252 protein-coding genes, 1 tRNA gene and 6 pseudogenes are annotated in these 324149 nt (G+C 38.6%); 196 read left to right on the forward strand and 63 right to left on the reverse strand.

Going from position 1 to position 324149, the window contains the following annotated elements; all coding sequences use genetic code 11:
- The first annotated feature begins 54 nt into the window (after positions 1–54).
- The 8 genes and pseudogenes from SCALIN_RS23680 to SCALIN_RS00035 all read left to right on the forward strand — a co-directional run bounded on the left by SCALIN_RS23680 (position 55) and on the right by SCALIN_RS00035 (position 3285).
- Positions 55–342, forward strand: coding sequence for a group II intron maturase-specific domain-containing protein (locus SCALIN_RS23680; protein ID WP_096892215.1), 288 nt, complete (start codon positions 55–57; stop codon positions 340–342).
- A gap of 364 nt (positions 343–706) precedes the next feature.
- Complete coding sequence (locus tag SCALIN_RS00010) at positions 707–1180, forward strand: hypothetical protein (RefSeq protein WP_096892216.1); 474 nt, start codon at positions 707–709, stop codon at positions 1178–1180.
- A gap of 41 nt (positions 1181–1221) precedes the next feature.
- Complete coding sequence (locus tag SCALIN_RS21855; protein WP_162532076.1) at positions 1222–1395, forward strand: hypothetical protein; 174 nt, start codon at positions 1222–1224, stop codon at positions 1393–1395.
- 71 nt (positions 1396–1466) lie between these two features.
- On the forward strand, positions 1467–1667 hold the full coding sequence (locus SCALIN_RS00015; protein ID WP_203415288.1) for a helix-turn-helix domain-containing transcriptional regulator: 201 nt from the start codon (positions 1467–1469) through the stop codon (positions 1665–1667).
- A complete protein-coding gene (locus SCALIN_RS23685) occupies positions 1668–1775 on the forward strand; it encodes a helix-turn-helix domain-containing transcriptional regulator (RefSeq protein WP_420885406.1) in 108 nt (35 codons plus the stop codon).
- Positions 1776–2043: 268 nt separating this feature from the next.
- Entirely contained in the window at positions 2044–2280 is a 237-nt protein-coding gene (locus SCALIN_RS00020; RefSeq protein ID WP_096892217.1) for a hypothetical protein, read from the forward strand.
- A gap of 476 nt (positions 2281–2756) precedes the next feature.
- A pseudogene (locus SCALIN_RS23690) lies at positions 2757–2984 on the forward strand (tyrosine-type recombinase/integrase); the annotation flags it as partial.
- 225 nt (positions 2985–3209) lie between these two features.
- Positions 3210–3285: transfer RNA gene (locus SCALIN_RS00035), tRNA-Ala, on the forward strand.
- 25 nt (positions 3286–3310) lie between these two features.
- Here SCALIN_RS00035 and SCALIN_RS00040 read toward each other — a convergent pair.
- Genes SCALIN_RS00040 through SCALIN_RS00050 form a run of 3 tightly spaced genes read right to left on the reverse strand, consistent with a single transcriptional unit; the run spans position 3311 to position 5581 of the window.
- Complete coding sequence (locus SCALIN_RS00040) at positions 3311–4366, reverse strand: tyrosine-type recombinase/integrase (protein ID WP_096892220.1); 1056 nt, start codon at positions 4364–4366, stop codon at positions 3311–3313.
- A 53-nt stretch (positions 4367–4419) separates the two neighbouring features.
- Positions 4420–4686, reverse strand: coding sequence for a helix-turn-helix transcriptional regulator (locus SCALIN_RS00045; RefSeq protein WP_096892221.1), 267 nt, complete (start codon positions 4684–4686; stop codon positions 4420–4422).
- Between the two features lie 10 nt (positions 4687–4696).
- Complete coding sequence (locus tag SCALIN_RS00050) at positions 4697–5581, reverse strand: hypothetical protein (RefSeq protein ID WP_096892222.1); 885 nt, start codon at positions 5579–5581, stop codon at positions 4697–4699.
- A 770-nt stretch (positions 5582–6351) separates the two neighbouring features.
- On the opposite strand from SCALIN_RS00050, the gene SCALIN_RS21860 reads away from it, so the two are divergent.
- From SCALIN_RS21860 to SCALIN_RS00145, 18 genes are all read left to right on the forward strand, one after another.
- The gene (locus SCALIN_RS21860) at positions 6352–8757 is read left to right on the forward strand and encodes a heavy metal-binding domain-containing protein (RefSeq protein WP_162532077.1); all 2406 of its coding nucleotides are present in this window, start codon (positions 6352–6354) and stop codon (positions 8755–8757) included.
- Positions 8750–12706 carry an efflux RND transporter permease subunit gene (locus SCALIN_RS00060; protein WP_096892223.1) on the forward strand — a complete coding sequence of 1319 codons (3957 nt, stop codon included), beginning with the start codon at positions 8750–8752 and terminating at the stop codon, positions 12704–12706. The genes SCALIN_RS21860 and SCALIN_RS00060 overlap by 8 nt, the downstream gene beginning before the upstream one ends.
- A 193-nt stretch (positions 12707–12899) precedes the next feature.
- A complete protein-coding gene (locus tag SCALIN_RS00065; protein WP_096892224.1) occupies positions 12900–13982 on the forward strand; it encodes a two-component system sensor histidine kinase NtrB in 1083 nt (360 codons plus the stop codon).
- 49 nt (positions 13983–14031) lie between these two features.
- The gene (locus tag SCALIN_RS00070) at positions 14032–15387 is read left to right on the forward strand and encodes a sigma-54-dependent transcriptional regulator (protein WP_096892225.1); all 1356 of its coding nucleotides are present in this window, start codon (positions 14032–14034) and stop codon (positions 15385–15387) included.
- Between the two features lie 177 nt (positions 15388–15564).
- Positions 15565–16878, forward strand: coding sequence for a TolC family protein (locus tag SCALIN_RS00075; protein ID WP_096892226.1), 1314 nt, complete (start codon positions 15565–15567; stop codon positions 16876–16878).
- A gap of 528 nt (positions 16879–17406) precedes the next feature.
- A complete protein-coding gene (locus SCALIN_RS00080; protein ID WP_162532078.1) occupies positions 17407–17973 on the forward strand; it encodes an SAM-dependent methyltransferase in 567 nt (188 codons plus the stop codon).
- 181 nt (positions 17974–18154) lie between these two features.
- Complete coding sequence (locus SCALIN_RS00085) at positions 18155–19726, forward strand: HD domain-containing phosphohydrolase (RefSeq protein WP_096892228.1); 1572 nt, start codon at positions 18155–18157, stop codon at positions 19724–19726.
- Positions 19727–19853: 127 nt separating this feature from the next.
- Positions 19854–20540 carry a potassium channel family protein gene (locus SCALIN_RS00090; RefSeq protein WP_096892229.1) on the forward strand — a complete coding sequence of 229 codons (687 nt, stop codon included), beginning with the start codon at positions 19854–19856 and terminating at the stop codon, positions 20538–20540.
- Between the two features lie 116 nt (positions 20541–20656).
- Positions 20657–21142: a hypothetical protein gene (locus tag SCALIN_RS00095; protein WP_096892230.1), complete on the forward strand. Its 486-nt coding sequence runs from the start codon at positions 20657–20659 to the stop codon at positions 21140–21142.
- Positions 21143–21588: 446 nt separating this feature from the next.
- Positions 21589–21918: a heavy-metal-associated domain-containing protein gene (locus SCALIN_RS00100; protein WP_096892231.1), complete on the forward strand. Its 330-nt coding sequence runs from the start codon at positions 21589–21591 to the stop codon at positions 21916–21918.
- A 393-nt stretch (positions 21919–22311) separates the two neighbouring features.
- On the forward strand, positions 22312–22677 hold the full coding sequence (locus SCALIN_RS00105; RefSeq protein WP_133111545.1) for a hypothetical protein: 366 nt from the start codon (positions 22312–22314) through the stop codon (positions 22675–22677).
- 424 nt (positions 22678–23101) lie between these two features.
- Positions 23102–23491: a YHS domain-containing protein gene (locus SCALIN_RS00110; protein ID WP_096892233.1), complete on the forward strand. Its 390-nt coding sequence runs from the start codon at positions 23102–23104 to the stop codon at positions 23489–23491.
- 431 nt (positions 23492–23922) lie between these two features.
- Complete coding sequence (locus SCALIN_RS00115; protein WP_096892234.1) at positions 23923–24645, forward strand: class I SAM-dependent methyltransferase; 723 nt, start codon at positions 23923–23925, stop codon at positions 24643–24645.
- 316 nt (positions 24646–24961) lie between these two features.
- Positions 24962–25330: a response regulator gene (locus tag SCALIN_RS00120; RefSeq protein ID WP_096892235.1), complete on the forward strand. Its 369-nt coding sequence runs from the start codon at positions 24962–24964 to the stop codon at positions 25328–25330.
- Positions 25327–25671, forward strand: coding sequence for a YHS domain-containing protein (locus tag SCALIN_RS00125; RefSeq protein WP_096892236.1), 345 nt, complete (start codon positions 25327–25329; stop codon positions 25669–25671). Before SCALIN_RS00120 ends, SCALIN_RS00125 begins: the two co-directional genes overlap by 4 nt.
- Positions 25672–26724: 1053 nt before the next feature.
- The gene (locus tag SCALIN_RS00135) at positions 26725–27117 is read left to right on the forward strand and encodes a YHS domain-containing protein (RefSeq protein ID WP_096892238.1); all 393 of its coding nucleotides are present in this window, start codon (positions 26725–26727) and stop codon (positions 27115–27117) included.
- Positions 27118–27233: 116 nt separating this feature from the next.
- Positions 27234–27881 carry a class I SAM-dependent methyltransferase gene (locus SCALIN_RS00140; RefSeq protein ID WP_096892239.1) on the forward strand — a complete coding sequence of 216 codons (648 nt, stop codon included), beginning with the start codon at positions 27234–27236 and terminating at the stop codon, positions 27879–27881.
- Between the two features lie 28 nt (positions 27882–27909).
- Positions 27910–28293 carry a cation efflux transmembrane domain-containing protein gene (locus SCALIN_RS00145; protein ID WP_096892240.1) on the forward strand — a complete coding sequence of 128 codons (384 nt, stop codon included), beginning with the start codon at positions 27910–27912 and terminating at the stop codon, positions 28291–28293.
- Positions 28294–28333: 40 nt separating this feature from the next.
- On the opposite strand, the gene SCALIN_RS00150 is transcribed toward SCALIN_RS00145, so the two are convergent.
- The 11 genes from SCALIN_RS00150 to SCALIN_RS00190 form a co-directional block, all read right to left on the reverse strand.
- Entirely contained in the window at positions 28334–29242 is a 909-nt protein-coding gene (locus tag SCALIN_RS00150) for a zonular occludens toxin domain-containing protein (protein WP_096892241.1), read from the reverse strand.
- Between the two features lies 1 nt (position 29243).
- Positions 29244–30299, reverse strand: coding sequence for a type II secretion system protein GspD (locus SCALIN_RS00155; protein ID WP_096892242.1), 1056 nt, complete (start codon positions 30297–30299; stop codon positions 29244–29246).
- A complete protein-coding gene (locus SCALIN_RS00160) occupies positions 30281–30631 on the reverse strand; it encodes a hypothetical protein (protein WP_096892243.1) in 351 nt (116 codons plus the stop codon). Before SCALIN_RS00160 ends, SCALIN_RS00155 begins: the two co-directional genes overlap by 19 nt.
- A 203-nt stretch (positions 30632–30834) precedes the next feature.
- Entirely contained in the window at positions 30835–31170 is a 336-nt protein-coding gene (locus SCALIN_RS00165; RefSeq protein ID WP_096892244.1) for a hypothetical protein, read from the reverse strand.
- A gap of 23 nt (positions 31171–31193) precedes the next feature.
- A complete protein-coding gene (locus SCALIN_RS00170; RefSeq protein ID WP_096892245.1) occupies positions 31194–32381 on the reverse strand; it encodes a hypothetical protein in 1188 nt (395 codons plus the stop codon).
- Between the two features lie 198 nt (positions 32382–32579).
- Complete coding sequence (locus SCALIN_RS23270; protein WP_261340979.1) at positions 32580–32702, reverse strand: hypothetical protein; 123 nt, start codon at positions 32700–32702, stop codon at positions 32580–32582.
- Between the two features lie 29 nt (positions 32703–32731).
- Positions 32732–33037, reverse strand: a complete 306-nt coding sequence (locus tag SCALIN_RS00175) for a hypothetical protein (RefSeq protein WP_096892246.1) — start codon at positions 33035–33037, stop codon at positions 32732–32734.
- A 2-nt stretch (positions 33038–33039) separates the two neighbouring features.
- Positions 33040–33204 (reverse strand): hypothetical protein, encoded by a 165-nt coding sequence (locus SCALIN_RS21865; RefSeq protein WP_162532080.1) that lies wholly within the window; start codon positions 33202–33204, stop codon positions 33040–33042.
- Positions 33205–33316: 112 nt separating this feature from the next.
- Entirely contained in the window at positions 33317–33577 is a 261-nt protein-coding gene (locus SCALIN_RS00180) for a hypothetical protein (RefSeq protein ID WP_096892247.1), read from the reverse strand.
- Positions 33578–33614: 37 nt separating this feature from the next.
- Positions 33615–34637, reverse strand: a complete 1023-nt coding sequence (locus tag SCALIN_RS00185; RefSeq protein ID WP_133111547.1) for a protein rep — start codon at positions 34635–34637, stop codon at positions 33615–33617.
- Positions 34638–35468: 831 nt separating this feature from the next.
- Entirely contained in the window at positions 35469–35837 is a 369-nt protein-coding gene (locus SCALIN_RS00190; RefSeq protein ID WP_096892249.1) for a hypothetical protein, read from the reverse strand.
- A gap of 418 nt (positions 35838–36255) precedes the next feature.
- Between SCALIN_RS00190 and SCALIN_RS00195 the strand changes: the two genes are divergently transcribed.
- The 3 genes from SCALIN_RS00195 to SCALIN_RS00205 are packed head-to-tail and all read left to right on the forward strand — an operon-like array spanning position 36256 to position 38449.
- Positions 36256–37029, forward strand: coding sequence for a hypothetical protein (locus tag SCALIN_RS00195; RefSeq protein WP_096892250.1), 774 nt, complete (start codon positions 36256–36258; stop codon positions 37027–37029).
- Positions 37026–37631, forward strand: coding sequence for a hypothetical protein (locus SCALIN_RS00200; RefSeq protein ID WP_096892251.1), 606 nt, complete (start codon positions 37026–37028; stop codon positions 37629–37631). Before SCALIN_RS00195 ends, SCALIN_RS00200 begins: the two co-directional genes overlap by 4 nt.
- Positions 37628–38449 (forward strand): hypothetical protein, encoded by an 822-nt coding sequence (locus SCALIN_RS00205; RefSeq protein WP_096892252.1) that lies wholly within the window; start codon positions 37628–37630, stop codon positions 38447–38449. The genes SCALIN_RS00200 and SCALIN_RS00205 overlap by 4 nt, the downstream gene beginning before the upstream one ends.
- A gap of 473 nt (positions 38450–38922) precedes the next feature.
- Here the strand turns inward: SCALIN_RS00205 and SCALIN_RS00210 are convergent, their stop codons facing one another.
- From SCALIN_RS00210 to SCALIN_RS00220, 3 genes are all read right to left on the reverse strand, one after another.
- On the reverse strand, positions 38923–40665 hold the full coding sequence (locus SCALIN_RS00210) for a transposase (RefSeq protein WP_096892253.1): 1743 nt from the start codon (positions 40663–40665) through the stop codon (positions 38923–38925).
- A 292-nt stretch (positions 40666–40957) separates the two neighbouring features.
- Complete coding sequence (locus SCALIN_RS00215) at positions 40958–41794, reverse strand: IS66 family transposase (protein ID WP_162532081.1); 837 nt, start codon at positions 41792–41794, stop codon at positions 40958–40960.
- A gap of 124 nt (positions 41795–41918) precedes the next feature.
- Positions 41919–42590 (reverse strand): DNA adenine methylase, encoded by a 672-nt coding sequence (locus SCALIN_RS00220; protein ID WP_096892255.1) that lies wholly within the window; start codon positions 42588–42590, stop codon positions 41919–41921.
- Positions 42591–43179: 589 nt separating this feature from the next.
- Here SCALIN_RS00220 and SCALIN_RS00225 point away from each other — a divergent pair.
- The 3 genes and pseudogenes from SCALIN_RS00225 (at position 43180) to SCALIN_RS00235 (ending at position 45584) form a co-directional block, all read left to right on the forward strand.
- Positions 43180–43707 carry a hypothetical protein gene (locus SCALIN_RS00225; RefSeq protein WP_133111549.1) on the forward strand — a complete coding sequence of 176 codons (528 nt, stop codon included), beginning with the start codon at positions 43180–43182 and terminating at the stop codon, positions 43705–43707.
- A gap of 152 nt (positions 43708–43859) precedes the next feature.
- Positions 43860–44618: pseudogene (locus SCALIN_RS00230) on the forward strand (PDDEXK nuclease domain-containing protein); the annotation flags it as partial.
- A gap of 234 nt (positions 44619–44852) precedes the next feature.
- The gene (locus SCALIN_RS00235) at positions 44853–45584 is read left to right on the forward strand and encodes a phosphotransferase (RefSeq protein WP_096892257.1); all 732 of its coding nucleotides are present in this window, start codon (positions 44853–44855) and stop codon (positions 45582–45584) included.
- A gap of 45 nt (positions 45585–45629) precedes the next feature.
- On the opposite strand, the gene SCALIN_RS00240 is transcribed toward SCALIN_RS00235, so the two are convergent.
- Positions 45630–46349 carry an IS66 family transposase gene (locus tag SCALIN_RS00240; RefSeq protein WP_096892258.1) on the reverse strand — a complete coding sequence of 240 codons (720 nt, stop codon included), beginning with the start codon at positions 46347–46349 and terminating at the stop codon, positions 45630–45632.
- A gap of 241 nt (positions 46350–46590) precedes the next feature.
- Positions 46591–47262, reverse strand: coding sequence for a DNA adenine methylase (locus SCALIN_RS00250; RefSeq protein ID WP_096892255.1), 672 nt, complete (start codon positions 47260–47262; stop codon positions 46591–46593).
- A 589-nt stretch (positions 47263–47851) separates the two neighbouring features.
- Between SCALIN_RS00250 and SCALIN_RS00255 the strand changes: the two genes are divergently transcribed.
- The 5 genes and pseudogenes from SCALIN_RS00255 to SCALIN_RS00270 all read left to right on the forward strand — a co-directional run bounded on the left by SCALIN_RS00255 (position 47852) and on the right by SCALIN_RS00270 (position 52206).
- The gene (locus SCALIN_RS00255) at positions 47852–48379 is read left to right on the forward strand and encodes a hypothetical protein (RefSeq protein WP_133111549.1); all 528 of its coding nucleotides are present in this window, start codon (positions 47852–47854) and stop codon (positions 48377–48379) included.
- Positions 48380–48549: 170 nt separating this feature from the next.
- Positions 48550–49299, forward strand: a pseudogene (locus SCALIN_RS23695) (PDDEXK nuclease domain-containing protein); the annotation flags it as partial.
- Positions 49300–49329: 30 nt separating this feature from the next.
- A pseudogene (locus SCALIN_RS23700) lies at positions 49330–49725 on the forward strand (HI0074 family nucleotidyltransferase substrate-binding subunit); the annotation flags it as partial.
- The gene (locus SCALIN_RS00265; RefSeq protein WP_096892261.1) at positions 49719–50471 is read left to right on the forward strand and encodes a nucleotidyltransferase domain-containing protein; all 753 of its coding nucleotides are present in this window, start codon (positions 49719–49721) and stop codon (positions 50469–50471) included. The pseudogene SCALIN_RS23700 and the gene SCALIN_RS00265, both read left to right, overlap by 7 nt.
- 130 nt (positions 50472–50601) lie before the next feature.
- Positions 50602–52206, forward strand: a complete 1605-nt coding sequence (locus SCALIN_RS00270; protein WP_096892262.1) for a hypothetical protein — start codon at positions 50602–50604, stop codon at positions 52204–52206.
- Between the two features lie 181 nt (positions 52207–52387).
- Here the strand turns inward: SCALIN_RS00270 and SCALIN_RS22965 are convergent, their stop codons facing one another.
- Entirely contained in the window at positions 52388–52597 is a 210-nt protein-coding gene (locus tag SCALIN_RS22965; RefSeq protein ID WP_230406526.1) for a hypothetical protein, read from the reverse strand.
- On the opposite strand from SCALIN_RS22965, the gene SCALIN_RS22970 reads away from it, so the two are divergent.
- On the forward strand, positions 52524–52775 hold the full coding sequence (locus SCALIN_RS22970) for a hypothetical protein (RefSeq protein WP_420885407.1): 252 nt from the start codon (positions 52524–52526) through the stop codon (positions 52773–52775). The genes SCALIN_RS22965 and SCALIN_RS22970 overlap by 74 nt on opposite strands.
- Before the next feature lie 161 nt (positions 52776–52936).
- Here the strand turns inward: SCALIN_RS22970 and SCALIN_RS00280 are convergent, their stop codons facing one another.
- Positions 52937–53380, reverse strand: coding sequence for a hypothetical protein (locus tag SCALIN_RS00280; protein WP_096892263.1), 444 nt, complete (start codon positions 53378–53380; stop codon positions 52937–52939).
- 4 nt (positions 53381–53384) lie between these two features.
- Here SCALIN_RS00280 and SCALIN_RS00285 point away from each other — a divergent pair, with 4 nt between their 5' ends.
- From SCALIN_RS00285 to SCALIN_RS00300, 4 genes are all read left to right on the forward strand, one after another.
- The gene (locus SCALIN_RS00285) at positions 53385–53582 is read left to right on the forward strand and encodes a hypothetical protein (protein ID WP_096892264.1); all 198 of its coding nucleotides are present in this window, start codon (positions 53385–53387) and stop codon (positions 53580–53582) included.
- A gap of 351 nt (positions 53583–53933) precedes the next feature.
- On the forward strand, positions 53934–54725 hold the full coding sequence (locus tag SCALIN_RS00290; protein WP_096892265.1) for an NYN domain-containing protein: 792 nt from the start codon (positions 53934–53936) through the stop codon (positions 54723–54725).
- 52 nt (positions 54726–54777) lie between these two features.
- A complete protein-coding gene (locus SCALIN_RS00295) occupies positions 54778–54993 on the forward strand; it encodes a hypothetical protein (protein WP_133111552.1) in 216 nt (71 codons plus the stop codon).
- A 13-nt stretch (positions 54994–55006) separates the two neighbouring features.
- Positions 55007–56428, forward strand: coding sequence for a hypothetical protein (locus SCALIN_RS00300; RefSeq protein WP_133111553.1), 1422 nt, complete (start codon positions 55007–55009; stop codon positions 56426–56428).
- Between the two features lie 139 nt (positions 56429–56567).
- On the opposite strand, the gene SCALIN_RS00305 is transcribed toward SCALIN_RS00300, so the two are convergent.
- Together SCALIN_RS00305 and SCALIN_RS00310 are read right to left on the reverse strand one after the other, a co-directional pair.
- Complete coding sequence (locus SCALIN_RS00305) at positions 56568–57320, reverse strand: 4'-phosphopantetheinyl transferase family protein (RefSeq protein ID WP_096892268.1); 753 nt, start codon at positions 57318–57320, stop codon at positions 56568–56570.
- A 12-nt stretch (positions 57321–57332) separates the two neighbouring features.
- Complete coding sequence (locus SCALIN_RS00310) at positions 57333–60095, reverse strand: MMPL family transporter (RefSeq protein ID WP_096892269.1); 2763 nt, start codon at positions 60093–60095, stop codon at positions 57333–57335.
- Between the two features lie 1117 nt (positions 60096–61212).
- Between SCALIN_RS00310 and SCALIN_RS00315 the strand changes: the two genes are divergently transcribed.
- The 16 genes from SCALIN_RS00315 (at position 61213) to SCALIN_RS00395 (ending at position 118432) form a co-directional block, all read left to right on the forward strand.
- Entirely contained in the window at positions 61213–62445 is a 1233-nt protein-coding gene (locus SCALIN_RS00315; protein WP_096892270.1) for a hydroxymethylglutaryl-CoA synthase family protein, read from the forward strand.
- A gap of 248 nt (positions 62446–62693) precedes the next feature.
- Positions 62694–63470, forward strand: a complete 777-nt coding sequence (locus tag SCALIN_RS23275; RefSeq protein ID WP_096892272.1) for a beta-ketoacyl [acyl carrier protein] synthase domain-containing protein — start codon at positions 62694–62696, stop codon at positions 63468–63470.
- The gene (locus SCALIN_RS23280) at positions 63437–67054 is read left to right on the forward strand and encodes a type I polyketide synthase (protein ID WP_096892273.1); all 3618 of its coding nucleotides are present in this window, start codon (positions 63437–63439) and stop codon (positions 67052–67054) included. The genes SCALIN_RS23275 and SCALIN_RS23280 overlap by 34 nt, the downstream gene beginning before the upstream one ends.
- Before the next feature lie 56 nt (positions 67055–67110).
- Positions 67111–69543 (forward strand): beta-ketoacyl synthase N-terminal-like domain-containing protein, encoded by a 2433-nt coding sequence (locus SCALIN_RS00335; protein ID WP_096892274.1) that lies wholly within the window; start codon positions 67111–67113, stop codon positions 69541–69543.
- 46 nt (positions 69544–69589) lie between these two features.
- Positions 69590–69844, forward strand: a complete 255-nt coding sequence (locus SCALIN_RS00340; protein WP_096892275.1) for an acyl carrier protein — start codon at positions 69590–69592, stop codon at positions 69842–69844.
- Between the two features lie 19 nt (positions 69845–69863).
- Positions 69864–70757, forward strand: a complete 894-nt coding sequence (locus SCALIN_RS00345) for an acyl-CoA dehydratase activase (RefSeq protein WP_096892276.1) — start codon at positions 69864–69866, stop codon at positions 70755–70757.
- On the forward strand, positions 70754–71800 hold the full coding sequence (locus tag SCALIN_RS00350; protein WP_096892277.1) for a 2-hydroxyacyl-CoA dehydratase family protein: 1047 nt from the start codon (positions 70754–70756) through the stop codon (positions 71798–71800). Before SCALIN_RS00345 ends, SCALIN_RS00350 begins: the two co-directional genes overlap by 4 nt.
- Positions 71801–71820: 20 nt before the next feature.
- A complete protein-coding gene (locus SCALIN_RS00355) occupies positions 71821–73071 on the forward strand; it encodes a 2-hydroxyacyl-CoA dehydratase family protein (protein ID WP_096892278.1) in 1251 nt (416 codons plus the stop codon).
- Positions 73072–73207: 136 nt separating this feature from the next.
- A complete protein-coding gene (locus SCALIN_RS00360) occupies positions 73208–87220 on the forward strand; it encodes an SDR family NAD(P)-dependent oxidoreductase (protein ID WP_096892279.1) in 14013 nt (4670 codons plus the stop codon).
- Complete coding sequence (locus SCALIN_RS00365; protein WP_096892280.1) at positions 87213–98324, forward strand: SDR family NAD(P)-dependent oxidoreductase; 11112 nt, start codon at positions 87213–87215, stop codon at positions 98322–98324. The genes SCALIN_RS00360 and SCALIN_RS00365 overlap by 8 nt, the downstream gene beginning before the upstream one ends.
- A gap of 21 nt (positions 98325–98345) precedes the next feature.
- Positions 98346–106115: a type I polyketide synthase gene (locus SCALIN_RS00370; RefSeq protein ID WP_096892281.1), complete on the forward strand. Its 7770-nt coding sequence runs from the start codon at positions 98346–98348 to the stop codon at positions 106113–106115.
- Positions 106112–113029, forward strand: a complete 6918-nt coding sequence (locus tag SCALIN_RS00375; protein WP_096892282.1) for an SDR family NAD(P)-dependent oxidoreductase — start codon at positions 106112–106114, stop codon at positions 113027–113029. The genes SCALIN_RS00370 and SCALIN_RS00375 overlap by 4 nt, the downstream gene beginning before the upstream one ends.
- Positions 113030–113199: 170 nt before the next feature.
- The gene (locus SCALIN_RS00380) at positions 113200–114537 is read left to right on the forward strand and encodes a B12-binding domain-containing radical SAM protein (RefSeq protein ID WP_096892283.1); all 1338 of its coding nucleotides are present in this window, start codon (positions 113200–113202) and stop codon (positions 114535–114537) included.
- A gap of 186 nt (positions 114538–114723) precedes the next feature.
- Positions 114724–115443 carry a class I SAM-dependent methyltransferase gene (locus SCALIN_RS00385; RefSeq protein ID WP_133111555.1) on the forward strand — a complete coding sequence of 240 codons (720 nt, stop codon included), beginning with the start codon at positions 114724–114726 and terminating at the stop codon, positions 115441–115443.
- 22 nt (positions 115444–115465) lie between these two features.
- Complete coding sequence (locus SCALIN_RS00390) at positions 115466–116827, forward strand: B12-binding domain-containing radical SAM protein (protein ID WP_096892285.1); 1362 nt, start codon at positions 115466–115468, stop codon at positions 116825–116827.
- A 57-nt stretch (positions 116828–116884) separates the two neighbouring features.
- The gene (locus SCALIN_RS00395; protein ID WP_096892286.1) at positions 116885–118432 is read left to right on the forward strand and encodes a B12-binding domain-containing radical SAM protein; all 1548 of its coding nucleotides are present in this window, start codon (positions 116885–116887) and stop codon (positions 118430–118432) included.
- A 212-nt stretch (positions 118433–118644) separates the two neighbouring features.
- Here SCALIN_RS00395 and SCALIN_RS00400 read toward each other — a convergent pair whose 3' ends face one another.
- Positions 118645–118890 (reverse strand): phosphopantetheine-binding protein, encoded by a 246-nt coding sequence (locus tag SCALIN_RS00400; protein ID WP_096892287.1) that lies wholly within the window; start codon positions 118888–118890, stop codon positions 118645–118647.
- A 118-nt stretch (positions 118891–119008) separates the two neighbouring features.
- Between SCALIN_RS00400 and SCALIN_RS00405 the strand changes: the two genes are divergently transcribed.
- The 7 genes from SCALIN_RS00405 to SCALIN_RS00430 all read left to right on the forward strand — a co-directional run bounded on the left by SCALIN_RS00405 (position 119009) and on the right by SCALIN_RS00430 (position 126593).
- Entirely contained in the window at positions 119009–119911 is a 903-nt protein-coding gene (locus SCALIN_RS00405; RefSeq protein WP_096892288.1) for an alkaline phosphatase family protein, read from the forward strand.
- A complete protein-coding gene (locus tag SCALIN_RS23285; protein WP_261340980.1) occupies positions 119908–120039 on the forward strand; it encodes a hypothetical protein in 132 nt (43 codons plus the stop codon). Before SCALIN_RS00405 ends, SCALIN_RS23285 begins: the two co-directional genes overlap by 4 nt.
- A 139-nt stretch (positions 120040–120178) precedes the next feature.
- A complete protein-coding gene (locus SCALIN_RS00410; RefSeq protein ID WP_096892289.1) occupies positions 120179–120442 on the forward strand; it encodes a hypothetical protein in 264 nt (87 codons plus the stop codon).
- A 398-nt stretch (positions 120443–120840) separates the two neighbouring features.
- Positions 120841–121125, forward strand: a complete 285-nt coding sequence (locus SCALIN_RS00415) for a type II toxin-antitoxin system RelE/ParE family toxin (RefSeq protein WP_096892290.1) — start codon at positions 120841–120843, stop codon at positions 121123–121125.
- Positions 121125–121448: a helix-turn-helix domain-containing protein gene (locus tag SCALIN_RS00420; protein ID WP_096892291.1), complete on the forward strand. Its 324-nt coding sequence runs from the start codon at positions 121125–121127 to the stop codon at positions 121446–121448. Before SCALIN_RS00415 ends, SCALIN_RS00420 begins: the two co-directional genes overlap by 1 nt.
- A 330-nt stretch (positions 121449–121778) precedes the next feature.
- On the forward strand, positions 121779–123407 hold the full coding sequence (locus SCALIN_RS00425) for an ammonium transporter (RefSeq protein WP_096892292.1): 1629 nt from the start codon (positions 121779–121781) through the stop codon (positions 123405–123407).
- Between the two features lie 3 nt (positions 123408–123410).
- Positions 123411–126593 carry a PAS domain S-box protein gene (locus SCALIN_RS00430; protein ID WP_096892293.1) on the forward strand — a complete coding sequence of 1061 codons (3183 nt, stop codon included), beginning with the start codon at positions 123411–123413 and terminating at the stop codon, positions 126591–126593.
- A gap of 36 nt (positions 126594–126629) precedes the next feature.
- Here the strand turns inward: SCALIN_RS00430 and SCALIN_RS00435 are convergent, their stop codons facing one another.
- Positions 126630–127010 carry a hypothetical protein gene (locus tag SCALIN_RS00435; RefSeq protein WP_096892294.1) on the reverse strand — a complete coding sequence of 127 codons (381 nt, stop codon included), beginning with the start codon at positions 127008–127010 and terminating at the stop codon, positions 126630–126632.
- A 244-nt stretch (positions 127011–127254) separates the two neighbouring features.
- Here SCALIN_RS00435 and SCALIN_RS00440 point away from each other — a divergent pair, with 244 nt between their 5' ends.
- The 4 genes from SCALIN_RS00440 (at position 127255) to SCALIN_RS00455 (ending at position 131598) form a co-directional block, all read left to right on the forward strand.
- A complete protein-coding gene (locus tag SCALIN_RS00440) occupies positions 127255–128652 on the forward strand; it encodes a sigma-54-dependent transcriptional regulator (protein ID WP_230406528.1) in 1398 nt (465 codons plus the stop codon).
- A 515-nt stretch (positions 128653–129167) separates the two neighbouring features.
- The gene (locus SCALIN_RS00445) at positions 129168–129593 is read left to right on the forward strand and encodes a P-II family nitrogen regulator (protein WP_096892295.1); all 426 of its coding nucleotides are present in this window, start codon (positions 129168–129170) and stop codon (positions 129591–129593) included.
- Between the two features lie 44 nt (positions 129594–129637).
- Entirely contained in the window at positions 129638–130072 is a 435-nt protein-coding gene (locus tag SCALIN_RS00450) for a P-II family nitrogen regulator (RefSeq protein WP_096892296.1), read from the forward strand.
- Positions 130073–130146: 74 nt separating this feature from the next.
- Positions 130147–131598 carry an ammonium transporter gene (locus SCALIN_RS00455; RefSeq protein ID WP_096892297.1) on the forward strand — a complete coding sequence of 484 codons (1452 nt, stop codon included), beginning with the start codon at positions 130147–130149 and terminating at the stop codon, positions 131596–131598.
- A gap of 12 nt (positions 131599–131610) precedes the next feature.
- Here SCALIN_RS00455 and SCALIN_RS00460 read toward each other — a convergent pair whose 3' ends face one another.
- The 10 genes from SCALIN_RS00460 to SCALIN_RS00505 form a co-directional block, all read right to left on the reverse strand.
- Positions 131611–131886, reverse strand: a complete 276-nt coding sequence (locus tag SCALIN_RS00460; protein ID WP_096892298.1) for a type II toxin-antitoxin system RelE/ParE family toxin — start codon at positions 131884–131886, stop codon at positions 131611–131613.
- Positions 131876–132133, reverse strand: a complete 258-nt coding sequence (locus tag SCALIN_RS00465) for a type II toxin-antitoxin system Phd/YefM family antitoxin (protein WP_096892299.1) — start codon at positions 132131–132133, stop codon at positions 131876–131878. Before SCALIN_RS00465 ends, SCALIN_RS00460 begins: the two co-directional genes overlap by 11 nt.
- A 323-nt stretch (positions 132134–132456) precedes the next feature.
- Entirely contained in the window at positions 132457–136758 is a 4302-nt protein-coding gene (locus SCALIN_RS00470; protein ID WP_133111560.1) for an acyl-CoA dehydratase activase, read from the reverse strand.
- A gap of 8 nt (positions 136759–136766) precedes the next feature.
- Positions 136767–138437, reverse strand: coding sequence for an ABC1 kinase family protein (locus SCALIN_RS00475; protein WP_096892301.1), 1671 nt, complete (start codon positions 138435–138437; stop codon positions 136767–136769).
- Positions 138438–138478: 41 nt separating this feature from the next.
- Positions 138479–139087 (reverse strand): type II toxin-antitoxin system RatA family toxin, encoded by a 609-nt coding sequence (locus tag SCALIN_RS00480; protein ID WP_096892302.1) that lies wholly within the window; start codon positions 139085–139087, stop codon positions 138479–138481.
- The gene (locus SCALIN_RS00485) at positions 139088–139624 is read right to left on the reverse strand and encodes an SRPBCC family protein (protein ID WP_096892303.1); all 537 of its coding nucleotides are present in this window, start codon (positions 139622–139624) and stop codon (positions 139088–139090) included.
- A 108-nt stretch (positions 139625–139732) separates the two neighbouring features.
- The gene (locus tag SCALIN_RS00490) at positions 139733–140692 is read right to left on the reverse strand and encodes a Crp/Fnr family transcriptional regulator (RefSeq protein ID WP_096892304.1); all 960 of its coding nucleotides are present in this window, start codon (positions 140690–140692) and stop codon (positions 139733–139735) included.
- Between the two features lie 88 nt (positions 140693–140780).
- Positions 140781–141119 (reverse strand): hypothetical protein, encoded by a 339-nt coding sequence (locus tag SCALIN_RS00495; protein ID WP_096892305.1) that lies wholly within the window; start codon positions 141117–141119, stop codon positions 140781–140783.
- A 434-nt stretch (positions 141120–141553) separates the two neighbouring features.
- Positions 141554–142333, reverse strand: coding sequence for an enoyl-CoA hydratase/isomerase (locus tag SCALIN_RS00500; protein ID WP_096892306.1), 780 nt, complete (start codon positions 142331–142333; stop codon positions 141554–141556).
- 18 nt (positions 142334–142351) lie between these two features.
- Positions 142352–143635 carry a beta-ketoacyl synthase N-terminal-like domain-containing protein gene (locus SCALIN_RS00505; protein ID WP_096892307.1) on the reverse strand — a complete coding sequence of 428 codons (1284 nt, stop codon included), beginning with the start codon at positions 143633–143635 and terminating at the stop codon, positions 142352–142354.
- A gap of 894 nt (positions 143636–144529) precedes the next feature.
- On the opposite strand from SCALIN_RS00505, the gene SCALIN_RS23705 reads away from it, so the two are divergent.
- The gene (locus tag SCALIN_RS23705) at positions 144530–144856 is read left to right on the forward strand and encodes a pentapeptide repeat-containing protein (protein ID WP_420885408.1); all 327 of its coding nucleotides are present in this window, start codon (positions 144530–144532) and stop codon (positions 144854–144856) included.
- A gap of 409 nt (positions 144857–145265) precedes the next feature.
- Here the strand turns inward: SCALIN_RS23705 and SCALIN_RS00515 are convergent, their stop codons facing one another.
- On the reverse strand, positions 145266–145649 hold the full coding sequence (locus tag SCALIN_RS00515; RefSeq protein WP_096892309.1) for a hypothetical protein: 384 nt from the start codon (positions 145647–145649) through the stop codon (positions 145266–145268).
- A 272-nt stretch (positions 145650–145921) separates the two neighbouring features.
- On the opposite strand from SCALIN_RS00515, the gene SCALIN_RS00520 reads away from it, so the two are divergent.
- The 5 genes from SCALIN_RS00520 (at position 145922) to SCALIN_RS00540 (ending at position 149379) form a co-directional block, all read left to right on the forward strand.
- A complete protein-coding gene (locus SCALIN_RS00520) occupies positions 145922–146245 on the forward strand; it encodes a hypothetical protein (protein ID WP_096892310.1) in 324 nt (107 codons plus the stop codon).
- Positions 146246–146345: 100 nt separating this feature from the next.
- The gene (locus SCALIN_RS00525) at positions 146346–146798 is read left to right on the forward strand and encodes a ferritin-like domain-containing protein (RefSeq protein ID WP_096892311.1); all 453 of its coding nucleotides are present in this window, start codon (positions 146346–146348) and stop codon (positions 146796–146798) included.
- A 115-nt stretch (positions 146799–146913) separates the two neighbouring features.
- Positions 146914–148131, forward strand: a complete 1218-nt coding sequence (locus SCALIN_RS00530) for an FprA family A-type flavoprotein (RefSeq protein ID WP_096892312.1) — start codon at positions 146914–146916, stop codon at positions 148129–148131.
- Between the two features lie 10 nt (positions 148132–148141).
- A complete protein-coding gene (rd, locus tag SCALIN_RS00535; RefSeq protein ID WP_096892313.1) occupies positions 148142–148303 on the forward strand; it encodes a rubredoxin in 162 nt (53 codons plus the stop codon).
- A 389-nt stretch (positions 148304–148692) separates the two neighbouring features.
- Positions 148693–149379: a DVUA0089 family protein gene (locus SCALIN_RS00540; RefSeq protein ID WP_096892314.1), complete on the forward strand. Its 687-nt coding sequence runs from the start codon at positions 148693–148695 to the stop codon at positions 149377–149379.
- A gap of 455 nt (positions 149380–149834) precedes the next feature.
- On the opposite strand, the gene SCALIN_RS21870 is transcribed toward SCALIN_RS00540, so the two are convergent.
- Positions 149835–150005, reverse strand: coding sequence for a hypothetical protein (locus SCALIN_RS21870; protein ID WP_162532082.1), 171 nt, complete (start codon positions 150003–150005; stop codon positions 149835–149837).
- A 165-nt stretch (positions 150006–150170) separates the two neighbouring features.
- Entirely contained in the window at positions 150171–150719 is a 549-nt protein-coding gene (locus SCALIN_RS00545) for an REP-associated tyrosine transposase (RefSeq protein WP_096892315.1), read from the reverse strand.
- A gap of 1654 nt (positions 150720–152373) precedes the next feature.
- Here SCALIN_RS00545 and SCALIN_RS00555 point away from each other — a divergent pair.
- From SCALIN_RS00555 to SCALIN_RS00700, 30 genes are all read left to right on the forward strand, one after another.
- Complete coding sequence (locus SCALIN_RS00555) at positions 152374–153138, forward strand: polysaccharide biosynthesis/export family protein (RefSeq protein WP_096892317.1); 765 nt, start codon at positions 152374–152376, stop codon at positions 153136–153138.
- A gap of 345 nt (positions 153139–153483) precedes the next feature.
- Entirely contained in the window at positions 153484–154785 is a 1302-nt protein-coding gene (locus tag SCALIN_RS00560; RefSeq protein ID WP_162532083.1) for a GumC family protein, read from the forward strand.
- 265 nt (positions 154786–155050) lie between these two features.
- Positions 155051–155710 (forward strand): CpsD/CapB family tyrosine-protein kinase, encoded by a 660-nt coding sequence (locus SCALIN_RS00565; RefSeq protein ID WP_096892319.1) that lies wholly within the window; start codon positions 155051–155053, stop codon positions 155708–155710.
- A 15-nt stretch (positions 155711–155725) separates the two neighbouring features.
- Positions 155726–157156 (forward strand): sugar transferase, encoded by a 1431-nt coding sequence (locus SCALIN_RS00570; RefSeq protein WP_096892320.1) that lies wholly within the window; start codon positions 155726–155728, stop codon positions 157154–157156.
- 1 nt (position 157157) lies between these two features.
- Positions 157158–158669 carry an O-antigen ligase family protein gene (locus SCALIN_RS00575; RefSeq protein WP_096892321.1) on the forward strand — a complete coding sequence of 504 codons (1512 nt, stop codon included), beginning with the start codon at positions 157158–157160 and terminating at the stop codon, positions 158667–158669.
- A gap of 7 nt (positions 158670–158676) precedes the next feature.
- Positions 158677–159279 (forward strand): radical SAM protein, encoded by a 603-nt coding sequence (locus tag SCALIN_RS00580; RefSeq protein ID WP_096892322.1) that lies wholly within the window; start codon positions 158677–158679, stop codon positions 159277–159279.
- A 62-nt stretch (positions 159280–159341) separates the two neighbouring features.
- On the forward strand, positions 159342–159830 hold the full coding sequence (locus tag SCALIN_RS00585) for an SPASM domain-containing protein (protein WP_096892323.1): 489 nt from the start codon (positions 159342–159344) through the stop codon (positions 159828–159830).
- A gap of 17 nt (positions 159831–159847) precedes the next feature.
- Complete coding sequence (locus tag SCALIN_RS00590) at positions 159848–161308, forward strand: oligosaccharide flippase family protein (protein ID WP_096892324.1); 1461 nt, start codon at positions 159848–159850, stop codon at positions 161306–161308.
- A gap of 92 nt (positions 161309–161400) precedes the next feature.
- Positions 161401–162366, forward strand: a complete 966-nt coding sequence (locus tag SCALIN_RS00595; RefSeq protein ID WP_096892325.1) for a sulfotransferase family protein — start codon at positions 161401–161403, stop codon at positions 162364–162366.
- Positions 162367–162393: 27 nt separating this feature from the next.
- Positions 162394–163653 (forward strand): glycosyltransferase family 4 protein, encoded by a 1260-nt coding sequence (locus SCALIN_RS00600; RefSeq protein ID WP_096892326.1) that lies wholly within the window; start codon positions 162394–162396, stop codon positions 163651–163653.
- A complete protein-coding gene (locus SCALIN_RS00605) occupies positions 163610–164626 on the forward strand; it encodes a glycosyltransferase family 2 protein (RefSeq protein ID WP_096892327.1) in 1017 nt (338 codons plus the stop codon). Before SCALIN_RS00600 ends, SCALIN_RS00605 begins: the two co-directional genes overlap by 44 nt.
- A gap of 19 nt (positions 164627–164645) precedes the next feature.
- The gene (locus SCALIN_RS00610) at positions 164646–166145 is read left to right on the forward strand and encodes a B12-binding domain-containing radical SAM protein (RefSeq protein WP_096892328.1); all 1500 of its coding nucleotides are present in this window, start codon (positions 164646–164648) and stop codon (positions 166143–166145) included.
- Positions 166146–166147: 2 nt separating this feature from the next.
- Complete coding sequence (locus tag SCALIN_RS00615) at positions 166148–167299, forward strand: glycosyltransferase family 4 protein (RefSeq protein WP_096892329.1); 1152 nt, start codon at positions 166148–166150, stop codon at positions 167297–167299.
- A gap of 28 nt (positions 167300–167327) precedes the next feature.
- Positions 167328–168389 carry a radical SAM protein gene (locus SCALIN_RS00620; RefSeq protein ID WP_096892330.1) on the forward strand — a complete coding sequence of 354 codons (1062 nt, stop codon included), beginning with the start codon at positions 167328–167330 and terminating at the stop codon, positions 168387–168389.
- Positions 168376–170133: an ArnT family glycosyltransferase gene (locus tag SCALIN_RS00625; RefSeq protein ID WP_096892331.1), complete on the forward strand. Its 1758-nt coding sequence runs from the start codon at positions 168376–168378 to the stop codon at positions 170131–170133. The genes SCALIN_RS00620 and SCALIN_RS00625 overlap by 14 nt, the downstream gene beginning before the upstream one ends.
- Before the next feature lie 207 nt (positions 170134–170340).
- Positions 170341–171171: a glycosyltransferase family 2 protein gene (locus SCALIN_RS00630; protein ID WP_096892332.1), complete on the forward strand. Its 831-nt coding sequence runs from the start codon at positions 170341–170343 to the stop codon at positions 171169–171171.
- Between the two features lies 1 nt (position 171172).
- A complete protein-coding gene (locus SCALIN_RS00635; RefSeq protein ID WP_162532084.1) occupies positions 171173–173386 on the forward strand; it encodes a glycosyl hydrolase in 2214 nt (737 codons plus the stop codon).
- Positions 173387–173625: 239 nt separating this feature from the next.
- A complete protein-coding gene (locus SCALIN_RS00640) occupies positions 173626–174993 on the forward strand; it encodes a B12-binding domain-containing radical SAM protein (protein WP_096892334.1) in 1368 nt (455 codons plus the stop codon).
- Between the two features lie 11 nt (positions 174994–175004).
- The gene (locus tag SCALIN_RS00645; RefSeq protein WP_096892335.1) at positions 175005–175721 is read left to right on the forward strand and encodes a polyprenol monophosphomannose synthase; all 717 of its coding nucleotides are present in this window, start codon (positions 175005–175007) and stop codon (positions 175719–175721) included.
- Positions 175722–175770: 49 nt separating this feature from the next.
- Complete coding sequence (locus SCALIN_RS00650; RefSeq protein ID WP_096892336.1) at positions 175771–177264, forward strand: B12-binding domain-containing radical SAM protein; 1494 nt, start codon at positions 175771–175773, stop codon at positions 177262–177264.
- Positions 177265–177402: 138 nt separating this feature from the next.
- Entirely contained in the window at positions 177403–178887 is a 1485-nt protein-coding gene (locus SCALIN_RS00655) for a B12-binding domain-containing radical SAM protein (protein ID WP_096892337.1), read from the forward strand.
- 20 nt (positions 178888–178907) lie between these two features.
- A complete protein-coding gene (locus SCALIN_RS00660; RefSeq protein ID WP_096892338.1) occupies positions 178908–180110 on the forward strand; it encodes a radical SAM/SPASM domain-containing protein in 1203 nt (400 codons plus the stop codon).
- Between the two features lie 377 nt (positions 180111–180487).
- Complete coding sequence (locus SCALIN_RS00665) at positions 180488–182161, forward strand: hypothetical protein (RefSeq protein WP_133111562.1); 1674 nt, start codon at positions 180488–180490, stop codon at positions 182159–182161.
- A 41-nt stretch (positions 182162–182202) separates the two neighbouring features.
- Positions 182203–183843, forward strand: coding sequence for a hypothetical protein (locus SCALIN_RS00670; RefSeq protein ID WP_096892340.1), 1641 nt, complete (start codon positions 182203–182205; stop codon positions 183841–183843).
- A gap of 59 nt (positions 183844–183902) precedes the next feature.
- A complete protein-coding gene (locus tag SCALIN_RS00675) occupies positions 183903–185327 on the forward strand; it encodes a B12-binding domain-containing radical SAM protein (RefSeq protein ID WP_096892341.1) in 1425 nt (474 codons plus the stop codon).
- 82 nt (positions 185328–185409) lie between these two features.
- Positions 185410–186810, forward strand: coding sequence for an SGNH/GDSL hydrolase family protein (locus tag SCALIN_RS00680; protein WP_096892342.1), 1401 nt, complete (start codon positions 185410–185412; stop codon positions 186808–186810).
- 102 nt (positions 186811–186912) lie between these two features.
- Positions 186913–191667 (forward strand): integrin alpha, encoded by a 4755-nt coding sequence (locus SCALIN_RS00685; RefSeq protein ID WP_096892343.1) that lies wholly within the window; start codon positions 186913–186915, stop codon positions 191665–191667.
- Between the two features lie 103 nt (positions 191668–191770).
- The gene (locus SCALIN_RS00690) at positions 191771–193351 is read left to right on the forward strand and encodes an aryl-sulfate sulfotransferase (protein WP_096892344.1); all 1581 of its coding nucleotides are present in this window, start codon (positions 191771–191773) and stop codon (positions 193349–193351) included.
- 108 nt (positions 193352–193459) lie between these two features.
- A complete protein-coding gene (locus SCALIN_RS00695) occupies positions 193460–195121 on the forward strand; it encodes an aryl-sulfate sulfotransferase (RefSeq protein WP_096892345.1) in 1662 nt (553 codons plus the stop codon).
- Positions 195122–195357: 236 nt separating this feature from the next.
- A complete protein-coding gene (locus SCALIN_RS00700) occupies positions 195358–196401 on the forward strand; it encodes a radical SAM protein (RefSeq protein WP_261340982.1) in 1044 nt (347 codons plus the stop codon).
- A 174-nt stretch (positions 196402–196575) separates the two neighbouring features.
- Here SCALIN_RS00700 and SCALIN_RS23290 read toward each other — a convergent pair whose 3' ends face one another.
- A complete protein-coding gene (locus SCALIN_RS23290; RefSeq protein WP_261340981.1) occupies positions 196576–196707 on the reverse strand; it encodes a hypothetical protein in 132 nt (43 codons plus the stop codon).
- Positions 196708–197009: 302 nt separating this feature from the next.
- Positions 197010–198023: a GDP-mannose 4,6-dehydratase gene (gene gmd, locus SCALIN_RS00705; RefSeq protein ID WP_096892347.1), complete on the reverse strand. Its 1014-nt coding sequence runs from the start codon at positions 198021–198023 to the stop codon at positions 197010–197012.
- A gap of 992 nt (positions 198024–199015) precedes the next feature.
- Here gmd and SCALIN_RS00710 point away from each other — a divergent pair.
- From SCALIN_RS00710 to SCALIN_RS00760, 10 genes are all read left to right on the forward strand, one after another.
- Positions 199016–200323: a response regulator gene (locus SCALIN_RS00710; RefSeq protein ID WP_096892348.1), complete on the forward strand. Its 1308-nt coding sequence runs from the start codon at positions 199016–199018 to the stop codon at positions 200321–200323.
- A gap of 194 nt (positions 200324–200517) precedes the next feature.
- Complete coding sequence (locus tag SCALIN_RS00715) at positions 200518–202398, forward strand: sensor histidine kinase (RefSeq protein ID WP_162532085.1); 1881 nt, start codon at positions 200518–200520, stop codon at positions 202396–202398.
- Positions 202385–202765, forward strand: coding sequence for a response regulator (locus SCALIN_RS00720; protein WP_162532086.1), 381 nt, complete (start codon positions 202385–202387; stop codon positions 202763–202765). Before SCALIN_RS00715 ends, SCALIN_RS00720 begins: the two co-directional genes overlap by 14 nt.
- Positions 202762–204321, forward strand: a complete 1560-nt coding sequence (locus SCALIN_RS00725) for an HD-GYP domain-containing protein (RefSeq protein WP_096892351.1) — start codon at positions 202762–202764, stop codon at positions 204319–204321. The genes SCALIN_RS00720 and SCALIN_RS00725 overlap by 4 nt, the downstream gene beginning before the upstream one ends.
- Positions 204297–206339 (forward strand): ATPase, T2SS/T4P/T4SS family, encoded by a 2043-nt coding sequence (locus SCALIN_RS00730; protein ID WP_096892352.1) that lies wholly within the window; start codon positions 204297–204299, stop codon positions 206337–206339. Before SCALIN_RS00725 ends, SCALIN_RS00730 begins: the two co-directional genes overlap by 25 nt.
- 47 nt (positions 206340–206386) lie before the next feature.
- The gene (locus tag SCALIN_RS00735; RefSeq protein ID WP_096892353.1) at positions 206387–207532 is read left to right on the forward strand and encodes a type II secretion system F family protein; all 1146 of its coding nucleotides are present in this window, start codon (positions 206387–206389) and stop codon (positions 207530–207532) included.
- A gap of 409 nt (positions 207533–207941) precedes the next feature.
- Positions 207942–208472 carry a type IV pilin protein gene (locus tag SCALIN_RS00740; RefSeq protein ID WP_096892354.1) on the forward strand — a complete coding sequence of 177 codons (531 nt, stop codon included), beginning with the start codon at positions 207942–207944 and terminating at the stop codon, positions 208470–208472.
- A 688-nt stretch (positions 208473–209160) separates the two neighbouring features.
- Positions 209161–209733 carry a GspH/FimT family pseudopilin gene (locus SCALIN_RS00750; RefSeq protein ID WP_162532099.1) on the forward strand — a complete coding sequence of 191 codons (573 nt, stop codon included), beginning with the start codon at positions 209161–209163 and terminating at the stop codon, positions 209731–209733.
- A gap of 187 nt (positions 209734–209920) precedes the next feature.
- Positions 209921–210469 (forward strand): REP-associated tyrosine transposase, encoded by a 549-nt coding sequence (locus tag SCALIN_RS00755; protein ID WP_096892357.1) that lies wholly within the window; start codon positions 209921–209923, stop codon positions 210467–210469.
- A gap of 261 nt (positions 210470–210730) precedes the next feature.
- Positions 210731–211279: an REP-associated tyrosine transposase gene (locus SCALIN_RS00760; RefSeq protein ID WP_096892358.1), complete on the forward strand. Its 549-nt coding sequence runs from the start codon at positions 210731–210733 to the stop codon at positions 211277–211279.
- 94 nt (positions 211280–211373) lie between these two features.
- Here SCALIN_RS00760 and brnA read toward each other — a convergent pair whose 3' ends face one another.
- Complete coding sequence (gene brnA / locus SCALIN_RS00765; protein ID WP_203415289.1) at positions 211374–211622, reverse strand: type II toxin-antitoxin system BrnA family antitoxin; 249 nt, start codon at positions 211620–211622, stop codon at positions 211374–211376.
- Entirely contained in the window at positions 211603–211872 is a 270-nt protein-coding gene (locus SCALIN_RS00770) for a BrnT family toxin (protein ID WP_096892359.1), read from the reverse strand. Before SCALIN_RS00770 ends, brnA begins: the two co-directional genes overlap by 20 nt.
- Before the next feature lie 104 nt (positions 211873–211976).
- On the opposite strand from SCALIN_RS00770, the gene SCALIN_RS21530 reads away from it, so the two are divergent.
- The 19 genes and pseudogenes from SCALIN_RS21530 (at position 211977) to nhaA (ending at position 234182) form a co-directional block, all read left to right on the forward strand.
- A complete protein-coding gene (locus SCALIN_RS21530) occupies positions 211977–212171 on the forward strand; it encodes a hypothetical protein (protein ID WP_133111564.1) in 195 nt (64 codons plus the stop codon).
- Positions 212162–212590, forward strand: coding sequence for a type II secretion system protein (locus SCALIN_RS00775; protein ID WP_096892360.1), 429 nt, complete (start codon positions 212162–212164; stop codon positions 212588–212590). The genes SCALIN_RS21530 and SCALIN_RS00775 overlap by 10 nt, the downstream gene beginning before the upstream one ends.
- Positions 212587–213471 carry a PilW family protein gene (locus SCALIN_RS00780; RefSeq protein WP_096892361.1) on the forward strand — a complete coding sequence of 295 codons (885 nt, stop codon included), beginning with the start codon at positions 212587–212589 and terminating at the stop codon, positions 213469–213471. The genes SCALIN_RS00775 and SCALIN_RS00780 overlap by 4 nt, the downstream gene beginning before the upstream one ends.
- 240 nt (positions 213472–213711) lie before the next feature.
- On the forward strand, positions 213712–217857 hold the full coding sequence (locus SCALIN_RS00785; protein WP_096892362.1) for a LamG domain-containing protein: 4146 nt from the start codon (positions 213712–213714) through the stop codon (positions 217855–217857).
- Between the two features lie 335 nt (positions 217858–218192).
- Positions 218193–219974, forward strand: a pseudogene (locus tag SCALIN_RS00790) (IS1634 family transposase).
- A 347-nt stretch (positions 219975–220321) separates the two neighbouring features.
- Positions 220322–220486: a hypothetical protein gene (locus SCALIN_RS21875; RefSeq protein WP_162532087.1), complete on the forward strand. Its 165-nt coding sequence runs from the start codon at positions 220322–220324 to the stop codon at positions 220484–220486.
- A gap of 440 nt (positions 220487–220926) precedes the next feature.
- Positions 220927–222036 (forward strand): pilus assembly protein PilM, encoded by a 1110-nt coding sequence (gene pilM / locus SCALIN_RS00795; protein ID WP_096892363.1) that lies wholly within the window; start codon positions 220927–220929, stop codon positions 222034–222036.
- Complete coding sequence (locus SCALIN_RS00800) at positions 222027–222626, forward strand: PilN domain-containing protein (RefSeq protein ID WP_096892364.1); 600 nt, start codon at positions 222027–222029, stop codon at positions 222624–222626. The genes pilM and SCALIN_RS00800 overlap by 10 nt, the downstream gene beginning before the upstream one ends.
- Positions 222623–223153: a type 4a pilus biogenesis protein PilO gene (gene pilO, locus SCALIN_RS00805; RefSeq protein WP_096892365.1), complete on the forward strand. Its 531-nt coding sequence runs from the start codon at positions 222623–222625 to the stop codon at positions 223151–223153. The genes SCALIN_RS00800 and pilO overlap by 4 nt, the downstream gene beginning before the upstream one ends.
- 34 nt (positions 223154–223187) lie before the next feature.
- Positions 223188–223724, forward strand: a complete 537-nt coding sequence (locus tag SCALIN_RS00810; RefSeq protein ID WP_096892366.1) for a hypothetical protein — start codon at positions 223188–223190, stop codon at positions 223722–223724.
- Positions 223717–225315, forward strand: coding sequence for a type II secretion system protein GspD (locus SCALIN_RS00815; protein WP_096892367.1), 1599 nt, complete (start codon positions 223717–223719; stop codon positions 225313–225315). Before SCALIN_RS00810 ends, SCALIN_RS00815 begins: the two co-directional genes overlap by 8 nt.
- Before the next feature lie 42 nt (positions 225316–225357).
- Complete coding sequence (locus SCALIN_RS00820) at positions 225358–226302, forward strand: DUF948 domain-containing protein (RefSeq protein WP_096892368.1); 945 nt, start codon at positions 225358–225360, stop codon at positions 226300–226302.
- A 64-nt stretch (positions 226303–226366) separates the two neighbouring features.
- Complete coding sequence (locus tag SCALIN_RS00825; RefSeq protein ID WP_096892369.1) at positions 226367–227746, forward strand: tetratricopeptide repeat protein; 1380 nt, start codon at positions 226367–226369, stop codon at positions 227744–227746.
- A 400-nt stretch (positions 227747–228146) separates the two neighbouring features.
- Positions 228147–228338: a hypothetical protein gene (locus SCALIN_RS21535; RefSeq protein ID WP_133111566.1), complete on the forward strand. Its 192-nt coding sequence runs from the start codon at positions 228147–228149 to the stop codon at positions 228336–228338.
- 17 nt (positions 228339–228355) lie between these two features.
- Entirely contained in the window at positions 228356–228508 is a 153-nt protein-coding gene (locus SCALIN_RS21880) for a hypothetical protein (RefSeq protein WP_162532088.1), read from the forward strand.
- A gap of 125 nt (positions 228509–228633) precedes the next feature.
- Positions 228634–230544, forward strand: a complete 1911-nt coding sequence (locus SCALIN_RS00835) for a PAS domain S-box protein (RefSeq protein ID WP_096892371.1) — start codon at positions 228634–228636, stop codon at positions 230542–230544.
- 49 nt (positions 230545–230593) lie between these two features.
- Entirely contained in the window at positions 230594–231118 is a 525-nt protein-coding gene (locus tag SCALIN_RS00840; protein ID WP_096892372.1) for a hypothetical protein, read from the forward strand.
- Between the two features lie 73 nt (positions 231119–231191).
- Positions 231192–232058, forward strand: coding sequence for a carbonic anhydrase (locus tag SCALIN_RS00845; RefSeq protein WP_096892373.1), 867 nt, complete (start codon positions 231192–231194; stop codon positions 232056–232058).
- Positions 232059–232739: 681 nt separating this feature from the next.
- The gene (nhaA, locus tag SCALIN_RS00850) at positions 232740–234182 is read left to right on the forward strand and encodes a Na+/H+ antiporter NhaA (protein WP_096892374.1); all 1443 of its coding nucleotides are present in this window, start codon (positions 232740–232742) and stop codon (positions 234180–234182) included.
- 23 nt (positions 234183–234205) lie between these two features.
- Here nhaA and nhaD read toward each other — a convergent pair whose 3' ends face one another.
- From nhaD to SCALIN_RS00870, 4 genes are all read right to left on the reverse strand, one after another.
- Positions 234206–235699: a sodium:proton antiporter NhaD gene (gene nhaD, locus SCALIN_RS00855; protein WP_096892375.1), complete on the reverse strand. Its 1494-nt coding sequence runs from the start codon at positions 235697–235699 to the stop codon at positions 234206–234208.
- Between the two features lie 193 nt (positions 235700–235892).
- Positions 235893–237518, reverse strand: coding sequence for a SulP family inorganic anion transporter (locus tag SCALIN_RS00860; RefSeq protein ID WP_203415291.1), 1626 nt, complete (start codon positions 237516–237518; stop codon positions 235893–235895).
- Positions 237519–237696: 178 nt separating this feature from the next.
- Complete coding sequence (locus tag SCALIN_RS00865; protein WP_096892377.1) at positions 237697–238329, reverse strand: hypothetical protein; 633 nt, start codon at positions 238327–238329, stop codon at positions 237697–237699.
- Positions 238330–238592: 263 nt separating this feature from the next.
- Positions 238593–238976, reverse strand: a complete 384-nt coding sequence (locus SCALIN_RS00870) for a Na-translocating system protein MpsC family protein (protein ID WP_096892378.1) — start codon at positions 238974–238976, stop codon at positions 238593–238595.
- Positions 238977–239354: 378 nt separating this feature from the next.
- Between SCALIN_RS00870 and SCALIN_RS00875 the strand changes: the two genes are divergently transcribed.
- From SCALIN_RS00875 to SCALIN_RS21540, 5 genes are all read left to right on the forward strand, one after another.
- On the forward strand, positions 239355–240488 hold the full coding sequence (locus SCALIN_RS00875) for a formylglycine-generating enzyme family protein (protein ID WP_096892379.1): 1134 nt from the start codon (positions 239355–239357) through the stop codon (positions 240486–240488).
- A gap of 134 nt (positions 240489–240622) precedes the next feature.
- Positions 240623–241600: a ParB/RepB/Spo0J family partition protein gene (locus SCALIN_RS00880; protein WP_096892380.1), complete on the forward strand. Its 978-nt coding sequence runs from the start codon at positions 240623–240625 to the stop codon at positions 241598–241600.
- A gap of 6 nt (positions 241601–241606) precedes the next feature.
- Positions 241607–243466: a chloride channel protein gene (locus SCALIN_RS00885; RefSeq protein ID WP_096892381.1), complete on the forward strand. Its 1860-nt coding sequence runs from the start codon at positions 241607–241609 to the stop codon at positions 243464–243466.
- Between the two features lie 115 nt (positions 243467–243581).
- Positions 243582–245567, forward strand: coding sequence for a hydantoinase/oxoprolinase family protein (locus tag SCALIN_RS00890; protein ID WP_096892382.1), 1986 nt, complete (start codon positions 243582–243584; stop codon positions 245565–245567).
- A gap of 58 nt (positions 245568–245625) precedes the next feature.
- Positions 245626–245865: a hypothetical protein gene (locus SCALIN_RS21540; RefSeq protein ID WP_133111568.1), complete on the forward strand. Its 240-nt coding sequence runs from the start codon at positions 245626–245628 to the stop codon at positions 245863–245865.
- A 64-nt stretch (positions 245866–245929) separates the two neighbouring features.
- Here SCALIN_RS21540 and SCALIN_RS00895 read toward each other — a convergent pair whose 3' ends face one another.
- The gene (locus tag SCALIN_RS00895) at positions 245930–246277 is read right to left on the reverse strand and encodes a cupin domain-containing protein (RefSeq protein ID WP_096892383.1); all 348 of its coding nucleotides are present in this window, start codon (positions 246275–246277) and stop codon (positions 245930–245932) included.
- A 171-nt stretch (positions 246278–246448) separates the two neighbouring features.
- Here SCALIN_RS00895 and SCALIN_RS00900 point away from each other — a divergent pair, with 171 nt between their 5' ends.
- The 7 genes from SCALIN_RS00900 to SCALIN_RS00930 all read left to right on the forward strand — a co-directional run bounded on the left by SCALIN_RS00900 (position 246449) and on the right by SCALIN_RS00930 (position 251451).
- Positions 246449–247480, forward strand: a complete 1032-nt coding sequence (locus SCALIN_RS00900; RefSeq protein WP_096892384.1) for an ABC transporter ATP-binding protein — start codon at positions 246449–246451, stop codon at positions 247478–247480.
- Between the two features lie 4 nt (positions 247481–247484).
- Positions 247485–248285, forward strand: coding sequence for an ABC transporter permease (locus tag SCALIN_RS00905; protein ID WP_096892385.1), 801 nt, complete (start codon positions 247485–247487; stop codon positions 248283–248285).
- Between the two features lie 2 nt (positions 248286–248287).
- Positions 248288–249088 carry an ABC transporter permease gene (locus tag SCALIN_RS00910; RefSeq protein ID WP_096892386.1) on the forward strand — a complete coding sequence of 267 codons (801 nt, stop codon included), beginning with the start codon at positions 248288–248290 and terminating at the stop codon, positions 249086–249088.
- Positions 249089–249279: 191 nt separating this feature from the next.
- The gene (locus SCALIN_RS00915) at positions 249280–249561 is read left to right on the forward strand and encodes a peptidylprolyl isomerase (protein ID WP_096892456.1); all 282 of its coding nucleotides are present in this window, start codon (positions 249280–249282) and stop codon (positions 249559–249561) included.
- A gap of 153 nt (positions 249562–249714) precedes the next feature.
- Positions 249715–249987, forward strand: coding sequence for an RNA recognition motif domain-containing protein (locus SCALIN_RS00920; RefSeq protein WP_096892387.1), 273 nt, complete (start codon positions 249715–249717; stop codon positions 249985–249987).
- Positions 249988–250092: 105 nt separating this feature from the next.
- Entirely contained in the window at positions 250093–250539 is a 447-nt protein-coding gene (locus SCALIN_RS00925) for a hypothetical protein (RefSeq protein ID WP_096892388.1), read from the forward strand.
- Positions 250540–251451 (forward strand): Ppx/GppA phosphatase family protein, encoded by a 912-nt coding sequence (locus SCALIN_RS00930; protein ID WP_096892389.1) that lies wholly within the window; start codon positions 250540–250542, stop codon positions 251449–251451.
- A gap of 13 nt (positions 251452–251464) precedes the next feature.
- Here SCALIN_RS00930 and SCALIN_RS00935 read toward each other — a convergent pair whose 3' ends face one another.
- Entirely contained in the window at positions 251465–251887 is a 423-nt protein-coding gene (locus tag SCALIN_RS00935; RefSeq protein WP_133111572.1) for a hypothetical protein, read from the reverse strand.
- Between the two features lie 280 nt (positions 251888–252167).
- Here SCALIN_RS00935 and SCALIN_RS00940 point away from each other — a divergent pair, with 280 nt between their 5' ends.
- Positions 252168–253502: a nucleotide sugar dehydrogenase gene (locus tag SCALIN_RS00940; protein ID WP_096892391.1), complete on the forward strand. Its 1335-nt coding sequence runs from the start codon at positions 252168–252170 to the stop codon at positions 253500–253502.
- A 150-nt stretch (positions 253503–253652) separates the two neighbouring features.
- Entirely contained in the window at positions 253653–255218 is a 1566-nt protein-coding gene (locus SCALIN_RS00945) for a DUF2851 family protein (RefSeq protein ID WP_096892392.1), read from the forward strand.
- 22 nt (positions 255219–255240) lie between these two features.
- On the opposite strand, the gene rseP (SCALIN_RS00950) is transcribed toward SCALIN_RS00945, so the two are convergent.
- Genes rseP (SCALIN_RS00950) through ispG form a run of 4 tightly spaced genes read right to left on the reverse strand, consistent with a single transcriptional unit; the run spans position 255241 to position 259242 of the window.
- Positions 255241–255981, reverse strand: a complete 741-nt coding sequence (gene rseP, locus SCALIN_RS00950) for an RIP metalloprotease RseP (RefSeq protein ID WP_096892393.1) — start codon at positions 255979–255981, stop codon at positions 255241–255243.
- The gene (gene rseP / locus SCALIN_RS00955) at positions 255978–257054 is read right to left on the reverse strand and encodes an RIP metalloprotease RseP (protein WP_096892394.1); all 1077 of its coding nucleotides are present in this window, start codon (positions 257052–257054) and stop codon (positions 255978–255980) included. Before rseP (SCALIN_RS00955) ends, rseP (SCALIN_RS00950) begins: the two co-directional genes overlap by 4 nt.
- Positions 257042–258193, reverse strand: a complete 1152-nt coding sequence (locus tag SCALIN_RS00960) for a 1-deoxy-D-xylulose-5-phosphate reductoisomerase (RefSeq protein WP_096892395.1) — start codon at positions 258191–258193, stop codon at positions 257042–257044. Before SCALIN_RS00960 ends, rseP (SCALIN_RS00955) begins: the two co-directional genes overlap by 13 nt.
- Positions 258193–259242: a flavodoxin-dependent (E)-4-hydroxy-3-methylbut-2-enyl-diphosphate synthase gene (ispG, locus tag SCALIN_RS00965; RefSeq protein WP_096892396.1), complete on the reverse strand. Its 1050-nt coding sequence runs from the start codon at positions 259240–259242 to the stop codon at positions 258193–258195. Before ispG ends, SCALIN_RS00960 begins: the two co-directional genes overlap by 1 nt.
- Positions 259243–259613: 371 nt before the next feature.
- Between ispG and SCALIN_RS00970 the strand changes: the two genes are divergently transcribed.
- The 14 genes from SCALIN_RS00970 to SCALIN_RS01030 all read left to right on the forward strand — a co-directional run bounded on the left by SCALIN_RS00970 (position 259614) and on the right by SCALIN_RS01030 (position 274285).
- Complete coding sequence (locus SCALIN_RS00970; protein WP_162532090.1) at positions 259614–260906, forward strand: 4Fe-4S binding protein; 1293 nt, start codon at positions 259614–259616, stop codon at positions 260904–260906.
- Positions 260907–260915: 9 nt separating this feature from the next.
- The gene (locus tag SCALIN_RS00975) at positions 260916–261494 is read left to right on the forward strand and encodes a DICT sensory domain-containing protein (RefSeq protein ID WP_096892398.1); all 579 of its coding nucleotides are present in this window, start codon (positions 260916–260918) and stop codon (positions 261492–261494) included.
- Positions 261495–261585: 91 nt separating this feature from the next.
- On the forward strand, positions 261586–262284 hold the full coding sequence (bshB1, locus tag SCALIN_RS00980) for a bacillithiol biosynthesis deacetylase BshB1 (RefSeq protein ID WP_096892399.1): 699 nt from the start codon (positions 261586–261588) through the stop codon (positions 262282–262284).
- A 54-nt stretch (positions 262285–262338) separates the two neighbouring features.
- The gene (locus SCALIN_RS00985; protein ID WP_096892400.1) at positions 262339–263346 is read left to right on the forward strand and encodes an AIR synthase family protein; all 1008 of its coding nucleotides are present in this window, start codon (positions 262339–262341) and stop codon (positions 263344–263346) included.
- Positions 263347–263524: 178 nt separating this feature from the next.
- Complete coding sequence (gene hflK, locus SCALIN_RS00990; protein WP_096892401.1) at positions 263525–264520, forward strand: FtsH protease activity modulator HflK; 996 nt, start codon at positions 263525–263527, stop codon at positions 264518–264520.
- Positions 264517–265470, forward strand: coding sequence for a protease modulator HflC (gene hflC, locus SCALIN_RS00995; RefSeq protein ID WP_096892402.1), 954 nt, complete (start codon positions 264517–264519; stop codon positions 265468–265470). Before hflK ends, hflC begins: the two co-directional genes overlap by 4 nt.
- 258 nt (positions 265471–265728) lie before the next feature.
- On the forward strand, positions 265729–267090 hold the full coding sequence (locus SCALIN_RS01000; RefSeq protein WP_096892403.1) for a TonB C-terminal domain-containing protein: 1362 nt from the start codon (positions 265729–265731) through the stop codon (positions 267088–267090).
- 12 nt (positions 267091–267102) lie between these two features.
- On the forward strand, positions 267103–267738 hold the full coding sequence (locus tag SCALIN_RS01005) for a MotA/TolQ/ExbB proton channel family protein (protein ID WP_096892404.1): 636 nt from the start codon (positions 267103–267105) through the stop codon (positions 267736–267738).
- 2 nt (positions 267739–267740) lie between these two features.
- The gene (locus tag SCALIN_RS01010) at positions 267741–268142 is read left to right on the forward strand and encodes an ExbD/TolR family protein (protein ID WP_096892405.1); all 402 of its coding nucleotides are present in this window, start codon (positions 267741–267743) and stop codon (positions 268140–268142) included.
- Positions 268143–268230: 88 nt separating this feature from the next.
- Positions 268231–269019: a nucleoside triphosphate pyrophosphohydrolase gene (gene mazG, locus SCALIN_RS01015; protein WP_230406530.1), complete on the forward strand. Its 789-nt coding sequence runs from the start codon at positions 268231–268233 to the stop codon at positions 269017–269019.
- Between the two features lie 821 nt (positions 269020–269840).
- Positions 269841–271208 carry an ammonium transporter gene (locus tag SCALIN_RS01020; protein ID WP_230406531.1) on the forward strand — a complete coding sequence of 456 codons (1368 nt, stop codon included), beginning with the start codon at positions 269841–269843 and terminating at the stop codon, positions 271206–271208.
- Between the two features lie 675 nt (positions 271209–271883).
- The gene (locus SCALIN_RS21545; protein WP_133111574.1) at positions 271884–272249 is read left to right on the forward strand and encodes a hypothetical protein; all 366 of its coding nucleotides are present in this window, start codon (positions 271884–271886) and stop codon (positions 272247–272249) included.
- A gap of 268 nt (positions 272250–272517) precedes the next feature.
- Complete coding sequence (locus SCALIN_RS01025) at positions 272518–272856, forward strand: P-II family nitrogen regulator (protein WP_096892407.1); 339 nt, start codon at positions 272518–272520, stop codon at positions 272854–272856.
- 97 nt (positions 272857–272953) lie between these two features.
- Positions 272954–274285, forward strand: coding sequence for an ammonium transporter (locus tag SCALIN_RS01030; RefSeq protein ID WP_096892408.1), 1332 nt, complete (start codon positions 272954–272956; stop codon positions 274283–274285).
- Positions 274286–274885: 600 nt separating this feature from the next.
- Here the strand turns inward: SCALIN_RS01030 and SCALIN_RS01040 are convergent.
- From SCALIN_RS01040 to SCALIN_RS01065, 6 genes are all read right to left on the reverse strand, one after another.
- On the reverse strand, positions 274886–275701 hold the full coding sequence (locus SCALIN_RS01040) for a serine/threonine protein kinase (protein ID WP_096892410.1): 816 nt from the start codon (positions 275699–275701) through the stop codon (positions 274886–274888).
- Positions 275702–275724: 23 nt separating this feature from the next.
- Complete coding sequence (locus tag SCALIN_RS01045; protein WP_096892458.1) at positions 275725–277077, reverse strand: ammonium transporter; 1353 nt, start codon at positions 277075–277077, stop codon at positions 275725–275727.
- A gap of 219 nt (positions 277078–277296) precedes the next feature.
- Positions 277297–277635, reverse strand: coding sequence for a P-II family nitrogen regulator (locus SCALIN_RS01050; protein WP_096892411.1), 339 nt, complete (start codon positions 277633–277635; stop codon positions 277297–277299).
- A gap of 80 nt (positions 277636–277715) precedes the next feature.
- Positions 277716–279266 carry an ammonium transporter gene (locus tag SCALIN_RS01055; protein WP_096892412.1) on the reverse strand — a complete coding sequence of 517 codons (1551 nt, stop codon included), beginning with the start codon at positions 279264–279266 and terminating at the stop codon, positions 277716–277718.
- Between the two features lie 279 nt (positions 279267–279545).
- Entirely contained in the window at positions 279546–280466 is a 921-nt protein-coding gene (locus SCALIN_RS01060) for a metallophosphoesterase family protein (protein WP_096892413.1), read from the reverse strand.
- Positions 280467–280475: 9 nt separating this feature from the next.
- Positions 280476–281297: a serine/threonine protein kinase gene (locus tag SCALIN_RS01065; RefSeq protein ID WP_096892414.1), complete on the reverse strand. Its 822-nt coding sequence runs from the start codon at positions 281295–281297 to the stop codon at positions 280476–280478.
- A 363-nt stretch (positions 281298–281660) separates the two neighbouring features.
- Between SCALIN_RS01065 and SCALIN_RS01070 the strand changes: the two genes are divergently transcribed.
- Together SCALIN_RS01070 and SCALIN_RS01075 are read left to right on the forward strand one after the other, a co-directional pair.
- Positions 281661–282575, forward strand: a complete 915-nt coding sequence (locus SCALIN_RS01070) for a metallophosphoesterase family protein (RefSeq protein WP_096892415.1) — start codon at positions 281661–281663, stop codon at positions 282573–282575.
- Between the two features lie 360 nt (positions 282576–282935).
- A complete protein-coding gene (locus SCALIN_RS01075; protein WP_162532091.1) occupies positions 282936–284072 on the forward strand; it encodes a phospholipase D-like domain-containing protein in 1137 nt (378 codons plus the stop codon).
- 132 nt (positions 284073–284204) lie between these two features.
- On the opposite strand, the gene SCALIN_RS21885 is transcribed toward SCALIN_RS01075, so the two are convergent.
- A complete protein-coding gene (locus tag SCALIN_RS21885) occupies positions 284205–284351 on the reverse strand; it encodes a hypothetical protein (RefSeq protein ID WP_162532075.1) in 147 nt (48 codons plus the stop codon).
- Between SCALIN_RS21885 and SCALIN_RS01080 the strand changes: the two genes are divergently transcribed.
- From SCALIN_RS01080 to SCALIN_RS01205, 24 genes are all read left to right on the forward strand, one after another.
- Positions 284322–284870: an SLC13 family permease gene (locus tag SCALIN_RS01080; RefSeq protein WP_162532092.1), complete on the forward strand. Its 549-nt coding sequence runs from the start codon at positions 284322–284324 to the stop codon at positions 284868–284870. The two genes, SCALIN_RS21885 and SCALIN_RS01080, sit on opposite strands and share 30 nt — an antisense overlap.
- A 170-nt stretch (positions 284871–285040) precedes the next feature.
- Entirely contained in the window at positions 285041–285436 is a 396-nt protein-coding gene (locus SCALIN_RS01085; protein WP_162532093.1) for a translation initiation factor eIF-2B alpha/beta/delta subunit family protein, read from the forward strand.
- Positions 285437–285800: 364 nt separating this feature from the next.
- Complete coding sequence (locus SCALIN_RS01090; protein WP_133111576.1) at positions 285801–286190, forward strand: hypothetical protein; 390 nt, start codon at positions 285801–285803, stop codon at positions 286188–286190.
- Between the two features lie 49 nt (positions 286191–286239).
- Positions 286240–286614, forward strand: coding sequence for a response regulator (locus SCALIN_RS01095; RefSeq protein ID WP_096892420.1), 375 nt, complete (start codon positions 286240–286242; stop codon positions 286612–286614).
- Between the two features lie 39 nt (positions 286615–286653).
- On the forward strand, positions 286654–287892 hold the full coding sequence (locus tag SCALIN_RS01100) for an SDR family oxidoreductase (RefSeq protein WP_096892421.1): 1239 nt from the start codon (positions 286654–286656) through the stop codon (positions 287890–287892).
- A 5-nt stretch (positions 287893–287897) separates the two neighbouring features.
- Positions 287898–288317 carry an SCP2 sterol-binding domain-containing protein gene (locus SCALIN_RS01105; protein ID WP_096892422.1) on the forward strand — a complete coding sequence of 140 codons (420 nt, stop codon included), beginning with the start codon at positions 287898–287900 and terminating at the stop codon, positions 288315–288317.
- Between the two features lie 115 nt (positions 288318–288432).
- Positions 288433–290760: an efflux RND transporter permease subunit gene (locus tag SCALIN_RS01110; protein WP_096892423.1), complete on the forward strand. Its 2328-nt coding sequence runs from the start codon at positions 288433–288435 to the stop codon at positions 290758–290760.
- Between the two features lie 97 nt (positions 290761–290857).
- Complete coding sequence (locus tag SCALIN_RS01115) at positions 290858–292021, forward strand: acyl-CoA synthetase family protein (RefSeq protein WP_133111578.1); 1164 nt, start codon at positions 290858–290860, stop codon at positions 292019–292021.
- A gap of 83 nt (positions 292022–292104) precedes the next feature.
- The gene (locus SCALIN_RS01120) at positions 292105–294114 is read left to right on the forward strand and encodes a peptidase U32 family protein (protein WP_096892425.1); all 2010 of its coding nucleotides are present in this window, start codon (positions 292105–292107) and stop codon (positions 294112–294114) included.
- Between the two features lie 114 nt (positions 294115–294228).
- Positions 294229–295449 (forward strand): tetratricopeptide repeat protein, encoded by a 1221-nt coding sequence (locus SCALIN_RS01125; protein WP_096892426.1) that lies wholly within the window; start codon positions 294229–294231, stop codon positions 295447–295449.
- Between the two features lie 103 nt (positions 295450–295552).
- Entirely contained in the window at positions 295553–296854 is a 1302-nt protein-coding gene (locus SCALIN_RS01130; protein WP_096892427.1) for an aspartate aminotransferase family protein, read from the forward strand.
- A 101-nt stretch (positions 296855–296955) separates the two neighbouring features.
- On the forward strand, positions 296956–297603 hold the full coding sequence (locus SCALIN_RS01135) for a cytochrome b N-terminal domain-containing protein (protein WP_096892428.1): 648 nt from the start codon (positions 296956–296958) through the stop codon (positions 297601–297603).
- A 139-nt stretch (positions 297604–297742) separates the two neighbouring features.
- The gene (locus SCALIN_RS01140; RefSeq protein WP_096892429.1) at positions 297743–298153 is read left to right on the forward strand and encodes a cytochrome b family protein; all 411 of its coding nucleotides are present in this window, start codon (positions 297743–297745) and stop codon (positions 298151–298153) included.
- A 141-nt stretch (positions 298154–298294) separates the two neighbouring features.
- The gene (locus SCALIN_RS01145) at positions 298295–299230 is read left to right on the forward strand and encodes a multiheme c-type cytochrome (protein WP_162532094.1); all 936 of its coding nucleotides are present in this window, start codon (positions 298295–298297) and stop codon (positions 299228–299230) included.
- A 43-nt stretch (positions 299231–299273) separates the two neighbouring features.
- Entirely contained in the window at positions 299274–300620 is a 1347-nt protein-coding gene (locus SCALIN_RS01150; RefSeq protein WP_478210001.1) for a NapC/NirT family cytochrome c, read from the forward strand.
- A gap of 133 nt (positions 300621–300753) precedes the next feature.
- Positions 300754–301950 carry a cytochrome c3 family protein gene (locus SCALIN_RS01155; RefSeq protein ID WP_162532095.1) on the forward strand — a complete coding sequence of 399 codons (1197 nt, stop codon included), beginning with the start codon at positions 300754–300756 and terminating at the stop codon, positions 301948–301950.
- A 229-nt stretch (positions 301951–302179) separates the two neighbouring features.
- Positions 302180–302476: a hypothetical protein gene (locus SCALIN_RS01160; protein WP_096892433.1), complete on the forward strand. Its 297-nt coding sequence runs from the start codon at positions 302180–302182 to the stop codon at positions 302474–302476.
- A 106-nt stretch (positions 302477–302582) separates the two neighbouring features.
- Positions 302583–303272, forward strand: coding sequence for a hypothetical protein (locus SCALIN_RS01165; protein WP_096892434.1), 690 nt, complete (start codon positions 302583–302585; stop codon positions 303270–303272).
- Between the two features lie 651 nt (positions 303273–303923).
- Positions 303924–304361: a c-type heme family protein gene (locus SCALIN_RS23295; RefSeq protein WP_096892436.1), complete on the forward strand. Its 438-nt coding sequence runs from the start codon at positions 303924–303926 to the stop codon at positions 304359–304361.
- Between the two features lies 1 nt (position 304362).
- Complete coding sequence (locus tag SCALIN_RS23300) at positions 304363–304587, forward strand: Tll0287-like domain-containing protein (RefSeq protein WP_096892437.1); 225 nt, start codon at positions 304363–304365, stop codon at positions 304585–304587.
- Positions 304584–306566 carry a HAMP domain-containing sensor histidine kinase gene (locus SCALIN_RS01185; protein WP_096892438.1) on the forward strand — a complete coding sequence of 661 codons (1983 nt, stop codon included), beginning with the start codon at positions 304584–304586 and terminating at the stop codon, positions 306564–306566. Before SCALIN_RS23300 ends, SCALIN_RS01185 begins: the two co-directional genes overlap by 4 nt.
- Positions 306567–307370: 804 nt before the next feature.
- Positions 307371–308135: a PEP-CTERM sorting domain-containing protein gene (locus tag SCALIN_RS01195; protein WP_162532096.1), complete on the forward strand. Its 765-nt coding sequence runs from the start codon at positions 307371–307373 to the stop codon at positions 308133–308135.
- 396 nt (positions 308136–308531) lie between these two features.
- Complete coding sequence (locus tag SCALIN_RS01200) at positions 308532–309167, forward strand: Lcl C-terminal domain-containing protein (protein ID WP_096892441.1); 636 nt, start codon at positions 308532–308534, stop codon at positions 309165–309167.
- Positions 309168–309479: 312 nt separating this feature from the next.
- On the forward strand, positions 309480–310007 hold the full coding sequence (locus SCALIN_RS01205; protein WP_096892442.1) for a tyrosine-type recombinase/integrase: 528 nt from the start codon (positions 309480–309482) through the stop codon (positions 310005–310007).
- 88 nt (positions 310008–310095) lie between these two features.
- On the opposite strand, the gene SCALIN_RS01210 is transcribed toward SCALIN_RS01205, so the two are convergent.
- The 4 genes and pseudogenes from SCALIN_RS01210 to SCALIN_RS01225 all read right to left on the reverse strand — a co-directional run bounded on the left by SCALIN_RS01210 (position 310096) and on the right by SCALIN_RS01225 (position 315420).
- Positions 310096–311703: an autotransporter outer membrane beta-barrel domain-containing protein gene (locus tag SCALIN_RS01210; protein WP_096892443.1), complete on the reverse strand. Its 1608-nt coding sequence runs from the start codon at positions 311701–311703 to the stop codon at positions 310096–310098.
- Position 311704: 1 nt separating this feature from the next.
- Positions 311705–312901, reverse strand: a complete 1197-nt coding sequence (locus SCALIN_RS01215) for a hypothetical protein (RefSeq protein WP_096892444.1) — start codon at positions 312899–312901, stop codon at positions 311705–311707.
- Positions 312902–313297: 396 nt separating this feature from the next.
- Positions 313298–314992, reverse strand: a pseudogene (locus SCALIN_RS01220) (putative transposase); the annotation flags it as partial.
- 65 nt (positions 314993–315057) lie between these two features.
- Positions 315058–315420 (reverse strand): hypothetical protein, encoded by a 363-nt coding sequence (locus tag SCALIN_RS01225; protein ID WP_096892446.1) that lies wholly within the window; start codon positions 315418–315420, stop codon positions 315058–315060.
- A gap of 59 nt (positions 315421–315479) precedes the next feature.
- On the opposite strand from SCALIN_RS01225, the gene SCALIN_RS01230 reads away from it, so the two are divergent.
- The 8 genes from SCALIN_RS01230 to SCALIN_RS01265 all read left to right on the forward strand — a co-directional run bounded on the left by SCALIN_RS01230 (position 315480) and on the right by SCALIN_RS01265 (position 323908).
- Positions 315480–315842: a carbon storage regulator gene (locus SCALIN_RS01230; protein ID WP_096892447.1), complete on the forward strand. Its 363-nt coding sequence runs from the start codon at positions 315480–315482 to the stop codon at positions 315840–315842.
- A 905-nt stretch (positions 315843–316747) separates the two neighbouring features.
- Positions 316748–318502, forward strand: a complete 1755-nt coding sequence (locus SCALIN_RS01235) for a transposase (protein ID WP_162532097.1) — start codon at positions 316748–316750, stop codon at positions 318500–318502.
- A 59-nt stretch (positions 318503–318561) separates the two neighbouring features.
- Positions 318562–320592: a DUF7948 domain-containing protein gene (locus SCALIN_RS01240; RefSeq protein ID WP_096892449.1), complete on the forward strand. Its 2031-nt coding sequence runs from the start codon at positions 318562–318564 to the stop codon at positions 320590–320592.
- 317 nt (positions 320593–320909) lie between these two features.
- Complete coding sequence (locus tag SCALIN_RS01245; RefSeq protein WP_096892450.1) at positions 320910–321086, forward strand: carbon storage regulator; 177 nt, start codon at positions 320910–320912, stop codon at positions 321084–321086.
- Positions 321067–321573, forward strand: coding sequence for a site-specific integrase (locus SCALIN_RS01250; protein ID WP_162532098.1), 507 nt, complete (start codon positions 321067–321069; stop codon positions 321571–321573). The genes SCALIN_RS01245 and SCALIN_RS01250 overlap by 20 nt, the downstream gene beginning before the upstream one ends.
- A 60-nt stretch (positions 321574–321633) precedes the next feature.
- Positions 321634–322305, forward strand: coding sequence for an alpha/beta hydrolase (locus tag SCALIN_RS01255; RefSeq protein WP_096892452.1), 672 nt, complete (start codon positions 321634–321636; stop codon positions 322303–322305).
- Between the two features lie 343 nt (positions 322306–322648).
- Positions 322649–323029 (forward strand): hypothetical protein, encoded by a 381-nt coding sequence (locus tag SCALIN_RS01260; RefSeq protein ID WP_096892453.1) that lies wholly within the window; start codon positions 322649–322651, stop codon positions 323027–323029.
- A gap of 453 nt (positions 323030–323482) precedes the next feature.
- A complete protein-coding gene (locus SCALIN_RS01265; protein ID WP_203415293.1) occupies positions 323483–323908 on the forward strand; it encodes a 3D domain-containing protein in 426 nt (141 codons plus the stop codon).
- Positions 323909–324149: the final 241 nt, after the last annotated feature.

Consider the following 324149-nt stretch of genomic DNA (forward strand, 5'->3'; position numbering starts at 1 on the left):
TCGATGATGACAAGGTTATGAGGCTGCTGAAGCTCATATTGAAAGTTAACGGCAATAAAGGCGTTCCTCAAGGAGGTGTTTCGTCGTTTTAATTCACAGCCAGTAGATCGGATTATACAAATAATTAATCCTATGTTACGTGGATGGGTAAATTACTTTCGGATTGGAAATTCCAGCAGGTGCTTTGGTTATGTTAAAGACTGGGTGGAAAAGAAAATCCGTAGAAATCTTATGCGTGCTAGGAAACGAGGTGGCTTCGGCTGGAACAGGTGGAGTAGAAATTGGCTATATAATACTCTGAAGTTATTCAGTAACTATAGAATTGAACGATACCAAGTTTGAAAGTGCTGCCAGATCGATAGGTCTATAAGCCGTTAGAAGAAGTTAATAGGAAAGCGTAGTGCGGGAAAACCGCATGCTGCGTTTGACGTGGCGGGAATTGGAAGCGGGCATTGTACTTCGCCAGTTCTCGACCCTACTGAGGTGGCAGGGAATGGAGAAGTAGTATGGAGAACCTAAACGGGCACGATGCTGGAAACGGCGGAAACAGCCAAGGGGATACCTAAAACAACTCGCCATTCCTTGACCCTACAGAAATTGGGGGCACTTTTTGTAAGGATTTTTTTAAAAGGCGCCTCCTATGTTATAAAAGGATTCAATAACCTGTAAGTAGTTGAACCATATAATAATACCAAAGGAGGCTTGAATGGAATATAGCAAGGTTGTTAGTAGATTACGAGAGCAAATCGGGAAATTTTCGGGGGAACTTTCAAAAGGATTACACAAAGTAAGTAAGCGATTGGTATCTGAGCTTGTTTACGGCACACAAGCAAGTCAATCGGTCGTTTTGACAAAAGTAGCCAGGGTATTGGAGGAGAATATTTCGGTCAAGAAGACGCAGGAGCGGCTTTCACGTCAGTTAGGTCGTAAATCTCTTGGGTCTGCAGTGCAACATAATCTATTGAAGGAAGGATCTTCCCGTATACATAGGGATACGCTTTTGATATTTGATCCGAGTGATTTAAGGAAAAAGTATGCGAAGAAAATGGAGAATCTTTGTATGATTCGAGATGGAAGTGAGAAGGAATCTGGTACTGGTTATTGGTGGTGCCATCTAGTTGGGGGCAGAGTTACAAGGAGAGTCTGTAGTGCCTCTTTACGGTGGTCTTTACTCTACTGAGAGTTCTGACTTTATGAGTGAGAATAGAGGAGTGGCGATCGGTGATTAATTCGGTATCTGAGTCGGTATCGAAGCGAGGGATATGGATGATAGATCGAGGAGGAGACCGTAAGAAGGTTTTTGACCATCTTCTTGATAATGAGCTTCGGTTTTTGATTCGTGTAGTAGTTGCCAGCGTCATTTGGATGTGGGAGGTAAGGGAAAGACGCCCTTAGAGATTGCGCTTAGCTGTCGTTGTCCTTATTCTGAGACCACAGTCAAGGAAAAGGATGGAAAGGACAAAGCCATGACAAAAAAAGCAAGCAGATCGTTTGATAAAACGAGTAAGGAATTGCTGGAAAATCCTAAAGTCGCTGCTATGTACCTGGAAGAGATACTTGCAGATCGTGACATGGAACTATTTACGGCTGCTTTAAAAGATGTAGCTGAGGCGCGAGTCGGAAGCATGACATCTCTATCAAAGAAAACTCATCTGAATAGGGAATAGCTGTACAAAACCTTATCAAAAAAAGGTAATCCCAGGCTAGAAACCCTGGCAAAAGTTCTTCATGCAGTAGGGTTGCGTATTTCTGTGACGCCGGAAGTAACAATGTAAATTCCTCTTATTTGTAAAACAGATAGGGTAGAATCTTTATTAATTACAATTAAAGCTAACTCATTTTGACATTTTCCAAAAGTTTAATATAAGATACCAATTCTTACAAGACGTAAGCTTACAATGACCAGCCAATACGATCATAGCTGCTTTTAGATTCTCTACATATCCATGCCGTTGCGTGTGCTCTCCTTCTGGATAGTATCTCTCATATATTACCAACATTAAGGTAAAGTTTATAACACTACGTAAGCGTTATGCGAAGCTGGTGAAAGAGACAGAGGGACTGCCAGGGGCGGTTTGGAAAAAGATTTACGTGCCTATTCTAAACCGAAAACACAAAAGGGTATCCGTTTATGAAAATCAAGTCAGGTTAAAAGACGGTAAAAACGTCTTTCGACAACTAATAGTAAAAGATCATGGCCGTAGCAAACCTACTTTCATTTTGACAAATAATACAGAGTTGTCCATGCAAAGTATTTTAGAAGTGTATGCTAAGCGTTAGAGGAGAGAAAACAGACTCGCTGAGATGGTGGCATGTTTCAATCTTAATACCCTTTCCTCACCGCTTATGATTCGAATACATTTTGATATTTTATGGTCAATGATAGCAGATACTCTCTATAATCGGTTTGCACAAGGATTTGCGAAGGTTTGAAAACAGTCTTGCCCCTACGGTCTTTAGAAAATTTATTGATATACCAGGCAGGGTTGTATATGACGGAGAAAAGTGTACAATCAAAATAAGAAAAAGAGGGCATACCCCTGTACATCTTGGGGTGGAAAAATTACAATCCTCTTTTTGTGTACCATGGCTTGACAAAAAATCAATAGAAATTATTTGGACTGCATGATCAGGGGCTTATTATGATGATTTAAACACCTGTGAAAATCGGTGTTAAAGACAGGATGAATTGCTTTCTTTAGAGTGACATAGGGTAGATTTAATGAGGAAAACCATTTTATCCAAAAACAAAAAGTGGAAAGCCAAAAACCCTTCCATTGAATCAAACGGCATTAAGTATACTATTGCAAAAGTCTGAAGAAACAATAAGAAATGTTAAGGGGCTTGTATTTATTAGCAAAGCAGGTACAAAGCTTAACCCTTCTAATATCCGAAGGACTTTTGACAAGGCATTAGAAAACGCTAAAATTGAGGACTTTAAGTTCCATGATTTACGGCATACTTTTGCGACTCGCTTAGCTTAAATGGGTGTGGATATATTTAAGATATCAAAATTGCTGGGGCACGAAGACATACAGAATGACTCAGCGTTGCTCTCACCATTGTCCTGAAAGTTTAAGAGATGGAGTACAAATGCTAGAAACTGACTACAATTTGAATACATTTGCTTAATAAGCTTGACTTTGAAGTGCAATTTTGCTAAAAATAATCTCCATAAAGAACTAAGCAGTAAAAGCTTACATCAATGCGGGGGATTAGCTCAGTTGGGAGAGCGTTTGAATGGCATTCAAAAGGTCAGGGGTTCGACTCCCCTATCCTCCACCATATCACATAAGGACTTACAACAAAATCAGACGTTAATTAAAGACTCTTTTTTTGGCATTGTAGTAGGATTGTAGTAAGATTCTAAAATCTCTACTCCACTTCTTAGACTTTGCGGGCAATGGTGAGCATACCTCTGAGTCATTCTTATGTCCTCATGCCCGAGCAGTTTTGCTATCTTGTAAATATCAATTCCACTCTGCGCTAAGCGAGTTGCAAAAGTGTGCCGTAAATCATGAAATTTAAAATTCTCAATTTCAGCTTTTTCTAATACACCATAAAAAGCTCTTCTCAGGTTATCTGCATCAATCTTTGTACCTACACTACTGACAAAAACAAGCCCATTAATGCTTAGAACCTTTTTAGAATATTTCATGTTTAGCAATTCTAATCCAAATCTGTTCAGAGGTACAGTTCTAGGTCTGCCACTCTTGCTTTTCTGAATAAGAATCGTTTTACGGATTAGACTTACCCTTGACCATTCGAGCGAAAGCAACTCATCTTGCCTCAAGCCTGTATTAAGTGCAAAAATAATAATTTCACTTAGCCATTCAGGACTAAAACTAAGAATCCTGTTTTCCTCCTCTAGAGTCAGCCACCGGTCTCTTTTATTGTTCTCTTTTTCTTTAGGAACCTTTGAGACAGGATTTTCACTTAACCATTCCCACTCTCTGACAGCTAAATTAAAAGCTTTTGATAACATTGCCAATTCACGATTGATTGTTGCTGGTTTTGCTCCTGCTTCATTTCTTATAACCTTATACCGTGAAATCTTCTTTGTTGATATAGAAAGCAAGTTCGTTTCACCAAAAAATTTGATAAGGTGTTTTGAATATGAGCAGTAACCCCTTTGCGTACTGCTTGAGACCTTTGGAGCATGTTCCACCATAAACTTTGACATCAATTGCTTGAAAGTCTTTTTACTCCCGATAGGCTTTTCAAAATAACTTCCCTGAACAAGCTCTGTTTTAATTTTTTCCTCTATCGTTTTGGCAATCTTTTTGTTAGAGGTTTCAAGACTCTTCTGAATTTTCCTACCGTTACGAACAATACACATCCACCAGATACCGCTTCGTTTAAACATTAATATATCCTTTCCCGAAGCCTGATTGTATCTGTATGTCGCTATCGGCAGTATTATATACCATTACCATGAAGGTCTCCAATGATTTTATTAACAGTTTTTTCACACTGAAGATACGGTTGTTTCAAGTTAGCCATTGCCTTATCTACGTCTTGAATGTCAAATAAAATACGTCTCCCATATTTTATACAAGGGAATTTTCCCTGATTCGACCAATCGTATATAGTCTTTACTGGGAGAGAGGTATATTTAGATACTCTTTTGATATCCACATATCTTTCTCTGTTTACTACTGATTTATCATTTAATTCGTTTTTCATTATTTTTAAATTAAAGTATTACATCAACTTTGATTTCACAGTCTACAGAGTTAACAACAGAAGCTAAATCATGGGGAATTATATCATTGGATATTTCTGGACTAAACTCTGCTAGAATTATTCTTGGTTTTTTAGAAGAGATCATTTCCTTTATCAGGTCTGGATATTTAGTCAAAACCAAATATAACCAAATATGAGTCATTGAACCGTTGAGACCAAATACTGATAAAACACTTGGAGATCCAATCTCTTTGTAGTTATCATTAATAAGCTCAGGAATGTAAACAATATAACCAACTGTTTTATTGGCTTTGGAAACTTTATTCTTCTTACTTATTTTTTCCAGGCCGAGTTGATCATATACATTTGCTTTACATGCTATATAAGCATCAATTTTGAGATTAAATTTTATTGCCCTATAATGCCCATCGTACTTTATTTCTTTGGACAATATAATATTTTGCCTGTTACAATAAAGAAAGAATCTTTCCATGTTTTTTAATATTATTTTTTCTAATTCGGAACCGCTTTTAAATAACCATCTTTTGTCATTCTCTTTATCATCATTCATTGCCGGGCGGGTTGTATGTAGAATAAGATCATTATTTGATAGGTTAGGCAGAGACGAGAAAACAAGATTATTTTTTTGCGTTTCTGGGAAAAATACATCTGGAGGTATATTGTATAATACGCCACCAAAATCATATTTCGCTTTAATCAATTCAGATAAAAACAGGCATGCGGCACTATCTCTTAACATATGAAAGGCATCTTTGATTTGTGGTAGTTGATTACGGGTTTTTCGAGTTTTGCGAGTTAATATCTCAATTGGCGCTAAGTGTGCCCACCAATAGTATTTTCCTAATATGCTCTTATTAGTGCTTGCATTCTTCATAATCCCTCCAGTTATCGTTTGTATTAAATAACTCAGAACACATATTAACATTCTAAGATCGTCTGGATAATAAAAAAGTTTAAGTTTTTATGTATTGTTAACTACTTATTCCGCCGTAAATATTAATCACAAATTGAGTGATTGTGATATTAAGCATTCTATCTCATCAGAAATAATTCTAACAGACGGCACTTGCCCGACTACGTCTTTCAGGTGGGAAGGTGATAAGTGTCCCTTCGTAAGCAAAATACCCACACATTCCTTTTTCCATTGTAAATTATCTTATCATCACGACTCTTACTTTCAGATCATGGAACTCTAACTTGTCATGAAATAGCTTGATATGCTACTAGTTGCTGTGGCATATCAAGCAAAAATGTGTTGCACTAGCTTAACAAAACCTAAATTTAGAAATATTTGACAAAAATTTGAGTAGAATTTCTCAATCGAACCTTTTAAATACTTAACAAATAGAACAAAAACTGTAATTACAATAAGTTATTTGATGTCAGTAAGATACATTACATAAGTATCTAGAAATTTATTGAATTTGTGTTCAATAAATTTCCCTATATTTATAAATACAATTTTCTTATTGTCGATTAGTTGGCATATGAATTGTGTATACATACTTAACATTAGTATTTAAGAATTTCTTTCTAGTAACCTTTCGGTTTAATTTCAGTCTTATATCTTTTAGACACACTGATGAAAGAAATGATGATAATCTACAGAGTTAGCATCATACATTGGATTTTGGAGATCTTGACATGAATAATCAAACTAATTCTCAATGGGGAAAACAGTTTTATGTGAAATATCAGATGCAACTTGTCATCGGACTAATAGTACTGGCATTTTGTTTAGGAATATTCTTCCATTGGATTTTTTCAGACCCAGCAATAAGATTATCTACAAACGAAACAGGCATGTCAGTACGGCACGAAATAGAGAAACCGATGTTCTGGACATGTTCCATGCATCCAAATATTCAAAAACAGGGGCCTGGAAAATGTCCTATCTGCGGGATGGGCCTTATTCCTGTCAGCTCTGAAACGAAGGGAAAAAAGATGGGAGGTATGCGGCAGATCGTGATCAGTGATGACGCACGTGCATTGATGAATATACAGACTACACCTGTTGAACGGCGTTATGTAACTGCCGAGGTAAGGATGGTGGGTAAAGTTGATTATGATGAGACCAGACTGGGATACATTACTGCCTGGATATCTGGCCGTTTAGATGATCTCTACGTTGATTATACTGGGGTGGCAGTAAAGAAAGGTGACCATATGGTATACATATACAGCCCGGAGCTCTATTCAACGCAGGATGAGTTGATACAGGTTTTGAAACGCTCACGAGGACAAGCAGGGAATGATTCTGTTTTTCCGGATGTTGGTGATTTGCTTGAACCTGTTCGAGAGAGACTGAGATTGTGGGGAATGGCCAAGGAACAGATCCAGGAAATTGAGAAAAGTGAAAAACCATCCGACCATTTAACTATCTACTCTCCCATGAGTGGTATTGTGATCCAGAAGAACCGTCAGGAAGGAGATTACGTTAATGTAGGTGATCGTATTTACAAGATCGCTGATTTGAGTCAAGTATGGGTTATGTTAGATGCCTACGAGTCCGATCTCGTTTGGTTAAGATATGGACAGGAAATCAGTTTTACAACAGAGGCTTATCCAGGTGAAGGGTTTATTGGGAGAATTGCCTTTATCGAACCGGTTCTGAATGAAAAAACTCGTACAGTGAAGGTGCGGGTCAACGTGCCAAATATTTCAGGCAAACTTAAACCGGAAATGTTTGTGCATGGAGTTGTTCGAACACAGATTTCAACGGGCGGAAGAGTTGTAGATCCTCATTTAGTTGGAAAATGGATAAGTCCAATGCACCCGGAAATTATCAAAAGTAACCCCGGTGATTGTGATATTTGTGGTATGCCATTGGTTCGAGCAGAGTCACTTGGCTATGTTTCAGTAGATAGCAAAGAAGAGTCTAAACCACTTGTTATTCCGGTTTCTGCGGCTTTAGTAACCGGTACCAGAGCTATTGTCTATGTAGAACTCCCTGATACTGACCAGCCTACGTTCGAAGGTCGAGAGATAGTGCTTGGACCGCGGGCCGGCGATTACTACCTGGTGCGAAGCGGACTGAAGGAAGGTGAGATAGTAGTTACCAACGGAAACTTCAAGATTGACAGTGCTGTCCAGATCCAGGCTAAACCAAGTATGATGACACCTGAGGGTGGTGGAAGCGGTGGTCATCAACATGGCGAAGGAGGAAAACCTTCCAAAAGCGGGCAGGGAAAAACAAAGATCTCCAGTGGTGTTCCTGCTGAGTTTCAGAGTCTACTGCAAACACTTGAATCGGCTTATGAGGCTGTAGCAAAGGTAGTTGAATTGAAGGACATTGGCCTCTTTCACAACAAAATTCATATTTTTGGTGAAGCTCTTAGTAAAGTGGACGGAACTCTTTTGAGCGAACATCTTTTGATGATGTGGAAGGAGTTATCGATGTTGTTAAACAACGACGTCGTGGAAGGACGCGATGTAAAAAAGTTTACGGATGTTGATCGTGTGTTTAAAGTGTTGACAAATAATATGCGTCGCGTGCGTGATCAGTTTGGTATTTCACATGATGTTCAAATGTCTCATCCATCTCAGCATCAGGAAGTCCCTTCTGTCTTTAAGTCACAACTCGTCAAACTATGGGATGCATATCTATCACTTCAAAAGGCCCTTGCCGGCGACGATTTTTTACTCGCCCAACAAGCTATCACACTTTTTCAAACATCACTATCATCGGTAGATGCTAAACCTCTTGCCGAAGATGCTCATCAGGTGTGGAAGAAAGAATATTCCAATCTCGTTCAGATATTGCAAAGTATGAATCAGGCAGAGGGGCTGAAGCCGATGAGGGGACACTTTTCCTTACTTTCCGATGAACTTATGGTGTTGGTAAATACATTTGAACCAGAAGGATTCGGGACTGTTTACCAGCTGCATTGTCCAATGGTTTTTGGTGGCAAAGGAGCAATGTGGCTGCAAGATGATAAGCAGGTCATTAATCCTTATTTTGGCCAGGCCATGTTGAAGTGTGCTGATAAGGTAGAATTGATATTCAAAGGACAAACAGAGGAGCATAAGGAAAAACACCATCATGAGTAATACTGGCCATTTATCAGAACATCCTTCAGGAGATAAGATTTCGTTTCTTGATAAAATAACTCTATTCTGCCTTAAGAATAAGCTGGTGGTAGCATTGATGATGCTTGCAATAATAGGATGGGGCGTGGTGGTTGCTCCGTTTGATTGGAAGATTGGTTTTCTGCCACGAAATCCGGTTCCTGTCGATGCTATCCCAGACATTGGTGAAAATCAGCAGATTGTATTTACTGAATGGATGGGGCGTTCACCGCAAGACGTTGAGGACCAGATTACCTATCCATTGACTGTTTCTTTACTCGGTGTTCCTGGTGTTAAGACCATCCGCAGTTACTCTTTCTTCGGATTTTCCTCTATTTATATCATTTTCAATGAAGACATCGAATTCTACTGGTCAAGGACCAGGGTACTTGAAAAACTGAACAGCCTTGCCGCAGGAACCTTACCTGCAGAGGTCCAACCAACTCTTGGGCCTGATGCAACCTCATTAGGTCAGGTTTACTGGTATACACTCGAAGGACGAGATCCTGACGGAAATCCGATTGGCGGGTGGGACTTGAATGAGCTTCGCACCATACAGGACTGGTCTGTCAGGTACTTTCTGTTGGCGGCCCAGGGAATTAGTGAGGTGGCTTCTATCGGAGGCTATGTACAGGAGTATCAAATTGACGTTGACCCTGATGCTATGCGAGCTGCCCATGTAACCCTGGAAGATGTTTTTGTGGCGGTACGTATGTCCAATATTGATGTTGGCGCACGAACTATTGAAGTAAACAAGGTAGAATACATAATCCGAGGTCTGGGATTCATAGAAAAAGTTAAAGACATAGAAACGTCGGTAATTACTGTTAACGATAATGTGCCAATTTACATAAAGGATGTCGCGAAGGTTGCTTTGGGTCCTGCTTTGCGTCGGGGCGCCCTTGACAAAGGAGGGGCCGAGGCAACCGGAGGTAGTGTTGTTGTCAGATATGGCTTTAATCCGTTGGAAGCAATAAAGAATGTTAAGGAAAAGATTGATGGAATATCGCCTGGGCTTCCGACTAAGGCAGTTGTTGACTATAAAAAAACAACGCGTACAGAAGTTGAAGCTTTTGCTGATGACAATGGATTTAATGCCTACAATAACACGGAACTGAACCAGAAGGATTGGCTAAATTGGTTGCTTAAAAATTCACGCGAAGATTGGCCTTATTGGGTAAATACCAGCCACGTTACAATAGTGCCATTCTACGACCGTTCAGGACTTATCTATGAGACATTGGGTACATTAAATACAGCGCTCACTGAGGAAATCCTGGTTACGATCATAGTTGTGCTTGTATTGGTAATGCATCTTCGTAGTTCCATCTTAATCAGTGCGCTGCTTCCAATTGCTGTGCTTATGTGTTTCATTGCGATGAAAACCTTTGGTGTGGATGCTAATATTGTAGCCCTGTCCGGTATAGCTATAGCCATAGGAACAATGGTAGATATGGGAATCATCATGTGTGAGAATATACTTAAACACTTGGATGAAGCCCGTCCGGAGGAAAACAGTCTGGACGTAATCTTCCGTGCTACCAGAGAAGTTTCCGGTGCTATAACAACTGCCGTTTCAACTACAATAGTAAGCTTTTTACCAGTATTTACCATGATTGGCGCTGAAGGTAAATTATTTAAACCATTAGCGTTTACCAAAACCTTTGCTCTCTTCTCTTCGGTTATTGTTGCATTAACTATCATCCCCCCGGCAGCCCATATCCTGTTTACTGCGAAAATCAGGACCCGAAGAATTAAACAGTTTTTATTGTCAGGGCTAATTGCGACGGGTATTGTCATCAGCATTTGGCTTGCCTGGTGGGCAGGTATTATCATTGTCGCTCTAGGGGCTTATCATTTAGCAGAAGAGTACTTGCCGTCTCACATAAGAAGTTATGGGAAGTGGGTAATCATTATAGCCGCCGCCCTATTGGTTGGTATACTTCTGACTAATCACTGGCTCCCACTTGGTCAGGAAAAGGGTTTACTGCGTAATCTTGTATTTGTTGCGCTGCTAATTGGAGGTTTGTTAATATTTTTCCAGATCTTTCAACGGTTTTTGTATGCACCTATCCTCATGTGGTGCCTGGATCATAAGAAGTCATTCATGTTAGTGCCAATTTTTATTTTGCTACTTGGAGTATGTGCCTGGATGGGCGTTGATCGTGTCTTCGGTTTCGTTCCGAATGCAATTCGTAGTACAACATTATGGAAAGGAGTCTCTAATACATTTCCTGGATTTGGTAAGGAATTCATGCCCCCACTTGATGAAGGATCATACCTCTACATGCCAACAACGATGCCGCATGCTTCGATAGGTGAAGTCCTTGATGTGCTGCAGTTTCAGGATAAGCGATTATCTTCTATTCCGGAGGTAGACCTGGCAGTAGGCAAATTGGGCCGGGTTGAAAGTCCGTTGGATCCGGCCCCTCTTTCAATGATCGAAACAGTTATCAACTATAAACCGGAATACATTACCGACAAAGACGGCCACAGGATAAAGTTTCTCTATGATGGGAAAAAACAAGAATTTGTCCGTGATAATGATGGAAACCTGATTCCGGATCCATACGGAAAACCGTATAGACAATGGCGCGATCACATAAAGACACCGGATGACATTTGGAAAGAAATAGTAGATGCGGCACAGATTCCGGGAACCACTTCAGCGCCGAAGTTGCAACCTATTGCGGCACGAATTGTGATGCTTCAGAGTGGTATGCGAGCCCCAATGGGCGTCAAGGTCAAAGGCCCGGACCTGGAGACCATTGAGAAGGTCTCTTTGGTTATAGAAAGGTTGCTTAAGGAAGTACCAAGTGTTGAAGCGCCTGCGGTAATCGCAGATCGCATAGTTGGTAAGCCGTATATTGAGATTGATTTTAATCGGGAAGCAATTGCCCGTTACGGTCTGAAAATGCGTCAGGTCCAGGATGTGATTGAGATTGCCATTGGTGGACGTCGCGTAACAACAACTGTTGAAGGACGCGAGCGGTATCCGGTCAGGATCAGATATTTAAGAGAATTGCGAGATCAGATTGAAACGCTTGGCCGCATCCTTGTCGCGGCTCCGGATGGCACGCAGATACCTCTAGAGCAGGTGGCAGACATCAATTATGTGCGGGGACCTCAGGTAATTAAGAGTGAAGACACTTTTCTTGTAGGTTATGTCCTTTTCGATATGAAGGCAGGGCAGGCCGAAGTGGATGTCGTTGAAGAGTGTCAGCAATATTTACAAATGAAGATTGAAAGTGGAGAGTTTATACTACCACCCGGGATCAGTTACACGTTCGCGGGAAGTTACGAGAACCAGATACGCTCACAGAAAACATTATCTGTTGTCTTGCCGGTAGCCTTGTTCATTATTTTTATCATCCTCTACTTTCAGTTTAAATCAGCCATCACCTCCTTACTGGTTTTCAGTGGCATATTGGTCGCGTGGTCAGGTGGATTCCTGATGATTTGGTGTTATGGGGAACCGTGGTTCTTAAACTTTGACATCTTTGGGACTAACATGAGAGATCTGTTTCAGGTACATACTATAAACCTGAGCGTTGCCATCTGGGTGGGTTTTCTGGCATTGTTTGGAATTGCGTCAGATGACGGTGTAGTAATTTCAACGTACCTGGATCAAAACTTTTGGAAACAAAAAATTACATCATATAAAGATGCCCGGGAAGCCACAGTTGAGGCTGGTTTACGAAGAGTACGTCCTTGTCTGATGACGACTGCTACCACTATACTTGCGTTGATACCTATCCTGACCTCAACCGGCCGTGGTTCCGACATAATGGTGCCGATGGCAATACCAAGCTTTGGAGGTATGCTGATTGAGATTATGACTATGCTCATTGTCCCTGTGCTTTATTGCGCTGTTCAGGAGTGGAAGATCAAACATAATATTAAAGATGCTAAATTCATGGAACATGCATAGATAGAACAGAAAAAAACAGCTCTGGTAATTAACTAATATACTTTTAATAATAGCATACTATGTTATATAGTTAAATAAAAAGTGGAAGATGTGTCATGTGTATGAATGTATGATTCGCAGAGATTAACGTTTTGCAGTAAGTCCATGATTACAAACTGTACGATAATTACAATTAATTTAACGAGGATAAGATATGTTGACTTCAGCGAAACAGTATCACAAATATTATTGGAAGATTGCGATACTGGCACTGTTTATTATAGGAGTGAGCACTTTTCATTACCTTACGGGTACGACACATAAATACCACGGTCTCCATGAGATTTATAGAAGACTTTATTATGTTCCCATTATTCTCGCTGCCTTCTGGTTTGGTTTAAAGGGTGGCATATCCTGTGCGATAGTTGTAAGTTTTTTTTATCTGCCTCATGTTATTTATCAGTGGGGCGGTAGTTTTTTTACAAATGATCTTCCAAAGACACTTGAAATCGTTCTTTATCATATAATAGGTATAGTAACAGGATTCCTTTCACAGGAGCAAATGAATGCAACTGCTAAATTAAGGCATCAAGCCGGAGTGCTTGCTCAAGCGGAAGAACAACTAAGGCATGCAGATCGTCTGTCCGCGTTAGGCAAACTCTCCGCAGGAATCGCGCATGAGGTCAGGAACCCTCTTGCTTCGATTAAAGGAACTGCTGAGATTTTATCTGATAAATTTAAACCAGGAGATAAAGAATATGAGTTTGTAGAGATACTTATAAAAGAGGTTAATCGATTAGATACTGTAGTTGCGGATTTTCTCGACTTTGCTAAACCCAAACTACCAGAGTTGAAGTTGTCGGAAATTAACAACATTATCCTGTCAGTACTTAAATTAACCGAACACCAGATGGCAAAGGCCAGGATTAGCCTTAAGACGCATTTAGAAGATACTCTCCCAACTGTGTATGTTGACCCAGAGCAGATAAAGCAGGTTTTTCTGAACATTATTATTAACGCGGTTCAAGCCATGCCGGATGGTGGGACGCTTGAGGTAAAATCTCGCATGGATAGCTCTAAAATTTTGTGTGTCTTTTCCGATACTGGATTAGGAATCAGTAAGGATCAGCAGAAAAATCTGTTTACTCCATTCTGCACCAGTAAAAAGAAAGGTACAGGTTTGGGGCTTGCGATTGTACACAGGATTCTTGATGGTCACAAAGGTGAAATCAAATTTACATCTGAAGAGAACAAAGGAACATGTTTTACAATCAGTTTACCCGTTAGGGATGTATAAAAGTGTAAATTTATTTAACTTCAAAATAATTTGGAAGTAAGGACTGAAAGTGGTATTAACTAACAAAACAATACTAATAATAGACGATGATGAAAGTTTGAGAAGGGTTCTGGAATATAACCTTAGCAATAAAGGATATAGGTTGCTTCTTGCAAGTAATGGCGAAGAAGCACTGAATATTTTTAAGAGCGAAGATGTAGATGTCGTGGTTACTGATATAAAGATGGACAAGATGGATGGTTTAGAACTATTGGAAGAGGTAAAAAGACTTAATGCTAATGTTCTGGTAATCATGATGACTGCCCACGGAAGCATAGAAACAGCAGTGAATGCTATGAAATTGGGTGCTTACGACTATATCACAAAGCCTTTTGACAGAGATGAACTTCAGGTTATGGTTGAGAAAGCCCTGGATTTTCAAAACTTGATATCTGAAAATTTAAGGCTAAGACAGGAACTAACAGACCGTTTTAAGCTTGACAATATTATTGGTGCTAGTTCAAAGATGAAGAGTGTCTTCGATCTAATTGCACGAGTTTCAAAGAGTGATTCAACAGTTCTTATACAGGGAGAGAGCGGGACAGGCAAGGAGTTAGTTGCAAGAGCCATACACTTTAATAGTTCGAGGGCAAAGAAACCATTTATTACGGTAAATTGTTCAGCAATTCCTCAAAACCTCATGGAAAGTGAAATGTTTGGATATGTAAAAGGAGCTTTTACCGGTGCGATCAAGGACAAAACAGGAAAGTTTGAGGCTGCAGATGGAGGTACTATCTTTCTGGATGAGATTGGAGACATGGATAAAGATTTGCAAGTAAAATTACTCAGAGTACTGCAAGAAAAATCTATAGACAAGGTTGGTGCAGCACAAAATACAAATGTGGATATACGTGTTATTACGGCAACGAATATTCCATTGGAGATTGCTATTAAAGAGGGTAAATTTAGAGAGGATCTGTTTTATCGAGTTAGTGTAATTCCTATCTTGCTGCCTCCGTTAAGAGAAAGAAAAGATGATATACCTCTACTCGTCCAGCACTTTATGGATAAACACGGTAGTAAAGACTGCAAGTTACTGCCAGAGATTTTAGACATTCTTAATCGCTATGATTGGCCGGGGAATGTACGAGAACTTGAAAATATTATTGAAAGAGCAATTGTCTTACAGAAAAAAGACAATGTGATTGGGTCTGAGGATATACCTGAACACATCAAGACTAAGCAATTTTATAGTCCAATGTCACTGGAAATCCCTGATGAAGGTATCAAGCTTGAAGAGGTAGAAAAGGGGCTGATAATAAATGCCCTGAAAAAATCCGGGCAAAATCAGACAAAAGCAGCTGTGCTTTTGGGCATTACAAGAAATACGCTTATATATAGATTAGAGAAGTATAATATAAAGTAGTTTTATCCAATTTATACCTCACTTAGAATATTCATTCAGGTTTGCAGAATTCTAGTTGCAGGCTTAAAATCCTTAGGAAATCAATAACTTACAACTACTTACTTTATTGAGTAGTTGTTGGTATTTGAATCTATTGAATAATAACAAAAAATAATTGAAGAAATAAAGAGGTAAATAATGTATTTAAAAAAAAGAATCCTTTTCTTCTCTAAGTTGTTGTTGCCCGTATTATTGATTATTTTGATATTTACGGGAATTGCACTGTCAGAGGGAAAGAACAATATTTTAAGAATAAGAGAGGTTATAAATGAAGCATTACTGATGAATCCGGAACTTCAGTCTTCAAAACTGAGTTGGAACGCATCAACAGAGAAAATATTACAGGAAAAGTCCCTAAACGACCCGGTCTTGGGTTTTACTTATTATGGTGAACAGGTACAAACCCGTGTGGGAGAAAAACAGGCAGGGGTCATGGCATCACAGAAAATACCATTCTTTGGAAAGCTCAGATTAAAGGGTGAGGTTGCCAGGAACGAAGCAAAGGCATTTGGAGAAAGATATCGAACACTTGAAAGGCAGATTGTGGCAAAGGCGAAATCAGCTTTCTATGAATTATTCTGGGTGCATAATTCAATAAACATAAACGAGGAAAACAAGAACCTTTTACAAAGGTTTGTCAAAATTGCAGAGGTTAAATACGCCACGGCTAAAACAACACAACAGGATGTCTTAAAGGCGCAGGTAGAGCTTTCGAGGATAATGAATGAATTGATTACTCTGGATCAGCTTAAGGAAACTGCCAAAGCAAGGATAAATACTTTGTTAAACCGCCACCCGGACGCTCCACTTGGAGTTCCTGAGAAAGTTGATACTACAGAACTTACTGTTTCACTGAAAAATCTTTACGAGAAGGCAAAGGAAATCAATCCTGACCTCAGTGTCCTTAAACACATGATAGAAAGGGATAAGGCGGCTTATAAGCTTGCGAAGAAACAGTATTATCCGGACTTTACTTTTGGTCTTAACTATACGTTTATCAATGATATGCCATCAAGTGTGATGTCATCACCGGTTGATGAAAGCAGGGATTCCTATACGGGTACTTTGAGCATTAATGTTCCCATCTTCCAGAAGAAGAAATATGATGCAGGTGTAAGAGAGGCAAATGCCAGACTCAAATCCAGCAAAAAGGCATATAAGAATATGGAAAACATGATGCTTTTTGGAGTGAAGGATTTTCATTTCAAGGTACAGACAGCAGAGAGACTGGTTAAACTATACAGGGACAGTATTATTCCGCAGGCAGAACAGTCCCTTAAGGCAGCGGAGGTCGGCTACCAGTCAGGTCAGGTTGATTTTCTGAATCTCATTGACAGCCAGAGGGTTCTACTTGACTTTAATCTCGCATTTTATAGGGCAGTAGCTGACTTTGGCATAAACATAGCAGGATTAGAAAGGGTAGTTGGTTCAGAGCTGTCTAGAATTCCATAAAACCCCGAAAATGAAACTTTGTTAATTCTATCATTGCTTTATTTCACACACCTCATTGTCTGAAATCCAACTACAAATAATGTTCACATCCTTTACGTACTCTAAATATAAATTAATATCATACGTAAGCTGCATAAAAATTGAAAGTTAAGTATTTGTTTTACACCTTTAGTTTTTTTGCATCAAAGTTGTGACATGTAATACCTAAACAATTTGAGAAAAAATAATCATCACGTACACAAAATGTGCTACTTGATAAATGGGTGTAGTATGCGATTACATATACAAGATTGATATTTGTATATGTAATAATTATTTTCTATATCTAACTTTGAATTTTAATTTCTTGCTTCATTCTATGAGTTATAGTGACATCAGGCTTCTGATAATATGAAACAGTTCATAAGTTTATGTAAATTTTATATTAAGAAACAGTATAAGCGATCAAAAATCTTGCCTATCTTATACAATAGTTCTAAAAATATTATTAAAGAATCTATATATTCTTACAAAGGGCTTGTATTTGATATGGTGTGGAAAGTAGATACCACTAAAAAAATAGACAGAAGAGTATTAGATATTCCTGACAGGGAATTTACATGGTCTTATGAAGCTTGTGGTGTAAGACGTTTCCATAGAATTATGAAAAGAATCAACATAGATCATACAAAGTACAACTTTATCGATATCGGGTCCGGTAAAGGACGGGTTCTTCTTATGTCGATAAGATACAATTTCCGTAGAATTGTTGGGGTTGAGTTTTCAAAAAAATTACACGAGACTGCAAAACGTAATATTGAAAATTACAGCAAAAAACTCGGTAAAAAGGAGTGTATTGAACTTTTCAATTGCAATGCATTGGAATTTCATTTTCCTATAGAACCAAGTATTATATTTTTATTTAATCCTTTTAAAAGAGCAATAATGGAAAGATTTATTACAAATTTACAACAGTCATTAACTGTTTCTCCACGTAGTGTGCTAGTCGTATATGTTCATCCTACTGAAAAAGCTCTTTTAGAAAAGACCGTTTTATTGTCGAAAACATACGAAGATTGTGGACGTGATGACTTTGTAATATTTTCCAATAGATGAAATTCATAGCTTTTAACGGTACTTCACCTGAATAGATTATAAACGATTTCAGTAATCTACCTGACTAGGCCATGCATATTTATTGTGTTATGTAAAAAAATTAGTTAGAAGATTTCTTTACGCTTCTTTTATATCATACACTTGCCTGCGCCTTCTGGTGACATAGTTGAGAGGAATAAGTATGAACAGGAAGCTTATAAAACAAAACAAGGCATTCTTATCAATCATTACAATCCTTTTTATCTTTATTGGATCAGTTCTGTATTTTGGTGTAAACCAGATATATGAGCGAGAAGCAAAATGGAGACATGGTAATGCCGTTTCACAATTACTCTCTGCAAAGAAGAATATTAAAGTTTTGTTTGCTGACTTAGAGCATGATTTGCTCTTCCTGAGAAATATTTCAAGCACTAGAGAATATGTAAACAGTAATTATGAATCTATAGATTATAGAAGTGAAGTTGAAAAGCTACTTTACGAGTTCGCGAAAGTTTGTAAACATTATTATCAAATTAGTATTATAGATTCTTCAGGATCTGAAGTAATTGGAATTGATAATAAACAGGATGGTACCGCCGTGATTGTTTCTAAAACACAATTACAAAATAGGAAGAACAAAGACTATTTCCAGGAAGCCATAAAGCTGGATAACAATCAGATTTACGTATCACCAATACACTCAGGAATTCAGAAGGAAGAGATAGCGGTGCATAACTTTCCAATGATAGGGTTAGCTATACCTTTGTTTAACTCTAAAGGCGAAAAAAAAGGGATTCTTGCTCTGAATATGTATTTATCAAGGCTTCTTAAGATTTTACCTGAAAATATGTTTATTCAGACTGAGGATGGAAATTTAATCTCGTTAAGACAGGACGGATCTATTAGCTTTAATGGGTCTCAGTATGATTTTAGCGACAGCTCCGGTTGGATAGACATTTCAGATTATGAAACTATTCACTATTCTGATGTAGAGCTTCTTCCCGGCAAGGAATTAGTAGTGGCAATATTTCACAAGCACCCTATGTTGAAAGCAATTTTACAAAGATTGATATTAGTGTCTATAATACTTCTTGCCTTATTTCTATTTCTCATCTTGATTATTGGATATCTAAATCTCTTGAGATTCAGAGAACTAATGGGAGCGCAAAGGGCCATCATATTTTCTCTTGCTGAACTTGCCGAAAGGAGAGACCCTGAAACAGGGCAACATTTGGAAAGGACAAGAAAATACTCTGTGGTACTGGCGAAACAGTTACGCAATCATAAAAAATACCGAAGAATCATTACCAGTGAGTTTATCGAAGACCTTTACGATGCCGCTCCTCTGCATGATATTGGGAAAGTGGGGATACAAGATTCAATCCTGTTAAAAGAAGGAAAACTGACTGAGGAAGAGTTTGAAGAGATGAAAAGACACGTCCTTATAGGGAAGCAAGTGTTACAGGATGCTATAGACAAATTCAAACTCAGGCAATCATTTATTGTTATAGGTAGAAATATTTGTGCGTATCATCAAGAAAAATATAACGGTAAAGGGTATCCGGATGGCTTAAAGGGTGAGGAAATTCCTCTGGAGGCGAGAATTTTTACGCTGTGTGACGCTTATGATGCAATTAGATCAAAAAGGTCTTATAAGGGTAAACTGCCACATGGCGAGGCAGTCGGGAGAATTAAGTCTGATAAAGGCGAACACTTTGACCCGGATATTGTAGATGCTTTTTTGGAATGTGAGAAAGCGTTTGCTATAGAATAGTCTTGGCATATTAACTATAAATATTACTAAGTTAAAGTTATATGCTATTTTCTTTATCGTTTGAGAAGATTTTACTTTGAAATACTCAAACCTCGACTTCTAATACTCATTCTTCAGGAACAAATTTATGAAAAAAAAAGAGTTGGGCATAGCTTTGTTTAACAAATACACACATTTATTAATCTCTATTTTAGTTCTCTTTTTGTCTGGGCCGATTATTTCAAAACTAGATATACAGTATCAGTTATTGCCATGTTTCTTTATGGTAGTGATTATTCTTGCTTTACGGGCTATCTGTCTGAGTAGGTTAATATATTACACATGTGTCATTATTGTTCTATTGACATTTTTGATTCATAGTTTGACTGCCATTCAAGTCTTGCAATACCATAAACAGACAATCTTAATTCTTTTTAATTCTATACATGCGTTCATTTTCATTGTTTCGATCTATATCTTTATTTTACATATCTTTTCTGAGACAAAGGTGACTTTCGATACGATACAAGGAGGTATCTCAATTTATTTGTTGATAGGTATTTTTTGGACGTTTATTTACGGGATTGTCATAAATCTAAATAGCCAGGCATTCAACTTAATTATCAACGAAAATTCCATGAGATTTCTGTTCTATTTTAGTTTTACAACACTAACAACATTAGGATACGGTGACATTGTTCCAAAAAGTGAATGGGCTATGGTACTTTCAACATTAGAAGCATTAACAGGGCAAATCTTTTTAGTTGTTTTTATTTCACGACTAGTTGGTTTTCATATTGCTCAACATCTCAGAAAAACTACAGATTCTAAATAAACGGACAGAGGTATGAGATATGTCGCACTGTTAATTAGTTTCCTGGGGAGATTCCAAAACCTACATAAGTTTAAGTTGTTTTTTATTCATAAGTAATTATTAATGTTAGGTATGCCATGAAAAAAATATTAGTTAATATCATATTTGTGTTTGCCGTAGCAACAATTGTAGGATGTGTCTATGCCCCTCCAATGAAAGTAACAGTTTCCGATCTTGTTGATATGCCTTCCTTGTATAGAAACAAGAAGGTAGAGATATCAGGATATGTAGTCAGAAATGAGTATTCTGGTGACAGATTTGTAAACTGGCAATTGATTATCGAAGAAAACGGGAAGCGTATTTACTGCTATGAAAATGGTTATAATACAACCGTTATCGCTAAATGTGTGCATCTGGCAGAAGAGGCAAAGGTGAATAATGAAAAAATAATTGTCACCGGACAATTACGTGAAGGCGGATATCGTGATGTCACTAGTGATGATACTATCCTGGAACTAAAAACTTTTGAGTACAATGACCATAAAATAGACACGGACTACGAAAGAGATAAATGGTTGCACCCGGCTCACGATACTTATGACTTGCATAGTTATGGACATTAAGCAGCCATTTTGTAATTTTATCGTTTTAAGATTCTACACAAACAGTATTGAGTATCAAGAGTCCATTCAACATCTGAAGTACAACGACGCTACTTTGTCATAGTTTTATTTCCAACAATCCACTGCTTGAATTCCAACTATTAATTAAGTGAACATCTCTTTCACACCATCAATTAAATAAAAAATTAAACATAAACTCCATAGCAAAAATACGTTAAGGAGTATTTATAAAGATGAGCATCTTTTGGCATCAGGGTTGCGATTAGTATAGTTAGAACTTAAGAAAGAATACATGGAGTTAACGCTGTAGCCGCAGAAGTTTACTTCCTTGAAGGTTTATATAACAAGTCAATAAAGGAAGGAGAGACAATAATCGGAAAAAATAATTATTGTAAATAGTGTTTAGCTTTATTAATTAAAATTCTGTAAAAAAGAGGGGTAAGAAAATGCTTACTAACAAATATTTAAGTCTCGGATATGTTTCTATATTTGCCATAATCCTTGGACTGGCAATAAACACAACTTGTGTGAATACGGCACAAGCCACGGATCATAAAAAGATTGAATTCAAGGTAAAGGGGATGGGTTGTGAACATTGTGCTAAAGCAATAGAGACTATAGTCACACAGTGTTCGGGTGTTATGGGTTGTGCTGTAAGTTACAAAGATGGTAAGGCAACTGTAGAGATTGAAGCAGGCAAGCTTAAAGAAGTAATTGAAACGCTAGAACATGCAGGTTTTGAAATACCTCCGGGAGACATAGAGGAGATGTATTAACTTCAAACAAGGTGTTTAGAGAGTTCTGAAATAATTCCAGAATTAAACTTCCCATTATATGGGTGAGAGTGGCAAAAGCCATTCAGTAATATTTAAAGAAACAGTCTCCTTCTGTAAGCATGAGAATTATAGATATTTTTAATCACAATATACAGAAGGAGACTTATGTTATTGAATTGAGCACAAAGAAGTAAGGGTAGTTGGAGTAACGGTTGTCTAGCTCATATATATGTATTTACTTATTGCAAATCATCTAATCCAAAGTTTCTTTTCCTACTTCTCACTGCTCGAAATCCATGATATGAATTTTCTACAAATAAAGCCTGTTTTGTAATCAATATAGAATTTATTTTGGTTCTTTATATTTTTATTAAAGGGATGGAGTTGAAAAAAATGTTGAATAACAGATTTATAGGAATATTTGTTCTTACTGTCGCATTTGTCAGCTTAACGATGCTTGTGGGTAATTTTGCTTATGCTGGTGAAAAGCAGCCAGAGGGGACAGGACCTTCTGAAGCTTTGATTTTGCCCACATGTCCCACTTGTAAAAACGCATCTGCAGGTCATACGGAAGGAAAAGCGATAGCTGCATCGGTAATGGTTTGTCCGGAATGCAAAAAAGAGTTATCAGAGTTAAGAGTTTACCATTGTGATGAGTGCAAAAAAGAATTCCTGGCATGCCCGATGTGCCAGGGGACTTCAAAAGTAGTGACAAAGGCCCAGATTGTAAAAAGGTTCTTGCAACACAAATCAAGGTGAAATTATTAGTCTCTGTAAATTGGAAAATTGAGTACCCTGATTGCAGGAAAGAGTTTCACAAATAATTTCTTCAGGCAGGCGTAACCCTTCCGTTACGCTTTTGCATAATGAATTTTTATACCAAAACCTGATAAATGGTAAGCAAAAATATTAGTGGTACTGACTGCAATAGTATTTCCAATTGCTTGGATATTTATGAGGATACTTGTTCTTGTCGTTCACTGTGGGAAGAACCGCATTGTGAAAGGAGGAGCGTTATATAAATTTTTTGTGAATAAGTCGGTTTAGTGAATAGTATCAGCTTATATTGGTTTTTTGTGTTTATTGTTTATAAGGAAGCGGCGGTTTATATGCAATATATGTTGTAAGTGTGGCTTTTATTAGCAAATAGATTTTTATAAATTTTAATTTTGGAGGCAGATAAATGAGAAAAGCTTTATTCCTCGGACTTGTTTTTATCTTTTTACTTGGTTTATCAATTACTTATACAAAGCACCTGGCACACGCAGGAGAGGACGGGAAGGTGATAGACCGTGTATGCACCATGCAGATTGATAAGGATTCGGCAAAGACACTAAAGAGCGAAGGGTATACCTACTACTTTTGTTCTGACCATTGTAAAAGCACCTTTGCAAAGAACCCTGAGAAATACGCATGCATATGTCAACGACTTCATGAAGGATGTGACTGCGGTCACTGTGCAGGAAAGGGTGGACCATGTATGTGCGCTGAGGCCCATGCAGAATCCCATACAGGGGGACAAGGGCACGACCATGACCATGGCCATGAGGGGGGAGGACACGGCCATTCGTGAAATAATGAATACAATTCCTCTCAATCATTCTTTACAAGAAGGTGGTTGAGGGGTGGGGATATAAAAAACCATTTTTAAATATCAGTATGGAGAGTGTTGAGGGCACAAGCATAGATGTAAAGACCGAATATAATTCCCCATCCTCCACTTTAGTACAGAGAGGACTAGGGGGATTAATAAAGTGTTGGATGCATTGAGGAGATTATACTATAAAACTTGATCTTGAGGCAGGAAGGGAATACCAGTTTCGTTACCTTATTGATGAAGCAAGATGGGAAAACGAGTGGAATGCTGACAGATATGTAAGAAGCCATTATGGAGATAGTGATAACTCCGTTGTTGTTACTTATTAACGGATTTCAATTATTTAAACAGGTTTTACAAAAGATAAAGTACACGGTTAATTTTTTTGTGTAAAAAGGAAATAAGAAATGAATCAACCTCATGATAATTGGTCAAAATATTATGATTTTGTTTACCAAAATGCTCTTGGGGATTTCTATGACAATGTAACAAATGAAACATTAAATGTAATTAATGAGTTGTTACCTGAGGGAAAGGTTATTGATTATGGTGCAGGAACGGGAAGAATAACGATACCACTAAAAAAGCAAGGCTTTAAAGTAATAGCTGTTGAAAAAAGCTCGGGAATGGCAAGTGAAATAAAAAAGAAGTGCAAAGAATATTGCTTAGATATTCCTGTGCATAATTGCTCAATTAATGAATTTAATAATGAGGAAGTTGATTTGGCTTTAGCCTTATATGCAGTTCTTAATTATTCAATAAGTGAGGGTGAATTAAAACGTAACATTGTCGCTATGTATAATCAACTGAAACCCAATGGGTATTTGTTTTTTGACCTTCTTGGGTTGTGGTTCTTTAAGATTAAAGAAATCATAAACGTTAGTTTAGATGATTTTTCTCATCGTGAATGGCTGACACAACATGAAGAAAATATTTACACATATCATCTGGAAGGTTGTGGAGTATTGTATGGAAGCGAATTTCATTTTAGCGAAGAGTTTTTAATAAGATATTGGAATTTGAAAACGGTAAACAATATATTCATAGAAACAGGGTTTGAAGAAGTAAAAAAAATTTTTCCCCAATTATCTTCAGAAAGTTCAACTTATAAGCTTTACAAGAAACTATGAATATATTGAAGCAAAGGTGTTGTTTAAAAAATGGAGATTATACTATAAAGCTAGATCTTGAGAAAGGAAGGGAATATTAGTTTCATTACCTCATAGATGAAGCAAGATGAGAAAATAAGTGGAAAGCTGACAAATAGGTAAGAAACAGTTATGGAGATAGTGATAACTCAGTTGTGGTTACTTATTAATGGATTTCAATCATTTAAGCCGCTTGTGCAAAAAACAAAACGAGAGGTTTGATTTCTGTTTATCCATCTTTTCTTTTGGCAGGAAGCTGTTTTACTTGCCATTGAGTTAACAAAAAAGAGTTAGGAATATGACTACTATTCTTCTTGTTGAGAACAATAAGAATCAACGCTTGCTTTATGACCAGGAATTCAGGCATGAAGGTTATGAAGTCGAAATTGCAGATGATGGTAAAGAGGCTTTAGAAAAAGTTCTGAGACTTTCAATAGACATCATCATATTGGATATTAATTTATCAAAAATGTATGGTATTGAAACAATGGGCAGGATATTAAGTAGAAACAAAAATATCCCGATCATTATTAACACTGCCTATAGCAATTATAAGGATAATTTTATGTCATGGACTGCAGATGCTTATCTCGTCAAATCTTCAGATTTGTCTGAATTAAAAAATACAGTTATAGAACTACTTACAAAGAAAGGAGATTCGAAATGAATTGCATTACGCGTAAAATATTAATACTTACTTTTTTGGTTTGTTTAAGTAGTATTTATCTCAATAGTAATCTATGGGCAAGTGGATGCTGTGGAGGAGGGAATAGTGGCAAGAAATCAGGTATGCATTCAGATCAAAAAATGGCAGACGTGAAGAGTGAAAGAGCCGATGTTATAAAAGATCCTGTATGTGGTATGGAGGTCAACGGCTTAAAAAAATCACCCTCAGCAGTGCACAAAGGGAAGGATTACAACTTCTGTTCAGAATACTGTAAAAAGACCTTTAAAAATGATCCCGCTTCCTACACATCTGAAACAGAACATCAGTATAGCGATGGTTGAGGTGATATATCACTGTAGATACCTTTTAGCAGCAAGTGGATAATGTATGGATTAGTAAAGCAATAAATTTAAGGAGGTGATGTTTGTAGTTTAACATATTTTTAAAGGTTATTTTATTAACAAAATTTGAATTAACTATAAGGAGGGGTAAATGAAAATCAAATCGATTGTATCAACAGTGCTTATTGCTCTGTTCGTGGCTATGGTCGCTGTAGGATGTGCCGATACAGGTGGGGGAATGGGCGGGCAAAATCAGGACTCCCATTCCGGCCATTCCCACTAAGACTCTTTTGAGGAAAATCCGGTTAAGTGCGTTTGCACTCCTCCTTTCCCTTCATGGGATTGGAGGAGTATTACTAAAATCAGTAGGAAAAATAATGGTAATTTCAGAAAAAACGGAGCAGCTATTATAGATTTTGTTATGCATTTAATAAAATGATATTGAAAGCAAAATATATCTCCTGGGATGCGCTCCCCTGCCGGAATATAATTATTTAATGCAGAATTTTTCATCATAAGGAAGAAAATCTGCAATGCTAATACATTTTTCATTTTCAAATGAAAATCCAATTGGTCCACGTTTAATATCTCAAGGATATTTGCGAACTGTTAAAGGTTCTCGATACTGAAAAATGTACTTTTTCTGTTGAAAAGCTAAATCCGCTTTTCATTTATAAACAATGTGATGGAGAGGATTGTTATTTTACGGGAAAGTTAATATTAACGGATTCTGAATTTCTCTATCAAGGGTTCATTTCTGAGACTAAGGAAAGCTCTACAAAAAGATATTTTTTCATGCAATTCCGGTCTAGACTTTTTACAATTTACAATAGTTGCATATCGCGCATTTGCCTGTGTGAAATCCATCAATTAAGTAAGTGCCTCTCTGCTTCATTCTCGAAACAATAATGAATAATTCAATCTAGGTTCCTGCATTATCGTATGTTAAGTAATTATTTTGCAAATCGATCTCTTTTGGCATCTAAGTTGTTATTATTGTAATGTAAAATAGTATATTTATAATTTTATTAATTCTGCATTTGGAGATCAATAATGAGAAAAGCTTTAATCCTCGGACTTGTTTTTGCCTTTTTACTTGGTTTATCAGTTACTTATACAAACAACCTGGCGCTTGCAAGTTCCGTCAGAATGGTAACAGACCGTGTCTGTACTATGCAAATTGCTAAGGACAAGGCTAAAACATATAAGAAAGATGGCTATAAATATTACTTTTGCTCTAGAAAGTGTAAAAAGATCTTTAAGAAGAACTCGGAAAAATATGCATGTATATGTCCAAAAAAATCCGATGGGTGTGGCTGTTTTCACTGTAAAGGTACTGGCGAGTTATGTGATTGCTCAGAAATATCCGTTTATACGGAATCTCACTCTGGAGGACATGAACATGAGGAAGAGGCTGAGGATGAGAGCGGAGGACACAGCCATTGAATAAATATTGAATACAACCCCCAGCATCTATTACCTGTGTGGTTGTTATACATGTTTTTTAAAAGACGGTTACTCGTTAAATTAAAACACAATGTCAGACTTGAGGAGGTGGGAGTATGGCGATATCAAGAGAAGAAGTCCTAGCTCTGTATCAAGCAGGAGCGAAGTATTACGATTCAACTATAAATATGTTAAGCTTGGCTGGCTTGCGAATAAAAGCTTACCGCTCCCTTGCAATAGATAAATTGTCACTTCAACGTGGCAATTGTGTCATAGAGCTTGGCTGTGGAACAGGCTTGAACTTCCCTTTTCTTATGGATCAAATAGGGCAGGAAGGTCAACTGATAGGTGTTGATTTAACGCCTGAAATGCTTGACATTGCACGGAAGAGAGTTAAACGATCTGGCTGGAAAAACGTCGAATTGATACAGTCTGATATAGCCACCTATGATTTCCCAGAAAGGGCAAACGGTGTGCTTGCAGCAGGCCTCTTAGGCTACATACCCGAATATGACCGTATAATCAAAACGGTTTCCCAGTCCCTCTTACACGGTGGTCACATATCAATTCTTGACGGTAAACAACCAGAAGACTTATCGTCATGGTTGTCCGGCATCGTCCTTAAACTCGGAGATTCATATGGATATACGCCTGAGTATTTCAATGTTCGTCCTTGGAAATCCGTAGAACATTATTTTAAAGATACTAAATTTGAAACTAGGTATGGAGGAATGATTTATATTTCATCTGGGACTGTGCGTTAAAGATGGTCTAGCAATCTCATTAACTCAGATGGACAATTCCGCATCCAGCGTGTTATGCGGTTGTTTACAAATGACATTAGGTGTAGGTGTACTGCTGGATATTATTAGACGTACAATCTTGGAAAGCAAACCGGATTCGTCATTTATGATTTCTGTCAGTTTAGTTGCCCTAATTGCAAATGTAATATGTCTCGTGCTCTTAGCCAAACACAAGGATGGAGAAGTCCACATGCGGGCAACCTGGATCTTTACCAAAAATGATGTCATTGCAAATTTAAGCGTAATTACTGCGGGCATATTAGTCGCTTATTTTAGTTCTGCTATACCTGATTTAATTATTGGACTTATCATTTCTGCGATTGTTATTAGAGGCGGTGTTCAAATAATAAGTGAAGCTAAAGTGGCATACTAGAGTGAATAAATAACATAATGTCATAGCTCTTCTTTAAAAACTATAATTTTTCGATTTTAATTTCATCACGTACATTTTTTCTACTAGACTTATTGATCTTTACTTTTTGTAATCCTTTAGGGGTCTGAACAACATAATGACCATCAATAATACCAATGATTCTATACATGTGGTTATTGTCCGTCTCTAATTTTTTCTGTTCTAGTTGGGGTTTCTGAACATCATCAATAACAGACACAGGAGTCCGAATATTGTGCTTATTCATATTGTGAAAGATTTTCATAAAACCAAATCGAAAAATCAATCCGGCACATACAACCAAACCAACAAAGATTAGAATATGTTTAAAGGGAATACTTTTAATCTTTTCGCCTTCACCTATTATCATTGAACGGTACATTCCAAAGACCTTTTGATCTTGTTTTATTCTTTTTGTCTTAAAGCATTCATCACCAGAATAAAACTTATAGGTAAAACTCTTACCAATAGAATTAGAACGTCTTACTGCTTTTATTACGTACTCTGCAAGCTGTTGAAGCTCTCTTGCCAGACAACGGACGTCTTGAGTGATTAAATATATATCACAACCCAAATGACGATGCATCTGGAAGAAAAGAAACACATTTACATCATAATACTTACGATGAAAATAATTGCCACTCTGCGCTTCATCAATAATATAAATAACGTTAGAGTTCATGCAGAAAGTTTCTTGGTATTTATTGTCGAAAAAAGATGATAGTCCACCAGTATCAGTAATAAATTTGTCCAGGTCTTCACCAAGTTTCATATTCTTGATATTTGTATAGACTCTCACATCAACATTTTTTTCTTTAGGAACCCAAGAGTCTAATTCATCAGACCATGTGTAATAAGATTTTAAAACATGGTTGACCGCATAGTACGTTTTACCGGAACCTATTTTGCCTTGAATTAATCTTATAGCCATTTTATATTTTCCTCACAAATTTAAGCTTCTGGTCTTCAAAGTCCTTTTCATTAAAGAGAATTTCTACAGATAAGAGCAATATCAACTCTGTTTTAGTTTTATTGATATCCTCAGACCTGAATATTTTTCCAAGATAGGGGATATCACCAAGAAGCGGTATTTTTCTGACTTTCTTATTTATCGAGTTCTCCATTAAACCACCGACATAAATTTTCTGTCCGTCATTAATCAATGTAGTCATTTCAAGTGAGTTTTTAGTAAACGATGGTGAGTCAATCAAAGGATTTTGAACAGTTTGAATAATGTCACTGATTTCTTGATTTAGATATAATTTAACAACGTTGTTTTCTTCGACATCAACCTTGACGTTTAGTAAAACTCCAACATCACGATATTCAATATTTTCAGCTCGTAGACCATTAGCAGAGACAGAAGTCCCTTTTCTTATAGGTTCAGACCTGCCAATTTTAATTACTGAGCTTTGTCCGTCCTGGACTAATACATGAGGTTTAGAAAGTATCTCTACCTTGCTTTCAGAATTTAGAATGGTAATGAAAGAGTTTACATCTCTATGAAAAGTAAAAGCCTTGAGACCTTTACCGGCAAGACCAGATGTTAAAGACGTTATTCCCTCTGTTAATAATGACACTTGACCGCCTCTATTATTGTTCGTGTTAAAGAAGTACTCGACACCATATTGAAGAGCATCATTTAAGGTAACTTCCATAATAGTAAATTCGACCAGTACTTGCTTTGGACGTTTATCAAATGTTTTAATTACATCTTTAACTTTTTGATAATCTTCTATACTGGCCTTAATGATTAATACATTGATACTTCTGTTTTCAGTAATTGTAATTTCCGGGAAGACATCATTCAGTAAGGATTTAAGATTTTCAGAGCTTTCATATTGCAGGCGATAGAGATACACATTTTTTGAATCATCTGGCGAGATTTCTATATTAAGATCATTCAAGAATTCATTGTTATGAATCCCGTGTAATGCACCGTTTTTTATAAGTCGATAGTTTTTACTATTTAGAACAGTACGAACCATTTTGAGAATTTCACTCTTTTGAATTTTCCTTTAATTTCGATGTCTACAGAACCGATAAGCTCATCTACTATGATGTAATTCTCTTTGATAATACCCATCAAGAGGCGAACAACGTCTTTAAGTTCAACTTGGTCAAATTGCATATCAACATCAATTGCACCTTTTTCAAATTCCTTTGCCTTGCCCTCATTGACCTTCCATTGCCAGTTTTCGACATTTTTAGTTTTAGCCGTATTTGTAAAAAGTTTTTTTTCATGTGTCTTATCTAAAAGAGCGCATCCCGGAGTAAAAAAACATATTACAAATACTAAGACACAGATTTTTCTAAGCATTTATAGGACTTTCTTTTTAATATTGAAATTTCTGTAAGTAAAAAAAATCACGCCAAAGATAAGGCGTTTTTGTCATGCTTTTATATACTTCCAGAAACGTTTAGTTTAAAAGCATTGATAAAAAACGTAAATGAAAAGGGGGTTTGTGATTTCCTTTTCCGTTTTTTACTAAAAGATCAGGGTTGTACGATTTCAGTAGTTGTCTATAACCGAACAAATGGAATCATCCTGATTGCCATACGAAAGGCAACCGCAGACATGATTAACGAGAACCCTTCAACGATTTTCAGGTGTACCGCAAACCAAGCCGTAATGCCTGTAAAATTGATTAGATAGCTGTTGACTCCATAAGTACCGTCTATAGTGTTTAACGTGCTCATGACACCTTCAATCAACATATAGATAAGACGGCTAAAAAGAACAGGTAGAACCGTTATAACTATTGTCCAGATGAATAACTTCATAGCAGTAAACCGGACAACGCTATATCCTACCCAACTGCCAAAGGCCGATAGTAACCAACTCAATAATGCAGGCATTTGTTAAACTCCCTTGAATTAAATTATATTCCCATTGCTATAAAAACAGCCCTTATGGCCATTAATCCCAATACAAAGCTTCCAAACAGATCAACCATCCAATCAAGTGAACAGAAATCAATAGTCATGGATTTCCCAAACAGTGTCATGGGAAGTGAACACGTAGCACCAGTAACGTTGATCTGACTACCCGTGGCCAGAAGTACCAGAGGATTAGAGGCAAGATATCCGGTAATTAAGCCAGTCCAGTCCGTTTCTCCAACTTCTGAGACATCACCCGGAAGGCTTGCATCATAGGTAGAACTATCCGCAGTACCAATAGAACCAGAGACAGAACCAACAGGAATAGAGCCAGTATTATCAAGACCTGATATATCGTCTATACCGTCTTGATTAGCATCAGTAAAATTTCCCGGAGGTTGTGAAACCGGAGTTCCCGTACCACATACACCACCATAATCAATACCGGTTTCGTCCTGGTTCATTATCCCATCAAAGCAGGTTTCAGCAGGAGGGCACACAAGACCAAAGTTTAATTCACAAACTCCACCGCAATCAATACCGGTTTCATCCTGATTCTGTATACCATCAAAACAATCAGGCGCAGGAGGGACATCTTCAAGGAATTCGTAAAATTCAACCGGGAAATCATCTATTGTGCCCGAAAATGAATTACCCAAACCACCGGGAACAGGAACAGATTGAAACGTGCTTTGTTGGACACCATCAATAATAAGATCACCGCCAGTATATTTTGCAAAATGGTAAGCGGCGGTTGACGCATAATAACCAAATTCTACACCGGGTTGACTTAACTGTATGTCTGCCCACTCTTGGGTCATGCCAAATGTTTGACCATTCCAAGTCCATGCAGCATCTAACGCATTAAAAGTCGCAACATCAACAGGATATATTTTTTTCCCATTAACGGTACTTGTCCAAATCGGATAAACAAAAGAACCATTACCTTTAACATCAAAATCTACCTGACCCGTATTTGTATCAACAGCCGTTATGGTCTGCATTTGTCCATTACCCGCACTATCGAAATAATACATAACCGCGCCAACTGCCAAGCTGATGGCGGCATTAATGGCAACATAGGCAACCCATGGCGCAATTGCTTCTGCTTTTTTTTGATGATAATGTAAAGATGCAAAAGTCAAAGACAGTGTTAAACCGATAATTAATAGAATTTTTTTGATTTTCATTTTAAGAATATGTAATAGTGTGAATAACTTTTTTAACAACCCAGATAACCGCTAATAGTCCCACGATAGTGGAAGCAAATATAAAAATCTTTGTTGTGTCGATGCTGACTATTGAATAATCCATTTAAAACCTCATTTCATGTCAATAAAAATGCAGGCCAGCCTCTAGAAAGCCAACCTACATCCGGCAAGTAACCACTAAGAGCGGTTTGCCAGTTTGATAACCTTTTTTACTGCCCATATACCTGCAATAGCAGTTACAATTACACCTGCCAGAACAAGTACCTGAGTAGTATCAATGGCTAAAGTACTAAAATCCACGGTTATCACCTCCTTTCATGTTATAAAGGTTAAACTGCGTATTTAACACACACATAAGCCAGAAGAGAGCCACAGACCACACCAGCCAGGCCCATAAGAAAATTCTCTGACCACACACCCTGCAAGGATACGGAAGAGAGAAAAACATGTATTGAATTTAAAGGAGCACGAATTGACATCTGACCAGAACAGAGAAAATTAACTGGTTCCATTCCCGATGACATTCTTATTATTCCATTAATACCATTAGATGTAACTTCTATCAGGCCGTTATAGTTATTTGAACTGATAACCACATCAGCCATATCACCGCAATCGTAATTTGTAATAGCCAAGATCAACTCCTTGTCATTATGTTAAACAACCATCCAACCATCATGGACAAAACACCGAATGACAGTACCAAAGTAAAAAAATAATCAAACATCACATTTCCAGTTACATTAACCGGAAGAATGTCCCACACTCCACCCCAATCACCAAAAGCACCAATAAAAAACATTATTCCAACCTTTCCAATTCCAATTCCAATTTTAAGTTCAAGCTAAGTTTAAGAGGGAGGCTAGGGAAATCTCTCCATGTGCAGTAGAGCGTACCTCCCTCCTAAGAATGGACTACTTTTGTTTACCGCTGTTCAGCACGATATTTTGTGCATCCATACGTATTTCATTACCCGAAGGAAATAACTTGTTGTAATGAATATAGACGGAATCACAGATTTTCAAAAGCTGTTCACCTCTTACCCTGTCAGCAGGGATGTAAACCCGATACGTGTCTTGTAACTCCCTACACATAACCTTTAATCCAACTCCTTTTTCTCCTGCACTGACAGCACTTACAACCATTCCATTAAATATCGTTCCTGAAAATTCCATATACACCACCTTTCATAAAACTAAAAAAATAACCGGATCAGGTAGTTACCAAATCCACATTTAAAAAAGCCTCTTGAGACTTACGAATTACCATTTCATTAGATACTATTTCAATTAATCCAATCCTTACGGCTTCAAGAGCATACTTGACCAATTTGCTGTTAACACCAGACTTTTGAAAACTCAGATGAACGACTTCCTCTATAGTTCCTAACGTCTCGTACTGATCTTCCTCTTCAGGTGTAAGTTCTTCCATATCTTCGCTGCTCGTATCGTCCTCCTTCTTGCGTCCAAAACAGTTTCCAAACTTTGAAACCATTCTCTTTCCCTTCATATCAACAATAATCTCTTTAAGCCTGTCATCTTCAATATCAAGACCAAATTTCATAGAGTACTTTGATATCTCTTTTCCATACCCTTCAGTTACAGGTCTGATATCTGAAATTGTGCCAAGTCCAACTTTCATGAGAACATGCTCAAGGTCTTTTTTTAGTGGGTCTAGAAAATAACCATTGTCTGTAAGACACATATTTTCAACTTTACGATCTATAGCCAGATCAACGAGCATATGTGAATGAACATGCCAGCCAGTTCCCTCGTTGTACGTGACCTCTACGTGTTCAACTCCTCCCCGGATATACTTTTTCCACCATGTCTTTTCACGCTTTAGAAGTCTCATTGATGCCTTGTAACATTGGAAAGCCGTTTTCAAACTAAACCTATTCTGATCATTTGCAGTAACGGTTAAAAGATGAGGATTTACCATATCCTTACCCAGCTCTTCGACCTTGCGAGAAAGAATCGAAGCACGATATGCATTACACACAGGACAAACTCTGTCTTTACAACGCAATTGCGGTTCATACAAAATATTGGTTGGGTCTGTTTTCTTAACTTTCACGAAAATAGTATTTCCACATATACCCATCCTTTTAGCTCTGGAGTCCTGGTCAACTTCACGAATAAGCTTTTCAATGCGAAATAAAGCTCTTAACCTCCAGCTATTTTTAACGGTAACAAAGCTAGATTTCTTCTCATTCTTCACGGTACATTTACACATAATTTCACCTCCAAAAGGGTCATAAAAACGGCCAAAAATAGCCAAATTGTAAATTCTGTTATTTCAACGACTTAAAAAATCTGGTGCCAATTGCTTCTTAGTATCAAGTCATAGGGGTTCACCAATCTGAAACCAAAAAAAAACCAGTGTTTGCGTGCGCTTTGTGGGCGTACTCAACACTGGTTTTTTTAGTTGATATATTATTAATTTTAACTAAGCTATTGTTGTTATTCTTTTTCATTGGTGAATGGGAATAATGAACCGGAGGACATAAGTTGCCGCTTATGTCTTCCTTTTTTTTTGTAATAATAAAATTTAAAACAATTTAAAGTACGTTTAACAAAAACATTTGTTAAGTACTATAATCTCCTATTTCTCTTAACCTAAAAATCTTTACTGACTATATATTATTAAATTTTTACATATTTCCACTGTAGTAGGATTGTAGTAGAAATGTAGTAGAACAGGCCGTAATCAGCCGGACACTACAGGAAACACCAGAATAAAATTGAAATCATAAGCTATTGTGAGATAGTGTGATAGCGACATAAGATACACTAAATCAGGCAGTTATGAAATTTGTTAGAAATGTCCTTATTACGAATGGCATTCAAAAGGTCAGGGGTTCGAATCCCCTATCCTCCACCATATTTTCCTTTGTAAAAAAAGGACTTACGATTTTAAATACCCTAAAAACCACGGCACTGGGTGGGCACTAGAATGGTATTAGTATCCATATAGAATGTAAAGTCGTTTATTGGACGTGGTTAGAAACTGTTTGCTTAATGAGGCATAGACTGATTCCAATGGAATACAGTGTGGAAATGCATACTAAAGGGAGTGACCAGTATAGTCGGTGGGTGACGGAGTATTAATGACTTTGGTGTTGGCCTCAATGAGACGGACTTCTTCTTCCTCGAATACTAATTGTTCGATAAAGTCTTCGTGTAGTAGGTCGTCAGGAAATTCAGCCGTCTTTGGAAGCATCTTGGCAAAGAGCCTGTAAAACTCTGTCTGGTTCTGCCTTGCCCAAGCGAGAAAGGCTTCATCACCCGTCTCAATGAGCTTGCCGTTCTCGTCAAAGCCTCCCATGTTTGCGTAAGCCTTATGAAACGCTGCTCTCACATCATTTGTCAGCTTATTCCGTGAGCCTTTCTTCCGGCCTGTACTGAAAGTATTTCCGTGTACAAATCTTGCCATTTTTCGCTATTCTGCCGCTAGTTTATTGTTTTTCTGAAATACCGTAATGTATTCTCCATGTCATTTATCCGTCATTTTACTACATATAGCCCAAAATATCAATTTGTTCGTTGTATTGCCGATTTTGGACTTATGTGTTCATACTCTTTATTCGGTCTTCTACCATTGCGGCCTTTCGCTAAGTCTATTAAATTCAAGTATCTCATTGATATAACAGGGTTTAAATATTATTGAATACAATTGGTAATTGTTGAATAAATTGGTTATTTTTGACTATTATGGACACTTTTTGGACACCTGAAACAACTAAGTAAATTTTATGTTTTTTTCATATCAAAATATTTTGTTTTGATTATCAGTAATATATTGTATTATTCAAAACATAGTAGGCGGACAAAACAAATATTTGAGATATATTATGAAATTTACAGACTTAATATTACAAAAAATTGTATTTGAGGCAAGATATAAACAAGGCTATAGATTTCTAGACAGATGTGGCGAAACAATGATTGATGTAGAGAATAAGATTAAAGGATGGATTGCCGGTGAAGCTGTTCCGACGGGTGGATCAATGGTGAATGAATTAGAAAATATGTTTTTTAATTTCAATTCTTCAAAATTAGACTTATCTCAACATTATACTAACATAAGTAATTATAAGAATTTTATAGATTATTCGTATAAATTTTTTGATATTACAAAAAAGAATTTAGGTTTAAAAGAATATTCGAGATTTGGGTTAAGGTTTTGGTTCTTATATCCAGTAGATTCTATGGAAAAAGGGCGGAATATATTACATAAAAGCCATATCTTTCGTGAAAATAAAGAAGTTGAGAACATTTTTGGTAAAAAGGTTAAAGATAAGAGTGCTGTAATAGTTCTTGAGGAAGAAGAAAAGGGCATTAGGGTTTCCTTAGCATTAGCTTTAAAAAAAGGGATGGACATAAAAATAGAGCAAAGTGAACCCATGTCAACTCGGCCTCATGAACTTCCAAGAGGGCAAAAGGAGGCATTAATGAAGCAATTAAAGAAAATAAAGAAAAAAAAAGAAGACCCAGATATAGCAATTCTTTTGGATATAGATAATTACATAAATAACCCCCAAGCTGAATACCTGAATAATTTTATCAATGAGTCTATTGAAACTACTGAGACAAATGTAATAAAGGTATTGGAGGATAGAGTATGAGTAATAATCCAGAAATTGAATTACCTACTGGTTCCGATTATTTAGATAATTTTAAAGAAAATGACAATGGCTCAAATCCTTCTGACTTTATTGACGAGGAAATGATAAAATCAACTGAAAGTGAAGGAAAGATATCTGATTATGTTATTACAACTAAACTAGATGAATTATCAGAAACATTTTCTGGCGTCGAAACAAAAATAACAAAGGACAAGATAGATGAAATAATAGAGGACACTATGAACTTAGCCGATGAATTGTTAGAAGACAATAACAACGTTGTCGTTAGAGAAAATCTATTAGGTTCACTAAACTTGTTATTAAACGATTTATGGGAGATGCGAAGCATTAGAGAAAAAGGATTTGCAAAACTGTTAGTGCTAATACTTGCAGTCACAAAGGATAACAACATAGACACTTCTGATATTAAACAACTAGAGGCATTAGCGGAAGTCTTACGAACATTGAAAAGGCCAAATATTATAGACCTTGATATAAAAGATTGTACAAGAATAATGAATGAAGCGTGTTTAAATATATATCGATCTTTAATCAAAAGGCCAAATGTAAAGATAATAATTCAAGACGAGGAAGAAAAATGAGTGCTAAACCGTTGTTCTTGGATACATCAATACAAGTTTCTCGGAAGAGTTCTGACGAAAATGAGATAAATAAAATTAATGATATTTTAGATAAGTGTGACTTTATTTGCACATCATCTTTTGTGCAATTAGAATTTAAGCAATCATATATTCAAGATTTAGTTTACCTGCATAAAATTTTGGTTAATGAAAAGACCTTTTCAGGAGCTTTTTTAAGGACGAAAAAGTTAAATGCACATCCAGATCACCGTAGAAAAATTAGCAATTTATTAGATGCGATGGGTCAATTTTTTGCAAATACAAATTCGTTTTCCAGTGAAGATAATTTTGATAAAGAGATTGCAGAGCAAATGGTTATTTATTTAGAAATAATAATAGAAGATATCTGGGACTGGTTTGAAAGTGATGTAAAACACGTTAGTGAGGATACAGGCTGCGTTCGATCAAAAGTGCCTCCTAAGAAAAAGGGTAGATATTTTGATGCTAGAATACAAAAGTGTAAATCAGAAAAGATCCATTGTAAATTGAATAAATTCTTTGAAGAGAAGCAAGATGCTTTCAAGGCAATACTAGATTATATAAAGAGTTTAGATGATTCGGAGAAAAAGAAACCCGGCGAGTTAAATAAAATAGTATTAACGATAGAGGAAGGATTGAAAAATCCAGATAATATGTGTAATTCCGACCAATGTAAAAGGCTGGGAGATGCTCTAATAGCGGTAGAGGCTATACATTTTAAAGAATTATTTACAAAAGATGTTGACCAATCAAAAGTTATTTGTACACCAATTAATTTACAAACAAATTTGTTAAATTAAGTTTTTTTTAATTTCACCAATTGTTCGTATCCCAAACCTCACTTCACCTGTAATATCTTTATGTGTCCCGATGTTTAAGTTTCCTCTTGATTTAGATACATTCCTGAGTATTATAAACCTCAGAAATGATACAGTTTACAAGATTTCCTACCGTACATAATATGTACTTCATCAAATGATAAGTATGCTTTTCATAAATTAAGTTATTTTTACAGGGAGGTAAAATATATGAACTTTCTTGATTCACTAAAAGCTATATATCGGTCATACTGAATATCATCACAATAATTTTAACAAAATGATTAAAACAAAAACATTATTCATATTAGGCGCAGGTGCAAGTGCTCCTTTTGAATATCCTACAAGTTTTAAACTTCGAGAAGATATTTTAAGAGAGGGGCACGAACATGATGTTGTTAATGCTTTAAACACCGATTTTCACAGGCTCTAAAATAATCACAATATTCCCCTAATCAAGCAGTCCAAATAATTTCTATAGTTTTTCCATTAAGCCATGGCACGTGAAAAGGCGATTGTAATTTTTCTACCCCAAGCAGCACAGGAGTGTGACTTCTTTTTCTTATTTTGATCAAAAACTTATTGCCATCATAGACTACCCTGCCGGGCACATCAATAAATTTCTTAAAGATTGTAGGTGCAAGATTATTTTCAAATCTTCGTAAATCATTTGCTAACCTGTGATAGAATGTATCTGCTATCATTGACCATAAAATATCAAAATGTATCCGAATCATCAGTGGTGAAGAGAGGGCGTTAAGATTGAAAAACGCCACTAACTGTGCAAGCTTGTTTTCTATCCTCCAACGTTTCGCATACACCTCCAAAATACTTTGAAGGGGCAATTCCGTATTGTTTGTCAAAATAAAAGTAGGCTCGCTGCGGCCATGATCTTTTACTATTATTTGACGAAATGAGTTTTTGCAATCCTTTAACCTGAGCTGGCTCTCATAAACTGATACTCTTTTATATTTTCGCTTTGGAATAGGCACGTAAATCTTTTTCCAAACCCCTCTGGGCAACTCCCTGGTTTCTTTTATCAATCTGGCATAACGTTTCCGCAGAGTTACAAACTTCACCTTCCTCTGTGTCAGATCATCGAGTATCCTATATGTTGTAAATTTACAATCGAAAACCAGTGTTTCCGCAACATTCTCTTTTATGCTTTTCCAGTACTCTACAAATTTATTAATCTCATTGGCCTCTTCCCTGCGTAATACATCTGCCCTCGTATACACAATGGCATTGCTAATACCATCAGAAGCAAAAATTGTATTAGCCCCTTTCATCGTTTTGCCTTTCGCTCCGCACCAAACCTTTTCCATTTCTGATTCATCTCCATGATGTGGGATTGAGTGAAAATCCAGATTAATGAACCCGTTTCCATAAAATACAGGATACTTTTTATGAAAAAGCGATACGACTTTTTGTTGTAAGTCCATTAACTGTTGTTCAGAACAACGACAAGAGTATGTACACATATACGTAGGTTTCGGGAGGATGTTTAACCCGGCAAAAACCCCTAACCCCGGTTCTTTATCATAAGAGCCAATATGGCTGAGCCGTTTGCCGCCTATTAATTTGAGAAGTAACATTGATAAACAGGCTTGAGTTGCTCCAATATCGCTTGATTCGGGTAGTTTACACTCTTTTATTAAATCCAGTATGCCGGATTCTAAAATATAGGGGATAAAAAAGAATACCCCCACACTGGGACAGTCAACATGGAATTTCTCAAGCTCAGTAAAATTTAACTCTTGCGTGCGTTCCGCTATGATCTTTCCATCACGAGTCTTTCCGAGCTCCTTGTTCGTTCTACGCTTTAACTTGCCAAAGCCGGCTTGTTTTAAAATACGCTCTACTGTGCTTACTGACAAATCAATGCCATCTTGTGTTAAACGGAATTGAATATCAGGGGTTGAAAGCCTTTGTTTTCTATAGGCAATGATTTTTTTCTGCACGTCAGAGGGAGTTCGTTTGTGCTGTGGTCCTTTTTGCACAACAGGAAAAAGTTCTATTTTTCTCGCTTTTGCATCTCTTAGCAAAGCGTAGATCGTGCTGCGTTTGTAATGATATTTTTTTGCAACCATTTCAACTGATTGCTTTTCAAGGACAATAGCACGTATGGCATCGTACTGTTTCTGTCGTTGTGAAGGAGGGTTTTTAAAATATTCTACAAGGTCAAGGCATTCTTTCATTAGGGCCCAATTATGATTAATAAATACTGTAAATAATAGCAATAGACAACTGTCCGTACTGCTACAATAGCGTAAATACAGGCTATTTGGTGTATGCTATTGCCGAAAAGAATAAATTCTGGCATATTTATAATAATCAGTATATATATTTATTCATCAAATTACAACCCTAATTTTTACAAAATACGTCTGGTGGTCGGAGATAAAAAAAAAGAGGCGAAGGCCGAATAAAGATTTATTGCAATAGGGCGAAAGCCCTGTTTTACAAAGGCCACACAGTGTTACACTAAAATCAAGATGCAAAAAAATAAGCAAAGGGGTAGAAAATATACAGTGTTGGAAACAGAAAAATTTTGGGAATTATTATGATTATTTCAGAGACTGTGAAAATCGGTGTCCAACGGGTCTCATCGCAATGCCAATGGGTCTCTGTTTTGTTTTTATTAATAATTTCATCTTCAATGGGTTTTAGCAAACCGGAAATAAATTGAAACCCTCCGGTAATGGATCCCTGTGAGACAAATAATTGAAACTTCTCCAACTCCTCTCTCAATCTATTAGTTGGCGTCTGCCAACGATATTTATCTAAAAACACTTTTATCCAAAAAGATATTGCGTAGCCACCTCCCGATATAAGCTTATCCGGCCCTTTTGCTGTAATAATACCAGGGTTGCAGTTACAACTGCATGTAGGAGTGTATCTTCTTCTTTTATGTACTTTACGATAAATTAGAACTTCATATTCCACCTCTTCGGAATCTTCTGTACCGGGAAATTCATTGAAGGAAAGTCCGCATTTTTTACAATACTTTTCATCTTCAGCTAAATCATATTCTTTTTCTACAACCGGTAAGCCTTTGTGGCTTCGCCTGCCATGTCCTTTTGTTCCTTTCCTTTGCCCTCGCTTGCCTTTTTTATCGCCCTTCTCGGGACCGTTTTTATTTCCTTTTTCTCCCTTTCTGCCGAAAAGCTGTTTCTCTCTTAAAGCCAACTTGGCTTTAAGGATTTCATTTTCTTTGATTAATTCTGCATTTTTCTTTTTACTCCTTTCAAACTGGGCTTTCCAGTAAGATTTTTCATTTGAAAGGATATTGAATTCCCTTTGGGACTGACATACACGCCAAATCACAAACCCGCAGGGGGATGCGAGAAAGCGGATGAGATTCAGTATTTATTTCTAACATTGAATATTTGTTATTAAAAAAAGGCAGCACTTTAAGAAACGTTACATCACCTTAAAAGTAAAATAATAATTATTCGTTTTGTTCCCTGGTGGCATGTATGGCTGAGAGTAAAGCCTGACGTTCCAAAACAGGCATTGATTTAAGTTTGGCAACCCATCGGTTTGACTTCTTCTTTATTCGTTCACGTTCTCGAAAGCCGTTGCCCAAATGACGATAGTCGTGTAGTTCTACCGGTGGAGGATAGTTCATCCATACCCATTCAGTCGCTACCCCATGATGGCAACCTGCTTTATAAGAATGACTATGCCACCCCTTTAAAGACTCTGTATATAGTTTTGATTCGTAACCGGATATCATTACCATGCATGGCAGGGATTTTATCACTTCTAAAAGTTTGATGTGTTGTTCCAGAGTGTATTCATATTTGTATATCCGAGCATATTTCTTTCTTGTCTCTCGAAGATACGGAGGGTCGCAATATACCAATTCCTTACCTGTGAACTCATAGCTTCTTAGAAAATTAACTGCATCATCATGGATCAGTTCAAAATCTATTGCTTTCTTATCATTCCACATTTGTATTACTTCGGAGTCAATCTCTATGCCAATATTACGCTTTGCTGGATACTTATGACGCATTACTGCTCCACCACCTAAATGCGCTTCTATGTATATTTCATGGGGAGGCATTAGATTAATAAGCTTATGATATACTCCACCTTTTCCGCCTGGGTAGTTCATACATGCAGTATCACCGAAAAAGAGGTGAATGTCAAGATGATATTTTGCATATATAAAAAAAATTAATTAGATTGGGCTTACTTGAAGGGGGAGGGAAATATCTTATGAAGATAAAAATGATGGGCTTACCGAATATCTACAATGGCCAGATTGTAAATTCTGTTATTTCAACAACTTAAAAAACCGGGTGCCAATTACTTCTTAGTATCAAGTCATAAGGGTTCACCATTCTGAAACCAAAAAAAACCAGTGTTTGCGTGCGCTTTGTGGGCGTACTCAACACTGGTTTTTTTAGTTGATATATTATTAATTTTAACTAAGCTATTGTTGTTATTCTTTTTCATTGGTGAATGGGAATAATGAACCGGAGGACATAAGTTGCCGCTTATGTCTTCCTTTTTTTTGTAATAATAAAATTAAAACAACTTTGAAAAACTATTTATCTAACTTCAAATACAATAAACAAAAATATAAAAAAGTAAAACGGTGTTTTACCGTAACTAAAAATATTGATTTATAAGTTTCAGAACTGCTTTTCCACAAAGTAGTAATCTTGCCTTAAGATAATAATCTGGAATAAACTAAAAGTATGAAGACAGAATATATGAAGGATATTGTTCAAATTTTTGCACTGTTTTCAGCAGGTGGATTCTTTCTATACAAACTAGTTACAGGATATTTAATTACAAATCTCTCTATTTCATTGGAATGTTTTAGGAGTCCTGGAAAGCCAGACAGTGAAAAAGACACTTTGGTTACGATTGTCAAATTTAAAAAAGGTGACAGGGGTAGCTTAGAACTTCATGATGCCCAAGTGAAGTATGATATGGGTGAAGATACAATTGAAGTTCCTTTACTGGGGTTAGATAGACGCAGTTTCTTGTCTGAAACAATTTGCAAAAAAGATAGAAAATTAATAAACTGGGGTGCTAGAAGCAAATCATCACCTTTTATTCGGCTTAGCCCAGGAGAGGAAACAGAGTTTTCTTGTTCATGCCTAGTTCCTTCTGGACAATTGTGCCAAGTAGAAGTTGCCATCTTGGGAAAGAGAACTAATCACTCTAAGGTAGGCCAATGGAGAGCGAGTAAGGTCATTCCTGCAAATAACGAAATCTAACAAAACAATTCGACTTGGACATCGCAAAAGCTGCGCCGCCTGTTAATTCCGACGCTACTGTAATTCAAAAATATTGATTAAGTACTGTATTCTCCTTTTTCTCTTAATCTCAGAAATTTCCGTATTAACAACTTTACCATCATAAGGAAATAATTGCGAAACAACCTGTTTCGCAATTGGAAATTGAAAAAAGCCAACAACCTGTAAGCCATTTGACACAAATCCCGTGGGGACACAATATTGTCATCATATCAAAGTGTAAAGATCCTGATGAAGCTTTCTTCTATCTTCAAAAAACAATTCAGAACAACTGGTCAAGGTCTGTATTAACTCATCACATTGAAAGCAATCTCTTCAAACGGGGAGGCAAATCCATAACCAATTTTGAGGTAACGTTGCCGACGCCTCAGTCGGATTTAGCCAGGGAAACCCTGAATGATCCCTATAATTTTGACTTTCTCACATTAACAGAAAAACATAACGAAAAAGAGCTGGAGGACGCCCTCGTAAACCATGTTACCAGATTCTTACTGGAGCTGGGGGCCGGCTTTTCTTACATCGGTCAACAATACAAGCTGGAGGTCTCCGGTGATGAGTTTTTTATTGATCTGCTGTTTTATCATGTGAAGTTACATTGCTATGTGGTGGTGGAACAGAAGTCTGTTAAATTTAAACCGGAATTCGCCGGAAAGCTTAATTTTTATGTATCCGCTGTTGACGAAATCTTAAAGTCAGAACAGGATAACGCTACTATCGGTATCCTCATCTGCAAATCAAAAAATGATACGGTGGTTGAATATGCTCTGAAAGACGTCCATAAACCGATTGGAGTGAGTGAATACATAATCACAAAGAACCTGCCTGACGAATTCAAGTCTTCTCTGCCAAGTATTGAAGAAATCGAGGGCTGAATTGAGTGGCTTAGCCCGAGGCAACAACAACACCTCAAAAAGGGTGAACAAGACACCGCAGCGGAGACAGACAAACCGCGTCGCTGAGCTTCAACATCAGGACAAATCAGAAGTTTAGATTATGAGGGGAAAAATTTGGATCACTTGAAGGTTCACACACTTTATTCCCATCACTCTCACTACACGAATGGCCCAGGAAAGAAATAACTTGTTATTTTTTCCTGGGCCCTAAGCATGAACGAAAATTTTCAAGAGATTACTCGTAAAGCGGTTGGAACCGATATCTTCAAGATCGAAGATATTCAAACACTCTGGAGTGGTTACGGCAAGATCATGCGCTATGGCCTAAAGGAGGGTAAGAGAAACAGCGTTGTGATCAAATATGTCAAGCTGCCAGACCAAGGTATGCATCCCCGCGGTTGGAATACCGACCTTTCTCATCAGCGTAAGATCCGGTCCTACCAGGTTGAAACTACCTGGTACCGCGACTGGGCTAAGCTCTGTGATGACGGCTGCCCCGTCCCCCAGAGCCTCCTCCTTGAATCATCTCAAGATGAGTTTCTTATGGTACTTGAAGATCTGGATGCCAGCGGTTTTCCTGCTCGCAAAGATTCAGTCACCATGATCGAGATGCAGGTATGTCTTAAATGGCTGGCAAACTTTCATTCCATCTTTATGGGCAGAGAGCCCGCGGGGCTTTGGCCGATGGGTACCTATTGGCACCTGGATACTCGTCCCGATGAACTCGAAGTGCTGGAGGATCTTGATCTCAAACAGGCCTCCACTCTGATCGACCAGAAACTGCGTGCGAGTCCCTATCAAACCTTTGTCCATGGTGATGCCAAACTGGCTAACTTCTGTTTTTCATCAGATGGACAGGAGGTTGCAGCGGTAGATTTTCAATACGTCTGGTGGTCGGAGATAAAAAAAAAGAGGCGAAGGCCGAATAAAGATTTATTGCAATAGGGCGAAAGCCCTGTTTTACAAAGGCCACACAGTGTTACACTAAAATCAAGATGCAAAAAAATAAGCAAAGGGGTAGAAAATATACAGTGTTGGAAACAGAAAAATTTTGGGAATTATTATGATTATTTCAGAGACTGTGAAAATCGGTGTCCAACGGGTCTCATCGCAATGCCAATGGGTCTCTGTTTTGTTTTTATTAATAATTTCATCTTCAATGGGTTTTAGCAAACCGGAAATAAATTGAAACCCTCCGGTAATGGATCCCTGTGAGACAAATAATTGAAACTTCTCCAACTCCTCTCTCAATCTATTAGTTGGCGTCTGCCAACGATATTTATCTAAAAACACTTTTATCCAAAAAGATATTGCGTAGCCACCTCCCGATATAAGCTTATCCGGCCCTTTTGCTGTAATAATACCAGGGTTGCAGTTACAACTGCATGTAGGAGTGTATCTTCTTCTTTTATGTACTTTACGATAAATTAGAACTTCATATTCCACCTCTTCGGAATCTTCTGTACCGGGAAATTCATTGAAGGAAAGTCCGCATTTTTTACAATACTTTTCATCTTCAGCTAAATCATATTCTTTTTCTACAACCGGTAAGCCTTTGTGGCTTCGCCTGCCATGTCCTTTTGTTCCTTTCCTTTGCCCTCGCTTGCCTTTTTTATCGCCCTTCTCGGGACCGTTTTTATTTCCTTTTTCTCCCTTTCTGCCGAAAAGCTGTTTCTCTCTTAAAGCCAACTTGGCTTTAAAGGATTTCATTTTCTTTGATTAATTCTGCATTTTTCTTTTTACTCCTTTCAAACTGGGCTTTCCAGTAAGATTTTTCATTTGAAAGGATATTGAATTCCCTTTGGGACTGACATACACGCCAATCACAACCCGCAGGGGGATGCGAGAAAGCGGATTGAGATTCAGTATTTATTTCTAACATTGAATATTTGTTATTAAAAAAAGGCAGCACTTTAAGAAACGTTACATCACCTTAAAAGTAAAATAATAATTATTCGTTTTGTTCCCTGGTGGCATGTATGGCTGAGAGTAAAGCCTGACGTTCCAAAACAGGCATTGATTTAAGTTTGGCAACCCATCGGTTTGACTTCTTCTTTATTCGTTCACGTTCTCGAAAGCCGTTGCCCAAATGACGATAGTCGTGTAGTTCTACCGGTGGAGGATAGTTCATCCATACCCATTCAGTCGCTACCCCATGATGGCAACCTGCTTTATAAGAATGACTATGCCACCCCTTTAAAGACTCTGTATATAGTTTTGATTCGTAACCGGATATCATTACCATGCATGGCAGGGATTTTATCACTTCTAAAAGTTTGATGTGTTGTTCCAGAGTGTATTCATATTTGTATATCCGAGCATATTTCTTTCTTGTCTCTCGAAGATACGGAGGGTCGCAATATACCAATTCCTTACCTGTGAACTCATAGCTTCTTAGAAAATTAACTGCATCATCATGGATCAGTTCAAAATCTATTGCTTTCTTATCATTCCACATTTGTATTACTTCGGAGTCAATCTCTATGCCAATATTACGCTTTGCTGGATACTTATGACGCATTACTGCTCCACCACCTAAATGCGCTTCTATGTATATTTCATGGGGAGGCATTAGATTAATAAGCTTATGATATACTCCACCTTTTCCGCCTGGGTAGTTCATACATGCAGTATCACCGAAAAAGAGGTGAATGTCAAGATGATATTTTGCATATATAAAAAAAATTAATTAGATTGGGCTTACTTGAAGGGGGAGGGAAATATCTTATGAAGATAAAAATGATGGGCTTACCGAATATCTACAATGGCCAGATTGTAAATTCTGTTATTTCAACAACTTAAAAAACCGGGTGCCAATTACTTCTTAGTATCAAGTCATAAGGGTTCACCATTCTGAAACCAAAAAAAACCAGTGTTTGCGTGCGCTTTGTGGGCGTACTCAACACTGGTTTTTTTAGTTGATATATTATTAATTTTAACTAAGCTATTGTTGTTATTCTTTTTCATTGGTGAATGGGAATAATGAACCGGAGGACATAAGTTGCCGCTTATGTCTTCCTTTTTTTTGTAATAATAAAATTAAAACAACTTTGAAAAACTATTTATCTAACTTCAAATACAATAAACAAAAATATAAAAAAGTAAAACGGTGTTTTACCGTAACTAAAAATATTGATTTATAAGTTTCAGAACTGCTTTTCCACAAAGTAGTAATCTTGCCTTAAGATAATAATCTGGAATAAACTAAAAGTATGAAGACAGAATATATGAAGGATATTGTTCAAATTTTTGCACTGTTTTCAGCAGGTGGATTCTTTCTATACAAACTAGTTACAGGATATTTAATTACAAATCTCTCTATTTCATTGGAATGTTTTAGGAGTCCTGGAAAGCCAGACAGTGAAAAAGACACTTTGGTTACGATTGTCAAATTTAAAAAAGGTGACAGGGGTAGCTTAGAACTTCATGATGCCCAAGTGAAGTATGATATGGGTGAAGATACAATTGAAGTTCCTTTACTGGGGTTAGATAGACGCAGTTTCTTGTCTGAAACAATTTGCAAAAAAGATAGAAAATTAATAAACTGGGGTGCTAGAAGCAAATCATCACCTTTTATTCGGCTTAGCCCAGGAGAGGAAACAGAGTTTTCTTGTTCATGCCTAGTTCCTTCTGGACAATTGTGCCAAGTAGAAGTTGCCATCTTGGGAAAGAGAACTAATCACTCTAAGGTAGGCCAATGGAGAGCGAGTAAGGTCATTCCTGCAAATAACGAAATCTAACAAAACAATTCGACTTGGACATCGCAAAAGCTGCGCCGCCTGTTAATTCCGACGCTACTGTAATTCAAAAATATTGATTAAGTACTGTATTCTCCTTTTTCTCTTAATCTCAGAAATTTCCGTATTAACAACTTTACCATCATAAGGAAATAATTGCGAAACAACCTGTTTCGCAATTGGAAATTGAAAAAAGCCAACAACCTGTAAGCCATTTGACACAAATCCCGTGGGGACACAATATTGTCATCATATCAAAGTGTAAAGATCCTGATGAAGCTTTCTTCTATCTTCAAAAAACAATTCAGAACAACTGGTCAAGGTCTGTATTAACTCATCACATTGAAAGCAATCTCTTCAAACGGGGAGGCAAATCCATAACCAATTTTGAGGTAACGTTGCCGACGCCTCAGTCGGATTTAGCCAGGGAAACCCTGAATGATCCCTATAATTTTGACTTTCTCACATTAACAGAAAAACATAACGAAAAAGAGCTGGAGGACGCCCTCGTAAACCATGTTACCAGATTCTTACTGGAGCTGGGGGCCGGCTTTTCTTACATCGGTCAACAATACAAGCTGGAGGTCTCCGGTGATGAGTTTTTTATTGATCTGCTGTTTTATCATGTGAAGTTACATTGCTATGTGGTGGTGGAACAGAAGTCTGTTAAATTTAAACCGGAATTCGCCGGAAAGCTTAATTTTTATGTATCCGCTGTTGACGAAATCTTAAAGTCAGAACAGGATAACGCTACTATCGGTATCCTCATCTGCAAATCAAAAAATGATACGGTGGTTGAATATGCTCTGAAAGACGTCCATAAACCGATTGGAGTGAGTGAATACATAATCACAAAGAACCTGCCTGACGAATTCAAGTCTTCTCTGCCAAGTATTGAAGAAATCGAGGCTGAATTGAGTGGAGATAAAAAAACGATGACTGAATATGATAAACTAAAGAATTCATTACAACACCTTGAGCAGCAGTACGAGAACTATTTATCGATGAATGAGCGTGAATATCTCTCAGATCTGGATAAGGACGCAATAAGTGAATCGGTTGTGCAACGGTTTGAAACCTGTTATGACACCCTCTGGAAACACCTGAAAAAGTATCTGGAAGAAGAGGTAGGAGTAGTGACGCCTAATAGCCCTAAACCGATTTTCCGTTTAGCCTATGAAAACAATATTATTGAGGAAGTTGAAAACTGGTTTGAGTACACACAGGCGAGGATTGACACCGCTCACGACTATAGTGAAGAGAAGTTTATGGCTACCCTGGAAAAAACAGGAGATTTTATCAGTGATGCGATTGAACTGTATAAGTTGATGTCAAAGGAACCATGGTAAAAGAAAGCCTCATTGATGTTGAACCGGAACATCTGAAGCTCATTAAAAAAATTCTTAAACGGCATATCGTATATAAAACCGTGTGGGCTTATGGTTCACGGGTCAATTGGACAGCAAGCCAATTTTCTGATCTTAATTTAGTGGTTTTTGAGGTTAATACCGTGAAACTGGGAGAACTGAAGGAAGAGTTTGCCGAAAGTGATCTGCCTTTTTCCATTGATATTATGTCTTGGGAAAAGATACCTGAAAAATGTAAGAATAAAATCCGTGAAAAGTATGTGGTATTGCAGAATAAATCGGAATTGGAAGGTTGGAAGGAGTGTAGACTTGGGGCGGTAATTTTATCAAATGTCCAAAGTATAAATAAAGATTATCCCTATAACACTATTCAATATTTAGATACCGGGTCAATAACCTGCGGCAAGATTAATTCTTTCCAAGAGCTTTTATTGGAAGATGCGCCAGGTAGCGCAAAAAGACTCGTAAAGCATAATGACATTGTCTATTCAACAGTAAGGCAGATTCAAAGGCATTACGGCTTTATTACAAACCCACCTCCGAACGTTGTGGTTTCAACAGGGTTTTCCGTGATAGAAATCAAAACGAATTTAGCAGAATCATTATTTATATACTATTATCTAACTTCTACCGAAATTGTCGAAATATTAGATGCTATTGCGGATAGAGAGTTAGAGGCAATATTTTGTAAAAGGAGCGACAAGAATAATGTGCCAACGAGCCAGTAAGCCGTATTTTAAAGGGTTTTGTGAAATAATTTACAAAATCCAATAGTAGAATTACAAAATACGGTGCCCAACTTGTATAATAGAAGTCACACAATAACACAAACTACTATACAAGAAAGGACACGCTAGAATGCTACCAATATCACAAATTCAAATCAACCAAAAACCGCTACTAATTCACACTGTTCACGAAGATGACAAAGTACTGCTTAATACACCAGATGCGGAATGGTTTCGGGCTTTATATTATTTTCCCTGGGAGAAACACCGTAATTTCGGTGCTGAGTACTACGATGCACTTTATGAATTTAATAAACGAGAAGAGAGAAAGAGGCTGAAAAATCAACCCCAAAAGCAAGTAGTATTATCTCAGAGCAAAGAAGATGCAAGACAGGAGCTTTTGTTTAATAGAGCAACAATGCAAGTTGACAAGGAGAAGAGAGGTGATGTGCTTTATGAAGTAGCGGCTGAATCAAAGCAGCGGATGGTAAGTCCCCTGAGTATATCTCCCGGGGTAGTGCCATTTCGATTGGGAGGTAAGAGGCCAAAATGTTTTTTTGCGTTGTTAAAAAGTTTTTTGGGTACAGCTCTAATGGGATTTCCGTGCGAGCCGGAAAAAGTGTCCATGTTATTGAAGAGTAATCCGAGTTTTGTGCGAGTATGTGGATTTGCACCGAAGGGGGAAAGGGATGAGTATTGTAGCAGGCATATACCAAGTGAGCGTAAACTGCAGCAATTTGACCAGATCATGAGTGAGTGGGGGCTATGGGATAAGATGAAGATTGCGCTGGTAACTGAGAACATAGAGACAGGTGCGATTAAAATAGAAAAGGAAGTAGTAGGAGATACAACTCACTATTATGCATATTCAGGGTTTGAGACAGTAAAGTATAAGGACGAAGATGGTAAGGAGCAGAAGAAGTCGCAATCAAAGCTGACTAAGAGGTGTCGCTGTCAGGACAGAGACAAGTGTGAACATGACTGGGTATTGGCAGATGAAGGAGCGGGGACAATCGTGAAATCCATAACAAAGATGTATTGGGGGCACAAAGCAAGTATTGTAGGTTTTCCACGTCAAGGCGTGCCTCTGGATGCAAGAGCAGTGTTGGATGGACCGACACATGATGGAGAGACATATTTTCCACATGTAGAAAAGGTATTTGATACATATCCGGTGATTGAAGAATCGGTTAAAAGAGCGTTGTATGATAGCGCGTGTGATAGCAGAGATTTGAAAGATAAGTTTATGGACAAACTCGGCTTAGAATTAAAGGCATCTTTAAATCCAAGGCGCAAGAATGGAATAACAGATGGTTTGCCGCGTGGCATGGAGAAGATAACGCCGTATGGTGTGGTAATATGCAATGGTGGCCATGAGATGGATTACAAAGGAATGCGTTATGAAAAAGAAAAATTCATTTACCATGCGCCAACGGATACAGATGGTGAACCGGTGTGTTCAACATGCTTGCATCAGGTAGAGTGTTGTCCCAATTCGTTAACTGGCAGGATGATTAATATATCATTTGGGTTATTACCCCACATAGACACGGAAGATCCTCCAATGGCAAAGAGATTCAAGGCAATAATGACACGTCGTCCTTCAGTTGAGCGGATGATAAAGCGCTTGAAGTGTGATATTGGTGATGATCGTTTAAGCAAGAGAGGGAATCTTGCGTTTCAGGCATACCTGGACAAGACGATGATTGCTTTTCATCTGTTGTTACAGAATTAAATTGGTGATTTTTAAAGTAAAAAACAAAAAACCGTAGGAGAGGTGTTTTCAAATTTGCAAATTATCTCCATTGTTGGTGCTGTGCAGTTTTATACTGTCTTCTTTTAACGTAATTTTGAAGTACGATTGAAAAAAATTTTTGCATCAAGCGCTTTTCGTGCGAGTTTATGCGGAGGCTCTATTATCTAACTTCTACCGAAATTGTCGAAATATTAGATGCTATTGCGGATGGGTCCACCTCTGCATATCCTTCATAGAAGCCATCTGATATTGAGAATTTAGATATTCTTCTTCCTCCTCTCCCCGAACAAAAAGCCATCGCCTCTGTCCTTTCCAGTCTCGACGACAAAATAGACCTGCTCCACCGCCAGAACAAAACCCTCGAAGCCATGGCAGAAACGCTCTTCAGACAGTGGTTTGTGCCTGCCCGCCGTAGCAACGGCACAGGCGGGGAGGAAGCGCTGGAGGATTGGGAGGATGGACAATTAGGAGATGTGATACAGCTTGTTTACGGAAAAGGTCTTAAAGAAGAGATTAGAACAGGAAAGGGTTTTCCGGTAGTTGGCTAAAGCGGTGTAGTCGGATATCATTCAGATTTTTTAGTAGAAGGCCCTGGGATTGTAATTGGTAGAAAAGGTACTCTTGGAAAAGTTATTTATATATTCAAAAACTTTTTCCCGATGGATACTACATATTACATAAAATCCAAAGTAAATTCTGTTGGTTTATTCTATGAATACTTTTCATTAAAGTCTCTAAACATTGAAGATATGAATTCAGATTCAGCAGTTCCAGGACTTAATACTTCTCGCACGGAGACGCTTGAAAGAACAGGGTAAAACCAGAAACGAGAGTGTACCTTATCGTTTATACTAGATCCCTGTTTAACTCTTTCTAAATTAAAATCCCAGTATGTTTTCAGACCTGGAACATTGGCTGGTAGAAGTCCCATACCAACCGGTAAAACATTTCTACAGCTCTGATTTGGAAGTTTAGGTTGTTCAATTTTTACCACTGGTTCAGTACGTTCAATTTTGACAGCCGCATATGATGAGAGATGATTTGCGTCTAATTGCACGTTGTTTGTTTGTGGAACAACGTTTGCCCCGATGCCATGTAGGTTAAGTTCTGTTTGAAATTGGCTTGTTCTAAACGGATTCTGAGAGAAAACCATAACGGTGCTTGATTCACGCCTGATTGAAGTCTCTAAAGGGGATTTCTTAAGATTATTTGCTGAGGCCAGAGAGCTAAGATCAAATAATGGTCGATTAGTGGACGTTTTGTATGCGGAGTGTATAAAAGGAAGTAAATTACCGCCGGAAATTAATCATAAATTGTACTATTTTGATATTAAGCATACTATTGCATCAGGATAGTTTACATAAAGAATACACTTGAAACAATTCAGATATACTATTAAAATCACAACGATACAAAATATGGGGAAAACCCCGATCAATTAATTTTCGTAGAAACGAAGGAGCCAGCTTAAAACAATTACACATGAAATCTGTAAAAAAAAACAATTAACTAATTTCAAATACAATAAGCAAAAAAAAGTAAAACGGTGTTTTTCCGTAAGTTATAAATATTGATTGATAAGTCCCAGAACTGCTTTTCCACAAGTAATAATCTTGCCTTTCTGGACGTCAATGCAATAGAGTGGCGTTATACATAAAATAAATAAGAAGAATATGCACGAACAGGAAAAATCATAAAGGAATAAAATGGAAAAAAATTTAAAGTTAGCAGTGTTGATTGATGGTGACAATATACCGTCAGGACATGTAAAAGAAATGATGGAGGAAATAGCTAAGTATGGCAACCCGACAATAAAAAGAATCTACGGAGACTGGACAAAACCGCATTTAACAAGGTGGAAAAACCTACTACTTCAAAATGCAATAACGCCCGTCCAACAATACGGATACACCACTGGAAAAAATGCAACAGATTCAGCTATGATAATTGATGCAATGGATATTCTTTATTCAGAAAAAGTTAATGGATTTTGTCTGGTTTCAAGTGACAGTGATTTTACGAGATTAGCAACTCGATTAAGAGAAGCAGGAATGCAGGTAATAGGCATAGGGGCAAAAAAGACTCCTAATCCCTTTATAGTGGCATGTGATAAATTTATTTATATAGAAATAATTAGAAAACAATCTGAGAAGAAAGAAGATTCCATCGGAAAAGACAAAACCAAAGAAAGTATTGACAAAATTACTAGTAGAGAAATTAATTTAATATCCTCAACTATATCTGATCTTTCAGATGAAGACGGTTGGGCTTTCCTTGGGGATGTGGGCGGCTTATTGCTAAAAAAACAACCTAATTTCGATTCAAGAAATTACGGATTTGAAAAGTTAACACCATTAATTAAATCTATTGGTAATTATGAATTAGAACAACGAGAAAATCCTAAAAGCAGGAACAAACTTATATTCGTCAAGAATAAAGAAAAGCATATAAGAGTAACTGGTGTCAAACCTCGATCAGTTATTAAGAAAACTGTATAAGCTCTCTTTGCTACAATCTTTTTAAATAAAATCGATACTTATGACCAAACTTATGAGAAAAAGCATTTATAAACGGGCCTCTAAACTGCCTGAATCATCTCAGGATGCCATTGCTGCCATTGTTCTGGAAAAATTAAAAGATGAGAAGAGATGGGAAGTATCTTTTTCCAATTCTCAGGAATCTCTTTCTGAACTTGCACCAGGAGTTCGTAAAGAGATTGAAGAAGAAAAAACTCTCCCATTTGATCCTGCATCCAGAAATAAATGATATCCTGCTTATTATGAAAAATAAACCAATTGTCCTGGCTCTTTGTACTTTTTTAAGTTTATGGATGGTGGTAACTTATTTATATGCAGATGAGTCAATCGACACATTGGAGCATGCGTCTGACGTTTCTATCGGAAAAGATCTCAAAGAGTTTTTTACGAACATAAACGGTAAACTCAAATTAAATTTATTTGATCATTTTCATAATGGTGAACAGGAAGAGACAGGAGAACAGGATACGGATCGCTATCGATTTGAATTTGATCTTAATTTAGATATTACCGGTAGTATTGGCGACAGCATTACCTATTCTGTCATTCCACGATTTCGTTTTGATAATGTCAGCTGGGCAACGGGTGTAATTGATGAACCAAATGAAACAGATGTAGACAGATTTATGTTAAATGTTAATGAGGCTTTTCTGACATATAGTACCGACAGATTCGATATATCATTTGGTAAAATGATATATGAGTGGGGTACAGCGGATGGTTACAATCCCACGAATAATATAAATTCGTTTGATTTTACTGATATTCCGACTGCAGAAAAGATCGGATTACCATCCGTTTCTTTAAATTATTCACATGATTTGTTCAATGCTAATCTGGTTTTTGCGCCTCTGTTTTCTTCATCACGACTGCCGGATACTGATAATCGCTGGGTTGGCGATATAACTGATGCGTTAGAAAACAGTAGTGGCGCAACGGTAACAGTGATTCCCGGAAGTGAGAAATCCCCTGTGAATAATATTGATAATTCTCAATTTGCAATCAGGATAAGTACAAGCACGTTACTTGAAGGTTGGGATTTTTCGCTAAGTTATTATGATGGGATTCAACAGGTCGGTGTGCTCCGTAGTGACTTGGATTTATCAACTTTGTTATTAGGGTTGCCACCCAGACTCACGCTCTTCCGAGATTATCCGCACTGCCGTGAATACGGCTTTGATTTCTCTACCACATTTAATTCACTCGAAATTCATGGAGAGGTGGCAGGACATATGACGGATGGAGATAAGATGGACGATGATTACGTCGAGTATGTGGCCGGTATCAATTACACTTTTTATGATATACTATTCGGATTTCTTGAAGAAGCAATGGTTGTCCTGGAGTATGCCGGTGAGGCTATTTTTGACGAAAAAATATCAAATAATGAGTTTTCCGGATCCGGTGATTATTTCAGACCTTTTAAAAACTCGGTTTTAGCTAACATTAATTTCAAATTTTCTGAAAATACAAAGTTTAAGGTTTCCGGTGCAATAAATCTTGGTGATGATGACAGTTATATTCGCCCTTTATTCAGCCACAAATTATTTGAGAATACTAAATGTGAAGCGGGAGTTGACATCATTTCAGGGCATAAGGATACATTTTTTGGCAGATGGAGACAAAATGATCGGTTGTTCATTATGTTTACCCAGTACTTTTAACTGCATCTTATTATAATAATATCTATTTCCGTTTTAAGACATTTACTGCAATGAATAATCCTATTGTTTTCATGTTTTCCGGTCAGGGTTGCCAGTATTATCAGATGGGCGGGAACTTTATGACAACAGTTGTCTGGCGTTAGTAAACTAATTGATTAAAGTATGACAGCATACTGCTGGTAGTGGTATTGACCATCATCTTACATGGTAAAACTATTGATAAAATATAAGGGTAAAATATTACCGAAATGGATTTGTATTGTTTGAAATTCTTAAATTCAGATAAATAAGCGCTATCATTTACAGGAGTTATCTTTTTTAATTCTAAAATTTTAAAGGGGACCGTAAATCCGCATTTAATTGCTTTCGATAATGCCTCTTTAATCGTCCAGATACAGACAGCACCTGCGGCAACAGTATCAAATTCTTTACTGGTCATATGCTTTTCTGATTCAGTTAACTGGGTTTCAAACACTGACAGTTTTTCTTCCGCGATATACTCAATGTCCAGACCCATAATTTTACATGGACTAAAGGCTATTGCTACTGCTATGTCATCACAATGACTTATAGTTACATCCGGAGTATCAAAGGATAAGTGCCTCACAACAGGTTGATTAAAAAGTCCGGAAAATATCTCAATTTTCGTTAATTTTTTATCATTTAAATAATCTGAGGCTGCAACTTTTGCCGCATAACGGCCCAGTAAATAACTTAATTTCCGGCGCTCATATTTCAGACCTGAAAAGTAATCTAATTCTTCCGGGTGCAGTATATCTTTTACGTTCTTCAGGACGTTTGTATATTCTCGTGAATGGATTCCTGCCAGACAGGCAGTAACTTTTTCATTTTCGACGCACAGGCTTAATGTTGAAGGTTGCTTTGGTATCATGATTAAGGGATATTACTTTACTGCCCATTCCTTTGTTGTGTCTTTAAGCCGTTGACTTAAAATACGAGATATATTATAGAAAATCCTGGCAGCTATTTTTGGGTATCTTAATTTAACATTATTCAAGCTCTTGTCATTAATTTTAAGGACTTCAACAGGCCCTTTGGCAATTACATCGGCAGTTCTCGCCTCTCCTGTTGCATATGCCATTTCACCAAAGATATCTCCTCTCTGAAGGCTTTTTATTAATTTATCTTTGTCCCGGATAGTTACTTCAATATTTCCATCAAGGATCAAATACATCTCTTTACTGTGTTCTCCTTTCCTGATAATATATTCATTGTTTTTATATTCAGTTATTACACCAAGTAGCGCTACTTTTTTTATTTCAAATGGTTTCAGCCCCTGGAGTAAAGGGCTCACTCTCGTCAACTCCTCATTGATCTTGATTTTCAGTATATCCCAGGATGAAACAAGTTGAGTAGAGAGTAATAGAGCAGGAGTCACAAAAAGATCGCTTACAAGGGCTATCAACATCACTATTGCAGTTAATAAGCCAAAAAAGATTGAAGGAACAAAATTTGATGAAATCATAATACTGAATCCTAGAGCTAAAGCAATTGAGGTAGACATAACAGGAAGTATTTCGTTTCTGATTGTGTGCATCATCGCTTTTTTCTGGTCATTTGTACTCTTCAGATCTTTATGAAAACGAACCATCAGATGTATGGTGTCATCAATAGCAATACCAAGTGCTATCACGGCTATGATAGAAGTTGAAGGATTCAATGGAATACCAAACCAGCCCATGATGCCAAAGTTCAAAAGGATGGGAATCATATTTGGTATCAACGCCAGTAATCCTACTATCGGTGATAAAAAGACAAAAGAAATGATTATAAAAACAAAAACTACTGCCATCCCCAGGCTTATTGCCTGACCTTCAGACATGTAGTCTGCTGCTTTATTGTCAAGGATATTAGTTCCGGTCATTTTCACCTGAACGTATTTTGGGAAAAGTTTTCTGCTCATTTCCTCTATTGCGGTCAGATGTTTGTTCACTTCCCACGATCCCGTAACATTATGCCTGACAACGATACAGGCCTGTGAATACGTTGATTCGAGTACCCGTTCAAGATCATCACCTCCTATCATTAATAGATATTGAGAAATTAAATCTTTTGAATCAGGGATCTTGAAATACTCCTTGCTTCCTTCATTCATTTCGCGATGCATAATTTTGATATAATCAGCTACTGATATTGTCTTATCGAATCTCTGATTCAGGAAATCCTGGAGATTTGCAATAGCATTCATTATTTTCGGATTTTTAATTCCATCTTCCTGTCCGGTATCGATAACAATCAAGAAGCTTTTCCCTCCGGCAATCTGGGAATGCAGTTTGTCCAATCTCACTCGGATTTCTGATTCTTTTTTGAAGAAATTCACGTAATCAGCATCCGTTTTAACTTTCAACGTCCCGATAACAGCCAGTATCATTACTACGATAGTGCCTATTATCATGTAGATTCTCTTGCTGATTGCTACACGACATAAGGACCTTGCTAAGGGTTCCAACGAAAGAGATCGTCCTTTTCTCTGCTTTTCTATAAAACTTTTCGGAACCTTTGTCCACTGCAGAAAACTCGGTATAAACAGAATTGTTACCACGAAGTTACATGTTAATCCAACGGTTGTACAAATACCAAAATCTTTCAACATGGTGATTTTATTTATGGTTAATGCCGTGAAACCTAAAATAGTTGTTAAGGAAGTGAGAAATATAGCTAGACCGCATTTCATGGCCATGTTGATAATTGCTTTAGATTTTTCATTACCCGACTTCAATTGATAAGAATATTCTGAAAGCATATGAATATCTTCAGTACACCCGACAACGATAAGTAAGAGAGGAATAATATTAGATACCACATTGATTGGATATCCCATAAAAGCCATAAAACCAAGTGTCCATATTATGCTGATAATACCGGTAATTACAGGTACTATCACGGCGATTATCGAACGGAAGGAGAACCAGAAAATAATAAGAGAAACAAACAGGCAGATAGGGAGTAGCTTACTGATATCTCCTTTCAGAAATTTGGTAATATTGACTTTTATAAATGGGATACCAATCTGGAAAATTTCAGCATCAATACCAAGCTCTTGTAACCGTTCACTTTCAATGTCAATAATATCCTGAATTCTGGTTGTAATTTCGTGATTGTAAGTGATATATCCTTGAGGACCGGCTTGAATATAAGCATTAACTGCAGCCGTTTTACCATCTCTTGAAATAATATCATTCAGGAAGGTTTCATTTTGTAGCGCGTTTTTTTTAACTTCTTCTAATTCACTGAGTTCTGACGGTATATATTCAATCAGCTTGCTTGTATCTAAATAGCCATCTCTTTCAATAATATTTGTTACCGTGCTCAAGCTGATGACTCGCGTTACAACTTCAACGTTATTTTCATTTATATCCAGTGTTATATTGCTTATATTGTCTGAGATATTTTCGATACTCTGGAGGATTTGTTCCTGAAAGATATTGTCACTGGCTATGGAGACAGTAATGAGGATGTCATCACCAAATATTTCTTTTGTGTTTTCATAATACTCCTTGTCTGGATCTCCAGAAATCATCATGCCTTCACCAGAAGGATCTATGATAAGTCGGGGTATCGGTATGGAAGCCAGTGTTGTCATCGCAACCAGAATGGCTATACAGATAAATGGGTGTCTGATAATTGATGTCATTATTGCTTTCATGGTATTTGCTTTTTCAATGTCCTCCGGGTGGAGAAAATTTAATCAAAACCTTACTAAGTCTCGAATCTTCTATTAAGGTTCTGTTAGTTATTATCCAGTTTAATGTACGGCATTTTTTTGTTTGTGAGCAACATATCAGTGGTTGATTGTTCATAGTTCAACTCGTTCTGTTTTTTTCTTTTCCATAATCTCTTTGCCTGTCATTTCAGCATAGGCAGTATGCAGACAAATAGGCAATACCAGGATAAGGTACGAAAGCTTTTTCATTATTATTCTCCCTGCTGTTATAAAGGTATGTATAAATATTAAAAAAAACCGGATAAATAATTGTTCATTTTACCTGTACATATCAGAAAATGGCTCCATGTGGTTCTTCACCCAATTACACCCCAGTAATATATTCTCTTCAATAAGAAGGATTATATCAAAAATAATTTTTTAAATATTAAAGCGTTCTAACTATTTAGGGGGTTTATGCGTTAAGAGTTTTATACATTCATGAAAAGTACATTATTTTTTATTTGGTTGCGAATTTGCTGTATTGATAATTAAGATTTAATAGATTTAACTTGTAATTTTCATTTAAAATTTGATAATAATAAATTGGCGATGACCCCGTAAAATAACTCTAAACAGGGGTATATTGGCCACCTCTTATCCACCTGTCTTATTGATAATACTTAAACATAAAAGAAGTGAGCAATAACTTGTTCATTGAACACCTCTTTTGTGAAAACTGAAATAATATAAAAGTGATTTAATGGGTTTCAATAAGCTTTGCTTTGTACATGAAAAGTGTGAGTCTTATGTTCTGCCCATTAATAAGAATTCCCTAACAGACATTCTCTTATCATAAAGGAGCGTGAAGAAATACTAACCCTATTATCGTCAGAAATCCAATAAAATTAGATAAAAATTTATGATACAAAACCCAAAAACACCGATCTTATGATCTTCCAATAGCATTTGATTTTCGATTTGAGGAGATGTTAACAATAATGTGGGAGAGGTAAAGTTCAGACCAGGACCAGGGTAATAAATTTTAATAAATCTAACGTTTCGTATCAGGAATTCCTGTAAGGATATTTGAAATCTTGAAAACTATGAAAGGGAGAAGATGGAGGTAGGAATAGAAGCATTAAATGCTTATGGAGGACAGACGTACATCGACGTTAGAAAATTATTCGAGTTTCGGGGATTGGATCTGCAAAGATTTGATAATCTGATGATGAATAAGAAGTCAGTTGGTTTGCCGTGTGAAGATCCGGTGACAAATGGTGTGAATGCCGCAAAACCAATAATTGATAGTTTAAGCGAAGAAGAAAAGGGCCAGATCGAATTATTGATTACATCAACAGAGTCTGGTTTAGACTTTGGGAAGTCATTGAGTACCTATCTTCACGATCAGCTTGGTTTGGGAAGAAAATGCAGGTTGTTTGAAATTAAACAAGCCTGTTATGCTGGTACGGCAGCCTTGCAGATGGCTGCTAATTTTGTTTGTTCGAAAGCATCCAGAGGTGCAAAGGCAGTTGTTGTTTCTACTGATGTTGCAAGGGCAGCCGCAAAGAATACCTATGCGGAGCCATCTCAGGGAATGGTAGCTGTCGCTATGTTAGTGAGTGAAGAGCCGGTAATATTAGAACTGGATTTTGGAGCAAATGGGTATTATGGGTACGAAATAATGGATTCCTGCCGACCGGAACCAGACCTTGAAACAGGAGATTATGACTTATCGTTATTATCGTATCTGGATTGTTTAGAAGGGAGTTATAATGCTTATGCAGATAAAGTAGGTGGTGTCGATTTTCAATCGACTTTTAATTATCTGGCATTTCATACTCCATTTGTAGGTATGGTAAAAGGTGCTCACCGCAATATGATGAGAAAATTCAAAAGAGCGGATAGAGATGCAATAGATTCAGATTTCCAGGAACGTATGAAACCCTCCCTGGCTTATTGTTCAGAGGTAGGAAATGGATATTCCGCATCACTATTTCTGGCATTATGCGGCTTAATTGACTATGGAAGTTTTCACAACCCGAAACGAGTAGGACTTTTTTCCTATGGTTCAGGCTGCTGTTCTGAATTTTATAGCGGTGTCATAACAGAAAGATCTCAAGAGAAATTAAATGAAATGAAAATTACACAAGCCCTGGAAAATCGCTACGAGCTGGACATGGCACAATATGAAAAAATTCTGGATTTGAATATGGAGTGGATGTTTGGGGTTAAGGATAAGGTTGTAGATGTTTCTGAATTTTCTGATTTTTATGAAAGTCAGATTGAAGGAAAAGGCTTGCTTGTTTTGAAAAAGGTAAAGAACTATCATCGAGAATATTGTTTAAGTTAACGTTTAATGCAGCATGCCGTACAACTAAGTTATCCAGAAAAACATATTGCAGTTATAAAACTTTTAAAGAAAAAAATGTCTAAGAAATTTCGGCAGCAACTTTCTGGCGCTTTTGAAGAAGAGACCGCAATGCATAAGATAAGCTTTGCCAAGCCAGGTATACGAGAACGGATTGAGGAGCTGTTTGGCAAATAGGGTGGATTCAAATTCTTCATTATTAGATTATTATTTTAATTTAAAAAGAGAATATGCGGAATCACAAGAGATTTAAGCCCGAATATAATGACTCGGATATTGCTATTATAGGGATGGCTTGCAGATTTGCTGAATCTCAAACTCCAGATGAATTCTGGCAGAGTTTAACGACTGGGAAAGATTTAATTTGTGAAATACCACCAGACCGATGGGATTATCATTCCTGGTTTGACCCATCCCCACAAACCCCTGGAAAAACCTATTCTAAATGGGGAAGTTTTATAAAAGATATAGATAAATTCGACCCTTCATTTTTTAATATGTCACCTCTTGAAGCTGAATTGATGGACCCTCAACTGAGATTGCTCCTTTCAGTTTTATATGAAACAGTAGAAGATGCTGGTTATGCCCGGAATATCTGGGGTACTAAAACAGGCATGTTTGTGGGCGCCTGGACCCATGAATACCGAGATCAAATTATCAAGTCGATCAAGGGGAATAATTTATATAAAGAACTGGGGAACCACGCGTCAATGCTTGCTAACAGGCCATCTTATTTTTTTGATCTGAGAGGCCCCAGCCTCTCTGTTGATACCGCCTGTTCTTCATCACTGGTAGCATTGCACCTGGCTTGTAAATCATTACATCATGGCGAATGTGATATGGCTTTTGTGGGTAGTGCTAACCTGCTTCTGAGCCCCTTACATTACCTTTGGCTTTGTGAGTTGGGAGTACTTTCACCAACAGGCAGGTGTCATATCTGGCTTGTAAATCATTACATCATGGCGAATGTGATATGGCTTTTGTGGGTAGTGCTAACCTGCTTCTGAGCCCCTTACATTACCTTTGGCTTTGTGAGTTGGGAGTACTTTCACCAACAGGCAGGTGTCATACTCTGGGTGCAGATGCAGATGGTTATGTTCCTGGAGAAGGGGTGGCTTCTCTTCTGTTAAAACCCTTACAGAAAGCAATTCAAGATAATGATAATATCCATGCTGTTATTAAGGGGACGTCTGTAAATCATGGAGGTCGTGCAGGAAGCCCTACCGCTCCGCGTACGAAACAACAAACAGAAGTTTTTGTAAATGCCTGGAAAGCTGCAAATATTAACCCTGAAAATATCACATATTTAGAGGCCCATGGTACGGGAACAGAAGTTGGGGACCAGGTCGAGGTTAAGGCATTGAGAAATGCGTTTAAGCAATTTACGAAAAAAACGGGTTTTTGCTGTATTGGATCCGCAAAGGCACATATAGGGCATACGGAGGGAGCTGCTGGGATCACAGGTGTAATGAAGGCGATTCTTTCCTTGAAAAACAGAACTATTCCGGCTATGCCCAATTTTGAGAATCTTAATCCTTCAATTAAGTTAGATGATTCTCCTTTCTTTATTAACAGTAACAGGAAACCACAGAAATGGGAAGATGGGGATGGCAATCCACTTTTCGTCGGCATAAATTCATTTGGTGTGGGAGGCGCTTATGCCCACGTAGTGCTTGAAGAATTTAAAATGAATGGGGCAGAGATCACCTGTAATAACATTGATTCTGATAAAGATGAAATAATACTTTTTTCTGCAAAGACTGAGGAGCAGTTGAAGAATTCTGCAAAACGTTTCAAAAATTATATAGAGGAAACTATTCGTTCTGATAATACCAATTTGCGGGACATTGCATATACATTGCAGGTGGGAAGAGAATTTTTTCAGGAACGGCTGGCAGTTATTGTTAAATCCAAGGATGAACTGGTCCGGAAGTTAGGTGGTTTTTTAGATAACAAAGAAGGAGTTGTCGGCTTATTAAGAGGGAATAGTAGAAAGAATAAAGATCTGAATACACATTCTTCTGCTGAACAGGAAAGCTCTGTTATAACGTCAATGCAGACAGGACAATTAATTGAGGTTGCAAATTTATGGGTTAATGGATTGCGGATCAATTGGCAAGAGATATATAAAAATGATGTTGGTCAGCGTATTTCACTTCCGACTTATCCATTTGCAAAGGAACGATGCTGGGCTTCATCTTCGGAGGTTACGGGAGAGACGTCAGCGAGTGAAGGAATTGCCAGGCTGCATCCTTTAATTGATAGTAATGTGTCAACATTAGAGGAGCAGAAATTTAGAAAAACGTTACATGGTAATGAATTTTATCTTAAAGATCATATTGTGATGAATTACCGTGTTTTGCCGGGGATTGCTTATCTGGAGATGGTCAGGGCTGCGGGAAGAATTGCGAAGGGCATTCAGGTCAAATTGATCAGAAACATTATCTGGGCCAGTCCAATATCAGTGAAAGAGAAGAGGGAAGATGTTTATATAGGGTTGTATCCAAATAAAGATACTGTTGGATATGAAGTCAGTACTAATGGAGGAGGAGAAAAAGTAATACACTCACAGGGAGGTATTATTTATGAGACAGAGGATGACAGACAAACAAATTCTCAGGTTGGTAAATTAGAGTTTGATATTGATGAGATAAAGGCTAGATGCCCTGAAATAAAGAAAAAGGAAGAAATCTATGCATTGTTCAAGTCCAAGGGGATAAGGTATGGGCCAGGCTTTATATGCATAGAAGAGATACATGGTAATGGGAGGGAGGCTCTCTCCAGAATATGTCTGCCGGAGGAAGTTAGTGGGGGTTTTAAAGATTACGTACTACATCCCTCAGTTATGGATGGTGCATTTCAGACAGCAATAAGTATTGCTGAAGATGTGCAGACATTGCAAAAAGATTTATATCTACCGTTTGCCCTGGGTGAGTTAAACATTAAAAGATCATTAACTGAGAACTGTTATGCCTATGTTACTTCAGTAAAGGGGAATATTAGAGGCAACACCGGGATAAAGAAATTTAATATCAGCATTATAGATGAAGATGGTAATGTTTTGGTACAGATGAAGGATTTTTCGGTCAGGGCTTTAAGGCGCGGGGATGGGTATAGATCTGGTGAGAGAAGCAGTGCCTTTCGCGATAGTTTATATTTCCACCCTGCATGGGACATGGTTAACCTGGAAGGGACAACCGATAAGGATGGAACAGGGACAATTCTTATTTTTGATCAGGGTGAGGAGGTTTTTTATAAAAAGAAAGAAAAGAGTTGTGGGTTAGAAAATGCTGAAGAAGTAATCCATGTAATACCAGGGCTTGAGTATAGAGAACTTTCTAAAAACGTATATCAAATAAATCCTGAAGTACAGACAGATTACGAGCGCTTATTGGAAGACTTGAACCAGAAAAAACTACGACCGATTCATATTTTGCATGTATGGAATTATCTGCAGGAAATTAATGCACTGATACAGAGAGGAGATTTTGAGAAGTGCCTTAAAAGGGGTATATATTCAATTTTTTATCTTAGCAAGGCGATAATGAGGTTTCAGTCCAATGAAAAAATAAAACTGCTGTACCTATTCCATAATTCAAAAAAAGTAATTTCGCCTCAAGATGTTGCCGTAGCGGGGCTTGCCAGATCGATAAAATTAGAGAATCCTGTGTATGACTATAAAACTGTTGAATTAGATCGAGGTGAATTAGATGCCGGGGTTTTGCGCATAGCAATGAAGGAACTACTATCAACGAGTAATAAAGACCAGACGGAGATCAGGTATGAGGGGAATAGACGATTTGTCCGGAGGGTAGTTGCGCTGGATATTGGTAAGGGCAGGTCGTATAATGGAGAGATGCAGGTTTCATTAAAGCAGAATGGTGTATATTTAATAACCGGTGGAACTGGAGGCCTTGGCCTGATATTCGCCAGATATTTAAGCAGTAGATATAACGCCAGGCTGGTGTTAACGGGAAGAAGAGAACTGAGTGAAAGGCAGTGTAAAAGAATCAGGGAGGTAGAGGAGTCAGGAGGAGAAGTACTATATATACAAGCGGATGTATGTAAACTTAGTGATATGGAACGAGTGGTTACGAGGACGAAGGACAGATTTCAGAGGATAGATGGTGTAATTCATAGTGCTGGAGTAATAAAGGATAGTTTTATTCTGAAGAAAGACAGTCTTTCGTTTGAAGAGGTTCTTTCGCCTAAGGTTTATGGTTTGATAAATCTCGATTGGGTGACGAGGAATGAGAATTTGACCTTTTTTGTGATGTTTTCTTCAATTGTTTCGGTGATAGGTAATATTGGCCAGAGTGACTATGCGAGTGGGAATCGGTTTATGGATAGTTATGCCGGATTAAGAGAGGTATTGAGGGAGGCCGGGAAGAGAAACGGGATTAGCGTGTCGATAAATTGGCCGTTGTGGAAAGAGGGTGGAATGACACTCAATGAGGAGACAGAAAGGTCTTTACTGAATAAATCAGGGATGAGAGCTTTGAATACAGAGGAGGGGATAAAGGCTTTTGAGATGGCGTTGGTAACCGGTGAGCATCAATTTGTTGTTATAGATGGCGATAAAAAAAGGTAAATAGATTATTACACATTAACCAGAATCAGAGTGATTATGACCCGGGTTTCAGTATAATGAATGAAGGAACATCTGGTGAGTCGGGAGATGAAACCAGTTTAAACAATCTTGATGAAAAGAGTGATGATAGAAAATTTCAAAGTGAGCAATTAATTATAAAGGCTGAAAATTATTTAAAGAAGATTCTTGCGAGTGAGATAAAATTGCCTGAAAACAAAATTGATTCACATGAAGATTTTGAAAATTATGGAATTAATTCGACGATGGTGATGACGTTAAACAGTATTTTAGAGGGTGATTTTGGATTGTTATCAAAGACGTTATTTTTTGAGTATGGTACAATTCACGAATTGGCGAGTTACTTTGTTGCTAATCACTGTGAAAAGTTATGTAAAATTCTAACGATAAATGAGAGAGGATTAAAGACTGCGCTGAATGTTCCGCAAGATATTGATACTGGTATTGATTCATTAGAAAAAAATCGTTTCATACAAAAATATGTACCAGAATTGTCTTCAGACGTACGTCAGCCTTTTATATTCAAAGAAGATGATATTGCAATAATAGGAGTGAGCGGCAAATATCCAATGTCGAAAGATTTACATGAGTTTTGGGAAAATCTGGAATCGGGAAGGAATTGTATTACTGAGATACCGGAAGAACGATGGGATTATAATGCATATTTTGATTCTAAAAAGGGTAAGAAGGGAAAGAGTTATAATAAGTGGGGAGGCTTTATCCAGGACGTTGATAAATTTGATCCGCTGTTTTTTAGAATTACTCCTAGAGACGCTAAGCTCATGGACCCTCAACAGCGATTATTTCTTGAGGTGGTATGGTCAACAATTGAAGATGCCGGGTATGATAGTGATAGGATAAGCCATTCGATGGAGAATAGTGGGTTTGGAGACGTTGGGGTGTTTGTTGGTGTGATGTCTGCTGATTATCAACATTTTGGTATAGAAGAGAATTTAAAAGGCAATGCATTGGCAACAAATACTTCTTACTGGGATATCGCTAACAGGGTTTCTTATTTTTTCAATTTTCATGGCCCAAGTATTTCGATTGATACTGCCTGTTCTTCTTCACTTACGGCAATTCATATGGCATGTGAGAGCATAAAAAGGGGTGAATGCAGGGTCGCAGTAGCGGGAGGAGTGAATTTGTCAATTCATCCCCGTAAATATATCGGGTTGAGCCAATTCAGGTTTATGTCGAGTGATGGGAGATGCCGAAGCTTTGGTGAGGGAGGGGATGGGTATGTTCCCGGAGAAGGTGTGGGTGCAATAGTATTAAAACCCTTAAGTGATGCTATTGCAGACAGTGACAATATATATGCTGTTATTAAAGGAACATCAGTTAATCATGGCGGAAAGACGAATGGGTACACTGTCCCGAACCCTAATGCCCATTCAATGTTGATAAATAGAACGCTTGAGAAGGCGAATATTAATCCAGAAACATTGAGCTACGTTGAAGCACATGGTACAGGAACGTCTTTAGGTGATCCCATAGAGATTACCGGGTTAAGTAAGGCGTTTAGAAGATATACGCAAAATAAACAGTTTTGTCCTATAGGGTCGGTTAAATCAAATATTGGACATTTAGAGGCTGCTGCAGGTATTGCAGCACTCACAAAAGTGTTATTACAGATGAAGTATAAGAAGTTAGTTCCCTCGATACATTCGGAAATGTTAAATCCAAATATTCATTTTGATGATTCACCCTTTTTTGTCCAGAGAGAGCTCTGCGATTGGAATAAACCAGTGATTAATGAAAACGGGAAGATGAATGAATATCCGAGGAGGGCTGGAGTCAGTTCATTTGGGGCAGGTGGAGCAAATGCACATATGATAATCGAAGAATATGATGGGGGTTTTCTTCCGGGAAAAGTATCTTATTCCGATGATAAGTCATCGGAAATTATTATTCTTTCAGCTAAAGATGAGGAGAGATTAGAAGAATATGTTAAGGTGTTGAAGAATTATTTAATTAGGGTTTTCAAATTAAATGATGAAGGAGATGGACATGTACTTGCAGAAGAATATATACTTAAGAATATTGCTTACACACTTCAGATCGGGAGAAAGGCCTTTGAATATCGCCTGGCGATAATTGTAAAAACCAGAGAAGAGTTATTAATAAAATTAAATGAATTTCTTAACAAAAAGGCTGACATTAAAGATCTATTTACCGGAAGTGTTGAATCTGCTGAAAATAGCATGACAGCAAAAGTGCAAACTGCAGAAGAACAAGAATTAGTTAAATATTTATTTAATAATAAAAAGGCTTCCAGCATTGCTTCCTCCTGGGTAGGTGGATCTGAAATCAATTGGGAGGGATTGTATAAAGATCGTGATTGTAAACGGGTCTCTCTTCCTACGTATCCATTTGCCCGTGAGAGCTATTGGATGCATGCTGATTTTGCTGCAAATCCTTTAACATCATTATCAGGCAAAGATGAGGTGTCTTCAGTATTAAGAAGGTAGATCACAGGAAAATTTTTTAAGACTAATTGAGGGAAATGGAAAGTAAATGGTAAATGATGAGCAAATATCAAAAGAAATCAGGTCTATAATTTGTGAGATCACAGAATTACCTGACGAGAAGTTAAAAGGCCATCTTAAGTTTGTTGATGATCTGGGGATAGAATCTATAATGGCCGTCGAAATACTGGCCTCTTTAGAAAACAAATTCAATACACCAATCCCTGAGGAAAGACTCATGGAGATCGCAACTTTAGATCAAACAGTAATGTTGATTAAAGATTTATTAAGTAATCAGGAATAGAGATATAGGAAAGTAGTGTATGAATTATTATTTAGGAATTGATATAGGATCGGCTACGACGGATGTTGTTTTGGTGAATGAGGAAAAAACAATCGTTGATTTTGGTGTTATACGAACATCACCAATACATAAGGAGAATGCTACCAGGTTAACCGAGACAATATTAAAGAAAAACAGACTCAGTCTTAAAGATATCCGCTATTCTATAGCAACAGGCTATGGTAGATATAATGTTCCATTTGTCAGTGAAGCAGTTACAGAAATTACCTGTCATGCAAAAGGAATACTTTGCTTTTTTCCTAATGTCAGATCGATTATTGATATTGGAGGACAAGACAGCAAGGTAATTGTCTGTGATGAATCAGGAAACGTGAAAAATTTTGCGATGAATGATAAATGTGCGGCAGGTTCAGGAAGGTTCCTGGAAGTTTTAGCCGGTGTAATGAATATCCCTTTGTCAGAAATGGGTCAGTATTCACTCAAATCTGAAAAAGCCGTTGAAATAAACAGCACCTGCACTGTTTTTGCGGAATCAGAGGTTATTTCTAAACTTGCTATGGGAGTACTGCCGGAAGATATCTTGTCCGGTGTTTTTAATACATTAGCGAAGCGTGTTTACGCATTAGGTAAAAGATTTGCTTATCCTGGTGAGATTGCCTTTAGCGGTGGAGTCGCCAGGAATGTAGGAGTGGCAAAACAGTTTGAGTGTATATTGGAAACCAACCTGAATATAGCTGTCGATCCTGACATTACAGGCGCTCTGGGTGCAGGATTATACTCTATTGAAAAATATCAGAAAATTAATAATGGAGATAATGAAAAAGTGGGAATGGGTAATAGCGAAGAGTTAAGAAGGTTTTCTCATGAATTTAACTCAATTTTGGCCAGAAATCCTCTTGGAGCCAATGAGTGAGTGAGCAGAGGGTTTGTCTTTTTTGTGGAATATATCCTGTTGAATTATTTGAATGCTTTGATTTGTCCTGGGAGTATTGCAGTAATGTACATAGTACCGGTGTCTGGGAACAATATTCTATACCAACTATATGTGAATATTTTAAGAAGCAGGTTGACTTTACTAAAACTCCTGACTTCTCTGAATATCAGGCGTTTATTATGCAAACCCACTGTAACGCCATGGAAAGATTATATGATATTTATCATCTTGAATTCGGTCATAAAAAGATATATTTGTTTCAGAATCCCAGAGATAACAGTGAACTCGGTAAGGGGTTTTATAAAAAGCAACTTTTAAAACTTATTACATTTCTCGAAACTATCAGTGCAGACAGGTTTGAATCAAATAAGCTTAAAAATATCATAGCTAAATCAAAAAAGAGGAGGAGACTGTTTGAGTATATAAAAAAATGTATTTCATTGGGATTATTTGATTCCAGTATTTATGAGAATTATCTGGAGTTGACGAAAAGCGGCAGGTTGACTGACAAAAAGGAAGGAGAAATTGAGCGCTTTCTCGATGAGGTATCCTCAGTAATCAATAAATATGAATTCAAAGGTTGGAACAAGAAAACGTTATTATTCGTCGGATCCGTTATCCCCGGTTATGAGTATTTTTACGCATTAAAAGGTAAAGGGTATTCCGTCATACCGGTCTTTAATAACTTGACACCATATGATGGACAATATGCAACAGTAAAAGATTATGATGACCCTTTAGATGAATTGGTGGAATTTTACGTAGGCAACGTAAGAAATATAAGGCAGGGAGACAACGCAGAATATTATGAATATATAAAGACATGTCTTGAAAAATATAAGGTAAACGCTGTAGTTTTCTTCAATATTAAATTTTGTACACTGAACAGTTTTGATACCGACAACTTATTAGAGTTCCTTGAAGAAAGCAATATCCCGCATTTAGCGGTTGAAGATTCCTATGAACGTTACTTTAACGCAGGGGTTGCAAACCGTATTAACGCATTTCTGGAAACAATTTAATAGTCAATTAAGGTATTCAAATGATTGCAAAGATAAGTAAAAAAAGCATCCTTGATATACTATCAATGATGAACAAATATCCGGACGTATTTATTAAGGGAAATGCGATGAGGTATTTGTTTATAGAGTTTGAAAAGGAATTAATCAGAATAATACATGATAGAGAATCATATGTCCTGGTTAACGAAATGATTCCATCGCAAATAGTAAATGCATTTGATATCCCTCATATTGTAGATGAACAGTTTGTTGTTTTTAACAGTGCATTTGCTGATATCCAGAAATTCATAAATATTACAAGACAGTCATTCAGCTTTAAGGATAACTGTAGTTATTATAATGTGCTTACCGGTATGCTGCATTCAGGAGCAATACCATATCCCACCTATTCATTAACCGCTTCATTATTTTGTGACTGGTGTGCCAAAACAGTAGAATTACTTTCGCGCAGAAAGAGGATCAAACATTCCCTGGTAGATATACCCAGCGATAATGACAGTGAGTCACTCCAGTATACCGCTGAGCAACTGGAAAAAGCGACTATAGAAATGTGTGAAATATTTAACATCAGATATGATAAGAATATAGTTGAACAGGCATATTACCTTTCAAAACAGGCAAAAGAACTTGACAGGACACTTGATAATTTAATTAACTCTGCACCACCGGTTATCCGTGGAATTGAATTATATAACTTTAAAATGCTTTGTTATCATTTTCTGGGAACAGAAATAGCCGTTAAAGCAATGAAACTGTTTATAGAAGGCGTTCGTGATAAAATTAATAACGGTGATTTCCTGTACGGGGAAAAGCATTACATAGTGTCAGCATGGTTCCATATTCCACCATTGCATTCTAATAAACTATTAGTTCAGATTGAGAAAAAGCATCAATTGTACCTGAGATACTGTATGCTTGCTGATTGGGACTGGATTGCTCCGGAAGATGATTCAAATGTTTATATTTCTCTTGCAAAACAAATTTTCAAAAGTCCAAATCATGGCACCACAGCGGATATACTGGAGAAATTTGAAAAGAAGGTGAATCAATACAATATAAAAGCGATACTGAATTTTCAGCATAAAAATTGTATCCCTTTTGCCGGATACACAAAAATCCTTTCAAATTATTTTACCCGTAAAGGAATCCATGTATTGGAAATAAATGGTGACGCCGTTGATATCAAAGCGATGAATGAAGGACAGTTGTTGACTCGAATTGAGGCATTTGGTGAAAGCCTGGCTCTTGAGTATGAAGGAATAAATACATAATTGAGAAGATTTATACCCATTACTAAGTTTGTTTTAGGGATTTCAGGGCAGGAGTGTGCCTGAAATTCCGAATACCAAATCGTGATGGATATATAATTGTGCTTTTTATCAATCAACATCTTCAATAAATTGAAATATGTCTGTTAACCGAAAACGTAAAAAGAGAGAAGATATTGCCATAATAGGAATTGCCGGCCGATTTCCAGGCGCTGCATCGTTCGGGACATTATGGCAGAATATCAGGAGTGGTACCTGTTCTGTAAGCAGGATTCCTGCTGGTAGATGGAACATTAACAGTTACTTCAGCCGGGATAAGGAAGATCTATTTAAGTCATACTCAATACATGGTGGTTTTATTGAAGGCGTTGATCTTTTTGATGCAGAATATTTTGGAATTGGAGATGACAGGGCGAAATATTTAGACCCGCAACAGAGGCTGTTATTAGAAGTTGTTGCAGAGTCAATCAATCATGCAGGTTATAAGGCAGGAGAGCTCAGTAATAAAAATGTTGGTGTGTTTATCGGTGCGCATAAAGGAGATTATGAATTTGATGGTCTGTTTTCTCGTCTTCATGACGAAGAATCCAGTTCGTTTGGAAAATTAATTAACTCTAAAAATGGTTTTATCGGAAACATGCCAAATATGATTCCGGCGATGGTTTCTGATTTCTTCAATTTTACAGGAGCCTCACTGGCTATATCAACTGCATGTTCTTCTTCATTGGTATCAGTGCATATGGGGTGTAAGAGTATTATTAATGGTGAGTCTGACCTTGTTGTTGCCGGAGGAGTTGAATTAATTTTGTCTCCTAAACTTCATATAAGTTGTTCGAAGGCGGGCATGTTGTCAACAGATGGCAGGTGTAAAACCTTTTCAGAAAATGCTGATGGTTTTGTATTGGCTGAAGGAGTTGGGGCCGTTTTGTTGAAATCATTAAAAAAAGCGGAGCAGGATGGAGACAACGTGCATGCTGTTATCAAGTCATCAGCTGTGAATAATGACGGCAGAACCATGTCAGTCGTTATGCCAAATATGCTGGCACAGGAAAAAGTTATTGAAAAGGCACTGAGAATGGGTGATATAGATCCGTTAACCATAGGCTATCTGGAGGTAAACGGGTCAGGGACCCTTGTTGGTGATCCTATTGAAATCAGAGCGGCCAGCAGGGCATATGGGAAATACACGGATAAGAAATCGTTTTGTGCGGTTGGTTCTATCAAGACAAATATAGGACATGCCGGAACCGCTGCCGGTATCGCAAGTTTATTAAAAGTTATTTTATCTCTGGAAAACAAACAGATTCCACCCACTTTGCATTGTGACAAGATAAACCAGAACATTAAATTTCATGAGACTCCGTTTTATCCAAATACCAGGCTGAAGGAATGGAGATCTGATAACGGGACCAGGCGTGCGGGAGTCAGCAGCTTTGGGTTTGGTGGTACAAACTGTCACATGATTTTGGAAGAATTCGTTCTGCAGGAAGGCAGGTATTCTATTAATAGGCGTCCGTTACCACCTATTCAGTTTAACAGAAAAAGATATTGGATCGGAGAGAGGGCAGACCTAAATGATTCTCCTGTCAAAGCGAAGAAAGTTGATTACTCACTTAATAAGAATAGAGCGTCTATTCATACTCATAATATTAATCAAGGGCACAAATTCCTGCACAACGATACATTGCAGAGAAAGATAGAACAATACATTCAATTGAATATTGCAGGTAAACTATCACTATCTGTTTCCGACATTGATCTTCAAACGAGATTTTTGGAGATGGGAATTGATTCTACTGTTTTAATAGCGCTCGTTAATCAGTTTAAGACAGATCTGGATCTGGAAATAAGTCCTGCATTATTGTTTGAGTACCAGAATATTAAAGAGCTGGCACAATATTTTACTGTTTGTGGTAGTGAGAATCTCTCTGCCTTTTTTGGCGTTGATATCATACAGAAAGAGAATATATACTCAAATCAGCATAGTAACGTTGTTGAAGATCGTTCCTGTTTATCTTCTGTTAATGTTCAGAAGAACTTACCACAAAGGGATAGAGCTCATTCAGAGAAAAAGATGAAGTATGATGAGATAGCAATTATTGGAATTGAGGGACGATTTCCGGAATCCAGGGACACCTCTGAGTTCTGGAATAATCTACTGGAAGAAAAAAACTGTATTTCTCTGATTCCAAGAGATAGATGGGAATGGGAACACTATTTTGGGAATCCGCAGGATGAGATCAATAAGACAAACTCCAAATGGGGTGGGTTTATAGAAGATGTTGACAAGTTTGATGCATTATTTTTCAATATTTCTCCACGGGAAGCGGAACTTATCGATCCACAGCATCGTATATTTCTTGAGACAGTCTGGAAGGCCATAGAGAATTCCGGTTACAAGGTGTCTGATTTTTCGGGAACTAAGACAGGAGTATTTGTGGGTGTGTCCACTAATGATTACTGTGAATTGCAGGACAGGTGTAATCAGGATGTAAACACACATACCTCCACGGGAATGGTACATTCCATGTTGCCCAATCGTATATCTTACCTGTTAAATCTTCATGGTCCCAGTGAAGCGGTTGACACTGCATGTTCCAGTTCATTAGTAGCTGTTCATCGTGCAGTAAGTTCAATACTTACCGGGGAATGTGAAATAGCAATTGCCGGTGGGGTAAATATATTGCTGACTCCAAAATTATTTATCTCCTTCAGCAAGGCGGGTATACTCTCTCCTGAAGGCCGGTGCAAAACATTTGATAAAAGTGCGGATGGATATGTAAGAGGAGAAGGTGCCGGTGCGATATTGTTAAAGCCCTTGACGAGGGCAATAGAGGACAACGACTATATATATGGTGTTATAAAGGGAAGTGCTGTTAATCATGGGGGACATGCAAGTTCTTTAACCGCTCCGAATCCTGACATTCAGGCCGATCTTTTAGTAAATGCGTATGGAATCGCCGGTATTGATCCTGAAACCGTGAGCTATATTGAGACACACGGAACAGGTACGGTGTTGGGCGATCCTGTAGAGATTAATGGATTAAAGAAGGCTTTTAACGAACTCAATAAAAGATATAACAGGGGGAGCGGTAGTAAGAACTATTGCGGTTTAGGATCCGTGAAAACTAATATAGGTCATCTTGAGGCTGCCGCTGGTATAGCCGGCGTAATAAAAGTATTGCTTTCAATGAAGCACAGGAAGATACCGGCAACGATTAATTTTCAGGAACTGAATCCGTACATAGATATTTCTGGCAGCCCTTTTTATATAGTGAAAAATGTACGTGAATGGAAGCGCCTGAATGATGAAAAGGGAACTCCTGTGCCGAGACGGGCAGGAGTGAGTTCATTCGGGTTTGGTGGAGCAAACGCTCATATCGTACTTGAAGAGTTTGAAGATCGCAGAGAAGGAGTCTCCTCAGATCGAAAGCTGGATCCTGAAGAATCTTTCATAATTGTGCTGTCGGCAAAAAGTGAAGATCAGCTAAAGGAGTATACAAAACGTTTGAACAATTATCTCAAACCTGAGTGTGATAAGGTGGATAATTCGGTTGAAGCAGATGGCTCTCATTACATTGGTGAAATCGCCTACACACTTCAGACAGGTAGAGATGCCTTTAATGAGAGACTGGCATTGGTAGTTAATGACAGAAAGGATTTAGTACAGAAATTAGATGAATATCTGGATGGATTTGAGAGCATGGAAGGTTTGTATAGGGGGAGTATTAAGCCAGGTAAGAGAGGGGACGGAAGGATTGAGCGGTCAAAAGAGGAAAGGGAGTTTGTTTTACACCTTTTCCATACCAGGAAGTATTCAAAGATTGCCGCGTTCTGGGTAGACGGTTCTGATATTGATTGGGAAGGTATATACTCTCAAAAGGGATACAGGCGGATACCGCTTCCTACATATCCATTTGCTCGTGAAAGGTACTGGATAGAAAATGAAAGTATTATGCCTGTGTCAGAGAATAGTGCATTAGAAGATAATTTGATTCCCGTTGTTGATTCATCATTTCACGTACCTGGAGATGTAGTTGAATTCAGGAGACAATTACAAAAGAGTGAAGCTGCGATAAAAGATCATATAGTTGGAGGTCGTTGTATTCTACCAGGTGTGAGCTATCTGGAAATGGCGCATGTTGCGGGCAGCATTTCAAATGGAAACATGATACACAAGATGCGTAGGATCGTCTGGTCAGCCCCACTCATCGTTGATGATAATGGATCAGAAGTCAGCATAAAAATATATAAAAGTAATAACAATTTAGATTATGAAATAAGTAGTAGTTCTCGTAATAAACCGGTTATTCATTCCACGGGAAGGTTAGTATACGGTCAGGCAATGGCAAATAATCATAATCCGTATGTTGATATCGAAGCTGTTAAGCGGAGATGTACCGGAAAAATTAAGAAAGATGAAATTTATCGCTTTTTTAAAACAAATGGAATTGTCTACGGGAAATATTTTAAAGGATTAAGCGAGTTATATACAGGTAACATGGAGGCAATCGGCTGTGTTCAGATTCCTGAAGTGACACAGGATGAATTAAATAAGTACGCCCTGCATCCGGCTATACTTGATTCTGCATTTCAAAGTTTTGTAGGCACAATTCAGGATAGAGAAAGTAACAAGGCAGAAATTATTCTGCCATTTTCTGTTGAAGAAATAGAGGTATTTGGGAGTCTTAAAAATAATTGTTATTCTTATGTCAAAGTGATTGAAAATAATCCGGAAAAGGGGATAGGAAGGTATAATATAGAGATACTGGATGAAGAGGGAAATATATTAGTTGCAATAAGAAACTTTTGTGTAATCAGGCAGAAGAGTAGCATTGTGCGGAACGAACGGCTTTCTAAATATAATAAATCAGAAATAGATACTCAGGATAATGACAGAAACACCTCATCGGTATTAGTCAGGGAAGAGTTTCACAAAGGATCTGATGTATTTTACCTACCTGACTGGAGAGAAGAAGAGGTGAGCACTCTTAAGAATGTAATGGCGGTTGATAATAAAAAAAGAGGGACGAGGGGTGAAAGCGTACTGATTTTCAATTATGGTGAAGATTCTGGAATAGGTGACAGTATTGCCGGGGTACATCAAGAACAGGAGGTAATTAATATAAGACCAGGGAAGAAGTATGGTAAATCCAGTGAACATGTTTACGAAATAGACGTAAAGGAGCAGGCAGATTATGACCGATTATTTTCTGCGATTGGGTATATAGATACGATTTATTTCCTCGGAGGTTTATGCAGTGACGAAACGGAAATAACCAATGCAGAAAGATTAGATATCAGTCAGGAACGGGGAGTTCTGTCTTTATTCAGAATTGTTAAGGGTATTATTAACAACAATAAAGTGAATGAGATAAATCAATTAAAAGTAATTACTAATAATTTACAGCATGTAAACAGGTCTGACGCGAGTTTAATCCCTTATGCCGGGTCACTTGTTGGACTTGCAAGAGTAATTTCACGAGAACTCCCAACGCTGAGTATTTGTAGTGTAGATATAAATAAAGAAGAAGTGAACGTAGGTGGAAATGGGCCTAGAGACACAGATTGGGTAAAGAATATTTTCGAACAGATCAAAAAAGAGAATGGTTCAGTCCCTTTTCTGGAGATTGCCCTGAGACAGAACAGGCGTTATGTCAAAGGAATAAAAGCAATCAAACTGTTTTCGAAAGGAAGAAAGAGCTTACCGTTACGGATGAAAGGTGTTTACCTTATTATTGGAGGAGCAGGCGGAATAGGATTTGCAATTAGTAAATATCTTTCAACAGAAGTACAGGCCAGACTCATACTGGTAGGCCGTCGTGATCTGGGTCAAGTAGAGAATAGCAGGCTAAACGAAATTAAGGAAACCGGAGGAGAGGTATTATATTTAAAGGGTGATGTGACAAAAATTGAAGACATGCATCAGGTTATTAAGGAGGGAAAATCAAGGTTTGGAAAAATCAATGGAGTAATTCATTCTGCTATAGTTTTAAGAGATAATTTGCTTTCAAGACAGGATGAAGTGGCTTTCAGAGATGCGCTGGATCCAAAGGTTAAAGGGTGTTTTGTATTGAACGAAGTTACAAAGAATGAACCTATGGATTTCCTCGTATTCTTTTCATCACTGAACTCTATGTATGGTAATTCAGGTCAGGGCAGTTATGTAGCTGGTTGTGCTTTTGAAGATGCATTTGGGCTTTATTTAAAGACGGTAAAAGAGAGGCCGGTAAAAATAATTAACTGGGGATATTGGGGAGATGTTGGGATTGTTTCTAAAGATGGATATAGAAAAATTCTCGAAAAACAGGGTATCTACGCACTGAGTAAGAGTGACGGTATTGAAATGTTCAAAAAAGCGATGGCAAGCAGGAAATTACAGTTACTGGCAATCAAGGCAGACAATAACCTTTTAAAAGAACTGAAATTAAATACAGATAAGATTCTTTGTGAATATGAAGAAAGACAGCGTTCTAATGTAACAGAAATAATAGAACATGTGAACATGATCAGAACTGGAGATTCGCTAAATGTAAATGGCAGTTTAGATGATTGTGGCGGCTTGGAAGAAATCGAAGAATTTGGCAGGGTATTATTGCTAAAGGTCTTTCAGGAAATTGGCATACTTAAAAACAAAGACGAGCTATATGATCTGAATGAGTTGAGTAAGAGGCTTGGTATTGCCAATAAGTATACAGAATTATATGAGGCACTGCTGGGAATATTAGAAACTCATAAATATATAGAACGTAAAGGGCATGAGATACTGGTAACTGAAAAGGTAGAATCACGGGAAACAATCAAATATACAAGGCGTATCGAGAAAGTGAAGGAACGACTTATGAGTACTTATCCCGATATGCAGCCCCATGTCATTCTGATTGATAATTGTGTACGTAATTATCCTTCGATCCTGGCTGGCAGAATGGATCATATGGAGATAATGTTTCCAAATGGTTCCATGGAAATGGTGGAGGGTATTTATAAAGGAAACAGAGTTTCAGACTACTTCAATAATCTCCTGACGAAAACTGTTGAATCAATCATTAAACAGAAGTTGATGGAGAATGGATCTGAAGAAAAAGTAAAAATACTGGAGGTCGGGTCTGGAACAGGAGGCACAAGTGCCTGGGTTTTTGAAGGCGTAAGAGATTATGGTGACAATATCGAATATTGTTACACAGATATATCAGTTGGCTTTGTCAATTATGGTAAAACGAAATTTAGTGAAAAATATCCATTTGTAAGATTTAAGGAATTGAATATAGAAAAAAATATAGAGGCTCAGGGATTTGAGATTGATGAGTTTGATATTGTTCTTGCATCTAACGTATTTCACGCTACCCGGGATTTGAAAAATACACTGAACCAGGCCAAGAAATTGCTAACTACAAATGGTATTTTGCTTCTGAATGAAGTTACCAGGGTACAGGATTTTCTCACGATGACTTTTGGATTAACTGAAGGTTGGTGGCTGTTTGAGGATAAAGATGTAAGGATTGCCAATTCACCTCTATTGAGCCCTTCAAAATGGAGAGAGTTGTTAAGTGATATGGGCTTCAGAAAAATAGAAATAATTGATGAGGGCAACTATGATAACGGGAGAATTGCCTTTAATTTGATAATAGGAGAAAGCAACGGTCTGGCTGAATTTGATTCGGACCCAATAATTGACAGAAATGGTGTTGTTGAAATAGAAGAAGATGCCGCTTCAAATTATCATCCTGTCATGGATACCGTTATTCCTGATGATCAGTTAATCAGCAATACAACCGAATACCTGAAAGATATTTTTGTAGCAGTATTAAAGATAAGAAAAAGCCAGATAGAAACCAATGTAGATTTTGCAGCGTATGGACTTGACTCTCTGGTAACGCAGGAGGTTGTGAGTAAGCTGGAGAAAGTATTTGGGGATTTGCCTAAAACTCTTTTGTTCGAGCATATGAATTTAAAGAGCCTGGCAATGTACTTTATTAAAAACCATAGAAAATGTTTGAATACGTTCTTTGAAATGGATCCAACCGGTAATGAAAAAGATTTCAAAGAAGTGCAATGCAGTGAAGCACTTTATAAGCAGACATACGATGAAGATAAAGCTGACATATCAGGAGATGAATCAATCAAAATAAGAAATGATAATCGGGCTTCTGACGATGCAATTGCAATTGTCGGGTTGAGCGGCCGGTATCCTCTGGCGGATGATACAACTGAATATTGGGATAATTTAAAAAAAGGGAGAAACTGTATTACCGAAATACCTGGTGAGCGGTGGGACCATGAATGTCTATTCGATACCGACAGGAATAAGGAGAATAAAAGCTACAGTAAATGGGGAGGGTTTGTGAGTGATTATGATAAATTCGATCCTGTATTCTTCAACATATCTCCAAGAGAGGCGGCAACAATGGATCCGCATCAGCGTCTGTTTCTGGAGATAGCCTGGGCAGTCCTGGAAGATTCAGGCTATATTAGAGAAAAATTAAAAAGAGATATTGGCGTATTTGTAGGGGTGATGTCAGGAGAATATCAGCTATATGGAAGAGGAAGATCATTGAAGGGAGATGTACAATATCCTGATTCCGCTTATTGGTCTATAGCTAACAGGATTTCATACTTTTTGGATTTCTGTGGTCCAAGCCTGGCGATTGATACCGCATGTTCATCATCATTAACTGCAATACATATGGCATGTGAAAGCATCCGAAGGGGAGAATGCTGTGCGGCAATAGCCGGTGGGGTTAACTTGCTGGTCCATCCTGACAAATATATTCAATATAGCATGGCAAATGTCTTATCACATGATGAAAACTGCAAGTCTTTTGGAGAAGGGGCAGATGGTTTTGTTTGTGGAGAGGGTGTCGGTGCCTTGTTTTTAAAACCATTAAGTTACGCACTGACAGATAATGATCAGATATATGGTGTTATTAAAGGCTCGTTTATTAATGCCGGAGGTAAAACAAGTGGTTATACTGTACCGAATCCTAACGCACAGACTGATTTAATCAGTAAAGCCATTGAGAAAGCGGGTATTGATCCAAGAACAATAAGCTATGTAGAGGCCCATGGTACGGGGACATCTTTGGGAGACCCGATTGAGATAACGGGATTAAAAAACGCATTTAATAAATATACAGAAGACAGACAGTATTGTCCAATTGGATCAGTTAAATCAAATATTGGCCATTTAGAGGCTGCTGCAGGTATCGCAGGAGTGACTAAGGTTTTAATGCAGTTGAAATATCGGCAGTTGGTCCCTTCCATACATTCTGCAAGTCTCAACCCAAAAATTGATTTCAGTAATTCTCCATTTTTTGTCCAGCGTGAGTTAAGTGACTGGGAGAGACCTGTCGTAACTGAAGAAGAAGTGGCAAAAGAGTTTCCAAGAAGAGCAAGTATAAGCTCATTTGGTGCTGGTGGAGCAAACGCGCATATTATTATTGAAGAGTTTGTGAAGCCGGATCAAAGTCATGCATCTTGTGAAAGCGGCTCTGGAGATTCAGAGATTATTATTCTTTCAGCAAACAACAGTGACAGGCTCCTTGAATATGCAGGAAAATTGAAGCGCTATCTGGAACAAATAATTAAAGATACTACTACAGAACCAGATGTCGTAAAAATAAATGGTTCTCATCGCTCATGGATACCTTGTCTGAAGGATATCGCGTATACACTTCAGACAGGAAGAGAGGCTTTTGACGAAAGATTGGCTTTTGTTGTTACGACAAAAGAGGAACTGGTTCTGAAATTAAATGATTACATAAGCGGAAAGTGTGATGTTGATAATCTGTTTAAGGGAAATGTAAAAACATTCAGAGATAAAATAACGGTATTTGATAGTGCCGGAGAAGATAAGGCGTATGTCAGGATGATAATTGAAGGAGGTAAAATAAAAAAAATAGCTTCTCTGTGGATCGCAGGTGCTGACATTAATTGGGACTTGCTCCATGAAAACAAGGTTTGCAGACGTATTTCATTACCCACATATCCATTCGAAAGAAAGAGATATTGGATTAATCCAGACCAGCAAGAGAATGATAAAGATGCAGGCTGTGGAATACCTCTCAAAGAAAGAGAAATGAAGGGGCCTGATGATTCTGGAAATAGTAATGCCGGGATTTTTAACAACAAGATAATAAAGGAAGGTAGAGGATATATACGGGAGGAAAGTATTTGTGAGGCTGATGGTTCTTTGCTGATATTTATTCAAGATATAATAAAAAAGGGACTGTGTAAATTACTTTATTTGGATAGTGTGGAAATTGACACGGAAAGAAAATTTATAGATTTGGGGCTGGATTCAGTAGTCGCAGTGGGTTTAATTAAGTATGTGAATAAGGAACTGGGGTTAAACCTTAAAGCATCTATAATTTATGATTATCCCAGTATCAAAGAAATATCCGTGCACCTTGTAAAAGATTATGGAGAAGCCATAGGTCACAACCTTCAAAATGGGAAGAAAGAGTTATCAACATATTCAGAGAAAACCAAAGTAATGGAGTCTAATGCACATTCTCACTCTTCAAAGTATTCTCTTAAAAATATAGATTCAGGAGACCGTAATAAACCGGGAATGAGTGAATCAACACAGGAAAAGAAACCAAGTGTCTCTGATAGGGATGTCAGTATAGTAAATAAAAACAGGAAACAGAATACGAAAAAATATTTCCAAGGTGGTAAAAGTGGCCGGAATAATGATTCATTGAGAAGGTTTATTGAGGAAAAAATAAAGAAACATTTGTGTAATGCCTTGTATTTTAAGGAAGAAGAAATTGACATTGAAAGAAAATTTATAGATTTGGGACTGGATTCAGTAATTGCTGTTGAATTAATTAAAAAGGTAAATAATGAATTGGGCCTGAACCTTAAAGCTTCTGTTATTTATGATTATCCCAGTATCAGTGAAATATCCGGGTACCTTTTAGAAAGTTATCGAGACAAAATAAGTAACAAGCAGGAGTGCGGCGAAGAAAATGAAAAAAAAGACAAAGGAAAAAATATTTTAAAGAGGTTAGATATACATAATGCTCCTTCCCTGGAAACTATTAAAAGTCCTGAAATGACAGGATTGAAAAACATAAGTGGGCAATATCAGGGTTTATTAATTGAAGGTATTAATAGTATAGACAGCATTAAAATAAGCAGTCTCAAATTTGACGATCCGGAAGAAAATGAGGTACAGATTTCAGTAAGAGCATGTACGGTTGGCCTTGCAGATTTATTATGTGTTAAAGGTCTATATCCAACCATGCCGGAATACCCTTTTATTCCGGGTTTTGAAGTCTCAGGGATTGTTGTAAAGACCGGCAGTGCGGTAAAGAAGTTTAAATATGGTGATGAAGTAATTGCGGCAACAGGAAAATTTCTGGGTGGCCATGCTGAGGTTGTTAACACAAAGGAAGCCTTCACGGTAAGAAAACCTGAAAATACAAGTTTTGAGGAAGCTTGTTCATTGCCGGTCGCATTTATAACCGCTTACTGTTGTCTACATGAAGCAGGTAGATTACGGGAGGGAGAAAAGGTCCTTATACAGACTGCCGCAAGCGCTGTCGGGTTGATAGCTGTTCAATTGGCAAAGTTGCTGCAAGCTGAGATCTTTGGAACTGCAGGTTCACCGGAAAAATTGCAATACCTCAAAGAGATTGGAGTAACGCACGTTATAAATTATCGGGAAGAAGATTTTGCCGAAAGGATAATGCAGATTACCAACGGTTACGGGATTGACGTTGTACTGAATACACTTACTGGTGAATCAGCACAGAAAGGATTGGATATTTTAGCACCGGGAGGAAGATATATAGATATTGCAGTTGCGGGACTGAGAGCATCCAGGTCATTTGATCTATCAAATATGGTTAACAATCAAACTTTTTCAAGTATCGATTTAAGAAAGGGGAAGCTGGAGAAACCTGAGGATAAGCTCGAAATAATGTTGAGAATGCTTGATGATGGATTAATCAAACCTGTTGTTTCCAGGATATTGCCATTCAGTGAAATTAATAAGGCTTACAATGACATTGAAAAACGCAAGAATATTGGAAGAGTTGTTTTGTCCGTACCTGCCAGGGTGTTCCAGCCATCGGATGATCTGATATTTAAAAAAGGAACTGAAACCATTCCACAAAATAAGAAGGAAACTTATTCTGCTGGGAATAAAAACAGAAAAGAGATTGCTGTTATTGGTATATCAGGAAGGTTTGCAGGTTCTGATACTATTGATGAATATTGGGAAAACCTGCTAAATGGTTTAAGTTGTATTACAGAGGTTTCAGCTGCAAGATGGAATATAGATGAATTTTATGACACGGATCAGTCAAAACCGAATAAGAGTTACAGTAAATGGGCTGGTTGCGTAAGGGATATAGATAAATTTGAACCTTCTTTTTTTGAGATATCTCGAAAGGAGGCGGAGTTACTGGATCCGCAGCAGAGGATATTTTTAGAGGAGACATGGAATGCGTTAGAAGATGCCGCATATTCAGATAGTATGTTATCAAACAGAAAATGTGGGGTTTTTGTGGGTGTAGGAGGTAGTGAATACGAAAAAATGTTGAAACGGGAAGGGATGCAGCCTGATGCCTATACGCTTACCGGAAATACCTCTTCAATCCTGACTTCACGCATTGCGTATATACTTAATTTAAAAGGACCAAGCATTGCCATAGATACTGCCTGCTCATCGTCCCTGGTGGCTATTCATCTTGCGTGTGAGAGTATTATCAGAGGTGAATGCGATATGGCACTTGCAGGTGGCGTCTATGTTATGGTAATGCCGGATATGCACATTATGATGAGTAAAGCGGGAATGCTATCTCCTGATGGCAGGTGTAAAACCTTTGATAATTCTGCGGATGGATTTGTACCGGGGGAGGGTGTAGGTGTAGTTGTTCTCAAGTTACTTGAAAAAGCAAAAGCAGACGGAGATCATATTTATGGTGTAATAAAGGGCAGTGGTATAAATCAGGACGGTTCAACAAATGGAATTACAGCTCCGAATACACATTCTCAGACTGAGTTGGAATTAGAGATATACAGAAAATCAGGAATTAATCCTGAAACTATCGGGTATGTTGAAGCACATGGAACAGGGACAAAGCTTGGAGACCCAATTGAAATTGAAGCTCTGAAAAAGGCTTTCAGTGAATATACAGGGAAAAAACAATATTGTGGAATAGGATCGGTAAAGCCGAATATTGGGCACACGTTAACTGCGGCGGGAGTCGCGAGTGTCCTTAAGGTTCTTTTGTCTCTAAAGCACAAAAAACTACCTCCGACTATACATTTTAATGAAGAAAACGACCATATTGACTTTGCGGACAGCCCTTTTTATGTTAATGACAAAGTGCGGGAATGGAAAGCAATAGATGGTATACCCAGAAGGGCAGCAGTTAGTTCATTTGGTTATAGTGGTACAAACTGTCATATGGTTATTGAAGAATCACCTGTTGTTGAAAGCCATATAACGGAAAGCATGCCTTATTATTTGATAACTATTTCTGCCAGAACAGAAAATTCACTTAATAAAAAGTTAAAAGATTTAAAAGGATGGGTAAAAACTACAGGGAAAAATTGTGACTTACGTGATATCAGTTATACGCTGAATGCCGGAAGGAGTCACTTTAGTGAACGTACGGCTTTTGTCGTAAAAGATATAGGGGATATGGTCGGAAAGATAGAAGCGGTTATGGCAAATGGAAATTCCGAAGATTGCTATAAAGGATCTAAAAACGGAAAATCGGATTATATTGATTCTCGGAATCAGGAATCAACATACAGATTGATTGAAGAACTACAAGGTATTGAATCAAATAGTGATGCCTATAAAGAGAATCTATCAAAACTGGCAAATTTGTTTATACAGGGTCTAGATATAGACTGGTATGCATTCTATAGAGGTAGTAAATGTAATCGTATATCACTTCCAACCTATCCATTCATGCGGGAAAGGTTTTGGGCTGAGAATGTACATGATCCTGCTGAACAATTGACGAAAGACAGTGAGGTAGATGCAAAACAGTCAAGCAGCAGGCTTGAAAGTAACAGAGAAGATTTGATGGCTATATTGAAAAAACTGGAAGAAAAAAGCATTTCTGCTGATGATGCGGATAGATTAACGTTTGTAAGAGCACAGAAAGGAACGTCTCCGTATGCGTAGAGATGAGGATGGTAAAGAAATTAAGCTGACTGACAAGAAGCAGATATTTAAACTGGTTGAAGATCAGCAGATAAATGCTGATGACGCCATGGAGTTATTAGATAAGCTTCAGAATCATAATAAGGTTGTTATTTATACCAGTTCAATTACAGAAGGTCATAAGCTCAAATGTGGTAATTCCGGAAAAGTTAATAAGAATGAGGAAAAAACGGTCAGTAATGATGTTACTGTTAAAGAGAAAAATGATGTCAGCCGTGTACCATGTGCATCCAATATAAATCAGAACAGGCTAATGCAGGAGACTCTTAATTATTTGAAGAATCTGCTTTCAAGTGAATTACGACAGCCGAAAGCAGATCTTGATATTTTTGAAGATCTTGGAGGGTTTGGGCTGGATTCAATTGTAATCAGAAGAGTGAATATTGAGCTGGAAAATACATTCGGACCTTTGTCCAGTACCTTATTTTTTGAATATACCAATATAAACGATCTGGCAGATTATTTTATGGGAAATCACGGGGATAAATTAAATGAAATTTTCTGCATAAATGGAAATGAGACAATCTCTATTTCTGATTCAGAAAATGATATTAGTGGAAATATTGAGTCAAAAGCTGGTACCGGTTTTGTTGATGACGAAAAATACAAACCGGTTGCTGTAAAGTATGAAACTAAAAAGTACAGGAATGAGGATATAGCCATAATCGGTGTTTGCGGAAGGTACCCCGGGGCAGATAATCTTGATGAATTCTGGGAAAATCTGAAGAATGGTATAGATTGTATTACTGAGATTCCAGCTGAACGATGGGACTATAGCAGGTTTTATGATCCTGATAAGAAAAAGTCAGATAAGAGCTGTTGCAAATGGGGAGGGTTCATTACAGATGTAGATAAATTTGATCCTCTTTTCTTTAATATTTCACCCCGCGAAGCAGAATTGATGGACCCCCAGGAAAGACTGTTTCTGGAGACTGTATGGTCAACAATTGAAGATGCCGGTTATTCAAGTAAAAGTATAAAAGATTCAGGTGAAAGAGTTGGTGTATTTGCAGGAATTACGTGGGGCAGTTATCAGTTACTTGGAGCAGAAGAGTGGAATAAAGGGAATATGGTCATTCCAAAATCTCTCTATTGGTCACTGGCAAACAGGGTTTCCTATTTTTTTGATTTTCAGGGACCCAGCATGCCGGTTGATACAGCTTGTTCGTCATCGCTTACTGCCATACATATGGCCTGTGAAAGTATTAAAAGAGGTGAGTGTAAAGCAGCCATTGCAGGAGGTGTGAATTTATATCTTCACCCCTCAAAGTATATCAGTATGAGTCAGATGAAATTTGTTTCAAGTGACGGTAAATGTCGGAGCTTTGGTGAAGGTGGCGATGGATATGTTCCTGGAGAGGGAGTTGGAGCGATATTTTTAAAACCTCTTAAAGATGCTGTTGCGGATGGAGACCAGGTATATGCCATTATTAAGGGCACCTCAATTAATCACGGGGGAAAGACGAACAGCTATACGGTGCCTAATCCTAACGCACAGGCAGATCTTGTCTCAGATGCAATAGGAAAAGCTGATATTAATCCCAGAACAATCAGTTATATAGAAGCTCATGGTACCGGGACATCTTTAGGTGATCCAATTGAGATTACAGGTTTGAAGAAATCATTTACGAAGCATACGAACGATAAACAGTTTTGTGCTATTGGATCAGTAAAATCTAATATTGGACACCTGGAGTCAGCCGCTGGTATTGCGGCACTGACAAAAGTCTTATTGCAGATAAAACACGGACTGCTGGTACCTACATTACATTCAGATAAAATAAATCGTGATATAAATTTTGAGGATTCCCCATTTTACCTGCAACATACGTCAGGTATTTGGGAACGGCCAAATATAAAAGATAATATAAAAAATGAAATGAAAGAATATCCCAGAAGGGCTGGAATCAGCTCATTCGGGGCTGGGGGTGCTAACGCACACATAATAATTGAAGAGTTTAATGAAAATGATTATATTCCTGCCAAAGAGAACAGACGTATCAGTAAACCAGAAATAGTAATTCTTTCTGCCAGAAACACTGAATGTCTCAGTAAATATGCAGAAAGTTTAAGAGATTATGTCAAATCGGATATTGCTAAGGTAGATGGATCAGGAGTAGCAGGAAGTCCTCGGTATCTTGGAGACATTGCGTATACATTGCAGACGGGGCGAGATGCATTTGATGAGAGGCTTGCGGTAGTGGCAGAGAGTTGTGATGAGTTGGTGCGTAAGCTGGATGATTATTTGAATGGGGCAAAGGGTATAGAGGGCGTGTATAGAGGACGTGTAAAGTCGGGTGGAAGTCCTGAGGGCTGGCTGGGTGGTACGAAGGAGGAAAAGGATTTTGTTTTACAGCTTTTTAACGCCCGGAGATACTCTAAGATTGCTGCATTCTGGGTAGAGGGGGCTGAGATCGATTGGGAAGTATTCAACCGTAATAAGGGATTCAGGCGTATATCACTGCCCACGTATCCCTTTGCCCGTGAGAGGTATTGGATATCAACATCTGATGCCAGTGGCAAGATGGATACCGGCATAGTAAGGGGGCTTCATCCCCTGGTAGACGTGAACGAATCGACATTAGAGGAAGAGCGGTTCAGGAAGAGTTTTACGGGCAGTGAATTTTATCTAAAGGACCATGTAGTTGCGGGTAAGGAGACCTTGCCGGGAGTTGCGTATATTGAGATGGCGAGGGCTGCAGGAGAGATTGCTAAGGGATCTCCGGTAACGAGTATAAGAAACATAGTCTGGGCAAGTCCCATAACAATTGACTCAAAGAATAGAGAGGGACGGGAGGTAATCATCAGCATATACCCGGGTGACAGTACTATCGGTTTTGAGGTGAGCACGGAACAGGAAGGTGGCGGTAAGATAGTGCACACACAGGGAAAGATTGCTTATGGTCCGGGTGATAACAGGCAGGTGGATCTTCAGACAGGCGAGAAGGAATTTGCTATTGAGGTGATAAAGGGCAGATGTACGGCTATAAAGAAGCGGGAGGATATCTATAGGAGGTTCAAGGCAGCGGGCATCAGCTACGGTACGGGATTTCAATGTATAGAGGAGATACGTAGTAATGGTAGAGAAGCGCTTTCGAGGATAAAGATTCCGGAGGTTGTGAAAAGTGGTGTTGGTGACTACGTACTGCATCCTTCGCTCATGGATGGGGCGTTACAGTCAGTAATGGGATTGGCAGAGGATGACGAAGCGTTTCAGAGTGGATTCTATCTGCCTTTTGCCCTTGGCGGGGTTGAGATAATAAGGCCGTTGACGGAAAGCTGTTATGCTTACGTGACAATAGGAGATGGTGATAAGAAAGCAGGTTTCGGTGTAAAGAGATACGATATAAGTATACTGGATGAATCGGGCGAAGTGCTGGTACGGCTTAAGGGTTTTTCGGTAAGGGCCTTACGTGGCGGCGATCTGAACAAGAGAATCTCTGTGGAGGTAGTGGAGAGCAATGAACGATATTATCACCCTGTATGGGAAAGGGTTGAGCTGACAGGTACAGGAGAAAGCCGAGAGACCGGTACAATATTGCTGCTTGACCGTGGTGAAAAAGAAAAGGGTGGGCAGTGGTTAAATAGAGAGGAGATAGTCAAAGGTGGAAAAATAATCCATGTCATACCCGGTACTGCATATAAAAAGCTGGCAGCGAATAGATACGAAATAGATCCGGAGTCTTCAGAGGATTATGAGAAGTTGTTTAAAGAGCTGGGAGTAAGAGGGTTAATGCCTGCCTCTATTTTACATACATGGAATTATGTAAAGGAAGCTGGCGGTCTTCCGAATAGTAAAGAAGCGTTGGATAGCAGCCTGAAGATGGGGATATATGCAGTGTTTAACATAAGCAATGCAATGATGAAGTGTAAGATTAAGGAGAGAGTAAGGCTGTTATATCTATTCGATAGTACAAAGGGCGGGGTACAGCCTCAGGATGCTGCTTTAGGTGGTTTTGCAAAGACGATAAGACAGGAGAATCCGAAGTTTGACTACAGAACCATACAGATAGACTCTGCGGAAGCTGATTCTGTTGTATTGGATTGGGTAGTCAGGGAACTGCAAACTGAAGAAAACCAAGACCATGTTGAGGTTCTTTACCGGGATAACGAGAGATATGTGAGGAAGGTGGAAGAGTTCGTACCGGAAAAGATTGAAAAGAGAGAAAAGAGCGGTAAGGAGAGTACCATACCCGCAAGTGTTCCGTTAAAAGAAAACGGGGTGTACGTGATAACAGGTGGTGCCGGAGGGTTGGGGCTTATCTTTTCGAGGTATTTATCAGAGAAATACCGGGCAAAGCTGGTGTTAACGGGCAGGTCTGAGGTGGATGAAGAGATAGGGGAGAAACTGAAGGGTATAGAGGAGTTGGGTGGAGAAGTCGTCTATCTACAGGCGGATGTATGCAGTAATACAGATATGGAGAAAGTGGTAAGGGAGGCGAAACAGAGGTACGGGAGTGTAGACGGAGTGATCCATGGTGCGGGGGTGATAGAAGATGTCTTTGTCATGAAGAAGGATAAGGGGAGTTTTGAGAGGGTGCTTGGCCCCAAGGTGTATGGATTGTTGAATCTTGATCGGGTGACAGTGGAAGAGGAACTTGACTTTTTTGTGATGTTTTCATCACTTGCTTCTGTGATAGGCAATATTGGGCAGAGTGATTACGCGAGCGGCAACAGGTATATGGATAGTTACGCTGAGTTAAGGGAGCGATTGAGAGGGGAAGGTAAGAGAAGTGGAGTGAGCCTGTCGATTAACTGGCCGTTATGGAAGGATGGAGGGATGAGGCTCCATGAAGAATCTGAGCGGATGTTGTTCAAGATATCCGGGATGAAGCCGTTGGGGAGTGAAGCAGGTATCAGGGCCTTTGAGTGTGCGTTGGCCAGCGGTAAAAGTCAGTGTATTGTTATTGATGGAGAGAGAGAAAAGGTAAACAGGTTGCTGCAGATTTCTGAGAGTGCCGGTATAGCGGTGGAGGAAGCGACTGAAGATTCCGGAGCATTTTCTGAAACAGGGATAAAGGATGATGATCTGAAAGGTCGTGTACAGCAGGAGATGATTGGTCTGTTGTCAGAGCAGCTGAAGGTAGAGAAGTCGGAAATTGATATCGATGCAGATATAAGTGAATACGGAGTAGACTCCATAATGATCATGAATATGATGAATGAGATGGAGCAGAGGTATGGGAAGGTTGTGGAGGCGTCAGTGATCATGGAGCATCCGACGGTAAGCAGTATGTCTGATTATCTGATAGAAAAGAAGATTATCCCGCTGGAGAGGATTTTTGGTACTACGGAAGATACTAAGATCGAGGTTGTAGCAGAAGGAGATATTAACAGACTGAAAGAGGAAGCAGTTATCTTGCCGATAAAGAGGACTCAGAGGCCGAGGTTTGTGGATTCAAAGTCAGTGGGTGTTAAGGGTATTGCCAGGCCTGAAGGTGGTCCTGAGTCTGGAAAAATAGCGATAATCGGTATGTCGGGCTGTTTTCCCGGTTCAAAGGATTTAGAAAGATTCTGGGAGAATCTGAGGGATGGTAAAGATCTGATAATGGATGTGCCAGAGCAGAGGTGGAATATTGAGGAATATTTCAGTCTGGATAAGGCGGCTTTTAACAAGGCGTATTCGCGGTGGGGAGGGTTTATAGAAGATATAGAGATGTTTGATGCCGGGTTTTTCGGCATAAGTGAATCAGATGCAGCAGGGATTGATCCGCAGCACAGGATTCTGCTTGAGAGGACACAGGAGTTACTGGACAGATGCGGATACACGAAAGATGAGATGAGCAGGAGCAGGACGGGGGTGTATATTGGAGGTGGTAGCAGTAAATACAATTCGATGGGTGAGTTTTCAGGAGATCAGGCTGGTAATATAGTGGTAAACCTGATACAGAACATGATGGCAGCGAGGATATCAGATTTTTATGATTTGAGGGGGCCGTCGTTGACGATGGATACGGCGTGCTCATCGTCGCTGGTTGCAATACATAATGCGTGTCAGTGTCTCAGGGGCGGAGAGATAGAGATGGCGATAACGGGAGGAGTGGAACTGCTGTTAGATTCATCAGGACATGTAGCGTTCAGTCAGGCGAAGGTGTTATCAGATGATGGTGTGTCGCATGTGTTTGATAAGAAGGCGAACGGGTTTGTACTGGGAGAGGGGTCAGGGCTGGTGCTGTTAAAGAGGCTGGAGAATGCGATACGGGATGGAGATCAGATAGACGGTGTGATATTGGGGTCCGCGGTGAACAATGATGGACATACGATGGGGTTAACGACACCTAATCTTGAGGCACAGAGAGAGGTGATAGAGGAGGCGATCAGCAATAGTGGGGTGAGTCCGGATAGTATCAGTTATCTTGAGGCGCATGGTACGGGTACGTTGCTGGGAGATCCTATAGAGATCAAGGCGGCAACGCAGGTGTACAGGAAGTATACGCAGGGGAGACAGGTATGCGGGGTGGGTTCGGTAAAGTCAAATATAGGTCATTTGTTACGGGCTGCGGGGGTTGCGAGTTTTATAAAGGTGGTACTGGCGCTGAAGCACAGACAGATACCGCCGACGCTTCATTGTGAGGATCCGCATCCCAGGTTCAGGTTTGATGAGTCGCCATTTTATCCGGTAACAGAGTTAGAGGAGTGGAGGCAGAGGGAAGGAGTGAGGAGGTCTGGGATTTCGTCGTTTGGATTTGGTGGAACGAACTGTCACATGATAGTGGAGGAGTTTGATAATGAGAAGAGGGGTTATAAACCGGAAAGAAATCCACTGCCGCTTACTCAGTTCCATAAGAAAAGATACTGGATCGGTAATGAATATGACGATAGCAATACTATAGGTTTTGATGAACAAATGAATAGCCTCAACACAGTCTATACACAAGAATTTACCTATAATGAATTGTTATTGAAAGATCATACGGTATTTGATGAGCAGGTGCTTCTGGGTGTTACCCATTGCAGCATGGTAATAGATGCTGCACGTTTATACAGACCAGGTAAAGGATTAATACAGATAAAAAGACTATTGTTGTTAGACCCGGTTAAGGTTTTTCCTGGTGAGACAGTTACCGTTAATATTGATTTTAAAGAAGATGATGGCAGTATCCATTTTTACAGTAAATATTTTAAGGCCTCAGATAGTCGTCAGCATGAATCGGCAAACGGTGAATTAATTTACGATGCTGGTATTAAGGATGCTGAAAGTATAAATATCAGTGAAATTATGAAGAATGCAAAAAAGACTATTTCAGGCGCTGATGTATACAGGAGGCTTGCAAAAAACAATATTATTCATGGGCCTTCGTTACAGGTATTAAGTAAGGCATATTGCTTTGAAGACAAGGTGTTGGGGGAGCTTGTATTAAAAAACGATATATTAAATGATGGCAAGTCATATTATATCCATCCTGGTCTCCTTGATGGATCGGTAGTCAGCTCTTTATGTTCATTATCATTACAGGATAGTGACAATAATACATTTGTTCCATTATTTATAAAGCAGGTGGATGTTTACGGGGCATTACCGGACAGGTGTTACTGCTTATCAAATGTAAAAAAAACAAATTCAGAAATTCTGGTTATTGATGTTGGATTTTATAATGAGATTGGTGAGTTATTGCTTAAGTTTTACGATTTCTCCTGTAAGAGGGTGAATTCCAGAGAAATATTTGGAGCACAATCTGTCGATGATGCTGATTACAAGACAGCAAAGGAATTTGTTCATTCTGATAGTAATGGATATGTACAGCCAGGAAATGAAGATGTTTCTGATAATGCAGGAGGAATCAGGGAATTAATTGAAAAATTTATTGTAAAACAAATAAGGCAAATACTTAATGATTCAAATATGACAATTGAGTTAGATAAAAATTTTATGGATCTGGGTGTTAACTCCACAAGCTTGATTGAAACTACCCGTAAACTGGAGAAAGATTTGAGGATTGAGCTTTACCCGACTCTGTTTTTTGAATACCAGAATATTAAGGAGTTAACAGATTATTTTTATCAAGAGCATAAGGGAAAAATTTCTGAATATTTTAATCTTAAAAACACTCTATCCAATAGCAGTACTAGTGTACAGAGTGACTTAAAGCAGAATCAATTCACTGATAAAAAGAAACAGAAAAAAACAAGTATGAAGAGTATTCAGAAACAAAAAGAAGAAAGGATTGATATAGCAATTATCGGCATGTCCGGCAGATTTGCCAGTTCTGGAAATTTAGACGAACTCTGGCAGAATTTAAAGGAGGGAAGAGACTTAATAAAGGAAGTACCTGGGGACCACTGGGATTATAGGCCATGGTATGATCCTGACCCTGAAGCGGTTGATAAGACATATTGTAAATGGGGAAGCTTTATAGAAGACATAGATAAATTTGACCCTCTCTTTTTTAATATTTCTCCCAGAGAAGCAAAAACAATGGATCCGCAGTTAAGAATTTTAATGGAAGTTCTCTATGAAACCATAGAGGATGCCGGTTATTGTCAGAAAATTAAGGGATCAAGGACGGGGATGTATGTTGGTGTGTGTTTTCACGATTACGCCGAAGAAATGGCAAGGCAGAATAAACCTGTAGATCCATATGATGGGACTGGTACCGCCGCTACAATGCTTGCCAATCGTCCTTCATATTTTTTTGATCTTAAAGGGCCAAGCCTGTCTGTTGATACTGCCTGTTCCTCTTCACTCGTAGCATTGCATCTGGCCTGCAAGGCTATACAAAACGGTGAATGTGATATGGCGTTTACCGGTGGGACTAACTTGATATTGTCACCGAATCATTATGTATATTTCAGTTCTATAGGTGCATTATCACCAAGCGGTAGATCTCATACATTCGATAAAGCTGCCGATGGATATGTGCCCGGTGAAGGTGTGGCAGCTGTATTATTAAAGCCTTTACAAGACGCTGTTCGGGATGGGGATAATATACATGCAGTAATAAAAGGAACATCTATTAATCATGGAGGATATACAAATACCATAACGGCTCCAAGCCCAAAGCTGGAGGCAGAAGTAATTATTAATGCATGGAAAGATGCTGAGATTGATCCGGAAACAGTGAGTTATATCGAAGCCCATGGTACCGGTACAAAGCTGGGTGATCCAATAGAGATTACGGGACTCAGAAATGCTTTCAGTCAATTTACCAAAAGTAATGAGTTTTGTCATATAGGTTCAGTGAAAGCAAATATTGGTCACACTGAAGGTGCTGCAGGACTTGCGGGAGTGATAAAGGTTGTGCTATCTATGAAGAACAGACAGATACCGCCAATGCCTCAATTTAAAGAGCTAAACCCATATATAAGATTGAATAACACCCCTCTCCTTATAAATAATGAACTTATTAATTGGAAAACGGAAAACGGTAACCCAAGAAGGGCAGGCGTAAGTTCTTTTGGTTTCGGTGGTGCCTATGCCCATGCTGTTTTAGAGGAATTTACTGATGATAAAGACATAGGCTCTGCTACGTTATCAGGATACGACACTACGAGCATAATCGTTCTTTCAGCAAAAAGCAGAAAGCAGCTCGATACAAGTGCTGGTGAATTAAGGGATTTCCTGAATAAAGATGATGGTGATAGTGATCTGAGAGATGTCGATGGAAAGAAAGGTAAACAGAACAATGTTGAGAAAACCCCCACTCTTAGAGATATTGCGTATAGTTTACAAACCGGAAGAGAGGTTTTTGAGGAACGCCTTGCAGTAATTGTTAACACGAAAACAGAGTTGATAGAGAAGCTGGATGATTATGTTAAAGGAGAAAAACATATTGAGAATTTACTGACAGGAAGGCTGGAATTGAATAATAGTGCTATTTCCTTAATACAGGGAGAGGATGAAGTAAATACTCTTATTCATAAGCTGTTTAAGACAGGGGATTATCTGAAAATTGCATCTTTATGGGTAGCAGGATTGGAAATAAATTGGGAAGGATTATATGTCAATGGTACACAAACAAGGATCTCGCTTCCTACTTACCCCTTTATGCGAGAGAGGTATTGGATGGATACAACAAATACCTCTGGTGATGAAATAAAAACCAGATCTTCTCATCTTCATCCGTTAATAGATGTTAATGAATCTACCCTGGAGGAAGAGGCCTTCAGGAAAACTTTTCATGGAAATGAGTTCTACCTGCAGGACCATGTCGTTATGGGTCGGGAAGTACTTCCTGGTGTTGCATATCTCGAAATGGCAAGAGCAGCGGCGGATCTTGCGAGCAAACGGTTTCGAGTAAAAAAAATGAAAAATACAGTATGGATCAGACCAATATCAACTAATGGAAAACCGGCGAATATTTCAATAACCTTGAACCCGAAAAGTGAATTTGTCGATTATGAAGTATTCAGTGATGGTGATAATCAAAAATATGTTCATTGTCAAGGGCAGATTATATATGAACTAAAGGATAGTAATGACAGAGGTTTTATATCCGAAAAGAGTTTTGAGAAAGTGGAAAATATATCTAAGATTGAAATAGATTTAATAAGGAAAAAGTGCTCAGTAAGAAAAAACAGTTCAGAATTTTACCGGATACTTGAAAAACGTGGGCTTTCCATAGGACCAAGACTTCAATCTATTCAGGAACTCTATAGTAATGGTAGTGAAGTTCTTGCAAAATTAAAATTACCCGATGAGATTAAAGGTAATAGGGGGGAATACATACTACATCCAACATTAATGGATGGAGCTTTGCAGTCTATAGTTGGATTTGATGATACCCATAATAATAATTATAAAGGCCTCTATCTGCCATTTTTTCTCGGTGAAGTGGACATAATACGACCATTAATTGATAATTGCTATGTTTATGTAAGGGCTTCATCTATAAAAAACAGACTTGATAACGGTTCACGTGCATTTGATATTGATGTCATCGATGATGAAGGATATCCTGTCGTTAAAATTAAAAACATATCATTCAAGTCTTTTATACAAAAAAACCATAATAGTGATTTTGGTAATGATGATCTCAGAAAGGTATTAAGAGAATTGAAGACAGGAAATATTTCATTAGAAGAAGCAGATACAAAGATTAGCCAGGCAGGGGCGAATAAAGAGTAGTTTAATATTTGAGATAAGAATATGAAATATAATCAGAAAGAAATCCTGGAAATGTTCATGAATAATCAGCTGGATGAAGATAAAGCTGTGGAAATGATTGATCAAATGCAAAAAGAAGAGGACAATCATGATATGAACAACCAGCAGGAGGAAAGAGATACTGTAAATGTTAACCAACCATTACACAATAATATTTATTATCGTCCTGTATGGGAGAAAATTGAACTTATAGATAAGGGAGAAAACCGGGTGACCGGTACGATATTGCTATTTGACCGTGGTCAAGGAACAGCAGATGAGCTGTCGGCTATGCTGCAGGGAATGAGCGATAGTGGTGAAATAATACATGTTAGACCAGGTTCTGCTTATAAGAAGCTTGCAGAGGATATATACGAAATAAACTCTGAGTCAACTGAGGATTATGAGAGATTGATGGTTGATTTGAAAGAGCATGGACAGATACCGTCAGGGATTATACACACATGGAATTATGTACAGGAAGATAGAGATTTGCCGGTTAATAATGAGGAGTTGGAAGATAGCCTCAAAAGAGGGGTGTATTCAGTATTTAATATAAGCAGGGTGCTGATGAACCTGGAAATTAAGAAGAGCGTGAGGCTGTTATATCTCTTCCATGAAACAAAAGAGAAGGTGCAGCCTCAGGATGTTGCGGTAGGTGGTTTTGCACGGTCGATAAGGCTGGAGAACCCGAACTTTGACTATAAGACCATCCAGGTTAAGGCAGACAATGCTCATTCTGTGGCATTGTTTTGGGCTGTCAGGGAACTGCAATCTGACGAAAACAACGACCATGTGGAGATTCTTTACCGGGACAAGGAAAGATATGTCAGGAGGGTGACAGAGCCTGTACAGGAAAAGAGTGTAGATAAGGATAATGCTGCGCCGGACAGTGTTCCACTGAAAGAAAACGGAGTTTACCTCATAACAGGTGGAGCCGGAGGTTTGGGGCTTATATTTTCGCGGTATTTTTCGGAAAAATACAGGGCGAAGCTGGTGTTAGCGGGCAGGTCTGAGGTGGATGAAGAAATACGAGAGAAACTGAAGGGTATAGAGGCGTTTGGTGGTGAAGCCGTCTATCTACAGGCGGATGTATGCAGTTACGTGGATATGGAAAATGTGGTCAGAGAAGCGAGGAAGAGGTACGGGAGTATAAACGGGGTGATCCACGGTGCAGGAGTGATAGAAGATGCCTTTATAATGAAGAAGGATAAAGAGAGTTTTGAAAGGGTGCTCAATCCCAAGGTCTATGGGTTGCTGAATCTTGATCAGGTGACGGCGGAAGAGAAACTTGACTTTTTTGTCATGTTTTCATCTCTTACATCTGTGATTGGTAATATGGGTCAGAGTGATTATGCAAGCGGCAACAGGTATATGGATAGTTACGCTGAATTAAGGGAGCAATTGAGAGGGAGTGGTAAGAGGAGTGGAGTGAGTCTGTCGATCAACTGGCCGTTATGGAAGGATGGCGGTATGAGGCTTCATGAGGAATCAGAGCGGTTATTGTTCAAGATATCCGGGATGAAGCCATTGAGTAGTGAAACAGGTATCAGGGCATTTGAGAGCGGCATGAAATCTATATCTACAAATCCATCACAGAATCAATTGATTATTGCAGAGGGAGATAAAATCAAAGTTGATAAATTGCTCAATATCAACGTTTTCGATGACAGGAACAAGATAAATAGAAGGCAGAATAAAGTCGACAATACGAATTATGATGAGCTGTATAAGAGTCTTCAGCAGGATCTGATAACTATAGTAGCAGAACTTCTGATGATTGAGGCTGATGATCTTGATATAGAAGCAGATATGAGTAAATATGGGTTTGATTCTATTGTCCTTGTCGACTTGACGAATAAAATTAATAAAAAATATAATATAGGGCTGCTTCCTACACTTTTCTTTGAAGATAAATCCATGAAGGAATTCTGTGACTATCTTATAAAAGAATATGAAGATGCTTTGTGTAATTACTACAAAGATATAGTAAGAGATAAGAATATCACAACGCCAGGACCTCAAATTGAATCAACAATAAAACGGGACCAGGAATTCCTGGAATATAATCTTGATTTTAATAACAGGTTTAACGGTTTTCAAAGTGAAGAGATCCGTAATGATTTGATTGCCATAATAGGGATAAACGGGGTTTTCCCGGAATCGAAAAATCTTGAGACTTTCTGGAACAATCTGGAATCAGGGAAATCTCTTATTTCTGAAATACCTGAGCAGAGGTGGAAATGGCAGGAATTCTTTGGAGATCCTCACAAAGAGGTAAATAAAACAAACTCAAAATGGGGTGGTTTTATAGAAAATGTTGATAAGTTTAATGCAAGGTTTTTTAATATCTCTCCGAGAGAAGCTGAACTTATGGACCCTCAACAGAGGATATTTCTGGAGATTGTCTGGAAAACAATAGAAGATGCTGGATACAAGGTGTCTGCTTTCTCCGGAACAAATACGGGCTTGTTTGTTGGTGTTGCAAATTGTGATTATTTTGAAATACAGACAAGAAATCACCATGAGATCGAAGCTTATACTTCTACGGGCATAGCTCATTCAGTTTTAGCAAATCGTATTTCTTATCTGTTAAACCTTCATGGCCCCAGTGAGCCAGTTGATACCGCATGTTCCAGCTCACTGGTGGCGATACACCACGCGGTCAGGGCGATCCAGAACGGTGATTGTGAAATGGCTATAGCCGGAGGGGTGAATGTTATTTTGACACCTTCAGTATACATAACGTTCAGTAAGGCGGGGATGCTCGCTCCTGATGGCAGGTGTAAAACTTTTGATAAAAGTGCCAATGGATACGTCCGGGGAGAAGGTGCTGGAGCCGTGCTATTAAAACCCTTTAATAAGGCGGTAGAAGATGGTGACCACATATATGCAGTAATAAAGGGAAATGCTGTAAATCATGGGGGACACGTCAGTTCTTTAACTGTACCTAATCCTGATATTCAGGCGAATCTTTTAGTAAATGCCTATGGAAATGCCGGAATTGACCCCTCGACGGTGAGCTACATAGAAACACATGGAACTGGTACTTCACTGGGTGATCCGGTTGAGATTAATGGGCTGAAGAAAGCTTTTAAAGAACTCAACAAAAGACTCAACAGAGATACTGGTGGTAAGAACTATTGTGGGGTCGGGTCTGTGAAGACAAATATTGGTCATCTTGAAACTGCAGCAGGTATTGCAGGTGTTATAAAGGTGCTTCTTGCCATGAAGCACAGAAAAATCCCCGCAACGGTTAATTTCAAAGAACTGAATCCTTACATAGAGATTTCGGAAAGCCCTTTTTATATTGCAGCTGAAACACGTGAATGGAATTGCCTGAATGACGATAATGGAAATCCTGTGCCGAGACGCGCTGGAGTGAGTTCTTTCGGTTTTGGGGGAGCAAACGCTCACATTGTACTTGAAGAATATGTAGATAGTAGAGAATCAAACAGGAATATAAATTCAGACGAGCCTGCCATTATAGTACTCTCGGCAAAAAGAGATGAACAGTTAAGAGATTACGCAGAAAGTTTAAGAGATTATGTCAAATCAGATATTGCTAAGGTAGATGGATCAGGAGTAGCAGGAAGTCCTCGGTATCTTGGAGACATTGCGTATACATTGCAGACGGGGCGAGATGCATTTGATGAGAGGCTTGCGGTAGTGGCAGAGAGTTGTGATGAGTTGGTGCGTAAGCTGGATGATTATTTGAATGGGGCAAAGGGTATAGAGGGCGTGTATAGAGGACGTGTAAAGTCGGGTGGAAGTCGTGAGGGCAGGCTGGGTGGTACGAAGGAGGAAAAGGATTTTGTTTTACAGCTTTTTAACGCCCGGAGATACTCTAAGATTGCTGCATTCTGGGTAGAGGGGGCTGAGATAGACTGGGAAGTATTCAACCGTAATAAGGGATTCAGGCGTATATCACTGCCCACGTATCCCTTTGCCCGTGAGAGGTATTGGATATCAACATCTGATGCCAGTGGCAAGATGGATACCGGCATAGTAAGGGGGCTTCATCCCCTGGTAGACGTGAACGAATCGACATTAGAGGAAGAGCGGTTCAGGAAGAGTTTTACGGGCAGTGAATTTTATCTAAAGGACCATGTAGTTGCGGGTAAGGAGACCTTGCCGGGAGTTGCGTATATTGAGATGGCGAGGGCTGCAGGAGAGATTGCTAAGGGATCTCCGGTAACGAGTATAAGAAACATAGTCTGGGCAAGTCCCATAACAATTGACTCAAAGAATAGAGAGGGACGGGAGGTAATCATCAGCATATACCCGGGTGACAGTACTATCGGTTTTGAGGTGAGCACGGAACAGGAAGGTGGCGGTAAGATAGTGCACACACAGGGAAAGATTGCTTATGGTCCGGGTGATAACAGGCAGGTGGATCTTCAGACAGGCGAGAAGGAATTTGCTATTGAGGTGATAAAGGGCAGATGTACGGCTATAAAGAAGCGGGAGGATATCTATAGGAGGTTCAAGGCAGCGGGCATCAGCTACGGTACGGGATTTCAATGTATGGAGGAGATACGTAGTAACGGTAGAGAAGCGCTTTCGAGGATAAAGATTCCGGAGGTTGTGAAAAGTGGTGCTGGTGACTACGTACTGCATCCTTCGCTCATGGATGGGGCGTTACAGTCAGTAATGGGATTGGCAGAGGATGATGAAGCGTTTCAGAGTGGATTCTATCTGCCTTTTGCCCTTGGCGGGGTTGAGATAATAAGGCCGTTGACGGAAAGCTGTTATGCTTACGTGACAATAGGAGATGGTGATAAGAAAGCAGGTTCCGGTGTAAAGAGATACGATATAAGTATACTGGATGAATCGGGCGATGTGCTGGTACGGCTTAAGGGTTTTTCAGTAAGAGCCTTACGTGGCGGCGATCTGAACAAGAGAACATCTGTGGAGGTAGTGGAGAGGAATGAACGATATTATCACCCTGTATGGGAAAGGGTTGAGCTGACAGGTACAGGAGGGAGCCGAGAGACCGGTACGATATTGCTGCTTGACCGTGGTGAAAAAGAAAAGGGTGGGCAGTGGTTAAATAGAGAGGAGATAGTCAAAGGTGGAAAAATAATCCATGTCATACCCGGTACTGCATATAAAAAGCTGGCAGCGAATAGATACGAAATAGATCCGGAGTCTTCAGAGGATTATGAGAAGTTGTTTAAAGAGCTGGGAGTAAGAGGGTTAATGCCTGCCTCTATTTTACATACATGGAATTATGTGAAGGAAGCTGGCGGTCTTCCGAATAGTAAAGAAGCGTTGGATAGCAGCCTGAAGATGGGGATATATGCAGTGTTTAACATAAGCAATGCAATGATGAAGTGTAAGATTAAGGAGAGAGTAAGGCTGTTATATCTATTCGATAGTACAAAGGGCGGGGTACAGCCTCAGGATGCTGCTTTAGGTGGTTTTGCAAAGACGATAAGACAGGAGAATCCGAAGTTTGACTACAGAACCATACAGATAGACTCTGCGGAAGCTGATTCTGTTGTATTGGATTGGGTAGTCAGGGAACTGCAAACTGAAGAAAACCAAGACCATGTTGAGGTTCTTTACCGGGATAACGAGAGATATGTGAGGAAGGTGGAAGAGTTCGTACCGGAAAAGATTGAAAAGAGAGAAAAGAGCGGTAAGGAGAGTACCATACCCGCAAGTGTTCCGTTAAAAGAAAACGGGGTGTACGTGATAACAGGTGGTGCCGGAGGGTTGGGGCTTATCTTTTCGAGGTATTTATCAGAGAAATACCGGGCAAAGCTGGTGTTAACGGGCAGGTCTGAGGTGGATGAAGAGATAGGGGAGAAACTGAAGGGTATAGAGGAGTTGGGTGGAGAAGTCGTCTATCTACAGGCGGATGTATGCAGTAATACAGATATGGAGAAAGTGGTAAGGGAGGCGAAACAGAGGTACGGGAGTGTAGACGGAGTGATCCATGGTGCGGGGGTGATAGAAGATGTCTTTGTCATGAAGAAGGATAAGGGGAGTTTTGAGAGGGTGCTTGGCCCCAAGGTGTATGGATTGTTGAATCTTGATCGGGTGACAGTGGAAGAGGAACTTGACTTTTTTGTGATGTTTTCATCACTTGCTTCTGTGATAGGCAATATTGGGCAGAGTGATTACGCGAGCGGCAACAGGTATATGGATAGTTACGCTGAGTTAAGGGAGCGATTGAGAGGGGAAGGTAAGAGAAGTGGAGTGAGCCTGTCGATTAACTGGCCGTTATGGAAGGATGGAGGGATGAGGCTCCATGAAGAATCTGAGCGGATGTTGTTCAAGATATCCGGGATGAAGCCGTTGGGGAGTGAAGCAGGTATCAGGGCCTTTGAGTGTGCGTTGGCCAGCGGTAAAAGTCAGTGTATTGTTATTGATGGAGAGAGAGAAAAGGTAAACAGGTTGCTGCAGATTTCTGAGAGTGCCGGTATAGCGGTGGAGGAAGCGACTGAAGATTCCGGAGCATTTTCTGAAACAGGGATAAAGGATGATGATCTGAAAGGTCGTGTACAGCAGGAGATGATTGGTCTGTTGTCAGAGCAGCTGAAGGTAGAGAAGTCGGAAATTGATATCGATGCAGATATAAGTGAATACGGAGTAGACTCCATAATGATCATGAATATGATGAATGAGATGGAGCAGAGGTATGGGAAGGTTGTGGAGGCGTCAGTGATCATGGAGCATCCGACGGTAAGCAGTATGTCTGATTATCTGATAGAAAAGAAGATTATCCCGCTGGAGAGGATTTTTGGTACTACGGAAGATACTAAGATCGAGGTTGTAGCAGAAGGAGATATTAACAGACTGAAAGAGGAAGCAGTTATCTTGCCGATAAAGAGGACTCAGAGGCCGAGGTTTGTGGATTCAAAGTCAGTGGGTGTTAAGGGTATTGCCAGGCCTGAAGGTGGTCCTGAGTCTGGAAAAATAGCGATAATCGGTATGTCGGGCTGTTTTCCCGGTTCAAAGGATTTAGAAAGATTCTGGGAGAATCTGAGGGATGGTAAAGATCTGATAATGGATGTGCCAGAGCAGAGGTGGAATATTGAGGAATATTTCAGTCTGGATAAGGCGGCTTTTAACAAGGCGTATTCGCGGTGGGGAGGGTTTATAGAAGATATAGAGATGTTTGATGCCGGGTTTTTCGGCATAAGTGAATCAGATGCAGCAGGGATTGATCCGCAGCACAGGATTCTGCTTGAGAGGACACAGGAGTTACTGGACAGATGCGGATACACGAAAGATGAGATGAGCAGGAGCAGGACGGGGGTGTATATTGGAGGTGGTAGCAGTAAATACAATTCGATGGGTGAGTTTTCAGGAGATCAGGCTGGTAATATAGTGGTAAACCTGATACAGAACATGATGGCAGCGAGGATATCAGATTTTTATGATTTGAGGGGGCCGTCGTTGACGATGGATACGGCGTGCTCATCGTCGCTGGTTGCAATACATAATGCGTGTCAGTGTCTCAGGGGCGGAGAGATAGAGATGGCGATAACGGGAGGAGTGGAACTGCTGTTAGATTCATCAGGACATGTAGCGTTCAGTCAGGCGAAGGTGTTATCAGATGATGGTGTGTCGCATGTGTTTGATAAGAAGGCGAACGGGTTTGTACTGGGAGAGGGGTCAGGGCTGGTGCTGTTAAAGAGGCTGGAGAATGCGATACGGGATGGAGATCAGATAGACGGTGTGATATTGGGGTCCGCGGTGATCAATGACGGACATACGATGGGGTTAACGACACTTAATCTGAGGCACAGAGAGAGGTGATAGAGGAGGCGATCAGCAATAGTGGGGTGAGTCCGGATAGTATCAGTTATCTTGAGGCGCATGGTACGGGTACGTTGCTGGGAGATCCTATAGAGATCAAGGCGGCAACGCAGGTGTACAGGAAGTATACGCAGGGGAGACAGGTATGCGGGGTGGGTTCGGTAAAGTCAAATATAGGTCATTTGTTACGGGCTGCGGGGGTTGCGAGTTTTATAAAGGTGGTACTGGCGCTGAAGCACAGACAGATACCGCCGACGCTTCATTGTGAGGATCCGCATCCCAGGTTCAGGTTTGATGAGTCGCCATTTTATCCGGTAACAGAGTTAGAGGAGTGGAGGCAGAGGGAAGGAGTGAGGAGGTCTGGGATTTCGTCGTTTGGATTTGGTGGAACGAACTGTCACATGATAGTGGAGGAGTTTGATAATGAGAAGAGGGGTTATAAACCGGAAAGAAATCCACTGCCGCTTACTCAGTTCCATAAGAAAAGATACTGGATCGGTAATGAACAAATGGGACAGAGGAAAAATTCTGAGATATTAATGCTGGATGATTCTGCGAGTATGCGTGAATATATAAAGAACAAAGTAGCGCCGGAGAAGCGGACTAAAAATCTGGCAGATAAAATAGAATACTATATCGTTAAAACTCTGTCCGGCAAGCTCAATGTGTCTTTACAAGATGTTGATGTTGATGAAAATTATCTAGATATGGGACTGGATTCTACTAACTTGATTATTATGTCAAAAGAGATTGAAGATGAGTTGAATATTGAGTTATATCCTACCACTTTTTTTGAACATCCTAACATTAGTGAGTTATCTGTATATTTTGCGGAAGAATATAGAAGTGAATTTGAAGACTATCTTGGTATTGAAACAGAGGACTATGAAGTTGTTGAGGAGAAAATATATGATAAACAACGCGGTAAAGTCGAAGAATTGCTAACTGAAAAGAAGGTTGCCGGTGAAAAAATAGTCCGGCCTGATATTCATTTTAAGAATAGAGAATGTGATATTGCAGTTATTGGGATGTCTTGTGTTTTTCCCGGATCTTCAGATTGTGAGGAATATTGGAGAAACCTTGAATCAGGGAATGATTTAATAACTGAAGTACCTTATGAGAGGTGGGATTGGAAAGAGTTTTATGGAGATCCCCTGGAAGAGGCTAACAAGACTAACTCAAAATGGGGAGGATTTATAGAAGACATTGATAAATTTGATGCATCTTTCTTTAAGATATCTCCCAGAGAAGCTGAACTTATGGACCCACAACACCGCATATATCTTGAAATGGTATGGAGAGCAATAGAGGATGCCGGATACAGAGCGTCCGCATTAAGCGGAACAAAAACAGGAATATTTGCGGGAGTTTCCAGTTTTGATTATAGTGAGCTGTCAGGCAATGGTGGTGAGGAAATAGATGCTTATACTTCTACCGGGATTGTGCATTCTATGTTACCCAATCGAATATCATATCTTTTAAACATCCATGGGCCAAGTGAACCTGTAGATACCGCTTGTTCCAGCTCCCTTGTCGCAATCCATCGCGCGGTAAGATCCATTCAGAGCAGTGATTGTGATATGGCTATTGCAGGCGGGATTAATATAATACTATCACCCAAGGTGTATTTGTCGTTCAGCAAAGCCGGTATGCTCTCTCCTGAAGGCAAGTGCAAAACATTCGATAAAAGTGCCGATGGATATGTAAGGGGAGAAGGTGGTGGAGCCTTACTTTTAAAACCATTAAAAAGTGCAATAGATGACGGGGATCATATCTATGGAGTAATAAAAGGAAGTGCGGTTAATCACGGTGGGCATGCAAGTTCATTAACCGCTCCAAACCCTGACATTCAGGCGGCGCTTTTAGTAAATGCCTATGAGAACGCGGGTATTGACCCTGAAACAGTAAGTTACATAGAGACACACGGGACAGGCACACCTTTGGGAGATCCTTTAGAAATTAACGGGTTAAAGAAGGCATTTAAAGAAATCAATAAAAGACATAATAGGGATATGGGTAATAAGAACTATTGCGGCATTGGATCAGTTAAGACAAATATAGGCCATCTTGAAGCTGCTGCTGGAATAGCAGGCGTAATAAAAATATTGCTTGCAATGAAGCACAGGAAGATACCCGCAACCGTTAATTTCAAACAACTGAATCCGTACATAGATATCGCTGACAGCCCTTTCTATGTTGCAGGAAAGACACATGAATGGAAACGCCTGAGTAATGACAGTGTAAATCCTGTACCGAGACGGGCAGGAGTAAGTTCATTCGGGTTTGGTGGTTCAAATGCTCATATTGTACTTGAGGAATATGACGACAGGAGAGAACAGGTTTCCTTACGTAAAAATCAAAATTCAGACGAGTCAGTTATAATAGTATTGTCGGCAAAAAGAGAGAATCAATTAAGCGAGTATGTAAGAAGTTTGAGTAACTTTATCAAAGGTAATTATCAAAATGACATACAGAACCCCGGTGCGGATAGTAAGCATCCTCTGGTAGAAGGTGAAAATCAGTCTACTCTTGCTGATATCGCATACACGCTTCAGACAGGTAGGGATGCTTTTAATGAGAGACTGGCTATAGTGGTAAAAAACAATAAAGAGTTGGAAAAGAAGTTAGATGATTATTTGAATGGTGTTGAGCACATAGAAGATTTGTATAGGGGCAGTTTTAGACCCGGTAAGTCCAGGAAGGGGATATTGGAGGGATCAAAGGAAGAAAGGACATTTGTTTTACAGCTTTTCAATGCTCAGAGGTACTCTAAGATAGCAGAGTTCTGGGTTGAGGGATCCCAAATTGACTGGGAAGAATTATGCGGTAATAAGGGATACAGGCGAATGTCACTTCCTACTTATCCTTTTGCCCGTGAGAGGCACTGGATAACTTCAGCCAGGAATAGTAGTTTGACTTCAAAGGGCTGGGAGAAGCAAAAGGAATTATATTACCATCCTGTGTGGATAAATTCTGATTTGACGTATGCACGAAAAAAGGAAAACATAGGGAATGTTCTGGTTTTTGACTATGGTGAAAAGCTATTAACTGAGCTGGGTACAAAGATTGATGACTTGGGAAACGACAATGAATTGATACATGTGGCATCCGGTTCTGAATATAGAAAACTTTCAAAGCTATCATACGAGATTGATCCTGAGCTTCCCGGGGATTATGAGCGATTAATGGAGGATTTGGAAGTGCATGGGTTAATGCCATCCGGTATTATACATTTATGGAATTATGTGCGGGAAAATAAAGATCTGCTGATTAATAAAGAAAATTTGGATGATAGCCTGAAGAAGGGAGTATATTCTCTATTTCACATAAGTAAGGCACTGATCAAGCGTGACATCACGGACCAGGTCAGGCTATTATATATATTCCCTGGTTCACAGGAGAGAGTTGATCCGCAGGATGCTGCAATAGGAGGGTTTGCCAGATCACTCAGGCTGGAGAACCCGAAGTGTGATTACAAGACTATACAGATAGATCCTGCGGAAGTTGAAACCACGATTTTGGATATAGCAATTCGTGAATTACGGTCTTTAGAAAATAATGAGCAGGTTGATATCCTCTATAGAAATAATAATCGATATGTCAGGAGTATAGTAGCATTAGAACAAAAGGCAGGTGAAATGGCGTGTTTCAGTTCTGAATCGGATAGGTTGAAAAAAAATGGAATATATTTGATCACGGGTGGAGCCGGCGGTCTTGGATTGATATTCGCGAGGTATTTAGCAACCAGGTATATGGCGAGACTGGTTTTAACCGGAAGATCCGCGTTGAGTAAGGAAACTGAGCAGAAGATAAAAGAAATTGATGAATCAGGAGGAAAAATTGCTTATATACAAGCTGATGTCTGCAAACTTGAAGATATGGAGAATGTAGTAAGGGAGGCTAAGAAGAGGTATAAGAGAATAGATGGGGTAATCCATAGTGCAGGTATGTTAGAGAATGCTTTTATACAGAAGAAAGATAAAAGTTCTTTTGAGAAGGTAATCAGTCCAAAGATATATGGATTGATCAACGTTGATCGTGCTACAAAGGATGAGAGACTGGATTTCTTTGTGATGTTTTCATCGTTAACTTCGGTTACGGGTAATATCGGACAGTGTGATTATGCGACTGGAAACAGGTTTATGGACAGTTATGCGGATTTGAGGGATAAGTTAAGGAGTGATGGAAAGAGGAGTGGAATCAGTCTTTCTATCAACTGGCCTTTCTGGCAAGATGGTGGTATGAAGATGCATGAGGAGTATGTGCAGCAGTTGTTCAGGATATCGGGCTTGAAACCTTTGAGCAGGGAGTCTGGGATTAAGGCTTTTGAAGATGCATTGATCAGTGGCGAACGTCAATTTATGGTTATTAATGGCGAAAAAGATACTGTGAATACATTAATGCAGATTCCTGAAAGGGGAAGAGCTGCTGAAGACAAAAAACCTGAAGAATTTGATGGTGATTCCCAGACAGGTTTTTCGTCTTCCAAACTGGAAGACTGCTTTCAACAACAAATTATTAAGGTTTTTTCAGAACTGCTTAAGGTAGAGGAATCGAAAATTGATGTTGATACGGATATAAGTGAGTATGGTGTCGATTCAATAATGATTATGAAAGTTGTGAAAGAAATCGAGACGCGTTTCGGATTAAAGTTTTATCCAAACGAATTACAACAATATAATACCATTCACAAGATAACTGCCTATTTGGAACAGGAGTTAAAACAGGTATTACCTGAATCAACTAAATTATGGAATATAAATAAACCTGACACAGCAAAACCTCTTATCTTTGTATTGAGTACTCCAAGAGCAGGGTCTACGTTATTACGGGTAATGTTAATGGGACATACTGAACTTTTTGCTCCACCGGAATTAAATCTATTGCCTTTTGATACATTAAATGAACGCAATATTGTCCTGACAGAAAGAAACCAGAAGCATCTGAAAGAGGGATTGATCGTAGCTATTAAACAACTGCAGGGATTATCTACGGATGATGCTATAGAAAAAATGAAGGAGTTGGAGGGCGAAAATAAATCAATTCATGAAATCTATCAATATCTGAGAACTCTGGCAGGAGATCGTTTCTTTGTTGATAAATCACCTTTTTATGCAATGGATAAAAAAGTTTTAAATCGTTCATTGGAAATTTGTAAGAATTCTTTTTACATTTATCTGATACGACACCCTCTGTCGGTAATGGAATCATTTGTCCGAAATAGATTTAATAAATTATTAGGTGTCAAAGATGACCCCTGGTTATATTCAGAGAAATTATGGAGAGAGATGAATACAAATATCCGAACATTTTTGTCAAATGTTCCCAGGAGTCGGTGGATTGGAATTCATTTTGAAGATCTGGTCAGAAATCCTGAATATGTTATGAAGGCGGTATGTACGCTTTTGCATATAGATTATGAAGAGTCTATGATACTTCCTTATAGCGGCAACCGTGCTATAGAGGGTCTGCATGGTGACTCTCTACAGGTTGGAGATCCAAACTTTCTAAAACACGATAAGATAAAACCGGGATTAGCTGATGTTGGTAAAGGACTTCTTGAGATACCGGCCGGTCTGAGTGCACAAACAATAAAGGTAGCTCAGGAACTGGGCTATTCCATTGCCTCTTCACAGACCATTGGACTTTTACCGGCACAAAAAGCGTTTATGAACCGTTTCGGTACAGACCCGGTTTGTCATATAGTACAAATTGTCAGCATTCAGTTTAAAGAGGGCCTTGACAGAACGAGGTTGGAAATCAGTTTTCAGAAGGTAATTCAAAAACATGCGGTTTTAAGATATTCATTCTCTATAATTACTGGAGAATGGATCCAGAGTGAGACTGAAAATGATCATTTTACAATTTGCTATGATGATTTATCTGGTATGGACGAGAAAATGAAGCAATCCAGAATGCTGACGCTGGAAAGTGAATTAAACAGGAAGATAAATATCAATAGAGCGCCTCTGTTGACATGTGCGGTTGTTGATCTTGGCTCTTTTCAATATCAGATTATGTTGGTTATTCATCATTTAATCGCGGATGGTGAAACTCTGAAACTGATCTATAAAGAGTTATTAGGGTTTTATGAAAATCCTGAGAAAGGTGTTGAGGAAATAGATCAAAGATACAGAAATTATTATGGTGATTTATTGGAATTAGAAAAAAATATAGATAAAGATGTTGACTCTCATAAGAAATATTGGATGGAACAGATGCATAATCAGCAAGTGTCGTGTCCTCTGGATTTTAATAAAGGGCCGAATATTATTTCTTCCGAGAAAGAATTTACCTCTATGCATACGTTCAGGAAACTGGGTATCGACAAATTAAAACCGAAAAATATGTCTTTTTATTATTTATCTGTTGGGCTTTACTACTATATGGCAGATTGGATCGGCAAGAAAGAACCCGTGATAATACATCGACTCCATCGCCGAAATGTTAACTCGAAAACGATATATTATGATGTTGCCGGATGGTTTGCAGGGGACATACCGCTGTCTCTATCTGTTGAATCTGAATCATCTGTGCATGAAAACATTCAGAGATTTAGAAGAAAATTTCTGGAAATACCTATGGGAGGGGTAACATATGAGATTTTATCCAACCGGGGATTACTGCCCTACGCGTATAAAGTTGGATCTGTTCGTTTGAATTATCAACCTGAGTTTCATGATCCAAATATTGAAAAAATTGGTACCCATATTTATGAACCTCTGGAACATGAACGTCTTTATATGATAGATCTGATAGTAAGGACGGAGAAAGATCATTTTGTGGTGATTGTCAGATATTCCAGCAATTATCATAATCTTGCTACGATAAAACACCTTGTTCGCAACTGGATAAATATGACAAGGCACATAATATCAGAGAGTAGCAGCAGCATCATAAAAAAGGTGTCTTAAAGGATGTCGGCAATAATTATTTATATATAATATATTAAGAAGGTTTCTATCAATATTTTGCTATTCAAATGGATATTATTTGATAAGGGTAGTCGGTAAACGGGATATCAAACCAGACAACTTATCGAAGGAAGTTCATTGTACTATCGTAAATATGATTAAATAATAGTATGAAAAAAAATATAAAAAAACTACTATTGGTTGAACCATCATGGGAGCGCACAAAGCGTTACTGGAAGAAATCAAAATTATTTGGTGTAATTCAACCAATTCGTCTGGGATATATTGCAGCCCTCACACCGGGAGACTGGGAAGTAGAGGTTATTGATGAAAATGTAGAATCGTTTATCTATAAAGACGCGAGTCTTGTTGGCATTACCTCCTTTACCCATAACGCGCTGCGGGCTTATGAGATAGCGTCTGTCTATAGAAACAAAAATATTCAAGTGGTGATGGGTGGTGTACATGCCTCAATGATGCCGGAAGAAGCTTTGAATTATGTAGATAGTGTAGTTGTTGGAGAAGCCGAAACCGTATGGGGTAATCTGATAAAGGATTTTGAGAGTGGAAATCTCAAAAGAGAATACCTGGGGGGGTATCCGCCACTTGAGGGATTGATACAACCGAGAAGAGACATCTTCTCAGATGATTACTTTTTTGGAATAATACAAACATCACGTGGGTGTTCGGTGGGTTGTGAGTTTTGCTCTGTAACAGAATTGAATGGCAGAAAACATAGACAGAGACCAGTCAATGAAGTATTAGATGAATTAGAAACTATTCCGCAAAAGATTGTCTTCTTTATTGATGATAACATAATAGGATATGGAAGAAATTCTGAACAGAGAGCAATCCGTTTGTTTAAGGGATTGATAGAGAGAAAGCTTAACAAACGATGGTTTAGCCAGTCTACGGTAAATTTCGGGAATAATGAAGAAATATTATATTATGCCAGGAAGAGTGGGTGTGTGGGGATTTTTTTAGGGATTGAATCGGTAAGTAAAGATGTTCTTAAAGGGATGAGAAAGGGGGTGAACATTAATACTGATTACTATGAAACAATTAAAAGAATTCATAAATATGGAATTCTGGTATCAGGAAACATTATGATTGGAAATGATGAGGACACGGAAGAAACCTATAAGGCAAATGCAGAATTTGTTATTAAGGCCAATATAGATATACCCAGTCTGTCTAATGTTGTTCCACAGCCCGGAACACGACTGTTCAAAAGATTAATTGGCGAAGGCAGGCTCAAATACAGTAATTTTCCTGAGGACTGGAAATATTATGATTGGAACAGTATAACCATTAAACCTAGATATTTTACAGAAGAGTTTTTGATCAGATCAAATAAGCGAATCTATGGCAGAATATTTTCGATTCCAAGGATTGCAATCAGGTTTGTAAAAACACTGATTTATTGTAGAAGTTTTTTTCTGGCAGTTGTGGCATTGAGACTGAATATCGTTCTTCGCGGGTTTAATAAAAAAATAGGATTTTCCTGATGAAGATAACCGTTATTGTAAATTAAGGAGTAAGAGATTAAATTTGAATCTTTAGTATCAGTTTTTCTGGTAAGTTTAGGCTTTTTTATTTCATTTATTAAAAAAAAAGGCAGTTTCAATAATAAGAAGTTATGGACATATGTTTATCAGAGTTTTGCAGCGGTGAACCCTGATGGATTCAGTCTTATGAATTTAGGCTATGCCGCTTCATCAGATATTGATCTTGAAGATACTGAAAGTGATGAAAGATACAGCTTTCAGTTATATCACCATGTGGCAAGTCCGGCAGAATTTCATGATCATGAAGTACTTGAGGTAGGATGTGGTAGAGGAGGGGGAGCGTATTTCATAAAGAAATATTTGAACCCGAAAAGTATGGTTGGGCTGGACCTGGCAGGAAGAGCTGTAAAACTATGCAAAGAAAAATACGGGACAGATGGACTAGATTTTATCAATGGTGATGCGGAAGCGCTTCCTTTTTTAGATAACTCATTTGACATTGTGATAAATGTTGAGTCTGCATTCCATTACCCTTCACGTGATGATTTCTTTAGAGAAGTGAAGAGAGTGTTAAGGAAAGATGGATATTTTCTGTATGCGGATGTGGAGATCAGAAACGAAGTCGAATCTCTGGATAATAGTATTCTTGAGGCAGGATTTACGCTTCTTAAACGGGAAGTAATAAACGATAATGTTATTAAGGCATGTGATTTAGACAGTATACGTCGGAAACGAATTATTGATTCCTCATGTCATCCACTCTTTCGCTTTCTGGCCTATAATATCCCGGCAGTTCCGGATTCACGGGCTTATAATAAAATAAAATCAGGTGAGATACAATATCTGTGCTATGCTCTTAAAAAAAGTGAAAATGAATTATTGAAGAACAAAAATTTAATTTTATAACAGAAAATTTAGCTTTGATATTATGAAAAAATTACTACTGGTAAACCCTATTTCCGAAGAAGTAAATCGAAATATGCGTGGTTTTAATAAACTTATTTTTAATGCCCCCCTCGCTCTGGGCTATATTGCGGCACTCACACCATCACATTGGAAAATAGAAGTATTAGACGAACAGGAAATTAACTTTGAGAATTCCATTGATAGATTATCTGAATACAGTAATGTTGATCTGGTTGGCATTACTGCCCTGACTGTTACCGCACCCAGGGCTTATGAAATTGCTGCTTTTTTCAAGAAAAGAAAAATCCCGGTTGTCATGGGCGGAATCCATGTATCAATGATGCCTGATGAGGCGTTGAACTTTGCTGATTGCGTGGTGATTGGAGAACCGGATTCAATCTGGAATGACTTAATAAAGGATGCGGAAAATGGTAACCTCAAGAAAAAGTATACAGGTGAATACCTGCCGCTTGGAGGATTAGTTAAACCGAGAAGAGATATTTTCGGAGATTACAAGGCTGCTACAGTACAAACATCCAGAGGCTGTCCGATGAGCTGTGAATTCTGTTCTACAGTAGCATTTAATGGCAGGGTGTATAGGCAGAGACCGGTAAATGATATTCTGGATGAACTTGAATCAATTCCTCAGAAAATGACTTATTTTATTGATGATAACCTGATTGGTCATAACAAAAAAGATGAGGAAAGAATCATTTCCTTATGTAAAGGTATGATAGAGAGAAAGATAAACAAAATGTGGTGGTGCCAGGCCACAATGAGTTTTGGAAACAATGAGGAACTTTTATATTATGCCAGGAAAAGCGGTTGTGTCTGTGTTTTGTTAGGAATTGAGTCGATAAGTGAAAAAGTATTAAGAAGGATGAATAAGGAGCTTAATCTTAAACTGGATTATCGAGAGACGATTAACAGAATACATAAAAGTGGGATACTGGTATTAGGAAACATATTAGTTGGAAATGATGATGATACAAAAGAAGTAATAGAGGAAAATATACAATTTTTTAAAGAGGTGAACATTGACGCTCCGGGACACGTGTTTGTTACTCCACTTCCCGGAACAAAATTTTTTGAAAGGTTAGATGCTGAAAACAGGATTGTTAACAAAAATTTTCCTAAAGATTGGAAATATTATGATCTGCTTCATCTGGTAATAAAGCCAAATGCCTTATCTCAGAAAGAAATTATAGACCTGAAACTGCTTTTTTACAATAACCTTTTTTCCTATCGACAGATAATTATCAGAGCTTTCAAGTCCCTGATTTATTCAAAAAAATTGTACATAGGGATTGGGGCTCTGTTGATGAATCTGTGGTATCGTAAGTTTTTCCACCGTTATGATTCCCTTATAAAAGAGGATGAATAAGTTAACCCGGTTTATTCAATTTATTTTTTTCTGTCGATTTGAATAAGGAATTAAACATTGAAAATTGAATTAATATCTCCCAGTACAAAGTCAAGGATACTCGATTATGGCGGGAATCTCAGGGTTTTTGGAGATGATGTTTTTCTTATGTATGGTCTGGCTTTAACTACAATTGCCGCTTATACGCCTTCCGGGGTTGAAATTTCCATTACAGACGAAAACCTCAGCCCGATCGACTTTGAGAAGGAGGTTGATTTAGTTGGTTTAACCAGCCTCTCCTTTACCGCTAAACGGGCGTATGAAATAGCTGCAAAGTTCAGACAAAGGGGAGTCAAAGTAGTAATGGGCGGTGTTCATGCTACTATGCTGCCGGAAGAGGCCCTTGAACATGTCGATATTGTTGTTATTGGTGAAGCGGAAGACCTCTGGCCGCAACTTATAGATGACTTCAGGAATAACAGCCTGAAGAAAATTTATCGATATGATAATAAGCCGACAATTGATACTCAGCCTATACCAAGACATGATCTTCTGGAATTTGACAGGTACCTTATGTATCCTGTTAATACTACCCGGGGTTGTCCCTATAACTGCGAATTCTGCACGGTACACGCTTTTTTTGGAAAGGGTATGCGCCGAAGGCAAATTACAAGAGTTATAGAAGAGATAGCAAAACTTCGTAAGGGAATACGTTTTAAGGGCTATTTCTTTTCAAATATGAAAAAACCCATTGCATTTGTGGATGATAGCATCTGCGGTGATTTTAAATACGCGAAAGAGCTGTTCAGGTCCTTGATACCTCTGAAAACATTATGGTGGGGGCAGGCCTCATTGAATTTTGCCCGTGATGACGAGTTGCTTGATTTGATGAGCCGTAGTGGATGCATATCGACAACAATCGGGTTTGAATCAATAAAACCTGAGAACCTGGATCTCATGAACAAAAAAATCAACAGGGTAGAAGAGTACAAAAAATCAATTGATAAAATACATTCACAGGGAATTTATGTCTACGGTGCCTTTATAACGGGAAATGATGGAGACAGTATCGAGGATTTCAAGAAACTGGTAGACTTTATAAATGATAATAATATCACTGAAGTGCAGATTACTGTCTTAACTCCATGTCCCGGAACAAAGCTCAGCAAAGATCTGGACAAAGAAAGCAGAATTCTCCATAAAGATTGGAATAAATATGACGGGCAGACTGTTGTATTTAAACCTAAGAACATGACTCCCGACGAATTGCAGAATGGTTTATACTGGACACTCCAGCAGGTCTTTTCATACCAATCCATATATAAGAGATTAACTGCATTATGGAGTAAATCGCAATTTAAAAGTTTTACCGGTAATGTTCCCTTTTATCAAAAAGTACTGTTTTTCCTGTACTTTGCTTCTTATATTTTCAGTATGGACGCTTCAAGGGTAAAGTTTGTTTTAAAGATTATATTGTTTTCTTTCAGGAAGAAAATTGATTTGTTTTATACCCTGTTAGTCATAAACTCTCATGATTATGCATACTCATTTCCAAAAGGAATAGACCCTCAGGCATACAGGGAGAAAATAAAGAACGAAAAAGACAATCGTTCCAAAGGGAAATAATATGCCCTTTTTCAAAACAGGCTTTCAGAAAACCTGTTTGGCGGATGATAAAAGTGATGACACCCTCTCTTAGCAATCCGAACAGCGCCTCTGGCAAGCTGAAAAAGAGGATTTCTATGTTACTATGGAATAATCAGACATTCGCAGAAATTCAATGCCTCCTGCGTTAGCCTTTCCTTCTATTATTGAAACAATAATTTTGAATTATTTTATCAACTATTTATGTGTTTATAAAAAATGTTGACTAAATCATTAATATTTTGTGCTTGTCCTAAATCAACCCTGGGCAGTACCAGGTTAAGATCCTCCATACTATCTTGAGCAATTTCAACCCTGTCAATAGAATTTGCTCCCAGATCCTTCAGGCTTTGATCAATAGAAATAGAATCTGAATCAATATCTATTAATACTTTTATAATGTTTTCTTTAATAATGTTAAAGATATCTTCTCTGGTCATAATAAAACTCTCTCTTTATTCATAAAAAGTTATGGTAATATTAATGAATGACATAACGTAATGCAACATACAATATATTAACATAAGGAACAGCTTGAAAGGATGAAAAATTAAAAATATGTCTTCAAGAGTTATTTTTGTTTTCCTGGATGGTGTTGGATTAGGTCGAGCGAGTGATAATAATCCATTCACTATTGCACCAATGCCTAATCTATATAACATCATTCAAAAACCATTAGTCAATGGAAATTTTATTTTTAAAGAAAAACTGTTGCTGAAAGGAATAGACGCCTGTTTAGGAGTAGAAGGCCTGCCGCAAAGTGCTACAGGACAGACATCTCTTTTTACCGGTACAAATGCTGCAAAAGAGCTGGGATACCATCTCGTCGCTTACCCGAATAACACATTAATAAAAATTATTAATGAACACAATCTTCTTAAAAATGCGGTTGAACTAGGTTATAAAGCGACATTTGCAAATGCGTATCATCTGGAACGCTACAATCAGCTGATACAATCCGGACGCATTTCCCATGCGGTAACGACTCTTTGTGTCAAAAGTGCTCAATTGTCGTATAGAACACTTTCTGATTTACAGGAAGGTACGGCGGTATATTGGGATATAACCCATGAGGTTTTAAGAAAAGAAGTCTCTGCCATTTCTATAGTTCAGCCAGAGATCGCGGGAGAAAATCTCGTCCGATTATCCGGAAATTATGATCTTGTTCTTTATGAGTGTTTTATGACAGATATCTTAGGACACAGTGGTAAATTAGACGATATATTGTCTTTCCTTCAAGTCCTGGATCGTTTCTTTTCAGGAATCGTAAAAAATATGAATAACGATACTACCTTGATAATCACCAGTGATCATGGAAATATTGAAGATATATCTGTAGCGAGTCACACCTATAATCCAGTTCCTCTTTTAGTAATAGGTAAAGAAGCTGAAACATTTGAAAAAATAGAGTCTATTCTGGAAGTGACAGGTGCCATTCTCTCGGTTCTGTCCGGACAATGATTTTACCATCAGCAAATTCCTTCTTATTAATCTACTCTAACTCATTTGATGAAGTGTATGAAGAGACCAGGGAGTACTTCAGAAAAACAGGACCTGAAGAGATTGAAAAAGCGGAAGCAAATTCCTAAAAGTAAAAAAATAAGAGAATAAAAGGCTAATTCACTATTCAAGACGCGACACCAAGGTTCCGCGACACCAAGGTTCAGATTTTCGCGTTTGTGTCCAAGTATAAAAAGGGTGCAACAGTACCGACCGGTCAGACTGAGTTTGTCTTCAGTAAACTTGAACTTCCACAGTTCTCAGTACGATTGGCTGGTGGTAACGGGTAACGACACAGCCAGGTTCAAGTGTTCAGGTGCCATCAATGGTACAGACAATTACAAGTTCATGGTCTGGGAACAGGATGATAACCCTGATGACACCTTCCGAATCAAGATTTGGTGTGAAAATGGAGGTGGTGAAAACGTCCATTATGACAACGGATCTAACCAACCTATAGGAGGAGGTAGTATTAAAGTTCATAAGAATTAACTGTAATACTTTAATAATTTGTACTCTTAAAATAAAAGTGGCATTATTGTGCCATTAAGATGCAAGGATGCTCCTTTTTTTTACTTACAATTCTGGTATAACGATTTCTTGATGTAAGGCTTAACAAGAGACTGATAAGGGATATTTATTCCGTTCGTTTTTTTTCTTAATCTTATTTAAAATATACTCAGACAGCCCGGTCTAAATGGATTTTGTCGGCGCTACCCTATGACTAAACCTTAACATTTTATTCAGTTTTCCTTTTATGTGAGTTCTGTGTTTAGTAAGATTTGATGGAAGAAACTATACTCCAGTCTTTCATCTGAAATTCAGTATTCCCTATTTAATAGATTTACATGTTGACACAAATGATAATATAATTTATCATTTCGCCTATCATGAAAATGTTGTTCAAGCCGCCATTTAGAAAGTTTGTAAAAAAACAATCAAGGTCTTTTCAGCTTGCTATTGAAGATGAAGTGGAGAAAATCCTGAATAATACTGATATTGGAGAAACAAAGAAAGGTGATCTGTCAGAATTCAAAGTTCACAAATGTAACTTTAAAGGTCAGCAATTTCTGATTGCTTATCATCTGGAAAAACATTGCATTATTTTATATATGATAGGAAGTCATGAAAATTTTTATCTTAAGTTGAAAAGGCACTTGAAGGAGGCAGAGTAATGAAAACCGCACAAAAGGTATACAAAGAAATATTGGAAATGCCAATTAAGGAGAGGGAGAAGCTCTTTGCAGTTATTGCAAGACGTGGATTTGAGAAGGATTATTACAATCATGAAGAAGTGTTTGATGATATACGGCAATCTCCATTTACAATAAAGGAAGCCTCTGATTATCTTGAAGTGGCTGAGATAACCGTAAGAAGGTGGGTCAAATCGGGAAAAATAAAAGCGAGAAGAGTTGGTAAAAGCATAGTGTTTAACGCAGATGACCTTAAAAAATTAAAAAAAAGAGTAAATTTCAGGAACAATAGACTATTGGTGTAGATTACAAATCTGAAAATTATATAATATATTTTTTTTTGTTCTTAATGTTTAATCAAGACAATGTTGTTTTCTAATAATCAAAGACATTTTTATTTCAGGATGGCACGACACTGGAGCTTTTTTGCCATTTCTTTGATTTGTGTATATAATATTTTTCCCCGTGGCGTTTCAAAGGGTGGGGGTCAAGTCTCTTCTTGTCTGCAAGTAGTTCTTAAGGTTGCAAAGTAAAAAGATAAGAGAATAAAAGGCTTATTCACTATTCAAGACGTGACACCAAGATTCACCAAGATTTATGATTTCTCGCAACTATAATAAATAAAGGGACTAAAAATGAGCAACATAAAGAGCTGCAACAAGTATAAGGGACAAATTTTAATTATTTTTATAAGCATAATTGTGCTCACATTGGTTATCAATCCGTATTATTATCTTGTATATGCAGATTATGCGGAAACTTCTGCACAATTATTACAGAAAAAAATAGATTATATCTGGATTATTATTGCTGCCAGTATGGTTTTTTTTATGCAGGTAGGGTTTACTGCTTTTGAGGCAGGATCAGTACAGGCAAAAAACGCCATAAGCGTTTCCATAAAGAATATATTGAATTTCCTTGTAAGTTCTATTGCATTTTTTATCGTAGGTTTTGGGCTCATGTTCGGATTAAGCTATGAAGGTTATATAGGTATTAATAATTTTCTTTTGAACGGAATTGATGTCCATCCAAATACATTGGGGTATGCCTTTGTGTTTTTCCAACTGGTATTTGCTGGAACTGCGGCCACTATTATATCAGGAGCATTTGCAGAAAGAGCAAAGCTTTTGACCCACATATGTACAACTATTTTTGTAGTCTGCCTGATTTACCCGGTCTTTGGTCACTGGGCTTGGGGGCATTTATTTCATTTAAATCAATATGGGTGGCTTGGAAAACTGGGATTCATAGACTTTGCAGGTTCTACAGTTGTTCATTCCATTAGTGGCTGGGTTGCGTTATCTGGCGTGATTGTACTTGGCCCGAGAATAGGGAAGTTTAATCCTGATGGCACGGTAAACAGGATGCATGGACACAATCTGCCATTGGCGACATTAGGTACATTTTTTTTGTGGTTTGGGTGGTTTGGATTTAATGGAGGTTCTCTTTTACGAGCAGACACAAGTATTGGGTTGGTTATTATTAATACAACCCTTTCTGGTGCGGTTGCGGGTGTGGCTGTAGCAATTTTTGGGAAACTGAGGAATAAAGGACTGGATGCCGCTGAGATTCTTTTAGGAATCATGGGGGGCCTAGTTGCTATTGGCGCCGGTTGCAGTAGAGTAAGTTCCGTATATGCATGTATTGTTGGATTATGCGCGGGTATTATTGCAATGCTAGCTAAAGATTTTATTGAAAAGGTATTAAAAGTGGATGACCCTGTGGGGGCTATTCCCATCCACGGCTTTTGTGGGGCATGGGGCACATTAGCCGTTGGGCTGTTTACTCCTGTTTCCGAATTCTCATTGACAAATTCCAACCGTCTATTGCAAGTAGGAGTCCAATGCCTGGGAATTATCGGCGCATTCGCATGGGCTTTTTCTTTAGGCCTTTTGTTCTTTTGGTGCCTTAAGAAATTTGTAGGTATCAGGGTCAGCACAGAAGAAGAAACAAAGGGATTAAATATCAGCGAATATACTGATGTTACTTCCTGGCTTGATTTTGTTAAAATTACAAAAGTCCAGGATATGAATGTAGCGTTACAAGGTAAAATAAAAGAAAGAACAGAAGAACTGGAAAATATAAAGAGAAATCTCGAAGAAGATGTAAGGAAACGAACATCAGAATTAGAAGAGTCACGAGATGATTTTAAGCAAAAAGTAGAGCAATTGGAGAACTTTGAAAAAGTTGCTATCGGAAGAGAATTAAAGATGAAAAAAATGGAAGAAGAATTTGAAAACTTTAAAAAATCAAATGATAAATAATTTATGAAACTAGGCACAAAATGTATCATGTCAATCAGCCTTCTTGTAATATTGGTACTGGGTACCAGCTTTACATGGGTCATAAAAAAACGTAACTATCTATTAAAAGAAGGAATTATTAACCAAGCAGAAATTCTCGTTAAACAAATAGAAATCACCTACAATTATTTTTCAGAGCCTCAGGGTGATGTCAGTCCAGATAGTATGAAAGTTAAGGCTGATTTTAACCATTTGCACCATTCGGCAACTGGTATGGAATTTTATAATCGTATCAGTGAAAGCACACCTTATACTGTTAAACTTAAAACCCTGAAACACAACAACTCAGATAAAACTCTAGATGGTTTTGAAACGGCTGTCTTAAAAAAAATGCAAGATCAAAAATTACGAGGCGCATTTTATGATGAAACGTTGAGTTCAAGAGATGAGAAATTATTTCGTTATATCGCTCCACTATATGTAGAGGAAGCCTGCCTCAGTTGTCACGGAGAACCATCGGGTAGAGCATTCAGCACCGAACGTAGAATGGCAATATACAAGACAGGTGATTTGTGGGGGATAATAAGTGTTATGGCACCTTTAAAACCCATTCATGCAAGCCTGAAAGCAAACGCAATAATACTTATCTGTGTTGCATCAGTTTCAATAGTTGTAATTGTTTTCATTACTCACCTATTGATCAAAGCTTTGATTACAAAACCTATATCAAAGATGTCTCGTGTGATGGCTTCTATTGCTAATGGCGATCTTGACAAAAGGATAAGCATCTCTTCACGAGACGAAATAGGAATGTTAGTTACCTCAATAAATAAAATGACAGAAGATCTACAGAAGACTACCGTGTCTAAGGCCTATGTGGATGGCATTATTGAAAGTATGATAGATACGCTTGTAGTAATAGACCGAAATGGTAAAATAAAAACCGTAAATAAATCAACACTGGATCTCTTAGGTTATGAACAAACTGATTTAATTGGTAACGATATAAATATGATCCTGAATGATAAAGACAATCCCATTGCGAACCGGAGCTGGAGTGATATTTGGAAGGGAGATGTATTAAAGGATTCTGATATTAGCTATCGTACTCAGAAAAGCGAAGAGATACCTATGAACTTCTATGGGCGTATAATGCGTAATAGTGATGGGGAAGTGGCTAATATTGTTGGTGTCGCCAGAGACATGAGACAGACAAAAAAACTCATAAGTGAATTATCAGACTTTAAAGAGGCAACTTTGTACATGCTGGGTGATCTTGAAAAAGCTCGTATAGAGCTGGAAAAAGAAGAGAAAAAACTGGATATGATAGTAACCGGGGTTGGAGCTTACTTGTGCCTCATAGATAGAGAAATGAAGATAACGTGGGGTAACAAACCATTCGAGCTGCAGTTTGGAATAGTAAATGATTTACAAAAAGATGCCTGTAATAAAATTTTTGGGTGCGGTAATGTCCCTCCGGAGGACTGCACTACAAAACGTGTATTTAAAAGTGGTAAGATAGAAGAGACAAAAAGATTGGTAGTTGACCGAGATAATGAAAAGAAATATTATCATTTTCTCGGCTCACCGATTAAAGACGATCAAGGCAATATCACACATGTACTTGAGTTGGTTCAGGATATTACCAAAATGTGGCAGATGGAACATCAGAAGGAGATTATTTACAACATCAATAGAATTATTACTTCTGGTCTTATGTCAGATGTGTTTACGTCCATAAGTAATGAACTCAAACGCATTATTGAGTTTGATAGGATTAGTATCTCCCTTCTCGATGAAAAAACAGAAAAGTTTGAAGTTGTGGCAGTAGATAAATCGTATGACTCCACAGCAATAAATGAAGGTGATTGGTTTCCTAGGGAAGGGAGTTTATTAGATCAGGTAACTTTTACCGGAAGCCCGTTTATTGTGAAGGATACTTCAAGGAGTACTTTCTGGTCAGATCATTTGTTACTGAAAGAAGGGGTAAAATCCCGGCTTGGTTTTCCACTTGAATATAAAGGCGTCATTATCGGAACTATTAACCTTGCAAGCTTAAAAGAAAACAATTTCTCTGAAAATCATTTCACAATATTAGAGCAGATTGCCATGCAACTAGCTATTGCCATAGAAAATGCCAGATTATTCGCAAAAACAATAGAATCAGAAAAAAGATATAAAGATCTTTATGACAATGCTCCGGACATATATATAACAAACGACGAAAATGGAATTATTAACAATTGTAATAAAACAGGCGCAGAGATTCTAATGTACAATACAGACGAATTAATTGGAAGGCACATCTTCGAATTTCAAACGGAGAAAAACAGGAATGTAATGGAGAAATTGTTGCCCAAACGTTTAAACGGACAGCTCGTAAAAGGATTAGAACTGCAACTGGTAAAAAAGGATGGAAGCGTTATTGATGTCAGCTTGAACGATAATCATGTTTGTGACGATAGCGGTAAGATAATAGCTATCCAGTCAGCTTATCGGGATATAACCGCAAAAAAAAGTCTGGAATCACAACTTTTAGAAGCGGAAAAATTAGCATCGACAGGAAGAGTGGTTGCGAGTGTTGCGCACGAGATCAATAACCCACTGGAAGGTATCGTTAATTACCTGCAATTGCTCCTGGAAAGAATGGAGGATAAAGATGAGAAAAGGAGATATGTTCAGCTTGTCATGGATGGTATTTACAGGATAGCAGGCATTGTAAGGCGTCTATTAGACTCGAATCTGAATATTTTAGAAGAAGAAGGAGATCACAATATTAATATTAACATACAAAATGTCTTAACTTTATTACAAAGTAAGCTTTCTCAACATAAGATAACGGTAAAACAGTCTTTTGATAAAAAAGCACCCAATATGAGATGCCATCCAAACCGATTAGAACAGGTATTTACAAACCTTATACTCAATGCTGCTGATTCAATGCAAAATGGCGGGATTATCAATATAACAACTCAAGTTAATGATAATGAACTACTAATCGAATTTACTGATAATGGTTGTGGAATACCTGAAAAAGATTTAACAAATATCTTTGAGCCATTTTTTAGCACAAAAAAAGGGGTTGGTACCGGTCTGGGCTTATGGATATGCTACAATATTATAACTGAACATTCTGGGAGGATCAGCGTTAGAAGCAAACTTAATGTTAAGACAACTTTTCAGATTTCATTGCCTTACAAAAAATAGGCTGATTGCTTGTGCCATGAGTCAGAGTTCCCGTTATTATTTGTATTGTATATTAAATGATCTGTCATCACCATGTTGCAAGAAAGCAATTGCCTTTACGTCTTTATATTCACTGTCATCGGCAATATATTCAAGGTTTTGAGTAACCTGGGCAAGATCAACAATCGTATCAAAAAGCCATCTTTCGTATGGCAGAGATACAAGCGCTAACAGTTCAGAGGCGACAGTTTGTGATATTTCGCCGTCTCTCCAACGCCTGGCAATGACACTTATTTCCTTATAGAGATTCTCTTGAGCAGGAAACCTGCAATACTGATATCTCTTATTATCTATAATTTTGTCTATTGTAATATCAGGTTCGGAATAAACGGATTGTTCAAAATCTACAATTTTTATGTTTTCCTTTATATTTTCCATGACAAGCTCCTTTTTAAAATGTAATTAAAACGAATTCTAAAAGATAACTAAGTATATGTTAAGTAGCAATAAACATGCCAGTTGACAATTGCTCACACAACATATTTTCGTATATGATGTTATGGTTATTATATATTTTAAATAACTTTTTGATGATGGTTTAAATTTGACAATTTTGCGGGGAATTTCAAAGAAAATGGCAGAAATAAGCCTTTTTGTTAATTTTATGTGGGGTAACTAACCAATGATGAATAATATAAAGCAGATATTGGTAGTTGAGGATGATGAATATGTTCTTGGTAGTATTAAAAGTGTTCTGGATGGTGAAGGGTATAAGGTCAAAACGGCATCAAATGGTTTGGATGCGCTCAATCTCTATAGAAAAGCACCATATGCTTTGGTTGTTTCTGACCTTAAAATGCCACAAATGGATGGATTTGAATTATTAAAGCAACTAAAGAATGAGTACCCGGATGTATCTTTGATTATGATGACGGCATATGGCAGTGTTAGAACTGCCGTTGAAGCGATGAAGATAGGTGCATATGATTATCTCACTAAACCCGTTTCTGCTGAAGAGTTAAGGCTAGTTGTCAAACGTGTATTTGAAAAACAGAAATTAATTATAGAAAACAAGTTATTACGCAAGGAACTCGAAGAGAGGTTTGGTTTTGGCAATATAATTGGGAAGTCACACAGAATTCAGCAAGTTTATGATATAGTCACTCAGGTGGCAGATACAGATGCTACCGTCTTAATAACTGGAGAAACTGGTACAGGGAAAGAGCTTGTAGCACATGCAATTCATCAGAATAGTAACAGAAAGAACTCGCCTTTTGTTATTATGAATTGTAGCGCCTTACCAGAAACATTACTGGAGACTGAGCTCTTTGGACATGAAGAAGGGGCTTTTACAGGTGCGATAAAGCAAAGGACAGGTAAATTTGAACATGCTGATAAAGGGACTGTTTTTTTTGATGAAATGAGTAATCTGCCCCTTTCTATGCAAGCGAAACTTCTCAGGTTATTACAGGAGAAGTCGTTCGAAAGAATTGGTGGAAACCATACTATTAATGTTGATGTAAGGATCATTGCCGCTACAAATAAAGATCTAAAAAAATTATCAGAAGAAGGGAGTTTTAGAAATGATTTATATTACCGTTTAAATGTTGTTCCAATACAATTGCCTCCATTACGAGAGAGGAGAGAGGATATCCCTTTACTCGTATCACATTTTATCGAAAAATATAATAAATCATTTAAGAAAGATATTAAATCTATTTCACCGAATGCCCTTACTATTTTAATGTCTTACTACTGGCCAGGTAATGTCAGGGAACTTGAAAACCTGGTTGAGCGAGCGGTAATCATGATGAAAGGTGATATAATAAATGAGGTAGATCTATTAATTCCCACAAATAAGCAACAGGAAGAAGGATTAAAAGGACTTTATGATGGTAGAATCACAGATAGTAGTTTAGAAGAGTTCTTATCACATTGCGAGGAAACATATATAACCAAACTTTTAAAACGATATAAAGGACGTATCGACTCATCTGCGAAAATATCTGGTATCGACTCAAAAACCCTTTACCGCAAAATGAAGAAATACGATATTAACAAAGATAGCTTCAAAGATTAATTATTTTGCTGATTGATGAGAAGATTCAAAGCGAAGCTCCGCCCGCGCCCGTCCGCCTGCAAACATGTAATAGTCTGGTAGGTGGTCGTTCCTCCCTCAGAATGAGATACGGTATGAAGAACCTGATAAAATACTCTTTTAAGTAGCATCGAAACACCTTAACACAGCACATATTTATATTTCAAAAGAACAGAACTACAGCATTTAGTGCATAAATGCCTGAAACTGTCACTCTTGCCAGATTTCTTATAAGGCGTTATGCTTTGTATGCTTAGATTTTATTTACATTAAACCGTCTCCTCTTTAGGGCGTTATTACCCGAATTACACATTTTTGAATTTTGTTGGTAAGGCATTTTTTTATACAAATTAAGTCTAATGTTGAAGGCTACTTAGGAAGATCCTAAGCAGCCTTTTTTCTTTAATTTTGATAGTGGTACCTCTCTTGCTCTACTACAGCACATCAAAGAGCATAACATTTCTAATTCTAAATTTATTTCAGGAAGGGAGTAAACCGTGAAGAGAGTAACCGCATTTATAAAGCCAATGGCATTGGAAATTTTAGAAGACTATTTTGGGAAGATAGGTTATCCAGTATTAAAGATGTGCATAAATGATGACACTCAGGTTGCTAATAGGACTCTTTTTTGGCGTGACGAAGAGTACCTCGTTGATTTGATAAAAAATGTCAAGATAGAAGTTATTTTAGATGAAAATGTCGTAGAAGAAGCAGTGCAGAATATTAGTAAGCATTTATATAAAGAAGATTGTAATGATTGTCAATATGAATATGCGTTACGATTAAAATCAAGTATGGTAAGAGATAATATTATAACAAAAGATGGTAGATGGGTATCGTTGCCACAAAGACAGGAACAACTTATTCAGGAGCAGGGACCTGTCGCACAGCAACAAGAAGTTTTGGAAATTATGGATGTCTGAGTTTAATTTTTTTTAATAACAAATATTATTTGGGAGAGAAGAAAATGGAAAAAATAGAAGCTGTCATTCGCCCGCAACGATTTATGGCTGTCAGTTCCATGTTATATGAAATAGGAATAATTAGTATGAATATTAGTGAGATCAGAGGGCATGGAAATGAAATTGGTGCGCTACAGATGTGGAGAGGAAGAGAATATAAGGTTGATATGCATGAAAAGATAAAAATTGAGATTGTCGTCTCTGAAGTAGATGTTGAGTCAGTAGTGAACATAATTCTTAGAGAGGCAAAAACAGGAGCAACTGGGGATGGAAGAATATTTATAACACATATAGAGTCTGCTTATAGAATACGTTCAGGTGAGAAGTGGGAAGATGCCGCTAATGCTGCTACAAAAAAACGGGTTGTCAAAATGCCGCCAAAAAAACAAAAAGAAGTTTCAGCAATGGTTAAATATTCTGAGACAGAAGGTGTTTTTTGAAGCGTTACTTTCATCAAAGCTAATCAATAATTGTCAATCATTCAGCAAAATAAGAATTATAAAAGGAGGTTTTAATGCAAAAAATATTTAGAATAAGAACGGGATCTCTTGGTTTACTCATGTTATGCGTTACGTCAATGCTTTTTCTCTGGACAAGTTGCGCACTGGCTGGCGATCCCAATGGAGCGTTTACATTTACTAAAAGTCTGGAAGGGTTGACTACTTCAGGCAATTTTGTATGGATACTGATGGCGGCTTTTCTCATTCTTTTTATGCAGGCTGGATTTATGTTGCTGGGTGGTCTTGTTCGATCTAAGAACATGCTCAGCTATATGACCCATTGCTTCATGGCTACAACTGCAGGTGCCTTTATTTTCTGGCTCTTCGGTTTTGCACTTATGTTTGGAGGCTCTCATCTGGCACCTGGTCTTGTAAAAGGTAATTCCTTTATTGGTTACGGAGGTTTTCTACTTTTAGGTGAAACATATGACGTAAAAACAATTCTGCTCTTTATTTTCATGGCGGTTGTTGCAACTTTTATCGGTAGTATTATAGCTGGTGCTGTGGCAGAAAGGATTAAATTTTCTGCATTTTTAATTTCATGCTTTTTGGTATATGCGTTTGTTTATTCATTTTATGGCCACTGGATTTGGGGAGAAGGCTGGCTGGCAGAGTTGGAATTGGGAGTCGGAGTCAAGGACTTTGCAGGATCGGGAGTAGTTCACGCAATTGGGGGTATCTGTGCTTTTATGGGTGCATGGGCATTAGGCCCAAGAATCGGAAAATTTAATCCTGACGGTTCTTCCAATCACATACCAGGACATAACATCGCCTATGTGCTTATTGGCACGATTATTTTAGCTTTTGGATGGCTTGCTTATGACGCAGGCAGTACCCTTGCTATCTCAGAGTTAAGGTCGTCAATCATTGCAGCCAATACATTTCTCGCTGGTATTTCTGGAGCCATCATTGTCGTCTTGTATACATACATAAAAAATAAAAAAGCGGATATAGCAGAAGCCTGTAATGGCGCATTAGGAGGGTTTGTAGCTGTTTCTGCATCATGCGCGTACGTTGCACCATGGGCAGCCGTTATAATAGGACTGAGTGGTGGTCTATTAATGTGTGCTACTGTGTGGTTGGTTGAACAGAAATTTAAAGTGGATGATCCCCTTGGTGCAGTATCTGTTCATGGTGCTAATGGGTTATGGGGACTTCTTGCCGTAGGGATCTTTGCTGATGGTTCCTATGCAGGAGTAAGTGGTTTGATCACGGGTTCCGGTGGGCAATTTCTTGCTCAGCTGATTGCCTTTGGTACCGCAATTGTGTGGGCAGGTGTACTTGGTTTTGGCATTTTCTTTGGACTGAAACATACTATTGGTATCAGGGTGTCTAAAACAGAAGAACTTGATGGCCTGGATGTTGTTCTCCATGGTACTCAGTGTTATCCACCGGATGGCAAATATATTGAGGATATTGACACTGTAGTTCGTAAGCATATTCGGTTAGGCGAATTTGTTCAGTAACGAGAATAGTTATTAACTAATTGGTTGCTGGCTACAAACATTTACTAAAATAATATCTTTTTCATTGATATAAAATTCTAAAGTTATGCGGTAGGAAATATTTATTGAAACAGAATGTAGTTTCTTTAATTTTCCTTTTAATTGATGCAGTCTTAAGGAAGGATGTTCAGGATTAATTTCCAATATTTTTAGCGTTTTTTCGTATTGAGAAACGATATCTGGATGTTTCTTTAAATATTTTTTTGCTCTTTTTATATAACTATCTGTGTAAATGAGTTTATATTTCATTTGTTACTCGTTTTATGTGATTTTCAACCGTTTCAGTAACAAATTTACCTGCTTGATAATCAGCTTCTGTTTCATGCAAAGCAGCATCAAGTTCGCATTCACGAAGGTAGTTATAATGTTGCATATCCATAACTACAAATTTTTCTTTACCGCGAACAGTGATAACTAATTCATTGTCGCTATCAAGATTACTTTCAATTGCGGATATGCCTTTTGTTTTTAATTGATTCGCTGTTATAGTATTCATAATAACTCCTTAAAAAGTATATTTATTAGCACTTTATATAGTGCGATAATATTATTAATAGGTTCTATAATCAAGTAAATAATTTTACAAACACATTCAGATCGAATTCACTCGTTGCAAGCTCCTCCTGAATCGGCTGATGTCGGCGTAAGAGTTAAATATAATTGATACTCGATAATGAATTATTGGTTAACTACTCACTGGCCACCAAGAATTGGAGATGATCCATCAAGTATTGGGTTAGGAGTGTGGATATCCGAACGTTGTAAAGAAGTAGGAAAAGATTTTAATATTGGAGACCTGCATCATTTTGATCCAGACGGTTATGCATCAGACTTATTCCTCTTCGCCTGGATTGCTATTGTCTCTAGAAGCCTTCTTTGATTTGTTGATATCGTTGGTCCTTCAACATCAAGAGCGGCATAGGGGATATCGTTTTTGTTTGCTAATGGACGAACTATTGCATGAGCGTTCATGGCGGGTTGACAGTTAAAGCAGCCAAGGTTTATTAAAGCATCATATACTCCGGTTTTAATAGAGCAGATATATCTTCCTGTTGTAACCGGAGTTTCACTGAATGCGTTATAAGAAATATGTTTATTGCCCTCCTGTATAATATCAAGAAATGGTATATGCACATCAAACATGAGATTTGATGTTAACATTATTTTACGAAGCCGTTTCATTTCTTTTTCAATGAAAGCCATTGTTATTCTGTTTTGTAATGCATTAAAAGCGTTTTTTCTATTTCCGTTAAATAGTGAAGTCAGAGCTCCTTTCGCTATTGATGTAAAACTGAACTGCTCCTTTAGATCGCTTACACCTCTCTGTAAGCTGAAGTTAAGGACCGGTTTCGAGAAGAGCCAGAGAATTCCCTCTGTAAAATCAACAACTTTTGGTATGACTCCCTGTTCCAGAAAAAATTCACTTACCGGGTAGTGAACAAATAATAAGTTGAGCCCACCGATTATCAGTACTTTGGGCATTTCCTCCAACGAAATTTTACGCGGTATTTCAGCCATCTTTATTGCCCACTCTTTTAAGGCAGGGATAAAGTGCTTATTGCTTTTTATATATTCAACTAAACGATCTGTCTCTTTATCAAACACGCTTAGTGCTGACTCTTTATTTTGTGCGACACATATAAGTGCGTTCTTTGCTTCTTCAAGAAAATGTCCTAAAATAATTGCACGGATTATTTCTATTGAATGCATTCTCTTAAGACCAAGGTTCTTATTCTCGGGTAGCCATTGAGTAGAAAACATGAAGTTTTTCAGATTGAGCTTCTTGACAAAAACTTCGCCTATTGCAGGCCATGAACCGTACTGGCAGGGCCCCTCCATATTCAGATTGACACATAACGTTATTTCATCCTCACGCCTGTTTTCATATAAGTCTTTCAAGACGAAACCGGTGATCGCGATAAAGGGGAAGCATTCACGACCTGAACACATCTTTTTACCATACTGTATAATTTCAGCACTTGTTTTGTCATTGATTCTACAATTAACACCATACCTGTTAAAGATACCTTTCATCATAAGTTTTGAGTAATGGTTGAAATCGTAAGTAATAACATGTGTTATTCGAGGATCATTCAATTTAATCCGTTTATTATCACTATCAATAATGTGCTGATAATTCTCTGTAAAACGGGCCTGTTTAAATTCTAAATCATTAATTGTGTCTGTGTTCTGTTCTCTTGATTTCAATCTTCTTTTCTTACGTCGTTGAGCATTGATAATATCAAAAAAAGCGCTTAATCGAGTTTCAAAACCAGCATAAGCAGTGTGTGAATCTATCTCTAAATAACAGAAGGTATGTCCCTGAAGCTCATCTCGAAAATAATGATACATACATGCGTCCGGGCCACATGAAAAGCAGGAAATAAAACATAAGTAAAAATCAGCATTATTTTTAGCATAAGCTATTGCATTGTCAATCTGTCTTGTATGATGCCATACATCTCTTTCAGGATATTCACCATCAAATTGTGGGACCATATCGGCGGGTACAACATGATAACCCATGCTGGCAATTTTGCGTGGAAGGGCAAAGTTAACTTCAGAAGAGCAGGTGACATAAGGTCTTCCCGCGAGGATAATTGTAGGTTTGTTTTTCAACTTTTCAAACTCTGCCTTGCTTCGCTTTTGATACTGCTTCATGTACTCGTTATAGTGAGAAAGTGCTTTCTGCCCGGCGTCCTTTATAATATCTTTTTCCAAACCTAATAGAGGACTCAATTTTTCCAATTCAATAGATGTAATTCTGTTATAATCATTTGAAAACCAGATACTGGGGGATAAAACCTTGTCATCTAGATCCGGAAAGGCTTTGCGTATAATATCAGGAATTGCGGATGTAGATGGGCATGTATAGGAATAAGAATCCTTGCCCAGCTCAATCACTCGTGGCATAAGGATATAATCAACGTTGCGGTCAATAAGATCATAGACCGCTCCATGGTATATCTCGCATGGATAACAGATAGGTGATCTGGTTTTCTTTTTACCTTCCTTTGAAGGGTTTGATAAGATTATGTTATACCCCAGTTCATTGATCAGTTTTGTAAAATAAGGAAAGAGATTATAAGCAGTGAGTGCCATGGGAAGGCCGATTGTACCACGTGCATTTTTTATGGTGTGCGGGCCGAACTCCTTAAACATCATCTCATTCCAGACTGCAACCAGGTCACGACCTTCCTTAATTGTATTATCTTTATGACGCACTTTCTCGTATTTGGAACAGAGTCCCCCAAAGGGATATATTTTTCCACCGGTCTCTATTCTCTTGATTTCACAATTGTTTTCACAGGACTTGCATCGGAAAGATTCTTTTTCGTTGATCTTGTTTTTTATTATATCCTCAAGTTTATAATGTTCTTCTTTTGCATCTCCATCTCTTAATAGATCTCTTGCCATCAGGGCACTTCCAACACTTCCCATGAGTTCCGGATGAGGTGGTACGACCACCTTTTGCTGTACACGAGAGGCTATTGCCAATGCAACAGATCTGTTCAGGGCAACTCCTCCCATAAACATAAGGTTGTTTCCAATATGCCTGGGTCCGACAATTCGAGAGATATAATTGTCAGCTATTGAGTATACAAGGCCGGCAATAACATCTTCCTGGTCTGCTTCCTGCTGAAGAGCATTTCGTATATCAGTATTGATAAAAGCGGCACATCTTTCACCAAATGATATGGGTTGGGTACTCTTACGGGCAACGTTACTGATATTCTCCATCTCAATACCCATATCTATAGATGCTGATTCTTCAATAAAACTACCCGTACCGGCCGAACAGCCTTCGTTCATTGCATAATCAACCGGGTTTCCGTTTAAAAAGGAGATGAACTTCGAATCCTGTCCACCAATTTCAAATACGGTTTCTACATCAGGGAGCTCTTCGGATGCTGCTCTTGCATGGGCTAATATTTCGTTAAAACTGAAGCAATTGTCAAGATAAACAGATACGATTTCTCTTCCGGACCCTGTTACTGCTGTCTGAATAATTCTGATAGATTTATTACCGCGCTGTTTAATAAGTTCGAGAAGACAGTTTTTTGTCGCCTGAACGGGATTTCCAAGGGTCCTTAAATAGCAGCTTGCCGCGACAACACCATCGTCAATAGGTAACAATACTGCCTTCGTTGTTGTTGAGCCTGCATCTACTCCAAGGATGTACGATTCATTATCAATTATCGTTTGTTTATTACTTTCAGTCCGAACCCGGTAATCTAAAAATTGTTCTGCTTCACTAAGCGGTGTTATCTTTTCAAATTCAGTCATAGATTCTTTGAACCATTTTTCAAACGTCAGGCCGGTTGTATTTTCAGGAAGTTCTGACGCAAAAAGAGATGCTCCAAAAGCCTCTATATAGGGACTTTCCGGTAGTACAATTATATTTGAATTGACAAAAAGTCCGCGTAGTTTCTCAATAAATGGTTCATTCAATGCAACCTGTCCGCAAATTACGATCAAATCCGTAGACCACTGAGATAATTCTACCATTCGGTAAACTTTAGCGGCCAGATCGTGTATAAGGGTATGGGTTATATCTCCGACACTGCACTCTTTCTGATTCAGTTTATGCGTTACATCAGATTTACAATGAACAGAACATCGTGTTGCAATAGGTACACAATTACCTTTTTTACTCTCTTCAAGCCCCTCTGAAAGAGAGAGACCTATTCTTTTAAACTGCTGAACAATAAATTCACCGGTACCTGAAGCACATTTTGAACTTGAGAGTATGTCCTTTATTTTTCCATCCTTCATAGGATACGCATTAAACGTTTCCCCTCCAAGTGAAAGTACCATATCTGGATTGAGGTTATGAAACAACATGGATTTTTCAATACATTCTGTTTCTGAAAAATAGGGAAGGTTGGTAAGTGACCTGGATGCCTGTCCGGTTGCAGCTATTCTGGAATTATGTGAACATTTATGCCGATCCAGTATTCTTTGTATGGTTTCTCTGGGTTTTCCTTCATGTCTTTCTACGATAGAGATCGTTTTTCCATTATGAATTCTACGGACCCATTTTACTGATACAGTACCTATTTCCAGCCCTTCAAAATATGGTACTGATTCACCATTTCTCTTATCTTTTTTGTGGTACATAGACAGAATTATTTTTTTCGTAAATAGAAAAACATTAAAATAATGAGAAGAAAAATCCACCAGAGTTCTTTTCCGGACGTGATTATCTGTAATAAAAACTCGTTACCTTGTCCTCGTCCCAGGTAGAACAGACCAAAAATAATTGTAGAGACAAATATGGAGACGGCCAGCTTATTAAGTCCTTTTTGAATTCCGGTAAGCTGCTTGATTAAACTGGTCTCCTCTATTTCAACTTTAAGCTTTCCTTCTTTTATTTTGTCTACTATATCCTGAAAGTTTGCAGGATATTTCGAAATGAGCTGTTTATAGTCAAGTAATGACTTTTGCATATCCTGGACAACAGATTCAGATAAAAATTGAGATTGAATCAGCTTTTTCAGCTTAGGTCCCCAATCCTTCCTCCAGTCAAAATCCACACCTACATATCGAAAAGTTCCATCCCAGAAGCAGATCGTTCTAAAGAGCAGAACAAATGACGTGGGTAACGTTATCTTGTGTTGATATTGAATGTGATTAATAATTTCCAGCAGATTTCCTACTGATATGTCATTTGATGAAGGTTGATAGTGAATTTCATCAATAAAGTCAATGCAGTCATTGCGGAATTCGATTTCATCAATCGGGGCCAAAGGTGTTCCCATTTTCAAAAAAGTTTCAGCGAACATATCTATGTCACGATAGATTGCAGCATAGTACCATTTCAAGAGAGCATTAACTGTTACTTTGTCGAGGCTTTCTGTCATTCCAAAATCTACGATTGCAAACTCACTCTCTTCCATAATGAGTACATTGCCAGGGTGAGGATCAGACTGAAAAAAACCATACTCGAAAATTGACCTGAACACACAATCGTTCAGACGTTCTCCCAGCAGATTACGATCACCCTTGTAGTTTTGAATGTATTCTTTTTGTGTAAGCTTTACTCCCTCTATGTACTGCATGACAATAAGATGTTTTGTTGTATATTCCCAGTAGATTTTTGGAATGTGTACCCATGGCATTTTAGATAATACTCTTTCCATACGATCCTGACGTTTTGATTCGTGTATAAAATCGAGCTCCTCCATTAGTGTATTCTTGAATGACGACAGAAGCTCATCAAAACGATGCAGGGCAAGATGAGGTGTTTTGCGCACCGCCCATCTGGCCATGGTTTTTAAAATATCTATATCAACGGATATAAGCTTTTTAAGTTCAGGGCGCTGAACTTTGACGGCAACAATCTCTCCCGTTTTGAGTACGCCGCAGTGGACTTGAGCTATTGAAGCGGATGATATTGGCTGTTGACTGAATTGAGAAAAAATTTCATTAATCGATTTCCCCGTCTCCTGTTCAATCGTCTGTTTTATCGTTTTAAAAGGGACTTCGGGAAGTCTGTCCTGCAGTTTTTCCAGCTCTTTTAATATTTCAGGTGAGACAAAATCAGGTCTGACACTTAACCATTGCCCGAATTTAATAAAAGTTGTTCCTAACTCTTCAAAAATTCTGCGTATTAAAACGGCAAAATCTTCCTGTTTCGTTATTCTGTTTGAGGAATCGAGCAGTCTGGATACCAGCGTAACAGGGCTAATGACTGATATGCTTTTAGAGATTGATATAACCTGATATTTAACAAGAATAGTTGCTATTGTTCTAAGACGGTTGATTTTCCTGATCTGTCTGGGGATGTTGAGAATCATGAATGCTGGTAACTTTCTATTCTAATTTGGTCTAATTGGTATTATTTAACAGTGCTCATTAAATATCTTTTTCCTGAAAGCCATACTTCCAGACCCTTTTTCGTCTGAAAAATACATATCGACTTTTTTGCTCGTGTTCTGGTATCAATACCTTCGCTTCCAACAGTAGGATGCGGTATCTGATCAATTGGTTTTTGCTGTTCTAAGTCTCCAGTAACAGGACTTCTTTTGTAAGCTAATCTTTTATTCAGTGCTTCACCAAGTTGTGTAAGGTTATTCAGGAATTTAGAGTAGATTATACTTTTAGGAACAAACTTTCCTGTTTCCAGCATTACTGAAATCTTAAGGATTATTCCTGCTCCGTCAGTGGCTGGCATAAATGTCCAATTGCCTTCATAACGTTTAAACCAACCCTTAATCTGCCTGAATTTAATACTATTCTCAGTGGTTAAATCAAATTCAATCGTCGATTTTATCGTAATATGTGATTCTCTGGATACAACATCTAAAACACTTAGACTCCCCTCTTTTTTGACTACGTTAACGCTTTGTACCCCAGGCCACCATTGTGACCACTCTTCAAAAGTGAGTAATTCCTGGAGTGTATTTTCTTTTGATACATTGATTTTTATGTATTTGTGTATATTCACTTATTCGACTTTTTTGTATAAATATTTCGAACCAAGAAACCAGACAGCAAATCCTTCAGCTTGGAAAGCTTCTTTAATATCGGCGTCCAGACCTGATAGTGGTTGAAAATCCTGTGTAAAAGTAGAGGGTTGAGAAAACATCTGCGATAGCATATCCAGCCTGCGTTGAAAGATAAGGTTTGACATCTTTGTGTTAGGCTTATAATGCATTGCTCCTGATATTGTTGTTCCATTTCCTTCCGGTGAATCAATAATATTCCAACTACCATAAAGACCGTTAAAGTGTTTGCCCGTTTCTTCAAATATTCCAATCTGTTTAAATGTTATCGAAGTTGGTCTTGAACAAACAAATTCAAGTTGATACTTTTCCTCCATTAGCTCAGGAGAGCAAAAATCTGCAACGAAAATATCTCCTTCCTGAGCGATAACAGATGCATCTTGAATATCCGGCATCCACTCGACGTAACCATTGAAATCGTAAAGAACATTAAAAACCTGTTCCTTTGTTGTATTATTGATGTTTACACTTGATCTCATTTTGAGAAACTCACCTGTTTTTCGTGATAACCCGGGAACTTGCGGTGGTTAATTGAGTTGGTTGTAATATAAAAATGTTGTATTGAATAACGCGAACAGGACGTAGGCTTACAGTTTGAAAATAGAAGTCAAAGAATCCATAAAATCCCAAAATGAATCGAACAGTTTCTGATTTTTTCCGCTCATGTTTTCTTTTAAACTCGTAGTTGCCGAACTTACTATTTCCTCACTTTTACTGATCCTCTCTTTCATCGGGCCTTTCCCTATCGCCAGACGAAACATTTCCTGAACACCCAGTAAATGAATTGTTGAAAATGACATAAGGGATGCGGCAGATAATTGCATGATAGATGAAAACAGATCATCTTCTTTTTCGTCAGGAACGTCTTCTGTGACTGTCTCCTTTCCTTCTTTAAATGAATCCTCTGTTTTTTGTGTTAATTCATGAGGCTTATGATTTTCAACTTCAGGCTCATTATTATTTCCGGTGTTACCATATGATGTACTGTTAATGGTATAACTTTGATCTGAATTTGTGGTCTGTGATAAATCAACAACCATCCTGGAGGATTTTTGTAAGCGTTTTACAATAATAGGAACAATCCCCCATAGAATTTCCGGTTCACGTTTTACAAGGCCATTAAAACTGTCTCGTGTCAAAAGAAGATATTCGCAATCATCTAGAGCCTTGACATTTGCAGACCTGGGCTGTTCATCTACAAGAGACATTTCGCCGACACACTCATTTGCTTTTATAATAGCCAACCGCACATTTGCAGTATGTCGCTCTTCATAAACCTCCATCTGGCCGGAAGTAATTATAAACATTCCAAGACCGATACTCCCTTTTTTGATGATAATTTCACCTTTTGAGCAGGTGCGGCGAATAAGAAGGGACGATAACACCTTTATCTGTTTTTTATTCAGCCGTTGAAAGATGTCTAAACTCTTTACTACTATTTCAATAGCTTCTCCACTGCCACTGTCAGGTTCCGGTGAACTGAATTCCTCAGGAACATTCTGCTGAAGTTTGCCCCTTTTTTTTTTGAAATATTGTTTTAATTGCATTTGCTAAATGTGTTTACTGCAAATATCATGTCCTGGTAGAATCAGAACATGCATTCCGCCCAGACTAAAGAATTCTACGGTAAATGGGTTATGCCTCCTTATATTTTTCATTGAATTTATCAACAACCTTTTCTGTTTTATCAATAGACTTGTCTAACGTTTCAAAAAAGGCATCGACCATGTTCTTCGGTAAATCCTTCAGTCTGTCTTGCAGTTTATCTGACTTGCTTGAGTCGTCTTTTTTGGACATTTCGTCAACAAAGGTACGGGCCATGTCAGCAGTTACTGATAATGATTCAAGTCCTGCAAAAATAAATCCATGGGAAAGCTTTCTCGCTTCTTCAGGTATTTTCTCCAGTATGTCTTTCTTAGAATGTTCTTCTTCACATTTCTGACTTTTCTGTTTTGTATCTTTTTCATCAACCATGACTTTTCTCCTGAAAAAATTAAAATTATACTAGTGTTAAATTATCATTCCAGATGGAATGTATTTATTTGTTTAATGCTGTTTTCTGTCGGAGAATGATTTAGAACGGCCTTTATACTAAAACAATATAATGTTATTAATAAAATAGTAACACTTTATTACTCTAAGGTTAAATTGATTAAACTTTGTACCTGCTTTGCTTCGGTAAAGTAAATAGGCATAAATTGATACATAGGTGTATAGTACAAAAGAAGACGTTAAATGCAATCATATTTTGTGTTAATTTTCTATCATTTTATCTGATGATCTCCTTTATAACAGGTAATGATGGAGGCAATATTGAGGGTTTTAAGAAGTTGGTAGACTTTACTAATGAAAATAATATAGCCTTTTGGCTTTTATGGTCATGAAAGAAATAGTGTTATAATCTGTTCTTATTCCCATGGAAACTGACCTTTTTCAACAAAGGCTTTGATTTTCTCCATGTTATCATGCTTGCATAATAATTCTGTGATTTGATTGACCGCGTCCTTCTTCACCTGCTCATTTATTATCCACATCCTTTTGAAATATTCTTTCAGATCAACAACTGTTTCTGCCTTTATCCTGTTAACTCTCAGTAAAAACAATCGTACAGATTCATCAGGCGTATTGGTTAATTCATCGATTAAGCCTGATGAATAGGCCTTTTCCGCATTAATATTTTGTGTGGTTAATGTCATTAAATATGCCTTCTGGAAACCAGTTCGGCGGATGAGAAAAGGGATAACGCAGGCAGGCAAAAGTCCGAACAGGGTCTCTGATAAACTGAAAGAAGCTCTTTCGGTTGCAATGGCATAATCACTTGCTGCTACGAAACCAATGCCTCCTGCGGTAGCCTTTCCGTCTATTATTGAAACAATAATTTTACAAGTTCGGGTAAATCTCTCTAGAAGACTAAAATAAGAACTGGCATACTTTTCTACTTCATCTCTATTGTTGTGGTCTATCTTTACAACCTCATCAAAATCCATTCCCGTACAGAAAACCTGATTATTGCCCTTCAGGATAACCAGGCGAACATCGGGATTGAGTTCAACATTATCAAACAGTAAATTTATCTCATTCAGGAGCAGTATATTTATACTGTTATTATGTTCAGACCTGTCAATAGTAACGGTAACACATCCTGCAGTTTCTTCAATCCCTAAAGTTTTAAAATGATATCCACTCATGTTAACAATATGAAAATATTAGCGATTTAAACACTTTTGATTTTTTACCAATATGCTGCTATTAATACCACCAAATCCAAATGAATTTGAAAGTGCGTAATTAATCTTTACATCAGTCAGCACCTTTTTCCCCACAAAATTAACCTGGCGGTCAATAGGGTCGTCTAAATTTATATCAGGATGGTAAAATCCTTCCTTCATCTGTATAAGTGTGGCAATTAATTCAACAACACCTGCAGAATAGATACAATGCCCAATCAGGGATTTGGTAGAATTAATATGGATAGATTTCACACACTCCTTAAAAACATGCTTTATTGCATCCAATTCGGTTATGTCTCCTAATGGAGATGAAGTTCCATGGGTATTAATATAATCAATCTCTTTGGTTGTAATGCCTGTTTCCTGCAATACAGACTGCATAACTTTTATTTCTCCTTCTATACTTGGGTTTGTAAGATGATTACCGTCCAAACCGGAAGCAGCACTTACAATCTCTCCCCTTATTTGAACATCTCTACTCAAGGCACTTTCCATGGATTCTAAAACAACACACCCACTTCCCTGTCCAAATACAAAACCATCATGCTTCTTGTCAAATGGACGTGAGGCTTTTTCCGGTTGGTCGTTAAAAGTTTGACCGGTCATGGCTCCTAAAATAGAAAATGCCTTCAGCTCTAACTCTGAGAAATCAGCTAAAGCTCCTACACAGAGACATGCCTTTACCGTTCCTGCTTGGATTAGTTGATATGCATTGTATAAACCCAGATTACCACTTGCTGAAGCTCCTCCAACCGAATATCCTATGCCCTTAATATTCAGAATCTCACTGATAGCTCCAATTATATTTGTATCCAAGAAAGAGATGGCATATTTTGGATTTATATATTCAGGTTCTTTTAAGAATTTATCGTAGTTATCAATAATATACTTCTGTGATATATTATTGCCGGAGACAATGATGCCAATGGAACTACTATCTAATAGAGAATGGATTAATTCAGCATCTAAATAAGCTTGAATAGCTGCACAACTACTGATTTGAGTAGAAAGGTTAGAATTGTTACAGACTTTTCGCGATATAGTATATATGCTTTGCGAAATCTCTTCCAGGCTGTTCAAATAGTCAATATAAGAAAAATCTTTTATTTCTGCGCCTATCTTTACAGGACATGTATCGGTAGGAATAGTAAGCAGAGTACTGATACCGCTCTTGCCTGATCTTAAACTTTCAGTAAAATCTTCAACATTATGGCCAACACTATTTATTACGCCATAACCGGTTATAACAACCCTACCCATTTATTTAGCTATTAATGTGTTTATAAAAAATGTTGACTAAATTATTGATATTCTGTGCATGTCCTAAATCAACGCTGTGTAAATTTATGGTAATATTAACGAATGACTAAAATTAATTCAAATACAAAACATCAATACATGGCCGATCGCCTACCTTTTTTTAAAGGGAGAAGTGCATTGACATATTTTGAGTAAAATAGAACAATCAAGGTGCCTTTCTGATTTTGTTGCTGGACATAGTCTGGGTGAATATAACAGTAGAAGTATCAGGTAATTAGTTACAGTACTCTAACCAAAAACGTCACGAATTATTTCAACTGTAATTTTTGATCATCCTATCGCTATTGTTGTTGTTGACTCTTATTTTTCAGATGGTCTTTTATCTTTTCAATCTCTTTTAACGTTATCAACTTTCTGTGTTCCATGGTATCGTACATAGAGTCGGCTATCTCTGACCACTCTTCAGGGGTATAGTCGTAGTCGTCAGTGTCAGGTAGTGGATGGCAGGCAGTGCATATAAATCTGTAAAGGTAATGACCGAACAGGTACTCATCTTTATTTTTTAGCTCCTCTTTGGTTAATTCCTTTTTCAGATGGTCTTTTATCTTTTCAATCTCTTTTAACGTTATCAACTTTCTGTGTTCCATAGTATCATACATAGATTCGGCTATCTCTGACCACTCTTCAGGGGTATAGTCGTAGTCATCTGTGTCCGGCAGCGGGTGGCAGGTAGTACATATAAACCTGTAAAGGTACTGACCGAACAGGTCCTCTTCTTCCTTATATAACTCCTCTTTCACCAGCATCTCCTTTGCCAGTTTCTCCTTTGCCAGTTTCTCCTTTGCCAGCTTCTCTTTCGCCAGCTTCTCCTTCGCCAGCATCTCCTTTGCCAGCATCTCCTTTGCCAGTTTCTCCTTTGCCAGTTTCTCCTTTGCCAGTTTCTCTTTCGTCAGCTTCTCCTTTGCCAGTTTCTCCTTTGCCAGCTTCTCTTTCGCCAGCTTCTCTTTCGCCAGCTTCTCCTTCGCCAGTTTCTCTTTCGTCAGCTTCTCCTTCGCCAGTTTCTCTTTCGTCAGCTTCTCCTTCGCCAACTTCTCCTTCGCCAGTTTCTCCTTCGCTAACGTCTCTTTCTCCAACTCTTCTTTTGCTAACTTCTCATTCACCAACTCCTCCTTTTGGATATCCTTTGTTACCGTTGTTGTACAGCCTGAAATAATCTGCTGAGTAAGAAGCAAAAAAACTATCAAAATGGTATAAACATTAGAACTTTTTTTCATATTTGAATCTCCTTTTTATAATCAATAATAATACCTGTTTTGTATATAACAAAAGAAATGGGGGGAATGTATGCATTTAACATACTTAAGAAGGTAATGTAGTGTTCGCTTATAAGTATGTCTTCTCTATCAATGAAGTCAATACGTAGTCACTGTAACAATAATTGTCTGTAGGCCATGGTACTCCACCAAATCTATAACTTATGATATTTTTTGAGAGACAGATATTCTCATTTGCCAGTGGATAAATTTCATTGTTTAACAGTGTATGTCCTGACTCTTTTCCGTTACTATAAATTTATCTAATATGTCAGTAATCTTTTAACTCAGTTGTGGTCTGAAAAAGTTCTTGATATTTATTTTTCACTCAAAGTCTTAGTTATAATTTCCAAGGCTAACTTGGAATCAAAAACCAGACGACCCTCAAGAACTGGTTCCTCAGCTTTTCCATCAAGCGCGTTTTGCGCGCATAGTAGAGCCTCGTTTGACTGTTTTATGTTTTCCGAGCGTCGTATTAAGTGGTCGTATATCTTCCATCTGGACCATCGTCTTTCATCACAACTGGTGAACAAATTGTCAGCTACAAAATAGATAAGTTTACCTTCTCCTAAGAGCTCCTGCTTTCCTTGTTCAAATACATTCAGGGAGGCGGTGCTCAGGTCAATCAGCACAGCCACTTCTCCTCTCTGTACGAAATAATCACCCGTGGTAGTATCCCACAAGGTATTATTCGTAGTCATGGAATTGTCCTCGTTTTCGAATTGGGAGTTTATAAAATAAATAAGACAAGTCCATATTAATCCTCTACATCTAATCAATTATTTTTTTTACATAATTTAAGTTTACTCAGTTTTTATTTAATTAGTCAAGACATATAAATAAATAATTTGCATGTCTGGGTCAAGTTGGTTTTGCAAGTATAAATATTTATATATAAGCTCAAAAAATCCTGTATAATAAGCGTTAAGGCTTTACTGGAATAAAATTATAACCTTTTGTGTGAGGAGAAAAAATGGTATCTAAAATTGTTTTTAAACAGAATGATTTTCATGGTGATATTTCATCAAAGGAATTTACGGCAGATATACTAGTCGAAGGGATGCATATTAAAGGTGAACCTCTTGTAACACTTAATAATAATGACGGCTTACCAGGTGTAAAAGATATTTACGCTAGATGGGGAGAACCTGCTGGAAAAGATGAAAAAGCAGAGATAGTGTCACTGACTGTAAGATTTGATGATGAAATAGCGGAACAAGGAAAGCTCAAAGGTTCGCTTTCAGTTAATCTTTATGTAGAGGGTGCTACAAGTTACGTAATGAATTGGAAATCGTAAAACATTTATTTTGAATTGTATATTATTGCAGGCTGTCTGAGGAACAAGTATTCTCAGGCAGCCTTTCGAAAGACTGAGAAAATCTAAGAGGAGTGTATTAATGGATATATATAAATACGCAATGCAAATGGAGTTAGATGGTAAACATTTTTACCATGATTTGTCTAAGAAAACAAATAATACGGGTATTAAGAGTATACTGACTATGATGGCCGAATCTGAGGCCAAACACTATAATGTAATCTTGAGTATGCAAAAAAATGATAAAACACAATATTCGGCGGATACTGAAGTATTAACAAAGGTAAAAAATATTTTCATGACAATGAAAGAAGAAAAGAAAATTGATATTGATAATTCACAAGTAGAAATTTATAAAAAGGCTTTGGACGTTGAGATAAATAGCGAAAAATTTTATCAGGAAAGGGCAGACGCTGAGAAAGACACTTATAGAAAGGAACTATTTTTAACGTTAGCAAACGAAGAAAAAAATCATTGTGTTATACTGAAAAACTTAGTTAATCTTACGGAAGCACCGGATAATTTGTGGTAAATCGATAAAAAATATTACTTTGATTGCCAGATACAAAGTTATTAAATAGTGGTATCGATCCATTTGAAGAACCGAGGCAGATTATGATTATAAAAACTGAAAACAGGAATTTGAAATGTCAAAAAATCTGAATGCAATACAAATAGCAGATAAAGTATATTGGGTAGGCGCAATTGACTGGGGCGTTAGAAACATCCACGGCTACACTACTGACAGGGGAACAACATATAATGCATATCTGGTTATGGACGACAAGATAACTCTCTTTGACACAGTAAAGAAAGAGTTTGAGGATGAATTTCTATCAAGAATTGCATCAATAGTGAATCCGGAAAAAATAGACTATATCATATCTAATCACTCAGAACCTGATCACAGTGAAGTGCTTCCGGAGATCATAAAAGCGGTAAAACCGGAAAAGGTATTTGCATCAGTAATGGGCAAAAAGGCCTTAAACGCCATTTACCATGACCTCAACATGGAAATAACCGCAGTAAAGGATGGTGAAGAGTTGGGCCTTGGTAGCAAAACGGTGAAATTCATGGAAACAAGAATGCTCCACTGGCCAGACAGCATGTTCAGCTACCTTGTCGAAGACAAAGTATTACTTACACAAGATGCATTTGGAATGCACCTTGCCTCATCTGAAAGATTCGGGGAAGAGCTCCCGTGGGGAGTTCTGAAAACACATGTATCAGGATACTATGCAAATATTATCACGCCATATTCAAGTCATGTAGCAAAACTATTTGAAAAAATAGATACATCTGGACTAGAGGTAAGTATAGTCGCACCAGACCATGGGCCAGTCTGGAGAAATATGGACAATTTCAGAAAAGTACTCTCTCTCTACAAGAAGTGGTCTGCAAGGAAACTTGATGAGAAAATAGTAATCGTATACGATACTATGTGGGGAAGCACAGAGAAAATGGCAAACCATATTGAAGACGGGGCCAGGTCTTCAGATGTCTCTGTTGAAATGATGCCGCTTTACTCCTTTGAAAGGAGCATGATAGCATTGGAAATGCTTGATGCGTCTGCTGTTATTGTAGGAGCACCGACTTTGAACAACAACATCTTTCCATCGCTGGCAGATGTCCTGACATATATCAAGGGGCTTAAGTTTAAAACACCATACGGAGCAGTTTTTGGCTCTTATGGTTGGAGCGGTGAAGGGAACAATCTTCTCAGGGAGTATCTGGTCTCCATTGGCGTAGAAATAGTCGATGAGATAAAATCAAAATACGTTCCAGATGATAAAGTAAAAGAAGAATGCTTTTTACTTGGGCAGGCAGTCGCTAATAAAGTAAAAGAATTTATTAAAAACCAATAGGAGTAATTTCATGAATAAGTACGTATGTGATGTATGCGGATATGTATACGACCCGGAAATAGGAGATCCGGACAATGGTGTTAGTCCAGGAACCACTTTTGAAGATATTCCAGATGACTGGATATGCCCAACTTGTGCTGCTGGATCAGAAAGCTTTTCTCCTGCTTCTTGAAGTGTTTGAAATTTTGAATGATTACACAGGGTTTCAGGATAGTGAGTAGTACGTCCACAATTTTTACAGTAGAAATTAGAATCTTTCACCAATGTGGGTAGTAAATGGGGATAATGCAAAAAAATATTTTTATATAAGAAATTATAAACAGTGTAAGCTGCTTATTTATTGGTACTTATACAAAATAAAAAAACCAGGGAAAAGATGTGTGGTTTTTGTCTCTTGACAATAGAGAAATCTTAATGTTTAATTACGGTAATATTTTATTTAGTTTATGTGTGTCATAGCGATTCCTGGATTGTATAATTTCACTTGATTGAGATTAAAAGGGATTGAATATGGAAATAATTTTGGCTTAATTTATTGTTGGGGAAGGGAGGGTAATTAGGATGAAATTAAAAAACATTATGCTTTTCATGGGTATGTTGGCGCTGGTAGCAGTGACAAGTAAGCAGGTCAACGCTTCTGTAATCTTTGAGGTAGAGCCTAACGACACCTTGGCTGCAGCACAGAACATCGATCCACACTTCTCAATAGGGCCAAATCCCAATGTAATTTTTTCTGATGTTGTTCCATGGGTTAGTATCGTAGCACCAGCAAACAACGATACATTTGATTACTATAGTTTCTCCGTAAACAACGGAGGAGACGTTGGTATATTTGATGTAGACTTCGGAGTCGGAGGAGTAGGAAGTATCGACACTACGATAGCTTTATGGGACTCACTTGGTAACGTCCTGCCTTTTGGTTTCAATGACGATTCAAATGCAGCGTTAGGAGCAGCCGGTTCCGTTTCCGATTTAGATCCGTTTCTTCCCTATGTATTCCAAAACCCCGGCCTGTACATAGTCGGCGTAGCTGGGTCCCCGAGTACAGCAGTACAAGGTGGATGGGATCTGGCTGGAACAACACTTCCGAGCTTAAGTACATATGTAATTAGCGTATCCTTAGAGAATGGTAACCAGCAGGGTAGCCAGCAACCAATACCTGAACCGACAACTATAGCTTTACTAAGCATAGGCCTAATGGGACTTACAGTTGCAGGGGCAAGACGTAAATGGAGGAAAAACTGTTGAACAGTTAATAAAGGCAGGTAATTATTTGCTAAAGGTTGTTTTGCCTTCATCATCTGAAAAGGAATGTGCTTGAGATATAGACATTTCTTTTTGCTTCCATGTTTCTCATTTTGCTTGTTCACCATATATACATTGCCTGGCATATAAATAAAACCGTCATTCTCTTACTACTATAATGTTATCAGGTTTCTTAAGATATAAATTACCAATTAGTGGATAGAGGGAACATACGAAAGATATTTTTGACTTACCCAACAATGATCTGTAGTATTATATGAAGGTGCCGAAAATTTCCTGTTGGAATAAAGGACTTTCAGTACAGAGCAGTTAAATAAAAAACCTCCTGTATATTGCATGTTGGAATGTAAGAAGATTTGCGATATAAACCAGAAGGAGGAAAAATCGTAGGGTGCGTTTTACACACCAGAAACATGCCAGCATAATCAAGAATTTGTTTAATAGATAACACCATTGCCATATCCAACGTTGTTAGCGGTGCATGGAATGCACCCTACTTGTCTGCCCACCAGAAACATTCTGCATCCGGTAACAAAAATCGTAGGGTGCGTTTTACGCACCAGAAACATGCCAGCATAATCAAGTATTTGTTTAATAGATAACTCCATTACCATAACCAACGTTGTTAGCGGTGCATGGAATGCACCCTACTTGTCTGGAAAGATTAAAAGTCAGATAATACACCATAATTTAATTTTTCAAAGAACCACAATTACGTAGGGCAGGCATTGCCTGCCGTTATTTATACAAATCCAAAATGAATGGCAATCCACTCATTCACCATAACTCGCATCGTTTGTATCTGTTCCGTCTCCACCCCAATCCGGTGGATATAGTCCTTTCTTCACACACTTGTGAAACGTGGAATATGGCCAATCCTTAACACTGGTTACCAAACCATGCTTCACCGGGTTATAATGTATATAATTCATATGTCTATTATAATCATCTTCATCACGGATCATATGCTCCCAGAATCTCCTTTGCCAAATTGTGGATTCATTTCGTTTCCGTTTTGATGCATTCATCCAATCATCACGGCGTAAGTCCGGACCACATTGTTTTGTTATGAAACGTTTTATCATAGCCCAGCGAACACCAAAGTTTGAATCGTCCTCCGGCAGCGTCCATATACAATGAAGGTGATCCGGCAACAAAACCCAACCGTCAATGATCAGTGGATGTTTTGTTTGCACATCACGAATACCGTCACGCAACGCCGTTCGAACATTTTCATCGCATAAGAATTCTTGTCGCCGATACGTCACAACAGTAAAAAAATATGTGCCTCCTTTTGCATTAGCACGCCGGTAATTCGACATTAATCACATTCCACCGGAAACGAAAATTGTAGGGTGCGTTTTACGCACCAGAAACACGCCAGCGTAATCAAGTATTTGTTTAACAGATAACACCATTGCCGTATCCAACGTTGTTAGCGGTGCATGGAATGCACCCTACTTGTCTGAATATTTAAATGCAAAACAAATCAGAAATTCTAATTTTTTCAATACTCTCCAGAAATATTCTGCATCCGGAAACAAAAATCGTAGGGTGCGTTTTACGCACCAGAAACACTATTACAGATTATGGCTCATTATAAAACAATAGGGCCAGAAGTTGTGAAATTATGGGAAGTTTAAGCAAGCGCAAGAATTTCGTTATTAGTTTGGTGGTATTAAAGAAACAGGTTTAAATTTTCGTTTAATAGTTAGTTATTGTACATTATTTCTATGAATTGTACATTGATTCTCTGAGCTGAGGATTAAATTTATTTGTAATTGCCTGTCTGTTTACTTTGCTTAAAGAGATGATCTATAGAAAAGATTTTATGAAGAGTATAGATACCATAGTTTTTGTGACAACTGCATTTTGAATTGATAGAAGAAACAATTCGTTCTTAAGGTCTTTATAATTAATGTGTTATCACTGTTTTATTAAAAGTTGCAAAGATAAATTAGCACAAAAAATAAACTAACAAAATGGTTTTTTTCCCCAAAAACCAGGATTTAGGCATAATTATTATAATTACGTTATGTAAAGTTTTGTTAGAAAATTGTTCTTTTTATTTGTTGTTTTTTTGGTGCACTGTTTGCGGGTTTTGTAATAGAGGTGATTTAGCTTTTAATCTTGTTTATGAATCTCCAAGTTACGATTCAAAACTGCAAAAAAGCTGAAAATGTTAATAAAAGTCTTAAAGAAATTAACAAAATAAATGTTAACCGTATAAAAATCGTATAAAAGATTTTTAAGATACTTTTTTATAGTGACTTATAATTTTGATACATTTTTTTACATGTAACTGAGAGGGCATTGGTATGTACATTGGGTGATTTGTTTTCTGTTAATATAAGAGTTTTCAGGAAAAAACATCAGTAGTCAAACAACTTGCCTGCGAAAATAATAATATCTTGCCAAATACACCTGAGTGTAGAAAACGGTATAATTAATTAAGTGTTTTGTTGACTAACTCAATTTTAAAGTGTATAAACTGAATATTTATCATAGGGTTTAGGTTGGTACAGCTATATTTTTTACAAATTTTAACATTATAGCCTCTCTGATGATAAGAGGAAACTGTGCTCCCGTAAAGTGCCTTACCGTGTATAGTGGTCTTTATCATGGTTTTAGCGCAGTTTTGTACATTTTCTGTACACCATTTTCCATTGCGTTGGAGAATAATGAAAACAGGTGCTTTTTTCACGGGCGATACGTCCATGTTTTCATTTGAATTGTTTATCACCCAAGGGGGGGGGGTGGAGATTCATCTACTTTGATCTCTTCCTTGAAAGGAGAATATTGTTCGCATCATTCTGCGGTTCTTTTTAGCAGATGAGCAGAACAGATAAATATCTATCAAACAGTATTACGATTTAAATTTGTTAAAATTGCAATGTGTTTTTACATAACCTGATGATAAACCGATATAAATAATGGGAAGTAACCATATTGTTCCCAATTTTTTTAAATTGACAAATGATTAAACATATAATTCTTTTTTCATCATTAACTGTTTGTTTAAGCTTAATTAGTTGTGCATATATGAACTCTCCAACAGATTTAGAGGTATTAACGTTTGAAGCGGAAAATTCTTCTGCTAGTGAACCAATTGGTGATTATGTCCTGAAACAAGGAGATTCTCTTGACGTAAAATATTTTTACAATAGCGAACTTAATGTAAATGTTGTTATAAGATTGGACGGGAAAATATCTCTTCAATTGATTGGTGAATTGGTTGCTGCGGGACTGACACCCTCTGAACTTCAAGCAACAATTATTGAAAAATATAAGGGGATTTTGAGAAAACCAGAAGTTACCATATTCTTAAAAGAGTTTGAAGAGGAGAAGGTATATGTGGGAGGAGAGGTTGATAGACCGGGAGATTTCTCCATAAATATTGGAAATACTACTGTTCTCCAGTCTATTTTTAAGGCTGGGGGGTTTAAAGAAACATCAGATCCTGGTAGTGTGATCATTGTTAGAAGAGGACCAGAAAATATGCCAGTGACGAGAAAGGTAAATTTAAAAGAAGTTATTTCTGGAAAAGCACCTGAAAAGGATATTTATCTCCAGCCTTTCGATATTGTATTTGTACCTAAGACTTTTATTGCCAAAGCGAATAAAAGTGTCGAGCAATATATCAAAAACATGATCCCTGTTACACTATCTACAGGATTTTCTTATTTTCGGGGTAAAACGAGAACAAAAAACAGTGGAGGAGGCTCTTTTGTTGCGCCTTAGTAATAATAGAGAGATGAATTTTCAGTATTTATTTTAAAGCAATATTATTATCATCTATGTCTTATGTAATTTGGTTGCAGATGAGAAATAAAAGGAATTTTGAATTTGCCTAGTAATTAACTTATCAATATGCTAAAAAACGACAATAGAGTTACCTTAAGAGATTGTTTATATATATTCTTTAAATACAAAATTACCATAGTAGTATTTACATTATCAACACTCCTCATCGCTACTATCTATGTATATACTCATCATACACCATACCAGGCTTCCTCAAAAATCCTTATAAAAATTGGAAAGCAAAGTATTTCACGGGAGGCGGGATTCATCAGTTCACCAGGAATGATTACAACTACAACTACTTCTGATATTCTTAATTCAGAATTAGAGCTAATGAGGGGTAGATACGTTGCTGAAGAAATATTTAATGAGCTAGGTGATGAGATACTAAACCCACCAAAAGAAATACCTCAATCTTTTTGGAAAAAAATAAAAAACTACTTTAAAAAACAAATTTCAGATATTCTCGACTATTTAGATACATTAATTTGTAAATTAGGTCTTAAAAAGAAATTATCTCTTAAAGAAAAAGTCATATTAGGAATACAACATGGTTTGACCGCAGAATTAGTAAATAGTTCTAATACGGTAAAAGTAGGTTTCAATTATCCAGATCCTGTTATAGCTGCACGGATAGTTAATTCCGCTGTCTCTGTTTATATTAAACATCAAATGAATATTCACATGACAACAAATGCCTTAAATTTCTTTGTGAATCAGACTAACAAGTTTAAGAAAAATCTTGAAGTATCTGAAAAAAGCTTAAAAGAATTTCAGGAACATTGGAATATTTCATCCATAGAGGAACAAAAAAGTCATCTATTGCACTTAAATAGTGATCTACGGAGCGAGAAAGATAATACAGAAATTGAGCTTACGAGGCTTAATAGTAAGGTTGAAGGCATGAAAAACCTCTTGCATGAAAGATCATTAGGGTTTTCCACGTTTGATATCAGTAAGCCAGACCAGGTCGTTGATACCATCAAACTAAAGCTTATGGATTTAAAACTGAAGAAAATTGATATGTCTCTTAAGTATTTTGATGATAATTTGTATATAACGTCAATTGATGATAGTATTAAAGATCTTGAGAGAGAACTAAGAAAAGAGGAAGCGAGGTCTGCATATTTAATTGATATTGATTCGTTGAAAGCGAAAAAGGAAAAGATAAATAACATTTTAAGTCGATCAGATGAAGAGTTGAGAAAAATTAACCAGTTGGATTATGAATTACGAGTTTTAACGAGAAAAGTTAGTGAAAATGAAGATTTCTATAACACTTATTTAAAAAAAGCTGAGGATGCTCGTATTCTACTCGCTATGGATACTGCTAATATAACAGATGTCAAAATAATAGAACCTGCGTATCCTCCTATTTTGCCAAAAAGACTGATTTCTTTTATTCCTCAAAAGATTTTTATTTTAATAATGTCATTTTTTATCGGCATTCTACTTAGTGTTTCCATTATCTCACTTATGGAAGTATTTGATCAATCTTTTAAGTCTGTAGAAGATGTTGAAGAATATCTTAATTTGAAGGTTTTAGGGACAATTTCAGAAAATAAGCACCTCAATAAATTATGAATTTCATATAGGTAAATAATACAAATTACTCCCCATCATAATTTTTGTAACAATAGTCTGAATAAAATTCAGCGTCATCCGGTTAGGTTTTTGCGTATTGCAAATTAATGCTCCAAAACTGTCATTCCGGATGCTTTGAGCGGGAATCCAGATTGAAGAGTCACATAGATACCCGATAAAGGAATTCGGGTATGACAAAAGCGGTATACGCAAAAACCTAACCGGATGCTTCTAATTTAAAAAAACGATTTTACTCAAGTATTTTATGGAAAATAGTATTATTAAAATTGGCAAGTTACCTCAAGAAGTAACTATAGAATTCAGGAAGTTAAAAAATAATATTTTACAGTCATTAAACAATAAATCGTCTTGTAAATCTATTATGGTTGCCAGTTCAACACACGGAGAAGGGAATAGTATTACTACAATTTATCTTTCTCGTGTAATTGCTGAAGAATCCAATTCTAAAGTGCTGCTAATAGATCTGAATTTCCGATCAAAGTCAAGACACTATGGCAATAGCAAAACAAAAGGAGTGTCTGAATATTTGTTGGAAGGCGTTCCACTGGAAACAACAATCAGTCAAACTGAGGTTGAAAATCTTTTTGTACTGACGTCTGGTAACAAAAAATGTGATCTTGCCCAGATTATCAAATCAAAGGGGTTTTCAGATCTCATAGATGAGTTGAAGAATAAATATACATATATAATAATTGATTCTGCCCCACTTCAATATTATCCTGAATCAATAGTACTTGCTTCAAAAGTTGACGGTGTATTATTAGTCATCCAGGCAGAAGAGGTGAGAAAGCAAATTGTATTAGATACAAAAAAGAAACTTTCTGCTGTTAATGCAAATATACTGGGTATTGTTTTGAACAGAAAAAAACATTATATTCCCAAATCAATATATGCATATCTTTAAAACTCTTGTATAAACATGCTGCAAGTCCAGGCACAACACCTTTCTAAGATTTTCAAAGTATTTGATATAACTATCGTTATAACTGCATTTATTTTAAGTAAATGGCTTCATGATTTCTTAGAACATATACCCTTTACTCATACAACTGCGATTTTAAAATCAAATTTGTTAGAGTTGTTTATTTACATGGTCGTTTGGCTATACATTTCTTCAGAATGGAAGGTTTATTATTCAAAAAGAATTGCAAATATTTATGACGAATTTTTAATCATAATGAAGGCTTCTTTTATCTGTTTTGTATCGATACTTCTTAGCAGCCTGGTCCTGAAATCACAAAAAACTCAAATTGCCCATCTCGTATTATTCTTCGTAGTTAGTTCAATTTTTCTTATTTCCTTCAGGTTGTTTTTGCGGACCACATTACGATATGTCCGTTCAAAAGGCTATGATTTTAAAAATATGATAATTATTGGCAAGAATAGTCGCTCAGCACTACTTGTTAATAAGTTAAGAGAAGAGGAAGAATATGGGATAAAAACTATCGGTTATGTGGATGAACCGTATGAGTCTGGAGATAATATTAATTTTCCTTCATCAGTAAAATATCTTGGTAAATTAAGCAGCTTAAAGTCAATCTTAAATAATAACATAATTGACGAGGTGTTTATTGCGCTACCAGTAAAATCATTTTATGATAAAATCGAAGATATTATAGTGATCTGTTCTGAAAGAGGGATTGTTGTAAGGATAGTATCAGATGTGTTTCTTTTAAACCACACAAAAAACTCTATCGACCTGCTTGGCAATATTCCCTTGATTAATATCAGCTTAGGGCCGGAAGATACATTCAAATTATTCATAAAAAGATATATAGATATTTCATTATCATGTTTGTTGTTGATACTCATGTTACCAGTGTTCGTTGTTATTTTCATTCTGATTAAGATTGATTCAAAAGGCCCTGTGTTATTTATACAAGAAAGGATAAGTTGCAATAACAGACGATTTAAATTGCTGAAATTTAGAACAATGATATCTAACGCGGAAGATATTAAATCTGAACTGATCAAAATGAATGAAATGAGCGGTCCTGTTTTCAAGATAAAAAACGATCCCAGGATTACCAAAGTAGGAAAATTTTTAAGAAGATTCAGTTTAGATGAAACACCACAACTTTATAATGTTTTAAAGGGTGAAATGAGTCTGGTTGGTCCCCGTCCACCTTTACAAGATGAGGTAGAGAAATATTCATGGAAGCAGAGGAGAAGATTAAGTGTCAAACCTGGAATAACAGGATTATGGCAGGTAAGTGGCAGAAATACATTACCATTTGAAGAGTGGATAGAGCTCGATTTAGAATATATCGATAATTGGTCTCTTGGTATGGATTTAAAGATTATTCTACAAACTATTTATATTGTCTTGAGTCAAAAGGGAGCGATGTAGTTTGATACAATCACCTTACCAGAAAAATCTGAATTTAAAAAGAATAGGTGTTTATTATTTTTTAATTATTGCGGGGGGGTGTACAACCGGGCTGATAACCTGTTTAGTAACAGGGATGAATCTCAAGTGGTTTGTTGTTTATCTACTTGGTATTTTAATGTTACTGCTTTTTGCTTTGTATAGACAACAAAGGAGATTGGCACTTGGGTTATTTGTTTTTTTCATACCGTTCTTTGTGGGAAAACAGTTATTTTCCTCCGGATATCCACTGATTTCCGGTGGGCCATCGGCTATCGGAATATTCCTATACGATATACCACTTGTTTTCCTTATTTTATATTTATTTAAAGAGAGAGTTTTTCAAAGGGATACTTCGATATATTTACCGCCGGTTTTTTTACCGTTTGTTCTCTATATTATATGGTGTGGAATTTCAATGGTTAAATCTGCGGAGCCGGTATTAACAATTATTGAATTTGTGTGGTTTTGCAGGATGGCAGTAATCTTAATCGTTTTGGTAAACCTTGTTAAGGATAAAAGTGATTTAATCCTTGTGCTTTCTGTTCTTATCGCGGGTCTTTTCGTACAGGAGCTTGTTACATTTATTCAGGCGTATTTTAAAACCTGGTTCACATTTACAGGTAATGTAGAACATACTACACTACAATCTACAACAAAACCGGAAGTATTCCGTGCGGGTGGAACTATTGGTGTACACAATGTTCAGGCAGCATACTATGTCCTGTTGATTTCGCTGACTACCGGGATATATTTTATCACTCAAAACATAAAACTGAAATTAGTATTGTTTTTAGTTATATCAGGCGGCCTTTTATCAGTGTTATTGAGCTATTCAAGAAATGGATATTTGAGCCTTGTTTCTGCATTGACAATTGTTTTATTTTTTGGCTGGCGAAAAAAATATATTAATATTAAGCATCTTATCGCAGGTGCATGGCTGATACTTTTTTCAGCTTTTTTTGTATATTACATGTTTGGAGGAGAAAGTATTATTGAACGAATTAAATCAAAGGCGGCTATTGATCCTCGAATGGAAGGTATTTACATTTCGCTTAATATGATTCAGCAAAACCCTTTTGCCGGTGTAGGTTTGAACAATTATTCGATTGTAATGGGAGATAGAAATTATTCACCGGAAGGGATTTCCAATACACAGAAAGGGTATTTTGGAGGAGAATTTTTTGGGACAGTAGTACACAATAAATATTTACTTGTAGCATCAGAGACAGGAATAGTTGGTCTCATTTTTTTTATCTGGACCCATTTTATTATATTTCTATATGCCTTTAAATTGTTGAAGAGTAGAGATAAATTATACTGGGGGATAGGTGCTGGTATGATAGCCGCTTTGACTGGGGCGTCAATACAGATGCTATTCAGCATTTACAATGCTGATCTGCTCATTACCGTATACTGGGTCCTTGTGGGGTTAATCTTTGTTTCTTATAAAATATCCATTCAAGAAGAAAAGAATCTTTGTTTAGAAGCTTGATTGAGAAATGCTGAAATTAATTTCAAAAAATAACTTGAAGAAAATAATACGTAATCCTCGTAATGCCATTGCTAAAGGAAAGAGTAAGATTATTACCCAGGTTGCGGCATCGTATTTAAAGGGATACAGTCCGTTTCCTCAGAACCTGACTTTTTTTTTAACATATAGATGTAATTTGAGATGTAACGTATGTGGTCAGTGGGGTGACACTGGCTATGTCAAGGATTTCTCAGCTAGTCAGATGAAGGACGAAGTAGAGATAAGCACATTGAAAAGAGTGATTGCTGAAATATCCCCATACAAACCCAGGATAAATTTGTGTGGGGGAGAGGTTTTGCTGTACAAAGACTGGTTTAAGTTTCTCAGTTTTGTTAAATCAAAACATCTTGAGTGTTTTTTGACAACAAATGGTACTATGCTCGAAGAGAATGCGGAGAAGATAGTGGATTTATGTTTAGATAAAATAAGCCTTTCTCTTGACGGACCGGAAAAAATACATAATATTGCAAGGGGAGTCGGTGATAATGTCTTTAAAAAGGCTATACGTGGCATCGAATCAATTAACAGGTATAAAAATAAAAAAACAAAAAGAAGCCAGACATTGAAATAGGATGTACTATTTCCGAGCAGAACTATAAGTATCTTGATGATGTTATAGATATTGCAGAGTCTTTGAATGTCAATTGTCTTATTTTTCTTCATCTTATATTTGTAAAAGAAGATGAATTAAATAGACAGATCGCTGTTTTCCGCGAACTATTTCAGACAGAGTCAATTCATTGGGCAGGCTATAGATACAAACCTGACGGAATTGATGTCGAAATTCTGGTAAAAAAAATTGAGGAGATTAAATCCCGCAAATATAAAATGCCTATAGTTATTCATCCTGATTTTACCAGAGAAGAAATTATAAGATATTATCGTGAACCGGTTTTTTTATCAAAATCATATAGTAATACATGCATAGCGCCATGGACTTCTGTTTATGTTCTTCCAAATGGCGATATCAGCCCGTGTTCAAGTTTTGTAGCAGGAAATATAAAGAATGAAAGCTTTAAAAAAATATGGAATAATCAAAAATTCAGACACTTTCGAACCGAACTAAGAGAGAAAAAATATTTTCCGGTATGCCACAGGTGCTGTGAATTTTATAAGCATTAAGGACTGATTAATAATAAATGTCAAAATCTTACCTTGCAAAAGGAAGCTTTTTTTTATTTGCCGGAATGGTATTTAACATGGTTATTGGCTATGTAAATACTGTGTTGGTTCTGGGGTTTGTTGAAGTTTCTCTATACGGTACAATAATTTTTCTGATTACCATTATGGAGGTGATCGCGGCAATTTCCCGGCAGGGAATGCATGTGGCGGTAACTAAGTATATTTCAGAATATGTTGGAAAAGGGGATAAAGGTACTGCAAAAAAAATATTTAATGATTCTAAGTGGTTCGTTATCTTTGTCGCAATAGTACTAACTGTCGTTTCTCCATTTATTTATAAACTCTTATTACCTCATAAGATAATAAGTCACATAAGTTATCCATTATTTTTAATTTGTTTTATTCCATGTGTTTTTCTTAATCCGCTTCTGATTTTAAACCAGAATGGTTTTATGGGCTTAAGATTAAGCGCGTTAAGCTCAATTACGGGTTTCTTTCTTCAGCCAGTTTTTAGAATAATATGCATCTTATCAATATTGGCTATCTTGCCAACTATTACAGGGTTGATATATGTACAAATTGTTCCTCTGGTACTTGCTTATCTTATATCCGAGATACTAATTAATAACAAGGATTTTGGTTTCACGTTACCATCTTTTAAGCATACTAAATTGCTTTATAAATTTTCTGCTCCCTTGATAGGAACTGAGCTGTTAATGTTGTCAATTGATAAGATGGATAAGGTTTTTCTGGGTTATATGGCTACCACTGAATCTGTTGGAATATATAATGTAGCAAGCAAAATTGCTTTCATTGTGGTTATACCTTTTTGGGCAGGAGCACAGGTGTTGGCACCACTTTTTTCTGAATATTGGTCCAAAAACCAGATTAAACAACTTAATGAAATATACAAATATTCTTCCTATCTATTTTTATTTATAGCAGGTTCGGTTGTGATTTTTTTATGGATAAATATCAAATTAATATTAGGGGTTTTTGGTGAACAATTTGTTAATAATGAAGCGGTAGTAGTAACAACAATTTTAAGTTTAAGTCTTTTTTTAACAATTTTACCTGGCTGCTTTTCTCAGTTAATAAGAATGTCCGGGAAAACGTATCTTTCTACTATAAATACTTTTTTAATAGGTTCTTTAAATTTTGTATTAAATTATTTCTTGATTCCAGAATATGGAATGCTTGGGGCAGCCATTGCGACTGCAACTGCTGTTTTATGTGGTCACTTAAACGGATTCATTATTTTAAAATTTATTTATAAAGGTACCGTTTCTCCCTTCAGCTATAATTATTTTCTTGTATTAGCAACGATCTCAGGTGTAAGTATTTTAGTTTATTATTCACCGAATTTGATTTTGGATAATGTATTGGCCTTTTTCATAATGTCACTGATTGGATATGTGATGTTTAGAAGTGAATTAAGTAAGGTAATGGTGAAATTGAGGGCTCGTATCAATTTATAACAGAATTAATTTAGCTCGAACACAACTTTTCGGATTTTTTTAAAAATTAATTTGGATTCAAGACGTTTCAATAACATCTGGAATTATTTTATATGTTACCATTATATCTTTTAAGCATACCCCGCTCTGGTTCTACTCTTGCACAACGAATTCTTGCGTCACATAAGGATGTTGTTACCGTTGCTGAGCCGTGGTTATTGATTCCCTATCTTTATACATTGAAGAAAAAAGGTGTTTACGCGGAGTATAGCCATAAGATATTATCAGAAGCACTTGAAGACTTTTTCCACTATTTACCAAATGGCAAAGACGATTATTTACATAGCATAAGAGAGTTTACGCTCGGTCTTTACCGTAAGGCAGCAAAAATTGAGGTAAAGTATTTCTTAGATAAAAGTCCTCGTTACCATTTAGTTGTGGAGGATATCATTACTCTTTTTCCGGAAGGGAAATTTATATTTCTTTGGCGTAATCCTCTGGCGGTAGCCGCATCTGTCCTTAATTGGTCTGATGGAAAGTGGAATTTTCATTTTCAAATTGATCTTTTTAAGGGTCTGGCAAATTTGATTGCAGCTTATGATGCACATTCCAATTTAGCTATTAGTGTGCGTTATGAAGATCTGCTTATTAATCCACGGGATGAATGGGAGAGGATATTAAATTATTTAGACCTTCCATTTGATCCTGACTTATTGTCTAGATTCAGCGATGTTCAGCTTAGAGGAAGAATGGGTGATCCTCATGTTTCTCATGCAGTATACCAGGATGTTAGTACAGAGCCTTTGGATAAATGGAAGAATGTTCTGAGAAATCCCTTTCGAAAGGCCTGGTGCAGACGATATTTACGATGGATTGGTGCGGAACGGCTTAATGTGATGGGTTATAATTTAGACGAACTTTTAAACACGCTCAATTCCATACCTTCCAGTCCGCGATATCTTGTTTCGGATATAATGCATTTTGTGTTTGGGTTTATCTATTATAATTTGGATATAAGGATTGTAATACATAAGTTACGTGCTTTTTACACCTGGTTTCGTATGCACGGACATACTTAATAAATTTATCAATCAAGAAATAAATTCATGAATATCTTAATTGTTTCTCCATTTTTTCCTCTTCCCCTTTCATCGGGTGGACATACAAGATTATTTAATATCATCAAACACCTCTCGTATCGCCATGTTGTGGATTTAATTTCTCCTATCACAGAAAAGGAGAAGAATCATGTACAGGAGCTTTCCGGGTTTTGCAGAAATATAGTAACGATTAATATTGATAATCTCTATGTTAGAGAGAAAGGTTATTTTTTCAGGATTAATAACTACCTCCGATTATTTAACAGAATATATTGTTTCTTTAAAGGTGTTCCGATGGAAATATCAGGTTTTTATTATCTCGAAATGCAGAAAAAATTAATTAATCTTTTGAAAAATAACAACTATAATATTGTACAGGTTGAGTTGCCTAAAATGGCACAGAATTTTGATAAATCATTTTATAAAGAAAATCGTTCACTTAAGATTCTTGTTGATTACGACATTTCTTTCATCCCCTATTTAAGAAATTATCACTGTGAGAAGAAAAAGTTTTTGAAATTAAAAAAATATATTGATTACAGAATGCATAGATTTTTTGCCTTAAAAACCTGGAATCAGTTTGATAGACTTGTCGTCATGTCAGAGGTTGATAGAAGGAAAGTAAATGATATATTGCCGGAGCTCTCTGTACATGTGATACCGAACGGTGTGGATCTTGCCAGTTTCAGGCCTTTTCCAAAGGAAGAAGGAGATAACAGGTTATTGTTTTTGGGAGGTGCAGGACACTTTCCCAATGTTGATGCGCTTTTTTATTTTTTAAAGGAAATATTCCCAGAGATCAAGAAACGGATAAAAAAGTTCTCTGTGGTAGTTATTGGTGATTGTTGGAATAGATACTCTGATCAACTACCCCACGATGCATCAATAGAGTTTACTGGTTTTGTTAAAGATATACGGCAGTATATCAACGATTCAACTGTTTTAATAACACCAATACGAATTGGTGGCGGCACAAGGCTGAAAATTGTAGAGGCTATGGCGTTGAAGGTCCCTGTTGTCTCTACCTCTGTTGGATGCGAAGGCTTTTCAGTTGAGGATGGACAACATATCTTACTGGCTGATAAACCAGATGATTTTGCTATAAAGGTTCAGGAAGTTTTCTCAAATAAACAATTGTATAATACATTGACAGAGAATGCCTATAAATTGGTAAAGGAAAATTATGGTTGGGACAAATTGGTATTAAAGTTGGAAGACATTTATGAGTATACAACAGAAGAAAGAAAAATGCAGAAAGCCGGTTAATGAAGTCATTACGACAGAGAACACAATAATTTCCATAGTCATTGTCAATTATATGACAAAGGAGTTGTTAAGTGATTGTTTGAAGAGCATTTTCAGGGAGGATTATAAAAGAAATCAGATTATAGTCGTTGACAACAATTCAACTGATGGAAGTGCGGAAATGGTTGAAGAAGATTACCCAACAGTACATCTTATAAAAAATAAAGAAAATGTTGGTTTTGCTAAGGCAAATAATATAGCAATCAAGCATGCCATAGGGGAATATATATTACTTTTGAATCCGGACACGGAACTCACTGACTCGACTATCGAAAAACTTGTTGGATTTATGGAAAAAGATACCAGTGTAAGTGCATGTGGATGTATGGTCTTATATCCTGACGGCAGGATCCAGATTTCCTGTGGTTATTTTCCGTCATTTTCATCTGCTTGTCTGGGAGGTCAATCAATTAATATGCTGTACAGGAAAATTTTTCCCAATAGTAATTTTCTTGGTGCGTGTGGAATTACCCCTGAGGCCCTGAACTCTATTCAAGAAGTAGAGACTCTCCTTGGAGCATGTGTTATGATAAGGAGAGAGGTATTGGAACAGGTTGGGCTTTTTGACGAAAATATGTTTCTGTATTTTGAGGAGTGTGACCTTTTTTACAGGATAAGGAAGGCAGGGGGAAAAGTGATGTATACACCCGATACTAAAGTCATCCACCATGCGGGTGGGAGTAGTAATAAAAATATTTCCAAAGCGGTTATGTACTATCAAAATAGCCAGGAATATTATTTTATAAAAAACTATTCATTAAAAAATATAAAATTATTCAAGATGGCAATCATGATCAGCGCAATAATAAAAACCCCTTTCCTGTCTCTTATGTATGTATTCTGTAATAAGGATAGAAAGTTGGAACAGCGAAGAAAAATAGCCTGGCACTGGTACACGTTTCTCTATCAATTAAAAATGTTAATTTTACAGTAAAGTTTTTTTAAAAAATATTATGAAGCTTATTATCATATATCCTGACATATTAAAAGGCGCGAACTGGTCCGGTTACTATTACACGGGTGTTGGATACATTTCTGCTGCTGCGAAAAAAGCCGGTCATAATGTATCTTTAATGCATATTACCTGCACCCCGGACCAGCATGAATTCATGAATATGCTCAACAATATCATCTCCCCTGGCAATGAAGCTCTTATAGCATTTTCTGCTACAACAAACATGTTTGGCTTTGTAAAACTCTGGGCGTCATGGATAAAAAAAGAATATAAAAATATTATTATTGTTGGAGGCGTACATCCTACCCTAAACCAGGAAGAAACAATCAGTGTAGAAGCTATAGATGCCATATGTATAGGGGAGGGAGAGGCTCCTCTGGTTGAATTTATGGATGCATTAGAAAATGGGCGGGACATAACAGGCATACAGAATATATGGACCAAAGTCAATGGTAAGGTCTGTAAAAATCCTGGCAGGGAAAAAATAAAAGATCTCGATACTTTACCATTTCCTGATAGAGCGATCTTTGATTATAAGAATCTGGACCGTGAGAGAGAGGGAATTGGTGTCTTTATGGCATCGCGTGGGTGCCCATTTAACTGCTCTTACTGTTGCAACCACGCTATTATGAAAAGTATAGGCGCTTCGAAGGGATACCTGAGATTCAGGAGTGTTGATAATGTAATAAAAGAGATGAAGCAGGTAGTTCAAGATTATCCATTTATTAAATATATGCACTTCGATGATGATATCCTTCCGATGAACAAAGATTGGTTTAAAGAATTCTCAGATAAATATTCAAAAGAGATTTCGTTACCATTTGAATGTAACATACGTCCAAACCTCATAGATGAGAATACGATAAAACTTCTCAGCCATTCGGGATGCAGAACACTCAGGATAGGCCTTGAGAGTGGAAATTCTTTCATCAGAAACAAGATATTAAACCGACACCTTTCCGAAGATGAAATCGTCAGGGCCTCTATTATTTGTAAAGATGCGGGCATAAGGCTTTACACATTTAATATGGTGGGTATGCCATTTGAAGATATGCCAGCAAGGCTGGATACTATAAAACTAAACGCTAGAATTAATTCAGATGAAGAACAGGTTTCGATCTTTTACCCTTATGAGAAGACAAAGCTGTTTGATATCTGTATGGAGCAGGGTCTTATCAGAAAAAAAGAAGTGACTGACCCATTCAAAGACACATCGTTATCTTTCAATCGAATTCAAAGGAATCAGATTATCTTTACGGCGTATTACTTTAATTTATTGGTGAGAAATTATAAATTCTACTTTAAATTACCAGAAAGTTTATCAAAAATAATTATTAAAATATCTGATGGGCTGTTCTCTTCCCGCATTATCGCGCTGACTGTTTTTCCAACTATGAATTCCTTTGTGAGGTTCTTGTCAAAGAATAAAAGGCTTGAAGAATTTGCAAGAAAGGTGAAACACACCATTTTAAATAGTAGTACAGTCACAGAGGAATAAAAATGAAGCCATTAAGGATCGGCATCAACGCGTTATTTCGTGGTAAACCTACAGGTGCTGCAAACTACATCATTAACCTGGTTAAGTATTTAGCGAAAATTGACCGGTACAATGAATACTATATTTTTGTTACCGATTCAAATAGAGGTTATTTTGATCTATCGCAGCATAATCAGCATGAAATATTGTGCTCAGTTAAAGCTGAAAGGCCCATCCTCAGAAGGGCATGGGAACAGATAATATTTCCATTTATTGTCAGTGAGCAGAAGTTGGACATTCTACACTGCCCTGTAAACGTTGTGCCAATCTTTTCCAGATGCAGGAATGTTGTTACTTTTCTGGATTGTCAGTACTTTCATGAATCATCGACAAATACATTTTTAAGAAAACTTTTTCATAATCTTTTCATGCGCAAGACATTAAAAAAAGCTGATATCATCATGACGATATCAAACAGCATGAAAGAAGAAATTTTACATTATCTTGGTGACAACGATACTACTGTTTTTGTTACACACCTTGGGCAGGATTACAGCAGAACTAATGGCAGACATGTTGACCCGGAAAGAATTAAACGAGACCTGGGAATAACAAGAAAATATATCCTTTTTGTGGGTTTCCCACAGTACAGGAAGAACCTGACAGGATTACTGAAGGGATTTGCGAATGCCTGTAAAGAACTTCACGAACCTTATGATTTGATTATATGTGGTGATATTGAGACAAAAATAGAATCAGACTATCCTAACATTTTAAGGACAATCGATGAACTAAAGTTTAGAAAATATATAAAGTTTACCAACTATCTGGAAACTGATGATTTGCAGGACTTAATAACAGGAGCGGAGTTTTTTGCATTTCCCTCATTTTATGAAGGTTTTGGGCTTCCCGTCATAGAAGCAATGGCTTGCGGGACACCTGTTTTAGTGTCAGATATACCTGTAATGCGAGAAGTAGCCGGAGAAGCGGGAACGTATATTGATCCATATGATGTTGATGATATTTCAAGGGGTATATGTCAACTGCTTTTAGATAATGACCTCAGAGAGAAGTTGCGAATAAAGGGAAAACAAGTCGCATCTCAATTTACCTGGGAAAATACGGCAAGCAGGACCCTGAAGTGTTATCATCAAACGGTTAAAAAAGATACTTAGTGAGGAATATCCGGTTTAATAAATACTTATGAATAAAGTAATCAGGAATATACAACTTTTCAGACGACATATAAGGTCTTTTTATAGACATAACACACCTGTAAAATTTGCAAACCTCTGTTCTTTATATTTTCATAGATGGACAAACAGGTCTGTATTAAGTGCGTATCCAATTGAAATAATAATTGATCCTATAAATGTATGTGACTTGAAATGTCCCCTGTGTCCCACAGGCCAGAGGGTGAATACAAGACCATTGGGAAGTATGGCCTTTGAAAAGTATCAAAAAATAATTGACGAGCTTTCCAACTGGCTTTACAAGGTACGTTTTTATAGTTGGGGTGAGCCGCTCATGCATAAGGATATTTATAAGATGATAGCATACGCAACAGATAAGAATATAGGTACTGAAATCAGCACAAATTTGAATGTATTTAAAGAGTCGGATGCCAAATCACTAATCGAGTCCGGTCTGGAAGTATTAATAGTTTCTCTTGACGGAGCAGACGAAAAGGTTTATTCCCATTACAGGGTAGGAGGAGACTTTTCTCGTGTAATCAATAATATCAGAGCTATAGTAAAAGAGAAAAAAAAGACGGGGGTGAAAAACCCTTTTATTGAAATACAATTTCTTGTTATGAGACATAACGAATTGCAAATTCCGAATATGAAGTTGTTGGCAAAAGAGCTTGGGGTTGATAGATTGAGGTTTGGTCCAGTAACCGTTAATATGAGAAATGAAGAAGATTTGGATTGGCTTCCTGAAGATGAAAAACTAAGCCGTTATTCCTATAGTGAAAAGAAAGATCAAATATATTCTGTTAGAAAAAAATGTGAATGGCTGTGGCGGAGCACAGTAATCAATTGGGATGGTACTGTATCTCCATGCTGTGTCTATGAAGGAGATAAGAGTGTGTTCGGGTCTTTAGCGGACAGTAAATTTGAAAAGTTATGGAATAATGAAAGTTATCGACAATCAAGAAGCGTGTTCACAAAACATCAGAAAGGAAATAATGGATTGAAAACAATATGTTCGCACTGTAGAGGAATTCCCAGAGCGACAAAGGAGAAACAGCATGGACTATATTAAGGATAATTCATTTAAATATGGAACATTTCTCCTGGCAGGCATACTGTTGCTGGCATTTGTATTAAGGGTATGGGGTATATCATACGGTATGCCGTATCCATACAACCTGGATGAAAAGTTTTTAGTCAATCATTCGCTTGCTTTTGGAACAGGTGATCTGAACCCTCATGTTTTTGATTGGCCAGGAACTCTTCTTATGTATGTATTGTTTGTTATCTTTGTGTTTTATTTTTTAGCGGGATACTTTACAGGCAATTTTATTTCTACCGAAGATTTTGCAATTTCATTTATATCCGACCCTACAAATTTTTATCTTATATCACGCTGCTTTACCGTTCTAATCAGTACACTGACGGTGTATGTTACCTATTATATAGGTAAAAAAATCTATAATAGTAGGACTACAGGGCTGATCGCAGCACTTTTTCTTGCTGTTTCTCCTCTTGTAACCGGCATAGCCCATTTTACATTAACAGATACTCATCTTACATTAATACCAGTCCTCTCTTTTATATACATTTATCAAATTGTAAAGGCAGGTAAATCAAAGTATTATTTTTTTTCAGGTCTACTAATGGGTTTGGGTATGTCAATAAAATATAATGCTGCTGCCTTGATTGTACCAATACTTACCGCACATATATTAAATGTAATACATAACAATCCGGGATTTCTGAAGATTGTTTTTCACAAAGGTATCTTACTTCTATTTTTTTCAGTAGTTCAGGGATTTATAGTTGGTTGTCCTTTTTCTATCATTGATTATTCTGCATTCTATCATGACATACTTTTCGATATTTCTCGTGTGACTGAAATGGGTAACATCAATGCCGAATATACATCACCTTTTATGTTTTATATAAAAGTGGCATTGGCAAAGGGTATTGGAATTGCCATTACAGTAATATGTTTTATTGGGGTTGTTTATGCAATCTATCGCAGAAATTCAGCAAACATTTTATCACTCAGTTTTATAATATTTTATTTTGCGTACATCAGCAGTTGGAAAGTATCAATTGATAAATATTTATTGCCGATTATTCCTTTCATAATTATCAATGGGGCAATGTTCTTGACTTTCATATATAATAAGTACGCTTCTAACGTTAAATACGGCCGTATATTTTTTGTAATTGGAATTTTTATCATTATAGCTTACCCATTAAAACGCTCTATTATAATTGATATTGCTTTAACTAATAGTGACACAAGAAGCCTTGCGAAGGAATGGATTGAAAATAATATACCTGGAGGTACGAAGATTGCCATTGATTCAGGGAGAGTTGACATCGCAAAATTCAGCCCACCAATAAACGATACACCAGAAAATTATTATAATACATTTATTGTAAAGGCTAAGAGTGGAGACAACAAATATCTTAAATCTGGAGAGGAAATGTTTAACAAATATTTTCAGCTTTTGAATAAAATACCTGTTAAGATAAGTTATCCATTAACCAGGATTGTTCTTAGCTCTTATGGTGAAATTGATAAAAATATAAGCCTTCAGCGTTTCATGGATAACGGAGTCAGATATGTCGTGGTAAGTAGTTATGCCTATGAAGGTTATTTGTCTGATACTTACAAAAGTAATCATCCTGAGGCTGCTGAATATTATACTGAATTTTATCAGTCTATTAATGAAGAGTGTATCCTGATAAATGAGTTTCCATCAGAAGTTGGTAAAAGATTAGGTCCAACGATTAAGATTTATAAGATTCCCTATGAAGAATCAAAAAGGTGAGAAGAGAAACCAAATACCTGTTACATAAATATCGAGTCGCCAGTATGTAATGACGGTTATTTCAAAAAAACTTGCTTTGTATTATTTTGTATTAAGCAATAAATCACTTATGTGCAACAGGATAAAAGATCAAGGTCCTTTCGCTGATATATGAGCTGTATGTTTACACGGTTTATTCTGAAGATTTCTGTTTAAGATACTGGATTATTGGCAGGAAAAAAAATAGAGATAATGATGAAAGATTTAACAATTTCCATTGTAAATTATAATTCGAAGGAACATATTTTGAAATGTATAGAGTCAATATATGCTCATGGGGAAGGTATTGATATTGATGTTTATGTAGTTGATAATAATTCCACTGACGGCAGTGTTGATGATATAAAAAAGAATTATCCTGATGTTAAATTAATTATGAATAATGAAAACAGAGGATTTGGAGATGCTAATAACCAGGTACTTAAACGGTTTAATTCAAGATACTGTTTAATAACAAATCCTGATATAATTATTCTTTCTGGTACCCTTCAGGAGTTGGTGAAATTTATGGATGCGAATAAGGATGCCGGCGCGGTAGGATGTAAAGTTTTAAATCCAGATAGATCGTTACAGTATTCTTGTAGAAGGTATCCCTCTTTTATCATGTCAATTAGTAGAGGATTATTGATTGATTCAATTTTTCCAAATAATAAGATTATAAAAAAATACCTCATGATGGATTCGGAACATGATAAAGTCATGCCTGTTGAATGGCTTACAGGTTGTTGTTTAATGGTCAGACACGAAACAATAAAAGAGGTTGGTACATTTGATAAAAACTTTTTTATGTATTTTGAAGATGTCGATATTTGCCGCAGGATAAATAAAAATTGGAAGGTGTATTATCTACCGGACGTCCAGATGATACATGGGTATCAAAGCAATAGTAGAAGAATTGGAAATTTGAAGCATAAGTTAATTCATTTGAAAAGCGCAATTTACTTTTTTAAAAAACACGGATTATTTACCAATAATACAGATGTTTTACAGGAGAACTAATATGAAAAACTTAAAAAATATGTTGGTTTTTGTATTTTCTTTCATCGTAATATTTGCAGCAGTTGTTTCTTGTTCAACACATAAGGGGATTGGAAGCGATATTAGCAGCAATACAATAGTTGATAGTTTTGAGAATAAACTTAAAGGATGGAGTGTATTTAAACATCCAACGGTTAATATTAAATATACTCTTGATTCAAATAAGGTGAAGGACGGAAGAATGGCTATGAAGATAGATTATTCCTTCAAGAAGAAAAATCCCTTCATTGCTTTTCTTATTAAAGACCTTGGCACAACCCGGGATTGGTCAGAATATGATTCAATTGGATTATGGACTTTTATACCTGAGAAAGCTAAGGGCTTGAGCAATTTATCCATAATGGCATATGATGACGATGGGAACGCTTATATAGCACAGCATGTTAGAAATCTCAAGGAAGCTGGCTGGGAAAGATCAACAGTATCTTTTTCACAATTTGTTTACTCAAGCGGTCCATCCAGCGATAAGCCCTTAGACCTGGAACAGATAAGAAAGATAGCAGTCGGTATATATCAGCCATCCAGTTTCAAGGACAAAAAATTCTCCATTTATATTGATGATATACGACTTATCAGGAAAGGAGACGACCAGAAACAGGACCCCAGTGGTACTGAAATTACTAAAGAAACTCCTGTGCAGAGAGATGACGGGCAAGGCATTTCCACTGTCAGCAAGCTCCCCAAAGGAACTCCATTACAGGGAACTGATTTTTTAGTAGATAATTTTGATTCAGGCCTTTCTGGCTGGTCAACTAATCAGACGAAAACATTAAAACTTAATTATTCCATAGATGATTCTATAAGAAAAGAAGGGAACCCTTCTCTCAAATTACAATATAAATTTAAAAAGAAGAAACCCTTTCTGGGATTTGTTGAAAAAGATTTAGGCTCAACCAGAAATTGGAAAGGTTCAGATTCGATCACCTTCTGGTCCCATATTCCTCAAGGGGCAAAAGGCCTTATTGATTTATCTGTCATGTTATACGAAGAAGATGGAAGCGCGTATATAGCACAGCATGCCAGAGGGTTGAAAACGACTGGTTGGAAGGAAATAACCGTCCCATTTTCAAAATTCTTTTTATCCGGAGGTAAGAATAAAGATGAAAATGATAGATTAGATCTTGATCAGATTAGAAAAATCGGCATAGGGATTTATCAGCCAAAAAAATTTAAAGATAAAAAATTTATTATTTATGTAAATAATATACGCGCAGTACATACTGGTAGCCAGAGGACAGCAACGCAACTACCCGGCACGCGGATAACCAGGCCTGAAGAATTAGGAAAATTTGAGCCAGAGGATGGTAATGTCTATCATGGAGTGTGGTTTTTTCCAGGTTTGAAGAAGATTGTTGATAAAGGAGGTACCGTTCCATGGGAAAAGCAATTAGACGAAAATGAGATTTCAGAATACGAAAACCTTGCAGGAAGAACGTCAACAATTTTATCTTTTGGCTGGCCGTTCACTAAGGAATTTCCTATGCAAATGTGTAAAAAAATAGATCAGATGGGCAAGGTTCCTCACCTGGGTGCCATTGCCAGCAAAACAAAACCTTCAGAGGTAATTAAAGGGAATCTGGACAAAACAATTAAAAATTGGGCTAAAGGAGCGAAAGAATTTAGAAAGCCTATATTTTTCAGATTTTTCTCAGAAATGAATGGCAACTGGAATAATTTCAGTGCGGCATTAAACCCATCAGAGACTCCTCAGATGTTTATTCAAGCATGGCGGCATGTGGTTAATACATTCAGGAAGTATGGAGCGGACAACCTTATATTTGTCTGGGCCCCTTTAGGTGTAGATATAGGTAGTGTTCACTGGACAGAATACTATCCTGGTGATGAATATGTAGATTGGGTGGGAATCTCGGTGTACTCTTTTCTGGGCAACGGTGATCCGGAATCACAGATTATGGGTATATATAATGACTACGCACAACGCAAACCGATAATGATTGCTGAAAGTGCTGCCGGGGATGCAGATAATAATCCAAAAAAATATAATCCGGGGAACAGATATGCTGATAGTCCGGAAAAATGGATTAATAGATATTTTGATACGTTAGAAAAAAAAGCACCACGTGTTAAGGCTTTCATCTGGTTTAACATAGAGAAAGAAAGAGTATGGAGGATCCAGGAGTCACCGAAAAAATTAAAATCTATAAAAAACGTTTAAGTAACAAACGATATGGTGCAAAACCTGAATAAAATTTATTCAAAATACGCTTTTTTCTGTAGCAGGTAAATTTTTAATTCTGGTGATTAATGCAAATCATTAAAGGCAATAGTTTGATTAATTTTTTCTATAAAAAAATTAAGGTAAGCAGCTGAATGGTTGTTCGGTATATCATATAGTTAGTTTACATACGAATCTCATAATACCGGTAATAACGAATTAGTATAAAGGGAGTTAACATGAAAGTTGTTTTAATAAATCCACCAGTAGGTGCCGAAAGATACAAATCAAACCAGTCTTGTATACCCAGGGCAGGACTTGGATATCTGGCTTCTTATCTGGAGAAAAACAGCATACATTGTGATGTAATCGATGGAAAGTTTGAATGGTTATCTGTAGAAGATATCTGTAATAAAGTTTCTGCCACTAAACCTGAAATAGTTGGGTTTTCTGCGATGACACCTGATATTTTTGCTGCAAGTAATATTGCAAAAAGGATAAAAGAGGTTATGCCGGACATTTTTATCGTTTTAGGAGGGGCACATGCTATCGCTATGCCCCGGGAAAGTCTTAATGAATTTCCAGAAATTGATTTTGTCGTTACCGGTGAAGGAGAAGAGACACTTGTTGAACTGGTAAATTCGATTTCCGGCGCAAGGAATTATCGTGAAATATCAGGCCTGGGTTTCCGAAAAGGCAAAGAGATTGTAATAAATCCATCAAGAGGTTATATTCGTAATCCTGACTCGTTGCCATTTCCCGCATGGGACAAATTTAAAAATAACAGCAATACCTATTTTGTACTTTCATCAAGGGGATGTCCATACCAATGCTCTTTCTGTATGAGATCATCGGGTAATGTTGTCAGAGATCGTACGCCAGAGAATGTTGTTAAGGAAATTGAATGGCTGGTAGAGAAGTTTAATCCAAAAAAAATAATATTTATAGATGAAACATTTACTTTAAGAAAGGCAAAAGTGCTGGAACTAACGAGTCTTCTTTTGAAGAAAGGTTTAAATAAAAAAATAAAATGGGTTGCCCAGACACGAGTTGATAAAAGAGATCCTGAAGTATTTGCAAGGATGAAGGAAGCAGGCTGCGAACAGATAGAATTTGGGGTCGAAAGCGGAAATCAGCAAATACTAAATAATGTTGATAAAAGTATAACTTTGACACAAGTAGAAGAGACGGTAAAGCTTGCCAGGAAGACAGGGTTGTTTATCGCCTGTACTTTTATCATTGGTCATCCTTATGAGACCGAAGAAACAATAAAGGATACTATTAACTTTGCCGTAAAGTTAAAACCTGATTTTGTGTCATTTGGCATAATGTCGCCGTATCCGGGAACGAAGATATGGGACATGGCGAGAGTGGGAGAAGGCAATTACCGGTTGTTATCACATAACTGGGAAGAGTATACAAGGTTTGGAGGTGGTTGTCTGGAATTGACAAATCTTCCCAGAAAAAGACTGGAAGTGTTGCAGGTAAAGGCATACGTTTCCTTTTATCTAAGAACTTTCAAGATTATAAGGTTTATCCAATATAGTCTTCCAAGGTTAAAACAGTCAAAAGTGGTCTTAAAGAAGGCTTTTTTTGGTAAAGTATAAAACTAGGCTAAATGGAAACTGTTATTGTCATACCAACTTATAACGAGGAAGAAAATATAAAAAAATTACTTGCTGAAATATTTTCTTTAAACATGGATATTGATGTGGTAGTAGTTGATGACTCCTCACCTGATAAAACAGCTGATATTGTTGAACAGTTAAAAATGAGCAATCAGAGAATTCATCTAATTCGCAGGAACAGGCAGAAAAGCTTTGCAGCATCTTATCAAGATGGATTTGAATACGCACAAAGTATGAGGCCGAAATATATATTTCAGATGGATGCAGATCTTTCACACCCTTCAAAGTTTATCCCTGACTTTTTAAAAAATATTGCAGGAAATGATCTGATAATTGGTTCAAGGTATATAAAAGGAATTCGCGTTATCAACTGGTCAATAAAAAGACTTGCAATGAGTCTTTTCGCAAACAGGTATATTAAATATGTGCTTAGTCTCCCTTTCGAAGACTGTACCAGTGGGTTCAGATGCTGGGACGCACGGGCATTAAGCAATATATGCATGAACCATATGTCTTCAAACGGTTATGCTTTTCTCGTAGAAATGGTATATATCGCGCATAAAAATAAATACACTATAAAAGAGATACCTATCGTATTTGTCGAAAGAAATTTTGGTGTTTCCAAAATGTCGTTCAATTTGATTATTGAATCTACGCTGCTGCCATGGAAACTATTGTTAAAGAATATTATTAGAAGACAAAAATAGTAAAGCAAAAGAGTTTATAAAAATTGTATGTCAGGAAAGTGAGGCAAAAATGAGGGTACTGTTCTATTACAGAGGGATTGAAGCGCCCGGGGTTGAATATCTTATGTCGTACCTCAAGATGAAAGGTCATCAGGTAGGGCTGCTGTTTGACCCTGGCCTTGATGACAATCTCTTTCTAAAACTCAAATTTATGAAAAGGTTCAATCAGTATGAATACCTCCTCGAGAAGGCCAGGGACTTTAAACCTGATATCCTTGCTTTTTCTATTGTTACTAATATATATCCTTTTATTAATGCGATACTCCCCACATTAAAAAAAGAGTTATCTGTCCCGGTTATTGCTGGAGGTCCACATGTATCAGCTCTCCCTGAGTATGTGCTTCAGAATGAGCATATTGATATGGCTTGCATAGGAGAAGGGGAATTAGCTTTTGCGGAGTTACTGGATAAAATGGAGAGGGGCGTAGAAATATATGATACTAAAAATATATGGTTCAAAAAAGACGGCGAGATAATTAAAAATGATCTCAGGGGCCTGGTAGAGGATCTTGACCAATTGCCGTTCCCGGAGAAAGGTCCATTTTATGAATACGGATGTTTTCATGACAACCTGGAGGTAGTGACGGGGAGGGGGTGCCCCTACAATTGCACATTTTGTAATATCCATTTTCAGCGTAGTCAGACAAAAGGGAAAGGAAATTTTTTACGGCAAAGAAGCGGCGCCAACGTTATACAGGAAATAAAAAAGCATCTGGAACTATATGATGTAAAGTGCATAACATTCCATGATGACAACTTCACTTCGCATCCGCAGTGGATAGAGGAATTTACAGAACTTTATAGAAAAGAGGTGAACCTGCCTTTTTACTGTTTTGCCTATCCAACTTCGGTTAACAGGGAGATTATATCTCACCTGAAACGCGCAAACTGTATGCAGATTTTTATGGGACTAGAGTCTGGGGACCCGAATATTCGCAGGGATATTCTAAAGAGGCCCATGTCTAATGAGCGGATAATAAGTTCTGCAAATATCATAAAGGATTCCGGTATTAGGCTGCAAATTTCAGGTATATTCGGATTTCCTGAGGAAAAACCTGAGTCCATGTGGAAAACAGTTGAGCTGGCAGAAACCATAGCTCCAGACCTGATAACCGGCTATGTATTTTATCCTTTCCCGAAGACTGAATTATTTAATTACGCAGTCAAGAGCGGATATCTTGGTGAGGAGGAAGTTGAAATGGTAAAAAGAGGCGAAGGTGCAATCCATCATGAAAGTATCCTCAGGCATCCTGAGAAGAAATTGGCCTCTACGCTTGCCAGGCTCATCCCGATATACATTAAATCGCCATCTCTATTCAAGCCACTAATTAAGAAAATCATGGTCAGAAAGAAGGCCAGGCTGGCCCTTTTGATTTATTTAGTATCAATTCCTGTCGCCTTACCTTTTCTGGGTATAGAAGGGATAAAAGTAACTCTCAAGATGGCCTGGCGTGCATATCATTTGAGGCGCAAGCCGTTAGCTCAAGAGGATCAGGTGTTTTAAAACGACATCTTGTGGCATTTGAGGCGATTTTTCATTATGCAGAAAAGAAAATACGGGTAAAGGTGAAAGCTGGCTAGAGGGATCATCAGTTGCGTTTATATAGACAGTAAAAATATATGTTAGGAAATAAGGGGTAATATGAAGGTACTTTTTTACTACAGGGGAATTGAATCTATCGGAGTGGAATATCTTATGTCCTATCTGAAAATGAAGGGACATAATGTAGAACTGATTTTCGACCCCGGGTTGGATGATAACCATTTCCTGAAACTTAAGTTCATGAAAAAATTTAATCAGTATGAATCCCTCCTGGAAAAGGCTAAAAGTTTTGATCCAGACATTATCGCGGTTTCCATTCCGACTAATTTATATCCTTTTGTTAATAGAATAATACCTCTCTTGAAAAAGGAATTACCCGTCCCCATAATAGCGGGCGGTCCGCATGTATCAAGCCTTCCTGAATATGTTCTGGAGAACGAAAATATTGACATGATATGCATTGGAGAAGGGGAAGAGGCGTTTGCAGAGCTTTTGGACAAAATGGAGAAAAAATTAAACATCTATGATACAAAAAATATGTGGTTTAAAAAAGAGGGAAGAATTATCAAAAACGGTACCAGGAACTTGATTGCAGACTTGGACCAGTTGCCTTTTCCTGATAAAAGCCTGTTTTATGAATATGGATGTTTTTATGATAATCTCGAAATGGTAACCGGAAGAGGGTGCCCATTCAAATGCACATTTTGTAATATCCATTTCCAGCGCAGTTTGGCAAAGGACAAAGGTAGTTTTATACGCAGAAGAAGTATTCCAAATATCATACAGGAACTTAATGAACATTTGAATCGATATGATATAAAATATATATCATTCCACGACGACAATTTCACTACGAGTATCGATTGGATAGAGGAATTTGCAGAACTTTACAAGAAAGAGATTAATCTTCCTTTTTATTGTTTTGCGTATCCTACAACAGTTAATAAAGAAATAGTATCACAACTTAAGAACGCAAACTGTATGCAGATATTTATGGGTATGGATTCAGGCGATCCGGATATTAGAAAGAATCTTCTCAAAAGGCCTATGTCTGACGAGCGAATAGAGATGTCAGCTAAAATCATAAAAGATTCAGGTATAAAACTGCAATTGTCAACTATATTTGGATTTCCGGAAGAGACCCCGGAGTCAATGTGGAAAACCTTACACCTTGCGGAAAAGGTAAATCCTGATATCGCATCAGGCTATATATTCTATCCCTTTCCAAAAACAGAACTATATGAATACTCTATCAAAAAGGGGTATCTTGGTAATGAAGAAATCGAGAGGATCAAAAGGGGTGAAGGTGGTTATCATCATGGCAGTATTCTTAAACATCCTTACAAAAAATTAGCCGTGACACTATCTAAGCTTATACCTGTTTATAACAAAACTCCATCAATGTTCAGGCCTTTAATAAAATGGCTCATGGCCAGAGAATGTACAAAGCTGGCTCTTGTTATTTATATAATCTCTATTCCTATAGCTTTTCCATTTCTGGGTATTGACGGTATAAAAGTGACTCTTAGAATGGCCTGGAAAGCATATAGGATGAAGGTGAAGACAGCAAGGCGTGGGAATTAACAAGGGAATGTTTTCTATCAATGGATGTAAGAACTGATAATCAAGGGTTAAACGGTCAAGAGTTTAAAAAGCAGTCTATTGTTCTTGAGTCAAGACCAACTCGCGCGTGGATTTCATTTGCAGGTAAATGTAACCTTAAGTGTGCCCACTGTCCCCGAGCAAGCTATAATGAGTCGGATTTGAGTTCCAATGACATGTCACTGGAACTATTTGAAAAACTTAAAATCCTTTTTCCATTACTGGAAAAATGCAAGATTGGAGGCAATAACCTTGGCGAACAGCTTTTAGCTGAACATTGGGAACGTTTTTCAGATTGTATTGGTAAATATCCTTTTGAGCGTTATTTAGTAACAAATGGGTTACTTTTAGATTCTGAAAAGATTACTCAATTAGTAAGAAATGGCTGGAGTATCGATTTTTCTACTGAAGGTGCTACAAAAGAGACCTATCGAAGCATAAGAGGTGGTAATTTTGACAAATTTATTGCTGTTATTCAAGAATGTTGTAACCAGAAGAAATCTCATGGATCAACTAACGCTAAAGTAAGGATTGGTTTTACCGCTTTTTATGACAATATCAGCGAATTATTATTACTTATAAGAACTGGTGCTGACCTGGGAGTGGATGAAATTTTAGTATCACACCTTATACCTACAAAAGAATGTCAAAGAAATCAATCCCTCGTGTATCATAAAGGGTTGTCTAACTCTATTTTTAACGAAGCAAGGACCCTGGCTCAAGAATTGGGAATTTCACTTAAACTGCCTCCGCCATTTCCCATCAGGAAAATGAAGGGCGAGAATGGGTCTATGGAAGAGACAACCAGTCAATGGGCAAATAAATTGTGTCATCATCCATGGACATCTATCAGTGTAGATGAAAATGGTGTTGTTATGCCATGCTGTGTTTTTGATACACCGATGGGTAATCTGCAGGAAGAAGGTTTTGAAGAGATCTGGAATAACCGAAGGTATCAGAGACTGAGAAAGACCGTTAATTCAAACCCCACTGGTAAGTGCAGGAATTGCCCACTCAGGGGAAGAGAATATACAGGTATGAATTGCAACGATGATTTGGCGCTATTAAGCGTAATAGGCATAGCAGATCATATTGACACCGGCTACTTTCTCCGTTTGAAGGTAAGAGAAGTTTTTGGTCAAACAGGGTGGGGTAAAAAAATGCTGCATAAAATAAAGTCTATCAATAAAAGATTTACATTTTAGAATATTAATCGTGTTTAAAGAAATCAATTATTTTTGAAAATATGAGAAGTTATGTAAATAATGAATGTGTGTGCCAGTTCTTTTCTGGTTTCCAATGTTCTTTTAGATTGATGTTGGACATGTAACATCTGGAATGGTTTGTTATTGTTTTTATTGTTAAATAGTGTAAAATGGAATACGATTTTTATTGTTTGGTTAAATGTATAAAAAAATCAAAGACAAGGCGCTTCTGTCGTTCTTCTCTCAGAATAACACTTTGAAGTGTCAGTCTTGTTTTTTTAGTCAAGAATATAACTTGATAGATAATAGAGTTATCGAAAATCTTTAAACATAAAAAAATATTTTTTTAACATGTATGGCCGTATGGAGGTAACGTTATGAAGATTCGAAGTATGATATGTTACACGGTTTTGATATTTTTTTTCCTGCTGGTGTTTTCGAAGATATCATCAGCATGGTTCAGTGACCCTAAAATCAATACACCCATTCAACCTGTGACAGTCAGTCAGATAGATCATTCTGCTTTGTCTGATGGTACAGGTGGGGCTATAATAACCTGGGCAGAGAATGTAGGTGGTAACCCTCAAGAGTTTGATATTTACGCGCAAAAGATAGATTCTCAGGGAAATAGAGTATGGCCTTTCCCAATAGAAATATGCACTGCTCCGAGCTTTCAGGGAATACCAAAGATTACGCGTGATGGTGTAGGAGGTGCGATTATCGTCTGGCATGATACGAGAAGTGGATTTGGCCAGGGAGGGCAGGAAGGTGACGAATTTGATAATTTTGATATTTATGCACAACGAATAAACGGTGATGGACAGATACTGTGGGCAGAAAATGGTGTTCCCGTTTCTGAATCTGCCAAATGGCAGGTATATCCCGTTATTGACACGGACGGACTTGGCGGTGCAATTATTGCCTGGGATGACGGGCGGTCTTTTAATTCTCAGGTTTATGTTCAAAGAGTTGACCAGAATGGAAATATTCTCTGGGGACAGGACGGTTTACTGATTGCGGTGATACCTCCGGAAGATGGTCAGTCAGACCCCAGAATTGTTGCTGACGGATTTGGAGGTGCAATCGTTGCCTGGACTGACTTGCGATCAGGCATTAATACTGACGCCTACGGACAAAGGGTTGATGGAAATGGAAACAGGTTATGGGGGATAGGCGGCGTTCCGTTGGCTTCAGTTGTTGGAGACCAGCTCTTGGTTAGAGTAGCGAGTGATGGTGTTGGCGGGGGTATATTTTCATGGACAGACTCGCGTGATGGAAGTGAAGAGTTTGATATATATGCTCAGAGAGTAGATGCGGGAGGCACTATTGCCTGGTCTCCTGAAGGGATACCCGTCTGTAATATAACGGGAAGTCAGATAAAAAATGAGATAATCAGCGATGGTCTGGGAGGGGCGCTTGTTACATGGGAAGATGGAAGAAGAAGTGACTCGGTAAATAACATTACTCATACAGACTTATACGTTCAGAAGGTTAATTCTCAGGGACTTACTGTCTGGGACGCTGGAGGGGTTGTAGTAGCTGCTACCGATGAAGCTCAAATACGTCCCTCAATATTGTCAGATGGTTCAGGAGGAGCGTTTATATCATGGCAGGATTTTTTCAGGGGAGGTACCTGGTGGAACATATACGCTCAACATATTGACGAAAGCGGGCAGGCAAAGTGGAAAAATGATGGGATCCCTGTTTCCATTGCAGATGAAATACAAACCGATCCACTTATTATTTCAGATGGGACTGGGGGGGTAATTATTTTGTGGTATGACAACAGGGCTGGCACTTATTTTAATATATTTGCACAACAGGTAGATTCCCGTGGTCTGCTCGATGGCGGTAAATATAATTTTTTTACAGCTGATAAGGATGGTAACCCGAAAACCGCATTTGCGCCGGGTGAATTGATTCTGTTTAAATCTTCATGGACTGTACCGGCTCCATTAATATCAGGTACATATCTTGGTTTATCCGGAACAGTCATTAATTCAGGCGCTAAATTTCAGGGTGATACTACTACCTATGAGGTAAGTCCATAGTATCAATAAGATATTCTTAAAAAAATAAGGAGGTATATGTAATGAAACTCAATATATTCAATGTAATTATATTTCCATTTGTTGTAATGATGGTTTTTCCAGGGGTATCATTTTCGTGGTTCAATGATCCTCTTCTCAATACATCTGTAGCACCGAATACTAATATTCAGGTGGAACAAACCGCTATTGTTGATGGTAACGGGGGTACAATAATATCATGGTCTGAGCAAGCGGCTGGCGGTACCGGAGAGTTTGATATTTATGCGCAAAGGTTAGATTCCAAAGGAAAACCGTTATGGCCGTCACCGGTAGCAGTTTGTACAGCATCATTTGATCAAGGTTCTCCCGCGATGATCGGCGATGAATTTGGCGGCGCCATTATTATTTGGGGAGATAGAAGAGAAGTGGCAAATGGTTCTCCTGATGAGTTGGATATCTATGCTCAACGAATTAATGGTAATGGACAGGTTCAGTGGGCAACTGACGGTATTCCCGTATCTACAGCTTCCGGATGGCAGACTAACCAGGTTATTGCTCCAGATGGATTGGGTGGTGCATACATTGCATGGGACGATTATCGCGATGGCAATCATGTCTATGCTCAGAGGGTAGACCAGAATGGCCAGACTATCTGGCAGGAGAATGGGCTGATAATGCGTGATGTCCCGCCCTCTACATCTTTTCATCAGGTAAAACCGGATATTGTATCTGATGGCTTAGGAGGAGTTTTCATAGTCTGGACTGATTATCAACCAGTGAGCCTTACCAATATTTTTGCCCAGAAACTGGACCATGATGGGAATAAGCTATGGGGTATAGAAGGACTTGCCATCTGTACCGAACTCGAGGCACAGTTTGATGCATATGTCGCCAGTGATGGGTTTGGTGGTGCTATATTTACATGGACAGATGGCCGTCTTGGTAATAATGATCTTGATATTTATGCCCAGAGAGTAGACGTCGGCGGAAATTTACATTGGCAGGTCCAGGGGGTTCCCATAGTAACCATTCAAGAAAACCAGTTCGTAAACGCGATGGTAAGTGATGGTGGTGGTGGGGCGATTTTAGTCTGGTCAGATACCAGAAAACAAAACGGAGATACGGACATCTATGCGCAGAGAGTGTCTGCTCAAGGTGCGCTGATATGGGATATTGGAGGAATGCCTGTCGCAACTACTGATGATTTGCAGAGTAATCCTGTATTAATCTCTGATGGTTTAGGTGGAGCGTTTATAACCTGGCAGGATTTTTTCAGGGGAGGCACGATGTGGAATGTCTATTCTCAGCACGTAGATGGAAGCGGGCTGCCAATGTGGATAGTAGATGGGATCGCCGTTTCAATTGCTGATGAAACACAGAATAATCCCTTAATTATTCCAGATGGTTCAGGAGGATTCATAAATATATGGTCCGATGACAGATCAGGGACATACACTAATATCTTTGCGCAACAGGTAGACAACCGTGGACTTTTAGGTGGTGGCAAGTTCCTGTATTATACGGCAGATAAAGATCGTAATCCTAAGACTGTTTTTACCCAGGAAGAACTTATACGATTTACATCAAGCTGGACGGAAGCTGCCCCCTTAACCCCGGGCACATACCAGGCCGCATCAATAATGATTATAAATAATTTTACTGACTTCAGACATGAAACGGTAACATATGATGTAATTCCGTAACATACATTCATGATTTTAATAAAATAGTATGTTCAGGTACCATTCCCGACCCTTTAAATATGGACAAGAAAAAAATTAAAATACTTTTAATCAGCCCTTATCCTGATAGTGGACTGACAGATATGAAAGAGCCTCCTCATGGTCTGGCATATATTGCGTCTAATTTGAGGGATAATGGCTTTAAAGTAGAAGCTATAGATGCCAAACAACGTTTTATGAAAACTCATGTTGTGATAACCGAGGCGGTTAAAAGTAAGCCGGATCTTGTGGGTATTACAGCAATGACCCCTGATATAACCTGTGCAGCCATTATCGCCGGGGGTATTAAAGCCGCTTTGCCCCGAGTATTTACCGTAATAGGGGGGCCTCACGTAAATGCCTTACCTGAAGAAACACTTGAAGAATTTCCTTCTTTTGATCTGGCGGTAGAGGGAGAAGGGGAGTTTACCATGTTAGAACTCGCCAATAAACTTGAAAAAGGAAATTTGCCTTCTGCTCTCCCGGAAATTAAGGGTATAGCTTACCGTGATGTTGAAAAAATCATTCTGAACCCTCCTAGGGATTATATCCATGATCTTGATATACTTCCTCCTCCCGCATGGGACCTTTTCCCATTTTCTCATAATAAATCATATCCTGTATATGCAACTCGTGGCTGTCCTTTTGCTTGTAAATTCTGTCAGCGTGTGTTGGGCAATAAAGTAAGGAGGAGGAATATTGAAAAAATTGTGAGAGAAGTAACATGGGTCCTGGATACGTTTAAAACAAAAGGTTTTTGGTTTGCCGATGAGACATTCGGCGCGAATCGTAAATGGACACACCAACTCTTAGACCACATGATAGAAGCAGGCATACCTTCCAGGGCTACCTGGCATGCTCAGACAAGGGCGGACTTAATTACAGAGGATTTATTAACCAGGATGAAACAAGCCGGGTGCGATGGGTTGGCTTTTGGCGTTGAATCTGGAAACCAGGAAATACTGAAAAAAACTAACAAGAATATAAAGCTGGAAGACGCGGAAAGGGCAGTTTCCTTTGCAAAAAAAGTAGGGGTAAAGACTAGGTCATTCTTTATACTGGGACATCCTTACGAAACTATTGAAACGATAAAAGACACTATTAACTTTGCCGCAAAATTAAATACGGATTTTATATCATTTGCAGTTATGGTGCCTTATCCGGGTACTGAGGTCTGGAGGCTTGCCAGTATGAAAGAGGCAGGCTATAACTATGTATCTCGAAATTGGGATGATTATAGAAAACATCTTGCTGCACCACTGGGGTTTTCTTCAATTCCGGCTGAAACCCTGAGGAATTTAGACAGGAATGCGTATTTGATCTTTTACTGGCGTAATCGCAGATGGTTTGACTTATTTGACTTCCTCTGGGGACACAGATCTATGATTAAGGCGTACATTTTTAATAAGATAAAGGAAAAGCTATATAGATTCCTGAGCATATTCACCTCATGTCCGGTAAAATAATGGGCTGAGGAACATTGATAACCTCTCACTTGCTGAGGAAAAGAATAATACAACTTCATATTATAGAGAAAGGAGTCTTAAAATGAGAAAAAAATTCAATTTTTTAAGAACTTTGGTTATGAGAAGTATGATTGATATTACTATTCTTTCAACATCTATTTTTCTTCCTATGGTATGTTTTGCGCTGACTCCAAACCCGGTTATGACAGGGATGGGAGATAGTATCGGTGAAGGAGTTCAATCTGGTGATGCTAATTTTGCAACACAGCCCTCCAGTTATCTCAACTTACTGACCAGGCAGATTGGCTTTGAATTACATGTTCCACTGATTCAATCAAGTCCTACTGGAGTGGTTGGGGACACTTCAAACCGGTCTCGCCTTATGCCGTTCGATCAAGCTACAAATCTTTCTGTATCGGGTGCAGATGTAAATTCAATGATTAATGATAAGGCGGACGCGCTGAGTATCGGAGAAATCGATTCAGAAACCGATTTAGTCTTATTTCCCCAGTTAGGAAGTCAACTGGAAATTGCCGAGTCCCTTAACTCATTGCTTACCGTTTGTTGGATAGGTAATAACGATGCTCTTTCAGCAGCCACCTCTTTCGATCAGCTGGATGGGTCTCAATTAACCCCTGTTCCAGAGTTTCAATCCGACTTTCAAGAAATTGCTCAGAGATTAGTTACGCCAGGTAAAGCAGTTGTTTTTGCTAATATTCCTTATGTCTCAGATATTGCTTTTCTTATTGACCGTCAAGATCTGATTAAATTTCTTGGCTCAGATTTTGGCCTGCCAGAAGGAGATTTAACGAGTATCGTTGTTATGTTTCTTATAATGCTGGGGATAGATGACGGCAGTTTACTCAACAATCCGGATTATGTTCTCGATTCGGGAGAGATACAACTTATTGAACAAAGAACAGATGTATTTAACCAGATAATTCAAGAGACCGCTGCAGGGCTTGGCATGCCTGTTGTTAATATTAACGCTTTATTTAATCAGATTGCCGCGAATCCTCCTTCACCTTTCGGCCTCACCCTTACAACCCGTTTCCTTGGTGGTATTTTCAGCCTGGACGGTGTCCATCCATCAAATTTTGCGCATGCGGTTATAGCCAATGCTTTTATTCAGACAATCAACAGCAGTTTCAACGCGAACATACCTCTTATCAGTAATAATGACCTCCTGCAAATTCTTATTACTGACCCGTTTGTAGATAAAGACAATGACGGAAGAGTTACCGGCAGATTTGGTGCGGGACTTTTAGAAACTTTAGCGCCTTTTCTGGGAATATCCGGAGATCCTAATGATTTTGCACCAAATAATTTGCCGAGCAATAGTGACATAGTTACTGCAGACGCTTTCAAAAATGGTTTTCTCTCTTTAAAAGGAAAAAACCCTGAGCAGGCCACTGAATGGGATAAAGACGAATTTATTAAAATCTTTAAAGATATTTTCAGTCCTGAGATTATTTTAAAATAGTCTCATTCATGTATGTGTCTTCCAGGAGGGAATTCCATAGATCTGAATACATTTGGTCATTTATTTAGATATTATAAAAGAAAGTACTGGAGGTAAGAAAGAATGGATTTTCCCAGGATTAAAGGTTCATATACAAGTTTTTCCAAGTCTCGTTTCCGTACACTTGCGACAACCTCACTTCTCTTTATGCTTATCGGTGTAGCACCGGTCCTTAGTACATGCTTGATTTCAGTCTCCTCCATGGCTTCTGTGAAAAAAGATACAGCGGTCAAGCTGCCTGCTGAGGCTTCAGCAGGCTGGTGGTCTAAAGTGCAGAAACAAATCCGTCAGTCCGAGTATCATGTGGGCTGGCAGGACCACTCTTTTCTTCCGTATGTTAAATCAGCCTATCAGGCCCCCAACAGAGCACAAAACCTGCGCACCTATTTCATTCGTGATGGTATCCGGGTAATTCCACGATCTTCAAAAGGAGATGATTGGATCTGGGGTATGTCCATGAGTAGTTATGGTTTTAAAGGTGATATCAAGGCGGCTGGACAAGCAATACCCTCATATTCAGGAAATGGTATTTATTACCAGCGGGAAGGCTTGATCGAATGGTACATAAATGACGAACACGGTCTTGAACAGGGATTTACTCTCGATTCTCCTCCCCGATCAAATGAACCTGACCCGGGAACATGGATTATCATTGAAATGGATCTTTATGGTGACCTGAAAGCCAGCCTGAACAGTATGGCTGGTATCGTAGAATTTATAAATACAGATGGGGAAGTAGTGTTATTTTACCATAAACTCCATGCGTTTGATTCCTCCGGAAAGGAACTGCCATCCGAACTTGCCCTTTCTGATTCAGGAATTGAAATTCTCGTTGACACAGACCAGGCGTCTTACCCCGTCACTATTGATCCTCTCATTACGGCTCCCAAACCAAACTGGTCAGCCGAGGGCAACCAGGTCGATGCTGTTTTTGGCTGGTCAGTCTCGACGGCAGGCGATGTCAATGGCGACGGATATAGCGACGTCATAATAGGGGCAGAATTGTACGATAATGGTGAGACAAATGAGGGTAAGGCCTTTGTGTACCATGGCTCGTCCTTTGGTTTAAGTGCTACTGCGGACTGGACGGTAGAAGGAAATAAGGAAAATGCCTACTTTGGATTTTTGGTGTCTACAGCAGGCGATGTGAATGGTGATGGGTACGACGATGTTATCATTGGTGCACCTCTATACAGTAACGGTGAGCTTTATGAAGGGAGGGCCTTTGTGTACCATGGTTCCGCTCTGGGCCTGAGTGCCGCTGCGGACTGGATGGACGAGAGCAATAAGGTATTAGCTTTTTTTGGTGTGGGATTAGCCACTGCGGGTGATGTGAATGGCGACGGATTCAGCGACATCATCGTAGGAGCAGATAGTTACAACAATGGTGAATTTGAAGAAGGAATGGCTTTTCTGTACCACGGCTCATCATCAGGTCTTAGTACTACCGCTGACTGGACAGACGAGGGTGACCAGGTCAGTGCTTACTTTGGTTTTTCGGTCTCTACAGCAGGTGATGTCAATGGTGATGGGTACGACGATGTTATTATTGGAGCAAATGGTTATGACAATGGTGAGGTAAATGAGGGAAAGGCCTTTGTATACTACGGTTCATCATCAGGTATTAGCACGATAGCAGACTGGGAGGTTGAAAGCAATCAGGTCAATTCTGTTTATGGCTGGGCAGTATCCTCTGCAGGTGATGTCAATGGCGATGGATATAGCGACGTTATTGTCGGGGCGCCTTTCTACGACAATGGTGAAAAGAACGAGGGTATGGTCTTTATGTACCTGGGCTCATCTTCCGGCCTCAGTATCAATGCAGACTGGACTGCCGAAAGTGATCAGGAAGCTGCTTTGATGGGACGTCTGGTATCTACAGCCGGTGACGTGAACGGAGATGGATACAGCGACGTCATTGTCGGGGTTCATGAATATGACAATGGTGAGATTGATGAAGGGTTGGCCATCGTGTACCTGGGCTCATCTACAGGCCTTAGTATGACCGGGGACTGGTCAGCCGAGGGAAACCAGAACCGTGCTATTTTTGGCCGTTCAGTATCAACCGCAGGGGATGTAAATGGAGATGGATACAGCGACATCATTGTAAGCGCGCCTTTTTATGACAATGGTGAGAGTCAGGAGGGGAAAGTCTTTGTATACATGGGCTCACCTGCCGGGCTTGGGACAACTGCAGACTGGAAGGCTGAGGGTGGCCAGACATCTGCTTATTTTGGCATTTCCGCGACAACAGCAGGAGATGTGAATGGAGATGGATTTGGGGACGTTATAGTCGGGGCCTATGAATTCGATAGTGGTGAGGTTAATGAGGGTAAGGTTTTTATGTACCTGGGTTCTCTTCTTGGTCCGAGCACTACAGCAGACTGGGAGGCTGAAGGCGATCAGGCAAATGCCTCTTTCGGTGTATCCGTTTCCACGGCCGGGGATGTGAATGGGGATGGCTACAGCGATATAATAGTCGGAGCGAATAAATATGATAACGGCGAGACTGATGAGGGAAGGGTATTTGTGTATAATGGTTCATCATCGGGGCTGGGTGCTTCCGCGGTATGGACAGCCGAAGGTGATCAGGCATATGCTTCATTTGGTGTATCAGTATCTACCGCCGGAGATGTGAATGGTGATGGGTACAGTGATATCATTATAGGGTCATGCACATATGATAACGGTGAAATTGATGAGGGGAAGGCCTTTGTATACCACGGATCGGCATCAGGTCTTAGTATCACTACAGACTGGACGGCAGAGGGTAATCAGGGCAGCGCAAACTATGGCTGGTCAGTATCAACAGCCGGAGATGTGAATAACGATGGTTACAGTGAGGTAATTGTAGGGGCGCCGCTCTACGAGAACGGAGAGACAAATGAGGGAATGGCCTCTGTGTACAATGGATCTTCATCGGGCCTTAGTAGCGCGGCGGACTGGACAGCAGAAGGCAGTCAGGCTAATGCTTACTTTGGTATTTCAGTATCCGCGGCAGGTGATGTTAACGCTGATGGGTATGGTGATGTAATTGTAGGCGCGCCTCTTTATGGTAACGGTGAAAGCTATGAAGGGATGGCTTCTGTGTACCATGGCTCTTTTTCAGGGCTGAACACTCTTGCAGACTGGACAGTGGAGAGTGACCAGGCATTAGCCCTGTTTGGTATTTCGGTGTCCACAGCAGGAGATGTGAATGGTGATGGATATGATGATGTCATTGTCGGATCACGCTTTTATGATAATGGCGAGACAGATGAGGGTATGGCCGTTGTATACCTCGGTTCTTCCTGGGGTATTAGCCCTACTGCATTCTGGACAGCCGAGGGAAACCAGATCAGTGCGTACTTTGGCTGGTCAGTATCTACAGCGGGTGATGTGAATGGAGATGGCTACAGTGATGTTATTGTTGGGGCCCCGCTCTATAATAACGGAGAAGCTGATGAGGGAATGGCGTTTTTGTATCTTGGTTCATCCTCCGGTCTTAATACTACCAGTACCGGGGATTGGACAGGAGAGGGAAACCAGCACAGTGCGTACTTCGGCTGGTCAGTATCAACGGCCGGAGATGTAAATGGAGATGGCTACAGTGATATAATCATTGGAGCGTATGGGTATGATAGTGGTGAGGTTAATGAAGGAGCAGCTTTTGTGTACCACGGCTCTTCCTCTGGATTCGGAACGAACGCTGACTGGACAGCCGAAGGTAATCAGGGATCTGCCTCTTTTGGTATCTCTGTATCTACAGCAGGAGATGTGAATGGTGATGGGTATAGTGACGTGATTGTGGGTGCGAATGAATTTGACAATGGAAATGTTAATGAGGGCATGGCCAATGTGTACTATGGTTCTGCAATGGGCCTTAATGTGCCTCCGGACTGGACGGCCGAGGGGAACATGGACAATGCATATTTTGGCTGGTCAGTATCCAATGCCGGAGACGTGAATAATGATGGATACAGTGATGTGATCGTGGGGTCACCATTTTATACTAATGGTGAGGCCTCTGAGGGAATGGCATTTGTTTACCTTGGCTCTTCTGCAGGACTTAACACTACAGCGGACTGGACAGGCGAAGGAAATCAGGGAGGAGCTGTTTTTGGACGTTCAGTAGCCGCGGCCGGAGATATCAACGGAGATGGGTATGGTGATGTGGTTGTTGGTTCGCCGGGATATGACAATTACGTAAGTGGTAATAATAATGTTGGGAGAGCTTTTGTGTATCAAGGCTCATTATCTGGTCTCAGTGCCAGTGAGAACTGGATGACTGAGGGAACGCAGTTAAATGAATATTATGGCTGGGAAGTAGATACAGCAGGAGATGTGAATGGTGATGGATACGGTGATGTTATAGTAGGAGGTCCTGGACATGACAACGTTGTGACTGATGATGGAATGGCTTTTGTATATCATGGGTCACTGTCAGGGCTCAGCCTCACGTCAGACTGGAATGCCGATGGTGGTCAGACAGGTGCTTTCTTTGGTTATTCTGTGTCTACAGCAGGAGATGTCAATGGCGACGGGTATGGTGATGTCATTGTAGGATCTCCTCTTGCAGACAACGGTGTTATTTATGAGGGAATGGCCTTTGTCTATCACGGATCGTCATCTGGCCTTAATACAAACGCTGACTGGACAGCTAAATCCGGCATGAGTGCTTCTTACTTTGGTATTACCGTGTCGTCAGCAGGCGATGTAAATGGTGATACCTTCAGTGATATAATTATTGGTGCTTATAGATATAATAACGGAGAGGCTGAAGAGGGAATGGCCTTTGTTTATCAAGGCTCATTATCGGGTCTGCGTACTACTGAGTAATTGACAGGCTGAGACTATCTGACGAGCTTTCCTTTTGTAAGACAAGTCAGATGATCATCTCAATTCTCAAAATTTTATATACATTGAATCAGGAGGTAAAAAAATGAAAAGACTGTTAATTACACTTTTTTTATTTTCCCTGGTAACAGGGTTAAATAGCCTTATTACAAGAGGAAGTTCCGGAAGTGAATCATTTTGGTCCGGAGACGAAATCCCGGCAGTAACCGAATTACCTCCAAATAATGGTGAGATACCGTTGGCACAGTTATTACATAATTTTCTGGCAGGCCATGTGTCAACCGGATGGCCTGGATGGCTTACTGGACTCCAGAATACAATAGAAAATTTTAATAACAGAAACGGTGATGTGGGTGTGACGATCTATTTCCCTGAGGAGAGTTGGTCTGGCTATACGCTTTTGGGCGGAACTCGTTTTGGTCCTGAGGGGCCAATAAACAATTCTACCCTGATCGATATGCAGGGTAACGTTATAAAAGAATGGCCACTCATGGGGCGTCCAGCCAAATTACTTCCAGGTGGTCACGTTATGGGTGGTGTTATGAGTGCGGGGTCAGGGGGTCTGGATATGGCAGAACTGGTACAAATGGATTGGTGTGGTAATCAGATATGGTCGTGGACAGGTTCTGGGGGTGAAGGAGGGGCCAGATGGCATCATGATTATCAGAGAGAAGGAAACCCTGTAGGTTATTTTTCGCCTTATCAATTACCACTATTACAGGATGGAAAGACCCTGATCCTTTCCAATGATTTTCCTCCTTTAGAGGAAACATGTCCAGACCCGGTTAACAACAGGGACAATTGTATAAGTGAAATGCCTTTGTTAGATGACGTAGTCTATGAAGTAGACTGGGAGGGAAATATCCTCTGGGAATGGCACGCATATGAGCACTATGATCAAATGGGGTTTGATGAGACTGCTAAAGAAGCCATAAGGACAAATAAGGTTTTTACGCTTGAAGGGTCTCCGGAGACTGATTGGCAGCATGTTAACGCTGTGTCTTATCTTGGCATAAATGTCTGGTATTCTCTAATGGGCGATGAGCGCTTTCATCCGGACAATATTATCCTGGATGGCAGAAGTTCAAATATCACAGCCATTATAGCCAGACATGATCATCCCCAGGGAGACTGGCAATCTGGAGATATTGTCTGGAAAATAGGTCCTGATTTTTCACAGGGTAACGATGAACATAAACTGGGACAGATAATTGGACAGCATATGGCACACATGATCCCGATTAATCTACCCGGTGGGGGTAACATTCTGTTGTTTGACAATGGAGGAAATGCCGGGTTCGGGTCATTGATACCTGGGTTGCCACCACACTTTCCCAATAAATACAGGATCTACTCACGTGTTATAGAATTTAATCCCCTGTCACTTGAAATTGTGTGGGAGTACGAGCTTAAACAGCCATCCGAGGGTGAACGAAAGTTTTTCAGCCCATTTTTAAGCGGTGCCCAGAGACTTCCAAACACGAATACCTTGATTACGGAAGGAGTTACCGGACGTGTTTTCGAGATTACACAGGAAGGTAAAATAGTCTGGGAATATATCTGGCCACATGAGGCGCCGCCTGGCTTTCCATTTCCTGCTATAGTCTATCGTGCGTACCGAGTACCACCCTGGTGGCTACCCGAGAACCTCGATTGTCCGGAATAGTAAATGGTGTGAATGTCCGAGAGTTGGTATATATTTCATTGAATAATTGAAGGAACTTACAACTCAAATCTCAAAATCTTATATACATTGAATGAGGAGGTTAAGAAAATGAAAAGACTATTAATGATACTTTCTGTATTTTTTCTGGTCATGGGCTCGCATACCCTTGCTGCACGGGAAAGTTCTGGAAGCGAAATATTCTGGTGTGGTGATGACGACATTCCGATTGTGGCCGAATTACCTCCTGTCAATGGAGAGATACCGCTGGCACAGTTGTTACATGGCTTTCTGGCGGGAGATGTGCAAGCCGGCTGGCTGGGTGTGCTTTCTATACTCATGAATTCAATAAATAATTTTGATAATAGAAACGGTGATGAAGGGGTAACGATCTATAACCCTGAAATGAGTTGGTATGGCTATACATTACTGAGTGCGCCTCACATTACCCCTGAAGGAGAAAATCATTCTATCCTGATTGATATGCAGGGGAACATTATAAATGAATGGCCCCTCTATGGTTTTCCTGCTAAAATGCTTCCAAATGGTAATGTTATGGGTGGTATTAAAGGAGGTGATCCGGATAGTCAGGACCTGACAGAATTAGTGCAAATGGATTGGTGTGGTAATCAGGTATGGTCCTGGACAGGGTTTGGGGGAGAGGGAGGCGCCAGATGGCATCATGATTATCAGAGAGAGGGGAATCCTGTAGGTTATTTTTCGCCTTATCAATTACCATTACTACAGGACGGAAAGACCCTGATATTGGCTCACTATTTTCCAACCCTGGCAGAAACATGTCCAGATCCGATCAACGACCGGAATAATTGTATCAGTGAAATGGAGTTGCAGGATGATGTTATCTATGAAGTCGATTGGGAAGGTAATATAATCTGGCAATGGCATGCATATGAACACTATCACCAGATGGGATTTGATGAGTCAGCCAGAGAAGCTATAAGGACAATTCACGCGCCTACAGGTGGTTGTGATATAACAAAAACCGATTGGCAGCATACAAATGCCATATCTTACCTTGGTCCCAATATATGGTATTTGAAAATGGGAGATGAGCGTTTTCATCCGGACAATATCATCTGGGATGGTCGAAGTTCCAATATCACAGCCATTATTGCCAGGCATGATCATCCGCTGGGTGACTGGCAATCTGGCGATATTGTCTGGAAAATAGGGCCTGACTTTTCACCCGGTAAAGATGAACATAAACTGGGACAGATTATTGGACAGCATATGGCCCACATGATTCCGATTAATCTACCAGGTGGGGGCAATATCCTATTGTTTGACAATGGGGGATATGCGGGGTTCGGTTCCCTGTTACCAGGTTTGCCGCCACACTTCCCAAATAAATTGAGGGACTATTCTCGTGTTATCGAATTTGATCCCCGGACGTTTGAAATTGTATGGAAGTACGAAAACAAAAACCCGCTCGATGGTGAGCGTAAATTTTTCAGTTCCTTTATAAGCGGAGCTCAAAGGCTGCCAAACTCGAATACCCTGATTACAGAAGGTGTCAGGGGACGTGTTTTTGAGGTTACACCGCAAGGAGAAATAGTATGGGAATTCATCTCTCCATTTGGAGCAGTTCCTGTGGACGGGTGTACTAATGCCAATAGTCAGGCGCTTCTTCCTCTGGCTTCTCCGATTGAATCACAAGAACAAGGCTCTGCCAATACTGTCTACCCTGTCTACCGTGCATACAGGGTCCCACCCTGGTGGCTTCCTGAAAATCTGGATTGTACTGGTCAATAGTAATACCAGAACAGTCTCAATTCATGAATGAATAGTTTATGGAGGAAGATAAGGCGCTGCGTAAAATGTGCATATTACCTTTCACGTTGTGGGCCTCATCTCAGCTCTTGTACTTAATAAACATAACTATAGGGGCAATCGGAAACATACGTGGAAACTATTGTTTATGACTATTATAAAATTACGATTTATTTTCAAAAGGGAAAAACAGCAATATGCAATTTAGAGTTGGACATATGGAGATTACAAATATATGCAATTTCAAATGCACGTTCTGCGCTGACAGTCAAATGTCACGAAAAAGACGTATTATGAGTCCGGATTTGTTTTACAGAGTTATTGATGAAATAGCTTCAGAACAATTAGCAGAAGCCATTGCACTTCATGTATTTGGTGAACCGTTAATTCACAGGGATGTGTGTGAATTTATTAAATATGTGAAGAACAAAGGATTAAAGCTCAATATTACAACAAACGCTTCACTATTGGAGGATAAGCATATAGAGACGATTTGTTCATTCATGCAAAACGATGAAGACAGCGTACATATTAGCTTTAGGTCCACAAATGAGGCAGTATTCGGAATACACGGGTGTAATGATACTTTCGATAATTATTTACGTCGAATCCAGGATTTGATTAAAATGAAAATATCAACGGAATCACCGTTTCGATTAAGATTAGATGTTTTCTGGAAAACAATCTTCAATTATCCTGTACTCCTGCGTAATAGTAAACTGATGGAATATATACTGGACGCAAAGTCTTCACATAAACTGGTTAAATGGATACAGGATATTGTCAGTGAAAAACCATATTATGATAAGATTAATTACAGTATTTTTGGTAGTACACGGACCGTGAACTTTCATAATAATATTGTTCTCTGTTTTCAGCCTCTTACAGAGTCAATAGACAGCAGTTTTAATAACCGTATGAGAGCAAGCACAGGATATTGTGATATGAGATACTTTACTGTTTTTTGTGATGGAAAGGTAGGGCCATGTTGTAATAATTACGATGCGAGAATATCTTTTGGAAATGTTAATGACAGAAGTTTGAAAGAAATATTATTTGATCAAAAAACTCTTACCTTCAGAAAGAAAATGAGTTGCGGGAAATTACCTCATGAATTCTGTAAACTATGTCGTGGGCATACAAATATACTTGGGTTGACTACAAAACAGGTATTGAATTACATTAAAGTCAAGATTGATCCATATGGAAATAGAAAGTTCATTTTTAGAGAAGAACATAATAATTATGGTGATAAAAAATAAAAGATTGTCAATTTGCGCAAATATAGTGGTGGATAGCAGTAGGGTGGGCACTGTCCACCAGAAACATTCTCCATCCGGAAACAAAATTCGTAGGGTGCGTTTTACGCACCAGAAACACTCCAGCATAAACAAGTATTTGTTTAATAGATAACACCATTGCCATATCCAATGTTGTTAACGGTGCATGGAATGCACCCTACCGCCCACCAGAAACATTCTACGTCCGGTAACAAAAATCGTAGGGTGCGTTTTACGCACCAGAAACATCCCGGCATAATCAAGTATCTGTTTAATAGATAACACCATTGCCGTATCCAACGTTGTTAACGGTGCATGGACATGGTATAAATATGAAAGTTAAAACGTGTAATTTATGACGAATAAGAAAACGACTATAAGGAAGCCATGAAAGCAGGAGAAAAACAGAAAAGCAATAAGATGAAATTTGTATTTTAGCTAGAAGCATCCGGTCAGGTTTTTGCGTATACCGTTCTTGTCATACCCGCCCGCCTGGCTCAACCGTTCGCCAGCCCGACAATGTCATTCTGGCGAGGGCTGTTCTGGCGGGGACGGGTACCTATTCGGGCAGGAATTCCTTTATCGGGTATCTATGTGACTCGTTCTATATCAGATTCAACCATAATACGCACAAGCTCCTCCAGCTGTGTAGCAGCTTCCCATCCAAGATTTTCCTTCGCTTTTGAAGGATCTCCAATAAGGAGCTTAACTTCTGCGGGTCTGTAAAAATCTGGAGAAATTAACACAACTACCTCATTTGACTTCCTGTTAATCCCCCTGGTATCTACTCCTTCTCCTTCCCACACTATATTAATATCGGCAGCCATGAATGCAAGTTCGACAAACTCTCTTACCGTATGGGTTTTTCCCGTTGCGACAATATAGTCGTCCGGCTCTTCCTGTTGAAGCATCAGCCACATTGCCTCAACATATTCCCTCGCATAGCCCCAATCTCTCTTTGCGTCTAGATTACCCAGAACGATATTATCTAGTAAACCATGCTTTATCCTGGCCACTCCGTTAGTAATCTTGCGGGTAACAAATTCGATTCCTCTTAATGGGGATTCATGGTTGAATAATATTCCTGAGCAATTGAACAAGTCATATGATTCTCGATAATTTACCGTCATCCAATGCGCGAAAAGCTTTGCTACAGCGTAAGGACTTCTGGGATGAAATGGGGTATTTTCACTCTGAGGTATTTCCTGGACCTTGCCAAACATCTCTGATGTAGAAGCCTGATAGAATCTTGTTTCCGGGCTGAAGTGTTTTATAGCATCCAGAATACCTAAGACACCAATGGCGTCAACCTGTGAAGTTACTAATGGTTGATCAAAAGATACTTTTACAAAGCTCTGGGCGGCAAGATTGTAAACCTCATCCGGCTTTAGTTTCATAATAGTATCAGTTACATTTGTATTTTCAAGGAGATCCATGTAGACAATTTTAACCTTTTCATCAATTCCAAGTTCTTTCATCCTCCAATTTATCTGGTCGGTACTCCTTCTATCCGCACCATAAACATCGTATCCTTTTTCAAGTAAGAAACTGGCCAGGTATGCTCCGTCCTGGCCCCTTATTCCGGTAATTAGTGCTTTTTTCATTTAATTTTCCTTAGTGTTTTTGTATTAAATACCTTTTGTACAGGAATTGTTAAGCGTAATATCTGCAATAGCTTTTGATTTGGAGATAAGTAGTAAAACACGTTACAAAATGGGAATAAAGCGATATAACTCATTTCCAGGTGCTTATTATGAGCAATCCAGTGTAATGATGAAAAACCCGAGTAAGTTGGGACAATCAATTCGATATGGAATTTTATCAAAGCAATAGCAAAATGTCAAAGAAACTGTAGCAAATTTGTCAATCCAGAATACAAATGAATTGAATACGTCCCATAAGAAATGTCAATGAGATAGGCACTTATGAATATTTGTGAGGGACATTATTACTGGTTATAGGTGATGGTAACTGTTTAAACTACTCTTGTGTTTCTGATAGATTTATTTTTCGATAATTGCACCAGAAAACTGTGTAGAAAACAAGGGTAAAAGGGATTAATAGAAAGAAAATTACAATGAAGATTATAGCACGGTCGTTAATAGGCGCTTCAGCAAAAAAAAAGAGTGAGATCATGATATATAAACCAAATAACCACATTATTATTAACTGTCTTTTTGTTATTTTGTACACCTTAAAACCCTTATCTTTTAAACAGAAGGTTAACTATTCCCTGACCATGTCAGCTGGTTTATGTTCCACGCGGGATATAATCTCCCGATAAAAACAAGTCATAATTCAGGTTTTCAGCATGATGTTTAATATTTTATACATTATTGTGTGAAAATCAATACAAAAACTTATGAGATGCGTATATATTGCTAATTCAAACATGTATTTTTTAAACAAAAATTATTTAAAAATATAGCTACAGGATAATTTAAATATGACGATAATAACTGGAGACCTGTTTTAAATGAATCATTTCTTTATTATAAACACTGATAATGATATCTAACAGGTATTATATATTATAAAGAAGATACTGTTTTTGATAAAAAAAAAGTGAAATGGTCAATAAAAAAAGGATGGTGTTATGAGAAATATTATCTTTGTTGATAATGATTCTGTTGCAACCCGGAAACTAAAAAAACTGCTTGGCACAATGTGTCCTGAATGGGAGATAGAGGTTACCCGGAGTGGAAAAGAAGCCCTGGATTTAATGTCCAGGTCCCCATTTGATGTTATTGTTTCTGATCTGCGTATACAGGGAATGAACGGGATAGAACTATTTGAAACCGTTAGTGAAAGCTATCCGGAAACTGTTCGTATCATCCATTCAGAAGCTTCAGACTTAAGGTCAACCATGATTGTACACCAGTTTCTGAAGAAACCATGTTCCGCGGAAGCAATGAAGAACACTATTTTACGCACATATAAGCTTCAGGAATTGTTAAGAAAAAAAATATTAAGAAAAACTGTCGCAGGTATTAAAAATCTGCCCAGTCTTCCCCGCTTATATAATATGATTGTTGAAGAGATGCAGTCTCCGGATGTATCCCTTAAAAAGGTAGGTTATTTAATTTCACAGGACATCTCAATGTCAGCCAAAATATTACAACTGGTTAATTCCGCTTTTTTTGCTCTGCCACAAAAAATTACTGATCCTCAACAGGCATCAGTTTATATCGGCCTTGAAACGCTAAAATCACTCGTGCTCTCTATCCATGTGTTTTCTTCATTAACAAAAGACGCGGAATCGTATGGCTTCTTTCCTGTGAAAATGTGGAAACATAGTTTGAAGACTGGCAAGCTGGCCAGTGACATAGCGCGTTCAGAGAATGCCGATAGAGCAATAGTGGATGGGGCGATGATATCCGGGATGCTGCATGACATAGGAAAACTCATAATATTACTGGAAATGCCCAAAGAGTTCATTGACGTAATGAACCTTGTTGAAGCTACCGGCTGCTGTCCGACAGAGGCTGAGTATTCTATACTGGACACTTCTCATGCGGAATTGGGCGCCTATCTGTTAGGGCTATGGGGTCTTCCAGGTAATGTAATTGAATCAGTTGCTTTCCATCACAAACCTTCAGAATTGATAGAGCGTATGTTCAATACGCCGTCTGAAACCATAGGAGATGATTCGGAAATAACGAAATCGAAAGATGCTGATATAAAACTACAGGCAGAAGAGAAGCCAGCAACAGCGTTTACCGCGTTGACGGCTGTGCATATAGCGAATGCCTTGACGATGCAGGGAGATTGCTCTTCTGATACACCTTATTTCCCATACGTTGACATGTCATACTTAAAAAAACTTGGTCTGACAGACAGACTGCCTCAATGGGTAGAGCTTTATGAGCAGACAAAACAGGTATCCGAGATAAATATAGTTTAGCCAGGCTCGAATTGCGTTAATCATAAGCTATTTAAATACTTCAACCTATCCCTGTTTACATCAAAAAAACAACTAAAGCTTTCGCCAGATTCACCGACAATAATCTATAGAGTTATGAGTACAAGGATGACTGGAGTCGTGTATTCTCTCAAATAATGAAAAAGAATTTGAGTCCTTACTATTTGATTAATACTATGTTTAAGTTTAATAAAAAATTCATAGATCCTGAAAACAGTGACAGGCAAAATAAAATCCCACTGATCGCCATCAGCATTTTGATCGTTCTGATTATAGGGATTATAATTATTACAAAGTTCCAGTTAAAACAGGAAGAAAAGGAGAAACGGACAGGAGTGCTTAATAACAGCCTCCAACTGATAAATCTTATTTCAATGTACCCAATCAAAGATTTTGAAACTGACAAGCGGGATCTCTTCTTCAAAACACTCATAAACAATTCTTTAAATTCAGGTCTTTTATACTGCTACGCTCACGACCTTACAGGAAAGGTTATCGCTTCATTTACTATGAGTGATTCAGTAAAAGATTCACCTTGGGAGATCCAGAGGAGCTCACTATTTTCGATGTGGTTGACGAAACAGACCTTCAATGAGCCTGGTACAGGAAAAGCGATTTATGAGTATGCTAAACCTGTCTTTGAGAATAACCAGAAGACCGGGACGGTAAGGATAGGATTTCAAGTCCCTGAAATAGTGGTTTTCAAAGGAGAACGGTTAAGTCATTTGTCTATGATAGTTTTTCTTATACTCGCTACCATTATTCTTTTCTATTATGGTGTCCTCATCGTCATAAAACCTCTTCAAAAAATCATGAAAAACAGTAAAAAAATCATCCATTCGTCAGTACCGGAAAGCAATAACGGAGGACAAGGCACAAATATTGTAAATATCATTGGAGAGCTTAATAAATCATTTTCAAACATTCAAGACAGGATAACCAGGATCGAATCAGAAAACATTGAATTGAGCACAAAAATGGGGGCTATCTCTTTTGAGAAAGATCAAATTATTAATCTCCTGAATTCTTTGAGCTTCGGAATAATAACCACCGACCTGCATGACAATATTAACTATATAAATGATTATATAAGTAACCTGATAGGCAGGCAATTGAAAGACGTGCTTGATCAACCGTTTGATCAGATAATCGAGAATGATGATATTGCATTGAGCATTTTGCAATTTGAACAGATAGAAACTGCCGGAAATGGTAAGAATATTGAAACAACCTTCCCAAACTTTTCTCCCGGAGAAACTTTTGGAGTCTCCCTGTATAACCTTACTGATAAGTCAGGGGAGTCTATAGGCAAGATGATCCTGGTCAAAAATATCACTTTCCAGAAAATGGGAGAAAAAACCCAGCAGGAATTTATCTCACATGTATCACATGAACTTCTGACCCCTTTAACGACAATTAAATCATACAATGAGATGTTAATGGATGGTGAAATAGACAAGGAAGAGATGCAGAAAGAGTTCTACAACACCATAAGTGAGGAAACATCACGTTTAACCCGCCTTATTCAGAATCTTTTGAATATCTCAAGAATAGAAACAGGTGAATTAGTAATAAACAGAGATTTTGTCAGAACTGAATTACTTTTTGAAGATTGTGCTGCTGCCATTAATGCTTCCGCTCTTAATAAAAACATAAGCTTTCAAAAATTATTACCAGACACATTTCCATCACTGAACGGTGATAAAGAACTACTCAAGGTATCGATTAACAATATCTTGAATAACGCGGTAAAATATACTCCTGAAGGAGGCAGAATCTCATTTTCACTCTACGAGTACAACAACACTGTGACATTTGAGGTAATCAATACAGGTGGCGGCATTTCTAAAAATGATATACCCCGCATTTTTGATAAATCCTATCGTTCCGATGACAAACATGTTTCAGAGCAGTACGGGTCAGGGTTAGGTCTTGCAATAACATCTGAGATTATCAATCTCCATGGAGGAGAAGTTGAAGTACAAAGTGAGCCAGGAAAGGAAACCTGTTTTAAGATAAACATTCCGAAGGGAGAATATTACCTTGAAGATAAATAAAACCATTCTGGTCATTGATGATGACTCCCATATAAGGAGGGTTATTGAGCTTAAGTTGAGAAAGGCCGGATATGAGGTAATAATTGCCGAGAATGGAGAATCAGGGATTCAGATCTGTAATACCAGGTTGCCGGATGCTGTCATCACAGACGTTGTAATGCCAAAAATGGACGGTAAAGCAGTCCTTAGAAGAACTAAGGAATTAAAAAAGGAATATTCTTTCCTGACCATTATTATAAGCTGCTCGATAGGTTTTGAGGAGCATCACTGGATAAAAGATATACCCGACACTCATTTTATGGAAAAACCGTTTAGTCTTAATAAAGTATTGGATTGTGTTGATCAATACTTCGGAATTAAAAGATGATTATGCACATTGAATATTTTCAGGAACTATTCTGCGGCTTAACTCAAATCAGCCCGTTAAACTTTGAGGTCTGGAATGGTGACGGTCCGGTGTTCTCTTCAAGATTTGACGGCGCAGACACAACCATCAGCAGCCAGATAGAAGAGTTTTCTGATAGTGTCATGAGCCAGGGGGTATTCCGTCATACTTCTATGAACGGCTGGAAAGCGGTATTTGGTGTTCCCATTAGAAACAATGAGCAGACAGTCGGGTGTCTGCTTGCCTACAGCAAAAATTCAAATAAAAATCTCATACCTGATGAAAGTGCTTACGCGGAAATTCCTGATGTTAAAGGGGTCGAAATGTTTCTTACCCGCCTGGTATCATTTATAGAAGATAAATGGGAAGGTGAGCAGGAAAAAGAGAAGATTACTGAAGAACTTGGCCGGAGTTTCGAAGATCTATATCTCTATTCCCAGGTTGCAAACCAGATAAAAACGTTATTGTCCTCCAATCAAATGAACAACGATCTGGTTTTAGATACCATGAAAACAATGCGGGTAGACATCTCCTTCGTCAATTTATTTAACCATGAAGGAAGTAAAATAGCCTTTAATGAAGATAGTTTATACCTGCAATTTTCTGGCATTGCGGAAAAATTTGTAGGAAAGCTTATAAGAACTCTTACTGTTCAAGAGAAAGTAGAAAAGAGAACACATTTTACTATTCATGATTCCAGGACAGACAGTCAATTCAGCAAATTGTTTATTGCTCAATACCGTTTACTTGCAGTAAAGATCACACATGACAACAAATTTTACGGGTGGTTGGGACTGATTTCATTTAATCTTAAAGAATCTTTCAGAAGAAGCGAATTGAGGCTCTTGATTTCTATGGCTGAGCAGCTTGCCATGTTGATAACCAATACTGACCTGTACAAAGAATTAGAAGGATTTGTTATCAATTTGATTAAGTCAATGGTCTGTGCTATTGAAGCGAAAGATGTATATACCAGCGGCCACTCTGAACGAGTCAGTGAATTATGCTTGAATATGGCAGAATATATGGATCTGACAGAAGATGATAAAAAGAACCTGAAATGGGCCGCCATCCTGCATGATGTCGGGAAAATAGGTGTGCCTGAATCTATTCTGTGTAAAGAAGGGCCTCTGGAAGATGATGAGTATCGTAAAATTAAAGAACACCCAAAAAGAGGGTTTGAGATCCTTAAACATATTAAGCAACTGGTGCCTATAACCCCCAGTATTTTACATCATCATGAGCGCTATGATGGAAAGGGATATCCTGACGGGCTGAAAGGTGATGAAATCCCATTATATGCACGCATTATTGCTATTATTGACACATACGATGCTATAACTTCACGGCGGTCTTACCGGTCGGCAAAATCTTCGGAGGAAGCTATGTCAATTATTGAAAAGGTTGCCGGCACACAATTAGACCCGAATCTGGTTTTAATATTCAAAGAGGTATACAGGGACTCAATCGTTGTAAAAAAAGATGAGCAAATCTCTGGGAAGGAGAAAGCAAGATGGCAATGTCAGCAATTAACATAACTAAAATTGGTACAAATACCGTCCTGACTCCAAGAGCTTCATTATCGCATAAGAATTATGAGGATCTTGATACGCTATTCAAAGATTGTATCAGCCACCAGAAAACGCAGATTATTCTGGACTGCAAAGCGGTGTCATTCATCGACAGTGAAATACTTGGCCTTATGGTCAAGACGCATGAAGCGCTTTCAATGCAGGAGAGAATGTTGAAAATAATTAACCTGGTTGAGATATGCCGGGACATACTGACGATAACACGGCTCATAAAGATTTTTCACGTTTACAAAAACATCAATGACGCACTTAAAAACGTACCATTAAAAGATGATAATTTAATACCAAAAAGAAGAAAACTTGGCGAAATTATGGTCAACCAGGGGCGTATTACTCCTGATGAGCTAAACGTCTATCTCGCCACACAAAAGGAAACCTGCAAACCAATTGGAAAATTATTTATTGAAAATAATATCATTACGGAAGAAGAGATGATCCGTATTCTCGGAGAACAGCATGGGATCCCAAAAGTCTGGCTGAGGAAAGGGCTGGTAGACGGAAGGATTGTGAATGTTTTATCTAAGGAAAAGGCGCTGCGTTATAAAGTAATCCCCATTTTTAAGGTTAACAATATCCTGACACTTGCCACGTCAGATCCAAACGCTATCTTTGTGTTTGACGAAATAGCAAAAATTACTAACCTGGTAGTCCAGCCCGTTCTCTGCCGTACTGATGACATTCTTGATATTATCGAAGAATACTACAAAGAGGGGGGTCATACAGATGTCAATGATATCCACCTTGACGATAATCTTGAGCTTGTTGAAACTGCAACTGAAGAAGAGATAAATGAATTAGCACAAATGGCTGAAGATAGCCCGATAGTTAATCTGACCAACAAAATTCTTCTCAAGGCTATCAGAGATGGTGCGAGCGATATACATTTTGAGCCGCAGCGGAACAAATTCCGCATACTGGTCAGGATTGACGGAATATTGTATGACTTTATGTCCCCTAAAATAGAGATTCATCCGTCTCTTGTCTCAAGGTTAAAGATTATGGCAGGTCTTGATATCTCTGAAAGGCGCATGCCCCAAGACGGCCGTATCCAGGTACGGACAGATGGCAGGACCGTAGATCTCAGGTTTGGATCAATGCCGAGCATTCATGGCGAAAAAGTTGTTTTGAGGGTGCTGGATAAGAGTAATGCCATCCTTGACCTCAATAAGCTTGGGTTTAAAAATGTAATACTGGACCAGTTTAAATCGATCCTCAGAAAACCCCATGGGCTCATTCTGGTCTGCGGTCCTACCGGCAGTGGAAAGACAACCACCCTCTATTCCGCTATAACAATGCTCAACTGCATGGAAAAAAATGTTATAACCATTGAAGATCCGGTTGAATATCAGTTGGATGACATCAACCAGAACCAGATCAAGGATTCCATAGGTCTCAACTTTGCCAAGTTTCTGAAACATGCTCTCCGTCAGGACCCTGATATTATACTGGTGGGAGAAATCAGGGACCGTGAAACAGCTGAAATTGCGATCCAGGCTTCACTGACCGGCCATCTTGTTCTTTCGTCGCTTCATACGAACGACAGCCCCAGCGCCATTACCCGACTCCTGGAAATGGGAGTTGAACCATACCTCATCTCTTCCGCCCTGCTGGGTTGTCAGGCACAACGTCTCGTCCGGACAATCTGTCCGGACTGTAAGACAAGCTACTTCCCCTCAAAGGCAGAATTGCAGGAACTTGGATTTGACAATGATACAACAATCCGGTTGTACAAAGGCAAAGGGTGTTCTTCCTGTTATGACTCAGGTTTCAAAGGACGTTTCGGGCTCTATGAACTCCTGCCTTTAGACGAAGAGCTCCAATCGGTAATACTGGAAAATCCGAATGCAACCGCTATAAAAAAACATATTAGCGGAAATGGTCATCAGAGATTGAGAGAGCTTGGATATGAGAAGGTAATTGAGGGTTTAACCACCATAGAAGAGGTAAGGCGGATCGCGATTTGAGAAATAGAGCAAATAATCAGAATAATTTATTCGGATGGTAAAAGACTATGGCTTTATCGTTAAGTAACAATTATAAAGATAGCGCGTCAATACATCTTAAGAAAGAGTCTCGCGTTAAATCGATATCCCTGAACGATATTTTCAGCAGAATTGGCAAACCTGTCAAGTCAGCCGAACTTATGTTTTTCTGTTCGCATCTGTCCCTGATGTTTGAAATTAAAACTCCTTTGAACCAGGCGCTTAAAACGATAGAGAACCAGACTCAAAATGCGGCTTTTAAGAAAGTGATACAATCCATGACTAAAGATGTTGAGGAAGGGCGGCAGCTTTCTGACGCTATGAAACGACATCCACGGTTTTTCAATACAATGTTCACAAGCATGGTTAAAGCCGGAGAGAACGGCGGTTTTCTCCATGTTGTTCTGGAGAAAATCGTTGAAATGCAGGAAAAACGTCAACGGCTTATATCACAGATAAAGTCCGCGTTAACCTATCCCGCTTTCCTCTGTATTTTAGGTTTTCTCGCGATAATTTTTATCATGGTCAGCGTGTTGCCAAAGTTTACCGGATTATTTGAAGGAAAGGAGAGTGTCTTACCGTTCACGACTCTCTGTTTGATGAATGGAAGCTCTTTTTTGCGAAGCTATTGGTGGTTGTGTATTTTATCCTGCGGCGGCCTGCTGACAGGTATAAAAATCTTCAAAGACAGTAAGCATGGAAAGGCCCTTATCGAATGGTTTCTTGTAAGCGGCCCATTAGTATCCAATTTGTGTACAAAGATTTATACCAATGAACTGCTTCGAATACTGGGAAACTTGATAGAAAGCAAGGTCTCATTTATAGAAGCGCTTGAAGTGACACGCGGTACTATTCGAAACAGCTATTTCAGAGATTTTATCGATAAAACCATAAAACATATGGAGAATGGAGGAAAATTCTCAGATCAATTTGTACATTTTCCCTACATCATGGAGTCCGTTAAACAGATGGTGGTAACAGGAGAGGATACCGGCAACTTGTCGACAGCTATGCTGAGGTTGAACAAACACTACGATTTAGAAATTGAACAGGACCTTAAGAAGTTGACAGCCCTGATAGAACCGGCAGCACTGGTAGTAATGGGAGCGGTTATCGGAATTATCGTTTCTTCCATAATCCTTCCAATGTTTAAGCTGTCACAGGTAATAGGTTAGTGTCTGTGCAGAAACCAGAGAACATTGTATAAAAAATCAACAAAAAGCAGGTGGCACAATCAGGCGGTATGTTTTACATCGTCCATTCTTACCTATTATTATTGATAACTATAAAGTATTGAAATGTAAAGATATGTCAACACAATGGTTATACTCTGGTCCGTGATGTTATAAATATATGTAGAGCTTTGGCATTTCATTTGCTAGTTCTCTTCCAGATAATAAGCTGATTTCTAAAAACAATTTCGCATATTTTTTTTCTAATCTTTAGAAAAAAACTACCGATAAGTAAGTAAGAAGTGAATAAGATATTATTACCAGAACTGAGTAGATCCTGATTAAATAATGGGAAAATTGCCAGGTGATTTTGAGTAAAGACTTTTATTTTTTTTTATTAAGGAGGATAAATATGAAGAGGGGAGAATTAAGTAAAAAGAATGGTTTTACCCTGATAGAAATGCTTATTGTGGTAATAGTACTCGGTATATTATCAGCGATTATTATTCCACAGATTGCCGTTTCTACAGATGATGCCAAGCTTAACACGCTGGAGACCAATCTGACTGGATGTCGTAAGGCAATTGAGCTCTACTATTATGAGCATGGTTCCACCTATCCCGGAGACGCTGTACCTACAACGAAGCCGATAGATGTTACTGACACGACTGAAGCCTTTGTCGCTCAGCTTGTACGATATACGGATGCGGCTGGTAACATAGCAAATGCAAAAACTGCTGTGTATAAGTATGGACCATATATTAAGAATGGTAAATTGCCGACAAATCCATACAATGACAAATTTGATGTTGTTGTTGACAATACTGAAACTGACATTACGGTAAGAGACTCATCAGCGTCTGATAACGGCTGGCTGTTCTATTCGAAGACAGGTGTTTTTATTGCGGCTGACGGAACTGCCGGTATTCACGACAATCTGTAAAACCCATTTATCCTCCTGACAACATATGAAAGACGAACTCCTTGATAAGCATTAATTAATCGTCTGATAAGCCGTCAGCGTAAAGCTGGCGGCTTTAAATAGATTAGAATGAAGAGAATTCGATTATACCGGCAATGCCCACCCTACAACTACAAGCCTGAACCAGCATTAAATAGTTTTGCATTATTTGACTCTGGTTGTTTTTTTATTTTTTCTTTGCGTTCTGCCTGCCCGGCCAGCCATTCGCCCGCCCGGCAAGGCTGTTCTGGTGAGGACGGGGACGGCTCCGGCTCCTTGCCCGACGTCTTCTTTGGCGGGTGCGTGATAAATTATAATATGCCTGTTTGGAGAAACGGGTCCTACATATTTAATTAATGAGGAAAAAATTACCCCTTTGTTGAATAAATCACCATAACATTTCAAACCATACCATACCCATCAGACAAGAACCACGCAACATATCATATAACAAGGGTTTACGCTTCTTTGTGCAAAATACATTATTTGGTATAAATCTTGCAATTGTAATAAGTATAAGCAGGAATGTAGTTACATAGCGATAATAAACTCTCTCCCCCCCGGGGGAGAAGGCAGGGAGAGGAGGGGCAAGTCGAAGTGTTGTCGACATTCAAATGTACATTTAATTATTTTGTTCATAACACTAAAATAACAATCTATGAAACGATGGATGAAAAGACAATTTTGTGACATAACGGTAACTTCCAGGCGGTCTGCAGGTTTTACGCTTATTGAAATGTTGATTGTAGTGATGCTTATGGGGATCACAGCAGCGATCAGTCTTCCCGCGATACACTCAACACTTACAGAAAACCGGCTTAAAGGTGCTGCTTATGAAGTCGTCACCGCACTGGAATACGCGCAGCTGACCGCTATGTCCTCCGGCAGAGGAACACGAGTGGTTATCGTGGAAAATCAAGAGCGTATTGGAGTAAGGCAGTACACATCAAATGCCGACTTTTTTACTGGTGGTGACGAACTGGCTGAAAATGATGTGGAAAATGGGTCGTATGTATTAATGCCATACCCTACTAAAAAAGGAATAAATTACCCCATTCTGCTGACGGATGAAAATCGCTTTAGCGGCGTTGACATCACCGTATCAGACTTTAATGCAGGCAGTCAGGTAGACTTCAACGCACAGGGAGCACCGACGAAAGGAGGCTCTGTCACACTTGCTTTAGGAGGTGAACAGATAGTCGTAACCCTCGACGCACTGACCGGAAAGGTCACGGTGAATTAGTGTTTCTGGTGCGTAAAACGCACCCTGACGTTTAATCTTTCCAGACAAGTAGGGTGCATTCCATGCACCGTTAACAACCTAGGATACGGCAATATTGATATCTATGAAACAAATACTTGATTACGCTGGCATGTTTCTGGTGCGTACAACGCACCCTACGATTTTCGTTTCCGGTGGAATGTGATTAATGTCGAATTACCGGCGTGCTAATGCAAAAGGAGGCACATATTTTTTTACTGTTGTGACGTATCGGCGACAAGAATTCTTATGCGATGAAAATGTTCGAACGGCGTTGCGTGACGGTATTCGTGATGTGCAAACACAACATCCACTGATCATTGACGGTTGGGTTTTGTTGCCGGATCACCTTCATTGTATATGGACGCTGCCGGAGGACGATTCAAACTTTGGTGTTCGCTGGGCTATGATAAAACGTTTCATAACAAAACAATGTGGTCCGGACTTACGCCGTGATGATTGGATGAATGCATCAAAACGGAAACGAAATGAATCCACAATTTGGCAAAGGAGATTCTGGGAGCATATGATCCGTGATGAAGATGATTATAATAGACATATGAATTATATACATTATAACCCGGTGAAGCATGGTTTGGTATCAAGTGTTAATGATTGGCCATATTCCACGTTTCACAGGTGTGTGAAGAAAGGACTATATCCACCGGATTGGGGTGGAGACGGAACAGATACAAACGAAGCGAGTTATGGTGAATGAGTGGATTGCCATTCATTTTGGATTGGTATAAATAACGGCAGGCAATGCCTGCCCTACGTAATTGTGGTTCTTTGAAAAATTAAATTATGGTGTATTATCTGACGTTTAATCTTTCCAGGCAAGTAGGGTGCATTCCATGCACCGCTAACAACCTTTGATGCGGCAATAATGTTATCTATTAAACAAATACTTGATCACGCTGGCATGTTTCTGGTGCGTACAACGCACCCTACGATTTTTGTTTCCGGTGGCATGTGATTAATGTCGAATTACCGGCGTGCTAATGCAAAAGGAGGCACATATTTTTTTACTGTTGTGACGTATCGGCGACAAGAATTCTTATGCGATGAAAATGTTCGAACGGCGTTGCGTGACGGTATTCGTGATGTGCAAACAAAACATCCACTGATCATTGATGGTTGGGTTTTGTTGCCGGATCACCTTCATTGTATATGGACGCTGCCGGAGGACGATTCAAACTTTGGTGTTCGCTGGGCTATGATAAAACGTTTCATAACAAAACGATGTGGTCCGGACTTACGCCGTGATGATTGGATGAATGCATCAAAACGGAAACGAAATGAATCCACGATTTGGCAAAGGAGATTCTGGGAGCATATGATCCGTAATGAAGATGATTATAATAGACATATGAATTATATACATTATAACCCGGTGAAGCATGGTTTGGTAACAAGTGTTAAGGATTGGCCATATTCCACGTTTCACAGGTGTGTGAAGAAAGGACTATATCTACCGGATTGGGGTGGAGACGGAACAGATGCAAACGAAGCGAGTTATGGTGAATGAGTGGATTGCCATTCATTTTGGATTTGTATAAATAACGGCAGGCAATGCCTGCCCTACGTAATTGTGGTTCTTTGAAAAATTAAATTATGGTGTATTATCTGACGTTTAATCTTTCCAGGCGTTCCGCAAGCCACATTTTGATAAGGGCTGTTCTGGCAACGCCGATGTGCTGTGCTTCTTTGTCAATTTTATTTAAAAAAGATATGGGAAAATCAATATTAATCCTTTGGACCTTTTTGTTTACTTTTGCCCTTTTGCTATCGAGGAAATCTCCCATATCTTTACCGTTATCAAAATCTTTATCAAATTCTTTGGAGGTTATCTTACTCTTTGATTTTTTCATGATATATGTTCCTTTCTTTTGTCCTGCTTCTTCTACATGAGATTATCCTTATCTTTTTGTCTCTGGTTGTAAAGATGCAGGAGAATAGACGGGTTTTTATTTTACCGATAATCATGTATCTTTGTTCACCTTCGGTAATTGCAGGCAATTTTACGTGGGTATTTGACCAGATAGTTTTCGCTTCTTCAAAGTCTACCCCGTGTTTTTGTTTATTTATTACGGATTTATTTGAATCATATTCAAATTCCATATTAAAATTGTATCAAAATAATATATATATTCAATTATTTATATACAGGACAAGTAGACAAGTAGGGTGCATTCCATGCACCGTTAACAACATTGGATATGGCAATGGTGTTATCTATTAAACAAATACTTGATTACGCTGGCGTGTTTCTGGTGCGTAAAACGCACCCTACGAATATTGTTACCGGACGGAGAATGTTTCTGGTGGGCAGTGCCCACCCTACACCTACACCGACTGAATCTGCATTAAACCGGCTTTCCCAGGTTAGCAGCTTTACCGGAGATTCACTATGTCTTTGAAAAAACAATTTAATCAAATAGAAAAATTAAAAGCCTCTTTCGGCTTTACCCTGGTAGAAGTTATATTTTCCGTAGTCATTTTAGGGCTCATCTCCGCGGGGGTTGCCTACCCGTACATGATAGGTATGAAGTCCATCAACGCGAAGGAGGATCGTATGCTTCTCGACAGCGCGCTCCGCAGCCGGATGGAAATACTTATAAGTACCGACTTTGGCGCACTCAGCGATAGTTCTGAGGTAGTTAATATTAATGGACAGAATTATACTATTACCTGGACGGTGGTGAACATGGATATGGACGGGGACGCTGTACCGGAGACGAATGCAAAACTGGTTGTTGTATCGGTAACGGAAGTGCCCGGACGTTCTCTGACAACCATCATCGTAGATAATGAAGGCAGAATAGGTAAGATATCATGAGGGCCACTGACGAAAAAGGTTTTACGCTTATTGAATTGGTCCTGGCTATCACCATTATGGGAATCATTGCCGGGACAACAGTAACCCTCCTTTCCGCAAACCTCAAGGCACACAATATCGCTTCTGACAGGTCCGGCCTGCACCAGGAAGGCCTCCTGACCATGGAACGTATGACAAACGGACTCAGGAAAACAACGGTTGTCGCAGTCCCTAATGGTCACAGTTACACAAGAGACATCCTGGCCTTTTCCCGTCTGGTCAACAGCGACAATGACTTCTACTTCGGAGACCCACTATTTCCGCGTATTGATGAAGACCTCAGTGACGATTATTCATGGTGCGGAAACGGCATCTTGGGTGTTGATGAAGACGATGATGGTCAGATTGATGAAGGTGATTGGAGAGATGAGGATGAAGATGGTTTATATAATGAAGATCCACTTGATGGATTGGACAACGATGGAGACGGTTCTATCGATGAGGGGACGATGCCTGATAGTAATAATGACGGTAAGAACGGTATTATTATGATCGATGATGACGGTGATGGAACGGTAGACGAGCAACAGGGTGATAATGTAAATGATGATGATGAAGACGGAGCTACTAACGAGGAGGATATACTTTTCGTAGTGTACGTGTATAATTCTGCTACTAATACCCTGACTGAAATACATTCTGACCCTGATAGCGGCATAAACAGCCCTGCGCCTCAAATAGTCTTGTCGACACAGGTCACCAATTTCCAGGCCATATACAAATCACCGGGGTTAATTGAGATTATTCTCCAGCTCACCGGAGAAGATGGTAAGGTCATAGATTTTGATGAACATGTATATGTCAGAAACGTACTTCAGAAAAACGGTAAAAGGGTGAGATAACGGAACTAAATACGAAATCCGAAGCACGAAATGCGAAACAAATACGAATGAATAAAACCAAAAATACAAAACTTTAGATCGTTTAAAATTAAAATTCCTGATTTGTTTCGTATTTCGATATTCGATTTTCGGATTTATTTGTGCATTTAAATAAATGATTCATAAACAAAAAAAAACCATATCTCCATTCGAACAAATAAACCCTGGGACTACCGTAGTGAATCAGGAATAGGCTATGTCATGATCCTGCTTGTCCTGGTTTTAATGAGTTCCCTGAGCCTGGCCTTTCTCGCTAAGGTAGGTACAGAAACATCTGCCACGATGAAACGCGGTGATGGCATGCAGGCGTCTTATCTGGCAGAGACTGCAGCCAACCATGCCATGTGGCGACTGTTGCATGAAACTACTCTTCCGCCAGTTGATATCAGGATAACACAGATTAGCGATGACGCAGAGGAAGATTTTAGTGGAAATATGAGGACTGGGTCAGCCGCTAACACATTGAGCCTGGGTAGCGATAAATACGTCGGAGTACGTTTTCTCAATGTAAATATTCCTCCAGGTGCCATTATCTCCAATGCCTATGTAGAATTCAAGTCTAACGCATCTCCCTCAGAACCAGCAACGTATCTGTTAATTAGAGGAGAAGCCAGTGACGATGCCGCTACATTTACATCCAACTTTCAGGATATTACAAACAGAACCGAAACGTCTGCCTCAGTACCCTGGACCATTTCCCCACAGTGGACAAATAACAATCTCTACCAGTCACCTGATTTGAGCACTATCGTCCAGGAAATCGTTGCTCGTCCAGGCTGGTCAAGCGGAAACGCTATGGTCATTCAATTTGAATCAACCGATTCTGGTGGTAATTCTAAAGCCTGTGCTTCTGATAATTACCCAACTGCAGAAACAGCCTTGCTTCATGTAGAATACAGTGCTGGAAGCATTAACCCCAATACCTACTATATGCATTCTCTGGGAAGTGGACGTTACGGTTATAAAATCCGAAAAAATACTGACACCACCTTTGCCACCATTGCCACCGTGGGCGCCTTTGGAGATAATGTCGTTAATCAGAGCTATGTACTTTATGTGAAGCCGCAAATTGCGATGCCGGATCCTCTCTGTGCAGGCCTTATTGGCTATTGGGAACTTAATGAGATCGATGGTATCACTGCAGCGGATTTCAGTGGAAACGGTAATGATGGTACGCTGACGAACATGGACCAGTATACAGATTGGGTTGCCGGAAAAATTGCGGGTGCGCTCGACTTCGACGGTTCTAACGATTATATCAATGTGCCCCATAATGATAATCAATCTCTGACCGGGGGGATGACCTTTGCTGCCTGGGGCAACACGCTTAATACAAGTGGAGGCTACAAGGCCATCCTTGCCAAGGACATCCCCGGCAATGGTCTTTCCAACTACTGGTTCGGCATCGAGAATGATGAGCTGGTGTTTGGCTTCTTTGCCGCAGGAGCTTTTCAGGTAGTAAAATCAGCGAGTAGTAATCTTCAGACAGACACCTGGTACCATCTGGCCGCCAGCTTTGATAATGGGACTGATGTTGTACGATTGTATGTTGATGGTGCGGAGGTGCATGTGGGTGCAATTACCTACGAGCCGACAACAGAAACAGCTGATCTGTGGATTGGACACTCAGTGGATGGCGAGTACTGGTCAGGAATGCTGGATGAGGTGCGAATTTACGACCGCGTGCTGGACCCGACGGAAATCTCCCAACTCCACGCCATGACCGTGGGCGGATGCGGTACTCAGTCTATTATTTCTACCGATAGTGACGCGGGCCTGGGCGGGCTCAGCTTTACTGATATCGACCTCGTGAGGTATGACGAGGTGAACGACACGGCCAGTCTCTTTTTCAATGGCAGCTTGACAACCCTGATTGCAGATATCGATGCGGTACATGTGTTGGCGAACGGTCATATAGTGCTTTCGACTAATGGACCTGCAATCCTGGGCGGTCTGAGTTTCGACGACGGTGATTTGATTGACTATAACCCCGTAGCAGATACAGCCAGGCTGATCTTTGATGGTAGTATGCTGTTTGACGATCCGAGTGAGCAAATTAGCTCTGTCCATGTTCTGGATAACGAACACTTCGTCCTGTCTACAGTAAACAACGCGATTCTGGGAGGACTTAGTTTTGGAAAGGGAGACCTCGTAGAATATGACCCGTTGACCGACACGGCTAGTCTCTTTTTCGATGCCAGCTTGACGACCCTGACTGAAGTTATCGATGCGGTGCATGTGCTGGACAACGGTCATATAGTGCTCTCTACAAAAAACAGCGCGATCTTGGGTGGATTGAATTTCGACGATGGCGATTTGGTTGACTATGATCCTGGAGCGGATACAGCCACACTGATCTTCGATGGATCTGCACTGTTTAACTACCAGTGGGAAAAAATAATCTCGGTACATATTGGTGCCGGGAGTGGTAGTGTTGCTCCTGCAGGTAACCTGCTCTTTGTTGTGGCTGACGCTTTAAGTCTGAATCAGCAGGAAGTCGATAGAAAAACGTTGATAGAAAGCTGGGGTTATCAAATTTCACTCATTTCTGACGATGCTTTGCAGTCCGAGTTTGATACTGCAACAGCAACCGCTGATGTTGCGTACATTTCTCAAACAATCGACGAAACGATGCTTGGGACGAAGCTGCGCAATACGACGATCGGTGTTGTTGTTGAAAAAATGATGTCCGACTTTGGTATCGCTGGAGGCTGGCTAAGTAAGAGCCGGGATGAGATAGACATAATAGACAATACACACTATATTACCTCCCCGTTCAGTACGGGTCTGCTTACCACCACAACCAGCTTCCAGGCTCTCACCTTGAGAGACGGCAGTCCAGCTCCAGACGTTACTGTATTATCTAAAACTTTTAATGTTGGTTCCACATGGAAGCCTTCGTTGCAGGTAATTGAGACGGGAGGAGAACTTAATGGTGGAGACTTCGCCGCCGGCAGAAGGGTGCAGTTGCCCTGGGGAGGTGCGGGATTTGATATCAACGCACTCAACGCTGATGGTAAAACCATTATGCAGCGCGCAATCAAATGGGCCGTTAGAGAGTTAGAGTTACCCTTTCCGACTAACCTGCTCTTCGTCGTTGACAATTCACTCAGTCTGACGGGAAACGAATCAGCGCGAAAGACATTGATGGAGGGCTGGGGTGCAGTTGTTACGCCAATTTCTGACGATGCAGATACAGTTGATCTTACCGCTGGTATAGCGGTGAATGATGTGATGTATATTTCCCAGGAGATCACCTCTCTCGTAAATGGTCCCAGGTTCAGGGATGCGACTATCGGCATAGTCAACGAGGAATACCAGCTTAGTAACGATTTAGGGCTTACTTCTGGTGAGGGATCTGGGTTTTTCAGCAGTACGACCATCCAGGACAACACCCATTATATTACGTCGGGATTTAGTTCAGGTGCACTGGCCTTGTTTGATCCGGCGTACGACATCTATACTGGCGGGGGTATGACGTTAGCTCTCGATCTCCGCGTGCTGGGAGAATGCGGAACTATTAGTGCAGCGCTGGCAGCACTGGAAGCCGGAGACGACTTGTGGGATACAGGGACCGCAGCTGCCCGCCGTGTACAGGTACCCTGGGGTGACGACTTCTCCGCGCTCAATGCAGATGGTCAAACCATCATGAAGAGAGCTATCGAATGGGCTGCAGCTGGCAGTGGTAGTGGCGGAGGCGGAGGTGGAGGCGGTGGTGGCATCGTCTTCGAAGAGTTTACTGAAAAGAAACTCAGTACCGATGGGACCAGTATCATAATGGACAAACCGCCGGCAACTTCACAGAGTGATCTACTGATTGCCGCTGTCGCTACCTCTGGCAATAACGCCAGTTCACTCTCTGCACCGAGTGGCTGGACAACAATAAATATTGGCCAAACATCGAGCAAAGTCACCTTAGGCGTATGGTGGAAACAGGCAGGTGCATCAGAAAGCGGTACGTACACCTTCACCTGGTCAAACAACAAAAAGGCATACGGGTGGATTATGCGATTGACCGGGCACGACACGAACAACCCGGTTGATACGTTCAGTTCTCACGGAGGGGGTAGCAACTCACCAACCAGCCCTTCCGTAACAACGAGCTTTGACAATTCGATGATTCTTCGACTGGGAGGGTTTGAAAATAATAAGATCACGGTAGATGATCCTGGCCTGCCGGGCCACACCGCAATCACCATGGATGAGAGCGGAGGCGGATCACCCGTCTCTGGAGGTGCTGGATACATACTCCAGCCAACCTCCGGCAACAGCGGAACATCAAATTTCACACTTAATCAAATGAAAAAATACAGGACTGTTACGGTTGGAATAAGTCCGGCACCGTAGTTAACAACATTGGATATGGCAATGGTGTTATCTATGAAACAAATATTTGATTATGCTGGCGTGTTTCTGGTGCGTAAAACGCACCCTACGATTTTTGTTTCCGGACGTAGAATGTTTCTGGTGGGCGGTAGGGTGCATTCCATGCACCGTTAACAACTTTCGCTATTCGCGACTAAATTTAAGGAATTTTGGAAAATTTTTGAGTTTACCAAAACGTAAGTCCATGTAAATAAAGGATCCAGCTTTTCAAGAAGTCCCAAAATAGGCCAAAACCCGTTGTAGTGTAGACCTACCCCCTTTTTTTCTTAATTCCTTTCTGCAATAATACCCTCATCATGTTTCTAAGATGCAACGAACGATTTAAAAATGGTAAGAACCATAGGTACTGGAACATAGTCGAAAACAAGCGAACAAGCTCTGGTCGTATTGTCCAACGCCAAGTTCTCTACCTTGGCGAAATAAGTGATAACCAACAAGACACATGGCGTAAAGCAATAGAGGTATTTGAAGACGGGCAAGAACAACCCAGGCAAATGCATCTTTTCCCTCAAGACACACTCTCTCCTTCACACAACGAAACTCAGAATGCGATACATGTAAAATTAAATGAATTACAAATTAAAAACCCTCGTCAGTGGGGAGCGTGCTGGTTGTTTTGTGAGCTATGGGATCTCTTAAAACTAGATCAGTTCTGGTCAGGCAAACTATTACCTGGTAGAAAAGGAACACGCTGGCTAAATGTTTTTAAGACACTCACTGCCTATCGATTAATAGACCCCGGAAGTGAGTGGCGTTTACATAGATTGTGGTATGAACAAAGTGCCATGGCAGATCTATTAGGCGAAGACTATGGTTTAGTCCAAAAGGATAAATTGTATCGTTGTCTCGACAAACTCGTTGAGCATAAAGAAGATCTTTTCTCATTTCTCAGGCAGAGATGGCATAACATGTTCAATGCCAGGTTTGACATTTTACTTTATGATCTGACCAGTACATATTTTGAATGTGACCCACCTGGTGCAGGACTACGGAAGTTTGGATATAGTAGAGATAAGAGGTCAGACTGCGTACAGGTAGTGATAGCTCTTATTGTAACTCCAGAGGGCTTCCCTTTGGCGTATGAAGTGATGCCAGGCAATACGAAAGACTCCAACACGCTTGAAATGTTTTTGCAAAAGGTTGAAGGGCAATATGGGAAATCAAATCGTACGTGGTTGATGGATAGAGGGATTCCAACGGATGAAACAATAGAGAAGATGAAAGGTTCAGAGTATCCGATAAAATATCTCATAGGTACTCCCAAGGGTAGATTGACCAAGCTTGAAAAAAAGTTTTTAGACAAACCGTGGGAAGAAGTCCGAGACAAAGTAAAAGTAAAGTTACTCAAGGATGATGGAGATCTGTATGTATTGGTGGAGAGTGCAGACCGTGTAAACAAAGAGAGGGCTATGCGTAGACGTAGGCTAAGGAAACTATTGGAGAGGTTAAAGCAGTTGCAGGATCAGAGCAACAGCAGAGACAAATTGCTATTAAAGATAGGGGCGGCCAAGAAAGAAGCGGGACGAGCATACTCGTTGGTAAAGATCAATTTGCCTGATGCAAAGGAAGTAGTTAACAAAGAGACATTTACCTTCAGCTTGGACAAAGACAAGCTTCGCAAAGTGATGAGAAAGGAAGGAAAGTATTTGCTTTGATCTAATTTGACGGCTACAGATCCTGGGCTACTTTGGAAGCAGTATATGTTATTGGGAGAAGTAGAGCAGGCGTTTAAAGAGATGAAAGGTGACTTGTTAATACGTCCAATTCATCATCAGAAAGACACAAGAATAGAGGCACATATTTTTGTTGCGTTTCAGGCCTATTGTTTAAATGTTACGCTTAAGCAGAGGTTAAAGTGGTTAGCTCCAGGACTAACACCAAGGGCCGTAATAGAAAAGTTTAAGAAGATGCAAATGCTTGATGTACATTTTCCGACTACTGATGGAAAACAGCTCGTATTGACTCGATATACACAACCTGAAAAGGAACACAAAATGTTACTGAGTCAAATGAAATTTAATTTGCCCAAACAACCACCACCGAAAATTACATCTAATTTGGAGGCTATCGTGAAGTAGAGAGATTGCAATTTGTAGTGTAGACTTTTAGGGTGTTTTTGTTGATTTATAAGGACTTAGATCGTCAAAATACCTCGAATAGCGAAAGTCGGGTTAGGTGCGTAAAACGCACCCTACGATTTGTGTTTCCGGACGTAGAATGTTTCTGGTGGGCGGTAGGGTGCATTCCATGCACCGTTAACAACGTTGGATACGGCAATGGTGTGATATATGAAACAAATACTTGATTATGCTGGCGTGTTTTAGGTGCGTAAAACGCACCCTACGATTTTTGTTTCCGGACGTAGAATGTTTCTGGTGGGCGGTAGGGTGCATTCCATGCACCGTTAACCACATTGGATATGGCAATGGTGTTATCTGTTAAACAGGCACTTGATTATGCTGGCGTGTTTCTGGTGCGTAAAACGCACCCTACAAATTTCGTTTCCGGACGTAGGCCAGTAGGGTGCATTCCATGCACCGCTAACAACCTTGGATATGGAAATGGTGTGATATATGAAACAAATTCTTGATTACGCTGGCGTGTTTCTGGTGCGTAAAACGCACTCTACGAATTTCGTTTCCGAATGTAGAATATTTCTGGAGAGTATTGAAAATTAGAATTTCTGATTTGTTTTGCATTTAAATATTCAGCCAGAAGTTGACACCAGGACAGGATTGAAAAGTGTTTATTTATTAAACATCTTCATCTGTTTTTTCCGATAAAAACAGACAATATAACCCAACTATGAAATCACATCATAGTGATAAATATAATAATGACTGCTGCGTCCTGCTCATCATATTAATATATTGTATAACTTAACATACAGCTGATTAAAGACTTAATGAACTCAGACATCTAACGAATTAAATAATGTATTGTAAAATGGTCTGACCTTGCATGTTTTTAAATCACGGCATAAGTTTTGCGATTAAACTTGTCGTTAAATAATTATTTTCAGAAAAACTCATGTTTAATCTTAAACCAAATTACCCAATAGCCATTAATATCGGTGATCATAGTATATCTGCAATACAACTAAAAGAAACTGGGTATGGTTTGGGTGTAAGAGAGTGGTTTTACCAACTATTTGAAGATGATTTTGAGGATGTTCTGGATAATGGTGTACTGGTAAAGATCTTAAAAGATATGATCAAAAATAGAAAATTTGCTGGCAGAAGAGCTATTGTACTTGTCCCCACAAAAAATATCACAAGCTTTCCCATCCGGTTTAAAGTAGATGAAGAAGAAAGTATTGAATCGGCTATCGTACGCGAGTCAGTAGAGCGTGTTACCATTCCAATGAATGAAGCCGCTATAGATTATACTTCAGTTTGCAGGATAGGGAATGATGGTAGTGGAGACCGGTATAACGCGGCAGTGATTTCGGTGAAAAAGGAGCTGATAAAGCAATATATCATTATGCTCAAGCAGGCAGGTATTAACGTAGAGGTAATTGATTATGGCTTGTTATCTCTGGTCCGGCTACACCGGTATCTATACAATGCTATTAATGATTCTGTTATTTTATGCCACATCGGTTATAAAGAAAGCCTGCTTTCAATTATAGGTAATGACAGTATTTTAGCTCAGCGCAATATCATGTGGGGAATACAGCCCATTATTAAAAAACTGGAACAGAACCTTGGGCTTACAGAAGATAGCAAGGCCGCCAAAACGCTTCTCAGAAAATATGGGCTTATCTATGAAAATCGTCAAAACGACAAGAACACTGCAGATACTGCTTCGGATATAAAAATGGACAGTAGAATCCGTCCAACGTATCAGGTCATAGTTCCTTATATCAATAAGTTAATACATGAGTTTCAGAAAATGATCGCATTTTTCAGGTCTGAGGAGCATAATACCGCAATCAAAAACATATACATATACGGACAAGGGACCATAATTCACCATCTTGACCAATTCATTGAGAATAGCCTTAACATCAAGACAGAACTGATCAATCCGCTGAAAAAAATATCTTATAATGACCACAGTACCCTCGCAGAAGTGTTTGATGAGGTCCCATTAACCCTTGCGCTGGGCATGGGAATGAGGAAGGTGAAATGGCTTTAAGAGAGATTAATCTGATCCCCTCAGATATATTGTCTTCTCGATATCTGAGACGTCATCTTTTGTTCTGGGCAGTATTGCTTATAGCATTACTTTCACTGCCGGGTAGTTTCTATGCGTACCAGACGCAGTTTGTCTTGAATAAAGAGAGACCTATGAAAAACCTCGAAAATATTCACGCGCTGATCGGTACAAAAATTGATGATATTTACCGGATACAGGCAGAACTGGAAAGGTTGGATCAGCAACAGGGTGTGCTTAAAACCATAAAAAGGAATCTGCCCTATTCGAGCGTGCTTTATCAACTGTCAAATATCATGAATGAATATGCCTGGCTTACCAGTCTCACTATTGATAGTACCCCTGGCAAAGATAGAATTGATAACGATAAACTCGAGTTGACGGGGCTTGCTTTGTCCAATGATAAACTGGGCAATTTTTTAATCAGTCTTTCGAGTGATGATCTATTTAAAGATGTCGTATTGAAATACGCAAAAGAAATCAGAGGTAAACGGTATTACCAGGCCAGTAAGGTAGATAAGGGTTTAATCCAGTTTCAAATCACGTGCAGAATGTATGAGGATAATCAATGATAACGCTCAGGATGAGAAAACTTGATCGATTCTGTCTGCTCACGGTGGTCGTTGTTCTGGTAACATGCGGCTATCTGATTGTAAGTTACGTCAGCAAACAGAAAAGACAAATACAGCAGGAGACAGAACTGCTTTCAGAAAAATTGAAAAAATTAAATATAGCCGAGGTAAATCTGGAAAACCTCAATAAATTTTTAGATGATACTAAAAATGAGCTGAAAATCATAAATGATCAAATACCGGAAACTGCTAAGATTGGAATGTTTCTGACAGAAATTGATTCGTTAATGGAACAAAGAGAACAGTTATTGATAAATATAGAGCCTCTTCCTCCCATTATAGAGGATAACTATAAAAGAATTCCCATTCGAGTGGAATTCAAGGGTTCTTTTGAAAATACTTATAAAATCCTTCACGATCTTGAAACAATGAACCGTTTGCTGGTAATGGAAAGAATTAATATCTTCAAGTCCGACACCGATAAGCGATGTAAAGTTGATTTAACAACCAGTGTTTTTGAAATGTGATCGACTAAATGAGAAGCAAATATAAAACTACGCAATGTCTGATAAACAAAAAGAGAAAAATAAGATTTATATAGCTATAGGATTGGCCGTGATTATGGTGGTACTATGTTATTTTCGGCTGATACACAAAAAGGGTACGGGTACCACTGTTAAGAACAATATCCAGAATAATCTGACTGTCACAGAATTAGATGTCCCTGAAGTAAATACTGAAACGCTGAAAAAGATAAGCTGGCGTAAGAAGGACCAGGTCGGGCCGCTTCCTGAGCTTAAGAGAGATATTTTTGACAATACAAAATTTCTGAAAAAAGCTGAAAAAGAGCGTACAAAGAGCAGTCCGGAAAATGCCGAAATCGGCAATGCGACAATCAGCTCTCCAGAGATGGCTTCAGAATTGGAACTGAAGGGTACGGTTGTCGGCGGGAAGAATCCAATAGCAATCATAAATAATAAATTTGTAAGAGTGGGAGACCTGATAAATGACTATACATTAGTCAGGATAGGAAAAAAAGAAGTTATACTCGTCATGAATGACAGGACAGTGAAAGTTGAAATGTTAAGAAATGAATAAGAGAAAAATCAATAAGAAAAAAATAATAACCAGTGGCTATCTCATCATTTTACTGATGTTCATCCATCCATCCATTTCAGGGTCCCGGGAGAATATCAGTGGTTTTCGGCAAGGAACGGATAATATCCATCCGGGTAGTACGTTATCTGATAAAGAGCAAAACCTGATTCCTGCCCAATCGAAGGAGGATGACCTTATAACCGTCAATTTCATTGATACTGACATCCGTCAGGCGCTTTCAGCCATCTCCATGAAACAGGAGATCAATATTTCAACAGCGAAAGAAGTCAAAGGAAGAATATCTGTGCACCTTTATAAGGCAACGCTGAATGAAGCGCTGGACGCGATTACGAATGCCGGACGGTTCAGCTATCAGAAACGGGGAAATCTTTATTATATCTATAAGTCCGGAAATGCGATTGATCCATTTTCCAGTAATCTTGAAATGCGTATTTTTAAACTCAAATACGCTGAGACTAAATATATACAGCAGATACTGGATTCAATGTCCGGGATGCGAGCTGTCAAGATACATAAACCGTCAAAGACGGTTATCGTGGAGGATACAGAGGAAAATATAAATAAGATAGAAAGGTTAATCAATCAATGGGACGTTATGCCAAGACAGGTGGTGATTGAGGCAAAGATCCTGGAGATTACTCTGAATGATGATATGGCAATGGGTGTTAACTGGGAAAGGGTAACAGGTAACGCGCGTCTTTCTACAGGCGGGCTGAGCAGAGCAGTGCAGCCTGGTGAAGTTGGCGAAATGATTTCTCCGGTCCCTGGTGTTGGAGCAGGCTTTTTTGCCAACTTTATCACCGGTATCGGTAGAAATTTTGATATTTCAGCGGCTCTTGATGCCCTGCAGACAGAGACTAACGTAGACACTCTGTCCACTCCCAAGATTATCGCCATACACGGCAAACCCGCTAAAGTTCAGGTTGGTGGAGAGCAGGGGTATAGAGTAACCACTGTCAGTGATGGTATATCACAGGAGACTATCGAATTCATACAAACCGGCACTATTCTCGAAATAACCCCATACATTAATGATAACGGCAAGATATTGCTCAATGTAAAGCCTAGTATTCAGTCAGCGACTATTGAAGAGAATGGCGTTCCCATTGTTAATACTACAGAAGTTGCTACCTGGCTGATAGCTGATAACGGGGAGACCGTTTTTATTGGCGGGCTGATTCAGGATGAAAAGATCATGGAAAGCAGAAAGGTCCCGTTACTTGGTGATATTCCTCTTCTGGGCGGGCTGTTTTCAAGGCTCCTCCGTGACACAAGAAGAAGCGAACTTGTAGTTTTAATTACCCCTCGAATCATTGACGAAGACCAGGGAATCTGGACACAGGAAGCCATCGAAAAAACCATACAAATGGAACGGAACTTATATAAAGAGCCGTTGCCGGATTATAAACAGTTTTTTGATCTATTGTCCCCAAAATCCTATGATAAAGACAAAGACATTTTAAAAAGTGAGGCATACGAAGAAAATAAAAAAGTGGAACAATACTTACAGAAGGAGCCATTACCTGATTACAGACGGTTCTATGATCTGTTATCACCGGGCGATGTATGAAATTAATGATTATTTTCTTAATATCTGTTTTGTGAGAAAGTTATGAATTGGATAATGATCGCTGGCGTCGCATTTGTGTGCGGAGGAATGTTTCTGTTCTATTTTGGTCAGAAATTAAAGAGCAGGTTTGACAATAACAGACTGCGGAAGCGTGTAAACAAGATGACAGATGAGGTTGACCAACTGGTAAACAGTAATAACGAATTACATTCCAGGGTTGACCAATACAAGAAGGGCCTGTCAGAGAAAGAAAAAAATATCCATCAGCTTACAGATCAAATTGACAAACAGAATGTGGCTGTTGAAGAATACCGGAAATGCCTGGAAGAAAAAGACGAAACTGTTTATCAACTTACAGAACAGGCTGGCAGACAGAATACGGTCATTGAGGAATATCAGAAGCGCATATCAGAACAGGACGAAACAATCCACCGATTTACAGCACAGGTTGATAAACTAAACGCAGATGCTGAAGGTTACCGAAAGAGCCTGTCAGAGCAAGATAAAACAATTCACCAACTGACATCTCGGAATAGTAAACGGAAGATAGCTGCTGAGGAGTTCCAGGATGATCTTTCAGGGAAAGACAAAACCTTTCGCCTGCTTACGGAACAGCTTGACAATGTTAATATAGTTACTGAAGAGTATACGAGGAACATGCCGGAAAACGGAAATAACATTCACAGGTTTACTACCCGGATTAACAAACGGGAATTCGATGAAAAAGACAAGGATAATATCTCGAAGAGAAATAAAAACATCAAACAACGCAGGTCCTGGTTTAAAAAATTCAAGCGGTCAGCTTCAAAAACATCCTTTAAAACAGAGCGTGACACAAATGGTGTATCTGGATTGATAACGACAGTTCCCGGGGTGTTAAGAAGTACAACAGATGTTAAGGAAAAAACGCCGGGAGTTCAAAAGGCAAAACCGATTGTAGAAATAAAGAACTATTTCACAAAAGCCTTTACTGGCGGAAAATCTTAACCGGGAACATGAGATTTTCACTCTTTATTATCTTTACCATTATACTATATTTCTTGAGAAAATTATGAGCAGGATTGCGATATTAGGAGTTGCTCTCGTAACTGGCGGAGTATTTCTGTTCCATTTGGGGCAGGAAGTAAAGAACAGGTTATACAATAACCACCTGCACCAGAGCATAAACGAAAAGAGTCACGAAGTCGAAGAACTGACAAACAACAACAATAACGCGTTGAAATCGAGGGATGACAACTATCAGAAGGTGCTCTTAGAGAAAGAGGCCGCAATACAGCAGCTTACTGTAAGGGCTGATACGCAGAAAGCGGCTGCTGAAGAGTATCAGAAATATATTTCAGAGAAAGACAGCATAATCAACCAACTTACTGAACAGGTTGACAAACAGAAGTTGACAACTGAAGAGTACAGGAAAACTCTTACAGAGAAAGACGAAGCTTACCATAAGCTTACAGAACAACTTGAAAAGCTGAATGTAGTTACTGAAGTGTACCAGAAAAAGCTGTCGGAGAAAGAGGCGATCATCCATCAGTTGACAGCCAGGGTTGACAAACAGAAAGGCGCTGATATAGACAAAGAGGGCCTTTCAAAGAGGAACACAACCATTAATCAACATAAATCCTGGTTTGAAAAATTATTACACAAGTCAGAGCCCAGGCATGTTTCATCTTCAGAAAAAGAGAGCGGAAAACAGGATTTAAAAGAAACAGAGTATGATAAGGAAATTGCGCATGCCAGAAATCTATATAAAACGGGAAGGTATGATGATGCCTATAAAATCGCGGATAACCTCAGGCAAAAATTTCCTGAAAACGGACAGGCATATTTAGTACTTGGGACAATCGAGATTCACAGGGAGCACTGTGACAATGGTGAGCTTTTGTTAAATAAAGCCATTAAACTCGGACTGACTGACAGGGATAAAGCGTGGGCCTTTCATAATCTGGGAATAGCATCAGTTAGAAAAAAGAGTTATGAAAAAGCAGAGGAGTTTCTTGTAAATGCGATTGAGTTGGACAGTAATATGGAGAAAAGTAAGAAGGCCCTGTTATTTCTTCAGGGTTATTTGCAGAGGAAATCTTTGATTATAAAGGCAAGAAGTCTTTGTAAAATGGGAAAGTATGATGATGCCTACAGGATTGCTGATGACCTGAGGCAAAAGTATCCTGAAGACGGGTTGCCCTATTTCATTCTTGGAACGATTGAGATGCAAAATGAGCACTATGACAAGGGTGAAGACCTCTTAAATAAGGCAGTCAAAATGGACCAGTCAGACGAAGACAGGGCCTGGGCTTTTCATAGCCTTGGAATATCCTCTGCTCGAAAAAATAATATTGAAAAGGCAAGAGAATATCTGGTTAAAGCTGTGGAGTTGAATCCTGGTATGACGGAGAGCAGGAAAGCCCTGAAGTTACTTGATGATTTAGATTGAAAACATGAAAAGTTTATAATAAAAAAGTAAAATTTCTCAACTTACGGTTTATAAACTTTGTAAATAATATTCAGGATATACAGAATGAGTAATATCATAATTTGAATGTTAACACCATATTCTTCAACAACCCTCCTTGAGTAAATCCTTGTAGTTGTCTTAACAGATCATTGGTTTGCCAGGCTATGACAGGACGATTTGTGTGTTTTACTTGAATAGTAACGGCAGATAGCCTCCATGGTGAATATACAATTAATTTATATATACGATTCACCATGCAATATATCCGTCTTCACTCTCTTGATTTATTTGAAATATCGTGGTATATTTGTGAAAAGTTAATTTGTCCTGAGACAAGTAGGGTGCATTCCATGCACCGCTAACAGCATTGGATACGGCAATGGTGTTATATATTAAACAGACACTTGATTATGCTGGCGTGTTTCTGGTGCGTACAACGCACCCTACGAATTTCGTTCCCGGATGTAGAATGTTTCTGGTGGGCAGTGCCCACCCTACACGGGTGCCTATTCGGGCAGGCATGATTAAAACGGGAATCCAGACAAGTAGGGTGCATTCCATGCACCGCTAACAACATTGGATACGGCAATGGTGTTATATATTAAACAGACATTTGATTATGCTGGCGTGTTTCTGGTGCGTAAAACGCACCCTACGATTTTTGTTTCCGGATGTAGAATATTTCTGGTGGGCAGTGCCCACCCTACACGGGTACCTATTCGGGCAGGCGGGCGGGTATGACAAAAGCGGTATACGCAAAAACCTGACCGGATGACGTTGATTTGTTCTGAGAATATTGAAAGGTAATCGATTCTGGAGAATGGAAATGACTGTGATTACAATTTTCTTACATTACGGAGATAAAAATGTTTATTTCAATTCAAAATAGAATTATTTTTTTGTTAATTGTATTTACGTTGCTGCCATTTGTTATCTTAAAGATTATCGCTTTTCCTAAGGTGGAGAGGGATGTAGAGGAGTTGCAGATTCGCCATTTGAGTAGTGCCGGGCATAAGCAGGCAACGCTGGTATCTAACTGGATGCGTGAAAGAATGACGGATGTCCTGGTTATTGCGGATAACCCTTATATGATAAATAGCGTGCATCATACCTGGAAGGATGAAGAGTATGCGGAAACTCTCAGGTATTTAGAGCTGATTGTCGTTGAGTATGGTTACATGGGTGCTTTTGTCTGCGATGATAAAGGATTGGTCACAATAGCTACAATTAAAGAGAGTGTAGGGAGAGATTTATCAAATAAAGATTATTTCAAAAAAGCATTACGAGGGTATCCATTTGCATCGAGTATCATGCCGTCAGAAGTACCACTTGTAAATGAGTTTGACGAGAAAGAGATAGGAGTGCCAACAATGTTTGTTTCAACTCCTTTAAAGAATAAGGCGAATGATATCATCGGAGTTATTGTATTGAGGGTCCACGCGGGTACCTTGAGTAATATGATGAATAGCCTGAAGTTTGGGAAGACAGGAGAGTCTTACCTTGTAAATGAGGAAGGTTATATGATATCCGAGTCCAGATTTGCTGAACGTTTAAAAAAGAATGGATTGGTGAAGAAAAGATGCTCGCTGGAATTGAAAGTGACAGACCCGGCAACAGGCGAATTGACTTATGGGGCTGCGCAATGTGTTTCCGGAAAGAACGGTTTTAGTGGAAGCGGTTATTCAGACTATTCCGGCATAACGGTTTTGGGTGTATGGCATTGGCTGCCTGAATTCAAGTGGGGTGTCATTACGGAAATTGACATGGACGAAGGATATGGGCTTGCGCACAATCTCCATTTTATTGCTAATGCCATTCTCTTCGTTATTGCGTTTCCCGTTATTCTCGCTGCGTACCTTATGGGCCGGAAGTTGTCCAACCCTATTCTGCGCTTGCGAGCAGTTGCCGAGAAAATGGCATCCGGTGAGGACCTTTCTCAAAGGATAGAAGTTAAACAAAACGATGAGATTGGTGATTTGGCCAAAGCTTTCAATACGATGATCAGTTCACTGGATGCAAATAAGAGAGAACTCTCTGCCTCTGAGCAGCGATACAAACGAAGAATTCATTCGTTAATGGAAGGTATTTATGAGTGTGAACCTGGCGTTGACGGAGTTTTTACCTGGATTAATAAGGCCGGGGCTGAAATACTGGGATATAAATCACCGGAAGATGTACTTGGGACAAAAGTAGCAGATATATATATCGATCAGGAAGACCGCAAAAGACTCGTTGAAAGACTTGAGAAAGATGGAGTATGGATGGGCTTTGTTTCACATTGTAAAAAGAGGAGTGGTGAGCAGTTTTACATGGAACGTACTTCTAATATGGTAAGAGACGAGCATGGTAAACCTACTCTTATTTTTGGGGTTTTCAGGGATATTACGGAACGTAAGAAACTGGAAGATGAACTCCACGAGTCAGAGAAGCAACATAAAGCTCTGTTGAACTCGATAAGTGATGGAGTTTACCAATGTAAACCGGGTATAGATGGTGTGTATACTTACGTTAACCTGGCAGGGGCGGAAATACTTGGTTATAATTCTCCAACAGAGGTGATTGGTACTCGCGTAGTAGATATTTATGTAAATTCTCAAGACAGGTATGAATTAATCAAAACATTGGAAAAAGAGGGAGTGTGCAGGGATTATACAGCTTTTTGTAAAAAGAAAAACGGGGAACGTTTTATCTATGAGGTTAGTTGCAGTCTGGTACGTGATGAATCAGGAAAGCCTGTTATGATTGAGGGTATATTCAGAGACATGACAGACCAATAAGATTCCATGATTTTAAAGACTGAATACGATTGGACCAGGAGTATAAATTATGGAGAATAATCAATTCCGGTTATCTATAAATGCGAAGACCATCATTATAATACTGTTATTATTAAATGTTGGGTATGCGTATAAGAAGATAAAACAATATGATAACATAAAAGAGGTTGGTTACATCAGGGAGAGGACTGACCAGGAACAGATTCGAAAGCGAATCATGAAGTCTTTTGGCTCAGTGCAAGAGAGGGACCAGCTTGTTAATGATTTTGCAAAACTGAAAGAAGCGACAAAAAACCTGTCCGCAGCTCTTCAGGAAAAAAATGAAAAAATAAACAGGGTACATAAGGAACTGGAAGAAACAAAGTTAAAGTATAAAAAAGAGAGGGCTTATTTACATAAAAAGATACGTGGTATGGCAGACGGGTTCTCTAAGCGTAAGGACCGGTATGAACTGAGGAATAAGGCAAACAAAGAGCTCAAAGAGTCAACGTCAAAATTTAAAACGGAAAATGCCGGTTTGAATAAGAAGATACAGGATCTGGAAAATTTATTGCATAAACCTGATAATCAGTAGATGGTGTTTTATGAATACTCATGCTGTGTAATACCAGAGTTGTATAGAATGGTTAATGAGGAGAACATGAAAAATGGAACTTGGACATTTCTTTTATGATCTTTTAGTCCACAATGAAGGATTCGTAGAGAAGAGTGAAGATACGCAGTTTTCAGCTTATGAAGACCAGCAACATCCACCTATAACAATGCTCACTTGTGCTGATTCTCGTATACAGGGGAAGATTCTTGGGATGGACCTCATTAATAAGGTGTTTACGGTCCGTAACGCGGGAAATCAGGTTGCCAGGAACAAGGGTAGCCTTGCATATGCTTTAACGGCCCTTAATACTCCAATATTTTTTATACTTGGACACACAAATTGTGGGGCAGTAAATTTTGCAGCTGGTGCCAGTCTGGCAAATGTAAGAAAACTGGAAGAATCAAAAGATGACTCTTCAGTGGTGTCTGTCACAGGTGGGCAGAAAAAAGAGGGCGGAATTCAACTTACCTCTTCTAAAGGAGAGTCAAAGATTATCAGTAGTCTGAAAAAATCGGACTTTTCTGCAGCCAGTCGTGAGGTCCAGCGTGAAATGCTCCCTTTGACCATTCCGATTGAGAGAGGAATTGCTCATTTAGTGAAGATCGGTAACAAAAAAAAGGAACTTGCTTATCTTAGCCAGGTGAATGTTGATTATCAGGTAGAGAAAGCACTCGAATATTATGGTGACAGAGTAAAGGAGAATAAACTGGCAATTGTTGGTGGTATCTATGATTTTGTTGGTGCTTATTCTGATAAACGTGGAAGAGTTGTGGTCACCAATATAAATGGAATCTATGAGGAAAAGAAGCTTCAGGAAAGTGCCATGGCCTTTTGTGAGACCGATAACACTCTCGACAAATCCAGCGAATCATATAAGCTTTGTTGTAAATTAATTGAAGAGAAGGTGTCTCGCATTTAGTTCTTAGAGTTTCAAATAATCTAGAATCAATCAGCGTCATCCGGTCAGGTTTTTGCGTATTGCAAATTAATGCTCCAAAACTGTCATTCCCGCCCGCTTTAAGCGGGAATCCAGCGTGTTTCTGGTGCGTAAAACGCACCCTACGAATTTCGTTTCCGGACGTAGAATGTTTCTGGTGGGTGGTAGGGTGCATTCCATGCACCGCTAACAACGTTGGATACGGCAATGGTGTTATATATGAAACAAATTCTTGATTATGCTGGCGTGTTTCAGGTGCGTAAAACGCACCCTACAATTTTTGTTCCCGGACGTAGAATGTTTCTGGTGGGCAGTGCCCAACCTACGCGGGTACCTATTCGGGCAGGCATGCTTAAAGCAGGAATCCAGATTGAACGATTCACATAGATACCCGATAAAGGAATTCCTGCCCGAATAGGTACCCGTCCGAACGGTTGAGCCGGGCGGGTATGACAAAAGCCGTATACGTAAAAACCTGACCGGATGCGTCTGAGAATCAATAGAAATTATATTATTTTATGTTATAATGCAGATCTATGATTTATTCTAAACTCAGGCATTTTTAGTTAGTAATTAAAACTTTCCAGACTCGGCAAAACTCGTAGATGTTGCCAGAGAGCAAACAATTTTATTAGAAATTATTTATAAATAGAGCATGAATTTATGAAAGAACAAAACAAACCGATTGATGACTCCTGTCACGATGGGATTTTTTATGCCCCCTGGGAAAAAACATTTAATCGAATACTGACTCCTTTTGAGGAGTTTATACATCGTCAGGCTACTAGCGGCATATTGTTAATGATAATGGCTATGCTGGCTATGGTATTGGCAAACTCCGGTCTTGCCGAATTCTATCATCAGCTGATAGAGACGCATATTTCAATAGATGTTGGTTCCTGGGAGATGGAAAAAACAGTGCATCATTGGGTCAACGATGGTTTGATGACCCTCTTTTTCTTTGTGGTCGGTCTGGAGCTTAAACGCGAGGTTTTAGTTGGTGAACTTGCAGACGTGCGCAAAGCTACGCTTCCGATTGCGGCAGCGATTGGTGGTATGGCCGCACCAGCCCTGATTTACTACTTTATTAATCCGGAAGGGGTAGCTTCCGGCGGGTGGGGAATGCCGATGGCTACCGATATTGCTTTTGCGCTTGGCGCGTTGGCTCTGATCTCGCACCGTGTGCCTAAAGCACTGATTACTTTCCTGGTTGCCCTGGCTATTGTCGATGATTTAGGAGCAGTAACGGTGATTGCTATTTTCTATACAGAGAATATTTCATTAGACGCGCTGGCTTTTGCAGGGGGGCTGTTTGGCTTGCTTATAGTGTTTAATCGTGGTGGTATTCGAAGCTTTACTCCCTATTTCATTGTTTCAGTTTTGTTATGGTACATGCTTATGCAATCAGGAGTACATGCTACCTTAGCGGGGGTCCTGGCGGCTTTTTCTATCCCTGCGATACCTAAATACAATCCGATGGTTTTTAATGAGCGTGTTAAATATTTAATGAAGCGGTTTGAATCCAGTCATGAACACGATAAAAGCATCATGAATAATGCTGAATTACGTGCTATTGTATGTTCCCTGGAAAGTAGCGCGCAAAGCGTTCAAACCCTGTCACAGCGTCTGGAACATACATGGCATATGCCAGTCGCTTATATCATTATTCCCTTTTTTATATTAGCTAATGCCGGAACGCAGTTGGAGCTGTCCTCTTTAAGTGAAACGTTGGCCCATCCAGTGGCATTAGGAGTATCGTTGGGCCTTATCGTTGGAAAATTTGCTGGTATTACCGGTGTGAGCTGGCTGCTTTTAAGATTTGGATTTGCGCGCTTGCCCAGTGGTGTTCGTTTCACCCAAATTGCCGGGGTATCCTTGCTGGCTGGAATTGGATTTACGATGTCTATGTTCATCGCTGAACTTGCCTTTGAGCATCAGGAAAATCTATTACTTATCTCCAAAACTGGTCTTATGTTTGCTTCTCTCATTGCAGGTGTCGCGGGTTCTGTCTGGTTGTTTGTTGTAAGCAAACAAAATGAAGTCAGTGATGATTGTGGGGTGGAACATGCGGATACAACTAATTATCAGGTACAATCGTTTCTGTAAGCGTTTACAGGATTAAAGCTGATTTATAATGCGTTGAGAAGATAGTAGGTTCCTGCTCCAGCCAGGTAACCGGCCAGCGCCAGTAAGCTCATTTTACTCAAGTACCAGATGAAATCAATTTTGAGAATACCCATAACAGCGACGCCTGCAGCTGATCCAATTATCAGAACACTTCCCCCGGTTCCGGCACAATAGGCGAGGAGTTCCCAGAATGTTCCGTTCACGGCAAAATGGCCACCTGGCGCTATCTCGTACATGCCCATAGCCCCTGCCACAAGTGGTACATTATCTACAACAGCAGATAATAATCCTATTATCAAATTGATAGCATATATATTGCCTACATGATTATCAAGATAGGTAGCAACATATCCTAAGTGTCCGGCAGATTGTAACGAGGCAACTGCAATAAGGATACCAAGGAAGAACAAGATAGTCGTCGTATCTACTTTTCTGAGCACTCCAACTATCGTTCTTGTCGATTTTACTTCTTCGTTCTTGCTGTGATGCATCAACTCCGTAACTACCCAGAGTACACCCAGGCTGAAACTTATCCCTATAACCGGAGGAAGATGTGTTATAACTTTACATAAAGGTACAAAAAGCAATCCTCCAATACCAAGGAAGAAAACAACTTTCCGTTCAGTATCTGTAGTGGGATCAGAAAGTTGATGCTTCACCCGGGTATCTTCTGGTCTGACAACTTTACCTTTCATCTTAAAAGAGAGAATTCCTAATGGTACTACCATGCATACTAGGCTTGGGAGTATCAATGAAGTTATGATATTAAGAGAGGTGATATGTCCGTCAATCCATAACATAATGGTAGTAATATCACCAATAGGCGACCAGGCGCCTCCGGCATTAGCGGTAATAATTATAACACCCGCAAACATCCAGATATTCTTCTTCTTTTTCATAAACTTCTTCAGCAACGTTGTCATCACAATAGAGCTTGTCAGATTATCCAGCGCTGCCGAGAAAAAGAATGTAATTAAACCTACAATCCACATCAACTTCACCTTGCTGGTGGTTTTTATGAAATCTGTGATTATGCGAAAACCTTCATGCGCGTCAATCACCTCTACAATCGTCATTGCACATAACAGGAAAAAAAGGATTGCTGCTACTTCACTTAAAGTATGAGTAATCGAATGTTCAATATAGCCGTGTAATATCTCCGGTGTCTCTTCTGCAGGAAATTGGTGGATCGGAATATGTAGTCTTTTTCGTTTAATTATGTTCGGAGTAGAACCATAACGATCGTCTATGCTTCGATTAATAGTCTCGTGAGACAAATACTCCTTTAGCCAGGGTGGTGTCTGTTCTGATTGGGCAATAACATTAATTGACTCCTGACTATTGTAATGAAGTACAATATCGGGAGCAAACGAGTAAATTCCCCAGCACAAAGCACCGGTTATCAGCGCGGTTGCCGCCTTGTCAACTTTTATCGTATGTTCCAGCGCTATCGCCAGATAGCCTATAACAAAAACGGCAATCATTAAAAAAAACATGTTTATGTATGATATTGATAGCATCCTGTAAAAACAAGACAATATCAACTATCTTTCCCTTTTCCGGTTTAGAAGTTATCTATTGATTTGATGAAAATATATTTATCATGCCAGGAGGGATTAATCGAATGTAATTACGTTTATGATTTAATTTTTGCGTAATTAATTAATCGTTCTACACAAATAACCGATTTTAATCTGTTGACGGATTGCTTTGTACAGGCAAAGCATAGACCCATTTATCCAGTTTCTTAGAGTAAATCTCTTCTTTTGCAGAAGATCGGCCAAGAGGCTGGATCACTTTTACGTTTATATTTCTATCGTCTGCTGAAATAATAAAATCCCCGATTGCCTCCCTTACATCGTAATCAATGCTGGCACATTTACTCATATCAATAGTCAGGTAACTATCATTGGGGATTGCTGCCAACTCTTTTATGATCGCCCCTTTATTCAAAAAAGTAACATCTTCAGACAGGCTGATTTTTATTTGTTGTTTTCCGTCAGATGTCTGCTTGTGTAAAAAATGAGAATTCTTAAAGTTACGAATTAAGATAGTGGCAGAACCTACACAGCACCCTAAAGCAAGCCCTATCAATAGATCTTCAAAAACAATGCCCAGTATAGTGACAATAAACGGTACAAATTGCTCCCATCCCAGTCTGTATTGTTTTACAAAAAGAGCAGGTTTCGCTAATTTATATCCAACCATTAACAATATACACGCAAGAGCAGGTAAAGGTATGAGATTAAGAATGCCTGGAACAAAGGCAACGCAAATCAATAGAAAAAACCCGTGAAGAATAGCAGATATTTTTGATTCTGCACCAGCCTGTACATTTGCTGAACTTCTAACGATCACCTGAGTAATTGCCAACCCGCCAATCATCCCGGATACAATGTTTCCGGCGCCCTGGGCAAATAGCTCACGGTTGGTTGGTGTAACTCTCTTATGAGGATCCAGCTTGTCCGTAGCCTCTACACATAAAAGTGTCTCTAAGCTGGCTACGAGTGCTATCGTAACACCCAGGATATAAACTTCTTTATTACCTATCTGGCTGAAATCAGGAAAAGTAAATTGTCCAAAGAAAGAGGAGACACTGTTCGCAACCGGCACATGTACCAGGTACTCATGGCTTAAATGGTATTGGGAAAAAAAACTTTTTGTTAAAAGTTGAAAAATAATACCTGCAGCTACTACAACTATTGGTCCCTGTATTAACCTGAAAAATTTATGTTTCTTTGTCAGGTACAATTCCCATGATAATAGAATTGCCATTGAAATAATAGCAATTATTACTGCCCCGGCTGTTATATGTTCAAAATACTGCATCAGCGCTTTAAACGTATTGCCATCACTCATGCAGGCATGGTAATCAGGCCCTTTCCACTCTCCATCATATCCAAATGCAAAAGGTAACTGTTTAATGAAAATAATGATCCCAATACCCGCAAGCATTCCATTTATAGCCGATAATGGAAAATAATATCCTATAATTCCAGCTCTTAAAAAACCAAGGATTATTTGAATTATGCCGCCGATGACTACGGCCAGCAAAAAGGTTTCAAACGGTGTAGTAATTAATGCAGTCAGGATAATTACAGCAAGGCCCGCAGCAGGCCCGCTGACTCCATGAGCGGATTTACTTATCGCCCCGACAAGTATACCACCAACAATTCCTGCAATAAGACCGGAAAACAGCGGCGCTCCGCTTGCCAATGCTATTCCAAGACAAAGCGGTAAGGCAACAAAGAGCACAACGATACTTGATGGTATATCTCGATTTAACGTGGAAAAAATGGATTGTTTTTTCATCATAGTGTTTAACCGTAAGAAGTGTTCTTATAGAACATTCAATTAAATGTGAATCGTATCTGATAAAATAAAATATTCAAGTTTTTTTTATTATTATCTAACGGATTTCCTGTAACGAATTAAGTCAAAAAATTATTAATTGTTGATTTGTTTAGCTATGGGAAAATATTCATCAAAAAATTTAATGAAAGGGAAAATTAATAATTCGATCTGAAAAGAGGGTATTTAATGATGAAAAATAAATTTCTAAAATATCCTTGTTCTCTTTAATAGCATATGAAGCAATAAATCCTGCCCAGTATGACCCCAGGTTAATCTCTTGTTTTTCTTCACCAAGTAGATTGAGATCACAATTACTCAAGCTTATTTGGTCTATCTGTTTATGGTTCAGGCATGCCCTTCTTCCCAGAAATATATCGCCCTTTTCAAATAACTGCTGCCAGATAACTATATCTATTTTATGCCTGATTCTCTGGTTCTCTGATAGAATAATTAGATGAGGAATTGAGTCACTTATGATTTTTATGGGAATCTCATTCTTTGCTTCTATCAGTGTTGAATATGCCTGTATCAGCAAATCATTTCGAACTTCTTTAAAACTACCCCAGGACTGTTTAATAAAAAATTTATTTGGTTCGCTGGTTGCTAATGTTTTCAACCCGGATTGTAATAATACTCCTTCCTCGCTTATTGACTTTTTGGTCAGTGGTATTATTTCCAACATATCAGGAGGGATTAAATAAGCGGGATCTATCTGCTTCACCATATCTTTGTATATTTCAGTGATATAAGTTAATGGTTGTTTGTGTCTCATTGTTAAATTAACCGGTACCTGAGCATGTATACAAAAAAAGCCAGCATCATCTCTCAGGTCTCTCTTCGTTTAAGAAGATGATAGGAAATAATGTTGGCTTACTCAACAACAATTCTATTGAAAGGAATAGAATTCTTGTCTAGTCTTCCGATACTTTCGAGGAAGTATAGTTTAAAGAAACAAATAAATCAACTGTTTTTTTTGTCTGTTTTATCGCCTTCCGGGTTAATCTCTATTTAACTTTTCTATGATACCAAATACATTTACTTTATTGCCAGATATTTAAATCTTGACTCAAGGTTTTGGTCCAATATGAAAACAATTACCTTTTCTCCTGTCTTTGTACTGATGTCAGAGTGTAGACTTTTTGTTTTGCAGCCGGTAATGTCAGATACGATATTCTTTAATAGCATTTTTGCTCCTTCTAACAATTGCATACGCGTCCTTTTTATCAACTTGGCGCCTTCCTGGGTTTTAGTCAGTTGTACCTCTGCCGGTGTAAGGACTCCTTTGCAGCGTATCATTATTGCGTCCTTTATAATAAAGGTGTTTGCTTCTAATGGGCCTCTACCCATAAATTCTTTTTCAAACTTTATTATTGCTTCACTTATTTTTGCTTCCAGTTGTCCTTTAGTTGTTTTTTCCATAATCAGATTTTACATAAAAAAAGGATGGTTGTCTACTTGCTAAATAATTTCATAATCAACCTGTTCAATCATATCATAAAATGTTTGAGATCCAGGTTTTCTACTTTTTATAATAGTAAAGTCTACAATTAAAACGCATTAGCTTGACTCTTAATACTATTCCTATTTATTTGACAAATCAGCTGATAATAACTAATATTATCTCAATTCAAAAATTGTCAGAGTCACAAGACCTGGTAATAGTTGACCGTCATTTGTAATTATTAAAAATGTTTCAGTGTGTTTCTGTGTAATGTGTTAACAGTTTTTATTCTATATTCAAAGTATCAAAGATAGTTGAATAGATATTGAAAATACTTTAAAGAGGAGTTATGAGTAATGCAGACAATTCGAACCGGATATAACAGACAGATTTTCTTTTACTACTTATTAACACTGGTTATGATTGTACTCAATATTGGCATGACAGATGTGTTTGCGCAAGGTAATGAGTTGTCGTATGAAAAACAATTGGATTCATTGCTTAACACTGCAACTTCAGATCTGGATGCTGAAAGATGGGAAGATGCTGTACATAACTTAGAGAGAGCGAAGAAACTGGCGGTTAGTCTGCCAGGAGAATTTCATTATCTATTCGGGAAGGCACTTTTAAAAACGGGAAACTATGATTACTCGTTATCAAATTTAACCGATTACATCACATTAGAAGGCAGGGAAGGGAAATATTTTGAAGAAGCAATTAACCTGATCGTGGAAGCAAGGAACAAACAAGATGAAAAAAGACGTCCAACAGTAGAGCCACATCATCAGGTAACAAAAGCTGCTGAAGAGATCGAGGACGGTATGGTTTTTGTGAAAGGTGGGTGTTTTGAAATGGGAGATATCTTTAACACAGGGGGTAGTGATGAAAAACCGGTGCATACGGTATGCGTGAGTGGGTTTTATCTGGGGAGAACAGAAGTAACACAGAAACAGTGGGCATATGTAACAGGTAAGAATCCGTCGAAATTCCAATGTGAAGACTGCCCGGTAGAAAGAGTGAGCTGGGATGATATTCAGGAGTTTATAAAAAAACTGAATGAAAAAACCGGCATGAATTACCGCCTGCCAACAGAAGCGGAGTGGGAATATGCTGCAAGGAGTGGTGGATTGAAGCAGCAATGGGCTGGGACAAATAATGAAGGGGAAATTGGAGAATATGCCTGGTATGGATCTACTGCCGAGGGCCGTACACATAGTGTGGGGAGCAAGCAGCCTAATGGAATTGGCCTTTACGATATGATGGGAAATGTATGGGAGTGGTGTTCAGACTGGTATGACAAGAGATATTATGATGTCAGTCCCGCTAAAGATCCTCAGGGTCCTTCAGAAGGGCACGGCCGTGTTTTGCGGGGTGGTGGTTGGCGCAGCAAAGATAAGGGCTTGCGTACGACAGATCGTAATGATTTTATTCCCACCGAAAAAAAGTTCAGTGATATCGGTTTCCGTCTTGCCAGGTGCCTGCAATATTAGTTTATCCGGGAAATCTAATGTGCCGCTCTGACAATTTAGATATTAGTCATCTACGGGATTCTTCCAATAATACTCTTTCCAATTATTAGTTTAATAATAAGCTGAGGTTTCAATCAACTATTAGTAACAGAAGAATGGCTTACGTACAGGTTTTAATAAACGATATTGATTTATCTTCAGAAGGGCATGATAAATATGTCTTTAATTATAAGCAGGATTTTAATAACATAAAAAAATCGCTGAATAGAATTGGATTAATCAGTCCTGTTGTTTTGAAAAAGAATACTGATTATGATGTGACATATACTGTTGTGTGTGGGTTGCGGCGCGTCATGGCTTGCCGGGCCTTAGGGATGGAGAGTATAGAAGCAAAGATAATCGATGGTATAAATGAAGAAGAGGTTTTATTGCTGAGCCTTCACGATAATGTATACTCAAGGGGGTTCAATGAAATAGAGAAGGCAATTGTCTTAAAAAGGTTTCTGGCTATAGGGTATTCTAAAGATAGAGTGTTGGCTGAAATAGCCCCACTCCTTAAAATACCATCAAATAAGAATATAATGGACAAATACCTTTCCGTTTTACGGCTGGGGAGTTCAATGAAACAGTCTGTAGCAAGAGGTGAACTTGAACTGGAAAAAGCATTTCTTCTTGTTTTATTTGACACAGAAGAAAGAGAAATTATCTATAAATTCCTTTTTAGAGAATCAATCACTAACATAAATGAAGCAAAAGAGACAATAAAAAATCTATTCGATCTTAAGTTGATAAAACAGTTATCAATAGAAGAGTTGCTGTCTTTAGAGGAAATTAGTCTCATCATCGTGGATAGTAAACTTAATAAGAGACAAAAAGGGGAGAAGATATACAGATTAATAAAGTCTATGCGTTGTCCTACTATCAGTCTGAAAGAGGATGAGTTTGACAAATCATACAGGGCTATGAGGCTGGATAATGATGTTCGGATTAATCACTCCAGGTATTTTGAAGGAGATGGTATCAGGATAACGTTAAAGGCATCTAATGAAGAAAAGTTAGGGAATAATCTCAAGAAACTCCTTTCAAATATCAGGAATGGAATGTTTAAGAAAATCTTTTCTATTGTAGAATAACTTTCTATGGTTAAAGATAATAAAGTTGGATTAAAAATCATTGCGGCGGCCAGAAAATTAAAGATTTTCGACGATACATTTATACTCATGCTGGCGGCGCTGGTAGGGCTTGCAGGTGCGTATTTTGCAATTATATTTCGATATTTAATAGTTTACATGACGTCTTTAATTGGAATTCTGTGCGGATATATTTCCATTGGGATTAATTATGTAGCACTGTTTGTAGGTAAAATATCTTTCCTTGATATCAGCGGTGAAATTAATGAATTCAAAGGATTACAATTTGTTTACATATCAATAATACCTGTTGTTGGGCTTATTATCGTTGCTTTTATAACAAATATATTTGCAAAAGAGGCAAAAGGCCATGGGGTTCCGGAGGTTATGTCTGCTGTCGCCAGAAAAGGTGGCTTGATCAGGCCACGCATCGTTTTTATAAAGATGTTTGTGTCGGCAATATGCATAGGTTCCGGAGGGTCAGTTGGTAGAGAAGGGCCAATCGTACAAATTGGATCTGCCATAGGATCTTTTTTCGGACGTTTTTTCAAAATGCCCAGTTTTGCGGTAACCGTACTTGTCGGCTGCGGCGCGGCTGCAGGCATTTCAGCAACTTTCAATGCACCTATAGCCGGTACTTTATTTGCCTCTGAAGTCATCCTGAAAGATATCAGGATCAACAGCGTTACCCCCATACTTATATCTTCTTTAGTTGCTGATTCCATTTCAAGGGCTTATTACGGAAATATCCCCGCATTTATTGTTTCTCAATATGAACTGGCCAGTTATGGAGAGCTGAGCTTGTATTGCCTGCTTGGTGTGTTGGCCGGCCTGGTTGCGGTGCTTTTTATTAAGGTTCTTTATAAAACAGAAGATATTTTTGATGCAGTTAAGATCCACTGGTTACTAAAAGCCACTATAGGGGGATTGTTATTGGGGCTTGTAAGTATGTTCTGTCCTGAGATAAATGGAGTAGGGTATGGGGTTATAGAAAATGTACTGAATAATCCCGGCCAATTCAGTATTTTTATGTTGTCTCTTTTATGTATACTCAAAATAGTTATGACATCGGTTACGATTGGAGCTGGGGGTTCAGGTGGAGTATTCGCGCCTTCGTTGTTTATGGGTGCTGCTCTGGGTGGACTTTTTGGGGTTTGTGTTCAGGATGTTCCTTATTTTGCTATTGCTTCGCCAGGGGCATATGCGCTGGTGGGTATGTCTGCCGTTGTAGCAGGTACAACTCATGCGCCCATTCAGGCAATCCTTATTTTGGTAGAAATGACCGGTGATTATGAAATAATTCTGCCGATTATGGTAAGCTGTATAATCAGTCACATAGTTGCGAAGAAAATTGAAAGCGGCTCTATCTATACAATGAAGCTTATCAGAAGAGGGGAATCAATGGAAATGGGTAAAGATAAAGCAATCCTGAAACACTTGCGGGTAGCTGATGTTGTCGTTAGAAATTGTATAACTGTTGAGTCGCATACGCCTTTCGATAAGATTCTACAAAAATTGCGCTCATCTAATGCTGATGCATTTCCGGTATTGAATGAAAAGGAAGAGTATGTTGGAATGATAGATTTAAGACAGATTAGTAATATATTACATAGCGATACATTGCTTAGCGATGAAGCAAAGAAACATCTGCTTGCAAAAGATCTGGTATTAACCGATCAATATACACTCACACTCGACCAGGATTTACTTGAAGTGTACAATGAGATGTGTATGGAAGAACATGAATGTCTTCCAGTAGTTGACGAAGATGATGATAAGAAACTCATTGGGATAGTTACAAGGTTTCATGTGATGTACCGATACAATAAAGAAATGGTATTATCACAGGGAGACAGTGCTCAAAAATAACTATGGTGTTATTATGGCAGGCGTTTGATAGTACAGGGAAATAAGTATCTGCGAAAATCCCTGCCCGACCGGCTTTTTGGCGTGTGCGTCCCATTGTATTTAAGGAGAAGAGAGATTGGTTGTTTTAGGGGTTGATATTGGGGGTACATTTACAGATTTTGTGCTGTTTGATGGAAGAGAGCTCAAGGTCCATAAAGTTATCTCTACACCTGATACTCCGGCAGATGCAGTTTTTAATGGAATCAGATCACTTGAAATTAAACAGGAGCATGTGTCCATAGTCCATGGTTCTACTGTCGCCACAAATACGCTTCTTGAGAGAAAAGGCGCGAAGACCGCGTTAATTACTACAGATGGATATGAGGATGTACTAGAAATAGGCCGTCAGGCAAGAAGTTCGCTATATGATCTCTTTATTACCCGTGAATCAGCTCTGATACCTGAAGAGCTGAGGTGGGGTGTGCGGGAGAGGGTGTCCGCAACAGGTGAAGTGTTGTCTCGTGTCAGTAAGGGCGATCTGAAAAAAATATGTATTGCATTAAGAAAGAAAGGGATAGAGTCAGTTGCTGTATGCTTTCTTTTCTCTTATAAGGACCCGCTCAATGAAGGGATTGTGGCAAAGGAGTTGGAACAGTTGGGAGTTCATGTCTCTGTTTCCAGTAGAATTCTGCCTGAGTATAGAGAGTACGAGAGGACCAGTACTACGGTAGTGAATGCGTACGTATCTCCAGTTATGGCCAGATATTTGACTACGTTGGAAGAGGGCTTAGAGGCTGATAATATAAGAATTATGCAGTCAAACGGTGGTAGCATTTCTACTGGAGCTGCTAAGAAAATGGCCGTTAACTGTATTCTTTCAGGACCGGCAGGCGGTGTCGCGGGGGCATTCGGGATAGCAAAACTTGCAGGTATAAAAAACATTATATCTTTTGATATGGGCGGGACATCGACAGATGTTTCGCTGTGTAACGGTAATGTGAGGCTTACGACACAAACTCTTATTAATGAGTTGCCTGTAAAGATACCTGTTGTAGATATGGTTACAGTCGGGGCTGGTGGAGGGTCAATTGCATTTATTGACTACGGAGGGGCGCTCAGGGTAGGTCCGCAGAGCGCTGGCGCTCACCCTGGCCCGGTCTGCTATGGAAAGGGTAGAGATATAACAGTAACAGATGCTAATCTGTTTCTTGGAAGAATCAGCGCCGAATTCTTTCTTGGTGGAAGGATGAAACTTAAAACCGCTATGGTGTCAGGATTTATGAATACCCTTGCAAAGAAATTGGGGATGTCTTCAGTAAAGGCAGCGGAGGGTATAATAGAAGTGGCAAACGCTAATATGGTAAGGGCCATAAAGGTTATCTCCGTTGAGAAGGGGTTTGATGTAAGAGATTATACACTGGTCTCTTTTGGTGGCGCCGGAGGACTTCATGCGTGCGAGCTGGCTGAAAGCCTCTTAATTAAGAAGGTCCTTGTTCCTAAAAATGCGGGTGTCTTGTCAGCGCTGGGTATGACCATTGCCGATATTGTCAAAGATTATTCAAAAAGTGTACTTTTAAAGGTGAAAGAAAAAGATCACAGTAAGGTCCTGCGCTTGTTTAAACCATTAATATCGCAAGGTATGAAGGAGGTGCTTTACGAGGGTATCCTGAAAAACTGCATAAAAGTAGAAAATGCAGTAGATATGAGATATATAGGCCAGTCTCATGAACTTATGTTACCATTTGATAAGGACTATATTGATAGTTTTCACAAACTCCACAGGAAGAGATATGGTTATGCAAATACGGACTCTGGAATTGAAATTGTCAATATCAGAGTGAGAGTAACAGGAAAGACGAAGAAGCCCTCTCTTAGAAAAAAAGTGATGACTTCTTCAACAAAAGAGAAGATAGCTGCAAAAAACACAAAATGTTATTTCAGGGGAAAATGGTTGAAGGCTGATATTTACGACAGGAACAGGATACAGACACATACCGGAATTAAGGGGCCCGCGTTGATAGTCGAGGAGACCTCGACAACTTTTCTTCCACCCGGACATATTTGCAATATTGATAATTATGAAAACCTGATTATAGAGAAAAACCTGACCGGATGCTTCTAGCTAAAATACAGGGCAGTAGGGTGCATTCCATGCACCGCTAACAACGTTGGATACAGCAATGGCGTTATATATTAAAAAATACTTGATTATGCTGTCGTGTTTCTGGTGCGTACAACGCACCCTACGATATTTGTTTCCGGATGTAGAATGTTTTGGTGGGCAGTGGGGTGCATTCCATGCACCGCTAACAATGTTGGATATGGCAATGGTGTTACTGAAAAAGAATTGCGTAAATCCAACCGACCTCTCTTTCGAGAGGACTCCAGTTGTGGAATCCTCTCGAAAGAGAGGTCGGTAATAAGGGGAGCCGCATTTGAGAACCTCCCGCGTGTATTGCAATGAATGAGTTTTTTAAATTGACCCTATCTTTTTTTCATACCTGACGGCTGGTCAGTAACCTGTTGCGCAACGAGATTACCACTGCCGGAATCAATTAAGTCGTGCCATACATTAGCAGGTGCCAGAAAAGTTGATCCCTGTTTGACCTCTAAAGTTTCTTCACTGCCATCATCTAACTTAAACGTTCCGCTTCCTTCTATAACGGTAAAAATCTGGTCTCCCGTTGGATGCTTGTGATATCCCAGGGCCTGCCCCGCTTTAAAGTAATAAACGTCAAGAGATAACGAATCTGTTTTGATTATAGTTACTTTTGCTACCATGTCATCCTGGGTTTTTCTGTATGCTGAAATGTTACCGTTTAGAATTGTCATGTATAATCCCCCTTTTAAAGATGAGAAAGATAAAATCAGTAGCTGGTAGTAGAAATGTTAATGTACCACCTTTTGTTTAAATAGTCAATACTGGCAAAGTAATCATTTTTATAGTAAAATGCTTTACTTGACATTATTAAAGATTGAGATGTACTGGGATTAAGTGAAAGTATGAAGCAGAATAAAAATATAGCAATTAAAGTTAAAGATTTAAGGAAGGACTTTGATCTCAGTGAGTCCGGTAAAGGCTTTTCAGGAAAGTTGAAAGCCCTTTTTCACAGAAAACGAAAAACTGTTACAGCAGTAGATGGTATTGAATTTGAGATTGAACGTGGAGAATTTGTTGGCTATGTTGGAGAGAATGGTGCCGGTAAATCTACAACAATCAAGATGCTGACCGGTATACTTGTACCCACATCCGGAAGTGCTGAGGTAAATGGAATTATTCCTTACAAGGACAGAAAGAGGAATGCCGCGAAGATTGGTGTTGTTTTTGGTCAAAGAACACAACTTTGGTGGGACCTTCCGGTGCGTGAGTCCTTTGATTTGTTAAGAGTGATTTTTCGGGTTTCTCAATCAGACTTTAACGCACAAATAAAGAATCTGGATAAAGCGCTTGGCCTTAAACCCCTTATGGCAAAACCGGTCAGAAAACTGTCATTAGGGCAGAGGATGAGGTGCGATATAGCCGCCTCTCTGATCCATAACCCTCCAGTACTTTTTCTGGATGAACCCACAATTGGTCTGGATGTGCTGGCAAAGGAGTCGATAAGGAATTTTCTCGCGGAGATGAACAGGGACGAGGGAACTACCATTATTCTCACTACTCACGACATGAACGATATTGAGCAGCTTTGCAAAAGGCTCATTATTCTTGAACAAGGGAAGATAATGTATGACGGTGAGACTGAATTGTTGAAGCAGAAGTTTGTCCATGAAAAAGTGATAGAGGTTGAGTTTCATGATGATGGAAATGTTATACAGGGAATACCCGGGGTCAGTGTTATACGAGAAGAGGGATGTAAAAAATGGTTGACGTTTGATAACGACAACTTTGGAATAGGTGAGGTTATTGGTACAATTGCGTCTCGATATAAAATTAAGGACATATCCGTAAAAGAACCTTCTGTGGAAAGTATAATCAGGAATATTTATAATAATCGAGTCGATTTAGCCACTCCTTCAGAAGAACTGCTTACTTAATGAGATGAATCCAAAACTTTTCCTAAAATTTGTATCAGTATCGTTCCAGAAGCAGGTTACTTACAGGTTTGATTGCTTTGTTGGAATCGTTAATGGTTTTCTCTACGTCTTTATATTTACCTCTTTATGGAAAGCATTATATTCCCAGTTTGACACCACAGTACATAATGGATATACGTTGACTGCAATAGTATCTTACGCGGTACTGGTTATGGCTGTGAGAATATCCTTTACGATGGATGATTCTATCATTTACAGGAAGGTTATGGACGGTTCGATTGCAATGGAACTTGTAAGGCCGACATCTTTTTTCTTTATGAATCTTGCCGAGAATGTGGGGCATTCTCTTTTCCATATGATGGCAAGGACAGTCCCTATTGTCATAATCTCCATATTTCTTTTTGATATCTCTATTCCGTTTGAAGTTTCAAGGTTTCTGGTTTTTCTTGTATCATTCATTGCCGGGTATGTCCTGGTTTCCATGCTTAACTTTATTGCCGGATTACTCGCTTTCTGGTTTGTAGAAATTTTCCCATTCATGCTCTTCAAATATGCGTTGTTTACTTTCTTTGCCGGGGGAATAGTGCCATTAGACTTTTTTCCTGAATTTTTGGACCCATTGGTTAAGTTTCTTCCATTTCAATACATGCTTTATTTCCCGACTACTATTCTTCTTGGACGTGCTTCATTAGCGGAAGCCCATTCGATAATAATAGTTCAATTGATCTGGGTTGTAATAATGGGTAGCATTTGCACTCTTATGTGGAATGCCGGTAAGAAAAAATTGATAATTCAGGGAGGATAAGTGTGGAGTCAATAAAAATATATTTTTCACTGTTTGCGACATCCATAAAGGCGAGGATGGAATATAAGGCAAGCTTTCTCTTCTATATATTTGCCATACTATCTTTCTATGCAGGGCAATTTGGTTTACTGTTTATACTTTTGAACCGCTTTCATGAAATAAAGGGTTGGACTCTGGGTGAGATGATTTTCCTGTATTCACTTCACGCCTTTGCTTTTGGATTTACAAACCTGATATTTTCACAACTGGTAAATTTTGACAAAATGATTGTAGACGGTGAATTTGATAGAGTATTGGTAAGGCCTCTCAGTCCTTTAGGACAGGTGGTGTTTTCGAAATTCGAGGTATCGACAGCCGCACATCTTATTATCGGTTCCACTGCACTCTATTTTGGTTCACATGTTGCAGATCTGGAATGGACCGTTTATAAGGTCCTGATGTTTCCTGTGGTTGTACTTGGGGCGGTTATGATTGCCGGAGGCTTACGCCTGATGGTAACATCGGTTGCTTTCTGGACATTGAGAAACAGGACTCTTGTTCACACCGTTATTTTTTCAAGCAAGGAGTTTATTAATTATCCTGTAAGCATATACAATCTGGGAATGCAGTTTTTTTTGACATTTATATTTCCAATAGCGTTTATAAATTTTTATCCGGCACATTTCTTTTTAGACCGCTCAGGTACAGGCCTCCTTCATCCGGCTCTGGAAATGGGAACTCCAATAGCAGGCGCTGTAGTTATTACCGTTTCAATATTCTCATGGAAAGCAGGGGTAAATCATTACCAGAGTACTGGATCATGAGAATATTTCTTAAATATGAATCCAATTATCGGTATTATTCCGAGATTCTCATATTTCATAATAATGTTGATTTGTGTAGAGAGTGAAGGCCATTTATGTATGGAAATCAATTGACAAGAGGAATACATAGAGTAAAATTAATGGTTTTATAGTATATTGAAGATTTCGTGTTTGTAGAAAGGGGTTTAAAAATGGGTACAGCAAAAGCGCGCCATATCCTTGTGTCCAGTCAGGAAGAGTGCCAAAAGTTAAAAGAGCAGATCGAGGCTGGAGCAGACTTTGATGAGATAGCTAAGGAGCACTCACAATGCCCTTCTGGCCAGAGCGGAGGGGGTCTAGGTGAGTTTAGTCCCGGACAAATGGTTAAAGAATTTGACCAGGTAGTTTTTAACGATGAAGTTGGAAAAGTCCATGGTCCTGTTAAAACTGATTTTGGATATCATCTGATCGAGATTACAGATCGGATGGAATAAGTGTCTATAGCTTGTGGTTACAGGCATACGGTTTTACATTATTATTAAACACAAGAAAATAAGCCTTTGATCAGGCTGTTATCGCATAATATGTGTGTTGGTTATCCGGTAATGTATACTTTATCAATACACAATAGCTTAGCAGGAGCAGAGATGAATATATATGTTGGAAGCCTATCTTATGATACCACAGAGGAAGAAGTTCGGAATATTTTCGAGCCGTATGGGGAAATAGCAAGTATATCTATCATTACGGATAAATTTTCCGGTAAGTCAAAAGGCTTTGGTTTTGTAGAAATGCCTAAGCAGGAAGAGGCAGAAGAGGCTATAAAGTGCTTAAATGAAAGTGAAATGAAAGGTAGAAATATTAAAGTAAATGAGGCGCATCCCAGAGAAGAGCGTTCAAAACGCAGGGAAAGATATTGATTCGCTTTGTTGTTAACATGAAAAGAAGAAAGCAGTGGTCGTCAATCTGTGGCGTATCACTGCTTTCTTTATGAAGTTTGTTCTGCAGAAATTACTTGATCAACAATGACCGCGTCCATTCGTACCCTGAATATTTTAGCCGCCTTCGTCTGGTATGTTGGAGGCATAGTATTACTAATAAAGGGGACCACTATGCTGGTTGAGGCATATTTGCTGAAACCTGAGCAGAACTGGCCCTGGCTGGCTGTTACAGTAGGGCCTGTCATTGGCAGCATCAAGGGTAAGTTCATATTTCGTAAAAGTTGTCTCAAAAACCTTACGAGAATAAATACTCTTAACCAACCAAAAATCTGGCAATTTTTCAAACCCTGGTTCTTTGCTGTATTAGCCATAATGATAACGTTTGGCGCGACTATGGCGAGAATGGCACATACACAACATAACTATTACTTTTTAATAGCAGTTTCCATAGTGGATGTTGATATTGGCATTGCCCTTCTATGGAGTAGTCATATATTCTGGAAACAGAAGGCATTTTCAAAGAGATATTAAATGCTGAAAGCATCTATTGATTTAGGAACAAATACCTGCCTTATGCTTATTGCAGAGGTTGAGTCCGGAGCTGTAAATAAAGTCCTTGCTGATCATGCCAGAATTGTTCGCCTTGGAGAAGGGGTAGACAAAAAAGGATATCTTCAGTCGGATGCGATGGAAAGAACGTTAACGTGTATGGATGAATATAGAAAAATAGTTTCTGAAGTGGGGATATCTCCTATGGATGTGGTATGTGTCGCAACCAGTCAGGCAAGAGATGCTGAAAATGGAATGGGATTTTTTGCTGGAGTAGAGAAGGAGTACGGATTCAGGTTCCGGGTTATTTCGGGTCAAGATGAAGCTCGATTAAGTTTTATGGGTTCTCTGCTTCCGGGTATGGCACCATCTAGTCATGCAGTTGTAGATATAGGAGGTGGAAGTACAGAATTTGTAACAGCAAAGGAAGATCGAAGTGTAGACCTGGGGTCTGTGCGTTTTACGGAAAGATACCTGATCTCCGACCCGGTAATTGATGAAGAGTTTCGCGTCTGTCTTAGTGAAATAGATAATAAGCTTGAGGAACTTGTGGATTGGAGATGCTCTATTCCTGCAAACATACAAATGCTTGCAGTGGCTGGAACAGCTACAACGCTTGCATCCTGGCATTTGGGACTCAGAGTGTTTGATGCTGCTGAAGTTGAAAATGTCAAATTTACAAATCAAGACTTGCTTCGAATGGTCAATAACCTTAAGCGAATGACGGTAGCGGAGAGACGTGAACAAGCAGGCATCGAACCAAAACGAGCAGACGTCTTGCTTGCAGGGGCGATGATTATGTGGAGGACAATGGAGAAATTGGATTTTCAGACTTGCAGTGTAAGCTCAAGGGGTTTGAGATATGGGGTGTTAATGGGTAATAATTCAATATGAGAGAAACTCAAAGTTAAACATTCTTTAACTGTTTCAGCATTGGTGCGTAAAGCCATTCTACCCCGTTATTATCTGCCAGGTCCTTAATCATCGTATAGTATTTATTATAGATGTCTTGCGCCTTTTCTTTGTAATCAGGATTACAGAAAAATACCCGACAACCAAGCGTTCGGTGTTCTCTGATTGAGCATTGACTGTTTATGAGAAAGGGGCATATATTTTTGTCCGGATCAAAAGAGGGTACTTCCACATTTTTCCGAATATAGTCTGTTTCAATGGTTGATGCATATAATACGTGGTCAAACTCATCGAAACTGCAGCAGGTACCACATGCAACACAACCTGGGTCGATACTTGCAAGCTCCGCTTCGAGCTTTTTGTATATTTCATTAATATCAGAGTTGTTTTCAGGATGATGATCCAACATGGATCCCATTTTAGTATATATTGTTTTGAAAATACAGATATAAACTGAATCTAAACAGTAAATTTCCAATATCTGGTAAACTCTGTTGCTAATATAAATAAATTATACAGGATTAAATTTTTCTTGAAATCAATCTCTTTCAGTGGTAGCCTCTTGATTCATTTATGTATATATAACATGTATCAAGTAGAATTAAAGTGAATCTATTAAGTCTAAATGTTGGAGACTATGATAAAATTGCGGATGAATTAGAATTCTGGTTAAAAGACTAACAGGAAAATTGAAAAGAATGAAAAAAAATAATAATTCGATAAGGGAATGTTTGCTAAACAAGATAGAGAAAAGGGAGGCTGTAGTAGGGATCATTGGTCTGGGTTATGTGGGTTTGCCGCTGGCAATTCATTTTGGGCAACAGGGGTTCAAGGTAATTGGTTTTGATGTGGACGAACGTAAAATTGAGATGCTTTATCAAGGGCAGTCCTATATAAAGCACATAAAAATGGACCATATCAATGAGAAAATAAAGGAGGGTGAGCTTGAAGCGACAGTTGACTTCACGCGTCTTGGTGAAGCGGATTGCATGCTGATCTGCGTACCTACTCCACTTACTGATAAGATGGAGCCTGATCTGAGTTATGTTCTGGACACTACAAATTTTATTGCTGATAACCTCCGCGCGGGACAAATTGTTATTTTAGAAAGCACTACATATCCAGGGACTACGGAGGAAGCTCTTCTTCCAAGGTTGGAGACTGATGATATGAAGGCTGGGGAAGATTTCTTTCTTGCTTACTCTCCGGAAAGAGAAGACCCCGGTAACAAGAAATTTGATGCCGCCAATATTCCAAAGGTTGTCGGTGGGGTCACCTCTTCCTGCCTGGAGATTGCGTCAGCTCTCTATAATTGTATTACCCAGGTGGTGCCGGTATCATCGACTGGGGCTGCTGAGATGACAAAGATTCTGGAGAATACGTTCCGTTCTGTTAATATTGCTCTGGTAAATGAGTTGAAGGTGCTGGGGCATAAAATGGGTATTGATATTTTTGAAGTTATCAATGCTGCGGCAACAAAGCCGTTTGGTTATACGCCATTTTATCCCGGACCGGGACTTGGTGGGCATTGTATTCCAATTGATCCATTTTATCTCTCCTGGAAGGCCAGGGAATACGACTTTGTGACTCGTTTTATTCAACTGGCAGGTGAGATTAATGTGTCTATGCCATACTACGTAATAGACAGGACTATGGAGGCTTTAAATCAGCATGAGAAAAGTCTCAAAGGCAGTAAGGTATTGGTGCTCGGTGTTGCATACAAGAAGGATATTGATGATGAAAGAGAATCTCCCGGTTATACAATAATGAAGATGTTGTCAGAGAAAGGTGCTATTGTAAGCTATAATGATCCCTGGATTCCGGTGTTGAAACCGACCAGAAAATACAACTTCCAAAAAAAGTCCACCCCTCTCACTCCTGATGTATTGCGGGAAATGGATGCCGTAATTGTTGTTACCGATCACAGCGCTTATGACTATGCTGATATAGTTAAGCATTCAAATGTCATTGTAGATACTCGTAATGCAACCGATAAAATTGATGGGGCTGATGGAAAGGTGTTTTTTGCTTGAGAGTGCAACATTCATTTACCTTATAGACGCCTACATTCTCGATACACTGAAGAATGTAGGCGTTTTTTTTATGTATTGAAAAAATAAATACCTTTAGTTTTAACGTGAGTATGATCATTTAAAACAGTAACAAAATCAGGGAGGATTTTGATGATTGAGAATAAAGATTATTCTGATAGTTTTTGTGTGCCGCGTTATCGTGAGCTTGTCAGGCGATATTGCAGTGTTAAAGAGGTTGGAAGTCTTAAATATAGTGTAAAAGGAAAGAAGGTAAAGGAGCAGTTAGTTAACTGCATATGGTCTGAACAGCTTATAAAGAAGGATAATTTATTTACAACAGATGGATTGAGAGTAGAGATCATATCTTCCGGTATATGGAACCTGGAGGCGGGGCCGGATTTTAAGGATGCTGAAATACTTCTGGAAGGAAAGGGGACAGTTAAAGGTGATGTTGAGATTCACGTGTGTTCCGGTGATTGGGCACGTCATGGACATAGTCAACAGAAGGAGTATGATAATGTCTGCCTGCATGTCTTTATGTGGAATGACAGAAAGGAGGAGTATCTCTCAATAAACAATCGCCTGGTCCCTCAACTTGAGCTTTATGATTATCTGGAATACGAATTGGATAAGCTTGCTGATATGATAGATATCGAAGATTATCCACACACTGGCAGCGCCAATGCCGGTCCATGCCGGAAGAGATTGAATGCTATTCTTCACGGTGATAATTGGATTGGGCAATTTCTGGATTTTGCCGGTGATGAAAGGATATTAGCGAAGACGGACAGAATTGTAACACAGCAGAAGTCAAAGACGTATGAGCAGGTTTTGTATGAGGCGATAATGGAATCGCTTGGTTATAAGAATAATAAAGAGCAGTTTTTACGTTTAGCGGCTCTCGTTACAATCAATGAGATTAAGAGATTAATACCTTCTGACGTTTCAGTAGATGAAAAAAGCAGGAGAATACAGGCATTACTGCTTGGTGTTTCCGGACTATTGCCCAGTCAGAGATCAAAATATACAAGCGTTAAGGATGAGCATACTCTTGAATATATTACCGACATAGAACAGATATGGTCAAATATCAGAAATGATATCAATTGTGAAAAAATGGATGGGGAGTCATGGAAATTTAAGTATTCCAGGCCGGGCAACTATCCAACAAGAAGGATCGCAGCAATCAGCCGTCTTCTGGCAGAAAATTCTGAAACCGGGATTTTCAGAGTGATAGTGAACACTTTTGAGAAGGCGGACACAATCGGGAATGAAGTAGCTGGGATAAAAACAGTCATCAAAGACACTGAGTCTGTTTTTCTGGAATTATACGACGACCATTGGTCTTACTATTCTACGTTTGGAGGGATACGATTAAAAAAGAAGCAGAGGCTGGTCGGCAGAGAACGAGCTGCTGTAATATTCATAAATATAACTATTCCAGTACTGTTAGCATACGCAAGAAAAAAGAATGATTCTGCGTTAGAAGAGAAATTATTTAAAGCTTATAAACAACATGCGAAACTATCGCCAAATAATATTACAAAGTTTATGAATTATAGAATTCTTGGAAAAAATTATAAGGAAGTGAGCATCGTTAATTCCGCAAGACGTCAGCAGGGACTCCTGCAGATATTTAAAGACTTTTGCGAAAGTGACGACATTGCATGTGAAAGATGTGTGCTTATGCAATCAATTAATTCAATAATCTCCTGAGACTCCTGACTTTCTTAACCTCTTAAGAAAGATGCAGTAACCTCATTATGTCGTTCTTTGTCGCGTAAACCATTAACGATAGCACCAACCCCATACCAATGTAATTGGCAATTGCCATTGTTTTTTCACTGATTGGAGAGCCCTTAATCTTTTCTATGCCAAGGAACATGAGATGCCCTCCATCCAGAACAGGGACCGGCAATATATTTATTACTGCCAGATTAATGCTGATGATAGCCATGAAATACATTAGTTTGCCGATTCCGGACTTCGCGGATTCGTAGGAGGCTTGAGCTATCAGGACCGGGCCTCCCAGGGCCTTAGTTGATAATTTCTTTGAAACAAATCCCTGTATGGTCAGATATATTCTTTTAATATTTATAACCGTTTTATGCGTGCCTACTACACATGCTTTCGCAATGCCATATTTCCTGACAATCTTTTTTTCACTGAATTTAATTCCCAGCAGACCGTGAGCATTCTCTTTGTTCTTCTGGGGCTTGATTGTCTTTGTAATGGTTTCGTAGTTATGTGTCCACGCAATTTCAAACTCATTACCCTGACTGGCGGTAACAATAGCGAGAAGCTGACTCCACTCAGAAACATTCTCTCCGCTTATTGATGTAATGTTATCACCCGGTTTAATACCTGCTGTTGCTGCAGGGTAACCTTCAACGGTTGAGTCTACTGTCAATCCGTAGTGTGGAAAAATTCCTTCAGAAAACTCCTTAACTGTCTCTTCTCCCAGTTTCGATAATTTTATTTTTTTGTTCCATCATCTTTTTTTACCTCTAATGTGACAATGCCATCCGGTGACTCTTTTATTGTATTTATTAACCCTGAGAAGCCATGAACATCCTGTGAATTTACCTTAACGATCTCATCTCCCTTTTCCAGTCCGAGGGAGTGCGCAAAACTGCCTTTTTTTACGCCATCAAGCTTTGATGTGGCGCATGACAGACCAATCATCCAGCGAGTAACAATAGCCGGTGTTACCTTAATGTTAGTGTCCTGGCCTTTACGTAAGACAGTAAGATTAAGTTCTTTGCCAGGATTTGCATTGACTATTTCTCTGAAATCGTTTGCTGAGTTAATCTTCTTACCATTAACTTCTAATATTTTGTCATTAGCATGCAATTCTGATACTTGCGCAGGTGCATCCGCATTTTCTACAGTAAATATTTTGTTTACTTCCAATGTGCTTGCCGGCGCGATTCCAATGCGCTGCACGCCCACAGAAGCATCATACTTAGGCACTACATTGACATCGAATGTTTCATTGTCTCTTTCAATCTCCATGTTTATGCCTTCAGAAGAGCTGTTGAGTGCTACAGAAATGAAGATGTCCTCAAAGTCCGGGTCCTTAACGTTATCAATCCTGACGATTTTATCTCCAGAACGTATTCCCGCTTCCCAGGCGGCCCCTCCCGGTATAGTCTGTCCTATTTCTGCTGTTATGAAAGGGACGCCTATCCTGAAGGCAACAATAAAGACAAAAAATGCTAAAATTGTATTACAAGCGACACCGGCTACGAGTACCGCTGCACGCTGCCATGGTTTCTTAGACATGAACTCCCACTCTTCACCTGTGTTTGACTCCTCTCTCTGTTCCCCGGCAAGTTTTACATATCCTCCCAGTGGTATGAGTGAAACTCTGTAGTCAGTTTCACCATACTGTTTTCTGATGATTGCCGGGCCAAATCCAAGTGAAAAAGCATGTACTCTTACACCTATCTTCTTTGCTACTAAAAAATGACCGAGTTCATGGATAAATATAAGTAAACCTATTCCAATAATTACTAAAACTACATTAGATGATATTCCTATGAAAGGCATATTTTTGTCTCCTTACGCGCGTATTCATCCGCATCTATGATATCCTGTAAAGTAGGGTCTTTAATATAATTATGTTCTTTCATAACGTATTCCACTGCCCTCGTGATATCGGTAAATTTAATTTTATCTTCTAAAAAAGCCTGGACTGCTATTTCATTTGCCGCATTAAATGTAGCGCCCATAGTACCGCCTTTTTCAACTACTTCGTATCCTAATCTCAGTGCCGGGAATTTGTCCATATCAGGTTTATGGAAATTCAAAGTACCCAGCTTCGCGAGGTTAAAAGATTTGACATTGCCATTTACTCTGTCAGGGTATGTCAGCGCAAATTGTATAGGCACCTTCATGTCAGGTAATCCCATCTGGGCAATGACAGAGCCATCACAGAACTCAACAAGCGAATGGATTATTGACTCAGGGTGTATGACTACTTCAATTTGAGTGGCATCCAGATCAAAAAGCCATTTTGCTTCAATTACTTCAAGGGCTTTGTTCATCAGTGTTGCGGAGTCAATAGTTATTTTATTTCCCATGTTCCATGTCGGGTGGTTGAGCGCCTCCTCTTTTGTAACTTCCGATAGTTTCTCCTCAGGATGGTTGCGGAACGGGCCACCTGAGGCCGTAATTATTATCTTTTTAACTTCTTCACGGCGTCCGGCTCTTAATGCCTGAAGTACCGCACTGTGTTCGCTGTCAACAGGGATGATACTCACTCCATATTCTTCTGCCATTGGCATAATCAATCCACCTGCCATGACTAAAGCCTCTTTGTTGGCCAGGGCCAGGGTTTTTCTGTTTTTGACTACCTCAATAGCAGCGGGGAGTCCGGCCCCTCCCACTATAGCCGAAAGGACTATATCAACATTTTCTCCGGAAACCATCTCTCTTACGCTATTTTCACCTGTAAGTATTTGTACACCGTTACCACTCAGATTGTTTCTGAGCAGCTCAACACACCTTTCGTCCGCGAGAGATACGTTTTCCGGCTTAAACTCGTTAACCTGTTCTGATAGTAGTTTCCATTGTGAATTTGCAGACAATGCCACAACATTATATTTATGCTTCAGGTTTCTTATAACATCAAGTGCGCTTGTTCCAATAGAACCTGTTGAGCCAAGAATAACTACATTTTTCATAATTATATCGTTTTGATCTCTTCCAATAACGCGGAGACCATTTCGCCTTCCGGAACCTTTCTTATTTTTTCGCCTTTTTTAAATAAAAAGCCAACTCCTTTTCCACCGGCAATTCCTATGTCGGCTTCCATTGCTTCTCCGGGACCGTTAACAATGCATCCCATAACTGCAATCTGCACGGACTGTTTTTGCGCAGGGAGTCTTTTTTTCACTTCATTAACAATATTGAGAAGGTCTATTTCACAACGTCCGCAAGTCGGACACGATATTATTTCTGGATCCGTACTTTTTGACAGTCCAAGCGCTTCAAGGATCTTATATCCAGCTTGCACTTCCTGATGAGGAGGACCTGTGTAAGAGACCCTTAATGTATCTCCAATTCCTTCTGAAAGCAGACCGCCAATACCAATTGCAGATTTTATAACAGCGTCATCCGGTGCTCCTGCAGCGGTAATACCCAGATGTAAAGGATAGTCACACTGTTTTGCTATGGATCTATACGCGTCCATAGTTTTTTGGACATCAGATGCTTTAAGTGAGACTACAATATCTTTAAACCCCAACGATTCAAAATGTTCACAATACTTTAACGTTGTTTTAACCATTAACTCCACAAGGTCTTCATTGTGGCCATTATTGCTTCTGATAGAACCGGAATTGACTCCTATTCTTATTGGGATACCTTTGTCCTTTGCGAGACGTACAATCTCCTCAAGCTTTTCCCTGTTTTGCATATTGCCGGGGTTGATACGGATCTTGTCTACACCTTGTTTAATGGCTTCAATGGCGAGATTGTGTCCAAAATGAATATCAGCGACTAACGGTATGTTTATTCTCTTTTTGAGTTCGCCAAGACATCTGACTGTTTTTACATCAGGAACAGCGACTCGAATTATCCTGCATTTTAGTGTTTCCAACTCGTGGATCTGCTTTGCTGTTGTTTCGATGTCATCTGTATGGGTATTTGTCATTGATTGAATAGCAATTGGCGAATTTCCACCAATCTCTATAGATCCAACAGAGACAGTTCTAGTTTTACGTCTATTTGTCATATAAAAGCGGTCTATAATTAACTTTATCGATTTTAGTCAAATCCATTCTAACAGTTTTTTCTATAAACTCAAGTTATTATAATATTACACTCAACCAGGCCGGGCACTAATAGATTCGTGGTAGACCAGGTTGATTATTTTGTTTTGAAAAACTCTTTCGGTCTATTTGTCATAATGTTTCTTATTTTTTAATAGTATAAGCAGGTCTTAAACAAAATACTTGACACTTTTATATCACGGTTTATGATATATTTAACGCCTTAAACAGGCGGTTATTTTGAAGAAAACAGGAGGATTTTAGGGATTTTACCGTACGTATGCCTTGAATGTTTCAGGCGATTACGTACTTGCTACTGAAATGGGAGAGTATTTTGGCTGTAATAACAGAAGATTCGATACAGAAAACCGGTGAATCACCGGTATCAAAAAAAAAGAAATCATCATGGATCACGTCACTCAGGTTCAGATGGTTTTCACAAATTTCGTTTTTTATTTTGACAATTTACGTTGGATGGTCGTTTTATCTGTTTGTGCGATATTGCGAATCAGGCGGTGTTACTGCTTTTGTGGCAAGACCGCCAGGTGTAGAGGCGTTTTTGCCGATAGGCGCATTTATGGGTTTGAAGTATTTTCTGGGTACCGGGGCGGTAGACCCTTTGCATCCAGCTGGCTTTATAATATTTGCTTCTATTCTGGTAACATCGTTTCTTTTCCAAAGAGGTTTTTGCAGCTGGATATGTCCGGTTGGAACAATGTCTGAGTGGGCATGGAGATTTGGTGATTGGGTAAAGTCTAAATGCGGCAGGGGGGTCAGCTATTGGTTGGAAAAGTTTCCGGTTAAACTTACATGCGGCCTTAGCATGATAACTACACCGATTGTCGCCTTGATGCTTCTGAATATGATAACGTTTGCCTCATTTAAATCTCCGGGTATGAAGTTTATCTTTCCTTTAATGATTGCGGCTATTATCATACCCTTTGTCCTGCCCAGGAAAATCTGGCCAGTCCGTGTGGAAGATGCTATCGCGCGTGCCTGGAAGTATACCCTTTTGGCTTTTTTTACCGTAAACATAGTGATAAAGATGTCAGCAGCTCAGATTGGGATGATATTTGAGAAAGCCCCGTATATGAAAGTTGCAGATATTAAAATGATGCACTTTTTTCTTAATCTTTCCATGCTTGCGATAATTATATTGTCTGTGATTTTTGTTTTCTCCATCTTTAATAAGAATTACTGGTGCCGGTATTTTTGTCCGTATGGCGCATTGATAGGTGTCCTGGGATGGGCGAGTCCAACCAGAATAGTGAGAAACAAAAAAACGTGTGTTGACTGCAGTAAGTGTACGGTTGCTTGTCCTGTTCATATAGAAGTTGAGAAAAAGAACATTGTTTATGATGTAGAGTGTCTGGGATGCTATGATTGTGTTGATTCGTGTCCTGTAAGTGGAGCGCTTGATATGAAACTCCTGGGTTTTGGTAAAAAGATCCACTATGCTGTCTATGCCGGTCTCGTAGTTGGGCTATTTGTAGTTTTTATGAATACCGCACGATTTACCGGATACTGGCATAATAATGTGTCGGTACAGGAGTACACGGAATTGGTTCAGGACCTGGACAACCCCAGGTTTAAACATCAGCAAGGTAAATTTGAAATAGAAGAGTAGCTTTCATTTATGCTGGATAAAAATAATATTTTTCATGACCTTATAGTAGAGGTAAGAGCTTTAACGGTTTCTCACGATCCCACACCTCTTTTTGATGATCTGCAACTTGAATCTCTTGATGGTGAATGCCATTTTACGTCATCAAGAAGGACTTTGTTAATGATGAGCAGGGTTATTGAAGACACTTTGAAGTTGCATAAAAAGCGGTGTTTATTGTATTCCGGTTTTCAGGAATTAAGCAGGTTTAATGAGCACCGTGAAAGATATACTAAATTAGCGGCCTGTGCGGACCAGATATTCGTTGTAGGTGTCGCTGACGTACATGTTGCGGACATTGCGGAAAATGTGCATGTCAAGACAAAGAACGCGGATATAATTCGTAATAATTGGATTTCAATTATCACAAGTAAGACTATCAATATTTCGTTGATAGCGCAGGAACTGACTTCACAGAACCATCATGAAGGGTACATTGGCTTTTACACAAACAGTAAATCCCTTACCGAAAAGGCCGTTGATTTATTAATTAATAACAATGTACTGAGTGATGATCCTGTCCCTGGAAAGCAAACCAGTTTTAACATTTAGCTATCATTTTGTATAAGCATGAAAAGTCTCTCTTTCGAGAGGGTTCCAATCGCGTAGTCCTCTCGAAAGAGAGGTCTGCCTCAATATCATAATGTCAGATTCTAAAATAACCATTCTTGCCGTAAGTACTCACCCTGATGATGTGGAATCCGGTATGGGGGGCAGTATAATAAAATTCATGAAACTTGGACATGAGGTTCATATTGTAGATCTTACAAATGGAGAACCTACACCGCATGGTACTCCGGAAATAAGGCATGAAGAGTGTAAAAAGGCAACTGATATACTTGGCGTGTCTGGCAGGACAAATCTGGGCCTTACAAATCGTTATCTCTTTGATAATAAAGAATCAAGACATAGACTGGCTGAAGTTATTAGAAGAGTGAGGCCTCATATCATGTTTCTTCCCTGTTGGGAAGATGCCCATCCTGATCACATACAGGCAACACAGATAGGTGAGGCGGCAAGGTTCTATGCTAAACTTACAAAGACAGATTTAGCAGGTGAACCGTGGTATCCAGGTCGTATTCTATATTATTTGTGGTCTCACCAGAGAGTGCATCTCTCGCCGGCTTTAATTATTGATATCAGTGATGAGTTTGAAAGTAAAGTTGAGGCTGTAAAATCCTATAAGTCACAATATGCATATACTGAAGAAAGATGGCATGCGGTAAATGGAGCAATGCGTTCTTGTGGTCAGTACTTTGGATCATTAATCGGAACACAATACGGTGAGCCATTTGCAAGTCGTGAGAAATTAGGATTAAGAGATATAAGGGATTTAATATGAAGGAATTCAGGAACTCCCCAATTTCATAATTCTTGAATACCTTAATTAAAGACAATGAATACATTTCAAGTTGGCAAGTTAAATACCAAATTTCTGGATGAACTGATAGGCAGTATTGGGGAAAATGACCCAAGGGTTATTGTAGGACCGAAAGTCGGTGAAGATGCTGCCGTAATAGATTTTGGCGATAAATATCTTGTTTCAACAACCGATCCAATAACCTTTACATCCCATAAGATAGGGTGGTACATGGTTAATGTAAACGCAAATGATATCGCGACAATGGGAGGGGTTCCAAAGTGGCTACTTACGTCTATCTTTCTGCCGGAAAATAAAACGGACAGCGCATTAGTTAAGGAAATATTTTACGATATTGAAAAAGCTGCGGAAGAGCTGGGCATTGTTGTTTGTGGTGGACATACAGAAATAACTCAAGGTTTGGATCGTCCAATCGTTTCCGGGAATATGCTTGGCGAAGTAGATAAGGATAACTTAGTGACAAATTCTCGTGCCAGGGCAGGAGATCAGATTATATTGACCAAGGGTATTGCAATTGAAGGAATGGCACTCCTTGCGAGAGAAAGAGAAAAAGAGTTATCCGGGAAATTTGGCAATTTATTTGTCGAAAAGGTCGGTAACTTTTTGCTTGATCCGGGGATCAGCGTTGTCAAAGAAGCGCATATTGTTAATCAAGTGGCTGATATTCGCGCGATGCATGATCCAACGGAAGGTGGTCTGGCAGCCGGATTGAGAGAACTTGCAAGTGTTTCGAACACGGGTGTACTGGTGTATGAGGAGAAGATCCGGTATTTAGAGGAAACAAGGATATTGTGTTCTGAGTATAATCTTGATCCATTGGGTGTGATTGCCTCAGGTGCATTGTTAATAGTAGCAGGCCCTGATGATAAAGACGCGGTGATAAGCGAGCTTGTACAAAATGATATAGAGTGTTCTGTGATAGGTAAATTGACTGATAAGGAGTACGGGTTGAAAATAATAGTTGATGGAACTCCGAGAGAGTTGCCTTATTTTGAGGTGGATGAAATTACAAAGGTTATCTAGTTCTTCAAAGTTTCAAGCCTGGTTACCGCTATCCCGTATGGTTATTATTCGCTTGACACATAGAGGTGTTGTTTGTAGAATTGCCAAAATCGGTATATTGTGGTTATTTAGTTGTAGTATTGCATGCCTAACCAATTGTTAGCTTGATATTTAGGTGGTCTTGTATGAAAGATAAATTATGAATGGATACGGTGATCAACCCGAATTCAGGTTTGATAAAATACAATTTGATCCTTTTAAGAAGTATATAATTCCAATAGCCTTTGTTATAGGTATTATCATACTTGGGTATTCTTCAATATTTACGGTTAAGGCAAACCAGGAAGCGACAATATTGAGGTTTGGTAAGTATATGGAGACTGTTGGACCCGGATTGCATTTTAAACTGCCTTTTGGTGTTGACAGGGTATATGCAGGTGAAGTTAAGCGTATATATAATGAAGAATTTGGTTACAGGACTCTTCGTTCCGGCAGGGAGAGCATGATTGATTATAATTTCAGGGGTGCAAGTGAAGTTTCTCTTATGTTGACTGGAGATAGAAATTGTGCTGTGGTGCATTGGGTCGTAAGATATAAGATAAAAAATCTGAAAGATTTTCTTTTTAATGTTCGAAATGTAAAAAGTACTATCAGAGATGTTTCTGAAGCAGTCATGCGGAGAATCGTAGGTAACAGGTCTATTGATGAGGTGTTGACTATTGGAAGAAGGGGAATAGAGGGTGTTGCAGAGAAGGAAATAGAGTCATTTCTGGATAGTTACGGCTGTGGAATTGATATACAAGTTGTCAACCTGAAGGGTGTTAACCCGCCAGAGCAGGTTAAAGACGCATTTGACGCTGTTAATAAAGCGGTACAGTTGAGGGACCAGATTACAAACGAGGCCGAAGGTAAGAAGAACAAGGTAATACCGGCAGCAATGGGAAAGAAGGAACAGGCAATTAGAGAGGCTGAAGGGTATAAGATAAAGAGAATTAACGAGGCTACTGGAGATACTAAGGCGTTTCTTGCTGTCTGGAGAGAGTATGAGAAGGCAAAGGACGTAACAAGGAGGAGGCTTTACCTTGAAACCATGGAAAAGGCGATTCCGAAGTGTGATGAAGTGTATATAATCGATAAAGACCAGAAAGGGATTTTACCAATACTCAAACTGGGAGAGAGTAAGGTGTTGAAATGACGCAAAAATCACAGGCATTTATAACAATAGCTATAATTACGATAGTCGTTATTATTATCATAGTCAGTAGCTCTTTTTATGTAGTTGATATTAAATCACAATGCGTAATCACCCAATTTGGAAGGCCTGTTAAGGTTGTACAAAAACCGGGGTTAAATGTAAAAACACCTTTTATTCAAAAAGCGAAATTTTTTGAAAAGCGCATTATAGAGTGGGATGGAGAGCCCAGTGATATCCTGACAAGAGATAAGGAAAATATCGGTATTAATACCTGGGCCCGTTGGAGAATTGTTGACCCTTTAAAATTCTATACCTCATTAGGGACGGAAAGCAGGGGGCAGGGTGTGTTGGATGAAGTTATAGAATCATCCGTTAAAAATATTGTAAGCTCGTATCCGTTAAATGAGATTCTCAGGAACACGAATCGGAAACTCGAATATACAACAGTAGAGTTGGAAAAGGCAGAAATGGACAAAAAAGTCCGAGTTTCTCATGGAAGATCCAGTTTGGTCGGTGAAATAAATAAAATGGCAAATGAAGGGTTGCGTGAAAGATATGGTATGGAACTGGTTGATGTCAGGATAAAGCATGTTAATTATGTTCCGGCGGTTATTCCTAAAATATTTGACAGGATGCGTTCAGAAAGAATAAGGATTGCAAGTAAATATGAATCTGAAGGCAGGAGAGAAGAGGCTGAGATTTTGGGGTATATGAAAAAGGAGTTGGAGAAGATAGAATCTGAAGGTTATAAAATAGCGGTTGAGACAAGAGGTGAAGCTGATGCTGAGGCAATCAGAATATACGCGGACGCTTACAAAAAAGCCCCTGAATTTTATTCCTTTACAAAGACTCTCGAAACATATGAAAAGACAATTGACGAAAATACCCGTTTGTATTTGAGCACAGATAGTGAATATTATAAATATATTAATGATTTTATAGAAAAGTAGGGCACTTCTGTAGGATTGCTATCGGGCATTATGTGGGTGATTATATATCAGTTAATGAGCACTTCATGCTAGAGTAAAAAAGTATTGTTATAGATGCAGTTTGATTTAAAATTTGATATACACATGCCTGGTCGTATTTCACACTTACCACCATTATATTTAACCTGCTGCTGACTGATATTTTGTCTGCGAAGTCGCAAATATTACTTACCACCTCATTGATATAAACGTAAATTATCTTCCGTTAGATAAAAATTAATGCGTCTAAAACCTCATTTTGTTTATGAAAATAAAACTATTTTTGTTTATTTTCTAACGATATCAGGAATAATACACCTGATTCTCATCTTTTCAACTTCTAGTATAAGTCATTTACTGAGACCGGTTCTTGATATTAACGATTATGGAACGAAGGACAGTAACTATGTTGTAGAGATAGACCTTGGATCCGATGAACAGAAAGAAGAAAAAGAAGAGCCGGTAGAAGAAGAAGAAGAAGAGATGGTAGAATCCGATGTACGTGAAGAGAAGAGAGATCTCTTTGTTGATACATCTGGAGAAACCGTTGATGAAGAACCACGGGCTGAGACTAATAAAATAGGAGAAAAAGGGTCTGTCGCGAGAGACAATTATACAGACGAAAATGATATAAACGATAAACCACGACTAGAGAGTGAAACTGTTTTTCCTGGAGAAGTTCCTGATGAGTTTGCGGCAACAGCGCCTCAAGTCTCAGGTTTGCCGGTTAATGTTGGTCTTGCTGAGCCGGTTACGGACGCGAATGAAGAGATTGCTGAGAAACAGGTTGAAGATGAAACCGTAGCCAGCATGCCTGAAGTCGATCAGAGAGAAGATCAATCTGATACCGATGCAGTTGAGGGGAGGGATCAGGTAGAAGAAGTGTCTGTCGTCGAGGATGCAGAGGTTGTTGAGCATGAAGAGGTGAGCTCTCAACCTCTGAGTAGTCTAGATACAAAACCGGTAGAGAATATTGAAAAGGTATATTCTGACGTATTTGATTCTGACGTTGTTGTATTTGAACCGGAATCAATAAAAAGAGATGATACAGATGCTGATGTGGGAGATAAAGAGGTTGTTGATCCTGTTGAAGAATATACAAAAACAGCATCTATTCCAAAAACAGTTATGAAGGAGCTGGTTAGCGGTAAGACGGAGAGTGTCGCGAGTAAGCCGCGGAAGCAATCGAAACCTCCTGAACGCCAGATAGAAAATGTGCCGACGGGTGATGATGCTCCATTCTTTGAAGATAATATATCAAATGCGCCAATGACCGGAGCTCCTTCATTTAATGTAAAAAAACACGAATATGCTCAATATTACAAACATATAAAAGATAAAATAAGGTTGTACTGGTTATTGCAGTATGGTACAGATGCATCTATTAATCAGGTAACCAGCGGTTACAAACCTATAGTTGTTACTTTTAAGGTGCTTCCTTCCGGTAAAATAATGAATGTTGAAATTGTGGACTCTGCTGGCAACGAGCTATTAGCTTCTAAAATTAGAAAGTCAATTCAGAACACGGCTTTAAATACATTTCCGGATTATATTAACGAAAAGCAAATAGATGTTAAATTTAGTTACTTTTTTTTTGATTAGGGAGGCGATATATTGGAATGGTTAGCGGGTGGTGGCCCATTAATGATACCATTATTTATCTGTTCGATTGTGGCTCTTGCCGTTATCTTAGAGCGTATGGTCAGCCTTCGTAGAGGGCGTATTATGAGGCCGGAACTTATCGAAGTAATTAGCGCGATCAGGGGTCCGGAAGATATTCAGATAATTTATAACAGATGTAATGTAATAAAGGGGCCATTTTCAAATATAATTAAACGTGCAATTTCAAATACGCATCTGTCAAGGGAAGAGAAAGTACTGGATATTCAGGCAACCGGCAGGCAGGAAGCACGTTCCCTGGAGAGAATGTTAGTAGTATTGGAAATTATTACTGCAATTACACCGCTTCTCGGGTTGCTCGGCACTGTGCTTGGTATGAGTCAGGTGTTTGACGTGATCTCAGAAGTAGGGTTAGGGCAGACAAAGGCATTTTCCGGTGGTATAGCACAGGCATTAAGAACAACCATAATCGGGCTGGGAGTAGCGATTCCGTCTTTAATCGCATACAGCAGTTTTGACAGGAAAGTAGATAACCTGATACTGGAGATGGAAAAATACTCAATGTTGCTTTTGAATAAAATCTATTCTGTTGATAAAGAGGGAAAAGCTATTGGTCCCGGCGCTAAGTAACCATGCAATTTCGAATAAAACGATACATAAAACCGGTAATAAATATTGCTTCGTTAGTGGACGTGCTTTTTCTGCTTTTAATATTCTTTATGGTAACTTCTGCATTTGTGGAACAGCCGAATATTAAATTAGAGCTGCCTGCTACAAGGCATTCTGAGGTTAGTAAGATTGACAGGGCAGTGTTAACTATAACTCGTGATGGGCAACTGTTTTTACATGATAAACCAATTGATAAGAATAGCCTTGAAAAAGAACTAAGAAGAATGATTTTGGACACGGGAGATGAAGTGTTGGTTTTAAAAGCCGATAAAATGGTGCTTTACGGAGATGTCGTTGACATCATGGATAGCGCTAAGGGGGCAGGTTTTAAGAAAGTAGTTGCTCCAACGATCATGCAGGAATAAGATTATTGATACAGAGGATTCTAAATTTGGCAGTGGCCAGCATTTGGTTTTTACCTAAGGCGTAATTGCACAGGAAGGAGTATAGGGTTTGTTGGGTAGTAATTTTAAGGATTTAGTAGAATTAATGGAAACACTCAGGGGTAAAGACGGATGTCCCTGGGATCAGGAGCAGACGCATGAATCTTTGAAATCGTGTTTGATCGAAGAGGTTTATGAGATTGTTGATGCGGTAGACTCAAAAGATTCTGATCAATTAAAAGAAGAACTCGCGGATCTGTTTTTTTTAATAATCTTTTATTGTAAAATTGCAGATGACAGTAATAATTTTGATATCAATAATATGTTAGAAGCCTGTTTAGAGAAAATGACAAGAAGGCATCCTCATGTTTTTGGTGATAAGACGGCGAGAAATGCAAGTGAGGCATTGGGCCAATGGAATGAAATAAAGAAAAAAGAACGAGAGACAAAACAAAATGGTGGTAACGATAATAAATCAATAGTTGATAATGTGCCAAACCATATGCCCGCATTGCAAAAGGCACAGAAAATTCAAAAAAAAGTTGCGCGTGTAGGCTTCGATTGGGAAGTAATTGAGGACGTAATAGCAAAGGTCCATGAAGAGTTAGAGGAGGTCAAAGAAGCAATCAGTAGTGAGAAAAAAGAGTTGATTGCTGAAGAGATAGGTGATTTGTTGTTTGCGGTAGTAAATCTCTCGAGGTTTCTCAAATTAGATTCGGAAGATTTACTGCGAAAAAGTATATCTAAATTTACAGGCAGGTTTAAAAAAGTAGAAATGCGGGTTGCTGCTTTAGGAAAAAATATAGAAGAGTGTTCATTGAAAGAGTTGGATGCCATTTGGAATGAAATAAAGAGTTGATTTGTTCCAGGATTCTTAAGTGTGGGCTTGCGGCAATGGTTTCGAAACCACTGAATCAGATGATAGTGATTGTCATTGCTTTCTGATAAATTGAAACAGAGTCTGTCGATTTTATTCGCATAATTTTGTTGACTTTATAGGGGAAACTACAATATAATCCCCAAAAATACAGGTACTTACTAATTGTTTGACTGAATATGAAGTTACGCTGTGGTGGTCAATGATAGATGGTCATTTCATGGTGCAGCAAGTAATAATCCTGATGTGCTTTGAACGGCTTATTTCTTCCTGAGAGGCTGTTTTGTGCCAGCAATAAGTGAGTGTTTGCTATCATAATAAACACGATAGTTATTAAGTAAGGTATTGTATAAAATGGTGTTACAAGTGTTGTTTGTTCTGTCTTGAGTTTTGGTATATATGTTGCAATATATCACTAATTCGTTTCTTCATATAGTTTTATATTAGTAGTTTAGGGTTGTTAGATACTTTATTTCATACACGTTTGTAACCAGATATGCAAATTCTTAACCTAACTACATGCCAAGAGAAATATTCCTTCCACACAATGTTGTCATTAATTTTCGTTGTGCTGAAAAAAATATCTACTTTTAGTGAGCTTGGCAAATATTGTAACAGGGAAGGGCTTTAGCGTTTGTCACTGTTCGATGCCTCTCAGTGTGATGTTGTAACATGTCCAACTGGCAGGCTGTAGAAGGGTACCGATGAATCAGAATTGTTTGTCTTTTACTTTATTTATATCTAGCAAAAAGTAATGGGAAATAGAAAGGGGGAAAGTATATATGCGTTTTAAGCAGAAAAATGTGATTTGGTTTCTGTTAATTTTGGTTGCTGCTGTTTTCCTGATGTGTGGCGTTTCGAATGCTGCTGATCCAACAGGGGATAAAACTTTTGCATTGGACATCAGGGGCATAAGCATGTCCAATAACTTTACTTGGATTCTTATTTGTGGTTTTGTTATATGGTTTATGCAGGTAGGTTTTGTCTTGTTAGGGGGCTTATTGCCTGCCAAGAATGCGCTGAACTACATGACTCACTGTTTTATCGCCACTACTCTTGGTGTTATCATTTACTGGTTCGTTGGTTTTGGAATCATGTTTGGTGGGTTTGAGTTTCTGGGGCATCATGTGGGAAAAGGTAATCAGTTCATTGGCTTGAGTGGTTTTATGTTGTTAGGTGATGCATACGACGTTAGAGTGATTCTGCTGTTTATATTCCAGGCTGTTGTGGCAACATTTATAGGCAGTATAATTGCAGGTGCAGTTGCTGAAAGAATGAAGCTCTGTTCTTATATTCTTATGTTTTTCTTCGTATATATATTCATATATCCGGTATATGGACATTGGGTATGGGGAGAAGGTTGGTTGTGGGAACTGCCTTACGGTGCTGGTTTGAGAGACTTTGCTGGGTCTGGAGTAGTGCATGCAATTGGTGGAACAATCGGGTTTGTCGGCGCTGCATTTCTGGGGCCTAGAGCCGGCAGGTATAATGAGGATGGTTCATCAAATACAATACCAGGCCATAATGTCGGTTATATGATTGTTGGAACAATACTCCTTGCATTTGGTTGGCTGTTTTATGATGCGGGAAGTACGTTGGCTGCAGGTGATTTGAGAATGTCAGTTGTTGCTGCTAATACAGCTCTTTCCGGATCAATTGGTGCTGTTACCGTTCTTTTCCTCACTTATCTGTTATCAGGACATACTGATGTTGGTGAGGCGTGTAATGGTGCTTTGGCCGGGTTTGTTGCTATTTCTGCCGGATGTGCTTATGTTGCGCCTTGGGCCGCAGTTGTAATCGGATTTCTTGGGGCTGTGCTCTACTTGATTTCATTCTGGGTTATCGGAAATAAATTTAAGGTTGATGATCCGCTGGGCGCATGTTCTGTTCACGGTGCAAACGGTTTCTGGGGGTTGATTGCTCTGGGTATCTTTGCTGATGGTTCATATGGTGGAGTGTATGGGGTGATAACAGGACATTATGGGCAGTTAGTATCGCAGATCATTGGCGCAGCAGTTGCGTTTGCGTGGGCAGGTATAATGGCTTTCATATTGTTTAAATTGATCGGTGGTAAAAACAGCAAATCAAAGATGAGAGTGTCTGAAGAGGTTGAAAAAGATGGACTGGACATTCATATTCATGGTACGGCGTGTTACCCTGAACAGCAATAGGATGTTATAAGTACTTAAAAAAATAATAGCCACCTGCTACACAAGGCGGGTGGCTATTATTGTAGTTTCTGGTCAGCAGAAGTCGTGTTTTAATGATAATTAAGATGTGAATCACTTTCAGTTTGACCAATGGTTGCACTGTCTACTCTTTGCTTAATAAGATTTTTTTTTCGACATACATACCCACTTACATACCTTAGCGTTTTAGCCGTTTCATAATTATTGGTGTTGTGCTGCAGAAAAGAATACTGTTGCTTTTTTACATTAAATAATAATGCGGGAAACCGCATCGCTTCTTAATAGAATAATATTAATATATTGCATTTTTTTAACTATGACGTTAATTAATGTTGATATGGTAAATAATATTACTTTTGATTTAATTTTCACTGTCAGTTATAGGTGTAATTATCGCTTGAAATAAGGTGTGGCGGTTTTGCGAACGGCATATATAAGCCATAATTACAAGATGTTCATAACGGTGCATATGGAGCATTTATATTTGTAATGTATTGTTATGATGTGGCTTAGGGACTTTGTAGTTTGTGGTAATTATTGTTTGGTATATGTATTGCTATATGTTTTCTTAATAATTTCTAGTTGTTGATCAGATGTTTATCATACATTTTATTTTTAAATCTTTTTGTGTAAGTAACTAATAGAATTGCTTTCATTATGGAATCGTTATCTAACTCAAAATCATTGACAAAAATTAACTCTTCAGAAAGTAGTAATGATCTGTTGATAGCAGGTTACAATAGTTTGTTGCTGAGTGCTAATAACAGGGTAGAAAGGGATTTCTCTCTATTATTGATAATTTATGTCGACTATTTTTGTATTTCTGTATTACATTTTTTTCTAAAAGGCTTGCGGGGTTTTGGAAATAGCGACTTTAGTAAAAGGTCGAATGTTGTTTATATGCCAGTTGTTTTTTTTGTGGAGGATAAAGAATATATTTCCAGTCTGTCTTTCTTGAAGAAAGAGCAGTTAGGATTCAGTGGTTTATCAAGAAGCTCTTATCGTAAAACCGTGTTGCAATAGCTCTGCTGTGGTAACGCGGTTTTTTATTGTTTTTTTATAATGAGATCATGATGTATAGATTGTACTTGCTCTGAAAAAGTATAAATTTAATAATTTGAATGCCTGACAGCGTCTCAGACTCTAGACGTGTTATCTGGACTGGTTTATCGTATTGAGAGAAGAGGTGGGTCTTGTTTGTTGAAAGAAAGGGGGGAGCTTTAAATCGGTAGTTTGTTGTAATTAAAAATAAATATTTTATTATTTAGTGCTTTAATAGGAGGTAGCTGTAATGAAAAGAGTTGAAGCAATTATCAGGGATGAAAAATTAAGCGGTGCCAAGGAAGCATTAAAAGCCCTGGGTGTGGCTGGTATGACAGTTACGGAAGTAAAGGGACACGGTACTCAGAAAGGTGTTACTGAAGTGTATCGTGGCAGGCAGTATTCGGTAGATCTGCTGGCTAAAATTAAGATTGAAGCTGTTGTTGATGATAATGATGTAAAAAAGGTTACGGATGCTATTTGTGAAGTAGCAAGGACTGGTAGTATCGGAGACGGAAAAATATTTATTTCTAATATAGAAGACTGTATTCGAATAAGGACTGGTGAGTCGGGAGCAAAGGCAATTTAATAATTTTTATTTCACAAGTAATTTGCTGGTAATACGAATTATTTGTTAATGTAACTAATTAAACCAAAATATTTGATAGCAAAAGGAGGTTACGCGAATGAGAAAGTTTAGTTATATTTCTATTTTGATGATGGTCTTTATGGTGGTGGCATCCCAGACGGGATGGGCAGATGAAGCCACTCTTGATACAGGTGACAATGCCTGGATACTTACCTCTTCCGCCCTGGTGCTTCTTATGACACCTGGTCTGGCATTCTTTTATGGTGGAATGTGTTCCGTAAAAAATATCAATAATATGATCATGATGGTCTTTTTATGTATGGCCATAATCAGTGTTCAGTGGGTGTTCTGGGGATATACGCTCTCTTTTGGAACAGATCATGGAAGTTTTATCGGCGGCCTAGGAATGGCAGGTTTGCGTGGTATTACTCCGGATTCACTCTCCGGTACATTATCTGAATATACGTTTGTTGCGTTCCAGGCAACGTTTGCCATTATTACATTAGGTCTTATATTAGGCGCTGTTGAAGGGCGTATGAGATTTAGTGCATGCATGTTGTTTATCCCACTTTGGGCGACGGCCTGTTATGATCCGGTTTGCCACTGGGTTTGGGGTGGTGGTTGGTGTGGAAATATGGGAATACTTGATTTTGCCGGTGGTACAGTTGTTCATATAAATTCTGCTGCTGCAGCACTCGCACTATGTCTATTCCTTGGAAAACGTAAAAAATCAAACATAAGACCTCCCGCAAATGTTCCTATGATAGCGCTTGGCGCGGGACTTCTCTGGTTTGGTTGGTTTGGGTTTAATGCCGGTAGTGAGTTGGCTGCAGATGGCAGGGCGGCATTTGCCTGGGTTATTACTAATACTGCCGCTGCTACTGCCGCATTCACATGGATTGTATGCGAATGGATCCACCGCGGGAAACCAACACTACTTGGTATGGCATCCGGTGCAGTTGCGGGTCTGGTTTGTATAACTCCGGCAGCTGGGTTTGTCGGACCTCTCGGCGCAGTTCAGATGGGAATTATGGCTGGAGTAGGTTGCTATTTTGCTTGTGTGAAAATGAAAGCAGCTATCGGTTATGATGACGCATTAGACGTTGTTGGTGTGCACGGAGTCGGTGGAACTATAGGAGCATTCGCCACCGGGCTTTATTGTACAAAATTTGTTACAGGTCCTGATGGTGTTGACGGTTTGTTTATTGGCTGGAGTGCTGAAGGTTTCAACCAGTTAGGCTTACAGTGTGTAGGATTCCTGGCAACATGGGCCTACGCTTTTGCTGTTACTTGCATAATCTGCTTTATAGTTAAATATACAACAGGATTAAGGACAACTGAAGAAGCGGAGGATAAAGGCCTTGACCTGGCTCTTCATGCTGAAGCTGCTTACCACTTTGAAACGGAATCAACAGGTACATTGAAATAAGCAGGCCTTTGATTGAGTTGTTGTCAGTTATTAACCGTTGATATTTACCTGTGTAATTAAACTTGGTGGAATTGATGGGATTTAAAAGGCGCTGGCTTTTTTATATAGTCAGCGCCTTTTTTTATCAGAAAGAAATTTGAAGCCTCTCAGATTATAGTTACAGACAGGGCATTTCCTGATAAAGAGATACATAACAATTAGGAAAGTCGCCCACAACCCCGCAGTAAATAAAACAAGTATAATATCTGCAAAGTCCAGTTTATGAAGCCTCCTGGGTACTACAGTTTTTTCACAGTATGGACAGAATGTTTTTTCTGGGTTCCCTGTTGAGTATATTTTGCTCTTGTTTGATTCAGGAATGAATCTGCTGACGTTAAGATTGGTAAACTTAAGCGGCTTTAGTTTATTGCGTATTGAGACGTATTTTCCTGCTATAAAAAGCTCTATGCGAAATCCTCTTGGCTGTCTATATCTCAGAAGATTGTTTTCAAAAAAACATACGGGGTCTTTTGCAATTTTATTTAGGGTTTGTAATTTTGTGCCAATGTTGTTTATAAACATCTTAATATTCACAAACCTGTCAAGACGGAGGTAAATTCCTCATATACCAGATAACTCAGTTTTTAATTGCTCTACTGTTGCTATCCTGTTTGACGGATCTTCCTCCAGAAGCCCCAAAGTTATATCATTTAATTTTTGTGGAATAGCGTTATTAATTTCTATGGGAAGCTGGGTGGTTTGCGCTCTTACCTTCCCGGTTAACACTTCGAAAAGTATCAATCCCATAGTGTATAAATCAGTTTTGCCATCAATTTTTACCTCTTGCAGAACAGCTTTTTCACCCTTGTCATCGGTAACCTCTCTTAATAAGTCATTCATGCGTTTCTGTTCCGGTGATGCATATTCTACTGTCAATCCTTTAATGAGTTCACCTTCTTTTATTGAAAGTTCTAAGTCAATCAGGCCCACTACTCCAGTGGCTGAATTGAGGATCAGGTGGCCCGGTTTAATATCTGCATGGACATATCCTTTTGAATGGAGATATTGTAAAGGTTCGGCAGTGCTTACAAAATATTTGACTACATTTGCTATCTCGCTGGAATCAGGCACACCTTTATGTTTGTAATATTCTACTAGATCCTCACCTTCAAAATTTTGTAATACAATGTAATACTCTTTCAGGACGAGTTTGTCGTTTTCATACAATTCTCCTCTTCCTGTACCAGCCTCATATCGTTTCGGGACCTGCGGATGAGAAAAATTTTTCAATACATCATACTCGCGATCATAACTGTAAGTTGGTGAGTATTTCATTCCCCATTCACCGTTTCCCGGTTTAGTCAGTATTCCATAATTAGCCCTGTGACCGGGTCGGTATTTAAAATTTTCAAATTCATAATTTCCTATTTTATACATTTGAATCCTTTCGAATTACCTTATCAATTAAAGCCCGGATAGCATGGAATTCCGTGTTCATAAAGATCAATGCCGGTGTTCTCTTCACTTACCGGTACTCTTAGTCCGATTGTTTTCTTTATTATGTAGAACAGAATGAAGCCAAGTCCTAATGTCCATACCAAAAGGACAACACAACCAATAAACTGAGACAATAGTTGCCAGCCGGAACCCGTTATCAGTCCTTTAACGCCCAGATAAGAGCCATCAGCAAAAATACCGACAGAAAGTAACCCCCAAAGACCATTGGCCCCGTGTACGGAGATTGCTCCAACCGGATCGTCTATCCTGAGCTTATTCTCTACAAAGTGCAGACTTGCTTTTAAAATGAAGACAGCAATAATACCAATAACTACTGCAGCCCAATGTGAAACATATGCACCGGAGGCGGTTATAGCAACGCAACCAGCCAAAGTGCCATTACATGTCATTACTATGTCATATTTGCCGGTGTCATAATATGTGATGTACATAAGCGATACACCACCTGCACATGCAGCAAGAAATGTATTTGCCGCGATTATGGAAACCCTTAGATCGGTTGATCCTAAAGTGCTTCCCGCATTAAATCCGAACCATCCAAAAAGTAGAAACAGTGTGCCGAGGACAACGAAAGAAAGATTATGGCCATGAAACATGTTTGGTGTGCCATCAGGGTTGTACTTGCCAAATCTAGGGCCGACCATCCATGCTCCGACAAGAGCAATTAAGCCGCCTATTCCGTGGACTACGCCCGATCCCGCAAAATCCCTCAATCCGGAACCGAAAGGAAGATTAGCAAGCCAGCCTCCTCCCCAAACCCAGTGGCCATAAATAGGATATATTATTCCGGACAGTACAATACTGCATATAACATGTGCATTAAATTTGATTCGTTCAGCAACTGCACCTGCTACAATAGTGCAGGCTGCAGCAGAAAACATCATTTGAAATAACCATAACTGTGATGTTGAGAAATCAAATGAACCGAAAGAGAGAAAAAAACCGCTGAAGCCGACAAGCATATTACCTGCGTCAAGTCCCATGCCCAGGTGAGATCCTCCAAACATTAATGCAAAACCAAATGACCAGAAGATAATGCCGCCGACACAAAAATCCATAAAACTCATTGTCAGGTAATTCAATGTATTTTTCTTTTGAAGAAAACCTGCACCCAGAAAAGCAAAACCGGCCTGCATATTAAAGACAAGAAATCCGCACAACAATGTCCATGCAAGATCAATGGAAATCTTAACCCCGGTTATGTCTCTGACGTCTGAAGAATGTACTGAATAACTACTCGCAATATCAGAGGCTTCTGCTGAATGAAGTATGGTAAAAAACAGTAAGCTGCTCATAATAATAACAGGAGCCACAGTGTACCATCGTATTATTTGTCTTAATAATCTACATGTATTGTTTCTTTTAAACATTATATTCCATATTATATTTGAATCTAAAGGAGATCAGACCATCTCTAATCATTCTATTGCGTGAATAGAGTCAGCGCTGATCTCCTTAAATTCAGAGAACTGATTAACAATTAAACTCAGAAAATTACTTTGAGAATGGTTGTCTCAGATTGCAGTATCGCCCTGTTCACCAGTACGGATCCTGTACACATTAGAAATTTCAGAAACAAATATCTTTCCGTCTCCAATACTTCCGGTCTGTGATTCTTCAATAATGGTCTGAACCACTTGATCTACCGCATCATCTGAAACTACCAGCTCAATCTTTATCTTAGGCAGCAGGTCAACACGGTATCTCTTTCCTCTCCATACTTCACTGACACCTTTCTGGTTACCATGACCTTTCATTTCTGCAACAGACATTCCGCCATAACCCTTCTCTGTAAGAGCATCCTTGATGATGTCAAACTTTTCGGGACGGACTACCGCTTCTATCTTTTTCATAAAGTATACCTCCTTCAAACTAAAAATATTGCGTTGAAAAATTATTTAAAAAATAAAGTTTGATACAGCAGATATGTATCTTACTTTTTTGGTTTAGCATAGATCCATCTGCCAAGTTTATCAGAATAAATCTGTTCCCTGCTTGAATCTTTTGCCATTGATTCTTCCAGTATGGCCATGTCTCTGTGAACATTCTCCTCGATATCTACAGAGCCGAGTTGAGAAGTAAGTTCGTCTTGAGCAGGATAACATGGTGAGCCGTGTAGATGTATATCGACTCCTTCGAATTCAATAAGCTCAGACACACGCAGACCAAAGGTTAATTTTAGAACACCGAACAGAAGTGATCCACAGGCAAATGCCCATCCAATAGCAGCTGCAGCGCCAATAATCTGAGACTGGATCTGTCCACCTGAACCGGTGATTAAGCCACTCACACCTCCGTATGTACCGTCCGCGAAAATTCCAATTGCAAGCATGCCCCAGATACCGTTAGCGCCATGCACAGCAACTGCACCAAGAGGATCGTCAATCTTCAGCTTTGATTCAACAAATATTACCGTACCCCACATTATCGCTCCTGCCAGTATACCAATTGTCACGGCAGCCCAAGGTGGGACGTACGCGCAAGGTCCGGTTATTGCAACTAATCCGCCAAGTGCACCGTTACATACCATACCGAGGTCTATGAATCCAAATGCGATCCATGATACAAAAATTACCAGGGCGGCACCACCGGCAGCACCTAAGAATGTATTAGTCGCTACAACTGAAATTCTCAAGTCTGTTGCGCCAAGTGTACTTCCGGAATTAAAACCAAACCATCCAAATGCAAGAAGCAATGTACCGACAACTACCAGGGTAAGGTTATGACCTGGAATGGCATTGGCAGTTCCGTCAGGGTTAAATTTGTTTTTTCTAGGTCCAAGAAAGAACGCTCCAACCAGGGCAAGCATTCCACCCACAGTGTGCACTACTCCTGATCCCGCGAAATCTACACAGCCTGCGCCATACGGTAAGCTTGCGAGCCAGCCTCCGCCCCACATCCAGTGTCCATACACAGGATAGATTATGGCACATACAAAAACACTATAAACCACATAAGGCGCAAACTTCATACGTTCCGCAACAGCGCCAGCAATTATGGTAACCGCTTTAGTACAAAATACCATCTGGAATAGCCAGAGCATTACCGTTTGAACATCATAACTTCCACCGGCAAGGAAGAACCCACTCCACCCCATAAACCAGTTTCCTGATTCCAGTCCAGGGCCGGCCTGAGAGCCTCCAAACATAACAGCAAAGCCGCACATCCAGAAAAGCAACGCGCCAACAAAACCGTCTACGACACAGTGTCCCATATAGCCCAGCATATTTTTAGATTGCAGAAATCCACCGAGCAAAGCAAAACCCGCTTGCATCGAAAATACCAGGAATGCGGCGACAAGGGTCCATGTAAAATTAATAGAATATTTCAGGCCGTCAATACTATCGCTATAAGTGCTCTCACCACTCGGATCACCAGCAAATACTATTTTGGAACCAAAATATACCAGACATGATACGCTAACTAAAAAAAATACTAAGTTCAGCCATTTCCAACTGCCAGACTTCCTAAACAACAAGTTCATTTCCCCCTCCTTAATAAGGTAAAAAGTACACAAGTAATATAAGCGGCTAATCATCTGTAAAAGGCTGATTATACGCTAGATAAATACTTATGTTAATAAAAAAAATCACTACTTGAAATAATTTTTATTTATCAGTAAAGATTAAATTTCTTCACTGTTTATCAAGAAAATAATTCATCAAATCTTTCTTGATAGTGCGAAAATTGTTTACTCAGTATTGCAAATATATATCACTTTGATCTCCTTAAGAAAAAAATTCTTATAATAATTTACAAAAGTTCAAATCCCTTTTACTATTCGTTCTGCAAGGTCAAATGGAAGGGTTGCCTTAAGGACTTTCTTCTTTACAACCTCTGTATTATATGCTGCTTTTTTCAGAGAAGCTTGTTTTGCCATAGTATCGTAGATCATGTAAGATGCTTTTGGTGTACCGTCTCTTGGCTGTCCGACAGAACCTGGGTTAATATAGTAACGATGACCGGGTTTCAGTAAAACATCAAATGTTTCCAATCTCTCCATTGATTGTCTTTCAACCAGCATAAGCCTGTTGTCGAATTGATCTGTTGGGATAAAGACAGAAGCAGAAATATCTCTTTTTTGTTTAGTATATAAATATCCAGAAGGTTTGTGCGTATGGCCGGAAATTGTTATGCTTGAATGTAGTATGTCATAGTTCAAAGATGACGCATTCTTTACATACATATAACCTTGAGGGTATACCGGTGTACTGTGGACCAGTTCGATTCCGAATTTCCTTATTTTCTTTTTATACCATAAGGACTCAAGGAATCTGGCATTTGGTTTATGCAGGACCTTAGTTGTCCACTTTGCGGCGTTTCCTGCTGAAGCAGCCATTATGCTGCAGAGTGAAGGCTGGCCAATGACCTCTCTGTCATGATTGCCAGCTATTACATTAGCTTTTTTGCCCATCGAAAAAATATAATCGGTAATGTTTTTCTTTTCGGTATCATCAAGGTCTAATTCCTGTATGATCGTTTGAATCTCTTGTTTCAAAGCGGGTTTACCGTTCTTTAAAAACCTGATGATAGTACAACATTCATTGGGGCTTGGTCCATATCCGACAATATCACCAGGTATAAATATTCTATCTATCTTTTCGTTATTATTATAAAGATCAGAAAAGACTGAGGCCAGTGCTTCAAGGTTACTGTGTATATCTGATATGATTAAAAATTTCATTTTTCTGTATTATAGTAAAGATTCTAATGACTGTTTCAGCTGCATTGCCGTAGCCACTCTATTAGATGGATTTTCTTCCAATGTTGACATAATAATCTCTTCCAGTTTTGGAGGCATTGATTTATTAAATTCACTCGGGCGGATTTTCTTTTCGTGCCATTTTTGACCTGTCAATATTTCATAAAAAATTGAGCCCGTTGAATATATATCGGCCTTTCCGTCTATAGATAAAAAGAACGAAATTGCTTCCAGCGGTACATTTTCAGGTACTCCTCTAAGTTGTTCAACAAGGGTATGTTGCTCCGGAGAAGCATAATCCATACTAATCCCTTTTAAAACACCCGATTTTCTTATTGCAAGTTCGAAATCAATCAAATAAACTAAGCCTGTATCCGGTTCCAGTAGCAGGTGTCCGGGCTTTATATCGCAGTGTACAAACTCTTTTGAATGCAGATAATTTAACGGATTACAAACGCTTATGAAACATTTAATAACATCATCTACAGGAGGGAACCCCCCTGCTTTCATTTTATAATAATCGAGCAGATCAGTATTGCTTGTATGTTCGAGGACTATAAAGTGTTGTTTCAGCACAACTTTTTCGTCCTTATATAAAGTTTCCTGACCAAAATCATAAGCCTTGGGAATCTGTTTATGTTCTAATTGTTGCAAGACATAATACTCATCTTCAAAGCTCAGGTGGGGGCAATACTTGATACCCATGTTTTTAATATCTAAAGTATCATCTTCTTCTAATTTTGCATAATTTGACTTGTGCATATCTGCAACTGATTTGAATGAGTCAAATTTGTAGTCCTTTATAGTGTACATAATATTATAACTTGTTTCCGATTGATAATCGATTTAGTTAATACAATAATACGTAATAATCTGCAATTCATAAGAACTTTATTATTGACTGGATATCAAAGTGAAATGAGATCTGACTCTCAGCTATTTTCTTAACAATAATCGATTAATACCGTTGTGACAACATAAAAAATTATATAAAATCAATAGGTTGATGTTTTTTAACGTTTGCTATTACAATGTAGCAAGATGTATCGATATCACAGGTTAAGGTTTACCATTTACCTGGCGCGTTGTGCATATTATCCTGTTTTCATTTGTCGGATATCATACATTATCGAAGTAAAAAGACTAAATTGTTAACTCTATTTAAAAAGCAAGAATATGAGATTCCTTATTATATCAGATATCCACAGTAACCTGGAAGCACTGGCCGCTGTTTTTTCAGAACTTCACAATCAAAATGAACATATAGACCATGTTTTAACACTTGGTGACATTGTCGGCTACGGTGTAAACCCCAATGAATGTTGTACAATCATTAAATTTTTAAAGAGCGGAAAACCTGCTTTGAAAAAAGAAATAGAAAAAATAATTCAAAGTATTGACATAGCCGCTTCTGAAAAAGAGAATATAACTAAATATATTTTCTCTCTGGGCAAAAAAGCCACCGTTATTGCTGGTAACCACGATCAGCGGGTCATTGGTCTGCTAAATACGGTAATGGCTTCCTCAGCTGGTATATCAATAAATTGGACAAAAAAAATAATCCACGATGACAATATTCGTTTTCTTAAATCTCTATCACTCATAGAAAAGCTATCTAAATTCAAGATAGAGTTGGTCCACAGTACATCTAAATGTCCTCAAGATTATGTATATGTAATGAATTCGATCTTATTAAATTACAGTGTATTATATTCAAAAATAACATTTGCCGGACACACACATAAACCGGCAGCATATTTATACACTAAGCATAAAAGTGACGTACATGCTTCCGTGTTTATACCAGCAGACCAATTTGATAAAAAACTCATGCTGGCAGAACGAGGATCGGCAGATAGATTGGAAACATTCGATGTTTCCTTGAACCCCGGCCAGCGTTACTACATAAATCCAGGTTCCGTTGGTCAGCCACGAGACGGTTTTCCTATGGCTTCATACAAGATTTACGATACGGAAACAAAGAAAGTCTATATGGAAAAAGCAGAGTACGATATCGAAGGTGTCAGGAAAAAAATCCTTGATGCCGGACTCCCTTTCGATCTTGCTAACCGTATAGTGTCTGGAATTTGAAGTCATATTAAAACTTTGTTAAGTAGCAAAAAAAGTGCCAAGTGGCTAATTTAGTAGTGTGTAAACATTCAAAATAGATAATGATTTTTGTTTATGTTTTTTTAGGAGGTATTGCAAATAAGATATATGCATGTTTAAGATCTTTATATTAGAGTACTTGTAGCGCCAGCCGTGACATTTTCTTTGCTGAAATATTTTATGTATTTGATTTGATATATTATTTAATTTGTTTATTATTGAATTAATTATTGTCATAAGTTAAAAAATGCTGTCAGATTTCAGCCACAAATTACAAATTACTGGTTCCTGGATATGTTAGATAAAAGCCGTGTTATAGGGAAATTATTGAGAATATACTTTATGAATAGACAAGGATTTTTTAAAAAGGTTGATTTGATTATTGTTCTGTTGTTGTCATGCATAAGTGTTTTTACTGTGTTATTTGTTTCTAATTCAATTTATGCTGCGACTGAGGTGCTTTTCTCGCCGGGAGGGTCGATTAAAGACACAATAATAAAGAATATCAGTTTATCAAAAAACTCTATAGATGTTACGGCCTTTACGTTTACGGCAGGTGACATTGCGGAGGCGTTGTATCGGGCAAAAGAACGTGGAGTGAAGATCAGGGTGGTTATTGACCGGTCCCAAGAGGCAAAGTTCTATCCGGTGATAGAGTTTCTTAAGCAGGAACAATTTAATCTGCAATTTCTACAAGGTAATATCGGGGGCTCCATGAACAATGCATTTGCAATTTTTGATGATAAACTTCTTGTGACTGGCTCGTATACATGGACGGAATATTCTGAGAAATTCAACTATGAAAATGCGGTTTTTATTGATCAGCCCGATGTAGTAGGGAAATATAAAAAAGAGTTTGAGTCATTATATGATAAAAGTGTTGTGCAGGGAGCTGGCAGGTTTGAGGTGGTTGCTGCTGCTGCTGTATCAAATAAGATTAAGGATCCGGCAAAACATGGAAATGTGAGTAATAAGGGAGAAAATGTTGAAAACAGCACAACGTACAAAGATGATGTTGTCAAATTTGTTATAGGAAAAAATATTGAGCATTTAAATATCCCTGAAGATAAACATGAAAACAAAGTTGATAAACAGTTGCAAACTATTAAAGAACCATTAAAAAAGTTTGTTACTATCTCTTTCGATGAACTTGATGATAAATTAGGTAGTGGATGTACGCTCGAAAAATCTGAAAAGATTCGCCTCTGGAAAGATGAATTCGAAGGGAAATATATCAGATGGACAGGAAGAATCAGTTTTAGAGGATATGCTGTTTACGACTGGAATAAACTCGGCATAAGCCATAATAATGATAGTAACATAGATGTTAATCTCAGGTTTGATTATACGAAACAGAGAAAAGTAATGAAATTGAAAGTTGGTGATATCATAACTTATACTGGCAGATTGGTATCACTTAGTAGTGCATTCTCTTCCTATAGGGTTGAAGATGCGGATGTGCTACAAGTAATAAGATGATGACTGAATCATTCTCACCATGCCATTTCGTATAGCATGCTGTATGGAGAATAAAGTGACGCATCTGATTGTTCCAGCCCGTCGAAGGCAGCAATCTCTTTGAGTCTGGACATTAAAAAGAATAAAGGCGGATTAATTTACAGATTTTGCTTCTACCCTGCTTTTCCCACTCTCTTGTTCACATATCCCCGTTAAGCATAAAACGTTAAGATCGATAAGATATTTGTCTGCAAAAGCCTTGCCTGTCTCGTGATAGCCATTTGCCTGTTTATCACTCAAACCATAACCCGAATATCACCTGGTGTGGCGTCTGTTTTTGTAGCTATGCTACTTTTTGTAATATCAAAGGTTGATGTAGAGCAAATGCTTGAAGAGATCGAATGGGATACCCTGCTCTTTTTTTCAGGTCTCTTTGCTCTGGTTGGTGTGCTGGAAGAAAAGGGGGTGAGTGAATGGCTGGCTCATAATGTGTTTCTGCGGGCGGGTGATATTCCTTATTTTATTGTGTTAATGGTATTATGGGTGTCGGGTTTAACAGCCGGATTATTGAATAATATTCCTTTCACCATTGCCATGGTACCTATCGTGAAACTCATGCAGGAATCAAATCCAATTCCCAATAATATTCTCTGGTGGGCGTTGGTCCTTGGGACCTGTTTTGGAGGAAACCTGACAATACTTGGTGCTTCGGTTAATATCGTTACCGTAGGGATTGTAAAAAAATATAAGCATAATATCAGTTTTCTTGAATTTATGAGATCAGAAACCAGACTGTCAGGATCCTTAAAGAAAAAATAAAACTGTTTGAGTCAATGACGGAACAAGTCATCCTGGCTGGTCGGCAATACGTTCGGGATAATGACATTATTATTACCCATTCCGCTAGTACCGTTGTGAAACGCATTTTGATCGAAGCCAAAGAATAACTGAATCGTAAATTCTCAGTAATAATTCTCAAACAGGATTTTTTGAGGACAAAACAGATGATCAGCTGGCTGACGGAAGCAGGTATTGATCATACCATAGTGCCGGAATATTTCTTGAGTCTTCAACTTGAAAAAGCCACTAAAATGTTTATCGATGCAGTATCAGTTACTCATGACAAACAAGTGGTGGCTGTGGTGGGAACGGCAAATGTCGTCTCTTACTGCCATATTAACCATATACCGGTATACCTCTTTGTGAAGGCTCTACAACTTTCCCACCAACCCTTTACACGCCAGCATATCTATCTAAAAGTAGTAGATATGGTACAAGACAGTTGTGTTTATCCTCTAACCAAACACTCCCATGATCTGATAGACCTCAAACTTGTAGATAATTTAATTACTGAAAATGGTGAGGTAGGAATTGGAACCTTATAGAGCAAAGCCAATATGATTTTTGAATCTTCTATTGTGGCGCTTGAGGAAAGGAGGGGTTATTCCTTTTTGGTGTAACGTGTTGCTTCAAACAATAAGCATGTAAAATTTACATCTTAAACTATGTAAATTTTACATTATCCATTCCCATTAATGAGTATTCCATAATTCGTACCAAATATTAGTAGTTACTCTAAGTCCTTAATGAACAGATGCTTAAATGGGCCTGTTATATACAATCTTTTTCCGTTTTATATGCTTGGCATATCTCATGCTCTAGTTGTATACCACGTGAAAACCTGAAGTGTGTTGACAACGAATTCTGTTTTTCACTTCTTATGATAAAAAATTTTGAAAGGAAAGAGAGTTGGAGAAATTATTGATTTGTATCGCTATTATGATTTTATCTGCAGATCCGGTTTTCGCAGAGAGCGATCCTGGCAAGGTTAAAGACAATGTGGTTTCTGCTGAGAAGAACGAACAAAGAGAAGAAAGCGCTTTTTGCAATTTTAAGAATGGCATGAATAGTTGCCTGTTGAGTTTGGTGTATTCTACTATAAAGGTGAACATAGCGGTAATTGCCGGTGTCGTGGGAGGCGTGGCATATCCTTTAAGTTGCTTTAATAGTGGCGTATCAAAAAAAATATGGGATTCTTCAATGGGTGGCACATATCTCATCACTGAAGATATTCTTACGGGGAAAGAGAAGCCGGAGTTATTCTTTAAAAGAGAACGAGAGGAAGCTACTGGAAAATGATGTGTCTAATTAAAATTTTAAATGTTAATAATACTGCAAAATATACAAAATGCAAAAGGTTCTTATTTGTGATCCAGACAAGTTATTTAGATGGAATTTAAGATATGTGCTCGAATCAAAAGGCTTTGTTGTACAAGAAGCTTCCAGACCAGGTGAGGCAATAAAATATGTACTGAAAGAAGGATTTGCTGTTGTTGTCTTCAATCTGCAATCAGACGATTTAAACGGTGTGCAGATTTTCTCTGCTATAAAGGCGATTGATTATAAACTCCCGGTTATTATAGTTACAGACGGTGATGTGACATTATCTTCTGTCTCTTCTATAATTCATGAGTCATTTAGATTATTGCAAAAGCCGGTCGGCTATAATGAAATAGAAGAAGCTGTCCGTGATGCGATCCAGGTGAAAGTAAATAGTAAATGATATGTTTCAGTATGGGCAACGGGAAGGAATCAATTTAATATGGAGAAAAGAGAAAAAATAATTTTAGTAACAGGGTCAACTGGTTTTCTCGGTAGTGCTATTACGCAAAGACTTTTAGTTTCCGGTTGCAGGCTGAGATTGTTAATAAGAAAAAGAGATAACGATATTTCTCAAATCTCATTTGGTTGGGAAAGTTTGATTAAGGAGCGGATACTGGGAGATCAGTTTGACGATTACTCACAAGAACAATACAGAGTGGTTGGTGAACGATTCAATAATGATACATCACTTCAAGAATTGTTTTTTAGTAATGTAGAAATAATAGAGGGAGATATAACTTCCAGTAGTTTAGGATTAGAGAAACAAGAATACAGAAAGTTGTGTAATGAGGTAGAGGATGTCTTTCACTGTGCCGCAGTGACTCATTTCGAAATGCAGGGAGCTGATGAGCACATGGACGTTAATGTAAGAGGGACAGAAAACATGCTGCAGTTTGCTAATTCCGGTAAACAAAAGCGGTTTCATTATGTAAGTACCGCGTATGTGGCTGGCCAACAGAATTGCATCATTTACGAAAATGAGATGGTAAACGAGCCTCTATTTAATAATGAGTATGAAAGGAGTAAATTCGTTGCCGAGCGGCTTGTGATTGAGTATGCAAAAAGCAATGATATCCCATATACGATATACCGTCCGGGTATAATAGTAGGAGATTCTAAAACCGGGGCTACTTGTAGATTTGACAACCTATATCTTTTTGTGAAGGTGTTGTTCAATATAAAAAATTCTTTTATTAAGCGTAAAAGTGGAGATTTAAACAATATTACCATCAGGGTGCCTGGTGATCCTGATACCCTGATTAATCTTGTTCCTATCGATTATGTCGCTGATGCTATAGTTGTAATTTTAAAAAAGAGAGAGAGTATAGGGCAAATTTATCATATTACAAATCCAAATCCACCGCGACTCTGTGAATTAAGGGATTTGGTAATTACCCTCCTGAAAATCAAAGGTATGCATGTGGAGATTGATAGAGAACTTGAAAAGCAAAGCCTGAGTGCCGTAGAGAAATTGTTCCTTCGTCAGACAAGGTCTTATTACTCGTACCTTTTTAGCAGATTACGATTTGATGATTGCAACACTCAGGATGTTTTAAAAAGCACCGGTATTATTTGTCCTGTAATGACAACAGAATTAATCACTGTATTAATTGATTATGCTGTTTCTCATAATTGGGGAGAAGAAGAGCGAGCCGTGTTGCAAAACTTACATGTTTAGACAATATGATTGAGATAAAACCGGGTAATAGTAAAAAACGACCGAATATTGCAAATGGAATCACTCCGGTGGAGTATTTTGAGCAGTTGATTTTTCCACGTGTAAACCTATGCCCTTTACCCAAAATTGAGAGTCTTAATACTGTTATCAGGTTTGACATAGATGGTGACAGCGGTGGTAGTTGGACTATTAGAGTAGAATGTGGGCTCTTAAAACGTGTTGTAAGAAATTTTCCAGATACTGGATTGCTGATTAATGTATCGGGATTACGTCCGGTGTCAACATTTCAAATGGATAGTAAAACCTTTGTGTCTATTTTAAAGAGGGAGTTTACACCGCAAAATGCTTTTTTCAAGAGAAAGGTCAAGATATCAGGAGACATAATGATTGCCCTTAAGATGAATGTTCTTGTTAATTATTTATAGTGATCATTCCTTTCTTTAGAGAAGATTCCGGTGCCGGAGTCTTATCAAAAGAGAGGAATGACAGTTGTTGGAAAGTGTAACAGACAACAGTAAATGCGGGTACGAATAACTTAATATGGAGTGGATTGCAAAAATAATACTGAAATATCGTATAGTGTTTCTTGTCCTGATAGGGCTTTTAACCGGTTTGTTCGGGTATTATGCAATTAAATGTAAGACTGATAATTCCATTGAAGTATGGTTGAAACATAACGATCCGAAGCTTGATTATTATTACGACTTTATAGACAAGTTTGGGGATGATGAGTTTCTTATAATCGCACTTGATGGTGATGATCTTTTTACCGGTAAAAAGATTAAGTTAATTAATGATATAGCAACAAGATTGGAGTCGATTAAAGGTGTAAGGAGCGTAATGTCTTTAGCAAGTGTTTACAAGGATAAGTTGTCAGCCCCCTATTTTAAAGAGGTTTTAAAGAGTAACAGGGCAAGATCCGTCATTGAGGTTTTTAAAGAAAAGATTTTAGATGATCCGATGTACATTAATAATGTGGTATCAACCGATGGTGAAACAACTGCAATTATAGCGACAGTGGCAAAGGGATCACCGGAATCAAGAGTGAAACTGGTAAAAGAAACCAGGGAGATACTGAGGGTAGTAGAAATTGAAAATAATAATGGATCGTCTCAGCCTGTATTACGAAAAGGAATGGGTAAGGTAAATGACCCACAGAAAGGTTTCTTTCTGGCGGGCCCATCAATCGTAAATACAGAACTGGATCGAATGTCACAAAAAGACATGAGGACTTTCACTCCTGTAATGTTTGCAGTGGCGTTCGTTATACTTGTAGTACTTTTTAAAAATATTTCCGGTGTATTAATTCCAGCTATAACGATCAGCATTAATATTATGTGGACAGTTGGCTTGTTTGTTATTTTTGATAATAAGATGAATATGGTATCAGGGATGCTTATACCCCTTATTTTCGTAATTTCTCTGGCTACTACAGTACACATACTAAACAGGTTTTATCAGGAAGTTAAGCTTTCGGGGGACAGGAGAGAAAGTATACAGAAAACAGTCAAATACATATGTGTGCCCTGTTTTCTGATGTGTGTTACTACTTCAATTGGCTTCCTTTCACTGATAGCCAGTGATGTAACTCCGGTAAAAACTACCGGCATATTTATGGCTGCAGGAATAATGATGTCATTCTTTGTCTGTATAACTCTTGTTCCGGGCATGCTTTCTCTTTTTCCAGGATGGATGAGCAGGCCCTTCATGAATATTCACAAAGAACGTGGATCAAGCAATAAGGAATTCTTGGGCATCTACGGGTTTATTGGAAAGTTTGTTAAGAATAATACGATATATATTTTTGTTTTGAGTTTGGTGTCTGTTGGTATTGCGATTTATGGAATCACAAAGATTGAAGCTGAATCCAGCATATTTGAGTCGTTTCCTGAGAGCAGTGAGATAGCAAGATCAACGGAACATATTGAGCAGAAATTAATGGGACTTATTCCCATGGACATAGTTATTGATGCCGGAAATATGGGAGGCATTTTTCAGCCGGATGTTCTTGTAAAGATTGAGAAATTACAAGACTATTTAAAAGGAATACCTGAGGTGACTAAGAGCGTTTCTGTAGCGGATTATGTAAAATATCTAAACAAGTTACTCAATAAAGATAACCCCGATAGTCAGGTGATAACAAAGGATAAGGCGATTGATTATGTAAAGCTGGCCTCGCTTCATGGAGACAGTATAGTCAAAAGCCTTTACACGGAAGATCACAACGAAGGACGTGTTTCTGTAAGGATGCAGAACGTAGGTTCGTCCAGATACAAGTCGATAGTAAATGATATCGAAGGATTCATAAAGGTAAATTTTCCATTAAGTGTTGGTTGCACAATTACGGGCATCATTTCACTTATTATGGATATGCAGGGATACTTGATTGAAAGTCAGATAAAGACATTCACTCTGGCCTTTGTCATGATTTTTATATGCATTGCACTGCTATTGAAATCGGCAAGGATTGGCATGATGAGTATGATACCCAACCTGATTCCCATTGCTATTACCCTGGGTGTTATGGGATACGTGGGCGTAAATCTGGATGTTGCGACAATAATGATTGCGAGTGTCGCGATAGGGATATCGGTTGATGATACAATCCATTTTCTCTATCGTTTCAAAGAAGAATTTAAGAAAGACAGGGATCATTACCTTGCAATTCAGCGTACACTCTCCGGAGTAGGCAGGGCACTGATTTTTACTACCATTGTTGCAACATGTGGGTTCCTGGTTTTTTGTCTTTCGAACTTTAAGGCCATTCAATATTTTGGATTGCTGACTGGTATAACAATGGTTAGCGCAATTGTCGCTGTTTTACTTATTTTACCATCATGTATTTTATTATTTAAACCAAGGTTTTAGTCGGAGCCGGACTCCTTGCTAGATGTCCTCGGTGCCTTTTATCCGGGGAAGCAAGGTATAATCACCTCCTTCCTGGGAGGAATTCAGAGACAGTTATTTGTCACGTAATATCTTACAAAAAATGTTAAATCTGAACAAAGTTGATCAATTTCAATCTCCGAACTCAAAGTGGTTTGGTTTATCAACTGATGAATGGTTGCCGTCAGTTGTATCAAGACACTTTGATTCTGACCATGGAAGTCAATACTGGCTTGACAAAGAGAAAGAGTTGGGGATTGATGCGAGAAAAGAGATAAAGACCCTTGATGATTTAAAGATTCTCGGGCCAATGTGTGAAGATGATTTACGGAGATATCCCATTGAGCATTTCATTCCAAAAATATTTCTGGACAAAAAAAGTGATTTTATATTAGGTGAAACAGCAGGTACTACTGGCAGGCCCAAGGTAACTGCTTATCGCAGGGAGGAATTTCGTGCGATCTTCGTTGACTGGTTCGCTTTTATTGCCGAAAAGCGTGATTTTCCTACTGGAGGAAATTGGTTGTGGATTGGACCGAGTGGTCCGCACATAATTGGTAAGGCAGTAGGGCCTGTTGCGAATGGAATGGGAAGCATGGATCCGTTTTCTATAGATTTCGATCCGCGATGGGCAAAAAAAATGCAGCCTGAGTCAATCGGAAGTAAACGTTATCTTGAACACGTATTGGAGCAGGCGATGGATATTATAGAGACACAGGGAATAGACGTCTTATACACCACTCCTCCGGTTCTCGCGGGATTAGCATTGCGCATGAGTGATCAAAAGCGTAGGGCCATAAAAGGTGTACATTACGGTGGTATTTCAATAGGAACAGAGTCATTGAAGTGCTTCAAAGAGGAAAATTTCCCCAATGCTGTTCACATTTCAGGATATGGTAATACGCTTTTTGGTTTATGTCTCGAAATAGAAGCGTCATCTACTTATGACCTTGATTACTTTCCGCTTGGTCCCAGGATGATAGTACAGGTGGTTGAAATGGCTGATGGTAATGTGCCAGGTAGTGAGCGTTTGTCAAAGATCGTTAATTATGGTGAAGAAGGCCAGGTAGTTTTTCACAGGTTAGACGAAAGCTTTTTTATTCCAAATATGTTTGAACGTGACAAAGCTGTTCGGATACCCCCAACATCGACGGCAATTGATTATGGTATTACTCAGGATGGGGTCAGGAACCCGACACTTTTGGAAAATAATAATACTATGGTAAAGACCGGATTATATTAAGGTGAAAATAAGTGCCTGAAGTTAAGAAACAGGCATGGTTTAAGCTGTTTAAACCGTTCAAATTTTTTTAGAAAGGCCATGAAATGAAATTATCACAAACAAAAGTTGAATTACTTGCCCCGGCCGGTAAGTGGGATGTATTTATGGCCGTGATTGGTGCGGGGGCTGACGCGGTATACATTGCTGGCAAGCAGTTTAATATGCGTATGCATCGTTCTGATTTTAATTTTACGGACGAGCAGCTTGCGCTGGCAGTTGCATATGCGCATGAGCGGAATGTAAAGGTATACGTGACAGTAAACAATCTTATCAGTGATGCTGAAATGGACGGACTATATGATTATCTGAAATATCTTCAGGATATTAAAGTAGATGCTATCATAGTACATGATCTGGGAGCTATTAACCTGGTCAACGAAAAGAAACTCGATATACCGATGCATGCCAGTACGATGATGAATGTGCATAGTGTAGAGATGGCGACCGAATTGAAAAACCTGGGTGTATCAAGGATTATTACGTCTCGTGATATTACCCTCTTTCAGGTAAAGGAGATAGGAGAAAAGGTTGGAATTGAAACAGAATATTTTGTTCACGGTGATATGTGTGTGAGCCAGAGTGGACAATGTCACTCCAGCGGAGTGATATTTGGTAAAAGTGCGAATCGTGGTGAATGTATGAAACCATGTAGATGGAAGTATAGTATTGTAGAAAGCAAATCCGGTGAGGAGATTGGAGACTTACCAGACGGTTATCTGCTTGCCATGAAAGATATGTGCATGTTCCAGCATATCCCGGAAATGATTCAGGCAGGAGTAAGTTCTTTTAAGATAGAGGGCAGGATGCGGCATGAAGGTTTTCTCAAGCCTATTGTCACGTTATATCGGAAAGCTATTGATGATTATTTAAGTTCACCATTTACGTATTGGCACAAGATAGAGGATTTTGAAAAAATGTATAAAGACAGAGTAAGAGATTTTACCACTTCAATGGCATTCTCTTACGCAACATCAAATGTATTTGATTATTCTGGAAGCAAAGAACCACTGTTTTTGAGCCGTGGAGCAAGAGAAAAAAACTTAACATTAAATGACCTGGATCAAAATCCGTTTGAGACGGATAATAGGGGCCCGGAAAACGAAAAGTCTCTGGCGGTAAAAGTTTCAAACATTAATGCGGTCACAAAGGCATTGACTGCGGGCGCTGACTACGTATATCTGGCGGCTGAGGTGTCACCTGTCAGAGGAGAAGGGTGGACGAAGGAGGGTTTGCGGGATGCGGTTAAGATGGCACATGATATGGGTAGGAAGATTGTATACGGTACACCGCGTATATGCACTTTACGTGAATTATCAGAGATTGAATGGCTATTTGATGTAGGAGAGAAAGTTGGAGTCGATGGTGTGCTGGTCCATAACCTGGGTGCTTTGCACTGCGCGAATCAATTTAGTCTGAACATAATATCTGATTTTTCATTTAATATTTTGAATAAAGATTCTATTAAAATGCTGGAAAAATCCGGTGTAAAAAGAGTTACTTCTTCTATTGAATCGTCATTCAATGATCTTTATGAACTCGCAAAGCACTCAGCGATTCCGGTAGAGTGTATAGTACATGGATCTCTTCCAGGTATGTTGCTGGAACATTGCCTGCCGGCAATGTTGGTGACTAAGACAAACGCAAAAAGCAGCTGTAGATTGCCATGTCGTTATATTAACTATGCGCTGAAGGATGAGAAGGGTGAAATCAGGACGATAGAGGTAGACCAGTATTGCAGGAACCATATTATGTTTGCGTCAGATTTGTGCGTGCTGCCATATCTGAACTCATTCCTGATGACAGATGTTGAAGTGTTCAGAATAGAAGCACAGTATTATGAGGATGATCTGATGGAAACAGTAGTAAATCACTATCGGAGACGTATGGACTTATTAATGGAGAATCCGAGTGTCTTTCTTCCTTTACCTGAATCTGAATGGAATAACCTGTTGGAAAAGAGTTCAAAGGGTCTCAGTTTATGCGCCTATTCCCAGGATGTAACTCGTTCAAGAAGTACACTGGAAGTGATGAAGACCGCGACCCAGGCCAATTAGCATAAGGATGGAACAAATTTCAAATGAAAAATGGTGATTATACTATAAAATATATACTGATTATCTGTACTATTTACCAAAACCATTTTACTGAATCATGAGGAATACCATAAAATGAAAAAATTTGTGATAATTACTGATTTTCTTTTTTTTATTATTCTTGTCATTCTATTGAGCGAAGCTATTAATGGGGAGGTGATAGAAGATGAGAAGTCGCAGAAGGACCCCATAATAGAAAAGATAAGAGAGGCAATGGAATTGTCATATCAAATGGATAGAGAACGTTCTGAAAAAGTTTTTGATGAGGCAATCAATAAATGGCCTGATGATCCTGAACCCTATCTTTTTAAAGGTGGTCTCTATCTGAATATGTTTCAGAACCTGAATAATACAACGGAGGAAGAAGTTGAGAGGTTGAAAGAGAAGATACTTTTTTTCAACAATAAAGCTATAGAAGTTGCTCACAAACAGATTAAGACAAACCCGGATGATGAGGGCGCTCAGTATTGTCTTGGAGGTGCGACAGGTAATATTGGAAGATTTTATATATTGAACGGTCAAATGTGGAAGGCTTTCTGGAAAGGTAAAAAAGGTTATAAAATACTGAAAAAAATTGTTGATAAAGATGAGGAGTATCACGATGCGTATCTTGGTCTGGGTATATATAACTATTTTTCTGCTATTATGCCTAAATTTGTTAAAGCGTTATCATTTCTTCTTGGTGGCACGACGGGTGATAAGGATGAGGGTATCAGACAGCTGGAACTTGTCCGTGATAATAGCTCTTTACTTTCTGTAGAAGCGAGAAAAATACTCCTGAGAACTTATCGTGGTGAGGAGGATTGGGACGGGTTTTATCATAACTCTAAATGGCTTGCGGAACACTATCCGGAAAATATTTATTTTCAGGTACCATACGTTTATGGACTGACGCAAAACAAACAAATTAGTGACGCGAAGAATCATCTGAACAGTGTGAATGCTATGCTGCAAAATGATCCTTCTCGACTAGCACGTGATATGCGTGTTAAATATTGCCGATACGTGGGACTTTTACATTACAAGCTTGGTGACTATGCGAAGTCAGAACAGTCCTATATGAAAGCACTGGAACTCAGCCGAGATGTTTTTCCTCCCACCAGGATATGGGGTGAGGACTATTATTATCTTGCTGCTTCTAATGCCAGACTTGAGAGAGAAAAAGAAGCGTTTAAATACCTGAGGAAAGCTATTGATAAGGAATGGAAAATAGATAACCTGGAAAATCTACCCGAATGGAAACCATACAAGCAAAACCGGGAGTTTCTTCTTATAATTGGTAAAATAGATAATTAGTCTGGAAAAGCTGAAATCAGATTTACCGTTTGAATAAAGAAGTTTGACATGTTGGCTGATATTTTAATGATTGTAATATGCTCAGGCTTAACTTGATATAACCATGCAAAATCAAGAATCATTTATTGGCCCAGAGGAAATAATAAGAAAAAAAAGTGAATTTTTGATTCCCTGTGTCTATCATTTTTATCAGGAACCAGTACAGATGGTCAGAGGAAAAGGGCAATATCTCTATGATCATTCAGGAAAAAAATATCTGGACTTTTATGCCGGGGTTTCAGTATTAAATGCGGGGCACTGTCATCCTGAAATTATCGACAAGATCTGTGAGCAGGTAAAAACACTTCAACATACCACAACGATATATCTAACACAGCCAATAGTAGATCTTGCCGAAAGACTTGCACAGATAACGCCTCCAGACTTGAGAAAAAGTTTTTTCTGCGCAAGTGGGTCTGAAGCTAATGAGGGTGCGTTATTGCTTTCCCAGATATATACCGGTAGACACGAATTTCTTTCACTTTATAACGGTCTGCATGGAAGAACTAAATTGACTATGAGCGTGACAGGATTAAAGTTCTGGCGAACTGATACGAATCCTGTTGGCGGAATCAGCTTTGTTCCTGATGCTTATTGTTATCGATGTGTTTTTAAACTTGAATACCCTGATTGTAATATTGAATGTGCAGGGCAGATAGAAAAGGTAATAGAAACCTCTACATCGGGTGAGGTTGCGGCATTTATTGCAGAGCCCATACAGGGTAATGGTGGCATTATTACTCCGCCTGACGAATATTTTAAAGTGGTGAAGGAGATATTGGATAAGCATGGTATATTGTTTATTATAGATGAAATACAGACTGGTTTCGGGAGGACCGGAAAGATGTTTGCAATTGAGCATTCAGGTGTTGAGCCGGATATTATGACATTTGCCAAAGCAATATCTAATGGAACACCGGTTGGAGGGTTTATTACATCGGATAAAATTGCGTCTTCTTATAAAAGACCTGGAGCGTCTACATTCGGAGGAAACCCTGTAACAAGCGTGTCCGCATTAGCTACTCTTGACGTTATAAATAAATATAATCTGGTTGATAATGCAAAAACGATGGGTGAATATCTCAAAGAAAAGCTGAAAGAACTTCAAGAGAAACATACATTAATAGGTGATGTCAGAGGTAGAGGGTTGATGCTGGGTGCAGAGCTTGTTAATCAGGATAAAGAACCTGCGGTTCAGGAGGTTGATATGATCCTGGAATATATGAAGAATAAAGGGGCGCTTATAGGAAAGACAGGGAGTAGTCGTAATGTTCTGGCTTTTCAGCCTCCTTTGATAATCGATAAAGATAATATTGATGAATTGACTGATATATTGGACGGTGCTTTGAATTCTGTTGAAAAGTAACAGTAATCGGAGCCCGTAGTATCCGTTTCCCCAAAGGGCTTAATTATCTAGCCAGAATTACAGTTCGGAGTAAAACCTGCGGGAAAAATAAAAATAATATAATGAGCATCAAAGATTGGTTTAATGAACGTTACCAGATTCAAGGGGTAATTGAAAAAAATGTTACTGAGAAGTTAATTCCGAGGGGGCTAAGTTGGTTTGGTTGCATGGGTGGTCTGGCGCTGGTTGCCTTTGTAATTCAGGTTGGTACGGGAATTTTTCTTATATTCTACTATGTTCCTTTACCCAGTGAAGCATTTAACAGTGTTCAGTACATAAGACACGCGCTCCCGTATGGGTGGTTGATACAGAAGGTACATGCCGTTACTCCTCACTTCATGATATCACTTGTATTTGCGCATATGTTAAGAATTTTGTTTAAGGGGATCTACAAGAAACCGCGTGAACTGCACTGGGTTTCCGGAGCTTCGCTGTTAGTATTAACCTTAATTATCTGTTACACCGGTAGCCGTCTTCCGGCTAATGATTTGTCATATTGGGGTATAAACTCAGTTGGAAGTGAAATCGGGATGCCAACCGTGGTGGCTGACCATGCAGTGGGTGATTATCAAGATGAGGGAATAGTTTCTACGCGTAGTTTCGTTGCACTTTATGCGTTACATATTGCCTGTATACCTCTGTTGATGTGTGTTTTCATGGGGTTCCATTTTTTGATGGTATGTAGAACAGGTATTTCAGGGCCATTGTAACTAAAAAGAAGTTAGACATAAACTACACGAATTGTTACAGATTTATTTTTGGGTTACGGTAATGGATGGTCCAGGCACGATCGTTGAACTATGAGAGACGATTCTTTTGCCTCTCGTCCTTCGTACTATTTAATAAACCATGGTGGACTATAGACAAGGAAGAAGTGAAGAAGAACTGGAACCGTTCTTTCCTAATGAGATACTCAGGCATACTTTGCTCACTTTTCTTCTTCTAAGCGCAATTATGCTGGCTGTTTTATTTCTTCCGGAATCATTTCAGAAATCAACAGAGGAATTTGCTTCGCATCGAACCAGACCTGTGTGGTTTTTGCTTCCATTCTATTCTTTTTCAAATTTAGTAACTAATAAGATCTGGTGTATTACTATTCTTACCATTTATGCAATAGTATTTATTACTGTTCCGTTTCTTAATAGAAATCAGGAACGAAGTTTATGGAAGAAACCACTCTTTCTGTCCCTGGTCATTATTAATCTGTTAATGATCATTGCTTTGGGTATTGTAGATAGCAATTTTATTAATTTACACTAAAAACAAATGATTTATAAACATACAGATTTTAAGCTATTTTTACGCATCTTTAGCATTTTGGTTTTCCTTGTTATAGCTGCCACAGGCTGTAAGATCATTGAAAATCTCCATCCTGAACTCGTTAAGAGGGGAGAAGGGTCAGTGAGATCAAAGGAATGCGGTGAGTGCCACATTGACATTTATAAGGAGTGGGCAGGGTCATTGCACTCTAAAAGCTACACTAGTGAAGAATTCAGGGTTGCCACTAACAATTACGAATTTGAATTTTGTATCAGATGCCATGTTCCCAAAACGATATTTACATCATTAAAAAATGATACAGGTGATAATACAGAAACTTCAATAATAAAACCGGAAAATGGTGAAATAGAGGAGAGAGATTATAATCTAAGTGACGGTGTCAACTGCCAGGGGTGCCATCTTACTGTAGATTGTAAATTGTCAGGTCCGCATGCGGGAATTGCTCCACATCCAACTGAGAAGAATGAGGACCTGTATAAAAGGAGTGAACTTTGTGGCAAATGTCATGTTGATACATTTGAGGAATATTTAAAGTATGTTGATAATAGCAATGATGAAACATGTCAGGATTGCCATATGCCTGCTGTAAATCGTAAACTGATCCAGAATGAACCCTGGCAGAAATTACATGTTAAGAAGGAGGGAAAGGCACATACGTTTTCCCGTTTAAGTGCTATAGAGAGAAATAAAGAATTTGTAGAATTGAAATTTACTGATATCAAAAGAGATAAAAATAAAATCACCGGTAATGTAGAGATTGTCAATACCAGGGTTAAACACTCTGTTCCAACCGGGAAATATGGATATAAAGAAATTGTATTATTAATCAATCTTAACGATAATCTTGGGAGAATAATATGTTCAACACAAGAGAGTATGTTTCTGGAAATGAATACACAATTGAAACCTGGAGAAAAGAGAGTATTCAAATTTCATTTTGATATGGATGATATAAGTAGTGAACATATGGGATTAGAGGCTGTTCTTTTTAGAACGAACTTTGATAGAACCGATAAAACAGAGTTTTCAAAAGCGGAGTTGTATTTAGGGATATAATAATGAACGATTATAGTGATATAAGGATTTCTGAATTTCTATTATGTTACAAAATATTAAAAAAAGAGATAAGAAGACAGTCATAATACTATCCATAGTAACAACTTTGTCTATAATATGTTGCGTTGCATTAGTAGTAATAACAGCACAAAAGCCCTGTTCTCCCGAATTCTGTGCAAGATGTCATAGTATGAAACCAGCATATAATTCATGGGATGAAACAGTATCCTGTAATACCGGATGCCTGAGTTGTCATACACATGATAATAGCGGCAGGACATTGTCGGCAGAAATTGAGGATAGTAACTGTGCGAATACAGAATGTCATTCTATTGAAAAACTCTTATCTGAAATATCAAGTTACAAGAATACGTTTTCTTTTAATCACGAAACGCACTTGAAGCAGTATCCCACCAATCTTAAATTAATGTGTACCGGATGTCATTCTTATCAAGGTGAAAATGTACAGGGAGCCGTGAAAACTAAACATTTTGATATAGATGAAGATGCGTGTTTTGTCTGTCATTTTATAGAGAGAGACACTCCTCTGCTTGCTGTTGATGGAAAAACAAGAGTTGATGAATGTTCTCTGTGCCATAAGGATGTACAGAAAAAGTTCAAAATATATGAGAAGGAGTTTGATCATCTGAAATATGAGAAGGAGCTGAAAGTATCATGTACAAACTGTCACTTTGATACTGTTCACAGAGGTAGTAATGTAGAAGAGAAGAATTGCTACCGATGCCATACAAGGATCCCTGAAGAGTACCGGGGAGCAGAGAAAATGCACCTCGATCATGTGGAGAGACATAAGGTACAATGCTTCCAGTGTCATAACGGTTTTCTGCATAAGTGGAGTGATGAATACATAAACAATGTTCTGCCTGAGAGGAATACGGTTATCGGAATGGAGAATTATACGATGACCTCGGTCGTCACTGGCAAAAAAAGGGGGGTTGCTTCTGTTAATACAAAGAAACAAGGGTCTATCTTTGATAAAGAGCCTTATTTAATACAGAGAAAAATATATGCAGGTAAAGGTGGTTTCGGAATAGAGGGGAGTCCTGACCCGATGTATCTTGCTACGGTAAACTGTACTTCATGCCATAAAACTAAAGATATGAGTGTCCATCCTGTGGCCTGTAACATCTGCCATCAAAAGGGATTTCATAAAACAATGGCAGAACAGAAGGAATATATTGCGCGAATGTTAGCTTCGTTATCAAAAGCGCTTACAGAATCACAGAATCGTGGGGCATCAAGATTGCTGATCGAAGAAGCAATACACAATTATGACTTGATTGTAAAAGACGGCAGCTTCGGGGTACATAATATTAAATATGTTAAAGATTTGATAACATACAGCATTAAAAGATTAAAATCTAATTGATGTTATAACTGCAAGCTCAGGTCGGGTTTATTGCCCCGCACACTGGCTGAACACTTTCCTCTCTTTCGAGAGGAAAGTGTCTTTGCTGTTTTTTCAAGAACTAAATTATTTTGTTAAATACATAACTATTCATATGTATAAATATATTTTAATTTACCGTTTGTTTATAACACTGATTTCATTATCTTTCTTTTCTGAAAGCAGTATTGGTTTTGGTGGAGAAACATTACGAAAGAGTGAACGTATTCAGGAATTAAAGAGGATGGATACCTGTACGGTGCGATGTCACGTTAATTATATGGCATACGAAAATAAATTTGAAGTTACTGGAAGACCTGAAATTTTCAGGCACCAGACACATTCATTTGAACAGCATCTGGATTGTACATCCTGCCATGATAATAGTGAGGTTAATACTGAGAACCATGGCAAATTAATAATAAAAAAAGAGAACTGCCTTCAATGTCATCATGTTGAACTGAAGGGATCTGAGTGCAATAGATGTCATAAGGGAATTGATGAGTATCCTATGAAATATAAAGAAAAACGATTTATACATGGGTTTACCGTGGAAAGTGGTGTTGATTGTAGTTTATGTCACGTTGAGGATCAGAATGCAACATTGACAAATGAAGAGATCAATTGTGTAAAATGCCACCATACTACACCGAACCTGGATTGTGTTAAATGCCATAAAGATGATATGGATAGCTATTTTAATACTGATCCACAGAGGAGAGGTAGTCTCTCATGGACTGTCTCTTTCAGACATACACAGCACACTGTGCAGGATTTGTCATGCAGGGAGTGCCACTCCATCAGTCATGATAACTATACTGGTATTCTGGAATACGACCTCAATTGCAGTAAATGCCACCATATATCTGATGGAAAAAGAGGCTGTATTGAATGCCATAAAATCCCTTCAGATTTTATTAACGGGAAGCCCGGCATAGGTGAGGTTACTCCTCTACCGGATATGATGTTCAGGGCAGTTAAATGTGATGATTGCCACAGGTATAATGATAAAAAATTAAAATTCAGGGGGGTAGAGGAGTACTGTATAGAGTGTCATAATGAGGATTATGGTAAGCTGTACAAAGCGTGGACACAAACAATCAAGGACAGATTGATAGAAATCAACCGTCAGGTACAAACTAAAGTTGAGGGCCGTAGTAATTGGGGTGAAAGTGGAGCAGATGACCGGAAAAATATGGACACGTTTCCGGAGAAGGCGGGGTCGATTGTAGATGTAATAACAAAATACGGAATACATAATTATAACCTGACAAGAATACTCCTGGATAATCTTGAAGAGAAAATACAATAATTTATACATTAATCATGAGAGGTGCTGAAACTGAGGATGGCAATAGGGTACCGTGGATGTCATATTGCCATTCGCACCCCATGTGGTTACATTTCTGTCTGATGTATTTTTGCATTGTTATTTATTGACATAAAACTAATAAGGGGTAAAATACGAAAATTATACAATAAATAACAGTCTTGAGTACTTCGGGTAACATTATTTAGGAGAGTAGGGAGGGAGAGTCGCAATGAAGTGCTTAGTTTTTTCTGTAATAATATTGTCTGTTGTTGGATGTGCTTTAATGAAACCGTCATCTACTTCTACTGCGCCAACAAAGCACCAGATTATTTATAGTTGGTCAAAAATCTCAAAATTTGATTCAAAAAAAGATGTAGAACGTATTCTGGGTGCCCCTTCTGATATCCTTTATAGTGAGGATACAGAAATATGGAAGTATGATTATGATATCTCCAGATCATTTGGAACGGTAAGTTTTCGTAGAAGCGATAATCGTGTATGGTTTTTCTCAAAACCTGCATTCTAGCAAGAGATATAATTTGATTGTTCATGTTAGTGCGTTTATAGGTACGAGAAAGTTATTATAAGATACTTAATTAAATAAGATAAAAAATATTTTATGGATTTTTAAAATGAGTTTTGGATACTATTTGATCAAGAAAGGCAAAATAAAGAAGAAGGATTTAGATGTTGCACTTAAGCTTAATACTGAAAAAGGTATAAGGTTAGGAGTCCTGGCTATAGATGATGGCCTGTTGACTGAGCCGCAATTAAATATTATTCTGAAGCGGCAGAGAGAGATTAGTGATGCTGGTTTATTTGGAGAAATAGCAATTAATATGAATCTCTTAAGTAAAGAACAGGTTAATGTACTTTTAGAAAAGCAAAAGGAATACGATAGGATAATAAATCAGATAATGGTATTATCTGGCGCCATTAGCAATAGCGAAAAGGAAAAAGAGTTAAAACTATTTTACAATATGATAGTAGGCAAGGAAGATTTGGAAGCAGCACAGAAGAATAAAATTGAAAAAAGCCTGAAATTAGGCGCCTTGGCTATAAAAAACAGCCTGTTGACTGAACAGCAATTAAGCATTATTCTGGAGCGGCAGAGAGAGATTAGTGATGCTGGTTTATTTGGAGAAATAGCAATTAATATGAATCTCTTAAGCAAAGAACAGGTTAATGTACTTTTAGATAAGCAAAAGGAATATGATAGGATAATAGGTCAGATATTAGTGCTATCTGGAGCCATCAGCAATAGCGAAAAAGAAAAAGAGTTAAAACTATTTTACAAAAGTGTATCAAAGAAGGAAAATTAAATTACTCACTTACTTTTTTAATCGGAAGCATGAAATACACCAGCATTTGATGGATATGCTTTTCATATATTAAGTATATTTTTACAGAGAGGTAAAGGCAACAACTGCCTCACCAAATATAAGCTTTGGCCTGGACTTCCAACTCCGAAATAAACGAAAATTTTTTTTCTGCCAACCAACAACCGTTTCTGGTTTCGATTATGCCTTCCTCTTTATCAACAAAACCAGGGTCTTTATTCAACATTCCTCTTGAAATATTTTATTTTGATAGTATGGTTAAGTATAGTTATCAAAAAAAATATTAATTAAATTATTTATCATTTGTAAATGCGACATAGTGAAAGTACGTAAAATTCTTTAGGTTAAGATTGGTAGGGAGAAAGCCTGTGAGAATAGTACATGCACATGAAGCCGGTAAAATAATCACAAATAGATCTTTATATCTAAGCTTCGGTGGGTCCAGAGGAAGGTCTACCGTGGCTTTTTTTAATTTTACGTATTTGTCCATTATTTCTTAAAACATGTTATAGAGGCATTATAAAACGTAAACCTTTAGTAATCATGGACAAGAGTACACAAAGTTAAACGGCTAAAAGAGTTTATAAGTGAAGCAATTTCGTAACTGTTCATATATAATAGGAGGTAAATACCATGCACAATAAGTTGTCGAAATTAATATCTACAATATTCATTATCATTATTTTATGTTATGTATCGGTTTCAAGATTAAGCCATGCAGGCCCAGAGGATTTTGGTACAGTTAACAACATGGAAGATAAGCGTATGAAATGCCTGCAAGTGGTTGCAGAAACAACAATTGAGATGCTCATTGCAAGTAGAAGTGTAATTGCTAAGAATCAGGAACTCATAAATATTGATCCGGCAACAGGAAATTATTCCATGAAGGGTTTTGTACCTGCTGTGGCAGGTTCACAGATAGCTAATGATTTCAGCCTGATGACCGGGCATAAATTAAAACAGACAAGTCTCAGAGTAAGGAATCTTTCAAATTCACCTGATGAATGGGAGAGGAAGGTATTGAAATTATTAGAGTTACCTGAACATCCGGAAAGGTGTTGGCATTGGTGAAATGGTGGAGGTAGATGGTAAGAAAAGATTCAGGTTCATAAAGCCGATCTATGTTGATGTGGGATGTTTACAGTGTCATGGTAAAAAGAGAGAAATTCGTCCGGAAATTAAACAGTTTCTGGAAAGCAAATATCCTTTTGATCAGGCATTTGAGTATAAAGAGGGAGAACTTCGTGGCGGGATAAGCATAAGTATTTCACCAGAACTATTAGGTATAGAAAAATGAAGTTCACGAGATTTGGTACTAAACTTTTTTATTTATTCCTGTTGGTGTCGCTTTTGCCTCTCGGTATTGCAGGCGGGATAGTTTACCTGTATATGCACGACAGCATGAAAAAAGAGGTACTAAAGCAGCTACGGTCTAATGCGTATAGTCTTAATAGTCAGTTGGATCTCTTATTGTCAAAAAGAAGATTCAGGGTTGCAGATATTAGTTCTGATGGTTTTATCAGAGATTGCGTCGAAAAGGTATCTTACCAGCCGCCTGATTATTCTCAGATTATCGAAAAGTTAAATACTCACCTGATTGTAAATATGAAACGCTTAGACCCTGATATTCTTGAAATACAGATTCTCAACCATACAGGTAAGGTCATCGCTTCAACCTCTCTGGAGCAAGTAGGTAAAGACTGCTCTCATAAAGACTACTTTAGAATCCCGTTTCTTTCACACGAGCAAATGGGCCCATATTTTGCTGATGCAGCAGATCCTTCTGAAAATCATGAAAGACTAAAGTTAGTATTTTCGTCAATTCTTACAGATAAGCTTTTTCAAAAACCTCTGGGTGTTCTTGTAACTAAGGTGAAGGGTACAATACTTCAAAACATTCTTCATGCAACGGTACCTCAATCGAACGAAAAAGATTTTGTTGCACAGTATAGTGCAATTTATATCGTGAACAGCAAAATGTTAATGATAGCAGGCTCAAGCGATACTGCAGAATTCAGTGCTGGAAATACTATAGATACACCAGAAGTGCAGCGGGTGCTGGATACAAAAAGGGAATTTTCCGGAATATGTAAAAATTATAGGGGTGTGCAGGTGTTTTCTATGGCATTATATGTGCCTGAGACGAACTGGGTAATTCTGTCAGAGAAAGACGTCAAAGATGCATTTCTGCCATTAGCGAGGATCACGTATATTTTTGCTATATCCGGATGTGTGGCACTACTTCTGGTATTTATATTTGCATTTGTTGTTTCAGGTAAAATAAATTCAGCCATAAGAAATCTGTTAGAGGGAATCAGAAGAATTGCAAGAGGTGATTTTGCACACCAGATAGCAGTTATCAGGAGTAAGGACGAAATTGGCGAACTGAGTGAGTCATTTGTACAAATGTCCAAAAAACTAAAAATCTCACACGAGAAATTAGAGGAACATAGTCGAACACTGGAACAAAAAGTTGAAGAAAGAACAGTTGAATTAAGAGAAGCAGATAGGATGAAAACTGAATTTTTATCTTTAGTTTCGCATGAATTAAGAACACCACTTGCAGCAGTATTAGGTTATGCGAAAATTATAAACAAAAGATTTAGCGATGTTATCTTTCCTAATGTCAGATCTGAAGATGATAAGGTTGCGGTCTCAATTGGAAAGGTTAAAAATGGCCTTAACACAATAATTTCAGAAGGTGAGAGATTAACTGAGCTTATAAATGATCTCCTTGACATGGCAAAAATTGAGTCTGGAAAAGCCGAGTGGGAGATGAAGCCTGTTTCAGTTGCTGAAATTATTGAACAAGCAACAATAATAACCAGCAGCTCCTTTGAATTGTATGGACTTGAGCTGCTAAGTGATGTTGATGAAGGGCTGCCTGAGGTTGTGGCAGACAGGGATCGGCTGGTGCAGGTGATGCTTAATCTTATTTCTAATGCTATGAAGTTCACAGAAAAGGGATCTGTACTATGCCGTGCAAGGAAGAAAGATAACGAGATAATAATAAGTGTAAAAGATACTGGCACAGGAATATATGATGCTGATCAGAAGACGATATTTAAGAAATTCAAGCAAACAGGAACTACTACTAAAGGCAAGCCGAAAGGGACTGGGCTTGGACTTCACATCTGCAAAGAGATTGTAAATCATCATGGTGGCAGGATATGGGTGGAAAGTGAGCCAGGGAAGGGAAGTACCTTTTCATTCACTCTGCCAATCCCCTGTGGTTGTGGACCACTCACATGTACAGGCGCAAGTGATAAGGTATAATCGGCTAACGATCAGATTATAGTTAGTGACTACAGTGGAAAGAATAAGTACACTAAAAGCATGTAATATTTGTCTTATGTTCTTTTATATCAAGGTTTAACATGAAACAGTAGGTTTAATAGTATCATGATTGAAGAATGCGTGCATTTTAACTCTGACGGTTTAAAGCTTGAGGGTGTTTTGTCATATGATGAAAACGTTATGAGCCCACCACTTGCTCTTTTGTGCTCACCTCACCCTCACCACAGTTTGCACAAAATATCTTTAATGACAACAGACAACAAAATGCGTATACAAACCCCGATTTTCTATCAATGTGCAGGAATCATATAGATGAAGTCATGGGAGAGTATGGTTCTGATACTTCAGGTGATAAGGGTGGTATATAAAGAAGTGGTGGAAATGGTAGGTGTTTTACTAGCTCACTCAAGTTGATTTTCGTGAATACCACTGAAAGTATTGACAAAAGTTTAGCTTTGTTATCATTTCTTTTTAACACCATTCATAATATCAAGCGTAATCAGGTGGTCAAGCTAATATGTTATAATCCTTTCATCTTGTTGCTCTACATTCCCGAAATCGCTATAACTAAACATCGCCTTACCACACTACGTAGTGTTTAAACGTGACAAAACGTGGCTTTGTTGTTGACAAATAAAAACGTTTATGGTTTACTACGTCGATCAATAGGGGTGTAAACAGATTAATTAGATACATATTGAGATGGATCCTACAATTTAGCACATGGGTCTCGCATTGTCCCTTACATTTTATTTATCAGTGAGTAGAGGAGGAAAAGAGAATATGGAAATAATTAAGTCATATTATAATATTAAGCCTAAAGTCGTATTGTGCATAGTGCTTATATCGCTATTTTTAATCCCACTTATTACGTATGCGACCACAATATACAATATTAAGGATGACTGGAGTGACACAAATAACCCCAATGGCGTATGGTCATTAAATAGGAATGGAGCACTCTTAACCGCCAGGATTGCTGGAGGTGACAGTTGGGGTTCCCCACAGCAGGCGTGGGGATCAGGGCAAAGTTTCGAAAACATTTTTAAGAGTAATGGTACCGAACAGTTCACCCACGACTGGCAGCAGGACGACATAGTTACACACACACCCAATAGTACGTCACAGTTCCATGAAATAAAATGGACAAGTCCAGAAGATGGCGTATTTTCAATATCAGGAGCAGCTTGGTCAACACGTGCGTTAAGTAGAACGAATATATGGTCACTGCACAGCAACGGTAACCTCCTCACACAGGGTGTTCTCCAATTTGGCCCCACATCAAGAGCGAACCCGTTCTTATTTGAGAACGGAAGTAATGGGAGTTCCGTCATTCAAAACCTATCGTTATTTAAAGATGACACCATACAGTTGCGAATACAAAATATATCTGGCTTAGGAGATTATGTAGGTCTTAATCTGCAGATCGAAGGCGGGCCAGCAGCAGTTCCAGAACCCGCAACAATCGCCCTTCTCGGTATAGGTTTAACAGTACTTGCAGGAGCAGAAGTAAGACGCAGACGAAAAAAGAAAACAATTAATAGCTAGGTAATTATATTTCAATATAGTTTCATTATACAGACGCCTGCATTCTTCATACAACGAAGGATGTAGGTGTTTTTTTATGTCTACTACATACCACACTCACCAGTAATATACTTGTGTGTCCTGATGTTTAGGCTTCACATTACAATGAACCCCATTATATCACCGCAACTGTAAGTCTTATTCAATACCATACCATTGACAACATTGACAAAAGCCTGGTTTGTTATCATTCCTCATAAACACCATTTAGATACCAAGCGGAATCAGTTGGTAAATCTGAAGTGTCACAGCCTTTCATTTTTCAATCAGTATTTTAATTTTCTTGTTGATTTATTAATTAAACACTATAGGCTTCTGTATATATAATTGTACATTTCAATTAAAGGAGGGTGTATTATGAAGAAGCTTCTCATCTTGGTTTTTGCATTTCTGCTTTGCAGTCCTACCTCACAGGCAACATTAATTGACAATCTTGATGGTACAATTACAGACACAAATACCGATCTAATGTGGCTTCAAGATACTAGGTATGCCATGACAAGTGGATATGATCATGATGGTAATATGGACTGGTATGAAGCAATGGAATGGGCAGAGACACTAAGCTTTGGAGGTTTTAACAACTGGAGGTTACCGTCCATGGATGTCAATGGTGACATGGTTATAGTGGATGGCTCCAGTGTAAGCGCAACAGAGCTCCTAGACAACGAATATGCCTATATGTACTACTTTAATGGCATTACCCCGTTTATCCCTGACGTCTTTACTAACTTCGCACCTTCTGGGTTACGGAATTACTGGTCTAGTACATTATCAACAACCGATCTAGATAATGCCCATCATTTTCTTTTTGTTAACGGCGGCCAGAGCGAAATGGACAAGGAATATGGGGGTGGCTATCTTTGGGCAGTGCGTGACATAAATTCTGTTCCAGAACCCACAATAATCACCCTCTTCTGCATCGGCATAGTGGGACTTGCAGGTGCGGAAGTAAGACGCAGACGGAAGAAGAAAGCAGTTGTTAAAAGCTAGGTAATTATTTACTAAGATTGATTCATTATACAGACGCCTACATTCTTTATACACTTAGGGATGTAGTCGTTTTTTTATGTCTATTATATCCCAATACATCTCACCAGCAATATCCCTGTATGCCCTTAATTTAAGTTTTTACATATTCAATCTGTAACATAGGGAACTTTGAAACAGAATGGTTAAGTGAGCAAATATTATTATCAAAACCTGTCGCCTTCCCCCTAAAAAGACGACACCTCCCTACTTTCACTCTTCGCAAGTCCTTATTTTTCGGTCAATGGAAAAAATATATTGCGACAAATATGCGACATGTCATACCAATATAAACGGGAACCGTTAACACCAGATGAAGCCAACCGACTGGCTAATGCTTGCAAAACCCACGACGAAAAACTGATCATATGGACTTTGCTCGACACAGGATTAAGGGTTGCAGAATTTTCGAATCTTCAGAGAGACAACATTGATTGGCAGGGACACAGAATTACAATCTACGGAAAAGGTGAACCATACGGAAAGAAAACGAAACGGAGAGTCATTCCTCTAACTCAACGTACACAAACACTGCTTGAGGGACATTTCTCTTTACACGAAACGCTCGGTATAGGTGTCCGCACAATGCAGAGAATTGTGAAGAGAGTTGCAAACAGTGCCCATATATCAAGAGATGTAACACCCCATGTGTTACGTCATACCTTTTCTGTTACCGCTGTTCAGAAAGGTCTCTCGCTCCCCTCTTTACAGCGGATACTTGGACATGATCACTTAACAACCACAGAAATATATTTAAACTTAAGCCCCGAAGATGTTGTGAGAGAATTTAACGAGAAGTGGTAAAGATTCACTTTGTTCAATACTCACTTGCAATAAAAAAGGCGAGACGCATAAGCGCCTCGCCTTGTACTACTCACGTATTAAAACTTTCTTACTTCTTTCCCTTATCATGAGGAGCTACTATCTCTACTGTCGTATCTGAACTGTTACCTATATCGTCAGTAGCCGTAACTGTAATCGTATACACCCTACCTATTCCCTGGCCTTTACGCTCAGACCTGAGCTGTAGAGTTATTTCACCAGTAAACTGGTCTATCGCTGGTGTTGTATAGTCAGGAATCGTGTTACCATCACCGTCAGTATCTGGCGGTTCGCTGCTTGCTACCGTAGCTGAAAGAGTTACCAATCCGCTGTTATCAGAAGCAGTTGCCTGAATGACAACATCTACCATCTGGTGATTTGGTGGCCAGAGTATTCCACCTTGAATAACCGTTGCATGTATCTTCGGATTGGTTGTATCTTCCACTATAACTTCAATGTTTGCAGATTCTGGAAGATTGACACCATCACTGGCTTCTAATGTGACTATATGAATACCAACTGGTAAGCCTCCATATATGGTGTGTGGAATTAAGTTTACTGGAGCCCCACCTACATTGGTCGCAATAGAACTGGACTCGAATATGGTCGCCACTTCAAACCATTTGTAATTAAGGGTTTCACCATCAAAGTCAGCCACTGAACCACTTAACTCAATATCTCCTCCTACCTCAAATGTTCCTGCACCAGCTGGAGCAACAACTGGAGGTGAGTTTGCTATGGTCAAAACCATTACATCAGTTACTGGTGTGTTGATACCATCTTCTACCTCTAATGTCAGTGTGTGTTCACCTATACTAAAAGCTGACAAGGTGGATAAATCCAATGGGGCTGCTCCACCTGAAACAAGTGTTGAAGAGAGCAACACAGTAGAACCTTCTAACCACCGATAATTAAGTGAATCTTCAACATCTATATCGTTAGCTATTCCAGCTAATGTAGTACCTGATTGTTCGCTTGTAAGAATATCAAGATTATCACCTGCATCTGCTGTTGGTGGAGTATTAACACTGCCAGAACAACTGAAATCCCAGTTCGTATTATTTTGATTTACTCCTATAGAATCACATGCAGTAATGGTCTGTAAATCTATTTCGTGAGAATCACTGACATTTAGGAAATTAACCGTCGTTGATGGAGTATCTAGGTTCCATTGAGTACCAGATATCGTTGACGCAAGCACTATCAAATTACCAGATGAACCGTTAACATTAAAAGTAGCGATAGTATGCGTTCCTAAAGTATAAAAGGATAACTTCAGAACACCTGATTCTGCGTTAAGTGTGTCACAATAGAGTGCATCACTAAATGTAACACCTTCTGAATGTGTGTTTTGGACAGTAAGTATATTAAAAGTAGATAAAGTCCCACGTGTAGTTACTGACTGTCCATTGGTAGTAGAATTGAGAGTCACTGTACCTGCGCCTGAATCAAATGTTCCTGCTCCAACATTTGACCAGTTACCACTGAGATTAATTGCACCTGTCGTCGATTGAAGAATTCCTTCATTATTAACGTCTCCATTTATATTTACAGCATTCGTATTAACGTTAACCGTATGGCCAAATGGTATTGTAAGTCCAGCTGCGTGAACTGAGCTAGTGCTTATAACACCAATTAAGGCAACTGTTAATACAATAATAATTTTTATTTTAGACATATTATAGCCCTCCATTGAGGCGAGCCTCTATTTTTGCCAATCTTTCTTCTAGTTTCTTGTTGTGTTCGTGGAGTTGTTCAATATAGATATGGGCCTTCTCCAATTCTTCTACAATACCCTTACGATGTGCGCCGACTTCAACTACTTCCATACCGTCCTCATTCACCTTTGCCTTGGGAACAGCCGCGAGATGTTTGTTATTCCACATAAATTCAGCATGTTCTTTAATTGATTCTAGCTTATAATCGGATTCAAATACATAATCAGCATGCAGCGAAACTCCACTCTGGAAAATAGCTCCATTTACGTCTAAAGCGGCACCTGCATTAGGAGTCGTAGTATTAATACCTACTGATCCAGTTCCAAAATCGCCGTAGATCAAAGTATTGTTACCTTTGGCAATATAGAGTTTGTTATCGCCTGTTGTATGGCTTGAGCCTGCTTGGTAGCCTATAAAGGTATTGCCTGTACCTGTTGCATTAATACCTGCACCATAGCCGATTGCGGTGTTAAAGTTGCCTGTGGTGTTTCCTACGAGTGCACCAGCTCCGAATGCAGCGTTCCTAATGCCTGTTGTGTTATTATACAGTGCGTTAAGTCCGCTGGCTGTATTTTCGTCACCCGATATATTTTTGTAAAGCGCCTGGTATCCAGTGGCTGCATTATGCTTACCTTCAGTATTAAAAAATAGTGATCGCCATCCAATAGCAGTATTATGACTACCTTCGGTGTTACTGGATAATGAGAAAATTCCTACTGCTGTATTTTGTGCGCCTATAGTGTTACTTGCTAATGCGACTAATCCAATGGCAGTGTTCTCATTGCCTGATATGTTCTCACGCATTGTCTCATGCCCAATAGCTACATTCCTCCTGCCTATGGTATTGGATACTAAAGCTAGTGAGCCAATAGCAACATTTCTTCCGCCATTTGTTATAAGTGCAGTATTTTGGCCCGCATTTATCCCCAAGAACGTATTAGAAGTATCATCTTCATCTGTTTTTACGTTATGACCAGGCATTGTAATTATGCCATGGCCCCTAACTTCCATAAGTTTTTGATCGGCCTCATTCTTAATTAAAAAGCCACTGGCACTTGTATTTCCTTCAAGAACCACTTCGGTATCCGCCGCGTAAACAACAGAACTTACACATAAAACCAATGCACAAAAACCAGCAAGTATATTTAATTTCAACACCTTCTACCCCCCCTTTTATATAACATTTTAAAAATAGATGAATACTTTCAATGCAAAAAAACAATCTACTAATTTTACTGAATGATAGTTACGTATATTTTTATTGCCTCCTTTCAAAATTCATGGTTTGCAAAGTTATATTATTGATATAGTAAAAACCCTTACTACAAAGATATTCACATAAATATACATCTAGCAATAAGTCCACCTCAGACCGTATTTATCATTATTTAATACTCCTTTGGTGTAAAATGTGAGTAATTACTACTTTTGCCAGAAGGAATTAAAAATTAAACAATCATTCAGAATGTTTTACATAATTAACAATAAAAGCCTCTAATTGTCAACAAAATATATCACGTAACTATAATCTCACACATCCTGACTTCGGTGACTTTACAAGGAGACCAATTTGTAAACAAACCGCATTTCTGTGCCAGGAAAAACTGTTTCTATTTCATTGAGTTGCTTGCAAAGTTTAAGTGCTATTTTGTTTGACCTCTCATTGCTTAGACTATGAAGTGATACATTTAATATCTTGTTTTCTCTGTCTGGTTCAATGTCTACTTCTGTCGAAAATATCTGCCGTAACAACACCCTTGTTGTCTTCCTCTGTGATAGTTTTGGCTCGATCATTGTTGCCATAGCTGTCTCTGCTCTATAATCTATCATCTTTATTGTATCCACAATATGCTTCTTTTCATTTGTTAAACTACTATATTGCTCGCACTCCGGCAACTCTCCAATCTCAATACTCTTCTCTATCTGTTTGCGTTGTTCCTTTAAACCTGCCACCTCATTTCTATACAATTCAATTACTTCCTGCAATTGTGATTTTTTTATTACATACTTTTTCATCTCTTCATCTTCTTCTGTAATGTTTTTGTCTTCGAGTTCCAAGGTTATTTGCCCAAATTCAGACACCCTCTTTCCAAGCTTCTGGCTTACACTTCTTATCCTACTCTCAATATCTCTATAAGCAGGGTTTACCACCTTCACTGTCTCATCAACAGGAGCTGTACCATACTCGATAAGTCTATCAATCCCAAAGTGTTCACGCATGTATTTGAAAAAGTTCTCCTGTGACCATCTGGCGAACATTGTACCCGCTATCACCGCCATGTCAGGGATAAAATCCGTTGTGATTATTGCCGTCTGATGACCACTTTGAGTCAACCTGCGAATCTCTCTTACATTAACTTTCTTTGACAGCTTTGTCATCTTCTCCGCAAGCATCATTCGCACTACCTCACCATTATGCAATTTAACCTCCTCTTCTTTAAACATCTCTTCTGGCCAATCCTTACCCGCATATTTCCTGTATGTATAACACGAGATACGTTGCTCTTCCCACATCTGCTTGAAAAACTCAGGACTATAACCCTCTCTATCAAAGATAACTGAAAATCTTGATAATTGTGGGTTTCTTGTAAGCTCTGATTCAGTAGGTTGGTTGGGGACTTCTTTGAGGAGTTTCGGTATGATCTCGGTCTTCAATATCGACAGCAACCCTTTATTATGAGCGCTGCTAACCACAAAATACGGCTGACCAATAGCATCATTAACCCAGTAATCGCTCATTCCCCTGAAACAAAGCTTTTCACGTGTTACAAACCTTTTAGGCAGTTTTGTCTTTTTTCCATGATAAACTCTTACTCTGCCGTCAACATACAACAACCCGGCTATCACACCTGCAGACCCCATCCACTCTTTTGACAACTCACTATTCCATTGCTGCGCATTATTCTGCTTTGCCAATATACCAAGCTTTTCACGCATAGTCTTTACCTCTGCCACTCGATCAAGGCCAACCACCTTTCCCAGCTCACCGGGACTATGGTACTGTAGAGATTCAATATTCTTTATTCTCAGCAACGCGGCAAAGGCTAATGTGATAAATATATGTTGCAGGTTGTAATAACCTTTGGGAAGTGAAAAATACTTCTTGGTATGCTTTAATAATCCATTTGCTAAAAGTGCCGGTAACGCAAAAAGAACTCCTCCATTTGTAACATCACTGGCTTTTTCAAAACACGTTGTTGCCTCTGCTAATTCTCCAATACTTGCGCTAATACGCTCCTGTAGCCGTGTACATCCTTGCCCTAATACCGCTTCTCTATCTTCTTTGCTTCTCTGGCTTTTATTACTTGGACTTTCTACTTTTTTTTTAAATCATTATTCTGACGCAATTTCCCTTCCCGGATCGCTTTGTATAATGTATTAGCCTTCAATCCCAATTTTTCAGCTACTTCCTTACCGGTATGTGCCTCATCGAGCAATGCTTGTGCTGTGTCTATTACCTCAGGTGTCATCACTCGTGGTGTTCGTTTTATTTCTCTTTGATAAAAAACTCCCGGCCCGCCCTCACGATATCTCTTTGACCAGCGTTTCATATTGATCGGGTTTAACCCAAAGACTTTATTAATCTCAGACTGTGTCGCATTGCCTGTTACAAAAAGCTGTGCCATAAACATCTTAAATGAATTCAAATCTCCTTCATCGTGTACAAAGATTGGCATCTGACCATTAAAATAATAGACACGTCCGTCCCTTTTGGCAAAACCAAGGAGGGTGTCAAATGCTTGTTTTAAACAGGAGGTTTGGTGAAAGTTTAATAATCAGAGGTGATATAAAAATCACTGCTGAAAGAATAAGCAAGAAGCAAGTTAAAATATGTATGAAAGCTCCAAAAGGTGTAATCATGAAAAGAGAAAAAGCGTGTAAGAAAATTCAAGTTGGGAATTTGTTGCATTCTGATTCAGTTTTACATAATGATTCTTCGATTCAGAATCTTTTGCATCATTATCGTGATAATTTTTTATTAAAGACGGCAGTTGGGAAAATATTAACAGTTTTGTTTTATTGGACTTCTGCATCGGCAGTAGAAGCATTAAATGATAATCCTGGGTTAATAAAAGAGGCGAGGTTTCTCATAGACTAAATCAATATGCTATTGCTGAGGTCCTTGGTGGAAGAGAAGGTGTTGTCTACAACACAGATGAAATTGCCTCCTTCTTGAGTGATTATACCAAAGGATCACCACCTCCTTTAAAGGCGATATTGAATGCTATCAGGAAATATATGCTTAAGAAGAAAGAACGTGGAGAACTGTTCTTTGGTTTTAGGTTGGAATAGGGTGCTACTATGTGGATGTGTTCTGTGAAATCACCTAATTTGAATTTGAAGGAAAATGATGTTCTCTACTACCATAAACCAACACATATCACCCGCAACGTCCCTATGTGTTCTGATGCTTAAGTTTCCTCTTGCATTTAGTAAGTAACATTCATACCATGCAGCTATATCTACCGAATTATCATATCGCACAGAAATATAACATCATTTGATGGATATGCTTTTTATAAATTAAGTTTGTTTCACTCTAAGTACAGAGATCCTGATCTCTGTATTTATGATTCTTTGTTGATTAGAGAAAGGCAGGAGTGCTTTTCGTGTGAGATTTCTACTATACTTAAACCCATTAAGTACACAGAAAAATACGGGCTACTATTAAACACAGATTTTCATACAGATTTAATACCCTAATATTATAACTCAATTCTGGTTCATGCAGAAAGCTAAAATGCCTTATAAGCCTATCAAATCCACAAGACACACAAGTAGGTTGAATTTTAAATATAATTCAAATTAGGTATTAATGCCTGAATAGTAGGTTGCAATTACTGAACTTAAAGCAGGAAGTAATTTGTCATGACGTATTTGAAAATACGGTTGAAGCGCTATAAATACCGCTAAGTCAAGAAGTAGCATACCGGCAGTCATTGAAAATATGCAAGAATGACTTTTTTATATTTACTTATTATTCATACAATGTATACTAATTATATGAATAAGGACATAAAGGAGTTCTTTTTAAATTCTACTCATATAACTCACAGGAAATACGAAGCAATGAGAGCTTTGTGTGTTGAAAAGATCAAGGCAAAGGATGTTGCAAAAAGATTCGGCTATTCGCCTTTTAGTATCAATGCGATGAAACGGGATTTTGTAAATGCTATAAAAAATAACCAAATTGATTCCAGGCATTTCTTTGTAACAAAAAATCCCGGACGAAATCCGGATGCAGATAAAGCACAATTGAAGGTTAAAATAATTCGATTGCGTAAACAAAATTATTCCATACTTGATATAAAAAGTGCTCTTCAGGCAGAAGGAAACAGAGTTTCCCATGATTATATTGATCGCGTACTCTCAGCAGAAGGATTTGCTCGTTTACCCAAGCGGACACAAATTGAGAGAAAACTCCAATTCTCCAAAATAATTAAAGCTCCGCGAAGCCATTCTATTGACTGGAACATTGATAAAGGTCAGTTGTTTCATTCTGAAAGAGGAATAGGTATTCTTCCCTTTCTTCCGCTTTTAGCACGACTATGTGTTGATCAGTGGATTGAGTTTGCGGAGTATCCTGGAACTTCTGAACTCTCCAGTGTTCAAAACGTGTTGCCTTTTATTGCCCTGAAGCTTGCTGGTCATAATCGTTATAGCCAAGACGACCTGTGGGCTATGGACAGAGGATTTGGGCTTTTCAGCGGTCTTAATGTGTTACCTAAAGATGGAACATTATCCAGCTATTCGTATCGAACGGATCGTCACATGAACCGAAGATTTTTAAAAGCTATGTTTGAACAACTAAAAAAGTTGAGGCTGTTAAGCAGTCAAGTGAACATGGACTTTACTGCTATTCCTCATTGGGGTGACGCCAGTGTTCTGGAAAATAATTGGTCAGGAAAATATGGCAAAAGACTAAAGAGCGTTTTATCCGTACTTTGCCAAGATCCGGATACCGGCATCTTTTGTTACTCTAATGCGGAGATAAGGCATCGTAATGAAGCAGAGTGCGTGTTGGAGTTTGTTGATTTTTGGAAAGACGGAGGCAGGAAACCGTCTTGTTTGATTTTTGATTCTAAATTTACAACCTACGAAAATTTAGAAAAACTTGATAAGGATAAGATAAAATTTATTACCCTTCGCAGAAGAAGCAAAAAGCTTTTGGCAGAATTACATAAAATACCGGATGAGGAGTGGAGTAGTACCAAAGTCGAAGGTCCAAGCCGTAAGCATATGAGATTAAAGATTCATGAATCAGAAATACTGCTCAACAAAACAACAAGATATTTCAGGCAAATTGCCGTGTCAGGCAATGGTCATGAAAAAGAGGCATTTATCTTAACCAATGATAGAAAGCGTACTGCCTCACAAATAATCAGACAATATGGAAAACGTTGGAATGTAGAAAAAGGAATTTCAGAGCAAATAGAGTTTTTTCACCTTAACAAACTCTCATCGTCCATAGTGGTAAAGGTGGATTTTGATTTAACGATGACTATAGCGGCACATAATTTCTACCGCGTAATTGCTATGGATCTTGCTGGGTTTGAGAATGAAACATCAGGAAGTTTAAGCAGTAAGTTTTTTGACAATGGAGGTCAATTCAAAATTGAGAACGATTCCATAATAGTGGAGATGAAAAAGAAAAGGCATCTTCAAATTTTAATGGAAGCTATCAAGAAATATAAAAATATAAAAATCCCTTGGCTGGAAAAAAGAAAAATTAAATACCGTCTATGGACAACATCATAAAATTAGGGTATTAAATCTGTATGAAAATCTGTGTTAAATAAAAAATAAAGGGGATTTGGATGAAATGCAAAATCTGGCTCACATTTGTATTGGTGGTATTGGGAGTTGTTCTATTTACTGGTTACAAATTTGTATGGCAAGACGGAGTTGCGAGTACTGTTCCAGTACTTACCGAACCTGACAATGTGTTCAAAGCGCACGTAGTAGAAACCTACGGCAAATTACCTCTCTCCTTTATCCAAAATGACGGTCAGATGGATGAAAAGGTTGAGTTTTATCAGAGAGGCAACGGCCATAGCACATACTTTGCGAAAGATGGTGTCTATCTGCAATTATTATATAGTGGTCCATCAGACTCTATAAATAATGAAGAAGATAATAATGATATAACTGTAACAACTCACAGTCCACAGACATCGACAAACACAAATCTAAAATCTGAAACTATAAAGCTCATTTCCCTGAATTCCAATAATAACCCGATGATAGTATCTGAAGGTTTACAGGAGGGTAAGGTAAACTTCTTCAGAGGCAATGATCCTGAAAAATGGAAGATTAACATTACCACCTATCAGGCCGTGGTCTACAAAGATATTTATGATGGCATAGACATGAAGTATTATGGGAATAACCGGCAGATGGAGTATGATCTTATTGTCAAACCTGGTGCTAATCCGTCCACACCTTTGTTTTCCTATGAAGGAATAGAGGGGTTGCGGGTTACAGGCAATGGAGAACTTGAGATAGATCTCAAGCAGGGAACGTTGATTCAGAAAAAACCGGTCATCTACCAGATGATTAACGGCAAGCGGATAGAAATCGAAGGTAAGTTTAAGCTTGAACCGGTTGGCCATGACAGGGAAGAGAAGCTTGCTTATGGGTTTAAGGTAGCCAGCTATAATAGAGATCATGCACTTATCATAGACCCAGTCCTCGCTTACTCTACTTATTTAGGAGGAAGCGGGGGCGATCAAGCCTATGGCATTGCGGTAGATACCTCTGGAAACGCTTATGTTACAGGATCTACAGGCTCCACCGATTTTCCAACCGCCTCACCCATCCAGGGAACTTACGCGGGAGGTGGAGACATCTTTGTAACCAAGATAGATAGTTCAGGCACCAGCCTGGTCTACTCTACTTATTTAGGAGGAAGTCGTTCTGATTCCAGCCGTAGCATTGCCGTGGATACCTCTGGAAACGCTTATGTTACAGGATCTACAATCTCCCCCGATTTTCCAACTGCCTCACCCATCCAGGGAACTTACGCGGGGGATCGGGACGTCTTTGTAACCAAGATAGATAGTTCAGGCACCAATCTGGTCTACTCTACTTATTTAGGAGGAAGTGGGGGTGATCACCCCTATGGCATTGCGGTAGATACCTCTGGAAACGCTTATGTTACAGGACATACAGTCTCCACCGATTTTCCAACTGCCTCTCCCATCCAGGGAACTAACGCGGGTCGTGATGACGTCTTTGTAACCAAGATAGATAGTTCAGGCACCAGCTTGGTCTACTCTACTTATTTAGGAGGATGGACTTATGATTCTAGCGGTGGCATTGCCGTGGATACCTCTGGAAACGCTTATGTTACAGGAGCTACAGACTCCCCCTACTTTCCAACTGCCTCTCCCATCCAGGGAACTAACGCGGGGGGTGGAGACGGCTTTGTGACAAAGTTATCTAGCGGTGGGACATCATGTCCACTAAATTTAATATTAAATCACGACTCTTCTGGTCAGGCACTCTTGAGGCGTTATCGAGATGAGTCTTTATCAAAGACAAACGTCGGAAAACTATTAACGATGTTATTCTATATAGTCTCTGCGAAGGCAGTAGAGACACTAAATGATAATCCTGAGTTGATAAAGGAAGCGGAGCATCTCATTGATGCCAATAAATATGCAGTTACTGAGGTCCTTGGCGGAAGAGAAGGTATTGTCTACAACACAGATGAAATTGCCTCCTTCTTGAGTGATTATGCTAAAGAGTCACCACCCCTCTTAAAGGCGATATTGAATGTTATCAGGAAATTTATGCTTAAGAAGAAAGAGAGTGGAAAACTGTTCTTTAGCTTCAGGTTGGAATAGGGTGATTATTATGTTGAGGTGGCCGGGTTTGTCCTGTGAATCATAGCAATCATTTCATATGAACTTAATCCACAGTATGCCTGTATTTAAAAAAGGCATTCTTGCGTCATTTAAGTTACAAGAGTGCCTTTTGTGTTTGTGTTCAAATATGAGGAAAATTAGAGAGAGTTGATGAAGGTAAGGTTTTATTTTAGGTTTCTGCCTGTTAGGGTTATTTACCATTTTAACCTTGATTTCAATAAATAGGTGATTGCTATAACGGCATGATTATACACTTAAATACATATCCCATAGAGCAAAACCAAGGAGGGTGACAAATGCTTGTACTGATAAGGACGCCAGGTGAAGGTTTACTAATCGAAGATAAAATAACAATTGAGAAAATAAATAAGAGCAAAACCAAGATAGGAATTGAAGCACCCAAGGACGTGGTTGTTTGCAGGGAGGAAGTGGTTAGAGTAATCAATGAGGAAAATGAGTTATCTTCTGCTTAATACTGGCTTACGATTGGAGGAATTACTTTCGCTTGAGTGGTCTAGGGTTAATCTATTAAGAAGGACAATTCTTATTCGAGAGACCAAGAATGGTAGCCCCAAAACGCTTCCGCTCAACAAGATTGCATTGGAGGTGCTTAATCAACGGTCAAGGGTAAAGAACTTAAAAAATGATCTTGTGTTCATTAGCTGTAGGGGCAAAAAGGTTAATAGGAATTTTCTTAGAAAATGCTTTTATGATGTGTTAGAGGAAGTAGGAATTGAGAACCTATGGTTGCACGATTTACGCCATACCTTTGCTACACGCTTAGCGCAGGCAGGTGTTGATCTTTATAAAATTTCCAAATTGCTGGGTCATAAGGATATTAGGATGACACAGCGATACGCACATCATTCTCTCGATAGCCTCCGAGATGGAGTAGAAATTTTAGAATCTGACTACAATCTGACTACATTGGGCGAAAATAAGTACTCTAAAGGCTTGTGATATTTGTCGTATGTTGTTTTATATTAACGTTTAATAGGAAACAGTAGGTTTAATAGTATCATGATTGAAGAACGCGTGCATTTTAACTCTGACGGTTTAAAGCTTGAGGGTGTTTTGTCATATGATGAAAACGTTATGAGCCCACCACTTGCTCTTTTGTGCTCACCTCACCCTCACCTTGGAGGTGATATGGAAAATAATGTTATCCTGTCGCTAGGTAAAGTACTGGCAGAAAATGGTTTTGCTGTGCTTCGGTTTAACTATCGCGGAGTTGGCAGTAGTGAGAGTAAGCAATGCAATATTGCGGAGGTATATAAGTATTGGGAAGAGATATTAAACAATGATGATTGTTCTGATGCTATTGTAGATGCTGTCTCTGCAACTAAATACCTGGAATCAACAGTTGGTACGAATAAGATATTTATTGCGGGATATTCATTTGGAGCAATTGTGGGGATGATGCTGAGTGTGGATAATACGAATATAAAGGCATTTGCTTCAGTCTCTACTCCTTTCAGTAGAGTTGATATCGGATTTCTCTCTGACTGCAAAAAGCCGAAGCTGTTCATTTGCGCGGACAATGATTTTGCAACATCACTTGAGGATGTAGAGAAAGGAATACAAAAGATTTCTGATCCAAAGATACTTGATATTATTAATGATTGTGATCACTTTTATATAGACAAAGAGATAGAAATTGCCAATAAGGTATTAAAGTTCTTTAACCATTAAATAAGTACATTATGAACCATTCCTCCAATCAAATTCGGATTAGATGTTTATAATCACATATTTTTCACCTCAAACTAATCTGTTTCAGATAATGTCCTATATGTTGAATTCATTGTACTTAAATGATTTTGGATAACTTTTATGCGCAGAAAAACATATCTCTGAAACCTATAAAACTCGTGTAATTGGTTTTTAACGAACAGATTGCTATTATGCGCCAGTATTTATTGTCAGGAAAAAGAAGAATATTTATCGCTTTGCTATATGTTGTTAAATAACAATACCTTATGTGGGTTTGTTCCTGTTTTAGTAAATTGGTATTAGAATTGCTAATAATTCAGTCATGTCAACAACCAAGAAGTTTGATTTAATTAAATATGAGTATATCGTCTATATTCACTCTCTGGAAACCTGTAGCATATGTAAGATATTGCTGACAAAGGATGATTTTGTCAATTCAAGATCGGTTAACCAGGTTAAGTGGGTCCCGGTAATGAATGTTAATGTAGATATTATTGATACTGCTGAGGTAACCGGGAAAGATTATGGTATCTCTATTGCAAAGAATAAAAACAGGATTTGTGGTCTTTTTGATGCAGAACCTCTGGATTGGAAATATGCGCAAATAGAGGTTGGTAATGATTCAAATACAAAAAACAAGATTGCCATAGCAAGGATGCCAAGAAGCCCAATTGTTCCGGTGATGTTTGATATAAGTGAATGAACTGGTATTATATAAAATTAAACAGCTGTGTCTGGGTCTCATTGTTTTGTAATGTTATCATTTTTTTTACTAGACAAGTGGAAGTACAATTTATAATATCAAGTTACTTTTTTTAGTTTGAAATATACTTATTCATCAAAGTTCTTTTATAGGAGGAGAACAGAGGAAGATCTTTTTGCGTAAGGGTTGTTTAAGACCGTACAAAGGATAGCCTTAGTGTGGAGATATTTTGAACAAATATCTCTACGCTAAGGCTTTTTTATTTGAGTTGTACTACGAATTCTCTCTTTTGCATAACCTGTTTTTCCAGAGGTCAAAAGGTAAAGAAAATCCTTAACATGGAAGTGGCAAGGTGTAGAGTAATTGTAATTTATTTGCTTTTAAGTTTAAGGACAGAGCATGGATGTTTGTTATTGAATTCTTTAAGCAGTGTATTAAAGAAGAGGTTTAAGAATGAGTAATAGTAAAAATGGTATGGTAGGGTTATTATATGCCCGGAAGGTTGTATCAGCCTTTTTTGTAGGGATATTATTGCTTTTGTCGAGTATATTTTTTTTTAACAATGTGAATGCAGAGGTATTTAAAGCAACCGCATACTGTTCATGCAATAAGTGTTGTGATAAGGACCCTTCAGATAAATGGTATGGGATTACCGCAACAGGTAAAAGAGCACGATGGGGAACGGTAGCAGTTGATAAGAAAGTTATAAAGCTGGGTAGTAAGTTAAGAATAAAGGGGTTTCCAAATACGATATTCAGGGCTGAGGATGTAGGTGGTGCCATAAAGGGCAATCGTATTGACGTATGGTTTCCCAGTCACAGGGAGGCTCTAAAGTTTGGTGTCAAGAGGATTGTAGTTCAACGTGTTATAAACGGGTAATGTATAAAAAGCATTTTCCGTTTGATCCTTAAAAAGATTTTTTTCTATGCCTGGATTAAATAGAGAGCATGTTTTCCTTAATTCCTTAGTCCCTCAATTTCTGAATACCTGAATTACGTAGATAATTGATATTATGAATGCAGCGATCTTAGCTATCTTCTCTCTCTCATGCTTTTTTGCAAGCTACTTTTTTTATTCAAAATTCCTTGCTAAGAAAATCTATAAGTTAGATCAGGATATC

The organism is Candidatus Scalindua japonica, from assembly GCF_002443295.1.
Taxonomy (GTDB): Bacteria; Planctomycetota; Brocadiia; order Brocadiales; family Scalinduaceae; genus Scalindua; species Scalindua japonica.

What these genes read in the sequence shown, in the direction of transcription:
- SCALIN_RS00365 (WP_096892280.1), top strand. Translation starts at nt 87,213, where the DNA reads ATGCGTAGAGATGAGGATGGTAAAGAAATTAAGCTGACTGACAAGAAG.
- SCALIN_RS01205 (WP_096892442.1), top strand. Translation starts at nt 309,480, where the DNA reads ATGTCATACCAATATAAACGGGAACCGTTAACACCAGATGAAGCCAAC.
- SCALIN_RS00495 (WP_096892305.1), bottom strand. Translation starts at nt 141,119, where the DNA reads ATGGTTGATGAAAAAGATACAAAACAGAAAAGTCAGAAATGTGAAGAA.
- ispG (WP_096892396.1), bottom strand. Translation starts at nt 259,242, where the DNA reads ATGACAAATAGACGTAAAACTAGAACTGTCTCTGTTGGATCTATAGAG.
- SCALIN_RS00290 (WP_096892265.1), top strand. Translation starts at nt 53,934, where the DNA reads ATGGAAAAAAATTTAAAGTTAGCAGTGTTGATTGATGGTGACAATATA.
- SCALIN_RS00125 (WP_096892236.1), top strand. Translation starts at nt 25,327, where the DNA reads ATGAATTGCATTACGCGTAAAATATTAATACTTACTTTTTTGGTTTGT.
- SCALIN_RS00975 (WP_096892398.1), top strand. Translation starts at nt 260,916, where the DNA reads ATGCTGGATAAAAATAATATTTTTCATGACCTTATAGTAGAGGTAAGA.
- SCALIN_RS00545 (WP_096892315.1), bottom strand. Translation starts at nt 150,719, where the DNA reads ATGTCGAATTACCGGCGTGCTAATGCAAAAGGAGGCACATATTTTTTT.
- SCALIN_RS00090 (WP_096892229.1), top strand. Translation starts at nt 19,854, where the DNA reads ATGAAAAAAAAAGAGTTGGGCATAGCTTTGTTTAACAAATACACACAT.
- SCALIN_RS01255 (WP_096892452.1), top strand. Translation starts at nt 321,634, where the DNA reads ATGATTGAAGAACGCGTGCATTTTAACTCTGACGGTTTAAAGCTTGAG.
- SCALIN_RS23275 (WP_096892272.1), top strand. Translation starts at nt 62,694, where the DNA reads ATGCGGAATCACAAGAGATTTAAGCCCGAATATAATGACTCGGATATT.
- SCALIN_RS00185 (WP_133111547.1), bottom strand. Translation starts at nt 34,637, where the DNA reads ATGTGTAAATGTACCGTGAAGAATGAGAAGAAATCTAGCTTTGTTACC.
- SCALIN_RS00940 (WP_096892391.1), top strand. Translation starts at nt 252,168, where the DNA reads ATGAAAAAAAATAATAATTCGATAAGGGAATGTTTGCTAAACAAGATA.
- SCALIN_RS00435 (WP_096892294.1), bottom strand. Translation starts at nt 127,010, where the DNA reads ATGGAAAATATAAAGGAAAACATAAAAATTGTAGATTTTGAACAATCC.
- hflC (WP_096892402.1), top strand. Translation starts at nt 264,517, where the DNA reads ATGACGCAAAAATCACAGGCATTTATAACAATAGCTATAATTACGATA.
- SCALIN_RS00450 (WP_096892296.1), top strand. Translation starts at nt 129,638, where the DNA reads ATGGAAAAAATAGAAGCTGTCATTCGCCCGCAACGATTTATGGCTGTC.
- SCALIN_RS00300 (WP_133111553.1), top strand. Translation starts at nt 55,007, where the DNA reads ATGAAAAATAAACCAATTGTCCTGGCTCTTTGTACTTTTTTAAGTTTA.
- SCALIN_RS00635 (WP_162532084.1), top strand. Translation starts at nt 171,173, where the DNA reads ATGAAAAACTTAAAAAATATGTTGGTTTTTGTATTTTCTTTCATCGTA.
- SCALIN_RS00615 (WP_096892329.1), top strand. Translation starts at nt 166,148, where the DNA reads ATGAAGCCATTAAGGATCGGCATCAACGCGTTATTTCGTGGTAAACCT.
- SCALIN_RS21545 (WP_133111574.1), top strand. Translation starts at nt 271,884, where the DNA reads ATGGAATCGTTATCTAACTCAAAATCATTGACAAAAATTAACTCTTCA.
- SCALIN_RS00160 (WP_096892243.1), bottom strand. Translation starts at nt 30,631, where the DNA reads ATGCTTAGAAAAATCTGTGTCTTAGTATTTGTAATATGTTTTTTTACT.
- SCALIN_RS22965 (WP_230406526.1), bottom strand. Translation starts at nt 52,597, where the DNA reads ATGGCTTCGAGGGTTTTGTTCTGGCGGTGGAGCAGGTCTATTTTGTCG.
- SCALIN_RS00775 (WP_096892360.1), top strand. Translation starts at nt 212,162, where the DNA reads ATGTCTTTGAAAAAACAATTTAATCAAATAGAAAAATTAAAAGCCTCT.
- SCALIN_RS01185 (WP_096892438.1), top strand. Translation starts at nt 304,584, where the DNA reads ATGAAGTTCACGAGATTTGGTACTAAACTTTTTTATTTATTCCTGTTG.
- SCALIN_RS23295 (WP_096892436.1), top strand. Translation starts at nt 303,924, where the DNA reads ATGCACAATAAGTTGTCGAAATTAATATCTACAATATTCATTATCATT.
- SCALIN_RS00840 (WP_096892372.1), top strand. Translation starts at nt 230,594, where the DNA reads ATGGAGAATAATCAATTCCGGTTATCTATAAATGCGAAGACCATCATT.
- SCALIN_RS00355 (WP_096892278.1), top strand. Translation starts at nt 71,821, where the DNA reads ATGATTGCAAAGATAAGTAAAAAAAGCATCCTTGATATACTATCAATG.
- SCALIN_RS23300 (WP_096892437.1), top strand. Translation starts at nt 304,363, where the DNA reads ATGGTGGAGGTAGATGGTAAGAAAAGATTCAGGTTCATAAAGCCGATC.
- SCALIN_RS00190 (WP_096892249.1), bottom strand. Translation starts at nt 35,837, where the DNA reads ATGGCAAGATTTGTACACGGAAATACTTTCAGTACAGGCCGGAAGAAA.
- SCALIN_RS00645 (WP_096892335.1), top strand. Translation starts at nt 175,005, where the DNA reads ATGGAAACTGTTATTGTCATACCAACTTATAACGAGGAAGAAAATATA.
- SCALIN_RS00080 (WP_162532078.1), top strand. Translation starts at nt 17,407, where the DNA reads ATGGTGTGGAAAGTAGATACCACTAAAAAAATAGACAGAAGAGTATTA.
- SCALIN_RS01050 (WP_096892411.1), bottom strand. Translation starts at nt 277,635, where the DNA reads ATGAAAAAGATAGAAGCGGTAGTCCGTCCCGAAAAGTTTGACATCATC.
- SCALIN_RS01210 (WP_096892443.1), bottom strand. Translation starts at nt 311,703, where the DNA reads ATGTCTAAAATAAAAATTATTATTGTATTAACAGTTGCCTTAATTGGT.
- SCALIN_RS00505 (WP_096892307.1), bottom strand. Translation starts at nt 143,635, where the DNA reads ATGGGTAGGGTTGTTATAACCGGTTATGGCGTAATAAATAGTGTTGGC.
- SCALIN_RS01070 (WP_096892415.1), top strand. Translation starts at nt 281,661, where the DNA reads ATGAGATTCCTTATTATATCAGATATCCACAGTAACCTGGAAGCACTG.
- SCALIN_RS00835 (WP_096892371.1), top strand. Translation starts at nt 228,634, where the DNA reads ATGTTTATTTCAATTCAAAATAGAATTATTTTTTTGTTAATTGTATTT.
- SCALIN_RS00105 (WP_133111545.1), top strand. Translation starts at nt 22,312, where the DNA reads ATGTTGAATAACAGATTTATAGGAATATTTGTTCTTACTGTCGCATTT.
- SCALIN_RS00145 (WP_096892240.1), top strand. Translation starts at nt 27,910, where the DNA reads ATGGACAATTCCGCATCCAGCGTGTTATGCGGTTGTTTACAAATGACA.
- SCALIN_RS00345 (WP_096892276.1), top strand. Translation starts at nt 69,864, where the DNA reads ATGAATTATTATTTAGGAATTGATATAGGATCGGCTACGACGGATGTT.
- SCALIN_RS00165 (WP_096892244.1), bottom strand. Translation starts at nt 31,170, where the DNA reads ATGCCTGCATTATTGAGTTGGTTACTATCGGCCTTTGGCAGTTGGGTA.
- SCALIN_RS00360 (WP_096892279.1), top strand. Translation starts at nt 73,208, where the DNA reads ATGTCTGTTAACCGAAAACGTAAAAAGAGAGAAGATATTGCCATAATA.
- SCALIN_RS01000 (WP_096892403.1), top strand. Translation starts at nt 265,729, where the DNA reads ATGCGTCTAAAACCTCATTTTGTTTATGAAAATAAAACTATTTTTGTT.
- SCALIN_RS01235 (WP_162532097.1), top strand. Translation starts at nt 316,748, where the DNA reads ATGAATAAGGACATAAAGGAGTTCTTTTTAAATTCTACTCATATAACT.
- SCALIN_RS21860 (WP_162532077.1), top strand. Translation starts at nt 6,352, where the DNA reads ATGAATAATCAAACTAATTCTCAATGGGGAAAACAGTTTTATGTGAAA.
- SCALIN_RS01135 (WP_096892428.1), top strand. Translation starts at nt 296,956, where the DNA reads ATGAGCATCAAAGATTGGTTTAATGAACGTTACCAGATTCAAGGGGTA.
- SCALIN_RS00555 (WP_096892317.1), top strand. Translation starts at nt 152,374, where the DNA reads ATGATTAAACATATAATTCTTTTTTCATCATTAACTGTTTGTTTAAGC.
- SCALIN_RS00265 (WP_096892261.1), top strand. Translation starts at nt 49,719, where the DNA reads ATGGTAAAAGAAAGCCTCATTGATGTTGAACCGGAACATCTGAAGCTC.
- SCALIN_RS00715 (WP_162532085.1), top strand. Translation starts at nt 200,518, where the DNA reads ATGTTTAAGTTTAATAAAAAATTCATAGATCCTGAAAACAGTGACAGG.
- SCALIN_RS00155 (WP_096892242.1), bottom strand. Translation starts at nt 30,299, where the DNA reads ATGGTTCGTACTGTTCTAAATAGTAAAAACTATCGACTTATAAAAAAC.
- SCALIN_RS00010 (WP_096892216.1), top strand. Translation starts at nt 707, where the DNA reads ATGGAATATAGCAAGGTTGTTAGTAGATTACGAGAGCAAATCGGGAAA.
- SCALIN_RS00750 (WP_162532099.1), top strand. Translation starts at nt 209,161, where the DNA reads ATGAAAAGACAATTTTGTGACATAACGGTAACTTCCAGGCGGTCTGCA.
- SCALIN_RS00280 (WP_096892263.1), bottom strand. Translation starts at nt 53,380, where the DNA reads ATGGTTTTCTCTCAGAATCCGTTTAGAACAAGCCAATTTCAAACAGAA.
- SCALIN_RS01100 (WP_096892421.1), top strand. Translation starts at nt 286,654, where the DNA reads ATGGAGAAAAGAGAAAAAATAATTTTAGTAACAGGGTCAACTGGTTTT.
- SCALIN_RS00530 (WP_096892312.1), top strand. Translation starts at nt 146,914, where the DNA reads ATGTCAAAAAATCTGAATGCAATACAAATAGCAGATAAAGTATATTGG.
- SCALIN_RS21530 (WP_133111564.1), top strand. Translation starts at nt 211,977, where the DNA reads ATGGTGTTATCTATTAAACAAATACTTGATTACGCTGGCGTGTTTCTG.
- SCALIN_RS00810 (WP_096892366.1), top strand. Translation starts at nt 223,188, where the DNA reads ATGTCTGATAAACAAAAAGAGAAAAATAAGATTTATATAGCTATAGGA.
- SCALIN_RS00570 (WP_096892320.1), top strand. Translation starts at nt 155,726, where the DNA reads ATGCTGCAAGTCCAGGCACAACACCTTTCTAAGATTTTCAAAGTATTT.
- SCALIN_RS00095 (WP_096892230.1), top strand. Translation starts at nt 20,657, where the DNA reads ATGAAAAAAATATTAGTTAATATCATATTTGTGTTTGCCGTAGCAACA.
- SCALIN_RS00415 (WP_096892290.1), top strand. Translation starts at nt 120,841, where the DNA reads ATGAAAATGTTGTTCAAGCCGCCATTTAGAAAGTTTGTAAAAAAACAA.
- SCALIN_RS00540 (WP_096892314.1), top strand. Translation starts at nt 148,693, where the DNA reads ATGAAATTAAAAAACATTATGCTTTTCATGGGTATGTTGGCGCTGGTA.
- SCALIN_RS00905 (WP_096892385.1), top strand. Translation starts at nt 247,485, where the DNA reads ATGAATCCAAAACTTTTCCTAAAATTTGTATCAGTATCGTTCCAGAAG.
- SCALIN_RS23280 (WP_096892273.1), top strand. Translation starts at nt 63,437, where the DNA reads ATGGCTTTTGTGGGTAGTGCTAACCTGCTTCTGAGCCCCTTACATTAC.
- SCALIN_RS00670 (WP_096892340.1), top strand. Translation starts at nt 182,203, where the DNA reads ATGAAACTCAATATATTCAATGTAATTATATTTCCATTTGTTGTAATG.
- SCALIN_RS00985 (WP_096892400.1), top strand. Translation starts at nt 262,339, where the DNA reads ATGAATACATTTCAAGTTGGCAAGTTAAATACCAAATTTCTGGATGAA.
- SCALIN_RS00390 (WP_096892285.1), top strand. Translation starts at nt 115,466, where the DNA reads ATGAAAAAATTACTACTGGTAAACCCTATTTCCGAAGAAGTAAATCGA.
- SCALIN_RS00210 (WP_096892253.1), bottom strand. Translation starts at nt 40,665, where the DNA reads ATGAAAGAATGCCTTGACCTTGTAGAATATTTTAAAAACCCTCCTTCA.
- SCALIN_RS23285 (WP_261340980.1), top strand. Translation starts at nt 119,908, where the DNA reads ATGATTTTACCATCAGCAAATTCCTTCTTATTAATCTACTCTAACTCA.
- SCALIN_RS21535 (WP_133111566.1), top strand. Translation starts at nt 228,147, where the DNA reads ATGGTGTTATATATTAAACAGACACTTGATTATGCTGGCGTGTTTCTG.
- SCALIN_RS01250 (WP_162532098.1), top strand. Translation starts at nt 321,067, where the DNA reads ATGAGTTATCTTCTGCTTAATACTGGCTTACGATTGGAGGAATTACTT.
- SCALIN_RS01025 (WP_096892407.1), top strand. Translation starts at nt 272,518, where the DNA reads ATGAAAAGAGTTGAAGCAATTATCAGGGATGAAAAATTAAGCGGTGCC.
- SCALIN_RS00915 (WP_096892456.1), top strand. Translation starts at nt 249,280, where the DNA reads ATGGGTACAGCAAAAGCGCGCCATATCCTTGTGTCCAGTCAGGAAGAG.
- SCALIN_RS00815 (WP_096892367.1), top strand. Translation starts at nt 223,717, where the DNA reads ATGAATAAGAGAAAAATCAATAAGAAAAAAATAATAACCAGTGGCTAT.
- SCALIN_RS00460 (WP_096892298.1), bottom strand. Translation starts at nt 131,886, where the DNA reads ATGAAATATAAACTCATTTACACAGATAGTTATATAAAAAGAGCAAAA.
- SCALIN_RS00610 (WP_096892328.1), top strand. Translation starts at nt 164,646, where the DNA reads ATGAAGCTTATTATCATATATCCTGACATATTAAAAGGCGCGAACTGG.
- SCALIN_RS00335 (WP_096892274.1), top strand. Translation starts at nt 67,111, where the DNA reads ATGAATGAAGGAACATCTGGTGAGTCGGGAGATGAAACCAGTTTAAAC.
- SCALIN_RS00640 (WP_096892334.1), top strand. Translation starts at nt 173,626, where the DNA reads ATGAAAGTTGTTTTAATAAATCCACCAGTAGGTGCCGAAAGATACAAA.
- SCALIN_RS00925 (WP_096892388.1), top strand. Translation starts at nt 250,093, where the DNA reads ATGACCGCGTCCATTCGTACCCTGAATATTTTAGCCGCCTTCGTCTGG.
- SCALIN_RS00620 (WP_096892330.1), top strand. Translation starts at nt 167,328, where the DNA reads ATGAATAAAGTAATCAGGAATATACAACTTTTCAGACGACATATAAGG.
- SCALIN_RS00405 (WP_096892288.1), top strand. Translation starts at nt 119,009, where the DNA reads ATGTCTTCAAGAGTTATTTTTGTTTTCCTGGATGGTGTTGGATTAGGT.
- SCALIN_RS00600 (WP_096892326.1), top strand. Translation starts at nt 162,394, where the DNA reads ATGAATATCTTAATTGTTTCTCCATTTTTTCCTCTTCCCCTTTCATCG.
- SCALIN_RS00520 (WP_096892310.1), top strand. Translation starts at nt 145,922, where the DNA reads ATGGTATCTAAAATTGTTTTTAAACAGAATGATTTTCATGGTGATATT.
- SCALIN_RS00655 (WP_096892337.1), top strand. Translation starts at nt 177,403, where the DNA reads ATGAAGGTACTTTTTTACTACAGGGGAATTGAATCTATCGGAGTGGAA.
- SCALIN_RS00225 (WP_133111549.1), top strand. Translation starts at nt 43,180, where the DNA reads ATGAAGACAGAATATATGAAGGATATTGTTCAAATTTTTGCACTGTTT.
- SCALIN_RS00685 (WP_096892343.1), top strand. Translation starts at nt 186,913, where the DNA reads ATGGATTTTCCCAGGATTAAAGGTTCATATACAAGTTTTTCCAAGTCT.
- nhaD (WP_096892375.1), bottom strand. Translation starts at nt 235,699, where the DNA reads ATGTTTTTTTTAATGATTGCCGTTTTTGTTATAGGCTATCTGGCGATA.
- SCALIN_RS00380 (WP_096892283.1), top strand. Translation starts at nt 113,200, where the DNA reads ATGAAAAAAAATATAAAAAAACTACTATTGGTTGAACCATCATGGGAG.
- SCALIN_RS00945 (WP_096892392.1), top strand. Translation starts at nt 253,653, where the DNA reads ATGATTGAGAATAAAGATTATTCTGATAGTTTTTGTGTGCCGCGTTAT.
- SCALIN_RS01195 (WP_162532096.1), top strand. Translation starts at nt 307,371, where the DNA reads ATGGAAATAATTAAGTCATATTATAATATTAAGCCTAAAGTCGTATTG.
- SCALIN_RS00595 (WP_096892325.1), top strand. Translation starts at nt 161,401, where the DNA reads ATGTTACCATTATATCTTTTAAGCATACCCCGCTCTGGTTCTACTCTT.
- SCALIN_RS00800 (WP_096892364.1), top strand. Translation starts at nt 222,027, where the DNA reads ATGGCTTTAAGAGAGATTAATCTGATCCCCTCAGATATATTGTCTTCT.
- SCALIN_RS00440 (WP_230406528.1), top strand. Translation starts at nt 127,255, where the DNA reads ATGATGAATAATATAAAGCAGATATTGGTAGTTGAGGATGATGAATAT.
- SCALIN_RS00880 (WP_096892380.1), top strand. Translation starts at nt 240,623, where the DNA reads ATGGCTTACGTACAGGTTTTAATAAACGATATTGATTTATCTTCAGAA.
- SCALIN_RS00820 (WP_096892368.1), top strand. Translation starts at nt 225,358, where the DNA reads ATGAATTGGATAATGATCGCTGGCGTCGCATTTGTGTGCGGAGGAATG.
- SCALIN_RS01130 (WP_096892427.1), top strand. Translation starts at nt 295,553, where the DNA reads ATGCAAAATCAAGAATCATTTATTGGCCCAGAGGAAATAATAAGAAAA.
- SCALIN_RS00120 (WP_096892235.1), top strand. Translation starts at nt 24,962, where the DNA reads ATGACTACTATTCTTCTTGTTGAGAACAATAAGAATCAACGCTTGCTT.
- SCALIN_RS00485 (WP_096892303.1), bottom strand. Translation starts at nt 139,624, where the DNA reads ATGAGATCAAGTGTAAACATCAATAATACAACAAAGGAACAGGTTTTT.
- SCALIN_RS01165 (WP_096892434.1), top strand. Translation starts at nt 302,583, where the DNA reads ATGAGTTTTGGATACTATTTGATCAAGAAAGGCAAAATAAAGAAGAAG.
- SCALIN_RS00075 (WP_096892226.1), top strand. Translation starts at nt 15,565, where the DNA reads ATGTATTTAAAAAAAAGAATCCTTTTCTTCTCTAAGTTGTTGTTGCCC.
- SCALIN_RS01095 (WP_096892420.1), top strand. Translation starts at nt 286,240, where the DNA reads ATGCAAAAGGTTCTTATTTGTGATCCAGACAAGTTATTTAGATGGAAT.
- pilO (WP_096892365.1), top strand. Translation starts at nt 222,623, where the DNA reads ATGATAACGCTCAGGATGAGAAAACTTGATCGATTCTGTCTGCTCACG.
- SCALIN_RS01260 (WP_096892453.1), top strand. Translation starts at nt 322,649, where the DNA reads ATGTCAACAACCAAGAAGTTTGATTTAATTAAATATGAGTATATCGTC.
- SCALIN_RS00695 (WP_096892345.1), top strand. Translation starts at nt 193,460, where the DNA reads ATGAAAAGACTATTAATGATACTTTCTGTATTTTTTCTGGTCATGGGC.
- SCALIN_RS01120 (WP_096892425.1), top strand. Translation starts at nt 292,105, where the DNA reads ATGAAATTATCACAAACAAAAGTTGAATTACTTGCCCCGGCCGGTAAG.
- SCALIN_RS01075 (WP_162532091.1), top strand. Translation starts at nt 282,936, where the DNA reads ATGAATAGACAAGGATTTTTTAAAAAGGTTGATTTGATTATTGTTCTG.
- SCALIN_RS00455 (WP_096892297.1), top strand. Translation starts at nt 130,147, where the DNA reads ATGCAAAAAATATTTAGAATAAGAACGGGATCTCTTGGTTTACTCATG.
- SCALIN_RS01010 (WP_096892405.1), top strand. Translation starts at nt 267,741, where the DNA reads ATGCAATTTCGAATAAAACGATACATAAAACCGGTAATAAATATTGCT.
- SCALIN_RS01265 (WP_203415293.1), top strand. Translation starts at nt 323,483, where the DNA reads ATGAGTAATAGTAAAAATGGTATGGTAGGGTTATTATATGCCCGGAAG.
- nhaA (WP_096892374.1), top strand. Translation starts at nt 232,740, where the DNA reads ATGAAAGAACAAAACAAACCGATTGATGACTCCTGTCACGATGGGATT.
- SCALIN_RS01140 (WP_096892429.1), top strand. Translation starts at nt 297,743, where the DNA reads ATGGTGGACTATAGACAAGGAAGAAGTGAAGAAGAACTGGAACCGTTC.
- SCALIN_RS00425 (WP_096892292.1), top strand. Translation starts at nt 121,779, where the DNA reads ATGAGCAACATAAAGAGCTGCAACAAGTATAAGGGACAAATTTTAATT.
- SCALIN_RS01230 (WP_096892447.1), top strand. Translation starts at nt 315,480, where the DNA reads ATGCTTGTTTTAAACAGGAGGTTTGGTGAAAGTTTAATAATCAGAGGT.
- SCALIN_RS00295 (WP_133111552.1), top strand. Translation starts at nt 54,778, where the DNA reads ATGAGAAAAAGCATTTATAAACGGGCCTCTAAACTGCCTGAATCATCT.
- SCALIN_RS00565 (WP_096892319.1), top strand. Translation starts at nt 155,051, where the DNA reads ATGGAAAATAGTATTATTAAAATTGGCAAGTTACCTCAAGAAGTAACT.
- SCALIN_RS00170 (WP_096892245.1), bottom strand. Translation starts at nt 32,381, where the DNA reads ATGAAAATCAAAAAAATTCTATTAATTATCGGTTTAACACTGTCTTTG.
- SCALIN_RS00140 (WP_096892239.1), top strand. Translation starts at nt 27,234, where the DNA reads ATGGCGATATCAAGAGAAGAAGTCCTAGCTCTGTATCAAGCAGGAGCG.
- SCALIN_RS00515 (WP_096892309.1), bottom strand. Translation starts at nt 145,649, where the DNA reads ATGACTACGAATAATACCTTGTGGGATACTACCACGGGTGATTATTTC.
- SCALIN_RS00710 (WP_096892348.1), top strand. Translation starts at nt 199,016, where the DNA reads ATGAGAAATATTATCTTTGTTGATAATGATTCTGTTGCAACCCGGAAA.
- SCALIN_RS00065 (WP_096892224.1), top strand. Translation starts at nt 12,900, where the DNA reads ATGTTGACTTCAGCGAAACAGTATCACAAATATTATTGGAAGATTGCG.
- SCALIN_RS00605 (WP_096892327.1), top strand. Translation starts at nt 163,610, where the DNA reads ATGAGTATACAACAGAAGAAAGAAAAATGCAGAAAGCCGGTTAATGAA.
- SCALIN_RS01060 (WP_096892413.1), bottom strand. Translation starts at nt 280,466, where the DNA reads ATGAAATTTTTAATCATATCAGATATACACAGTAACCTTGAAGCACTG.
- SCALIN_RS00755 (WP_096892357.1), top strand. Translation starts at nt 209,921, where the DNA reads ATGTCGAATTACCGGCGTGCTAATGCAAAAGGAGGCACATATTTTTTT.
- SCALIN_RS01150 (WP_478210001.1), top strand. Translation starts at nt 299,274, where the DNA reads ATGTTACAAAATATTAAAAAAAGAGATAAGAAGACAGTCATAATACTA.
- SCALIN_RS01245 (WP_096892450.1), top strand. Translation starts at nt 320,910, where the DNA reads ATGCTTGTACTGATAAGGACGCCAGGTGAAGGTTTACTAATCGAAGAT.
- SCALIN_RS00255 (WP_133111549.1), top strand. Translation starts at nt 47,852, where the DNA reads ATGAAGACAGAATATATGAAGGATATTGTTCAAATTTTTGCACTGTTT.
- SCALIN_RS00500 (WP_096892306.1), bottom strand. Translation starts at nt 142,333, where the DNA reads ATGAGTGGATATCATTTTAAAACTTTAGGGATTGAAGAAACTGCAGGA.
- rseP (WP_096892394.1), bottom strand. Translation starts at nt 257,054, where the DNA reads ATGCCTTTCATAGGAATATCATCTAATGTAGTTTTAGTAATTATTGGA.
- SCALIN_RS00310 (WP_096892269.1), bottom strand. Translation starts at nt 60,095, where the DNA reads ATGAAAGCAATAATGACATCAATTATCAGACACCCATTTATCTGTATA.
- SCALIN_RS00040 (WP_096892220.1), bottom strand. Translation starts at nt 4,366, where the DNA reads ATGTTTAAACGAAGCGGTATCTGGTGGATGTGTATTGTTCGTAACGGT.
- SCALIN_RS00115 (WP_096892234.1), top strand. Translation starts at nt 23,923, where the DNA reads ATGAATCAACCTCATGATAATTGGTCAAAATATTATGATTTTGTTTAC.
- SCALIN_RS00845 (WP_096892373.1), top strand. Translation starts at nt 231,192, where the DNA reads ATGGAACTTGGACATTTCTTTTATGATCTTTTAGTCCACAATGAAGGA.
- SCALIN_RS01045 (WP_096892458.1), bottom strand. Translation starts at nt 277,077, where the DNA reads ATGAGCAGCTTACTGTTTTTTACCATACTTCATTCAGCAGAAGCCTCT.
- SCALIN_RS00680 (WP_096892342.1), top strand. Translation starts at nt 185,410, where the DNA reads ATGAGAAAAAAATTCAATTTTTTAAGAACTTTGGTTATGAGAAGTATG.
- SCALIN_RS00860 (WP_203415291.1), bottom strand. Translation starts at nt 237,518, where the DNA reads ATGATGAAAAAACAATCCATTTTTTCCACGTTAAATCGAGATATACCA.
- SCALIN_RS00740 (WP_096892354.1), top strand. Translation starts at nt 207,942, where the DNA reads ATGAAGAGGGGAGAATTAAGTAAAAAGAATGGTTTTACCCTGATAGAA.
- SCALIN_RS00015 (WP_203415288.1), top strand. Translation starts at nt 1,467, where the DNA reads ATGACAAAAAAAGCAAGCAGATCGTTTGATAAAACGAGTAAGGAATTG.
- SCALIN_RS00270 (WP_096892262.1), top strand. Translation starts at nt 50,602, where the DNA reads ATGCTACCAATATCACAAATTCAAATCAACCAAAAACCGCTACTAATT.
- SCALIN_RS00885 (WP_096892381.1), top strand. Translation starts at nt 241,607, where the DNA reads ATGGTTAAAGATAATAAAGTTGGATTAAAAATCATTGCGGCGGCCAGA.
- SCALIN_RS00420 (WP_096892291.1), top strand. Translation starts at nt 121,125, where the DNA reads ATGAAAACCGCACAAAAGGTATACAAAGAAATATTGGAAATGCCAATT.
- SCALIN_RS01105 (WP_096892422.1), top strand. Translation starts at nt 287,898, where the DNA reads ATGATTGAGATAAAACCGGGTAATAGTAAAAAACGACCGAATATTGCA.
- SCALIN_RS00730 (WP_096892352.1), top strand. Translation starts at nt 204,297, where the DNA reads ATGGCAATGTCAGCAATTAACATAACTAAAATTGGTACAAATACCGTC.
- SCALIN_RS00490 (WP_096892304.1), bottom strand. Translation starts at nt 140,692, where the DNA reads ATGCAATTAAAACAATATTTCAAAAAAAAAAGGGGCAAACTTCAGCAG.
- SCALIN_RS00675 (WP_096892341.1), top strand. Translation starts at nt 183,903, where the DNA reads ATGGACAAGAAAAAAATTAAAATACTTTTAATCAGCCCTTATCCTGAT.
- SCALIN_RS01110 (WP_096892423.1), top strand. Translation starts at nt 288,433, where the DNA reads ATGGAGTGGATTGCAAAAATAATACTGAAATATCGTATAGTGTTTCTT.
- SCALIN_RS01225 (WP_096892446.1), bottom strand. Translation starts at nt 315,420, where the DNA reads ATGCCAATCTTTGTACACGATGAAGGAGATTTGAATTCATTTAAGATG.
- SCALIN_RS00525 (WP_096892311.1), top strand. Translation starts at nt 146,346, where the DNA reads ATGGATATATATAAATACGCAATGCAAATGGAGTTAGATGGTAAACAT.
- bshB1 (WP_096892399.1), top strand. Translation starts at nt 261,586, where the DNA reads ATGTCAGATTCTAAAATAACCATTCTTGCCGTAAGTACTCACCCTGAT.
- SCALIN_RS23290 (WP_261340981.1), bottom strand. Translation starts at nt 196,707, where the DNA reads ATGGTGTTATCTATTAAACAGATACTTGATTATGCCGGGATGTTTCTG.
- SCALIN_RS00400 (WP_096892287.1), bottom strand. Translation starts at nt 118,890, where the DNA reads ATGACCAGAGAAGATATCTTTAACATTATTAAAGAAAACATTATAAAA.
- SCALIN_RS00735 (WP_096892353.1), top strand. Translation starts at nt 206,387, where the DNA reads ATGGCTTTATCGTTAAGTAACAATTATAAAGATAGCGCGTCAATACAT.
- SCALIN_RS00060 (WP_096892223.1), top strand. Translation starts at nt 8,750, where the DNA reads ATGAGTAATACTGGCCATTTATCAGAACATCCTTCAGGAGATAAGATT.
- SCALIN_RS00770 (WP_096892359.1), bottom strand. Translation starts at nt 211,872, where the DNA reads ATGGAATTTGAATATGATTCAAATAAATCCGTAATAAATAAACAAAAA.
- SCALIN_RS00315 (WP_096892270.1), top strand. Translation starts at nt 61,213, where the DNA reads ATGGAGGTAGGAATAGAAGCATTAAATGCTTATGGAGGACAGACGTAC.
- SCALIN_RS01055 (WP_096892412.1), bottom strand. Translation starts at nt 279,266, where the DNA reads ATGAACTTGTTGTTTAGGAAGTCTGGCAGTTGGAAATGGCTGAACTTA.
- SCALIN_RS00205 (WP_096892252.1), top strand. Translation starts at nt 37,628, where the DNA reads ATGAGTGCTAAACCGTTGTTCTTGGATACATCAATACAAGTTTCTCGG.
- SCALIN_RS01065 (WP_096892414.1), bottom strand. Translation starts at nt 281,297, where the DNA reads ATGTACACTATAAAGGACTACAAATTTGACTCATTCAAATCAGTTGCA.
- SCALIN_RS00580 (WP_096892322.1), top strand. Translation starts at nt 158,677, where the DNA reads ATGCTGAAATTAATTTCAAAAAATAACTTGAAGAAAATAATACGTAAT.
- SCALIN_RS00660 (WP_096892338.1), top strand. Translation starts at nt 178,908, where the DNA reads ATGGATGTAAGAACTGATAATCAAGGGTTAAACGGTCAAGAGTTTAAA.
- SCALIN_RS00135 (WP_096892238.1), top strand. Translation starts at nt 26,725, where the DNA reads ATGAGAAAAGCTTTAATCCTCGGACTTGTTTTTGCCTTTTTACTTGGT.
- SCALIN_RS00935 (WP_133111572.1), bottom strand. Translation starts at nt 251,887, where the DNA reads ATGGGATCCATGTTGGATCATCATCCTGAAAACAACTCTGATATTAAT.
- SCALIN_RS21540 (WP_133111568.1), top strand. Translation starts at nt 245,626, where the DNA reads ATGGCGTTATATATTAAAAAATACTTGATTATGCTGTCGTGTTTCTGG.
- SCALIN_RS00470 (WP_133111560.1), bottom strand. Translation starts at nt 136,758, where the DNA reads ATGTACCACAAAAAAGATAAGAGAAATGGTGAATCAGTACCATATTTT.
- SCALIN_RS00180 (WP_096892247.1), bottom strand. Translation starts at nt 33,577, where the DNA reads ATGGAATTTTCAGGAACGATATTTAATGGAATGGTTGTAAGTGCTGTC.
- SCALIN_RS00220 (WP_096892255.1), bottom strand. Translation starts at nt 42,590, where the DNA reads ATGAACTACCCAGGCGGAAAAGGTGGAGTATATCATAAGCTTATTAAT.
- SCALIN_RS00385 (WP_133111555.1), top strand. Translation starts at nt 114,724, where the DNA reads ATGAATTTAGGCTATGCCGCTTCATCAGATATTGATCTTGAAGATACT.
- SCALIN_RS00200 (WP_096892251.1), top strand. Translation starts at nt 37,026, where the DNA reads ATGAGTAATAATCCAGAAATTGAATTACCTACTGGTTCCGATTATTTA.
- SCALIN_RS00870 (WP_096892378.1), bottom strand. Translation starts at nt 238,976, where the DNA reads ATGGAAAAAACAACTAAAGGACAACTGGAAGCAAAAATAAGTGAAGCA.
- SCALIN_RS00085 (WP_096892228.1), top strand. Translation starts at nt 18,155, where the DNA reads ATGAACAGGAAGCTTATAAAACAAAACAAGGCATTCTTATCAATCATT.
- pilM (WP_096892363.1), top strand. Translation starts at nt 220,927, where the DNA reads ATGTTTAATCTTAAACCAAATTACCCAATAGCCATTAATATCGGTGAT.
- SCALIN_RS00650 (WP_096892336.1), top strand. Translation starts at nt 175,771, where the DNA reads ATGAGGGTACTGTTCTATTACAGAGGGATTGAAGCGCCCGGGGTTGAA.
- SCALIN_RS00465 (WP_096892299.1), bottom strand. Translation starts at nt 132,133, where the DNA reads ATGAATACTATAACAGCGAATCAATTAAAAACAAAAGGCATATCCGCA.
- SCALIN_RS00785 (WP_096892362.1), top strand. Translation starts at nt 213,712, where the DNA reads ATGATCCTGCTTGTCCTGGTTTTAATGAGTTCCCTGAGCCTGGCCTTT.
- SCALIN_RS00625 (WP_096892331.1), top strand. Translation starts at nt 168,376, where the DNA reads ATGGACTATATTAAGGATAATTCATTTAAATATGGAACATTTCTCCTG.
- SCALIN_RS00865 (WP_096892377.1), bottom strand. Translation starts at nt 238,329, where the DNA reads ATGAGACACAAACAACCATTAACTTATATCACTGAAATATACAAAGAT.
- SCALIN_RS00590 (WP_096892324.1), top strand. Translation starts at nt 159,848, where the DNA reads ATGTCAAAATCTTACCTTGCAAAAGGAAGCTTTTTTTTATTTGCCGGA.
- SCALIN_RS21870 (WP_162532082.1), bottom strand. Translation starts at nt 150,005, where the DNA reads ATGGAGTTATCTATTAAACAAATACTTGATTATGCTGGCATGTTTCTG.
- SCALIN_RS00665 (WP_133111562.1), top strand. Translation starts at nt 180,488, where the DNA reads ATGAAGATTCGAAGTATGATATGTTACACGGTTTTGATATTTTTTTTC.
- SCALIN_RS00305 (WP_096892268.1), bottom strand. Translation starts at nt 57,320, where the DNA reads ATGATACCAAAGCAACCTTCAACATTAAGCCTGTGCGTCGAAAATGAA.
- rd (WP_096892313.1), top strand. Translation starts at nt 148,142, where the DNA reads ATGAATAAGTACGTATGTGATGTATGCGGATATGTATACGACCCGGAA.
- SCALIN_RS00920 (WP_096892387.1), top strand. Translation starts at nt 249,715, where the DNA reads ATGAATATATATGTTGGAAGCCTATCTTATGATACCACAGAGGAAGAA.
- SCALIN_RS21875 (WP_162532087.1), top strand. Translation starts at nt 220,322, where the DNA reads ATGGTGTTATCTGTTAAACAGGCACTTGATTATGCTGGCGTGTTTCTG.
- SCALIN_RS00780 (WP_096892361.1), top strand. Translation starts at nt 212,587, where the DNA reads ATGAGGGCCACTGACGAAAAAGGTTTTACGCTTATTGAATTGGTCCTG.
- SCALIN_RS00240 (WP_096892258.1), bottom strand. Translation starts at nt 46,349, where the DNA reads ATGAAATCCTTTAAAGCCAAGTTGGCTTTAAGAGAGAAACAGCTTTTC.
- SCALIN_RS01155 (WP_162532095.1), top strand. Translation starts at nt 300,754, where the DNA reads ATGTATAAATATATTTTAATTTACCGTTTGTTTATAACACTGATTTCA.
- SCALIN_RS01240 (WP_096892449.1), top strand. Translation starts at nt 318,562, where the DNA reads ATGAAATGCAAAATCTGGCTCACATTTGTATTGGTGGTATTGGGAGTT.
- SCALIN_RS00700 (WP_261340982.1), top strand. Translation starts at nt 195,358, where the DNA reads ATGGAGATTACAAATATATGCAATTTCAAATGCACGTTCTGCGCTGAC.
- SCALIN_RS00690 (WP_096892344.1), top strand. Translation starts at nt 191,771, where the DNA reads ATGAAAAGACTGTTAATTACACTTTTTTTATTTTCCCTGGTAACAGGG.
- SCALIN_RS01125 (WP_096892426.1), top strand. Translation starts at nt 294,229, where the DNA reads ATGAAAAAATTTGTGATAATTACTGATTTTCTTTTTTTTATTATTCTT.
- SCALIN_RS00875 (WP_096892379.1), top strand. Translation starts at nt 239,355, where the DNA reads ATGCAGACAATTCGAACCGGATATAACAGACAGATTTTCTTTTACTAC.
- SCALIN_RS00900 (WP_096892384.1), top strand. Translation starts at nt 246,449, where the DNA reads ATGAAGCAGAATAAAAATATAGCAATTAAAGTTAAAGATTTAAGGAAG.
- SCALIN_RS00235 (WP_096892257.1), top strand. Translation starts at nt 44,853, where the DNA reads ATGAACGAAAATTTTCAAGAGATTACTCGTAAAGCGGTTGGAACCGAT.
- SCALIN_RS01200 (WP_096892441.1), top strand. Translation starts at nt 308,532, where the DNA reads ATGAAGAAGCTTCTCATCTTGGTTTTTGCATTTCTGCTTTGCAGTCCT.
- SCALIN_RS00195 (WP_096892250.1), top strand. Translation starts at nt 36,256, where the DNA reads ATGAAATTTACAGACTTAATATTACAAAAAATTGTATTTGAGGCAAGA.
- SCALIN_RS00340 (WP_096892275.1), top strand. Translation starts at nt 69,590, where the DNA reads ATGGTAAATGATGAGCAAATATCAAAAGAAATCAGGTCTATAATTTGT.
- gmd (WP_096892347.1), bottom strand. Translation starts at nt 198,023, where the DNA reads ATGAAAAAAGCACTAATTACCGGAATAAGGGGCCAGGACGGAGCATAC.
- SCALIN_RS00760 (WP_096892358.1), top strand. Translation starts at nt 210,731, where the DNA reads ATGTCGAATTACCGGCGTGCTAATGCAAAAGGAGGCACATATTTTTTT.
- hflK (WP_096892401.1), top strand. Translation starts at nt 263,525, where the DNA reads ATGAATGGATACGGTGATCAACCCGAATTCAGGTTTGATAAAATACAA.
- SCALIN_RS00930 (WP_096892389.1), top strand. Translation starts at nt 250,540, where the DNA reads ATGCTGAAAGCATCTATTGATTTAGGAACAAATACCTGCCTTATGCTT.
- SCALIN_RS00560 (WP_162532083.1), top strand. Translation starts at nt 153,484, where the DNA reads ATGATTACAACTACAACTACTTCTGATATTCTTAATTCAGAATTAGAG.
- SCALIN_RS00150 (WP_096892241.1), bottom strand. Translation starts at nt 29,242, where the DNA reads ATGGCTATAAGATTAATTCAAGGCAAAATAGGTTCCGGTAAAACGTAC.
- SCALIN_RS01160 (WP_096892433.1), top strand. Translation starts at nt 302,180, where the DNA reads ATGAAGTGCTTAGTTTTTTCTGTAATAATATTGTCTGTTGTTGGATGT.
- SCALIN_RS00110 (WP_096892233.1), top strand. Translation starts at nt 23,102, where the DNA reads ATGAGAAAAGCTTTATTCCTCGGACTTGTTTTTATCTTTTTACTTGGT.
- SCALIN_RS00050 (WP_096892222.1), bottom strand. Translation starts at nt 5,581, where the DNA reads ATGAAGAATGCAAGCACTAATAAGAGCATATTAGGAAAATACTATTGG.
- SCALIN_RS00725 (WP_096892351.1), top strand. Translation starts at nt 202,762, where the DNA reads ATGATTATGCACATTGAATATTTTCAGGAACTATTCTGCGGCTTAACT.
- SCALIN_RS00250 (WP_096892255.1), bottom strand. Translation starts at nt 47,262, where the DNA reads ATGAACTACCCAGGCGGAAAAGGTGGAGTATATCATAAGCTTATTAAT.
- SCALIN_RS01030 (WP_096892408.1), top strand. Translation starts at nt 272,954, where the DNA reads ATGAGAAAGTTTAGTTATATTTCTATTTTGATGATGGTCTTTATGGTG.
- SCALIN_RS21880 (WP_162532088.1), top strand. Translation starts at nt 228,356, where the DNA reads ATGGTGTTATATATTAAACAGACATTTGATTATGCTGGCGTGTTTCTG.
- brnA (WP_203415289.1), bottom strand. Translation starts at nt 211,622, where the DNA reads ATGAAAAAATCAAAGAGTAAGATAACCTCCAAAGAATTTGATAAAGAT.
- SCALIN_RS00100 (WP_096892231.1), top strand. Translation starts at nt 21,589, where the DNA reads ATGCTTACTAACAAATATTTAAGTCTCGGATATGTTTCTATATTTGCC.
- SCALIN_RS21865 (WP_162532080.1), bottom strand. Translation starts at nt 33,204, where the DNA reads ATGTTTTTTATTGGTGCTTTTGGTGATTGGGGTGGAGTGTGGGACATT.
- SCALIN_RS00895 (WP_096892383.1), bottom strand. Translation starts at nt 246,277, where the DNA reads ATGACAATTCTAAACGGTAACATTTCAGCATACAGAAAAACCCAGGAT.
- SCALIN_RS00825 (WP_096892369.1), top strand. Translation starts at nt 226,367, where the DNA reads ATGAGCAGGATTGCGATATTAGGAGTTGCTCTCGTAACTGGCGGAGTA.
- SCALIN_RS00370 (WP_096892281.1), top strand. Translation starts at nt 98,346, where the DNA reads ATGAAATATAATCAGAAAGAAATCCTGGAAATGTTCATGAATAATCAG.
- SCALIN_RS00475 (WP_096892301.1), bottom strand. Translation starts at nt 138,437, where the DNA reads ATGATTCTCAACATCCCCAGACAGATCAGGAAAATCAACCGTCTTAGA.
- SCALIN_RS00045 (WP_096892221.1), bottom strand. Translation starts at nt 4,686, where the DNA reads ATGAAAAACGAATTAAATGATAAATCAGTAGTAAACAGAGAAAGATAT.
- SCALIN_RS00430 (WP_096892293.1), top strand. Translation starts at nt 123,411, where the DNA reads ATGAAACTAGGCACAAAATGTATCATGTCAATCAGCCTTCTTGTAATA.
- SCALIN_RS01040 (WP_096892410.1), bottom strand. Translation starts at nt 275,701, where the DNA reads ATGTATAAAATAGGAAATTATGAATTTGAAAATTTTAAATACCGACCC.